The following is a 461,373-nucleotide window of genomic DNA, read 5'->3' as shown; positions in this document are numbered from 1 at the left end:
CTGTTCTGCTGTGTCTCAAGAAGTGTGATTCCTCCTTTGATCGCGTGTACTGTACCGGGATCTATCTGAATGAAATCCCCCTTCTTAACAGGGATCTCTCTGATAAACTCCTTCCATTTCTTACCTTCGATCATATCACATAATTCTTCCTTTGTCCTTGCATTATGACCGATTACAAGTGTTGAATCTTCCTTGCAGTCAAGAATATACCAGCACTCCATCTTGCCAAATGAACCATTCTCATGTTCTGCTGCGTATGCATCGTCCGGATGCACCTGTATACTCAGATCATCTTTTGCATCGATTATCTTTATAAGCAGTGGGAATCTGACACCATCTATGCCGCCAAACATCTCTCTGTGGCTGTCCCATAAGTCGGCAAGCGTATACCCTGCAAACTCGCCATTTTTCACTGTACAGTTGCCATTCTCATGTGCCGCAACTCCCCAGCACTCGCCTATATCATCGCCCTCAACATCATATCCGTATTCTTCTCTGAGCTTTGTACCGCCCCAGATATTGTGCGTAAACACGGGATTTAAAAAAAGTATTTCCTTGTTCATTGTCATTTTCCTCCTTTTGACGTACGGCAATTGTGTGCATATCCGTACGGTGTACACATCCGACTTGTCTGGCTCGGAACGCTCCCGCTCGTTTCGCCCTGCAGCGGATACTAAGATGCCGCTAACGCGCCATCTAAGTACCGGCGGGCTCAAATGTCCGAACCATGACAATGTCGAATATGTACACCTGTTACTGATTACACCATTCCCCAATTGCCTGTTCTATATAAGACGGTGAAGAAATCACATTTTTACATTGACCATGACTTCTTCACTCGTCATTTCCATGATAATGTATGTCACTGTTATTTTATTGCATCTGTTGCCTTTTTTTCTACATATTACAGTCTTTTTTCTGCCTTTTTAGTTTTTATGATTGCCAAAACCCTCAGAATCAAATTCAGCCCGGCTTACTGCCAGGCTGTCATAGTCTAAAAGTTTTGGCAATCACCTGCCATTACATTTCTTTTTAGAGGGGCCCCGAAGGCGGCGGGCACCGCCTTGGGAAATGAGAAAAAAATAATACAATTGCCGCGTATGAGTAGGGGCTCATAGCGATCTATAACTAACTATCTTCTACCGATCTCGGTATCAGAAGTTGTTACCACACTGTGCGACTTGATGTAATCTACGATCTCATCAAGCTTTGTGAATGCAAGGCCCACATAGCTGTCAGCTGCACCGTAGTAAATGGCGATCTTTCCAGACTCGCTGTCGTGAATAGTAGCACATGGGAAGCATACATTAGGAACAAATCCACGCTCCTCGTACCACTCTTCTGGTGTGAGAAGGAAGTTCTCACAACGATACTTAACGATCGATGGGTTGTCGATATCAAGGATTGCTCCACCGATTGAGTATACATAACCATTACACGTTCCTGATACTCCGTGGTAGAATAACAGCCATCCTTCAGAAGTCTCGATAGGGGCTGCACCGCCGCCAATCTTGAGTGACTCCCACCACTCGCTGCTCTTGCCCATGACATGTCTGTGCTTACCCCAGTAAACCATATCAGGACTCTCACTTACGAATATATCACCAAATGGTGTGTGTCCACTGTCACTTGGACGTGACAGCATCACGAAATTACCGTTGATCTTTCTTGGGAAGAGAACTGCATTTCTGTTAAATGGAAGGAATGGGTTCTCGATTCTCACAAATGTCTTGAGATCCTTTGACTTTGCTATACCTATCGCTGCGCCATAGAAATCCTGGCACCAGATCGCATAGTATGTATCCTCTACCTTTACAAGTCTTGGATCATATGCGTATATAGGCATGAACTCTTCACCGTTCTCATCAACAAACTTGATCTTCTCCTCGCTGATATTCCAGTGGATAGCATCCTCGCTCTCTCCGAGGTAGATGTATGGAATTCCATTTACCTGCTCGCCTCTAAATACTCCGACAAATTTTCCCTCAAATGGAACTACCGCACTGTTGAATATTCTTGCAACACCCTTTGCCGGGTTTCTTCCTATTATAGGATTCTCTGTATATCTCCAGATTGGAGCGTCATGATTGTCATTTGCCGGTCTGTCCTGCCATGGCACGTTTGGCACAGGCTCGCTGAACATTTTTACTTCTGACATAAGTACCTCTTTCTTCCAGCTCTCCCGCCGGATATATATTTTTCACGTTATATCTCTCACCCGAACGAAATGAGTTCTTACTTCAGCACAAACACCATTTCGTCAGGCGATCAGTTCATTTTATTGTCTTACTTGTCTGCATTCTTAAGGAACTCAAGGTTCTTCCTGATCAACTCACATCTCTGCGCTACACACTCAACGCTTCTTCCCGGATCAGCAGGTGTGTTGAATACATAATCAATGAGTCTGTCAACTGTTGTTGTTGCAACATGCATTCTTGTATCGCTTGATGCATAATAGATGAACACCTCGTTGTTCTCGTTTACGATGGCGCCATTTGTGAATACAACGTTTGATACATCGCCGACTCTCTCCTCGCCGCGAGGTCCGATAAGCATTCCTGATGGCTCAGCGATAACCTTTGAAGGATCATTGAGATCTGTCGCAAATGCATAAAGCACGTATCTGAGACCGGCTGCTGTATTTCTCACACCATGTGCGATGTGGATCCAGCCCTTGTCTGTCTTTATAGGAGGTGCACCTGCACCGTTCTTTGCCTCTGTTATAGTGTGGTACTTACGAAGACTTGTCATCTTCTCCTCGTCTATAACCGCATGCTCTATATCATCACAGAGACCGAATCCTATTCCGCTGCCGCTTCCTGTCTCGATGAAATCATCCATTGGACGTGTATAGAATGCGTACTTGCCATCCACAAATTCAGGGTGAAGTACAACATTTCTCTGCTGTGGTGAACGAAGAGTCTTGAGGTTGTCAAGGCGCTCCCAGTGCTTTAAATCCTTTGTTCTCACGATACCTGCTGCTGCAACTGCTGCTGAGAGGTCATTTACAGTTGTATCCTTGCTCTCTGAACAGAACACACCGTAGATCCATCCATCCTCGTGCTGTGTCAGTCTCATATCATATACATTTGTCTCCTCCGGACATACATCGTCCAGAAGGATTGGATAATCCCAGAAACGGAATCCATCGATACCGTTGTCACTCTCAGCTACGCCGAAAAATGACTTTCTGTCATTTCCCTCTATTCTTGCGACAAGATAATACTTGCCGTTCAGGTAGATAGCGCCTGAGTTCATGACAGCATTAACTCCGAGACGCTCAATGAAGTATGGATTTGTCTCAGGGTTTAAGTCATATCTCCATGTGAGAGGTATCATCTCTCTTGTGAGTACAGGGTACTCATATCTGTCATAGATTCCATTATAGAAATCTGTCTTCTTATTCTTTCTCTCAAGAAGCTTGTTCAGTTTGTCAAGCTCTACATAATATTTCTCATTCATCATTTAGGCATTCTCCTTATAATTTGAAAGCAATTGAACGCTATCTACTTGCCGTCAGCGAGTCTGCTCATAATCTCAAGACACATTCTGCCGTTGTGGTATGGGCACTTCCATGGCTCAACTATAGGACGTCCGACTCTCGGTGTTCCATCTGCATTCAGATCCCAGAACCACTCTGATCCCGGTCTCTTGTCAATAAAGTATTCCTTTATGTACTCCCAGACTTTCTCGGCAGCCTCGTAATACTTCTTATCACCTGACTTTTGATAAGCATTTATAAATCCTACTATTGATTCTGCCTGAACCCACCATACTCTTACCGTGTATGGCACGCCCTTTTCACATTCTGTCAGAACTGAATGTCCATCGAAAGCAAGCTCATATATCTGCTCTGCAAGGATATCTGTTATCTTTGTGATCTTCTCTGTGTACTCTGCCTCTCCAAGCACCTCGGTCGCCCTGTCCAGAAGCCATGATGTCTCAATGTCATGTCCGTATGAGTACAGATCAATCAGAGAGTTATAATCCTTATCAAAGAACACTTCCTGTCTCTTAAGCTCCGGATTGTATACCTTATCAGCAAATACATCGAGCAGCCATTCCAGGCGCGCCTTTACCTTGGAATCCTTGGATACCTTATAAAGTTCTGTGTAAGCCTCAAGTGCATGGAGCAGTGTGTTCATTGTTCTCTCTGCGAGAACACCATTCTCAGAAAGCTTATCATTTGACTCTGGCTTGAACTCTCTTGTAAATGCCTCGAGATAGCCACCTTCGTCAGTACATTTCTCTTCTATTGTATGGAAAAGCTGCAGGGCCAGGTCCAAAGCTTCCGAATCACCGGAAGCTTCGTAATAGGCGGATAAGGCATATATACTAAATGCCTGATTGTAGGTGTGTTTTGTCGTATCTTTGGGTGAACCATCATAATTCATGGACCAATATATTCCGCCATATTCCCTGTCTATACAATATTCTTTCAGAAATTCATATCCATGAGCAGCCTCATCTAGAAGCTTCGGGTCCTTGAGTGCCTTATACGCACTTGCGAAGAACCAGATAATTCTACTGTTAAGAATACAACCCTTCTCAGCCTTTTTATCAAGGTTGAGGTCATAATCCATATACCCATAAAATCCGCCGTACTCATCATCCCTCAGGGCCTCCCAGAATGGGATGATAGCATCTATTAATTCTTTTTGAATTTCATTTCTCATATTCATGAACTCTCTTCTTCTAATAAATTATTAACCCTTTACAGCACCCTGTGTAATACCACTGTAGATCTGTTTCTGACAGCAGATGAATACTATAAGTGCCGGTATGATCGATATGATAACACCTGCACATATCAGGTTGTACTGGCTGCCCATAGGTCCTACGAACTTGTAAAGTGAGATAGCCATTGTCTTGATCTCCGGGCTTATGAGGTAAAGGTTTGCAGCGTAGTACTCGTTATAGATTACAACGCCTTTCAGTATACAAGCAGTAACGATAGCCGGCTTGAGAAGTGGAAGTATGATCTTCCAGTAGATGGTCCAGTATGATGCACCATCCACGATAGCTGACTCGTCAAGAGATACTGATATGTTCTCCATAAACTGTATAAAGATGTAGATCGAGATAACATCTGTACCACAGCTCATGATGATGTAACCATATAAGTGATCTATGAATCTCAGATCACCCATGATGTTGTAGACTGTAACCTGCATAGCAACTGCAGGGAGCAATGATGCCACAAGGAAAAGTGTTCTGATAAAGCCGTTTCCCGGGAACTTGAATCTGTTAAGCACATATGCAAGCTGTGTTCCTATTACAACTGACACGATAAGTACGCATACCATGACTATTACTGAGTTGAGGAATGCACGTCCCATGTTGGCAGTCGTGAATGCCTTTACAAAGTTGCTGAAGTTCAGAAAGCTTTCAGGAAGTTCCATTACTGAAGTAGCCTTATACTCATCTGTTGTCTTGAAGGCTGTTGTAACACATGATATAAGAGGTACAACCGCACACAGTGAGAAGAATATGAGTACAAAGTACTTGAGGAAACCTCTTACATAATATCCAACGGTTCGTTTTTCTTTTATTGGTGCTATGCCTGGCACATCTGTCTTTCCTCTTGCCATGTTACTTGCCCCCCTTCGCAGAAGCAGCCATCTGCTTCACGTATTTCTTGGTATCTCTCTCCTGTTTCTTGCGAAGCTTCTTTGCCTTATAACTCTCATCATCTGAGCTTGAATCCTTGAAGATGTACTCAAAGAACAGCTTCTGAAGCGCAGCACATATAAGTATGATAAGGAGAAGTACAACTGCCATTGCTGAAGCAAGACCGACCTTCTGGCTTGTATGTGCTATCTTGTTCATGATGATGAAGTAAGTACCTGTTCCGTTTGCACCTGTTGTGATAACGAAAGGCTGCTCGAAAGCACTGAGTGATCCTGTTATTGCTAAAATTACATTTAATGTAACGATTGTCTTGATACTTGGCAGTATGATATATCTAAACTGCTGGAATTTATTTGCACCATCAAGCTCTGCCGCCTCATAAAGTTCTGCATCTACCGACATGATAGCTCCAATGAAGAGAACCATCATCTGTCCAAGGTATCTCCAGACCGAGGTTGAAACCAGTGTCCAGTTGTTGACACTCTGGTCTTTGAGCCAGTATGGAAGGTTGTCTAAGCTAAATCCACACAACTGAAGGATTGAATCAAACACGAATCCTCTTGTGAAGAAGAATTTGAAAATGAAACCTACAGCGATACCACTGATAAGATAAGGGAAGAAAATAAATCCCTTGAAAAGGTTACCACCTTTTACTTTGAAACTCAGAAGAGTTGCAAGGAAAAGTGCAAGCACTAACTGTACAAGTGCTCCTACGATGTAATACAAACTGAGCTTTAATGCACCGAAACAGTCTTTTCTTGTGAACACATCGATATAATTTGCTAATCCTACGAATTCTCTCTTTTCTACAGGCGTCGTATATTTCATCTTGTAGAAACTAAATTTAACCATCTCTCCGAATGGTATATATGTAAATACTAATAGCAAAAGCAATGGGATAATTGCGAAGGCTGCGCATATTATAACCTGCTGCCCCTTCCTGCTTGACGCCCATTTACCAAAGCCGGATTGTTTTTTGTTAGCCATACTCATTCCACCGCCTTTTTTTAATAAACCGGGGCGGGCAATCCCACCCCGGTCTGTAGCTTATTCTTACTTATTTATATTGAAATCTTTATTACTTCTCAGTAACTTCGATTCCTAATGACTCCTGAGCATCTGACCACTTCTGGTTCCACTCAGCCATGATATCGTCGAATGACATGTCGCCGTTTGCAGCATGCTCGATGATGGCCTGGATCTTGTCGTTACCACCATTGCTTACGTTAAGCTCTGACTCTGAATTGAGCTGATTGAGGTAATCCTCCTCGCCCTCAAGAGCTGGCTCGTCTGCAACGAAGTCAACACCGTCGAATGAGATCTTTGACTCTGAACCAGGAACAATTGCAAGTGAATCCTCGTTGTAAGCATATCCTGACTTCTCTGTCATCCACTTAACAAATACAAGAGCTGCCTGTTTCTCATCATCTGAAGCGTTTACGTTGATACCGAAGCAGTAATCTGCACCTGATGAAGCGTACTGCTTACCATTTACTGAGATAGGGAAAGGAATGTATCCTATATCGTCTGCGTTAGGTCCGCCTGCTTCCATCTGTGGGTATGCCCATGAACCAAGTACCATACATCCGATCTCGCCGTTGTTGATCATTCCCTTACATGACTCCCAATCTGTTGTTGAGTAATCATCCTCTGTAAGTCCCTGTGATACTGCATCGTAAAGGATCTTATATACTGCATAAGCATGTGTATCGTCGCCATAGTTCTTGAATGGATCCTTTGTATGGGCTAACTTCTGGTTCTTGTATGTAGCATCGCCTGTTGCTGTGATCGCGATATAATCATCCCATGCTCCCATTGTCCAGCCTGCTGCATAGTTTGTGTAAAGTGGAATACAATCCGGATTCTTATCCTTGATTGCCTTGAGTGCCGCAATGAACTCCTCTGGTGTCTTAGGTACGTCTGTCACACCTGCATCAGCAAATACCTTCTTGTTGTATACGATACCCTGTGTTGTAGCTGCAAGAGGTACACCATATACCTGACCCTGATACAGCCATCTGTTTGAGTAATTTACAAGACTGCTCATTGTATCATAATCGCCATATGACATGAAATATGTTGAAAGGTCTGCCATGTCAACTGCTGGGATACACATTACTGTCTCGTAGTTTCCTGACTGAAGATGTGTAAGAGCATCTTCTGCATAGTTTGTATCTGTGATGACATCAACCTTGATGTTTGGATACTCCTTGTTGAAGTCCTCAAGATACTGCTTCCAGTTCTTTCCGCCGTAGTCATCTGAGTCCATATCAGTTCTGTTGTTGTAGAACTTGATCTCCGCTGAAAGATCTGTGAAGTCTGTTCCTAACTGGATGTCTGCATATGACTTGATTCCCTCAGCATCAGCTGTTGTGTCATCTGCTGAATCACTTCCTGCTGCCTCTGTGGCAGCCTTTGTTGCCTCTGTTGTGTCCTTGTTATCGCTGTCTGAGCCTCCACAACCTGCAAGTGATGCTGCCATAAGACCAGCCATTGCGATACATGCAATACGCTTTGATTTCATAGTTTTGTCCTCCTTAAAACCTTCTTTGTTTTTAACTTTATATTAAGTATACATTAATTTACTTTTTAGTCATCACTCATTTTTGTTTTTAATCACAGTATTTTGTACTTTTCGTTAATTTTACCATTATCACTATTTTTTTTCAATATCATATAGACATTTTATCTATATATTTTTATCTTTAATTAGCATTTTATTGTTTTTTTAGCTAATTAGTCACTAATTTATATCGCTTTTAGCTTGTGATGATTGTTTAATAATTGTATTATTATGGATAGGAGGTGGTTTGCATGTTAGCTAAAGAATTAATTTCCTGCACTGTACTGTCAGGTTACAATATTCAGAAAGATATTGAGAACGCAAGATTCCACAGTGCGTTCTTTACATATGAAGAATCAATGATTAACGATGGCCTGATTCATCTTCTGGCCAACGGCGATATTTCTTTTGCTTATTCATGCAGTTATACCTTCTCTTTCATTCCGTGTTACCATTTCTTCTATATATATGAAGGAACTCTTACAGTAACATCGGGCAGCAGCAAATCATCATATTCCAAGAATACAGCCGCGCTTTTTGAGGCAGGATCAGAAATAACATACACCACGAACGGCAAGTGTCGTTTCTACGAGGCATTCATCCTCGGAGCTCCACTTCGCCTGTATCACGAGTTTCTCCCCGAATCCATATATTATAAAAAGGACTCTGCCGGAGCCTCTGTACTCTGGAGCCATCTTTCACTGATAAGCAGACTCCAGGGGGAGTTGTCTGCCACCGATATTTTTAGAATTTCCAAATGGTTTAATGATATCCTGACCGAATTATGTGTATTTATTGAAAACTCATCCAAGAAGATGGATTGTGTGCCTTCTTATCTTTTATCGATAAAGAATCAGATGGATACAAACTACGCCGAACCGATGTCGCTTGATGACCTCGAGGCAACTTACAGGATCAGCAGATACAGGATATGCAGAGAATTTTCATTTCACTTCGGTGAATCACCTATGCGCTATCTCAACAGTCGCAGGATCGATGCTGCCAAAAGGCTCCTTCTCACAACAGATCTGTCCGTCCACGAGGTCGGATCCCAGGTTGGAATCGAGAACACAAACCATTTTATAAATCTGTTCAAAAAAGACACCGGTACAACTCCGCTGTCTTTCAAGCAGGCTGCACCGGTGTCTATTTCCGATTTGCATTACAATTGATATGTAGTTTTATTATCGTTCTATTCTGGCAACGCTATCCTTTACCACGATTCGTCCATCCACGACAAATATGCCATCAGTATATTTTTCGTTGGATATCTTTTTTATAATCTTATGCATGGTTCTCTCTGCCATCTCCTGCATATTGATCTCGTATGTGGTCACGCCTATATCGCAGCTTCCAGGATACATGTAATTATCAAACCCCACAACGGACACATCCTCAGGAACTCTGTAGCCCGCAGCATTGAGTATCTTTATGAGCGTAGCTGCCGCAAGATCACAGTTGCACACAAACGCTGTAGGCATATTCTTTGGAAGTTTAAAACAGTTCTCCTCGTCAAACTGACCCGTCTTCACATCTCTGTCCGGAATAACCCAGTCTTCTCTGAGCGGAATATCATGCTCCAACAAAGACTTTATATAGCCCAAATATCTGTCAGTTATACTGTTCGTTGAACCTATCGTGCCAACATATGCAATATCTCTATGTCCCATATCATACAGATAATTAGTCAGCATATAGCTTCCATAGAAACTGTTTGCTATAACCGTGTCTATCGGTCTCGAATTGTCATAGTAATCCACATATTCTACAGGAACCTTGGCTGTCTTCTCCAGCTTTTCCAGGTATTCCTTACCCATGGAACCTACAACAACTATTCCATCAACCTTGTCGTCCTCCAAGAGCATAGGCATCTCAGCGTTCAATACACTATCTCTGGAAACAAACTCCAGCATAGTAAAGCAGCCTCTTGCCACCGCCTTTTTGTTAAGCACCTGATATAACTGCCAATAGAACGACGGATACTTTCCAAGATATATCTCTTGAATGAGAACACCAATATTATACTTTTTCTTTGCCGTCTTCTTTCTGATCTCAGATGGTGACTGGTATCCCATCTCATCTGCCAATTGTTTGATCTGTGCTCTGAGCTCCTCGCTGACACCCTTCTGATCTGAAAGTGCCTTTGAGACCGTCACGGTACTCACGCCAACAATGGCAGCTATGTCTCCCAATTTTACTGATTTTGCCATAACTAGTCCTTCTCACTTTATTTTTTCACGTGGTTAAATAACTTAATTTTTATTTTATTTTTAGGTTAAACTATTGTCAAGTACAAAGTGATACAGTCTGCTCATATAATCTCCACGCATAGTTTCAATGAGCATTCCGGCATTCATGAGTAGATCTCCCCCATACACTTTCTCCGTTCCGTCAAGTCTGTAATCTGTAGCCACGTCAAGCCCTAAAAGTTTTATCTTTCTACTGTGTACGTTAGGTCTTCCAAGCACCTGAACGTAAGTCACCAACGCCTCACTCTTATCCTTTGCAACAACCATCCAGCAATCATACAGTCCATTTTCCCTGTACGATGCAACCCTATAATAATCACCCTCCCTTACAAGATCATTATATTTATGATACATAGACACCTGCTCAGGGATCATCGCACGTTCTTCTTCACTTATTTTTGTGATATCGAGTTCATAGCCAAATGTTCCCGCTAGAGCCACATGTGCCCTGGTCATAAAAGGTGTACTCCTTCCAACTGTGTGATTAGGGCAATCCGACACATGGGCGCCCATGGTCGAAAGCGGATATATCAGTTCCGTTCCCTCCTGTATAGAAAGTCTCTCTATGGCATCCGTGTCATCGGAGCACCATATCTGCGGACTGTAGTAAAGCATGCCAGGGTCAAATCTTGCACCACCGCCCGAGCAGTTCTCAAGCAAAAGATCTGGGAAATCGTTAACAAGGCGCTCTTGCAGCTCATATACTCCAAGCACATACCTGTGAGCCAATTCTCCCTGCCTGTCTCCGGTGAATTCTACGCTGCCGATATCCGTGAGCTGTCTGTTCATATCCCACTTAACATACTCAATATTTGCTGATGAGATCACGTTATGCACACATTCATACACGTAGTCTCTAACTTCTTTTCTCGAGAGATCAAGCACGTACTGATTTCGCGATAATGTAGCCGTTCTCTCCGGAACCGCAAACGCCCAGTCGGGATGCTTTCTGTAAAGTTCAGAATCAGGGGAAATCATTTCAGGCTCCATCCATATTCCAAATTTCAGCCCCAGCTTATTCACCTCATCAACAAGATGTTTCAAACCGCCCTTGATCTTGTTTTCATTTACAAACCAGTCTCCAAGACTTGTGGCATCATCATTTCTATGTCCAAACCAGCCATCATCCATGACCAGCATCTCTATTCCATGTTCTGCCGCACTCTTTGCTATCGCAAGGAGCTTATCGGTATCAAAGTCAAAATATGTAGCCTCCCAGTTGTTGATGAGGACAGGTCTCTTCTGGTGAAGATATCTGCTCCTTATCATGTGGCATCTGTAAAAATCATGAAGATTTCTAGTCATCTGTCCAAGTCCATCATGGCTGTATGTAAGCACAACCTCAGGCGCTGTAAACGTCTCTCCAGGCGTGAGCCACCACTCAAATCCCTCTGAATGTATGCCCATGACTGCGCGTATGGAATCAAACTGTGATTTCTCTATCTGTGCGATGAAGTTACCCGAGTACACAAAATGCATTCCATATACATCACCCGTAGTCTGATCTGTCCCCTTTGTCATCCATGCCATAAACGGATGGTCCTGGTGGGATGACTCACCGCGGAGAGAGCTTACACTCTGCTTGCCATAAGCTATCGGGCGTCTATCGATCTGTCTCTCCCTGGCCCATGAGCCATGAAGAGTAAGCATCTCAAAATCCTCGTCATCCATGTCTATACATGCAGAATATACCTTTGTGAGCCTGATATCCTTATCACCTGCATTTTTCACGCTCACACTTCTGGTTATAACATCCTCATCCTCAAACACAGAATATATCAGGTCAACATCAATGCCACATCCCCCATCCATCATATGGACAACGAGAGTCTGAACCTCCTCTTCTCCCGCAAATGATGCCGGAAGGCCACTAATCCCCGGTTTTCCATTTACAATATCGTAATCCACAAATTTCAGATCAACGGTTCTGCTGCCATTTGCGGTCTTTACTGCAATACAACTCTCCCTGTAGTCTCCTATTCCATTTCCGGAATACTCTGTCGGAAATGTATCCATAAATGAACATCTCTCCCTGTTATTCTTGGACGGAACAAAAGGAGCCTCACACGTTCTCAAAAACTGATCACATTTCTGCGGACGAATCTTCTGTCCATAATATATATGTCCGACAAACCCCTCTTCATCGGCGATTCCGATACGATAACTCGTGTTTCTCGTATCAAGTTCAAATATTCTGTTTGCCTCATCATATCTTATGCTCATATGTATCTATAGTCTCCTCGTTTTATTTATGGGTATCACTCTCTGCTTATGTATTCAAGAAATTCAAGTGCAAGATCCATATTCTTGGCATTCTCGCCAAATCCCACTGCAGCATCCATTTCATACCAGCCGGTATCCTTCACCCAGGAATTATCACCGATCTTTATTCCGACAGGTATCTTCTCACCCGTTTCAATAACCGTTGCATACACAAACGAATCTTTATACTTTTCTTTCAGTTCATCAGTCAGTACCTTATCAAGATCCTGCATATATCCGAACTCTCCAAAACTCATGACAAGGTCTGTGTCGGCAAAGAACACGTCCACCGCATTCGCCATAAATTTGTTCTGTATAAGCTGTAGACTATCCTGACTCATGGCATCATTCGGATCAGTTGACACGCCGATCCCTGTACTTATACTGACATATTCCTTCTCCGCATCAAGACCATTTTCACTTAGGAATTCCTCATAATACGCCTTGTCGTTCGCCGCGGATTCCTGTTGTGTAGTGTTGACCGCAAGGATGTTGAGTGCCGCAGATTCCGCCGTAAAATGTTTTACGACAAGGAATACAACTATGCCCACAACAACAAGTGCAAATAGAGCCTTCGGAGCATAATACTCCAGTATGTATTCCTTTTTCTGCTGTTTGTTCATAAGGCTGAGTTTCTGTTTCTCAGACATATGCTCATCCACATCCAAGACGCTCTCCGGCTCTCGTTTCTCTTTTTCATCGGTTTTCTCATCGATGATATGTCCAGCGATACTTTTTATATTTTTCTTTTCTATTTCTCTCTCTTTTTTTATTTCTTTTTCTATTTCTTTTTCTGGCATATAATCTCCTATACTACTCCTATCCGCGTTTGCCACACACTGCAGTTACTTTATACATTGTAGCATTTTTTAGTTAATTTTTAAACAGATTTTTAGCATTTTTAACTATATTTTACTTTTACAAAAGGGACCTCAGCCTCAAAGCCGAGATCCCTCTTGTTCAGCGCATTGGCTGGAAAGTGCATTTACATGTTAAATTTTGTAGTATATGGAAGGAATGTTTTTTTAGCAGTAAATTCTGCCATATTTTGTGATTGTTTATTTAACAAGCTCCTGCACACATGCTTTCATCTCGTCTATCTTTGACATGGCATTTTTTAGGCTGTTTTCATTCACGCCAAAGTAGAATTTGATCTTTGGTTCATTTCCAGAAGGCCTAACCGCGAACCAGGCATTATTTTCCAGCTCATAGTACAGCACATTTGACTTTGGTAGACCCATGTGCTCCTCTTCGCCATCAAGCGGCTTGCGGATTCCGCTCACATAGTCCCTCATGCCGGTAACTTTGATACCTGCAAAGGTCGTAAGTGGATGGTTTCTGAAGTTCTCCATCATCTCCTTAATCTGTGCTGCACCATCTACACCCTTTAGAGTTATCCCAAACGCACCTTCAAAGTAATAGCCATATTTGCGGTAAACCTCTTCCATGGCATTACAGATGGTTTCTCCCTGCAGCTTATAAAATGCTGCTATTTCACATAAAATGACAACGGCTGCGCAGGCGTCCTTGTCACGAGTGTAGTCTCCTACCAAACATCCAAAGCTCTCCTCCATTCCGAAGATGAACTTGTATGTGTTGTTCTTCTCAAAGAGAAGTATCTGCTCACCTATGTACTTGAATCCGGTAAGTGTCTCTATATATTTCAGTTTGTAATTCTCTGCTATCGCCTTTGTAAGATTGGTGCTGACAACCGTGTTACAGATAGCTCCGTTTGCCGGCAGCTTGCCGACTGCCTTCTGCTCGCGGCATACATATTCTGCTATCAGGGCACCTGTCATATTGGCATTGAATCGGACATATGGATATGCCGGATCATCTGCAAATTCCGTGTCCTTCCAGATTCCCGTGCTGTCCTTGACGTATATTCCAAGTCTGTCTGCATCAGGATCTGTGGCCATGATAACGTCCGCATCAACCTTCTTTGCCAGTTCTATTCCCATGGCAAATGCTGATGGTTCCTCCGGATTTGGTGACTTGACTGTACTGAAGTCCCCGTCAGGAACAGTCTGCTCCTCTACAACATATACGTGCTTGAAGCCAAGTCTCTTGAGCACTTCCCTTACAGGTACATTTCCTGTTCCATGAAGTGGTGTGTATACTATCTTGATATCGTCTGCAACCTTCGGAATTATGTCGCCGTGGATGGTCTGCTTTATGAGCGCCTGATAATAGTTCTCATCAACACTTGCAGGAACCATACAGAACAGACCGTCTGCAACCGCCTTGTCCTTGTCCATGGTCTTGACATCCTCGTATCTCTCTACATCCGCCACATGCTTCAGGATATCCTGATCCTGAGGGGATACGATCTGGCTGCCGTCCTCCCAGTACACCTTATAGCCGTTGTACTCAGGTGGATTGTGGCTTGCTGTTACCACGATTCCGGCTATACATCCAAGCTCTCTCACTGCAAATGACAGTTCAGGTGTAGGGCGGAGTGCATCAAACACATAAGTCTTTATGCCATTTGCATTGAGACACAGAGCTGATGCCTCTGTGAACTCTGCTGACATATTTCGGCAGTCATGTGCAATTACTACACCTCTCTTAGCAGCCTCAGGGCCAACCTCAAGTATGTATTCTGCAAGGCCCTGTGTAGCCTTTGTAACTGTATATATATTCATTCTGTTGGTTCCAGCACCCATGATTCCGCGCATTCCGCCGGTTCCAAATTTCAGATTCTTGTAGAATCTGTCCTGGATCTCTTTGTCATCATCTGCGATACTTCTAAGCTCTTCCTTGGTCTTCTCATCAAAGCAGTCTGACTCAAGCCAGAACTTGTATTCGTCCATGTAACCCATCTTTTTTGCCTCCATCTTGTAATTATTTTTAGTCGCGACCGCGATCTTCGAACCTATTTTCTGCTGACATTTATTTGCCAGCCATTTCGTTTCTTACCAATCATCCCGTTTTATGAGAACATCGCCTTCACATTTGCTGCAAGCTCGTCAAGCTGCTCTGCCGCATCCTCCTGTGAGTTTCCCTTTACCCCGAGATAGAACTTGATCTTCGGCTCTGTACCTGAAGGTCTCACAAGGAACCATGCGCCATCCGCAAGCTGATAATATATCATGTTGGACTTTGGAAGCACCGCCGCCTCGGACTTGCCTGTCGCTGCGTCTGTCTCTGTTCCAAGCTTGTAGTCGTAGATTTTCTCCACGCTGTAAGTTCCGACCTTCTGCACCGGATTATCTCTCAGCGTCTGTATCATTGACTGTATCTTTGCAGCACCCTCACGTCCGTCAAACTTCATGGTCTGAACCTTCTCTTTGTAGTAACCATATTCCTGCCACAATTCAACCATTCTGTCCCACAGAGTCATGCCACGGTTCTTGTAGTATGCCGCAGCCTCACAGAGAAGCATCAGCGTTCCAACCGAGTCCTTGTCCCTTGCATATGTACCAGGCAGACATCCAAATGTATCTTCAAGCCCGAACACATAATTGTGTTCACCTGTCTGCTCATAAGCCCTCATTCTCGATGCTATATTCTTAAATCCGATCAGGTTGTTGCAGTCACAGAAAGTGTCGTACTTCTTACATATCTCCTTGACCATATTGGTGATAACAACCGTAGTTACAATCGCCGGATTCTCAGGCAGTCTTCCGCTCTGGGATCTCTGCATCAGCACGTAATCACAGAGGATCGCACCGAACATATTGCCCGTAAATTCTTTATATTCATTATTCTTGCTGTCATATCCATACATTCCGAGTCTGTCAGCATCAGGGTCTGTGACAAGAATCAGCTCGCCGCCGACCTTCTTCGCCAGCTCAAGACTCAGGGCATACGCCTCTGCGCCCTCAGGATTTGGAGATTTCACAGTTGGGAAATTACCATCTTGAACAGCCTGTTCCTCAACGACATGTACATCCTTGAAACCAAGTTCGCTGAGAACTCTTGTAACAGGCTTAAGGCCTGTTCCGTGAAGCGGAGAATATACGATCTTCAGATCTCCCGCCTTCTGAATCTCCTCCGGATTCATGACAAGCTTGTGAAGCTCTCCTATATATGCGTCATCGATCTCCTGACCGATCACATTCAACAGTCCTGCATCTATTGCAGCGTCCTTGTCCATAGTCTTAACCATGGAGAAATCTTCTATATTGTTGACCTCTGCAATGATCTCCTTATCCTGAGGAGATACGATCTGGGCTCCATCATCCCAGTAAACCTTATATCCGTTGTATTCCTTTGGATTGTGGCTTGCCGTTATATTCACGCCGATATTGCAGTGCAGATGTCTCACTGCAAATGAAAGCTCCGGTGTCGGGCGGAGCGCATCAAACAGATACACCTTCACGCCATTTGCACACAGGCAGAGAGCAGTTTCAAGCGCATACAGCGAAGCATTGTTTCTGTTGTCAAATGCTATAGCTGCCGACGGCTCTGATATTCCGATCTTCGCCAGGTAGTTAGCAATTCCCTGTGTTGCCATGCGAACCGTGTAAATGTTCATGCGGTTCGTTCCCGCTCCCATCACGCCTCGAAGTCCACCTGTTCCAAACTCAAGGTTTGTGTAAAATCTATCTTCAATCTCCGCTTCATTATCCTTTATGTTTACGAGCTCCTGCTTCGTAACATCATCTACCTGATCGCTGCCAAGCCACATCTCGTATCTCTGCTTTGCGTCCATCTTCTACCCCTTTCCTGACCTCACAGGCCACACAGATTTTTCCTTTTTATCTATCCACAATTTATCTTCCGTTCATTTTATTAGGCTATTTTTAGCTAATTTATTGTTATTTGTATAATATATTAAGCAGTTTTTAAATTCAATATTTAATCTTGCAATTTATATCACTTTGTTGCGCAGATGTATATTGCAGCCGTTTTATTATGGCGGTATTAACTAAAAGAATTATATTTTCTGCAATTGACTTGTAATATAACCGACCTTTTTTATTCCTTTACAGAGGCCATTTGTGATCTGCTCAAGATCAACCTGAGCGTTGTAGCCGGATTTGTGTACAGCAAGATCACGGAGGCACAGAAGGATCAGAAGGAGCTCGTAGTCCAGGTGGCATCCAGGGATCTGAAGAGCCGAATGCCGGAGTATGAACTGATCAGGATCATCGGTATACTGATCGATAATGCGCTTGAATCGACCGCCCCATTTGGCACTGCATATCTGTACCTGGACAGCAGGCAGAACCAGATAGAAATAAAAACAAGAAACAAGGGTTCCGTCAAAACCAACGAATTCCGCCAGAATATGTTCTCACCTGGATATACCACCAAAACCGGAGACAGACATGGCCATGGTTACGGTCTCTACAACCTGAAAAAACTGACCGACAAGTACAATGGTAAAATATATCTCGACACGGTAAATACCGACCAGGGAGACTACATACAGTTCGACGTAATCGTATAATGACAGCAAAGCGCCGTCCGGTCACCAGACCAGACGGCGCTTTTTTGTATTTGCTATATATTATACTTATGCTACTCTGCCAGCTTGTTGAGCTTCTCAACAAGTGCTGTCTGGAGAGCTTCAAGCTTTGCATCTGCATCATCAAGGCTTGTTCCCTTGATTCCGTAGTACAGCTTGATCTTTGGCTCTGTTCCTGATGGACGTACACATGCCCATGCGCCATCCTCAAGGTCGTAGTAGAGAACGTTGGACTGTGGAAGTCCTGACTCTGTGACCTCTCCGGTGGCAAGATCTGTGATCGTGTTCTTCTCGTAATCACGAACCTTGAGAACCTTGAGTGTATCGATCTGAGTAAGTGACTCAGCTCTGAGTGAGGACATGATCTTGCGGATCTTCTCTGCTCCTGTAACACCCTTGAGCGTTATTGTGTAGAGGCCTTCCTTGTAATATCCGTACTTCTCATAGAGATCAAGCATGTGATCCCACAGAGTGATTCCCTGGCTCTTGCAGTATGCTGCAGCCTCGCAGAGACACATAACTGCAACCGGAGCATCCTTGTCTCTTGCGTATGTTCCAACGAGACATCCGTAGCTCTCCTCCATACCCATTACGAAATTGTATGAATTATTCTGCTCGAAGAACTTGATCTGCTCACCGATGAACTTGAAGCCTGTTAGAACCTCGATGAGGTTGACATTGTAATCTGCAGCCAGTGGATCAGCCATATTTGTGGTTACAATAGTCTTGACCATGGCCGGATTCTTTGGCATGAGACCGCATTTTGTTCTCTCTCTGAACTGGTATTCAGCGATTATAAGTCCTGACATATTTCCTGTAAATGGCATATACTTGCCTGTCTTTGTATCGAGTGCGTATATTCCAAGACGGTCTGCATCAGGATCTGTAGCAAGAACTATGTCCGCATTCTTCTCCTTTGCCAGCTTGAGGGCAAGCTCAAATGCCTTTGGATCCTCTGGGTTTGGATACTCAAGCGTTGTGAACTCAGGGTCTGGAAGCTCCTGCTCAGGAACAATGTATACGTTTTTGAAACCAAGCTCGGACAGGACTCTCTTTACAGGTACAAGACCGGTTCCGTGGAACGGTGTGTATACGATCTTGATGTTCTCTGACTGCTCCTTGATGATCTCAGGATGAATGATCTGCTTCTTGAGTTCCTCCATATACGCGTCATCTATCTCGGCACCTATGATAGTGAGAAGGCCCTTGTCAAGTGCCTCCTGCTTATCCATGGTCTTTACTGTATGGAAATCTGTTACAGCCTTAACCTCTGCGATGATCTCTCTGTCCTTTGGAGCTGTGATCTGCGCGCCATCCTCCCAGTATACCTTGTAACCGTTGTACTCTGGTGGATTGTGGCTGGCTGTTATAACTATACCTGCTGTACATCCAAGCTTTCTGACTGCATATGAAAGCTCAGGTGTAGGTCTGAGTGACTCAAAGAGATATGACTTGATTCCATTTGCACACAGGCAGAGAGCTGCTTCTGCTGCAAACTCTGGAGAATACTTTCTTGAATCGTATGCTATTGCCACGCCCTTGTCCTGCGCATTCTGCTTCACAATGAAGTTTGCAAGACCCTGTGTAGCCTTGCGGACGGTGTAGAAGTTCATTCTGTTGGTTCCCGCGCCTATCACACCTCTGAGTCCACCAGTTCCAAATACAAGATCACGATAGAATCTGTCCTCGATCTCAGCCTCATCATCAGCTATGGCTGCAAGCTCCTTCTTGGTGTCCTCATCGAAATAATCATCTGTCATCCAAAAATCATATGTGTCTCTGTAACTCATCTTTCTACTTCTCCTTCTTTTTTCTCATTTAGTATGCCCTTTTATGAACGTTCTGCTGTTTGAGCAATCACTGCTCAGCGCTTCCTATTTTCTCAGGAATTCTAGTGGATCTCCCTCAGCCAGAAAATGTGTCATGAGGTATGCTCCTCTGAGCGACACCTGTTCCTCTGACAGGATTCTTCTGACCTCACCTCGGTCTGCGAGTATGACCTGTATGTCCTCTGTGCTCTCCTTGCTGTCGAGATTTGGTGTTCCTGTAACCGTTCCAAATACAGCACTGCTCATCTCATCCGTAAATCCCGGGCCCATATAGAATGGCCTTCTGTAGAGTTCTTCTCCGCCCTCATATACATCAAGGGTAAGCCCTGTCTCTTCCTTCATCTCCCTGACTGCTGCCTGCGCCGGAGTCTCATCTCCGTCCACCAGTCCTGCAGGAAGTTCATATATATATGCATCGAGTGGGTATCTGTACTGCCTTATGAGCACCAGCTTCGGCTCATCTTCCAGCTTAACTCCATATATAACTATTCCTTCCGGTTTTATATCGTGGGTCTTTATCTTGATGTCGTTCTCTTTATTCCTTGAAGCAAAGTAATAATTGAAGTCTTTTCCAGCCGTGTCAACCGCATCTATATGATAGAGGTTGAGGAACGGATTGTCTGTGAGTTTTTGTACGCCTTTGTATTTCTCTTTCACTTCATCACATCCCTTCTGTGTATTTTAATGTATTCAGCCGACCATACATTCGCAAAACCGCACGGTTCCCGTGTTCTTTCGCTGCTGCGCAGCTATTTTGCTCATTGTATGGGGCGGTGACTCTATTCGAGTCACCACAGGATAAGAACACCTGATTCTTACATGCAAGCATGTCGAATCCGCTGTTCTTATCCTGCACAGCTGAATATTTACCTTTATTCAAAATTAGCATAGTTTTTACAATATATCAAATTCTTTTTTAAGTAATTTTATCATTTTTTAGCTATTTTTAATGTTTTTTAGTATATTTGCGTCATTTTGCCATATTTTTCTATGTGATTCCTGGTTTTGATGCAGCTATGTTCCTCCTGATTCTGAATATTTTTTACTCAAAAAATCCGGACACTTTGATCTGCCCGGATTCCAAAAATGTTATGCAATTTATACTCTACTGATTCTCTGTCGATACCAGTTGATATTCTGCATCTCTCAACCTGCAGTAATAAAATGTCTGTCCAGCCTCCTCTGTGTAGGTTTCAAATACTCCCGTAACGATCACCTCACTCTGGTCCGCCGGGTAACCGCCTGGATATACTGCACCTCCACCAAGTTCAAATTCAAGCCCCTGACTGCAGCATGCCAGAGCGTCAGCTATGAGACAATAATTATAATATTTGTCGGTTATCGGATAATAGGATGCATAATACTTTCCTTCTATCCTTATCGTCTTGCCCTCATATTCCTCAGGTTTTGACATCATCTGATATACCGTCGCATATACAAGATCGCTTCCCATAAGTGTGAGATCCACATCCACACCCTCAGACTTGTATTGCGCTATAACTGAGCTGTCTCCATTCACGACCTGCCCATATGTTGGTTCTGATGTCGCCTCAGTTACAGATGCGGATTCTGTCTCTGTCGTGGTTTGCATCTCTGTTGTGATCGTCGTCTCTGTTGTGGCCGTCGTCTCTGTTGTGGCTCCCACCGACGACTTACTTTCCACATCACCATCGCCTGTTTTCTGATTAAGCACCTTATCCACTGCATTCTGTGTGTTCAAACGACTGCCCGCAGTCTGAGATGCTCCACCACAGCCTGTGATAGTCAGCAACATACTCAGCACCAATATTGACATAATTAATCGCTTAAATCTGTGTCTGCATCCATGCATTCTTCTATTTCTATTCATATACATATTCTTATCTCCTCATCACTTTCCCTGCTATACTGTTAAAAGCAAATATAACCATATCACACGCAACTATCGTAGAACCCACCGGTGTTGAAAATAATATAGATACCAGCATGCCGGTCAAAGTTCCCACAACTGACAATACAGCCGAATATAATACCACCGACCTGAAGCTATACATAACTCGCATTGCCGAAAGTGCAGGGAATACCAGAAGTGCCGTGATGAGCAGGGAGCCCACCAGGTTCATCGCAAGCACTATTATCACAGCGATTATCACAGCTAGAGCCAGATTATATGCCCCTGCATTTTTCCCGATTGCCCTGGTAAAACTCTCGTCAAATGTGACTGCAAATATCCTGTTGTAGAATAAACAGAAAAACGCTATTACACATATTGACATCACTATACACAGCCACACTTCTCCCATTGTCAATGTAAGTATTGAGGTTGAACCAAACAACGTTGAGCACACATCCCCCGATACATTTGCTGACGTGGAAAATACATTCATTATCAGATAACCTACGGCTAAAGCACCGACAGACATCATAGCTATCGCGGCATCTCCCTTAAGCTTCGCATTTTGTCCCGACATAAGTATGAGAATTGCAGCAGCCACAGTCACCGGCATCACTATGATCGTGTTGTTTGTCAGTTTCAGAACAGATCCTACCGCCATTGCTCCAAATGCAACATGCGAAAGTCCATCGCCGATAAATGAAAATCTTTTCAAAACCAATGTTGCACCGAAAAGTGACGAACACAATGCTATAAGAATACCAACCACAAGAGCATACTTAACAAATGGATACTGCATATAGTAAATTAACTTATCAACAAGCTGCACTCTGTCCACCACCTTTCTCATATTCTACCGAAATGATGTTCCAAAATCTGCTGTTCTTATATTCCTCTCTGCTGCCCCAGAACGAGCCCCCATGATTCATATGAAGCACATGTCCGGCGCAATCTATTGCCCTCAGATCATGTGATATCATGATCACTGCCACACCATTTTCATTTAACTGCTGTATCATCTGATAGAACTGTGCCGTTGCAACAGGATCAAGGCCAGTTACCGGTTCGTCAAGCAGAAGAAGATTCTCAGTTGCACACAGGGCTCTCGCCAGAAGGACGCGCTGCTGCTGTCCTCCCGACAAATGCCTGTAACATTTCCTGCGTATATCCCATATTCCAAGTCGTTCAAGTTGAGATTGTGCAAGCTGCTTTTCCTTTCTGCCATAAAAAGGACGTGCTCCGCACTTAGGCAGCGTTCCCGACAAAGCCACCTCCCATACAGTCGCAGGGAAATCCTTCTGCACAGGTGTCTGCTGCGGCAGATAGCCTATATCACGCGATGTCAGATCATCGCCAAACTTTATCTCTCCTGAAACCGGTTTCAACAGGCCAAGCAGAGTTTTTACCAAGGTACTCTTTCCCGCTCCGTTCTCTCCAACTATACAGAGATAGTCTCCCTTGTCTATACTGAAATTAAGGCCTGACGCAACTGCTCTTCCGTCGTACCCGACTGCCAGGTCTTTGCACGTTATATATGACATTTGTTTTCTCCTATAAATCTAAATTTGTATTATTGTTCAGCAATTAATTCAATGCTTGAGAAAGTACGTTCAAGTTATCTTCCATCACGTTCAGATACGTCTCACCATCAGCTACAGCCTTTGCAGTCACAGACTGCATGGAATTCATCGTCAGGATCTCCTGATTTTTCGAATCTGTTGTCTTCTTTATCGACTCTGCTATACTGTGATCTACACCCTCCATCGTCAGAATAACCGGAAGCTTTAACTCATCCACCTTCTGCGCAAGGAATGTTATTGTCTCAAAACCTGCCTCCGACTCAGCACTGCATCCCACAAATGCAGCATAGTAGGTAAGCCCATAATCATCCGCCATATATCGGAAAGGGAATCTGTCGCCAAACAGAATTGCCTGACGTTTTCCCTTAGAAACTGTTAGTTCGTACCTTCCATCAAGATCATTGAGTTCATCAACGTACTTGCCTGCATTCTCCATGTAATCAGATTTATTATCTGGATCAAGCGCCTGGATATTATCCGCCAACACATTCGTCAACGCCACTGCGTTCTTGAGTGAAAGCCATACATGTTCATCATACTCCGGGCCTTCCTCTCCTCCCTCTTCTTCCTCTGCCTGCATGCCTGGAACTACCTCTTCCTCTTTGACTGCAGTTCCCAAAGCGTCAAGCATATTTACAACCTTCATATCCTTATTAGTCGCTTCTTTCAGGGCACTATCCACCCAGCCATCAGACTCACCGCCAACATACACAAACATATCTGCGTCAGCTATCTTTGCTATATCCTCTGCAGTTGGCTGATAACTGTGAAGATCCATCCCCTGATCGAGCAGCATAGTAAGCTGAAACTTGTCGGAATCACCGCCTATAATATTGCGGATCCAGTCATACTGAGGAAAAGTCGTACATACAATGCTGTACGCCGCAGCATTTGCCGCATTTTCAGGCACACTGCCCCCTTTCTGATCAGCATCTGCTGCCGTCATTGATGCTCCGCAGCCACAAAATGCTGAAACAGTAAGTACCGATGCCATAACAAGGCCAAATATTCTATTTTTCATAATGATCAATAAACCTCCGAATTGATTGATAAAATTGACAGGCATATTTTGATGCCTATAATTGGGTAAATTTAATAAACTGCCTCTAGATCAAAAAACACCAATAATAAGTATTCGCCCTTATCTTTAGATGTATTTCCAGACGCAATTCTCAGTCAATATCCGTACTTTAAATCAATTCAGCAATTCCACCTTCAGGGAAACGAGCGTATCGGTACAATACTCGTGGGTATACACCAATACAACTCCAAGTGTGAACACACTTAAGAACGCCAGGAACACTGGCGTAGTTGACATTGTCTTTATATTTGAAAGGAACTGTGCAGCCTGCTGCAAATGCATACATATAGGACATTCCTGCCCCGTACAGTCATGCTCCACATTGCGCGCAATATAGCCGTAAGAGAAAAGTACTCCCGATACAAAGAACACTATAAGAATCCATGACATTATTCTCTTTTTACTCATTCTGCACACCTCCTTTTCATTGTAGGAATTTGGGGATATATAGTTTTCGTTGTGACCGTAACGATGCAATCCCATCTGTAACAATCACGTTTAGTTTAGACTACAGCGACTCCACAACGCCTCTGACAATCTTTGCAAATACCACATATCGACGATCTGTCACAGTCGATCATAAATCCATACCTCTCCTGAACTCCTTTAGCTATGTGATTCATGGTATCGCGGTCAATATGTATAACTCTTCCGCACTTAACACACTGCATATGAAGGTGTTCGTGACAACTATGATCAGCCTTTTCCATTCTATACATACTTGAACCACCATCAGCACTCTGATACTTTATCAATTTGTCCTGGGTAACCATGCGGTCAAGGTTGCGATATACAGTTGTTGTATTCGCATCTATGCCATTCTCATCCAAATACACACTTACATCAGCCGCGCAAAACCCTCTGTCCTGCCTCTCTGCAGCAAATGCCTCTATAGCCTGACTTATTCTCGTTTTATACTCCCTCGCCATAATATTCCTCTTTTTTGAATTTGCAAGTCATTTGCATTTTACTGTATCATAAATGGCTTTTAACTTTATGTCAACACTTTTTTATCACTTTTCCATCACTACTATCTTGTTTGATATATTGCTGACAAATGGTATTTTGCCAATGACTTTATATACCGGTATGAACTCAGCCATTCCTTCTACAAGACTGTGCTGTTCTATGTATCTGTATTTCGGTATGATCTCCGCCAGCTTCTTTCCATTTGACACGCCCCAGGAAAACCTGGCATGGCTTCCATGGATGGATTTCTCCTTGATATGCTTTGCCATGAACGGAGCCATAGTCTCTACGAGCACCGTAGCATGAGTAAATTTCCTGTCTATTATGTTGAATATTTTCTTCACATCTGCTTCTGTGAGATACATCGTAAGCCCCTCTATGATGACCAGCACAGGTTCGCCGGCATACTCTACCATGTCAGCCCATTTGTCGTCCATGGCAGATTCCGCTATCTGGTACACCGGTCCATCCTCCTGCAGGAACTTTGCCCTTACAGTCATGGTCTCCGGGAGATCAATGTTGTACCAGCCTTTATACCTACCCTCATTTCTATAGCAACGGGTGTCAAGACCACAGGCGATATTCACAACCACAGCACCCTTGTGCTTTTTCAGGTATTCTGATACAAGCTTATCAAGAACTATAGTTCGCGCTATAACTCCGCTTCCCATTGCCAGATCCTTGTCCGCCAGTGAAAAGTCATAATCCAGACTGTCCACTATCTCTATAGCCTTGCCGTCATATATGGCATGATCCGGCTTTCTTGATTCTTTCGCCCTGGCATAGAGTGTCTGGAGCATCGTCTCCGGGACTCCCGTTATATCTACCTTTGATCTGCTTACTGTATTGTTCTGTGTGCTAACCATTTTCTCATTTCCTCCTGCTTTTTAATTGTGCAAACGCATGAGAGGCGCTTCGCGCGGCGTTTACGTGCCTCACAACATGTCGTCAAGCGCAGCTTGATGACCTGCGCGCACATCAGTGCGCTTCCTCTGCCGGAATCCTCCCACTTACGTGGGTCCCTCCTTATAATGGAGCAAACGCATGAGAGGCGCTACGCGCGGCGTTTGCGTGCTTCACAACATGTCGTCAAGCGCAGCTTGATGACCTGCGCGCACATCAGTGCGCTTCCTCTGCCGGAATCCTCCCACTTACGTGGGCCCCTCCTTATGAAATATAACATTTGTCATGTTTTGTTATGTTCATAAAAATAAGAGGTTCATCATCGATGAACCTCTTTCTTTAAACTCTCTATCAACTTTTCTGTACCGCCTGTGGCATGAATGCCAATCTTTTCTGTCAGATACATTTTCTTCTCCACATCTACATCCTCGTTCAGTATCGCCATGGCTCCTTCAAGCCGCATCTTAGCCAGCACGCGAACCAAAGTCTCATCCGGCTCGCATCCAAGCTGTGACCTGTAATATGCCGCAAATGAATGTCTCATGAACTCCTCAACCCTCTGGTGATAATTCTCATAGCAGCTGCCGTCAGCGCCATGCATGATGATCATTACCTCTTCCCTGTGTGCCAGAAGGAATTGCATCATGATCTTATCTGCATCTACGCCCGTGGCGGGGTTCTCAATCTCCCCCTTCATAAGTTCTCCAAGTATGGCTTCATATTGGTTCACAAGCGGTTCAAGTATCGCCTTGAACAATGCCTCCTTACTCTCAAATGAAAAGTAGAAGGCTCCGGTGGTAACTCCCGCACTATTGCATATCATTCTAAGACTTGCCCTCTGGTAACCATTTTTAAGGAATTCCTCTTTACCTGCTTTTTTCAGTTTTTCTATCGTTTCACTGCGCTTGTCGTTTTCCATAACATATGTTATGTTAGCACAAACTAACTAGTCTGGCAACATATTTTTTATATGTAATGCCTTTCTTTACGCCCTGGCATTTTTCCTACTATCCACTACACACAACATTCTTTCAGTAACTTTAACGTATTCTTTCTTTCAGGTATTTCCTTACCGTCTCAAGCCCTCCAATCGGCACGCAAAACTTCTGGTCATGGTTCTTACATGCCTCATAAGTGTCCTCAAGATCAAACCAACTCACGCCGTCAAGCTCTTCCTTCTGGATCGTCAGGTCTGCTATGTCCACCGGTTTCTGGTACACGAACACAAATGCCACCTCATTGTCCCTGAACATTTTGCCGTGAAATTCCTTCTCATACTGTATTCTGAATGTTCCCGCAAAATCAAGGTCTTCATTTTTTGCATTTATGCCCAACTCCTCACCCAGTTCTCTGAGTGCCGACTCCATCGGTTCATCGCCTGCCTGTATATGTCCGGCAGAGGAAGTATCATACCTTCCGGGAAAAGAATCCTTATCCATCGACCTCTTCTGCAGAAGAACCTTATACCTTCCATTCTCTTGCTTCGCTATCCAGATATGCGCAGTCCTGTGGCATATGCCTTTTGCATGTGCCTCGCTTCTCTCCACTGTGTCTCCGGTAGGGTTGCCCTGTTCGTCGCATATATCAAAAAGTTCCATTATAGTGTACCGTCCTTATCCATTCATACATGAACCATTATTGTTTATCAACTCCGATTTGTAAAGCAAACAGCTAACATTTTTCTACTATTCTACACTTTGTATACTTTTATAAACGTTTTATAAAATATCAGTAATTACACTTGATATTGACCACTTTTTAGGATATCCTCAGATCACAATAAGTTACTAAATAAGTCAGCTCTAATTGACACTAACATTATTGAATGTTAGAATTCTTGTATGATATGATTATGGTAACCTTACCATGCGAAATGGGAACTTTAAGAGATGGGTGTTCTACCATATAAAACAAATGAACAATTTTAATATGGATGTTCTACCATACAAAATGGAACAATTTTATGGGAGCCCTACCATGCAAAAAGGTTTTTAAGAGCTGTGCATTTTAGCACAGCTCTTTTATATTCTCAGAAAGGCGATAATGGATATCCTAAATTTTTACTATATTGATTTAAAATACATAAGAAATCTGTCTCGTGCAGATGACAACGTAATGTCAGTCTCCCCTCAGGTAGGTAAGGAGAATCGACCATTTCTTGGAATAATCATTCTTATAGGTGGTCAGAAATATTGCATCCCCCTTACCTCACCAAAAAAGAAATTTGAAAATATGAAAAGCCAGATTGATTTCATCAAAATATTTGACCACAACAGCAGGCATCCTGAGTATTCTTCTAAAATCATAGGAATTCTCAATCTAAACAATATGATTCCAGTTAACAACTCAGTTATATCTAAGGTCAATCTGAAATTAAACCCTCACGATACCCCAGATAAAACAAAACGAAAGATTCTTATGCAGAAACAATTATCCTGGTGTCGGGATCATTCCGATACTATAATCAATAGAGCCAATAAAGTCTACTCTCTCATAACTGATTTTCCCGACAAAAATCGCAACCTTACAAAAAGATGTGTAGACTTTAATAAACTTGAGCAAATTTTATCTAAATACTCAGATGACTAAAATCCCTACACCACCAGCCTCGCCTTCGCCCTGCCGGTTCTGTCCTTTTCCACCACTATCTGCTTGTCAATCTTCTCCTTGAGTTCAGTCACGTGCGATATTATTCCCACCAGCTTGCGTCCCTCGGTCACGCTGACCAGCGCTTTGTATGCCTGTGGCAGAGTCTTTTCTGTGTCCAGTGAGCCAAAGCCCTCATCCACAAACATCGTATCTATCTGTATGCCGCCAGCCGAAGCCTGCACCTCATCGGAGAGTCCAAGTGCAAGGGAGAGTGATGCCATAAATGACTCGCCCCCAGAAAGAGACTTAACATCTCGTCTGCTGCCGTTGTAATGATCCACAACACAGAGGTCAAGGCCGATCTGGCTTCTCTTGTCACTGCTGTCCGTCACACGCCCCAGCTCATACTGACCATCTGACATCTTCAGGAATCTCAGATTTGCACGCTGAATTATCCTGTCAAAATACGACATCTGTATATACGCCTCAAGGTTTATCTTGTTCTTGCCGGATACATTTCCTGAGGCGGTGTCATAGAGCGACTTCACGCTTACATATTTCTTTTCTTTTGCCAAAAGCTCATCGGACTTTCTGCTTATATTCGCCATCGCTGTTTCATTTGCACGGATGCGGCTGTTTCCGTCCTGCATGAGAAGCCTGATCCTTCCCAGCTCATCTCTCACTGCGGTTTTATCTTCCTCAAGCTTAGCAAGTTCGAGCTTCTCTGCTGATTCCAGCGTGTCTGTCAGAGCCTTTATCTGCCCCTCCAGCGTCTTAATATCCTGAATCACAGCATTATATCTCTTCTCAGCGGCGTCAAATGAATCCTGCAGTTTCTTTGCTCTGCCAAGAATCTCGTTCATCTTCGTTTCCGCCTCACTCCGATTCCTGAATCTGAGCCCCGCGGCCAGTTCTGTCGCCTGTTCTCTGTCGGAGACAACCTTTGCCGTGAGCGCCGATATATTTCTCTCAAGCTCCACCAGCTTCACCTGCATCCTGGCAAATGTTTCTTCCTCCTGAGGAAGTTTTGCAGCAAGCTCATCCCTTCTGCTGACCCTTTTGCGTTCAGCCTCGATCTGTCTGTCAGTCTCCGCAATCTTCTCATTATAGTATCCAATATTCTTCTCAACCTTTTCCGGCAGAACATCTATATCCTCCGGATCGTCAAATTTTCTTCCAGCCTGCTCAATAATGCTGTTTCTGATCTCCATGACGCTGGCAAGCTTTACCTTTACATCCGTAGCACTGGCATTTGCCCTGTCGCGGGCTTTGTCAGCATCCTTCTTCGCATCATCTAACTGTGCATCTGTCGGAGCCTCCTTTGGCAGCGATGCAAGGAGTTTGTGCTCCGTCGCACCGCACACAGGGCACGCCTGTCCCTCCTTCAGATCCTTTGCTAGGATTCCCGCCTGGGCATTCCTGTAGAGCGTGCTCATATGCTCATACATATCCTGCTTTCTGGTATACATATCATTATCAAACAGATACTGCTTCTGTGCTTTGTCCACCGCCTGTTTTCTTCTGCTGTATTCCATGAGCAGTCTACTTATGTCATTCAGATAGTCAACAGCGTCAGCCATCTTCTCCCTCGATGCCGTGATTGCAACTATTTTCTCCCCCGCATCCGCAAGCTGTGTCTGCTCCTGCCTCAGCTTTTCTATGCTCTTCTGTTTGTCTGTCACAAGCATTCTGCCCTTCTCTGCCTGTTCATTTTGCCTTTGCAGGAGCTGTTCCTCGTCTGCAATATTTTTTCGCTTCTCGTCCAGTTTCTCATAGTTTGGAAGCTCGTTATTTATAACTGCTGCCTGCCTTTGGAGCTCTTCCGTCTCTGGGAAAGCTTCCTTTGTCCTGTTTAGCTCTGCCTCGGCAGTAGTTCTGTCATTCTGTACATTTGCAAGCTCCAAATGTGTCTTTTCAAGCTGCACTCTGGCTTTCTCTGTCTGCTGTGCCTTGCCTATCAGCGTGTCAAGTTCCCCGACCCGGGTCTCAAGTGTACTGATCTGCTTCTCATATGAATCCGTTCTTGCCTTCTCCGTTACAATAAGCTTTCCGATGAGTGTGATCACCTCATCAATTGGCATCTGGCCGTCCTTCGCCTTTTGAACACTGAGCCCAAAAGGGTCATCCTCTCCGCAGACTATCCCGGATATATACTGCTCTATACTCTTCTTCATATCGTCGCGTTCACTCTGAAGCCTTCTCGTCTCATCCTGAAGACGCTTCTGCAGAACAAAATACCTTGATGTGTGAAAAAGCTTGCTGAATATCTTCTGTCTGTCCCCGGACTCCGCCACCAACAGTTCCTTGAACTCACCCTGAGCAAGCATGGATATCTGCGAAAACTGCTCTCTGTCCACGCCCAACAATTCCTGAAGATATGAATTTACCTTCGTTCTGTTGGCGATGACCGAGTCATCCGGCAGATACAGTTCTGCAGCCGCATCCTGCATGGTAGTTCCCTCACCTTTTTTCTTACGTCTCTCATAGGAAGGATTTCTTTTAACTCTGTAAGTCTTCCCCATATGATCAAATGTCAGCTCAACGTAGGTATCTGTGTCCACATCGGCATACGTTGATCTCATCATCCTCGCATCACGGCTCGCCCCGCTCGGCTCATCATACAGCGCATAACAGATGGCATCGAATATCGTGGTCTTTCCCGCACCTGTATCCCCAGTCACAAGATACAAGCCTTCAGCCCCAAGCTGGGCCATGTCAAGCATCTGGACTCCCGCATATGGTCCAAATGCCGACATCGTAAGATTTATGGGTCTCATCACCAGGCCTCCTTTCACAATGTATCGCCCCTCTCGCCTCCGCGAGCGGGGCAGGTCGTCGGAGCGCATTTGAGTTATTCGCTTCGCTCATAAGCGCTCCTCCTTCCATATAGAGTCTATAATATCCTGAACAAAACTCCTCTGTTCATCGCTCATTTCCTTGTTGTTCTGCTTCTCATACAACTCTCCAAACAAATCTATAGGCTTTTTCCCTTCAAGCACAGCGCCATCGTCTATCGTCTGTGTCACACGGGTTCTGGTGTTGTCGTATCCAAGCTTCATCACATTTGGATAAACCGTTCTGAGTTTTCCCAAAGCATCCGGCACGTCATCCTCGTCCGTGAGAACCACATACAGATAATCATCCACAGCCGTCCCCTCATAGTTTCGCCTGTCCATCAGCTCGTCAAATGTTCCCTTTACCTCGCGCAGCTCATGCATCGGAACAAGCGGAACAGTCCTTATCTCTATTTTCTTGTTCTCAGGGATGTCAACAACTGTCACCGATTTGGTGTGGTTAGCCTCCGAAAGTGAATACTTAAGCGGTGTTCCACAGTATCTGACAGTCTCCCTGCCCACCTTCTGCGGCCCATGTATATGCCCCAGCGCCACATAGTCAAATGAGTCGAATACCGACACATCCACATTGTCCAGACCGCCCACATTCTCCTCCGACTCCGAGCGCACAGCCCCGGTCACGAACTGGTGGGCCACAAGGATATTTGTAACCTTCTCATCAACATCCATGTGCTCCACCGCCACACGGCAGGCATCCGTGTAATCCTTTATATCATCCGCCTCATCAGGGAATACCGCTCTGACCATTGCCGGCTTCACAAATGGCAGCATGTATATGTTCACCATCTGTCCTTTTCCATCCTCCAGCTTATATGGTCTGACCAACCCATTTCCCATCATGGCTATCTGTGCCGAATCATATACCGGCGATATATGGATTCCACTGAGATCAATCAGACTTGATGCAAATGCCAGCTTGGCCGCCGAATCATGGTTGCCGCTGATGATATATACTTGCAGCTTTCTCTTTGCAAGCGAAGTCAGGAAGCTGTCCAGCAGTTTCACCGCCTCCTCGCTCGGCACAGACTTATCATATACATCCCCGGCTATGATGACTCCATCCGGCTGCTCATCATCGATGATGCCCAGTATTTCTTTTAATATATACTCCTGATCCTCCAACATAGAAAATTCATTTACACGCTTTCCTATGTGAAGATCAGATAAATGGATCAAACGCATATACACTTCCCCTTTAAACAAAACATTCGTTGAAATAATTATAACATCACCGACAATATATCCCAATTATGTTTATCTTAATTTCGTTGATTTCGGTTTCTCCGCTACATGAAATACCATATTCGTCATATACTATGTAATATAGCACTAGTTTTCATCGGAGAACGCTCTATGGCAACTACTAACAAACTCAATTTTTTTCGTTTTTTCTTCATATCGATCCTCGGAGTGCTGCTACATTTCACCTACGAGTGGTCAAATGACAATCCCGCTGTCGGACTATTCTCGGCAGTGAACGAGTCAACCTGGGAACACCTGAAACTTATATTCTTTCCAATGCTCCTGCTGACAATGATGGAATTTCTCTGGGCTCATATAAAAGATAAGCCCCTGCCGGAACATTATCTTCCAGCAAGGACTGTCGGTATCCTGTCAGGTATGGCATTCATTGTGGTCGGTTTCTACACTCTAAACGGTGTACTGGGCAGGAATTATGAGTTTCTGAATATCGCACTTTATTTCGCCGGGGTTGTATATGCATTGCGCGCCGAAAACAGATTAGAATCCAGGCAAATGTGCATAAACGACTACGTTTCCACGACTATCCTGGCAATTCTCGCGGTTGCATTCTTTGCATTTACCAACTATCCGCCTGAACTGGGGGTATTTGCGGATCCTACAGCAGATTAACCACACACATCAGAAGCACCACCTGCATTACAAGTATAAGTGGCACTCCAACCGAGAAATAATTCTTCCTTATCTTATGCCTGAACACCACCATTCCAAGCAGAGCACCGATACTTCCACCGGCAAATGCCATACCGAGAAGGACCGCTATAGGTATCCTGTATCCGCCCTTGACCGCTCTGTATTTGTCAATTCCGAACATGACAAATGTTACAACACTCACTGCCGCAACGAACCAAAGTGTCCATCTGTATTCCACAAACACATCCCAGAATGCAAAGCTCCATTTGCCCACAGGTCTGAGCTTCCACGTCATGAACACCGCAAGTTCTATCACACACACGCACACAGTGAACACTCTCAGCATCATATTCGTCTTGGAGGCCGTCCTGTCACACAACGCAAATGCTATTATCATGCCAGGGGCACCACCGGCAATGGCTATGATCCCCAGCAGAACACTGAGCGCCTTATGGCTTGTTCTCCTGCGCTTCGCGGCCGTCACCCCATCAAGGACAGCTCCCAGTATATTTATACATATCAGATATATGATCAACTTATCCATTATATATACCCACCTTGTCTACTGACATTGTATACATAGTTCCACTCTCCTATATACTTCTACTGATCTGCGATGAGCACCTGCGGCTGAACCTTTCTGATGTTCCCCGCTCTGATAAATGCTACCACAGAGAATAACACGCTCATAAATACCAATGGTATAACCAGTGATATCACGCTTGTACTTAAATTAAAACTGTATATTCCAAATGATTCAAATCCTGCCTTGAAGAATGGCTTGCTGACGATAAGTGCCAGAACTATACCAAGCAGCGAACCCACAACTGCCGTCACGATAAAGCGGACCGCAAGCTGGCATCTGAGTCTGAAGGATGTAAATCCAAGTGCCTTGTATATTCCGATATCCTTCTGCTCACGCATGAGAACCTTGCCACACACGATTATGACCGTGACTATCACGAATACAGCCCCTAACATATATGTGAGCAATGTGAGTCCCTGTATTGCAATGTTGACTGTACCCGCCACTTCTTCAAAATCATCCTTTGCTGAATGTATTGAATACGTGATGCCCTGATTATCGCCATATCTCTTATCTATCTCCTGGATTATCGCATCACATTCATCAGTATTGTCAAGATCATAACATATTCCTTTGCCGCTCCATTCCTCTTCATCTGAACTGCTTTTGGCAGCTCCACTGACACCAGACTCACTTACGGTCTCTTCGCTAGCAAACTTACTATATGCAGCATTACTAATTGCAAAGTTCTTGCCCATATCATTTGCCGAATCGTATATGCCGGAGATCACCATCTTCCTTGCCACGCCGCCGCGCTTGACTGTGACTGTGTCACCTACGTTCATGTGAAATCCATCAGCCACATACTGGGTTATCAGCACTTCATTGTCATATGTGCAGGTTCTTCCCTTTCTTATCGTGTTGATCATATCAGGGTCCTCCACTATATAACAATACATCTGCACATCATCGAACAGAAGGTACTCGCTGGACATTTGATATTTTCTATACGCTGTGTGTTCTGATATAACATTCTCTATATCCTTCTGCGTATCCTCATCGACAAACGAAGCAGTCAGGTCATACTTCGTGACTGAAAACATATCCACCAGCATATTCTGTGAATTAAACCAGCGCATCATATCATTCATAAGTATCATGAACATGGCAAGTATAGCAGTCACTATGATGGCTGCGGCATACTGTTTCTTCTCAGATATAAACTGTCTGTATGCAAGACTCACACCAAGTTTCTTGCCTGAGACCGGAAGCTTCAGAACGCTTGAGAAATGCACACTGTCCCGTCCACCTCTTATCGCCTTTATAGGTGTGGCCTCGGATATTCTCCTTGTCTTCAACATGATAAATGCTGCTACCAGAAGCAGTATCGCCAGTATGACACACAGCACAAGTCCTACATTAATATCAGACGGAACTTCAAGTCCTGAAGAAGATCTTGTGGCACCATTTATAATTTTTAGTATCGGAATGGCCAGTGGTATTCCAGCAAACAGTCCAGTCGCCACAGTGCACATATACCCGGCAAGCAACGCCAGCTTCACCGATGCATTTGTCATTCCGACCGCTTTGAGTATTCCTATGTTAACAAAATCCATCTCTATGCTGCTGCCGATGTTGTGTCCTAGAACTATCATAGCCGCCACCAGAAGCAGCACAACAAATATAAGCAGCACCGCGGAGAATACCTTTGTCATAAGAAGCATGTAATTTCCCGCCTGCTCCTTTGATAAAGTTATCCAGCAATATGACGCGAAATCACTCACATTATTCAGTTCTCTCTCAAACTCCATCTCCGTGAGGTCCAGGCCCGGCTTTTTATCTATTATGATAAGCTTTGACAATTCAAAGGATCTCTTGTCATCTTCCAGTCCGCTTCTATGATCTTCCGCAGCCTTTGCCTTGAGATCCGCAAAATCCTCATCTGAGATCAATATCGTCTTTATTCCCATGACCGAAGATCCCATATATGGATCCTCGAAAAATGACGCAACTTTGAAGGTATAAGAACCGTTATCATTGCCCAGCTCGACTGTATCACCAATCTTGCAGTCATACATACCTATGAAACTGAATGGCACACTTACCTCACCTTTTTCAAGCCGACGATCTGTCATTTTGTTATCCACATCATACTGATCATATGTGAGCACGCTGTCTGTATCATTCAAAACGAAGCTGCTGTTTCCGCCTTTTCCATTGCAGTCCTTAAGCAGCAGATATACAACATCTGCTGCTTTCACTTCCTGCACCGCATCACATTTGCCAATATTCTTTATTATCTTGTCTGCACTTGTTCCATAGGCATCCAGCCTGTTCTCCCCATAAAGTGCGGCAAGCATACCTCCATAACCAACCTCTTCCATAGCTTCCGAATCATGCCTTATGGAATTCGTGTAGTAAGAAAGCACTGAACAGAATGCCAGAGAAATGATAAGCATGAGCACGAACACACTTATATGCACGCCCTTGTTTCTTCTCATATTTCCTCGAAGCACCATCATGATATATCTCATCCCGGCACCTCCTACCACTGCATGGAACCAAGCCATGCATCTATCTGGCTCTCACGGCTCTTGCGATCTTCTTCAATATACTGTGACAGCTTCAGCTCACCTATGATCCTTCCGTCCTCTATGTAGATGATCCTGTTCGCCCTGATAGCAGCCCTCACATCGTGGGTAACCATGAGTATGCTCTGTCCCTCCACGTTAAGCTCGGTGAGAAGGTCCAGCACATCCTGGGTATTTCTGCGGTTTAATGCGCCTGTCGGCTCATCCGCGAAAAGGATACCCGGACTGTTGATGACCGCTCTGGCAATAGCGCCCCTCTGTGCCTCTCCGCCGGACACCTGTGCAGGAAGTCGGTCAGCAGCACTTTCTATATTCATCTTTTTTATGAGTTCATCAGCCCTGTTTTCAGTCTCTTTTGTGCTCGTATCCTTATTCATATAACCCGGTACAAGTATGTTCTCTCTAATGCTGAGGTTACTAACAAGATGTATCTGCTGAAACACAAATCCAAACTCATACACCCTGAGTTCTGCCATGCGCTTCTCATTGTATTCTGTTATATCCTCGCCATCATATATGACCTTTCCCGAAGTCGGTCTGTCCATCCCGGACAGACTGTAAAGCAGTGTGGATTTTCCCGAGCCTGACGCTCCCATGATGACTGTAAAATCTCCCTTATAGATATCCAGATCCATGTTGTTAAGCACATGATTCTGCACGCCCTCACTGGAAAAGCTTTTGCAAAGGTCTCTTGCCTGAAGAATTATATCTGCCATTTTTCTCTCCTTTTTATAGTTGTAGCACGGGGGCATTCAGACATCCTCTACAGATCTTCACCTCGCCACCGTGCTACAACCATATCACCCTATTTATTAACAAGTCCTTAACAAACCTTTCTTGCTGCAAAATATAACACTGCCTCCAGGCCATCAGCATGATTTACAAGTTCCACATCTCCGCCCATTCTGTCCATGAGATAATGGACAATAAATAGTCCAAGGCCCGCTCCAGGTTCATCACCGGAGTTTTCCCCTCGATAAAACTTCTCATATATGAACGGCATATCCTTATCCGGAATTCCTGTTCCATGATCCTTTATGGACAGACTGTATATCATATCAGCGCCGCTCACATGGACATTCCTTGGAAGTTTTTCGGGCGATATACATTCCGTAACAATACTTATCTCTGTGTCTCTGGCATACTTAGCGGCATTTGACAGTATATTTTCTATCACCTGAACCACTCTTCCCGAATCTGAATGCTCAAGCACTGCCTCGGTTATATCTCCATTCACCACGATATCCATTCCGAGACCTATATCTGACAGGACCTGTTCCAGCAGAGGTTTTATCTCAACCTTATCACTCTTCACCACCAGTCTGTCCAGATCATGCAAGGAATGAATAAACATGTCATTCGTTATGGACGTAACCTCATCACATTTCTTCATGATGACCGACGCATACCTCTCCCTGCGCTCCTGGGTGGCATCCATATTCATGACCAATGCCTCCGCATATCCTCTTATAGATGCGATCGGAGTCTTTATATCATGTGACAGCGTGGCTATAACTGTCTTGTTGTTCTCTATCGCTTCCTGCTCTCTACGCCTTGCATGCACTATCTCCGTTCTCATATGGTCAAATGCCCACGTGAAGCTTCCGAACATATTTACCCGTCTGTACTTAAGTTCGGTGTCCATATCCCCTGCTGCCAGATGTGATGCATAATCCTCCAGCTCGTCAAATGGCCTGAGAACACACACGTATATGTACAGGAATAATACAATCACAACACACAAGACAACGATATACATGATCACTATATTCCTAAGTCCTGACTTGCCGGTATCTATCTTTTGTTCCCTGAGTTCATTCATTACAGCGTCAAGCTTTTCGTCAGCATCTGTGGATCCCGAATCATACAGTTGTTTCACTTCATTCAGTTCCACTATATACTGCCCATATTCATCATCTTTTATCCGCCGTGTCTCGTCCTGCTTCTCCCTGTAGAACAGCCAACCAAAAACTATGGTTATAGCGCACATGAACACGATCAGCATTTTTATTATATTGCTTCTTACTGAATGTCGCTTCATATAAACTCCCTATAGCTGCCAAGTGGACATCCACCTTACAAGCTCATATTATTCTCACTGTCTTTGTCTATTCACTATCTTCTAGCACATATCCCGTTCCCCATACCGTACGGATAAGCTGCGGATGTGAAGGATCTGTCTCAAGCTTTTCCCTGAGCCACCTTACATGCACCGCAACCGTGGATGGCTCCACATCGCTGTACAGCCCCCACACGGCACTCATGATCTGTTCCTTGGTCAATACCCTGCCTCTGTTCTCCGCCATGTATACAAGCAGGTCAAATTCCTTCGGCTTCATATCCACATTACTTTTGTTTCTGTTCACAGTCCGTGCGTGCCTGTTGATCTCTATCTCGTTCCCGTCTGTGTTCAGGGTCAACATCTCAGACTTATTGTCATCAACACCATAAGTTCTCCTGAGTATCGAACGGATACGAGACATAAGCTCTTTCAGTGAATACGGCTTTGCGATATAGTCATCTCCACCCATATCAAGGCCATTCACCTTGTCATCCTCACTCGTCCTTGCACTTGCAAATATGATTGGCACCTGCGAAGTATGCCTGAGTTCTTTACAGAATGAGAAACCTGTACCATCGGGAAGATTGATATCCAGAAGTATGAGATCACATTTGTTATCTGTCAGCACTTCATATGCATCGTCTATGCTGGCTGCGTACAGAAAAGCATAGCCGTTGTCCTCCAGCATATCCTGTATCAGCATAGACAGATCAGCGTCATCATCCACTATAAGTATTGTTCTCTTGTCTGTATGCTTTTCTGTCATCCTATACCCTCCAATGTCTTCACTGTAGACAATTCATATTATATGACTCTAAACTGCCCACATATCGTCTGTAATATCATCCACAAGCAGTGCATACAGCCAACTATTTTTCTTTATTCACCAGCATGTCATATGTAACACCATACTTCTCCGCTATGTCACTGGCATATGATTTACCAGCAGGTGGCGCTATCTCGATCTTGTAAGATCTTTGTGAGCCCTCGTTGTGTACGATCAGCGAATATACCTTGCCCTCTGTACGCCCTTCATTCATCTCATCCACATCAAAGCCCAGCTTATGCATATGGGTGTTGTATATCGTTCTCGTTCCCTTTGTCAGAATCGCTCTCACGGAATCCCTGGCTATATAATAGCCCTCCTCAAATGACGTAGTTGAAAACGTCTCATTGAGAAGTATGAGACTGCGATCATTCGCACCGTCAAATATCTCCCTGAATCTCTTGCACTCCTCACCAAGTCTTCCAAGATCCAGGGTCTTGTCTTCGTCAGCAGGGAAATGTGTAAATACGCAGTCCACTGGAGCAAATTCAAATTCATCACCTGGGATATATATACCACCCTGAGCCAGTACAAAAAGCTGACCTATCGTCTGGGTTATGGTCGTCTTTCCACCCCTATTTGCTCCTGTCAGAATATACACTCTGTGCTCGCTGTCAAAGTCCAGATCATTGGTCACTATGTGCTCCGACTCCTCCGTGTCAAATGCCGCAAGCTTGATATTGTATATGCCACGAGCCTTCATATAATATCTGCTCTTTGAATCGTCCTCCTCGGAAATATCTGCGTTCGGCTGATATGCAGAGTTCACAACCTTTGCCTTGGAAAATGCTGCGCCGCGTTTCTGCAGTTTTTCTATGTACTCAGCCCATCTTATATAGTAAGTGAGCTCAGGTATGAGATCCGTCATATCAGTTATAGTAATCGACACATACTTATTTAACGTCTCCCTCATCCTCTTGACAATTCTTGTTATGAGCTTGGTGACTACCCTGTCTGTATACCGCGTAATATCTTTGGATTTGTCAGAATCAGGAATACCAACCATTCCTGCCGCCAAGTTATTTGCACCTCCAGTTACCACTCTTCCCTGAAGTTCCTGCTGAAATTTGGATAATGCTTCATTTACCGCATCTAACGGCTGAAATCTGAAGTCACTCTTAGCGTCGAGGTTGTCACTTATCTTATCTCTGGACATCAAATGACCGTAGAAATTGCTCAGCACACCGCCCCTCGTAAATTGCTTACTATTTACAGATATCAAGCCAACGCCATCAGCCTCATATCTGCTGTTCAGATTAATTCCTATAGTTATACTTCGAACCTCACCACTCACCTTTTTCAGCTCTGATATGTCCTTCTTCAGCTCACTGAAACCGTTGTCCTCATATATATTCTGAACATACTCCTTAAGACCTGTAAATCCCTCTGAATGCAAGTTTTTATCCTTCAGGCAGGAATATAACGAATCTACGCATTCTATATAATCGTCTATCTCATCAAGTCTGTGCATAAGATCCCATATACCTGAATTCTCATCATAATCGCGTTTAAAGCTGCCGTAATCCTTGAGAAAGCTTATCTTCCCAAGAATCTCCATCATATCGTCTCTGAGTTTTTTATTTCCAATTATGTCGTCAAACACACCACCTCTGTACTTTGTAACAGATGGATCTGCATATATCCGTGACATAACTCCCATTATATAATTCTGTTCAGACTCATTTGCCGACAGTTGTCTGCATATCATATCAAGCCCAAGGTCATGCATGACCACAGGGCTCAGTGCCCTAAATGAATACTCACCATCCGGTACCAGAAGGCTGTATTTTCCTGTTGTATTTTTCCCCATATCTACACCTTTCAAGTAATGCCTAAAGCCTGTCAATCCAGCTCATACCATATATCTTCCGCCAAGCTCAATTCTAATTTCTGCCTATCACCTTCATATACGCTGAAACCATCTCCACGACGCCGTCCACGCCGAGCTTCGCCTCATCAAGGCACAGGTCATAATGTCCTGAATATCCCCAGTTCTCTCCTGAGTAATAGTCATGATAGCTTCTTCGCTTGGCATCAGTCTCCTCCACAAGACTCTTTGCCTTTGATTCTGATATGCCATGCTTGTCCATTATCCTCTTTATTCTGCTGTCTTTATCTCCGCACAGGAATATTCTCACTGCATCGTTCCTGTTCTTGAATGCAAAGTCCGAGGCTCTTCCCACTACAACGCCATCCTGTCCGTCAAGCAATCTCTCAAGTACATCCTCCGGGGTCTTTCTTCTCTTCACGACAAAGTCATCTGACACCGACTGCATCATAGAATCTATAGCCTTCTCTCCAAAGAAAAACGGATATTTGTCATACACACCCTTCTCCTTTGCCAGCCTTATTATCTCTTTCTTTGTGTAACAGGCTATACCATATTTTGAGGCAAGTCTTGCTGCCACCTCATCGCCGTCACATCCACACTCTCTGCCTATTGTAATTATCATTCTGTGCGCCTCCACTCGTCATTCTTATATAATAGAAATGTCTCATCTCTATAACTCATCAAACAATACACCCCCATTATATTACAATATAGCTGCAGCTGCATCCTATAACTTGCAATATCTACCTCTTTAGAATTCCCGTTCCATACATACAAAATGCTTATCAAAAAGATCACACTCTCCAACCGTTTCAAAGCCAATCTTGGCGTATGTCGAAAGCGCCACCACATGTCCCTCTCTGACAAGTATATGAACGCCCTTCATGCCTCTGCTTTTCAGGACATCACAGGCATAGTTCATCATAGTCTTCGCAATTCCCTGTCCCTGCATATCCTTCCTGACGCACAGCCTTGAAAGTTCTCCCGATGGAGCCAGATCTGCTCTCCAGCACGTAAGTGCCTCAACAGCATCGTCGTGATCTATGGATATTGTAGCTACAATCTCTTCTTTGTCATTCTTCATAACAAACAGATCCTCGTTCTTCAGGTCAAATGCTATGGTATTCTCGTCAGGATAATTCTCGCTCCACTCACATGGTCCGCCTATCATGGCGTGATAGAGTGAGAGCAGTTCTTCTTTGTCTTTTGGTGTTGCATTTATTATCTTCATATGTCTGATCCTCTTTCTAAAAATGATTACAACAAATCAAGCAGTTCTTTATTGTATATACTATCATCCAGTTCTGGTTCATTCCAATCTGACGCACACATCTCTGAGAATCTTAGAACTGCATTAGCTATCTTAAAATCATCCTCATCTGTACTAAGCAATAGTTTTAACATCGTATATATTTTATTACAAACATCAATATTAATTGCTTTCATACAACTATCCGGTATACCTCTAAAATAGTCTTCCCCTTCGCATTCCCCCGCATGTACATCCTCTATCTTTCCATTTCTGTATACAGCCACACTTAATGCTTTTGCCAACCTTTTCAACACAATATCTCGTATAATTCCTTTTCTTTCAATAAATTTTATTTCTTCATCCGTTTTTAATTTCTTAATCTCGTTTACTACTTCTTTTTCATACAAACTGTATATAGTTTCAAATACCATTATCTTCATACCTCATTATTGTCAATCTATTGTTAATCATAAAGTAATCTATCACTTTCTTTTTAAACGTATCGATTTCGGTCCCTTTAAGATGAATAATATTTTTCTCACTCCACTATTCCCTCACCGTATCCTGTGAAAAAATACTCCTTAAGCAGAGTTATTATCACCTTCTGGCTCTCCCTGCTATGTGTGATTGCATAGTATCTTCTGCCAAACTTCGCTTTCCGCTCTTCCTCACGAATTCCAATCTCCGCCCCTTTTGAGGTAACCCGCTTCGTCTTGCTGCCATCATCCATGTCCAGTTCTTCAATGTAGCCATTTTGCTGTAGCAGACCATTAATAAATGCCGCTGTCAGCTTTTTCATGCCTGTGATTCCCTGTTTCTGATTCAGTTCATTTATACGATTCGCCAGCTCAGAAACAATACATTCATCGACGATCTCCACATCATCAAGCATGTTCGGATCAATATAGAACTCTTTCTTCCTGACTGTTTTCTCTTTTCTGCGCTGCTTTTCCGATTCCACACCTTGTGTCCCTAAGTCACCAGGATTGTCAGAATCCAAAGCTTCCGCTTTCATGCTCTCCACATATTCCGTATGTGCAAGGCAGAATTCGTCTATAATCTCTGCAAATGTCTCTCCATAACTCTCCGTCTTCTGCACTCCCATACCATATACGTTCTTCATATCCTCACTGTTTCTCGGCAACTTAATGCACATATACTTGAGAGTCTTATCCGAACAAATGATAAATGGCGGCACATTCTGCTTCCTTGCGAGCTCCAGGCGTCCAGCCCGGAGAAGTTCAAACAGTTCCATTCCCTCATCTGTCAGATCAGCCATCACCGCCATCTTTTTCACAGCACGTTTGTCTGTTATGTATGACTGCTCAGTCTCTTCCTCCGTCACAACACAATTACTGCATTTGTCACATGTGCAAGGGCTTTCATCTCCAAAATACCTCAGTATATACTGTCTCAGGCACTGATCCGTTTCACAATAACGTATCATTTGATTCAGCTTCCGCTGGTCATTTGCCCGCAGTTCATCATCGTCTATGCCTGCATTTGCAGAACTGACCTTATGTTCCAGCAAACGCTTGTTTATCATGATATCCTGCTTTGAGAAGAACAGTACGCACTCCGCTTCCTCACCATCACGTCCGGCTCTTCCAGCCTCCTGATAGTAATACTCAAGGCTCTGCGGCATATTATAATGAAGCACATACCTCACATTTGACTTATCAATACCCATGCCAAATGCATTTGTCGCCACCATCACACTGAGCCTGTCATATGTAAAATCCTCCTGACTCCTCTTGCGCTCCTCCATCGATAATCCGGCATGATACCGACCGGCAGATATTCCATGTGCCACCAACAATTCGTGTACCTTCTCCACATTCTTCTTGGTAGCACAATATATGATCCCGCTCTCTCCCTCATGTCTCTTGACATAGTTCAATACACTGTTGTCCGTCTCACGTCCGCCTTTCCTGTTCACAACCTTGAAGAACAGATTCGGTCTGTCAAATCCTGTGACAATCGTGACAGGAGATTCAAGTCTAAGATTCTGGACGATATCCCGCCTTACTATATCTGTTGCTGTAGCGGTAAACGCACTCACAACAGGGCGCACTGGCAGCTTATCTATAAAATCCGCTATTTCCAGATAGCTTGGTCTGAAATCCTGTCCCCACTGGGATATGCAATGAGCCTCATCAACTGTCACCATTGCAAGACTTGCCTTGCCGGCAAAATCCAGAAACTGCGCAGTGCCAAGTCTCTCCGGGGTAACATACATGAGTGTATATCTACCCTGTCCGGCATATTCCAAAGCTTTTCTGATCTGTCCTTCTGTCAATGTACTATTGATATACGCAGCGTGAACTCCCGCCTGGTTCAGTGCCTTAACCTGATCCACCATAAGTGATATTAGCGGTGAGATAACTATCGTTATGCCCTTACCGGAAGCACCCATCATGAGTGCAGGGAGCTGATAACACAGCGACTTACCTGCTCCGGTTGGCATAATTCCAAGCACATCCCTTCCTGCAAGTATTCCATCTATAAGCTCCTGCTGTCCTGATCTCAGACTGTCATATCCAAAATAGTGTTTTAATGTCTCCTGTAAATTCAATCTATATCCTTTCCAGCCTCTTCAAGCTAAAATAAATAATATTTACAAATCCGAAACCTCCGCCTCAAATGTCTGTTGACTTTTTCTTTAGCATGATTTATTCTTTCCTTATTAAGAAATGGGTTTTCTACTGGGTAGGGTTTTACACCTGACAAGGCTTGCTCGTTTCTTTTTTTATTTCTAAAACATCGTACAGATACATTTTCCCAGAAGCGGCATGTCTGATCAATAATCTTGCACTAAACACATTGTATCGCTCAACCTCACCACTTTCATCGTAAACCGGTAACGCAAATCTGGTATCATATCTATACCATCCATTTTTAGCATTACGGCTATGTTTCTCTTTTTTATTTTCTTCCACTGTTTTGGATGTTGCTATTTCAATGATCTCCGGAATTGCCTGAGCCGCATTTGCCTTTGCTTTTGCCACTGTCCCTTTAATATGTTTTGTGTAATTAGATCCTGTATACTCATCTGGCAGATCCGTACCAATATAAACTATATCTCCAGTCTCTGCTATAGAATAAAACTCTCCCACATACCGGCGCAGATATTTCTCAACATCAGACCATGTTATGGATCGTTTTCCTTTAAAAATAATATCATTGATAACTACAATATTATTCCCATCCACATCCTGTATAACGGCAACATTCCTCTGTGGTGTCTTCATCTCATTTGGCTCAACATTGTCAATGAGCTCCATATATCTAAGCATATGTTTTCTCACCTGGTCATCCGACCTGCGATAACACTCGATCAGATATCTCTCCTCGGCACTATAATCAACACTGCTGTTCTCCGTCTCATCATCGCCAAGCAGCTCTGCCAGCGACATATCAAATGCCCTACAGATAGCAACCAGCTTATCCGCCTGTGGATTGATCTTCTTCTTTTTCCAGTCATTTATCGTGCTGGTGGAAATCCCCGTTCTTCTCGAAAGCTCTGATTGGCTCATATTCAGTTCGTCAAGCCTTGCAAATATCTTCTCATATACCTTCACAATGTACCCCCGTTTCACTTCCGACTTTTCGGATATTGTAGCACATATCCACCTTTACTGCAATATCTTAGATTCGATTTTCACTCCCGCCGTGCTATATTGTTCTCAGCAAATGAATGTACAAAGGCGCACAAGCTCCCAACGGAACTGTGCGCCTTTGTATTTTAAGGGAAAGGACTAAGTAGTAAATGGTTGTACAAGCCATTCACCAGACTCTGTGACTTTGTAATATTTGTCCTCATCAGTATCAACTAGAAGGACCGGAATAATGCCGCTGTCCAGCACCGTTCCATCAATGTAATAGTGCGATTCACCGTCGTAATAAACATCGTGAAATCTTGGATCCCCGGAGATCTCTGCTGTGCCAACGTGACCGGCTACAACCTTCATATCAAGTCCTTCTATCTTCCCGGTCTCCGCCGGATACTTGTTGACATAAGTGTCCTCGCTGGTCATCCATTCCCACATGTCACCGGCTTCCTCATCAATGCCAGCATGGACAAATATCGTGTTGCCCTCTGTAAAATACCTCGGAAGATTCTCGATCCATCTTATATATCTGTCATCATCACATTCCCGGACGTCATCTGCATCGTCATCAAAGACTCCGATCAGCCGGTTTATACTCGAGTCTCCCAGAAGAACAAATTCCTCATGGTTACCCATAAGAGCAACTACCTTATCAGGACCATATTTCTTCTGCAGATTCATTATCTTATCCAGGACTGCATAACCATCTGCACCTCCATGAATATAGTCCCCAAGCAGGCAAAGCATAGTATCAGGCTCATCCAGGTGATCCCACACCAAAGCTAAAGCATCCACGAATTCAGCTATGCAGCCATGAATATCACTCATACAATATATCCTCATAAGCACTCCTCCCTGTTCTCTTGAACATCAGTCTCCTGTGTAAAATTCTTTGCCGTCATCAAGCCTTATCGCCGCAAGCCGCCCGCTTCTTCTCACCGCACCGCAGTCGATGGCGATATGATTATTCTGTCTGTATATGTATCCAGGTCTGGGATTACCCGGTATGCCTTGTGTCGGGGTATGGCCTGTCACTACATAAGTGTCGTCAAAATACTGAATATCATACTCCGCGCTTGCCCAGATAAGTTCCTCAATCGTGTAACTCTCGATCGGTTTACCAGGATAAAAATCCCCTAGCCCGCCGTGCACAAGTAGATATTTCTGTCCAGCTACCGATATCTCCTCTATCTCTGGCATATCCTCTATGAAGTCAATGACCTCTTGCTGCTTCGCTCTGTCCAGTGCCCGAAACCCGTCTATGGTCGTCTTGCTGCCATTGTACTGCCATGTTACCAGGTTCTCCAGCATCTCTTCAGACACCTCAGACAACGACTGTTCCGTTATCTCAGTAGTCAAAAACTTCAGGCAATCAAGTGCCATGTCCTCATGATTGCCAAGCATGCAGATCACATTTGACATGCTCATTATCTTGAGCAATGTTTTGATCGGATCTGGTCCCCTGTCCAGAACATCGCCCAGAATGTAAAGGGTATCCGTCTCTTTCAATTTAATCTTGTTCAAAAGCTCAATGAATTTGTTATACATTCCGTGAATATCTGAAATAACATATGTAGCCACTTAAATCGTCCCCCCAATATTTATAATATTAATCCCACCATATATGAAGCTCGCCTTTTTCTCTTATTATTTTTCGCATTTCTTCATATCCGCCGCTACAAGCCACATCTGCATGAAGATCCTCACATTCTTTGATCAAATCCTCTATTTCTATATCAGATAGCTTTCGGTTCAATACAAAATCAACGCTGTTATATGATAATCCAACTATCTCCGTGCCAAATCGCTCTTCCCATTCCTTAGCTCTATTATACATCTCTGCTGCTGTCGGCGTAGAGTTCCATCCTCCCCAATAATTTCCAAGTACTGCAAATACTTCATAAGTGTGATCAATATTTTTAAAATCAACAACTACTCCCGGATTAGGGTTACTGATATCAACAACCCTGTTATCACAATAAAATTCGTTCTTGTCTGTCTGGTGTATATACTTTTTAAAGAACTGGAACATACAAGGTTCATCACTCGCTTCAATATTTATCTTTTTTCCCATATGTATTTCCTCATTTATTATTAACCTCTTGACTGCCCAATTCATGCATAGAATCTCTCACCTGTTTCCAAACATATGCAGGCCAGCCTCCCATTTGGCAAGCCACATCCGCAATCCAGCATGTACACATTTTCCAAATCATTCGTCCAAATTGAATGTTGTCCATCAAGATATCTACCATGTGAATTGTTATACTGATAGCTTGAATCTGTATGGCCTACAAGTGATACATACCCTTTCACGCCCTGGCGCCAATACTCTTCCATGTCATAAAGACCTTCCAGATACAACGTATCATCCTGTTCTACAAGTGCTGGATCAAATGTCATGGCATGCGCAAGAAGATATTTCTTTGATCCAATATTGATCTCTATCTGCAGGGGCAGCCCCATTATCAAATCAGCCAAATTCAATAGGTCAACCTGAGTAAGTCTATCCTTCATCATATCAAATGAATTATATATATATGGTTGTATACTACGCCTCTCTTTCTCACACGCCCCATGATATGAGTAGATATACTCTGCTAAAAACTGGTCGTGGTTTCCTCGAATCCACCTCAAGCTAGCCTGCATACCCAGCCTGCAAATTCTAAAGTAAACACCAACTGGATCAGGAGCGTCGCCTCCTCTATCAAAAGCATCCCCAAGCAGGACGATTTCATCCTGTCTTGAGGGGGCTATCTGGTCTATTATACTATTAAACTCTTTTATCGAATTATGTATATCGCCAATAATATAATGTCGACAATGCATATATATGTCCCCTTACCACTATAATAATCTTCCAGCAATTTTTCCTTCATATCATCATACCAGGCTCTCTATGTAGATTGGGAGCAGTATAGTTCGTCTCTGCCATTTTTACGTAGTTCTTCGTTGGTCATAGGTCTGTGATGTGATTGTACAAATGCCACTGCCCTCTTTATTTCTTTCACCATTTTGATTTCCTGTTCTGAATATTCATCATATTCCGTCACGATATCTACATGTTCCGGATCTTGCAAAACCATAGCTAACACGCTATCGAATCCATGGACGTGATCCATCTCGCCATTATACATCAAATGATATATTAACCCCATTCCAGAGAACTCCGTTGCAATATAATTTACATCTCCACTTTCAAAACCATATCCCATCTGCACACACCATTTACCAGTAGCCTCATCTTGAACCGGGATATAATTGCCAAGATATCTTTGCTCTAATAAATCATCAGAACCACCCGCATATTCAGGCTTACTATTATCGTTTTCACCCATAGCATCCTTTTTGCTATATAAATTCGTAAGATAATTGAGATATGCCCTTCTTTCATCTTTTTCATTTAAAGTTATACGCTCAATGTATATTGGATTAATGTGCTCGTGTTCAAACTCTCCCTGATAAGCTGCTCCGTCAAACTTAATATCTACACAAACCTGAACATCTGAATAATCCCCTTTAACATTTTTATAGAACTCATATTCTTTATCAGAATAATTGAGAATTATTCCTACTTTTTCACAAAACTCAGTTGTATTCCAGTCACCATAGAGGCATCTTACAATATCCCCATGTCGAAAGTCATGTGGAATAAATACAAAGTCAAAAAAAGATTCATTATAAGATAAATTCTCTAATGCCTTTGATATTCTATCTTTTAACGCGTCATCAGATATTTGGTGCATAAAATTATTTAGCCATTTTACTTTTTCTTCATATGAAATCATAATATGGTTTGCAACAATCGTTGCCTTCTCCAAATCCGTGAATTCATAATGAATGCTATGCAGGTAAGCTCTTGTATCTTTTGACGGTATAAATTCATCGATAAAATCTTTCCCCATTCTCTTATTCTCCTTTCGCACGTACAATATAAAAGTTCCTCCCTCTATTACTTGTGTGTCCAATTACAGCCAGCAGTATCCCATTATTTCTAGAAAAAGTCTCCCAGCCTTAATGTAATCTTCCTCGACTTCATGCTCCTTTTCTTCAGACCAATCATAATCCTCTAAATATTCTCTGATAGATGGATTTAACCTGCAAAGCATTTTCCCTTTAAACGGATGTCTGGTTACATAGTCAAAATGTGTATCCAAATAGTACTTATACCGCAAATATTCACCGGTCTTTTGTATGATCCAATCTATAGCTTCCCCGATAGAAAATTCATTTCCCTCAAATATAACAGTATGCAATTCTTCATCATGAATACTATTCTCTCTGTACATGCGCATATGTGAATAGAGCCACTCAGCAAAAGATGCATCTATGTTAAAAATATCTCGGTAATCAAATCCATATTTATATCGTTGATACATTCTATATCTTTTTTTCTCAGTAACAAAATTCCCAGCATATATCGCTCTTGAAATGCCTAATTCAGAAAGATATAAATTTTTTCTCATCTAACGCTTCCTTTCATCTTTTTCTCTCTTTAGTCTACAGAAAAAACCCTTTACTCGTATATCAACTATTAAATCTGTCAATCACTCCATACCGAATTTCTCCCGGACAAGCTGCATTGCGGTCTCAACGTCTATCTTGCCCAGCACCAAAAGAAATATAGGAGCACTAAGCTCATTCAATATCTGTGGCATTGACACCGTAACCGCATCCATAACCTCCAGCGGCGCCATATCGCATATATTATAATCGATCATCGTTGTCGCAGTTATATCATAGCTGTCATCCTCAGTAACATAAATACGTGGACATATCAGGCAATTTGCACTATATAATGTTCCATCTGCTCCATCGTGGCTCTGAGGCCAGACTCTGGCATTGATAAAGTTCATAAGTCTGTAGAGGGCATCCTTATTAGTTGATTCCTCCACCCAGGAAGCTGCGTTCTGAGTATAGAACACCCTTGCCTCAATGCATGAATCATAAAAAGACAGCTCCGCCTCTAGCCTTTTGTCCGGACAATCATAGCAATGTGGCAGTGCCACTACTATACCCGTACTGCCATTATCTGTATCTAAGCACTCATGAAATTCCAGTGTGTGCTGTTTAAGATAATCCACACACATCTTCTTCGCCTTTAATTTATTCATCATCAAATTATCAAATTCCTCCTTTTCAAATGTATCACTCAATGCTTATTCTAGCTTACAGCAATTTTATGTATTTGTATGTACGCATTTTTTAACACATTTTCATCATTTTTCTCATTATTAATGTATCATATTTGTGTCACTAGTGATATAATCTATAAAAAGCTAATTTAAATGCATCGATATTACGCCAATAATATGCAAAATCAACGGAGAAAATTATATGGGAAAGCACAGTCTGAGTGACACACATACCAACAATTTTATTGAGTTTAAGAATCGTTTAAGTAAAGCAAGAAAGGGTATAGGTATGACGCAAGCGAAGGTATGTGAATCCATAAACCTCAGCAATCGTTCCACCCTGTCCAATTTTGAAAGTAAAAAGATGGAAAGGCTCCCTTCACTTGATGAATTTGTGGATCTATGTGATCTATACAATGTGGATCCCAACTACCTGCTCGGATTTGATGAGGTAAGAAATTTTACAGTAAAGACCTGTTGCGACGAACTAAAGCTTGATGAGAATGCTGTTATAACTATCATGAAGAACAAGATGGCTCCCATCCTGGTAAACGAGCTTTTTTCTGGTGATTCCTATGCAGAGATAGAACAATATGTAACATGGCTGAATTATTACAACAAACTGAGGGATGTGATCACGACAGCTTTCACCAGCTCTTTTATATCCAGACTGGAGCTGCTTTTCAGCAGATATTACACCTCCACTTTTCCACTGGACTACTCAGAAAATACATTTATCCGTTTTTTGAAATCAGAGGAAATATTTAAGAAATACAAGGATATATACGAATTTATGGACAAATGTTTTCTCACAGAAGCAAGAAATAATCTCACCTTTTCCTATCCAGACTTTGATAATCTGAATGAATCCGAACAACACGATGCAGTACTTTCTATCATTGCATTGCACTCATATGCCTATCTCATGAGCAGGGTTCATTTCGAAGATGTAGAAAAAAGGCTTATGGAGCAACTGACAGGCGTGATCCGCAGAGTCTCGCACGAATACCCTTTCAGGACGGTCTAAGTTTTTTCTTATGTTGCTTTTCAATCCTTAACTGCTTCCAGAAAAAGCATCGCCTCAATCGCCGGTGTCTTTGAAGCATATTCGGCATTCTCTATGCCATTGGTAAGCAACAGCCGTTCCCAAAGCTTAGGATAATTGGAGAAATCAAATGTGTTGTCATCCAGTATCACGTATTCATCTATCCCAGGATGTTCCGCCAGATAGCTCTGGATGCCCTCACCTCTGCCAACCCAGACATCGGTTGTCTTTCCAGACAGGCTTAGTCCAAATTTGCCCAGCATAGATACAAGATATGAGAAGTCGTCCCCGTCTTCTCTCATAAGCTTCCAATCCGAAGTCAGAACGATCTCCGCCTTGCCAAACTGTTTTAACGCCTTTTTCAGCAGCCTCACTCTGGACTCGTCTATCCCTGTTCTCCCACTGGGCGCCCCCACAACTGTCGTCCGGGTATTCAATACACCATCTATGTCCAGAAACAATGCAAAGCTCATATGGCTTCTCCTTTCTTGTGAATGCCAGCACATATATAATGCGCTGGCATTTACCATTTATAAATCTCTCTTATCAAGATCAACTTATATCATATACACTTCTAAGTCTCAGTTTATCCGCACTTCCACTTATAACCTTTACAGTCTTTGAATCTGCATTCAGGTCAAAATAATTGATGAACAGTCATAAACTGATCCGTCCGCGTACACCTCGCCACAATAGCAAGGTAGAACGCAGACATAGAAAAGATCAGGAACGCTTTTATAATCAGGTAAAGCTTATAAGTTAAAAATCGTAGCTATTATCATACACCTCACCTTTATCCTCTTCGTCGTACCCTCCCAGCACCTCATTATAATAATACTCTAACTCCAGAGCCTCCTCTTCCAATTCTAATTCGTCAAGGGCCTCATTTTCGTCAATATACTCTTTATTCTCTTCGCTATACTTCGTTATGAACCCCCTCAACAACACCGCAGGGATTTTCCTCTCTGCTCTACATACCCGCTTGAAGTTCCAGTATTCCTTTTCGTTTACTTTAAAAGTAATTGTGATATTATTATTCTGCATCTTATCTCCTTTATATCATATCTCCGCTCTTGATATAGTTTGTTTTTACATTTTCTTTCGACAAACTTCTCGGTGTCTCTGATGACTGTTGCCTTATTCAACTAAGAATCCGATAGATAGCAGCTCGATTTCCACTAGTTCTTTTGGGCTTACCATTCTGCAGTAATACCTGCTCTACCTTTTGGAATCTTCCAGGTAGCCCAATCTCTCTGGCAAATTTTTTACCAATCCTTGCCTTTACTACTTTAGGCTTTCCTGCATATGTCATATCGATTTGAGTATAGGTTGCAGATGCTGCGTTGATATCAAATTCAGTTCCAGCATTTGCCGAATCAGAAACATATGCGGCAATCTCATTTAGTACATCTTTTTCGATCTGAGCTTCTGTTTTGGAATTAGGGCCAACCAAACCATAAAACTTGTTAAGAACATCAATGACAATAATACTCACATTGACTCCTTGACTTGCAGCCTCGACCTTTAACTTCTCTTCAAGCTCTGGTCCTGGAAAAAACTGGATCCTCATAGACTTCACTCCTTTCTTCTATTATTTGTATATGAGTGGTAGCTACTGCACTCATATCGTATTTTCACTATACCATAAGCTGTTTATGAGTTCAATACCCTACACTCATATTTTTATTCTTTTTTTACTAGTAGTATCTTTTTCTTTATTATTACGTATTTTGACTCACAATATCCGAAGAACTCATCAGTTCCCTCGTCTAAAAATCCCTCCATGACAAGAGCTGTACCATCTTAAAGTCTTTCCGGCTTTGTTGATACCACTCCTGTCTATTCTCATTGCAAGTGTGTGGTATATGTGCATTCACAACTCGGAAATATCCGTAATCAGTATCTATATCTACGTACTCATATAAGATAGAATCCTCTAAGCCATCAAGGATCCTAGTATTATGTTCGTGATAGCCCTCCGCATTGATAAGTAGCACATTTATAGCTGATCTAAAATCATTTCTATAAGCCTTCGGCAATACCATTACATAACCTTGGAACTCGCCTCTTAGTATGTCCAGATATTTATTGTCTTTTCCAGATATCACTTCCGAAAGCCCGAAAAGCCAGGCCTCTGGCGCCTCTTTTTTATGCACTTGCAAGCCCTCTTAAGGCGATCTCCCTAAGCTTTCTTTGGTTGCATTCTAGGTATAGCCTGCTAGATTCCAAGATATAATATACTTCTCTTTGTCCATATGTTTCCTTAATTCTCTTTTTTACTCTTGATTTAACACTCTTATTGTAATATGCTCAGTTTGTTGTGTACTCGCAACAAACTTTTAATCTGTTGTCATTTTGCGACAAATTCTTGGCCAGTTCAAGTATTTTTTCACAATTTTTCGAAAGGAGTTTTACACACATGAGATTTTCAACAAAATACACCTTAGCTTTACAGATCCTCATCATATGCTATTTACACAAAGATGAAAAAATAACAAGCAACTTTATCGCTGCTCACACAGGAGCTGATGCATCTATTATCAGATATACCATGCTGGACCTAAAGAAAAAGGACTTGATCGTTTCTAAGCCCGGTCCAGGTGGGACGAACTTAAACTGTGATCTGTCCAAGCTCACCCTTTATGATGTTTATGAACTGGTAGCAGAGCCTTCTGACAATTTACTGAAATTTTACGATTTTCCTGATACTGCAACTACCATCGATAAACAAATTAAAGAATCCGCAGATGTAATATTTGAAAACATCAAGCACCAAATATTTAATACAATGAAAGAAACCTATGTATCCGATATCTACAAAGATATAAATCTCGATTGATAACCATACCACAGAGATAATAATTAGGAATTCGAACATTATCTCATTTCTATTAAACTACCAGTTGATTGACCAATCCGGGCAAAAGGATAGATAATTAGTATACTATAAAATATAGAGAAGTGAGGTGGCCTCTGGTATGGATAGTTCAATGCTCGAGCAGGAGATAAATGTATATTCAGATAAATATGATATAAAGGGCGTCATAAAGGACTACGGCATGGTGATCAAGCTGGTATTTTCATATAACGGACGCAGGATAGTGATGGGAATGTCCAGACCATTTCCGGGAAGCAGCTATGAGCTTCTAGGACAGCAGATCATCGATTCCTATGTTGACAATTTGGTAAATGATAACGAAAAGCTCATGCTTCACTACTGGTATGTTGAGTCATTTGTATCAGATGGCGAACGATACCAGATGGGACACGGCGTCGTAACCGGACATCAAAGACTCACAGATGGCACATGGATCCATACTTCGGTTGTAAATGATATACATGTAGATACCGAGGCCGAGGAGCTCGTTGTCACAACTATGAACAGCGTGTATCACTGTCCTCTTGCGTACTGCGACTGGGAACATCAGAATGAGTACTCAGATGTTATTCCAGACTATGAAGTCCTGAAGATGAAATATAAAGGAATGGACACGCTGCTCAGACCTGTTATAGAACCGGGAAAAGTTCTTCTTGTACTTGCCAATTTCTGTGAGTATTACTTTCATTCACTGTATTATGTGCCAGAAGATTCTGAAGACAACACTCCCTGCGAATATTCGGCATACCCGCACGTCGGAACATTTCAGGACAGCTTTCTGATAAGTGCATACAATAAAGGGCTGGAATGCAATGAGCTTGTTGACGTGAGATATTTCCCGCATTATCAGAATATCGAGTTCTACTCCGAATATACAGACGAAAAGCCATTATATGTAGAAAATATCGGCTACAGCGTGATCTATGTACAGTCAAGTGCCGGAACGATCAAGCTTGCCCCTGGTGAACGCAAGGAAGTTATACCTGAGAATGCCGAAAAAGAGCCACCTGTTCTTCCGGATGGCGATCTGTATCCTGCGGGGGTATACTAATTTATCTCTCATCTTCGAAACTATGAAAATTGAGAATGCCAGCGCATTTTAAGCGCTGGCATTTACTATCTGTAACTCTATCCTATCAAGGTCAATTTATATCATATACACTTCTAAGCCTCAGCTTATCCACACTTCCACTTATAACCTTTACAGTCTTTGAATCTGCATTCAGGTCAAAATAATTATCCGACAGAATCAGATCCTCATTCTGGTTCAGGATCTCCACACTCTTCGCATACGCATCCGCACTGACTGTGATATAGTCGCCATCCACTGTCGCCTGCAAATGAGGCTCCTCGTAGCAGAAATACTTCGGATATGAGAATATGACAGTCCCCTCTGATATTACCTGTCCTTTCATGCTTGCCTGATAGCTCACATACTGATGGTAAATGTCGATACCAGGAAGTTCAACCTTGTCAAGCCATACGCTCGTCAGCGCTGGCGCAGTGATCTCCTCCTCGTGGGATTCAAGAACACGAGCTGACGCATCCCTCAACTGCCAGGACACAAGTATTTTCTCTGTGTTCATGGTTTCATTTGCCACACAGAGGCGTATGGACTTCGGGAATTCAAATGGGAGTCTCACCAGCTCCTGTCCGCTTCCAAGCATGCCCTCCTCTTCACAGGAGATCATGATCGGAGCAAAGAAACGTCTTGCATAGTAGTGCAGCGCCTTTAAGCGCTGGCAGTAATCCACACTGGACCAGGATGCAACCGGCCAGCAGTCGTTGAACTGCCAGTACACTGCTCCCATGCACCTGTCATCATTTCTGTTTCTTCGAAAATGCTCGACGCCATACCTGATAGCATCCGCCTGCAGAAGTTGCGATGCGTAGATAACCGTCTCGAAATCAGATGGATATCTATATGTCTGTTGCATATAATTCATTATCTTTCCATTTGCCGAGCCATTTCTCTGATGCCGCTCCATAATGTATGAAAAGATATTCATATCACGCTCATCATCCGTAAATGTCTCAACAGTCTTCTTTGAAGGAAATGACTGGAAACCGAATTCGGAAATATATCTGAAGTAAAACTTTCTGTACTCAGAAAATGGCTTATCACCATGCCACACAGCCCAATAATGCACATCACCACGGTTCTCGTCTCTCGGATCATCAAATGAACCACCTGAGGACGGGCTCGCTGGCCAGTAGAATACCTGTGGAGCATACTGCTTCATGATCTTAGGGAGAATTCGCTCGTACATAATAATATAGTCCCGCACCTCGCTGTCCTTGCTCACCCATTTTCTCTCCTTAACAAACTGCTCCATCTCATTATTGCCACACATAAGCCCAAGTGACGCATGATGGCGGATCCTCTTTAAGTTGTCAATAAATTCCGCGGTGATATTTGCCTCAAATTCTGGTGTGAGATCGTAGACAGCACACGCAAACATGAAATCCTGCCACACCACAAGTCCCATCTCATCGCACATATCATAGAACCAGTCGTCAGGATAATATCCACCGCCCCACACACGTATAGAATTGAAATTCGCAAATACCGCCTTCTCAAGCAGAGCTCTTGTGGTCTCAGGTGTCACACGTCCAAGAAGATGGTCCTCCGGAATGTAATCCGCACCCATGGCAAATATATTTACACCGTTTACGCAGGTGGCAAACCTCTCTCCCCATTTGTCCTTTGTACGGTCCATGGTTATTGTCCGCAGGCCGATCTTTCTCGTCCAGTTGTCAACCACCGTACCATCATCTTTCACAAGGTCAACGGAAACATTGTAAAGGTTCTGCTCACCATACCCACGCGGCCACCAGAGCTGTGGGTTGTCTATATGTATATTCTTCGTGTTATCTTCATTCAGTATCTTGTTTATAATTTCGTTTCCAGCCGGATCAATTACTCGCACCCTCACACCCAGCTGTCCCGTCTCTGATCCAGAACCGATATGCTTCCGGGCAAATTCTATCTCCGGCTTTATATCAAGTTCCACTGTGTCCTGACCATGATGCTGCAGGATTTCAACAGAATCTATCCGTGCAGTATCAATTCCAAGCAGGCTGACCGGTCTCCATATTCCTGCATCAGGAAGGTGAGCGCCCCAGTCCCAGCCAAACATGCAGTGAGCCTTTCTGATATGTACAAATCCATTCATGGCATCCTCGATTCCCCGTGTTGGAGCCTTCGCAAATGCATCTGCGATGAACTTTGTCGGCGAATAAAAATATACACTTAATATATTATCCGACTGCTTCAGGATATCCTTTACCGAATACTCCCATGTCCTGTGCATATTGTCGGCGTGTCCAAGCTTCACACCATTGAGCGTGATATCCGCAATGGTGTCCAGCCCTTCAAATCGAAGGATAACTTCATCCGATTCCAGCAGCTCATCATCACACGAAAAGCTGGTGCGGTACTCATAATCGTAATCCATCAGCTTCAGTGATTCTATCTCATTGTCCTTCCAGAATGGATCTTCCATCTTGCCCGCCTGCAGCAGATCCCCATACACCGATCCCGGCACTGTCGCCGTGATCCAATCGTCATCACCTACGCGATGCATTTCCCAACTGTTGTTTACATCAATTTTTTTCATTTTTTCTCCACGGGGACGTTCCTACTACAGCATCATCTCTGTCCACTCTTTCTCTTTAAATCCAGTCAGCACGAAACCTTCAGCAACGACAAGCGGTCTCTTCACCAACATGCCATTTGTCGCAAGAAGCTGCAACTGCTCATCCTCGCTCATGTCCGGAAGCTTGTCCTTCAGTTTCATCTCCTTATACAGCATGCCGCTCGTATTGAAGAATCTCTTGAGCGGAAGTCCACTCTTCTCATACCATTTCTTAAGCTCCTCATATGTAGGATTATCATCCACAATGTGACGCTCCGTGTATTCTATCCTATTCTCGTCAAGCCATTTCTTTGCCTTCTGGCAGGTTGAACACTTTGGGTAACATATAAATTCCATCGTCTTTTCTCCTTTTCTATTTGGCTTATTGCTACAAGCCTCAATTTCATCATATCAAGTTGCTTAATGATTTTCTCTCCAATATTTCTGACAAATGGCGCACATTCCCATGTCATTTACTCTCAGTGGAGAAAAATACTTCTTTATGTTTATTGAAAATACAGTGTTATATTCTCCATTGCCATCTCTCGAAGTAATCTTGTCCGGCATATCCGGGTTATAACCCATTGAGCCACAGCAAATGCAGGTATTCATCCATTTTGCCATCTTGGGGTATTGTTTCAGGTAGTTTAGGGCTTCGGTTTTTCTGTCCAGGGAGTCTCCTTATCTTCTTTATCCTTTTTAGGCAATGCTAAATACTGCATTGGCTATATTACAGCCTCATTTTCTTTGTGCTCATTTACAGAAATATTTCCTGTCAAGTCCTCACCAATCTTGTAAGTGGATAACTTATCGATTGCCATTTGAACCTGAAACTCATTTAATTCGATCTCAACATCGTAAATATTTCCGCTTCTTGGCAGTCTGACATGAATAACTGCAAAATGCTGATACTCCTCCGTATTATAAATTCCCTCCTCGTACTTCTTAAGGCGTACTATTTTTCTTGATATTCCCTCGACCAACCGATAATCTATTGCATATATTTTTTTCTCTGTGAACCCGTGTAAATGTGTAGTTTCAAATGCTAATGCATTTGTTTTATAGAAAAGCATCTGACTTTTTAAATATGACGCTTCAAGCTCTTCATAATCAATATCACCCTTCAACCACTTCCGTACCGGCATTCCTATATACAGTGAAAACTCCAGCCAAAACAGGAATCCGAACAGGCAAAGTCCTATAATAGCCATATAATAACGCCCTAAAGGAATAAGGCACAAGGTACAAAACATTAGAAACAATGGCAATATCATTTTGACAAGATATTCCCGTCTTTGAAATCTTTTTAATAAATCCATTTTCATGCTTTGATATTTAGGTTTCTCAAAATGGTGCTCATTGAGATAGATCACATATTTCTCATGCCACTCAGAGCTTTCAAAATAGCTGCCATCCATATATTGCACTTTCGTCTCCTGGGCTTTCATATCTGCTTTGCTTTCCTTGCAATAGGCATAGATTAAATATACAATGATCATCGGACAAGCAATACATGCCGCATATTTTCCAGCCATATCTCCTCTGACAAAAAACAGGAGCGGTCCTATAAGCACTATAGAAGCAATATACACAACCAATGATTTCTTGGTCATGGCAAACGGAAATTTGTCATTTCTCCCCATATAATTCTATTTCCTCCAACTACAAACTCATTTCCAACAAAGAGTCCATCTGTTCGCAGACAACCAAATATCACCGATACTATTCCAACAGACAATCGCTGCATCTACAAATTTTTGCCCCTTCTTTAATTTCTTTATTCTATAAACATTTTTTCCTGCCAAAAACACAGTTACATAATCTTCAAAAAAGCCCTCTAGTCCACTTAAACTAGGACTTTACGCGACAGTAAGCAGACCATTTCTGTGTGTTCCGTCCACGGAAATAAATCCACAAGCGCGATTTTCTCCAATTGATACATCCGCTTGCGTCTCGGTGTGCCACAGGTACAGGTTGTAACGTATCTCTCATTTTCAGAGGGACTCTTCTTCATGACAAAAGCTACGTCACCACAATATTCTTTATTTAACAAAATAATATCTTTATTTACGAAAATCATAATTAAGATATTTGTTTAGTATTGATAACCCACTTTGAAAAATCTCCAAACATTTATTTTTTTCATCAACATTAAAACTAGGATGATATTCTTCATTTTTTAGAAGTTTCAAATTACTTCCATAGAATAACTTATTATAAATATCAACAATTTCTTCATCATTATAATCTCCTACAAATTCTTCATTTAGTGATTTTGATAAATCACTAAATAAATGCCATGTATCTATTAAACTTTGACAATTTTGCGATATTTCTACATTATCTATTAACTCGGTAATTTTAGATAGATAAAAGACTGTTATTCCTTTTTCAAAAATAATATGTTCCTTATCCGCAAATATATTTGCTTCTTCGACACTAGAAAAAACTAACAGCCGTTGATTAAAAAGCAAGAAACCATCTTCATCGTTGCTATACCATATAAAAAAATAAGTTAATCCATTATAAATAATTTTTGTCAAATAATATTTCGTCATAACTTTGTTCCTAATTATTCCAAATCTTCTTTTGTTGGTAGTCTGCGGATTTCTCTTCCATCTGTGCATTTGCGCGGAACATCCGATATTCCGGCGGACAAGTTTTCAAATACTCGGATTGACAAATCATCTAATTCTGTTATAAAATGTATCTAGAAAATGAGTTTTACAACCGTACAGTTTTTACTCAAGCGGCTCACTCGTTTCTTTTTTTATTCATTTTCTTTATGCTCGTTTACAGAAAGATTTCCTATCAAATCTTCACCAATTTTGCAAGTGGATAACTTATCAATTGCCATTTGAACCTGAAACTCATTTAGTTCGATCTCAACATCGTAAATGTTTCCGCTTCTTGGCAGTCTGACATGAATAACTGCAAAATGCTGATACTCCTCCGTATTATAAATTCCATCCTCATACTTCTTAAGACGTACTATTTTTCTTGATATTCCTTCCACCAACCGATAATCTATTGCATATATTTTTTTCTCTGTAAATCCATGTAAATGTGTAGTTCCAAATGCTAATGCATTTGTTTTATAGAAAAGCATCTTACTTTTTAAATATGACGCTTCAAGCTCCTCATAATCAATATCGCCCTTCAACCACTTCCGTACCGGCATTCCTATATACAGTGAAAACTCTAGCCAAAAAAAGAATCCGAATAGGCAAAATCCTATGATGGCCATATAATAACGCCCTAAAGGAATAAGACACAAGGTACAAAACATCAGGAACAATGGCAATATCATATTAACAAGATATTCCCGTCTTTGAAATCTTTTTAATAAATCCAGTTTCATGCTTTGATATTTAGGTTTCTCAAAAGGGTGCTCATTGAGATAGGCTACATATTTCTCATGCCACTCAGGGCTTTCAAAATAACTGCCATTCATATATTGTGCTTTCATCTCACGAGCTTTCGTATCTGCTTTACTTTCCTTGCAATACGCATAGAGCAAATATGCAATGAGCATCGGACAAACAATGCATGCCGCACATTTTCCAACCATATCTCCTATGACCAAAAACAGAAATAGTCCCAGAAGAACTGTAAAAACAATATACACAACCAATGATTTCTTTGTCATAGCGAATGGAAATTTGTCATTTTTTCTCATATAATTCTATTTTCTCCAACCTCGAACTCATTTCACAACAATGGGTACAACTATTTGCGTACACATTATCCGTCAGAACCACCTAAATACCGCATAAACTCAAGGTTTCTTGCTTAGCAAGCAGACGGTCTTCACATGAAAAGACAGCACTCTATGAATTACCGATTTGTGTCTGGAAGTTACTCATCCGAACCCATCCACATCATCACTGGTTTCATGCTACTTCTTCGCATTCTCTTCCAATTCCAACATGTACTTATCAAAATCAGACATGAACAGCCTATCCTGAATAACACGATATTTTTCAAATTCAGTTTCAGCTTTTGCCTTGGCAATCTCAGCAGTGATTTTGCCTGCATCCTGAAGAACATCTCTGTCGTCGGCCATCAAGAATAAATCCAAACGCTTTGCCCAATCCTCCATCGTCATTGGAATATGACGTTCCGCCCGATCCTCTGCCAAATCCAGATAAGCAGATACAATACGCTCTAATGAACGCATTTCCTTCTCTGAAAGATAATTCTTCGCAACACTCACATCACTTTTTACAATCTTGCCTTCCGGCGCTGCTGCCCAAGTAGTTAATCCCATGTGTGGCTTATCTGCATCAGCCCGCTCATAAATCAACTCTGCTGCTGTATGTCCGTGAACTGCATAATGCATCTTGTTTTGAACCTTTGCAAAGAACTGCTTTGTTGTTTTTGCTGTTCGGTCATAATCAAGAGCTGTAGCATAGATGTCCGTTATTTTCTGATAAAATCTCCGCTCAGAGAGACGGATCTCACGAATCTGCTCAAGCAGGCGGTCAAAGTATTCTACTGTAAGCACAGAGCCACCATTTTTCAGACGTTCGTCATCCATGACCCAGCCTTTAATAGTGTAGTCTTTCACGATACCATTGGCCCACTTGCGGAACTGCACCGCTCGCTCATTATTAACCTTGAATCCGACCGCAATAATCATTTGAAGATTATAATGCTTTGTATCACGAGTCACCTGACGGGGACCTTCCGTTTGAACTATCCGGAAATTCCGGATAGTTGAATCTTCCTCAAGCTCTGAGTCGGAATAAATCTTCTTAATATGCTCATTGATTGTACGAACATCCACATCATACAATGTGGCCATCATCTTCTGTGTCAGCCATATATTCTCATCCTCATAGCGCATCTCAATACTGTCCTGCTGACCACCGATAGAGGCAACATAGGTTAAATATTCTGCTGCACTGGAACGGATGGTTATTTCATCCTTTTTCTTTTTCAAATAAGAGGTCTCCTTTTGCAAATACTTATTTATTTCTCCAATATTTCTGACAAATGGCGCACATCCCCATGTCATTTACTCTCAGTGGAGAAAAATACTTCTTTATGTTTCTTGAAAATACAGTGTTATATTCCCCATCGCCATCTCTCGAATTAATCTTGTCTGGCATATCCGGGTTATAACCCATTGAGCCACAGCAAATGCATATATTCATCCATTTCGCCATCTTGGGGTATTGTTTCAGGTAGTTTAGGACTTCTGTTTTTCTGTCCACTTGGTCTCATTAGTAATCTTTCTTCTTATTCTCATCAACTATAATCCAACGTCCGCTTTCCTTCTATTGCTCCATGCCTCGTGGTTGTTGCAATCTTTGCAACAACCACTTTTTCATCTAATTTACCTGTTTCAAATATTTTTTCAAATGTCTGCTTATTCCGGACTTATCCACCCCAAATATCTCAGACATCTCAATCATCATCTCAGGAGGAAGGTTTGGATTATCGAGAAGTTTACTGCAATCAGCTTGCACTTGTTTTACAAAAGCATAAAACTGTTTTCTACTATCTGCAGCCTGATCCATTTCTTTGTTTGCTACACCGTAATACTCCTTAATACTTGCATCATCACTACTTACAATTGTATCAAGCATCTCCTTGTATTCAGTTAATGAAGATTTCATTAATCCAACAAATTCAGGAAACTATGCAAGCACTTCTTTAGCCACTTCAGGACGAAGTTCGCCTATCTTTGATGCAAAACTAATCACATCACCTTTTGATATATTCTTAAAATCAGTTCTCTGCATCATATCAAGAACATCCTTTTCCATTGGTGTATATTCCATGTTTCTACCTCCTAGTGTGCTGTCTGTATTCCCTTATTTGTATCCAATTCAAAACCAACCTGCCAAAATCCCATATCAATCATCTTCATCTGTGGATACGGCATACCTTCAATTTTCATTTTCTCTCTAACTGGTTCAAATCGAGCAGAATTTTTTTCGTAAAAATCGACAAGCTGCATAATGGATTTCAAGTTGTAATTACCGATTGCAACCTTCTGATTTTTAATGCCTGCTATAAAATATCTATCGTATGCAGGAACGCAACCAAGAGTTCCCATAAGTATTTTAGTGATTAGTGTAAAGGACAATTGATTTTTTAATTTTTGCTCTTTTACTTCTCGTCTGATTTTATCGTAATACTGCCCTAAAAACGAATTTATATCTAGAAGTAATTGTTGATTGCTTTTTTCTCTAAAGCTAACGCACTCAATTCCAGCCAGCACATCATACTTCTCACTTAACAGTTCTTTCACTACCGGAATATGTACTTTATAATCCTTTTGCAATAAAAAGGATGAACCACGATACATTCCCCAACTAGCCAAATAAAAGGCCAATTGCAAACTCAAATAATCATAATCAATCTCTTGGCTCCCTCGTGCTTTTATGAAATGTGAATAGCAGTGTTCCCAAGAACGATATCGACCATTCTCATCACCCTTCAAATCATTATAAAATTCTGTTGATGATTTAATAATCAAATCCACAGTATCCATGCTACTCACCGCCTATTCGTTACTTGTTTTTATCTGTTCTCCATCCGGGAAGATAAATGATTGCTCAAAGGTAACCTCCATCACATCAGCTATCTGTTTCAACTCCTCAAGAGTAACTGTATCTCGTTTCAGTTTCTTACCAAAGTTCTGTGGAGTCTGACCTATCCGTCTGGCAAGTTCTGAAACGCTTATATTCTTTTTATTACATAATTCTTTAATCATATCGGATGTCTTCATCGTTATCCTCCATGTCTAAAACGCACCTCAACTTGTTACATTATAAACCATTTGGTTGACAAATTCAATTCTGCCACAGTCCCACTCTGTAAATTTTCTATGAATGACAAAAACACCCTGCATTGCTGCAAGGTGCTGATGATTATAAACTATTCTTCAATTTAATAATTTTTTCTTCAATTTCACGGATCACTTTAATAAAATCCACATCATCTTTTCCTGTAGGGTCATCTAGTCCCCAGTTATCATCAAAAGGTCTGCCGATAAAAGGACATCCAACATTACATCCCATTGAAATTGCGATGTCTACATCTGGGATATCTGTAATTAACTTGCTGTATTGACCATTTGTTTCCATATCAATTCCATAGAGTTTTTTCATTATACGAACAGCATCCTGATTGATTTGTGGCTTTGTTTCTGTCCCGACAGAATAGCTTTCAAACACATCAGATGCTAGACGTTTTCCAAGTGCCTCGGCAATCTGACTTCTACAGGAATTGTGAACACAGATAAGCAGCCTTGGAATCCAACCATCTCACCACGTTCCATTTTCATCTTCAATCCTTTTCTAACATAAGCAGAAGTATTTTCAACTTCCTGCTGTGCTACAGAACTTAGAATCGTCAATAAAAATTCTCCATCCTTCAGACTATGTATTTTTTCCACCTCAAAGTATACATCTATATTTCTCTCTTTTAGCATTCTGACATACTTTAATGTAAGGAGGCATACTACCAAAAGCACGATCAGGAACTCAACGCTTTCCAAGATGCGAAATTCGCACTAGAAAGCCGAAATGTTGACCTATCCTCTGTCACAGCAAGTAATATTAAATTACTACAAAAGCGGCTGGAGCAAGCCGAACAGGAGCAGCTGAGTCTCCGTGAACAGATTCTAAATATCTCCGTCATTTTCTTTTGAAATGATGGAGATATTTTTATTATGACGGAGATTGTAGAACAGAAAATTGTATCAGGTTGCAAAAATCTTTCCTGAGATCAAGTAAAGAAAAAGAGCATATGGAATTGATTGAATCCATACACTCTATGATTAATAATCTACATATTTAATTTACAGCATCAAAATATCCAATGATTCCTATATATCCGTCTTTCTTCATAGGAGACCACAATGTATGCAGTTTCAGACTATACATCTGGCTACCATTTTCCACCTTCGCTTTTATCTGCACAGAGTATTGATAGCCAAAAGTGTTAAATTTTGAATCATCTACAATGAGTATTTTTTGTTTCTTGTCCTTCTTATTTCTCTTTAGTGATTATTGATCAATAAATTGGGCTTCCTCCCTCCCAAGTTTTATATTTCTTATGGTTTTCTTCAGCAACTTCATATCAACTGGTTTTGAAATATGAGCATTCATTCCAGCAGCGAGAGAGTGCTGCATATCCTCTGAAAATGCATTGGCAGTCATGGCAATAATCGGGATCGTCTTTGCCTGTTCATGTGAACTTCTACGGATTGCCTCCGTTGCCTCATAACCATTCATAACAGGCATTTGTACATCCATCAAGATCATATCATACTCACCGGGCACGGACTGTTCAAATGCTTCCAAAATCCTTTTGCCATTTTCACAAATAGTACACTCTGCACCTTCAAGCTTTAATAATTCCATTAGGATTTCTGCATTCAACTCATTATCCTCTGCACAAAGGATGCGCATTCCATCCAGAATATCACTATCTGTCTCATGCATTTCTATCTGTTCTGTCGAAGAAACTACTCTGTTCTCCACAATTTTTAGATTTAAGATTACTTCAAAACTACTTCCGCGATTTGGTTCGCTTTCAACCTCAATCGTTCCCCCCATCGATTCAACCAGATTTTTAGTGATTGCCATTCCCAGACCAGTTCCCTGTATTTTGTTTGTTACGGAACTTTCTGCACGAGTAAACGCGTCAAAGATAGTTTCTTTAAAATCAGCAGACATTCCCATACCATTGTCACTGACTATAAAATGATATTTTCCATATGTAGAAGAGTTTGTCTCACTTTCTTCTGCTATAAACTGGATTATTCCACCTTCCTGTGTGTACTTTATTGCATTAGACAACAGATTACTGAAAATCTGCATCAGATGAACCTTGTCGCCATTTACCCACTCATGTTTAAGGTTTTCTTTTGTGATTATAAAACTCTGATTTTTTTCGTTTGCCTGTGAATGAAATATTGTATTGAGTTCTTCTATAGCATCCAGAATAGAAAAATCAGAATATTTGAAAACTGTTTTTCCAGCTTCAATCTTGCTCATATCCAAAACATCATTAATAATTCCTAATAGATGCTGAGAAGAAATAGCTATTTTATCTGCATACTCTATAACTTTTTCTTTGTCGCCGGCATTATGTCTGATTAATGATATAATACCAATGATTGCGTTCATAGGTGTGCGAATATCATGCGACATATTGGATAAAAAATCTGTTTTTGCCTTATTTGCATTTTCAGCGGTTTGTAGAGCCTCAATAGCAATGTTCTTAGCCTTTTTCAGATTTTTATTAGCTTCTTCCATTTCGCTTATAGCCATTGCCTGAAGCTCATTGTTTCTTTTTTCAAATTTAACTTTTTGATTTGCAATACTGAATCTGGAAATACTGTAGAATAATCCAGCAAAAAGCAAGAGTATAAATCCTGTCATGAGCATTGTAGTAAGCCCAATCGTTTTCTGGTATTCTTTCAACACATTATCTACTGTCGCTTTTTTTACAATACAAATCAACATCGTATTGTTGCTTTCTATCGGACAATATCCCAAATAATAAGGCTCATCTTTCCCCATAAGTTCTACTCCCTTTTTTCCCCCCGCAATCTTTTTATTCAGAGAATCAAACTCTTTTTCTGTTATAGCATGATCACTTTTCAAATGTTTCAGTAATGAATAATTTCGAAAAAAAATGTCATCCTTCTGGTTCGTATAAGTAATATTTCCATCATCATCCAACATGAAGAGATATGCACTTCCATCATATCCTCCAAGATTTAACATGGAGTCTAATTTCGAATGATCATACACTGTTCCAATCGCTGTATAAGTTTCCCCATTAATCATATATTCCTGACATGGAATTGCTACCAAATAACCGTCTTTTTTCACTTGTTCAAATTCCAAAGCGACCAATTTTCCAATATTAGATCCGTTTCTCAAATCCAGCAAAAGCTTACTAGGCATATCAACTTTCAGTTTTGTTCCATCTGAGGTTATAGCTTTTCCATTTTCCTGTAGAAATAAAAGTGTACTCTCAGATTCTTTTTCCCATGCATTAAAAAAGATTCGGTTATTTTCTGTTTCAAGGGATATTTTCTTCTCTTTACACAGATAGCCCTCAACAAAATGTAACTGTCTATAGTATCCACTCACTTGCATATCATAGGTCTGTTGAATCTGTTCGACAACAGCTTCCATACTGATTTCTCCATTTACCTCAATATATGTATTCATCCTATTCAACAGAAACTTTACAAAAACAAAACTTGAAAGAATGAAAATTATGACAAACAATGGCATTATTATTTTTTTTCTCTTAATTATCTCTTGTTCTATTTGCACTTTATTTTTCAACCTCTATATAGTCTTCTGGTGCTGACGGTTGCTGCCCATTTGACATGGCCGCAATCCATGCACTAGATAATGTTGTATCCCCTATTTGCTCAACAGCACATTTTGGATTAATTTTTTTCAAAATAGATTTTGTCGTATCCGTAAGAAGAATGGAATATTCCTTTTCTGTGTCTATTTTTTTATCATTTATTGTTATATCCTTTAATGAGAATCCGTTTTCTTCGTTTTTGACAATTATTTTCATACCAGATGCAATCGGCAACTCACCATGCTCTTTAAAATAGCTATATAAATCAGTGTCATTATTTCCAATAATAAATTCAATATCCTGATCTGGAAACTGCTCATGGATATAAGGAGCAATATTTTTCATTAAACGATTTTCCCACAGATACACGGTAAGGTGATCGTTTTTTTTAGATTGTCCATATCCAGCCAAAATACCAGTTACTAAAAGTACACCAGACACCAATGCGGCCAGATAACATTTTGTTTTTTGCATACGTCAAATTCCTTATTCTTTCGATTAAAACACATTTCAATATTTTCGTTTTACAAGCCCTTTAGCTTTGTGTCACAGATTTTCATCTGCTTTGTCTCAATTCTTTTTATTATAGCATTTTATTTTTTCACGTCCATATTTTTCACGTTAATGTAAAAAATGAAACACTTACATATATACAGAAACAAAGAAATTAATCAAGAAATATGGAACCCGAGATCCATTTGAGATCATGGATCAGATGAACATTGTTGTCGGGGAAACTTCCAGATATAAGACACTGAAAGGATATTGTTTTATGAGCTGCAAGACGATACACTCTACAATATGACGGATAATACAGAATACCAGGCCAATCTGTTTGCTGCCGATCTGCTGATTGAAGATGAGGAAATCGAAGATATAGTTCAGAACGAGGCCAAGCTTATCATATGCCGATGGAGATTCAGAGCAATTTCCTGGCGAAATAAAGTAAATAAAGATCCTGTTCTATATATCATAGTATGAACAGGATCTTTTTATAATGATTTATTTTCTATCTAAAATTTTATTAAACCGACTAAAGACTCCATAGTTTGTGTGTTTGACTTACTGTTTATATCTATCTTTTTTAGACATAAACCAATAAAATATAACACAAAATGCTAAAGCAAACACAACACCAAAAACATTTTGAATCACTCTAAGACTAACCGCTCCTTGTAGTCCATAAGTCTCTGCAGCAATGGCTAAAGCACCAAATGTGTTAAATACTGCCTGCCAGCCATATTTTGCTGAAAATCCTACACCGATTCCACCAAGAATTCCTATATATGCATAGATTGACGAAGGGAGCAGAAAATATAATACTGTAAAACATATAACACCTGCAATATTTCCGACAATCCTTTTACGGACTCTGTAGTGCATATCTTCCATAAACGGCAAAATCACGGACATGGCCGCAATACCAGCCCACATTGCACGTGGCATATTACAAAGTTCTGCAATGCAAAGGACAATCGGTACGCATAAAATCTGACATATCTGCCATTTTGTTCTGGAAGAAGTGATATCAAATTCTTGTATCAGATCTTTCAGATTTCTTTTATAAGTTCTGTTTTTATGATTTCGATAAAATACGAAGCAGGTAAGTGCTGCACCTAAAGCCATTCCGACTAATCGCATCTGATAGCTTTTTCCCGTAACATCATAACCATATAGCAGCAGATACCCAAGACCCAATGTAGATTGATTAAACATGAATGGATTATGGCATCCGAACAGAATCAACACAGCCAGTGCCGCAATATTTAACAGCATTCCCGATACCGGCGAAAACTGATTTGCTAAATGCGGACATACAGTCATAATTACAAAGAACAAAGCCAAAAGCATCGTAGATTGTCCGGTGCGGATCCCCAGATCCGCATTTCTAAACACCATGAGACATAATAAGACTACTACACCTACAATGCTGTTCTCATTTCCAAATAGGATGCTGAAAATACTAACAAAGAAAAAACAAAATGCCATTGTAACAGCTATCTTCACCAGATATACCCACATATGATATAATTTTTCTTTTAGTGTTTCACTCTTTTTCAACAGGTTTTTAGAACCTGCCTGATTTAACTGCAACTCCTGATAAAATGTCATATAAATTCTCCCATCTTCTAATTTATCTTAAAACTATATAATCTCATCTTTCTGCTTTGGCAGCTCTATAACAAATCTGCATCCACCATATTCACGGTTTTCTGCTTTGATTGTTCCTCCGGCACTATCTACAATCCGTTTTACAAGTGCAAGACCTAGGCCATTTCCTTCTGCTTTATGAGATCCATCTACCTGATAGAACTTGTCAAATATTCTGGATTTTACATCATCCTCTATTCCTGGTCCTTCATCTTCCAGAATGAACTTAACAGAATCCTGTTCTTGTTTCAGAAACATCGTAATTGTCCCCTTTGAAGGGCTGAACTTAATCGCATTATCCAAAAGATTTATCCAGATATGCATAAAAAGTTCTTCATTCCCAGTATATTTAACTTCCTCCAATTCTACCTGAAAACCAATTTCTTTTTCTGTCCATTTTGTTTCCAATGAAAGAAATGCCTGGCGAATCTGTTCATCCAGACGATATTCTGTTTTTTTCATTGGTATATTCTGATTCTCTAACTTGGATAACAGCAAAATATTACCAACCAATCCGGAAAGTCTTTGGGTGTTAAATAAGATTTTTTCTACATATTCCTCTTGATCCGGAGACAGTTCTTCTCCCTGAAGCAGCATTGTATATCCTTCAATGGCATTAATCGGGGTCTTAAACTCATGAGAAACATTAGATACAAAATCCATCTGCAGCACCTCTGTTGCACGAAGTTCTTTTGTCATAACGTTAAAACTTTGATAAGATTCTCCAACTTCTGCTATACGGCTGTTAGTTTCCAAATGCTGTTCAAAATCTCCCTGAGAAACTTCCTTCATTGCTTTACTAAGTCTGGTAATTGGTTCCAGCAACTTTGCATTAATAAAGGAAGTAATCAGCCCTGCAATCAATGTATTGAAAATCAAAAGCCAACCAAGCACAGGTATGCTGCCTGGCAGATTAAAAAAATGATTCAAAAAAGCAAATAATAAAGCAGATATGACTGTTGAAAATACAAGTGCCAGCCAGATTGCACCAGTCAGACAGGATCGGATCCGCAATCCTTTTTCTTTCTTTTGTTCCATTATTTTTTCACCACCTTGTATCCAATTCCACGCATTGTTACGATTTCAAAATCAGGGTTATCTTTAAAACGCTCTCTGATTCTTCCTATATGTACCTCTATCGTATGTGGGTCTGCCTCCGTCTCGTATCCCCATACTTCATCCATCAACTGTTGTTTTGTAAATGTTCTGCCTGGCGAAGCTGCAAGCTTATATAAAAGCAGGAATTCTTTTTTAGGCAAAACAAGACTTTCCTTATCAGTTGTAACCGTCATTGCATCATAATCAAACTCTGTTGAACCGATCACAATTTTGTGTTCATTCAGTATCTGTGCACGGCGAAGCAGTGCTCCGACTCTTAAAACCATTTCATTCACATTTACCGGTTTTACCATATAATCGTCACTTCCTGAAAGAAATCCCTGGCGCATATCATCAAAGGAACCTTTCGCAGTGATCATAAGTACCGGTATCTGATATCCTGCTGAACGGAGTTCCGACACCAGTTCATAACCATCCATAACCGGCATCATAATATCGGAAATGATCAGATCAATATACTCTTTATCCAATACTTCTAATGCCTGTGCTCCATCCGATGCACTTTTGACCTGATATCCATTCTTCTCAAGCACTTTTTGGAATAGCTGGCTTAATTCTTTATCATCTTCTACAATTAATATTTGAAACACGATCTTCTTCCTCCTTTATCAGAACAGATATCTTGCCCATCCAAGCAGATGCTGTACCAAAAATATTTTTCTCTGACGTTTCTTTGTCAATTCGATTGGCTCTACATGATACGGATCACGATAGGTTCCATCTTCCAATACCTGTCGGGACACTCTTTCATATTCCATCATGCCCTCTTCCAACTGTTTATTAATATCTTTACTGCGTATTACAAGCATCAGTTCCGTATCCAGATATGCACTTCTCATGTCCATATTAAAGGAACCGATTACAGACAGATCATCGTCAATCAGAATACTTTTTCCGTGGTATGAATAACCGCCTTCATATTCCCAGATATTAATTCCTGTACTTAAGATTCTATTTCTGTTTTTCGCATAATCGGCAGACCCAAATGGATTCCTATTATTCGCAACTGAATTTGTCATAATAGAAAAATCTGAAACGTTCTCTGCAATCTCCTCCAATGTATTATACATCATATCATTACAGATAATATATGGCGTGTGGATCTTCACACGATTTTTTGCATTTTTCATCAATTCTCCCAACTGATACCACACTACTGGTTCTTTGGAACCTGTGTGAATAGGATTTGACACTAATGTAATCTTTTCTGTCTCAAAAGTTTCGTCCGTATAATCGGTCTCGCAGATTCTTTCCTTATTCTCCTCAAAATATTTCTGATAGCTGTTCTGCAGCTCTAAAACTGCGTTCTTTACAGATTTTCTATTTGCCAGTTTTTTATTGTTATGAAAATAACCACTGTCTTCCTGATTCCATATGGTTTCAAAATACTCTGACAACTGGTTAACTGAATTTTCTTTCTCAGGTTCATCGCAAACCACTAACACGTCTCTGTCATAGTTCTTATGTCCCGGAAAATCACCCAGGAAATAATTGTGTGTATTTCTTCCCCCAAGAATATATCTCTTTCCATCTGCAATCAAATATTTATCATGCATTCTACCCATCATTTTCCACGGTTTCAATGGATTGGCCTTATTATACAGTTTAATTTCAACATTCTCATGGGAAGATAGTCCATAGAAATACGGATTTCCTTCCATATCAATCCAGCTCTCCATTCCATCTACTAACAGACGAATATGTACACCTCTGTCTGCCGCATCATGCAGTGCTCCTAAAATCAATTTTCCACTTTCATCGGATTGAAATGCAAAAGTAGAAAAAATAATTTCCTTTTTTGCATTCTTGATCAAACGCACTCTTTGTAAAAGCGCTTCTGGATTCTTTTCTATGATTACTGCCCGTTCTGTATTTTCACTGCATTCGTTCCATGACCCATTTTTTGTTTCTTTTTTGGTTGTATTGGACACTTCCGGCTGCTTTTTATATGCAACGCAGATTCCGAGCAATTCATAAAAAGCCACACATAAAAAAATTGCCAGTATAACAAGAAGGATTTTACATATTTTATGCTTTATCATTGTACATCACCTGATTCCTTTTTATTTCATACTTATACAATACAAAGTCAATCTCAATTTAACCTCAACAAAATTTATTTTTCATGCAGTAATCAGATCTATGCTGACAGTCACAATCGCCTTTCCTGTCTAGAACGACTCCTGCGTCAATTCATCGACCATTGTTCTGTCCTCCCGATATTATTTTCTCTATGCTTCCTGTCCTGTGTGGGTGGTCTTACCCACGGAATACCATTTTTGCTATACATCAGGTATCCTCCTTCTTTTTTATTTGAACTTCTGGACAATTTGTCCAAAAGCTGCTTTCTTGTTCTTTGTCCATGAAAGGACAAAAAAGAGCATTCATGCTTTTACACATAAATGCTCTGACGCTGTTTTATTATAAAATTGTCTTAGCTGTTGTTCCCTACAAACTGGAATTTGACTTAATATCCATGGTCAACATGCTGCCACTTTCCGCCATCTGTTCTAACTAAAATCCACTTCCAATCACTGTATGTACTATTTGGATTCAAAGACCCGTCTCCACCAGATGAATCAACATCGAATGAAGATAATAAAACAATGACTTCATCTGCATTGTTTCTGTCTGCCCAATCTTTATGATCTTTCGTGCAGTCATCTCCGGCATAGTAAATTTCTGTGAGAGTGCATCCTTTCCAGTCACTCTTAAACTCCTTTTTTATTGTGTCAATAGCGGCTTTAATATCCTCTTCTGAATAGCTCTCAGATTCAACATTATGAGTTTTTACTTCACTGACATCTCCACCACAAGCACTCAAAACAAATAAAAGCATAATACATAGCATTGTACATACGATTTTCTTCATACAAGACCTCCTTAAATACCGATTTTCTTGATTCTACAAACTGGAATTGAGATTTCATATATTCAAAGGGATTTAATAACTGTTATATTTTATTATCAAATATCTCTCAAGCCCTTGAAAACACTAAGTTTGTCGCAGGTGAGCTTTCCCTTATTGTTTCCCTTGTATTATATTGTCCCATGAGTTTTTACGAACTCTGATAAGGGAAAAAACAAGGGAAAGAAAATCTTATAAAATAGTATAACACAAAATAAAAGTGACATGGGGAACTGATTGAAATGCTTCTGATTTTTGCAACAAATGATTGATTGAACGATAAGGAGATTTGATACGATGAGAACGATATTTGCAGAATACAATCCACAACGCAACAGCATTGATGTTTATACTTCTGCTGGCTATATGCTCCGCATTGACTGCTGGGAAGCGGAGAAGAATTTAACAACTACTCCCGGATCTGACTGTGCATTAAACGCACTTGCCATTGATGAACCACTTGAGTATGCAAGATTGTATCTTGATGGAACGATGCAAATGTGGATAGATGCGGAAGATTCCTTTTAGGTATACGCAAGAAACGGCGGCTCTGATTTCTCAAAACCGCCGTTAGGATAATAACTTAAAATAGGCGCGCAAAATCACCTGCCCCAGCCAGCGTTTTTTTCTTTCCCCGTAGTCGGGGCAGGTTCATGCGCTATGCAATTATTCTTCTTTAGCTTCTATCAAGCCGATATTTTTTGCTCTGCGTTCCACATAGCAGCATATTTTCCGCCTTTCGCAAGCAATTCCTCGTGGGTTCCAGATTCAGCAATCCTGCCATCACCCATTACAAGAATTTGATCAGCGTTTTTGACAATGGAAAGGGTATGAGCAATCATTACCACTGTCTTTTTCTCTTTTAATAGATTAGCGATGGCCTGCTTTACGGCAAGCTCATTTTCAATGTCAAGAGATGCTGTTGCTTCATCCAAGAGCAGGATGGGGCTATTTTTCAGTATAGCGCGAGCTATTGAAATTCGCTGACGCTCACCGCCAGAGAGAAGATTTCCGTTCTCACCAGTCGGCGTATCGTATCCCTTTTCCATCTTACGGATGAAGCTGTCACAGTTAGCCTCCCGGCAAGCATCCTCGATTTCCGTGTCCGTAGCATTAGGGCGGGCGTGTCGGATATTATCCCGGATGGTATCGTCAAAAAGAAATACGTCCTGGTCTACCATAGAAACTTGTTCCAGTACACGCTCTGCGGCAACATGGTTAATGGGTTTACCTCCAATAGAAATCGTCCCGCCCGTTGCTTCATAATATTTTGCAATCAGATTCAAAATAGTAGATTTGCCAGAGCCAGAGTCTCCGACAATGGCCGTGAGCTTTTGATCTGGCACCGTAAAGGTGGCGTGTTTTAGTACAGGTTCACCGGGAACATACTCAAAATCTACACTGTCAAATGTGATTTCATGGGTAGCTGTGTGAAGCGGCTCCATGCTACCAGTTTCCTCTGGCTCATTCATTACACCCGAGATTTTGTTTTTTGAGATCATCAGGTTCTTATAACTGGTGAGGTCTACAAAAATCGAGTTAGCCAGCTTTGCACAGAACAGGGGCAGCATACAAATCAAAAGGTATTCCACCGTGTTCAGTGTCCCTGCGACCCAGGGGGCATAGGACAGCAAGATAACCAGCGGGCAGGACAGCCAACTCAAGATACCAAAGCCCGCACCAATAGGAAGCACTTTTGCCTCGTATACAAAGCTAATCCGGCAAAACTCCCGCATGGCGTTGATAACAGTTTTGTTCTTCATACCGCCCACACCATAGGCTCGAAAAGTCTGAATACCAGAAACATACTCAACAATGCTACTGACATTCTCCGCACAAATATCGTTCTTTTCTTTTCCGTATTTCCGTACCATGCGGAAAGAAAGCCATAGGCTGGGGATTAAAAGAAGGTCGGCTATCAGCAGGATAATTCCAGCCGGAACATAGAGCGTCATAACAAAGACAATCAACATCAATGACAGGGCAAAATTCTTTGCCAAATCTCCGACTTTATGGGTCAGGATTTTTTCGTAGTTGTTTACGTCGCTTGTAATGGTGTTGATATAATCGCCAGTGTGCCCCTGCGAAAATCGGGACAGTGGGATGCGCTTCAAATGGTCGCCCATAAAAAGCCGAATCTTTTTGCTGACCTCTGCACCGCCAATCTGCGCTTTGGTATAACCGTAGCTGTAAATCAGGATACGAAGAAGAAAAACCACTGCAATTATACCGGTCAGAGCCAGAACACGGTTCATGTCAAATTGGCCCGACCACAAAAACTGCATAACAGAGTAAAGCAGCATAAACAGGCTGCCGGAGAGAAATCCTTCCAGAACGGTTCCGCTGACACCAATATAGAAATTGTGGTTCTTTTTCAATACATCATGCTCATTCATGCTGCTCGCCTCCCTCCAACTGATAAGTGATATTCCGGGCTGTTTCGTAGTCTTTCCACGCATTTCGATAGTAGGCATTGTTCTTACGAACTTCCTCATGGGTGCCAGCGCTGGTAATTGTATGATTTTCCACCACAGCCACCCGGTTGCACATTTTCAAAGCACTCAAACGGTGTGCTACTACAATGACTGTTTTGCCTTTGCATAGATTTTGAATAGCTTTATCAATCTCCATCTGATTTTCCGGGTCAGAGGCACTTGTGGCCTCGTCCAAAATTAAGATAGGTGCATTTTTCAGAATTGCACGGGCAATCGCAATCCGCTGTTTTTCTCCGCCAGAAAAGCGTGAGCCGAAACTGCCCACTTTTGTGTCATATCCATCCGGCAGGGACATGATAAAGTCATCAATCTGTGCCTCTTTTGCAGCAGCCCGCACTTCTTCCAGAGTAGCGTTACTACCCATGCGGATATTTTCCAGCACACTGTCACGGGTGAGGAAAGTCTTTTGAAATACGATGGCTATATTTTTCAGAATGGTATCGTAGTCAAGCTCCTTGACATTTTTGCCGCCAATCAGCACTTCGCCTTCCTGCACATCATAGAACCGGGAAATCAGTTCAATCACAGTGCTTTTACCGGCACCAGATCTGCCCACAAGAGCCATGCGCTCGCCATCACTGATTTTGAGATTGACACCATGCAGCACATCGGTTTTTCCGTCATAAGAAAATCGAACATTCCGAAGCACAATATCATGGTTTTGGGGGAAATCTGTTCCACCCTCATAAATCGGAATATCCAGTATCTCTTTGGTTTTGGTGATAGCGTTTAGTACATTTGCAAAGTTTGTTCCCAATTCCTGCAAAGGCCTGATTTCAGTTAAATACATAGAACCGACATACAAAAATAGCAAGAGCGTACTGGCAGCCAGTGAGCCTTTCAGGAAAAACATTCCGCCGATTGGAACCATCATCAACATCCCACATTCGATGATAACAACAAAGGCCGCATAAGGTGGCCCCATGCGCCGGGAAGTTTCATTCCACATGGCGTTTTCTTCCTGGATAGCGTCTGAAAACTTTTGAAACGATTTGCTCCCCATGTTATAGGCTTTAATCAATTTCATGCCGCTGATGTACTCAATCATAACCGAGTTCAGTGTGGTAATGGAGTGATTGGCCCGTTCCATCAGGTCATCCGTATTGCGGAACATCATCCCCATTACAACAACAGCAAGGATCAGCGGAACCAGGGAAATCAATGCCAGAGGAATATTGACGGTCATCAGATAAATAAAGATGACTACCGGCCCCACCAGATAGCACACAAGGTCAGGAAGGTTATGGGCCAGAAACAGCTCCAACTTTTCAATATCTTCATTCAGAACCGTTTTTATGTCCCCGGTGCGCCGTTCATTCAAGGCCCCTAAAGGCGCTCTGGCCATGTGTTCTGCAACCATGCAGCGCACTTTGAAAAGAGCGCCATAGGCCCCTTTGTGGGCTGCTACGCCGGAACAGCCAAACAGGGCAAACCGCAAAGTTACCGCCACTGCAATCATTACCACGGTATGTACAACAAGTTCCTGCGTGCAGGTATGATTGAAGGTGGCGTCCATCAGCCGGTAAATTCCAATGTAAGGGACGATAATGCAAAGACCGCTGACCGCCGATAGAAAAATTGCCAGGAACAGCCAGATTTTTTGCTCACCGGCCCAGTGGAGCAGCAAAGCTACTCTGTTTTCTTTTTTCTGTTTCATAGATCACCTCTCCTTTCCATCTGAAACAGAGAACAGCTCTCTCAATTTCGGGAGGGCATCCATTGTAACTGGTACATCATCGGGCATTTCGCCCTCGTCAAAATGCAGGACACGGGAGCAGGTACGGCAGACAAATTCAAAATCGTGGGTGACAATGAAAATAACCTTTCCCATATTGGACAACCGGCGGATCAGTCCCGCCACCTGCGTCATACTGTCAAAATCAAGGCCGCTGGTCGGTTCATCGAATACCAGCAGATCTTTCCCACAAATCATGCTAACAGCTACAGCTACTCGTTGCTTTTGACCGCCAGAAAGCGTGTTTGGATGGCGCTCCCGATATTGGGTAAGGCCTAATTCCTCCAAAGTTGCATTTACCAGTGTTTGATCTGGATTGCGTATACCAAAGGAGCACTCTGCCGCCACGCTGTCAGCGAAAAGTTCATAATTCACATCCTGCATAACCATGTAAGAGCGTTTCAGCCTTTCCTTACGCTCAATCGGCTCGCTTTCCCACAAAAATTGTCCATCGCAGTCTTTGTGAAGCCCACAGAGAGCGCGGGAAAATGTAGTCTTTCCAGCTCCGTTGTGGCCGACAACACCAATCACTTCGCCCTTTCCGGCGGATAGCTCAATGTCATGCAAAATTGTTTGCTTCTTGTAACGGAGCGTCACATTCCGCAGCTCCAATACAGGGGTAGGCGCAGGCAAGTGGGCTTTTTGCGGGAATACCGCCTGTAGATCAACAGCTCGCAGCCCCATGTGTTCACGATCAGGTTCAGATAGCTGCCAAAATTCTTCCGGGGTGTATATTCCTTTGATTTCTCCTTTTTCCAGATAAACAATTCGGTCAGCCAACTCCATCAGGTAGTACAGACGATGTTCCGCTATCAAAACTGTTTTGCCCTGTTTTTTTATCAGCCGCAAATGTTCCTTTAGTTCTTGGATCGAAGTCATATCCAGATTAGAGGATGGTTCATCCAATAGATAAATCTGTGGGTTCATGGCATAAACAGAAGCAAAGGCGATTTTCTGCTTTTCTCCGCCGGACAACTCAAAAATATTTCTGTTTCGCAGCTTTTGAATATGCAAATCTTCAGTTGTCTGCTCTACTCGCTCAGCCAATTTCTCAGGAGGGCGAGCTTCATTTTCAATTCCAAAGGCAATCTCACTGTCTGTATCAACATTGAAAAACTGCGTCCGTGGATTTTGGAAAACGGAGCCAACCTTAGCGGCAATCTGATACATGGGGATATTGCTGATTTCCTGACCATCTACCAGCACACGGCCATGAAGCTCCCCCTGATAAAACTGAGGGATCAGTCCATTCACCAGCCTTGTAATCGTTGTTTTTCCGCACCCGCTGCGGCCACAGAACAGGACGAATTCTCCGTCCGAAATTTTCAAATTGATGTCGCGCAGCCCACCATGTTCCTGCCCCGTATAGGAAAACGATACATTTTCAAACTCAATCAACCGATCACACCTCCTCGCACACATAATTCAAAAATCAGATAAGCTACGGCAACGGCCATGACGCCCCAATCGGAAATTCCGCATTTTATCTGGACAAGACAGGTGCGTGGATTGGGATTTTCAATTCCACGAGTGACAGAAGCAACAGAAAGATCATCCGCCGCTTTTGAAGCTGCCATCAATAAAGGCACATAAATACACTCAACCGTCATGCCCGGATGTGTTAAAAAGCCCGCCAGAGATGGTGAAACATCTCTCATTCGCATAGCGTCTGTGATATAGCGCCAGTCCTCTTGAATAGTTGGAATGTACCGCAGCATAACTGCCATAGGAATTACTAACTTTTTGGGTGCGCGGACACGGTTCATAGCAGACAGGAACTCATTGACTTTTGTAGTAGTCAGAACAATCCCAGCCAAGGTTCCGCACGCATAGACCTTATGAAACAAGCCTAAAAAGGCAATAAACATTGTCCGCAGCGTGCCTGTCATTTCTGCCATGATCCAAACTGTCAGGGCACAGATGACCGCATAAAAGCATACAGCCTTAATGACATATTTCCACTTTCCAAAGAAAGCCCCCAATATCGCAATCAGCATAACAAGGATAAATTGATATGCAAGTGAGGGCGCAAACATGGACGATAAAACACACATAAGAATAAGAAAGAGCTTGGCCCGTGGGTCGAGCCAAAGCTCTTTCTTGTGGCGTTTACCGCTCATGCTGTAATACCTGCTTTTTCAAACTGCTTTTTCAGCATTTTGCAGCCTACAAAAGCGCTGATTGCAGATGTAATGATAACCGCAGCAAACATGGCAATCAGGATGCCGGTATTTGCAGTTGCCTGCATGGTGTCGATGTAACTCTGTTCAGTTCCGTTCCCCAACATGGTCTGCGCCCAGCCGTTGGGGTCAGCAAAGAACACGATATATGAACCAGTGCCACCGAGAGAGAACAGGATATAAGACAGGCTGTTGAGTTTTTTGCTTTTGTACTGCCCTACACCAGCAACAAAGTCCGCGACAATCGCCATGATCATGTAGCCCAATGCAAAAGCCCAGTGCATACCAGTCACGAACCAAATAATACCCATGATAACGCCCATTATAGAAAGGCTCCAACGCTTATGTACTTTTGCAATCAGCAAAAGATAAATGGGGCCAGCAAGCAGCCCACCTCCTGCTGGCATGAAAAAAGTAAGTACAGGATTCGTTGCAAAAAAGACACCGCCCACCAATACAAAAACAAATAACAGTGCAGTAAAAATACCTGTTGTTACAAGGTCTTTCACTGTCAGACCTTTGTTCATAGAATTTACTTGATTACTCATTTTGACCTCCTACCTTTCATTGTCTTGACTCGACAAGTGGTTTGTGATATTCTTCGGTTAGATACCTCTAATCTTCGTCTAATACAATACGCATTTATCGAACAACATTCAATAGGTTCCGGCAATGTTCGTCTGTTCCTTTCAAAAGTTCGTCTAATCGTTGCAAAAAGGAGGCGGTCTGTTTTCATGTCTGAAATTATTGACCAGTTTTATACACCGCTACTGATTGGACACGGTTTTATCCGTGACCCAGACAACCAGCAATATGGGGCATTAGGTGACTGCTGGAAACTTTCTCCCGAAGTTGGAGAAGGCACCTACTGGACTTATGGACAGAAAGACTTATATGATATTAAAATCCATAACTTTTCCTTCCACGAAGATTTCATGTTGGAATGCTCCATGCCGGAATGTCTGAGTATCACTCGGTATGACTCTATTTCCGGGGAGGAATTATCTCCATACCGTAGACTGTCTGCCGGTTGTATCAAAACATTTATTGGAGGCTACGCTCCATACAAGGCTTTGATACATAAAAATATTCCAATCCGTTCGGTTGGGATTGAGATTGCACCGGCATATTATGAGGACTACCTGAAAAAACTGTACCCGGAGGCACAGATCAATCCTGTGGATGCATTTCGGAAGATCGACCAAACATCCGACTTTCCAGAAATGTCACGGTTACTCACAGAAATCAAAGACTATCGCGGGGAAGGGATTGCAGCAAAACTTTTTTATGAGGGTAAAGTCGCAGAAGCTGTTTCAATAGTGGTGGAATATCAGAAGAAACATCCTGATAAACCGGCCCATAAGCTCTCTCAACAGGATATTGAAAATCTCCAAATAGTTGCCGCTTATCTTAGCGATCACTATGCTTTTGATATTCCTCTGGAACGGCTAACACAGATTGCCTGCATGGGAACAACAAAGCTCAAAAGCTGTTTTAAGAAATACTACGACTGCACCATCACGGAATATGTTCAACAGCGGCGCATGAGTCAAGCAGAATATCTGCTGGCATATACAGAGCTGACAGTCGGGCAAGTTGCCCAAACAGTAGGCTATTCCACTTCAAGCCGATTTGCAGAATTATTCCGTAAAAGCACTGGATTGTTGCCACTGGAGTACAGAAAAAACGCACAGCGAAAATAAAATGAGTGCCAGAGGAAACTCTGGCACTCGTGAAATTTTTCACCCACATTCTAGTCGGGCTTAGCCATGTGTGGAATATATACGGAATGCATCGTCAATATTCCACTGCTGCTTGCGGTTGTTACCAAGATAGTGAGAGCTCATCTGAACACAAAGTTTCCATTGCCCTTTTTCGTACCTAAACGAAGTAAGATTTCATGTGCATGCTCATCACTGAATTTTTAGAATAATCTGTCCTAGCACGAAAGTAAATATGAATAGTTTCTAATAGTTTTTTAATAATATCCTCTGGCTTCTTGCCATCCTTTTACATACCACCTAATTCCAACATATACCAGTTGCACCAATAATAAGAGAAATAGCATATTGATCGGCAAGACTGTCTTTATCCAATCTCCAAAGTAGATTGTTATTTCCAGGCTTATAAGTGTTACCAGTATGGTAATCATATCCCAACAGTATTTCTTATATAGCCCTGCAATCTTTATCCCTATAAACGCTACAAGTATTCCCGCACCCACCAGACATCCACCGCAGATCAGTATTCTTATCAGCCAATATACAATTCCGGCAACGACAGGATTGGATATTCCATTACTAATCTGTGCCATGTTCTTTCCTGTCAGTATAATCCACCCTGCAATGGTCTGTATAAAAGTGGCGATTGTATCAAAGAATACCACGCAATCAGAAATAAATATTTTTGACCGTATCATCTGAAAAAGAGTAGTTGATACGGAATACCATATCAGCAGAAACATCAATGCTTCATACATGGCTGTTTTTGTTTTATATCTGCCTGCCAGTTTTTCTCTCTGCGTATCATACTTTTCCTTGGCTTTCAGATAAGCTGTCAGGTTACAGTTCCCACACTTTTGATAGAGTACCGGCTTTTCAACCGGTATCTCTACTTTTTTCTGATGAGAGAGTGCATAGTCCCGTTCCTGTTCTGCCTGCCTTAGCTTATCTTGACATTCCTCTGTCATGATTTCGGCAGCGTGCGTTTTCTCTTTCTCGCTCTGCAACAATTCTTTTGTTTTCCTCAAGTCGTTCTTTAAGGCTTGAATGTTCCCTGCTCTGTTCTCGCTGTTTAACCTCTCGTTCAAGGTCAGCGATTCGTCGAGCTGCATTTTCAGTTCCCGGATAGTCCTGTCTTTCTGGTCGAGTTCTTCCTGCATCTGCTCTGTCAGCAGAAGCAACTCTTCCAGTTGATCGTCGCTCTTTGAGTTTCTTAATTCGTTCATCAATCGACCTTCCTTTCTCTAATTGCTGTTCAAGTTCAGTAATTCGCTGTTCTGTTTCTGCAATAGCCGGTTCTCGCTGTTTAATTTCTGTGCCAATTCCTGCCATTGCTGATTTTCGTCTGTAAGCTTCTGTATCTGGTCTGTCTTTTCTTCCAGAAGTATCAACAGTTCTTCTGTATCCGGCAAGATTTGAAGCAGTTCTGATAATTCGCTCTCTAATTGCTGCAATCGTTCTTCCTTCTCCTGAAAGCACATCAGCTTCTCGTCCTTTTCCTGTATTTCCTGAAGCATCTCTGCCATGATATTCTGCTGTTCCTCTATCTGTGTAATCATTGCTTCCATCATGGGAATTACTTCTTTGCTTTCTTCTAATGTCATTCAACCACTCCTTCCATATTGACAATGCACCGGATACCTTACCAAAGGTTGTGATTACCTTTTGCAGTAGTGCATTTTGTTTTTTAATCATCTGGTTTTCCTCTACCTTCCATGAACCATTCCATATCTGTCCGGTGAGATATTTTTCCTCAATCTTTCTTGCATCCGCACCCTCATGAATCGTAGGGATTTTTAATTTGCCCTGTCTTTCATAAGAGCGGTGGTCAATCTGATTGTCTATGGATAAATGCCGGTTACACATCCCAGCCCATTCGCTTCGCCATAACTCACAATTCTTTGGATTATTCCAGCCGGTAGCATCGGTCAGAACCCGTTTCCATTGTTTTCTGTTTCTTGCCCCGACTTTCTGTACTCCGTTTTCATCAAGTACCGGAATACGGATTCCATGACGGTCTGGATTTTTCTTATCCTGCCACCAATCCGGGTGGGATTCATCAACCACGATATTTTCCTCAGTATCTCTGACAAAATCCCAGTCCTTGACTTCTTTGTTGCCCCATGAATGATCCGGATTGAATGGTCGCATGGTTACAAGTAAATGCACATGTGGGTTTCCATCGTTCTTATCGTGTATGCTCCAATCGGCACACATTCCCTTGTCCACGAAAGTTTTTTGAATATATTCGGTTGTATAATCAATCTGTTCCTGTCTGCTCCATTCTTTCGGTAAGGAAAATTCAAACGAGCGTCCAAGCTGTGCATCTGCATTTTTTTCTATCTTCAATACCTCATTCCATAGCCGCTGTTTCTGAAATGTGATTTTAAACTTTTCCAGTGCGGCTTCCTTATCGCCTGCCCTTTTATAACGGATAGACTGTTGAAACCTTTTTATATTTTCTTCCGGTACATGCAGCCATTCAGGAGGTGCATTTTCACACATCATCAGACTGGTGTAGACGACTTCCTTTTTGGAAGTGTAGTAGCTGATCCTGCCTGTTTCCTCATTTTTCATCACATCTCCATTAAGATATGCCGATGCGGATATGACAGATTTTCCTTTACTGCGTCCGACAATCTTTACTGTAAAGTGAAATATCGCCATGATACGATTCCCCCTTTCTGCCGTATCCGGCATTGATTTCCGACAGCATCTTCTTCTAGTTTGGCAGGAGTGAAGCTGTCGGAACGCCCTCTGCGCAAGAGTGCCCCCCTGCGGCATGAGCAGGTCTGGCTGAAAGCCCCGCCGACGGAACGAGCCCGGCAAGCGTAAGCGCAGACCGGTTGCCACTTGTGGCAAACTTATAAGGACGACCTCTGGTTGTCCATAAGTGCGCCCTTCATTCAAAGGCAATGAAGGGAATGGAAAACCCACTCCCTCCGCCATTACACTTCCTCCATGTCTGTAACTAATTCTTTCTGCATCGCTTTTGAGAAAAACTTCCCGTTTGTTTCCTGCCTTTTTAAGAAGCCTATCAACTTTGGTAAATCTTCCTCCTCAATCGGACAGCCAAGAACTGATTCCACCGCTCCTCCAATCTGACAGAGCCTGTGGGTTCGTTTTTTACTTTCTTCCGCTTTCTTTCTCTTTTCCAGTTCCTTCCGCTGTGCTATGAGCTTTTTTGTAGCTTCAATGCTTTCCTGTTCCTTTTTCTCTAATGCACGTATTCTTTCTTCATAAGTCTTTGTTGATTTCGCCATATCGTCTTCATCCTTTCTTTTTCCGATAAACAACAGTTCCCGGTTGCATATCAGGAGAAGCACATGGTATAATCCTCTTGCGTGTAGGTATATCATGGCTTCGGTCTGATAGAACCTTTGGCGGTTTCGTAGGAAGCCGCCTTTTTAAGTTGCCACATTTCTTGTGACAGCTTTTACATTTCCTTTATCCCTCAGATCTCGCCCCTCGTTGGCTTCCATGAACTTTTCCAGAATGTCAGTTTTAATAAGGACTTTTCTTCCGACTTTTAATACCGGAAGCTTCTTCCATTCAACCAGCTTTCTCAAAGTGTTTCTGCCAATTCCTGTATAGTCGGCTGCTTCCTCGATGGATAATGCAATCTTTCTTTCCGTCATCTTGTCACCTCCCGTTAAATTGCATTATGCAATTTTTGTTGTGCTGTTAGTATAGCGGTTTTATATTGCGTTGTCAAGCGTTATGAAATTTTAAAAATAATCATTAAATTGCATATTGCAATCATGTGAGGTACATGCTATAATTCATACATACCGAAAAAGGAGGCAATCAGCATGAAAGATAAAGAACTACGCAAGCTGATAGGTAGCAGGGCAAAACAGCGTCGTCTGGAATTAAATCTGACACAGCCTTATGTTGCAGAGAAGATGGGAGTTACCGCTTCCACAATCCTGCGTTATGAGAATGGTTCGATTGACAATACCAAAAAGATGGTGCTGGAAGGTCTTTCGGAAGCACTTCATGTATCTATTGAATGGCTCAAGGGGGAAACCGATGAATACGAAACCGATATTACGGATAAGAAAGAATTACAGATTCGTGATGCAATGGGCGATATTCTCAAACAGTTACCTCTCGACCTTAGTAAAAAGGAAGATGCTTTTTCCAAAGATTTACTGCTGTTGATGTTAAAGCAATATAACCTGTTTCTGGAATCATTCCAGTTTGCCTGCAAGAATTACAAGGGCAACACGAATGAAGCTGATATTGCAAAAGTAATGGGGTTTGAATCGAATGATGAATATAACGAGATTATGTTTCTCCGGGAGATCACCCACACTGTTAATGCCTTTAATGACATGGCAGATATAGTAAGGCTTTATTCCAAGAAACCGGAAACAGCAGAACAAAGGCTTGCAAATCTTTTATCCGAAGTTTTGTATGAGGATTCTGATTCGGTATAGAACGACAACCGGAGTTATGATATACTTACACGCAAGAAGCCTTTCATCAGTTCCGATTGTCTGATATCGAAAGGAGACACACGATTATGGCAAAAGGATCTGTAAGAAAAAAAGGAAAGAAATGGTACTACCGCTTCTATGTAGAAGATGCAAGCGGCAATCTGGTTCAGAAAGAATACGCTGGAACAGAAAGCAAAAGTGAAACGGAAAAACTGCTCCGTCAGGCAATGGACGATTACGAAAGCAAGAAATTCATTGCAAAGTCGGAAAATATTACAGTTGGAGAATTACTTGATATATGGGCAGAGGAAGAATTAAAGACCGGTACTCTCAGTAATGGAACGGTCCAGAATTACCTCGGTGCTATTACCAACATCAAGAAGCATCCAATTTCAGAGAGAAAGTTGAAAAATGTAACATCTGAGCATTTACAAGCCTTCTTCGATCTGCTTTCCTTTGGTGGCACTTATCCCGATGGTTCAGAAAGAAAAGGTTACAGCAAAGATTACATTCGTTCTTTCTCGGCAGTATTACAGCAGTCATTCCGGTTTGCAGTATCACCAAAGCAATATATCACTTTCAATCCGATGCAGTATATTAAGCTGAAATACCAGACGGATGAGGTTGACCTGTTTTCTGATGATGACATGGATGGCGATATACAGCCAATTCCACGAGAGGATTATGAAAGACTGATTGAATTTCTACAGGATTACAATCCACCGGCAATTCTTCCAATCCAGATAGCTTATTATGCAGGACTTCGTATCGGTGAAGCCTGTGGTCTGGCATGGCAGGATGTAAATCTTGAAGAACAGTGCCTTACAATCAGACGCAGTATCCGATATGATGGTTCAAGGCACAAGAATATCATCGGACCAACCAAACGAAAAAAGGTAAGGATTGTTGATTTTGGAGATACACTAGCAGAGATTCTTCGCAATGCCCGAAAGGAACAGCTTAAAAACCGAATGCAGTACGGAGAACTTTATCACAAAAACTACTACAGAGAAGTAAAAGACAAAAACAGAGTTTACTATGAGTTCTATCATCTGGACGGAACAGAGAATGTTCCAGAGGATTATAAGGAAATATCCTTTGTCTGCTTAAGACCGGATGGAAGTTTGGAACTGCCAAGCACGTTAGGAACTATTTGTAGGAAGATTGCTCAGAAACTGGATGGATTTGAAGGATTTCATTTTCACCAGCTGCGACACACCTATACAAGCAACCTTCTGGCAAACGGAGCAGCACCAAAGGATGTGCAGGAACTGTTAGGACACTCAGATGTCAGTACCACAATGAATGTCTACGCCCACTCCACGAGAAAAGCCAAACGGGAATCCGCAAAGTTACTTGATAAAGTGGTAGGCAACGACTAAATAAAACTTTCCCTTATTTCCCTTACGATTATCTCATAAGGGCAAAAATAAGGGAAAATACATATCATTTCACTAATGAATAGGCTAAAAAGCCTGTAAAATAGGGAAAGTTATAAAAATATTTCGGCAAACTGAAATTTGCTTATTTTAACCAAATCGGACCGACAATAAATATTCCCCAAAAGAGAACTGTAATAATGACTAAGGCTTCAGATACAGACCAGTAAATGATTTTATATTTTTTTACCGTAAGAGGATATATAAAATATATCAGTACAACTAATAGCTGTAAAATGATAAATAGTATTGTTTCCTCAACCGTTGCAGATATGAAAAAGTCAGCAGCGCCCTTTGCTACACCCTTACCTATAAGCCAGATATTGACTGCCAAAAAAGAAACGATTGAAAGAATTAGCTTTACACCTAATCTATTCATGTTATTCCCCTCCAAATTCAAATTTGTATTATTGGTTATTATATTTGGCGGCTTGTTCTTTCCAGTATGCCATAATATTTTCAACCATTGTAATACACTCATTTTTAGCAGTAGTTTCATTATATTCTTGCATATTGCTGAAAATATGTCCGCATGGTTCTAAATCATCATCTTCAAAACCACCACAAACGCCAACAAGCCATTTACCAAGCAACGACGCTTTGAATTTGAAAATGTAATAATGCATTTCATTAAAATCAAATTCACCTGCACATTCAATTTTGAAAGGCTTTTTTCCTAATTCATGAGGGTCAGATAACCATTCAATCATTGCTGTTTGTGCTGCGTATAGCTGTTCCTTATTCATTTCCATATACCTCCAAAAATTCCGATTTCTCAGTTTTAAAAACTGGAAGTTATACAAATCTACATTCCGTTCGTAATATACATGACTATCTATAATCCTTTGGTATCTGAGCAAATTTTTTCAAAAAGCTTTCTCTGGTATTATCATTTACAAACAATTCTCGCAACTCTTTCTCATTTTCTTCTCCTAAGGACACATATTGTTGCAAAAATATTTTGGTTAAATATAGATAATTTCCCTGTATCAATCGATAGTAAGAGCTTTCTAATAGGGTGTTTATCATTTTTATGCTTTGCTCATAGGTTTTGGTCTCTTCATAAAAGGATCTAATAAGAGGCAGAGTATAATAAAAAGCAGCTTCATACGCTTTTACCCTTTGCCTCATAGAATTTTCAAAATCTGCACTGTCTATATAACAGCGATTAAACGTCATATCTGCTTTTTGACATTTTCCTTCAACTATCTTATTATGGTTTTCCCAAATGTTTTCAAAAAAATGCGTAAATATACTCTTATCCGTTCTAACATAAACTGCTTTTTTCGCTGACATTTTGGGAATAAAATCATAGTTCCATCCCCACTTAAAGCTTCCACCTAAATCAGTTTGCTGGAATAGACTTAATACCCTGCGACGATGATTGCAATAATCATCAGCCCAGATACGATTACCAAGATATCGCATGCCTAGTTCTTTAGCAATCAATGGTGAAAAAACTTCATCTAATAACATATTCCACCCTTCCACCATCAAATCTCTCTCCGTATGTTCTGCTTCATACTCCGGCAACCAAGTACTGATTAAATATTTTTTGTATTTTTCAAACTCCATACTATGTGAATTCTCCATAAATCCTTGTTACTTACCCGTAATTTGTGACTAATTCATTAAATTCCGATTTTCTTGATTCTACAAACTGGGATTTATCTATTAATTCTCTTAACTTTCCCCTATTTTCAAGGCTTCCCGCCATTGAAAATTCTATATATGTATCCTTTTCCCTTGTTTTTGCCCTTATGGGATAATTACAAGGGAAAATTCATTATTCAGTTGTTTAATCGTTGCCTGCCACTTTATCAAGAAGTCTTGCGGAAGTCCGCTTTGCTTCCCTTGTAGCATGGGCATAGACATTCATGGTGGTACTCACGTCTGAGTGTCCTAACAGTTCCTGCACATCCTTAGGCTGAGCCCCGTTGGATAAGAGGTTTGTCGTGTAGGTATGCCTCAGTGTGTGGAAATGGAAACCTTCAAGCTCCGGTACTTTTCTTCCTGCTGTCCGGCAGGCTGTTTCTATGGTTGCCGGAAGTTCCAGACAACCATCCTCCCTTAAGCATACAAAGAAGATTTCGGTGTAATCTTCCGGCACATTCTCTGTCATTCCCAAATGATAATACTCGTAATGCACCCGATTCTTTTCCATTACTTCTCTGTAAAAATTCCGCTGGTAGAGTTCCCCATACTGAAAACGGTTTTTGTGCTGTTCCTTTTTTGCATTCCTCAAAATATCTGCGAGGGTATCGCCAAAGTCAACAACCCTGATCTTTTTCCACTTTGTCGGACCGATTTCGTGCTTATGGGTAGCACCATTGTAGCGGATGCTCCTGCGTACAGTGAGATACTGTTCTTCAAGGTTGATATCCTGCCATGTCAGACCTGCTACCTCTCCAAGTCTGAGACCTGTAAAGTATGCTATCTGAACCGGAAGAATCGCATCCCCACTTCGTTTTCCAAGCTGTTCAATCAGTTTCCGGTACATTTCAAAGGAAAGCGGTTTAACCTTGTCTCTGTCTGTGGCTGTTTCATCCGCAAACAAATCCGTTTCTTCCTTTTTATGCCTCATCACCACATACTGCATTGGATTGAAGGTAATAAACTGTTTCGGAAATACCGCAAACCGGAATGACTGTTGCAATACTGCTGAAAATGACCTTACATAATCAATGGAATATCCTTTTGATATAAAATCTCCCACAGTGCCTCCAAATGAGAGCAAATCCATAAACTCCTGCAGGTGTACCGAAGTCACCGTTTTCAGTTTCCTTTTGCTGATAGGGTGTTGTTTGATTCTCCCAATTGTCTGAAGATAATTGCCAACCGTTCCATTACTCAATGTGCCTGTCTTTAATTCTTCCTCAGCCCACAGGTCAAGCAACTCTCCGAGTGTGATGTTTTCAGCCTTTGCAACAAACCGCTTGGCTTCATAATCCTCCATTGCCTGCCTCAACAGCTTTTCCGTCTCGCTTTTGTTTTCCGTACCTGCAAATTCCTTCTGCACCAGATTACCGCTTGCATCTTCCACATAGAAGCGGTAGTACCATTTCTTGCCTTTCTTTCTTACAGAACCTTTTGCCATAATCGTTACTCCTTTCGATATCGACAATCGGAACTGATGAAATGCTTTCTGCGTGTAAGTATATCATAACTCCGGTTGTCTAATCTATACCGGTTCGGAGTCTTTCTCTGAAAGAAGATTTGCAAGCCTTACGGCTGCCGTTTCGGGATTCTTGGAATAGAGCCTTACAATGTCGCCCATGTCGTTCAGTGCGTTTACCATATGGGTGATTTCCCTAAGGAACATAATCTCATTATATTCCTGATTGGATTCAAACCCCATTACTTTTGCGATTGTGGCATCTTCCGTATTCCCTTTAAAATTCTTACAGGCATATTGAAAGGAATCAACGAATAATTCGTATTCCTTCAACATCAGCAGCAGTAAATCTTTGGAAAAATCCGCTTCGTCTGCCTTCATATCATAAGGCAGTTTGGAGAGAATGGAAGTCATGGTATCACGAATCTGTAATTCCCTTTTATCCGTAACATCACTTGTCATTTCTTCCGTCTCGCCCTTCAGCCACTCCACTGATACATGAAGTGCTTCCGACAGACCATCCAGAACAAGCTTCTTGGTGTTGTCAATCGTTCCTGCCTCATACCGCTGTATGGTGGAAGCGGTAACTCCCATCTTTTCTGCTATATAAGGCTGGTTGACACCTAATTCCAGTCTGCGTTGTTTTGCCCTGCTACCGATTAACTTGCGTAATTCTTTATCTTTCATTCTGATACGCCTCCTTTTTCGGTATGGCTAAAGTATAACACAGTAAAAGTAGCATTGCAATATGCAAGTTAATAATTACTTTTAAAATTTCGTAACGCTTGACAAGAGGATATAAAAGTTATATAGTAGGCATAGTCACAAAATTGCATTATGCAATTCAAGAGGAGGTGTTTTAATGACAGAAGTGAAGATTGCACTGTCCATTGAGGAAGCTGCCGACTATACGGGTATCGGCAGAAATACCCTGCGGAAACTGGTAGAATGGAAAAAGCTTCCGGTATTGAAGGTAGGACGGAAAGTCCTTATCAAAACGGATATGCTTGAAAAGTTCATGACCGCCAATGAAGGCAGGGACTTAAGGGACAAAGGAAATGTCAGAGCTGTCACAAGAAATGTGACAAATTAAATAGGGACAGTCCTAAGACCATCCCTAAGGTATGTATCTGACCGAAGCCATGATATACCTACACGCAAATAGATTATACCATGTGCTTCCTCTAAGATACAACCGGAAATTTAAGAAGTGGGGAAGAAACTTTTTTATACAAGCCCTCGGCGTTTGAGAGCGAAATACACCCCTCGCACAAATCTTACGATTTGTACTCTGTGTATTTCGCCCTGCTGGGAGCTTCCGCCGACAGGCGGATATGTTCGTAGACAGGCTACCTATGTAGCCTACTCACTTTCACATTAGAAAGTTTCCCATCCTCATTTCTTGCAGCTTCGTACTTGGCAGATACGGAAAGGAGGAAGCACATGCCAAGAAATTCATTTATTCAGATGACGAAGCTCCACAATGTCCGGGGAAGAATTTATTATATTTCAAGCCCAAAGAAGCAGGAAAATCTGTATGCGGTATATGAAACCACAGACCGTAATTTTTGGACTGACCTTGCGAAATATAATCAGGCAGAATTTAAAAAAAGCGGTACGGAGGGGAAATGTATTGAAGCAAGGGAATTGATCATAGCCCTGCCGGAATCTTTTACGGAGTATCCTCCAGACAGACTGTTGCAGATATTTACAGACCATTTCAGACAGACTTACGGAACGGACTGTATCGCAGCCCTGCATCACAATAAGCGGAAAACCAACTATCACATCCATCTCATTTTTTCGGAGCGTACACTCTTGGAACAGCCCATAGAAAAGGTTGCCACCCGCAATATGTTCTATGACGAAAAGGGAAATCATGTACGCACCAAGAAAGAGATACTTGATGAAGAAGGAAATATCCGTAAAAGGTGTAAGGTGATTCACAAAGGTGAGGTATACGAAAGACAGATTTTCTCCATTAAGGATAAACACTTCAAGGCTGAAAATTTCCTTGATACCGTCAAGCAGGATTATACCAATCTTATCAATCAGTATGTGCGGGATAAAAGCCAGCGGTTAGAAGTTTTTGAGCGTGGCGGTATGTATCTTGCCACCAAAAAGATTGGTAAGAACAATCCGAAAGCCGCCGAGATTGAGGCAAACAACAGTAAACGCACCTTGTGGAATCAGACGGTTGACAGAGCGATTGTAACGGGTGTTTCCAAGTCAGAAATCATGCAGATAAAAAAGGAACGGATAACGGACAAGATTGTGGAATCCGTATGGCTTTACGGAAACAGACCGAATCTGTTATCTTCCATTATCGGTACTGCCATTGCAGTATTAGAACTGTTAATCTCCAAAGTATTTCTCAAAACTCTGGAGCTTGCAGATAAAGTAATTTCCAAAGAGCTTGAAGCAAGACCGGAGAACACAGATTTCAAAGAGCAGAAAGCTGTACCAGAAGAAAGCAGAAAGCAGGCAGATACACCAAAGCCTGCCATACCGCCAAGACCGCAGCCATCAACGGAAGCAGTTTCTTACAAGCACTTATGCGAGATTTATCAAAAGCTGCAGGAACAGAATAAAGCAATTTTTGCACTCGAGAAACAGCGAAGTGACCTTGAAATTGAACTGTCCGACAGCAAAGGTATCTTCAAAGCAAAAAGGCGTTCCGAGCTTTCAACGGAGATAGCCGGATTGGAGGAACGGATTGCAAGAATGAAAGTCCGCTTATCTCATATCGTAAAGGAATACGGGTATCCGAATGTGGAAGCCTTCTACAAGGCATTTCATAAGGCAGAGACAGCTTATGGGGATTATCAGGACAGCCTTAAGAATTGGAAACAACGGTATGGAGAAAAGCCGCAGTCTCTACACGATAGGCTTAAATCTAAGAAACAGGACATTAGGGAGCGAGAGTTAACAAGACCATATTCTCCACCAAACCGTGGAAGGAGTAGATAACAAACGAAAGGAGGCAATTGCCTCCCCTTCGTTTGTTATCTCTCCGTAAAGACTGGAATTTCACCCTCTCGCATAAAGATACAAATTATTTTTCTATTTCCTTATCATATATCTTTTTTGAGTATACCACAGTTACAATTGTTGCTAATAATAAATAAATCAACATAAAGATTGTGCCAGTCATCCCACTTGTAAATACGGTTGTAATGATAGTCAATAACCCCGTAATAATAATACATATTGCACCAAAGCGGTTACTCTTTCTCCATGTATTATCATTGTGCATACTCCAAACGGTTCGAACTCCCACTACTGCATTTCGTTTTGCCTTTGTCATAAAATTTCCTAATACAATAAATATAATACCACACAAAATACATGAAACTTTTGCAATGTCAATAACCGCATGTTCACCACCTGCATTTGCCTGTATCCAAGAAGAATAAAGAATAAAATAATGCATAATCCCGAACATGATTGCTTGCGAAATTCCTACAACACATAATACCTTTGCAGAAGATTTTGCCTCCATCTGTTCCTTTTCTGTATTTGCATTTTTTGATTTTTTCTCAAACACATAGATTAGCAAGTGCCAAAACAGTGTAATAAACAAAATAATTACCGGAAAAATAAAGCTTTCTGTTTTACTTCCCCATCTGTCAGTGTTTCCCTCCAAGTCATGATGCATAGGTATAATATCAGGCATAAACTGTAGTACAACACTTGTAACTACAACTGGTATCATTGCTACTATCCACATTACTTTTTTCATTCTTTTTTCCCTCCAAACTGGTTAACCCATATAATTAATTCATCGAAAACCGTAGTGTTGATTTCATAATAAACAAAGTTTTTCTCTTTATATTCAGATATCAAATCTGCGTTTTTTAATAATTTTAAATGATAAGAAAGAGCAGCCGGTGTGATCTGTAATTTTTCAGCAATCTCTCCAGCATTTAATCGCTCATTTCTCAACATCATAAGAATGGCTCTTCTCTGGCTATCTGCCAACACTTTAAAAATGTTAGTTTCTCTCATATCTTTTACCTATTTAAAAATCTCTTTAAATAGATTTTAGCATACGTTTTGTCTTTTTACAAGGACTATTTAAAAATATTTTTAAATAGAGAGGACACACTGAAAAATCAATGTGTCCTCTCTATTTACCTTAAGGCAAAATTCAAACATCTAGAAACTTAAGATTCCTGCCTCTTATTATGGAATAACCGTACGTTCTATATATTTTTCTGGAATTTTTAGTACTAGACCTCTATCATGATATTATATTAGCAAAATCACCACGTATCTAAACGATCCTCTGCATCAACCCATACTTGCATTTCTCCATCCAAGTATAATCTTGCATATTCTAATGGATTATCAATAGCCAAAGTATTCAACGAACACTGGGAGCCGGGAGTAGTTCTCAATCCTTCCTCTGCCTTATTGCAATCAATTCTAAGCACTACATTTTCAAACGTGGTTACATCTATGCTATTACATTGCGGATTATATCTTGCATAAATCAATCTCATATCTTATCTGTCCTTTCCTTAATTTTCTAAAAGTTTTGAAAGCATTTCAATCCGTTCTTCCTGCCATTTTCATTTCATGTTATAATTTGTTACTGGATTTTCTTTCCCTTAATTTTGCCCTTGTGAGCATTCGTAACATGAGGGAAAAGGATATAACACAAGGGAAAGCGTAAGGGCAAACTCACTCGCTACAAATTTAGCATTTTCAAGGGGTTGCGGACTTCACGAGGATAAGATATAACAGTTAATAAATGTTATGAATTAAGTCAAATCAAAACTGGAATTTGTTATTTATATCCTCTTAATAAATCTCTTTTGTTCTTTGTCATCTCTATATCCATTAGTCCTATAGAACTTATGCGCTTCAACTCGAGTGGTTCCAGAATTCAAACGAACAAAGTGAATATTTTTTTCTTCGCTCCATTGTTCAACAGCTTTCAATAACAGACTACCAATCCCTTTATGACGATATTCCTCAGCCACTGCCAAGCCCAGAATATTTACCATTGTATCATAATACAATACATCATACTTTTCTGCATGAACAAAGCCAACTACCATATTATTTATTTCCGCAATGAATACAATTTCTCTTGAATCATCCAATTTCTTCATTTTTGACTGCACTAATTCTATTCCGCAGGTATAGCCTAAATCCTCGCCACAAATCTTGCATATTGCAGCACTATCACTTGCCTTAGCTTTTCTAACCACAAACACTTATATCCTCCTATAAATTCCGATTTGTAAAACTGTTGCATTGATTATATCAAAGAATCATGCTTGCAACAATCTCCTTAAAACGAGAGGCAGGTGTGCCTCCTGCCCCTCAAAAGGAAAGGAAGGCGAAAAATATATAGTCAACTGCTGTTTCCAGCAGCTATGAATCGTTACTTACCATAGAAGTCATGGTTTACTTCTGCTTTATAGTAATTACTACATGTTACCGGAGCATTATACAGTGTCGTGAGCATATAGCTTCGTATGTTGCGTACCTTTGTAGTATTGTTGCGAAGGCATTCCAGCACATACTCCATCGTATGAAAATCTATCTTCCCCAATATGCTCCGAACAACATCATATGGGAAATCATATTTATTGATACGGATTAATGTCTGTTTAACCGCTATGGTCTCAACCATCAGCTCCACCAATTCGTTTATGTCCATCTTCTCTGTAGGATGGTCTGCTTTTTCATTTCTGCAATCTGGTTTGTGATTTTCTCGCTCATTCTATGTACCTCCTGAAAAGTATTCGCTTTCGTTGTGTACATATATCACTCTAAAGCACATAAATTGGAATACCACTACTGGAAAGATACACACCTTTTATTGTGTATCTTTCCAGTGGTTTTCTACTCTTCTCCATCCGTGCAGACAGCCTTTCCCATCGCAAGTTCCGCCACAATCTTGGCATATCGTTCCTGCTCACTTCCTTCGGAACCCGCCATTGCTTTCATATAAAATTCCAAAGCCTCCTCCCGGCTGTCCCATACTTCCTCATCGTTATAGCAGATGACTTTCACGGTATTCAGTTTTCTGCAGGAGTCCTCTCCATAGACAACCCCAAGGCAGCATCCGTTGTCCCAATGCACATGGATTGTACCTGTGTCATCCACCTCTGTAACAGTTCCCTTCGTGCCACTTGGAATATCTCAGTATGGGTCGTTCATGGAAATAAGTTCCACTCTTGAACCCGCCGGGTACTGTTCCTTTACCTTATTTACAACATCTCTTGGTGGGAAAAACATTACTGCTCGCCCCCTTTCTTCGCTCCTGCCTTGAATGCAGCCGAGCCATCCAGTTTTGAAAGAAGGATTTTTCTGTCTGCCTTGAATTCATCACCGATGAACCCAAGCCTTAAAAGGAAACATCTGAATGCGTATTTCTCATTCTTATTTTCCTTTGGCTTTGCGGTCACTCTCTTCTGCTTTTTACTCATCTCGCAAATGGCTGATATGAATTTAGTGTAGGCAAGTGCCTCTTCCGGCTTTACCGCTTCAAACCAAGGGAAGTTTACAACCTCGTCTTTTTCTTCAATGTGAACATTCTCGATTCCCAAGGCTTTCTTTATCAGTTCGCCTTTTGCTTCAAGCAGGCTTATTAAGTTTCCCATGTCCACTTTTTCAAGTGGTATGGAAACCGTAAGTCCAAGGCTCTCGCCCGTTTCTGCCCCTTTATTCGGCTCACTGTCGGGTTCTTCTGCCCCCTTTTCATTGTTGTTCCATTCTGCCGGGCTGACCCCTGTTGCCAAAACACAGGCATCAACAATCGGTGCAATCTCATCAAGGTCATCAAAATCTCCGAATTCCAATTCGCCATTCTTTCCTACCGTAAAGTTCCCAATTTCGTAGGCGCAAGAAGGAACTCCGAGGTATTTTGCCTTACCCCCGATTTCCTTCTCGATTGCCTGAACCATAGCTTTTCGTTTGTCCTTTGTTACATAAAAATGTAGTACCATGTTTTGTACCTCCTTATGATTTTTTTGGTATGTACATATATCACTCTGAAGGCACATAATAGCAAGCTATTTATTTCACATACCTCTTTAAAACATTGTCAAAACACACTTTATTGTAAATATGTAATAATTGTAATATAATAACTGTAAAAAATAAGATCAGGAGGTAATGCATATGCCATCACTTAATAAATTTGAAAAATCAATCGAAAAGATTAGTGAAATATTTAATGAAAAAATTGCCAACAACCCTTACTCAAAAGAATTAAGAATAATATTTAATGTAGGTTTACAGAGTGAGGATTTAGCTTTGTTTCCCAATATTCGTTCTGCATCATCTTGTTCTGATTACATAGAAAAATGGATTAAATGCTATGTAGATGCTACCCAAAACCCACCTAGCAAAAGAAAGGCATCTCCTAAAGGAAGTTGCAATGATCCTGCTTTAGAAAATATCGTATACTATGCTACTGGAGAAGAAAAAAAACAAATAAAACGTATGCTAGTATATCACAATCTTTTTATGAGTGCAGAAAATATTCAGGGTAACTTATTAGAAGAATACATTAACAATAATATACAGAAGTATGGTTGGGTATGGTGTAACGGAACCGTTCTTCAAGCAATTGATTTTTGCTCAATTGATGGAAGCGTACTTTTACAGATTAAAAATAAAAACAACACCGAAAACAGTTCATCTAGCAAAGTACGTAAGGGAACTACTATAGAAAAGTGGTATCGTCTTGGTTCTCGGAAAAGCAATGGCAAAATATTACCAGCATACAAATGGGATATACTTAATGATATAATTAATTCACATGTTATTACAGATATTAAACCAAATTGTAAAATGACTGAAGACGATTATCAAAATTTTCTAAAACAAATTATCAAGGCTAATTCTGATATCATTTCTGAAGAATAAAACATTTTGTGGCAACCAATCACTATGACGGTTGCCACAACATTGTATTAAATACTATTTTTTTCTACTTTTTTCCATTTCTTTTTTCATGAATTGCATCCATGAAATCTCATCGGTGTTCTTATATCTTGAATACGAGAAACCTGTATTTTCGTACTTTATTCCGTTCATATCATCAATAATAGTTTTTGCAATTGCCTCACCTAATTTTACTGGAACAGCATTACCAATTTGCTTATACTGATCCAAAATACCACCACAAACTTTCCAACTTTCTGGGAACTCTTGAATACTCTTGTATTCTTCAACACTTAATGGTCTGTCCTCTGTTGGATGAGCCAAGTCAGTAGCTGGCATTGTTGGATTAGTAACCAATGTTGGTGATGGTCTGCTATATGATAATCTTCTTAAAAATCCTGTCTTTCCACCACCCAAATAAAATGATTTTCCCAAAGCTTCCTTCTGTAAGTCTAACGGAAGATCTTTCCAATATTGTCCTTCTTTTAATATTCGATAGTATTTTAATCTTTTCTCTGGAAACTCAATAAAATGATGTTCTACATTCATTGGAAGATTATCATCAAACGCATCTCTCAATGTACGCCATGCTTTCAATCCATCAGTTCCTTCTTCATTATGTGTAGGTTGAAGGTAACTGACTTTACCTCCACCTAGTTTTCCAATAATAACTACACGCTCTCTAATTTGTGGAGCCCCAAAATACGCAGCATTATATAAATTAAATGAAACCGTGTAGCCAATTTCTTTCAATTTATCAAGAATAATCATCATTGCGCCCCCTTTAATAGGTTCTTCAATGTCTTTATACTTAAAAGGAGTTGACAATAGGCCTCTAACATTTTCAATAACAACATATGTTGGTTTTATTTCCGAAATAATACTTAAATACTTTAGAAAAACATTTCCTCGTTCATCATCAAATGCCTTTCGATTCCCAGCTGTACTAAATGCCTGACATGGTGGTCCACCAAAAATCACATCAACCTTTCTTCCTTCTGGTATCTTAGCCATTTTCAGAATCTCTTCTGCTGTAAAATCTGTAATATCTCCTATCAGTCCAATTTCAGGTTTATTTTTGGCAATAGTCATTCTGCAAGCCTTATTAAACTCACAAGCTAACAAAGCATCTATCCCACCATTTTTCATTCCAATATCTAATCCCATCGCTCCTGAGAAAAAACTCAATGCGACTATTTCCGGAATATCGTCACTCAACCGCTCATGATCATCCGGTTCAATTACCACGTCATTTTTTTCTATGTATTCATTTAAGTCTTCGATGGATGTCAACCATTGGTTTCCAACTCTTTCAGCATTAAGCATACCATTTTTTATAAGTAGTCTCACAGATTGAACAGTCACTTTTAATTTTTTTGCAACCTCACCTGCAGTAAGCAAATTATTAGTATCAATCATTGGTTTGTGCTATTTTCCTTTTCGAAAATTTTTATAGACCCATTATACTATTTTTCATATCTGTTTTCAAGTTACATATTTGTTTACTTTAGTGAGTGCATATCATATCACTTGTAATATTTTCAAAAGAATGTTTAATCAACTCACCTTCTGGTTTCAAATTATTTTCAAGATATTCAAGTAACAGGGAATCTTCAATATAATAATACATCTGTGGAACAACAAACCCTGGAAGATCATTTCTAAGTTGTTCCAGCGGAATCATATTTGTATTTTGAAAATTTGTAATTTCCATCGCCACCGTATGCATTTTCAAATAATTATCTATCCGTTCAACAGCCGCTTTATCATACGAAAATTTTTCCTTCCAAGACTCTATCATGACCTTGTTACTTAATGTCATAATACCGACAATTGCCTTAACAGGTGCACTCACATATAAATAAGCTTTAACCGTTTCATTAGGAAAAACACGTCTATGTTCATATATTTTTTCTCCTGACAATACCCTCTTATAGACATCTGCCTTGAAACTTAATAACATTGTTCTCATCGCATCTTTTCTCTTTCTTCGATTTCACTTCAAAACCATTATGATATCTATTCCGTAGCTACAACCCTACGATTTATCCATAATGTATCTTCAAGCCTACACTCCAATGGAAACATTTACTGTACAGATATGTTCCCGAGTTAAGCATTCTATATAAGACATAAACGAATAACCCAAGTATCAAAAGTACTTGAAAGCCTTATTTTAAGCCATTCTTCCATAGTTTCTATTTCACCCTTGACATCAATACTACACTCTCAACGGTATTACCTTTTTCCCACAAGACACCCTATTGTAACCTAATCTTTCTGTGAGATTGTTCCCAATCTCGGGAGATTATTTAAACTCACTGTCTCCAAAGTCTGCAACTGCTGTACTGTTAATTGACGCAGTAATTCCATTCGTTCTTTCTGGCTTTTCCCCCTGATTAATCAAAATAGCATTATAACTTTCCAAATTCGCAAGTACTAGTAGTTGATTCAGTGTTGCTACATCCCTCATGTTTCCTTTCACAGACGGATGTTCATCTTTCCATTGTTTTGTTGTCTTTCCCATAATCCCAGAAATTCTATAACATCTCGATTTCTCATCCAATTTTGTATTACTGCGGCCGGATCTTCGCTTTTATATCTGGCTATATCAGTCAATGAAATGAATTCATTTTCAAAGTCTTGCGTATAAATGCAAATATCTATTCCATTTGCATGAGGCGTATCTTTAATAACTTTTCCCATTGCACCGCACATCCTTCTCAAACAATCTATCCAAAATTTATTATAGTTACATTAACGACTATTTCTTCAAAGTATCTATAACAATCTCGCCTTTACTGAGTATCCTATCAACAGATGAAGACATAGTGTCTGTCATTTGTAAATATTCTTCAAGTTCAGATATAAGTGAAGAAATTGCTTTGTTTAATCTTCGCTCCATTCCCAAACATCCACGTAATACACCGATAAAACCTTCAATATTCTCATTGGAGCCATAAATTGCATTTTGCATATTCCCCAATGCAGTCATAGACTCACATAGATCTTCAATATTGTTCACATTCTGAGCATATTGATTGTCTAATAATGAAAGATAGCTATTTTCAACTATATCCCAATATTTGGACACTTCATTTACATGACTTTTTAATTTTCCTGCAAATATATCTATGGGACTAGAAAGTTTTCGACAAATATTTCTTACAAAACTTGCATCCACATTACCGCTTTGAGATTTTACACGATTAATCTCATTTGTAGCAGCATTAATAGATATATCCATTTCATCCATTTCATTCCCCATGGATGTAATTTCATTTGTCATTTTTGTTGAGTTTTCTACAATATCTGCAATATAATCAATGAAACCTTTTTCACCTTCATCATCAATTGTACCTTGAATACCACCGTTGCCTTCATCAGCCATATCTTTCGGGTTATTAATAGGAGAAATACTATTCTCACATTTGTAGAAATCAGGTATATAATCTGAAACAGGATTTCCATATTTCACACTATTGTCAATTGCACCAAATAACAATTTTTTCAGTTCTTCTATTAGTTTGGGCAATTTATTAAATTGCAAACTGTATTCGTTTGCACGATATGATTTTATATCAAATGGTAATTCTCCAAGATCTTGTGTAATAATAATTACCTTTTTATTCATAGCATGAGCTAGTCCTAATTCATAAAACACATTGGCATTGAGTCCTGTCAAATCAGCAATAATGACATCAGCTTGATGAATCCCTTCCACTATATCCTGTAATATATTCTGTTGGTTATCCAAATCTCCTGCATTTGTAAAATCAAAATCTTCTTTAAAAATTCTTTTCAATTCATCATACAATGCCAGAAAGTCTTCATTAAATGGTGTAATAACAAACACTTTTGGTTTACTTCCCATTCGTTTTTCTCCTTTCTCTCTTTTAAAAATTAGATCAAATTATAATAATTTAATGCGTCTTTAATTGCATTTACCTTTTCCTGTGTCGGATGCTTCCTTGTTTGCTTTAATCCCTCTGCCGCATTAGGTGCATCATACATCGGCAATCCCAATTCTCTTTTTACCTCTGCGATATATGCGGTCTGTACTTTAAACCCATATTTCATTTCCACATACTCTTGTATCAATTTATATGTAGCTTTTGGAGCAGGCTGATGTTGTTTTGCTCGCTCCACAATCTTATCCAGTGGTACTTTTCCCTCGCCTTCTCCAAATTCAACCGTTACATTAATATGGCTATCTGGTGATTTGTGGGACAAAAGAACACACCGTCTCCACATGCCCGCTATGGCAAAACTGATCCACGACCGCCACCTTCTTCGCCACATACCCCTTCTCCTGAAGTATTTTCACATCCCTAGCCAGGGTTGCCGGGTCGCAGCTCACGTAGACGATACGTTCCGGCGCCATATGGACCAGAGTATCCAGAAGAACCTGATCACAGCCCTTTCGTGGTGGGTCTACGACCACGACGTCCGCGTGGGAGCCGTCGCCACCTTTCTTATATATATCTGTAACGACTTCCTCTGCCTTGCCGACAAAGAACTCGGCATTTGTGATCCCGTTGATCTCGGCGTTGTGTCTTGCATCATCTATAGCCTGTGGAACGATCTCCACTCCGTATACCTTCTTTGCCTTCTGTGCGAGGAACAAGGATATGGTTCCTATTCCGCAGTACATATCCCACACAGTCTCGTCGCCTGACAGATCCGCATACTCCAAAGCCTTGTTGTACAGGACATTTGTCTGGACAGGATTTACCTGATAGAAGGACAATGGGGATATCTGATATTTGATGTCACCGATATAGTCCGTGATGTATGACTGTCCCCAGAGGGTTATGCACTTATCACCGAGTATACGGTTCGTATTCTCCATGTTGACATTCAGGCAAATGGATGTCATGCCGTCTATCTTAACCAGTTCATCTATCAAAATCTCACTGTGCGGAAGCTTGTTGCCATTTGTCACCAGACACACCATGATCTCCTTGGTGGTAAATCCAACTCTGATAAGGATATGTCTGACCAGACCTCTTCCAGTCTCCTCGTCGTAGGTCGATATGTGATTGTCCTCAATGAAGCTTCTGACAATAGCAACTATTTTGTCATTCACTGGCGCACCGATGGCACAGCTCTCTGTGTCTATGATGTCGTGGCTTCTTCCAGCGTAGAATCCGATGACAACATTGCCATTCTTGTCTCTGCCGACAGGGAATTGGGCCTTATTCCTGTAGTGGAATGGATTGTTCATGCCGTAGGCTGGCTTTTCCATGATGGCTTCCACGTTCTCCATCTTGCCGATTCTCTGCAGACAGTTCTTCACCTTGTTCCACTTGTATTCGAGCTGCTGCTCATAGGAAACCTGCTGCATGGTGCATCCGCCGCATCGTTTCGCCTTGTCGCACACCGGCTCCACGCGGTATGGCGATGGTGTGATGAGCTTCATCAATCTTCCGTAGGCTATGTTCTTCTTCACCTTGACGATCTTTACCTCCGCCAGATCGCCCACCACGGCATCCTTGACAAATACAGTCATGCCCTGAACGTGTCCAATGCCCTCTCCGTCATTGCCCATGTCCTCGATGAGCACTTGGTAATCCTCATTCTTGACGAGCGTGACTTCACCAGTATTTGCCGCATCCGTTCCGGATGTTCTAACAACTGAACTGGCATTATTCACTGCCTCCATGGTATTTTTTCTCTGCATACCATTTACTCGTCTATTGTTCTTAGGTCTCCTATTGTTCCTAATATCTGACATATACTATCTCTCTTCCTATTGCCGTTATTAATTATCCGACGTCTTCCTTATATTAGACTGCAATGCTCTGTTGAAGCCCAGCCAGCCATTGTTGTCCTTTGCCGCATCCAGCTCCTGGATAAATGTCTGGATCTTGGCGTCTGTGTTGTCCGCCATGGACAGTGCCAGAGCCTCGATGAGTGCCGGCTTCTTTGGTGAGCCGTACTCAAGCTCCCCGTGGTGAGCCAGTATGCAGTGCTCCAGCTCATTTGCCGCCTTTGCAGGGAAATTGTCTATGGTATTGATCTTATCGCGTATCATCATCGTTCCCATGACTATGTGTCCCAGAAGCTGACCTGCGTCTGTGTAGTCGTTCTCAGGGAACTTGGAGATCTCGTAGACCTTGCCAATGTCGTGGAGAAGTGCCGCTGTGATCAGCAGATCCCTGTTGAGCACCGGATAATATGTGGTGTAGTAGTCACACATCTTGGCAACTGCCAGTGAGTGCTCCAAGAGGCCTCCTATGTATCCATGGTGTATAGATTTTGCCGCTGAATGATTCTTGAATTCCTTGACAAATGCAGGATCCTCGGCGAAGAATTTCTTCAGAAGCACCTTGTAATAATCCTTGTCGAGTGATTCCACGAGAGCCATAAGATCCTTGTACATCTGCTCTATATCTTTCTTGGTACACGGCATATAATCAGCCTCTGAGTATTCTCCCTCATCTGCAATACGAATCTTCTTGATATTGAGCTGAAGCTCATTGTTAAATGATGTGACCTGACCATCCACCTTGATAAAGTTCTTTGACTCAAAGTGTCCTATCGCATTGCTCAGCTCCCAGACCTTTCCGGCTATACTTCCTGTCTTATCCACAAGTTCCAGGTTGTAGTATGTCTTTCCGGATTTTGTAGTTCCTGTCTGCTTGTTCTTGCAGAGATAGACATTTGATATCATGTCGCCTTCATTGAAATCTGTTATAAATACCATTTTTCTTTCCTCTTTCTATGCTTAATTATTATTGTATGCTTTAATTTTAATCATATATAAGAATACAATAGGCGGTTGTGAAAATCCAGTATTTACTGAACATTTCCACAACCGCCTATATTACTATATTCCCCCACATCACATCTTATCATACTCATGAAGCTTATCTGAAGCAGCCTTCCCATTCTTCCGTGATTCTTCCCTGTCAAGCTTTCTCACTCCAAACAGCCCCTTGATGACAAATGCGATTCCAACGCACAGTGTTCCAAGAATAAGTGTAAGCTCAAGTCCTGACATATATCTCAGTGAAACATTCAGTGAGATTATGATGCATACAAAGAATGCTATACAAAGTCCTGTGAACACAAGTCCTGTTCCCATGTTCGGCTTAACCAGAAGTGCGATAAATGCGATGACCAACAGTACAATAAAGATTCCTCCAATATTCACACCACCACCTATACGAAACAGTGAACTTAAAAGTCCCCAGTCGGACACGACGACATTCTTAAGAAACATCACACCGCCTGCTATCATCAATACTATCCCCAACAAAAACTGCAATAACTCTTTCATAACCTGTCTTCTCCTCTTCTTTTTGTAATACGTAACTCTCTCTTTGTCTTAAGTCATATATCGCTTTATTTTTCCCAGATCAAACTGTATTTTATAATATCAGCTTTGTGTTTCTCCCGCAACCACAGCCGCTGAATTAATCAGGGAAAATGTGCCTATTTCTACACCTGCAATATGTTGACGCTCTATAATTATAAGGGGTATAATCAATTATGTATGTGTAGAATTAGAGACTTTATGTATATTTAATTATGCTTTTCATGCACTTATCATGTTTAGTACCTATCCGATTCAAAATCTACATATTATATACATAAAATATAGAACACGACATTAAAAACAAATAAGGAACACTGAAAATGAATCTAAGAACATTAAGAGTTATAGAATACAACAAAATAGTTGAGATGCTGACAACATTTGCCTCATCACCCATGGCGAAGAGGAAGTGTCAGCGCATAAAGCCCCGCAAGGATCTCGCCATGATCGAGACGCTCCAGCAGGAGACAAGGGATGCCTTAAGGCGTCTGAACACCCAGGGCAATCTGTCATTTGCAGGACTTAAAGATATCGGGGCATCTCTAAAGAGACTTGAGGTCGAGGGTATCCTCACCACCGCTGAGCTGCTTGATGTGGCCAGCATGCTTGACCTGGCAGCCACCGCCAAGAGATACGGCGAGAACGAGGGCACCAGCATGACCGATACGAGAAGGCGCAGTCAAGAGCAGATCGAGGAAGAGAAAGCTTCCAACAAGATGCTCGGGCTCAGCATGAACCCGGATGGCACCACGTGCCCGGACAGCCTGCGCACGAGATTTCTGGAGCTCATGCCACTGGAGCATCTCTCCAGGGAGATCCACAGATGCATAATTTCTGAAAACGAATTCGCCGATGACGCTTCATCAGGTCTCAAGGCAGTGAGAAGGAACAAGCGCCTGACAAATGAAAAGCTGCACAACCAGCTTGCAAAGCTTGTCAGCGATACCAGCAAGCAGACCATGTTCCAGGATAACCTGGTAACCATGAGAAATGGCAGATACTGTATACCGGTCAAAGCCGAGTACAAGAACCATTTTCCCGGTATGATACACGACCAGTCGTCAACCGGTGCCACAGTGTTCATCGAACCTATGGCCATCGTGAACCTGAACAACGAGCTGAAGGAGCTGGACAATCAGGAGCTTGCCGAGATCGAGAAGATACTTGAATCACTCTCCGCCCAGACAGCGGCTGAGATAGAATATATCAAATACGACTTCGACACTCTGGCAGAACTGGACTTTATATTCGCAAGGGCATCATTTGCAAGAAGCTACAAGGGAACCGAACCGATATTCAACACCGATGGGATTGTCGATATAAAGCAGGGAAGACATCCGCTGCTGGAGAAGCACACCGTCGTACCTGTGGACATCAAACTGGGTGAGGACTACAACCTCCTCATCGTGACCGGTCCTAACACCGGTGGTAAGACGGTATCACTTAAGACTCTGGGACTCTTCTCACTCATGGGACAGTCCGGACTTCATATTCCGGCACTTGACGGTTCAAGACTGAATGTATTTGACGACGTATTTGCCGATATCGGAGATGAGCAGAGTATAGAACAGAATCTGTCCACCTTCTCATCCCACATGAGCAACATCGTGTACATACTGGATCACGTAACTCCAGGCAGTCTGGTCCTCTTCGACGAGCTGGGCGGCGGTACGGACCCTATAGAGGGTGCAGCACTTGCCATCGCCATCCTGTCACATCTGAACAACATGGGTGTCAGATGTATGGCGACCACACACTACAGTGAGCTCAAGACATTTGCCATGAGCACACCGGGTGTCGAGAATGCAAGCTGCGAATTTGACGTGGCAACACTCCAGCCGACATATAAACTGATGATCGGTATTCCTGGAAAGTCAAATGCTTTCGCCATAGCGAAGAAGCTTGGAATCGACGATAGCATCATCGAGAGCGCCAAGGCCAATATCGACAGCGATACAGTTGACTTTGAAACCCTGATTGCGGATCTTGAGAGAAGCAAGAGGGAGATTGAACAGGACAAAGCCGACATTGCAAGACTCAAGGAGGATGCAAAGCAGCTTCAGGAGCGTGCACAGATGAAAGACTCTGAGCTCTCCGACAAGAAAGCCGAGATTCTGGCAAAGGCACGTCAGGAGGCATCCGAGATCATAGAGGAGGCGAAGGCTGAGGCCGATGCCGCCATCAGGAAATACAACAAATGGACCACTAACCCGGCAAAGGCCGATGCAAAAGCGATGGAGGCCGAGAGACAGAAGCTCCGCGCGAAGATCAACGACCTCGGCAAGATGAACGAGGAGAAGCGCAAGACAGTGAAGTCAGACCACAAGGCATCTGACTTCAAGGTTGGCGATACAGTACATGTCATCAGCATGGATTCTGAGGGAACCATCACCGCACTGGCTGACTCCAAGGGCAAGCTCAAGGTCCAGATGGGCATAATAAGCGCATCTCTTCCACCTACAGATCTCCTGTTGGTTGAGCACGAGAAGAAGAAGCCGCAGAAGGCCACAGTCACAGGTGGCAAGAGCATGAACAGGATGATGAATATCAAGCCTGAGATAAATGTACTCGGTATGACGGTCGACGAAGCCACATCACTTGTGGATAGATTCCTTGATGATGCCCTTATGGCACATCTGCACAGAGTCACCATCATCCACGGAAAAGGCACCGGTGCTCTTCGAAAGGGAATACATCAGTTCCTGAAATCACAGCCACATGTCAAGTCCTTCCGTCTCGGAGAATTCGGAGAGGGTGATGCGGGAGTCACCATAGTGGAACTTTAAAATAATGCTTCAACAATGAAATCGGTGTACGCCTTCGGATTTTTTACAAACTATATTATTATAAATTTACTGGGAGGTTTATATATATGAGCAAAAATAATATTCTCATCGTTGACGACGACGAGAACATCGCAGAGCTTATATCACTCTACCTCAACAAAGAGTGTTATGAGACCGAGATAGCCGCAAGCGGAACGGAAGCTCTACAGTTATTTGAAGAATATTCGCCTGATCTGGTTCTCCTGGATGTCATGCTTCCGGGAATGGACGGCTACCAGGTGTGTACAGAGATAAGAAAGACCTCGAACACGCCTATCATCATGCTCTCTGCCAAGGGTGAGGTATTTGACAAGGTGCTGGGGCTTAAGATCGGTGCAGATGATTATATCGTCAAGCCATTTGACTCAAATGAGCTGGTGGCAAGGGTCGGCGCCCTTCTCAGAAGGTCAGCCATGACTGAGAGTGCACAGAAGCAGCCACAGAGCGCAGCTTACGATGTCACAAGTGCGGACCATGTAGGTACATTTGTGGAGTATGACGGGCTGGTCGTAAATATCTCCAACTACACTGTAACCTTTGAGGGACACAATCTCGAGATGCCGCCAAAGGAGCTGGAGATCCTCTACTTCCTCGCCAGCAGACCAAATCAGGTATTTACCAGAGAGCAGCTTCTGGACAAGCTGTGGGGATACGAGTATGTGGGCGACACGAGGACCGTGGATGTACATATCAAGAGACTTCGTGAGAAGCTGAACAACAATCATAACTGGAGCATTGCCACTGTATGGGGCATAGGCTACAAGTTTGAATGGAGATCATAATGAAGAAAACAGCATTTGACAAGATCGTGGTCGGATTCGTAGTGCTGGTTGTGATCATATTTGCACTGCTCATGGTGTACAGTATATCAACAGCACAGAATTCTGTTCTCTCAGAGCGCAAATCCACCATGAAGAACGAGATCACAATGCTTGCCGATGGCGCCATGACTGATTACAGCAACGGAACCATTGACAGCAAGGAATTATACAAGGAGCTTCAACATGCGGCGGATACCCTGGACATGGGAATCTGGCTCACCGATGAACGCAGCAACATTATTTTCAGGTCGGGAAGCTCTTCAGGAAGCAGTGAATCCGGTGGGTCTTCCAAGGATTCAGATTCACACAGCAGCACAAATGACAACCTCAAGAATTATGTGGAACCGGATGAATTGTTTGCATCATTCTGCTTCGAGGATACATTTGGCGGCTATTTCTCGGAGGACACTCTGGTGATCGGCCAGCCTCTCTACTCGTGGAACAATTACATGGGAACTATCATCCTGACATCACCTATGACATTCAAGCAGGATATAAAGAGCAGGATGCTTTCAACGACATTTGTGCCATTCCTGATCCTCCTGCTGATCGCCATGATCGCGCTTATGCTCATGTCAAACAGCCTGCTCAAGCCTATACGTGAGATCATCAAGACGTCCAAGTCATACGCCCAGGGTAACTTCAATGCCAGGGTAAATGTGACCGCGAAGAACGAATTCGGCGAACTTGCGAGATACATGGAGGAGATGGCAGATGAGCTGAGCCGTTCAAATGAGTACAGGAAGTCATTTATATCAAATATATCCCATGACTTCAGATCGCCACTCACATCCATCAAGGGTTACATAGAGGCCATGCTGGACGGCACTATTCCACTGGAAAAGCATGAGAAGTACCTCGGCATAGTGTTAAATGAGGCACAGAGACTGACCAAGCTGACACAGGGACTTCTGGAGCTGAACAACTTTGACTCATTTGACCTGCAGCTTGACAAGTCCAACTTCGATATCAGGGATATCATCACACCGACCATCAACACATTTGAGAAAAGGTGCAAGGACAGGGGAATTTTCCTGGACAGCGTCTTTCTCACGGACAACACCGTGGTATATGCCGACAGGACCAAGATACAGCAGGTTATATACAATCTGGTTGACAACGCCATAAAGTTCACTCCTGAGGGCAGGCAGATCAGGGTTCAGGTGACTGAGAAAGACAACAAGATATATACAAGCGTCAAGGATGAAGGCGTGGGAATTCCAAAGGATGCCCAGAAGAAGGTATTTGAGAGATTCTACAAGACAGATCCAAGCCGTGGCAAGGACAAGACCGGAACCGGACTGGGACTGGCCATAACCAAGGAGATCATCAAGGCTCACGGCGAGCAGATCACCCTCACATCCGAGGAGGGCGAGGGAAGCGAATTTATCTTCTCCCTTCCTAAGGAGAAGGATATGCAGGTGCCTATCAAGCCTGTGCATGTCGAGCACACTGAACACCACTCCGATACAGACATATCATCGTCCGGCGTGAAGAGCAATGGCAAATTCAGGATCAAGGATTCATAACATATCGCAGAATATTAAAGCCCGGGTATTACCCCAGAGAATGTCTCTGTTGTAATACCCGGGCTCTATTTATTTCACTTTACATTTTCTACCATCTATCCACACATTTTTCACCTGTGAAACATCTATCGGCTTAGTGAAGTTCAACTCCATTCTCTGTATGCCGTCGCCATCACCGGTCTTGCCGATTCCATATACTACATCTTTTAATTTTTTATTGTCTGTCATCTCAATTATTATATTCTCCAGCGATTCATCATCGACCGCCGCATTTTCAGCAATGTCAATGGTTATGCCCTTTGTATTTATTGTACATTTTTCAATGCCATCTATGCCGGATACATCCACACTATGTCCCTGCATATCATCCTGAACCTTAAACTGTAAGGTCCAAGGGCCATCCACCTCGTCTGCTACATAGGCGACCGCGCCATCACTTGATTTATTTTTGTTGAACAGGGTAATGCTGTTACATCTCATGGTGATTACATCCCCCACCTTGTATGCATTTTTCTTTTTTAACTTGTATACAATATCAGACATTGTCTGCTTGTTCGTGAGCGAGATTCCATCGCCAGGAGCCGTGCTGCCCGCATATTCACTGACGATGTTCGCACCGCCTTCTATTATCTGCATCTGAGTATCAAAGCTCTCATATTTTTCTGTGTCAAAGTCATCGTATGTAATCACCATCGCAATGTTGACCTGATCGCCATCCACTGCTACCTTCTTCAGATCAAAGCTTACTTTTGCATCGGACTCGGTTATCACCTTTACACTGCCCTTATACTCGTTATTTATGTAGCTCTCGTCCACATATTTTGATGGAATAACACTTCCTGTCTCCCTGCTCAGGCTGTCAAAAAACCATGCCAGCGAGCCGTTCTCTGCCGCATATGTCAGTCCGCCTCCCGACAGGATCAGAACAGCCGCCACTGCCGCTGCCGCCGTCTTCCATCCATGATTTCTTCCGGTTTTCCTCGCCTTCACCTTGTGCCTGAGCCTCTTCACACAGGCATCCTTCTCTTCATCCGACATATCCATGGTCTCAATGTCCACATTTACATCGTTCATAACATCATATACATTTCTGTCTTTTCCGTTTTTCATGATCATTCACCGCCTTTATACTTGTTTCAATCGACTTCTTGCTCTGGACATTCTGCTGTAGATAGATGATGAAGATACCCCATAATCTTCCGCTATCTCATCTACACACTGGTCATCCCAGTAGTACCTCAGAATGATGTCCCTGTCTTCATCCGACAGACCACTCAGCAGCTTTTCCATGCTGTCCGATATATCCTCATCGAGTATCTCCAGCAGGTTGTCATTTGCAAGCTTGCTCTCATAGTCTGCTATGTCTTCCTCCGAACATCTTCTGCTGTATCTTCTCAGATAATCTATGGATCTGAATCTTGCAATTGCCGTTATCCAGCTTCTGAACGAGCCTTTGCTCTCGTCAAATCTGTCTATATTGTTCCATACATCCAGAAACACATCGTCCATGCACTCTTCAATTTCCTCCGGCATGCCCGAAAGATTCTTGTACACAGCGGCTTTCACCTGCCCGCCATATTCCTGAACCACAAACTCCAGAGCTTTCTCATTATGCCGTTTCAGCTTCGATATATAATTGTTCCTAGTTACTATATCATTCACCTCCCCGTGTGTTTCTAATATATATTCCGATCAAAATCTGTGTTTTCTTGCAGTAAAAGCGATTTTTTTATAAAAAAGCTGCCAGTTTTTTGAATTATACTGACAGCCATCTCTTTAATTATTATATTTGTTATTCATTTCCTTTACAGCCTCACCGATCTGGGCTCTGAGCTCTGTGGGATAAATGACCTCCACCGAGGTTCCATACTGCATCGCCCAGTGCGCCATCGCCTGACGGCTGCACACAAGCCGAACGTAAGTTACATCATCCTCAGTCTCCCTGAAGCCTTCGTACTGTCTGGCTATATTTTCATCGACCACATCAAAGTTTCTTCCAAACCAATCCACCACATCCGATATGGCAGCCTTTCTGACACGCATCACTATGGTCACCGGCTCATCGGCAAACATATAGATATGCTCAGCCATATGCTTTGGAAGGTTGAGTCCATGCTCCATTCCCTTTACCTCTGTGCGGTTCTTCACAGGCCTGTCAACTATCTGGACCTGTGTCATCTTATCCACTCTGTAATTCGACAGATTGTCATACTTGTCGTAATTGCAGATGAGGTAATACTTTCCGTCATTCGCCACCATCTGATACGGATTGACTACGTACGGCTCCTCCCGCCTCGGATGAAGCTTCTTGTCCTCACCATAATTATTGTAAACAAATGATATCTGCTTCTTCTCAGATATGGCATCGTCTATCATTCCCACGTTGAACAGTGTCTGCTTGTTGCTGGTGTGCTCGAGACCCGGAAGACTGCTCACATGCGTCATCTTGTTTGTAAAATATATATTTGACAGACCTGCTATCTTGTCTATGAGCTGACTTGCCTGACCAGCCGGTATGGTCTTGGAGAACAGGATACTGTCTATCATCATTCGAAGCTCTGCATCGTCAAACTCGTGGTTGTAATACCAGTTCGACGTGAGTATCTCCTTTGTGCCATCCTTCTTTTCTCGCTCAGTCTCGGTGTACTCAATGTCATAGCCATAATCCACCAGACAGTTGAGATTTGCCTTTACGGATTTTCTGTCCACAGTTATATCATAATCCTCTTTGAGCTTCGCAATGATATCCTTCTGATCCATGGTGTGGTCACAGTCCGTATATTTCTTCAGTATATCCAGAATGCATATGTTCAGCATCTTTTTTCCACTTGTAGGATACGCCATGTATATTCCCCCTCTATCACTACATGTCCCAACTAAGACGATGTAGATTTCCCGCTTCCTCTAGACCTGGGAAATCATTCTGTCTGAGTGCTTCATACAGCACTATTGCCACAGAGTTGCCCAGATTCAGTGAACGAATGTCTGGGAACATCGGAATCCTGATAGATGTATCCTTATAATCAACCAGGATCTCCTCAGGTATACCCGCGCTCTCCTTGCCGAACATGATGTATGCGTCATCCTCAAACTTCACATCTGTATACTTCTTCCTGGCTTTGGTTGTCGCCATGTATATCTTTGCTCCGGGATTCTTTGCAAGGAAATCCTCGAAATTCACATACGTTGTCACATCCAGCTTGTCCCAGTAATCAAGCCCGGCACGCTTCAGCTGTTTCTCATTTATCTGGAAGCCCAGCGGCTCTATGAGATGCAGTCTTGCGCCTGCTGCCACACATGTTCTTCCTATGTTGCCTGTATTGGCCGGGATCTCCGGCTCATGTAATACTATATTTAGCATACTACTCCTCCTATAAAAACCTTGGCGGTGTAAGAAATCTCCTCTCATCGTCGTGCACCACAACCCTATCGCTTTTTTCCGTAAGATGGCCTATGACTGAAGCCTCATATCCTGCCTCATAGAGCTTATCAGCCAGCAATTTTCCATCCGGAACTACGAAGAGTGCAGAACCACAACCATCTATCATATACGGATTATCCCCAGTGTGCTCACATATCTCTATTGTCTCCTGAAGTATCGGTATATTGTCATGACATACCTCAAGCCCGCACTTCAGCGCATCTCCCATCTCCCAGAGAGCTGCAAATACGCCGCCCCTCGATATGTCGTGTGAATATATACAGCCATGATCTAATGCTATGTCAACCTGGCCGCCAAGCAGTATAAGCTGCTCGAGCTGCTCCACAGGTCTCAGATAGCTCTCCGAATACCTCTCAAAAAGCTCCTTCTGATTATCATAATAGATCTTCAGGGTTCCACCAACACCGGTCTGTCCACACATAACTATATCCATGCCAGCCGGCCATTTCAGTCCTCGCGTACCAGCTACACCATGTCCTGTAGGCATCTGGTATCCGTGAACATCCTGATTCTGCAATTCCTGCATATCCTCGCCCTGACCTGCATGCCTTCCCATCATAGTCACACTTATAACCGGCTCAGATACAGCATTATTCACCTCGGTATGCCCCGTAATAATATCTACTCTATATTCCACACATATGCCCGCAAGCTTTCTGAGCAGTTTCTTCATGCGTCGTTCATCGTCATCAGGCATAACTATGGTATCTACTGCCGCCCATGGCATATATCCGCCAATCCTTATACTGTTGTAAAGTCTCGCTATATCAAGTCTGAGTCCCATATACCCGCTGTCACAGCACACACCAGCCGCAACATTCACGCTTTTAGCTGCGCCGGTGTCTCCGCTACCCCCATCACGCAACAAGAGCCGGGCATAGTCATCTCCTATTCCGGCTCTCGTCACATCGTCGTGGACAGTACGTGGCAGACTCTTAAGTATCGATCGCACCGTCTGGTGCTCTCCAAACTTTCCTCTCATATCTACTCTCCAATTCGACCTGTTTTCCTATTAGAATGCTGAAACTAAAAGTGTAACAACCATTGCGATACACAGAACCACAACAATTATTCTGGATACCAGTGTCTTACCTTTCTTGCTGCTAAGATCTATCATCTTTCCACACTCCTTATCAAAGTATCTTGCTCTACAAAATTAACTTAATAATAACAAAATATAAACCGTAGTTCAACAGCAATTATTTTTACAATCCCTGCCCCTTAAGGTAGTTGATAAACTGCTGTGCAGTACGTCCGCTTATGCCGCCATGTGCAAGCTCCCACTTGTTTGCCTCTGCGCAGAGCTCCTTCTCGTCCATGGTGATGTGCTCCTTCTCAGCAAGTCCCTTGACGATCTCAAAGTATTCCTTCTGTGAAGGTGCGCTGTAGCTGATCGTGACTCCGAATCTGTTGACCAGTGACAGCTTTTCCTGAATGGTATCACTCCTGTGAATACCATTGTTATTCTCCATATCATTCCTGTCGTTCCATGTCTCCTTGATGAGATGACGGCGGTTGGATGTGGCATATATAAGCACATTGTCAGGTCTGATCTCAAGTCCACCCTCGATGACAGCCTTGAGGTACTTGTACTCTATCTCAAATTCCTCAAATGAAAGATCATCCATGTATATGATAAATCTGTAATTTCTGTTCTTGATAAGCGATATGACCTGCGACAGATCCTGGAACTGATGCTTGTATATCTCTATCATACGAAGTCCTCTGTCATAGTACTCGTTGATGATCGCCTTGATCGTGGTTGACTTTCCTGTTCCACTGTCACCAAAGAGAAGTGCATTGTTCGCCTTGCGGCCCTCCACAAATGCCTCAGTGTTGTCCACGATCTTCTTCTTCTGGATCTCATATCCGATGAGGTCATCCAGCATGACATCCTCTGTGTTATTTATAGGTACAAACTCCAGATCTCCGTGCTCACGGGTGATCCTGAACGCTTTGTTGAGACCGAACATACCAACACCATATGCCTTGTAGAATGATGTAACTATATCAAATATCTGGTTCTCGTTCTCAGCCTCCTCTATGGCATTGCTGACAGCCTGAACCTTCTCACTGACATTCTTATTGTACATTCTCTCCTTCTTGCCAATAGACTTGTAATTGTTGATAGTTGAGAAACAATCTATTCCAAGTGCGCTCTCTATCTCTGAGAAATCAAAGTCGAACAGCTTCTTGAATATCCTGAAATCATTCTTGGCGAAATAATTAACGGTTCCGTCATTTGCTCCTACCTTCTCACTTGTTATACTGAATGAGTTCTCATTGGTGATGAGTATAAATGCCAGATAGTTGTGCCACAGATTCTTGTCGAATCCATAGCTGGTCGCAAGATCGAGCAGTCTCTTGATCTGATCGTATATGCGGGCACACAGCTCCGCATTCTCACACCTCTTGAGATCAAAATCCTCAAATATTCCAGACAGCTTCATAAGTATGCTGTCCTCTCCTAGATCTCTGTATAAAACCAATTTCGCTATGTCTCTGTACATGTGTATATCCTTCTTTCTGAACGGCTATATGTATCACCACACAGATGATGCCATATATGAACCGTTACTTCTTTCTCTTCTTGTAGTTTTTATTTCTGTTACTGTTTCTGCCTGTATTGTTTCTTTCTATGTTATTTCTTCCCGTATTGTTTCTGCTTGTGTTGTTTTTCCCAGAATTGCCGCTTCCGGCTGTACTGCCCGGTGCACTTGACTCATTCGTCCCGGTCTGCCCGGCGTCCACATTGCTGACATCAGACGCACATTCCTCATCCAGCCTTCCATTCCATCGCCCCTCGGGGATGTTGCATGCCAGATTATATTTCCTCCACGATATGCCCTTGTCTCTGAGTCTCTTAACCACATATTCTTCAGACATCGCATACAGGACGGAGAAAAGCGGTACAAATATGAGCATACCCAGAATGCCCAACATATCACCTCCAAGCATGACCGCCACAAGTACCCATATAGATGGAAGTCCCACCGAACCACCAACAACATGAGGATATATGAAGTTACCCTCTATCTGCTGCAGCACGACAAATATGATCAGAAACACTATGGCACGCTTCGGATCCTCTACCAGGATCATAATCGTTCCGGCAAAACATCCGACAAATGCTCCAACAACCGGGATCAGTGCAAATACTGCTATGATGATGCTGACCGTAAGCGCATACGGAATACGGAATATGGTCATCGTAATGAAAAACATAAGTCCAAGTATGCACGCCTCAAGGCACTGACCTGAGATGAACTTGGAGAAGGTCTTATCCGCAAGAACACAAGTCTGAATGAATCGGTCCGCCTTTTCTTCCCTGAACACCGCATACAATACACCCTTTACCTGCTTCTCCAGAGTCTCCTTCTGAGCCAGTATGTAGCACGCAAAGAACAGTCCCACCAGAACATCGACCACGGCGCCTACCACACTGCTGGCAATGGAGAACGTGGAAGACAATACACTGCTGCCGCCGTTCTTCACAATACCAACCACATTTGATATAAGTGCATCCCAATTAATATTGATACTCTTTATCTTATCCACTATCTCCGGCTGGTCCTTCATCAGCTTGATCGCCTTCCTCTGTATATCATCCATGGCCGATGGCAGCTTCTCTGCAAACATAGTTATAGTCTTGGACATCTCAGGTATGATCATAGTTATTGCAAACGTGAGAACAGCTATTATGCACAGGAACGACAGTATGAGGCACACTGGTCTCCTGAACCTGTACAGTCTGCTGTCTTTATTCTTAAACAATACCTTTTCAAGTCCCTTCATAGGTACATTCACCACAAATGCTATGGCAAATCCTATGACAAATGGCATGAGTATATTGATGAGCCAGCTGAACATACTGGACACCTTATCAAAATTAAACAGTACATATGCAAACAGCACCACACCGCACAATATAATCACGGTCCTCACTGTATCCCTCTTATTCCAGTTCATGAAGTCCTCCTAATAATCCACATTATTATTCTATGTAGTCATCAATTACATATCTATTCACCCAGATGTATATCTCCAAATGCCTCGGACAGGGAATATGTCAGATTCTTCTTGGGCTTGTACACATCAATGACCGGGGCCATGATCCTGAAAAAATTCTCCTCATCCTTTGAGAGCTTGAACACCTCAGCGGTATTCCTGGCATCCCACAGGGCATCATGCTCTGCCCCCTGAAAGTTTTCTCCCAGATAAAACACAGCGTCCGACAGTGATATCCTTCTTGACGTTCCTATGAGCTTGGCATATTCCTTCTGGAAATCCTTCCACCTTGATATGATACTTTCCAGCCCGGGGTGCGTGTATTCCTTCAGCCTGGCCTCCTTGCGGAGCTGTCTCAGGTCATTCTCACTCCATGCGTATATCACATCGGCATCAGCACACCACTCTATAAAGCTCCCCATGGCAAAAGCATATGAAGGAGCATTCTCCACCATATCATCTGTTATTCCTGTGAGCTTTATTATACGCGAAGCCATGGTTCCATATGCCGGCTTCACATAACTCTTAAACGAATCTATCTCATTATAATCTTCATCCAGTTTAACCGCACCGATCTCTATGATCTCACTCTTACATATTTTCTTTTCCTTCTTATACTCTGAATCTATCATATTCATTTCAAAGTCCACAAATACGTATATCATACACTGTATTTCCCCTTACATTGCCGATTTAATCATTGTAACACTGTGACCGGAAAACTGTAAACAAGCATATTAGGTATTTGTCAGCATTTCCGCAAATATTTGAGTATATTTTTGTCCTATTATGAGTTAAAATTTCTGTGACGACATAATCTGCACTTATACGGCAGCATATGACACGAAAGGAATATACATATGAAAAATATAATCTTTGATATTGGCATGGTCCTCGTAGACTTCCACTGGAAAAGCACCATGGAGAAACTTGGCATACCAGCGGACGTGATAGATGCTCTTGATCACAACATGATAAACCACCCTATGTGGAATCATTTTGACCTGGACGATATGCCTGAGCCAGAGCTCATCAAACGTTTCAAGGAACTCAGCCCGGAATGCAGCAGCTACATAGACCTGTTCATGAACAATCTCGATGAAGTGGTGGACATGTTCCCGGGAGCCGACATGTGGCTCAAGGATCTCAAGTCCAGAGGTTACAACATCTACCTCCTGTCCAACTACCCAAGAAGACTGTTTGCACTCCACACGCCTAGATTCCACTTCCTGCCTTACACGGACGGAAGAGTGGTCTCCTATGAATACCACGTGACCAAGCCAGACGCCGCCATCTATGAGCATCTCTGCAGCAAATATAACCTTGTTCCTGAGGAATCCATTTTTCTTGATGACAGGCAGGCGAATCTCGATGCCGCCGCAAAGCTTGGTTTCCACACTCTTCTGGTCACAGATCCTATAGGAGTGAGGGGCGCACTTGACGACATACTCACACGCGAATAAGGAGATGCCAGATGAAAACAGATACAACTCAAAGCAGACACAGTGGTCTGCTGTGGCGTTCCATATTCTTTCCGCTGGCCTTTATTTATATGGAGCTCCTGTTTCACATTGCAATTTATGGATCTGCAGGCAGCAGCATACTACATCCCCTGACATTTGCGCTGGCATGCGGACTTACCCTGTCAGCACTGACCTCCTTCTGGCACAGATATGCAAATGCAGCCATAGCCTACCTGCTGTGGAGTATATTTACGATCTACTATATTGCACAATTTGTATACTATAAGATATTCAGAACATTTTTGAGTCTGGTGTCCATCGGCGGTGCCCAGGATGCTATGAACTTCAGGACTGTGCTTTTTTCAGCATTACGATCCAACTGGTATATCATAGTGCTGTTCCTGCTGCCACTTATATGTCTTATCATCATGAACAGGTTCTGGTTTTCATTTGGCAGATGCCGCATCGGGCAGAAGCCTGGTGTGCTCAGGGCAGTGCTGGTGCAGCTGGGTATCTCCGCAGCTGCATGGGTACTTGCCATCTGTATTCTGACAGTGCACGGGACTGCGGCCTACACTCCATATGCGCTGTTCCACGGACGCTATGTACTTGAACTGTCCATGAACAAGCTTGGAGTCATGGTCACCACGGGAAGAGACTGTGTGACCATGGTGACTCAGAGCAGCCAGAGCAAGACATTTGAGCTTGCAGATATTGGAGATAATCAGTCAGATGCACAGACTGCCGCATCAGATATCAATGCCGCATCTGCGGACGAGACAGATTTTTCATCAGCTTCTCAGACCGGCGGCTCAGATCAGGCGGCAGGATCAACCCAGGCCGACGAGCCTGTATATGTTCCGCAGGTCGATGAAAGCATAGACTTCCAAAGTCTGTACAATCAGACAGATGACGAGGAGCTTAAAAGCCTGACGGCATATTTCTCGGGGGTACAGCCAACTTACACGGACGAATACACCGGCATGTTCGAGGGGTACAATGTGGTATTTGTCACCGCTGAAAGTCTCAGTACATATGGAATATCCAGGGAGGCCACACCGACACTGTACAAGATTTATCACGAAGGCTTTGAATTTACTAACTTCTACAACCCACTGTGGTATCACAGCACCATAGACGGCGAATATACCAACTGCCTCAGCCAGTATCCGGCATCCTCCAAATGGAGCTTTGAGGCATCCGCGGACACCTACCAGCCATACGCCCTCGGCAATATGCTGAACGCACAGGGCTACAAGAGCTACGGCTACCACGACTTTGATGCCACATACTACGACAGAACAAGAACCCATCCGAATATGGGCTACACCACCTTCAAGGCCATCGGCGCAGGATTGGATATTCCTGACCACGTTATGTATTCCGATCTCGAATGTATGGAGGCTGTGTATGGGGATTTCATTCAGGATGACAAATTCAACATGTATTTTATGAGTTTCTCCGGCCATCTGCCTTACAATTACGACAATCAGTATATATGTATGATTAACAGGGAGGGAGCCGAGAATGTCCTCTCCGAAAAAGGGTACTCAGATGAGGCCATAGCCTATGTTGCAGCCCAGATGGAGCTTGACAAGGCTCTGGAATTCCTGATGGATAAGCTGGAAGAGACTGGCAAGCTGGACAACACTCTGTTCATCGTGGCACCTGACCACTATCCTTACGGACTCAGCGACGGCACCTACAACGAGCTTGCGGGCAAGGACATAGAGAATGATGACTTTGAGCTTCACCACAACCAGTTTGGTATATGGAGCTCATCCATGGAGAAGCCAGTAGTTGTCGACAAGCTCTGCTCCAGTGTGGACATACTTCCAACTGTGTTAAACCTTCTCGGAGCCGACTTTGACTCAAGACTTCTGGCTGGCCGCAACATTTTGTCCGACTCCGATGAGCTTGTGATCTTCGCGGATCAAAGCTTTATGACCGACAAGGTCAGATATGATGCCAGCACGGGGGAGACCTCTTACTTCGTCCCTGAGTCACAGATCCCTGATGGATACGTGGATCAGATGATCGAGGAGGTTGAAAACCGACTGTATATATCGGACGAGATGATAAACACGGACTATTTTTCATTTGTATATAGCAGATAAAAGGCCGAGACAATCCCCGCCAGCACATCGGCGGCGGCCTGGACAAAAGCCACTCCATCTATGCCATACATGCGCGGCAGTATGAATACTAATGGTATAAAACATACTCCCTGCCGCAGGGCGGATATGAGGGTGGCTTTTCCATATGCTCCAAGAGCCTGATAGTACATTCCGGTCACCAGACACACAGCTGCAAACGGCATGGATATGGCATGCGCCCGGAGAGACAGCGCCGCAAGCTGCATAGCTTGAGTGCCACCTTCATGCAAGAATACACCGGCCACCTCGGATACCCACACCCAGGTCGCAGCACCCATAGCGCACATGAATATCACCGCAGTTATCATGGTAAATCTCAGCGACCTTTTCACTCTGGATTCAAGTCCTGCACCATAGGCAAACCCGCACACCGGGGCAAATCCCTGCCCATAGCCCACCAGCACCGCAAATATGACTGCAAATATCTTATTTGCAACTGTGACGCCCGCCATGGCTCCATCTCCGTACTGCCTACAGCTTCTGCTTATCATGACCGCCGCAAGGCACATGAGCCCCTGTCTCAGGAAGGATGGCAGCCCTGTTCTCACTATACGCACCCCATATCTGAAGCTCCACACATCAGACACATGAAGCCTTACCACGCTGCACCTTGACCTGACACATATATACATTATGGCAAGACTTATCCCCTGTCCGGCAAGGGTCGCTATGCCTGCACCGGCTATTCCAAGTCCAAGCACTCTCACCAATATATAGTCAAATAACGCATTTGACAGTCCTCCTGCCAGAATACCCAGCAGGGCAAGATACGGCTGCCCCTCAGCCCGCAGGGCATTGTTCAGAACATAGGCACCGCACATGACCGGAGCCGCGAGCATGATATATATTCCATACTGCCCAGCAGGAGCAAGACTTGTGTCCGTGGCCCCCAGAAGTCTTACCACATCCTCCCTGAACACGGCAAATATAACCGCCATGACCGCGCCCGACAGTATTCCTCCCGCCAGTGCCGTGGCAAGCGTCTGCTCCGCCTCACGCTTCTTCTGCTTACCGAGGAGTCTCGCTATCTCACTTCCAGCTCCCATGCCCCAGGTGTAACCCACAGCCTGTATCAATGCCATAACAGAGAACATGATCCCAACTGCGGCCACGTTGCTTTCTCCAAGATCTGAGACAAAATAAGTGTCCACAATATTGTAGGAGGTTGCAATCAGCATGGTGAATATTGTAGATACCGAAAGTGACAGTATGAGCGAAGGCACAGGAGTCTCAGCCATTTTGCTGTGATTCTCCTGTGCCTTCTTCTGTGTATCCACACTCTCAGGAATGTCCATTCCCGAAAGTATCAATATGTCATATATTCCATTATCGGGTCTGCTGTGTAACCGCCGTCTGTTGCTGCGCCTGTCCATGTGTGTAGTCCCTGCTTTCTTCCTTACTCTCACGCAGGAATTTCTTAACCTGCTGCAATTTCTCCTTTGCATCGTACACACCCAGCTCATACATGGCCTCGATCATCTCCGGCTTCTTCTCAAGCCTTGATATCTCTATAGTCTCACTCGGTCTGATTATCAACGTATCACCCTCCTTTTCAAGCTCCTCCAGCTTGTCCAGGGTCTTGTTGTAATACATGTGTCTCATGTGACATCTTTTAACGAACTCAGGGTACTCCCTGTACCTTCCGGCCTCCAGCCTGAGCATCTTGTCCGGGCCCTTGCGGTATCCCTCCGGTCTTGTCAGAACTACTATATTTCTCCTGTAGCCCATCCTTCTGAATGCAAATATCGGTATGCTGTCGGATACACCTCCATCCAGCAGCTTCATTCCATCAACCTCTACAATATTGGACACCAGTGGGAGGGATGCCGAAGCCCTCACCTTATTCACATCCTCAGGCTTTCTCATATCTGTACACTCCAGATACTCCGCCTCTCCTGTATCCAGATTAGAACATCCCACATAGAGCTTCGTAGGATTTGCAAGGAATGCATCGTAGTCAAGTGGATCCAGTTTCTCCGGGATATCGTGGTAGCAGAACTGCTCACCACATATATCTCCTGTAGTTAAAAGGGAGTACAGGCTCATGTAGTGCTTGTTGTTCCTGTACTTCATATTGTAACGCATGTTGCGCCCTCTCTGTCTCGCCACATAGGAGAGTCCATGTATGGCTCCCGCCGACACCCCTATGACACCGTCGACCTCTATATCATTGTCCATGAACACATCCAGGACTCCGGCGGTATATATGCCTCTCTGGCCGCCGCCCTCAAGTACCAAACCTGTCTTTGCCATATCGATCACCTTTCATCCAAATATTTATATATCCGTCTTTGTCTGAAAAATCCTCAGACTCCTGTCAAGAATCCCATTCATATGAGCTATAGCAGTTCCATAATTCGTCATCGGGATACTCTGCTGCTCCGCCCTTCCCTGACGACTCTTCATCTCGCGTTCATTCAGCATACAGCCTCCGCAGTGTATCACCAGATCATATCCTGTCAGATCCTCTGGGAATTCCGTTCCGCTGACAAATGTAAATTCAGGCTCAAGTCCTGTGTATCTGCGTATCCATCCCGGCAGCTTCACAGTTCCTATATCATCACACTGTCTGTGATGGGTGCAGCCCTCGGCAATGAGTATCCTTGGAGGTCTGCTGTCCGCATCTGTCCGCTGTCCTTCACCCCTCAGCCTGTCCAGAACATATGCACCATTCACCGCCGCATCAAGCTGCCCCTTGAATCTTGCCATCAGTATGGAGAACGATGTCAGATATATGTCATCCGGCACTATCTTCATAACCTTTGCAAATGCCTGGGAGTCAGTGACCACCAGAGATACATTCCCCTCCAGCCGTCTCAGAGTATCCTCAAGCTCCGTGTCCCTGCACACCACAGCCGTAGCTCCGGTCTCAAGAACATCCCTTATGACCTGCTGCTGCGGAAGTATCAGCCTGCCCTTCGGAGCTGCAGAATCTATCGGTATGACCAGCACCACCATATCACCCGGCTGTATCAGATCTCCGACCAGTCTCCTGGTCATGGTGTCTGTCACCGTGAGCTTTCCTATCAATTCCTTCAGCTCCTCTATTCCCTGTCTGCGCTCTGCGCTGACCCATATGGAATTCTCCGCTGAATTCTGAACCTGTATATCATCCTTAACTAGATCACTCTTATTGTACGCAATTATATAATTTATATTCTTCTCTTTGAAAAGCTCTGTGAGCTCCCTGTCCGCCGCCGAAAGGCCAACCGAACCATCAACCACCAGCACAGCGACATCTATCTTCGCAAGCACCTGTCTGGTCTTCGACACCCTGAGTTCACCCAGCTCGCCGGTATCGTCTATTCCCGGTGTATCTATGATGACCACCGGTCCAAGCGGAAGCAGTTCCATGGACTTGTACACCGGATCCGTGGTGGTTCCCGCCACATCCGACACAACAGCAAGGCTCTGCCCCGTCACTGCATTTACCAGACTGGACTTGCCTGCGTTCCTGCATCCAAAGAAACCTATATGCACTCTGTTTGCCGACGGCGTATCGTTTAAACTCATTTTGCTCCTCCACAATGTGTTAGAATCTAAAATCTCTGTCTCCGTGCTTTATCCTGTCAAGTCTCTCGACCACTATCTGTCTGACTTTCTCATTCGGAATATTCTTCAGCTCATTCTGTATGAGTCTCCTGCCTATCTCCGCGGTCTCCGGCGAAGCATAATCCACCAGATATTCCTCCAGCGTCATGAGTGCGTTCGGATGACAGCAGTTCTGTATCTGTCCGCTCTTGCACAGGCTCATGAACCTGTCGCCGGTTCTGCCCTCTCTGTAACATGCCGTACAGAACGATGGTATATAGCCCTTGGTCATCAGCCAGTTCACAACCTGATCCAGAGTTCTCGTGTCGCTGACATCGAACTGCTCCGACTTCTCATCCTCTGGCTCCGGCTCATAGTAGCCACCCACACTGGTCTTTGAACCACCGCTTATCTGCGACACTCCAAGCCTTATGATCTCATCCCTGACCGTTGGATTCTCCCTTGTGGAGATTATCATTCCTGTATAAGGAACGGCGATTCTGATACATGCTGCGATCCTGCAGAATACATCGTCGCTTATTCCGTTGTCAAATGCCTCAGGATCTATGTCGTCAGCCTTCTTGACTCTTGGCACACTGATGGTGTGCGGACCAACTCCATGAACAGCCTCAAGGTGCTCCGCATGCATCAGCAGCCCCGCAAATTCGTACCTATACTTGTCCAGACCAAAGAGCACTCCCAGACCCACATCGTCTATACCACCTTCCATAGCACGGTCCATAGCCTCTGTGTGATATGCATAGTCATGCTTTGGTCCGTAAGGATGAAGCACCTCATATGCCTTTTTGTCGTAGGTCTCCTGGAACAATATATATGTTCCTATCCCAGCTTCATGAAGTTTCCTGTAATTCTCAACGGTCGTTGCCGCTATGTTTACATTTACGCGGCGGATTGCTCCATTCTTATGCTTTATACTGTAAATAGTATTGATACATTCAAGTATATACTCTATAGGATTCATCTGAGGGTCCTCACCGGCCTCGATGGCCAGTCTCTTGTGACCCATATCCTGCAGTGCTATGACCTCCCGTCTCACCTCTTCCTGGGTGAGCTTCTTTCTGGCTATATGCTTATTCTTGATGTGATACGGACAATACACACACCCATTTACACAGTAGTTGGACAGATACAACGGCGCGAACATAACTATTCTGTTGCCGTAGAAATCCTTCTTGATCTGCTCCGCCAGATCATATATCTCGTTTATCTTGTCCGGCATCTCACACGCAAGAAGCACGGATGCCTCCCTGTGGGTAAGCCCCTTCCTGAGCTTTGCCTTCTCTATGATACTGTCGATAAGCTCCACATTGTCCTTGTTCTGATCCGCATAGTCCAGCGTCTCACGGATCTCGCCATCATCTATGAAGTCCTCTGCCTTCATGGATCTCACATCGTACATTTTTTGTCAGCCTTCTTTCTTGTATACTGTATGCCCTTCCAATCTTATACACACAATATTATTCAGTGATCTCCGCCTCTGTTGTCTCCTCACTGTCAGCATCCCCGGAATCGACCGGCGTACTCATGCTGTCTATTTCATCCGGCATACGGACATAGTCCACATACCAGCCATCGTCGCACTTCAACATACATTCCTGAACGTGTACCGTGACCTCGCCGCCATCCTTGCCTGTCACTATCCAGTCAGCTTCCACACTTCTGTACTGGGACACGCCCTTAACTCCGTTGTCCGCAAATTGCTGCTGCACATCCTCTATATTGCTCACCGCCTGTATATCGGTGACCTTGCACTCGATCGTATCTATATCCCCGACCTGCTCATCTGTATACGCTCTGAACTTGTTTATATATATGTCCTGTATGTCACTCACCGACAAAACCTTTGACGAATCCTCAAACTTCTTCACGTATCCCGGGGCTATCATGTCAGCCATCTCTCCGCCATCGCCAAATGCGTATATGCGGGCGGTCTCCTTTGCCAGCTTGTCCGCCTGATATGAAAATCTGTAATAGATCACATAAAATACCGCAAATACTACCACGATCGCCACTGCCAGAACTATTATAAGCTTCTTGAGGAATCCGCTTTTTTCATTACTGTTTCTCTCTTTACTCTGTCCCATATCTCTACTTCCCAATCCTTGTTTTTGTGGTTAAATACCCTTTTATATTGTATTCACCTGATTTGATATAGTCAACACCTAGCTTCCGTAACCCCCGAACGGGCAGATCATCAACATGACCTGCCCGTTCAGAATAATTATCCATATATCGTTACCAACAATTCATTGTCTCCATCGTATCAAGCTTCCTCTGGATCTTGTCAACGACCATATCCCTGATCTCTGTGGTCATCTTATCCGCTATAACCTCATATGGGATCGGCTCCAGAAATGCAAGCTGTGTCGTCACACGCCTCAGTGACCATCCCTCAAATGGCTTGAAGGAATCATACAGCACGACTGGAACGATAGGACACTTCGCCTTCTTGGCGATCTTGAAGCTTCCCGGCATGAACTCCTTGAGCTCATTGTGACTGTGATCGTATCCTCCCTCCGGGAATAAAATATATCTCCTTCCCGCCTTAATCTCCGTGGATACATCGTTTATAACCTGTACCTGCTGCTTTATGTCTTCCTTGTCAAGTCTCTGTGCCTTCACAAGATCCGTAAGCTGATCTGCTATGAACAGCTTCGACCTCTTGGCATCCATGACATACGTAATCGGTTTGTCATGGGAAACTATAACTCCCAGTACATCATACTTACCCTGATGATTGGCATACATGATATATCCGCCCTCCTTAGGAAGGTTCTCCATACCCGTGGCAACCGTCTTGATAAAAGCACGACGTCTCACATGATTGCACATAACCTGTGCCATCTGATAACATATATCCTCACCATATTTTTCCGGGTGCCTAGCATAATACGACATCTTTGGCACATAGTACATGATCAGAAACAAGCACGAAACTATTACCCAAATAAATCTTAACATAAATACCTCTAACCAAATACCTTTAACTCAAAAATGTGTGCATATACATGCACACGTCCTCTTTTTCATAAACTCTTATATACATAGTTCACTGTATATACAATTCACCATATACTATCTAGTAATTTTCTCAGTAAAGGCAAAAGTTGTCAAGTAACATTTTATCTATTGTGTCTGCACATAAAAAGGCAACGCCACATCGGTTTCATCGTCCCGCTGCTGGCACTGCCTTTTATAATAGACTCGAAGTCCCGCGCTGACGCGCTCTATGTTCGGCGTAAGCCGAACGACTTCTCGTTAAAACCGCTTGAAACCCCCAAATGCCTGCAAGCAGGCGCTTGGGGTTTCTGCGCTGGGGTTTTATATCTTTTCTGTTACTTTGAGTCTTGTGAGTGCACGGGCAAGTGATGCCTCGCTCTGCTTGTATTCCTTCAGACTCTCTTTCTGTCTGAGTCTCTCTTCCGCTCTGATCTTTGCCTCCTTGGCTCTGACCCTGTCGATATCCTCCGGCTTCTCTGCGGAATCCACGATAAGGACAACTCGGTTATTTACTATCTGAACAAAGCCCTCACCGACAACACCGACTACCTGCTCACCCTTGCTGGTGGTAATCCTGATCTCGCCTATGCTGGTGGCTATGACCATGTTCTCGTGATGTGCAAGAACCGCTTTCTCTCCATCTTCAAGTGGAAGAATGATCTTCTCTACTCGGCCTTCGAAGAATATCTTATTGCTGGAAATAACTCTCAGATAAAATGTATTCATCTACGCACTTCCTTTACTGACCTTTCTCGGCCTTTTCCTTTACTTCCTCTATAGTACCTACATTGAAGAATGCCCACTCAGGATACTCGTCCATCTCACCGTCAACGATCATCTTGAAGCCCTTGATCGTATCCTTGAGACTTACATACTTTCCAGGAATACCTGTGAAGTTCTCAGCAACATGGAATGGCTGTGACAGGAATCTCTGAACCTTTCTGGCTCTGGTAACTGTAAGCTTATCCTCATCTGACAGCTCCTCCATACCGAGGATTGCGATGATATCCTGCAGCTCCTTGTACTTCTGAAGTATCTCCTGTACACGTCTTGCAACATTATAATGCTCCTCGCCGACTATATCAGCCTCAAGAATTCGTGAGCTTGACTCCAGCGGATCTACTGCCGGATAGATACCCTGCTCAACGATCTTTCTTGAAAGAACTGTATTTGCATCCAGATGCGCAAATGTTGTGGCTGGGGCAGGATCTGTAAGGTCATCGGCTGGCACATATACGGCCTGGACTGACGTGACTGATCCTTCCTTGGTAGAAGCGATTCGCTCCTGAAGCTCACCCATCTCATTTGCAAGTGTTGGCTGATAACCAACGGCTGATGGCATACGTCCGAGAAGTGATGAAACCTCTGAACCTGCCTGTGTAAATCTGAATATATTGTCGATGAACAGAAGCACATCCTGATGATTTACATCACGGAAATACTCTGCCATTGTAAGTCCTGTCTCTGCAACTCTCATTCTGGCTCCAGGTGGCTCATTCATCTGTCCGAACACCAGGGCGGTCTTGTCGATAACGCCTGACTCGCTCATCTCTGTCCACAGATCATTTCCCTCTCTTGAACGCTCTCCAACACCGGTGAATATTGAGTATCCACCATGTACGGATGCGATATTCTGGATAAGCTCCTGGATAAGGACTGTCTTACCAACTCCGGCACCGCCGAACAGACCGATCTTACCACCCTTTGAGTAAGGTGCAAGAAGATCTATGACCTTGATACCTGTCTCAAGTATCTCGATGACAGGACTCTGATTCTCAAATGTTGGCGGCTCTCTGTGGATTACCCAGTGCTCTGTGTCTGAGAGATCCTCCTTGCCATCTATTGTCTCACCAAGCACGTTGAACAGACGTCCAAGTGTCTGATTTCCTACTGGAACTTTGATTCCTGATCCGGTCGCAACGACTTCCATATCTCTTGAAAGTCCCTCGCTGGCGGACAGCATGATACATCTTACTGTATTATTTCCTACGTGCTGTGCTACTTCCATAACACATTTTTTTCCATGATTATCTACTTCAAGAGCATCCTTGATGTATGGCAGATCGTTGTCTGGAAATTCTACGTCTACGACAGGTCCCATGACCTGTACTATCTTACCATTTTTCAAAACATCAGACCTCCTTTACAATTATTTATTGAGCTTATTAGCTCCTGTCTCTCTGAGCTCTGGCGCCGCCCGCGATCTCTGTGATCTCCTGCGTTATGGCTGCCTGCCTTGCTCTGTTGTATTTGATATTGAGATCATCCAGCATCTCCTTGGCACTCTTTGTGGCTGAGTCCATCGCCATCATTCGGCTGTTCTGCTCACTGCAGAAGGACTCTACCAGAGCGCCGTATATATATCCCATGACACAGTTTGGCACGATTCGGTCAAGCACTGCCTTCGGTGAAGGCTCCATGGTAATCTCCTCGTGGAACACATCCGCAGGAACGCCTGCGAAGTCAGTCCTCTTCATAGGGAGGAGCTGTATCATCTGCGGTTCAACGACCACACTGCTCTTCATGTTGGTATATATGATGTATACCTCATCTATATCGCCATTCTCATAGTTCTCAAGCATCTTGTCCGCTATGACTCTGGCTCTGTGAAGACTAGGATTCTGCGCTGTATACTGGAAATGTATATCTATAGGCACTCCCTTCTTTGCGAAGTAGTGTCTTCCCACCTGGCCGACTACATACAGCTCACTGTTTGGGTGGGCTGCAAGCTCCTGCTCAGCGATCTTGATTACATTGTGGTTGTAGGCACCAGCCATACCTTTGTCGGCGGTAATGACCAGATAACCTCGCCTTCTGTCCTCTTCCTTGATTCCCTCTCTGCTGTCGAAGTACAGATGCTCCATCTCAGGAACATGTCTGAGCATTCTGGCAAGAGCAACCTGGAGTGTGTAGAAGTAAGGCTCCGTGTTCTCAAGATCTGTCCTCGCCTTTTTAAGCTTGGAAGATGAGATCATATACATTGCATTGGTGATCTTCTGAGTATCCTTGATACTCTTTATTCTATTCTGGATTTCTTTGGTATTTGCCAATCAAATCACCTCTCAACGAATCTTCTTATTTCTCCTGAGATCTATCTCTCGATAAACTCCTTAGCGGCTGCGACTATCTTGTCCTTCAGCTCATCGGTAAGCACCTGCTTCTCCTCGATCTCATCCACGATATCCTTATGGGCACTGTGGAAGTATTCAAGCATCTCAAGTTTCTTCTTCTTGACCTCTGAAACCTCAACTGGAAGGAATACCTTATTGGTAGCTGCTACCAGAATGATAACCTCCTCGGCCATTGACAGCGGATTACACAGAGGCTGCTTTAAAAGCTCCATAAGTCCCTTGCCATACTGAAGCTGTTCCTTGGTGTTCTCATCAAGATCTGAACTGAATTGTGTGAACACCTCCATCTCTCTGTACTGTGCCAGATCGATACGGATACTTCCTGCGGCCTTCTTCATCGCCTTTGTCTGCGCTGCACCACCAACTCGTGATACCGACAGACCGACGTTGACAGCAGGTCTCATACCTGAGAAGAACAGATCGCTCTCGAGGAATATCTGTCCATCTGTGATAGATATAACATTTGTAGGTATATAAGCAGATACATCGCCTGCCTGTGTCTCGATAATAGGAAGGGCTGTGATGGAGCCTCCGCCCAGCTCATCCTTAAGCTTACTTGATCTCTCAAGAAGTCTTGAATGGAGATAGAATACATCTCCAGGATATGCCTCACGTCCTGGTGAACGTCCGAGAAGCAGTGACAATGTTCTGTAAGCAACAGCGTGCTTTGACAGATCATCGTACACGATCAGCACATCCTTGCCCTTATGCATGAAATACTCAGCGATCGCTGTACCTGAATAAGGCGCAATATACTGAAGTGGTGCTGAATCACTTGCTGTAGATGCAACGACTATCGTGTAGTCCATGGCATCATATTTGTTCAGGTTATTTACAACCTTGGCTATTGTTGAAGCCTTCTGGCCTATAGCCACATATACACAGATGACATCCTTGCCCTTCTGATTCAGAATGGTATCTATCGCTATGGATGTCTTACCTGTCTGTCTGTCTCCTATGATCAGCTCTCTCTGTCCTCTTCCGATTGGGAACATGGCATCTATCGAGAGGATTCCTGTCTGAAGCGGCTGGTTGACCGACTTACGATCAACTATGCTTGGAGCCGGATTCTCTATTGGACGATAATCCGTTGACTCTATGCTGCCCTTTCCATCTATAGGTGCTCCAAGGGCATCAACTATACGTCCGATAAATGCATCGCCTACAGGGATGCCTGCACGCTTTCCCGTTCTGCTGACCTTTGTTCCTTCTTTGATTCCTGTATCACGACCGAACAGAATACATCCTATCTCTGTTCTTCTGATATCCTGAACCATACCTTTGACACCATTCTCAAAAACAACGATCTCGCCGTACATGGCATTGTCTATACCGTATACGGTTACGATTCCATCACCTACATAGATGACCTTACCGACTTCTTTGTCCCTGGAGTCAAAATCATAATTCTCTATCTCTTCTTTGAGTATAGAAATAATATCCTCTGAACTAATTGAACTCAATTTATCACCTCATAACCAGTTTCTGTCTAAGGGATTTGTACCTGCCCAGAATGCTTCTGTCGTACTCGCGGTCTCCCGTTCTTATGACAAATCCACCTATCAATTCTTTTTTCTCCACCATAGAAAGCTGTACCGCCTTGCTTCCATACTCTTTCATAAGGAAGTTCTCGATACCTGCCTTCTGCTTATCAGTTGGCGGTGTGACATAATAGAGAGTTGCCGAAAGGATATCCTGCTGCTCTCTGGCATACTTCTCATACTCGTCAAATATGTCATGTATCATGTCAAATCCATCGTTGTCACACAGGGTCTTCATGAAATTTACCAGATCCTTATTGCCAAATCTGTCAAATACCCTGTCAACGACCTTGCGCTTGTCCGCGTGGCTGACCACCGGATCTGCCAGTGCATATACCAGCTCCGGACTACCATCCACAAGCGCCTTTATCTCCTCCACCATGTCCTGACTGATTCCAAGCTGATAGAGGACAATTCCGTAATTAATTGCCTTCTGTGTCACCTGAATCACCTACTTCATTCAAAAACTCGTCATACATGGCAGCTCCTGCTGATTCCGCATCACCTTCACCGCCCACGATCTTGCCGGCTGCTGCCATTGCAAGCTCTGCGATCTGTGACTGCATATCAGAAAGTGCCTTGTTCTGCTTGATCTCTATGGTCTTCTCCGCATCCTTTATCATCTTGACTGACTTTGCATCAGCCTGATCTATGATACGGCTGTACTCATTCTGGGCCTCCACACGGGATTTCTCACGGAGATCCCTGCACTCAGCATCAACCCCTGCAAGGGTATCCTCATACTGAGACTTGAGTTTCATTGCTTCAGCCTTCTGATTGTTGGCATCCGATATGGTGCCAGCGATCATATCTTCTCTCTTCTTGATGACATCGTTGAGCGGTCCTATCAAGAACTTCTTCAAAAGAAGAAACAGAACTATTAAGTTGATAATGGTGAATGCTATTGTAGAAAATTCTATATCAATCATATAGCCACTCCTATCTTTCTGTTTCTATTATCCGCATCTCTTCTGCAATTCCAGATTTCTATTAGATATTTCTATTAAAATATCCATCTGACCAAAAATCTGATTACTTAAGAAGAATGATTGCAAGAAGTCCGATTACGAAACCGTAGATAGCTGTTGCCTCTGCAAGGGCACAACCGATGATAAGAAGCTTTGTGATCTTTCCGTCTGCCTCCGGCTGTCTAGCTACAGCCTCAACTGCCTTTGATGTTGCAAGACCGATTCCAAGTCCTGCGCCAAGTCCTACTAATGCTGCTATACCTGCTCCAATTGCTAATAATCCGTTCATATCATTTTCTCCTTCTTATTTTCATTTTTAAAATCAGATAATCTTTACTCCATCGCTTCCTGCATGTAAAGCGTAGTCAGGAAAGTAAATACAAATGCCTGTAAAAATCCATCAAAAAAATCAAAGTACAGGCTGAGTGGGATAGGGACAATGAGTGGAACTACTGCCTCTATCAGCTTCATGATGACGAATGCTCCGAGAACATTACCAAAAAGTCGCATACACAGCGACAGCGGCTTGATGACAAGCTCAAGTACATTAAGCGGTGCAACTATTGCTACCGGCTCTGCAAAACTCTTGACCCAGCCTTTTGTCCCCTTTCCTCGTATTCCTGCCACCTGTACGAGTATGATACTCATGATGGCCAGTGAGGCTGTCACATTCAGATCCTTTGTCGGTGGTTTAAAGCCAAATACACCCATGATGTTGGCCATGCCGATGTACAGAATAACCGTTATCAGATACGGAACATACTTCATGCCCGCCTCTCCGATAACACCTTTGAACAGGTTGTTAAAAGTAGTTATTATGGTCTCCAACACAAGCTGTTTCTTACCCGGATTCTCAACTTTGAGATTCCTTACAAGGATAATCGACAACAGCACAAGCACTGCCATAATGATCCATGTTACCACCACAGATTCTGTTACCGGTATTCCACCAAATATTGGTATTGTAAATACTGTTTTGCATTGGAGTTCATTGGATAACTCTTCTGCCAGATCCGTAAGACATCACTTCCTTTCACACTGTTTTATTGTATGTCAAAATGCTATTTCAGTTTATTATTGGTTTATTATAGAAATAGCATTCATGGCATCTGCCTCAGACAGCCCCACAAGTACGTTCTCTGTGTTGATCCAGTGAGAATCGAGTTCATGAGCCTCCCAGTCCATATCCATGTCATCAAATATGACATATCCCTCTACGGAATTCGCAACCACATAATCCTTGACTGCACATGCTCTGGTATAATCCCCATACTTGTTTCTGAGCTCATCCCCTGAAGAAGTTGCCCCATATACTTCCATTCCAGCATCCGCAAGTCTGTCTATCAGTTCCCTTACGTGTGCCTTACTGATATCCTTATCAATCACCTGTTTTCTCCAGTCACTTGTCATGACCAGCTTCGCTCCTGTGGCATCCACAACCATCTTGAGGTTAGCCACATTCTTAGGATTGATAAACTCCCCATGCTTCTCACACAGGAATTTCTCCGAATTCAGTACGCCGTCTACATCAAAAAATACTACATTCATACGGTCATACTCCCCTATCTTTTTTTCTAAAAAGCTGCTCTCGCTCCTTGCTTGCGTATTTTATCACCATTCAAAACAAATTTAAAGTCATATATTTGCCCTTATAGTCAAATTTTAATCATTTTTTATTTTTGTATTATTTTTCGTAACAAAAACAGTTTTTTGTCACAGTTTTCTCAAGAAACCCGCATAAAATCTAACGTATCGCCAGTTTATACTTTTTTTATAATTTTAACATTTCGTTTATAATTAGCTTTTCTTCCAAATCATCAAAGTAAAATTCGCCACTCCCATCATCCTTCCGCCAGAAACAGGCTGGGTATTCTTCCGCGGCTGTATATCATCTGCTATATATGTGGTATCGGTAGCGAATACGACTGAGCTTCGGTGCTTCTTGCCGAGTTGGAAGCCGCATCGCCCTTATCGCGGCCGGAAACGAGTGCATATAGAAGCTAAGCCGAAGCGAAGGAAGTAGAGCGTGATACCACATATATAGCAGATGATATACCCGCCCCGCGGAAGAATACCCAGCCGTCCGTCCTTCGCCCCCCACGAAAAAAGGCTATCTCGTGTTCGACGCCCTAACGCTCGACACGTGATAGCCTTGTTCCCTCTGCCGTAATCCGTCACCCCCATTGTGACAGACTATTGTAGAAAATGACCCCCTTGTCATCTCTCGATGTAACAGATAAATTCATTATATCATATTTAATTTCATATTAAAGAGCAGTTCATACACTTTCCTGCGCATACACAAATCGCAAAAGTGTATATTCTTACACTTTTCAACTGGACAAGCCTGTTTCTTCTATTATATAATGTTACTGAGGTGAATTACATGCAGCAACAATACGATATAGGGAAAAGACTCAGGGAAGTCATGGCTGAACGCGGGGTTACGATCAGTCAGTTAGCTGAGTTGACAGATGTCTCTGAGGATACGATAAAAGCCATCAGGAGCGGCAAGACCAAGAGCCCGGGAATACAGCTTATGATATCCATCGCAGACGCACTTGGATGTACCATGGATGGATTTCTCCATAGGCGCAGCCTTACGGACGAGGAATTGTATCTCCTGCAAAAATACAGAACACTCAACATCCACGGCAAGCGGATGGTCATGCTAATGGCGGACTCTGAAGATCACATGCAGAAGAAGCTTCCTTCAGCGGATGCGTACCGCGCCAAAACGCGCAGGATTCCGTGTATTTCCTCAACTCACACGCTTGCTTCCAATTCAGACTACTCAACACACGCGACAGAATTTATAGAGATACCCGCCGATTATTTTCCAAATGCAGATTATTGTCTGAGGCTCACGACCAATATGCTCCATCCTATCTATATTAAGGATGATATTATAGCCGTGGAACAAAACTTTCCTCATTTCGGAGATATTGCGTTATTCCTGAACGAGAATGGAGTCGAGATGATCAGAAAATATACAGAAAAGGATGGCTCACCATACCTTGAAGCTGTCAGCAGATGTGATAGATCCCTGTATCTCACAAGTGATATCATTTGTCTGGGAACGATCCTCGGAATCGTCCGTCTGGAGGACACAAGAAAACCGCCTATTACATAAAGGCGGTTTTTCTTATATATAAATATTATGATGTCGATTACTCTGCTCCACCGGTGATAAGCCATGGTGACGGCTGGGTAACGAACATGTTGTCCTTGTTGGTTTTGGATACAGATATCTGAATAGCCTCCATATTCTTTATTCCGAGCTTGTCAAATATGAGCTTTGCCTGTGCAAGTATTCCAAGATCAAGTGTGTATATGACAAACTGCATATTCGGATTGATCTTGAGCAGTCTCTCCATATCTGACTCCAGATAATGATTTGCAACTATGAATGCCAGTCTCGGAACAGGTATGGCTGCCAGAGTGTCCTCGCTCATATCTGGGATTATCTGTACATTATGTACTCCGAACTTGTCAACATTCTCCTCCATGGATCTTCTCGAACCTTCGTCCGGCTCAACGGCTATAATGTTGCCCTCGCTTGCCACGATCGCAGCCTCAATGACTATACTCTCGGCCTGGAGTGCCAAGATGGTGTCATGCGTATCCACATCCAGCAGACTCATGATGACTGCTCTTATCTCCTTGCCGACATAGTGTACTGTTCCAGCCGAGAAGAAATCATTTGCAATTCCGTATCTGACGGATTCCCTTGTCTTCTCATTCATGATGAATATAACTGTTGGCCCTGTTATCTTCCTGTTCAGCACCTTCTCCAGCTTGTCATGATGAACCTCGCCGCCGGGCTCCACACCCTCTGCATACCACATGTCATACTCGCCAAAGCCCTTCTCCCAAAGCGTATACAACAGATCCTCATGACTCTGATCTGCAAATATAAGAACTCTCTTGTGTGTGTCTATAGTCGGAACAACGTTCTTCTGCTTTCCGCATATATTCAGCATCTTTATCTTCTCAGGACTGACCTTCATCATGTCTGCAAAATAGCCAAGCCAACTGAGCATATCCTTGTTCTCGTACATAACCATAACCCTCCTTTAGTTGTCCGTCCAATCTTTTATATAGCACATTTATTATACTATTTTATCGATCTTCTGTACACCCAAAGAGAGGCAAACAGACACTTTTTTGACTGTCATCAACTTACCACGTTCAGCTTGTGATCTCTATACATATTGTATACGGACTCCGGAAGCTTATCGTCGGTTATGATGGTGAATTCCGGCTGGAGATCACTGAGCTTGAAATCTCCCTTTGTCTCGAATTTCGTGCTGTCCGCCAGCAGAAATACCTCGCTAGCATGGCCTATCAGCATGCACTGATTCTCATAGGTCTCCCTTATAAAATCATGTGCGCCATCCTCGACCGAAAGTGCCGAAGGTACTACAAATGCCTTTGAAAAATAAAGTTTCTGCATCGCCTCATGTGTCAGGAAGCCATAAAACAACTTCTCCTTCGGGAGATATTCACCGCCCAGCAGGGTTATCCTGTAATTTCCACATTCCGATAATATGGAGAACACCTCCGAGGAATAGGTTATGACGGATAGTGAGTCAAAATTGCGCGCCTTCAATGCCATGGCGAACAACGACGCCGTGCTGCCTGAATCTATCGCTATGGTGTCTCCATCCTTCACATACTCAAGCGCTTTCCTGGCTATCTGCTCCTTGAGTTCCATATTGGATGTGCCCCTGACATCCATATCCTCAAACCGGTATCTCTTCTTCACAGAAACCGCACCGCCGTGTACCCTCGTGAGCATGTTGTTATTTTCAAGATCCTCAAGATCACGTCTCACCGTCTCGGTCGACACGCCCAGCAGCTCAACCAGTCTGGCAACAGTAACCGAATGATTAAGATTTACCTGATCCAATATTATCTGTTTACGCTGATCTGCTAACATCTGTCCCCTCCCTTACTTCCTTATAAACTGAGCCCTATGTTTTCTAACCTGCAACATGATTGTATCAAAATAAGCGGTGCCGTGTAAACCTTTATTCCGGCATATCCAGTCCATACAGCCTGCAGAGAACCGCAGTATATCCCTCTATACAGTCGAGGATCCTGTCGATCTCCACATGCTCCTGTGCCTGATGCGCCTGACTCATCATCGCACCCGAATATCCTATAGTCGGTATGTTGTATTTGCCGCATATAACGCTTCCGTCGGTTCCAAACTGCCAGTATATCTTCTCAACATCCTGACCAAGCTTCTTAAGCGTCCTGTATGTCAGCTCGACATACTCATTATCCTTGCCGGTCACCCACGCCGGATGCTGCTTTGCCGCCTCCGCCTCATAACCGGTGTAACACGTCCTCTTATTCATTCTCGGATGAACGACAGCTCTGAGCTCAGGATCCTTTTTCTTCTGCTCATCCAGGAATTTCTGAACCCTGCTCACCGTATCCTCTATGGTCATAGGTGGCACATATCTCTGATCCACTGTGATCTCACAATAGTCCGGCACACAGGAATACTTCTGTCCCGGTGTTACCACCACATCAGTGATGACCATGGACGTCTTACCCATCTCATGTACGAGCGGTTCACTGCCAAAGTTATGCATGATCGCATCCATTATAGGAAGCGCTTTCTCAACAGCATTTATGCCCTCCTGCGGAGCGGACGAGTGCGCCACCTTACCGTACACCTCTATGACAAGCTCGATCTTGCCTCGCTGTCCGATGGCAAGATTGCCGTCTGACGGCTCCCCCAGATAGCACAGGTCAACATCAAGGCCGTGTTCCGGAAGAGTGTGCTCCATAAGATAAATCGTTCCGATACTCTCCGCCGGCTCCTCATAGACGACTGCAGCAAATATAAGATTGCCCGATATCTTCGCCCCGGCATCCACCAGCTTTTTGATCTCCATAAATGCAAAAAATTCCGAAGTCAGGCCAGCAAGCATATCGCTTATGCCTCTGCCGTATAACTTTCCATCCTCCACCTTCGGCTCAAATGGCGAATACGGACTCCATGCATCTATGCTTCCCTCAGGCACAACATCCATATGTCCAGTCAGAAGCACATTTGGACCGTCACCCTCTCCGCGGATGACCCCGACCACGTTGCCGCGCTCATCGCGGAAATGCTCAATACCAAGCTCATCCATGGTCTGCATAAACACCTCCGAGGTGGCTTTCTCCTCCCCGGAATATGCCTGTGCGCGTATATTCTTACTGACAAATTCTACCCATGAATCTTCCATATTCTTATAATAATCCTTCATGCTATACATCTCCCTTTCCTGAACCGGTTTCATAATACGATCTGCTGATCATCAACTGATACGGGTACTCTTCTCCCTCGCAACGTCGAGCCAGTAATCCAGCCTTGAATCGAGCCAGAAATGCTGCAGTCTCGCCATCTTCTGTCCATACCAGTTCATGTAATCAAACTCCACGTTGGAGCTGGCCGCCTGATACAGTGCCCAATACGCCCACTTGATATCGCAGGCTATCTTGTTCAGCTTCATTCTAGCAAATGCTCTCTCATCAACCCTGCCTCCGCCGTATATCTTCATCATCTCCACGTCCATATCCTCGGTGAAATAGTTCACAGCAGATATCAGACCCAGATCCACATAAGGATCATTCATGGACGCATACTCATAATCTATGATCTTCAGATCATTTGTCTCCTCGTTGTACATCAGGTTGTTTGTCCAGAAATCATTGTGGCACGGACACAGCTCCTCACTGCCCGCCAGCGCCTTCTCAATAGCAGAGAGCAGATACTCCATCTTGTCATTAAACGGTGATATATAGCCGCCCTTCTTCGCCCTTGCGTTCATATCCCACGCCTGTTCAAATATGCTCTGCTTCAGGTTCAGCGGCTTTGTCTCGAGATGGTGGAAGTCCCTGATCCTCTCGAATATCGACTGGAATATATCTTTGTCATACACATCGCCAAATGTCACCTGGCGGTAGCCGTCAAGCCACTGGAATATCTCAACACCTGTATCCTCGAAATAATAATAGACTCTTGGGCCTGCCTTGCTCTCGTCCGCGATCACATTTGCCTCATGGCATACTTCACGGTTTATGTAATCCGTGCCGGCTCCCGGTATCTTGAGGAAGAAATGCTCTCCCTCCACATCCACTTTGAAATTCGGATTCGTTATTCCTCCTGAAACAGGCTTGTAACTGATCTCCTTGCCCTTCCAGTCATCGACCCTTGCGATTGCCTCATCAATTGTTGTCTTGCGCATAAAAAAGCCTCCTCTCCTACTTGCTCTCATCAATCAATGCTTCTCTTCCAACCTCTCCGGTTCTAACCTTCACAACATTTTTCACATTGTATACGAATATCTTGCCATCGCCATAGTTGCCGGAGTACAGCACCTTCTCCGCAGTTTCCACAACCCTGGACACAGGTACAGTGCTGACTATGACCTCGACCTTCACCTTAGGAAGCAGGTTCAGATCCGCATCCGAGCTGCGGTAATATTTGTCATTATTTCCCTTCTGTATACCATATCCGGTCACATCCGTGATCGTAACTCCAGTTACATTTATGTCATTCATGGCGTGAAGCAGTGCGTCAAGCTTGTTCTTTCTCGCTATGATGACCACCTTGGATATGTTAAGATTCTCCGCATTTTCTGGGCTGTCAAATGCCTTGCCATCGATCTTAGGCACATTCATCATAGGCGCGCTTATTCCGTCTGAGGACAGCACCTCTGTGTAAGTATTTGAAAATCCGTGCTCACTGATATCCAGTCCATCCATCTCATCCTCAGCCGATACACGAAGGCCGATGGTCTTCTGAACGATCTTGAACAGTAGTGCCGAAGCTGCAAATACATACAGGAACACAACTATTCCGCCAAGGATCTGGATTCCGCACTGGTAACCACCACCGCCGAGCAGCAGGCCCTTTGTCTTTGTGGCGGTTCCGTCTGAGAACAATCCAACCGCTACAGTTCCCCACAGGCCACCGAATCCGTGTGCCGCGATGGCTCCCACAGGATCATCTATCTTTACCACGTTCTCTATGAAATGCATTCCCCCAACTACTATCGCTCCGGCCACGATTCCGACCAACACCGCAAGTGGTGTACTTATAACGTCGGCTCCCGCAGTGATAGAAACCAGGCCTGCCAGAGCGCCGTTGAGTGTCATGGCGATATCCGGCTTCTTCTTCCACGCCCAGCTTATACACATCGCTGTGACTGCTCCAGCCGCAGCGGATAGATTGGTGTTACAGAACACCTTTCCAACTAGCGACACCGTATCTCCTGTCAGTGGCAGAACCGAGCTTCCGTTGAAGCCGAACCAGCCAAACCACAGAATAAATATTCCAAGCACTGACAGCGGCATGCTGTGTCCCGGTATCTTCTTCGACTTTCCGCTTCTTGAATACTTTCCGATACGCGGGCCGAGCATCCACGCTCCTGCAAATGCAGCGGCACCGCCCACCATATGTACAACTGTGGATCCGGCAAGATCATGGAATCCGAGCTGTGCCAGCCAGCCGTCTCCCCATATCCAGTGTCCCGATATAGGATAGATCACCAGACTTATCATCAGACTGTAGATACAATATGCTGCAAATTTAGTTCTCGCCGCCATGGCACCCGACACGATGGTCGCCGCCGTCGCAGCGAATACTGTCTGAAATATCAGGAATGCCCAGAATGGGATCCCGTCAGGAAGCATGCCGCCTCCATATACCGATTCCATTGCCACACCTTTGATCTTACCCAGTACAGCTCCATCGCCGCCATACATAATTCCGAATCCTATCAACCAGAACGTCACCGAACCGATACAATAGTCAACCAGATTCTTCATGGCGATATTTCCTGCATTTTTTACCCTCGTCATGCCGGTCTCAAGCATCGCAAAGCCCGCCTGCATGAAGAAAATGAGTACCGTTCCTACCATAATCCATATCGTACTGACTGCACTATATTCCATCACGATTCCTCCTTAATCTCTGTTATATCTGTCCTGCCTTGTGACAGCGAACCGTATGTCCCGGTGATACCTCTGTCTCCTCCGGGCGCTCTTTCATGCAACGTTCATCCGCATATATACAGCGTGTACAGAACGGACATCCCGGCATCGGCTTTGCCGGATCAGGTATATCACCTGGCTTAAGGTCTATGTCAAAGCCCGCATCCTCAAGTCCCTTGCTTATACTCGGAGCCGCCTTGAGCAGAACCTTTGTATATGGGTGCTGCGCATTCTTGTATATCTCGCTGCTCGGTGCACTCTCGACTATCTCTCCGAAATACATGATCTTTATCTGATCCGCGATCTGTCTCACCACAGCCAGATCGTGGGCGATCAGCAGCATGGACAACTTATATTTGTCCTGCAGATCCATCAGCATATTTATGACCTGTGCCTGCAATGACACGTCCAGTGCCGATATAGGCTCATCGGCAAATATGATCTTCGGTGTGACGACCAGACACCGCGCTATGATTATCCTCTGTCTCTGTCCACCGGATAACTGATGCGGGTATCTGTCAAGGAACATCGGTGCCATTCCGACCTGTGAAAGTGTGTCCAGAATGATCTTCTCCCTCTCCTCCTTGTCCTTCACTCCATTCAGGATCAATGGCTCCTCAAGTGATTCACGGATACTCATTCTCGGATGCAGCGATCCCAGAGTGTCCTGAAAGATCATCTGTATCTTTGCCTTCATATCGCTCTTTTCCTGGGGCGTCATATCGTCCACGGATTTTCCTTCAAATACGATACTTCCGTCCGTCTTGTCCTCAATTCCCAGCAGGACTCTCGTCAGCACCGTCTTGCCACAGCCCGACTCTCCGACGATTGCAAGTGTCTTGCCCTTTTCCAGCTCCAGCGAGACATGGTCGACTATGTTCTTCTGTCCGACAACCTTGTTGAACATTCCCTTTTTCACCGGATACTGCTTCAGCAGATTATCGCAAGATAATACTATATCCTTCATATGATCACCCCAATTCTGTATCTTCGTTAATGTCATAATCCAGTGGGAAATGGCAGGAACACATATGGCCCTCTCCAACCGGTTTCAGTGCCGGCACCTCTTTATGACATATATCTTTCGCATATTCACAACGGGAAGCAAATGGACATCCCTCCGGGACATTTGACATATCCGGCGGGAATCCCGGAATGGATTTCAGTCTCTTCGTCTTACGAGCCTCGAGAAGCGGAACAGAACGGATAAGTCCAACCGTATAAGGATGCTTTGGATTTCTGAGCAGATCCTTCTTGGATGCCGACTCCACGCATCTTCCCGCATACATGACAAATATGTCGTCTGAGAACTGGGACACCACGCCAAAGTCGTGGGTGATTATCATGATGGAGATGCCGGTCTGCTTCTGCACCTCACTGAGGGCTTCGATGATCTCCGCCTGAATGGTGATTCCAAGACTTGTTGTAGGCTCGTCCGCTATGAGCAGATCCGGGTACAATATCATTGACATCGCTATGAATATCCTCTGTCTGAAACCCGCTGAGAACTCACACGGGTATTTCTTTATGACCTCCTCGCCGTTGGTTATTCCGACAAGCTTGAGAACTCTCATTATCTCCTGTTTTGCCTTTTCTGAACCCGATGGGGTATGTGCGTTATAGGCCTCGGCAAGCTGTGCTCCAATTGTCATGTAGGGATTGAACGATGTAGTAGGATCCTGGAATATCATGGAGATCTCATTTCCACGGATGCTCTTCATCTCCTTCTCCGGGAGCTTCAGTATATCCTGACCTTTGAACCTGATCTCGCCGCCTGCTATGTAACCCGGAGATTCCACGATCCTCAGTATCGATCTCGCCGTCACGCTCTTGCCGGAACCACTCTCTCCTATTATTCCAAGCACCTTGCCCTTCCGCAGTGAGAAGTTGACTCCCTCAACTGCTTTCACGACTTTGTGCGGACCGGTCTTGAAATAGGTCTTTAAATCCTTTACCTCAAGGATCACATCTGTATCTTTTTCTGTATTATTATCCATACTGTTATCCTCCTATTTGCGAAGCTTTGGATCGAAATGAACCTGAAGATTGTCACCGATAAAATTCAGTCCGAGAACCATGATGATAAGAACGATGCCGGGGATCATGATATACCATGCATCAGATGCAATATAGCCACGGGCATCGGACATTATGTTTCCAAGGGATATCTTTGGCGGATTTATACCGAGTGACATGTAGCTGAGCAAGCTCTCGTTGATGATCATTCCGGCGATATCAAGCGGTATGAGAGGAAGCATGGCAGGGATCAGATTCTTGCCGATATACTTCGTGGATATCCTCCATGAGCTCGCCCCCATGAGTTTTGCCGCTGCGATATAATCTGTGCTCTTCTGGGGTATTACATTTGACCGCACCGTTCTCGCATAGGCCGGCCACAGTGCCAGACTCAGCACTATGGTTACCGACACCTCATTCGGTGCGAACAGTGTGAGTGCGATCATGGCAAGTACGATAAATGGGAATCCCATCTGTACATCGGTGATTCTCATCAGCACTGAATCCAGAGGTCCCGGACTTGTGAGACCGGATATGATTCCGACTATCAGTCCTATGAGGGCGGCCAGCAGAACGCTGCAGAAACCAATTATGACTGAGGTACGGATTCCATACAAAAGTCTCGAGAACAGATCACGTCCTATGGCATCAGTTCCCAGCCAGTGTGCCGGATCCTGAAACGGTTTCAATAATCTGATGGATGGATTTGCCTTGCCCGGGTCCGACGGCGCGATGAGCGGCGCAAAGATTCCGGCAAGGAGATAGATTCCTACAATAATGATTCCAAGTGTAAATAATTTGTTTTTACCAATCCACTGAAGGACTGATCTAAATTTACTTTTTTTCTTCATAATTACAGTCCTCCCTGTGCTTTTCTCATTCGTGGATCAAGACGGATACTTCCAAGATCAATGGCAATATTCAAAACAATAAAGAATACGGAAAACAGAATGATAATTCCCTGAACCAGGTTGTAATCTCTTCGAAGGATCGCATTTAACACCGTGTATCCGATTCCCGGGAAGTTAAATACATACTCGACAACAACGATACTTCCTACCAGAAAGCCAAGCTGTGTTCCTAGGGATATCAGTACAGGGATAAGTGAATTCCTGAGTGCGTATTTGAAATATATCGCCACTGTCGATATTCCTCTCGCATATGCAACCTTGACAAATTCCTGATTGTAACTGTCGATCAGTGAGGAACGCACCACCTTGGTGAGCACCGCCGTGAGCGGAAGTGCCAGTGCAACTGTCGGGAGCACGCAGGATGCAGGTCCCGAATAATCCATTGACGGCAGCAGTCCAAGTCTGACTGAGAAAATAATGATCAACACGGAGGATACCCAGTAGTTAGGCATTGACTGGAACAGTACCGCAATACTCGAGATGAGACGATCCTCCCATTTATTTCCATTTAGTCCTGCGATGGTTCCCAGGATCAGGGATAATATGATCGATATGACCACTGAAGATATCAGCAGTATCAATGATAAAGGTGTGGCCTGCTCCATAACATTCAGGACTGTATCGCTCTTGAAATATGACTCTCCAAGATCTCCGTGGAACAGATTCACCATGTACATTTTAAACTGCTCCGGGATGGACTTTTCCAGTCCCATACTGTCTCTGATCGCCTGCTGCTGTTCTACTGTTGCTGTCGGAGCCATGACCTTCGCCGGATCTCCCGGTATCATCCGAAGTATTACAAAGCTGATAAATATAACGCAAAAGGTAACAAAAATGCCCTGTGCAAGTCTTTTTAAAACGGTTCCCAGCACTTTGATTTCCTCCCTTCTTAAAAAGGGCCACATGCTGTATCCTTACACATGCAGCCCCTTTTTGTGAATCTAATATATTGCTATGCGCTTACTCTTTTGTGACATTTGTGAAGATATAATCTGCACCACTTGTGTACTCAAGACCCTTGACATTTGATCTTACTCCGAAGATAGTCATGGACTTGATGATAGGGATATCAGGCATCTCCTCTGCCAGGGCCGGAAGGTACTCGTCCTGAAGGATCTGCTTTCTCTTATCTGGGTCTGTCTCAGTTGCGAATCTGTCCATGATGTCCTGAAGCTCTGCCGTAGGCTCATAGTGGCTGATTCGACCTGCTGCATACCATGAATTCAGCTTCAGCTCAGGCTCGATACCTGATGGCTGCCATCCACAGTCGATCATGTAGCAAGGAGTTTCTTCATATAACACATCGCCCCATGATGAAGTATCAAGTGGAACGACCTTACAGTTGATACCGACAGCCTGTAAACAAGCTGCAATGTACTCGTAATATTCCTTTGTCTTAGGGTAAAAACCAACGGATGTGTAGATGTTGAGCTCTGGAAGGCCCTCGCCATTCTCATAGCCGGCTTCCTTCAGGCACTCTGCAGCCTTCTCAGGATCGTACTCGCCGACACCACCTACAGCCTTGTAGCCCCATATAGTTGAGGAGATAAAGCTGTCTGCCTTCTCTGCATATCCGCCAAATATATCATTTACGATTCCGTCATAATCGATCGCGTAGGCTATCGCCTTTCTGACGAGCTTCTCATTCATAGGCGGCATCTTGAACTTTGGAATAAGGTGCTTACACTCTGTGGTGAGGAACTTGTCAACCACGATATTGCTGTCTGACTCAAGCACAGACACCGCATCGGAATCAACACGCTCGATGACATCGGCCTCACCTGACTGCAATGCTGACAGACGTGTTGTGGCATCCGCAACGTACTTGTACTCGATCTTCTTTATCTTAGGAAGAGTTCCCCAGTAATCGTCGAACAGCTCATATGTCGCTGTATCGTTCTCAAAGCTTACCATCTTGTATGGGCCGGTTCCGTTGTATCTCTTATCCAGAGTGTTCTCAGGATCTGCAAGATCGTCAGCGGACATTATCGGAGTTGAACAAAGCATGTTGACCAGAGAGCCAAGAGGCTTTCCCGATGCCGGAGTTATGGTAAATGTATAATCGTCTATGACCTTACACTTTAACTCATCTGCCCACCATGAACCGGATACGTTCTGTGAGCTTGAATATGCCTCACATGATGCTGCGGCATCCTCTGCGGTAAAGTCTGAACCGTCGTGGAACTTTACGCCCTCACGAAGCTTGACCGTCAAGACTGTCTGACTGTCGTCATATGACCACTCAGTAGCAAGATTAGGCTGTGGCTCCTGTGTCTTCTCATCCATGACCAGTAGATGTTCCAGAGCTATGGCCTCTGCGTGAAGCATCATCGTGGAAGTGTGCTTCAGTGGGCTGAGTGATGCCTGCCAGTTCTCTGCTCCCAGGATCACCAGTGTGTCCTTGTCCGTCTTGGACTCAGAGCTTGTTGTCACTGCCTGTGTGCTCCCATCTGTACTTCCTCCAGAGCTTCCACATGCAGTCACCGTAAGTGCCAGTGCGGCTGCCAAAAGTATTGAGCAAATCTTCTTTTTCATAATTCTTCCTCCTTTTCGTGTGTTATCTATGACTCAAGCTGATGCAGACATTTATCGAGGGTTGATGCTATCCAGTCGATATCGCACTCCTGGAATGCCATAGGCGGACGAAGCTTTAAGACATTTCCATAAGGGCCTGCAACAGAAGTCAGTACATTGTTGTCTCGCAGAAGTTCGATGGCATCCAGTGCCTTCTGCTGATCCGGAGTCTTCTTGCCGTCATTCTTCGCAAGCTCAAATCCAATGAACAGGCCTGCGCCTCTGACGTCTCCCACAGAATCAGGATGTCTGTCCTTTACCTCCTGCAATGCTTTCAGAAGCTTTGCACCGACCACCTTGCAATGCTCCTGCAGATTTTCTTCTTTTATGACATTAAGCACAGCCTGTGCGGCTGCGATAGCCACTGGATTTCCTCCAAATGTATTGAAATATGGAAGTTTGTCGCTGAATGCGGCGAGTACCTCATGCTTGGCGGCAAGTCCTGATATCGGGATTCCGTTACCCATAGGCTTTCCTGTTGTCACCATGTCAGGTATGATCCCATGTCTGGCGAATCCCCAGAACGCATCTCCCGTTCTTGCAAATCCCGGCTGCACCTCATCAGCTATGAATACACCGCCATTCTTATGTACCACATCGATGGCCGTCTCCAGGAAACCGACCGGATTCGGATGTACTCCATCTGATGAGAATATAGAATCTGCAAGGAAGCATGAGAACTTATATCCTGCTGCCTCCAGCTCATCGATCTTCTTCTGCATCTCTCCTGAGTACCATGCGGTGAACTCCTCAGGTGTACCGCCATGTCTGTAATAGTCAGGTGTCTCAATGAGTCTTACATTCGGAAGCAGTGGCTGCTCACTTCCAAGGGCTGGTGAACATCCAGATGTCAGAGCACTTGTTCCGTGGTACGCCTCCCTTGAAACTATGATTCCGGTGCCGCCCGTGTATTCCTGTGCCACTCGGAGTGCCAGGTCATTTGCCTCAGAACCGGTACACATGAACATTATCTTGTCTATCTCGTCCGGCATCATCTTCAGCAGATCCTCACTGTAATCAATGATCCTCTCATGCAGATAACGTGTGTGGGTATTTAAAAGCTTCATCTGCTCTGTAACTGCCTCGACCACAGCAGGATGGCAATGACCGATTCCTGCCACATTGTTGTACATGTCCAGATATTTATTCCCCTCTGCATCCCAGAGGTACTGTCCCTGTCCTCTCACAAGGTTGACCGGCTTTCTATAGAAAAGTCTGTATGCACCACCCATCCATTTCTCACGGCGGTTTATCATATCCCTTGTCGTGTTACTGAGCAGTGAACTGTAGTCATCACTGTAGCTGTTAGTGTCCATAATGCTTGATTTAGTAGCCATATTCCACCTCCAAAAGATTTCCCTGTTAAAACAAAAGGGGCACAGAGATGAAACTTTACAGTTCTATCTCCGTGCCCCTTTGCACTCTAAAATCAGATACGCGCTTCTGTTTTGCTTTGTATCATAGCCACGCCATGTGGGATTGTCAACACATTTTGTGGGTTTTTCTGGTTTTCATTTGTTTTTCATGTTTTTTTGTGTTGTTTTGTGGTTTTATTAGTTTATGTCCCCCAAATATTTATTTTATTAACCTGGGACAGCGCACAAAAAAACATCACCCCTGTGTCTGAAGTGATGTTTTCCTGTTATATGTAATTATCAGTAATCCTGCCTGTATTATGCCTCGAACTTCTTCACAAGTATACTTGCGTTGTGTCCGCCAAATCCCAGTGAGTTGCTGAGCGCATATGTAATATCCTTGTGTACACCCTCGCCCATGGTGTAGTTGAGATCCATCTCACCCTCTGTCTCGCGGAGACCAACTGTTGGATGGATGTATGAATCCTCTATGGACTTCACACATGTTATGAACTCAACTGCTCCGGCAGCTCCAAACAGATGTCCTATCATGGACTTTGTGGAATTGATGTTCACGTTGTATGCGTCATCGCCCATAGCATACTTGATGGCTCTTGTCTCAAAGAGGTCATTGTGATGGGTACTTGTTCCATGTGCGTTGATGTAGTCAACGTCAGCAGGTGTGATTCCGGCCTCCTCCATGGCAAGCTTCATGGCACGTCCTGCACCACTTCCATCCTCCTTAGGGGATGTGATGTGATATGCATCACAGGTTGAACCATATCCGACTACCTCAGCCAGGATCTGGGCACCTCTCGCCTGAGCATGCTCAAGTGACTCAAGTACAACAACTCCTGCGCCCTCTGCTATTACAAATCCACATCTGTCCTTGTCAAATGGTATGGACGCTCTCATAGGATCCTCTGCACTTGAAAGCGCTGTCATTGAGATAAATCCTGATACATTTGTCTCGCAGATAGGTGACTCTGCACCACCTGCAACCATGACATCGGCCTCTCCTGCCTGTATATATCTGTAAGCCTCTCCTATAGAGTTTGTTCCTGTGGCACAGGCTGTAACTATGTCAGTACATTTGCCCTCAAGGCCAAACTGTATTGCAACATTGCCCGCAGCCATGTTGGATATCATCATAGGAACCATCATTACACTGACTCTGTTTGCTTTGCCCTCTACAACCTTCTTGTGCTCCTTCTCTATGGTTGCCACACCGCCAAGTCCGTTTCCTATACATGTTCCGATCCTTGTTCTGTCTTCCTTCTCAAGGTCAAGACCTGCATCCTTGATCGCCTCGCCTGTAGCTGCTATGGCATACTGACAAAATGGCTCCATACGTCTTGCCGCCTTTGGATCCATATACTGCTTTGGATCAAAGTTCTTCACCTCAGCAGCAAGCTTGCACTTGTAATCGCTGACATCAAACTTTGTGATCTCTCCGATACCAACTGTATTCTTCTTTATATTATCCCAGAATTCTTCTACACTGTTTCCTATAGGTGTCACAGCACCCATGCCTGTTACAACTACTCTTTTCATCTCATACCTCGTATTTTTCATTCTATCTGCTGACAGTGCATTTTTGCACCCCAGATAAAAATAATTTTACCACAATGTAATATATATAACAAGGTTAAATAGTTTTGATTACTACATAGTTTGCTATTTGAGCAGTCCGCGGCTCTCCTTCAGGGTGAGTATCCTTCGGACGCTCTCGTCTATCCTGTCCTCTGACAGCTCGCCGTCCGCCACTGCCTGTTCTATGGAATTCACCGCCGACGCCATATCCTTCGGCTGCAGTATCATATCCATTCCGGCTTTTACCGACATCACTACCGCATCATCCACACTGTAATTGTCCGCTATGGATTCCATCTCAAATGAATCGGTTATGGCAACTCCTTCAAACTTCAGTTCATCCCTAAGAATACCGGTCGCTATCTTGTATGAGAGAGTGGCTGGAACCTCGTCTATATCCGGGACGATCAGATGTCCGACCATGACAAATTCTGCCCCCGCCTCTATACCCGACCTGAACGGCTGCATCTCATCCGCCATAATCTCTTCCTTTGTTCTATGCACATAGGCACTGCTATAATGTGAGTCCTCCGCCGTGTCTCCATGCCCCGGGAAATGCTTCAGGGTGCACATGACTCCTCCGTCGTTGAAGCCCTTCACCGCATTTCCAACGAGTTCTGCCGCCTGGGCGTAGTCATCACTGTATGCGCGCTCGCCGATAACCGTATTGTCTGGGTTCGACCATACGTCCGCCACCGGCGCAAAGTCGAGATTGAAGCCAAGCGCCGACATATCATTTGCTATGGTGTATGCGTTCTCATATGCCGTTTCGTCTCCGTCGTCCTTGTAATAGTACATGGAGCCTATATATGTGGTTCCGACAGTATCCATCAGGCGGTTTACCACGCCGCCCTCCTCGTCGGTCGCCACAAATAATCCTATACTGCTGTCCTTCTGGGAGTTGTCGATCATCTCCTTCACCTGATCCTGACTCTCAAGGTTCTTCGCAAAGTACACGATACCGCCAACAGGATAATTCTCCAGAGCCTGTCTGGTCGCATCCCCTGCCACAGTCACGCCGTCCTCTCCCGTGAGCTCCTCCGGAGTCACAAACATCATCTGACAGACCTTTTCATGAAGCGTCATCCCAGCAAGTGTCTCATCCACCAGACTCGGCTTCTCCTCCTCGGTCACCTCCGTCGTTTCCTGGCTATCCGCGGTCTGCTCTTCTGTCGTAGTTCCGCTCTCCGTGACATCAGCAGCTACGCCTGTATTTCCATTGTCATTTTCTACGTGGCCTCCGGCTTTCCCCGCGCTGCCTCTCAGCATGAAGATTCCCCATATTCCGGCTGCCAGACACACCATTACGATCAATACCACAAGTGCTTTTTTCATTGGTTTTCTCCGTGATTCAATTACAACTGGAACACAACCACCAGAAGCATCTTGAACTGCTCCTTGCCGTATACGGCATGTGGATGCTTTGCAGGCATTACTATTGACTCGCCCTCGTGGAGTTCATACTTGACACCGTCTATTGTCACCTCGCCCACACCGTCAAGGCACGTCACAAATGCATCTCCGTCAGACTCGTGTGTGCTGATCTCCTCATCCTTGTCAAATGCAAATAAGGTTATACTCATGCATACATTCTGGGCAAGTGTCTTACTTACGACCTGTCCCTCCTGATATGCCACCTGATCCTTGAGCTTAAGTACCTCTGACTGTGTGATATTCTTCATGATTCCCATGTTCGTTACCTCCTGATATATTCTGATATATTGTTCGCTTATAGTATTATTCCACTTTTTAGTATTCTAGTATGTTGAAAAATCAACGTACTAGAATTGTTGTAATGATTTATTATGACATTTGTACGAATCAAAACAACCTGGCATGCACACATTACTATCAGAGTACATCTGATCAATAACAAATGCCCAAAATATGGCAAAAAAAGCCATTTTTCTATTATAAGTATAGTTTTATCTTTTGTAAACCCAATACCATTCAGCTATTATTAATTAGTGAGGGTCACTACGTTTTTTTGGATTTAAAGGAGCTCTGATTATTATGATAGGTGAACAATTAAGAACACTGCGCACCGCGAACAAGATGACACAGAAAGAGCTTGCAGGGGAGTTATCAGTGGCATTCCAGACTATAAGCAATTGGGAGAACAATTCCATCGACCCGTCTGTGAGCATGATTCTCCGCATCGCTGAATATTTCAACTGCTCCACTGATTATCTTCTCAAAGGGGATGATTCAAGTGCCAAGTATATTGATACAACCCAGTTGACAGAACATCAGCACGCACAGCTTCTTGGGCTTGCAAAGGAATTCTCCAAACTGAACAAGAAATAAAATATAACTTTATAATGTTCATATTACAGATACAGGGTATCACAACATTGTTGCGATACCCTGTTTTCTATTTGTATTATTCCAGATCGTGATCTGTATATCCTACAGGCTCATGCCACCGTCAACCTTGATGACCTGACCTGTTATGTATGATGCCTTATCTGAAGCAAGGAATGCTGCTGTCTCAGCGATGTCTGATACTTCACCAAGTCTCTTGACTGTGATATGGTCAAGCATAGCCTCCTTTGCCTTGTCTGAGAGTGCATCTGTCATGTCTGTCTTGATGAATCCAGGAGCGATGGCGTTCGCTGTGATTCCACGGCTTCCGAGCTCCTTGGCTATAGACTTGGTGATACCTATAACACCAGCCTTGGATGCTGCGTAGTTCACCTGTCCTGCATTTCCCTCTATACCTACTACGGATGACATGTTGATGATACGTCCGTACTTCTGCTTCATCATGGTTCTGTACACATGCTTGATACAGTTGAATGTACCCTTGAGGTTGATATTGATAACATCGTCGAAATCAGCCTCCTTCATTCCAAGTACAAGATTGTCTCTTGTGATTCCCGCATTGTTCACGAGAATATCTATTCTTCCATATGTAGCAACTGCGAACTTCATGAGTGCCTCAGCCTCAGCGAAATCTGCAACATTTGCCTTGAATGCAACTGCCTCTCCGCCTGCTGCCTTGATCTCCTCAACCAGGCTGTTTGCACGCTCCTCTGAGCCATTGAAGTTTACTACTACCTTTGCGCCATATCCGGCAAATGTCTTTGCTATCTCATGTCCGATACCTCTTCCGGCACCTGTTACTACTGCTACCTTATCCTTAAGCATTCAGTTCCTCCAATTTCGCTAAATCGTCTACAGTTGCAATATTTATACTCTTTACCTCTCTGTTGATCTTCTTCATGAAGCCTGTGAGAGTCTTGCCCGGGCCGACCTCGATAAATGTGTCAACACCGTCAGCTATCATGTTCTCTATTGTCTGCTGCCATCTTACTGATGAATACACCTGTCTCTTCAGAAGCTCTTTTACCTTGGCTGCGTCTGTGATCTCCTCTGCGTCTGCATTGCAGTAGTAAGGTGCAAAATCATCTGCTATTTTGATATCCTGAAGGAAGTCGTAAAGTTTCTCACCTGCAGGCACAAGCATCTGTGAGTGGAAAGGACCACTTACGTTAAGTGGGATAACTCTCTTGGCTCCAGCCTCTGCAAGTGCTGCTGATGCTGCCTTAACAGCCTCTGCCTCACCTGATATAACGATCTGTCCAGGACAGTTGTAGTTTGCTATCTGTACCTTGCCAGGTGTGTTCTCACATATCTCGGCAATCTTGTCAGCGTCCATAGCTATGACTGCTGCCATTCCGCCCATTCCGAGAGGTACTTCGTTCTGCATGAGGATACCTCTTCTTCTAACTGTCTTGATGCCGTCAGCGAGAGTCATGGCTCCTGCTGCAACAAGTGCGCTGTACTCACCGAGTGAGAGTCCTGCAAATACATCAGCCTTGAGACCTGCGTTCTTCAGGTGCTCATATATGGCAACCTCTGCAGCAACCATGGCCGGCTGTGTGTACTCTGTCTTGTTGATGTCATCGTTCTCCTCGAAACAGATCTTCTTAAGCTCTATATCCAGAACGTCATCTGCCTCGTCAAATACCTTCTTGCTGTCCTCAAAGTTGTCATAAAAATCCTTTGCCATGCCCACATACTGTGCGCCCTGGCCTGGGAATATAACTGCTGTCTTACCCATTTCTTTTTTACCGCCTTTATTATATTTTGTAATTGATTTACATTCGCATATCATTGATGTCTGTCTGTACTGGATTTTATCAACCATCTCCTATGCTACATCCAGAAGCCAAGTCAGCCATCCCTTATTATAGAACAGGGCTCCGCAAATCGCAAGGTCAAGAATTAATACTGCGTTAATACTTCAGCTTGCTCCGCACTTCGTGCTCCCGCAATCTGCCGCGCTTCATTCACACTCCGGCCTGTCAGCCTCCATGTTTCATATACCGCTTAACCGCCAAATGATGCCGGATTTTTTCGAGCGAGCTCGAAAATCCGGCATCGCTTGGCGGTGTATTAACGCACAAAAAAAGCACATGCCATCAAGCCCCACGGCTCAAAGCATCTGCTGTAAATCAACTCTCATATAATATATATAACCTTGGATGGTCAGTCAGGACTCATGTCCTGGCTGGCTACCAAAGTTATGTCATGTCCGATACATGACAACTTTGAATAACAAATGTATTCAAAACAGTCCAATCTGTTCAGTTAGCAATATTACTCCTCAACACCCTTGCTCTTAAGGTAGTTAAGTACGTCCTCAAATGTAGCTACGTCATCGAGCTCCTCAGCAGGGATCTCAACATCGAACTCATCCTCAAGCTTCATAACGATCTCGTAAAGATCAAGTGAATCAACACCAAGATCATCCTTGAAGTTTGTGTCAAGCTTCATCTCGTCCTGTGAAACTCCTAACTGCTCCTCGAATATTGCCTTAACCTTATCAAACATGTTCTAATCCTCCTAAACTATAGTAAATGTTACCATTATCCTCACGGACGCTTATACTATAACCTAAGGCTACAGTAAAGTCAACACGAAGATTTTCATTGTTTTTTCGCTTATTTTTCAGCGTCAGACTTGATCGCACCTGTCTCATATATGAACTTAACTGTGCTCTTTGTACCATCGATCGTACCTGTGAAACTTGTGTAAGTTGTATCGTCTGAGAAGAGTGCCTCTATATAATCAATGTCTGCCTGATAGTTGCCTGCAAACAGCTTTGTGATCTTCTTGATACCCTCTTCGTTGAACTGCTTCATTCCATCGCTGAGAGTCTTTGAACCTGTTACAAGCTCCTTTGCTCCGTCATCCAGAGTCTTGCTTCCGCTGTCAAGCTGTGATGCTCCATCACTGAGGGTCTTTGCTCCTGCTGCGATCTGGCCTGCACTTGAATCAAGAGTTCCTGCCGCTGTCTTTAACTGGCTGCTTCCATTTGCCAGTGTTAAGCTTCCCTGATACAGTGTGTTCATATTTGTTGATATTGTAGCTGCTCCATCGCTGAGAGTCTTTGTACCCTTCTTGAGCGCTGCCGCACCTCTTGAGAGATCTCCGGTTCCCTTTGCGATTGCCTTGACACCTGCATATGCGGAATCGATTCCTGTTGAAATGCTTGAAGCACCGTCACTGATGGTCTTGAGTCCTGTTGACAGCTCGCCCATCTTGGTATCCAGTGTCTCAGCACCCTGCTGTAATGCTGTTATCTGTGCTGTTGTCTCCTCTGAAGTCAAAGTAGCTGTGAGGGTCGTTCCTATCTGATCGATCGCATTGAGAGCACCCTTTGCCTTTGCAAGGCCTGTGTACTGTGCAAAATATGCATCGTATGTTCCATCGCCCTTTGCCGCATCCAGAGTAGTCTTACCTAGTGCAAGTGCTCCTTCAAGCTGTGACATAGCCGCATCTATTCCGGCCTCGCTTGTTATGGAACCGCCGAGCTGGCTGTATACATTTGACTGAGCCTGGCTTACGATCTGTGATGGCATTCCTGTCAGCATGGTGATCAATGTGTTCACACCATTATTGAGCTCTGTAGCGCCCTTTGCAAGTGCCTGTGAACCTGCATATGCATTGCTTGCTCCTGATGCCAGTGAGCTTGCGCCCTTGGAAAGTCCAGGATTGCTGTCTGTTCCCTCAAAGCCTGCCTGAAGTTCCTTTGCACCACTGTTCAGCTTGTCAGCTCCGCTCTTGAGTGTGCCAACGCTTGTATCGACTGTCTTTGCTCCTGTTGCCAGTGTCTTTGCACCATCGTTGAGAGCTGATGAACCATCCTTTATAGACTTGATTCCATCGTCCAGAGTTCCCATGGCTGTTGATATCTGTGAAGTACCTGCTGCAAGCTGGCTTGTGTAAGTCTCAAGTGAAGCTGCACCGTCTGCCAGTGTGTCAGCGCCCTTCTTCAATGAGTAAGTACCATTCTTCAGAGTCTCCAAACCATTTGTGATCTTTCCTGAACCCTCCTCGAGCTGATCTGCAGAATCACCGAGCTGATCTACGCTGTCTGTGAGTGAGCTCACATCTGCCTTGTCCTCAACCTCGTCTATGGCATCCTCTGCGCTTGATCCAAGAAGGTCACTTGCTGCAACCGTCATGGTCATTGAGAGCTCGAAGTCTGTGACATCCGCTGTAACCTCAACATAATCAGGTACATCTATGTTATCAAGTGCTGTCTCTATCTTGCTGTCATTTATACCATCCTGTAAGCACTGCTTGAATCCAGGAACTGCATATCCGACTACGATCTGGTTGCTTCCCTCTGAGATGACCTTACCATTCTCAACCTGAACGTTTGAGAACTTATCTACAGGAAGGATCATTCCTGAGAGCATTACAAATGGTGAGATGACCTCTGTATTCTTGCTGTCCACTGTGACTGTCTTCTTGGTGTTGTTGGTATAATCAAATCTGATGGTGACCTTACCGCTCTTGCCTGCAAGCTCTGAAGGCTCTATCTCCTCGCCGTCCAGCTTGTATGTTACCTTTACGTCAACAGGGAGCTCCTCATTTGACTTGCCCTGATAGTAGATATCTGATCCATTTGCAGCCCATGTTATAGTGCCATCGCCGTTGTCCTTGTATTCCTCATAGCCCTTCACGTTCTGGATGTCTGTGAGGTTTGTCTTGTCGTTGAGTCCCTCTGCACCGTCTGAGTTCTTCAGCCATGTGCTGACTGTAACGTCATTTGCATTTCCATTTGCATCGGCAAGGACATATACTGTCTCTTCCTTGTCTGCGTCAGATGCGCCATCCTTGGATATCTCAGATGTAAGTGCATCCTGAAGTGTGTCTGACTCGCTCTCGGTTGTAGCCTCGGCCTTGTCTGAGGATGAGCTGTCATTTGTATCTCCGCATCCTGTTGCCAGTGATGCCATCATAACTGCTGATAATGCAACACATATATATTTCTTCCATTTGATCATATTATTACCTCTTTTCATAGATTACAAAAGTTCCGTAGTTACATCTGTTTATAACTGCTATGCCTGAGTGGCTGCAGTGTCCTCATCGCTAACCTTCGCTGATGGTCCATCCATCAGGTTCTTCCTGTATCTGAACATGATGACCTTATCGAAGAGCATCAGTGCTGATGGAAGCATCAGGATAACTGCACACATACTTATGAGTGCTCCACGAGCCATAAGTGTACACAGCGCGCTGATCATATCTATATCTGAGTAAAGACCTACGCCAAATGTTGCAGCGAAGAATGAAAGTGCGCTGACAACTATGGACTGTACTGACTCCTGGCATGCTGTTGCCACGGCGTCAAACTTTCTGTATCCGTTCAGTCTGTTTCTCTTGTACTTCGTTGTCATCAGTATGGCGTAATCAACCGTCGCGCCGAGCTGGATAGTACCGATAACTATTGAAGCTATGAACGGTATCTCTGTTCCGGTGAAGCAAGGGATACCCATGTTGATGAATATCGCAAACTCTATGACTGCCACAAGTACGATTGGCAGTGATATTGAACCGAATACACAGAGGATGATGATGAATATCGCTCCGATGGATACTGTACTTACAGATGCGAAATCCTTATCTGTTATAGTGATAAGATCCTTTGTACAAGGAGCCTCACCAACCAGCATGTTCTTCTCGTTGTATGAATCGATGGTATTATTGATCTCTGTACACTGATTGTTAACCTCATCTGAAGCAACCTCATACTCTGATCCGACGAGTATCAACTGCCAGTCATCGCTCTTGAGCGCCTCTGTGACATCTGAAGGTATGAAGTCGGTTGGAATACCTGCTCCAATGATGCTGTCAAGTCCGAGACAGAACTTAACTCCATCGATGTTCTCGATATCTGACATCATGTTTCTTGTGTCCTTGTCACTCTGATCATTTGTGACAAGTATCATATGTGTTGAATTCATGTTGAATACCTCAGCCAGCTCTGTGTTGGCCTGAACACTCTCCAGGCTGTCTGGAAGTGATGAATCCAGCTTGTAATAAACCTTTGTATGATTGTATCCGTATATTGCAGGGATCAGGATGATCACGAACAATACAAGGAATACTTTGTAGTGCTTAGCTATGAATTTTCCTACTCCCTTGAACTCTGGAAGTATTGCTCTGTGTGTTGTCTTCTCTATCGCCTTGTCAAATACAAGGATGAGTGATGGAAGTATCGTTACACATGCGATAACTCCGAGTACGACACCCTTTGCCATGACGATACCAAGGTCAAGTCCGAGGGTAAAGCTCATGAAGCACAGTGCAACGAATCCGGCAACTGTTGTTATGGAACTTCCCACAACTGATGATATTGTCTCTGCGATGGCGTGTGCCATAGCCTCTTTCTTATCCGTGTATTCCTTCTGCTGTGCCTTGTAGCTGTGCCACAGGAATATGGAGTAATCCATTGTAACTCCGAGCTGAAGTACCGCAGCCAGCGCCTTTGTTATGTATGATACCTGACCCATGAGGATATTTGATCCAAGGTTGTACACGATCGCCATTCCTATACTTGCAAGGAAGAGTACCGGGATCATGATAGAGTCCATTGTGATCGCCAGGATGATACTACTCAGGATAACCGCTATAAGTACGTATATCGGGGTTTCCTTCTCTGACAGCTTCTTGGTATCGACGACAACCGCTGACATACCGGACAGGAAGCACTGCTTGTTTGATATGCTTCTTATCTCCTCGATGGCATCCATTGTGCCGTCCGCCGATGTGGTATCATCAAATATGATGGCCATCATGGTGGCATTCTTTTCGTCATTATTAAATGCATCATAAAGGCTTTCAGGAAGCATATCCTTTGGTACTGACAGGTCTGCAAAGCTGTCATACCATATAACCTTTGATACATGGTCTACTTTTTCAATCTTTGATTTCAGTGCGGATACATCTTTGTCTTCCATCCCCTCTACCACATACAGCGAGAAGGCTCCTGTACCGAACTGGTCAACCAGTATATCCTGACCTTCCATGGTCTCGATATCCTTCGGAAGATATGACAGAATATCGTAGTTTACCCTGGTCTTGATATAACCGTATGCCGCTGGTATGAGAAGAACTAAGCTGAGAATCAGTATTACGACCCTCGCACTTACTATCTTTTCTCCTAGTTTTAACATAGCCATAACATCTCCTTTTTCTATTCTGTGGTGGATTATACAACCTGATATTTCTTAAATAAACTACCCAAAATACGAAAACGTTTACATTTTGTTACAAATATGCTAATCTGTAACAAACGTTTGAACACATATTCAAAATTGATTATAAACAAATTATAAACTGAGGGAGGTTTGGGAAAGTGCCTAATCCAAGCGAGGAAAAGACTGAAGATAAAATTATCAAAAGCTTCAAAAAGCTTGTAAACGAATATTCCTTTGATAAGATCACTGTCACGATGATCGCTGAAGACGTTGGAATATCAAGACCGATATTCTACAGACATTTTAAAGACAAATATGAGCTGATGGATTACATGCTCTACAATGAGGTGACCAAGGAACTGGAGATACTGCTTGAGCACAACATGATCCTTGAGGCCATAAAATATCTCTTCACACACATTATTAATGAAGCGAAGCTTTACAGAAAGCTTTTTGAGACAACCGGGCAGAACAGCTTTGAGCAGGTCATGATCGAACAGTTCACCAGTTTCTTCAAGGAACACCTGAAGATATTTGACACGGATCAGATTCCTGACAATCCTATGCTGTCTCCTCTTATTATATGTAAGTATCTGGTAATGGGTCTCACCGTTGCCATCAAGGGATACCTGAACAGCCCTGAGATCACTAGTATCAACGTGGATCAGGCTGTGGAGGCTTATTACTTCCTGGTGTCACACTCCATATTCGAACTTACCAAGGAGAATTTCCGGCCGAAGCTGTTCCAGGCGGTGGATCGAAATTACATTACGCTGCCTTCCAAGAATTAACTGCCGGACGCCCATGGGTGCTGAGACGGACGCCCATAGGTGCTGACGAGGGATTGTGCCCATCCGGGAAAGCGCAAAAAGCCTACACGGTGGTAATCTACTTTTTCGTTAACACCTATGGGCTGGTTTTTTATAGCATTAAATTACACTATATGTCATTTAATATTTTCATAATTATACAATTCCTCCTTATTCCTTCTTTTCCGTTTACTTCTATGTTTTCGCTGCATGATGCATTCTGATTTTACTTCCGGCAGTTATTGGAAGCATGTGGAATTACAAAACTTGAAAATACAGGTTGCCAGTTACATATACATACGTCCTTATACCTCTTATCATTTAGCCTCTGACTGTAATCTGGCTTGATATATCTCGTTATTTCGGATGATCTCGTCAGCGGTGCACGGCATGTAGTTGTTGATCATGCAGCCTACATTGTAAGCACGTCCCTGGCCGGTCATGAAGCTGTACACTTCAGGACTGCTCTTGTGGATATGTCCATAGAAATGGTATGCCCCGCTTTTCTTCTTATTCCACTCAGCTATCGGAAAGTGACACATAACTATCAGCTTACCTCTGTCGCTCACATAGTCCATCTTCTGTATATCGTCGAAGTAGGACTGCAGCTTCTCACTTCCCATTATTACCTGATCGTGATTGCCAAGGATGAGGCGCTTGTGTCCTTTAAGTCTTGCAAGGATCGGCTCCGGATCTTTCAATTTAAAGCAGAAATCCCCGAGAATATACACTGTATCATTCTTTCCTACCCTGCTGTTCCAGTTATGTATCATTCCATCAGCCATATCATCCACATCTTTAAATGGTCTCTCATCAAATTTTATAGCATTTGCATGTCCAAAATGAAGATCTGACGTATAAAATATCATACAATATCACCTCTCATTCCTACTCAGCGTACCATGTAAATATATGCAGCAGCCTGGATAATTTTCTATGTCTGGCTGCTGCCATGATATAACATAACCCGTCAAACATTCACCGTGTTATCTCTTATGATCACCTATATCAGGCTATCGCCTTCCGCCTGCTTCATGTCATTATAAAACCATCTTCTAAGCGTGCATATATCCCTCGGAACATTTGCGGGATCCTCTGTATCGTGAAGCTTTCTCACCCACGCATAGTACTCATTTGCAAGAGGGGTGGTGAGTGCCGATGTCTTCTTGATATATCCGTTTCTGATAGCCTCATAGGATATTGTCCTCATAAACTTCCAGAAATTGTAATATGCAAGCTTGAGCTTTGTCATATATCCGGCGCTGTCCTCGATGACAAACCCCTCTATGACTCTGCCGTTATACTCGTAATCATCCTCAAGGATATCATAATACCAGTCATAGAACTCCTGCCAGGTTGCAAGCTCGCAAGCCTTCTTCTTTGGTGTCAGGCCGAACCGGTGGGCTGTATCACACATCGCATCGTAATCATACTTTGCATAGTTTATCTGGTTGTAAACTATATCAAGCAGATACAGATTGCTCTCCGGGTACTCTATGATGTGAGGATCATGCTTCATATCAACACACTCAAATACAAATGTCACATTATTGTCCTTCGCAAACCGCTTCATATTCTCTATATTCTCCGGTGTCACCTTCTCATATATCATATCCTTCAGCCAGCCGGCGGATGGTCCCTCTATGGTGGATTTGCTCGCTATCAACAGATCGTCGTTGTACTCATCGTAGCTCACGAGTCCCAGGAAACCGTTCTCCTTGACATAGGCAGTCACCGGAAACTGCAGCTTATTCTGCAGCATATCAAACTTTGTCTCAGGGCGCTCATTGATATTAAAGAACTTGTCATACGCCCTCGCTGCGACTCTTCCCTTGAATGTGTCAATGTACAAGCCCCTTGCTCTTGTGGTCTGCTCATCCCACACCCTGTCATTGAATGCCTTGCTCGTGAAGTTGAATGACGAAATATTGCCAAATGTCTTCTCCTGTATGTACCTGTTCCCCCGCAAGGAGATGATCACATCTGCAACAGAGCTTGTGGTAACGGTCTGTTCCTCCTGTATCTCAGGTGCCTTGAACACATCATTGTGGATCTCCACCTCATGGATTCCATCAGCATCCACCCGAACGCATCTGAGTTCCCCGCCATACTCGACTCTGCCCTCAAGGTTGAACACTCTGTCATTCACCCGCACCGGGAGCAGCTTGGTGTTCCTGTGTCCATGGATCTGATAGTAATTCGCCGGCATCTTCCCGTAGAATGTCTCTGCGATCTTCTCGAAATCATTGTAAGCTCCGACTCCATGTATCATCTGATCAGTTGCCACAAATGTGAGATTGTCGGGAATCACACTGAGTCCCGCATGGGTCACCAGATATACATTATCACCGTAGCTATAGTAAGCACACTGTCCAAACCTTCTGTAAAGCTTCCGCACCTCCTTCTTGTCGATTCCGGAAGCATCGAGGATTGGTCTTGTCACAAGCTCAAACTCCTTCGACCTGCCGGTGCAGTCATTTGCCCACAGCCACAGCCATCTCTCGTGATTGCCCTCAAGCATGAGAACATTCTTCCTGTCCATGATAGATATCAGGAAATTTACAACCTCCGCATTCTCCACGCCTCTGTCGATATAATCACCTGTAAATATATAGAACTCATCATCCTTTATACCGCCATTGTCATCCAGATACTTCATCAGCGCTGTATAGCATCCGTGAACGTCCCCGATGTGATGGATCCTCTTATACTGGGAGAAATCCCTCTTCTTCATCCAGATGCTGTCAAGCTCGTCCGGCTTTATGACCGTGATTCCCGAAGGGATCTTTTGTGTGGCAAAGCGGGAGTACATCTTGTCAATAACGTCATCTGATACCCTCTTGAACTCCTCCCTCCCGGCATTTCTTCTCTTCACCTCTTCTATAGGTATATCTGTAAAATCTACACAATACATTCTGTATCTGTACGTCTCACACATATTCTTATATCTGTTTATCTCCGAAGTCTTGGAATTCGTGGCATCTATCACCGTAAATTCGCCCTTCTGCATGCGGATCTCAAGAAGGCTGAACAATGTCTTCCACACCGTACCATCATTGTTCTGACTGATTCCTCTCGTACCATCCACCTGCAGCACCGGACTCTGACAAAGCAGTCTGATGTCGTCCGCTGAAAGTGTGTATGGTTTTAATCCATTCTGCTCGATCCATGTAGATTTGCCACAACCGGCAGATCCCCTAAGCAAAAGCAATACTCTCATATTCTATCTGCCTCCTTCTTTACAATACTATTTTGTCCAATATACCCTATCTCCCTATATTTTTCACCCAACCTGTAGTTTAATCTATCTGTTTTCTAAATTGTGTTTCTTGGATGGTGTTTCTTGGATCGTTACAAAGTCATGGACAAACATAGAATTCGGCTCGCCGCAGATTTAGACGATAACACGGGCAAGCAATTCCATTTTCAATCCATTTTCTGTGCAAGCATTTCTCTTGCAAATAAAAAAGCTCCCCGGCAAATGATTCTTTCAATAACATCATTCGTCCAAAGGAACTTTTTTATATTTTTATGTCATATATCTTTGTCTTGTATATCTTTGTCTTGTATATCTTTGTCTTGTATATCTTTGTCTTCCGGCCATCAGGCACGAACAAGCACCATCGCACTCATCTTCGGAGCTTTGATCGTGAGTACGTTGTGCTCCACCATGAAATCCTGTGGCTCCAGTGTATAGCCCTCTTCATTTGTCAGCATGACTCTTCTGAGTATCGAGTGGTTGTACACACCTATCTGACGGATATGAAGCTTCAGATCCACATCCTCATAGTTGGTGTTCATGATGACTACCACCTGCTTGTTGTCAGTAAATCTTCCATAGCAGAGTATCTTGTGTCCGCCGTGGAGATATAATACAGAACCTGACTTAAGCGCCTCGTACGACTTGTGTATTCTTATCATGTCCTTGTGGAACTGTATCAGCTCCTTGTCCTCATGTCCCCATGGGTAAGTTCTTCTGTTGTCTGGATCTGTCCATCCGCACACACCGGCCTCATCGCCATAGTATATGGTAGGAGCGCCCGGCCATGTCATCTGGAATACGACAGCCTGTCTGAATATACCCTTGTCCACGCCCTGATCGGCGGCATCCGCTCCCATGGTGTGAAGTCGTCCAACCTTTCTGTTGGTTCTCGTGAGGAATCTGGAATGGTCATGGTTTGACAACTCATTCATGGACACGTCTATCGATGGTCTCAGGAATCTGGACATGTGATAGTTCATCGCGCCCTTGAACGCATCATAATTACCCAGAAGGTCACCGCGGAACTCGTCGCTGTGCTTCTCAACACCGCAGAGGAACCATGTGATAGGCTCCATGAACGCATCGTAGTTCATGACAGTATCCCACTGATCTCCCTTCAGCCAGCTCTTTGGATCACCATAGTGCTCAGCCAGAATTATCGCATTCGGATTTGCCTCTTTAACATTTCTCCTGAACTCCCGCCAGAACTGGTGGTTGTACTCTGGGGAATGTCCCAGATCCGCAGCCACGTCAAGTCGCCATCCATCTGCATTATACGGAGGTGACACCCATTTCCTTGCTATCTTCATGATGTACTCAACCAGCTTCGGCGAATCCTCGTAGTTGAGCTTTGGCAGGGTGTCATGACCCCACCAGCCATCATATGTTGTATTGTATGGCCATGCATTGTCATTGTAGAACTTGAAGAAAGTGTTGTAAGGGCTGTCCTTCGATACAAACGCACCCTTCTCGTAGCCCTCCTGATTCTCGTATATACACTCCCTGTCCATCCATTTGTTGAATGAACCACAGTGGTTGAACACGCCATCCAAGATGACCTTCATGCCACGCTTGTGTATCTCCTCAACCAGCTCGGCAAAGAGCTGATTGCTGGCCTCAAGATTCTTTTTATTTGTAACTCTGTTGATATATCTCGACGACTGCTTGTTCTCAAGGCATCCGCCCGGAAGGCAGTCACCCTCATCGTCAACTATTCTTCCATAGTGGGGATCAACGTAGTCGTAATCCTGTATATCATACTTATGGTTGGATGGTGATACGAATATAGGGTTCAGATATATTACATCCACTCCCAGATCCTGCAGATAATCAAGCTTATCCTTGACACCCTGGAGATCTCCGCCATAGAAACGTCCCACATCCATGATGCTCGGCCTTTGATTCCAGTCCTTTACCTGAACTGAACCGGTACCTATATATGCGTACTCATTATCCAGCACATCATTGGAAGTATCCCCGTTGCAGAACCTGTCCACAAATATCTGATAAAATACCGCACCCTTTGCCCACTCCGGTACCTTGAATCCCGGACATATCTCAAAGTCGTACTCTCTGTCGTTCTGCTTCGTAGGTCCCAGCTTGTCATAAAAGCATGTGACCCTTCCCGAATGTATCTCAAAATGATATCTTATGAATGGCAGACCTCCAGGTATCGTTGCGGTATAAAAGTCAAATATTCTGTTGGAACTCCCCTTTGTCATCTGTATCTTTTCTTCATTATATATAAGGAACACTTCATCCACATTATCGGCTGTAGTCCTGAATCTGACATTCACATCCTGATCCACATCCGGCTCCTGTGGGCTGACATAATATTTGCTTCCGTCCGCAAACAGTCCGCCTTTATTTAGTATGGGCTTTACATTATATACATAATCATGTATCTTCTGCCCATTGGTCTTCTTTTCCACCATACAATAAAATCTCCCTTGCACATACTCTTTTTTATATTAATACTTTTCGGGAGATTAGGCAACAAGATAAAACATATATTAGCTGCAAATATACAGCAGGAATCGCCTCATATCAGACCATCCTGCCCAATTTCTGTTTTCACCAAAAGTAAAAGAGACAGTCACCGAACGACTGTCTCTTTTGGAGAAGGTATTTTGTTACTTTTATGGGGTGTAGCCAAAACTATATAATGTATTGGGGGTTACAAGTATTATTATATACAAATCCCGTCAAAAGTCTGCCCAAACATTTTTTTATTTGGCAAATGTCATTGTGCAATATCACAATACATTTCCTGAATATTACCTGATTTTTACTTTTTATTGTTCACATTAGACAAAACACCGGGCATTTTCTAAAAACCGCGTCTCTTCAGATCACTCACAAGGTCCACATAGAATTCCCTCACATCAAATGTATCTATATTTTCTCTGTTCAGATCTATCACGTCTCCGTGGGAGATTCCGCGCCTGCCCTGAGGCTTCAGATATATGAAGTTGGAGCCCCATTTGAACGAATCATATCCGACAAGTCCATCGTTCTCACCATCAAACTGCTTTACGAATGCGTTGGTGGTGTTGAGCGGGAAGCGTCCACCTGAAGGCTTCTTCATACATGAACCCGTGCTCTGTATGTATACGCCCTGTGGATCAGGGAGCTCTCTGTTCAGGTTTTCACACGCTGATGCCGTGAGATCCGTCACCGCAGCTATGAAGTCCGGGTTTGTGTCACCCAGCTTCTTGAGTGCAGAATTGTAGGCATTTGCCACGGTCTGCTGCTGTTTCTCCGGTATCTTGCCCAGAAGATAATCCGCAAATTCGCATCCCCTGTGCGGAGTGTTAATCGTTGTGAGTGATGCTACATAAGGGGCCATACCGAGCTTCGATATGGCATATCTGCTGTCAAGGCCTCCCTTGGAATGGGCTATGATATTCACCTTCCCGCATCCTGTTTCCTTCAATATCTGCTGTATCCTGTCAGCTATCTCCCGTCCGGAGTCAGCCACAGATGCGGCGGACTGATGGTTTCCGTAGAATATGGTCGCACCATTCGCCTCAAGTGCCGCAGGGATCCTTCCCCAGTAATTCAGATACCTGAAATCCCTGAAGAACACTCCGTGTACCATGAGTATTGGATATCTGGTGGCGCAGACCCGGTCAGCCTGTCTTGCCTTATCCTTTATAATCTTCTCGTTCTCCAGAACCGTCTCACCTGATGCCAGACTTATCAGCTTGCCAAGGACTATCAGATGTACCACCGGAATCCAACCGCACAGTATACCGATCACTCTCCATTTGATACCGAGCTGCCTGGATGACACATATATTCTTATTATTCCAACCCAGAATGTGACCGCCAGTACAGCCACCGCCGTGAGTATGTACAGAACCCAGTTCTTCCACGTCCATGCCCTGGCATCTATCACATGAACCAGCATGAGTATCAGCACAGCCACCGACATGACCGTTGCCGCCAGGAAAGAGTACAGATTCTCGCATCCTCTCTGACACCTTCTGATCCCACTCGACTGGATATTTTTCAGTCCGAGAAATGGCATAACGGTAAGCAGTACATATCCGGCTATGAGCACCACAACTATAAGCGGCATGAGTGGTATATTCCACTCCGGACACCTTGCCAGCAGATATACATTTGCCAGCAGGAACGGTATCACCGCATTTATCCCTCTCTTTATTATCTTCATCCCTTGTTCTCCCTTCCGTCATATATCCAACATAAGCCAAATGCCCGCAAGAAAACTGCGGGCATCTGTATTGTCTTTATATATTACTGTTTGTCTGTCTGAGTCTCAGCTTTCTGCTCTGCAACAGCATTATCTGCTGCATTTACATTCTCTGCTGTACTCTGCTCTGCACCGTTGCTCTGAACATCTGCATCTGCATCCTTAGCATCGTCTCTATCGAACAGTGCTTCAAACTCAGCTCCTGTTATTCTCTCCTTCTCAAGAAGAAGCTTTGCAGACTTGTGAAGAACATCCACATTCTGCTCCAGAATCTCATAAGCCTCCCTGTAACACTCGTCAACGATATGCTTAACCTCCTCATCTATGGCGGCGGCTATCTTTTCGCTGTATGGCTTGGTATGTCCAAGATTTTTCCCGAGGAATACCTCCTCCTGATCATCGCTCTCATAGTTGATAAATCCAAGATTTTCGGACATTCCATACTTCGTAACCATGGATCTTGCATAACCGCTGGCCATCTTGATATCCTGTGAAGCACCCGTGGTAAAATTGCCAAATATGATCTTCTCTGCAATTCTTCCGCCCATGCTAACTTTTATCTCGTTGAGCAAATGCGCTTTAGTAATATATTCCTGATCACCCTGTGGAAGCGGCATGGTATATCCTCCGGCTCCGGTACCTGTAGGTATGATAGACACAATATGCACCGGGCCAACATATGGAAGGAGATGGAACAGTATCGCATGTCCCGACTCGTGATATGCCGTGATTTTACGATCCTCCTCGGAGACCACATGGCTCCTCTTCTCACCACCGACTCCAACCTTGATATATGATTTGTCGACATCTTCCTTATTGATATATTCCCTGCCGGCCTTCGCAGCAGAGATCGCAGCCTCATTCATCAGGTTCTCAAGATCAGCTCCCGAAAATCCGGCTGTTGTTCTGGAGATCTCGTTGAGATCAACATCTTCTGCCAGAGGCTTGTTCGCAACATGAAGCTTGAGGATTTCCTCTCTGCCCTTGATATCAGGAGGATTGACAGATATCTTTCTGTCAAAACGTCCCGGACGGAGGATCGCTTTATCCAGTATGTCCACACGGTTGGTAGCTGCAAGAACTATGATTCCCTCATTCGCTCCGAATCCATCCATCTCTACAAGGAGCTGGTTCAGAGTCTGCTCACGCTCGTCATGTCCACCGCCAAGTCCTGTACCTCTCTGTCTGGCAACGGCATCGATCTCATCTATAAATACGATACATGGTGCGTTCTTCTTTGCCTGTGCAAAAAGATCTCTCACTCTCGCTGCACCGACACCGACGAACATCTCCACGAAGTCTGATCCTGAAATACTGAAGAACGGAACCCCCGCCTCTCCTGCTATGGCCTTTGCCATGAGTGTCTTACCTGTTCCAGGAGGGCCGACAAGAAGAACTCCCTTCGGTATACGTGCACCGACCTTGATGAATCTGCCCGGGTTCTTGAGGAAGCACACTATCTCTTCGAGATCCTCTTTCTCCTCACTGAGACCGGCAACATCGTCAAATGTTATTTTCTTCTTATTATTTTTCTTATCTTCCTTCTCTTTCTCATCAGGCTCTGTCATTTTCGCCCTGCTCTTGCCAAAGTTCATCATCTGGCCTCCACCGCCCTGTGATGATCTCACGAACAGCAGCATGACAAAGAACATGACGATCATGACAAGGGCATACGGAATTATCACACTCCATATGCTCGTCTTCTCCACATCGTTCAGGCTGCATCTGGCAACGACCTTCTTATCGTCATCCGAGCTTACGGTCGCATTATACTTGTCCACACTTGCCTGATAGTCGTTATAAATCTTCACGACATCATTGACATCTGTGGAATAAAATGCAAGAGTCTTTCCGTTGGTGAACTGCACCTGAACTACCGCCGTAGGAATCTCTGCATTTGGCTGTATCGACAATGCCAATATCTTGCCATCATCCAAATCCTCTGTCAGATCTGTGTAACTGTAAGTGGTGGTCACTTCAATCTTGTCGCTCTGCATCCATCTGTTTATGAGGATGAAAGCAACTATCAGGATCAACAGATAGATTATCATTCCATTCCTGAATTTTCTCTTATCCATATTTTCCATGTATATGCTCCTTAATCAATATATTACTGCTCTATGACACCTATATATGGAAGGTTTCTGTACTTCTGGGCACAGTCAAGGCCGTATCCCACAACAAATCTGTCAGGGATCTCAAAACCTGTCATATACAGATCAACCGGGATAACTCTTCTGTCCGGCTTGTCAAGCAGGGTCACAACCTCAAGGCTTGCAGGCTTTCTCTCGCCGAGAAGCTTCACAAGGTATGAAAGGGTTCTTCCCGAATCAAGAATGTCCTCCACGATGATTACATCCTTTCCCTCTATAGACTCATCAAGGTCCTTGTTCAGCTTGACAATACCTGATGACTTTGTTCCATCGCCATAGCTGCTCACAGACATGAAGTCCATGGTGACCGGACTCTTCATTCTCTTCGCAAGCTCACACATGAAGAACACGCTTCCCTTAAGGATTCCGATCAAATGTATCGTCTTTCCCTCATATGCCTTATCTATGGCTGCTGCCATCTCGCTTATTCTGTTTTCCACCTCACTGCTGCTGAGCATAACACCAATCTGTTCTTTCAACTCTGTTTCCTCCTGTTAAAATTCAACTCAATTATCTTTTGTGTATCTTCTGTCACTTTATAATTCTCGCCAATCCTAAGTCCCACGGCCCACACGACCTCCTGCCCGGATGTCACAAGTGGAATATGACGCCGCTTGTCCACTGATATCTTACAGTCAGTATACAGACGGTTGAGCTTCTTTCTCGAGCCCGCAGAATTAACGACTATATAATCCCCGTTTTCAAATGTCCGCAACTGCAGACACTGTTTTATTTTACCATAATCAAGAAACTTCGTACACTCTTTTTTTGCAAGATCAAGGGCTTCAGGTCTGTCGTAGATCCTGACCGTAAGCCTTCCCTCACACAGCTCATACTCACCATCACAGGTGATGTCTATGTCCACGCAGCCCGGCAGCCCGCCGTCCTGACAGCTCTGGTCACCGGCGCGGTTCTCACCGCCGGCAAATACCAGTCTGCCGTACTCCAGCCACACCCTCGCACCGGCAGGAAGATTGATCCCCGCCCCGGTGTCAGCCGAGTACAGCTTCGTAACCTCCGACACATGGCTCATGCCGATATCCTTCAGGCCTCCGCACACCATTCCGATGAGCTTTCTTATGACAAGCTCCTGCACGAGCCTGTCCTGCTCCTTGAGAGCCGCCATGTCCAGCTCATATCTCCGGTCAGTGCTGTCTCCGGTCCAGCCACAGCCTTCACTTCTGACATCAATTCCCTGTCCCGTCAGGAAATCATCAACCAGTCCGGCAGCAAGCCGCTCGTAATCAGCCGCCATCATGGCCATCTGGCAAATATGCTCCGTGGCCTGTCCATTTATCTCATTCATAAGAGGAAGTATCCTGTGTCTTATCTTGTTCCTGGTGTAATCATCCTCATTGTTGGTGGCATCCGTACAGTATCTGATCCCCTGCCGGTCAAGATATTCCTCTATGTGGCTCCTGTCGCTCCCAAGAAGCGGTCTCACTATGTGATCCCTCACCGGGGCTATACCCTTTATGCCGCCCATTCCGGTTCCCCTCGCCATGTTAAACAGAACCGTCTCAGCCACATCGTTGCGGTTGTGGGCGACTGCGATCACACAGCCCTCATCCGCATATCTGGCACGCATTCTGTCAAATGCATCATATCTTGCATGGCGTCCGGCCTCCTCCACGGTCTGTCCGGCCTGCTCCGCAAGCTTCCTGACATCGATCCTGTAAGAGTCGCATGTGACACCATATTCACCACTCAAAGTCTCAACGTAGCTCTGGTCACCATCCGCAGCCTCACCGCGTATCATGTGATTTATGTGTACAACGTGTATATCTATTCCCAGCTCCGCCCTGTGCCTTGCCAGCACCGTGAGCAGGCTCACCGAATCCGCGCCGCCGGACACACCGCACACGCAGTGACTTATACCATCAAACATGTGGTATTTTTTTATATACTCAAGAACATCTTTTTCAAATACATCCATACATTTATCCTTCTGTAAATATCATAATTTCATATTATAGCATAGAGTTACTCAGGCTGCGCTACTTTTCTCAGATCCTGATATCACCGCCGCCATGACCGTCACGTCATCCCGAAGCGACACATCCCCCTGTCCTATCATGGCGCCCAGTATATCATCGACCATTCGTCTGCTGTCACCCACTCTTATTCCCTTGAGCACATCATGCATGTGATCGGACACATCCATATCCGAGAGTCCATCGCTCACCATGACCACGGCATCCCCCGCCGCAAGTTTCACATCCGCCATGTCGCACTCGGCATCGTCCAGCACGCCCACGGGAAGAGTAGTGCTCGTTATCTGGCGGACCTCATTTCCATCATCGCCCGGGCGTATCACATAGGTCACCGACGCCCCCTGCTTGAAGCTCCTCATGGTGCCGTCGTACATGTCTATGACCACCATATCAAATGTCGTGAATATTCTGCCCTTATTTCTCCTGGACATACATCGATTGGCAAATGCAATGCTGTACTCCGGGGCAAATCCCGCCTCCAGCAGCTCCTCCATGGTGTCCAGCATCATGCAGCTCTCGCAGGAGGCCAGGCTTCCGCTTCCCATGCCGTCAGACAGCATCATCACCAGCCTGCCATCCTCATACTCCTTCACCGAGAAATTATCCCCCGACACCGGAGAGCCATATTTCTTTATCCTTCTGACATGGTAACGCCCCTTGTAACGCGCCGCCTCCTCGTACACGGCAGATCTGTACTCATCGAAGAAAAGGCTCGGCGAATCCATGCCCGCCCTTATATTCTTCCTGAAGTACCCACTCAATACATCAGCCACCTGTCTTGACAGCACCATGCCCTGACCTGACGTTCTTCCCGCCACATAGTATCGGCTCCTGTTGCCACTGTCCATGGAGGCCGTGACCCTGACCTCGTCCATCCCCAGCGATCTTATCTGCCCCAGCAGCTTTTCATCGGATATCTCCCTCGCCTCACCTATCAGATCTATCTGTCTCCTGAAGCCATCCACGAGCTCGCCGATCTGTCCCAGGCTTATCGCCGGCTCATCGCTCCCGGCAAATGTATAATCGAGCCGTCTGAACACATTTGCCATATCTTCTATCTTGCAGGCCGTGAGTCTGTTAATCTCCGCAGCAGCCGCCTGAAGACACGCCTGATCTGTCTCCTCGTCCATGGCGCCCAGCAGAGCACCAGGTATACACGCAAACAATACGACCGGAACGGCGATATTTATATAGTAAAATGCGATCTCCCGCCCAGAGCCGTTCCACAGCACTGTTCCATCCGCCACGGAGGCAAGAACGCACCCCAGAACATAGAACAGACTTGCAGACACCTTTCTTCTCCCGGTGAGTGCCCGGCCTATGAGCATGACCAGCGCCACAAGGAGCATCCACATGAGCCACCTGCTGTCATTCAGCTTGACCGACACGATGCTTCCCGCCACCGCCGCCATTCCGCATCCGTACACCGCTCCAGTTCTATACACCGCGTACAATATCAGAACCAGAGCTAGCATAAATGCCGGATTCACACCGTAGATATCCTCACCCGGAACAACCCACAGAACGACCGCCGCCAGCGCCATGAGGCTCACTATGCCCTGACTTATATTCCAGCTCTCATCCCTCTCCACATCCGAGGCATCCCCGCAGATATATGTATATAGAAGTCCAATCCCCGGTTTCAGTATCACACTGGCACACATGAATATCGCAGCCTCCACCACTCCATAAGCTGCAGCCATAAGCATGTTATCCGCATATACCACTATGTTTCCCATAAGCACGGCAGCCGACATGACGACGATCACCCTTACATACGATCTGGAATTTCTGGAGTACACGATCTTCATAAGACACATCGCAAGTCCCAGCAGCACCAGATATTTCTCCGTCACCATCACACCGGAATACGCAGGCCCCGGTATCATATACTCATATGCGTGCAACAGCCCTGCTATGCCCATAGATCCGGCTGCGACTCCCGCCGCACACCCGATGCAGGTTATCATGTATCTCCCACACACCGCACAGGCCGCCACATACACAGCCAGAACCACCGGGGCTATCCCCCAGACCATGCATAAGCCGCTGACCATACACAGAATAGCCACCGCCATCACTCCGACGAACCCATTTACCTTTTCTCTCATCAACATTTTCCCGCCTTCCTGTTCATAGTGACAAGAAGTATATCCGTCAAATGCGCAAAAAAATAGCGAATGCTGAAATCAGCATCCGCTATGTTCTGACTTTATTCCTCAGGCTTTACCACGATCTCGTCAGGATATATGAGACCGAGCTGTGATCTGGCCACATCCTCAACATACTCATCTGTCTGCATATATTTCTCACGCTCTTCAAGCTTCTTATAATCTTCCTTCGCACTGTCAAGCTGTTCCTGAAGCTCCGCCGCCTGAACCTGCAGGCTCTCTTTCTGTGCTTTCAGGCTCTGTGCTTTGTACAGTACAACCACTGCCAGCAATATCAGACAGCTCACAACCAGAACCATTCCAAGCTTCGTTGTGATCTTGTTATTCTTTTTTGACTTTGATCTGCCGACCGTCTTATTCATTAGAAACTCCCCATTCATTACTTTATTACTTGTCTTTTCTTGTAATAATATACAAAAAGTTCGTAGCCAAACGAACATATTGACATAATTTTACTATTTAAGACTAATTATGTCAACGCACTTTTTGCCGTCACATTTTCACATTTTTTGAGTCTTGTTTTTTCTTACACAATATATGGTTTGCAATTTTCGAAGCAACCCAATTTATAGTAAAAAATACAAGTAAAAAGCTTGAAAAAAATCCTAAAAAAATATATAATCTCAGATCTCCGTCACAGCATATGTAACTGACCGCCATAACTACTACACTTAATATCAACCAAAGTGTAATATCGCATATCCACGCCACCGTGCGGCTGTTCCTAAAGAGCTTTGAGATGAACCAGAACAGCGATCCCAGTACACCTGAGCACGCTCCGGCTGCAACACATATCCCATATCCCCAGAGCTGCCCTGCCGCCATATCGCTCATCACTTGAACAACCCCTTTATAGAAAAAGCACCTTCCTTGTCACCCGAATATATCATGGAGTTGATATTTCCTGTGAGATCCAGTATTCCCTTGTCAAGGTCCAGATTTGTCGCCTGCATATTCTTGCCTATTATCTTGAGTTTCCCCTGCTCGGTCACCAGCAGAACCAGATCAGGATCTATGGATGTGACCTTGCTGATCCCTGTCATGGACAGACTGTTCCTGTTGTCCATGACCACCTTGTGGGTTTTTGCCTTATTAACTTCCCCCATGTTCAGAAACCTTCTCAAGCTATTTAATAAACTATATGAGCCCACAAAAAAAATATGCCGGAATACACTATGTATATTCCGGCATATTTTTACACATACTCAAACATATCCTTGGCATCTTCCTTTTTAGTGGAATCTGCAATCATTGTAACTCTGACCTTCACCGTCTTGTTGCCAAATTCTATCTCGATAACATCTCCAACCTTGACATCGGTTCCGGCCTTAGCCACTTTGTCGTTGACCATGACTCTTCCGGCATCGCATGCCTCGTTCGCCACGGTTCTTCTCTTGATGATTCTGGATACCTTAAGGTATTTATCAAGTCTCATATCAAACCCTTAAAGATTAGTTGATTGAATCCTTTAATGCCTTTCCAGCCTTGAACTTAGGTGCCTTTGAAGCAGCGATTGTCATTGTCTCGCCAGTTCTTGGGTTTCTACCCTCTCTAGCTGGTCTCTCTGATACCTCGAATGTACCAAATCCAACTAACTGAATCTTCTCACCTTTCTTTAACTCATCTGCTACAACGTCTGTGAAAGCCTTTAATGCTGCCTCAGCGTCCTTCTTTGATAATTCTGTCTTCTCAGCGATTGCTGCAACTAATTCTGTCTTATTCATTAGATAATTCCTCCTTTAAAAAATAAATGCTCTCTGTCATCCGCCTGCTACCCGCAAAAGCAGAAAACTCTGAGCTCAACATGTATAGTTATACCTAAAATGGTTATATTTGTCAAGGAAAATAAGGGATTTCGAGGCCGAAACCCCTTGATTTTACTCACTTTTTGCCAAATTCTTGCATTACCGGCTACCCTTCCATCTGTTTGCCCAGAAATGCCGCCGCGATCACCGCTGCTTTTTGCTCTATCTCACCTATTCTGTGTCCGCTGTCACGCACTATCACGATGACAGAGCCCACTGCATCGCCCTCTGATATAATGGTCTGCACCACCTGTCCATCGTAATCCAGGTCGTCTGTGGTTATGTGTATGAACTTCGCATCGCCTTTGCGGGCAACTATCGCTTTCCTGTCGTTTATCACGCTCTCAAGCTCACTGTGAAGCTCCTTGCCCATCAGCTCCTTCTTCGGCATTCCCGCCACCGCTATGACTGAATCCCGGTCCGTGATGGCAACCGGCAGTCCAAGGCTCTGGGATATTGCCTCCACATACTGCTGTGCAAATGCAGTCAGATCAGCCATGGGCGAATACTTCTTGAGAACTATCTCGCCCTCCTTGCCGGTAAATATCTCCAACGGGTCCCCCTCTCTTATCCTGAGAACCTTTCTTATCTCCTTCGGAACGACTATCCTTCCGAGATCGTCTATCCTTCTCACTATTCCTGTCGCCTTCATAAACAGTATTAACCCTCCATTGCATGTTAAATAATTGCTTTGGAGTTATTATGTGGAAAATCATCAAAATTATTCTTCCACGATCCCAGCCAGCGTCATCTTTAGATCCTCTGCGCTTATCGGCTTGGCTATGTATCCGTTCATGCCCACCTCAAAGGCTTTCTTACGGTCTTCGTTGAACGCATTTGCAGTCATAGCGATTATAGGTATATCCGCCAGGCGTCTGTCGTCCAGCTTTCGTATGATCATGGTTGCCTTGTAACCATCCATGTTCGGCATCTGTATATCCATGAGGATGAGATCGTAGTATCCCGGCTCCGCTTTCTCCAGCATGTCTATACACTGGATTCCGTCTGCGGCTCTGTCGACCTCCATGCCCGCACCGGCAAGTATCGTCATTGTTATCTCAGCGTTCAGATCGTTATCCTCCGCCAGGATTATCCTTCTGCCCTCAAATGAATAATCCTCGTTGCGCTTCTCTACCGAACCAGCATCCTCAACATTCTGGGATATACGATGCTCAAGTGTAACAGTAAATGTCGTACCCTTTCCCGGTTCACTCTGCACATCTATATCTCCCCCCATAAGGTCGACTATCTTCTTAACTATAGCCATGCCAAGTCCTGTTCCAAACTGTCCGCTCTCCGTGGATGTCTGTTCCCTGCTGAAATCCTCAAATATATGCTCCAGGAAATCCTCCGACATTCCAATTCCCGTGTCACTGACCACTGTGCGTATCCTCACATAACCATCCCTGTCGCATGGAAGCTCATCGATCTTCACCGCAACGCTGTCTCCTGGAAGAGAATACTTATATGCGTTGTTGATGATGTTCATGAGTATCTCTTTTATCTTCACTACATCACATAGAACATTGTTATGCTTCACATTCACATTCCATGTAAAGTCTATGTTCTTCTCCTTCATCTGACTTTCAAACAGCCAGTACACCGAATCAAGACTTTTAAGTGATATACTACTCTCGTCCAGTTCTGTCTTGCCGCTCTCTATCCTTGCCATCTCCAATACATTGTTGATAAGGGACAGCAGATAATCACTTGATGATCTGATCTTGGCTATATAATCGCGCGCCTTGTCCTGGTCGGACAGGTTGTCATTCAGAAGGTCTGTGAAGCCTATTATCGCGTTCATAGGGGTTCTTATATCATGAGACATGGAGTTGAGGAACACCGTCTTAGCGTTGTTAGCCTTATTCGCCATATCCAGGGCATTCTCCAGCTCGTGGTTGGCCTTCTCGATAACCTCAAGCTTCTCAACCTTTCTGATATCCTCCATGCAGAGCTCTATATACACGAACATCGCCGAAAGCGTCAGTCCAGCCAGAACATAAGAACCACCCGCAACAATCTGCAACACTGAACATATAAGCGCAGGTATGAGTGCTATAGTTATGATGACGGCAGATCTTTTCTCTCTTCTGGTAATGGAATATACTATCGCACTGACGAGTGTCACAAATACATAGGTATATGGAAGTACCACCTGAAGTGCGAACAATGCTCCTCTGCGATACATGCCCGTATCATCCACGTAGAAAAGCCAGCCTGTCCACCACGAGACCACACACAGCACAATCATCAGAACAAGCGGAATACTGCGCAATGCCCGTATTATCTTTTTTTCCACAAATAATGAATTCTGTATGCTCTCGAAAAAATAAAACCATTCATATGTCACAAATGTCTCTGCGATCATGAATCCGCAATTCAACACAAAAACCACCGTGGCCGGCATACGCACCAGTCCTGCGTCAACCATTCTTACAGGTATATTTATTATCTGGAAAGCAATTACTCCGAATACAAAATGAGAAAACGATCTTATGATCTTATTATTTCTTTGATTAAGACATCTCACACCTATATAGAGCATGATTATCAGTATGGTGTATTCACACATCATCGTCTGCAAGTGCTGTGTCATATTTATCCCCCCCTTAGCGCAATACGCTGAATTCTCTGTTATGACTGCTCCATACCTCGTAGAGCATTTCCTCAAACTTTCCTATGTTCACCGGCTTGGACAGATGTCCATTCATCCTTGCCCTTGGTAGCATTGAACTCATCAACCAGATCGTCAAATATCGCCTGCTGGGTTCCATTGTAGTAATGCCATATCTTCAGTGATACCGGATGATCTGGATCAAGGTTCACCTTCTTCGCTGTATCGCCGTCTGAATCACCACAACCAGCAAGCATACTCACGGCCATAACAGCTGCCATCATTCTGGCAATAGTCCTCTTCTTCATCTCATAAATCTCTTCTATTTTCTCACACTACAATGATCTATTCAACACTCTTAAGAGCATTTACAGTTATCTTATACTGCTCACTGACCTTCTCATACAAAGCCTCATATCCATCAAGCTCTCTCCCCCTGAGCTTCTCTGTCAGATCCGAGCTCACTGTATACAGATTCTTAAGTCCAAGGTTCAGGCATATCCCCTTCAGTGTATGTGCTGCCCTGAATGCCTTCTCAGCATTCTTCTCCGCAAGAGCCTCTGTCAGTTCATTGTAGCTTCCATCATCTATAAACTTAAGTGCGAATCTCTGTATAAGGCTCTCACTGCCAAGTCTGCCAAGTACATCCTCAAAATCTGCTCCTATTGTATCATAACACTCTCTGATGTTCATATCTGGTTCTCCTTCTTCATCTCATATCTGCACACAAGCTCTTCAAATTCCTGTCTGGACTCCTTGAAGCACTCTATAAGTCTCGGTGAAAATGTTCCACACTCTCCATCAAGTATCATCTGATATGCCTTGCCCTTCTCTATCGCTTTCTTGTACACGCGATCACTCACAAGAGCGTCATACACATCCGCTATGGACACAAGCTGTGCCGATATCGGTATATCCTCACCGGCCAGTCCGTCAGGATAGCCCTTTCCATCATATCTCTCATGATGATGACGGCATATCTCATAGCTGATCTTCTCGTATTCCTCACTCCACGTGCCTGCAATCTGTGTAAGTATCTCACAGCCCTTTGTCGTGTGGGTCTTCATATATTCAAACTCTTCATCTGTAAGCCTGCCCGGCTTCAGGAGCACACTGTCCTTAATGGCTATCTTGCCTATGTCATGAAGTGGACTGGCTGCAACTATTACAGCTATCTTCTCCGGTGGAAGGCCGTACTCCGGATATTTCTCCGCAGCCTTCTCTGCAAGTATATTGGTAAATTCCTTTACCCTCTTGATATGCTCACCGCTCTCAAGATTTCTGTATTCAACAACCGTGCCTAAAACATCCACTATCTTCTCATTGGTCTCACGTATCTGCTCTGCCTGAGCCTGAAACAGTTTGTTCTTCTCCTCCAGCTCTCTTGTCTGCAGTCTGACTTTATCCTCCAGATGATTCTTGTACATGAACAGCTCGGCTGTGTTCTTGACTCTTCTCCTGACCGTAACACTGTCAAATGGCTTTCTTATGAAATCCGTAACACCCATCTCAAGACATTTCACCTCAACATCCCTTGCGGATTCAGCACTTATGACGATAACCGGTATCCTCTCCAGCAGACCATGCTCTCTCATATAATCCAGTACAGCGTATCCATCCACATTCGGCATGATGAGATCCAGCAGCATAGCAGTTATCCCCTCGCTATCCGTTTTCAGGATCTCTATCGTCTGTACACCATCTGATGCCTGCAGTACCTCGTACTCATCGCCAAGCGCAACCGCCAGAATCTCTCTGTTCAGTTCGATGTCATCAACAATCAAAACTTTTTCTCTCATTTGATCCACTCCTCAATGTAGTATTTTCACTTGCAACTGCTTTTGTATTTTTCATATATTGGATCTTTTGTATAATTACGCAAAATCTTTGTAAATACCCGCATTAATTCTATTGTCTTTAACAAATATTGTCTATGGAATTAATTGACATTAATATGGATTTTTTCTCTCAAAATAGGTAAAATTGTCTTAAAAACAGAGCTTTATGTATTAATATATCAAAAATCTACACACCTAAAGGGGGGGTATTTTATGGATAATTTTGTTATACTACAGCAGATGGTTGCCATTGACAGAGCCCAGAACCGTTTTGAACTCCGAGCATCCATACAGACTCTGCTCCGTATCATCGGAAGTTGCACTTCGTCAGAACGAGTTTATATTTTTGACTGGGATGAGACTGACAACGTATTCCGCAACTCATATGAGTGGTGCGGTGACAATGTGCAGCCATGGATTGACAATCTTCAGTCCGTAGATTCCGCCGACATGCCTTACTGGCTGGAAGCATTTGAGCGCGGCGACAGTATGATCATAGATAACGTGGAGGATGTGAAGGATCTCATGCCTTCCGAGTATCAGCTTCTGGTCATGCAGGATATCCACTCTGAAATAGCATTTCCTATCTTCTATAAGGACCAGCTCAAAGGCTTTATCGGTGTGGACAATCCCCACATAGATAGTTCGGAATCCTTTATAAGTCTGCTTGGGGTTGTGGGCGGTCATCTCGGAAATGTAAGGGAGACTCTCAGAATGACCGAGCTTCTTGAGCAGCGCAATAATTCTCTCGAAAAGAGCCTGTCGGATCTGAACCGCGAAAGGACGTTCATGTCTGTTCTGTGCACGGACTACATATCCGTCTACTGCGTGGATCTTCAGAATGATTCTCTCGAGCCTTTAAAGCTTGACCCAGCGGCAAATGCTGCCCACATACACGACATCAAAGCTGGGAAAACATTCTGCTACTCAGAGCTGATCGGACAGTATTACGAAAAATATGTCATCAAAGAATCTGCCCCGGACTTCACAGAAATCCTCAGCGCAGAGCATATACAGAATTATCTTGCCGATCACCCTAAGCTTTCTTACAGATACCGGGTGACTCCGAACGCAGCGGGCCAGGAAAACTTTGAGGCTGAGATATTCCCTTTTTCAGCGGCTTCATCTTCAAGGGTGCTGATTGGCTTCAAGCAGATAGACGAGCTTGTGAGCTTTGAACAAAATTCGAAGAGGCAGCTCCAGGAGGCACTTGACGAGGCTAACCTGAACAATGAGATCATATCCGCCATAAGCAAGATCTACTTCTCAATATACAGGATAGATCTTACACAGGACATGTACGAGGAGGTGTCCAGCGATAACAAGGTACACAGACTTACAGGCCGCATGGGAAGAGCTTCCTCCAAGATGAAGGAGCTGTGTCACCGCTTCGTCGTTCCCGAATATCAGGACAAGATACTTGATTTCTTTGATCTGTCGACCATCGCAGAACGTCTCCACACAGACGAGACCATAGCCATGGATTATCTCGCCAACGACGGCAACTGGCACTCGGCAAGATTTATTGTGAAGAAGCGAGATGCTCTTGGCAACGTGACCAACATACTGTATGCAACAAGGCTTATCAGCGAACAAAAGAGACGTGAACAGAGCTGGATGCTCCTGGCAGAGGAGGCCAACAAGGCAAACGAGGCAAAGTCCGAGTTTCTGTCCAAGATGGCTCACGACATAAGAACACCTCTGAATGCCGTAATGGGATTTGCCGACATAGCAAAGCGATCACTAGGCGATCCAAGCAAGATAGACGACTGTCTGGGCAAGCTCAGGACGTCCGGGGCTTATATAGAACAGCTCGTCAGCAACATCCTTGACATAACGAATCTGGAAAACGGCAGACAGCAGCTTAAGCCTTGTGAAACATCTGTATCCGAGCTGTGTCATACTCTGAACATGGTTTTCGATCAGGCTCTCATGAACGACGGACTCAATATAACCTTCAACTGTCACGATATATATCACGACTACATCCTGGCCGATGGACTCAAGCTGAAACAGATCTACTCTAACCTGCTGTCTAACTCCATCAAGTTCACACCTGGTCATGGCGACGTTGGGTTTGAATTATATGAGGAGAATATACCGGGCTCCGATAAGATACGTCTCGTCGCCAGAATAAGCGACACGGGAATTGGAATAAAGCCTGAATATCAGGCGAGCATGTTCAACAAATTCTCCCGCGAGACAGACACCAGGATCAGCAAAGTGCGCGGAAGCGGTCTGGGGCTCGCCATAGTGAAGGAGCTTGTGGATCTAATGCAGGGTACCATCACAGTACAGAGCAATCCGGGTGGTGGAACTATCATCGAGGTAAGCATCGACGTCCCTTATATCATAAAGGATGATCTGTGGTCTGGACAATCCGGTGATAGCAGCGACGCAGAATCCCTGTGTGTAGGAATGCACCTTCTGGTGGCAGAGGATAACGAACTCAACTATGAGGTCGTGTCTGAACTTCTGGGTATGAATGGTATTTCCTGTGAGCGCGCTGAGGACGGCTCCGTGTGCGTTGCCATGTTCTCCACATCTGCTGCCGGAACCTACGACGGCATCCTTATGGATCTTCAGATGCCTGTGATGGATGGAATCTCGGCGTCCTACGCCATAAGAAAGCTCGAGCATCCGGATGCACAGAACATTCCTATCATCGCCATCACCGCCAACACATTTGCTAAAGATCTCGAAAGATGCCGTCTGGCGGGCATGAACGAACACCTGTCAAAGCCGCTGAACATAAGGCAGCTTATAAGCATCCTCTCAAAATTCAAGAAATAAAAAAGTCAAGAAATAAAAAAGTCCCTGTATGATATTTCAATCATACAGGGGCTTTGCCGTTATTACTTATTCATGATCGCATCTATAGACTTAATGCATGCACTCCTGAGGCCTGACTCCTCGAGGGATGCAACACCGCAGATGGTTGTTCCCGCAGGGGAACATACATTGTCCTTCAACACGCCGGGATGCTCCCCTGTCTCTAGCTGAAGTTTTGCTGAACCAAGTATCATCTGTGATATGAGTCTGTACGCAGTCTGTCTAGGCACACCATACTTAACCGCTGCATCCGCATATCCCTCTATGAACAGATCCACAAATGCAGGACCACAGCCGGTTACTGCGCCTCCTATTCCCATGAGATTCGATAGAAGCTCCTCCACAATTCCCACAGCCGCGAACAGCTCTTTGATCTGTGTCCTTTCTTCCTCCTCAAGGGAATTCTGTGCCTCAAAGAGCATAACTCCCTCATATACCATTGCCGGAGTATTCGGCATCACAAACTGCACCCTCACCGAACTGTCAAAATACTCACTGTACTTCTTAAAATCCCAGCCAGCTGCCACCGACACAAGAGCCTTTCCGTGAAGTCTCTCTCCTATCTCAACGAGAACGTCATTGATCTGATAAGGCTTGCATGCCATGATGACCGTATCCACGGCATCCACCAGCTCTGCAAGTGTCTTACACGGGGTAAATCCATACTTCTCTGAGTTCTTCACCAGCTTGTCATAGTGTGGTGCATATGCATATACACTCTCAGCCGCTATCTTCCCTGAATTCACAAATCCTGCACAGAGTGCCTGTGCCATATTACCCATGCCTATGAAACCTAACCTCTCCATGATACATTCTCCTTCTTTCAAGCCTTTATATATTTTGTCTTTTATATCTGTCTTACTCAGCCATCCGGCGAAGCTTCTTTGCACGCTTCTCCTGATAGAGAAGTCTGTCGACAGTTGCAAGCGCCTGGAACACATCCACATCCTTGTCATTATCTATGGTGCAGAACATGAACAATCCTCTGGTACCTTCAGAAGCAATCTCCATATATCTGTTGACCATCTCCGGGCATCTGTCTGCAAATCCTCCGATTATGCCCTAGTGCAGCAGACTGCTTATAGTAGCCGCCACATCTTTATCTCCTATGAGAGATATGTTATTTATACAGATAAAATCATTGACCTTTTTGCTCTTCACAAAGTCAAGGATGTTTACCTGTGAATATCTGTAATCTATGATATATATTTTGGAGTAGTGATCCACAAGAAATGGAATAAATGCATTTCCGTAGGACTCCTTCATTACTACACACGATGAACCGTCTGTCACCTTCGGGTTTTCTATCACTGCCATCGGCGTGTCACCGCCCACAAATGTAGAATACATGGTTCCCTTATCCCATCCATTCACATCCATTATGACATTCCACTTCTGCTCCGAGCCATCCTCGTTCCAGTAGGTCATGTCATTTGTTCCTATCGGTTCGTAGGCGTATATCGTATCAGGATTATTCTTCATGTCAGAGTTCTGCAGGGTGCTGTAGAAGCTTCCGAGGAATCCCTTGAAGGTATCCGTCTTCCTCTTGTCACGTGGAATGGCCGTTATGCCCTTCGTCTTGCAGAAATCCTCATACGCATAGTACGCGCCATCCGCGGTCCAGTGGTGATCTGTCCTGAAGAATATATATTCATCCTTATGCGCCTTTAACGTGTCAAATATATCGACCGTCTTCACGCCATTCATCATGCCATAGTAATACTCTATCGCCTGTTTCTGATCGGAACCGCCAAGCTTATCCAGCTCGTCATCCGATAGCAGGACACCTGAATTGTTCGGCACAAGAATATCGTACACATTTGTCTGGCCCGAGAGCTGTGCCGCTGCATTGTTGATAGCATCTATATATTCTGTTGCGGAGTCCTGAACGAAATAGTACAGGCTGTACGCAGAACCATCCTTCACATACAGGTTGTCCTGAAGCTGCTTCTGGAACGCATTGTCCATAGCCTTTGAATCTGGTGGATCGACCGTCTGGACCGAACCGCTCTCAGTTGTCGCATCCTGCTTGTTCTTCGATGTCAGACTCGCAGGAAGTCCTATCTCAGGATCCTCTGTCGTAACCTCCGTGGTACTCTCAGTTGTCGCCTTGCCTGCATCATCAGGAGTGGCGGTCACCGCACTCTTGTCCACCTCAGGTATCTCATCGCCCTTGGCATTTCCTCCAACCACCTGCGTTCCGAGCTGTATTCCGTACAGCTTCTTAAGGCTCTGGTCAGCCGACACAAGCTTATCCCTCATAGGGTATGTGTCAGAATACCACAGTGACACGTCCTCGAAGTATGATCCGTCGAGGAATGACGTTATAGTGAATGACGGAAACTTTGCAAGTGTCCTCTTCTCCATCGTGGATTTCTTAGGTCTGACAAAAAACAGCAGACCGATAAATGCTCCTATCGCCATGACTGCGGCAAATATAAGAACACCCAGAGTTCTGAATTTCTTTAATTGTTGTCTCTGACTTCTGGTATATCTTCTCTTCATAAAAATCACCCACTAAAACTGGAAATACAGGAAAGGATTATAGCTTGCACCCACAAGCGCCAGCACTGAGATCACGAGCATAAGTACCGGTGTTATCATCTCAGTTACATTGAACACGTTGAATACAAGTGGGTTGACCTTTCCAACTTCTATAGCCCATTTTCTGAGTCTCTTGCCCAGATCCGTACACGCAATACATGCAAATATCAGGAAGAATATGTTCTTCACAAATATTGTTCCAAGTGCCATATTTGCAAATCCCGATGTTCCTATTCCAAACATTCCCGCAAGCACTGTTCCAAGCTCACGAAGGCTCTCAAATCTGAATATGGTCCATCCGAACAGGATAACGAGCAGCGTATATATTCGGGATGCCACAGGGCCGAATCTTCCGCCCAGATAAAACTTCTCCAGAAGGAGGAAGCCCAGATAATAAATTCCCCAGAATATATAATTCCAGCTTGCTCCGTGCCACATTCCCGTGAGAAACCACACGATAGCCATGTTGCGGATGTACTTCGCTGTGCTGCATCTGTTGCCGCCAAGCGGTATATATACGTAATCCCTGAAGAATGAGCTGAGTGATATGTGCCATCTCCTCCAGAAATTATTTACCGATGTAGCCATATATGGGTAGTTAAAGTTCTCATCATAGTGGAAACCTACCATCCTTCCCATTCCGATGGCCATGTCTGAGTATGCTGAGAAATCAAGGTATATCTGAAGCATATACGCTATCATTCCAAGCCACATTTCAAGTGTCGTCTGAGCCTTGAGGCTCGCCACTCCCGCCGGGAGCAGGGTGTCGGCTATGCTGGCACAGGAATTGGCCAGTATCGCCTTCTTTGCCAGTCCGACTGAAAATCTTCTCAGTCCCATGTATATGTCGTTCGCTGTTATCTTCCTGTTGTCTATCTGATCAGCAACGGTCTCATATCTGACGATAGGTCCCGCTATACACTGATGGAACAGACTTGAATACAGAAGGAGCTTCCAGTATTCTCTCTGTGGTCTGACTTCGTTCCTGTACACATCCACCACATATGATATGAGCTGGAATGTATAGAAAGAGATTCCTATTGGGAGAGCTATTCCAGGCACGGTCTTCGGCACGCCGAACACTGCCTTTATGTTGCCGAGGAAAAATCCCAGATACTTGAATATCGCAAGACAGCCAAGCATTATCACAAGGTCACACACAAGATAAAACTTCTCAGATCTCTTGGTATATCCGGCACGTGCCTCATCTATGCGAATGGCAAACAGCCAGCTCACCAGAGTCTCTCCCGCCAGGAGCAGAAGATATCTCGGGCCTCCCCAGGCATAGAACACCAGTGAAAATATCAGCAATACATTATTGCGTTTCTCAGGGCTCACCGCAAAATATGCTATCAGGTTTGCAGTGAGAAAAACAAACAAAAATATTAAACTCGAAAAAACCATAAATATTCTCCCATCATGTCAATCGGCTGTATTATACTTCACAACAGTCAACAACACAATATTAATAATGATTAACTGTACGCTTCGGAATAGGCGCCTACAGATCGGCCATCTGCACTTCCCTGTTCTTTGATATTCCGTTCACCATGAAGCTCACTCTGCCGTTACCGATCACGATATTTTTCTCCTCTGCACCTATATCAGTTCCCACACTGTTGATCACCTGTGTGTTGATATCCGAGTTGGAAAATTCCAGTCTGGCGGTGTGGGTGCTGTTACCCATGGCATAGGCATCCTTGCCCTGTGCCACCACCTTGACGTAAGCGTACTGTATGCTGACGTCCGTATCGCCCTCACGGCAGCCTATACCATAACATTCATTTGCCCTGATGTTCATGGTAATATTGATATTCTTCATGGCAACCCTGCAGGACTTTCCATTCATGGTTCCTATGACTGCTGTCGAGATGGATGCCCCGGATATCTTGCCGGATATATTGTCAATAGCTATATCCGCGCTTCCGTTATATGAGCCTATGGATACACTTCTGGCGATTCCATTGTATATCTCCATGTCACAGTTCTCTATGTGAAGAGTGCAGTCGCTGTCCATACAGCCTATCATCACACCCTCCTGACCTCTCTGATCTATCTCGTATCGTCCGTGTCCAATATATATATTACCGCCAAGGCCGGATCCTATTCCAATGCCCCTCATTCCGGTGGCCGTTATGGACAGCGTTCCATCCTGATTGAAATACAGATCTCCGTGTCTCGACGCAAAATCGTTTCCTATTCCAAAGTATCTGCCACCCGCAAGTGTGATCCTCAGATCTCCATCTCCGGCAAGCTCGAGCTTTGACGACTCGGCTACCTGTATACCGCCTGTGCGCAGCTCATTGTCCCCGGTGAGGACTATCCTGACATCGCAGTTGTCTTCTATCTTTATACAAGGTATGCCCTTCTCTCCTCCAAGGCTTATGCTGTCCACCCTGAGCTCGCCTCTGAAGCCGTCTCCTATGGTTATCAGCATGTTGGACTTGAAGCCCGGTGTACCTGTCATGTTGACGTACCTGTACTGGTCATCTATCTTCTTGAAATCAAGCGCCGTATATTTGTTAAATGCAAGCTGAACCATCGATATCTCGTCTTCATCGGTTATGACATAGGTCTTCTTGCCATACTTTGTGATCTCGTTCTGATTGTACTGGACTATCTCGTTTATGATCCTCTTATCTATCTCGGCAATCGCCTCCGGTGAAGGCTTCGCCGTGTAGTAACCCTGAACGAGATCTGCGCCAAGTCTGATGACCTCCTTGAGTTCAACATCCAGCTCAACGCCCTCCGCCAGAGTGACGATATCATTGTCATGCGCAAATTCTATAATATCCTTAACAAAATGCTGCTTCTGCGGATCCTCATGTATATTTGTCATGAGCATCCTGTCTATCTTCACGTAACGCGGCATATATCTGAGAAGATTGTTGACATTTGAATAACCTGAGCCATAGTCATCTATGGCAGTCTCTATGTTCATCCTGCCGTACTTGTCCTTTATCTGATCCAGTAGCTGGTCGCTCATCTCAGCCTCCTCGGTGAATTCCACGACCACCTGTCCACCAAATTCCCTGAGTTTGCTCTCTATAACAGCGGTGTCCTCCTCCGACAGCCTGCAGCCCGGTATACTGTTAAAGAATATCTTTCTGCCCTCAAGTTCCTCTCGCTTGTCCTCAACGAGTCTCAACACATTGATAAATGTGGCTCTCTCCACATCGCTCAAACGTCCAAGTCTCTCAGCACTCTGTATTATGTCGAGAGGAGACATGTACTGCTCTCCTGCCGATCTCATGAGCACCTCATAGGCATAAATCTGACCTGTGCGGGCATTAACTATAGGCTGGAAATGATATGTGAGCAGATTCCTGTCAAGAATCTCCGTGGCAAGCTTGTCCTTCTCTATATCCTCCTGTGACAGCTCTGCATTTCTCGTGCTCTCAATGTACGCCTTCATCTTGGCATTGTTCTTGTTGCTTATGAGTGCGTTCACATAGTTGTCCAGAGCCTCCGCATTCGCAACCATCTGTCTGTCCACCGCATAGCATATCTCCATGACAAAATTGTCGCCATTTTTCCTGTTAAACTCCCTGGTACGGCTCTCCACACTCTTAACTATGGCGTCTGCGTGATCCTCCGCATCTCCCATCACCTGATATGCCACGATGAACTCATCGTTACACATTCTCATACATACGTCGGATTTCTCAAGGGATGCCGAGATCATTCTGGCAAGTGCCTGTATGGCCTCGTCCCCGACCTTTCTGCCGAGACTTGCATTTATCTGTCCCAGTCCCTTTATATCTATAGCCAGCAGCTCAATGCTCCTGCCATGTGCAACGGCATCGTTACACATATCCCTGCACCTCGCCATAAATCCGTTATAATTGTACACTCCGGTCAGATCATCACGGATCTGCGATGCATTGACCTTGTCCAGAAGCTTCTGAAGACTCGCCTGTCTGTAGAACGCCTCCATGCCCTGCATGATCTGCTTGATCCATGTGCTATATGAAATATCGTACGCCCTGCACTCGCTTCCATAGCTCACAACCGCATATCCAAAACATCTGTCGTCGAAATTGAGTGGAGTGAATATGTAAGCCTCAGGTCTGTCCCTGTCTGCATCCAGCTCAGGTATCAGTCTGGACACGTCAAAACAGTCATCGAAATCTATCGCACCGTCTCCATCACCGCAGCTTCTGATGACCCTGTATATATTCTTCGTGTATCCGACTCTCAGTGCATTTGACCCCATCATGACCTCAGGAAACTTCCAATATTCATTCAGGCAGAGACTGAAACTGCTCATGTTGCCATCCGTGTGGGCATACTGGAATATGGTATTGTAGAATTCCCTGTAATCTCTCTGGGATAACAGATCCTCCATCATATGGTTATAGTATGAACCATAGCTTCCCGGCTGAGCGTTCATATCCCATGCCGTCACGTCTCTCTTTCCCGGCTTCTCCGTACACTGCTCACATCCACAGCTTTTTCCCCAGTGTATAGACGCACTGCTCCTATAGTTCTCCAGAGATCTTCCGTTTATCTCTGCGTCTATCCATTTTGCGGCGTACTCGCCGTCAACCTTTGCAGGTATATCAACCGATGTCAGCGGTATGACTCTGTCATCGTTCGTCTCCGCAGCGTCATATCCCGTTATCGCTATATCCTCAGGGACCCTCACGCCTCTCTGTTCCAGCTCAGCCGCCAGCCCCAGTGCCATGTGATCACTGGCACACACCACAGCCTGTGGAAGTCTGTCTCTGTTCTCTGTTATCTCCATTGCGGTCCGGCGTCCTGAGTCAAACCAGTTATTGCCATAGTAAACCGACGATTCATCCACATCGATACCATGACTCTTCATGCTGTCAAAGAATCCCTGCTTCTTCAGCTCGGAATTGGTAGTATTCTCCCAGCCATCAAGCAGCACTATATCACGGTATCCGTGCTCTTCTATGAGATGATCCGTAAGCCCGCATATATTCTTTCTGTGATCAATATTTATGGATTTATATCCTTCTATCTCGTCGCCGACTATCAGTACCGGGCCATCAAACTCATGCTCCACACGCCACCGGAGTCCCTCCTCTGTTCCCGGCGTCCTGATCCTGTCAGTACATATGACCACCGCATCATATTTGTCAAATTCTATCAGGTTGAATATGTTGGCGTCTCCCACTTCTCTGCTAGCTGTATCCTGATACTTCAGATACATTGAGAACACGCACACATCATAATCAAGCTGAAATGCCTTCTCAAAAAACCCCGAGAGGAATCTACCCTGGGTGTACTCATCAGCCTGGGCTGTCAGTACCGCAATCCTCTTCCTTGTCATAACATATACACCCTTTACCCTTTTAATTTTTACCCCCTGGGCATCGTATCCACCAAATAACATGCCCATAATTAGTATAATTCTATCACGTTCTGTCGAAAGTGTATATCTTTTTTATTTTGCCGTATCACCCATGCTTCCGGCACGCCAAAAGGACGCATATACGGAAAATCTGTATTCCGGTATGCGTCCCTTTGTATGGCTTTATAATATGCTCTATCTCACGATTAGAACTCTGCCTCAACACACTCAAGTGCTGCTGCGATTACCTTGTCCATATCATAATACTTGTACTGTCCAAGTCTTCCGCCGAATATTACATCCTTGCGTGTCTCTGCAAGCTCCTTGTACTTCTCGTAAAGCGCATTGTTCTTGTCGTTGTTTACAGGGTAGTATGGCTCTACGCCCGGCTTCCACTCTGCTGAATACTCACGGCTGATAACTGTCTTTGGCTGCTTTCCAAACTCAAAGTGCTTGTGCTCGATTATTCTTGTGTATGGAACGTCTCTGTGTGTGTAGTTCACAACAGCATTTCCCTGGTAGTTCTCCTCATCGAGTACCTCTGTCTCGAATCTTACTGAACGGTACTCAAGTGGTCCGTACTGGAATCCGAAGAACTCATCGATCATACCTGTGTATACAGTCTTGTCTGCGATGTCAGGATTCTCCTTGATAAAATCGAAGTAATCTGTGTCAGTCTTGACCTCAGCGCCCTCAAGCATCTTCTCAATGATCTGTGTGTATCCGCCCATTGGGATTCCCTGGAAACGGTCATTGAAGTAGTTGTTGTCGTATATGAATCTCAGAGGCAGTCTCTTGATAATGAATGCAGGAAGCTCTGTACATGGTCTTCCCCACTGCTTCTCTGTGTATCCCTTGACAAGCTTCTCATACACATCTGTACCGGCAAGCTTGAGTGCCTGCTCCTCAAGGTTCTTTGGCTCTCCAATGTTCAGATCTGCGATCTGCTTCTCGATGATTGCCTTTGCCTCTGAAGGCTTCTTGATTCCCCACATCTTGCTGAATGTGTTCATGTTGAATGGAAGGTTGTACAGCTCATCCTTGTACGAAGCTACAGGTGAGTTAATGTAGTTGTTGAACTCTGCAAACTGGTTTACATACTCCCAGATCTTCTTGTCAGATGTGTGGAATATATGTGCGCCATACTTGTGAACGTTTATACCCTCCACCTGCTCTGTGTAAATGTTGCCGGCAATATGTGGACGCTTGTCTATAACCAGACAGCTCTTGCCTCTCTTGCCTGCCTCGTATGCAAATACTGCGCCGAATAATCCGGCTCCTACTATGAGGTAATCATACTTTGCCATGTTACTTAATCCTCCTTATCTTCCGCCAATCTCTTATCTATAATTGGATATGCTCTATAACCCTCAAACTCCTTAGGTCTGAACAATACTTCCTTAAGCCATGCAAGGGATCTCTCCCTCTCTGACATAAGTATCTTATTAACATTGTCGTAATCCACAGGCTTCAACAGCTCATCATTTCCAAGAATGTCTGCCGCATCCTGAACGTAATGATCTCTCACCTGGAATACATCCACGAGGGATTCAAATCTTGTCATTCCTCTTGCACTGTTTGCAAGTCCGATAAAGTTTGTCTCAAATACAAGTGAGAAGCTTATTCCGTGGCATGAATCAGTGAGAACGAAATCTGCATTTCTGAAATAGTTCAGCCAGTCCTCGACTGTTATGTCGTCGACGATCTTGTCGTCCATATCCATGATCTGACGGTTCTTCACCGGGTCCTTTGGACGTCCGTCCAGAAGAACAACTACCTCAAGGCCGAGCTTCTCTGAAACCTCAACCACTGCGGCTCTCTTCTCCGGAGTTGGATCAAGTATATATGCAAGCATATATTTGCCATCGTGCTTCTTCTTTGCCTTGTCTGCCAGTGAATCGAATACCTTTCTGTCTGCAACAAATACAGGATCGAGAACTCTCACCGCATCTATTCCATACACATCCTTACAGATCTCAACTCCACTGGTCTCTCTGATGGATATTCCATCAAACTGTCTCATGTATTCAGATATCGTCTCCCTGTCCTGTACATTACAGAAATCCCTGTCATGTCCAAATGATGCAGAGAATGCGATCTTCTTCTTATCCGGCTCAACAAAATCGAAATAGAATGAGAAGCCGAAGCCTCTGCTTATACCTCTGTTCCACACCTGATCTGATCCCATGATGAATGTATCGACCTTGGAATTGAGCTCCCTCATATCCTTCAGTGTGTATCTCTTGCTCTCATGGTAATGTGCCTTTGCAAATCTTCTCGCATGGGTGTCAGGCTTGCCGGCTCCGGTCTTGGCTGCAGGCATGTCTATCATGAGCACTGACAGACCAAATGATCTTATGATCTCGTGAAGTGCGTAATAGGTAGCAACACTTCCGTAGTTCGCACCGAACCACACGCCATATATACCTACATCGTACTTGTCCTTGATGGCATAATCGTATGCCTTCTCCATGGATGAGCCATTCTTTATCTGCTCAAAATATCTCTGTCTGGCAGGATGATTCTTGAAGCAGTGGTCAAATGGCTGTCCTGTCTTGAGTACATCATCACAAGGTATCTCCTTGTTCAGGAGCAGCTTGTCTGCTATGGCAGCATATATCTTCTCACCCTGTGGGCTGTTGACTGACACAATGGATGTTCCCTTGCCGTCAGTGTAATCTCTGTTGTACTTCTGAATTCCCCAGAAATCTGCAAGTGTTATATCACCTGTTCTCGGAAGCTTCGCATATGCGCAGTGTCCACAGAACTTTCTCGTCGATATACAAGGAAGGAATGCTCTGTAATATGGATCCTGTGTCCTTGTTCTGTGATAAACTGTTCCGTCAGTGTACTTTACAGTCATCTCTGTAGACCAGCCGAAGTAGTCCTTGTCTCTGAATCCAACATCAGCAACCTTGCCCTGATCCTTGCCGTGGTATTTGTTCAGATAATCATCGAACAGCTTTGGCGATGGGCCGCCGTGGCACATCAGATCTATTGTGTAGAGATTTGATATATCCACATTCTTGAGTGTTGCGTAAAGTCCTGCGACCTGACATCCGCATCCGCAGAATACTACCACTCTGCCTTCCTTGAGTATCTTCTTAACGTCCGCATACACCTTCGATGCATCAGCCTGAACATACTTGGATTTTCTGAGCTTGTCCAGATCATCCGGGCTCTCTATGATAAAGTGTTCAACCTTGAAATCGTCTGTGTATCCTGCTCCGCATACAGCTCCACCCTGCTCAAATGCATACTCAGCCAGCAGTGTGAATATTCCACCTGACGAACTCTTTGCCCTTATCTCATCGTCTGCATATGCCGCATAGCATGCAGGCTCGACAGTGTTCTTATACTCAAGATTTATAGATGGACAGATCTTTCTGCACAGACCGCAGTTTGTACATTTGCTGCGATCCACTACAGGAGCAAGAAATCCCTCTGAATCATACTTCATGCTTATAGCATTTACCGGACATACACTGTAGCACGCGCCGCAGCCACAGCAGTAATCAGGATGTATGCATCCGACTGTCTTGTCGCTGTCGCGTCTCACCGCTTTCTTTCTCCACTCTACTCGCTCTTCTTCTCTCTGTCTGGCACTCTCCTGCTTCTCAAACACTTTGATCTCAGGCTCTGCTTTTTCCTTCGTGGTGAATACCTTATTCATCCTGATCTCAGCAGGCTCGACCTTTACAACAGGCTTTTTGCCGTCTCTGAGAGCGTAATCACCGCTCATCGCCCTCTGCGCCGCATTTACTCGCTGGGACGCCTTGAGCTTATCCTTTGGCTTCGAACCGTTCTTCTCTGAGGTGTAATCTCCCCCCAGTGCTCTTCCCGCAGCCGCCAAACGGTTTTTTATACCTTTAATAGTAGCCATACCCTAAAGATACTCCTTCCATATCACTTTATATATGCAGATATTCCTTCCAGAACTTAGTTGTCTTCATCTCGTCAAATGCATTTCTGTAAGCCTGCTCAACTTCCACATGTGTCTTCTTGTATTTAGCCAATACTTTTCTATATCTCTTTATAAGCGCAAAACAACGCTTTCTGTTGATCGTTCTTCTGACTCCTGTTCCACCGTTCTTGTTCACGGCAACGAGAGTCTTCTTCATGTAATTCTTTCCCGGAACAAAGAACCAGTCGTACGCGATGATATACGGTGTTCTTCTGAGCATGAAGTTTGGAAGAAGATGTCCGTTTATCGTGAGCACATACATTGCCTTGCGGAACAGATTAAGACTCTCATACTTGTATGGATCTGTAGGAAGATCCCCTGCATAGCCAAGCTCTGCCAGCGGCACAAGCTTCTCGTTCTTAGCATTGTGCTCCTTGAGGCTCTGCTCTCCGTCAAGATGCATGATATACTCTGGTCCCTTGAGGTAATCCTCAATGGAATCTATGAGCAGCTCAGCATTGTTGTATGCAAATCTGGTTATATCCTTCCAGAACATTCCCTTTACTCTCGCAAGGAAATCCACATCCTGGCATATTCCGCTTGCCGCCTGGATAACAAAACTGTTTCTGTGAACCTGATAAAGCTCCATGGCGGCGTTGAATTTGCCTGCAAATCCCACATGCCATATACAGATACCATTAAGTGCTATAAATCCCGGCTTATTTCTCAGTGAGAACTCTACATCGTCACCTCTGACAAATACCGGAAGTGGTAAGCCTCTGTCCTCAATGTGCTCCACAGGTATACAGCAGTACCACCAGCCTGCATATGCATCATCGACATTGAAACTGTAGTTCTCATTTGCAACTATGTTCTTGAGAAGCCTCATATCCATAGCTGACTTGACCGGACCGTATGATCCGTCTGCCTTGTGGACAAATCCCACGTCCTCATACTGCTTCTGGCGTATGTCGTAATCGAACATGGCTCCACTCAGGAAGCACTTCTTGTACTCGTCTTTGAGGAGTCTGAGCAGATAATATGTTCTGAACAAACTCTCTGGCATGACCATAACGTCATCATCCATGAGGAGTACATGTGTAGGCTTCTTTGGAAGCTCCAGTGCCTCTATCATTCCACGGGTGAAACCGCCGGCTCCACCTACGTTGTTATTCATATAAACCTTGAGATCCTCACTGTCGAGCTCTGATGGATCGAGTTCTCTGTCATTGTCAATGACGTGTACGAACATGTGTCCCTTGAGGTCGCTTCCATCATAGAGTACATTTGACTTGATGAGGTCTATATTACGCTTGATATATTCCTGCTTCTTGAATGTTGTTGTGACAAGAGAGATATTTACATCTCTTATTCTGTCCTCCTCGATGTCAGCAGAATAGTATCCGCTATATATCTCTGTATCTTCCAGGGTATCCATATAGAAACCTACAAGAGCCTTATCTGTCTCTGGTATGTTCACAACCACCTCTGAAACCTCATCACTCTCAACTACCTGTGATACAAGTGGATTGTAGGTAACCGCAACGGATGCTGAATATATTGCATATACGGATATTGTAGCTTTTCCCTTCATTGTGAGGTGGAGCTTGAAGTTCTTTACCCCTGTATACTCTGACCAGCGTTTTACCTGAATGCAGTTGTAATAGCTCATGAAATTAACCTTTGTGAGCTTCTCAACAACATGACATTTCTTCTCTGAGTCGTATATAAATGGTGATTCCTCTCCCTTTCCAATGGCGCTGAATTCAGGATACTCTATCAAGTTCACATCCAGATTCATCTGCAGCATCACATTCTGCAACTTCACATTCTGTAACATTATCCAATCCTCCTGTGTTGTATATCAAACATCTTGCCTGATTTCTTGTTATTTCTTGTCCTTGCTCTGGGCCTTTGCCGGTGCAGGTGCATCCATCTCGGCCTTGAATGCATCGCATACCGTATCGGCATCTCCCACCATAACTACATTTCCATGATCCAGCCACATAGCCTTGTTACACTGCTTCTTGACAGCAGCTATGTTGTGGGATACATACAGCAGGGTCGTTCCATCCTCCAGCATGGCAGTCATCTTGGCCGCACACTTCTTCTTGAATCGCATATCACCTACAGCAAGTATCTCATCCGCAATGAGAATATCCGGCTCAACCGCCGTCGCTATGGAAAATGCAAGTCTGGTCTTCATACCTGAAGAAAAGTTCTTGACCGGAGAGTCAAGGAAATCCTGCAACTCTGAAAACTCAACTATATCGTCAAACTTTGACTCTATAAATGCCTTTGAATATCCCAGCAGAGTTCCGTTGAGAAATATATTCTCACGGGCCGTGAGCTGTGGATCGATTCCGGCTCCAAGCTCTATGAGGGCTGCCACAGTTCCCGATACCTTAACAGTACCGCTGGCAGGCTTCAATATTCTGCTGACTACCTTGAGCAGGGTGGATTTTCCGGCACCATTGGTTCCAAGGAAGCCCCACGCCTCGCCCTTCTTTATATCAAGATTGATGTCCTTTAACGCTATGAACTCCTGGAACATCAACTGTTTTGTCACAAGTCTTATAAAATACTCTTTCAGATTGTCCACCTTCAGATTGTTCTTGTTGAATCTTATGGTCACATCCTTGAGCTCTATAATGGTCTCACCCTTTGCCACAGTTGTTGTACGCTGTGCATTTGAGGTGAAAATCTTCTTATCATCAAGTTCGTTCTTTTTCTCTTCTACGTTAGCCAACTGCCACACCTCCTAAATATACAGAATGAACTTGTCCTGATTCTTCTTGAAACACAGCACTCCCAGTCCAAAGAAAAAGAATGCATAGAGGAATCCGAGACCGATAGTAGTGAGATCAGGCATCACTCCCTGATGCGCTATGCATCTAAACTGCTTGATATATACATACAGTGGGTTGAAGTAATTCACAAGTAACTTCAACCAGTCTGGCAGCATATCTATAGGATAGAATATCGCTGAACAGTACATCCACGCTGTGGTGACCGCATTCCATATATATCTTGTATCTCTGAAGAATACATGGAGCTGTGCAAGAAAAAAGCCCAATCCGCAGGCAAATATATAGGCCTGAAGGAATATGAATGGGAACAACAGCATCGTCCAGTAAAATGGTGAACGTGTGAATATGATAACGATAAGAAACGCTCCCAGTGAAAACAGGCAGTCAACAAGTGAGCTTGTGATCTTTGCCAGCGGGAACATAAACTTTGACACATACGTTTTCTTAAGCAGTGACGAATTATCTGTTATACTTCCAAGTGCCTTACCACATGCACCTATTACAAATTCGTACAGTATACGTCCTGCAAAAAGGTACACAGGGAAGTGTGGTATCGATCTGTTGAACATCTTGGAGAATACGATAACCATTACGATCATGATGAGCAATGGGTTCAGGATACTCCACACATATCCAAGAAAACTTCTTCTATACTTTAACTTTATATCTCTTGAAACAAGCTGATTTAAAAGATCTTTATAATTAAAAACTTCTAAAAAGCTTCCGCTTTTTACTTTCATTTTTCGTTAATCCTCCATAGTAAATCTATTCAAAACTCTTATTGTGCCTTACCTTGTTGTAAAGCTTTGAATTAAGCATTTTGTTGTAGCCTTCCAGACCCACATGCGCAGCATTCAGAAGCTTAAGTATCTTATAATGCTTCAATGTCATATCAACGACGTGTCTGTCTCTCTTGACTATATAACTCATAAGCTGATCTACCCGTGCAACACCTCTCTTTCTGTCGGAATCGCATAGCATGGAAGTTACCATGAAGCTCAGCAGAAGAAGATGTATCTTCTTGTCGCAGTATTCAAGAGCCCACTGCTCCGAGATGTCCTCTCTGTTCTTGAGCATCTTTACTATGACCATCTTGGTATGGTCGATTCTCTTGAACTGATTCTGCGCGGATACGCTCTGGGACACATCCCCGATCCTGTACTCGTACACGAACATATCGAGTGGCAGTATGGTTTTTGCCAAGCAGCATGGATATGTCGCATATTCGTGATCCTCGTAGAATACTTTTTCTGCAAGTCTGACTCCATTCTCACGGTAAAACTGTGTTCTATATGTTATTCCATGGAATGTGAGGCTTCTGTCAAATTTTTTCCAGTCTGACATGACCTCTTCCATAGTATATTCTCTGTCGAATTCATCAGGGAAACATCTCCAGTTCTTTATCTCCCCTGTTGTTATATTGATGGTGTGGTGACATGTCAGAACAACATCCGCACTGGCATTCTCGAGCTTTCCTATAAACTCAGGAATACTCTCTGTGAGAAACCAGTCGTCGGCGTCAAGCACCTTCATGTATCTGCCCCTGGCCTTCTCAGCTCCGGCATTTATCGCTGAGCCATGTCCTCCGTTCTCCTTATTAATAAGTGAATAGCTGTCAGGATACTTCTCAATGTACTCCTCACATATACTCTCACTGCCGTCTGTCGAGCCATCGTTTACCACTATCACGTCTATTTTGTCCATAAGCTCCGGAACAACAAGTGATCCAAGACATTTGTCAAGATATGGCTTGCTGTTGTAAGACGGAATTATCACACTTAATATTTTTTCACTCATTTCTTCTTCCCTAACCTGTTCTCATCTATTCCCTTCATAATAAGTCTGAAGGCCTTAAACCATGATATATCACTGTCAAACTGATGTCTCTTCCTTATACTGTAATACGCTGCGTACAATACCGCCGGTACATAACCCATGATGTATCTTGTCGTATTACCTCTGTTTATGAAAAATTCTTCGTTATACCCCTTAAACCATGTTGACTTTGTCTGCGCAACATCCGCTATAACAAATGGTACATAATATATTGCAAGTCCGTTCTTCCTGCAATCCGTGAGGAATCTGAATTCCTCTTCAGCTCCATTGCCCGAGCCCGCACCCATGCGCTCATCAAAATATACATTATTATTGACTATGCTCTCTCTCTTGAATGATATCTGCCAGGATGCCACATGCATGAGATCCAGATATCCAAGCTTCTTAGGCATGTCGCCCCAATGGGCAGGTCTGTTGCCTATGTTGAATATGATGACATCCGCCTCTGGCAGATCTCTGTACGCAGTCAGTATCCCTTCTTCGTAATTCCTGCTGAACACCTCATCGTCATCACACAGCAGACACACATCCGCCTCGGAATGCTTTATAGCATAGTTCCTGCTCTTGGTAAGACCCTTGTCATTCACCGAAAAAATTCTTGTCTTATGTCCGTTCCTGTCATATTCATTGTACCCATCATATCCACACTGGTTGACTATGATCGTGTCGGACTCTATATGGGATTTCGTTATGATATCCTCATCCTGAAGGTTCATACACGAAAGCAGTATTTCTAGTCTCATATGTCAAACACCCATTTCTATCTGATAAAGCCCTAAAAAAGGGCATAATTAACAAAGACCGCAGAAAGCGTAGTTTACTTACTTATACAACGTCTCTTTTAAAAAGTCAATACACAGAAAAGAGCACCGGCAAATCTACATCTGATTATATATAGTATTTGTCGGTGCTCTGCTACTTTATGTTATTTATATTTTGGAATTAGTCATTATATCCATTTGGATTCATCGACTGCCACTTCCATGAATCAGCACACATCTCGTCGATTCCGTACTGAGCCTCCCAGCCAAGCTCCTTCTTGGCAAGTGAAGCGTCTGAGTAGCATGTTGCAATATCTCCAGGACGTCTCTCCTTGATCACATATGGAACGTCATGTCCACAGGCCTTGCTGAACGCCTTGATAACATCAAGGACACTGTAACCATTTCCTGTTCCAAGGTTGTATACCTTAACTCCAGGATTCTCCTTGATCTTGTTGATAGCCTTTACATGTCCAACTGCAAGGTCTACTACATGGATGTAATCTCTCACACCTGTTCCATCCGGTGTGTCGTAATCATTGCCAAATACGCCAACGCTCTGAAGCTTTCCGATTGCAACCTGTGCAACATATGGAAGAAGGTTGTTAGGAATACCCTTTGGATCCTCTCCGATAAGTCCGCTCTTATGAGCTCCGATTGGGTTGAAGTAACGGAGAAGAATTACATTCCACTCTGGATCTGCTGTGTGGAGGTCTGTGAGAATCTGCTCGATCATCCACTTTGTCCAGCCATATGGGTTCGTAGGTGTTCCCTTTGGGCACTCCTCCGTGATAGGGATAAATGCAGGATTGCCGTATACTGTAGCTGATGATGAGAAGATGATGTTCTTGCATCCGTTCTTTCTCATAACCTCGCACAGATTAAGAGTTCCTGTGATGTTGTTCTGATAGTACTCAAGTGGCTTTACAACTGATTCACCAACTGCCTTGAGTCCTGCAAAATGTATTACACAGTCAGGCTTCTCATCTGCAAATATCTTGTCCATAGCTTCCTTGTCAAGGATATCTGCCTTGTAGAATGTGAGATCCTTTCCTGTTATCTTCTTGATTCTGTCAACTGCCTTCTCGCTGGCATTGTAAAGGTTGTCGAGAATTACTACCTCGTAGCCTGCATTAAGCAGCTCAACACATGTATGACTTCCTATATAACCTGCTCCGCCTGTTACTAAAATCTTCATAATGTTTTCCTCCTTTATGATACTGTGACTCATAACCATCTGCCGGACACCTGTGCTTTTGGGGGCACTGTTAATGTCTTGCGCAAATGTCGATCACCAGTTTATAAACATTTTTATTTTGCAATGACGTTTTCTCCAACACTATACCACTACATCCTGTTATGCACAATAAAATGTGGCATTAATAAATATTAGTTATGGAATACGTCTGTCACAGATACACATATATTATTGCATTTTTAGTGCACACTATATTACTGTGCATTCACATAATCTACGAACTTGAGGAATGCAGCCTTTCCAGCCTCATCTCTCTTGTAAACGCCTGCACACTCAAGGATCTTTGCGAATACATCGCCGATCTCATCCTGAAGTATCTTGTGTACGTTGTCTGCATTTATGTCGTACTTTCCAATGAAAGTCTGTACCCAGTCGTAATGCTTTGCTATATTCTCATGAGCCTTGATGTCTCCACCTGCCACAAGAACCTCTGCCAGCTCTTCCATCTCGCCCTTGAGTCTTGCAGGAAGGACCGCAAGTCCCATCACCTCGATGAGTCCGATGTTCTCCTTCTTGATGTTGTGATACTGCTCCCATGGATGATAGAGACCAAGTGGATGCTCCTCTGTGGTGATGTTGTTACGAAGGACTAAGTCCATCTCGTACTTGCCATCTCTCATTCTTGCGATCGGAGTGATCGTGTTGTGAGGCTCTCCGTCTGTCTCCGCGAATATGTACGCATCCTCATCTGTGTAGCCTCTCCATGCGCCGAGAATCTTGTCGGCAAGCTCTATGATCTTGTCTGGATCCTCTCCGTCAAGTCTGATGACTGACATAGGCCACTTCACGATTCCTGCCTCAACATCCTCATATCCTGCAAATGTAATCTTTGTCTCAACAGGTGCCTTTGTCATGGCAAATGTATAACGTCCGCCCTGGAAGTGATCGTGTGTGAGGATAGATCCACCTACTATAGGAAGGTCTGCATTTGATCCCAGGAAGTAATGTGGGAACTGTCCAACAAATGAAAAGAGTTTCTGGAATGTAGCCTTTTCTATCTTCATAGGGATGTGCTGTCCGTTGAACACGATACAGTGCTCATTGTAGTATACATATGGAGAATACTGGAATCCCCACTTGCTACCATTTACCTCTATAGGAATGATCCTGTGATTCTCTCTTGCTGGATGGTTGATCCTTCCCGCATATCCCTCGTTCTCCATACACAGCTGGCACTTTGGATATGATGACTGTGACATGGTCTTAGCAAGGGCAATCATCTTCGGATCCTTCTCAGGCTTTGAAAGGTTGATGGTGATGTCGATATCACCATACTCTGTAGGCTTTACCCACTTGATATCCCTTGCAACTCTGTATGTTCTTATATAATCTGTTGCTCTGCTGAGCTTATAATAGAAGTCTGTCGCCTCCTCTGGGGACTTTGCATACTTCTCTCTGAACGTCTTTATGATCTGGCTTGGCTTTGGAACCAGCGCATTCATGATCTTCGTGTCGAACAGATCTCTGAGGACAACTGAATTCTCTGCGATAAGTCCATTCTCAACTGCGTAATCCAGAATCCCCTTGAGACACTCCTCAAGTTTTTCCGGTGTATCTATAGCTGGCACCTCACCCGGCTCCTCGTAGCTGTCCTTCTTCAGCATCTCGAGGATGGTGTTGGTCGTATATATTCTATCCTCTTCCTCTATCAGCTCATTTGCAATTCCGTACTCAACGAGCTGCTTGATATTTGTATCTATCATGGTTGTAACCCTTCTTTCCTTATATCTATTTCTACACTCTCTTCTCCGCAACGAGACGGGAACACCAGCCATTAAAGTTCGCTTCCAGCGAAGGCTGGTGCTACATAATAATTTTTCTACGAAAAATTATCACATTTACTCAACTACCTTGATTCCGCCGTAAGGTCTTACCTTGAGGACGTGGCATGCGCCCTCTCCGAAGATCGACTCGATGTTCTTCTTGTACTCAGCAACAGCCGCATTCTTGACAAATGCCTGGATTGTTCCGGCAAATCCGCCGCCGTGTACTCTGCACACACCGTTCTTGCCGATGAACTTCTCCGAGAAGCCAAGTGCTATTGATACATTCTGTGTGAGTGGATCCTTTGCGCTGTATATATTCTGAAGAAGCTTGAATGATGAATCTCCGCTTCTCTTTATAACATCGAGGAAATGGTCAAATTCCTGATTCTCAAGTGCTGCAACACCCTCTGCAACTCTGTCCTGCTCTGTGTAGAAGTGGAGTGCGCGAAGGACTGCTCTGTCATTCACCTTGCCGCTTGCTCTCATCTCGCTAACCTTACTGATGAAGTCCTCCTCTGAAACTCTGCTGAGGAGCTCCTCTCCGAAGTAATTTGCTACCTGCTTCATCTCTACAGGGATCGCTGCATAGTCGTCTGTGAGATCTGCATGTGAACCCTTTGTGTCAACGATACACAGGCTGTACTGATGAGCCTCAAAGTCAACCGGAACCTGCTTGATGACAGGATTTGCCTTGTCAAAGAAATCGATATATATAAGTCCTCCGACTGCACATGCCATCTGATCCATAAGTCCGCATGGCTTGCCGAAGTATACGTTCTCTGCGTACTGTCCTATCTTTGCAACATCAACTGATGAAACCTTCATGTCATTGTAGAGGCCTGAAAGGATAGTTCCTATAAGACTCTCAAATGCTGCTGATGATGACATTCCAGCTCCCATGAGCACATCGCTTGTCACAAATGCTGTGAAACCGCCTACCTTGAATCCGTAGTCTCTGATCCCTGCAACAACGCCCTTGATAAGCGCTGTTGTTGTTCCCTCAAGTGCAGGATCCTGCTCGATATCATTTACATTGATAACTTCCTTTGGCATATCGTCTGACACAAGCTCGATCACGCCGTCCTCTCTAGGTGCCACAACTGCTATGGCATCAAGGTTGATCGATGTAGCAAGTACATGTCCGTTCTGATGGTCTGTATGGTTTCCACACACCTCGCTTCTTCCGGGAGCGCTGTAGATAGCAACCTCCTGATCTCCGAATAACTCTGTAAATTTATCAAGAGCTTTTACATATCTTTCCCTGTTGTATGGGATCATATCCTTGTCGAGATAGATCTGTGCAAGCTTCTCGTCAAACTCTCCACCTGCGATAATTTCCTTTAATTCTGCGATTTTCTTCATTGTCTGTAACTCCACCTTTCTCCATCTTTTTATATTTTTTTCTTAATGTCCGTTATTTTGTTGTCCATATTGCGCACATTTTCTGCGCTACGCCGTTGCGCTTCTTGCTTTGTGAATATAATTCTATAACAATATACAGATTTTGAACATGGCATAGCGTTGCAAATATATGTCCATTTGTTAGATTGTTTTATTTTATCTGTTGCACCCGGTACACTGTTCTGTTATTCTTATCATGGTTGATAACATTGCCAGGCAGCCAAATCTACTATTATATTTATCAAGGAAAAATTATGGAAAATAAGATCGTAATGGAATTCCCTCAGGAAAATGACACAGACCTCTACCTGAACGTGTTCGGTCACTCAATAACCGAGCCTCTCCACAAGGCAGGGCCTGCGGTCAAGACCTTCTACCTCATACATTTCGTGCTGGAGGGAGAGGGCGACTTCTATGTGGGGAACGCACACTATCATCTGAAAAAGGGTCAGGGATTTCTGATTGAGCCGGACACCCCTGCCACATATATATCAGACGAACACCATCCATGGAGGTATGTCTGGTTCGGTTTCTCGGGCAGATGCGCCCACGACACGCTGAGCAGTATCGGGCTCACCCAGAACCAGCCAATCTTCACCTGTGAGGATGGAGACAAATTGAAAAAATACGTGTTCGACATGCTCGCCCACAACACATCAGACCACGCCGACCACTACAGACTCATGGGTATGCTGTACCTCGCCCTGTCCGTAATTGCAAATGCACAGAAGGACAAGCTGGAGGCTCCATCGGGAAATGCCTACGTAAACCACGCCATCTCCTACATTCAGAACCACTACAGTATGCCTATGAAGGTGGAGGAGCTGTCTGACTACGTTGGAATCAACAGGAGCTATTTCTCGGATCTGTTCAAACAGTACACCGGGATGAGTCCTGTGAAATACCTGCAGAATTTCCGCATAACAAAAGCCCAGCATATGCTTACCATATCTGAGCTTTCTATAGAAAGTATTGCATTTTCATGCGGCTACCAGTCCGCCGAGGCTTTCCACAAGATCTTCCGCAAAACCACCGGCATGTCGCCTAATGCCTACCGGCAGGAGAAACGCCAGAGAACTCTCTCCAGTCAGGAGACCATGAACAATAACCGGCCGGATTATATTGATACAGATGATGATTTTTAAAATTATCTCCAGTGGCAAAGGCACCAGACATTATTACTGTATGCTAACCAAAAGTAAATCAATGCCATCAGCATATTCTTCTAAAAATCAGCAGGCGTCTGTGCGCAAAATTCTCCAATATGGTGAGCCTGTGATCGTCATCTGTGATATTCCAGAATATAAGTGCTGACACATATTACAAATTCCTACTTTCTTTTCCACCTAATTATCATCATAATAATAGATGCACATACGCACAATCCCCCTACAGCAAATGCCCCAACAGCTATTTCCTGCCACATTTGTGCATTATACAATTCTACCCCCGTAACTATTATGCAAATACCTAATAATGCCATTGCCGTAATCACCAAAGGCATCTTTTTAGTCGCTATACCAACTATTGATACAAGGACTGCCACAACTCCGATGGCAGCCACAACAATTGCCATATTCATATTTTCTTCTCCTCTACTTCTTTTTTGACGGAACCTTTATCGATGTTTGACACGCGACATAGCTCGCACCAGTATTTTTCATTGCTATGTATCTTGTTGTGGTACTCCAGCCATCGTGGACCACCAAAAACGTATACACCTTTCCCGTTCTCATATTCTTATATTCCTTATAACCTACCACTGCAACAGTATGATTATAATAGTATCCATTTGCAATAGAAAACATACACGGATTTCCACTGTCAATTTGTTTCTTCAAAGTTGAATATGTCCACATATAGTTACTGTTTCCAGTGCCTGAAGAATAACCAAATCCCTTTTGCCACGTCCTTTTCACCAAGTTATTATTTTTATTAACTGGCAATCCCCTTTTCTTTGTATAGCCAACATTACCAGAATTAGTCTTATTTTTTCATTGTGTTTTATCCCCCTCTTTAATTATATATAAGTTCAGATCAACTTAGTTTGTAATTCAATAATGTAGTATATCTATATTGATGTCAACAAATTATTTTGCTAATATGTTCAGTTACAACGACATCTCTATATGCCAATGAAGGTGGAGGAGCTGTCTGACTACGTTGGAATCAACAGAAGCTATTTCTCCGACCTGTTCAAGCAGTACACCGGGATGAGTCCTGTGAAATACCTGCAGAATTTCCGCATAACAAAAGCCCAGCATATGCTTACCATATCTGAGCTTTCTATAGAAAGTATTGCATTTTCATGCGGCTACCAGTCCGCCGAGGCTTTCCACAAAATATTCCGAAAAACAACCGGCGTGTCGCCTAATGCCTACCGGCAGGAAAAGCGCCAGAGAACCATCTCCAGCCAGGAAACCATGAACAATAACCGGCCGGATTATATCGAGACGGACGACGAGCTGTGATCTTTACAAGGCCACAGCTCGCTTATCATTTTGACATATTCTATTTATCATAAGCACAATATAAACGCAATTACATGAATCACCAGATCATTGTCGGATGCCACATTATCAGCAATAACAAACACAAACCAAATCTCCTTTGAATCAAACGCATTTATATTTTAAAAAGTGTTAGCAGTAGAATACTTACCATTTCCATACCTTGACTATAGTTCAAGAGATTACATATGTAATCTCTCTTTCTACCATTAACACTATGTTCTGATTTAGGTTAAACTCAATCTTTGTCATTTGCTTCACGATATTATAATCTTTACTAATTTATCTTATAAAGTTCGTCTGGTTGCCTCTCTCCGTGTCAGGGAGTGCAACACCTGCTGCCTTGCCGGCTTCAAAGCATTTGAGCATCCATGCAAGGTTCTTAGCAAGATTCCTCATGGTCTGCATACCCTCCGCATCCAGCTCAGCCTCTCCAGGCACGCGTCCGTGTACAAGATTCCAGTATGTAGAGCCAGCCACCGGCATCTGTGATATTCCAAAGTATTTATTCATCACATCGAATGATGCTGATGTTCCGCCACGTCTTGCAACTGCCACAGATGCACCCGGCTTGAATGCAAATGCACGGCCGCTGCTGTAGAATACTCTGTCAAGGAATGACTGCACACGTCCGCTTGGATGAGCATAGTATACAGGTGTTCCAAATACCAGTCCGTCTGCTTCCTTTGCCTTGGCAACGAACTCATTTACCTTATCGTCATCAAACACACAGCCTTTTTCCGTACACTGTCCACAGCCTATGCAGTCTCTCAGTGGAGCTGCTCCGATCTGGAATATCTCATAGTCTATTCCCTCTTTCTTGAGCTGCTCGCCTACCTCGTAAAGTGCACGGTATGTATTGCCCTGCGGCTTCGCGCTTCCATTCAACATTAAAACCTTCATATTCAGTTCCTCCAATCATTTACACCACTATTTATATGTAACTGTCGATTACTTATCAGCAGTTCTCTTTTCTTTTATATATTTGACTAAAAATATTATCGCCAGTACAAGCAAAACGCTGACACAGAATACCATCATGCCCAGGGAATACACTGACTTTTTTATCAGCTTAGCCACCACAAATACTATAGCCAAAATTACAAATAATATTGATTTGTATAAATTGCTGCTCACGTTTTATCCCTACATGTTAATTTCCACCGCCACACACACATGGCAGTTTCTTCTATATTATATATACACTTATTGATAAATTTTTTCCAGTTATTTGTCAATGTCTGAGCGACTTCCTATACTCCATAGGTGACATACCCTTTTCCTTCTTGAATACTCTGCTGAAGTAGAGCGGATTATCGTATCCAACTATCTTTGCTATCTCCGTCATGTTGTAGTCCGAGCTCTCGAGAAGCATCTGGGCGTTGGCTATACGCTTTGACATAATGTACTGTGTGGGCGTGGTGCCGATGCGCTGTCTAAAGTTCCGTATGAACCAGCTCACGCTCATGTTATGCTCATTTGCATAACTTTCCACCACTATCTCTTCGTTATAATGCTCTCCCAAATATGCCGCCGCACGGTCCATCTCCTCTGCCATGGCCGAAAAGGTTTTTGAATCATCCTGCTCCTGCTGCCTGTGAGCTGAGATAAGCATCTGTCTGAATATGTATTCCAACATCTCCTCATAGTCATCCCGGCAGAGCTGTAGCTCCTGTATCATTTGCCTGAACAAAATTCTGTACTCAGCATGGTCTCCACCATAGAACATATTCACATCGTCATTTATTCCGTACCGCCTGAGTGTCTGCTTCACCTCTCCCCCGGTGAAATGCACCCAGAATACTTCCGTGTGTTCTTCCCCGTAATACACATACCTCTGCATCTGTCTTGGTCTGTAGATAACCATATTTCCGGGGCAGGCAATCATATCCTTTCCGTCTATCTCAAAATGTGCTTTACCCGCCGCCACGTATATTAGCTGATAATCTTTTCGCCCTTTTGGTCTGTAGGTTGTAAACTCCTTCTGCGTATACAGCTTGTAAGTTCCGCAGCTTGTGACTATGAGCGGTCTGCTCTTGTCCACTATGTCGAGCAGTGAGTTGTGAAGATATGCTGAGTTTGTATACATGTGTGGATCCTTTCTATATGGCAAATTACACTATTATTTCACTATTTTTACACTATTTTGAAGCGTGTGCAGGCACATCCTGTATGCTTTATACTTTTTCTTTTGTCTGTTCAGAGACTTCACCCTGCAAGCGGACTTGCAGGGTGCGGCATATCCGCCTTATAAAACTAGAATGTGCATATTTTGTCTCATTATATGTATGGACTTTTCATGTGCCGTTATCTTATAATATATCTAACAAACTACGAATATACAACGTTTTATATATTAAATTAACCACAGGAGGTATTGTTATGATCATTCCGCGTCACTACGAAAATCTGCATATTCTGCATGAGAACACCATGCCGGATAGGAATTACTATATTCCTGCTGGGAAGGCATACAGCACATCCCTTGATGCAAGGGATCACTCGGACAGAGTACAGTTTCTGAATGGAACCTGGAAGTTCCGCTACTACGACAGCATTTACAAGCTTCAAGACGAATTCTACAGTGAGGGATATGATATATCCGGTTTCGATGATATTCCGGTTCCATCAGTATGGCAGATGCACGGATACGACTATCATCAGTATACCAATGTCAGGTATCCATTTGCATTTGACCCACCTTATGTTCCAAAGGACAACCCATGCGGAGCATATGTGACCGACTTCGACTACGATCAGAACGAGGACGCGCCACTCGCGCACTTGAACTTTGAGGGTGTAGATTCCTGTTTCTATGTATGGCTCAACGGCAGGTATGTTGGCTACAGCCAGGTATCCCATTCGACCAGTGAATTTGACATAACCGAATTCATAAGAAACGGCTCCAACAGGCTCTGCGTGCTGGTCCTCAAATGGTGCGACGGAAGCTATCTTGAGGATCAGGATAAGTTCCGCATGAGCGGTATTTTCAGGGATGTATATATCCTGAAACGCTCTGAGGGTGCTGTATACGACTATTTCATAAAGACCAGCTGTGACGATATAACGGAGCCAACTAAGGCAGATGTAACCATAGACTTCACAGCATTTACAGAATATTCCTGCGTTAAAGACCGTTTTTCATCAAAACCAGAAACAGTAGTTGATAAAGGCGCTGATTCAAATGTTGATATTGAAGTTACTATTCTGGACGCCGATGGCAGCATATGTTCATCAGGCTGTGTAAAACGTGAAATTTCCGCTCAGAGCGATGCCAATACCAATGCAGCCGAGATTAAAACCACAGCCAGCTCCAGCAGCATTACTTTGTCGATTGACTCCCCTGTGCTGTGGAATGCAGAAAAGCCATATCTCTACACTGTCATCATAAGATGCGCCGGTGAGGTCATCACTGACAGGATAGGAATCAGGGAGATAACGATAGAGAATAAGATCGTGTACATCAACGGCATGCCGATCAAGTTCCATGGAGTGAACAGACATGATTCCGACCCTGTGACCGGTTTTACGATCAGCAGAGAACAGATCATCAGGGATATGTCTCTCATGAAGCGGCACAATGTCAACGCCATAAGGACAAGCCATTATCCAAATGTTCCTTATTTCTATGAGCTCTGCGACGAATATGGATTCTATGTGATAGACGAGGCTGACATAGAGGCACATGGTCCAAGTGAATTGTTCTATTCTGATAATAATTGGGATAACAAGGCAGCAAGGTGGAATGAGCCGATCGCCAACAATCCTGAATTCTGTGAATCCATTCTTGACCGCATCAGGCGCTGCGTCATCAGGGACAAGAACCGTGCCAGCGTAGTCATCTGGTCCATGGGAAATGAAAGTGCTTACGGCGTGACATTTGAGGAGGCTCTGGCATGGGTCAAGTCCTATGACAGCTCCCGTCTCACCCACTACGAGAGTGCCCAGTATACAGACGGCAAGAGAAAATACGATTACAGTAATCTGGATCTCTACAGCAGAATGTATCCATCCATATCCGAGATGGCTGAATATATAGATGGTGATGGCGACAAGCCTTACATCCTGTGTGAATATTGTCATGCCATGGGCAACGGCCCTGGAGATCTGGAGGACTACTTCCAGTTCTTCGACAGCCATGAGACCACCTGTGGCGGTTTTGTATGGGAGTGGTGCGACCACGCCATATACAGGGGCAAAGCGGCAAACGGCAAGGATATGTACGCCTACGGTGGAGACAGCGGTGAGACTATCCACGACGGCAACTTCTGTATGGACGGTCTGGTGTATCCGGACCGCAGACCACACACAGGACTTCTTGAATTCAAGAACATCAACCGCCCGGTAAGGATCACTGGATATGATGAGACAAATGGAGTTTTGACTCTGCACAACTACATGGATTTCACTGACATCAAGGACTACCTCACAATGAGCTACGAGGTTATGCGAGATGGTCAGGTTGCCGCATCCGGGGATATCGACACGCCTTCCATAGCTCCTCACAGTGTCGGAACTATCCGCCTGAGCCCTGTTACAAATATACAGAAATCATTGTCAGACTTATATGCAGCAAGTCATGCTGACATTTCTGGCAGCTCAGATGTTACTGATCGTTCAAGTGTTGTTGAATGTTCAGATGTCGCCGATTGCACAAAAGATATTATTACACACAGAATGTTTCTCCGTGTGATATATAAGGCAGCTTGTGACAGTGCATTCGTAAAGAAAGGTGATGTGTTGGGATTTGACGAGATAGAACTTGCCACACAAAAACAGAACGCAGACAAGGTCCTGGATAAAGCATCGTCTTTGGACAAGGCGCAGAATTTGGCGGAACAATATCTGACTACTCAGGATACAGCTTCTGCCCATCTTCATGTATCGGAAAGCGACACAGAATTTGTTGTCAGCGGAAGTAATTTTGAATATATATTTGACAGAAATACAGGAAACTTTACGGACATTGTGGTTGATGGTCAGGAACTTCTATCTGCACCGTGCGACAAGACTATCTGGCGCGCACCTACGGACAATGACAGAAATATAAAGAACGAGTGGTTAAGAGCCCACTATGACATGATATCCGAGAGGACATATGAGACTGGCTGCATTATAAAAGATGGATGTGCCGTGATATCGTGCACGTCAAGCCTCTCAGCACCAACGGTACAGCCTGTTCTGAGGATAAACGCTGAATGGATAATAACACCTGAAGGAACTATAAAATCAAAAATGCATGTAAAGAAAAATGCTGAATTCCCTACGCTCCCAAGATTTGGCGTGAGGATGATTTTGAGAGAAGATATGCGAAATGTAAATTATATCGGTATGGGTCCATATGAAAGCTACGCAGACAAGCACCATGCAAGCTGGCATGGCTCATTTTCTGCATCCATTGACGAGATGCACGAGGACTATATCATGCCACAGGAAAATGGAAGCCACTTTGACTGTAGCCTTGTTCAGGTCAGTGCCCCTGGAGCAAGCGACGAGTCTGGCAGGAATAGCTCCGACAAAAATAACTTTGTCAACGGTTCATCATATCAGAGCATTTGCAATGCGCAGACAGCCGAAACGATCGCAGCTACAACAGCCCACAGCATAACCGTGACATCCGCTGTGCCATTTTCAATGAACGCCTCGCCTTACACCGCAGAGGAACTCACAGTGGCAACCCACAACTACGAGCTGCCAGAGAGTGACAAGTCCGTCCTGTGCATAGACTATCGCCAGAACGGAATCGGCTCCAACAGCTGCGGCCCCGAGCTTGATGAGAAATACAGATTTGACGAGGATGAGTGGGAATTTGGATTTACCATGCATGTGAAATAGATACAAAATTATCGCTAAATTAAGTTTATCTCATGAAAAAGGACAAAGCCTCCAAACTTTGTCCTTTTTTCCGCTTATATGAGTATTTAGATACAATTTTGTATCTTTTTCACCATTTTGGCTGTGATTAGCGAGAATCAATTATCAGATTTACCCGAAATCTGCCAAGCAGCGGTATTCCTCTTCATCCGGCGCATCTTCTCCGGATCCTTGCCCGATTTTTGGACGCCACCTACCACATCGTACTCTATGCCAGATGACACATCGACTACGTCGGGATGCACCTGCTCTATCGCCCGCCGCACATTGTCCGTCGTGAGACCTCCGGCAAGCACAAACAGCCTTCCATCTCTGTCGATATCCGTCAAACTATTCCAGTCAAATGTCTTGCCGCTTCCAGGTTCACCGGCATCGAACACGTACCCTGTAACATTTGAGATGCTCTGATAATGTGGGTACATATCCATATCCTTCACATTGAAAGCCTTCCATACCGGCAACTGTGAACCTTCAATAAGCTCGTCATTGACCTGACCATGAATCTGTATGACATCAAATCCCAGCTCAGCAATCTCTGCAATCTGCTCCGCATCCGGGGATACCACCACTGCAACCTTCTTCACATCTTTCCTCAGTTCTTCAAGCAACCTGCGCGCAGTCTCCGCACTGACATTTCTCTTTGATTTCGGGAAATACATCACCATTCCTATATAATCAGGTCTCACCTCATTCACCGCGGCCACATCGGCCGGGGTCGTGATTCCGCACATCTTTATCTTCATGCTGTCTCTCCTATTTTTTAACATCGGCTCGTCAACAGGCGAAAACTGATGCTACATATCCTTATCGAACGTCAACCCTGATAGGTCAAGTTTATATATCGTGTCAGCCATCTTTTCGTTTTCCAGAAACATCATCATATATATTGGCAAATATACTTTTTTGCCGCTGACCTCTACGTTTCTCTCCGAAAAAACATATGCATATTCTATTCCGTAATTTTCATCAGCCAAGACATTGCACAGCGCAGAGTGTCGTTTGTAATCCTTACCCGATTTTATCTCCAGTGGAACTACTTTACCATTCAGTTCTATTACAAAATCAAGCTCACCCTGCTTTTTGCTGTTAAAATAATATTCTTTATGACCTTTGCTGAGTAGTTCCTGGGAAACCACATTTTCAAATAGCGCACCATTGTTTATAGACTTTTCTTTATTCAGTATCGCCATTTTCACCTGATCCGAATACCTACTTGTCAGCAGCCCTACATCGGAGAAAAATAGTTTAAAGAGATTCCTATTCTCACTGATCACAAGCGGAAGTTTCGGCTCACTTATATTGTAGACCGGTATCGCAACCCCAGCATCCTTAAGCCACAGAAAATCATTTGCAACCCTATCATAACTGAGGCCTTTACCTATACTATTGATCTGGAATCGTTTATTTTTCTGATCAAGCTGTCCCGGCATAACATCATATATCTCCTGCAGTTTCAGCTTGTATCTTGTCTCATACTTTGTAAAATCACTCTTGTACAATCTAACTATCTTTTCATGTACCTCCGCTACCTTCGCAAGATCATTTGTCTCCACATAGGTATTGACCGCCTCCGGCATTCCGCCCACGATAAGATACAGATTAAATACATCAAGCATTTTTTCATGTACAAACGAATCAACAGGCAGCCTCTGCGTAAAGCATTCCTTCAGTGTGTCGATCACATTCTGATTCACACCAACAGAAACCATAAATTCGTGCAGATCCATCGGATACATATCACATACACGCAGATATCCAACCGGCGCAGATCTGAGATCATTCAGCTCTACGCCCAAAAGCGAACCGCTCATGATATACCTGTAGCTTTCATCTTCCACCAGAAACTTCACTCTTGTCACTATATCTTTAAACTCCTGCACCTCATCCAGAAATATGATCGTACGGCCTTTCTCAAGAGGCTGTTTTGTCACCAGACTAAGTCTCATAAGCAGATCCTTTGCATCTCTGGCACCGCCAAACAATGTGGCAAGCTCCGGCTGGTCAATAAAATTCAATTCCACATATGGCACTCCACTTTCCCTGAGGCATTCTTTTATAAGATATGTCTTACCAATCTGTCTCGCTCCCGTTATGAGCAAAGCGTCTCTGCCGCTCTGAATCCATGAATCTATATATTTTTTTGCCGATCTTTCCAGCATAAAATCACCCCACGTACTGCATTTGCAACTTTTCTATCCCTATGATATCAATTTTTTGCAACTTTTCCAACCTTTTCGCGGTGATTTTCGCAACTTTTCCAACCTTTTTTCGGCAGATTATGCAACTTTGCGAGCTTTAGTAACAATTTTCTTTTATTTTACGGCGGGTCCTCCTTATGAAAATATCTGTCCGGGCAGTGTCTTTTTCTCTTTATATAGAAACTGCCTGTCGAATTCTTCCACAGCCTTTTCGTCCACGAAATATCCTTCTGGCGGAGCGTACTCACCCGTGACTCCATCAAGATATCCGGAAATCAGCTCCTTGCAGAGGAAAAACGATGCATCCTCCCCCTCATCAAGTCCATGATAGCGAATGCCAAACTCGCTTGCCGGTCTGAATCCGCTTTTGCCATAGAAATCAATATTCCCCTCAAAGCATAGTGCTCCGCAGCCGAGCTCTGCAGCTTTCTGCAACGAATAATCCAGTTCCGGGACAAATGCACCGTCTTTTCTCAGCTGATTGAGTACATAGTGTTCCTGGCAGCCGGGACGATACACATTCCAGAAACTGTCCCGCACCAGATTCTTGACTTCCCGGTATTCATCCTCTTTCTCCAGCCGTATAACCAGATCATCATTATGACTGACTTGCGTAATATTTATGTGAATTTGTCAAGCATTTTATATATTATTTTCTCACCTGTCTGGCAGCCTCAACCATATTTCTGAGGCTGGCGTCAGTCTCAGGCACACCTCTCGTCTTAAGACCGCAGTCCGGGTTGATCCAGAGCTTATCCCTGCCTATCTTCGTGAGCATGACATTTACCGCCTTCACGATCTCTGCCACAGATGGAACTCTCGGGGAATGAATGTCATACACTCCAGGTCCCACCTCTGTCTCGAAGTTGTTCTCCCTGAGAGAATCCAGGATCTGCAGATCGGATCTTGACGCCTCAAATGTGATCACATCCGCGTCCATATCATCTATAGCAGGTATGATATCCGTAAATTCACTGTAGCACATATGTGTGTGTATCTGTGTCTCAGCCTTCACACCGCTGTGTGTCAGACGGAATGCAGGTATCGCAAAATCAAGGTACTCCGTATACCAATCAGATTTTCTGAGTGGAAGCTTTTCTCTGAGTGCAGCCTCATCTATCTGTATCATCTTTATTCCATGCGCCTCCAGATCCAGCACCTCATCTCTGATTGCAAGCGCTATCTGTGATATAGATTCCTTGATTGATATATCCTCCCTTGGGAATGACCAGTTGAGTATCGTCACCGGACCGGTCAACATTCCCTTCATGATCTTGTCTGTGAGCGACTGCGCATATACAGACCAATCAACCGTGATCGGCTTTTTGCGGTATACATCACCCCATATCACAGGCGGCTTTACGCATCTCGTTCCATATGACTGTACCCATGCTTTCTCAGTGAACAGGAATCCGCCAAGTGCCTCACCGAAATATTCAACCATGTCATTTCGTTCATACTCGCCATGCACAAGCACATCCAGTCCGATGTCCTCCTGCCACTTTACACATTCCTTTATCTTTCCCTTTACAAAGTCCACATATTCCTGCTCAGATATCTCTCCCTTTCTGAGCTGTGCTCTCTGTGACTTCACATCCTTAGTCTGTGGGAATGAACCTATAGTGGTTGTCGGAAGCTCAGGAAGTCCAAATTCCTTCTTCTGAAGTGCCTGCCTCTCGCTTCTCTTCGGAAGTCTTGCATAATCTGCCTCAGTCACTGCCGCAAGCCTCTGTCTCACCTCGTAGCTGTTGCAGTCTCTTGTTCCCGCAAATAACTCCTGATTCTTGTGGTATGCCTCAAGCTCTGTATAGTTATAACTCTCGGCAAGTGCCGCAAGCTCCGAGAGTTCAATAAGTTTCTCCTCCGCAAATGCAAAGAACCTCAGATAGTCCTGTGACAGCTTCGTCTCTTGCTTAAGTGTGTATGGCACATGAAGCAGTGAGCATGATGTAGACAGAACCACATCTATCTTCTTATCGCGGAGCTGCCCTACTACCTTGAGAGTCTTGTCGTAATGATTTCTCCATATATTTTTGCCATTTACCAGGCCGGCAAAAAGTACCTTATCCCCAGGGAAGCCGTATCCGTCTATAAGCTGACCGGTCTGTTTGCCCTCTATAAAATCAAGGCCTATTCCGGCAAATGGCATATTTATGATATCTTCATACACATCCCTCACATCACCGAAGTATGTCTGGAGAAGTATCTTACAGTCTGCACGATCTGCAAATACCCTGTCATACACCCTGTGGAAAAGTGCCTTATCATCGTCATCCATATCTCTCACCAATGATGGTTCATCAAATTGCAGCCACTCCACATTCTCTTCATCGCACTCGGCGATGAGCTGTCTGTAAGCCTCTGCCACATCATCAGCAAAGTCTTCTGCATTCTTTGATCCCACATATCTGCAGAGCTTAAGCATTGTGTACGGTCCTATAACCACAGGCTTTGTCTTGATCCCCAGTTCCTTGGCCTCCTCGTATTCACCTGTAAGTTTCTCGCAGTCAAGGCTTATCACTGTGTCATCCTCTATCTCCGGAACTATGTAATGATAGTTTGTGTTAAACCACTTCTTCATCGCAAGAGCCTTCACATCCCCGGATTCTCCCTGATACCCCCTTGCCATGGCAAAGTACGTGTCAAGCTTTGAGACATTTAGCTCTCTGTATCTCTTTGGCACAATTCCGAGAAGAACTGCTGTATCAAGCACTATATCGTAAAATGAAAAGTCGTTGCATGGAATAAAGCCTATCCCTGCTGCCACCTGTGTCATCCAGTGTCTGTGTCTGAGATCCGCTGCAATTCCTGTAAGCTCCTGCGCCGTTATCTCATGTCTGAAATATTTTTCAGATGCAAATTTTAACTCTCTTAATGTTCCCACCCTTGGAAATCCTATAACCGATGTCTTCATCATATCCTCCTGTAATTTCATGCGTCTGCTCCACAAATTTTCGTAAGGAGGACCCGCTTGCGGGAGATTCCTTGCGTAGTACGCAGACGCCGTGCGAAGCGCCTTTCATGCGTCTGCTCCACATTATATAAAGACATCCCTCACTTGTATAATACATAAAAATATAGCGTGAATATAGTTTTACGCTATATCCGCGCTATATTTATATCTTGTATTCTATGTCAGCTATGTGGCTTTAACCCTTCTCATATGTTCCGCAGCCTTCTCCGTCACATCTCCACAGGCAGGCTCTCCGTCATCCCTCATCTCATTGAAGCGCCCTCTGCGCTGGAGCTTTCTCTGAGGAATTTTTACTGAATCCTCCGGCTCGTCACTGCCAGCCGTGAGATAATTTGCCAACGCACCGAGATAGGTATTTCCAAGTCTGCTGAGGATCGCCTTTCTGTGGACGATATAGCCAATCCTCATATCGCTCTCATCTGCCAGCGGCACCGATATAATGTCCTTGCCGTTCAGCTTTTCATCTATGACACCGCTGCACACAGTATATCCATTCAGGCCTATCAGCAGATTGAACAGTGTCGCTCTATCCCTGACTCTTATATTTTTCTTTCTCTCCGTTGTGGAGAATATTTCCTCCGAGAAGTAAAAAGAGTTGTGCTCCCCCTGCTCAAATGACAGATATGGATACGCCTCCAGTTCTTCATTTGTTATGATATCATTCTTCGCCAATGGATGCTTTCTGCTTATGAACACGTGAGGCTTTGCCACGAACAGCTCATGAAATTCCAGGTCATTTGCCCGGAGGATCTTGTTCAGCACCTTCTCATTGAAGTCATTCATGAACAATATTCCGATCTCGCTTCTCATCCTGGCGACATCATCTATGATCTCATAGGTCTGTGTCTCCCTTATGCTGAAATCATATTCGTCCTGTCCATACCTCTTTATCAGGTCAACAAATGCATTTACCGCAAATGAATAATGCTGGGTGGACACGCAGAAGCTCTTCTTGCCGCCATCGTCCCCCTTGTATTTGTCCTCAAGGACCTTCGCCTGCTCAAGCACCTGTCTCGCATAGCCGAGGAAGACCTCGCCCTCTATGGACGGACTTATTCCCTTATTTGACCTGTTGAATATATTTATCCCCATCTCTTTTTCCAGCTCATGGATGGCATTTGTCAGGCTTGGCTGGGATATATACAGCCGGTTCGCTGCCTCGGTGATCGTGCCCGTATCCGCAACCATCACCACATATCTAAGCTGCTGAAGTGTCATATTCTCACCTGCTTTCTACTATTATTTTCTTGAACTGCTTTGCTGCCTCATTCAGCGGGTGCAGGCAGTCATACACAAGACATACATTCCTGTCCGGAAGCTTTTCCTCAAGTGAAAGCTTTACAACCTCTTTGTTCTTTACTGCCTCCCTCGCCATCAGTTCCGGTATAAATGCAAGTCCAAGCTCACACTTCACAAGTGGCAGTATCTGATCCGTGGTGGCCGCCTCTGTGTCCGGCGCAAGCTCCACGCCATGCTCCCTGAATATTCTGTCGTAGAATCTGAATGTCATAGTCTCCCTGCCTAGACAGATCATAGGATAGTTCCTCATCTCCGCAATGGACAGTTTTTGCTTTTTAAGTGAAGAAAATGTCGTTCCGCCGATAAGTATCTCACGATATGACTGCAGCACGATCTTCTTGAGAGGAGCCTCCACATCAGCCGGAGTTGTAACTACTGCAAAGTCTATACTTCCATTCTTCACTTCATCCACAGCCTGAGGTGTAGAATGGTTGTATATCTTGAGATTTATACCCGGATACGCCATGTGAAATGCCCGCAGTCTGTCCAACAGATATATATTTAACGCCGTCTCACTGACACCTATCGTTATACTTCCGTGAGTGAGATTCTCACCATCTGCCAGCTCATCCTCCGCCGTCAGAAGCTGTGACATTGCAGCCTCCACATATGAATAGAGCTGTTCCCCGTCTCTTGTGAGCTGTACACCCCTGTTTGTCCTGACAAATAGTATCCTTCCAAGCTGCTGCTCCAGGCAGTTCATCGCCCTGGTCACATTTGGCTGACTGTTTCCAAGAACCTTTGCGGCTTTGGTAAAGTTATGATATCTCGCAACATAATAAAATATCTTATAATACTCGAAATTAACGTTCATAATCTATTGTTAGCCACAGACTATATTACATGTCTGCTATACTCCCTTTCTTAAAATTATTTTCCATGCAGCATCCCCGACATATCATTTTGTTATCACTGCCATATCAATTATGATTTTCACTTATTGCTACTCCAATAGTATAATCTAACCAGATTTAAATGACAAGACAGCATTTATCATATGAAAGGATGCGCATATCTATGGAAGAAAAGACCATTTTCCCAAGGGAAGAAAAATCAGAAATATTATTTGAAAAAATCCTCAGGGATCCCTGGGCATGTGAAAAGCTCATGGACACATTCTGTAATTACCTGTTCTGCAATGATGACTTCGACTGCAATCTTTCACCGGAAGAATTTACAAAATCACTGCTCTCAGCTTATCTGGACAGAGATATGTCGGCATTCCTCATGTCCATCTGCAACAATACCATGTTCGATCTGCTAAGGAATTCCTACCTCATCCCATATCGCTTCAACGCCGATGGCAAGACCAATCCTGTCATCATGACCGGTGAGCACGGCGAACTTCTGCCTGAATTCAGAAACTCTGTAAGAGAAAAGGATTATCAGCACTTTCACGATATATACACACATATGACACACAACGAGAATATGTATCTTGCAAAGGCGTACAGATACAGCCATGAATACACTTCTGACAATATGGAAGTCGGACAGAAGATCCTTGAGGAGTGCACTGGAGTCCTGCTCATCAGAGAGCTGCCGGACACGGTAAAGCTCAAGGAAACCGAAGCTGAGGCATACTGTGCTGTGTGGGACATCATGGTTGAACTGGAGAAGAATCTTCCCATGGCATTTGTATTCTACGGTCAGGATACTTTGGACAAACAAGGCATGCGATATGACGAGCTTGGAATATTCCTGCCGGATTCACTGCTCATGAAGAATCTGGAAAGACACGTTGCGAAAGCCGAGGCGATCATATATGCGGAAAAGTAAGAATGCAAAAAACGCAAATGCAGAATCGTACATAGACATTATGGAGAAAAATCACATGGAGATCCCATGGCATGACTACGCCAGTGCCGACAGCAATGTACTCATATGCAAGGCAGGTCTGATTGAAAAGGCTTCTGTCATAGGCAGAGTCGGTCTTATCATGCTCTCATGCGGAACAGGTGCATGGCGTGTCCGTACTTCCATGAACAGGCTTTCCAAAGAACTGGGTGTCACATGTACCGTCGATGTCGGACTCATGTCCATAGAATTCAACTGTTTTGACGGTCACGACTGTGTATCACAGTCCCTGTGCATCGCCAATACAGGCGTGAACACCTCAAAACTCTGCAGAATGGAGCAGTTTGTTGACAATTTTCCAAATGAAGAGGCGCATCTGACCGGTGAGGAAATCCATCAGAGACTTGATGAGATAGAAAAAATACATACCTTGTACTCTCCTCTCCGTCTCGGACTTGCCTCTGCCCTCGCTTGCTGTGCCTTCACATTTCTTCTAGGCGGCGGGCCTGTAGAAATGATGCTGGCATTTGTCGCAGCTGGAATTGGAAACCTCATAAGGACAAAGCTTATCAAACACCATTTTACTTTATATATGAACATAGCGGTATCCGTGTCAGCCGCTTGTCTTGTGTACGCACTGCTGCTAAAGGCCGCTGAACTGGCATTCCATATACCCGCCTTCCACGAAGCCGGATATATCTGCTCAATGCTGTTCATCATACCGGGTTTTCCATTCATCACCAGCGGCATAGACCTTTCAAAGCTGGATCTGAGATCAGGACTTGAGAGGCTTACATACTCGATCATCATTGTGCTTGTGGCAACGATGTTCGCATGGATCATGGCGCTTCTGCTGAAGCTTCACCCACAGGATTTTGTAGCACTCGACATAACACCAGGACTTCATCTGGTATTCAGATTGATTGCCAGCTTCTGTGGTGTGTTCGGATTCTCCATCATGTTCAACAGTTCCATACACATGGCCGCCACAGCCGCTGCCATCGGTGCCATAGCCAACACTCTCCGTCTTGAACTGGTAGATCTTGCCGGCATCCCTGCAGCTGCCGCCGCATTTGCCGGAGCCCTCACGGCCGGACTGCTCGCTTCATTCATCAAAAGCACCAACGGTTATCCGCGAATCTCTCTGACAGTCCCATCCATAGTCATCATGGTTCCAGGGCTTTATCTTTATCGTGCAATATACAACTTTGGAATCATGTCACTTTCCGATGCCGTGTCCTGGTTTGCAGCTGCCATCATGATCATCATAGCCCTGCCACTTGGACTGATATTTGCAAGGATCCTGACGGACAAAACCTTCAGGTACTGCACCTGATCCCCAAATGGGGACAGGCACCTCCGTCCCCCAGATGGGATCAGCGCCTGAATGTCAAATCTACAACCAAGGAGTATATGAACCATGAAGTTTTATCCACATAGACAAATGTCAGAATCTTTCATCACTGCGGCCTTCCTGTCAGTATCAGGAGGTCTGCAGGATGCATATACCTATATATTCAGAGGAAAGGTATTTGCAAATGCACAGACAGGCAACATAGTTCTTCTCGGTCAGAATCTTGTAGACCGAAACTGGAGAATGTGTGTACACTATGCCGTTCCTCTATTATTTTTTGCGCTTGGAATTGCTGCTGCCGAGTGTATAAAACAGAAATTTCAGAATATGCAGCAGTTTCACTGGAGACAGATCGTTGTATTGTGTGAGATTTTTCTGCTTCTTATCGTGGGATTTCTTCCCATAAAACTCAATCTTCTCGCAAATGCCATGGTTTCATTTTCATGTGCCATGCAGGTTCAGGCATTCAGGAAGGTCAACGGCTACGCATTTGCCAGCACCATGTGCATTGGAAATATCCGAAGCGGCACAGATGCCCTGTGTGCATACTTCAGAACAAAGGACAGGAACACACTGTTCAAATCCCTATGCTACTGGGCGATCATCCTGCTATTCGGAATCGGTGCCGCTGTGGGCGGTCACTTCATCCGTATATTTGATATGAGGACCATCTGGTTCTCCTGCTGTCTGCTGTTCGTGAGCTTTCTGTTCATGTTCATCAAGGAAGAGAGAGAGTAAAAATGAGCTTACGCGAGTCCTCAAGGAGCAGACGCATGAAAAGGCGCTTCGCGCGGCGTCTGCGTGATATATCATCAAGCTTTGCTTGATGACCTACGCGCACATCAGTGCGCTTCCAGACATCATAAGGGATCTCCTCTATCGACAACTACCTGGAATCCGAACGCCTCTGCGCGCCTGTCAAGGCAGCCGCGGCACTGAGCTGATTCCTCCCCCGTGCATATCTTGTTGTCGTAGAGCTCGTATTTCTTTCGGACAGACACAGGAGACAGATTCGGCATGACCACATTCGCACCGTGCATAAACCCACGCTCCCTGCCATCCGCCGCTATCGTTCCGAGAGATGTGGTGGATGGTATGAGTGCCTTCGGGAACATCAGTCTCAGCAGGCTTATCATCACCAACGTCTGCCTGACCGTTCCCTGCTTCATCTTCGCAAATGGCGTCTCCTTGTGAGGAACATACGGCCCGATTCCTATCATCTGTGGCTGCAACTTCGCAAGGAAATGCAGATCCTCAGCCAGATTCACCGGCGTCTGATACGGCGATCCCACCATGAATCCGCTTCCCACCTGATATCCAAGACTTTTAAGATCGTACAGACATCCGACTCTGTTGTCATAGCTCATCGAATCCGGGTGTAATCTTTCATAATGCACCCTGTCCGCGGTCTCATGTCTCAGAAGATATCTGTCCGCCCCGGCCATCCGCCACAGCCTGTAAGTCTCATATGGATGCTCGCCAAATGACAGCGTGACAGCACAGTCCGGATATCTCTCCTTGATGCATCTCACAATGTCAGCTATAGCCTCATCCGAAAAGCCTCCGTCCTCGCCTCCCTGAAGCACAAATGTGCGAAATCCCAACACATATCCCTCATCGGCGCAAGCCAGAATCTGATCCTTTGTCAGACGGTATCTGTCAACGTGGCTGTTGCTCTTTCTGATACCGCAGTAGTAGCAATCATTCTTGCAAATGTTCGTAAACTCGATAAGTCCTCTTATATATATCCTGTTGCCAAAACTCTGATGAGCCAGATCGTAAGCCTTCCTTCTGAGATACTCAAAGTCACTAATGCCGTTCTGAAGGTCACTGGAATCACCTGACATCTTCACATTCTGGGGGGATTCTTCCAGACTTTGCCCATCCATCATCTTCATTTTTACATTTGACGCAGCCGTAACATCCTCTATCCGTGACAGCACTTCTATAGCTTCAGCCAGTTCATTGACTCCCGGCAGTTCACCTCTGCCCTGTCCATATTCAAATGTCTTATCTATGATATCTCTAACTTTTCCCATATAAACTCTATACCCTGTTTTTACATTTATAACTCTGTATGATCAAGTGACTTCCGATACAAGGTAAACAAAATTACATCCAGATACTCCATTCCATCCCTTTCTACTCCGTCATACACAGCAGACTCCTAATGTGCGCAAGTCTGGCATCAAACTGATCATAGAAATCCTTCTCCGCATCATACATTCCCACATACATAACCTGCAGCACCAGCATGGTCTGATTTCTCGCTGTCTCATCCTCGCCAGCGCGCATATACTCGATCAAGTTTCTCTGCATGTCCTTCTGGAACTTGTGCCAGTCATTTATATATTTCGTGTACCGCGGCAAGTCCTCTGTATCTATCCATTTCGACACCTTGACCTTAGTCCTGCCCGCGCGCTCACACTCATGTATCTGCAGGATGTATCTGAATCCGTCATCGGTGTAATATCTGCCAAGTGGAAAGAGTCTACAAAAGCCAGGTCTCGCGCTATGGATGCTGCATCTGCCCTCATCGTTTAAGAATGGGCACTTATCCGCCGTCATCCTTATATTTGGAAGCACCAGACCATCCACCACATTGACCTCAAGCTCCTTTTCAAGCAGCTGCGTAAAGTTCTTGCCGGTCTCCTTACAAAGTCTCATCACGTCCAGTGGATCAAGGATGATGGAACTCCCCATCCCTGTGCAGCAGGCATGGCACCCCTTGCACTCATCGCAGTACGCCTTCACCATATCATTCGCATCGTATAATCTTCCATCTGAGATATCTTCCAGTTTCTCATTTCTTATCATAGCAGTAATCCTCAATCATTTTATTATTTGTCTACAGAACACCATACTTGATCCGCACCCTGTCAAGCTTCTCAAGAAATGGTCTTGCCAGCAGCCACAGGAATATCACCGTTGCAGTTCCATGCACCACGTCAAATGGGAATCCCGTCACATATGACGCTATGATCATGCTCCTGTTCACAGCCGGCTGCCAGATTATCACCGACGCCGGATTCATTATTCCGCCGTATATCAGGATACAGATAAGTGCACCGAATATGCACAGTCCAAGCTTTGTCGTGTTCTTTGTCCGCACTCCGCTTTTGGAGAAGAAGAGTCCCGCCATGAACCCCACCAGTCCCATGGCAAACATCTGCCACGGAGTCCACGGGCCCTGCCCCATCAGAAAATTAGACACTAACATGGACATTGCGCCGACCACAAATCCTCCTTCGCAGCCAAATGCCACTCCGGATATGATCACTATGGCCATGGTCGGGCTGAAGTTCGGGAGCATGAAGAATGCCGCCCTGCCCGTGACGGCCAGAGCACACATAACCGCCAATATGACTATATCCCTTACCTTGGGCTTTCTTCCCTCAAATGATACGAAGAACGGGATCATTGCCTCTATTATAATCAGCAGAGATATAAAATAATATTTTTTGTCTCCAAGTCTCTCGCATCCAAACCATATCGTAAGTGGAATCACAACGAGCATAGCCACTATACTTAATATCGTTCTCCTGACGGATCTGTGACCGGCAGCTTCCATGACGATATCCTCGTTCTTCTTTCTGGTGACAGGTCTTATAGCAAGGAGCAACCCCGCTATGGCACATATCATCACTCCATACATAGCCAGATATTTCCATCCCTTTGACGTGATGGTCATCCCTCTCTGCACAAGATCTGCCAGATTGGACTGGGCCATGGTCTGCCAGAAGCAGAATATGATGATCACCGACGTGACAGATATCGTGAGTATCTGCCACCATTTCAGGGGGGCCGTCTCCCGCTCCTTCGTCAGCACAATATCTCTGGTTATTTCAGCGTCAGGAATCCTGTTATCATCATCCACATCTGCATCTTCACATCTGGGCTCACGTGAGTCACCACCAGAGCTGCCTTCCCCTCCGGCTTCGCTGTCAGAAACGCCATATGCCCTCAATATGTCGGTCACAGTAACAGCACCATGAAGTATTCCCTGGGAGATCCTTGCCGCCGCAGTGGTGAAGAAATTGTTGCCCGCCAGATATTCCTGTACACCGTTCACTGTAGCAAGCTCGCCATCGAACAGCAGCGCTATGCGGTCTCCCGCCACAGCGCAGAATTCCACATCATGACTCACCACCACTATGGTCTTGCCATGTCGCTGCAGATCTCTGAGCATACACTTGAGTTCTGCCTTGAACCCATTATCAAGCCCCTTTGTCGGCTCATCCATGAGCAGAATATCAGGATCATACAGAAGTACCTTTGCAAGTGCCAGCCTCTGCTTCTCTCCTCCTGACAAATCGTAAGGATGTCTGTCCATCAAATGCTCCAACTTACAGAACCTCACTATGTCCACCAGCTTTTTTCTGTCACTTGCGTCCACCAGTTCTTCCCGTACAGAACGTCTTGTGAAAAGAAGCTCCGGGTTCTGTGGGAGCATGCCCACACTTTTACCCTGTTTTATCTTTATTCTTCCACGGTACGGCTTATTTACCCCCGCTATCAGGGAGAGCAACGTCGACTTGCCGCATCCGTTGCTTCCATTTATCATAAGTATCTCATTATCGTATATGTCAAGATCCAGACCGCGAAGTACTTCTTGCGAACCCTTGTCGTATCTGAAGTGAACCTCATCTATCCTGACTGCCCAGGACTTGTCCTGACGATTCGCAATTTTTCTTGTAGTTTCTACAGCACCATGGTCAGTTTTCTGACCATCTGCCTCCCTAGCATCCCCTTCATCCACCAGCACATACCCAGGCGCAACCTCATGCCCCGATTCCCTGTACTTACTGTCAAACTGTGACAACCAGTTTCGCCCCTCCGCTACGGTCACCGGAGATTCATCCGAGCCATCAAGCCCCAGATACACCTGGACAGCCGCCGGCATGGAGAGATACAATCCATTTCTGTTTATACCTTTTTCCCTTAACCTCTGTCCTTCATTTTTCAGGGTGGCAGCTACCTCCTTGACAGTTCCTTGACACAGCACTGTGCCTTCATCCATGACCACCGCTCTGCTGCACACCGGAAGCACCTCCTCCAGCCTATGCTCAGTCATGATGATGGTCGTGCCAAGCTCCCTGTTGATTCTCACAAGACATGCCATGAATTCATTCGCAGCTATCGGATCGAGCTGGCTGGTTGGTTCATCCAGTATCAGCACCTCCGGAGACAGAGCCATGACCGACGCAAGATTCACCATCTGCTTCTGTCCGCCAGACAGCTCTGCGACACGCCTGTGGAATATCCCGGATAACCCGAAGAATGAACACATCTCCGCAACGCGTCGTCTGATATATCCATTATCGTATCCCAGACTCTCCAATCCAAATGCCAGCTCATGCCACACTTTATCAGTGACAAGCTGTGCATCGACATCCTGCTGTACAAATCCGATCTGCCTTGCTGATGTCCGGTCATCCATCTCCTCCAGGCTTCTTCCTTTGAACTCTATCTTCCCGGACGATCTTCCGTGAGAAGCGATACTTGTCTTCAACTGCCTAAGAAGTGTGGTCTTTCCACATCCGGAACTTCCCAATATGACCACGAATTCCCCCTGTCCCACTGATAGTGTCACATTTTTCAATGCATCAGGCAAATATCTCTCGCCCGAATCATCATTGCTATCGGGATATGCAAATGTCAGTTCTTTTATATCTAATATATTCACCGCTTCTCCTTTGTCACATTTTGCGAATCTTAACATTTTCTTTTGCCTGCATATATATTGGAACACATATAAGACATACATACACTACATACATACTTACAGTAAGTGTACCACTTATACTTCCTCTTATAGACGGATAATACCAGAACGCAAATCCTCCGCACACACTGCCGGCCAGCACATACAATCCACACACAAGTATAAATGCAAGCGCTTTAGTATCACTTTTTCTAAATCTATACAGTGAATATGCAGATCTTCCGGAAAGTCCATATCCCCGTGATCTCATACTGTCTGCAGTGACAAGCGCCCGTTCAAGAGCCCAGGTTACAACGGCAGAAAACACATGGCAGCCCGTTCTAATTCTCACAAAATACGAACCTTTTGGTTTGTATCCAGATGCCCTCTGAGCTCTGTACACCTTTCCAAACTGTCCTGCTATGTCCGGAATAAACCTCAGTGTCATGGAAAGTATCAGTGACAACACTGGCGCCGCCTTGCCGAACAGATACACCATCTTGTCCGATGATATAACGCAGTTAAAGCACGAAAACCAGCATATCACTGTCACCAGCATAAACGCAGCCATGATTCCATACATTATAGACTCCAATGTCAACGGATTTCCAGACGGAAAATATGTGAGTATCGTCACTCCCTGATGGCTGAACGCCGGGTTGATGAGCGCCGTCAGCAATATAAGTGGGATCATATATTTTATATTAGTCCTGAAGCCATCATATCCCCTAAGCAATACCGAATACACAAATGCCCCTATAAAAGACATGCCCAGGCAAACCGGATGGGTAAATGCCAGGGCATATCCTATAGTGAATATAAAGTATACCAGATTGACTATAGGGTGATATGTGGAAAATGAATCCTGTCTTTTCACAATTATATTTTTATCTCCTATCAATCACTATGTCCAGTACCCATGTCTCAGCGAATCTGTCAATGCATCTCGGATCCAACATCTGCTCCCAGGTCACATGTATAGAGCCATTTTATCACATCTCCCTGCTTGAGTTCATAGCTTGAACAGCCATAATTCGGGAACCAGCCATTTACCGAGTACATCCAGCCTGAGCCATCACCACAGTCAAATTCATACAGATTGTGAATTCCTTCTATATAATAGCTTCCGTACATAGGTGTCCATGAATATTCAAGCTGTATACCATAATCCCTGCACACCGACTTAAGCACTTCGAATACTGTGTCCCCCTCTTCAAATGTGGCTGTCACAGTTCCCAGAATGACGCCATCATCAGGCACATAGTCCTTTTTCTCCGGTCTTAGCAGTTCCAGATTGTCAAATATTGTGGAACATCCTATTGATATAGTGCAGCTGTAGGTTTTCTTCGGCGCCTCAGTTGTATTCTCTGTGGTTGCCTTTGTCGTGGCAGAAGAATCAGCAGTTGTCTTATCCGGTTTCCGCTTTTCCGTAGTCGCCGTGGTCCCCGGCTTATTCTCCGTTGTTTTTTGAGACTCCGTGGTGGTATTCTTCTTTGTAGTAGCCTCCGTCTTCTTCTCCGTGGTAGTCTCAGAATTTCGCTCCGTCACATTCTCCGATGTGCTCTCAGCGGAAGTCTGATATTCTGTTTCCGATGTATCAGAATCCGAATGAGTCTCTGAGGAGATATCGGTTACAGAACTGTCTGATTTCTTTTTCCTGTCATTCCCTGCATCAGTATTTTCCTCTGTCGCACTCTTCGTTGTCTCCGTCAGTTCCGCACCGCCTACAGCTTCAGTTGTGAGTCCCTCTTCGGTCTTTTCCAGCTTGAAGCCTCTGGCTCCCGGCGCATTCCCCCCATACCAGAAAGCCCACACCAGGATCAGCAGAACAATCACAGCTCCGCTTATGTGTTTCTTATATTTTTTTACAAATTCTTTGATCTTATCCATATGCCTACTTCTTTCGGATCACAACGTTTACAGTCTTGCTCCATGCTCCGTAATAATAAGTCTTTCCAACCTTCTTGAATCCCTGAACTCTGACATAATACCGCTTTCCCGCCTTGAGTCCGCTCAACGTCACATTTGTCTTCTTGTTTACCGATGCCCTGTACACCTTGACATTCTTTTTAAATGTCTTATCCGTGGAATACATCACCCTGTAACCCGAAGCACTCGCATTTTTTTTATAAGTCACAGTGCACTTTTTCTTCACCGTTGACTTTATCTTTGTTATCTTTTCCTGATTGACCCTGTATATTGTCTGGGTCGTATACGCAGCCTCCCCGCCACTTCCAACAGGCTTAACTGCATAGATATATTTCTTGCCATTTGCGACCTTCCGGTCAGTGTAGCTCAGAGATTTTGTGGTGGCCACAGTCGTCCAATTCTTTGCATTTCCAACCTTTCTGAGCACCACATATCTGTCAGCCCGTGCCGCTTTCTTCCACTTTACTGTTATGCCTGCTGCTCCATTACCCGCCGACACACTCGTCTTAGCCGGCGCAGCCATCTTTATGACAAATGTCTTGCTGGCTGAGCCCTTGAATATTCCCTTGCCGGTCACCACTACCTTTGCTGAATTGCCAATATTGACATTGTTCTGATATGAAATGGTGTAATCCACGTCATCCTTAAGCACTCTGTCACCAATCTTCACCGTCACGCCCGGCTTCTTGGCCTTGCCGTCGTACACATACGTGCTGGTGCTGAGTTTCACATCCGCTGTCGCCACGGATCGGATATATAATGGCTTCGCATCAGACATATCATACAGTGTGTTCTTTCCTTTTTTGAATCTGTCATATGCAGCCAGAGCATATCCAGCCTGCTGCGAAGCCATTCCATTTACAGCCAGTTCACCATTCTGTTTTACATAATGGGCAAACCCGCCGGCACTCGCAACATAAAATCCCATCAAAGCATCCAGCACAGAATGTCCATTTTTGACAAATGCCTCATCTGTTCCGGCATCCCTGCCTATATCAAGCAATCCACATATCACCTGCGCACAGCTCTCAGAATTCACAGTTCCCCATGAAGCAAATCCACCATCAGCCTTCTGCAGCCCCGACATTACATCAAGCGCCCTGTCAACCGCCGTCTTAACCTCTGTGTTAGACTTGTAATACGGCGCAAGTGCCTGAATTGTCATACCTGTCATATCCGGGTCAGCATTACTACCAGAAAATGCCCAACCACCGCTAGAAAGCTCCCGTCCAAGGATATATTCAACAAGTCCTTCTCTTGTCGTCTGAACACCGTCACTTCCATCCGGAAGCTTCGGAATATCGTAACCTGCCGTGTCAAATGCGATCAATGCAAACACCGGGCCATTGATTCCCTGTGTTGTCACATAATTCATATCGGCCAATGGCTCAAGCAGATTGTATCCACCTACATCTGTGGCATCAGCGCCAATCGCAGTTAAGGCCAGTATTACCCTGGAATTATCCGTACCCTTATACTGCTTTTTATCGAGCTTCAGAGAACCTGTCTCCTCAACACATGACTGAACATATTTCACAATATTGTCATAGTATTCTCCATACCATGCCTCATCCTCATAACCGCATCTGGCAAGAGTCATCACATTCCACTCAGCCTCATACTGTGGATCATCCGCAGTCTTCCTCAGATATACAAGAGTATTGCCAAGGGCATGTGTGTAATCAACCATAGCCACATCTGCAGTTTCCTCTGTCGCAGTTCCTGTCACCGGATCCGTCTCGTCATTCGTCGCTGTAGATACTGCTGGATTCGTCATATCGTCTGGCACTGTGTATATCGTAGAATCTGTTACACCATCCGACTCTGCATATATCGTAGAATCCGTTACATCAGCCGCCGCATACACGTTCACAGCATTTCCTGTTGTTCCCGTGAACATAACCATTGCCATCGTGCACATCGCCATACACACAGCAAAAATTCTTCTCTTCATAATCGTGTCTCCTTTCACATTATTCCGAGTGGATATATAGCAAGCGATCTGACTTGCCAGAGTCTATGCTCTGCATACAGTAATGGCTGTTGCGACGGATTCTCACCGCACTTCTCTTCTTACTGAGCACACCTCGTTTACAACATCCTCCCAGGCACCATAAGCTTCCTTATACGCCCAGTCCGCAATGTGTGTGGTATGTCTCATTCGCCGGAATTCTCCGGGACTATACACCCAACATATTATATTGTCACAATTACCCCAATCTTATCAACGCCCATGTTCTATGTCAACCTGAAGCAATCAAGTCAAATAGCACAAAATTTTATCTTTTTTGCAAAAAAATCCCTGAAATAACACAAATTTCCAGGAATTGTATCTTTTAGCCATTTTAAAACTCATTTAGATACAATTTTCTCCCAAACAAGCCAAAATCCACCAAAAAGAACACAATTTTAAATTTTTTCAAAATGCAATCCTCAAAGCCGGCCACAACGTAAGACCCGCTTGGTAATATATATATCCGACAATCGGTAGCGCAGACGTCTGTGCTTCGATGGTGCTTGCTGGTGCGCAGATCCGCCGACGCCCTTTTGGCGGTCGGAGCACCATGCAGATAGCACCCAATCGAAGTGCAGTAAGTCAAGCGTGATTGCGGATGTATATATTACCAAGCGGGTCGTCTGTCACAAAAGCTTCTTAAAATCCTCCAGACAAACCGGTCTGGAGAAATGATATCCCTGATAGTAAGTGGAACCATACCTATGAAGGTAATCGAACAGTGCCTTGTCCTCGACACCTTCAATGCAGCTCTTGTATCCGAGTTCATGTGCACAGGACACAACCGCCTGTACAAGGACCTGATTAGGCTTGCTCTCCTGTATTCCCCTGACAAATGACATATCGACCTTAAGCTCATCTATCGGTAATTCCGTGAGCAGATTTAAGGTAGCATTTCCCGTTCCAAAATCATCGATAGCGATCTTTATTCCAAGTTTCCTGAAATATTCCAGCTCATTTTTCAGAAATGCTATATCCATATTCTTACATCTCTCTGTGAGCTCTATGCACAAATACTCAGGAGGGAACTTCGTCTTTTTTAATATATCCACAACAGCCTGCCTAAATCCATGATTCTCAAGCTGAGTCGCTGATATATTGACATTCACCACAAAATCAGGTCTGATCTTGCGGATCTCCATACCATCCGTGAGTGCCTGCTCTATTATCCAGTTGCCAAGTTCAAAGAAACACGGCTCCATCTCAAGCCACGGTATAAATATTCCCGGTGGAACCACTCCAAATTCCTTGTGTTTCCATCTGAGAAGAGCCTCCATACCTACTATGTGTCCCGTCTCGGAATTTGCTATAGGCTGATAGCACATGAAAAAGCCTTCCATGTTGTTTGCCACACATTTGTGTATTGTGCTGTACAGCTGCAGTCTCATTCTATCATTGTCCTTGATCTCCTCATTGAAGAATACAAGTTCACCATGATGATCCTCCTTGGATCTCTCCAGGGCATATTCCACACTGCTCTTTATCACGTCCTCATCGGCTCCTACATGGTCATATATCAGACCACCTCCGTACAATTTAAGCGGGATCGATGTGCCGCTCAGACCCACATTGTCAAGTGCAAGATTCTGTACATGTCTGTATACCTCTTTGAGTTCCTGTTTGGTATACACGTTTGAACAAATCGCAAATTTTGCACCGTCAAGTCTGAACACGAGTCCCTTTCCACCGACGACATTTTTGAGCTTTGTGGCAAAATCCTTAAGAACAGCATTGCCATATGCATATCCATACATCATATTGATACTGTTGAACATGGATATTCCTATTGCCAGAATGCTCATCGTCTGCTTGTTTCTCAAATGTATTGATATATACTTGGTATACTCATGCTGATTGTGCAGGTTAGTCACCGGATCAACCCCATCTATGACACCGTGGTTTATGACAGTGCCCACAAAGAACTCCGGATCACCATTTTCTTTCTTGGTGATGAAACCTCTGCAGGTGCAGACCACATATTCACCATTTTTGTTTCTCATTCTATATTCTACATCATGATACTTTTTGCGCCCCGCAAATACCTCTTTAATATCCTGTTCAAATATTGCTCTGTCATCTGGATGTATAAGCTTCTCCCACACTTTCTGTGTATCATATATGTATTGCCCCGGAAGTCCAAAGTAATCCACCGCACTGGCAGACCATTTTGTCACATTCGTATCGAGATCATTCATAAATATATAATTTCTGAGTGTTGTAGCTGCAAGGGCATCAAATATCCTGTCTGTCCTTCCAAGATTCCTGTAATGCGGAACTCCATCCTCTGTAGTTCCTACAGCTATATTCGCCTCATTCTCCACGCTCTCGCGCCTCTTGACCTCAGGATGTTTCGAATAGAATCTCTTCTTATCCTCATACATCAGTCTTTCGGCTTCGTTCATTATCTTGTCTATGGAATCTGCCTCAGCCTTCCAGACTGCGCCGAACGCAACCGGAGCCTCCTCCTGCTCATCAATTACCTCTTTATATCTGGCGATCATTGAGTTAAACGACTGCTCAGCAATATCCATAATGATGACAACAAATTCATCGCCACTTATCCTATAACATGCATTTTCGCCAAAATGCTGTGCCAACATCTGCGATACCCTCTGAAGATATAGATCTCCTTCTTTATGTCCATAATGATCATTCACATACTTCAATTTGTTCACATCGTTGAATACGAATCCGACCGACCGCTTATCATTTCGGTCTGCATACGCGTCGCACAGAATGTTAAATGCATTTCTATTGCCGAGACGAGTGAGTGTATCCTTGTAACTGTAAAATTCCAACAGCTCCTGTTTCTCTATGCTCTCAGAATACTCCTCATGTATATCCCTCGTATAAAGATAGAATACCTTATTGTCATCTCTATAGTCAGCAGTAGGTATGACCTCTGTCATCACCCATCTGTACACCATATCCATTTTACGCTTATATCTAATGGTAAATCTGTCATGTCCATTTGCAAAATATTTTATGAGGAACTCAGGAGACAGGCACTTTCTTACCCTGTCCACATCGTCAGGGAATATCTCACCACCCATAGTCATGTCTTTCATGTAATCTCCAAGGCAGTCATGCTTAACCTCATCTCTGCTTCTTATATATCCGCCTCTCAATGTCTCGCAAATATTGTGCGTCACATCAATCCTGAATATACGCCTGTATACCCTTGTCAATGTCCTGAGACTATCCTCCAGCACCAGGGTGTCAAGGCTGACTGCCCTCATGCCGAACACAACCCATTGTCCGTCCTCTCTCGGCTCTTTCTCAGCTTCTATATCCATGGAAACCCACTCATAGTCCTCGCCAAGTCTCAATCTGAACCTGAAATTACGCACGATGGATCTGGCTCCGGCTTCTATGAGTGCTTTGACATGCTTCATATCACACATATATGCAAATTCTCTGACTTCATCAGGATGACAGCAGTCCAGTCCCTTGTTATCCTTAAAATAGGAAGATACGTCAGAGGTACTTTTATAATTATCTGCATTCTTGTCCACGCTGATAACACTCACATACTCCCCAGTATCAATGTTGACCAGCGCCAGTTTCACATAATTATCATATAATATGTTCTGTATATGTTCTTTGTAGTATTGTTTATCAAGTGATACTTCTTTCAAAAGATCCCTCCTTGCAGCAGCATCCAGCCTGCCATATATTCCCACGCAACCGTTTCCATTATAGCATTTACGCCATAATATAAAAAGGATGTTTTAACTAATTACATGTCTAAATAGATAAAAATAGCTGATAAAAAAGTTACACAAACAATTTTACCAGCTATTAATAACCATCAATTAATACAATATTAAATTATTTATACACCAGACAACAGCTCTGTTTATTTGCTCTGACGTTTCTTGTAATCCTCAAGCAGCTCCTTAAACAGCTTATCATGCTCAGGATATGCCTTTCTGATGAACACAAGCTTGTTGTTGCCATCCAGCAGACAATGTGAGCTTGTGCAAAGTGTTCTAAGCTCGCCTGTCTTCTTGTCCACGATCTCATATGAAAACCCTACACGGACACCTGTATACTCCGAAAGACTGACATGTATCAGCACATCATCGCCGAAGTGGCACATACTCTTATACTCAGCCGTCACACCAAGCACAGGAATTATATATCCGTCATCCTCTATAGACTTGTAATCCCAGCCTATCTGCTTCATCCAGTCCAGCCTTGCCTCCTCGATCCATCTGATGTAATTGGAGTGGTGTACTATCTGCATCCTGTCCGTCTCATAATAATAAACCGATCTATCATATGGCTTGATCTTACTCATATCTATCATTTTTCTTCACCTGATTTCTGACTTACTTCCAGTCCTTTTCCTTGATCTCAACACGTCTTACCTTGCCGCTGATGGTCTTTGGCATCTCATCAACGAACTCGATAACTCTAGGTCTCTTGTAGCTTGCGATGTTCTCTTTAAAGTATCTCTTGAGCTCCTTCTTGAGGTTCTCATCGCCAACTGTACCCTCTGTGAGAACGATAGTGGCCTTGATCGCCTGACCTCTTGTGCTGTCAGGTACTGATGTAACTGCACACTCAAGGACATAAGGTATTCTCATGATCTCATTCTCTATCTCGAAAGGTCCTACTCTGTAGCCTGCAACCTTGATGATATCATCCACACGTCCAACGAACCAGAAATATCCATCCTCATCCTGGTAAGCCGTATCACCTGTGTGATAGAAGCCGTCATGCATAACCTCGGCTGTTCTCTGTGGATCCCTGTAGTACTCCATGAACAGTCCGTCCGGCGCACCGTCTGCGATGTTGATGACGATCTCACCTGTCTCACCAGGTGCAGCAAATGTTCCGTCTGCCTTCATGATCCTCACGTCATACATTGGGCTTGCCTTACCCATTGATCCCGGTCTTGGAGTAGTATTCTCAAGGTTACCAATGGTAAGAGTCGTCTCTGTCTGACCAAATCCTTCATATATAGTGAATCCTGTCTTCTCCTTGAATACGTCAAATACCTCAGGGTTAAGTGCCTCACCCGCTGTTGTACAGTATCTGAGGGATGATAGGTTGTACTTACTCATATCCATACGGATAAGGATTCTGTACAGTGTTGGAGGTGCACAGAATGTTGAGATATTGTACTTCTCTATAAGCTTGAATATAGTGTCCGCACTGAATGTATCAAAGTCAAATACGAATACGCATGCCTCGCACAGCCACTGTCCGTAGAGCTTGCCCCAGAGAGCCTTACCCCAGCCTGTATCTGAAACTGTGAGATGAACCTCACCAGGTTTGTTGCAGTGCCAGTATTTTGCTGTGATGTAATGTCCAAGTGGATACAGATGATTGTGTGCAACCATCTTTGGATGCTCTGTTGTTCCCGATGTGAACATGACGAACAGTATATCATCCTTTCCTCCTACGGCATCCTCGCCTGTAGGTCTTGGAAACTCGGTGCTGCACTCCATGATTCCCTCATCGAAGAAGTTCCAGCCTTCTACTGGATGATTTACAACGATCTTTGTCAGCTTGTCATCAGCAAATGTATCTATGGACGCCGTGATTCCGTCATCTGATGTACACACAACCGCTGATACGCCTGCTGCCTCAATTCTATACTGATAATCTGTTGCCTTTAATATATTTGTCGCCGGTATAGCTATGGCACCGATCTTGTGGAGAGCCATCATGGTGAACCAATACTGATAATGTCTCTTTAACACGAGCATTACCTTGTCACCCTTCCTGATGCCCAGGCTCTTGAAGTAATTGGCTGCCCTGTTGGAATAATCCTTGATATCCTGGAATGTGAATTTCTTCTCGATCGTTCTATCCTTTGATACATAGATGAGCGCTGTCTGATCAGGCTTCCTCTCTGCCAGAGCATCCATTACGTCGTATGCGAAGTTGAAATTCTCGCTGTTGGTGAACTCAATCTTGCTGAGAACTCCATTCTCATCAAGAGCTGACCTCACAAACTTTCCTGCTATTCCCTGCTCTGGTCTCATTTCTGTTGACATGTTAATTTCCTCCATAAACTATAAGTTCTGATAATATATATGGTAAAACGGCTTTTCCGCCTTTTAACGCCGGCGATACATGCCGTTTTTTATCACATTATGTATTAACTTAGTATAAAAAGTCTTCTAAGTTCGTATTTCTATCTAGCAATCAAAATAAACATTACTTTAATTTGCGTTTTCAATTAACTTTACATGTAGTTTCGATTACTACATCCATATATTATCATATCTCTTTGTCATGTCAACAGAAAAATAAAAGTTTTAATTTATTTTCACATATTGGTATTACATTTTGACTGCACAGTTTTTTCCCTCAATCCATAAAAATAAGGCGTGCAGCAATGAATCCCCCCGGATAAGTCCAGTTTCATCTCCATCGCTGCACGCCTTAATTTTCTTATTATTTCATTATATATCACAGTCTCTACTGATCCTGTACCTGCTTGGAATCCTGTGTCTGCTGCCGGCTGTCCCACTGAAGCTTCTTCTTACGCATCTGTGACTTGTATACAAGTATCGCCGTAACCACCGATACGCACACAAATATAAGCACACATATCACAAATATCAAAACTGTTGTCATGTCTTTGTCCTCCATGCACTAATCTCTCACCATATCAATCTTGTCTGCTCCCTGCTTCTCAAGATTCTCTGTGATGTTGATATCTGTAGAATTATCAAGGGCTGCCTTTCTGTCACGCATCGCCATGTTCGGATCCCTGTGTCTTGAAGGGCCGCCCACGCAGCCACCTTCACACGCCATACCTTCCATGAAGTCATCCTGGAATCTGTTGAACTTCATGAGAGTCAGTGCCTTCTTACATGCATCTATTCCATCGCATTTGCACACCTTAACCTCATCCTCGCAGCCGAGCTCCTTCATGCTCTCTATGACTGCCGCTGTGACTCCGCCTGCATTTGCAAATTTCTTGCCGAACAGTGTGGACTGGTCGTTATCTTCAGCCTCAGGCTCAAGCTTAACATCCTTCGCTCTCAGCATGGCTCTGATCTCTCCGTATGTCAGCGCATAGTCCGCAGATTCCTTCTCTCCGGCTGCGCTCTCCGCCTTCTTGCCGATACAAGGGCCTATGAATACTGTCACGGCATCCTCATAATTCTCCTTGATGTATCTCGATACTGCACACATAGGTGATACGGTCTCAGATACCATGTCTGCCAGCTCAGGGAAATGCTTCTCCACCAGAAGCTTGAATGCAGGACAGCATGAGGTTGTCTTCTTCCTGCCCTCTGCCTTGGCCTCCATCCATTCCTTTGCCTCTGCCATGGCTGTCATGTCGGCACCAAGTCCCACATCCACCGCATCGTAGAAGCCTATCTTCTTCATGGCTGTTCTCCAGCTCGCCATGGTGATATCCGCACCGAACTGTCCGTATGTGGCAGGTGCGAACATGGCAAATACCTTCTTGCCGGCTCTCATGTCATTTATTATATCTACTATATAAGACTTTGATCCGATCGCACCAAATGGGCACTTGTGGATACATGAACCACAGTCTATACATTTGTCCTTGTCTATGACCGCAATACCTGTTCCATTCTCAGCCACAGATATGGCACCAACTGGGCAGCTCTTGATACATGGACGCATCAGATCTGCAATGGCATTGTACGGACATGCTTTGGCACACTGTCCACACTCCTTACACTTTGATGGGTCGATGTAGGACTTGTCACGTCCCATGCTGATGGCACCGAAACGGCACGCCTGCTGGCACGCTCTTCCCATGCACTTCTGGCAGTTATCAGTTACTACGTAACGTGAGATCGGACAACCCTCACAGGCAGAATTGATGATCTGGACTACATTCCCATCATCCTCTGTTCCAGGGGCTTTGCCCTCGGCAAGTCTGATCCTCTGTCTGATAACCTCCCTCTCTCTGTATATACAGCATCTGAAAAATGGCTGTGGACCGGGAACCATCTTATATGGAAGATTGTCCCTCTCATCATCCAGCCTGCCTTCATACGCAAGCTTTGCCACCTCATAAAGCACCTCGTGCTTTACCTTTAATAATGTAGCGTCATTTGTAATCATATGTTAACCTCTACTCATATTATATTGATCTTTGCCCCTGTATACCTAATATGTATACCTCTTAGATCCAGTTATAATCTCCGCCCGTTATAGCCAGGCTGAGCAATGCATCCATCTTCTCTACCTCTTCTGCGCCCTCTACGATCCGCATGAGCTTTGCAGTTTTCTCCTCAGCTTCCATCACACTACCTCCATTTATAACATAATTTTCGTTCAATAACAATCTATGCAATTGACCAAAACCATTTATTTTCATTTGAGGGCAGTTATGCTATAATAAAAAACACTTTTAAATATAGTAATCAATCTTTTATATAAGGAAGGCGAAATACAAATGTACAAGATCAATTTTTCAAAGCCAATCAACGTCCATTTCATGGGAATAGGCGGAATAAGCATGAGCGGTCTCGCAGAGATACTTCTGAAGGCCGGATTCAAGGTTACCGGATCAGATATGAAAGCATCCGAAATCACCGATCAGCTTGCCGACATGGGAGCGCTTATCAACATCGGTCAGTGTGCATCTAACATAACAGACAACATAGATCTGGTCGTATACACAGCAGCCATACATCCTGACAATGAAGAGTTCAAGGCCGCAGTGGAGAAGAACATTCCTATGCTCACCAGAGCCCAGCTTCTCGGCCAGATCATGGAGAATTACAAATATTCCATAGCCGTCAGTGGAACCCACGGCAAGACAACAACGACTTCCATGCTGTCCTACATCCTCATAGATGCGGACACTGATCCTACCATATCAGTCGGAGGAATCCTCGACAGCATCGGCGGCAATATCCGTGTAGGCAAATCTGAATACTTTGTAACAGAGGCATGTGAGTACACCAACAGCTATCACGCATTTAAGCCTTTTATCAGTATCATACTGAACGTGGATGCCGACCACCTTGATTTCTTCAAGGATATAGATGAGATCGCTGAGTCATTCCATGTATTTGCCACCAAGACTCCAAAGGAGGGCCTGGTCATCGTGAACGGCGATATGAAGTATTATGATACCGTTGTCAGAGACCTCGAGTGCCGCGTGGTAACATTTGGAAAGGGCGCACAGAACAAATATTCAGCACACAATATACGGTTCGATGACTTCGGCCATCCAACCTATACACTGGTTGTGGACGGCAAAGAGATCACCGACATAACTCTCAAGGTATTCGGTGAGCACAACGTATACAACTCACTGTCAGCCATAGCGGCATCCCTTGAACTTGGAATCTCCATAGATGTCATCAAACAGGGACTGTCAGAGTGTGTCGGTGCCGAGAGACGTTTTGAGTACAAAGGAACCATCCTCGACAACGTGAGAGTCATGGATGACTACGCTCACCATCCAACTGAGATAGCAGCCACACTGAAGGCAGCAAAGAACACAAGCTACAACGAACTGTGGTGCGTATTCCAGCCACACACTTACTCAAGAACCTACGCTCTGTTCGATGAGTTTGTAGACGCACTCAAGGTATGTGACCACGTCATCGTGGCAGATATTTATGCAGCCCGAGAGAAGGATACCGGACTTGTCTCAGCAAAGCAACTCGCCGAGAAGATCGCCGAGACGGGTACTGATGCGTTCTATCTTCCATCTTTCGACGATATAGAAAATTATCTCTTAAAAAATTGCAAAAAAAATGATTTGTTGATAACTATGGGCGCCGGAAACGTCTATTCTATCGGAAATGACCTGATAAAAAATTAGTTATCCACATTATCCACACAGCTCTGTGGGAAAGTTTTCCCCACAGAGCTTATATTTTTTTGTTGACATAATTTTTACAGAAATATTACAAAGCCCTGTTAAACTATGACTTTTGTATTTTTATGTCTCTTTTTCGTCCACATTATCCACATTATCCACATCCCCACCATTTTTCCCAACCGACTGTATGTTCTGTTTGCATTCCAAAAAGTTCATGTTATAATGCATTTGCGCTAAGGGAAATGCGCTATTTCAGGAGTATGATCAAGGAGTTTTTTGACATGAGCTACATTACTATTACAACAGAAAAAAACGAAACATATTCCTCTATATCAAACTTTTTTATAGACTATTACATGACCTCCGCCAGCGGAGAGTTTGTTAAGGTATATCTGTATCTGGTCAGACTTATGTCTTCCAGTAAACCCGTGTCTGTCGCCAACATAGCAGATCATTTTAATCTCACAGAGAAGGATATTTGCAGAGCCATAAAATACTGGATAAGCCAGGATGTTATGAAACTCAACTACAACAAGAAGAAGGAGCTTACAGGAATAACTCTTCTCCCTCTTCACGACAAGGGCATCTCCTCCGACAGCGGAGTTGACGACCTCTCTATTCTCGGCATGGATTATTCCACCGGGGATGACGATAACAACAGCGAGATCACGGCGACGATCACAGACGAAGACAAGGCCGAGGTGCCGGAGCGCACTCTGCCTGACAAGATAACAGTTACACCAGAATTTCTTAGGAAGAAACAGGAGGACGAGGTTCTCTCTGATATTATGTTTGAGACAGAGGCATATTTTGGCAGACCGCTTTCCATGCCTGAATCAGAAAGTCTCATATACATATACGACCAGCTTGGCTTCTCCCAGGAGCTCATCGAATATCTGATCGAATACTGTCTGACCATGGGCAAGGCAAGCTTCAGATATGCGGAGACCGTAGCCATAGCATGGTATGAAAAAGGAATCGACACGGTTGACAAGGCCAAGGCAGACAGCTCCGCCTACAACCCATTTTACAGAAAGGTCTTCTCTGCACTCGGAATACGCAGAAGCAATCCTACCAGCATAGAGACCGCATACATTGACGCGTGGACAGGTGAGATGAATTTCTCAGAGGATCTTATCCTTCTGGCATGTGAGAAGGCCATAATCTCCAAGCCACAGTCCGCCAACTTCGCATATGTCAATGGAATTCTTGAAAACTGGCATAAGAATGGTGTACAATCCATTAGGGATGTCGAACTGCTCGATCAGGAGTTCCTCAAGAAGAAATCAGCGGCCACAGCGCAGCCTGCAGCCACCAGGAATCCGAATGGATTTGCGAACTTCAAGCAGACAGACATGTCCAACCAGTTGGACAAGCTGGAACAGATGCTTGCAGATGAACTCAATCTTGACAAGAGGTAATATATACATATTATGGGCAATATAAATTATGATGATATTTTGTCCCGACTGAGCAGGATCAGACAGGACAATCTTCGCAGACAGGACAACAGAAAAGCTGAGGTATATGCCAGGATCCCTCGTATAAAGGAGATCGACGATGCCATCGCCCACAGTGCCGTCCAGGCATCAAGGGCAAGGATACTGCATCAGGAAGTGGATGAAGAAGCACTCTCCATGAAGAACCACGCTCTCCGCGATGAGAAGCATCAGCTCATGGCACAGACCGGATACCCTGACGATTATCTGGCACCGATATACAACTGCCCCGCATGCAGAGACAGCGGATATGTAGATGGTAAGCCATGTTCATGTCTGAAACACATGGTCATCAGCCAGTTGTACCAGCAGTCCACCATAGAGAAGGTGCTGGAGACGGAGAATTTTGCCAGCTTCAATCCTGATTTCTACAGAGATGAACACATTGCTGGCTACAATTACACTCCTTACCAGAATGCACAGAGCATATTGTCTGCATCAAGACAGTTCACAGAGAATTTTCAGGACAGCAGACCGGGCATTCTTATATATGGAGAGACCGGAACAGGCAAAACCTTCCTGACAAATTGTATCGCTAAGGAACTTTTAGACAAAGGTTATACAGTTTTATACTTGTCGGCGATAAATTTATTTGATAATATCTTACAGGACATTATAATAAAGGGTGGTCATGAACCGCATCAGAAGATGCTGTATGACTACATATATAACTGCGATTTTCTTATAATTGACGATCTGGGCACAGAGTACACCAACTCATTTGTCCTGTCTCAGTTATTTGAGATTATAAATACGAGAACTATCAAGAGACAGTCTACTCTCATTTCTACCAATCTTGATCTGCAGGAATTCAAGAACAGGTATACAGAGCGTATCATGTCACGAATAGTTGATAGCTATCTCATCTTCAATCTCTATGGAGATAACATCCGCTATGTAAAAAGAATGAAAAGCATAGCCAGGAACAAAAGGTAGACAACTAAAGCAGATTAGGAGGATTTTTATTATGCCAGACGATAGCAAGTTGGAAACAATACCTGTAGGAAGCTTAGGAATCATTGCTCATAAGAGCATTGTACCTCTCGGAGAGAAGGTCGATTCTTATATCGTAAAATGGAGAAAGAACCGTCAGAACGAGAACAAGTCAAGCATCGTATTCCACGGTTACGAGAAGGACTCTTACCTTATCAAGGCAGACTGCCCTAGATTTGGTTCAGGTGAGGCAAAGGGTATTGTCAACGAGTCAGTCCGCGGTAAAGACATATATATCATGCTTGATGTAGGAAACTATAGCTGCACATACACCATGGGTGGCCAGACTCAGAGAATGTCTCCTGACGATCACTATGCTGATCTGAAGAGAATCATCTCTGCCATGACAGACAAGCCTAGAAAGATCACTGTCATCATGCCTTTCCTGTATGAGAGCCGTCAGCACAAGAGATCAGGACGCGAGTCCCTCGACTGTGCAGTTATGCTCCAGGAGCTTCAGCAGTATGGTGTAGACAACATCGTTACATTTGACGCTCACGACCCACGTGTTGTCAATGCTATTCCAAAGAGCGGTTTCGAGAACGTAAAGCCTACTTACCAGTTTGTAAAGGCTCTTCTTAGATCAACTCCTGATCTTGAGATAGATAACGACCACATGATGGTTATATCACCTGACGAGGGTGCTATGCACAGAGCTATCTACTTCGCTAACCTTCTCGGTGTAGATGTAGGTATGTTCTACAAGAGAAGAGATTACTCAAGAGTTGTGGACGGACGTAATCCTATCGTTGCCCATGAGTTCCTCGGTGATTCAGTTGAAGGCAAGGATGTTATCATCATCGACGACATGATCGCATCAGGCGAGAGTATGATAGATGTTGCCAAGCAGCTCAAGGCAAGAAAGGCTAAGAGAGTATTTGCACTTGCTACATTTGGTCTCTTCACCAAGGGTCTTGAGGTATTTGACAAGTGTCACGAGGAAGGTCTCATTGAGAAGGTCATTACAACCAACCTCACTTATCAGCTTCCTGAGCTTGCAGACCGCGACTGGTATGTATCAGCCGACATGAGCAAGTACATTGCACTCATTATCGATCACCTCAACCACGATGCATCTCTCAGCGATCTTCTTGATCCATCAGAGAGAATCAGTGCGAGAATTGCTGAGTACAAGGAGAAGCACACTATCTCAGATAACTACGAGAATTACTAATATACAATTATAGACTTACAAAAAAGACCTACGGAAACTCACCTGATACATACCATGGTATCGCAAGCTTCCGCAGGTCTTTTAATTATTTATTATTAGAAACTTTCTACAATGTCACCACATTGCATGCTATATGCATATCCTCAAGTCTGTTAACCAGATCCTTATCGGATGTAAGCAATATCGTCTGCTCCGTGTTCACCATACTCATCGCCTTGAGCACTCCCGTGAGCTGACTCTCATCGGTCACATCTATCACATCGTCCAGCACAAGTGGCATTTTCTCGTTGTTAAGTATCTCTGCAACAGCCAGCCGCACAGCCAGATACACCTGCCGAACGACCTCATGTCCCAGGAACTCCGCCCGGAAGAAATGGTCATCCTTTTTCACTGCAACATGCATCTCATCATCGAGCTTTGCCTCCTGATACTGTCCACCGGAGAGTGCGCTAAGAATATCCGATACTCTGCCGTCCATACCGGCAAACAGTCCTGAGAACTCCTCCGATATGTCCATTATGGTATTGATAGCCTTATCTATGGCCTTCTTCTCAGTCTCAAGCACATCATAATCGGCAAATATGGCGTCTCTCTTCTCCTTGAGTTCATAGTAGGCATCCCTCTTCTCTATGGCATCATGCTCCTGGAACTTGAACATATCAAGCTTCCTGTCATGCTCCTCCTGAAAAGCTCTGTCTATCTCAACGCGAACCGTCCTCGACTCAGTTGCTCTTCCCATCTCATATATGGTTCTCCTGAACTCCTCCTCAGACGGAAGCTTATCACTGTCAAATGCGCCTTTCCTGAACAATCCATCTATGATGGTTATAGCAACAAACGCAATCGTACATATCGTGAATAGCTGCTGTATGGACTTCTGAAAACCAACAAGGTGAACCACTAGCATGACCACCGCAACAACCAGTATTCCTGTTGCCATTATGACAAATATATTGTCCGTCAGCTTCTTGTCCTTCTTCTCCTGCTTCTTTTTCTCCTTCAGCTCATCCTCATCATCTATAGCTTCAACCTCGAGGAATATTCTGCTTCGCTCCCTGTCCTCATCCTCGTCAGGGATCTCAGCATCCTTTTCATTCACAAGCTGCCTTGCCTCTCTCTTCAAACGTGCAATCTCCATATTATAAGCATCAAGCTCCTCACGTCTGGCAGTTCGGATGTCTTCAAGCTCCTTATCAACTTCACCCAGCTCATCCATCTGGGCTTCCAGCTCTTCTATCTGAACCAGATACTTCTGATTGTCATATTTCTTCTTTTCGTTCTCAAGATACGCCACTGCGTCTGCTCTGTTTATTCCGCTGCAGCCCGTCTCCTTCATATTCTGAAGATACTTCTCGAGTCTGTCACACAAAGCTTTGTCATCTCCGCCCATCTCCTCCGGCGGATCAACACACATCGCATCCACAAATGTGCTCTTGTCCATATCAAACAGGACACCTCTGTAGGAATTCTTAGACACAAGTCTCTCATCCTTCCCGCTCTCTATATCAGTGAGCGTTGCACCGTCCGTGGACATGTTGAAATTTCTCTCCATAAGATGACTCTTTCCAGCATTTGTCACCTGTGCCTTTCCGGCATATCCATTTCCACCGGATGGCTTTCTTAATGCAAAATTGTCTCCCCGGGCTCCAAGACCCTTGGTTTTATTCATACCATACAGTATACCGGACACAAAATCCCTGATCGTACTCTTGCCGGCTCCGGGCTCTCCATAGAGCACATTCAAGCCTTTGTCCAGCTTTATTCCTTTGTTATTGAATTTTCCAAATTCTTTCAAAAAAAGTTTATTTATATACATTACTTTTCTCCAGTTGCTATGATCGCCTCAAGACCATATTCAAGTGCCTTTTTGCTGACCTCGTCATCCTCACCGGACAACTCAGCGATAAATCTTCCAAGTACATTGTGCTCATTGTCCCTCTTGAGACCATCAGCATTGTACTCGAACATCGTATTATCCACAACCTCATATATCTTGTAATCCTGAGACACATCATCAAACTGAGGTCTCACTCCGCGCCCCTTCTGGCCCTTCAGGATAACCCGATATATGTTCTGCGTTCCCATCTTATCGATCTGTTTCAGAACAGCATGCTCGATCTGTCTGTCAGTATATTCCGGCTTTATCTCAAGTCCAAGGTTGATGTAATTCCTGCAGGCAACAGGCTCCCACTTTATCCTTGTCTCTCCGTTTATTATCTGTCCATAAATAAAGCCATGCTTTCCTGTGTCAGAAGGTGACAAAGGCTCCGGCGATCCCGGATATGCCATACGGTTCTTCACCATGTGCTTCGGCTTTCTCAGGTGTCCGAGTGCCACATAGTCAAATCCTGTGTCAGCCAGCTTTCGGAAATTAAATGGACTGTGGCTGGCATCTCCTCCATGCATGAGAAGTATATTGACAGCGCCTTCCGTCTGGGCATCTATCCCCTCTGAAAAATCCTCCGTGTATTCCACCTGTCCATAGCTGAAACCGGTCACACAGGTATTTATATCTTCAAAATACGCATTGCTGAACTCCCCAGCCGGAAGAAGCACTGTGTTCGATGTGAACTCATAATTCTCCGATGGAGATCCACTTTCAATGTAATCACTACTGCCCGCAATGATCACCGTTCTTGTATTTGTAAGTTTTGCAAGTCTGGCATCAAGCTTTGCAAGATCCGCTGCCTTCGGCGCACTGTGATACAGATTGCCGGCAATGAGGAGCAGATCTACCTTTCTCTCCTCCGCAATATCCAGGATCCTGTCAAATGTCTCTTCTATCTCTTTCGCACGGACATCGCTCCAAGGCTTTCCCTTGTCAGGAATCATCCCCAAATGCACATCCGAAACATGAATAAATCTCATATCCTAACCTCTAATCTATAGTTAAACTGCCATTTTCTAATAGCCCACACTTAGTCCACTATTATACAATCATCAAAAGTTTAACCCAAATCAGAGAAAAATACAACATAAGCTATGTTAAAACTTTGTGACATGCAGATACTTCTCCCTCGTGGCAAGCCCTCCTCTTATATGTCTCTCCGCCTTGTTGGCATCCAACACCACCCTGGCCTGGGCCGCCAGCATGGGTCTTATACGGACCAGCCGTTCCGTTATATCCTTGTGCACCGTTGATTTGCTTATACCCATCTTGTCCGCTGTCTGTCTCACAGTCGCCCTTGTGTCTATGATATAATTTGCCGCTTCGATTGCCCGCTCTTCTATGTAATCCTTCAAAGAAAAAGCCCCCGCATATTCTGTTTTTACAGTCTATGCGGGGGCATGCGGTTTATGTACATTTAATCCTGATTTATGGGAATCAGCACAAGTGTTTCATATTCCCCATATGTATTCTTTATCTCCATTATTCCATTGTACTTGTCCATGGTATTTTTCACATTTTGTATACCATATCCATGAGTCATATCCTTACTGCCGCCCACGTCAGACTGTGTACTGCTATTTTTCACATCTATTACCAAATGCCGATCTGTCTGCACTATTGCCAGCTTTATATATACCCCCTCTTTTTCCTTCTGTTTCTTACATGCATTGATACTGTTATCCAGCAGATTTCCTATTATTATACACATATCATAGTCAGAGACCATTATTGAATTTTTATCGAACTTAAAATCCGTATGAAATTTCACGCCATTGTTTTGGGCAAATGTATACGCACTGTTCACAAATGTATCAATAACAAGATTTCCTGTTTTTGAAACAACATATTTATTTTTTAATTCTTCCTCATATCTATCACATACTGTTCTTATCCTGTCATATTCTTTCTCTTCTATGCATGACCTTATATAGCTTATATGCTTTTGGGTATCATGAACCATACTGCCAATTTTCTTATAAGAAAGAACCAATTGGTCATATTTATCCGACTGATGCTCCAACTGATAACCAAGCATTGTTACCTGATTTTTCAATTTATAATTATCCACCATGTTATCAAACAGATAATAATTCAAAACATTTAAGACCAGCACAATTATCAGCACAAATATAAATCCATACCCTGACAAAAGCACGATCTGTTCTGGTATTATCAAGTATAGATAACAACTTATCATTGGAGTTATAAGCACTATGACCAACTGTTTAAATGAATATCTACCTGATACATAATTTCTCACTACCAGTATTATGATCAGGACAGGCAGCATAATAAACTGTGCATACATATCCATCACCGAGATCAGATGAGTTATTCCACCGTCATACAGCATCTGATCCGTTGTAATTACCACTACATCAGATAAACCGATGCTCACCAGATAACCCAATACCCATATAATAAACGCAGATATACATTCAGCTATACGGGAATCATATAGGCAAATAAATACGAGCATGATAACTATATGCGCGGACACCTGGCTGACCATTGCTTTCTCCTGTGACACATCTATCATGAAAAGCTGTCCGCCTCTTGAAGCCAGCTCTGTTAAAATAAATATACCCCAATATGCCATTGTCGATATTCTAAGCGGAGGCTTTCCAAGCCATTTCTCTACATAAACTTTTACAGTCACAGCATCCATAATTGCTGATATAAAAATTAATACTAAATAACTCACCCTTTAACCTCTGATGCTCACCACATCTGATATAACCGTATTAATAAGACTCTTCCTTACCTCTTCCTCATATTTCCTTGACAACGGAATAATCTCGTTATTATCCAAAACAAGCTCCCCGCCTCTCAAGGTAACTATGTGATCTATATTTACAATATACCCCTTAAAGCTGTATACAAACCTTTTGTCCTTTAACAAGTTAAACCATTTTTTTAAATTTCCTGTAACCTGTATAATCTCTTTTGCAGAATGAATATCTACACTCTTTTGAAATTTTCTCGAAGTTTCTATATACATAATATCAGATATATTAACAACTCTTTCTCCATCTGCCGCTGGCACAATCAACTTGTTAAACTCCATGTCCCTTATCTCACGCAAAACCTGAGATAATACTTGTTCCAACTCTATATATTTAAGAGGTTTCTGAATATAATTATATGCATGCACAGAAAAGCTCCGTCCCATATGTCCCGGGTAATTGCTTACAAAAATGATAATTGCATTTTTGTCGTATCTTTTTCGGATAATTGAGGCGATATATATTCCATCCTCCTTCTCCATTTCCACATCAAAGACAAAAAAATCATAATGTTCACCAGATTCCAGCTTGTCCAGCAATTCCTGCCCCGTCCTGTAGTTGGCGCATTCAATATCCAGATTGTGTTTAAACGAATACTCCAATATGCATTTTTCTGCAATGTCTATATCCTTCTGCTCATCATCACATATAGCAACTTTTAACATCTTCCGCCTTTCATTTACCAATTAATACATCTTGAGTAAATCTTAGTACAACTAAGTTTTTCTAATTATAATTTATTATTGATAGGAGGTAAAGCAATGCTTAAACAGAATTACATACTATTCAGGAAAACTCCACAATGCTTTTGGCCTTCCATCGTTGCTATCATATTTTGTATTTTATACTCAGTATACAAATTCATTGAAGACAGTCTGCTTAGAGAATTTAACTACATTGATATAGTTGAACATACAGATATGATGCTTGGAAATTCCATATATTATTATATTCTGTTTTTGTACTTGTCCTTTGAATACACATCTATCGTAAAAAAAACCAATGTGGTAGAGAGCATAAGCACATACACTATGTCATCAATTAAAAGAGAATCACAGCAACTGCTTATTCTCTCTATCATAAATGTCTTATTATGTATGTGCATGTTAGTTCTATGTATATGCCTTTGTATACTGTCAGGTTCTTCCTCTGCAGACTTTTATATATATACAATTAAGGCTATTTTCACACATGTATTTATGGTTAACACTTGTGCGGTTATGACTGGGCTCATCATATCGTATATCAACAATACTATCCTTGCCTATCTTGCATTATTTGGGTTCACTATAGTTGCCATATTGCAATCGGGTAAGTTCACCTTTCCTGCGGAAGATAAAATCGGCAGTATACAGGAAATATCCAATATATTCTGTGCTTCTCTTACTTATATTCCAGATGAAGCAGCTTTAATTCCTGTAAATATACATTTTCTGTCCAAACCTTTGTATATAGTATTTGGCGTGATCTCCGTATATTTGATCACAAATTTCTTCAGATACAAGAAGTTATCTTTGATTTTTGCCACCATATTTTCAGTGTTATGCTCGTTTTCCTTTATTTATATCTGCAACATCCCATATAATGGTAGTAACCCTGGATACGCAGACGATTCCTCGGATTTATTTGCAAATGAACAGGAATTACTTACTCCAACAAAGGAAATAGATTTTTATGTTACAGAGTATAACATACATTTTGACATAAGGAAGAATTTGATCGCAGATATGTATATGCAGCTATCAGACACCAGTCTCCCTGAATACCATTTTATACTCTGTAAAGATTACAATATCGACTATATAGCAGATGATAAGGATAATGCTATCCGCTATAGCAGAAATGGGAATAAGCTATGCATATACAACGAAGCCGGCAATCTCTCATCCATATACATAAAGTATACAGGAAAATCCTACAATATTTGCTACACAGGGGAAAATGGTGCATATCTTCCTGGGAACTTCCCGTATTACCCAATTGCTGGAAATGGAGACTTATTTCAAAACGGATATTGCCAGCTTCCTAAGGATCTGAGCAGGTTCACAGTATCCATATACTCTGATTTTACTACGTATAGCAATCTCAGCTTGTCCGGTGACACGTTCAGTGGTTTCAGTGATCAGCTAAGCATTGTTTCCGGCATATTTTGGAGAGAACAGATTATTGATAATGTGCGATACATTTTCCCATATATTGGCGCGGACACCGATCCGAGTCGAAACCACTACATAACAAGCCAGATAAAAAAATATATAAACTATACACCTGAAGAAAAGGCAACTGATTATTCCCTTATCGGGAAAACAATCCTGATACAACCAATACACAGAAATGCATATATGTACGGTTCTGACATGGTGATGTTTGATGCTGCAGGTAATTTGGATATTTACTACACCAATTATATACAGACAGGTAATTGGTACAATATTGATTCAATTCTCACCGATGAGGAACTTCAAAAGATTCAGGAAGATGTATACGACGAACTTGGCATCACTGAAACAACAGAATAAAGTAACTTGTATCCGTTCAGATAAAGGGGGATTATTATGCTGGAAATAAAAAATATGACAACTACTTTGGGAGGGAACACAATTCTTCACAATTTAAACTGTAATTTTGAATCAGGAGTACACGGACTACTCGGTCCTAATGGTGCCGGCAAAACCACATTCATGAGATCCCTTATTGGGTTATATCCATCAGCTACCGGAAGCATTCTCCTGAACGGAGCAAATATACATTCTGTTGATATCGGGTATCTGCCTCAGAAATTTGGTCTTTTTCCCGGAATGACCGTAAGAGAATGTATGCGTTATATTGCATTTTCCAAGGGTATTTCATCATGTAGTCTTGATGAAGACATCGAATCAGTTATAGAAAGTGTCAATTTATCAAGTTATATTGACAAAAAGGCTCATACTCTGTCTGGCGGAATGGTGAGACGTGTTGGAATCGCCCAGGCTTTTCTTGGCAATCCCCCTATAATAATATGCGATGAACCGACAGCAGGTCTTGATCCTGAGGAAAGACTCAGATTCAGGGATCTTATAAAACAAACCAATTGTGATGACAAGATAATTATTATATCCACACACATCGTAGACGATGCGGAGTTTTTGTGTGATTATATAGAAATTATCGATCAAGGCTATATAATTGCAAAAGACACTACAGACGGAATCAAAACAGCCATGACCAGGCTTTTGGCTTCCCCTTCTATTGATACCTCAGAGCCTGCATCAGCTGATCCCACTTTGGAAGATGGATACATGTATATTCTTAAGTCTTACAGGAACGGAGTGTAACTATGGTGCAAAGAATACATAACTCACTATTTATATTGCGTAAGGGAATGATACTCTGTGTAATTATAGCTGTTTTAGCTGCTATTACGGGCTTTATGATGATGAAACCCCTTGATCTGCAGGATAAAGAAAACGCACTGCAGCAGTGTTACTGCATAGCATATCCTGTGTGCGTTATGCTGCTATATACAATAACCTTTATGCCGTTTGTATATAGCCCAAGCCGGGAACTTTTTTACATAGCCCACAGAATAAAATGGGTAGAAACAATTATTCCATTTTTATACCTGTCTTTATTAATGTGTGCCATAACATCGTTGTTGTTCTTCAGGACAATTCTCTACCCAGAAAGATTTATAGCCAAAAATCTTATTATAATATATTGCTTCTGCGGTTTATATTACGGCACAGTATATACAGCGAAGAACATCACCATAGCCATCATTTTATCATTTACACTGATCATCCTGTCTCTTAGCGGAGGAAATCTCTTTAATGCTATCATACCATGGTATATTGATGTTCACTCAGTTAAGACTCTCGCCTCTTTTATGAAAGAATACATAATTTTAGGAAGTGCAGGCTGTATTCTGGGATTGTTCAGCAACCACAGATACTCAGATTACCAATAAATATATGCAACCTCTCTTTTTAAGCAATTTTAGGAAACCTCACAACAAATCTTGATCCTATATCCGCTCTGGATATTACCTGTATGGTACCTCCGTGGGCATCAACTATCCATTTAGCGATGGACAAGCCAAGACCTGAGCCTCCGGTCTCATTATTCCGGGCCTCATCCGAGCGGTAAAATCTGTCAAATATATGAGCCAGATCGCCCGGATTCATTCCGGTTCCCTCGTCCTCTATCATATAACTGACATAACCGGGCTCCTCTTTTACACCGAGTATTATGGCCGTGCCGGGTTCAGAATACTTCGCCGCGTTCTGGACAAATATCCTGACGGACTGCATGATCATCGCCACATCGCCGAGCACACACGCCTCATTCTCAGTACCACGGAACTCATATCTGTGGCTCTCGTCTATCATCATGGACTCCTCCCACACTTCACTTACCATGCGGTTGAGATCGGTTTTCTCCATGTTCAGGTGCTGCCTTCCACTGTCGCCCCTTGCAAGGAATAACAACTGTTCCACAAGCTCCTTCATGTGCTGGGATTCATTTTTCAGCGCCTCTATGGACTCTTCCAGAACCTGTTCGTCCTCCTTACCCCATCGGTCGAGCATATTCACATATCCCTGGATCACCGCAATAGGCGTCCTGAGCTCGTGGGAAGCATCCGACACGAATCTCATCTGACGTTTCTCATTTTCCTTCATATTTCTGAGCAGATTGTTGAGCGCGATCTCTATGCTCTGGAGATCCTTGTCTCCGGTGTGTATAACCTGCTCGTCATCATCCGCAGACAGGTGTGATATGGCTTTCTCCAGATCGTCTATCTTATTGTGATCCATCGGCTCTTTGCTGAGCTTTTCCGCCGTAACTGCCAGATCGTTCAACGGCTTTAATCTCCTTCTGACATCCGCTGTCCTGAACAACGCAGCAAACAACACTATAGTCTCCATCCCCAGCAATATAATGCCCGGAAGCTCTATGATATCCCAAAGGATCTTAACGTCATATCTGTACTTCTTCTCATCTGACCCTTCTATTATATATTCATACGCTCCGCCATCTTCATTTTTCTCAACGTAATATCTCATTCCGCCCACGCCCTGTGGAAGCTGCTTTCTTCCCCACACGGCAAATGCGCTTACAATAAGAAAGGCAATGACGATATCTATAAGTATCACATTGCCCAGTTCTTTTAGCCAGAAGCTCATATTTATCCTTCTGGCTATCGATGACATTCTTTTGTTTTCGTTAGTTTTCTTTCCCATGTATTTTCTCTCTATCTGTGCGTATCCGTGCCATGCGTTGCTGGCTTGTCACATATCTATCTGCTCTATCCTGGCATCCAAAATGGTCATTCTCTGATAACATATCCGACACCTCTGACGGTGGTGATCAGCTTAACTCCAAATCTGTCATCTATCTTTGTTCTCAGATACCTCACATACACATCTATGATGTTTGTCTCTCCAAGGTAATCGTATCCGCACACTGCACTGAGCAATTTCTCCCTGTCCATCACGATGTCCTTGTTTTCCATGAGCGTCCTGAGCAGCTCAAATTCCCTGTTTGTCAGCTCAACTATCTCGCCGCACACTGTGACCTCATGTCTGTCGGTGTCCATGCACACTCCACGGATCTCTATCCTGTGTGTGTGAACCTCCGCAACTCCGCGTCTCTTCAACGCAACCCTTATCCTGGCAAGCAGCTCCTCTATGGCAAATGGCTTGGTGAGATAATCGTCTGCACCGGCATCAAGACCAGATACCTTGTCCATGACCGCATCTCTCGCGGTCAGCATGATGACCGGCACATCACTCTCCTTGCGGATTCTTCGAAGCACCTCCAGACCGTTGAGTCCCGGAAGCATCACATCCAGCACCACGAGGTCGAAGCCACCGGACAGAGCTTTGTCCAACCCTGTTCTTCCATCAAATACCTTCTCCGCCTCGTATCCCTCATGCAGCAGCTCCAGCTCCACAAATCTTGCAATTTTCTCTTCATCCTCCACAATGAGAATCTTCTGTGCCATATCTTTTTCCTTTCTTTTATGACGGACGCTGATATAGTTTGGTTTTGAAGTAAGCCTGTGAAATATGCCTCGGCAAGAAGCACCAAAGCTCAGTCGCCACGGCTACCCATTGCAGAGGTATATTTCACAGACATTACATTCTCAAAGCCAAACTATATCAGCTGGTAATTAACAGAATATCGGCAAAAGATATTCCTGTTTTCATCTTTTTTATGTCTGTTTTTACTTTTAATATTTTTCTTTTTCAGTTTATACCAACTTGATATATATGTTGTTTTTATTACATATAGCTTTTTATTCTGTGTTGATATTGTTTTTATATATCTTTCTGATTACTTGTTGTTGACGTCGGACTTAAGGTTGTCAACTGAGTCTGCCATTTTGTCACATGCGCTATTAAGGTTTACGTTGATGTCGCCGATTCCTTCAAAATGGTACCTGCACTCACAGAAGAGACCTACCACAAGAAGTGGAAGCACTACCCAGAATGCAAGTATAAGTGCGATCACAAGCACCAGCACCGGAACGTTTATCATGGTCTGGCCTCTGCGTTCTACTATGAATGTGCTATCCACACTCTTCTTTAACACCTTGCCGCACCATTTGAAAAATTTGTCCATCATCTGTCCAAACGTCACTTTATTGCAGTCATTTGTATATGTCTGCTGTGCCTGCTCGAACTCTGTTGATGTCTTCTGTTCCTCGCCTGTGGTAAAGCTCTCCACCTCAGGGGCTTTCACCTTATCAAGCTTCTCAAGATAAATGATCGCATCCAGCAGATCGTAATCGCATGCCTCAAGCGCATTCTTTGCATCCTCGTAACTTACGCCTGTTTTTTCTCTTAACTTTTCTACCTTTTCCAGTTTATCCATGATCTTTGCACCCTTTCTCATTATCTTAGTTTCATCGTCTTCCGATGATCTGTCATCTTTCTTATCGTTTGCTGCTGATATCATCAACTGATGTTATTACTATACCAACCGATGATTAATCTAAAATATGAGAAAGATTAAAATCAGGTTAATTTTATAATGAATAGAAGGATATGTCAAAGTTTGTTCCCCTTTTTATCTCGCTGCTGTTTTTTACTATAAGTTAACTTATATTTATTTTATATTGTATTAAATTAGCTTTAAGTGTATAATTTGTTCAAAAGGAGGTTGATTACTATGTCCGATATAGAATTTGAAAGAAGAATGAATGACCAATTTGCAAAGAATCTTTTCTTTTTTCTTAATAAATATCAATATACTCAAGCTGCCTTTGCTAAGCAGATGAATGTCAGCACTGCAACTGTGTCAAATTGGTGTAACGGACTAAAGTCTCCCCGAATGGACAAAATTGACCACATGTGCGCTATTTTCAATTGCTCTAGGTCTGATCTTCTGGAAGAAAAAGATATCATAAGAAGCCAAAAGAAATCAGAGGCATATGCAATTCCTGTATTTGATTATATATCATGTGACAAAACATTTTGTTCAACCGAAAAGATTATTGATACAGAAGAAATACCCGAAAGTCTTGCTAAAACTGGCAAATTCTACGCTCTTAGAATAAAGGGGGATAGCATGGAACCCAAGATCAGCAGCGGCGACGTTGTAATTGTCCGACAACAGGATGATGCAGACACAGGGGACACTGTTATTGCTACAATAGCTGGTGAAGACGCCGTGTGCAAACGCCTGAGAAAATATAAAGAAGGACTGGAACTGATTTCCACCAACCCCAGCTATGCACCGCTCTATTTTGACGATGAAACCATAAAAAATAAACCTGTCAAGATCATTGGTAAGGTAGTGGAGTTAAGGGCAAAATTTTAATGGATTGGAGTGATTATTATGCTTTTTTATGTATATGATGAGAATACTTCCTCGACTGTTCCTGTTGAGGTATCAGATATACCAGAGTTAAGCGAACAGGAACTTGAATTTATATATGATGATAAAGTCAGAAAAGTATGGCACTCACAGGAGGAGGAATGGTATTTTTCCATAATTGATGTAATTGACGTTTTGACCGATAGTTCCGACCCAAAACAATATGTAAAAAAGTTACGATCCCGCGACCCAGAATTATCAGCTAACTGGGGTACAATTTGTACCCCTATTCAAATGATAGCCGCTGATGGTAAAATGCGTAAAATCCAAGCAACCAACACACATGGGCTATTGAGAATTATCCAGTCCATTCCGTCAAAAAAGGCTGAGCCATTCAAGCAATGGCTGGCAATGGTAGGCAAACAACGTCTGGACGAGGAAGTTGATCCTCAGATTGCTATAGATCGTGCTATAGAATCATACCGCAACAAAGGATATTCTGAAGAATGGATAGCCCAGCGTATGCGTGGGATAGAGATTCGCAAAGATATGACCAATGAGTGGAGACGTGCCGGCATTACCGATTCCAGACAGTATGCTTCTCTTACAAACATACTTACTGCCGCATGGTCAGGAAAGACAGTGAAAGAATATAAAAAGTTTAAGGGACTGAAAAAAGAAAATCTCAGAGACAATATGACTAACACAGAGCTTGTCCTGAATGCTCTTGCAGAGATATCAACAACAGAGATATCAAAGGCAACTAATCCTCAAGGTATAACCGAGGCCACAGATGCTACCATCCAAGGTGGCAATATTGCCAGAAATGCACGTGAATCCCTTGAAAAGCAGATAGGGCGCAGCATACTATCCCCATTAAACTCCAACACTCCCAAGCTGCTTGATGACAGCAAGGAAAAGTAATATAACCCGAATATGTCACAACTATAAAATGCGTATGAATCCTCAGACAACAGTCTCGGTTATTCATACGCATTTTTATCTTTTCCATATCACACCGTTCCCGCAGCAATCTTCGCCGTGGACTTCTTCACGCAGTAGAGACATGTCGGCAATATGTAGATGGTCGCGGTGACCCATGCCGTCTGATCAGCAAAGCAGATGGCTGTGAATCCAAATGTTCCGACAAATCCCAGGCTCACTATGATCCTGGCCGCCATCTCTGTAACACCTGAGAATATAGCCCGACCGGAATATCCAAGTCCCTGTGTCACCATACGCGCCACGTTCAGTATACCGAGACTCCAGTAGAAGAATCCCATACATCTGAGGTATTTCGCAGAGGCATCAAGTACGTCGACTGCGCTCTTCTTTACAAATATCATTGAGAGCGGTCTGCCAAAGAATATCATGATAAGTCCTGCTATCAATCCATATCCCACTGCGACTGCTATCGCCTGCCTCAAGCCCTGTTTTATACGTTTCGCCTGTCCGGCCCCAAGATTCTGGCTGCAGAATACAGAAGCCGCAGTTGCAAATGCGTCAAATGGACACATAGTAAACTGCTTTATCCTCATACCGGCTGTAAAGCCTGATACGTACACGCTGCCCAGCTTGTTATTTGCGGACTGCATGACCATACTTCCTATGGCTGTTATAGAGAACTGCAGGCCTGTCGGAATTCCCATGACGAGAAGTTCCTTCACTGCAGAGCCCTCTATCTCCCTGTCCTCCGCCTCAAGATGCATGATCTGAACCTTCTTGAAGATATATACAAGACACAATATTCCACTCACCGCCTGTGCCGTGATGGTTGCTATAGCCGCACCGGCGCAGTCCCATTTGAGGACAACTATACAGAACAGGTCAAGGAATATGTTGAGTATTGCCGAGAACGCCAGAAACACGAACGGCGTTCTGCTGTCTCCCAGAGACCTGAGCACACTTGACAGATAGTTGTACATGAGTGTGAACGGAATTCCTAGGAATATAACTATAAGATAAGCATATGCCTTGTCATATATATCCTGCGGAACCGAAAGCAGATGAAGTATCTGATTACAGCACACCGAACATACAATCGTGACTATCAACGCTATGATGCCCGTCAGCACCGCGCCGTTAAATATATACTTTCTCATCTTGTGCAGATTATTTGCACCAAAAAACTTTGCAACAGGAACACCAAATCCTGTGCAACAGCCCATACAGAATCCCAGAACCAGAAACTGTATACTGCTGCTTGCTCCAACTCCAGCCAGAGCCTTATCTCCCAGTATCTGCCCCACAATAGCCGCATCTATTATATTGTACGTCTGCTGGAGCAGATTGCCGAGCAAGAGCGGGGTGGCAAACTGCAGCATCAGACTGAGGGGCTTACCGGAAACCATGGACTTAGCCATGTCTTACACCTTCCTTATATTATTGATATGACGGTGAGTTGCCAATTTTTCTTTGAACACAGAGTTGGTATACATATCATTCGCTGGGTTGCTTCCGCTTATTTCGCCCTGCAGCGGTACTAAGGTGCCGCCTCACAGCGTCACCTAAGGACCGGCGGGCTCAAATTCCCTGCTCACGATATGTATAGCAACTCTGTGTAACAACTTTATTGTGACAACTCACCTGTTAGATGAATAATAACTACGTATGTAAGTCGGTTTCAGACTTACTTTATGTTTATTATCCTTATCTCTTATAACAGTTTTCCAGCCAAAGCTTCGAGTGCTGCCACATCCGACTGCTTGAACGCGGACTTTATGGTCACGTGCTCGTCCACGATCTCTATATCCTTCATCGCTGACATCTGTTCCTTCATGAGCTTGGCTGCCATTGGAGCCCACGAACCATTCTCAATGAATGCCACTTTTCTCTTCTGGTACGCCTTCATCTTCAGGTGGTTGATGAAATCCGCCATGACAGGCATCACACCGCCATCATATGTTGGGGCTGCCAGAACCAGTCTGTCGTATCTGAATGCATCCTCTATACACTCTGCCATATCATCCCTTGAGAGGTCTGATATCGCAACCTTTGGCGCACCCTTTGCCTCAAGTATCTCCGCCAGTTTCTTTGCAGCCTTCTCTGTGTTGCCATGTAGACTGCAGTATGCGATGAAGATTCCCTCATCCTCAGGTGTGTAGGTTGACCACAGCTGATATTTGCCTATGTAATATTCAAGATTCTCTGTGAGGATTGGTCCGTGGAGTGCACATATCTTCTGGATATCCAGTCCTGCTGCCTTCTTCAGAAGTGCCTGTGCAGGCATTCCATACTTTCCTACTATATTGAAGTAATATCTTCTCGCCTCGCATGCCCAGTCCTCGTCGGTATCCAGAGTGCCGAACTTGCCAAATGCATCCGCTGAGAAAAGTATCTTCTCACTCTGTTCATATGTGACCATAACCTCAGGCCAGTGGACCATAGGAGCCATGAAGAACTGGAGCGTATGGCTTCCAAGTGAGAGTGTCTGTCCCTCCGCAACTGTCACGCTTCTGTCAGCCACAGGAACCTCGAAGAAATTTGGAAGCATTCCGAAAAGCTTGGCATTCGACACGATCTTGATATCCGGATACTTTGCAAGCACATCACCAAGATTGGCGGAATGATCCGGCTCAAGATGGGATATGATGAGATAATCCGGCTTTCTGTCGCCAAGCACCTCTGCCACATTTGCAAACCACTGGTCTGCACACTTTGCATCCACCATGTCCATGATAGCTATCTTCTCGTCCATGATGACATATGAGTTGTACGCTATTCCGTTTGGCACGATGTACTGATTCTCGAACAGGTCTATGTCCTTGTCATCCACACCCACATAAAATACTGTGTCTGTTACATTCTTAAACATTGTATATCCTCCTTTTGATCCTAAGTATCTAATATAAATAATCCACGTTGTGTCCACATGATATAATGAGCATTGCGACGGATGCGCTTGCGCAAGACGTCATAATGCGAATGTCCTCATTGAGCCGACAGTCGATATGATATAATGAGCGCAAGTGAGCCAACACGCTTGCATGATTGGCGAACGGCGAATTGGATCATGACAGTTAATTATAACATACCAAATGAAAATAGAGAATCAGCACATAAAACCTGATTCTCCATTTTTTGATAATTTTTTATTATTATCTGCTTACCCTTCTCTGTATCTTCTCCTGATACATGCTGTGATCCGCCTCCCTCACATACTCCTCAAGGGTTTTATCACCATCCGGGTCTGTTATAACATAACCTATACTAAACTCCAAGGCAAATGGAAGCTTCTCCTGTGTAGCTATCTCCCTGGCTTTCTCAAGGATCGCCGTCTTTCTTTCCTCAGGAGATTCCGTCTCATCATATATAGATATGGATACAAATTCATCTCCGCCGTATCGAACCGGAATACTGCTTATTCCGCCTCCACCTGCTATGGCTCTTGCGGCACTCCTTATAGCTTTGTCTCCGTACTCGTGACCATAAGTGTCATTTATATATTTGAGCTTGTCCATATCGGCAAACATTATGAGAAGTGCCCTGCCCTGACCCGCAGCCTTGTCAAATGCCTTTGCGGCGATCTGTCTCATACCTTCCCTGTTATATATCTGGGTAAGTGGATCCTTTATGGATATCGCCGTAAGCTCCTGATTGATCTGCTCTAGCCTCCATTTGTTGAACAGGTTTATCATGGCTACATTCACTTCGCTCATTACAGTTGACCAAAGCTGCTTATCCATGAGGTAATATCCATTTTCGACACAGCAGAACCCAACTGCCTTTTCTCCGAAATGAAATGGCGCAAATAAAAATATATTGCCGCCTGTCTCATCATCCAAAAGAGGAAACATACTATGGTATGTATCGTCACCGTCATCAGCTATGCCCTGCCTGTACACGATCTGCATTCTCTGAGGATAGCCTTTCACAGCAAATACATCCTCATCGTATGCTGCTGAGAGAGTCGGGCCAGCTTCCCCCATCTCCACAAGGGATCTGTCGACAACCATAACGCATTTCTTACACTCTGCCTGTGAATATGCCGTCTGTACACATGGATAAAGGCCACTGTAATCACCACATTTGCTGAGCAAATGCGTGAAGTCAAGTGTGCTCTCATCTATCTCCTCGCGTTCCACAACTCCCATTATATAATTCTTCAGGTACTGTCTGCCGTTCAGCATAGCATCCGTGCCACAGCCACAACTCTCCGTAAATATACAATTATAATCTATATAGGAGCTGGTATCCGGATTGTTTCCCGCCCATATATTCAACATGATCTCTGCAGCCGCAGCTCCGATCTTCTCACGGATCCTGCTCACCGTTGTTATGCGCGGCGTATAGTACGCTGCTTTATCAAAGTTGTCGAATCCTGTAACCTTAAAATCCTTTGGCACTGAAAGTCCAAGTGCTTCAGCTCTGTTGCACACACCCACAGCCAGGTTGTCATTTGCACAGATTATTGCATCTGGAAGGATCTTCTTCACTATCTCCCGTTCTTCCAGCCTTCTATCATCCATCTCATCATTATTCGAAGCCTCGGCATTCGGAGCAGAATCCGCAAAACTGCCACTGGTTATCTCACCGTACACCTCCGCAGGGCCGCCGTAATCAGGTCCATCCTTCTCGTGTTTTATACACGTATGTCCATGTGCTCTGAGCAGCTCCTCAAAGCCCGTCACACCGTCATTGAAACCAAAATCTCCAAACAGGACATCCTCATCATCCACAGTCAGGCCATATTCATCCATACAGTCCCTGAATGCCCGGCATCTCTCCTGAGCCTCATAGTTGTCCTTCGGTCCGGCAAGATACCACACCTTCTTCGCACCGTGTTTCTCTATCATATGCCGAGTCATGTCATACATGGCATCATAATTGTCTATACCCACAAAATGCAGACCGTCAAAAGCAGTCTCGAGGCTTATAGCCGGAACTCCGCTCTTCCTTATCCTGTCCAGCAGTTCCGCCGTGACTTCCGGATATTTGATATTGTTGACAGATATTATGATCCCATCAAAGTCTGTCAGCTCCGGCAGATTATATATATTGTATTCTCCATAGCTGTAACCGTCGTCCCTGTTCCAATTGCCATTGCTGTTGAATATGTACAAATTCACATCAGCCCTGGCCTCCTTTATCTTCTGCATAAATCCCAGCGGCCAGGCGTAGGTGAAATACCTCTTCCAGCCATCCATGAACAATGCTACTTTTTTCATACCTTACCTCCTGATCAATCAGAACAACCCGTCCTGTCCCCCATCTGTAAATTTGCCAAATATATTAAAAGGGCGCATCTGTATATATTATACACAGACCCGCCCAACCAAAACATATCCAAATGTATCAAAAATATGTACTTTACTATCAGAAACCACGGGGACGGAGGGGACAGACACCTCCGTCCCCATAATTCACTTAAGTGGATAGTCGCTGTGCAGCGGCTTGTAATCACGTATAGTCTTAAGTGCCGGCAGAGCATGTCCGTCATAATCAAAAAGTGCCTGATTTGCCCATTCATTTCCGCATGGTCCAGACTCCTCTATATATGACAGAGCACCTTCCGTAGCCCAGCCGCTTCCCGGTACTGGTATCCAGCCTGCCTCCCAATAATAAAAGCCATCACCACCAGGAACATCATCTATCAGTTTCATTATGTCGTTCATAAATTCCGCCTGTCCCTCAGGTGTCATAGAGTAGTCAAGATTCTCCACCAGTGAAGGTTTTGTGGCATAGCCCTTTCTATCGTCAGGCCCCAGTTTCTCATAGTCAGCATAGTCCTCCATGGTAAATCCCATGGAAACCTCAGCAATAACTATCTTTTTGCCATATCTATCCGCCATATCCCGCATATTTGCCTCCAGCTCCTTCATGGTTCCATGCCAGAACGGATAATACGACATTCCAATTATATCAAAATTTTCTCCTCTTTCCATGTAGTTATCAAACCAGTCCACATACATAGGATTGTTGCCGCCATTGTCGAGATGTATCATGACCGGAATATCAGAGTCAACCGATCTGACCGCCCTTATTCCTGCGCTCACAAACTTCGCGATATTGTCATACTCCGGCTTCTGTCCCAGCGGCCACATCAGTCCGTTTGTAAGCTCGTTTCCAACCTGAACAAGCTGAGGTAAAACGCCCGCATCTTTCATCTCTAAAAGAGTCTCCCTTGTGTAGTCGTACACAGCCTGCTCAAGCTGATCCGCATCCATGCCTCTCCACGCCTTCGGCACCCTCTGCTTGCCCGGGTCAGCCCAGAAATCACTGTAGTGATAATCAAGTAGAATGCTCATTCCATGATCCATAGCGCGCTTCGAGAGTTTCTTGTATACCTCAAGGTCATTTGTGCCCGCACCATAAGGTACGCCGTCCTCCGTGTACGGATCATTCCACAGACGAAGTCTCACAGAATTCACACCATAGTTCTTAAGTATGTCAAATATATCTCCCTGCACACCATTGTCATAATATTTCGCACCCAACTCTTCAACCTCGGCAACAGCGGAGAGATCCACGCCCTTTATATAATCTGCCATATTTTTGTCTCCTTCACCTGCATTTATTTTACTGCCTGTTATAACCAAGAACAGCCGCCGAAGAAAAATGTTCTGCATACTCCTGATGTACCAGTTCATCTTCATCTGTCGGCGGCCTTCTATCAAGATGACATCTGTCACCTAGTCGTCAAATGTAATCCTGTCATACATTCTTCCATATTTTATTCTGATGAGCTCGTTCTTTGCCAGAACGTCCTCCTCTGGTCCAACATACTGGCAACGGATACAGTAGTATTCCTTCTTGTCCTTATCATAGAACATATCTATATCCAGATCTCTCATAAAACACATTGGACATCTGTAATTTAATTTGCCTTTTCCAGACTGAGCCATGTTGAAAATACCTCCTTATCCTTAAGTGTCTTTGTATAACCAAGAGTGAACATTGGCGAGAACGCATATCCCTCTTTGAAATATCCTGTTGCATCGCTGCCAGATGCTCCCATGGCAGCCTTTGTCTCGATCGCAGGTATAACTGCTGACACCTCATCGGCGCTTGCGAGATCCTCTTCTCTGCACTTGTACTCATATGTGAGTGACTTGCTCTCTGAAGCATTCTTTGCTGTGAGAGTGATTCCTGTCATGTCCTCTGGGTACTCTGTTGTACCGTAGCATGCCACCATGTACTCATTGATCTCAACCTCTGCATCAGGGTTGCTCATCTCGAGGATAGTTCTCTCATGTCTTATCTTGGATGAACCCTCCTCAAAATATATCTTTGTCTGAAGTTTAACTGTCAGATCGTAGAACTCGATGTCAACCGGGTCAAGTGTAAGGATTCTTGTGCTTCCCTCCTGCGAGAATGTTGCCTTTGTTCTGCACAGACAGAGGTCGACCTCCTCACCCTTGTAGCTGATCTTGGCACTTCTTACAGTACCCTCTCCAGCATAGTGTGTGAAATATCCTGCTCTGTACTTCTCCTGGATCAGGAATGGATATGAAGCATCCTGAACATGTGGAGTTCCGATACCTACAGGCCAGTTGAGCTTTGCAGCGTATGGTCTGAGGTCAACGATCGCACCGCCCTGATCCATGTTGATCTGGGCTCTCATGTATGGATCGCAGTACCAGAATATCTGCTTGTCTGATCCGTACAGTATATCCTTCCAAAGAGCACACTCAGGCTCCTCGTATGTCTTGTTCTCTCTGTAGAAGTCAGCAAATTCAGCCATTGTCATGTCAATACATTTGCCTTCCTTCTTCAGGTCGCCATAATACTTCATTCCATCCTCGTAGCTCTTCTTGAGCAGCTCGTATGGAGCCTCCCAGCGTCCCATCTTATTCAGCCAGCCCGGTCCAACGAACATCATGTTGTATGAATATCCATTGTTGAACTTAGCCAGATGACGATACTGGTCGATAAGGTTGTACAGATATGGGTACTCCCATGTCTTGCTGTCATAGATCATTCCACGGAGAACGTTCTGTGGATGTGTACCAAAGTTAGAACCATTTCCATCGTAACATGCCAGCAGATCTCTTGAAAGATGAGGGATAGCGACGATTCCGCTGTCCTCAGCCTCATTTGCTGCAGGTGCATGTGTGTTCTGCTTTGAAGGTATCCATGGATTCCATGGGCCGCCATCAAACAGTGTGTACCATGAGTTGTTACATGTGTGGTAAGCCTTAGGGCCCTCCTCCCAGCATGTTGCAACTGCACACTTGACTGATGGGTACTTCTCCTTGATGTAGTTTGTGAGCTCGGCGTCCATGTAGTATGAACCAGTTGATTCAGGGTAGAAGCCAAATATATCATGGAACTTTCCAAATACGTCATCAACGATATTCTTCTTGTCATCCATTGAGAACATCCAGATACAGAAGTCCTTGGTCTTGTACTTCTCTCTGAACTCTGTGCAAGGAAGTCCGAGAAGTGAGAGCGCTATCTCATCTCCGTACTTCTCGTGGTGCTCCTTTGCCAGTGACACAGCCTCCTCATTGAAAAGACTGGCATATGTCATCTGAATAGTAGTCTTGAGTCCGTTCTTGTGAGCTGTCTCCTGCTGGAACTTGAATATGTCCAGTGACTCTGTGAGGAGAGCTTTTCTTCCGATATCCTCTGCCTGACCATGGCCTGTAACCTTCTCGGCATACTCAGGAACCATCTCAGGACGATGGATAATGTTTACAATAAATGTATTCTCCATATCTTAAATCTCCTATTTCGTATATGTTGTAACCTTTTGATCTAAAGATAATTGTCCCCAAATAAGCGACAATATCCTCATTTTTCATCCTGTCTGCCCTATTTTAGGGCTAATTATAGCAGGCATCCACACCACCATCCATATGTGGTCCATCCGGTACGCAGACACCTGCCCAAAATAAATTTTCTCATTTCTCTCAGACCGCCGCCTGTAAATTCTGCCGGTCTCAGCCACAGCGGCGTCCGTCCGCCTTAACCCTTTACAGAACCGCCAGTTACACCCTCTACATAGTACTTCTGCATGATGACGAACAGTATTGAGATAGGGATAGCTACCACGATACCGCCGGCACAGAATACTGAGAAGTATTTGTTGACAAGTGATTTTTCAAGCATATTGTAAAGACCTATAGCTACTGTCCAGTCCTTCGAAACTCCTGAGTTGAGCATAAGCTTTGCGAATACAAAATCGCCCCAAGGTATAAGGAAAGAACTGATTACCTGATACACTACTATTGGCTTACACAGAGGAAGAATTACCTTCGTAAATATCTTTGCCTCCGAAGCGCCCTCAAGTCTGGCAGCCTCCTTAAGTGACATTGGTATTGTGTCCATGAATCCCTTCATGATGAGGAATCCAAGTCCCGATCCCGCTGAGTAAACTATGATCATACCGAAATGGCTGTTTGTAAGTCCCAGCATCTTCAGGATAAAGTAAATTGCTATCATGAGAAGTGGGCCAGGGAACATATTGAGTATCAGCGACGCACTCATGATCTGTTTTCTGCCGTTGAATCTCATACAACTCATCGCATAGCTGACCATAATTACAAATATAGTAGAGATGATACATGTAAATACTGCAATGATAAGTGTATTCTTGAACCATGACACATACTGCACAACCGAATCAGGTCTTGTGAGCAGCTGAACAAAGTTGTCCATAGACCAGCTAGTTGGGAAGAAATGCGCTGTGTTGATTCCCTTATATCCGCTGAATGAGGTGACAACCAGCCAGATGATCGGAACCAGCCAGATAACCGCGAGGACAAGTAATACGATATGTTTAACGATTGAACCTATTGTTTTCTTCATTACTGGTACTCCTCCTCTTTATCTCCTGAGATCATTCTTGAGAATGATATAAGTGTAAATGCTGCACATATGATAAATACTATGATACCGATAACAGATGCCATCTTGTAGTCGTAGTATTCATTTGTAAGTCTGAACAACCATGTAACAAGAAGGTCAACTTCCTTTGCATGCGAATTGGCAAGCGCCTGATTCTGTGTGACGAATACATCCTGTGTGAGCAGGTAGATTACGTTGAAGTTGTTGATATTCTTTACAAAGTCTGTTATAAGTGCCGGGCCCTGAATGAACAGGATATATGGCATTGTGATCTTCCAGAACACCTGGAAATTTGTTGCTCCATCAATCTTTGCACTCTCGATCTGATCTGTAGGTATATTCATCAGAACACCTGTTGCGATCAGCATCTGGTATGGAACACCGACCCAGATATTGATGAGAATGATCATTACCTTTGCCCAGTGAGGATCGGTCAGGAACGGTATATATGTAAGATGTTCACCGACAAGTCCTACATGCTTAAGCATGTCTGTGATACCAATATTTGAGCAGATAGTGTTCACAATACCGGAATCAGCGAAGAAGTTTCTAACCAAAAGCAGTGTTACGAACTGCGGAACTGCTATTGATATGATGAAAAGTGTTCTCCACATCTTTGGCAGCTTGGTTGTCTTGGAATTGATCGCCTTGGCAAGAAGGATACCGCCTATGAATGTGGTAAATGTTGCCATGACCGCCCATACAAGTGTCCAGCCAAGAACCTTTCTGAATGAATATCCAAATGTGACTGTCATGCTGTTTGAAAACAGGCTTGCGAAGTTCTTGAAGCCCACCCATGTAAACAGTGAGTTTGGTGGAAGGTGCTGCTGGTCATAATTGGTAAATGCCACCGCTATAAGAATAAGTATCGGCAGAATATTCATTATGACTACACCAATTGTCGGAAGTGTGAGAAGTGTTATGTGGAACTTCTCGTTGAAGAGTGACTTCATATCTTCCTTGAATGTATTTATATGTTCTCCATTTTCCTTCATCTGCTGAAGCTTGTACACTGTCTTGATATTGTGAATGTAGAAAAGCACGAATATAAGAATGATGAACAACGCAACCACCGAATTGAGAAGGATCTGGAAAGAATTGTCGTAATTATTAGTGGTTGTCTGCATGGTGAGTGGATCAAATACCTGCTCAAACTTTACAGTTCCAAGAGTTCCAAATTTGGCAAGGTTTGGTGCCGCATAGCCTACGCACATCAACACAAACGCAGCCTCAACGATGAGCATGATCAAACCATTGACGATCTGCTTTCTTGCGAAGTAACCTGCACCCATGATAACCGCTGAGAGCTTAACCCATATATCACCTTTTGCAAAAGCAACACCAAAATTCTTGAAGTATCTTCCTATGGCTTTAAAGAATCCTGATATTTTCTTCATGAAAAAGCTCCTCTCTTTTTAAAATGCCCCATATGCCACGAATGACATATGAGGCATTCTCATTATAACTTATAAATATTATTCAAAGTACTTCTTATTTAAAATTACTCCTGTGATACAGGTGCCTCAATTCCTTCTACAGCGTTGTCGAGAAGCTTCTGAAGATCTGTTCCGTCTGGATTGCCCTGGGCAAGGATTGAACCAAGTGTCTCAGCTGGTGTCCAGTAGTTGCCGCCTACACGCTGTGGTGTTGCATATGCTGCCTGAGCTGCAAGAGCTGATATAGCTGGATCAGCCTTAACTTCTTCTGACTCTGAAGCGTTGATGTTTGAAGGACCAAGGCCTCTCTGCTTAAATCTTGTAACCTGTGTATCCTCTGATGTAAGATACTCAGCAAGAAGCATTGACCAGCCTACGTTCTTTGAATGTGGGTTTACACCTACAAGCTTGCATCCTGAGAATGAAGCCATCTGAACCTGCTTGCCTGCAACTGTGTATGTAGGAAGCTTAGCTGCAGCATAGTTCTCGCCCCATGCTGCCTGAGCGTCTGCCGCTCTCCATGTTCCGTTAACTGCTGCACAGATCGTACCCTCAGCGATTGCTGTTGCCTGTGTAGGATCATCCATATCTACAAATGCGCCAGTCTTAAAGAGATCAAGAATTGCCTGAGCTACGTCTGTACCGCCTGCCTGATTCCAAGTACATGTATTTGTAAGTCCGTCATCGTTAAGTGTAAGGTCAAGACCTGCACCCTGGAAGAATGAGTATACATACCAGGCATCTGATACGTTCATAGCAATCTTCTTATTTGCCTTCTTTGCTGCCTCGATCATAGCATCCAGTGACTGAACATCATCCTCTGTGAATACTGATGAATCATAGAACATGAAGTATCCGTTATCTGCTGTCATTGGATATGCATATAATGTTCCATCAACAGAAGCTGCCTCAACAGAAGCTGCTACATTCTCGTTTGCAACATCAAAAGTATATGTAGCCTGTACCGGCTGAAGTGCACCAGCCTTAACCAGCTCATTGATCTGGTCATCAGCAAATGCGAATACATCAGGAGCAGCCTCAACGTCTACCAGGATATCATCCTTTGCCTTTGACTCTGACTCGGCTCCGAGTGTGATGTTGAAGTCAACATCTGAATACTTTTTCTTGAATTCTTCAATAACCTGTGTTGTGAGATCCTGATCTTCCTCAGAAGCCCATACCGAAAGATCTACAGTTCCTGTTGTTGCATCAATTAAGTTCTGAATTGCATCATCTGATGCTTCAGCCTGTGCTGTGCTATCGCCGGCAGCTGCTGTTGTTCCTTCGTCCTTTGAATCTGCGTTGCCACATCCCGCAAGGCATCCTGCCATCATCGCAGCAACAAGTGTTAATGATAAAACTTTCTTTCTCATTCTTATGTCCTCCTCTTTAAATAAATAATAAGAAAATTAGTTGCCCTTATTGTTTCCCGTGCGCAATCGGTTGTTCTTTATGGTTATATATTATCAGTTCTGTTTATTGTTGTCAACTACTAATTCATATAACTTTTAAAATAAAAAAATATACATTTTGCACAAGCCGCTTCATTCGGAAACGTTTCCATGTTCGTTATATTTTGCGCACCCGTTTGCGTTGCACACTATATATGGTAATATTTGTTAATCATCCGCAATCCCATATGTGAGATTTTCATGTTTCATTTCCTTTTCTAGCCATTATTACACTCATTTAGGCCGTTTTTTCATTACTTTCCTCTTTGTTACACCATAGAATATTGCTATAACAGCAATATTCTATGGTGTATTTTCATGCCCGTCGCGCATCATTTTTTGCGCATATTGCGCATATTCTGGCCCTTTTCACATAAAAACAGGGCGTCAGCCAAACACTGACGCCCCTCTAGGAAGGATATATAACTATGAATTACTTCGTTGACTCTTTTAATCTGAGTTCATAACCCAGATGTGTCTTCTTCTTAACTTCGTTGCCCTCTATAAAATCCACCAGCAGTTTACATGCCACCATTCCAAGCTCACGCGGATCAAACTGGAGCGATGTGATCGCAGGCTGGTAATTGTTCAGAAGTGAGCTGTTGTAGAATGACGCAACTCTCACATCAGTTGGCACCTTTATGCCCTTCTTATCCAGTATATTAAGTACATTCTGGCATATTCCATCATCCATACACAGTATGCATTCTGCTTTCTGCTTCATTATCTCTTCAATGGCATGTTCACATAATACGGAATTATCTATATCAAAGTATACCAGGCTGTTATCTACCGGTACCTCCATATCCTCCATCGCATCAAGATATCCTCTATACCTGTTGAGGGTTACCACATGATTCTTATTGCCACCCATGAGGGCTACCTTAGTCATTCCTTTGGCAAGCAGTATAGATGTAAGCTCACGGCATGCACTTCTGTGATCATGATCAACCTGGACAACATTGTCATCATCCATACTTCCAACCACAACAAATGGTATCTTTTTTTCCTTGAGATATTCTGCCGGGGCATCATTCACAAGAGTTCTTCCAAGTACAACCCCATCCACCTTATGATTCTCAACAATTCTCTCCAACTGGCTCATATCATCCGGTGACACTGTACACACAAGCACATCATAATCCACTGGCGCAGCCATCTCCAGCAATCCCATCAGGCACTTCTGAAAGAACGGCAGATCCACCACGCTGTAGTCGCTCGGCATGACCCATCCTATATTATAGGATTTTGACTGTGCCAGCCCCTTCGCTATAACGCTTGGCTTATAATTATGCTCCTCTATATACTCGAGAACTCTCCGCCTTGTCTCGGCACCGATCCTTCCCTTTCCGGAAATCGCTCTCGATACTGTAGTCTTAGATATATTTAACGCCTCAGCCACATCAGAAATGGTCATCTTCTGGCCTGACTCTTTTGTCTCCATGTTCAAGTCTCCTTTTGTTCAGCACATATCACCGCATTTGCGCAACACTCCATGCGCAATCGGTTGCCCTTGATATTATCATAGCTTTTTTTGTGCACAAGTCAAGATTTTTTTGATTTTTACCATGTCAAGTTGGATATTTTGTCAAAAAGGACAAAGATATTTTTTTTATTTGTGCAATTATATCTTACTTTGATGCCCACAGATCCCTGAGAGCCTGCTGCAAATAAGAGAAATCCACAGATGGCACATCCGGATTCAGTCTGCCCTCTTTCCTGCACACATCATATAATCTTATTCCAAGAGATGCCACATCCCGTCTGTCCTCCGCAGGCAGACTTGCATACAGCATGTCAAATTCAACCAGAGCTTTAAGGTCACCTGACCAACCCGATGCAAGCCAGGCTATATCAGCCGTCTTGTCATCTCCAAGTGCTTTAACGCTCTCAACCAGTTGACTATATTTGCTGTTGACAGTTCCATTCTTCATACCCTGCCAGTGAAAAAGTGCAGTCTCAGACACACCGAGAACACTAGCTATAGCCGGAATGTGCCGCGCTGTCGGAAGCCTCTCCTCATTCTCCCACTTGTAATATATCCCTTCTGTTATCTTATGATTCTCCGGCAGGAGCTCATTTATCTCCGCAACCATATACTTTACCGTATACTTCGAAGATCTGCTGTTTTTGCGGATATCCCGCATATTGAAGCCTATCGTATCTACCATTTCTGTAGAATCCGACGCCCCCTTTTTTGTTCTCCTTCTATTCATCTCTCTCCTCCATTGTATACATTTATACATATTGTACAATTTTGTATCCATAAATATCCTACCACTTATCGCGTTAAAGTGCTACATTTTTATCCATACAAAAACAAAGGAGATCATTATGACAGACTTAAACAATGCCGAAACACAAACCGATGCCCCCTGTTCCGCCATCAATTATTGTAACCTCAACGGATACGAACTCACCGCAGAAGAGAAGATAATCTTTCTTAGTTCCTATGTATCCCGCATTGACAACGAGACAGTGTATCAGCCCGCAACCAGGGAATTTGTCCAGAATTTCAATGTAGATGCCGCCATCAGCATAATAAACAATTATGCCACAGCAGACTCATTTTTCAGAAGAATGACAGGTTCATTTCCGTATATCAAAAACTCGCAGCGTTTTTCATCCCCGGATATATATTTTCTTCTATTGGAGTTAAAACTGTACATCAACGAGAGACGGCGCGTAATAGCAAAAAATAATTCAGCGGACACGCTCTCTATCATTGAACAATACAAAAACCGTTACTCGTTCAACCAGTCAGCCACCCAGAAAATGGAAGCCCTGCACAGCATAAAAGGTTTCGCACATCCATCTTTCTTTGTGCCGGAAACCGTACTGTACATAAACGAAAACTCTATCCTGTACGTACACTCAGCTTTGCGCTATATCGATATGCTTCTCGAATACATGCAGCGGAATGACAATTCTATAGATTATGAAATTTATTCTTTTTTTCAGAACTTCAAATCCATGTTATTCAACAACGAGCACGACACAACGCCAACATATATAATCGAACAGTCAAGAGATTATATCTATAGCATTCTCGGAAATAGCAAAAGAAAATCTAAGATGACTGACATATGCAAATACGCAGCCTTCGTGGAAAGTCTCACAGAACTCGGTAACGCCATAAGCGCATCCAATATGAAACTCTAAATCCCCCCTGTTTTTCAGAACATAAAAACAGCCCGTCGCTTATGCGACAGGCTGTTAAGAAGGGGGGAGTGGAGGATTCCTATGTTTTGGGGTTTGGGGTTATGGGGTTACATTACATCGTATAAAGGGATTTCTACGAATTTCGTGCTAAGGGAACCCTCCGTCTATCAAAATATAAGTGATTGTCTTTTTTATAACCAGAAGGCTTGTTGATCACAACTCATCTCCTTGTTATGCCCATATACTATCAAAACACTTTGAAATTGTAAATACGCAAAAATTTATAAAACGAAGGTTTTTTTTTGTGGTAATTTATCAACAGTTGCGCATTTCAATAGTTTTTAGAAGATTTTTGAATGCAAAATGATTGTTTTTTTCACGTTTGAACGGTTTATTGTTCATTATGATCACTTTTCGCAACAATAAATTTCAGATTATCGTGCAAAGCTGTCAAATTCGTTTGACTGTTGGCGAAGATCAGAGTGTTGTAATATAATAGTAAGAAGTCAATGATATCGGAGGACATACTATGAATGAAAACGATATTCTAAAGGGGCGGTTAAAGGATCTGGCAAATGCCGCCTTCCGCCAGAACAGATATACATATACTAATTTTCTGAGTGCTGCAGACATGGAAGTATTTTACAGCAATCTTGAACAGTTGTCATTTGCAGGATATACCATCTTTGGAGGCAGGGAATCCTGCGACCGCGTTATGATCGCCTTTGGAAATGAAGCCGACTGCGGCTACGCACCGGCTTTTCCCATCTGCACCATGAAGGTTTCCGCTGTTTCGGACAAATTCTCAGACGATCTGAACCACAGGGATTTCCTTGGGGCACTTATGAATCTTGGCATTGAGAGGGAGATGGTGGGCGATATACTGGTCACCGAATCCACTCATTCTGGCAAGCACAACAATGCCTATATATTCTGTGTGGACACTGTTGCCGATTATATCGCAGAAAATCTGACAAAGATAAGGCACACAAATGTAAAATGTACTTTTTGCAGCACCCAGGATACTGATGAGATACAGATAAAAAAGGAACCTCTGCACATAATCGCGGCATCTGCAAGAGCGGACGCAGTGACCGCCACAATAACAGGCCTTTCAAGAAGCAGCACATCCCTGTTGTTCAGGGAAAAGAAATTTTCACTAAACAACAGGTTGTACGAAAACAGCAGCTACCAGTTAAAACCGGGCGACGTATTTTCAATACGTGGATATGGCAAATATGAATTTGTCGAGACAGGCAGCGCAACCCGGAAGGGCAGACTGAACATAGAATTACTCAGATATATTTGATCTTCTAACAACTAGCAATTGATCAGTTCACTGTAGTATCTTTTCACATCAGCGCGTCTTGTTGCGCTGATGTGTATACTTTTACCATTTGTCAGTATCATTTCATGAGCCGTGCATCTGCTCACATGATCCGGATTTACAAGATAGGATTCATGTGGTCTGATAAATCCCCCGTAGCCCACCTTCATGCGCTTTTCCATCTCGCCAATACTTCCATAAAAAACATATTTTTGTTCCGTTGTGACCAGATTTATGCGACGCAGTTCGCTTTCAAAATACATTATGCTCCGGGTATCTACACTGTATCTCACCCTTCCGGATACAAATGTGAATCTTCTCTCATCCCGGCTCCCCTCAACCGCCATCGTCATCACCTTTTTGAAATTTGCCGCATTAACAGGTTCATACAGAATATAACACGGTTGGATATCATACAATCTCCGGTTTATTCCTGCTGCTATCATCACGAGACTACCTACCCTGCGGTCTTTTTTCAAGACATCGGCCACATCCCAGGAACGATACACCACCACTACATCGTAAATTCCTTCAAGATCCATGTCGACCATGATCGCATGCACATTGTCATAATATCTCACAGCGCACACACATCCCGCATCTCTCTGCCATATACCCATGTACTCCTGCAACAACGGGCTCATTACTTTCTCCTCACTGTACACAGCAATCTTCAGCATATCTCCCTCCAAAGCTGCAGAAGCTTCCGCTCCTGTTCATCCCGGATAACGATTTCCTCCCTCGGAGTCACATCCTCCTCCATCACATCGATATCCCATATGAAATAATCACATGTGCGGTTAAGCACCCTCGACAACAGCACCAGCCGCTTCAGGCTCGGCAGACTTCCGCCATTTTCAAGACGGCTTATATATTTGCCATCTGCATAGATAAGATACCCCAGCTCCTTCTGTGTGAGGTTCATAGACTTGCGGGCATCCTTTATTCTCTGCCCAATAATAACACTGTTCAACTTTTTCTCCTCCCTATCCGTCCCCGCGGACAACAATATTACTTTACAATAAAATCGCAAAATAAAAAACCGCATCCCATGCGGACTTTCCACATAAGATGCGATTTTTAGTACACTTATTTACTAAATATTTCGAAAAACTTTATTTTTATTCTTATTTTGTGATTCCAAGCTTTATTGCCTCGTCAGCTACAGCCTTGGCAACCACCTTAGCAACTCTCTCGTCAAATGCTCCAGGAATGATGTAATCCTCCTTGAGCTCATCATCTGTTACAATGGATGCGATAGCCTTGGCTGCTGCCATCTTCATCTCTTCAGTTATGCCTGTTGCCTTGGCGTCCAGGGCACCTCTGAATATTCCCGGGAATACTAGAACGTTATTGATCTGGTTTGGATAATCCGAACGGCCCGTCGCCATTACTCTTACTCCGCCCTTTGCCGCTTCCTCAGGCATGATCTCAGGTGTAGGGTTTGCCATGGCAAATACTATAGGATCTGCTGCCATAGATGCAACCATCTCTGCTGTCACGATATTTGGAGCTGAAACTCCGACAAATACATCCTTACCCTTCATTATCTCGGCAAGAGAACCTGTCTGTCTGTCCTTGTTTGTAATCTCTGCCATCTCTGCCTGTGCCGGATTCATCCAGTCCTGTCCAGGACACAGAGCACCCTGCCTGTCCACGAGAACCACATTGCCTATACCGAGCTGAAGCAGAAGCTTACATATTGATATACCTGCAGAACCCGCTCCGTTGATAACCACATTTGCCTCGTCAAACGGCTTGCCGACAAGCTTTAACGCATTGATGAGTCCTGCTGACACAACGATAGCTGTACCATGCTGATCGTCATGGAATACAGGAATGTCAAGTTCTTCCTTAAGTCTTTTCTCTATCTCGAAGCATCTTGGAGCTGATATATCCTCCAGATTGATTCCGCCAAATACAGGTGCAATGCGCTTTACTGTCTCAACGATCTCATCCACATCCTTTGTGTCAAGGCAGATAGGGAATGCGTCAACTCCGCCGAACTCCTTGAAGAGTATGGACTTTCCTTCCATTACAGGTATAGCTGCCTCAGGTCCTATATCTCCCAGGCCGAGAACCGCTGTTCCGTCTGATACCACGGCAACCATGTTGCCCTTGCATGTATATTTGTATACGTCAGCCTTATTGTCACGGATCTTTCTGCAAGGCTCTGCAACGCCCGGTGTGTAAGCCGTGCTCAGATCGTCTCTGTTCTTCACTGCCACCTTGGACACTACCTCTACCTTACCCTTGTGCTCCTCATGCATCTTAAGACTTAAACTATTGTAATCCATGTCTGTTCCTTTCTGCGCACCCGCGCATCCTGTATTTTATCTACTGTATATATAACAGCGCCTCTCCTATATAGCGCTGCTCCGGAATCCCTGTTTTCCCCGGCAACACCGCTTATTCCATAATAACCTTGACTCACATTTTAGTCAACGATATGTGCCAGCATATGTACTCTGTTGAATGGGAACGAGAAGTAATATCCATCTGCAAAATCCGAAGTGTACTCAAGTATATCTCTGGCGATCTGTATGCCGCACTCCTCGCCTTCCTGCCTTGTGGCATTTCCACTGTATCTCTCTATAATCTCGTCCGGGATCTCTATGCCCGCCATCTCATTTTTCATGAACAAGGCATTTCTCCTGCTGACAAGCGGCATGATTCCCACAAGTATTGTCGCGCCGGTCTCAGCCTTCATGTCTCTGAGGATCTGCGCCTGCTCTCTGGAGAACACCGGCTGTGTCAGAAAGAATTCAGCCCCGGCTTCCATCTTTCTCTTTATTCTGTCTATCTCAAACTTTGTGTTAAGTCTGTTCTGGTTGATCGCTCCGCCGTAGGTGATCTTATCCCCGCTGAACACCTCTTCGTTCATAGACTGCAGCAGCTTCATCATTCCGACTGAATCAAAGTTGAACACGCTCCTGGTCGTCTGTCTGAACATGACCGGAACCGGATCACCTGTTATGACAAGGAAATCCTTTATGCCATTAAGCTGTGCACCGAGCACGCTTCCCCTTATGGCTATGGCATTCTTATCACGGCAGCACAGATGCGGCATGACCCTGAGTCCTGTCTCCTTATGCACTTTCTCCGCCATGAGTATGGAATCCGCTCTGGTTCTTCCCGATGGCGAATCAGGGAATGTCACCACATCCACATGTGACTGCTTAAGTATATGGGCTGCATCAAGCAGCTTCTGATCGTTGACATCCACCGGAGGTGCCAGCTCCACAGCAATCAGCTTGTGCTTGTGTCCGTCGGCATTTTTTGTGGCTGCCCCGCCACGCTCCAGACGTCCTTTGAGGAAATTGTCCTTTACAGCACTGTCAGCCTGTACCTTTTCCACATGAATCTTGGCAGCCTTTGCAATATCTCCGGTTTTCACCCGTTCCATGATCTGATGTATGTATTCAGGATTTGTTCCGCAGCATCCTCCTATGATATCTGCACCAAGCGCCGCTATGTCCTGGATCTTATCTATGAATCCCTCTTTGTTGTCATTGAACACCAGTCTGCTCTGTGTAAACTTCGGGTATCCCGCATTCGGCATGACTGATACAGGCTTTCCGCAGTCTATATCCAGCTTTTTCAGAAGCTGAAGCATATGGTACGGACCAACTCCGCAGTTGAATCCAACACAGTCCACGTCCTGATTTCCTGCCACCTGGGAGAGCAATGCCCTTGCCGAAAATCCACAGTTGCTGTACCCAAACTGGTTCACGCAGAACGACACCATGACCGGCGTGTCCTTTCTTGCCTTCAGGTGCTTCACCACAGGCTCGAGCACATTGAACTCAGGAAATGTCTCAAACCAGATGATATCCACTCCCATGTCCTGCATCGCCCCACCCAGCAGCTTGTACTGTGACACCCTTTCATTCAGTGTAAGACCGGCATCCGCAGGTATTGGGCCTATATCTCCGGCAATGTATACCTTTTTGTGATCCGTTCCAGCTTCGCCGTCCGCAGCCTGCTTCGCAAGCTTTACCGCCGCACGCACATTTGAAATGACATAATCCATGTCAGCATCAAGGCTCGCTGTATTTGCCGCAAATGTATTTGTCCTTATAAGCCCGGCTCCCGCCTTCACATACTCTTTATGGATTTCAAGTACCCGCTCCGGGTGGCGCATGTTTGCAAGCTCAGGAGCGACAGTTCCCTGCTCTCCGTACATTCCCACATAACAGGTTCCAAATGCCCCGTCTGCAACAAGTAATTTATCCTTTAAACTCTCAAGTATATTCATCTAACATCTCCATCCTAATATTATTTTTCACCTGCGTCTATATCCGTACGATTATACAGTACTTTTTGAGCAGATGTATCTATTTCTACGCTGAGTGCGCATTTATCTTTAGCACTTTACCATATTAAACTGTCCTATATAGAATAATATAGGAATTGCGATTAGTCAAATTTACGCTAAAAAATTGCCAGGTTCAAAAAATCTATTTGAACCTGACAATTTTATAATATCTGATCACTGGAGCAGCGTGTACTGCTCCAGATTCCACACGTCTGTCACAAGGCCATCATAAAATTCAGGCTCATGACATACCAGAAGTATAGACCCCTTATACTCGGAAAGAGCACGCTTCAATTCATCCTTGGCATCAACGTCAAGATGGTTTGTCGGCTCGTCAAGCAGAAGCACATTTGTATCAGTGTTGATTAACTTGCAAAGTCTCACCTTCGCCTGCTCGCCGCCCGAGAGGACCTTCACCTTGCTCTCGATATGCTTGGTGGTAAGTCCGCATTTGGCAAGAGCCGCACGTACCTCATACTGGGTATATCCCGGGAATTCCTCCCAGATTTCCTGCAGGCATGTATTCTCGCTCGGCTTAACCTCCTGCTCAAAGTATCCAATGTGCAGATAGTCGCCAAGCTGCGCCTTGCCGGATATAGCCGGGATAAGTCCAAGCACACTCTTCAGGAATGTCGTCTTTCCTATACCATTCGTTCCTGTGATGGCTATCTTGTCACCGCGCTCCATGCGGAGATTCATCGGTTTGGAAAGCGGCTTGTCCTTGCTGTAACCTATCACCAGATCATCAGTCTCGAATATGACCTTACCAGAGGTTCTCGCTTCCTTGAAGTTGAACTCAGGCTTCGGTTTCTCACGCTCAAGCTGAATGACATCCATCTTGTCAAGTTTCTTCTGTCTGGACATAGCCATATTTCTTGTGGCAACCCGGGCTTTATTTCTCGCCACAAAATCCTTCAGCTCAGATATCTCCTGCTGCTGCTTTCTGTACGCAGCCTCAAGCTGGGATTTCTTCACCGCATACACCTCCTGGAACTTGTCATAATCGCCGACATATCTGCCCAGCTGACAATTCTCCATATGGTATATGATATTTACAACTGAATTCAGGAACGGAATGTCATGGGATATAAGAATAAACGCATTCTCGTATTCCTGAAGGTATCTCTTGAGCCACTCTATATGGTGTGCATCAAGATAATTTGTAGGCTCGTCGAGCAGAAGTATCTCCGGCTTTTCAAGCAGAAGCTTCGCCAGCAGAACCTTGGTTCTCTGTCCGCCCGACAGCTCAGTTACATCCTTGTCCAGTCCAAGCTGCAACAGGTCAAATGCTCTGGCAACCTCCTCAACCTTCGAATCTATTATATAGAAGTCATGGCTGTCCAGAAGATCCTGAAGAAGTCCCATCTCCTCAAGAAGAGTGTTCATCTCATCCTCGTCAGTGACCTCCGCCAGCTTGTCACATATCTCATTTATCCTCTTCTCCATATCGAAAAGTCTGGAGAACGCATCCCTCAGCACTCCGCCTATGGTCATGCCCGGCTCAAGGACCGTGTGCTGATCCAGATATCCGACCTTCACATTCTTCGCCCAGGTCACTGTACCCTCATCCGGCATGAGACTGCCCGTCACTATATTCATGAAGGTTGATTTACCTTCACCATTTGCGCCGACAAGCCCTATATGCTCACCTGCCAGAAGTCTGAATGACACATTTTCAAATATTGCCCTGTCACCAAATCCATGGCTAAGGTTGCTTACATCTAATATCATAATCTCTCCTTTTTACTAATCCACCGGCTTTAAATACATTACAGACAGAGCCGGAAGATCAAAGCCGAAGTCACCGCATACGCCCTTGATACTCTTCACGGTGTCTTTAGTGTTTCCACCGTATTTATTCCAGTCCGTGTTCATGAGAACTTTCATGGAATTGCCCTCGCCGTATCTGAAATGATAATCCCTGTATGTATTTCCTGATAGGTTCATGACTACTACTATCTTATTTTCCTCAATAACTCTCTGGAATATATATACAACATCCTGCTCTTTGCCACAGAGTATCCAGTCAAAGCCGTGTGGGTCGTCGTCCCACCCTGACAGCGCAGGCTCTTTCAGATAGAGCTTATTCAAATCTTTTATAAATCTGTTAAATGAATCGTGGTTCGGGTATTTCAGTATATCCCAGTCCTGCTCACGCTTCTCGTCCCACTCTCTTAGCTGGGCTATCTCGTTACCCATGAAGTTAAGCTTCTTGCCCGGATGCGCATACATGTAGGCGTAGAGCGCCTTTGCATTTGGGAATTTCTCTTCATATGATCCCGCCATCTTCTGGGCTATGGTTGCCTTGCCATGTACAACCTCGTCATGCGAGAGTGGCAGCATGTATCTCTCATTATAAAAATACATCATGGAGAATGTCAGCTTGTGATACTGGTCGCCTCTGCAAAACGGCAGAGTTCTGAAGAAATTCAATGTGTCATTCATCCAACCCATATCCCATTTGTAGTCAAATCCCAGTCCGCCGTATCCGACTTCCTTGGTGGTTCCCTTGTAGTCCGTGGAATCCTCGGCGCAGAGAATACATGACGGGTGTCTGTCCTTAAGTCCCTGGTTAAGCCCCTTTATAAACTCGACCGCCCTGTCATTTACACCTCTAGACTCGTCGCCCATCCAGTAGATTATCCTGCTGATGGCATCCATTCTTAGGCCATCAAAATGATACTCTGTGAGCCAGTAATTCGCCGCACTCTTGAGAAATGTCTGAACTTCTCCCTTGGAATGGATGAAATTCTTACTACCCCACTCGCTGTAGCCCACATCATCGGTCGGATGCTCATACAGATTGGTTCCGTCATACTTTGCAAGTCCATATCCATCCAGTGCAAAATGCACAGGCACATAGTCCATGATGGCACCTATGCCGTTCTTGTGAAGCGTGTCGATGAGGAACTTCAGGTCATCCGCCGTTCCGTATCTAGCCGTCGGACTGAAGAATCCGGTATTCTGGTAGCCCCATGACTCATCACATGGATGCTCCGAAAGCGGCATAAACTCCACATAATTGTAGCCCTGCTCTTTCAGATATTCCACAAGCATCGGTGCTATCTCTCTGTATGTATACCAGCCCTCAGCAACTCGGTCAGTCTCAATGACTTCTTCCGGTGTCAGCTGTTTTCCATTCTCATCATACACCGGCTTGCAGTGCCATGAGCCCATGTGCATCTCATACACATTGAGCGGACCACCCTTGCACTCATTCCGTGTCCTCATCCATCTTGCATCGCCAAATGTATACTCATCCATATCTCTTATTATAGATGCAAATGCCGGTCTCAGCTCCATGCCGAATCCATACGGATCACAGTGATCCACACAATATCCATCTCTCTGGTATATCTTATATTTATACATCTGTCCGGCCTTTGCCCCCGGCACAAAACACTTGAAAAAGCTGCCATCGTAACACCTCTCCATGGCAGTCTCTCCCCATGAATTGAACTCACCTGTAACCGTCACCGACTCCGCATTCGGTGCATACGTCACAAAGTCCACTCCTGTCACTGCTTTCCTCCTGCTCTTGCCCACGTTCTCCTTCACAACGTGTGCGCCGAGCTCATTGTAGGCATCAAAGCACCTTCCCGAATAAAACTCATACAAATCCATAACTTTTCCTCCATACAAAGTTAGTATTCAAGTTCCATCATCCAAGCCCTCTCAGTCATTTCTTGACTGTAGTAAATTACCTTCAGTATACCGTTGCATATCCGCTATATGAATATTCGTTTTTTGATAAAAGTAAAATAATTTACTCCAGACAATTATTGACAATTAGATTTAATATGTATATACGTTTTTTTGACTATATCTTTCTTTTGTTGTATTCTATATTATAATGCATAGAGCGTCATCAGGGCGCTTACAGCCATTTATAATCATTACCCGCGTACAGCTTTTGTATGATCAGAAAGGAGCTTTTATGGACAGAAGGATTCAGCGTACACGCAACAGCTTATTCAGCGCATTTATCGAACTGCGTGCCACCAAACCTGTGGAGAAGATCACAGTGAAGGAACTCACAGAAAAGGCCAATATCAGCAAGCAGACTTTCTATCTGCATTTTCAGGATATATATGATCTGTCGGAATACCTCGAAAATGATGCTCTTCTGTCCCTCATCGGTGACATTCCAAATCCAGAATATATGCTTACCAATCCTGCAGAAGCAAGCAGGCAGTTATGCAACGCATTTATCAACCAGGGACATTTGTTCTCCATACTCTTTCCTGATGACAATAGAAGCTACGGAGTCCTGACCAACAAGCTCGACGCCCTCATCAAGGAGAAGATATATGACGTCCGTCCAGAATTCAGGGATGACCTTGCCAAGAATGTTGAGGTGTCAATGTTCGTACAAGGCTGTGCTTATACTTTCCTGAAATACAAAGATCAGGATGCCGCTATGGTCATAGATACCCTTGCTGGGATCATAGACAGGGCAACCAGAGCGTAAATAAATGGCATGTGAGCTTTTCAGACGACAAGCTCGCATGCCACATATTCATAATTCACTTTCTCTCTCCGGTTTATCTTAAGCTGATATCCTTTATCTATGCCACCAGAATGACCTGTATCAGCATTTTCATCGGAATGTACCTCCAGCACAGCATATACAGTTTCGCCTCTGCCAGCAAGCGTCTCATATGGATACTCTGCAAGCAGCCTTCCTTTTCGCACCTTCTCACCATCACCACATGTAAGTCTTATATCTACATAGCTCTGTGTCCTCTGCCATCCGGTGTCGATCTCTGATATCAGATATATCCTGACCACGTATCCTTCCTCAGATGTACACTCTATCTGACCTTCTCCGGCTTTACTATATCCAGCCTTGCAGTCAAACGGCGCTCTGATCTCTCCCCGTGTGGCTCGAATCGCACACAAGCCGACACTCCCGTCTCCCAAGTTCTGTAGGCAATGTATATCAGATACGCGCACAACATCACCTTCAACAGGCACATACACCTTCTTAAGCACTCTTTCATAATCGATCTCAGCCTCCTGTTCAATATTATCTTTCCTGTGTCCATCTATATATCTTCCAAGCTCTCGGCATATCCTTTCCACCTGATCCTCATAGAATACCTGCACCTGCCTGCCCTTTGCCAGTATTCCCAGAGCTCCTGTGGCTTTCAGTTTTCTCCTGTCCACCAGCGCCCCGTTGTTCACCGTAACTCTAAGTCTTGTATCACTGCTCCTCAGACTGTAAATATTTGCTGTTCCTCCCAAAGCTCCAGCAATGGCAATGGCTACAGCATCACCATCGATGTAGTTATCCTCCGATGAATACTCCCTGTCCTCCCGCTCATCCTGACTATCTTCCAGACTGCCTGAGGCATTTCCCCTGACGTATTTTCTTATCCATACGGTCAGACATACCGCAGCCGCCAAACAGACAATCACCAGCACCATTGCCACCATAAACTCATTTTCAATATTATTGATCCCAGTCAAAGCAAAAAGGACATCCATATCCGCATTCAAATTTCTCATAAGAATTCCTCCTGCAAATATAATGTCCTTCTCTTAATTTTAATATTCATTTATAACTTCCGCAAACCTGTTCACATCCGCTTCCGGCAGCCTGTATATCTTCTCTATCTTGTTCTTAGTCATCTCCAGAATCTGCCTGTCAAACTGTGCACCTTTTATGTACTCAATCGTCTTGTCCGGGAACACGAAATAGCTCTCCGCCAGGCCAAAGGCTACACCGTCCTTTGCATAGTAGCCGCCATCCTGCATATGTTCAAATGCATAAAGGCATTTGTCGATATACTTGTCATTCACAAAGTAGCACTTCAGCATGATAGCCACGAACCTGAGTCTGAAGTCATCGGACATATCCTGCCAGGTTCCTACTGCGATGCCTCCCTGTCCCTCTGGAATCTCTGCCTCCTCCTTCTTTCTCCACGCAGGATTCAGCTCGGAATCTCCCATATACTTCATGATGAATTCCCACACTATCTCCGGGTACATGGATGCCGCCACAAATGTACTGCAGAACGAGTCACACACCCACCAGTTGTCTATCTTGGGAACAAATTCATCGGCATATGCAAGTATCTCCTCCAGCTTGCCCTGTGCGAATCCAAGGACAAGCCCCTGAATGACCACATCCTCCAGCGTATCATCCGGCGCATGCTTCAGATACTCCTTCCAGTTTATGTCGGCTATCTGTCTGGCTATCTCCTTCAGGTCATCCAGCCTCACACCTATTATATTGCCACAGCCCGGAAGGTTCATGGCCAGATATTTGCCAAATTCCGGATCCATGTGCTCATACAGTTCAGACCTAACCAGTCTGTTCACATCCTCAAAAGAACTGCTCTCCATCTTCCTGATCTATCCTTTCTTCTTACAGCTAAATTTCTGCTCAATGGCTAATCTTATTCTTTTTATACTGTATTTACAGGCTTTCCATTGAGAAACGCCTCTATATTGCCACCCGCTATATTGAGAAGTCTCTCCCTGACCTCCTTCGGTGCCCAGGCGATATGTGGTGTTATGATCACATTCTTTGCCGTGAGAAGCGGATTGTCCGCCGCCATAGGCTCCTGTGCTATGACATCCACCGCGGCTCCAGCTATACGTTCCTCGTTCAGGGCATCTGCCAGATCCTTCTCCACTATGCAGCCGCCTCTGGCAGTGTTTATGATGAATGTAGTCTTCTTCATCCGGCCTATCGCACTCCTGTCTATCATTCCCTCCGTCTCAGGGAACAGAGGACAGTGTATGCTTATCACATCCGACTGTGCGAACAGTTCATCCCTCTCAGCCCAGCTTATCCAATCGCCATCCGGCAGGGCTTTCCTCGTCCGGCTGTTCACCAGCACCCTCATGCCAAATACATGTGCGATCTCAGCCACCTTCATACCTATACTGCCATAGCCTATGATACCCATAGTCTTGCCCGCAAGCTCCATGGTCGGCATCACACTGTAGGAGAAATCCTTACTTCTCACCCAGCCACCGTCCTTCACTGACGCATCATGCGCCCCGACCCTGTTTGCCAGTTCCAGAAGCAGTGCAAATGTAAACTGCGCCACAGCATCCGTACTGTATGCCGGAACATTTGTAACCACTATGCCGTGCTCATGTGCCGCCTCCACATCGACCACATTGTAGCCGGTGGCAAGCACACCTATATATCTGAGGTTCGGACAGGCCTCGATCACAGCCCTGTCTATCACCGTCTTGTTCGTTGTTATGATCTCCGCATCGCCTATCCTTGAGACCACCTCTGACCTGTCGGTTCTGTCATACACCGTCAGCTCGCCATACTTGCCAATACTGTCCCAGCTAATATCGCCGGAATTCGCCGCACATCCATCCAGAACAACTATCTTCATGTCCATCACCCTGCCTTATCGTATATTGTTGTTCTATATTTTACATCAACTGTCTGATTTTTTTAAAAAAATTATAATATTTTATTCAACTATACCATATTTTACACCATATACTTCACGGTAATTTTAACATTTAACACAAAAATGCACAAATATTTCTGTACGGATTGAATAATTTTATTGAAAAATACTGTCAAACACATTAAAATATAAGTAACGTGCATTGGTAACATATCAAAACGAATGGGAGGTTTGAAATGGACAAAGACACATTAACAAAAAAAGTATTGGAGGTTTTTTCTGATATTCTTCCAGACATAGATGCGGGCAAGCTGGACATGACTGCAGAACTCACCACCGAATATGGCGTGAATTCCGTTTCCATCATTCAGTTCATCGTCGGACTTGAGCAGGCTTTTAACATTGAATTTGATGATTCTGAGCTTGCACTTGGTCTCTACTATGACATGAACGATGTAGTCAAGGCTGTAGCAGCCAAGGTCAGCTAACATCACGTAATCTTAATATGAAATGGAGGTAATAAGCACATGAGCAAAAAGATTTTGCCAATAAGCTATCCAATGATAACATCCTGGCAGTGGCATGCCACACTTTTCTCGATCATAGGGGACGACGAGAAAGCCAAGAATTGGATATTCAGCAATTATATACAGTTAAGATGTTACAACATCGAAGAGATCTTCACAGGAGATGAGATGCTTCTTGCAGATATGATGCCGGGAAGCAGTTCACTTAAGGAATGCCCTTATCTTCTCTTCTCTCTCATGACAAAGGAGCAGGTAGAGAGCTACTGCGGAGATATTCTCACTTTCATCAAGAAGACCATCAATCTGGGCGGATATGTATACGGAGTATTTGACGAGGCTAAGATCCTCTGCGATTCCGGTGCCGACTACAAATTCCCACACGAGCTCTTCATCTACGGATATGACGACGAGGAGCAGCAGTTCTATGTTGGAGATTTCACATTTGGCGAGCATTATTCCTACTCAAAAGTATCATACTCAGATGTGAGAAACGGCTACGACACCATCACAGCCCAGGAGGATCATATTTTCAAGGACGACTACAAGGGACGCCGTGGAATATACGTGATCCAGAAGAATCTGGCTGATACATACTACGAACTCGACACACAGTATATCAAGGATACCATCATCGAGTACCTTGAGTCAAAGGATACCAAGAATCACTTCCGTATGATGAGAAATCGTTTTAAGGACACAGTATTTGGGGTTGATGTCTACGATGCGGTTCTGAAGCAGATCGGCAAGCAGCTTTCAGCAGAGGATCCAGACTTTGATATACGTGCTCTTCACATCCTGTATGACCACAAGGTTCTCATGATGGAGAGACTCAAGTACATGATGGATCACGGATATATTGAATTCAACGGTGATATCCTGAATGATTATATGGAGGTTGAGAACACCATGCTCACCGCCAGAAACCTTCTCATCAAGACTTCCATCACAGGCAAGGTTGACTGTATGGACAGATTTGAGAAGTACCTTATGGGTGCAAAAGAAAAAGAGATCGCAGTTCTCAACAAAGTTGTTGAGCTTCTGTAATCTCATATCATTCTTTTCATGTTTTCCCTTTGCGGGGCAGTCCTATGGCTGCTCCGCATTTTTTTGCGATTTTACATTATTTTATAAATAATTTCTTCCAAATTATCATTTACTTCTATATACTGTTTAATAAATGATTTTTCGGCAGTTCAGGAATACCTGGCATTGTCACATCGGAGGTTTTTATGAATATATGTGTATATGGCGCGTCAAGCAACGACATTGACAGATCTTATATAGAAGAAACAGAATATTTAGGAAGGGAAATCGCCAAAAGAGGCCACACTCTTGTGTACGGCGCTGGAGCAAATGGGCTCATGGGCGCAGTGGCAAGGGGTGTATACGAGGAAAATGGCACCATAATAGGCGTCACTCCCTCATTCTTTAATGTTGACGGAATACTGTTTGAGAATGTCTCCGAGCTGATAACCACTGAGACCATGAGAGAGCGCAAACAGATCATGGAAGATAAGGCAGACGCTTTCATCGTAACGCCCGGTGGAATTGGCACTCTCGAGGAATTCTTTGAGATCCTCACGCTCAAGCAGCTCGGACGTCACGGCAAAGCAATCGTAATTTTCAATCAGAACGGATTCTACGATCATCTTCTGTCCATGCTCAAAGAGACGTCGGACAAAGGCTTTATGACGCCTGCGACCAACGAGATATATACCGTCATGGATAATTCAGATGAGATCCTTGACTATCTTGAAAGCTACAAGACAGACATAGGTCGTGTATTCAAGTTCTGATAAGCTTCTTCACAGCTTCAATAGCCACACGTATGGCTTTATCGGTGTCGTGTACCTCAGGATTCGGAAGACCGGCTGCAGCCCTCTCCTGATTCGCCACCACAAGGAAGCACGCACCGACCCTGACCCGCAGGAACGCTCCAACTATGAACAATGCAGCAGATTCCATCTCAGAGGCCTTGCAGCCCATCTTCTTCCACGCTTCCCATTTGTTCATAAGCTCATATCCAACCGGCATGATTCCCGGCGAATGCTGTCCATAAAATGAGTCCTTGCTCTGAACCACACCTGTGTGTGCCGTCACTCCAAGTGCTCCTGCTGACTCTCTGAGCGCATTCACCACATCTATATCCGCAACCGCGGGGTACTCTATAGGCGCATACTCTCTTGACGTGCCCTCCATCCTGACAGCTCCCGTGGCGATCACCACGTCTCCGCCTACGATCTCAGTCTGCATACCGCCACAGGTTCCAACCCTGATAAAAGTGTGGGCACCGGCGTGCACCAGCTCCTGCATGGCTATGGCCGCCGACGGGCCGCCTATACCTGTGGACGTGACACTGACCTTCTCTCCATCCAGATAGCCTGTATACGTGACAAATTCCCTGCTGTCCGCCACCAGCTCCGCATCTTCGAGATACGCTGCTATCGCCTTACATCTCTTAGGATCCCCCGGCATGATAACATACTGGCCTATCATATCCTCATTTACCTTTATATGGTATTCCAACCCCTGATCCGCTTCGTATATCATAATCATCCCTCCTGACACTTGTCTCACAGCATAGGAAAAGCAGGCTTGCAGAAAATCTGCAGCCTGCTTTTCTAAGCTTTCTTATGTATCCTATAGAATTAGCACTTAAACTCATCAAGCTTTGCCTGAAGCTCTGGTGCAACTTCTCCATGAAATTTCACTGTAAGTGGCTTCTCAAGATTTAAACTGAACACACCTAAGATTGACTTTCCATCTACGACGTACTGAGCTGATGAAACGTCAACATCATTTGGAAACTGATTCAGGTATGCAACAAACTTCTTGATGTCATCCATAGTGTTAACTTTAGCTTTCATCTCTGTAATCTGCATTGGCTGCGCCCCCTAATATCTCTTAATATTTATAAGGACATTCTAACACTCCATCAACGAATGTGTCAATGCATACAGACCACGAATTAGCTATGAAAATTATTGTAATAAATACTCCTTATGCAGCCAGCATAAATGGCTGTAATGTATTTATAAACGACTCTGTCGCTCCGTTATAGAACTTTACTGTGAGTTCCTGATCAAGTCCAAGGCTGAAAACTCCCAGTATTGATTTGCCATCTACAAGATAATTCCTGTTGGATGAATATACATCAACGTCTCCATCATATTTTCTCATTGTCTCTACAAACTGTCTTACCTGCTCTACCGAATTGAGCTTAACCCTGATATTTGTTGATTCCATGATAATTACCTCCATTCCTGTCCGTAATCAATGTTCAATTTATACTACTTTTTGGAATAATTTGCAAATTACAAAATTGTAATTTTGTAAACCAATTTGTGCAAATGGCTTGTTTTTATTAACCTAAAGCGCCTTTTCAGGTTATTTTTTAGTCATGTTGTATAAATTCAGGAATGTTTTTTTACAAATATACTGTCGGGTGGAGATCATGGTCTTATATATTTTCGTCTATTTTTAATTATTCTCAAATGGTATTTCTATTATGATATGCTTCTTGACTCGTCAATTCTCCCCAATTACAATAATACTTACATGCAAAGCCGTTTTCACGGCTCATTTTGACGAAAGGGCGGGCACAAAGCCCCATAAGAACATATATGAACCTACTTACAATAAAAGGATTTTCAAAAGCATACACTGACAAGATTCTGTTCGATGACGCAGACTTTTCAGTAAATTCAGGAGAAAAGATCGGTGTCATAGGCGTAAACGGCACGGGTAAATCAACTCTCCTCAAGATCATAGCCGGCATAGACGAATGTGATTCAGGACAGTTGTCAAAGGGAAACAACGTGGTCATAAAATATCTTCCACAGACCCCCGACTTCGCAGAGAAGGTCAGCATATACGACTATGTCATCACTGCAAATGTCGACGAGGAGAACAAATGGAGCATAGAGGGTGATGCCAAGGCATTTCTTCACCGTCTCGGATTTGACGACACCAGCCTCATGGTGAGCACACTTTCAGGAGGTCAGCGAAAAAAGGTCGCTCTGGCTGCGGCACTGCTGTCAAGATGTGACATTCTTGTTCTGGACGAGCCCACCAACCACCTCGACAACGATATGACAGAATATCTGGAGGATTACCTTAACAACTACAAGGGCGCTCTGGTCATGGTCACCCACGACAGATACTTTCTTGACAAGGTGTGCAACCGCATAGTAGAGATCGACAAAGGCAAAACCTACAGCTACAATACCAACTACGAAGGCTATCTCATGCTGAAGGCAGAGCGTGAGAGCATCGCACTTGCCACTCAGAACAAACATCAGAATATCCTGCGCAAGGAGATCGCATGGATGCAGAGAGGTGCTAGAGCCAGAAGCACAAAGCAGAAAGCCCATATCCAGAGATATGAGAAGCTTGCAAGTGAGGAGCTTATAAAGGAAACTCAGTCTGTTACCATGAGCTCAATCGCGAGCCGGCTGGGAAACAAAACAATAGAGCTCTCCCATATAGCCAAGACCTGGCCGGGCAGACCAAGTCCGGTCATAACGGACTTCTCATACAACTTCCTGAGGACTGACAGGATAGGTGTTGTTGGCCCAAACGGCTGTGGCAAGACAACGCTCATGAAGCTCATAACCGGTGTCACCAAGCCGGACAGCGGAACCATAGAGATCGGAGACACCGTAAGGATAGGATATTTCTCTCAGGAAAATGAAGCCTTGGATCCCAACATGAAGGTACTCGACTACGTCAAAGAAACCGCAGAGTATATCCAGACCACCGAAGGTCTCATGTCAGCATCCACAATGTGTGAGAGATTTTTATTTGACGGCACTCTGCAGCACCAGCGCATAGAGAAGCTCTCAGGAGGCGAGAAGCGAAGACTGTATTTGTTGAAGGTTCTCGTATCATCTCCAAATGTACTGATCCTTGACGAGCCGACCAACGATCTGGACATTTCCACACTGTGTATACTTGAGGACTATCTCGATTCCTTCCAGGGCATATTGATAGTCGTATCACACGACAGATATTTTCTGGACAGAGTCATAAGAAAGCTTCTGGTGTTTGACGGCTGCGGCGGGATCTCACAGTTTGAGGGCGGTTATACCGATTATTATCTGACCCACGGTTCATTTGCCAACAGCACATCGGCAGGGGCAAATACCCAGACAAAGCCGGAGCGTGTCAGCACAGCGGACAAGGAACCTGCCCAGAAAAAGAAAACGCAGAATCCATCCGTGAAGAAAAAGTTCTCCTTCAATGAGCAGAGGGAATATGACACCATAGAGGACACCATCGCCCAGAAAGAAGCTGAGATAGAGCAGACGGAGACCGATATCAACAACTCTGTGTCAGATTTCGTGAAGCTTAACGAACTCACGCAGAAAAAGGAACAGCTTGAATCAGAGCTGGATCAGCTTCTGGAGAGGTATGTGTATCTCACGGAGCTGGCGGAGTCATTTGAAAAGAACTGATCACATTGATCATTTGCCAGAAAAACGGGAGACGCGCTGCTGCACATCTCCCGTTTTTCTTCAATCGTCACATCTGATGTCTCACTATCCTGTATTCATCATCCAACTGAAAATACGGACAATTGTCGTAGCCTCTTGCCACAAATCTGGCAAAGTCATCCTCATCCATATTCACCAGGCACTCATAAAAATCATCTTCGTCATCGTACACATAGTGTGCACACATATCGCAACTGGAAGCCATGTGTTTCCTCCTTCCATCCGTTAACCATCAGGTTTTTACTATTATACACATATGCGAAGCAAAATCCAACCGCTTTAACCCATTTTCTCTGGCAATAATAACCATAATGTGTTATTATTGAAGGAAGTATATAAAGGGGCTTTGCATAAGCAAAAGAAGGAGTGTGTTCCAGTTATGAAGAAAAAATTTCTTGTACTGCTGCTTACGCTTACCATGATATTATCATCTTCTCCATATGTCGCAAAGGCGGCGGATACAGATGATAAGGACAGCAGTAACAAAACCGATACCATAGATGGCAGAACTTATTTCTATGACCAGTTTGACAACAGTGCGTACAGAACCGTCTACAAGCAGATCAACGATGCAGCTCAGAAATTCAACGAGTCGACATCCAATGCTTCTTATCAGGACGGCGGATATTACACAGCATTTACATTGTCGGTCAGCAACAAAGACTGGGAAGTTATCGGCAACGATGGAATGGATCAGATCGTCAACGCTGTGCTCGCCGATCATCCTGAGTATTTCTGGATGTCCGACAGCTATCAGTGCAAGCAGGAATCCTCGGGAGAACTCAGATATACAGCTCTCACCATCGAGTGCTATTCACTGTATGCCAACGGAGATACACGTTCCATATACAAGAACAACTTTGACCTGACCGTCAAGAATTATGCAGCTTCTCTGGATGAGAGCGCAAAGGATTACGAGAAGGTATATCTTATACATAATTCGATCATCAACAAAGTTTATTATGCCTCAGATGCAACATCTAAGAGCAAGGACAACATATACGCATACACCGCAGACGGCGTGTTCAACTCCAAGTATCAGTCGGCAGTCACCTACGGATATGCAAAGGCTTTCAAGGCCATTATGGATTACGTTGGTGTGCCATGTCTGTACATTGAGGGACAGAATTCAGATCTTCTGGACGACTCGATGGACACACAGAAGCAGCTCAAAGAAGAGAGTTACATCAACAACTGTGCATGGAATGCCGTTTATCTCGGCGGAGAGTGGTATCTCATCAATCTCGGTCTGGACGATCCTATAACCACAACAGGTAAGGAGGCATTGTCATATACATACTTCAATGTAACCGACGAACAGGCAAGCAACCTTACAGCCATCACATCAAGACTTCCGGGTATACCAAAGTGTACCGGAACAAAGTACTGCCTCTCAAAGGTTCAGGCAGATCTTGAAGCGGATGGACTGTGGGAGAAGTCAAGCTACAACATAATCGACAAGATACTGGACAAATACGGTTTATCCGTAGTCCTCATAAGCATAGGTCTTATCCTGCTTCTGGTGGTAATGCTCATCAAGAACATACACAAGAGCAGATCGAAGAAGAAAAAGGAAAAGGTTAAAAAGACCAAGACAACAGTGGTTGACAACTCAGAGCTGGATGCAGAGCTGAGAAAGCCGCCTATCTCATAAAATACTAAAATCAAAAAGCTCAATGCTTTCGGATTTCATCCCCGTCAGCATTGAGCTTTTTTCTGTCATTTTTCAAGATATTTTATTTCGTTCACACCCTACTCATCAAAGTTACTCTTGAGTACATTTACGGTGATCTGTCTGGACGCCTTGTTGCCTGCCCAGTCCTCCGCTGTGAGAGTCACTGTTACGGTTCTCTCCTTGCTTGTGTCCACATCCTGAGAAGCTTTAAGCGAATCCTGCACATCCGGATCCTCATCTGTGACATTGTAATAATCACTCCAGTTTATATCCGTTCCCATAGAAACGTCTATCTCGTCCGGGCCGTCTATGTATGGATTTACCTCGTCAACAACATTTATCACAGCCTTTTTTGTCTTGCTTAACTTTCCACGTCTGATCTTATATTTGATGGTGTACTTACCAAGCTTATCCGGTGCAAATTCTGAGTTGTCATATTCCAGCCTGGCATCATTGCTGTCCGGCTCAATATAGTTTGTTATATCAAATATATCACCCATATTATAATCCGTCTGGATCTGCTTGACCCTGAGCATGCTGGATCTCATGATCATCGTGATCACAAGTGCAAGCACTATTCCAACCACCAGAGCCGCCACGACCATCATTTTCGTATTCAGCTCATATCGCTTCTTTTTATTTCTGCTCTGCGCGGATTTTTTACCGGAACCTGTTGACGATCTGCTATTCGCCGGTCTCCTGGTCTTGCTTCCTGAAGACACGGACTTCACCGACTTTTCAAGTGGACGTCCCGTACTTGTGCGCCTTTTGTCCTGCGCAGTTGCACTTTTCGGACGACTCGCCGATGATAAGTGGCTGCCCGATGCCGGACGATTTCCCGACACAGGACGGCTGCCTGATGCTGACCGACTGCCTGACGCTACTCCCTTGCCCGGCTGTGTCTTTTTCACACTGCTCGTTGTTGCACGGCTCACAGTTCCCTTATGAGCTCCTGCGCTCCCTTTATTCTGCCCCATATCCTGTCTGTCTGCCAATTTATATTACCTCCTAAAACATTTGTCTTAACTTTATTCTCAGTACATTATACATAATATTTTACACCCATACAATCATTTCGGATTGCAATAGTTGTAAATAAGTGAGATAATTCAATGAAGACTTACCTGAAAGGAGTATTATATATGTCAATCAATAATCTTAGTTCATTTACGAAGGAGCGTCTTGGTCTCTGTATTGAGAACGATACCATAGATAACAACCTCTACGAGGAATACGGCGTAAAGCGTGGACTTCGCGATCTGAATGGAATAGGAATAAATGCCGGCATCACCAACATTTCACTAAGCCGGGCGTATACAATGGAGGACGGAAAGCATACTCCTGCTGACGGTGAATTATATTATAGAGGTTACGAGATCCGCCAGTTGATAGACGGATTTACAAAGGAAGGACGATTCGGTTTCGAGGAGTGTACATATCTGTTACTGTTTGGAAAGCTTCCGGACGAGAATGAGCTTGCCAAGTTCAAACAGGTCCTCAACCTTGCATACGACCTTCCACACAACTTTATACAAGATGTCATAATGAAGAACCCTACCAAGGATATCATTTCAAATATGACCAAGAGTATCCTTGCCCTCGGATCATACGATAAGTCTGAGACGGATATATCTCTGGACAACGTTCTTCAGCAGTGTCTTATGATAATAAGTGTATTCCCAAGACTCGCTGTATATTCTTTCCAGGGATACAGACATTATGAGCTTGGCAAGAGCTGTTATATACACAAGCCGGATCCTGAGCTTTCATTTGCAGAGAATATCCTGAGCATGCTCCGTTCAGACAGAAAGTACACACAGCTTGAGGCAAAGGTTCTCGATCTTGCCCTTGTTCTCCACATGGAACACGGAGGCGGAAGCAACTCTACGTTTACAACACGTGTTGTCACATCATCCGGCTCAGATACATACGCCACAGTCGCAGCAGCACTCTGCTCACTCAAGGGACCGCTCAACGGCGGTGGAGACCTCAAGGTCATGGAGATGATGAAGAACATACACTGCAATGTCGAGGATGTTACGGACGAGGAGCAGATCCGTGAGTACATCAGGAAGATCGTGCGCGGCGAAGCATTTGACAAATCGGGCGTGGTATACGGAATGGGCCAGCCTGTATACTCTCTGTCAGATCCAAGAGCTGTCATTATCAAGGAGTATGTAGAAAAGCTCGCCGAGGAGAAGCACGAGAAGGACGAATTCAAATTATACGAGCTCATAGAGCGCATCGCACCTGAGGTCATTGCCGAGGAGCGCAAGATCTACAAGGGTGTGTGCATCAACATAGATTACTATTGCGGATTGTTATACAAGATGCTCAAGATCCCTTACGCCCTCTACACACCACTATTTGCCATTGGCCGAGTGGTTGGATGGAGTGCGCATCGTATGGAGGAGCTGATCAACAGCTACAAGATAATGCGTCCGGCTTATCCAAGTCTTGTAGAGCCTAAGGACTACGTACCTATCAAAGACAGGTAATATGCCATGAACAATTCTGATAAATTCGAATATTCTGTCGTCAGGAGCAGGCGCAAATCTATCTGTATCGAGATAGACAGAGACCTCAACATAAAGGTTCGTGCGCCCCTCAGAATGACCGACAGTCAGATCCAAAGCTTTGTGGATTCCAGACAAAACTGGATCCGCAGCCATCTGGAAATCATGCAGAAAAGAATTTCCAATATGTCAGACGAAAAAAATCCAAGCACTGCCCTGACAGATGCCGATATAAAGGCACTGTCAGAACAGGCTCGGATATATATTCCTTCACGTGTAGAACATTTTGCTCAGATAATAGACGTGACTTACGGAAGGATCACCATCAGGCATCAGAAGACCCGCTGGGGAAGCTGCAGCTCCTCCGGTAACCTGAATTTCAACTGTGCACTGATGAACACCACTCCCGAAATCATAGACTACGTGGTAGTCCACGAGCTGTGTCACAGAAAGCAGATGAACCACTCCGCACTTTTCTGGGCCGAGGTAGAAAAAGTACTCCCAAACTACAAGGAGCTCCGTTCCGCCCTCAAAAATTACAGGTGTTAAAGCCTCTACCACTCCATAACCACAGCGCCGTATGTGAGCCCTGCGCCGAATGCCGACATGGCGATCTTGTCGCCGCGCTTCAGGCCGTGCTCTCTCACGAGCTGGTCGAGAAGTACAGGTACACTCGCCGCAGACATATTTCCTGTGTAGTCGAGAGTCGTAGGGAACTTCTCAAGCGGTGCCTTAAGTCTCTTGGCAACAGATTCAATAATTCTTACATTTGCCTGGTGGAGTACGAAGTAATCCACATCGTCAACGGTCATTCCAGCCTTGTCAAGAGCCTCCTGGAGGCACTTAGGACACTGTCTCACCGCAAACTTGTACACCTCCTGTCCATCCATATACAGATAGTCATGATTGATCTCATCTTTTACAAATATATTGTTGGTCTTTCTGCTCTCGCAGTTGAGCACCATACCCTTCTTGCCGATTGAACCCTGGACAATGCTTATGATTCCCTTGTCAGACTCCTCTATATAAGCGGCACCTGCGCCATCTCCAAACAATACGCATGTACCTCTGTCATTCCAGTCAAGTATCTTTGACAGCGTCTCCGAACCTATTACAAGAGCATTCTTCACAAACCCTGTCTCTATATACATCTTTGCAACATTGAGGGCAAATACAAAGCCCGAGCATGCCGCATTCACATCAAACGCAATCGCCTTATCCGCACCTATAGCCGCCTGAACCTGACACGCCCCGCTTGGTGTGTAATAATCCGGAGTGACTGTGGCAAGCACTATAAGCTCCACATTCTCTGCGGACTTCCCTGCCATCTCAAGTGCCCTCTCAGCAGCCTCAACAGCCATGCTCGTCGTCGTCTCCTTAACAGCTATTCTTCTGTTCTTTATACCTGTTCTTGAAGATATCCACTCATCAGATGTATCAACATACTTTGCAAGCTCATCATTTGATACCTCTTTCTCCGCAAGGCAGCTTCCTGTTCCTAATATTCTGATTGCCATTATATATTTTCTCCCTTTTATCCGTTATTCTCTTTATTCTTCCTTGTCTCCAAGCAGCTCAGTCACATACTCACCCCATTTTGTGAGTTTCTTATATCCCTTAGTAAACATGGATGGCTCCACCGTATCGTCATATCCAACTGCGATCCATCCTATATTATGCTTTTCCAGATATCTGGTAAATTTTATTCCAAATACATTTCTGGTGCCCTTCAGCTTCTCATTCTTGACCTCGACATCATCGTCTGCATATCCCCACTCTGTCACTATAAGAGGATAACTTGTCACATAGCCCGACAGGAACTTCTGCCAGAACACCTTGTCTGGGTAAACATGAACAGAGAACGCAGTATTGTCATTCTTCACGCCAAGCTCGTCAAGCCATCCGAGATCATAACAGTAATCCGGACTTCCAACGATTATAAGCTGCTTTGCGCCGGCATCCCTTATAACTCCTATAAGGCTCTCCGCGCATCTCTTCCACTCTGAATCACTCATGCCAACCGGCTCATTGTATATCTCAAATATAACATTTGGAGTGTTCTTGAAATAATCCGCAATGTTCTTCCAGAATTCAGCAGAATAATCCAGCGGATTCTCGTCGAGATCCGGCATCTCATCCCCGGAACCATCTATCGGGTTACCTGTATAATCCCAGTCGAGAATAACATAGTTATCGTTCTCTCCGGCCCAGGTAACTATGCGGTCAAGATATCTCCACATATAGTAATCGTCATTCTTGTACTCCACAGGGCTTATTGGCACCCTTATGGCATTACCACCCTTGGCAAATACATCCTTGTAGAAATCCTCATTAAACTTCTTCTCCTCATACAGACTGCGCGACTCTGGAACCATCACACCCTTGAGAACAACCTGTTCTCCGTCTGCATTCAGGATCTGAGTCCCCTTCGCTGTAAGCATGGTAGGATATTTGTCTGTATCACCGATAAATTCTGCACGTGTTCCCACAGGTGTCAGCAGATCCTGCTCCTTGCCCCGCAGGTACATCACGTACCATATGATTGCTGCCGCAATGATGGCGGCCACGATAACTATCAAAGTAACCTTTATCTGTTTCTTCATAAACGCTCCTCCAATTCAAGCTGTATCTTCAGCCATATACATAAAGTTTACCAAAAAAACACCATCACTTCAACATATGCATGAATAAAAGGCATTCCCCGTGAGATAAATTTCTCACTTGAGAAATGCCTTTCATCTATAGTATATCTGTGATCTACAGATTTCTGAATCTGTCGTATCTGTCCTGTGCAATCTCCTCAGGAGTCTTGTCTGAATACTTCTTGAGGAATTCCTTAATGTTCATCTTAAGGTACTTGCCTATATATGGAACTGACTGCTCATCTGCTCCGCCGTACTCAGGTACGACCTGCTCGATAACGTTCAGTCTCTTGAGATCCTGCGCTGTAATCTGCATAACTTCTGCAGCCTCCTCAGCTCTGTTGCTGTCCTTCCAGAGGATAGACGCATATCCCTCAGGTGAAAGGATTGAGTATGTCGCATTCTCAAGCATCCATACCTCATTGCCGACTGCAAGGGCAAGTGCTCCACCGCTTCCGCCTTCTCCGATAAGGATACAGAGTACAGGAACCTTGAGTGATGACATCTCATAGAGATTTCTCGCTATGGCTTCACCCATTCCTCGCTCCTCAGCCTCAAGTCCACAGAACGCACCCGGTGTATTTACAAATGTAATGATAGGTCTGCCGAACTTCTCAGCCTGCTTCATCAGACGAAGAGCCTTTCTGTAGCCATCAGGAAGAGGCATACCAAAGTTTCTCTCCATGCACTCTGCCATGGAAGCTCCCTTGACCTGTGATATAACTGTTACAGGCTGTCCATCTATATGACCGATACCACCCACAATGGCTCTGTCATCATTCATGGTTCTGTCTCCGTGGATCTCACGGAAATCATCGCATATATACTTCACATAGTCGAAACCTGAAGGTCTGCTCATCTGACGAGCACCTCTGAGCTTCTCCCACGGAGTCTTAGGCTCATCATCCTTGAGTCTCTCCTTGAGGATCTCGCTTATGTCAAATTTCTCATCTTCAACAGCACTGTCAAAGTTAGCATAGCCCTGTCTCTGCTTATGTGTGACGATGAGATCATACATTGTGTCCTTCATCTTGTCTCTTGTGATTATGCCATCTATGATACCATGCTCAACAAGGAACTCTGATCTCTGGAAGCCCTCTGGAAGCTCCTGACCAATAGTCTGCTTGATAACTCGTGGTCCTGCAAATCCTACGAGCGCACCTGGCTCTCCAAGGATAATATCTCCAAGCATTGCAAAGCTGGCTGTAACACCACCTGTTGTAGGATCTGTAAGAATAGATACATACAGAAGTCCTGCATCAGAATGTTTCTTGAATGCAGCGGATGTCTTGGCCATCTGCATCAGAGAAATGATTCCCTCCTGCATACGTGCACCGCCTGAACAGCAGAACATGAATACCGGAAGCTTCTCCTCTGTAGCCTTCTCGACAGCTCTGGCAATCTTCTCACCCACAACATATCCCATGCTGCTCATGAGGAATCTTGCATCACATACACCAACTACAGCAGGCTCACCATTGATGGTTGCCTTTCCTATAGTAACAGCCTCCTTGAGGTTTGTCTTGGCCTGTGCAGCCGCAACCTTGTCCTCATAGCCCTCTGTTCCAAGAGGATTTGAGCTTGGCATATCCTCAAACCATGGCTCAAATGACTTTGGATCTGTGACCATTCTTATTCTGTTCTTGGTCTTAACTCTGAAGTAAGAACCGCACTCATAACAAATGTACTTTGCGTTCTTCACTCTTTCCTTCTCAACTTCTCTTCCGCACTTAGGGCACTTTACAAGCTCCACCTTTGGTGCTTCCTGAATTCCCTCAGCAGCCTTTGCCTCCTCTGCAGCCTTTGCTGCAATTATCTCGGCATCTTTTGCCTTTTTTTTGATAAATAACATGATATTTACTGCTCCTTATACTTCTGTAAGACGATACATGCATTGTGTCCGCCAAATCCAAGTGAGTTGCTGATCGCAACATCAACGTCCATCTCGCATGGCTCCTTACAATAATCCAGATCAAGCTCCTCCTCACTCTCCACAAGTCCTCTTGTTCTGTGGATATAACCTTCCTCTATACTCTTGACACAGGCAATACACTCGATGGCTCCTGCTGCACCGAGAAGATGTCCTGTCATAGACTTTGTTGAATTGATCTTGATGTCCTTTGCGTGATCGCCAAATGCCTTCTTGATAGCACGTGTCTCAACAAGATCGTTCAGATGTGTGCTTGTACCATGAGCATTGATGTACTGAACCGCATCAAGTGGAAGTCCTGCATCCTTAACCGCATTGGTCATGGCAACTGCTGGTCCCTCACCTGACTCCTCAGGTGCTGTGATGTGGTGTGCATCACTTGAACATCCGTAACCTGAAAGCTCTGCGTAGATCTTTGCACCTCTTGCCTTTGCGTGCTCAAGCTCCTCAAGAATAACAATACCTGCACCCTCACCGAGAACGAATCCGCTTCTGTCCTTATCAAATGGAATAGAACATCTGTCTGGATCTGTTGATGATGTAAGTGCTGTAAGTGAATCAAATGTTGATATACCGATAGGTGTAACTGCTGCCTCACATCCGCCGGCTACCATGACATCAGCGTCTCCGTACTGGATCGTTCTGAATGCCTCACCGATACTGTTTGTTCCTGAAGCACATGCTGTTACAACATCTATACTCTTGCCCTTGAGACCAAACTGGATCGCAACGTTACCTGCTGCGATGTTGCTGATCATCATAGGAACTACGAATGGACTTACACGAAGTGGTCCCTTTGTAAGTATGGTTCCATATGCGTTCTCAAGCTCCTGAAGTGAACCAACACCTGAACCAATACATGTACCAACTCTGTAAGCATCTTCCTTTGTCATATCAAGTCCTGAATCTGCCATAGCCTCCTGGGTTGCCTTCACAGCAAACTGTGTGAATCTAGCCATACGTCTTGCAGACTTTGGATCAATGTAGTCCTTTGCTACAAAGTTCTTAACCTCGCCGACAAGCTTGCACTTGTATGCTGAAGCGTCAAACTGTGTAATAGGTCCGAAGCCATGCTTTCCTTCCTTAAGTGAATCCCAATACTCGTCAACTGTATTGCCGACTGGAGTTATGGCTCCTATGCCTGTTATTACTACTCTCTTCTTCATACTTATCTCCTTGCATTACTTATTCTGCTTTTTATACATATTTAACCATTCAATTATACTCCAACTGTCAAATGTTTGGAAGTAATTGTGTCCATGTTTTTCTATAAAATTTCGATAAACATTCGCATTTATACATATCTCTTACAGTTTTTCCTTTATCTTTCTGAATATAAACTTCTTGCTTATATAATAATTGAGGAATATCACCAGCACTGATGTGAACGTCTTTATGCCCATCGCCCACAGGTGAAGCCTGTCAACCAGTATATAAATCAGGCCCTCCTCCACCACCAGTGTGAACACCCTGCTCACGTAGAATGACACCAGTTCTTTTATGAACTCCCACGCAGTCTCTGCGACAGTGTGGAACACCGATTTTCTATTTGTTATGAATGACACAAAATTGTACAGTATCCATGCCAGGAAGTTGGCCCTGACAGGTTCTATCCCGCATTTGTACATAAATATCCAGGCGGAGCCAAGATTTACCGCTCCCACGACAATTCCCCACAGTATATATATGTATATCTCCCTGGGTATCTTCTTCAGCACTTTATCTACAAACATGTAACTCCCTTATAACATCCGCCTCTTCCGGAAACTCCCGCTCTATCCGCTCGCAGAGACGTCCGTTAAACTCAACCCTTTTCCCATAGTTAAACTTCAGAATATTCTTATATCCCCACAAATGTGTGAACACATCCTGTCTCTCTATATCCGCCGCCTCAGGAAAAAATGAAGCAATGATCTTTCCCTTTCTCGCAGCACACATCGCAAGCAGTCTCTGCTCCGCAAATACCATGTGGCACAGATTTTCCTCAGTCTCCCTACAATTCTCCATAAATTGTATGGAGCTGTCCACATAATAGTTCTTAAATTGCTCCTTAGCCATATATAGCATACAGGTATTTACCGGCGGAACATCCCAGCTCCACAGGGGATCAAAGCTGTACGAACTGTCCATATTGAAGAAGTCCTTGCCGGGATATACATCCGGATATATTCCTTCTCTGTGTATTGCACAAATATCCGTCCCCGCTATGTATTCCCCTATATTCTTCCACACTATAAGGTCCAGATCCACCATGACCGCCGGCATATGCGCCGCCTTAAGCGCATACAGCTTGCCCGCAGCCCAGAACACTCCCGGGGATATGCTGTCAGGAACCTGTATCTCTTTTATGCCGCCATTCCATATATGCGACAATCCCTGTCCCTCAACATAATCAATGGCCCTTGCATCACCGTAAAGTGTGATAGGGCCATTCATTTTTCTCCACATAAGAGCAGACAGGATCATGGTCAAAAGCTCATAATCCTGCATGCTGTAAGTGTTATCTTTACTTTTCTCAAAATAAGGAGCAGTCCACAATATGTGGAATCCCTCTATATCCTTCATATATCCTCCAAGATCCGGTCATGTACTAGATTAGGTCCAGTCCATATCCAAACTTAGCATTGCCACCAATCCGGCTGGTCGGTCTTCTGCTTCTGTTGATAAGCTGCCACTCCTGAGGGAACTCAACCATCAGCTCCTGGCTTGTTCTGATTGAATCCATACTGTCCTGTGGCTGCTGTGTGTCACTTTCAAGCACCATCGGCATATTTTTTATCCGCTGACTTCCAAATATTCTATATTGGCTCCCCAACAACATACGCTGACTTCCAAACAGCAGTCTCATCTGACTGCCATTCCACTGGAACCGCTGACTTCCTATCATTCTATACTGGCTTCCCGCCAGGTATCTGAAGCCTCCCTGACTACCGAATAACTGTCTCATCCGGCTGCCATTCCACTGAAAACGCTGGCTTCCTGTCATTCCACTCTGACTTCCCATCAAAAGCTTCCGGCTTCCAGTATCCACAGTCTGTTTCGCAGCTTCGCATCCAAGCTCTTCGTATCTGTCCTCAAAAGGGATCAGAACTCCACCGCCGAATTCCACACTGAAAGGTCTGCCGTCCATCATGACATATGTCCTGTAAGGATACAGTCTGCCATTCTGCGCTATCAACTTCATATATACCGGCAATCCACTGTCGAGCCTGTGGAATCTGTACGCCTGCAGTGTGGTTGCTTTGACGAAATATCCTCCCGCCGGCAGTGAATATCCAAGCACTGCCTCAAGCTCACCATCCCATTCAATATATACTCCGAATTCTCCAGTCTGGGCATCATAATTCCTGAGGTCAAAATATGCCTTTCCCGTGACAAAAGGAAGCATCCTGGCTATTCTATTGTCAAATAGTGCCACACTCTCGCCGGCACCTCTATTTAAAGACGAATATATGAAACCCACACACAATCTCCATTCCCAAACTAGCCAAATTCTATATCCGACTATTTGCCTTATACTATGTATGGTACTCTATTTCTCCATATAATTCAATTTAATTTGAGGGATTTAACAGTCTTATTTTCCACTAATTTCCTAATTAAAATTACTTACCAAATGTAAGGACATAATATCTCTTATATCCCTGTTTATCATTTTTGAGAGCCACAAATACTGCAACGCCCATGGTCTTGTATGTAGTATTCAGCATATTGCTGTCATGTGCGGTCGACTTGGACCATGCTCTGAATACGAGATCTCCACCACTGAAACCACATGCAAGATTCTCTCCGTACAACTCGTACATGGAGTTGAGACACAGTGTTCCATTTGGTCTGTAATGGCTGTACTTGTTGCTTATCTCCTTTGCTCTTGTGGTAGCGGTCTCTGTCAGAGATGTTGACACCTTAAGGCTTGAAAGTCCATTTTCTGCACGATGCTGGTTGACCATCTTACTCAGTCTGTTTGCCGCGCCTATATCATAATATCCATATACTCTTGTCTTTCTGCCCTTACCAAGATCGATAGTGTAATATCTCTTGACCGAGAGATCGTACTCTCTCTTATATACAACGCCTCTTCTGTTGACATATGCTATGTAGCCATCGGCTGTCTTATACTTTCCAGCCTTTACAACTCGCTTTGCAGCGCTGTTGAAATAGTAATTGGCATTTCCGATCTTCATTATGAGCTTCTTTGCAGGCTTCCACTTTCTGCCTGTAAACTTGTATGCCTTCTTGGTGCTGTTGTTATAGCTCATTGTGGCTACGCCTTTAGAGCCGAAATAATATCTGCTGCGGTAGACAGTCTTCCACATATTTTTCTTCTGCACCCATGTGTTCTTCGAGTAATCAAAGTCGTATACCTTCTTTGTCCCCTTCTGATCTGTATATCTTGAGGTAACATATCCGCCGTCACATACGTAGTAAGCGGTACTTCCATTTACCTTCTTCCATCCTGATGATGTACGTCTGTTTCCATTTGCATCATAGAAGTAGTATCTGCTTCCGTTGAGCTTGTCGATCACATTTGAGACTCTCTTGTATGACTTGCTGCTTGATATGTATCTGTACAATATATTCGATGCCTGATCATACAGAATGGTACATGTGCCTGATCCATCAAAATACATCAGCTTTCTGCCTGTATTCTTCCACAGGTTCTTGTTCATATCCCAGCTCTTCTTTGAATCGTTAAATGAATACTTTCTGAAAATGCCTGATGCCTTGTAGATCCTCTCCTTTACATAGTGGGATCCACCGCCTGTTACAAATACCATATTGTCATAATTTATATGATACCAACCGCCCTTTGTGACCTTGTCACCATTTGAATTGAAATAATATGTTCTGCCATCGTTGAGAATAAGCATCTGGTTCTTCACCTGGACAAGCTTGCCGCTGCTCAGTGACTTTGCCTTCTTGCTGCTATTATCGTATATCTTTTCACACAGTCCGGAATTGTTCAGATAATAGAGAACGTTATCCACTGTCTGCCACTCGTTCTTGCAGATCGTCCAGTCCTTTGAATCAGCGCTGAATCTGTATATCTTGATGGTATCGCCAGAACGTGTAAACTTCATAGCTGCCACGCCATTTTCATCTATAAGATATCTGGTGCCATCATCGGCATCTATCCAGCCTGCAGTTTTCTGCACTTCACCATTAACATAATATCTGAAGTAACCATCCTCATCCTGTATCACTCCACTCTGAACTACATCTGATGCTGTGGCCAGAACTGCCGTGCCGTCAGCTCCCATCTCATCTGCCTGTGTCACCACATTTGTAGAAAAAATCACAATAGCCAATACAGCAATCGCCATAAGACTGCCTATAACTTTTGCCGCCATCAGGCTCTTTTCTCTCTTTGCAATATTAGTCTTCATTGTAGACATCTTTACTGTCCTCCTTTTTATTAAGCATCAGTTTCCGCAGGGAATCTGATGTTTGTGTGCATTCTGCTACGCTCGTAGTATACACGTGTTACATATTTTTTACAAGTATAACTTTTTTACAAGTTTTTTGTTACAAATGTGTTAAGCTGCCCCATCTTGGATTATTTGTCTACATATGGTAAAATAAATCCGCAAAATTCAAAAACAGACAACGAAAAATGTCTGCCAACGGCAGTACAGAGAAAGGATACATATATTATGGGAGCTATTGTTACATTAAAAAAGGGAGAGGGACGACTTCTGAAGTCCGGCGGAGCATGGATATTTGACAATGAGGTCGACACCATAGTCGGCAGCTTTGAGAACGGCGACATCGTCATAGTAAAGGACTTCGACGGTTATCCACTCGGCAAAGGATTCATAAATACCAACTCCAAGATCTTCATCCGCATGCTCACAAGACATGTGGACACCGAGATCGACGAGGCATTCTTCACAAAGAGACTTCAGGATGCATGGGATTACCGCAAGAAAACCGTCGACACCAGTAGCTGCCGTGTCGTATTTGGCGAGGCTGATTTTCTGCCGGGAATCGTCATTGACAAGTTTGAAAACGTGCTTGTTGTCGAATCACTGGCACTCGGCATCGACAAAGTTAAAAATTTGTTAATAAATATTTTAAAAAATATACTTAAAAATGATGGTATAATAATCGAGGGTGTTTATGAACGAAGCGATGCAAAAGTCAGAAAACACGAGGGGATGGATACCTACAAAGGGTTTATTGGTGACGAATTTAACACAAAGGTTCATATAAATGAAAATGGCGTTCGATATATTGTTGATGTGAAAGACGGTCAGAAGACCGGATTCTTTCTGGATCAGAAGTATAATCGTCTTGCTATTCAGAGAATATGTAAAGATGCAAAGGTTCTTGATTGCTTTACACACACAGGCTCCTTTGCTCTAAACGCAGGCATAGCCGGTGCTTCCAGCGTTTTGGGAGTAGACGCTTCAGAACTTGCTATTGCCCAGGCCAGAGAAAATGCAGCGCTCAACGGATTGGAGAGCACTGTCTCTTTTGAGTGCAGAGATGTATTTGATCTTCTTCCTGAACTGGAATCAAAAGGCGAACAGTTTGACGTTGTCATACTTGACCCGCCGGCATTCACAAAATCAAGAAATTCAATAAAGAACGCAGTCAAAGGCTATCGCGAGATTAATCTGCGTGCTATGAAACTCGTAAGGGATGGTGGATTCCTTGCAACTTGTTCATGTTCACATTTTATGGATTTCGAGTTATTTACCAAGACCATAAAACAGGCCGCCATGAATTCACATGTAAGACTTCGCCAGGTAGAGTTCCGCACACAGGCTCCTGATCACCCAATATTATGGGCTGCAGATGAATCTTATTATCTGAAGTTCTACATATTCCAAGTAATAAAGGAGAGATGACACAATGCAACTAATTCAGAGAAATAAGGATTCAGCATATTTGCAATACGACAAGTATGTAAATTATGACAATCCTATCGTCGCTGCAAAGGCAAAGGAACTTGCTGCAGATTGCAAGAGCAGTGATGAGATCATACAGGCATGTTACTATTTTGTCCGGGATAGGATTTCTCACACATATGACAGCAACTTTTCAGTAATAACTATCAGCGCTTCCGATGTACTGGAAGCCAGCACGGGCATCAGCTATTCAAAGGCCAATTTGCTGGCAGCACTGCTTCGTGCCAACAACTTATATACAGGATTCTGCTATATCCGTATCAAGCACAAGGGCGGACTTATGGCTATGCATGCACTTAATGCGGTATATCACCCGGATCTCAAGAAGTGGATACGTCTTGATGCCCGTGGCAATAAATACGGCGGTTTCAACGCCGATTACACACATAATGAGACTCAGATGGGACATGTGATTGATTCAGCAGCCGGAGAGTATGAGTTCAACGACCTCATCGCCGTACCGCTTCCATCAACCATGAGGGTTCTCGAACAGAGTACCAACTTCTACAAGATGTACTTTAACGATATGCCAGATTATGACGCTTAAAAAAATATTACCAGCGGATGACCGCTGGTAATATTTTTCTATACTATATGAATAAGAGGGGAACCGATCCATGTCAAAGACAAAATCCAAAACCATATTAAGAATATCCTTTAACTCACCTGTGGTACTTACATTTGCACTCATTTGTCTGGGAGCTTATCTCCTGAATATCCTCACAGGCGGCAAAAGTAACTTTCTTCTATTTGAAGTATACAGAGCCCCTCTCACCGATCCTTTAACCTACATCCGCATGTTTGCCCATGTGTTTGGTCACGCAAGCTGGAGTCACCTTATCAACAACATGACGCTGCTGCTTGTGATCGGCCCACTACTTGAGGAAAAATACGGCTCAAAGGATCTGCTCATCGTAACCATCACCACCGCACTGGTGACAGGAATCGTGCATTTTATATTCTTCCCTGGTACAGCATTGCTCGGCGCCAGCGGAGTGGTATTCGCATACATTCTTCTGTCTTCTTTTGCATGTATAAAGGACGGCTCCATACCGCTCACCTTCATACTTGTTGCAGTGCTTTATATCGGCGGACAGGTGGCTGACGGAGTGTTTGTGAAGGACAATGTGTCGAATCTCACCCACATTATCGGGGGGATCATCGGAGCGTTCTTCGGGTATATCTCAAATGTCAGGAGATGATATGACGAACGGACGGATGACATACTCTCCAGGGACAGAAATTGGGTCTCTATATATGTAATCACGCTCGACTTACATATATAGAGACCCAATTTTATATTCCCAGGGAGTATGGCATCCTGGTCTTGTTGGATATATACTTTTCAGATCATGTTCCTGACATATTTCGCTGAAAAATATATTTTATACACCACACTATATTATAGATATCGACTCTTACCTGTTTTTCTTTTATTCAGTTCCCCAGAGTGTCATCCCACAAAAATAATCATAGATATTTAATAAAAAATATATATCAACACAAACATCTATAAACTATAAGCTACCTTTCTATCTACAGATTCAGGATTTCCTCCGGTGTCTCTACTATGTTGTCTGCGCCGACTGCTTCGAATTCTTCTCTGCTGCCGTAGCCGTAGAGGACTCCTATGGTCTGGAGGCCGCAGGCTTTGCCACCTTCTATATCGTAGCGTCTGTCGCCTATCATCACAACCTGGTTTGATTTTATTATATCTTCTGTCAGTCCGTGATCTTTCTTGAGGCTTTCAAGGACCTGGGATATGATGTGCTTCTTGTCTGATCCTGTTCCGTCGGGATTACTTCCAACTACAACGTCAAAATATTTTCCCACACCGAACTTCTCAAGGATACGGAGTGTCGGCTCTGTCGGCTTGCTGGTTGCAACTGAGAGTATGCAGCCCTTCTCCTTAAGGGCACGCAGGGTGTCTGCCACTCCGTCGTACACCTCAGCCTCGAAGAGACCTACCACGTTGTATCTCTCTCTGTACTTGGCCACCATCTCCTTTGCCCTTGCATCATCCATGTCGAATTCTCTCACAAAAGAATCATACAGGGACGGCCCTATAAAGCTTCTGAATACTCTGTATTCAGGATATGGAATCCCAGCCCAGTCCAGAGCGTATTTTATACAGTTGAATATTCCTTCCTCAGACTTGGTGATGGTTCCATCAAGATCAAATAATAAATATTTGTACATATACCGTCTTCCTCCTTGCGAAAATAATGGGTCAGGCACACCAAAAAAGCGCTTACCGAAATGCCCCGCAAATTCTATGAATCTGTGGGGCATTTGTAGTATTTATATATTGAAACTACCCATGAATATTACATGATATCAACATCTGCTGAGTAATCCACACCGTCGATCTTGAAACCGAACATGTTGTAGAAATCCTCCCAATATCCATCGATGTCTGCTATATCCTTGACATTGTCATTGTTGACTGTATCCCAGTGCTCAGCAACAACTTCCTGAACATCATCTCTCATCTCCCAGTCGTCCATACGGATGAATCCGTTGTCGTCCACCTGGGTGTCATCCAGGATCTTATCCATGAACAGTCTCTGCATCTGCTCTATGCATCCCTCGTGGAGTCCCTTCTCTTTCATAACTTTGTAGAGAAGTGTGATATACAGAGGTACGATAGGGATAGCTGCACTTGACTGTGTGACAAGAGCCTTGTTGATGGCTATCTTCGCCTTTATGTTAGGGAACTTTTCATTTATAATGTCTGCTGACTTGTACAGATCCTTCTTTGCCTGTCCGATCGATCCCTCAGCGTAGATAGGGAATGTGATCTTTGGTCCTATGTATGAGTATGCAACTGTGATCACGTTATCTGCCAGAACTCCGGCATCTGAGAGTGCCTGCATCCAGTCGATCCAGTCCTCACCGCCCATTACCTTGATGGTGGCATTGATCTCGTCATCATTTGCCGCTGTTATATGTGCATCTGTGATGGTGTTGTCCTTGAGTACAAGTGTCTTGTTGGTGTACTCCTCACCAACCGTCTTGAGTACTGATGTGTACTTTGTTCCATCTGGAGTTGTTCTTCTAGGCGCTGCTAGGCTGTATACGATCATGTCTATCTTGCCCATGTCTGCCTTGATGGTCTCGATGACCTGCTCCTTGATCTCGACTGAGAACGCGTCGCCATTGATGGACTTTGCATAGAGTCCGGCCTTGTGAGCCTCCTCCTCAAATGCTCTGTTGTTGTAGAAGCCAGCGGTTGCTGTACGGCGTCCATTTGACTCCTTCTCAAACATAACGCCGAGGGTATCTGCGCCATAGCCAAATGCAACTGCGATACGTGATGCAAGTCCGTATCCTGTTGACGCTCCGATCACCAGAACCTTCTTAGGTGCGTTATCGCTCTTAACTGTTCCCTTTGACTTGACATACTCGATCTGATTCTTTACATTCTGTGCGCATCCCACCGGGTGAGCTGTTGTACAAATAAAATCTTTAACTCTTGGTTCAACTACCATTTTCAATTCTCCTTATAAAACATAATATATTTAGTGCTCTTTGTTGGCAAACTTCGTGTATTCCTGCAGCCATACCAGATCCACAGATCCGGTGGCACCTTTTCTCTGTTTAGCTATGATTATCTCCGAGATACCCTTCTTGTCGGTATCAGGATTGTAATAATCATCTCTGTATATGAACATAACCACATCGGCATCCTGCTCGATAGATCCCGACTCTCGGAGATCCGCAAGCACAGGCTTGTGATCCGGTCTCTTATCAACCTCTCGGTTAAGCTGTGACAGCGCTATGATAGGCACATCCAGCTCCCTGGCAAGCATCTTCAACGATCTTGACATATCAGATACGAACTGCTGTCGCGACTCAACTCGTCCCGTCGTGCTCATAAGCTGCAGGTAGTCGATGATGATGAGTCCAAGATTGTTCTTGCTCTTGAGCTGTCTGCATTTTGATCTCAGCTCGGATATGGTGAGTGCTGAACTATCCTCTATGTACAGCGGTGCGGCAGCTATACTCTCCGCACTGGCAAGCACCTGATCCCAGTCGTCCTCAGCCAACTGTCCCGTCTGTACCTTCTGGGAATCAACCAGGGAATCCATGGCTATCATACGCGTTACAAGCTGCTCCTTGCTCATCTCCAGGTTGAATATCGCAGTGGCAATTCCCTTGCGCACGGCAACATGGTGGGCAATATTAAGAACAAATGCCGTCTTACCCATGGCAGGTCTAGCAGCCACCAGTATAAACTCCGATCCATGGAGACCGGTGAGCATATTGTCCAGATCTATGAATCCCGTAGGGATACCTGTTACTCTTGTGTTCTTTCTGGAAGCCTCCTCTATCTGCTCGATAACGTTCATGACGATCCTGTCGATCCCCACAAATTTGCTGGAGCCGTTCCTCTCCTTTATCAGATTGAACACACCACTCTCGGCCTGTTCAAGGAGCTGTTCAACTCCCTCCGAATCAAGATAACAGTCCTTCTCCACTTCCTCGCACAGCTTTATCATCTTCCTGAGTATGGATTTGTCCGCCACGATCTCGGCATAATGCTTGGCATTCACCGATGTCGGAACCGTCTCCAATATCTCCGCTATGGATTTGGTGCTTATGACCTCATCAGGTACATTGTTCTCCTCAAGCTTGTTCTTCAGGGTTACCAGATCGACCGCCTTACCCTCCTTGAACAGTTCTACCATATTCTCGAACAATATTCCGTACTGACCGTAGTAGAAATCCTCCTTAGTCAGCATATCGGACGCCTCCACTATGGCGTCTCTGTCCATGAGCATGGAACCTATAACAGACTTCTCGGCATCCAGATTGTAGGGAAGCTTTTTTCTTGCAAATGCATCTTCCATATTTTATCTATACTCCTTATGCTTCCTCGACCTTTACAGCAAGCTCTGCCTGAACCTCAGGGTGAAGCTTGACCTTCACTGAAAAGCTTCCTAACGCCTTGATGGAGTCCTTCATAACGATCTTCTTCTTGTCTATATCCTTGCCGAGCTGGCTCTTGATGGCATCTGAGATCTCCTTTGTGGATACTGAGCCAAATGTTCTTCCGCCCTCTCCAACCTTAATCTTAACAGTTACTGAAGCCTTCTCAAGCTCTGCCGCAAGTGCCTTGGCATCAGCAAGATTCTCTGCTGCCACCTTTTCCTCATGAGCCTTGCGGAGCTTGAAATCATTCATATTCTTTGGAGTTGCCTCCATGCCGAGCTTCTTAGGAATTATGAAATTTCTTGCGTAGCCCTCATTTACCTCTACCATTGCGCCTTTCTTTCCAAGGCTTTTAACATCCTGTAATAATATGACCTTCATATCCTAAATATCTCCTTCCTTATACATCTCATTCAGGAGCCCAACAAGCTCCTTCTTTATATCCTCTGCTTTCGCATTTTCAAACTGAGCTGCCGCGATATTTGCATGACCGCCGCCACCCATTCTCTCCATGATTATCTGGACATTGACATCGTCAATGGCTCTTGCACTTATCTTGACATCCGCACCCATCTGCGCTATTACAAATGAAGCTCTGACACCTGCGATGTTCAGCATCTCATTTGCAATCTTGGCGGTGAGTACCACCGGCGACTCAGGGCCATCCCCAGGTGTAATGATTGATATGGCAAATGCATCAAGCACCATCTCTGCGTGGCTGACACCCTCCGCCTTCTGTCTGTAGGTCTCTATGTCAGTTCTGAACATCTTCCTTACTCGCATGACATCCGCACCGCTTCTCTTCAGGAACGCGGCTGCCTCAAAGGTTCTGACACCGGTCTTGCTCAGGAAGTTGTCGGTGTCAATGAGTATTCCGGCATACATGGCGTCCGCCTCTGTAGGCCTGAGCTTTATCTTCTCATCCATGTACTGGAGCATCTCTGCGATCATCTCACATGCAGATGACGCAAATGGCTCTATATACGACAGTGTCGCATTTGCAATGACATCCTTTGTCTGCCTGTGGTGATCGAATACCACTATGCTCTTCGCATATGCCAGCAGTTCCTCACACTCCGTGAGCGTAGGATTATTCACATCCGTCACAACTACGACCGTGTCGTCATCGACCAGACTGAGCGCCTGATCGTTGTTGATTATCATATCTGCCGGGTAGGAATTGCTCGAAGTGAAATTGCCGTATATCGGACTTATGGCCGATGACACCTCATTTACAACTATATGCGCCGTCTTGCCCAGCGCAGTCACCATCTTGTATATTCCTATACCTGAACCAAAAGCATCCATGTCCGGATTCTTGTGGGCCATGATTATAACCTTCTCCTTGGTCTCAAGAAGCTCCTTGAACGCAAGAGTCTTAACCCTCGCCTTAACTCTCGTGGACTTCTCCGTTCCCTGACTCTTACCACCAAAGTAGGTGATCCTGTCGGCGGACTTGATAACCGCCTGATCGCCGCCTCGGCCCAGAGCAAGCTCCATGGCGGAACGCGCTGCCTCAAAGTTTTCTATAAAGCTCTTGTAATCAGTACCAAGACTTATACTGAGTGTAAGCGGAAGATCATTTCCGATATTTATAGCCTTGACCTCATCGAGCAGGGCAAATTTGTTCTCCTTGAGCTGATCCAGATACTTCTGTGGCATCACGAACATGTACTTGTCCTTCTCAAGGCTCTTGACTATGGCGTCGACATTTGCCATGTATTTGTTAATCTTTCTGTCGACCAGGGCAACAAGAAGAGAGTGTCGTACTTCCTCAAGCGACTCAAATATCTCATCGTAGTTATCAATATATATGAGACCCGCAACCAGCTTCTGGTCATGGTTCTCCTGAGCGAGCTGATTCACCACTGTCACATCAAACATGTAGAACGCAAGGAAGGTGTCCGTCTTGCCGTGGTGTCTTGAACCACCGTGCGAAGACTTCGTCTCTTTCTTCTGCTCATCAGCCCCATCTCCGTCTGTGCCGGCCTCACCCGGCTGGGCATCCGTCTCTTCCATAGCAGGCTCAACCTTATTCACCTGTACACGTCTGATCTCATAACGGTATTCTCTTCCGTTAAATGCTATCTCTCCCTCGGTGACATCCTCCTGATAAGGAAGACTCTCCTCGGTAACCTCCTCAAATACCTGAACTATATTCAGCTTCATGAGCTTTCTCTTACTGGTCTCCGTTATACCTGAGAACTCGTCGTTCACCCACACAACTTTTCCATCCTCGTCAAGCAATGCGTACGGAACCGGAAACTCCTTTATGAGCTCCTTCTGCATCTTGCCGTGCTCCATGGCAAATTCCACATATCTGTCGCGGGACAAAGCATTCATCCTCAGGAAAACAACAATGCTCACCGCTCCGTATACTGCCGTAAAAATTGTGGCTATAACGCCGGCTCCTATTCCGACAAAATACATGAACACTGTCATCAGACAGAACATTCCTATCAGATACAATGGAACCTGTCTATATCGGTTGTACAGCCCCTCTACATCTCTCTTTTCATTCATATGTCACTGCCCTTCTTATCCTTCCATTCACAATGCAAATGATCAGGCTCAATTCTGAGCCTATACACTTCATAAGTATAACATTGTGCGATTCTGATTACAAGAAATATAGAATTGCAAAAAAATGCAGGTGTGGCAAAACACACCTGCATCTCTTATATATTAATCTGTAAAGATCTATTAACCGTTGATTCTTGCAAGAAGCTTCTTGCCAAGCTCCTCGTTGCCCGGCTTGCCGAGAAGAGCGAACATGTTCTTCTTGTAGCTCTCAACACCTGGCTGATTGAATGGATTTACACCAAGTGTGTATCCACTCACACCACATGCGAACTCAAATGTGTAGAATAGCTCACCGAGAGTGAACTCATCAATCTTGTCGATGTTGATCTGGATGATAGGTATTCCACCATCTGCGTGTGCAAGGATAGTTCCGTTCATAGCACTCTTATTTGCAAAATCAACTGTCTTGCCTGCAAGATAGTTAAGTCCATCAAGATCTGAGTCCTCTTCCTCCATAACAATCTCACATGTTGGATTAACAACATTGATAACTGTCTCGAAATGGTTCTGTGAACCCTGCTGGATGAACTGTCCAAGTGAATGAAGGTCTGTTGTAAAGTCCGTAGCTGTTGGGAAAAGTCCCTTGCCATCCTTTCCCTCGCTCTCGCCGTAGAGCTGCTTCCACCACTCTGATACATAGTGAAGTGCCGGCTCAAAGTTAGCAAGGATCTCGATTGACTTACCCTTGTTGTACAGTACATTTCTTACTGCTGCGTACTTCATAGCATCTGAATCGTCGAAGTCCTGTGCAAGACAATCCTTTCTTGCTGAAGCTGCGCCTTCCATAAGCTTATCTATATCAGCACCGCTTACTGCTATTGGCAGAAGACCAACTGCTGTGAGAACTGAGAAACGTCCTCCTACATCATCAGGAACTACAAATGTCTCATAGCCTTCCTCTGTTGCAAGTGTCTTGAGAGCTCCCTTTGCCTTGTCCGTTGTGGCGTAGATTCTCTTTGCTGCGCCCTCCTTGCCATACTTCTCAACAAGCTTCTTCTTGAAGATTCTTGAAGCGATACCAGGCTCTGTTGTTGTACCCGACTTGGAGATGATGTTGATAGAGAAATCTCTGTCACCGATCACCTGAAGCAGATGAACCATGTATGTGCTGCTGATGTTTGATCCTGCATAGTAGATCTCAGGAGTCTTACGGATTGACTTGTCAACTGAATTATAAAAGCTGTGTCTTAAAGCTTCGATGGCTGCTCTTGCACCCAGGTAAGAACCACCGATACCGATTACTACAAGCACGTCTGAATCTGCCTGGATCTTAGCTGCTGCCTTCTTGATTCTCGCAAACTCTTCCTTGTCATAGTCTACTGGAAGGTCGATCCATCCAAGGAAATCATTTCCCTCACCGGTCTTGTTTACAAGTGTTGCCTTTGCAGCTACTACCTGATCCTTGATTGCTGCGATATCAGCGTCTGTAGCCATGGCTTTTGCATTCTTAAAATCGAAACTTACTGTCTGTGCCATTTGTTTTCTCTCCTTACTTGTATTAAATTTTTCACATTGAATCAATTTTAGCAAATAGGTATACCATAATCAACTATTAATCTCAAAAAACTCCCCCAAAGCCACAACCGGTTTGGAGGAGTTTTCAATTATAACCATGTCTAAAGCACTACTTAACCGTCACTTTGATCTTTGCACAAACACCATTTTCAGACATTACATAAACCGTACATGTGCCCTTACGCACTGCCTTTATAACTCCTGCAGATGAAACAGTTGCCACCTTTGCATTGGATGTTATGAACCTTTCCTTCTTCGTAAGATGGTTTAACGCCTTCTTCTTTGGATTCTCAAGCTTAACCTTCTTGGTGATCTTAAATGTTTTACCTTTTGCAAGGTTAGCCTTGGTCTTGTTCACAGTAACTTTCAGGACATTTGTCTTTGCTGCATAAGGCATTGCAACATGGACTGTATTTGTCCTGCCGAGATATACCTTCTTGCCACCCGACATCTTGTATGCGACTGTAAAATACTTGTATTCTCTCTTATTATTGAGGTTCTTATCGGCATATTTCTGGGACTTCGGTACATTAGCAAGCTTATTGAAGTTGTTCTTTCCATTACAGTATGACCAGTATACATCATATCCTGTTGCACCTTTGACCTTATCCCATGTCAGATCTATTCTTGTTCCTGTTCCCTTTCCTTTCATAAGGAAGAACGGAAGTGTCTTCTTATAGAGTTCTGTTCCACTAGGTTCAACATTTGGAGATTTCTTTATAACAAGACGGCCAATGGCAAATGTTATATTGTAGTTTGGATTTGCACCCTTCTTCTGGCTTGCTGTGATCGTGTATGTTCCGGACTTCTCACCAGCAGCTCTCTTGAGAACAATTCCTGTAAGCTTATCCTTGCCAACAAGTCCCTCCGCTGTAAATGTAAACTTCGGATCCGCCTTGCCTTCATACTTAGATGCGTCATTTGCAGTTACTCTGATGGCTTTTTTGTTTACCGTGATCGCAACCTTTGCAGCAGCTGCCTTATAGTTCTGATTTGCCGCAACGGATACTGTCACAACCGCCTTGCCTGCACCAACTATAGTTACCTTGCCTGTGCCATCCACCTTGACAACCTTTGTATTGCTGCTTGTAAATGTTTTCTTGTCATTTCTACTGCACTTCACATTGAGGGCAAACTTTGCACCTCCATATGTCTTAGCTCCAACCTTTCCTACAGTAAGAGTTGTTCCCGCAGGAGTGATATCTGCCTTTGCTGTCTGCTGCTGGGCATCTTCTGTAAGTATATAGTTTGAAGCGGTCTTTCCGCTGATCTTTATATCTGTGATGCTTACAGTTTTGCCTGTTCCCACATCTGCACTGTCAAATGTTCCTGTAGCTGTAACTGCAATCACATCTGCGCTGACCTTACCATTCAGAACAACGCCTGAATAGTCAAGCTTTGCCTCTGTCTGTCCATCGTAAGCCTTTGATGTAGCTTTGATTCCCGATACAGCAAGTGGTCTTCTGTTGATGGTGATAGTTGCATGTCCGGATATCGTGTCATATCCCCTTGCTGCAACCTTATAATATACAGTGTATGGTTCATCTGAAGCCTGACTGTACTTCGGACTTACAGTCTTATCGCATGCATCCTCAGAAGTTCCATACGTCACAACCGCATCCTCTGGAATATCACCTGTAACTGTTATTCCATATGACTTGCCGTCATATGTCTTTACAATATCTGCCGCTGTTATGTCTGTCGGAGCTTCTCTCTTTGCAACTGTGAACTGAACCGGTTGTGTTACATACTCATTGTAATTGGTTGTAGCACAAACCTTGGCATACATATAATATGTGCCCGGATCTGCCGATCTGGAGTTCTCCCACAATGTTCCATCCGTGTTGCTGTTCTCTGTTGTGTAGTAATACTCTATAACAGGATCCTCTTGTGCTCCTGTAACCGCTGGAGCCTCTACACTGTCGCCAAATGTGTAATCGATTACATCAAATTCAACATTCTGATCAAGTCTCTGTATTTCAAATTCTGCATAAGCCGTAACATCAGCTATCTTCACAACAAACTTATAAGTACCTGCATTTACCGGCGCATTCTCATTTTCCGGATAATCGGTGTCGCCTGTTCCCTCATAATATGTAACAGCTGCATCTCCGGTCTTCTCTGTTATCCAGTTATTAACAACTGCACCTGCATATTCTGTGCCATCATACGCTCTGCTTTCTGCTGTCACAGTACAACTGACCGCCTCGTTTCTGCCCTGATATGCGCAGTGTGCCGGATCCTCAGTTTCATTGCAATATGCAATTATCTTGTTACTGTGGCCTTCTTTTATCTCATACGTCCAGTCATGATAATGAACCATATCCCATGACTTGTTCTGAAGCATGTAATTGGCTGCATTTTCCGTAGTTGCAAGCCCAAATCTGTATGTAGTTACAACCTTCTCTATTCCTAGTGTAACGTCCCACAGTACTACAGTATAATCCTCGTCATATACAAGTTCATCTCCATCCAGCAATCCTGAGAACTGGATTCCCTGTATATATGCATTTTCATCAACAATTACCTTATCCGCTGTGATCGTTTTCTTTTCGATAGTCACAGTCACATCGCCAAATACCGGTGAACACTCATCTGCTGTAACAAGGTAATACACCTTATATGTTCCTGCATTTTTAAGCTCAGGAACCGCCTGTGTGTACGGCTCATCTGCAGCCAGCGAATAACGGATAGAAGCTCCATCCAGGCCATCTGCAATTGTAACAGATGGGCTATGTATCAATCCATCGTAAGTGCAGGTTGTATCTTCTGCAGTTACTCCGGCGATCAGGTCACGTGAGACTGCCTTGGCATCTGACCACAATGAAGCTGGTTTTGTCGTATTAGCCACGTATCTTGTGCGAACATATACCCTCTGATTCTCTTCAAGTCCTGAGATAACATAATTATCTGACACATTCAGATCATCGAGAACTGTCCAGGTCGCTCCATCCGTCGAATACTGATACTGCTGTCCGCCAAGCGGGCTTACAGTCACAGAATCGCCAGTCACGCTTACTATCTCAACGCCTTCGCCGTCTGCAGCACTTTCCATATCGGCTGGTGTTGGATTCTGTATGTCTGCAAGAGTCTTCGGTGCAGATGGTGCCTCCGGTCTTGCTGCAACAGTTATATCAGCAGGTGTATCCTGACTGTCTTTCTTGCGGATACTTATATTTTTACCAAACAAACTATATGATACGTCGTTATCATCTGTTCCCTCAAGAGCTATATCACCATACATATCACTCACAATGTCATATGACTCGCCATCAACAGTGATGATATATGATGTATCGCCATCAAGCTCTGTCAGATTTTCTGTTATATAATCAACCTGTCCTGTAACTGCTCCTACATCAGCCACCGCTCCAACGCTGAATTTGAAACCTATATGTCCGCCATCTTCAACATTTGTCCATGACATTGTCAATCCCGAATCTATTCCTTCAACCAGGGATGCAGCATTCTGACCATTTATTTCAGCAGTTTCCTTTATGTAGCTTGATGAACCTGTATTGTACTCAAATATTCTTCTGGAATCATAGCCCCCGATCCAGTAATTACTTGCCTGTGTTATAGGGGCAAGAACAAATGATGGAGTATCATCTGCCGCATCCGCCGCTTTAGCAACTCCCATCATCGCTATCTGCTGTAATTCACCATTCTTGACAGTGGCAGCAAGCACCGCTTCATCTGCACTGTCAGAGCTTGTAATACTATTTCCAATGTTCGCATCCGCTCCTATTGCAAATGAATGCTGTCCCTCACCAAGTTCAGCATCAAAAATCAGATCGTGAGTATTCATAGGATCAAACGACAATCTTAGAGCTGCAAGCGAAGCCACAGATACTTGTGATGTAGCCGTTTCAGCTGAAGGCTCTGAATCGCTTCTGCTGTACAATCTCCATACTTTGTCGTAGCTTGTTCCAAGCATATAGTTCTTTCCGTCCTTGGTATACAAGCCAACAATATCAACCCCTTTGTCATTGGCCATATAGGCCATAACTCCATTGCTTATATACCAGCAAGTATTTGGCTTTGTCCACGTATTTCCATTGTCACTGGTAGGGATAACTGCCTTTACCGCTCTGCTGGCTGTGCCATCCACCACGCACCTGTACCAGTATCCATGAGTCGGGGTGAACGTATATGTACTTCCATTTGCACCTTCAATATCTGTAAATGGTCCACGCTTACTGGTTGCGCTCTGCCACTGATATGTTGCAGCTTCCCCTGTCACGTCCATAACGAGAGTGATTGAACTATTCGTCATATTCTTGCCATATGGATATCCATTGTTCATGAATACAACTTCTTCCTCCGAAGGATCTGTATTGCCTCCGCCTGAAAAGCCACCGATCTGAAATGTTATTTCATTGCCGCTGGCGTCCACGATCTTGCCAGCATTCAGATCAATACTTCCTATGTAAATATCAGGGAATACATAACCATTGTAATATGTCCACGTATACAGATAATACACACCCGTGGTACCCATATCTATTCCCTCTCCGGAAATGGTATCCGTTCTGTCATATGTACCTGAACTCCTTGAGAACGAGTTCTCCGTTATCCAGCCTTTAAATCCGCAGCCTTCAGGTGACTCGGCACTCGCCCATCCACTGTACCTATGGCTGCTCAGATAATCACCAAAGTTTGTGAGATCTCCAGTCGTGAACTTCTCAGACTGAATGCCAAGCTTGCAGCTCGCGCTGGCATAACCGCTGGTTGTCCACCCCCACTTGAGACCTCTCATATGTCCATCTGTGCTTATATCCACGTCTGTTACCTTGATATTCTCCATAGCCGCTGCGTAGGCAGTATTCTTACCACCTATCGAAATCAAACACGTTATGACCATGAAAGCTGTCATGAGCCATGCCATAACTTTTCTGCATAGAATTCTTTCTTTCATACACTTCCCTCTCTTTCTCAATAAAACCTCTTTTTCGTGTGTCCGTTAATGTTTTCTCTCTGCAACCATTACCTCCTGTTAATTCTTGACTCTTTCCCTTTAACAATTTATGATAATTATAATTCGTACATCAATGTTCAAGTCAACAATATTTTTGCGGTATTTATGCAATATTCACAATTTTTTTTGTCTATTTTTAAGGGGAGGGAAATCATATGAATCACGCAAATAAAAATCTGTATCAAATTGGGGAAGTCACTAAAATGCTTGGAGTGACAAGAAGAATGCTGTTAAACTACGAAGACCTGGGGCTTCTGACACCCGCACACAAAAATGAGAGCAGCGGTTTCCGCTACTACTCTGCCGATAACATCGTACATATACGAATTATAAAAGTTCTTCAGGGACTAGGATTATCGTTATCCGAGATTAACAAGTACTTCAATAATACCGAAAAGCTTGAGGATGTCATTGAACGTATGACTGCGCTCCGTTCCCAGCTGGATCTGTGCATAGCCCAGCTTCAGCTGCGTCAGTCCCAGACATCAGAACCGGAGATCCATTTTACCACTCTTCCCTCATTCACTGCATTTTGTCAGGAGTTCAAAGACTCTGATCTGGCCAGAAAAACTGAAGATCTGCGCAAGACCTTTATCGAGGCAACAAAAAAATATCAACTGGACACCACAGGCAAAATGTGTACAGAGGTTTTTGTCGAATCAACATCCGAAGGAAGATATGTCATACCTGTCGCAGCAGATCCTGACACCAATGACGAACACATAAAAAAACTTCCACAGACTGCAGCTATCTGTATATACTATCGTGGTCCATATGAAAATTTCGACACTGTCCAGAAAAAACTATTGGACTATGCAAAAGAAAACAATCTTGCGACCTGTGGTTATTTTCGCAATTCATTTATGGAGGGTCCTCCAACCCACGGAGCAAATAAAGATGCTTATATCACACAGATCGCACTGCCAATACACAAAAGCTCTCCGTTCGGATCGGCATGATCCGCACAGAGAGCTTCTGTTTCTGATACCACTATTCAATTTTCATCTCATTCAAAGACCTGAACTCATATCCCTCCTTCTCCAGGTTTGTGAGAACCGTATCAAGTGCCTGCGCATTGGACGACGACACATTGTGTATGAGAGGAATGGCTCCCGGATGATGATATTTCGCAAAATGATCAATGACATAGTCCGTCCCCGGCTGATTGTTCACATCATAATCAAGGTAAGCCATACTCCAGAATATGGTCTTATACCCCATATCCTTAGCCAGCTGCAGAACCTGTTCACTGTACTCACCGCTCGGCGGTCTGAAATACATATCCATTTCATACCCAGTTTCATTCCTCATAAAGTCTGAGCACTCCTTTAACTCACTTTTCTGCTCCTCCACACTCTTCTCCGGCATGCACGGATGATGCACCGTGTGGTTTCCCACCTGATGTCCCTCCTCCTTCATCCTCTTTACTATATCCGGATTGTCCCTTATGTAAGTCATCGTCACGAAGAAGCAGCCCTTTGCATTGTGCTTTTTAAGCACATCCAGCATCTGCTCTGTATATCCGTTCTCGTACCCACAGTCAAATGTCAGATACATCACCTTTTCATTCTTCTCAGCACACACTCTGTCCACGTAGAACGCATCGTACTGCTCCAGCGGAAAGCTGTTGTCACAGCCACTCATTCCATGATTTTTGTCCCGCACTATGTACCATGAATATTTCTTTGTCGATATCTGGCTGTAATCCCTGAGTCTGGTCATATCCTCACCCCGACTCTCCCCGTCTGTGTCCGTGTTACTCTCCGCATCTTCCGTCTTGTCTCCCGATTTTTCTTTTCCTTCCGCATCACCTTCCCCATTCTTCGCACCGTCCGCCTGACACTCTGCGTCCCCCGGAGTCGCCACCATCTTGGACAGATCCTCCTTGTCATATATGGAGCATCCGCTGAGCACGGCTCCGATCACGCAGGCAGCATACAGTCCTGCTATCAAGTACAGCTTTCTCACTATCTACCATCCTGAATTTATTGGCTTCTGCAGGCGGCTTTCACCTGCATTTCATCTGCCACGCACCTGCTCATCAACACCCCTGCTATCCGTCCGCAAGCATTTTCTTCATTATTCCGTCAAGCAAAGCATCATAATCTGACTTATCACTCCGCTGTGCTTTCCGCGCAGGCTTCGCCTTTCTTTTTATCCTGTCATTTTCATCTGTCTCACTGCATGCTGCCATGGCCTCAACAGTATCCTGCTTCGTCGTCTGTTTCTCTTCTTCCTTTTTCAATCTGTTTGCCAGGCTGTTGCCCAGATAATTTCTGGCGCTGTCACGCAGAGTCCTCATATGCCATTCACAATTCCACTGGTTATGAGCAGCCACCAGCACTATGCAGGCTGCCAGTCCACACCCCAGCATCTTCAATGTCTCCACGCCATCGCCTACTACATAATATTGATACGCCGCTGCAAATATGCCTGTCCCAGCTGCGGCCACTCCCATATTTTTCACAAATCCATTCCACACATTTATCGGTATAAAACCTATCTTCAGCCTGTCTATGTACTTGTCCACAAATGCGGCAGTGTCATGTATGTTCACATCCAGCGATGTTATATCCTCATACCGCCTGCGCATCTCCATCAATTGTTTTTTCCGCGTCGTTCCCATGCGCTCAGCCGCCTTTGCCAGTCTTGCAAGATAACTGCTCATCACAGCCCGTCCTGTCAGCCCTATACACCCACACACTATCATCACATACATACACACATTCTGATTCAACAAAATTTCAAACATAGTTTTCCCTCTCTTTTCAATTATTCGATCATATCCTGTCAGGGCTTAACCCCATATCCGTTTGGCCGGTCCGGATGGTAGTATTATATGAGCGACATTCCGGGGTATACAATTATTTTCGCTCGACAAATGTTTGTCTTTTGCATGCTCTTTTGATATACTTCAAGATGAAAAAAGCAGGATACATACATCTTAGAATGTATCAGCGAATATTAAAATGATTGGTTAAGTACAATAGAAAAGAGGTATTGTTATGGTTTATAAGACTAAAGGAACCTGCTCTGTCGAGATCAACTTTGACGTCATCGATGGCAGGCTGCATGATGTAAAGTTCACCGGAGGATGCAATGGTAACCTCAAGGGTATCGGAGCTCTCGTAGAAGGCATGAAGCCAGAGGACGTCATCGCCAGACTTGAGGGCACAACCTGCGGTTTCAAGCCGACTTCATGCCCGGATCAACTGGCTCAGGCACTCAAGCAGTATCTGGCTTCAGCACAGTAACAGGAGGATTAACAATCATTATGAAGAGAATTATATTGACAGGCGGCGGTACAGCAGGTCATGTCACACCAAACATGGCACTTATGCCGGAGCTGAAGAAGCACGGATATGACATCCAGTACATCGGTTCATATGACGGCATGGAAAAAAAGCTTATAGAAGATATGGGCATCCCTTATCACGGCATAGCTTCAGGAAAGCTCAGAAGATACTTCTCAATGAAGAACTTCTCAGATCCGTTCAAGGTACTTAAAGGAATATCTGAAGCAAAGAAGCTCATGAAAGAGCTCAAGCCTGATGTAGTATTCTCAAAGGGAGGATTTGTCACAGTCCCTGTGGTATTTGCCGCACACTCAGCAGGTATCCCTGTGGTGATACACGAATCAGATATGACTCCCGGCCTTGCAAATAAGCTCGCCCTTCCAAAGGCGACAAAGGTATGCTGTAACTTCCCTGAGACAAAGGATCTCTTCCCTGAGGGCAAGGCAGTCGTAACCGGAACCCCTATCAGAGAGGAACTTTTCCGCGGCGATTCCGCATTTGCATATAACTACTGCGGTTTCACTGACAACAAGCCTGTTCTCCTTATCGTGGGCGGAAGTTCAGGAAGCGTCATAATCAACAACGCAATAAGAGACAATATCGACCGTCTTCTGGAGACCTTCAACGTCATCCACCTGTGCGGCAAGGACAATCTGGATGAATCCCTCAAGGATAAGAAGGGCTATGTCCAGTACGAATATGTAAAGAAGGAACTTGCAAGCATGCTTGCACTGTGCGATATCATCATCTCACGTGCAGGAGCCAATGCCATCTGTGAGCTTCTCGCACTCAGAAAACCGAACATCCTCATTCCTCTGTCAAAGGCTGCATCAAGAGGTGATCAGATCCTCAACGCCCAGTCATTTGAGAAGAGCGGATACAGCTATGTGATCCAGGAGGAAGAGCTGAACACAGATTCCCTGTTCGCCGGAATAAATGAAGTGTACAACAACAAAGAGAAATATATCCAGGCTATGGAGTCCAGCAACCTGACCGACTCAACGGGAATCATCATCAACATGATAGAGGATCTCGTAAACGGCCACGACTGATCTGCATAAGATCTGCAAAAGCAATTATAAAAAGGCAAAATAAAACTCCACACCGTCTAAATCATAGTGATATGTACCCAGAATCCTGGACACATATTTATGAACTAGGCTGAACACATGGATGCTATCCTGTATTGTACAGGTGGCATCCATTTTGTTTTTGCCTGAATTCTTTTGTTATTATAATAATCTATATATTCTTCAACCGCTTGTGAGAATTCTTCGAAGGAAGAATAGTCTTTCTCATAACCATAATACATCTCATTTTTCAATCTTCCAAAGAATGTCTCCATAATACAATTGTCATAGCAATTACCTTTCCGTGACATGGATTGTACAATGCCATGTTCTTGTAAGGCATTTCTAAAATTGACATGCTGATACTGCCACCCCTGATCAGAATGAAATATTAATCCTTCGACAGAAGGAAATTTTTCAAAAGCTTTATTTAGCATTCTTTCTATCTGGCCAAGATTAGGAGTCCTAGATAAATCATATGAAATGATTTCGTTTGTATTCATATCTAACACTGGCGATATATAACACTTTCCCCATGAAAAATTGAATTGAGACACATCTGTGGTCCATTTTTGTAAAGGCGAAGTTGTGCTGAAATCTCTGCCTATTATATTATCAGCAATCTTACCAACTTGTCCCTTATAGGAATGATATTTCTCCTTTGGTCGTTTGCCGGCTAATCCTGATTCATGCATAAGACGCTGAACTCTCTTATGGTTCACCTGATACCCGCGATTAATAAGTTCCTGGTGAACCCTTCTTACGCCATATCTGCGTTTGTTCTCCTCAAAAATATTTTTTATTTCTTCTAGTACTTCTTGATTGCGTTCGGCAACAATATCGTTTCTGTTAATCTCAAAATAGTAAGTAGATTTAGCCATATGCATTGCTTTTAGGAGATACTTTAGTTGATATCCTTTTTCTCTGAGTTCTTTGATGATTGCTGCTTTTTCGCCTTGAGTTGCGCAACCCATTTTTCTTGCCTCAAGGCGATCCGTTTTTTTATTACTTCATTCTCGGCTTTGATATATTCATTTTCAGTTCTCAAGCGTATCAGTTCTTCTCGTTCCGATTCTGTTAAAGGTAATGGATTTGTTGATTTTTTCATTCTCGGTTCCTTTGTTGGTCGTCCTTTTTTACTTTCTACCAATCCATTATATCCTTGTAATTTATATTTGTGTACCCATTGATAAAGCAGTCCTGCATTAATGCCTGCTTCTATGGCAACTTTCGTTCTTGGTGTGCCTGCAATAACCTTTGAAATCAGTTCAAGTTTTTCTTCGGGTGTCCATACCTTATTAAACACCTTATGTTTTAAAACTTCTGGACCATGTAAATCAACCAATCTGGACCATTCTCGTATATGCCTTTTGAGAGTATTGGGATTCAGCCCCTCTGGGATGTCAGGATACGAACCCGAATGATACAATTCAACACACATCATTTTAAACTCATAACTATAACGCATAAAAATACCCTCCTTACTGGTTGTCCAGTAAAGAGGGTACATATCAGTCAGCAGAGTTTTTTTACTGTAGTACAAAATGTTACAGATTTCGCCGGCTGTTCTACATTTTTCTGGTTTGTCAAGTATATATATGAGTAAAAACAATAGGCAAAAGTAATAAAATATACCGAAAACGTGACGAAAAACTCTATTGACATAAATGGGTATGGTGAAGGTTTCACAAAAAAGGAAGTTTAAACCAAGGGAAAACGGTTCGAAAACCGTCAAAATGTTGCAAAATTTGTGCACGTATACAATTTAGACAAAAGTTCAAAAATTTTTTTGAGCAATAATCACATAGAATGAAAAATGCCAATGATGTAGAATAACAATAGTTTTTAGGGTGAACAAAAACAAGATTATATACACTACGGAGGTAATTTCAAATGGCAAGTTTATCACTTAAGAACATTTACAAGGTATATCCTAACGGATTCAACGCAGTTAAGGACTTCAACCTTGAGATCGAAGACAAGGAGTTCATCATCTTTGTTGGACCATCAGGATGTGGAAAGTCAACAACTCTTAGAATGATAGCAGGACTTGAGGATATCAGCTCAGGTGAGTTATGGATCGGCGACAAGCTCGTAAACGATGTAGAGCCAAAGGACAGAGATATTGCGATGGTATTCCAGAACTACGCTCTGTACCCACATATGTCAGTATATGATAACATGGCATTTGGACTTAAGTTAAGAAAGGTTCCAAAGGAGAAGATCGACAAGGCTGTACATGAGGCAGCTAAGATTCTTGATATCGAGCATCTTCTTGACAGAAAGCCAAAGGCTTTATCAGGTGGACAGAGACAGCGAGTTGCTATGGGACGTGCAATTGTCCGTGAGCCAAAGGTATTCCTTATGGACGAGCCTCTTTCAAACCTTGATGCTAAGCTTCGTGTACAGATGCGTGTTGAGATCTCAAAGCTTCATCAGAGACTCCAGACAACTATCATCTACGTAACACATGACCAGACAGAGGCTATGACACTTGGTACAAGAATCGTAGTTATGAAGGATGGTATCATCCAGCAGGTAGATACACCTCAGAACCTCTACGACAAGCCATGTAACCTGTTCGTTGCCGGATTCATGGGTATGCCACCTATGAACTTCATCGATTGTAAGGTTGTTAAGTCAGGTGCTGACGTTCTCCTTATGTTCGGTTCACATTCAATCAAGGTTCCAGACAGCAAGGCTGAGAGACTTATCGCACTTGATGCTATCGATAAGGAAGTTGTTCTTGGTATCCGTCCAGAGGATATTCATGATGAGCAGCTCTTCATCGAGTCATCACCAGAGAGCGTAATCGATGCAAGAATCAACATCTACGAGATGCTTGGTGCCGAGGTTTACTTATACTTCACAATCGACCAGTTCGATATCACCGCAAGAGTAAATGCTCGTACAACAGCTAGACCTGGCGACACAGTTCAGTTCGCATTTGACTTAAGCAAGATTCATATCTTCGATAAGGAGACAGAGGAGATCCTTGTTAACTAGTCTTAGATAACACATAGAACTTACAATTACACTCCAGATAACTGGAAACAGTAGTTTAATTCTTGAAAAATTGAGAAAATGCAGAAAATACATATAAAAAATCTGCATTTTCTCTTTTTTTTTCTACAATTTTGCTTTAAAATAAGAGTAATGGATTACGGGATAAAACGTATAATGAGTATAAGGAGTGAAAAGAATGATATCAAACCAGATTCTTCAGGATACAATAGACGGATTAAAAGGTATAACAAGAACTGACCTGTGCGTGTTGGACACAGAGGGAAAAGTGCTTGCGTCAACACTTAAGGATATAGATGACTGCGAGGATTCAGTTCGTGCATTTGTTGATTCACCGGCAGAGAGCCAGGTTGTAAGAGGTTATCAGTTCTTCAAGGTGTTTGACGATAACCAGTTAGAGCATATTCTCATGGCAAAGGGCGAGACCGATGATACATATATGGTCGGCAAGATTGCAGCATTTCAGATCCAGAACCTTCTGGTCGCATACAAGGAGAGATTTGACAAGGACAACTTTATCAAGAACCTTCTCTTAGACAATCTCCTTCTGGTTGATATCTACAACAGAGCAAAGAAGCTCCACATAGATACTGATGTGAGAAGAATCGTATTTATCATAGAGACAAAGAATGAGAAGGATACCAATGCACTTGAGACAGTACGTAATATCTTCTCAGCCAAGACAAAGGATTTCATCACTGCTGTGGACGAGAAGAACATCATTCTTGTCAAGGAAGTCAAGTCCAACGAGACATATGACGACATGAACAAGATTGCCAAGGTCATCGTTGACATGCTCAATACCGAGGCGATGTCATCTGTACATGTATCATTCGGAACAATTGTCAATGAGATAAAGGAAGTTTCACGTTCATACAAAGAGGCTAAGATGGCTCTGGATGTTGGAAAGATATTCTATGAGAACACAGATATCATAGCATACAGCAATCTTGGAATAGGGCGACTTATTTACCAGCTTCCACTTCCTCTGTGCAAGATGTTCATCAGAGAGATATTTGACGGCAAGAGCCCTGATGAGTTTGACGAGGAGACTTTGTCAACTATCAACAAGTTCTTTGAGAACAGCTTGAACGTATCAGAGACATCAAGACAGTTGTACATCCACAGAAATACTCTGGTATACAGACTTGATAAGTTGCAGAAGAGCACAGGCCTTGATTTGAGAGTATTCGAGGATGCCATCACATTCAAGATCGCTCTTATGGTTGTAAAGTACATGAAGTACATGGAGTCACTGGATTATTAAAATGTCCGGTGGACAGTTATCTGGAATATAGATTGCATAGAAGCGGCAGCCTTACATATGGATATATGAAGACTGCCGCATCGTGTATTAATTTTAATTCACAAACTATACACAACAAAACAATCAATATGTAGTATAATGAAGCGTGGATGAAATGAATCAGAATCATCCGACTATGGACAAATGTAAGATAATGTACAGTTTATGCCGTAAAGAGGCAATATAGGAGACATGAGATGATAGAGTTAGAGAACGTGAGTATGACATATCCTGGGGGCAATCAGGCGCTCAAGAATGTGAACATCAATATAGAAAAAGGCGAGTTCGTATTTATAGTTGGAAGCAGTGGATCAGGCAAGACCACTCTGTTTAGGCTTCTGCTCAAGGAGCTCGATCCTACGGAGGGCAATATCACTGTTGCCGGATACGACTATGGCAAGATAAAGAGAAAAGATATACCGAAGGTCAGAAGAAGGATTGGAGTCGTATTCCAGAACTTCAGGCTTCTGAAGGACAGGACTATATACGAGAATGTTGCATTTGCACAGAGAGTTATCCAGACTCCGGCGAGATACATCAGAAGACGTGTTCCGGCCATGCTGACGCTGGTTGGACTTGCAGACAAGTACAAATCATATCCAAAAGAGCTCTCAGGTGGTGAGCAGCAGAGAGTTGCCATGGCGAGAGCACTGGTCAACAATCCTGACATCATACTGGCGGATGAGCCTACAGGAAATCTCGATCCTAAGAACTCACTGGATATCATGAACCTCCTTGAGGATATCAACAAGAGAGGAACCACAGTTGTCGTGGTAACCCACAACAAGGATATCGTCAATGAGATGAAGAAGAGAGTTATCACCCTGAAGAAGGGTGTAATTATCAGCGACGAGAAGGAAGGAGGATATATAGATGAAGATTAGTACATTTTTCTATATCCTCAGACAGGGCTTTGCAAATATAAGAAGAAATATTCTGTTCTCACTTGCATCACTTGGAACCATCATATCATGTCTGTTCCTCTTTGGAATCATATATGCGGTAGTTGTAAACTTTCAGTCCGGTATGCAGGAGCTTGAGAATACAGTTACAATATCAGTGTTCTTTGACGAGGATGTGTCGGACGACACGATACAGCTTATCGGATCACAGATAAGAACTCTGGATTATGTAAACACGATGGATTACGTGTCGGCGGATGACGCATGGAATAAATTTGTTGAGCAGAACTACGATGATCCACAGGCGGCAAAGAATGCATTTGGCGAGGACAATCCACTTAAGAATTCGGCCTCATATGAGGTTACGCTCAAGGATGTGGCCAGACAGCCGGAGTTCGTGGCATTTGCCCAGGGGCTTTCAGGAGTCAGAAAGGTCAAGAGCTCTGACGTGACTGCGGACAGCATCACGACACTGTCATCCCTTGTCGGATATGCATCCATAGGAATAGTTGTGATACTGATGCTGGTATCTATCTTCCTTATAAGCAATACTATCACCATAGGTATCACGGTGCGAAAGGAAGAGATAGGGATCATGAAGCTGATCGGTGCGACAAATGTATTTGTACGGGCGCCGTTCATCATAGAGGGTGTGATCATAGGTGCGGTCGGTTCGGCTATACCTCTGGTTCTTCTGTACTACATGTATGATAAGATACTGACATATGTTGCCGGAAGATTTAAGGTTGTCACAACGCTGTTTGCATTTGTGAGCCAGCATGACCTGTTCAAGACCATGATACCGGTTGGACTTGTGCTTGGTATCGGTGTTGGACTGGTAGGAAGTATCCTTACCACGAGGAAGCATTTGAGAGTATGATATAATGAGCATTGCGACGGATGCGCTTGCGCAAGACGTCATAATGCGAATGCCCTCATTGAGCCGGCAGGCGATATAATATAATGAAGCACGCTGATGCGTGCGCAGGTCATCGCGCTCACGCACGACGACATAAGATATACTAGTTAATTGTTAGATGGGGATAACAAGGAGTAGTAGATTATGAAAAAGAAAGTCGATGTAAAAGGGAATATCAGAAGGATGGCATTGCTTGTTGCGGGATGTGTAGTCATGGGGGGCATGGCTGCGTCTCAGACCGGGGGAAATATGGCATATGCCATGACGAAGGAAGAGGCTGAGCGTCAGAAGGATGATGCCAGTGAAAACGAGAAGAATGCCAAGGACGTTCTGGATTCTCTGGAGGAACAGCAGAACAAGATCGTTCAGGACGTTGCGGATCTGGATGCCAAGATGACATCCGTCCAGACTCAGATAACGAGCCTGCAGGAGCAGACAGACGAGCTCCAGACGGAGATAGACACAACTCAGAAAAGTCTGGATGAAGCTCAGAAGGCAGAGGATGAGCAGTATGAGGCGATGAAGCAGAGAATACAGTATCTGTATGAGGAGGGGGAGACGGAATATGTCGATGCCCTGCTCACATCCATATCATTCAGCGATCTCCTGAACAAATCAGAGTATATAGACCAGATATCGGAATACGATCAGAGGCAGCTTGCAAAGCTGATCAAGACCAAGACAGATATAGCCAATTATGAGGCGCAGCTTGAATCTGACCTCAGACAGGTGGAGTCGGTCAAGACGGATCTGGAGAGTAACGAGGCTGAACTGCAGACCATTATAGATCAGAAGCAGGAAGAGATCACCAGATATGATGGTGATATAGAAGCCCAGAAGTCGTTGATGAACAAGTTCACTGTGGCCCGTGAGGAAGCCGAGAGACGTATCGCGGAGATATCCAGACAGGAGATGGGCAAGGCAAATGCAAATGGTACGGGTGCGTATACGAAAGATGGAAAGGTATACGACACCTCCAAATATAAGGGCAAATTCATGTGGCCGGTATCGACCGGAGGTGTTATCACGGATGAATTTGGTTACCGAGATGCTCCTACAGCGGGAGCAAGTACATATCATCAGGGACTTGATATAGGCTGTGATTATGGAACAGATATTGTTGCGGCGGAGGCCGGCACAGTCGTGATGTCCTGCTACAATGGCGGTGGTGGCAACATGGTCATGATCAGCCACGGCGGCGGAATATGTACGGTATATATGCACAACTCACAGCTATGTGTAAATGTTGGCGACAAGGTTGTGAAAGGTCAGGTCATAGCAAAGGCAGGAAGTACGGGTGTGTCGACAGGTCCGCATTGCCATTTTGGCGTGTCGATAGACGGAACGTATGTCAATCCGCATGACTTCCTTGGACAGTAGACCGGGCAGGGGATATGGAGAGATTCAGGTATTTGATGGCAATACAAGGTTAGGAGATAATGATATGAGGAAAATGTTGAAGAAGACAGTAGTGACAGCGGTGCTGGCAAGTACGGTGATCGGTCTGACGGGCTGCGGTACATCAGGTGTGTTCAGTGGCACACTCAGCGGCAAAACCGGCAGTTCCACCAAGATAACCTATGATGGCAATCTGTTGGATGCGGACGTATTTGACAAGACAGAGAAGATCGAGAGTATCATAGACAATTATTATTACAATGATATTGACGATGATACGATCAGGGAGGGCATATACAAGGGTATAATGGAATCCCTTGACGATCCGTATGCACAGTATTACACCAAGGAAGAGTATGCCAAGCTGCAGGAGGATGATTCAGGTGAGTATGCCGGAATCGGAGTTACGGTCAGCAAGGATGAGGATACGGGATATGTCCGTGCGGTAAATATCCTTGAGGGTGCACCGGCTGAGAAGGTGGATATACAGCCTGATGACATTATTGTACAGATAGACGATCACGAGATCACTACAGACGATGATCTTGACTACCTCGTATCACTCATAAGAGGCGATGCTGGAACTGATGTTACGCTGAAGATATACAGGGAGCGTGATAAGGCTTACCACGATGTCACCATCACCAGGGAGATCGTTGAGTACAGCACGGTATCATCATTTATGATAGACGACAAGATCGGATATGTGAGGATCACGCAGTTCATAGACAACACAGACGAGCTTTTCCAGAAGGCAGTTGAGGAGCTCAAGAATGAGGGCATGCAGGCACTGATGATCGATGTCAGAAGTGATCCGGGTGGAATGCTTACCACGGTCGTAAACATTTGCGACTATCTGCTCCCAGAGGGAACCATAGTGTCCATCAAGGACAAGACCGGCAAGGTTGTGGACGAGTATAAATCGACAGATGATGAATACCTCGATATGCCTATGGTAGTCCTGACAAATGAGTACAGTGCCAGTGCGTCAGAGATACTTACATCGGCACTCAAGGAATTCGGGGCTGCAACTGTTGTAGGAAAGAATACCTACGGTAAGGGAATCGTGCAGAGTGTTATACCACTTGGTGATGGCACAGCGATCAAGCTCACGACACAGAAGTATTTCACACACGATGACAACGATATCCACAAGAAGGGTGTTGCGCCTGATATTGAAGTGGATCTTCCAGATGATTATACCTATGAGGATTTCCAGGGCAAGAATGACAGCCAGTACCAGAAGGGTATTGAGGTTCTGAAGGAGAAGCTGAAGTAGGGACCAAGATAGAGATTGGTATAAATATAGTTATATAATAGATTTCAATATTGAGTGGGCAGGGCAGATGACGTTACTGCGTTATATAAATTTGTCAGTGAAGTATCTGTTCGAATGCTATCGTATATGTAAAATGCATAAATAATTAAAACAACATAATTTTTAGATAATATGCAGCACAAAAGTGCTGCATATTGTGTTATACTAGGAAATGTTCAGAAATATGTTATAGGTAAATAAAAGGCAACAAAGGAGATATACATGGATAAGGAACTGATTATCGTATTGGACTTTGGCGGACAGTACAACCAACTGATCGCCAGACGTGTAAGAGAGTGTAATGTATATGCCGAAGTACATCCGTACACATTGCCGCTGGAGAAGATCAAGGAGATGAATCCAAAGGGAATCATCTTTACCGGCGGACCAAACAGCGTATACAAAGACGATTCACCTAGCTGCAGCAAGGAGATATTCGAACTGGGTATTCCTATTCTCGGAATATGTTACGGTTCACAGCTCATGGCTCATCTGCTGGGCGGCAAGGTCAGCACGGCCCCTGTCAGCGAGTATGGAAGAACAGAGGTTGAGGTTGACAAGACATCCAAGCTGTTTGCAGATGTGAATGACAAGACCATCTGCTGGATGAGTCACACAGACTATATTGCAGAGGTGCCAGAGGGTTTCAAGAAGACAGCTTACACTCCTGTATGCCCAGTGGCAGCCATGGAGAATGCTGAGAAGAAGCTGTATGCGACTCAGTTCCACCCAGAGGTTATGCACACCGAGGAAGGTATGAAGATGCTCAGAGCATTTGTCATGGATGTATGCCAGTGTGCAGGCGACTGGAAGATGGATTCATTTGTAAAAGATACAATAGAGAGTCTCCGTGCCAAGATAGGCGATGGCAAGGTGCTGTGCGCCCTGTCAGGCGGTGTTGACTCATCAGTAGCTGCGGTTCTCCTGTCCAAGGCGATAGGCAAGCAGCTTACATGTGTGTTCGTAGACCACGGCCTTCTTCGTAAGAACGAGGGCGACGAGGTTGAGGCGGTATTTGGACCGGACGGCCCATATGACCTGAACTTCATCAGAGTAAATGCTCAGGACAGATTCTACAGCAAGCTTGCCGGAGTAACCGAGCCTGAGGCAAAAAGAAAGATAATAGGTGAGGAGTTTATCCGTGTATTCGAGGAAGAGGCCAAGAAGATCGGTGCCGTGGACTTCCTCGTACAGGGAACCATATATCCTGACGTCATTGAGTCAGGCCTTGACAAGTCAGCAGTCATCAAGTCCCACCACAACGTAGGCGGACTTCCTGACTATGTAGATTTCAAGGAGATCGTGGAGCCACTCCGTCTTCTCTTCAAGGACGAGGTCCGCAAGGCCGGCCTTGAGCTTGGAATCCCAGAGTACCTGGTATTCCGTCAGCCATTCCCGGGCCCAGGCCTTGGAATAAGAATCATCGGAGAGGTCACAGCCGAGAAGGTCAAGATCGTTCAGGATGCCGATGCCATCTACCGCGAGGAGATCGCAAAGGCAGGCCTCGACAGAAGCCTCGGTCAGTACTTCGCAGCCCTGACCAACATGCGCTCAGTTGGCTGTATGGGAGATTTCAGAACGTACGATTACGCCGTAGCACTCCGTGCTGTAAATACAACAGACTTCATGACAGCTGATTGTTCAGAGATACCATTTGAGGTGCTTCAGAAGGTAATGAACAGGATTATTAATGAGGTCAAGGGTGTTAATAGAGTAATGTATGATCTGACTAGTAAGCCGCCTGGAACGATTGAGTTTGAATAAGAGCCACAAGTCTTGGAATCCGCTAAACAAGCGGGTTCCGAGACTTTTTCTTTTGCTCTGCTACTAATTTGCTACTAATAGCAACTACTCTTTTTCTATCGTTTTCAGTTGGTTGTCATTAACTTTAATAGCAAGAAACCCTGATGACTGCTGGATTTCTTTTATATGATCTTTCTTTGTGGCATCTGGATGATTTTCCCTGATGCGGTATTTGGTGGTACTAACGCAGGTCCGAACTGAGGTCGGATTGTTACATCTGAGCCGTTGTCCTGAGTCTGCGGCACTTCACATGTGATACCTACTGCTTCAAGCAGTGGGTTATCAGATGGTGGTTCAGGTGTTGGCGAATCTGTTGCCTGCAATGATTCCAGACTATGCACAAGCTCCTGCTGTTTATGTGGAAACAGATGAGAGTATGTGTTAAGTGTTGTGGATACTTTCTCGTGTCCGAGCCTGTCTGCTAACATCAGCGCATCACAGCCCTGATTAATAAGTAAGCTGGCGTGCGAATGCCTGATATCGTGGATTCGTATCTTCTTTACACCTGTGTTTTTGCAACCTCTTATCATCTCATGTGAGAGATATGATTTTGTTACCGGGAACAGCCTTTCATCTGCATCAAGCATATACCTTGACTGGATATAGTCTGATAGCTCCTGGCAGAGAAAATCCGGAATCGGAATCTTTCGCTTACTTTTTCTTGTCTTAGGTGATGTAAATACATCTTTTCCTTCTATTCGCTGATATGTTCTGTTGATGGATATTGTCTTGTTATCAAGGTCAATATCAGCAGGTGATAGAGCAAGCAGTTCACCTTCTCGTATACCAGTCCAGTACAGGACTTCAAAGCATATATACGATAGCGACTTGTCTTTTACACCCTCACGGAAAGCAATATATTCATCGTAAGTCCAGTAATCCATTTCCTCAGCCTTTGCTTTTCCAATGGTGCCTGCCTTGCCGCAGGGGTTGGTGTTAAGGTCATAGAAACGCTTGGCGTAATTGATGATGCTGTTAAGCTCCGTGTTAATCTTTTTCAGATAGGTCTGGGAGTAATTATTAGGCGAACTCATAAGCTTCGCCTGCCATCTTCGTACATCAGAGGCTTTGATTTCATTTATCGGCTTGCTACCGAAGAATGGAAGAATATGCGTCTGTAGTACCGCCTTTTTTGTCAGAAGAGTTGACTGCTTAAGTCTTGCAGCCATATCCTCCATATAAATTTCATAAAGGTTTTGAAATGTCATGTCAGGATTGGCAGACTGCTTTTCCAGAAAATCCCTTTCAAATCCTAAGGCTTCCTTTTTGGTGGCAAAGCCTCTTTTCCACTTCTGTTTTTTGATTCCCTGCCAGTTCGTATAATAGAACTTGGCGAACCATTTACCAGTTTTTTCATCTTTGTAAGCTGGCATGAATATCATCTCCTTTTTGTAAAATTGTTGTGCAATCATCAAAAGGCTATGATATAATCTACTTGTTCAGGGTGATTATAAAGCCTTCGGGTCAATCACTTACATAGCTTCGGTTATTCCTTTTGCGAGAAGGAGTGTGCCGGAGCTTTTTCTTTATTAAAGGTGTAAGCCTGCAATTATTCAGTTTTTGAATCGGCTTCATTATCCAGTCTGGAATCCTTATAATATGCCAACATATCTGATTTCCATGAATCAAACTTTTCTTTTGAAATTTTTCCTGTCTGAAGCATATTCTTCTTTGTTATCCAGTTTTCCATAAAGAGACAGAAGTCTGCATCATATTTTCCATTGCCTTTGCCATTAACCTTAATCCCGGCAGTCCATTCAGGACTTTCAGGAGGTTTGGTGTTGGTCAGCTCAAATGAAAAATCAGTAAGTTCAGTTATGGCAAAAAGAGCATTGATTACATCTGACATAGTGTGGAATTCATATGATGTTGACTGTTTTATTGGTTCTTTTGCAGCATTATCAATTCCTGCCGGATATAAAAGCTCCTGAAATGGAATGTTCAGCTCATTAGCAACTTCCTTTACTACATCCAGCTTCATGATAATCTCACCGGATTCATACTTCTGAATGGTGCGTTCTGATTTACCAAGTCTTTTTGCAAATTCCTTCTGTGTTATCTTTTGAGCCCTGCGGTGCTTCTGGATGTTCTTTCCAATCTCCTGTGGAGACGGAATGTCCATAATGTAAGCCATGTGGTTCACCTTCCTTTATATAAAATAGTCCGTTGTAAAGATACGTATCAGATTGATATTAAATGAAATACGTATCAGTAAGTGACTTATTTATGATTGTATGATTACTTTATCATAAATAAAAACGAATTGCAAGTGCGTAATTATAAAAAGTTCTATTGACAAATTTTGAAAAGGATATTAAAATAAACACGAATTAAAAATACGGATTAAATAAAGAACAGGATAGCTGTTTTGCGAAAACACGTATTTAAAATAACAATTTATGAAAGGAGGAGCTGCATGAAGGGTATAAAGGAAGCATTCATAGATGCAGGTGAGATAAGCCAGATGCTTGGTATCGGGATGACAAAGGCATATGCAATTATAAAGGAATATAATGCAGAGCTTGAGGCAAAAGGTTATTTCACCATGCGGGGCAAATGTCCAAGGAAGTACTTTGAACAGAAAATCTATGGTTACGAAGATTATTACAATCCGGATTATGAGCCACAGCGTAACCGAAGCAAGGTTGTAGAAGAAATGGATTATGAAGCGGCAGTTGGGGATTCTGTGATAAGTGAACATGATGAAGTGGATATACCGCCTGAAACAAATGAATTGCCGGAAGATGGTGCTGAGATAGCAGAAAATGTGATGTCGGATGCAGATGTAATGGTGGAAGAGACAACTGAATAGGTGAATCCAGCGAGTGGGGGCAAAAAGCGCCCCCAAAATGTGCAAATGGGGGCAGAAAGCGCCCCCAAAACCACAAAGTGGGGGCAGAAAGCGCCCCCGCACAAATCAGAGCCGAAAAAGTGTGGAGGCAAAAAGTGCCGTCAAAATGGAAAAGTGGGGGCAAAAAGCGCCGTCAAAACAGCAAAGTGACGGCAAAAAGCGCCACCACTCAGATAAGCGAGAAAAAAGTTATGGTGGCGGAAAGTGCCGTCAAAATGGAAAAGTGGTGGCGGAAAACGCCACTAAAACAGCAAAGTGATGGCAAAAAGAGCCACCACTTTTAAATCAGGTGGAACTTTAGTCACCATATCAGTAATTGTGGTGGTACATTAACCACCACAAATCATATACAGGGTGCAGGTGCTCCTGCCAAGATGAAAAATTATGTAAACGCTGATGCGTTTATATTTTTTCGGGAAAAGGTCCGACCTTTTCCGCATCTTGCAAAACCTATAAGCAGAACTTTTAGAAAGGATGAAAAAAGTAATGGTACAGATAAAAAGAGATTGGTTTGATACAGAATTTGGAAATTACGAAAGGGGAAAAACGTATGGCAGATGGAAAGAGAAGATACAAGTCTGACAGGAAAGATTATAAGATATCGGTGAAGCTGTCAGAGAAAGATATGGATATTCTAAAAGTAGCACTTAAACGAACAGGAATGACAGCAAGTGCATATATAAGAGAATTGATCCGGACAGGCGGCAACATTGATACAAGTTATCCAGAGGACAGGGCAAGAGTAATCCGTGTTATTGCCGGTATTGCAAATAATATTAATCAGGCAGTAAAGCTTGGCAATTCACAGGGAAAGTTATATTACAGCGATATTGATAAACTGCAGAGCAGTCTGGATGATATAAAGAAAACATTTGGGGAGGTGCTGGAAATATGGCGATTACAAAGATCCTGAATATCATGGAATCGGAAGGAAGAAATCCGGCATCGCACCTGAAGAATGCTTTGGAATATATCCAGAATCCGGATAAGACAGAAGAATGTGTACTGGTGGGCGGTATTAACTGCCTGCCGGATACGGCATTTGAGCAGATGGAGGAGACAAAGAATATATTTCATAAGACAGGTAAAAGACAAGGCTATCATGTGATTATATCGTTTTCGCCGGAAGAAAAAGTAACTGCAGAACAGGCAATGTACGTTCTGGAGCACTTTGCGAAGGATGTGCTTGGTGATGATTATGAGGCTGTGTATGCAGTCCACACAGACAGAGAGCATATGCATGGACATCTTATCTGGAACAGTGTCAGCATGACAACCGGCAAGAAATACAATTCACCGAAAAGCAACTGGAAGAATCATCTCCAGCCTATCACAAATAAATATTGTGATGAACTTGGACTTTCCATAATGCCGGCAGAGTACAGCAAGAATCCAAAGAATATCAGCAGGGACAAGTGGGAAAAGGAAATGTCCATGAAAGAGATAATTCTCAGGGATGCCAAGATGTGTGCATATGCAGCCGGGAATGTGGAGCATTTTAAATATCTGATGAAACGGCTTGGATATGTATTTAAGAAAGACGCGTGGATGGAAGTGCAGGCACCGGGATTTCGATATTATCATAAACTGGCAAAGCTGGACGAGATGTTTTCAGAAGATATGTTACGGCATTATGTGGATATGCCTTGGATGGCAAAGCCTTACTTTTATTCGTCGGATATCAGAGGATTGCACAGGGCGAAGCTGTCACCATTCCAGAAGAAGTTTTATGCAAAGCTGTACAGGTTAAGGATTGTAGAGCAGAAGCGTTTTGCAGTCGGTGGAGCAAAGTATACAGAGGATTTGAAGCGGTTTCATCAGTTACAGGACGAATATCTGCTGATTGTAAATAATGACATCAAAAGTGTTGTGGATCTTGTGGATTTCATAAATGAGCAGGAAGAAAAGATTCTGCAGATTGAGGACAGACAGCATGAGATATACAGAGAAAGCTCTAGTCGGAAACGCAGTATAAAGAATGAAGAGCAGTACCGGGAATATCAGATATGGCATATGGAAGTGCAGGAAGAACTGGATGAGCTTAAGCAGGAGAAAAGGGGAATTAAGAGGAAGATACAGCTTGCTGATGACATTATAAAAGAAGATTTGTATACGGCTTATTATGCGGTGTCGGGGAATGAGGAGATTGTTGCTGACAGGGATGTTGAGATACCGGGGATGGAAGAAAAGACTGCGGTTGAGGAAGTGGCGGCAGTAGTTGTTGAGCCTGATGCAAATGTTCAGGTAATGAATCCAGGCAATAATCAGAATGAAATAGGCAGACAGAGGGAGCAAGTTGATAGTGCGAGAAAACAAGAGACTGATGTAAAAGGTAAAAGTGAGTTTGTGGAACCTAAAGAAAAAGAGCCTATGGACAAAGTTGGCTGGATTGTAAGGAGAATATCAGAGCTAGGAGGTTGTGAGAATGTCAGTGATTCTGTTAAGGCAGATATATTCGGATTTGATATTGCTGATGTAAGTGGAAGCATAAGGTTGTTCTCGGATGTAATGAAACGACTGGGGATAAAGCTGGATGGAGATGGGCTTTATGAGGAGTTTCAGAGGATTTATGATGAGAGTGTTATTAGAAATGCTGATAAGCATAGAGAAGAACCTATAGAAAAGAACAGGGTATTAAAAGGCAGATGATTTCCATATGGAAGATATAAAAGGAACAGATGTTTGGCAAAAAAAACTTGTAATTATTCAGATAAGTGAATATAATAGAATATATGATTGGAGACCAGCTATGAAAAGTCAACCATAAATTAGAAAGAAATTTCTTTTTCATATCGGTGGTAAAAAAGGGTAACTTTAATAGAGCTCCCTTAGGGTGCTTTTTCAAAATCTATCGATATTGGTATACAGACCTCTTATTCGAGGTTAAATTCTACTTCGTCAGTGAGCATCTTCCAAATGACTCTGACAAGCTTGCCGGCACAGTGCCCAAGTGCATTGTAGTGAGACCGGCCTTCAGCCCTCTTGACGTCATAATAAGCCTTGAAGGTTGTGTTGTTTCTAACAACGTTCCAAGCTGCATTTACAAGAGCGTAGCGTAAAACACGCGAGCCACGTTTGGACATCCTTGTTGTCTTAGCCTGAAAGTTACCAGACTGATAAACCGAAGGATCCAGACCTGCAAAAGCAAGCAGCTTGCTGGGATTGGAGAAACGGTGAATATCACCTATTTCACCTAGGATCATTCCACCATTGATATAACCGATACTAGGAATGGTCATGATGACAGAATCGTTGAATTTTATGATATCCGTCATCTCAGCTTCAATCTTATCTAATTGGCTATCCAGTAACTCGATTTGTTGAATGGTTTGAGTTATCTGAATAGATATAGCGCTGTCGTTAGCACCGACAGACTTCTGTGCGAGAACTCTTAATTCTTTGGCCTGCTCTTTGGTAAAGTGTCCGTGTGAGTTCACTTTGAGTAGATTAGCCAGATGAGTCATATGCATGGAAGCAATCTTTTTTGGAGAAGGTGCTTCTTTTAAAAGAGCATAGACAGCGTTCTGATGCAGACCGGATTTGAAAAAGTATTGAATCTCCGGAAATACCTGATCAACATAGGTTGTCAGCTGGATTTTCAAACGGGTGCGTTGTTTTATTGTCTTCTGACGAAAACGCCCCAAGGCCTTAAGATCCATCATATCAAGGTCATAGAAACTGACGAATCTGAGGTCATCCTGCATCATAAGAGTTTTAGCAATCACATATGTGTCGACCTTATCTGTCTTCGTTTTGCGAATGTTGTTTTTACGCATCTGACAGGTTTTGATGGGGTTCAACACACACACTTGGTAAAGCTCAGCAACAAGGTATCGAACAAGGTTGTCACCGTAGTGTGCCGTCGACTCAAGACCGATGATGATGCTGTTCTTGTCGAATGATTCGAACTTAGAGACCAGCAGTTGGAAGCCATCAGCGTCGTTTGTGAATTTGAACGGCTCAAGAATTATTTCACCGTCGGAAGAAATCGCAGCGGCAAAATGGTTAAGTTTGGCAATATCAATGCCTACGTAAATTCTCATGAGGTTGAACCTCCCTTTCCTAAAGTCTGATACCATGATGTCCACCATCGATTATCATCGTAGACTTGATAGAAATAAGTACTCAGAGTAAAAAACACTCCGGCAACATCCAGCTAATAAACAATACAGATAAAGGTAGCGGCAATACACTCCAGTTGAGTAGTCAAGCTACAGAAAACAAATCAAAAGTCCATAGTATCTGAATTGTATTGAACCACGATATTAAAAGAAAGGAAAGTGTGATAATTAACTTCCTAATTATCATACAAGGAATACAATGAACTATTTAACTACCATAGAAATGTCAAAAAAATGGGGAATTACCTCGAGACGGATAGCAATTTTATGCGAGCAAGGTCGAATAGATGGCGTTGTGAAAAAGGGAAAAACATGGCTTATACCATGTGATGCAGAAAAGCCTGAAGATGCAAGAAAAAACAATCATAGTAAACGAGGTGTATTGGTATGCTAAAGGATAAAACATTAACATATATAAGTCTTTTTAGTTGTGCTGGAGTTGGGTGTTTTGGATTTAAAAAAGCTGGATTTGAGTGTATAGCTACGAATGAGCTGATAGAAAGAAGATTAAACGTTCAAAAATATAATAATAAGTGTAGATTTGAATCAGGATATATTTGCGATGATATAACTACAGATGAGACAAAAAATAAAATATTTAAAGAAATAGACAGATGGAAAGAGCTTGGAAATGACAGGGTGGATGTTTTAATTGCAACACCCCCTTGTCAGGGAATGTCTGTTGCAAATCATAAAAAAGCAGAAAATGAAATAGTTCGTAATAGCTTGGTTGTTGAGTCAGTACATTTAATACAGAAAGTAGCGCCTAGATTTTTTATCTTTGAAAACGTAGCTGCATTTATGAAAACAGGTTGTACAGCGCCTGATGGAACAGTTAAAGCGATAGGTGATGTGGTTTATGAGGAATTGAGTGATAAATATATTATTGTCAGTAGAATTCTTAATTTTAAAAACTATGGTTCAAATTCATCAAGAACGCGAACTGTTGTTATCGGTGTAAGTAAGGATATAGCAGAATATGTTGCACCTATTGAGTTGTATCCAACATATGTAGAAGAGAGAACTCTTAGAGATGTAATAGGCGATATGCCTAAATTGGAGTGGGGTGAAATTTGCCCAACAGATTTTTATCACTCATTTAGAACATATCCAGAAGAAATGCGTTGTTGGATTCATGATTTGAAGCAAGGACAAAGTGCATTTGATAATGAAGATGAATTGAAACGTCCACATAAGATTGTTGACGGGGTAGTAGTACCTAATAAACAAAAAAATGGAGATAAATATACTCGTCAATATTGGGATAAGGTTGCACCTTGTATTCATACAAGAAATGACCAATTGGCAAGTCAAAATACTGTACATCCAGAAGAAGACAGAGTATTTTCAATTCGTGAACTTATGAAAATTATGACAATTCCACCGGAATTTAAGTGGATTGATAAGACTTTAGAGGAATTGAATGCTTTACCAGAAAAGAATAAAAGAGCTCTTTTAAAAAAAGAAGAGATAAAGATAAGACAAAGCATAGGAGAGGCTGTACCTACAGAAATCTTTTTCCAAATTGCATGTAATATCAGAGGTTTTATGGAGCAGGAGCATTTTGATAACTCTATGATTAACAAAACAATTGAAGATTACCAGTTGGATAGTCCTGATAATTTAATTGATTTTATTGTAAACAATCCGCTTAATTTAGGAAGTGCTTCTTTGGCTAGAATAGCTGAATTGACAAATTCTAAAAGAGAGAACAATGCTGCATATTACACAAACAAGTTCATAGTGAATGAAATATATAAGCAACTTCCTGAATTTGAAAAGGAGGAAATTAACATACTTGAACCATCTGTTGGAGTGGGAAATTTTTTACCATTTCTATTTAAAAAATATGAGAATGTAAAAAGAGTTAATATTGATGTGGCTGATATTGATAAAAAAAATTTACAGATTCTTCAGCTATTGTTGCAGAAGAAAGAAATGCCATCTAATGTAAATATAAATTATATTAACACAGATACATTATTGTATGATTTCAAGAAGAGATATGATTTGGTTGTAGGAAATCCACCATTTTCAAAACTGAAAGCAAAGGATGCAAAAAAGTATTTGGAGAATAATATAAATAAGAATACAACCAATACATTTGAGTTTTTCTTAGAGAAAGCATTAGCTATTTCCGATTATGTATCGATGATAATGCCAAAGGCGATTTTAAACACACCAGAATTTAATGATACAAGGGAAATTCTTTCACATAAGAAGATAGATTGTATTCAGGATTACGGAGAAAATGGGTTTAAAGGGGTATTGGTTGAGACAATATGTATGTTTATTGATACTGTTGGAATACCAAATGAAACCAAAGTAGAATCATTGACATTGAAGCAGTCTGTAATACAAAAACAAAAGTATATTACAGATATGAAATATCCGTATTGGATTATTTATAGAGATAAATTCTTTGATAATATCTCTCAAAGGCTTGAATTTGATAAGTTTACTGTGTTTAGAGATCGTCAAATAACAAATTCTAATACAACACAGGAGAAAAAAGCTGATTGCCTAAGAGTTATTAAGTCAAGAAATATAAGTGATGATGGAAAAGAAATAGTTGATATACCAGGATATGATTCTTATATTAAAAAGGAAACAGTGGAGGCTTTGAGCGCTTATAAGTATGTTGGTAATCAAAATGTATATTTAACACCCAATATGACATATAAACCAAGAGTAATGCGTAATACAAAGAATGTTGTTGTAAATGGTTCTGTAGCTGTGTTAATTCCAAAAGAGGATATTCATTTAACAGAGAAACAGATGGAATATTTTTCGTCTGATGAATATAGAAAATTTTATCAAATAGCGAGAAATTACCAGACACGTTCTTTAAATGTAGATGCGACAAGTGTTTTTTTCTATGGTGTACTAAAGGAGTGCTGTAATGGATAATGCAACTATACAAGAGTTTTTAGATGAACATGATTATGATATTAGAAAGACACATAATGGTCGTTGGATAGATCAAAAATGCACAATGGACGTTGTGTGTCTGGTATCAGACTGTATTGTTGAATATACAAGTGGTAGAAACAGAAAAAGCTTTACTGTAAATGATATTTGGTACAATGATTATACAGTAGATAATGTACAACAGATATTTAGCAAGCCAAATCCAACAGAAAAGGCATCCAATGAATATGATAAGTATTTTGGTCAGCCGATAAAATTATTAGATGCTGCTGGAATAATTCATGGAGAGAAAAGTGGACATGGGTATGTTTATTCTATAGTCAATCAGGATTTATTAGAATATATAAGCTTTAGAGAACGAAACTGCTATAATTTTCTTTGTCTTTATATTGAAAAAGTGCTCAGAGATAGTGGGATTTATAGAATGTTTGAGTATTTTTTTCGTTTACAAGATAAGAATAGTTTCAAAGAATTAAAAGATTCATATACATCGTTTACTATACAAAATACACCTATTAATGGTGCAACGGAATGTGGGCGTATTTTTACAAAAGTGTTAAATCCCTTAGCATGTAAATACAAAAAGTGTGGAACTGAAAGAGGTCATATTTCAAAAGATATTATTACTCAAGATAAAATTATGTATAACCAGAGAAATTGGCGGGATATATTATCGGAGAAGCCTAAAGATATGACTAGAGTAGATTATGAAGTTACATTGCCAAAACCAGATGAAGACTATATGACCACATATCGTATAAACAGAGCCAAGAGAAATCTTCGTAGATTTAATGATGTATATCGTAATAGTAAAACGGAAGTGTATGATGAGCGACACATAGATGATCCGGCAACTCAGATGCATCATATTTTTCCTGCCAATGAATATCCACAGATTGCAGATTATTTAGAAAATCTGATTGCATTAACTCCTACACAACATTTTACTTATGCGCATCCAAATAATAATACTCAGTATATTGATCGGGCATACCAATATTTATGTTTAATTGCAAAGACTGGTTCAATAAGAGACAATTTAATTGGGCATAAGAATGAACCTGTAATATACGATTTTTATCTGTATCAAAATGTATTGAATACAGGCTTAGAAACAGATGAATTCTTTGAAGTGCAGGAGATGGATTTTGACGGATTGCTAAATAAGATTGAAAAATATTATTAGTGAGGATACGAAATGAAACGAAAAGAATTTAAGGAAACATTGTTTGAGACATTGAATAATGTTGTGGATGGAATGTCATATGACGATAAAATGATACTTGTGCATAATTTATTAGTGGATTACGAAAAGGATAATGAAGAAAAGCGTGATACTTCCAATAAAGGTAGTAAATGGACAGATGAAGAACTGAAAATTATTTTGTCTGACGCACCTACAAAAGAAAATTGTGTGAAATATGCTAGGTTATTTAAAAGGGGATATGGCAGTATAGAACAGATTTATAGATGGTCGGTGACTACAACAAAAGAAATGACAGACGAACGAAAAAGCGATAGTTTCATATTGCAGGTAAAGAGAATTGCAAAAGAATTAGGAATCAGAGGATAGGTATGTTTATGAAATTAGATTGGGGTAATGTTTTAAAATTTGCTGATGAGAGAGAGTATTATGAAGTACTAGGATTTCTGGCAAAAGATGAAGAGTATATAAGGGTTTATACGGAAAGTAATGATAAATCTGGAGCATGGGCACCACAAGGGAGATTATTATTAAGAAATGTGGATATTAGTTCTATACCAGAACCCTTAATGAAAGCATTTGAGACAAGTTTAGATGGAAGAATTAGCGAAACAAAATATGTAAAAAACCTAAAAGAAAATCATTATTTCACCAAGGAAGTTGATCCCACAGGAAGTGATTTTACTAAATGGTTATACAAAGAGTCTCTTGAAAAAGTTTTGGGAACAGTGCCAAAAGAATATGAAAAAGATTTTTATCGAGGATATCATTGGAATTGTGAAGTAGTTAAGAGAGTGAGAAATATATCTGCAAATGATATTAATTTGACAGAAGAAACGAAGCAGGAAGAATCGCAGCCACGCACAGAGGGGAAGAAAACTGTTTACTACACAACAAAGTATGAACGAAGTGTTCAAAATCGAGAAGAAGCAATACGTATACATGGAACAAAATGCATGATATGTGGTTTCGATTTTGAAAAGAAATATGGAGAATTAGGCAAAGGGTATATAGAAGTTCATCATATTAAACCGCTTTCCGATTTAAATGAAGAAGTTGTGGTAAATCCTGCAACAGATTTAATATGTGTATGTTCAAATTGCCATAGGATGCTACATAGGTTTAGAAATTATATGGTTTCAGTAGAGGAACTTAGACAAATTGTAGAAGATAAAAAATGATGATAGGAGAAATATTATGATTACATTAGATTATACAACATATAATCCACGTTGGAAACATTCAGGAATAAGATACAGCTCATGGGAAGCATTTGCGTTTGCTCTTGGGTATTTGGCAAATAGGTTGCATTATAGGAATATAAATGATTCAGGATTGATAGAACTTCACTTTGAAAGTAATGATAATCAAGGGGCATGGGGAAAAGAAGGAAGAATACATTATTATGGGGAACGTGCGTATTTATCATCAGAATTTTTAGATTGGTATAACGCAAAAAGTGCAGGTGTAAACAACATAACATATCGAATAAATTCTAATGATTATATGTATTCATTAGTGTATGATTTTGGTTTTGAAGTAAAAAGATATGTTGGTTATACAACGGCAGATATTTTTCCGCCTACACATAATGCATTTGTTGTAGTTTGGAATGTGTTGGAAAATTATTTGGTGCAGGATGGCAGTTTTAATGGTCAAATTGATTGCATTCATCAGTACTACATAGAGGGATGGAGTAAATAGAAAAATATTTTTATAAATGATATAAAAGGTATTTCGGGATAAAGATAGTACACAGATTACTTCTGCGTGTATCAGTGGAAAGGATGCAAATATGTATATATCGAAAATAAAAATAAAAAACTACAGATTGCTTATAGATGCTGAATTAGAAGTTGATGCTAAGACTACGTTAATTGTTGGTCGAAATAATACAGCTAAGACATCATGTTTGGCATGTATAGAAAATGTGTTGAATGGACATCCGTTTTCCTTTGATGACTATCCGTTGGTTAAAAGAAAAACATTGTATGAAATAATAGCTTCATTTATGGCAAAAGAAATTTCTTTTGAATCGTTATGTGAGCAATTAGAACCAATATCTATAGAGTTCTTTGTAGATTATTCTTTAGAAGATTTAGAGGATAATTTAGGGGCACTATCGCCTTTTATTATAGATGTGGATGTAGATACTACCACTGCATTAATTCGTGTGGAATTTCGGTTAAAGCCAGATGAAAAAGTGATATGGAGAACATTGGAAGAAAGCTATTACCCAAATGGTGTTTTTGTACCATCAGATGAGGCTCGGGATGTTATCAGTACTAATTTTTCAAAACTTTTTGAATTAGTAATTTATGCAGTGAATCCTAAAAATCCAAAGGAAACACAAATAAAGAAACATAAAGAATTGGAAGAACTTTTCCCATTTCATATTATTCCGGCAGAACGTCTCCTTGGAGAGGATGGAACACAGAATAGTTCTCTTTCTTCGCTTATTTCAGAATTTTTCGAAATGAATGAAGAAGAACTGGATCCAAGTGTTGCAGAAAAAGTCAAGGAGTTGCGTGCTATTGTTGAGAAAGCAAATAAAAATGTTCAGAAACAAAGTGATAGCATTTTAAGTTCACTTGTAAATGATTCGGTTGGGTTTGGGTATCCAAACGGAGAAGAACTTCAACTAGGAGTTACTACTCAATTAAGTATTGATGATCAGATAAAAAATCAAACTCAGCTTTCATACACAGCAGGTACAAGTAATGAATGTCTTCCAGGTACATATAATGGATTGGGCTATAAAAATCTAATTAAAATGGAGTTTCTTCTTGCGGCATTTGCGAAGAAGATAGAAAAGTGCGGAAATGCTTGTATACCATTACTTTTTATTGAGGAACCGGAATCTCATATGCATCCACAGATGCAGCATGCTTTTGCTGAATATTTAGAAGCGTTTCTTGGGAAAATTACTTCTGTAGGAATTCAGACTCTTTTAACTTCACATTCTGCTCAAGTTGCTAATACTATGGCTTTCTCAAAAGTTCGATATGCACAAAAAACAAAAGAAGGAGTTATTTATAGAAATTTAAATTCATTTGCACAGGAAAATCCAGATAATAGTGATTTTATTAGAAAATATCTTACATTAACCAAATGTGATTTGTTTTTTGCGGATAAAGCAATTTTGGTTGAAGGAGCATCAGAACGGTTATTAATACCTGATATGATAGATAAGTGCAATAAGTCAGGAGATTTTAGTTCACAGAAATATAAATTACCAGCTCAATATTATACTATAATTGAAATAGGTGGTGCGTATGCTTATAAGTTTATTCCATTTATTGAGTTTTTAGGTATTCCGTGTCTTATACTTACGGATGTAGATTCTGTATTGGGGCAAGAAGGTAAAAATGGACAAATATATTATAAATCTGTTCCGGTTTCGTGTGGTGAAACAACATCTAATGAAACTTTAAAATGGTGGGTTCGAAAGAATAAAGGGTTGTCGAACGATGATAAAACCCAAATTGATTTGGCAGATATAATATCAATGTCTTCTGACGATAAAACCAGAGGAAAATGTCATATTGAATTCCAAACAAAAGAGAATGAATTATGTGGATATTCTTTAGAAGAAGCTATTCGGAATGTCAATCGTTCACATTATGGATTAAGTGATAGCCCGACCGAAGATGATCTGGAGTTTTCTGGAAAATGTAAAACAGATTTTGCACTTAAACTTATTTATGAGTGTACTGATTATAACATTCCGACATACATTAGATCTGGATTAATATGGCTTAATAACCAAAAGGTACTTGAATAAAAAGGATGATGGATTATGTGTGAAAATTATCATGGTGCAAATTATGAATTAGCAAAAGCTGAAGCTGATAAAGTAGACGAGAAAATTATTGAAGCATTACGGGATGGACATAGTTTTCGTGTTGAAGCAGGTGCGGGGTCAGGAAAGACTTATTCGCTTAATAGAGTCATTGAATGGATACAAGAAAATATGTGGTCTAAATATAGTCGAAAAAAGCAAAATGTAGTTTGTATTACATATACGAACGCTGCTGTAGAGGTAATCACAGAAAGATTATCAAAAGATTCATTTATTATTCCATCTACAATTCATTCGTTTGCTTGGAATGCAATCAAACAATATCAAAGCTATCTTGTGGATGTTGTAACAACAGACCCTGATTTTTTACCAGATGAAAGTGACTTTTTTAAGGTTAATGAAGTTACATATACTTTAGGACATCGATATAAGGAAAATGGAGTTCAGTACCTTTATCATGATGATGTTCTTAAGCTGTTTTGTAAACTATTGGATAATGCGAAATTTAGACGTGTATTTTCTGATAAATATCCTTTGATTCTGATTGATGAATATCAAGACTCATATAAACCGATTATCGAACGCTTTATTAAATATTTTATTGCTGAAAAGAAATCTCCACAATTTGCTTTTTTCGGAGATGCGTGGCAAACTATTTATCAGTCAAATAAAGCTTGTGGGATTATAGAACATAAAAATTTAGAAGTGATAAAAAAAGGTGCAAATTTTAGATCTTCTCCAAGAATTGTTCAACTTTTGAATGATATACGACCAGATTTGCCACAAACATCTGCGATAGATAACTTTCAGGGTGAAGTAGTTGTAATCACATGTGAGGATTATGACGGAGAACGTCGTACTGATCGTAATTTTCAAGGCGAATTGCCAACAGAAGAGTTAAAAATACGTTTAAATAAAATCTTCGAAGAAATAAAACAAAATACAGCGGATTCTGATACATTAAAAATTTTAATGATTACACATAAAGTATTGGCTGCACAACAGGGATATGAACGACTTTTAAGTATCATTAACGATGGTTTACGTGACAAGGAAGATCCCTTTCTTTTGTTTTTTATGGACACCGTTGAACCAATTTACCATGCATTAGAAACATTAAATATGCAGTTGCTTTTTGATACTTTAGGAATTAAGAGATATCCAATTACTAAAAAATCGGAGAAAGAGAAGTGGAAAATTTTTCAAGAGAAATTACGAGAAGCAAGAGAGAAAAGAGCAATTGATGTTATTGAGGTTATAAATGAAACAAAATTAATTCCTTTTCCACCTAAATTGGATGGATGGTATCATTTGTATCGTAATGCACCGGGAACAATATATTCATCTAATGCGTCAATTCAAGCATTTTTGGAGTTGGATTATACGCAATTCATTTCGGCAATAGAATTTTTATATCCTGAAGCGTTATTTTCCACAGAACATGGAGTCAAAGGAGAAGAATATGACAATGTTATTTTTGTCATTAGTAGGGGCTGGAATATGTACCAGTTTGAAACATATGCACCTATGATAACTGGAAAGGCTTCCATTCCGAGTGGAAAGCAGATTTCTTTTGAACGAAATCGTAATTTGTTTTATGTTTGTTGTTCAAGACCAAGAAAGCGGTTATTTTTCTTTGTGACGATTCCTATAGATCAGACTTTTAAAGAATTTTTAATGGAACTTGTTGGAAAAGAAAATTATTATACTTATAGCCAATGGATAATGAATAAGAAAATATCACAGAAATCGAATGAAAAGTAAAAGAACATTGTGTTAGAAAGCAAAGATTTGTGAATTTACAGTATTAGAATATTGAAATGAATATCCTTGTCTCAAGTTAAATTATTTATTATGATATAGAATTGAAACGGGGATGATGTTTCAAGAAATTGGTTAAATTTGTTTATAACATTCATATATTCTTGGGTATTATTATGGATGATGAAGCAAGTGTAAGGAAGAGCAGATATGCAGGATAAAAAAAACAGGGACATAGTTGACAGTCAAGGAAATGTTATTAAAAGTATAAAAGATAATAAGACTAAACAATTTTTGAAAGATAATATATGGAATATTTTGAGTACAGGTTTGGCTACAAGTATAACTTTAGTAGAAATGATAAATTTGGTAATTTCAAAAAACTTTTCTGTTTCGTGTTCGAATTTTTATGGAATAGATGGAAAATACTTTGATGGAACAGAAATGTTCGAGAATAAATTGATTTTTATTTTTTGTGCATTGGCATTGTTTGCTTACCCATTTATATTTTCATACATAAATAAAAAAATGAATAGCAAATTATATGTGATATTTACATTTATTATAACGGTATATATTATGTTCTTTCAAAATCTTTCTTATACGATTAACCTAATAGAAATTATTCCTTGGGCATGGTTGAGACGATTTATAGATAATTATGCAACAATTGGCGTGTTTTTAATTGTCGACATAGTAATAGCTTATTTTATAATCATAAGGAATTTCTTCTGGAAAAATAAGAAATACAGTGTGTGCGGAAAGATAATATTAGCAATAGCGTTGATACTATATGTTTTAAATGTAGCTATAGGGATTACAATAAAAATTAACTATGAAATTGCTGATAAGAAAGAGTATGAGGTTATTGAACAGAATAGAGCTATAGTATCAAATTATGATGGTAAATTTGTGGTTATGAGTTGTGAAATACAAGACGAAACAATTATTTTAAAAAAGGGTACATATAGTTTAGAAGATATGACAGGGGTTTCAATTACATATCATAAATATGAGAAAGTAATTTGCGAGTAAAAAACAGTCCTAACAAAGTTGTGTGAAAGGACTGTTTTAGGTGTTAATTGAATTCATTCATAGCGTTCACATATTCCTGTAATCCATTAGATGTACAAGCTAATTCAGCATATAGCAGAGGATTCTCATGTGCCAGTCGGTACAGATACACAATATCATCAGGCGTATCAAGCAAGACAGATGAATTATATTTTTTACAACTGATAGAAAGAGGTGTGCCAGTATATGTATCATTGATGGCATTAACAATAACGGAATCTGTATCAGGTTCATACATGCTAAACAGGTAACAAGGGTTATTTTGTTTCATGATGTTCTCCTTCCCACAGATACTTAGCTCCATCAAGTAGATCAATGATGGCTGTAAGCATATTGTTATAGTCGGTTTGAAGTTCCTTAATTTCTTCACTTGTAGGAAGATTATTTAAAGCTGGGTGTTCACAGCATTTGGTAAATGTTTTCTGCATTTCAAGTAATTGCAGATATAATGCATTAACAGTCTGTACAAGAGGATATATGGTTTCTTTCTTGCCGACAACGCAGATGCGGTTATAGATGCAGGAACGGACAAAGTAATCTTTTTTCATCATGCCACTGGCAAGAATGCGGGCCTCGATTTGCTTGCGTTCAGCATCGCTTATTCTAAAACTTATAGTTGGATGTTTGTGTTGATTGCTCATAGAAAAGCTCCTTTCATAGTGGGTGTGGCAGCAGGCACAATTAAGCACCCGCAAGCCACATTTGATTATTCGTTTTTAGTAGTAAAAGTAGATTATATCTGCCATGGATTTCATAGGAGCAATAGGGAAGTATTGCAACTAATTTGCTACTAAAGTTTTTGAAAACGATATGAAAAGAGTAACATTAGATGAAACAGATGCGGTGGAATGCCGCATAAAATCAGCATTTTTGATTTGATGATACTTCCTTTGGGAAGAGTTTGAATAATGAGAATGATAGTTGCGTGAGTAAAATGAAGAAAGACGTTATATCCGTATTATTTGAATAGAAGGGTATGATGTCTTTTTTCTTATCTTGTGAAAAAATAAATATACTGTGCAGGATAGTAATATATAGAGGAATGAAGCGAAGAGGAATGGAATTAAGAAAGGTCAAATGAATTATTTTACAAGGTATATGACACAAGGTATAATAAAATAACGGGATTATATTTCTAAAATCAAGAAAAATAAGATGAATAAAATTGAAAAAAGAAGAGATGGATGGTTGTTATGATCATATTAGAAAAGATATGTGCAGAACCAAGGTTAGATATATCTGATATAATAAAGTTGATTAGGTTATATAAAGTAAGCGAAAAGCACCACAACGATATGACCGTGTAATTGGGGAGTAAATGTTAAATAATGAGGTAGAAAACCATGAATGAAAATGGATTGAATTATATTGACCTATTTGCTGGTGCCGGTGGACTTTCCGAGGGATTTATACAAAGTGGTTATAGACCAGTTGCACATGTTGAGATGAATGGATATGCGGCAAAGACATTAGAGACGAGAATAGCATATTATTATTTGAAAGATAATGGCGAACTTAATAGCTATTATGATTATGAAAAAGGAAAAATAACTAGAACGCAACTTTTAGAGAAGATACCTGAGGAAGAGCTTAAGACAGTGATTAATAAAGAAATGTCAGAGTCCACAATCAAAGGAATTTTCAATACAATTGATGAGATTAAAAAGGAAAAAGGAATTGAAAAGATTGATGTAATTATAGGTGGACCTCCTTGCCAAGCATATTCTTTGGTGGGAAGGGCGCAGAGCAGTCACATGGTAGTTCCGATGGAGGACGATCCAAGAAATGAATTATACAAGATGTATGTACAGTTTCTTAATAAGTATAAGCCTAGAATGTTTGTGTTTGAAAATGTAGCTGGTATAAAGAGCGCAAGAGGCGGCCAAGCATTTAAAAACCTTCAAATGTATATGAAACGTGTTGGTTATGAAATATGTTATGATGAGTTGAATGCGCATGATTTCGGAGTATTACAGAGTAGAAAACGTGTAATCATAGTAGGCTGGCTTAAGGGGACAGGCTATGATTATCCATCTTTTGAAGTGATTCATAGTAATGCAGAAGTGTGGGATTTGCTTAAGGATTTACCAGCTTTAAATCCTGGTGATGAGGCAAGAGAGCATACGATGAAAGACATGAGCAGGCTAAAAGATTATGTTAAGGAAAATAATATTCGTATTAAATCGGATGTATTAACAGGACATATAGCAAGGCCTCATACTGCGCAGGATATTGAAATCTATAAGAGAGCAATAGATATGTGGTTTGAAAACAAACGGCATGAACGTTTGAAATATGATGATTTACCAGAAGATTTGAAAACACATAAAAATAGAACTTCATTTGTAGATCGATTTAAAGTTGTTGAGGGCGATATGGATCATTGTCACACAATACTTGCTCATTTATCGAAAGATGGACATTATTTCATTCATCCAGATATAGAGCAACATAGATCAATTACAGTGCGGGAAGCAGCAAGAATACAGTCGTTTCCAGATAATTATTATTTTGAAGGACCAAGGACAGCACAATTTGTTCAGGTGGGGAATGCGGTTCCGCCAATGATGGCAAAGGTAATAGCAGATAAAATAAAAGAACAATTAGGAAAATAAAATTGGAGGTTTCGCAAATGGGTATTGTTGAAAATACATATGCTGAATTAAAGCAACAAGAACTGAAAAATAATCCATATAGTTGTTTGCATATGGCTGATATTGACATCAATCCTCATCAGGTTGAAGCATTCACATTTGCACTATCTTCATTAGAGCTTGGTGGAGCCATTCTTGCAGATGAGGTAGGTCTTGGAAAAACTATTGAGGCTGGCTTGGTCATCAAGTATTTGCTATGCAGTGGAAAAAATAAAATACTACTTATTATGCCATCAAATCTGCGAAAACAATGGCAAGTTGAATTAGAAGAGAAATTTGATATTGATTCATTAATTGTGGATAGTTCTAATTGGGAGGATTATCTCGCAAGGGTAAAGAGTAAACAAGCAGTAATTATTGTTTCCTACCACTTTGCCTCAAAAAGAAAAACAGAGTTCGGAAAGATAGCTTGGGATTTTTGTGTATTTGATGAAGCACATCGGCTTAGGAATGTTTATAAGAATGGTTCAAAGATGGCTAACTCATTATATGAATTAACAAAGGGAGTTCCGAAGATTCTATTAACTGCGACTCCTATGCAGAATACTTTACTTGATATATATGGACTTGTTCAGTTTATCGATGATAGAGTTTTTTATAGTAAGCAGATATTTTCCGAAAGATATTTGCGAGGAGAAGATTACAATGATTTGAAGGCTTGTTTAGAACCTGTTGTGCAAAGAACTTTACGAAAAGAAGTAGCAGAGTATATCCAATTTTCAGAGCGTAAAGAAATGACAATTGATTTTGAACTATCGCCAATGGAGATAGAACTTTATGTGATGGTAAATAATTATCTGAAAAAGGAAATCTTGTATGCTTTGCCAAATTCACACAGAACACTTATTACATCTGTTATTAGAAAATTGCTTGCATCATCAAGTATGGCAGTTGCAGAAACCTTCAAGGTATTAAAAGGCAGACTTGAAACTTTGAAGGAAACAACTAGAACTGAATCAGCGGATGAAAGTATTGATTTTTTCCTTAGTTTTTTTGATGATGATGAAATAGAGACGGATGATGATAGTAAGCAGGATGAATTATACACAAGAGAAAAGGTAAATGAATTTATTCAGCATGAAATAGATGAGGTAACAGCCATTATTAATAAAGCTGAAAGTATAAAAAGAAATGCGAAGATGACAGCCTTGAAACAGGCGGTGGAGACAGCTTTTGCATTTCAAGATGAAGCTGGCATAAAACAAAGAATAGTTGTGTTTACGGAATCTATTAGAACGCAACAATACATGTTTGAAGAATTATCTCATGCCGGATATGAAGGCCAGATACTTAAGTTTAATGGTAGTACAAATGATCCTGTTACTAAACAGATTTATAAGGCGTGGAAAGCTAGAAACTATGGAAAGTATGTGGGTAGTAGAAATGTTGAATTGAAGAATGCCATCGTAGAAGCATTTAGGGATGAATACAAGATTTTGCTTGTAACAGATTCCGGTTCGGAAGGATTGAATCTTCAGTTTTGTAATACGATTATAAACTATGATCTTCCTTGGAATCCGCAGAAGATAGAGCAGCGAATTGGTCGCTGTCATCGTTATGGACAAAAGAACGACGTTGTGGTTATTAATTTGCTTAATACTCAGAATGTAGCAGATAAGAGAGTATATGAAATTCTTTCAGAAAAATTCGAGTTATTCCAAGGCGTATTTGGTGCATCAGATAAAGCTATTGGATTATTAGAAAGTGGAGCAGATTTTGAAAAAAGAGTTACACTTATATATCAGGAATGTAAAACAACATCAGATTTTACAAAGCAATTTAAGAATTTGGAAAAGGAATTAGAAAAGAAACAAGAAAAAGGATGAACTGAAATCCATATTTACATATAAAACAGAGGAACAACATAAGTCTCATTTTAATATTATCATGAAAGAAATTGCGGAATATGATTCACAGTTTAAGTATTGGAATAGTAGAAGTAAAGAGGAAAATGAGATATATCCAAAGTACTATGAAACTAATATAGACTTGGAAATTCCGGGAATTCAACACGGATATTTACTTATTGGTAGTTCTTATGTTGGTGAGATTCTTGAAGATGCAGTATTTGAAATTATTGATATAACAGGGAAGATATATGGTGTTTCAGATGAGTTGGCTAGAGAGCTTTGCGAAAAATTGCAGGAGCAGTGCCTAGGAGAAAAGACACCAAATAATCAAGAAATCCTTTCATATATTGACAAAGTGGATGAATTTATGCAGCAGAAATATGCAGAATCTAAAAGAACAGTTTTGATTGCTAATCAGAAAAAATTGGATAATTGGCTGCAATTAAGAAAAGAGGAATATTTGCTCAGAGTCAAGGATACATCAGAATTAGATGAACTTAAAGATAAATATGTAAACGAAAGCGATTTTAGACAGAAGATTGCATTAAAAAAACAAATAGAAATTTTAGAAGAGCAGAAACAAAAAATGGTACGGGCATTTCATAATGAAATGTCAACATTGGAAGAAAAGGCTGTAAATATGCAGAAGCAGTTTGCAGAAGGTATTTTGGTAAAAACACAACTGGTAACAAAGATAGTGATTAAGTTTTAGGAGGCGACCATGGAGAAAAAAGGTAAGTTAGAATTAACATGGGTTGGTAAATATGAGGAAGAGAAACTTGAACCAAGAATATTAATTGAGGATAAATCAAAATCATATGGTGATCCGGATACAGAAAATATGCTGATTCATGGGGATAATTTGTTGGCGTTAAAAGCTCTTGAGAGAGATTATGCAGGGAAGATAAAATGCGTATATATAGATCCGCCATATAATACAGGAAATGCATTCGAACATTATGATGACGATGTAGAACACTCGTTATGGTTGAATATGATTTATAAAAGAGTTCAAATACTTCATAAATTACTATCAAAAGATGGGACTCTATGGATGAGCATAGATAGTACCGAAGGGCATTATCTGAAGGTTATGTGCGATGAAATATTTGGTAGAAGTAATTTTGTATCAGATATTACATATGAAAAGTCAAATGTAACGGGTCTTGGACAAGGTGGCGCAATATTTAATACAGGTGAAAAATTGTTGGTTTATAAAAAAGAAACAGTTGAATTGAATGAAGTATTGGCAACTGAAAAACTAACAAAAAAGACAATGCAAAGATATAGAAAATATATTAAATCAGAAGGTAGAAGAGAACTTGTAGATGAGTTTGAATCAGCTTCTAATGGATTACCTGTAAAAATATACAAACATACGGGTTATGAGATTGGAGATATTTCACTAAAGAATTTTGAAGCTAGAGAGAGTGAAATAAGAGCACAATATTACCAATTTTTTGACACAATATATCGTACCTACGTTGTTCAACAGGAAAATGAATTCCAAAATGCGCTTATGTCACGCATGGAAAAGAATAGTTTATATTCTGTTGAATATGTGCCAAGTAGAGGTAGAAATGAGGGAAAACAAACCACATTGTTTTACCATAATGGTGAACTATGTGCATGGTTAAAAGATACAGCGTTTCTTGAGAAAAAGGATGTTGTTAAAACTACAAAATTATCAAATGTTTGGAAGAATGATGACATTCCTAAGGCTGATTTGGGAAATGAGGGTGGCGTGGCTTTTCCTAGATCAAAGAAACCTGAAAAATTGATAGAAAGAATTCTTTTAATGGCAACGAATGAAGGTGATTTAGTGCTTGATAGTTTCTTGGGTTCAGGAACTACCGCAGCGGTGGCACATAAAATGAGAAGGCGATACATTGGAATTGAACTTGGAGATCATTGTTATACACATTGCAAAAAGAGATTAGATAGAGTTATAGATGGTAAAGATAGAGGTGGTGTCACAAACACATATGATTGGCAAGGTGGCGGGGGATATAAATTCTACGAACTTGCAGAACCATTACTTGTAAAGAACAAAGTTCTTCCTGTTTATCAAATAAATCCATCTTATACATGGGATATGGTATGTGAAGCTATTTGCAAGATAGAAGGATTTACCTATGAACCATCTGGGGAGTTTCAAGGACATTCATCAGAGAATCGATTCATACATATCACAGAAGAATTTGTTAATACAAAGTATGTGATGTCGATAATGAAGAACTTAGGGGATAAGCAGAGTTTACTTATCTATTGTAAGAAAAATCAAGCTGACATGATTCTTCCAGAGAATGTGGAAGTGAAAAAAATACCAAAGGATTTATTGGATAAATGTAATTTTGAAAGTGAGGTGCAGGAATAATGAGTTCAGTAGATAAAATTAAATGGGCTATGAGCCTGCGTGATCCTCAGTATGAAGCGCTACAATACTTTGATGCAATCAGTTCCAAGATTGAGTATAGAACTAGTTCAAAAGCTGAAGCAGAGAAAATAGCATCAGAGAATTGCCAAGCTCCACATAAAATATCTGTAGATAAGGAATTTGATTTTCCATCATTCTGCTTTGATATGACAACCGGTATTGGTAAGTCCCGTTTAATGGGTGCATGCATTTATTATTTGTACAAGACAAAAGGGTACAAACATTTCTTTATTCTGGCACCAGGAAATACGATTTATGACAAGATGCGTCGAGAGGCGGTCCCGGGACATCCCAAATACATGTTTAAGGGACTTGAAGCAGAGATGGGAAGACCCAAAGTTTATGATGGGGAAAATTATTTATCATACCCGGTAAGATATATCCAAGAGGAAATGGTGGTAGAAAAAACATCTGATATTCAGATATTTATCTTTAATATTTCAAAGATTTTTACTAGGGGAGATATTGAATTTAAATTTCACAAGTTTAATGAAAATTTGGGTGGCTCTTTTGCGGATGTTTTACGTTCGTTTGATGACTTGGTTATTTGTATGGATGAAGCGCATCGTTACTATGCCCCAGCATCAAAGAAAGCGATTAATTATCTGAATCCAGTGTTGGGGTTGGAATATACTGCTACACCTAAGAGTACAAATAAGAATATTATTTATCACTACGGATTAGAGGATGGAGCTGGGAAGTTTTTGAAGATTCCGGTTGTTATGGGAAGAACAAATACAGCAGGATATTCAGATGATGATATAGAGGAAATGAAGTTGAAAGATGGAATCAAGCTTCATGAGAGAAGAAAGTCCATCGTATATAAATATTGTATAGATAATCATTTAGAACAGGTAAAGCCAATTGTTTTGATAGCTTGTAAAGATACAACACATGCTAGAAAAATAAAAGAAAAAATAGATTCCGATGCTTTTTTTGGAGGTCGTTATGTTGGTAAGGTTATTGAAATTGACTCTAGCACAAGTGGTGCAGAGACAGAAGAAAACATTCAGAAATTACTAACCATTGAGAAAAATACCAATCCAATTGAGATTGTGCTGCATGTATATAAGCTGAAAGAAGGTTGGGATGTAAATAATCTGTTTACGATTATCCCACTTAATGCTGCAAAGAGTGATATATTGGCACTTCAAACTATTGGTAGAGGATTGAGGCTTCCTTTTGGTGAGATAACGGGTATTGAGGAATTAGATACCTTGGATATTGTTGCTCACGATCATTATCGAGAGATTGTGGATGATATCAAGAATAACCCTGTATTTAAGAAGAGAAATCTTGATGAGGAAGATATACCGAACACAAAAACAGTTATGGTAGAGCCAGCAGTTGAGAACCAGCAGATTTCATTATTTGATGAAGCGTTATGCGAAAGTAAAGTGAAATCATACCAAGATTTGAATAATGAAAATGTGGTGGAGAATCTGTTTGCTGAGTATCAGAAAGCATTTGTAAAGAAAGTAGCACCCAAGAAGTCCGAAAGTGATAGTGGACAGATGTCTATTTTTGATTATTTTGCTAACGATGATGAAAAAGAAACAAATGATGGCACAGCATCAGATCACAAAATGACACAGACGGGCATGGGCACTGATGCAGTTGATACATCATTTACTGTACATCAGGGGGATGCTTCGTTACAGATTGATTTACAGAAGTCATCTGGCAGTAAGAATGTATTGCCATATGCAAAACAAGAGTTTATCAAGAAAGTTGAAGAGTTAAAGAAAGTTGCTATCTCTGTTCCAAAGATTGGAATTAGCTATAGTTCAACAATTACATTTAAGTCTTTTACTGTTAAACGAAACATTATGGATTTTGATGTTGCGGCATCGAGAATCGAGAGATATGACGCTGTAAATGGTAAGTTGCTGCAAGTGCTGGATGCAGATGCACTTATTGTAGAAAATCCTGAGAATATGCTTGCAGTTTCTTTATTGGAGAGTATTCCGGAGTTTAGTTCTGATGATGCAGAATTTATTCTTGAGGTGGTTGATCAGTATCTCGCATTAATCGAAGGTACGGATGAAGAAAAAAAGAAGATTGTCCGTAGATATGCAACTGTTATAGTAGAGGACTTAAGAAAACAGATATATGCGTCAAAGGAAGAAAGCACTGAGTTTGTATTTAACGTTCAGAAAGACCTTATTGTATTCAAATCATTTGTGAAGAATATGAAGGAAAATGGACGATTGAATTTTAAGAAGGAAGTGCCAGATAAGAAAAATATTAAGCAATATTTGTTTGAAGGATATAAGAAATCATACTATGCAGAGAATGCATTTGATAGTGATGATGAGAGAAGGTTGTCTGTGGTATTAGAAGAGGATTCAGAAGTTATTAGATTTATAAAGCCACCTTTGAATCAGTTAGGACTATTTTATAAGGCGGCAAAACAGTATAATCCTGATTTCTTAGTAGAGATGGCTGACAAGAAATATATGATTGAAGTGAAGGCTGCAAATCAAACAGATAATGAAGATGTACAGGAAAAAGCAAAGGCTGCAATTAAGTGGTGCGAATGTGCATCGCAGGTGGATGCGGACGGAAAGACTTGGGAGTATCGCCTAGTGCCAGGGGATAAGATTATAGTAGGTAATACATTCAAATATGTAATTGGTATGGCAATTCCTGTTGTAGTAGACGGAGAATAAACGGAGGTTGTAGATGGCTGATATAAAGGATTTTAAGCATGCTATTGTTCGACAGAAGATTCTAGATGCAGTACGAAAAGACTTAATAGGACCAACATCAGATTGTGAACAATTGAATGAAGTACCAACGAGTAGTTATATTACGGGATTATTATACCCTGCGGATACAGATGTAACGGAAGATGAAAATTACAATGATGTAGAGTTTACAGAAAAGAATTTCGATGCTGATGGAGAAACTTTGGAGGCAGGAATTTTTGAAGAAGAGGAACCAGAGGATAGAGTAAAAGGTGGTTTTCAGAAGCCGTCTTCTATAGGCGTGTCTTTCTATGTCTCTGATGATGTTCAAAAGGTTAATGCTTATATTAATTGGGGAAAGTATTATGCAGAACAGGTGCAGGGTGAAGTAATAGATGAAAACTTGGAAGAAGATGCAGAGAATAAGAAAAAGAAGAAACATACCATATATATTCGTGAGCAGATGAATGATGTTGTGGAAATCGATTTTAATGAGATGGGGCGTTCGAAGCAGATTTCACTTGAGTCTAATGGAAACGTCTATATTTATGTTATGAAGATGCAGTTAGACAATGGATACAAGATGGTATCGGTTTATTTGCATAATAATGATATGTCAGATGGCGATGAAAAAGAATATGAAAAGGTAATGTTCCAAGTGGAGATGCTCATAGCAGATGATTTGATGAGTCCTATTTTTGTACCAGAATATCTCTGTAGAAAAGTTGAATTAGAGGATGAATATTATTATAAAGGCAGACCAGTTTATGCAAGAGGAAGAGGTTGTGCTGCTACTTGGGAAAAGAAAGCAGAAGAGATAAATGCAACTGCTATAAAATCATCATTTATTCCAGATTATGAAATTCCAAGTGTAAGTGCACAGATAGATGATATGCCGGAGCATGCCTTTTCGATGCTTCAGATGGGTTCACCAAAGAAAAAGTCAGAAGTTATTCAGAATCTTCGTACATTGACAGAAATGTATGGAAGTTGGATTACAGATGTATTGACAAACGACGAAGCTATGCATGATGATAAATTTAAGGCAACAGGTCAGACTATTATTGATAAATGCAATGATGCAAATCGTAGGATGAATGATGGAATTGATTTGATTGAAAACAATGATAAGGTATATCAAGCGTTTGTATTTATGAATCAAGCAATGTATTTACAGAGAAGTATTACAGCTTTTTCAAAAGATTATGGTAATGGTATTCCTTGCAGCTTAAGAGATTATATGACTGATATGCCAGAAAAAGGAAGAAAGAAAGATCACAGTGAGTGGAGACCATTCCAGATTGCATTTGTTCTTTTGAATTTGTATGGGATTATGGATGGTGAGTCTCCGGAACGAAATATTGTTGATTTATTATACTTCCCTACTGGTGGTGGTAAGACAGAGGCATATTTAGGGCTGATTGCTTTTACTATAGCATATAGGAGACTGACAGCTTCAGATGAAACTGATTATGAGAAAGATGGTGGAGTAACAGTATTTTTAAGGTACACGCTTCGTTTACTTACAACTCAGCAGAGAGACAGACTGATGCGTCTTATTGTTGCAATGGAACAATTGCGTGAGAAGAATGAAAAATTATATGGTAAGGAAAGAATTTCAATTGGATTCTGGGTTGGAGGTAATGTTACCCCAAATAAATTTAGCGAATACAGTGATTCTGATCAATTTAAGAAGAAAGAATTTATAAGGAAGCTTACAAAGCAGATTATTAAATGCCCTTATTGTGGTAAGAAAATCACACGGGATGAATATGACATCAATGAAAAGGGAAAGTATGTTAAAATTCATTGTGCAGATAAGAATTGTATGTTTTCGTTAAAAACAGGAAGAACCATACCGGTTTATCTTGTTGATGAGGAAATTTATGCAAAGTGTCCTACTGTGATTATTTCTACTGTAGATAAATTTGCGAGACTTCCATGGTCTGAACGAGTTGGTTTGCTATTTGGCAGAACAGATAGATATTGTAGTAGATGTGGACATATTGCTATTGGAGAAAAGCATGCAGGAAGACATAATGCAGATGTCGCAGCGGGATTGGAAAGGGCTGAAATGGTTGCATGTAAACCATTCTATCCTCCTGAGCTAATTATACAGGATGAGCTTCATTTAATTACTGGTCCTCTTGGAACGATTTATGGTGGATATGAAACTGTTGTAGAAGAGATGTGCTGTATTGAGAAGAATGGAAAGAAGATTCGACCTAAGTATATTGTTTCAACAGCAACTATTAGAAATGCTGGGGAACAGATTAAGTTTCTTTATGGGAGAAATGAATTTGCACAATTTCCGCCAAGTGGCTTTGATACAAGAGATTCATTTTTTATTAAGGAAGTACCGCTTCCAACTGAAAATTTAGTTGATGCTTCAGAAGAAAAAATCAGTAGAATGATTAGTGATGGAAAAAAGCCATTTCGTCAATATGCTGGTATATGTGCGAGCGGACAATCTGTAAAAACAACGCTTATTCGTTTGTATTCGATTATTTTGCAAACAGCACTAGATATAGCAAAGGATCCGGAATATGAGGATTATATTGATCCATATTACACATTGATTGGGTACTTTAATAGTATTCGAGAATTGGGTGGTGCAGTGCGCCTTCTTGACGACGATATAGCAAGCCGTATTCGTGTTGTAAAGAATAAATATAATAGCTCAGAACAGAGGTATCTCAGTTTTGAGGGAAAGAAGGAAATTACATCTCGCATACCTTCATGGGAGATTGCGCAGGTTCTTGAAAAGTTAGCAATTTCTTATGATAAAAACAAGGAGAAGCAAGGTTGTTATGATGTTGTTATTGCAACTAATATGATAGCGGTAGGTATGGATGTTGACCGTTTAGGACTTATGTCAGTTGTAGGTCAGCCCAAGCAGAACTCTGAATATATTCAGGCAACAAGCCGTGTGGGTCGACAGCATCCTGGAATTATTTTTACTGTTTATAATCCTTACAGACCAAGGGATTTGTCTAATTATGAGAATTTTGTTGGTTTCCACTCACAGATGTATAGATATGTAGAAGGAACTACAGCAACGCCATTTGCGGCTAGAGCTAGAGACAGAGTATTACACGCATTGGTAGTTTCTTTATTAAGATTACAGGTAGAGACGATGGCCGATAATGGTGGAGCATCAAACATTAATGATATTTCTGATGAACAAATCAAAGATATAAAAGACAAAATTCTTGAGCGAGTTAAGATAACTGCACCATCGTCTTATGTAGATACAGAGAAAGAAATGGATGAGTTTATTAATACTTGGAAGAACATTGCAAAAGACGAAAAGCTATATTATTTTGTTCCAGCAGTAGCTGATGATAAGAAGAGGCTGCTTACATACTATGGCGAATATTATGGAGACAAAGAAAAACCAACACTAAGTTCTATGCGTGATGTTGAGCAATCATCAACAGTTTTTTATTGGGAGGGTGTCTGATGAATTTTTATAAAAAATTGGGCGAGATTCGTCCGAATCAGTTAATAACTACATATGGACCAGGCTCGATAATGGATGCTGTAAATGATTCATTGACAGTTTTAGATATAGAGTACTGGGGTACTAATAATATTGGTAAAGAAATTAGAGATGCAAGATTGGCTAGTTATATGAATGTTCGACGATTCTTTATGCCAAAGACAGGTGGAAAAGAGGATATTCCAGTTGTGTCATTTCCATATTACCATGTGTGTTCAAAGGGAACATGTAAATTTTTATTTGATATGAGAGATTACTTTGATATGGACCAGTACAAAAAGAATCAAGGTGAAGTGAAATGCCCTAAGTGTGGATTTCCAGCATACCCTTCGAGATTTATAACAGTATGCGAAGATGGGCATATGGACGATTTCCCTTGGAGATGGTGGGTACATCATGGAGAAACAAGTTGTAAAGAGGATATGTACCTAAAATCAATGGGCAATACTTCATCACTTGCAGAACTCCGTGTTGAGTGTAATTGCGGTGCAAGGAGAGTTATGTCTGGAGCAATGCAGAAGGAAAAATTTGCTGGTCTATGCTGTTCAGGAAACCATCCGCATAGACCAGGAGCAAAGGCGAAAATTTGTAAGAAGAGTGTAATACCTAGCCAGCGTGGTGCATCTAATGTGTATTTTACAGTCACAAGAAATGCAATATCAATTCCACCTTGGACAAATCCTATTAATGATATCATGGGTACACAAAGAGCAACTATTGAAACATTGGTAGAGGCTATGGGAGAAGAGGCAGGTCTTTCATTTGCTTATCAGAAGTATTTTGGAGATAAATATTCTTATGAAGACTTTAAAGCTGCCTATGATAGATTAAGCCAAAATATTAAAGAGTTTACTGAACTTAAAGAAATGGAGTATGCAGCTATTACGCATCATGAGGATGTCGAGTATCAACATGATGTTAAATATTTCAAAGCAGAAGAAGTAGCCTTGAGTGAAAGCTTAAAAGAGTATATTTCTAGGATTATTAAAATACATAGATTACGTGAAGTACGAGTTTTGACAGGTTTTACAAGATTGGAAGCACCAGAACCAGAAGTGGATGAGCAGTCACATATTGTAAAATTGAAGTGCTCTTCGGGAGAAAAATGGCTTCCGGCAGTCGAAATCAATGGTGAAGGTGTATTCATTGAATTAAATAAGGAAAAAATAAACCAGTGGATGCAGATAGAGACTGTGAAATCTCGTTCTGATAAATATGAGGAATGTTATGCAGCATATTGTCAGAAAAAAGGATGGGAGAATTTTAAACCAAGAAATGCAGAGTATGTGTTGTTACATACACTTTCACATATGCTGATTAAGGAAATGTCTATGCAGTCAGGATATTCGTCATCTGCATTACATGAGCGCATTTATAGTAGTGAAAAAATGTGTGGAATTTTAATTTATACAGGTGCGGCAGATAAGGAAGGCTCACTAGGTGGACTTGTTGAACTAGGTGGAATGAATAAGTTTTTACCGCTTTTAAAAGGGGCATTAGAGAATGGTTTGACATGTACAACAGATCCAGAATGCTTTATGAAGAATCCGACAAGTGAGAGATTAAATGGGGCTGCCTGTCATTCTTGTACTATGATATCAGAAACTGCATGTGAAAATGGTAACCGCCTACTTGATAGAGCGTTAGTTGTACCAGTACCGGAGCATGAGGAAATGGGATATTTCAGAGAATTGGTGAGAGATTTATGTGGAATACAAGTGTAAAAATCGAATATATCGCAGGTCTGATTGTAGATGCACTTGAAAATTATTCTGTTAATGGAGAGAGTGCGCAGTTTTATCGTGTGATTGAAGAACTTAGAAAACATTTTACTAATTGTTCGGAAGAGGAGATAACAGATATAATCAGCCTTTGCATGAAAATGTATTCGTCAAATAGAATTGAACACGCAGAGCTTGTCCTTACTGCACCAGATTCATTCCGTGTGAAAACATTAAGAACCAAAGATATAATGCGTAATCTGATAGAGAATACAGAAAAGAGTCTTACTATAACTGGTTATTCAATCTCAGATTATTTTACCGAAATGCTTGATGTTATTATTAAAAAAAGCCAGCAAGGAGTATATGTTCGTTTATATGTAAATGATACAGAAAAGCAGAAGGAAGTGCTTGACAGACTGATGTCATATCGTTCGCGATTCTTACAGATATATGAATATCAAAAGCAAGAAGATGACAAGATGGCGGCTTTACATGCCAAACTCATTGTATCAGATGTAAAGAGGTCACTAGTGTCATCGGCGAATCTTTCATATCACGGAATGCAAGGAAATATTGAAATGGGATTCTTGATTGAATCCCATGATAAGGCAAAACAGATAGAGGAAGTTATGAAAAAAATGGTAAGGATGAAAGTATTCTCAAAATTAAGAGAGTAGGTGTTGTTTTGCGAAAATTAGAAATGAAATATTTTAACACATACTATTTTTGTTCAATAATTCAATATATTATTGAGGACTCTAGCTTGGATTATGCTAGAACATTGGCAGAATTTACAGATCCGTTAAGTGAATGTGAAAGAGAAGATTTTTCTAAAGAATCGTATCTTCATAGCTTTGTAGATTTTGCTGTGGAAAGAATTCTTTTCGAACAAAATAAGTATATGGCGTTAGATGTTGAAAGTGCTATTGATGCAGATAGATTTGAAAATGTAATTGGTAAAAAACATGAAGTATTCTATAGATATGGATACAAATACACTACATTCGAATTGGCGATTATGCATTATCAAGGATGCATTGAAAAAATGGAAGATTGGATTGCAAAAAATATAACTCCAGATGAGTTTGAAGCTTTGGATGTTGCCACACAATATACTAATTATCTTGAGGACAATTATTATGATGTGATTGATTGTATTAAGAACGAAGTAGTCTATTTGCTGTTTCAGAACAGAGAGTTTTTGATGCATTTTAATATATTTATGTCAGATGTGCTCCTAGGGAAGTCAGATAGAAAAAATGTTCCACTATGGGTAAAACGTGCAGTCAAATATAGAGACCGTTGCAAATGTGTTATGTGTCAAAAGGATCTATCCGGAATCATGGATATTGAGGAACAATATGAGAATCAATACGATCATATTGTTCCTTTAGAAGATGGTGGACTCAATGATGTATCAAATATGCAATTGATGTGTAGTAAATGTAATAAAGAAAAGGGAATAAACATTTATACAAATAATATATATCATTTTTATTATGATAATTAATGAGAAAGAAGGTGTCATAGGATGGAGCAGAAAGAATTACAGGTAACATTTGATATAAATACAATAGATCACTTGGGGGTAAAACTATATTCAACGATTCCACCAATGATTGCAGAGTTGGTATCAAATGCTTGGGATGCTGATGCAAATAATGTTTATATAAACTTTAAAAATGAAGGTGAGAAGACTATTACTGTTTCTGATGACGGCATTGGAATGACATTTTCTGAATTAAATGATTATTTTTTGAAAATTGGAAGAAATCGTAGAGTTGAAATGCATAAAGATGAAACTGATGGTGGAAGAAAAGTGTTAGGTAAAAAGGGGCTTGGAAAGCTGTCAATGTTTGGAATAGGTAAAAAAATTACGATTTCAACTGTTAAGTCTGGCATCAAGAATACTTTTGTAATGGACTATGAGCAGTTAAAAGATTGTGAGGGAAATGTATATAAGCCTACAGTTATTGATTATTGTATTAAAACTGACGAAAAAAATGGAACCTCTTTTTTTATTGAGCATTTATCAAGAAAGTCGGATTTTGATATTGAAAGACTACATAGAAATTTGCAAACTAGATTCCATATTTATTCAGATAAATTTGTTGTACATATAAATGATGATGAAAAATATGAAATTAATTCAAATGATATCCCGGAGGATAAATGTCAGTTTATATGGAAATTTCCAGAAGATTTTGAAAAAGATTTTGATACGGAAACTTATAAATTCAAAGATTTATTCGAATTTGGCAAAGTTAAAGGAGTACAAGGAAAGATATATACATCACAAACACCATTGAATAAGGATGTTCAAGGAATAGTATTATTTTCAAGAGGAAAACTTGTTCAGGAACATAGTTCATTTGATGATAGAGCAAACGATAATTTTTTTCAATATATGTCAGGAAGTTTTGATGTGGATTTTATAGACAATAGTTTTGACGTTGATAATTGTTCTACAGATAGAAAATCTCTTGCGTGGGATATAGATGAGAATGAGGAGTTATTTAAATTACAAGAACTTATAAAGAAACTTGTGTCTATAGCTCAAAAGAAGTGGAGGGAGCAAAGAAAAGCGGAAAAGAAAAGGAAAGTATCTTCTCATGGTTATGATGTAGACGAATGGATAAAAGCTCTCAATCCAGCAGAAAGACCTTTAGCACAGAAGTTAACAAATGCAATTATTGAAAATGATGATATTGCTGAGGATATAGCAGCAGATTATATTGGATGTATTAAAGATATGTATAGCTTTGAGGGATTTAAACAATTTACTGCAGAGTTAGATGAATTACAAGAATTAGATAATGAGCATGCTATAAAATTACTTACAGACTGGAACACTATTGAAGCGAAAGAATATGCCAAGATTGCTATAGGTAGAGTAAAGACTATTGAACAATTTGAAAAATTTATACAGACTAATGCATCTGAGAGAGATGTTATCCAAAAATTTCTAGAAGAATTTCCATGGCTGTTAGATGCAAAGATGTCAAAGTTTGAAAGAGAAATTACCTATACAAAGTTATTGAAACAAAAATTTAATGATGAATCTATATTACCAGAAAGTAATAGAAGATTGGATTTTTTGTGTACAAATAGTGCAGGTGTTATTCATGTTATAGAATTAAAAAGACCAAGGATAAAATTGACAATGAAAGAGATACAGCAAATTTGCGAGTATGTAGAGTTTATAGAAACACAGTCTCCGCAAACACAGGGAAATGTGAAGGGATTTTTGATATCTGATAATATGACATATGAACCAGGAGCAAATAAGTATAGAAAAGGATTAGAAAAAGAGGGTATTTTTATTAAATCATATTCGGATTTGCTTGCAGAAGCAAGAAGATATAATGATGATTTATATAAAATGTATGAAGACATAAGCATGAAAAAGAATAATAAATCTGATAAATAAGGATATATAATGTAGTTAAAGAATAAGTTTATCACTTTGAATGAGCTTGTGAATTTAATTGATAGTAAACATAAAACAATAAATGATAGAATCTGTTTTTGAATACGAAAAAGCTTAATTATATATTGAGATAGTTTTATCAATCATAAAATAAAGAAGGAGTGAATTCATGGACATAAAGCTGCTAATTGGTGAAACCACAGATTATGACAAAAAGCTTGCTCTTGAAGAGAAGAAACCTAAAAGTTGGTGCAAGAGCATCAGTGCGTTTGCTAATTGTTTTGGTGGCAAGTTGATATTTGGTGTATCTAACAATAGTGAATTAGTGGGACTTGCTGATGCAGAAAGTGATGCGGAGAAAATTAGTGAAGCAATAAAAATACATTTGAATCCAATACCAGAGTTTAAGCTTTCGTTTGAAAAAGATGGGGACAAGACTTTTGTTATTGTAGAAGTTATGAAAGGGCAGCAGACACCATACTATTATGAGGGAGACGGGCAACTTGTCGCATTTATGCGTATAGGAAATGAAAGTGTTCCAGCGACTCCTTCACAACTAAGAGAACTGGTTCTTCGTGGTAGCGGTGAAAGCTATGATAGCCTGAAATCAAGCTATGATTTTGACAATATGTCATTTACAAAATTGAAATCAGTATATAAGCAGAGAACAGGAAATACATTTGAAGATACAGATTATGAATCATTTGGATTGATTGATGAAAAAGGGAATCTGACGAATGCTGGAGCACTTCTGGCAGATGAATCACCTGTGCGTCATTCCAGATTGTTTTGCACTAGATGGAATGGACTTACTAAGGCATCTGGAATTGTAGATGCACTTGATGATAAGGAATATACTGGCAGTCTTGTCACATTGTTGCAGGCGGGAACTGATTTTGTGAGAAATAACTCTAAGAAGGCATGGCGTAAGGTTGGGGACGGCAGAATTGAAATGCCGGATTATCCGGATCGGGCAGTGCTTGAAGGTGTAGTAAATGCATTAATTCATAGAAACTATATGGAGATAGGCAGTGAAGTCCATATAGATATGTTCGATGATAGAATTGAAATATATTCGCCTGGTGGAATGGTAAGTGGGATTTCTCTAGAAGGAAAAGATCTATTGAAAATTCCATCAAAGCGAAGAAATCCGATATTAGCTGATATATTCAGCCGCTTGAAATACATGGAGCGTAGAGGTAGTGGTTTCAAGAAAATATTGGCAGATTATGAGGGACAAGTCGAATTTGATGAGTCTAGGATGCCAGTCTTTGATGCGGATAATGATGATTTTACATTGACTTTGTATAATCTGAATTATGGACATGATTATGTGATGAATGTTAATGATACTCAGGGAGGCATTCAAGATGGCATTCAAGATGGCACTCAAGATGGCACTCAAGGTGGCACTCAAGGTGGCACTCAAGACAAATTGCAGAAACAAATCTTTGACATGATAGAAGAAAATCCTCAAATTTCCACATCAGAAATTGCAACAAGGTTAGGTGTTGGTGTAAGGACTGTGAAGAGAAGAATAAAACAAATGACGAATATTGTATATGTCGGAAGTGGATATAGCGGTCACTGGGAGATTAAAGGGGAGTAAGTAGGCATATTTTATGGACAGGAATCCAATGTGATAATAGTTCAGAGAAGTTATAGCAAAATTAAAAAGGAGAATGAAAAATGAAGAGACAATTGTCACAATTGCAGAGACTACTTGTGGCGGGAATATATATTTTTATAATTGTTATGATATATGGATTGCTAAATGGGGGAATAGCGGATATATTGAATCAGTCGGAGGCTGCATCAGTTTGGTTTTTCTCTGGGATCTTATTGATTATAATGGGAATGTACGTAACTGAACCATATTTTTCATCGCCAACAGACACTTTGTCTAATAGTATTTCGTTGATATTGGTTTTACTAGCTATTACAAATCGGCAGGAATTGAATGGTTACATTGAATTACTTGTTTATGCAGTTTGTATGTTTATATTAAGTATTTTTCATATGGTTGTAAAAAATTATAATGAAAAGGCAAAACGGATTAGTTTTTGGTGTTTAAAGCATTTAGGAAGTTCTAAAACTATGTTTTCTGTGGTGTATCTTGTCTCGGCATTTTCGTTTTTTAGAGATAATACACCTATGTTATTCGCAGCGATTGCTTTATGGATATGTATGGTACCAATTGGACTTGTAGAAAGCATTATTGCCAAATTTAGTCAGTTGATGGGGATAATAAAAGAAAAAGATATTGATTCGTGTATTGGAGTAGCTATAAAAAATTCAGAGTCAAACTTATATACAATTTCAGTTCCTAAAACAGACGAAAAAGAAAAACTTGTATCTTCAAGTAGAAACTCTGTGTATGCGGTAAAGGTAGACTCTGATTCTTATTGTTTGGGAATAGAAATACAAAGAAAGAACCTTATTGATTCAACTTGGATAAGCATAATGTTATTGGATAATGCAGAACTGGAAATTACACTAAATGATTTGGAAGATATAGGAATTAACATTAATTATACGGAAAATTTAGGAACTGCACATGTTTTGAATAATGGAAAAATAAAACAATCAATTCTTGAACAGTTGAAATTATCAACTATTTTTATGGAACGTGATGATTTTATTGGATTTGTTCTTCCTGAATCGAATGTTAGTACTATCAGGTTTAATACATGCAAAATAGATGAAACGCGATTAACAGAAGGAACAATAGTTAAAACACATATTGCAGGAAGTGAAGTTCTTTACCAAGTAATTAATGGCATTACAAAGATAGCTAGTAACAGTGCGGATAGCGAGTATGGATATATATGTGCAGTAGCAAGAAAATTAGGGCATTATGATGCCGGACATCATGAGATAAAACATGTTAATTGGACACCGAAAGTTTATGAGCCTGTATACCTGTGCAAAGTAAATCGAGATATTGATTTGCAAGAAATAGCAATAACTTCTATTGGTCGGTTACCGGGATCTGATATGAGTATACCTATAAAGAATATTAATGCTCTTGTAACTCATAATACGGCAGTATTAGGAATATTAGGAGTTGGAAAATCATGTTTAACGTTCGAGTTGATTAAAAAAATTGTTGCCGCTGGAATAAAAGTTATATGTTTAGATATTACAAATCAATATGCAAGTGATAATGGTTTGTACAAATATATTCCTGAAGCACAAATAGTAAGTGATTTGCTGCAGGAGAAAATAGATGAACTTGAGTCACAATCAATGCGTACAGGTACAAGTGATTCAAAATCTTCGTGGGGAAATGTTGAGAATTTTAAAAAGCTGATGGAATCGGCAGTGTCTGGATTTATGGATGCTAATAACAAATCTGTGATGGTACTTAATCCTGAAAAATATATTGTTAGACAAGCTGCAACTGATTTTAGAATTACAGAGCTGAAGGATGTCTCTTTGGTTGAAAAGGTTCAAATTATTTCTGAAATAGTTCTTAAAAAGTGTATGGATTTAGGGCAAATAGATAAGGCGAGATGTTGTGTTGTTTATGAAGAAGCGCATTCATTGACTCCGGAGTTTAATTCAGTTGTAGTAAAAGATGATAATTCTCATGCGAATGGCACTGCAAAAGTTATTTTACAAGGTAGAAAGTACGGACTTGGTTGCATTATAGTTACGCAGCGTACGGCAAATGTAACAAAGAGTATATTGAACCAATGCAATACAATTTTTGCATTAAGAGTATTTGATGATACAGGAAAATCTTTCTTGGAAAATTATATTGGTAAGGATTATTCGGATACCTTGCCGACATTGGAAGAAAGACACGCAATTGCTATTGGAAAAGGTATCGGGCTAAAACAACCAGTGATTTTACAGCTTAATGATATGAAGTATTTACAAACGAATGACGGAGAGAAAATAGTTGAGAAAAACGAATGTGTGGATGTAGAAACAGAAGAAATTACCCCCAATCTATAGGATTTTTAATATTACAAAAAATTAAAGCCTCGTTAAAAGAGTGATATTGCTTTCAATGAGATTTAAGATTTGGAGAGAATACATAATATGGCAAAAATGCGATAAAATCGGAATTTATGGCTGATTCGTATGAGTACAATTTCAAATCGGTCTTATTTTTGACACTGTTTGTTGAGGCTAACATGAGACTGAGGAGGTTCAAAATCATGGACATAAGCAGAAAGGATTGGAAATTATTTTGAGAAAGATTATCAGGCTGGCAGGAAAATTATATGGAAGGTCTTGTTAAAGAGTATGCAAATTTTCTGAATGATGATAAAAAGCCTGCATCAGAGAAATTCTGGGAACTTGAAAAACGGATAAAAGAAGATAAGCGTCATCCGGGTGTTATCATGGAGATGAGTAAATCAGAGGCAATATGGGATATTGTTCGTTTCATTAGACTGAATGTAATTACATATGATGATTTATCAGACTTTAGTGATGAAATACAGCTGGAAGTGAAAAGAATACTATACGTGAGATGAGCAGGTGATGGATCGGTTAGGATTATTCCTAAGAAAAAGCCTGTAAAGGTAATTGATTTTGCTCAGTACATAGAAAACAATCGTGGTACTAACGATTAGTACCACAAAACTTTTTCTTGCAGAAATATTGCTTGGAGATTATTATTTCCATAGGTGGACAAGCAAACCGACAGAAATATATGAAACGAAAAATAACGTGTGGAAAAGATGCAAAATATCAATACAAAACAGTATAGATAACCGTATTGAAATAACCAAAATCAAACTAGATTCTGCGAGTTTGAATAACGGACAGAAATGCCGAAAGCCTGTATTTATGCGGACTTCCGGCATTTGTTTTATCAAATGGCTCTGGTTTGGCTCTATTTGCGGGCGGGACAAGGGGCGCGAAAGCACTGATGGAGAAATAAAGGCATAATGGTAAGGAAAAAGTGATATATGCATCTTGGAAGCACAGCAATACTGAAAATTATAAGTTCAGTTGGAACAAAAAGTATGTTATGTACTGGAGAATTCTGGGGATCTGTGGGGAGTAATTGCGGGAAAAAAGGGAAAAGCGTATAATGCAAGAAAATAATGTTTTCACAGTGTAAAATAGAGGAGAGAACTATCATGCAGAAAATACTGATTGTAGAAGATGATACAAATATCAATAATCTGCTTCAGGAAGCATTATCCAAAGCAGGCTATTCCTGTGAGCAGGCGTTTTCCGGAACTGAGGCAAAGCTGCTTTTGAATATGCAGGAGCATAGCTATGCACTGGTGTTGCTGGATTTGATGTTGCCGGGAATTACAGGAGAAGCAGTTCTGGAGGAAATACGGAAAAAGGGAAATCTTCCGGTTATTGTTTTGACTGCGAAAGATAGCTTGGATGAAAAGGTAAAGGTTTTAACTAGTGGGGCTGATGATTATATAACGAAACCTTTTGAAATCAGAGAGGTACTGGCAAGAATTCAGGTACAGCTTCGTCATACAGAAGAAAAGGAAATAAAAGAATCTAACCTTTCGTTCAGAGAGATGGTATTGAACAAAGCTACTTTTCAGGTCAGCATTGGTGGAAAAATACTTCCTAAGATAACAAGACAGGAGTTTGCGATTTTAGAATTACTGCTCAGAAATCCGAAGCAGGTTTTCAGTAAAGAGGACATTTTTGAATATGCGTGGGACGAACCATATATGGGTGAAACAAAAACTCTGGATGTACATATAAGCAATATTCGTAAAAAGATAAAAACAGTTACATCTGAGGAATATATTGAAACAGTCTGGGGAATCGGTTATCGTCTTCATCTATAATCTTTACTCTTTTTTTACTATTTATTTGCGTTTGATTAGGATTATTCCTTTATGATAAATGCAGATAAGAAAAAGGAGATGAAAAACTTGAGCGAAATGTTATTGGAAACAAGAAATTTGACTAAGCAATATGGACACCATAAAGCTGTGGACAGTGTCAATATGCATATTAAAAAAGGTGCTATTTATGGTTTTATCGGTCGGAATGGAGCTGGGAAGACAACTTGTCTGAAGATGATCAGTGGACTTTCCAAGCCAACTTGTGGAGAAATCGAGATGTTCGGATACAAGGGAAAAGATTTGCAAAAAGTTCGATCACGGATAGGATGTCTGATTGAGGCACCGGGACTTTATGGAAATATGACTGCATATGAAAATCTGAATATCAAATGCAAGCTGTTTGGAATAAAGAAAAAAAGTTATATTGAAGAAATATTGAGAATTATCGGTCTGGAGAATGTGGGAAAGAAAAAAACAAAACATTTTTCACTTGGAATGAAACAGCGTTTGGGAATTGGTCTTGCTTTGGTTGGAGAACCAGATTTATTAGTTCTTGATGTAAAATGAGGTATAGATGGTAGGCGTGTATAGAGTGTATCCAGTTTACTCTTAGAGGAAAATAGGTACATGATACACAGATAATGGAAAAGAATGTGTATCTAGTTGAATATAGAAGCAGGTAGTAGGTATGAAAGAATAGGATTCTTCCATGCCGTTTTTTATTATAGAGAAAGAACAGATTGCACAGTATTGACCAGGTCATTTCAGTAGATCTGCTGAATAGCTTTCTTCCAGAAGTGTGGTATAGTCTTGTGCTTGGAACAGGGAAACGATACAGAAAGGAGAAAACGATATGTCAGTACAGCCAGATATCATCTGGAACGAGCAATGTCTGGGGATACGGATAGGAGAACAGGTATGTATCTATCTGAAAAAGCATAATGCGGAATACCAGAGACTGCAAAAGAAAATACTGGAATTTACAGAAAAGTATCCAGTGATAGAAACATTTATGGAGACGAATCAGTCAATCAGCCTAACGGAAGAAGAGCATAAGGCAGTACATCGATATTTCCAACTGGAGAGCGAAAAGGAAATGATAGAAGAAGAGTACCATTTTTATATGGGACAGGCTCAAATGATTTCTTATGGAGCTATGCTGGGGAAAATAAAAAAAGCAATACTGGGAAAGGATGACGGTGACACACAGAAACTGCTGGAATTGCTGCTGGATACCTGGATTGATGAGATCGAAGAACAGCTGAAAGAAAATATAGCGTACCAGGGAATGCTGGAAAAAATATCAAAATATGAAGAACAGGTTCAGACAATGGGATTAGCAAAAGAAAAGCGAAAAACGATAGACGCATATGTTACTGAAGTCAGTGAAAGATGGATATTATATGCGGAATCTTTATATCAGGCCGGTATGCAGAAAATCTTAGAACTACTGAATCTGTAATAAGGACGGATAAAATGGGGAAGCACGATTGAACTTCCCCATTTGTCACTTCTATTCGTCTTTGCCATCAATGAGAAATATGTATGAAACCTGAAAGATTTCAGCAATGGCTTTTAATTCAAGATCAGTGACATAACGCTTGTTTGTTTCGATTCTGGTGATTACATTTTTATCCATATCGTAACCAGCTAACTGGAGTTTATAGGCAAGATCACGCTGAGACATATTGTGAGTCCTGCGAAGCTCAATCAACCGTTGGCTGATCAGATTCTTCTCACCAGACTGTGTCCTTGGCTTTGGCATTTTAAATCTCTTCCTCTCTGGTAAAAGGATGGCTTGTCTCACTTTTTGCACCATCTGTATTGATTTTAACGATTGGACAAGGTAGAATCGGTTGTAAAAGTGAGACAAAGTAGAAGAGAAGGGAGAAATATATGGAGCAGGCAAAGATAGAACAGCTTGCATTTTTATATCTATGCAGCGAGCATGATAAAAGGTTATTGCTGAAAAAAGAAAAAATGCCGTTAGCTGATTTTGACAGGTTGACCTACTTGATTTACCATTTTGGTTTTAAGGAATACCATATAAAAGTGTGGATGGAATTTGCAGGAGAGTTCAAAAAGGAATGGGATTGTCTGGAAGCACTTCAGGAAATGGGGGGCTGTGTTGGAAACATAGGAAATACAGAATCAGAAATTAGCTTGCATAAAATGTGGATGCAGAATTTTTGTAAAAATGCACCCAAAGAAAGCAGAGAGTGGATTCAAAAATTGAATTAAAATATGCAGTAGAACATTTTTGTGATATCATTATCAATAGAGCAGATTTGTATTTTATGAATTTGTAAAAGAATAATGAAGCGAAAAGGTGTGAAGCTAATTATGAGTGAATATGCAGATATAGTAATTGGAAATTTATCATTACATTGGTTTAGAAACTATTTGGATAGCAAAATCGTTAGTCTGTTTTTTTCAAAAAATGACCTTATTGTAGTAAATAATTGTAATATAGACGATGATGATAAAGATGCCGGAACATACACTAAATATATGTATAGGACGACTGTTCGGCGTGCAAAAGAACGCTTAGATGCACAGGGATTTGGACTTAATAATTTTGAAAAAATATTTAATGATGAAATGGTTCAAGCAGTAGACTACTCATCTTTTTTGTATCATTTACAGGGAGATTATGATGAAGAGGACAAGAATAATGAAATTCGGATTAAGAAAAATGTTTCATTAAAAAAATGGAAAAATGCAATGAAAAAAATTGTTTCTTATGAACTTGCAAATGGAAACATACAATTTGGAGGAACACTTTCAGAGGTTAATATTACAACAGAGTGTGACAAAGTTATATTTTATTCTTTGAAAGATGAGGATAGCGAATCATTTTATGCTTTAAATCCTGAAATAATCAATTATAAATATGTATACAGACTTATACTAGAATATTGTGCAAATGATATGGAGATAATATTGGATTTCTCAAATTTGGATAATTGGGCAGATGATTGTATTCCCAAAGCACTAGCAGCGACAGAGAACGTTTCAAAAACAATTGTTCTTGTTGAAGGGTCAAGCGATAAAGATATTTTAGAATTTGCGATGTCACAGTTATATCCTCATCTTTCAGATTTATTTTATTTTATGGATTTCAGTGATGAATCTGGTGGAAAAAGAGATGGAGGAACATCATATGTAATAAAAAATCTTAAAACTTTTTATTTTTCAAAAATTAGAGCAAATTTTATTGCAATTTTTGATAATGATGCAGAGGGATATTCTAGTAAATGCTCATTATTAAATGAAATAAAAAACTGGCCGGCAAATTTTAGAATATTATTATATCCAGAAATTACAATGTTTCATAAATACCCAACTATTGCACCTAATGGGAAAATTGTGCCTGATGACATTAACAAGAAAGCTGCTTCTATTGAATTGTATTTGCCAGATTCCATTATAAAAACTGGTGGGAACTATTATCCAATTGAATGGGAATCGAGAAAACGAATACGAAATAAAAATAATGTTGAAGAAGCATTATATCAAGGAGTGATTTCTTATAAAGATGATATAAAGCATAAGTTTCATGAAATGCGTAATAAAATTGAGAGAGGTGATGAAGTTTTTAAAACAGAAGAATGGAAAAATATGAAAAAATTACTAGAAACAATAGTATTCGCTTTTAATAACGAACAATAAATAGCAACGTAAACTAATGCAAATATCATGGGCAGGGCTCTTCGGGGTTCTGCCCTTTTTCTTTTTCCAGACCAAAAGACCACCTGCTGGAAAAGAACAAGAAAAACCTGAAAGGATGTGGTGACTTATCATTATAGGAATCGATCATGGATATTATGCCATCAAAACTCCCCATGTGTGTTTCCCGACTGGACTGACCGGGTACGATTATGAGCCGTATACCATGCAGAATGTCCTGCAGTACAATGGGAAATTTTATGTGTGTGGAACTGGGCGGCAGACGCTGGTGAGAAGCAAGACTTCCAATGACAATTATTATCTTTTGACAATGGCAGCCATTGCACAGGAGATCCGCTACCGCCGGGGAGAGAGGAAAACAGATGTGGTTCTGGCAGCCGGCCTCCCACTGGCAAGTTTTGGCAGGGAGAAAAAAGGGTTCCGGGAATATCTGTTTCGGAAAGAGCAGCCTCTGCGTTTCCGGTACGAGGATGAGAGCTATGAGATCCGGATTCAGGATGTAAAACTGTTCCCACAGGGATACTCTGCCCTGGCTCTTCACCCGGAATGTGTTCGGGACGAGCCTTCTGTTCTTCTCGCAGATATCGGTGGCTGGACCGTAGACCTGATGCGGCTGGACAACAGTGTTCCAAATGCCGCTACCTGCCGCAGCCTGGAACTTGGTGTGATCCGGTGTGTGGATGAGATCACCGAGCAGGTACGCAGAAATACCGGACTGTCTGTAACGGATATTCAGATCGAACGTGTTCTGAACGGCCAGAGCTGCAGCATGGACCCGGCCGCAAAAGAAATCATTGTCCGGCAGGGAAGGCTCTACACGGAGAAAATACTGTCTGCAATTATGGAAGCCGGGTTCGATCTGAAGGCAATTCCGTCCGTGATCATGGGCGGCGGAGCCAGCATTCTGAAACGGCACGTGACACCGCAGGACAGGCTGTGTCGGCAGATTTACCTGACAGACATACACGCCAATGCTTCCGGCTATGAGCGGATTGTGGGGCAGATGTGCGCGAAGTAAAGAGACCCGTTTTCTCGTTCCGCCTGAACCTTGATAACCCAGATCACAAAAAGGCATGGGAGATCCTGCAAAGTGTTCCAGATGGACAGAAGAGCAGCTATCTTGTTCAGGTGATTTTAAAAGATCAGGAAAACAACCAGCTGGAGAAAAGCATCCGGCAGGCAATCCGGGAAGAACTGGCAGGTGTTTCCATTTCTGGCTCCGGGGAGAGGGTTTCAAAAAAGGAAGAAATCCCGTCCCAGATGCTGGATTTTCTCTCCGGGCTTGAGGATGCATTCTGAAAAAGTCAAGTCTTTCCTGGTGATAAAATAGCCAAATTTCAAGCAGTCAAATTAGTATAAATCACGGATTTTTGAAAGGGGTGATGCCTATTGAATGTTATTGGATCTGCATCCTTTGGGAGCTTTTGAGAGCCTCATATTCGTTGGGTATTGTGAATAGCTTTCTGTCACGTTTTAGGGTATGTTGTATGTAGAAAAAAGAAAGGAGAACGAACACAATGGAGATGAAAAACATATGCGGAAAAATTCCGGTAGAGCTGCATGAAAAGCTAAAACTGGAAGTCGAAGAGTTAGGAATCAGCATACCAAAATACCTTGAAATGGTAATCGAAGAACACATGACAAGAAAAGGAGAAAAGACGAACATGGCAGATTTAAGAACAGTAGCAGTACAGGTAACCGAGGATTTATTTTCCAGACTGAAAGCAGTCCTCGCCAGGAATGGCATGAAACAGAAAGACTTCTTAATCGGGCTTATCGAAGATGCAATCGAAAAAGAAGAAGCCAAATGGAAAGCAGAGTCAGAGGAAGCCGAAGAAACAGAAATGGAAGATCCTGAGACTGCGAAATCAGAACCGGATGAAGAGTCAGCAGAACCTGAAGCAGAAGAGCCTGAGACAGAAGCACTGGAAGCTGAAACAGACGGAGAAATGACAGAACCGGACGAAGCTGAAGCAGATGAAGAGCCGACAGAGCCAGAAAACGAAGAGCCAGCGGAAGCAGAGCCAACAGAACTGGAAACCGAAGAAGCAGAAGAATCTGAGCCAGAGGAAGCGGAATCAGAAGAATAGACATCACAAAACAGAAACCAAGAGACGGAAACGGTGCAGAGAAATCTGCACTGTTTTTTTCACAGCGAAGGGAGGCTGATAGCCGGAACAATTCGATTTTTTGACCTGTTCAGTGGAATCGGAGGATTCCGAGAGGGGCTGCACAGGGCAGGGGGCTTCACCTGTGTCGGACACTGTGAAGCAGATGCATATGCAGACCACAACTACCGGGTGCTGTTTGATACGGAAGGAGAGTGGTTCTGCAATGACGCAAGAAATATTGAAACAGAACGAATGCCGGACTTTGATCTTTTATGTGCGGGATTTCCTTGCCAGGCATTCTCAATCGCTGGACGAAGGGAAGGATTTGCCGATGCAAGAGGAACCCTTTTCTTTGAAGTTGCCAGACTGGTTGCAGACAAACGACCTGCGTATTTTCTCCTTGAAAACGTACCCGGTCTGCTTTCGCATGACAAAGGGCGGACGTTTCACACCATCCTCAGTACGCTATCTGAACTGGGGTATCATGTCGAATGGAAAGTGCTTAACAGCAAGGATTTCGGAGTCCCCCAGTCAAGGAAGCGGGTGTATATTGTCGGATATCTTGATGGAAGATGTGCCGGAAAAATATTACCTTTCCCAAAAGCAAATGGAACAGCTCTTATACAAGTCCATGCTGGCAAACAGGGAGAAAGAGTCTACGCAGAAGAAGGACTGAGCTGCACGCTGACCAGCGGGGCTGGTGGTATGGGCGGCAAGACCGGATTATACGAAGTCGGTATCCCAATCAAGGAAAACACCCGAAAAGGATACAAGATGGCCTACGAGGGGGACAGCATCGATCTCGGATATCCGGGAATCAACAGCCGCAGGGGAAGAGTCGGGCATGAGATCGCCCATACCCTGACGACCGGAAACCAGCAGGGAACACTGCATTTTGTAGATATCTCCCCTCCGCCGCTGGTGACAGACGTTGCAAGATGTCTGAATACCAGACAGGATTCCAGCATCCATAACCACAGGGGCGAAAGTTCCGGGGTGCTGGTGGAAGAACCGCCAAGGGCAGTGCTGACACCGGCCAGGGAAAAAGTCCGCCAGAATGGAAGAAGGATGAAAGAACCGGAAGAGCCAATGTTCACCATTACGGCAACTGACCGTCATGGAGTGATTTACCACGGCAGAATCCGCAGGCTGACGCCAAGGGAGTGTCTGCGGCTGCAGGGATACCGGGATGGTCAGATTTCTAAGATGGAAAAAGAAACATCGGATAACCAGCTTTACAAGCAGGCCGGTAATGGTGTCACTGTCAATGTCATTGAAGCAATAGGCAGAAATTTGAAAGCAGTAGATGAAGAGATCCAAAGCGGCTCACCTGTTCCAGAAGCGAAGGGTGGGTGAAGCAGATCGACCTAAAAGACCAGTATTTTGGTACAGAGATTGAGATGACAGGTATCAGCCGCTATGATGCGGCTGTTGCGATTGGAAGAATGTTCGGAACAGAGCCATATCATATCCGTTCTTACGATTCCTGGTGTGTAAAAGATTCAGATGGAAAAACGTGGAAATTTTCAAGGGACAGCAGTATCGACTGTGAAAGGCTGGCAAATGGTACTGTAATAGATGCCGATGGAGATTATTCGACAGAAATGGTATCCCCGAAATTGGAATATTCGGAAATGGGGAAACTCCAGGAAGTGGTGCGGTGTGTCAAAAACGCAGGTGCTTTTGTCAATTCATCCTGTGGCATGCATGTCCATGTGGACGCATCCAATCATACACCACGGAGTCTGAAAAATGCATTGACGATTATGTACTGCAAAGAGGATATCCTGTTCAAAGCCTTGAATGTACAGACCAGAAGGGAAGATGAGTACTGCCAGAAAGTCCGTCCTATGGTACTGGAGAAGATCCGCAGGATGCCCAACAGCACTATCACAATGGAAAAATTCAAAAGGGCATGGTATGAGGGAAATGACGGAAGCTCCGAGCATTACAACTGGACAAGGTATTATGCATTAAACCTACACGCTGTTTTTTCCAAGGGAACACTGGAATGGCGCTGTTTTGAAAGCACCCTCCATGCAGGAAAAGTCCGGTCGAATATCACACTGGCACTTGCCATATCCGCACAGGCGATCAACCAATCCTGTACCCATGCAAAAAAGACGGAAATAGGGGATAACCCGGCATTTACGTTCCGCACCTTTCTGCTTCGCCTCGGATTGATCGGGGACGAATACAAAAATGTGCGGAAGCATCTGCTTGCCAATCTGGACGGGGATAAGGCATGGCGGTATGACAAAAGTACCTATGCCTGTCTGCAGAATCCAAGACGGACAGACGATGTAAGGTAACAGAATAATGAGAACAGACAGGCCGGGTGGGAACATCCGGCTGTTCTTATGCTAAATGAAGAAAAAGAAGAAAGAGGTAGAAAACATGAAGAATAAATATCGATTCAGGAGGATCCTTTCCGGGATGATGGCCGCAGTTACCATCTTATCCGCAGTCATTTCACCACTGACCGTTTATGCTTCAGAAGAACCAAAAGCGGTAGAACCGCCAGCATATGAATGTGTAAAGGATCTGCTGGATGAAGAGGAAGTGGTAAAAGCCACCGATCTGGAGCTGGAAGTCGGACAGGACTTTGATGTTTCCACGGATTTTACAAATTTGGAAATTAAGGACGAAAGCAAAGTCAAAGTGATATTCCAGAAAGCAGAGAATGACGCCGGGGAGAACTTCAGCACCAGCCATGCAGACACTTACCATGCCGTTTATTATGTGGAGCCAGTCAACCAGAACCACCCGGTTTATCAGATTGGGAGAAATCTGATCGTAAAAGAGCCTGTGACAGCAGCTCAGAGTGAACCGCAGACAGAACAGGCAGTTACCGAAGAGGATACAGGTTCTGATGATGAGGAAGCTGCCTCGCAGGAAGAAACTGAGACAGTGCCTGTAGAGACAGAAATTGTTGAGCCGGAGACAGCTGAATCTGAAACAGAGGAAGCGGAGACAGAAGAACCGGAAGAAAAAGAATCCGAATTTCAGGATGGACTTTCTGAATCCGAGTTTGATGCCGCATTAGAGGAATCCGAAACGGAAAATACAACCGATGCAGAATCCGGGCTGACACTCAGCGATGTTCTGGAGCAGGCAGGGGAACAGGATATTGACCTGATAGCAATGGAAGATGGGGAAACCGTTTCATTCACCGCAGTCAATACCAGTACAAGAGCAACCCAGGACGTGGATGTGACAAGAGGGACTGCATACTATTATGCAGACTACGGTCTGGGCTCCTATGTAACCTATAAATATACCGTTAAATTTGGAAATGTGTCTGCAACTGCCTACTGTGTGCAGCCATCCAAAGCGGGACCTGGGGATGGTGTTTACAAGATCACCAAACTGGGTGACAGCAAAGCACTGGCAAAAGTGTGCTACTACGGAACCAAAGCATCCGGTGAAAATGGATTTTTTTCTGAGAAACATCCTGATTTTTCAGCCGGAAAACAGTTTATCATTGTCCATCTGGCAGCATCCTATGCAAATAACAGCGGTGACGCTTTTTCTGGTACGAATGCAACCGGACAGGCTCTGGCAATGGAACTCTACAATTACTGCATGAGCCAGCCGGAGATCCCGGAAGTGGACATGAGTTTCTCCAATGCAGATGTTACCGCATATATCAGTGGCAACAGCCAGAGAACCGAAGAGATCACCTTCAAGGCATCCGAACTGCAGACCATCACCATGAAACTGCCGTCCGGTGTCAGACTGCATAATGTGACAACGGGAAAAACAAGCAGTGCAGGTGCATCCGTGGAGATCTGCGGCGGTACCAAATTCTACTTATCTGCACCGCTGACACAGGCAGTGGATGTCAAAGGGGAATGGTCTGTCACCATGAAGGGAAGCATCATCAAAGATTATTCCGCTTATAAGATCACAACCGGAAGCGAGACACAGGACCTTGCCCTGGTATTTGGCGAGGGTGTGACCGATGAGAAATATGTAGATTTTAAAGTATCATGGGTAAAACAGGCAACTCTGGAGATCGTAAAGAAAGACCGTAAGAGCAACAAAGCCATCGCAGGTGCAGTTTATGGCGTTTACAGTGACAAGGATGGAAAGAACCTGATCACAAAGATGCCGGCCACAGATGACAACGGAGCTTCCAGCGTTACGATCACCAAAACACAGGATACCGTATACCTGAAAGAGATCTCCGTACCAAACGGATACCTGCTGGACACTAAGGCTTACGATGTGAACCTGGTCATCGGCGGCACTGTAAAACAGACCGTTACTGATGCTGAACAGATGGCAAGCCTGACTGTTTATAAATTAGGAGAAGTTCTGACTGGGGCAAAGGTAACTGATGATGGTGTTTCCTTTGTTTATACCGAGCAGAAACAGAAAGGTGCGGTTTATAACGTTTATGCCGCGTCGGACATTGTATCCGCAGACGGAACAGTAGTCTACAAAAAAGACGCATTAGTCAAAGCCGGACTTACCACCGGAGATGACGGAAGTGCCACACTGGATAATCTATATCTGGGGAAATATGTAGTAAAAGAAATGCAGGCACCACAAAATCTGGTATGCACAGGCGAAAGCCAGGAGATCACCATTTCCTATGCTGGAAGCAACGTAGAAAAGGTCATGGGAAGCGTGACATTCAAAAATGACCGCCAGAAAGCAAGCGTAAGTGTATACAAGCAGGATAAGGAAACCAGGAAATACCTTCCGGGCGGCACTTATGGTCTGTATGCCGGAAATGACATCAAAGCAGCGGACGGAACCATTGTGGTCAAGAAAGATACTCTCATTGAGAAAGCAGTGACCGGAACAGACGGAAAAGCCGTATATCAGGCAGACCTGCCGATAGCCAACAGCTACTACATGAAAGAGCTGGGTGCACCAGCTGGATATGTGAGAAACGGCGAGGATGTGTACTCCTTTACCTTCCAGTACACAACAGACAAAGAGGCAACGGTTTCTTTCAACCATACGTTCCAGAATGAGCGGATCAATGCGAAGATCAAACTGGTAAAAGAGGATTCCGAAACCGGAAAGACCGCACAGGGAGATGCAACCCTTGAGGGTGCTGTTTACGGATTGTATGCCCGTGAAGATATCGTACATCCAGATGGACAGACAGGTGTTCTTTACCCGGCAGGAACACAGATTGCAACCCTGACTACGGATACAGAGGGAAATGCAGAAGTCGCAGACCTCTATCTCGGAAAGTATTACGTTAAAGAACTGACTCCGCCTGTCGGATATCTGGCAGACCCGGGAGAACATGATCTGGAGTGTAATGACGAGGGAGATCTGGTTCAGACGGTAGAACGTACCGTAACTTCTCTGGAAGATGTGATCAAACAGCCGTTTCAGGTCATCAAAGCCGCCAACAACGGAAAGACCGATGCCGATCTGTTAAAAGGTGTGGGATTCAGTGCATATCTGGAGAGCAGCCTGAAGAAAAATAAGGACGGTTCCTATGATTTTACATCCGCTACTCCGGTCGTGCTGACTGCAGACGGACAGACAGAAATGTTCACGGATGAGCGTGGATATGCATGCTCCATTCCGCTTGCATACGGGACTTACATTGTAAGAGAAACCACCACACCGCACAACTTCAAACCAGTTGATGATTTCAAAGTTGTGATTTCAGAGAACAATCCAGAGAAACCGCAGGTATGGCGTGTGCTTCTGGACGAAGAGTTTGAAGCAAAATTAAAAATCGTCAAAAAAGATGACGAGACAAAGAAATCTGTTCTGGTTCCGAATACTGAATTTAAAGTATACGATCTGGATAACAAGAAATATGTAGAACAAGTGACTACTTATCCATCCACTACGGTACATAAATCCTATTTTACGGATGAAAACGGATACCTGATCCTGCCACAGAATCTGGCTTGTGGAAATTACCGCATCGAAGAAGTGACTGCACCAGATGGATATACCCACAGCACCAATACCGTGGAAATCAAGGTAGACAGTGATACCGCATACCAGGAAGATCCGGTCAGCGGTGACCTGATCATCGAGGTGGATTTTGAGAACCACCCAGCTAAGGGCAGACTGACCATCCGCAAAGAAGGCGAAGTAGTCAAAGGTTTTGATAAAGACTTTACTTATGAGGAAGCCAGCCTTGCAGGAGCCGTGTTTGAAGTTTACGCCTCCGAGGATATCTATACCGCAGACCATCAGACAGATGAGAACGGCAACCGTTATCTGGAATATGCCAAGGACACACTGGTGGCAACGGTAACGACCGATGAAACCGGAAGTGCCGTAATCGAGAATCTTCCGCTCGGAAAATACCGTGTAGAAGAGAAAAAAGCACCGGAAGGATACACCTGGAATGCCAAAGGAGAAAAGGTAACCTTTACCTATGTCGGACAGGATACCCCGGTTGTAGACGAAGAAGTGACATTTACCAATGAACGCCAGAAGGTAAGCATCACCGTGGAAAAACAGGATGCAGAAACCGGAAGCGTGGTAGCTAGAGCCGTCTTTGGTCTTTATAATAAGAATGAGATCAAATCCGGTGACAATGTAATCGTGAAAGCGGACACCTTATTACAGGAGATTACAAGCGATGAAAAGGGACAGGCACACTTCACCCTGGACCTGCCGCTTGGAACTTATTATGTAAAAGAAATTTCTGCACCGGACGGTTTTGTATCCTCTGATGAGGTACTGGAATTTGATGCCACCTATCGGGGACAGGACATCCAAACCATTAAACTGAAATCGATTAAGAAGAACCAGCCGACGACCATCGAGGTGACAAAATCCGATCTGACAACAGGCGTGGAGTTGAACGGAGCATCCCTTTCTGTTCTGGATGAGGATGGAAACGTGATCGACAGCTGGACTTCCGTAAAGGATGAGCCTCATGTGATCAAATATCTGACTGTTGGAAAAACCTATATCCTCCGTGAATCCCTTGCACCGCTTGGTTATTTAAAGACTACGGATGTGAAATTCACCATCGAGGATACCGCAGAAATACAGAAAGTGGAAATGCAGGACCATGTACCGAAAGCACTGCTGATCGTAAACAAGAAGGGCGAATTCCTCGATAAGATCACCCTGCTGGATAACGTCAAAGGTGTTGTGGAACATTTCTTTGAGTACATTACAGGAAGCCTGACAGACGTTACCTTCGAAATCCGTGCTGCCGAAGATATCAAAGCAGCTGATGGCGTAAGCCCGGACTATTATTCCAAGGACGAACTGGTAGCAACTGTAACTACCGATGCAAACGGTGTTGCAGAAGTATCTGACCTTCCGGTTGGAAAATATTATGTCAAAGAGGTAGGCACAGCATATGGTTATATCCTGGATGAAGAACCACGATATGTAGATCTTTCCTACCGCGATCAGGATACCCCGGTTGTCGTATACGATGAGGACTGGCAGAACAACCGCCAGAAGGTGAAAGTGAACGTCCTGAAGAAAGAAAAGGATACCGACCGTGTATTAAAAGGCGGCATCTTTGGATTGTACACTAGGAACGACATCCTGTCCGCATCTGGAAAGGTGCTGATGGAAGCAGATACCCTGATCGAGTTAAAAACAACAGATGTAGATGGAAAGATTTCCTTTATTGCAGACCTGCCGATTGACGGAACCTATTATGTGAAGGAGCTGTATGCACCGGATGGATTTGTCACCACCGGAGAAGAAAAGGAATTTGTTTTTGAGTACCAGGGAGACAAAGAAGCAGAAGTGTCCTATGAGTTCGTATTTGAAGATGAGCCGACAACCGTGGAACTTTCCAAAACCGATCTGACCACAGGCGAGGAACTGCCGGGAGCCAGATTACAGCTGACGGATGAAAACGGGGCTGTTGTTGAGGAATGGACATCCACCAAGGAGCCGCACATCATCAAAGAATTGGTTGTAGGAAAATCGTACACCCTGACAGAAACCAAGCCAGCCGATGGATATGCCACTGCGGAAAGCATCACATTCACCGTGGAGAATACTGTAGAGATCCAGAAACAGGTAATGGAAGATGATGTGACCAAAGTGGAGATCAGCAAAACGGATATTACCGGAGATAATGAGATCGAAGGAGCCAAACTGACCATCACAGATGAAAATGGCAATATCGTAGAAACCTGGACTTCCGGTAAAGAGCCGCATTATATCGAAAAACTTCCAATCGGTAAATACACCCTGAAAGAAGAGCAGGCTCCAAACGGTTATGTCGTTTCGGAAGAGATCACCTTCGAGGTGGCAGACACCGCAGAGATCCAGAAGGTAGCCATGAAAGATGATACCGCAAAGGGACGTCTGATCATTGAGAAAACGGACAAGGATACCGGAGCTGCACTGAAAGGTGCGGAATTTGAATTGAGGGATGCCGATGGCAAAGTGGTAGAAACCCTGACCACTGATGAAAACGGTCATGCAACCAGCGGACTGCTTGCAATCGGAACTTATAAGGATGGCAAATTTGATAAGGCAGCCATTTATTATCTGGTTGAGACCAAAGCACCGGAAGGATATCAGATGGATGAGACCAAGCATGAAGTGACATTTACTTATGTAGATGACAAAACCCCAGTGATTGAAGTCATCCAGAAAGTGACGAACGAGAAGCTGCCGGAGGACACCCCGTCTGTAAGTAACCCGAAAACAGGCGATGACACCAACCTCTGGTTTCCGGCCCTGTGCCTGATCCTTTCCACAGGCGGTCTGATCGGCATGGGTGTGGCATCCAGAAGAAAGAAGAAAAAAGGAGGCAGATAGGCTGAAACAATTATATTTTGCGTATGGAAGCAACATGGATCTGGACCAGATGGCATATCGGTGCCCAAAGGCGGAGATGGTAGAAACCGTCCGCCTGGAGGGGTATCGGCTGACCTTTGCAGCCGCAGGAAGCGGTCTTGCCACCATCTTCCCGGAAGAGGGAAGCCATGTGGACGGCGTCCTCTGGTCACTGACCGGGGACTGCGAAAAGAGCCTGGATCTTTATGAAGGCTATCCTGATTTTTACGACAAACAGGAAATCACCGTCAAGAATAAAGGCGGAAGAGAGATCAAAGCCATTGTCTATATCATGACAAAAGATTACATGCAGAACTTTAATCCGCCCGGACGGTCGTACCTGACCGGAATCTTAAAGGGCTGCAGACAGAACCAGATTCCGACAGAGCCGATCCTGAAAGCAGCCAGAAAACCGCCTGTGCCGGGACAGACGCAGAAAAGCCGGCCAAAGAAGCAGAGGAAAGCCGGACAGGAACGATGAAAATCGCGAAAAAACTTTTTCAAACGGTATGCCTTGCAGCACTTTTCTTAAGTGCCGGGTTCCTGCTTTACCATATGGTATATCTCCCAATGGAGAACAAAAAGCTGGTGGCAGAGCTGAAAGGGAATTTCCCGGAGCCGGAAGCTCCGGGAGCCTCAGGCTCTGAAAAGAAAGACCAACCAGCTGGGAGAAAATGCCCGGTGGCTGCGGTAGACCTTGTTTCTCTCCAGGAACAATACCCGGATGTGCAGGGATGGCTGACCATACCGGATACCGGGATTGATTACCCGGTGCTTCAGTCCGAACAGGAGAATGGGGAGTTTTACCTGAAACGGAATTACAAAAAGGAATATGACATCAACGGAAGCCTGTTTTTACAGGCAGACTGTAAAGTGTCCGAAAGCAGGAATCTCATCATTTACGGTCACAACATGAACAGCGGGGCGATGTTCGGAAACCTGGACTTATATGCAGGGGAAGATTATTATAACGCCCATCGTTTTGCTTATCTTCAGACAGAGGACGGCATTCAGGAGTATAAGATTGTCACGGTACTGAAAGCAGACCGGAATCTGTTCCCGTTCCAGCAGAAACTTCCAGATGTGGTGGCCGTGCAAGAGTACCTAAAAGTAGCCAAGCGGAGGGAAGTGTTCGAAACCGGAGATGATTACCTGAAGTGTATATACGATAAGGTTTTGACGCTCGTCACGTGTTCATATGAATGGAGCGGTGCCAGGAATATCGTCCTGGCGGTGCCGGTTTCCGGGGCAGTGTGGAGTCAGAAGTGTTCGTAAGTACCCGAAAAGTGCAGAAAATGAGACAAATAATGACCGCATGGGCAGGGATGTGTTCAAAACAGGGGAGTATATAAAGGGTGTATGCCAGGTGTATTCAGATGGAAAATGTGTTCAAAAGTGGAAACTTTGGTAAATACTCTACGGAATATCAGCGAATGCTCTAACGAAAAGTGTCTGAAAGCCCCCAAAAAGTGTAGAAAATGAGACAAATGATGACCGCACAGACTGGGAAGTGTTCAAAACAGGGGGATTATGTAAGGGTGTGTGTTGGTAGTATTCAGGTGGAAAAAAGTGTCTGAACGTACTAGAAAAGTGCAGAATGTGAGACAGTTCATAATCCAGATCCGACAGGAAGTGTTCCAAAAAGGAGTGCTTTCTGCTGGATCTATTTAGTTTATAACGAGCAGCGAGTTTTGACTCGTTGGAAAGGATGGTAATAATTATGAAACGATTTTATACAGCAGAATCCGTAACGGAAGGACATCCGGATAAGCTCTGCGACTTAATTGCAGACAGTATTCTGGATGCGTGTCTGAAAGAGGACGAAAATTCCAAGGTGGCCTGCGAAGTGCTGGCTACTAAAGGGAACATCATTGTGGCAGGAGAGATCACCAGCCGATATGAGCCACAGGTGTTTGAAATCGTCAGAAAGGTGTTGGAGAGTGCAGGCTATGAAGCAGATGGAATCCATATGGATGCCCTCATCCACAAACAGAGTCCGGATATCGCCGGGGCAGTGGAACGTTCCAGAGAACGCAGGACAGGGACTGTTTCTGTTCAGAGCGGACTTGCCAATGGAGCCGGGGATCAGGGAATCATGGTGGGATACGCCTGCGATGATACGCCGCAGCTTATGCCGATGCCAGTGGTTCTGGCGAACCGCATCGTAAGAGAACTGTCTGCAAGCCGTAGAAGCGGATATATCATGGGAATCCTGCCGGACGGAAAAGCACAGGTGACCGTGGAATATGAAGATGACAGACCTGTCCGTCTGGATACGGTCGTTGTGTCCTGTCAGCATGAAAAGGAAAAATCCCTTCGGAAGCTGGAGCATGAGATCCGGGAGAAAGTGCTGCGCCCGGCACTCCGCATGCTGCCGCCGGATGAGGATACCAAGATCCTGATTAATCCATCGGGCAGATTTGTGTGCGGAGGTCTGGATGCAGACACCGGACTGACCGGAAGGAAGCTGATGGTGGATACCTACGGTGGCCTGGTACCGCATGGCGGCGGTGCATTTTCCGGGAAGGACTGTTCCAAAGTTGACCGATCCGGGGCGTATATGGCTCGTTACATCGCCAAAAACATGGTGGCTGCCGGACTTGCCAGCCGATGTCAGGTGTCCCTTGCCTATGCCATCGGGGTTGCCCAGCCAGTCATGGTGCAGGTGGATACCTTTGGAACCGGAAAGATTTGTGCGGATGACTGCCTCGCTGCAGCGATCCCTCTGGTGTTCGGGCTTACCCCAAGCCAGATCTGTGACACCCTGCACCTGAAGCGGCCAATCTACCGACAGAGTGCCGTGTTCGGGCATTTTGGAAGAAAGGAATTCCCGTGGGAGAAAACGGATAAGGCAGAGCAGCTCCGGGATACCGTGATGTAATGCCGTGGATTCCGGAAGAAGAGATCAAACGGGCAAGGGAAATCACCGCCATTGAGTACCTGAAGAAATACCAGCCGAACCGCCTGAAAAAATCTTCAGCCAGAAATGAATGGGAGCTGACAGACCACGATAGCTTTAAAATCAACGAGCTCACCAGCCAGTGGCACTGGAAATCCAGAGATATCGGGGGAACCAGTGCCTTAAATTTCCTGATCCATGTAGATGGGTGTTCCTTTCTGGAGGCAGTGCAAATGCTGAAAGATGAGTATCCCACCTACATCCCTCCGCCTGTGGAGACAAAGCCCAAAAAGCTGTTTGTCCTGCCGCCAGCCAGCCCGGACTGCCGCAGGGTGTTCCGATATCTGAAAGAGCGCGGAATCAGTGGAGAGGTCTTACAGCAGTGTGTTCATCTGGAAATCCTCTATGAGAGCCTGCCCTATCACAATGCTGTGTTCGTAGGCCGGGACGAAAATCAGGTGGCAAGATATGCTTTCCTGCGTGGGATTTACGATGCCAGCGGAAAGGCTTTTAAGATGGAACAGGCTGGAAGCGAAAAGGCATACGCTTTTTGTGTTCCGGCACAAACAGGATGCAGACGGGTTGCCGTTTATGAAGCCTGTGTGGATGTGCTGGCGCACATGACACTGGAACAGGGAAGCCGGGATAAGTACCGTCTGGAGCTTGGCGGGATCAGTGCACCAAAAGAAGGGCAGAGCCAGCGGAGTATGAAAAAGCCGCAGGCACTGGAACATTTTCTGTCCCAGCACCCGGAGATTACCGAGATTGAAGTATGTACCGACAATGACTTTGCCGGACGGTGGGCGTGTGAACATATCCGAAAAGCCTACGAGGGAAGCTATCGGATCATCGAGAACCTGCCGGAGATCGAAGGGGCAGACTGGGCAGATATGGCAAAGATGGCTGCCCGAACACCGGAGAAACGGCAGAGAAAGGAAGTGAGGTGATGCCTATCAAAGAAAAAATAGAAGTGGAAATGCTGTCCCCTCTGATGGCAGAGTTTATCCCGGACTATTCAGATATTGTGGATCTGGATGATGCGGAACCATTGGAAGGACCTGACCTGGTGCAGTATCAGCCATCTATAGCAGAAAAGGTTGACGAGATCAACCGGCTCGGTATGCCTGACAACCAGCCATGCAACCTGATTGATTATTTTGACCGAAATAAGGACATTAAGGAAAAAGTGGAACGCATTACAATGGCGGTAAAAGAACAGGATGGTGTTTTATATGGCTGTGCAAACCTGACACTCCGGGAGAATCTGACACCAGAGGAATACCGTGTGGTGGGGCAGTATCTGAGAGGCCAGTACAGCGATGGCTGGGGAGAAAGTCTGGAACAACGGGAGATCAAGGTAGACGGCGGTGAATTATACTTACATTTCTATGTCGGTGCCGGCTCGGATTTCCAGATACAGGTGAAAGCACCAGAAAACGAGATGCAGGAACAGCAGCCGAAACCAAATCCGTCCCGTCCGAAGCTGAAGCTCTTAGGGCATGACGGAAATATTTTCTCAATCCTTGGGGATGCCTCAAGATTGCTCAGATGTGCCGGGATGTCCGAACAGGCCAACGAGATGGCAGACCGTGTCCACAAGAGTGGCAATTATTATGAAGCACTGGGAATCATCAGCGAATATGTGGAAACCGAACTGTCGGATCACCGTGAACAGCGCAGAACACCGAGAAAAGAAGTACCAAAAAAAGAGGATACCTGCCGATGAGCAGTTCCATAGATAGAAGCACTTCCAGAGAAATCTGGGAAATAAGCAAGAGGAAGGATGATGCCTATGGGAAATACCCTGAAACTTGAAGATCTTTTAAAACCGGACTGTCTGCCGGATGAGTCTGCCGGAGGGGAGAACTGGCGTATCTTGCATGGGGATACCTTAAAGCTGGTAAAAGGATTCCAGCCGGGGATTTTTGATGCAGTCGTGACCGATCCGCCCTATGCGTCCGGGGGAACCAAGCAGAATGAACGCAACCGCACCACCAACCAGAAGTATAGCAGCATGAAAGCAGAGAATGCCCTTCCGGACTTTGATGGGGATAACAAGGATCAGCGTTCCTGGACCCACTGGATGGCAGAATGGCTGTACGATGTGCGGAAAGCCTGCAAGAGAGGGGCTCCGATCTGCCTTTTTATTGACTGGAGACAGTACCCGTCTATCACCGATGCCCTTCAGTGGGCAGGCTGGATCTGGAGAGGAACTGCAGTCTGGGACAAAGGAAATTCCCGTCCGCAAAAAGGCAGGTTTCGCCAGCAGGCAGAATACATCGTGTGGGGAAGCAACGGTCCGATGCCAATCAACCGCCCGGTGTCCTGTCTTCCGGGTGTGTTCCGTTATGGGAATCCCCAGAACCGCATCCATGTGACAGAAAAGCCGCTCCAACTGATGAAGGATGTCATCCAGATCTGCGAGCCGGGCGGCCTGATCTTAGACCCGTTTGCCGGAGCTGGCACGACCATCCTTGCGGCGACAGAGTCGGGCTATCAGGCAGTCGGCATCGAAGTGACGGATGCATATTATAAGCTGGGAAGCGACCGTGTCCGTATCGCACTGGAAGCCGGGGTAGGAGCAGAGAATAAAGAACCACAGTAACCGGATGTCTGCCAGACATCTGAAAAAAGGAAGAAAAGAATCCAGATGTCCACAAGACATCCACAGAGCCGGAATGCTTTGTGGGTGTTTCTTTTTGGAAAAACGCCGGGCAGAGGAAACTTGTCTGGTCAGGAAAGGAGATGGTCGTATTGGAACAGGCACTTGCTTATGTCTGCTGCTCTGCAGAAGAGGGAAAGACCAAAGTACAGCGGTACTGCCGGAAGATCTACGAACTGGGATATGTGCCGATCTGTCCGCAGTACAGCTTTTCCCCATTCCTTGATGATGGGGATGCGGAGGATATGCAGGCTATGCGGAGAATGTCCCATCAGATCTTAAGACGGTGCAGGATGGTGGTCGTCTGCGGAAAAGAGACCACCGGGACGATGAACACGGAGATCAGCATGGCTGACAGACTCCATATCATCTGTACCACGCTGGATGGGTTAAGCAAAATCAAAGAAAACGAATAATTCCGAAAAACGATAGGTTCAGAGGGGACGAAGCAAAATGCGACTGGTTTTGCAAGCATAGCGTTTGGATATCCAAACGCACTTTGGGGAGAACCCCAATCCCCCATATCGAGCCGTAAACAGACGAAAGGAGAACGAAGAAATGTTAGGATTTATACTTGGCACAATGACCGGAGGGGCAATGGGCGTGTTTGCAATGTGTTTACTGATCTCAGGAAAACGGGAGGATGAGGCACTGGAGCGGTGCCGGATGAAACCAAAGGAGATCATTGACCACGGCGTGTGCATCTGTTTTGTAAACAGTCAGGGACAGGAACTGTTCCGGCTTTCAGACGGGGAGAGCCTTGTGCAGAATGCCCCAAATGGAGAGCGGAACGTATCCACCTGCCATTATCTGGATGCAGAATCTGCCATGATCGATGGGAAGAAATGGAACCTTCTGGAATTTGCGAAAGAGATGGAGAAAAGAGGAATCATGCTTGCCCCGATGGAACTGTGCCGGGTACCGGAAAGGGGGTGAGGCCTATATGAAGAAAAAGATTATTGCTGCAGCCGTAGCCATTGGCGTGCTGACAGGATTCCTGATCTGGAAAAACCGTGAAATGTAAGGAAACGATCAATAACCCGTTGGAAAGCAGGTGAAGAGATGAGAAAAAGAAACCATGTGATACCAGTCCGCCTCAATACAAAGGAGCTGCGTTTTCTGGAAGAGCAGGTAGAAAAAAGCGGCCTGTCCCGTGAGGAATACATCCGTTCCCTTGTCATGGGCGGCGAAGTCCGGGCAAGACCCTGTGAACATCATACCGAACTTTTAAGGAAAGTATCCGGTCTGTGCAACAATGCCAATCAGCTTGCCCATGTAGCCAATGGATGTGGGATGGCAGGGGAAGAGAATATTCGGGAAATGCTCCGCATGACGAAAGAGACATGGAGGCTGGTCAAAGAGGAATGGTAGCCGATGGCATACACCAGTATCATCCCGGTCAGCCGTCTGGACAATTCCATTACTTACATTCGAAACAAGGATAAGACCACAAAGAAAGGACAAAGTGCCGGCTCTCTGGAAGAAGCTATTCAATATGCAATGAACCGGGACAAGACGGAGCGTTCCATTTTTGAGAATGCCATTGGCTGTGTCTGTGAGACTGCTTATCAAGATATGGTAGATACAAAGAAACGATACAACAAGATGGACGGGGTGCAGGGCTTCCATCTGGTGCAGAGCTTTGCCAAAGGGGAAGTCACCCCGGAACTTGCCCACCAGATTGGCATGGAGCTGGCAGAAAGACTCCTTCAGGGAAAATATGAAGCTGTCATCACCACTCATTTGAACACGGAGCATTACCACAACCATATCGTGTTTAATTCCGTGAGCATGAAAGATGGGAAAAAGTACCATAGTAACAGCAGGAGCTACTACGAGGATGTGCGGAAAACTTCGGATGCCTTATGCCTGAAATACGGCTTATCAGTTATCGAACCGAAAAATGGCAAAGGGAAATCTTATGCCCAGTGGATGGCAGAACAGGACGGAAAGCCAACCTGGAGAACCTCGATCCGTCTGGATATCCGTGATGCGGTGGCAGAAAGCTTCACATGGAAACAATTTCTGGACCAGATGAAGCAGAGAGGATATCAGTGGAAGCTGAATCGGAAGTACATCGCATTGAAAGCACCGGGGATGGAACGGTATATCCGTCTGCGGAGCCTTGGGAAGAATTACTCAGAAGAGAGCATTCGGCAGTGGATCTTACAGCCCAAGAGCAGGACAACTGCTGGAAAAGAAGGAGCTTCCCAGCCCCCGAAAAAGAAGTTAAAAGGGATACAGGCCCTGTACTATTCCTATTTGTATCAGATGGGTGTTCTAAAGCAGAAGCCGAAAAGAATCTCCCCAGTGCTCCGGGCAGATATCCGAAAACTGGATGCCAGGATCGAGCAGATGGAATTTCTTCAGAAGTATCAGATTACCACCCGTGAAGAACTGATGGCATACCGAACCCCGTTGGAAGAACAGGTGCAGGCACTCACAAAAGAACGGAAGCGGCTCTACCGGAGCGAACCGGACAGTGTTAGGATCGGTCAGATCACCGAAAAACTGAGGCCGCTTCGGAAGGATATCCGTCTTTGCATCCGGATCGAACAGCAGTCTAAAGAGATGGAAGAAAAGATGCGTCTGGCAGAGCAGATCCAGAGACAGGCAGAACAGACGGAGAAAAACAGACAACCGAGAACAGAAAGCAGGTGAACAGTATGAATTATGGAGGCGATGCGGCGGATCAGATCGTCCGGTATTCCTTGGACGGCGTGGACCACGGGCTCAGACTTTCGGGTACGCTGGCAAAGCATCTGGCGGTATTTGTTGCCGCCGTATTAAAAGACCAGAAGAAAACGAGGGGCAGAACCCGGATGGTGCGGATGTTAAAGGAGAACAAGCCATTGAAGTTCTTTACTGTGCCGTCTGACCGCTTGCGTGAATTCTGCAGTGAGGGCAGGAAGCGAGGGTTGCTCTATGTGATTATCCGTGATAAAAAGAACCCGGAGATGAGCGAGGTCATGGTCTTTGCGGATGACGCAGCCAAGGTCAACCGGGTTATGGATAAGATGAATCTTGATTTTGTAAGAAGTGAAGTCGGGGAAGCTGTCCATGAGGTAACCGCTGGAATGGAAGCACCGGAAACCGAAACAGTACAGAAAATCGTACAGATGCCAGAGGGCGAGGTGCAGTTTGAGATCAGCGATCTGGACGAAGCATTCCAGGTCGGTGACATGGATTTTTCTCAAGGAGAGAAGAATCAGAATCATCCTGAAAAGGAGTCTTCCGAATCGGAAAATTTTATCCCGGTGCAGGAAGAGGGGGAAGAGAATCTGTCCGGCTTTTCCTTGCACAGCAGAAATATTTCTACCGGGCAGGAAAACGGGACTGATGGAGCAAAGCCAAGGGAACAGGAGCGTCCCAGTGTCCGCCGGGAGCTGGAGAACATCAAACGGGAGAAAGCAGAGGAATCCCAGAAGCGGAGCCGGGAAAAGAACCGTGGACCAAAGAAAACGCAGAAGAAAGCGAGAAATAAACGAAAGGTGAAAGCGAGGTAGAAGATGGACCTGACAAAATTTTTAGGGCAGGACACGCAGGAACCGTCCGCCCAGCGGCTATCGAAAGAGGAATATGCCGCACAGAAAAAGCAGGAGAGGGAAGAAATCTGGGGCATGATCGATGGAAAGGCACAGGAGATCTTCCAGAATGGGGACTCCTTAAAAGGATTCCTTGATTTTATGGGACAGTGTAAGCCACAGAGGACAGACAACCTGTTCCTGCTCTATGCACAGAACCCGGAGATCCGGCAGATTAAGACCTTTGAAAAATGGAAAGAAGAAGGCAAAGTAGTCAAGACCGGAAGCAAGGGATACAACTTCATTGTCGGACAGGAATACGAAAAGGATGGTGTCATCCAGCAGGGATACTCCATCCAGAAAGCCTATGACATCAGCCAGATTCGCACCAAACAGCCGGAAGAGGCGGAGCCAAAACCGATGGACCAGTTGATGGAAGCACTGCTGACCGACAGCGAGGTACGGATTCAGATCGCAGACAACCTGCCGGATAAGGTACAGGCACAGTATATCCCGAATCAGCGGACGATCTATGTCCGAAACGGCATGAGTGAAAATACAACATTCCATTCCATCAGCCGGGAACTGGCGTATGCATCTCTTGACCATCACGATGGAAGCTACAGCCGGGCAGGGGTAGCGGCACAGGCTTATTGTGCGGCGTATGTGACAGCACAGAAATATGGCGTGGATGTCTCCGGCTTTTCCTTTGACAAGGTATGCGAGATGCAGGCATTCGGACAGAAAGATCCGAAAGAACTCCGCTCCTTTATTCAGAATGTAAAGAGCGCAGCCTATTCCATTGGCAAGCAGGTAGACCGCAACCTCGGCAAAAGTGAGCAGGAATTTATGCCCGATGAATTTGCCGTCCCAGAGGAGAAATCAGAGAAACCAGCCAAGAACAAAAAGTCCCCGGAACGCTGATAAAAGGGGTTTTTCCGGCTCTTTTGCAGTAGCTTTCCGGGAGGAAGTGTGGTATGTTGTGGTTGAGAAAAAAGAGGAAAAAAGGAGGCTCGCCTATGACAAGAATGCGATATGTAAAGATGGACCGGATCATGAACCATATGCTGATCCATGCCCTCCGGGAAGTGTTCCGGCAGGAAAAAGAACAGGGGCTTCCGGTGGATACCACACGGGATCTGGTTCTGAAGCTGGCAGAGCAGGAAGAAGGAAAGCTCTACCTGACAGAAGCTGAACACACCAAATCTGTAGAAGCTTTAAACAAGCTCCGGGACACATACCTGAAAAACGGACGCTATTCCGATGGGATCGACAGTGTCCTGTTAAAGATCATGAAATCCAGATACCGCCGCCCATACCGTGGACGGGGAAGATAAAGAAAGGATGTGGTACGAATATACAGAAATATGACACAAGAAAGAATAGAAGCCATGAGGAGAAGATATCCGCCGGGAACAGAGGTCACGCTTAACAGCATGGAGGGGGAGAGCCACATGCCACCCGGCTTAAAAGGTAAGGTGGATATGGTAGACGATGCAGGGCAGATCCACGTAAACTGGGAGAATGGAAGCAGCCTTGCCCTCGTTCCTGGAGTGGACAGCTTCCACATTACGGACCTGCCAAGAGCAGAGAGGCCAAAACAGCAGCCATCCCGGTAACAAACAGCCGGAAGTCAGACTGGGTGATCTGGCTTGCCGGACTGCCTGTCATCTGGTGGGCAGCGATCCTGATTGCGGATGCTATTCAGCCGGGCAGGAATCTTTTTGAGCTGATGGAGGTTCTAACGGAAAAACTGAACCACCCCTTCCAGCTTCATTATACGGAATATACCATCAAGTCGGTGCTGGTCTGCACGTTACTTTACGCAGCCGGGATCGGCATTTTTTATTCCAGCCAGAAGAACTACCGCAGAGGGGAAGAACATGGTTCCGCCAGATGGGGTGATGCCCGGCAGATCTGTAAGAAATACAGCCAGAAGCCGTACTCCCAGAACATCCTGCTGACGCAGAACTTCCGCATCAGCCTGGACACCCACGAGCACCGCAGATGTCTCAACATCCTCGTGGTGGGAGGCTCCGGTGCAGGAAAATCCAGAGGCTTTGCCCTGCCGAACATCATGCAGTGCTGCTGCTCGATGGTCATTACAGACCCCAAAGCCGAGCTGCTCCGAAAGACAGGCGGTCTGCTGGAAAAGAAAGGATATGAGGTGCGTGTCTTTGACCTCATCAATCCCGACACATCTTTTTGCTACAATCCATTCGAGTACGTCCACGATGACAAAGACGTACTCCGTCTCATTTCCAATCTGATACAAAACACCACACCCAAAGGTTCCCAGTCCTCCGATCCGTTCTGGGAGAAGAGCGAGACAGCACTGCTTCAGGCACTGATGCTGTATCTGCTCCATGAAGCTCCGCCGGAAGAACAGAACTTCGCCATGATCATGGAGATGTTAGGCTCGGCACAGGTAAAAGAAGAGGATGAGGACTACGAGTCCCCTCTGGACATTTTGTTTGACCGTCTGGAGATGCGGGACCCGGACAGCATTGCCGTCAAGCAGTACCACATTTACAAGCAGGCGGCAGGAAAGACCGCCAAGTCCATCCTGATCAGTGTTGGTGTCCGTCTGGCAGCCTTCAACCTGCCGCAGATCGCCAAGCTGACCAATACCGATGAACTGGATCTTTCCAGCATGGGCGAAAGAAAAGTTGCCCTTTTCTGCTGTATTCCGGATGCGGACACCTCTTTGAATTATCTGGTAGGTATGATCTACAGCCAGCTTTTCCAGACTCTTTATTATATGGCAGACCGTGTGCATGGCGGTGCCCTCCCGGTTCCGGTCAACTGTATCATGGATGAGTTTCCAAACGTATCCCTGCCAAATGAGTTTGAGAAGATCCTGGCAACCTGCCGTTCCCGTTCCATTTACTGCAGCATCATCATCCAGAACATGAGCCAGCTAAAGGCTCTGTTCAAGGACTCCTGGGAAAGTCTGGTGGGCAACTGCGATGAGTTTTTGTACCTGGGCGGCAATGAAAAAGAGACACACAAATATGTATCAGAATTACTGGGGAAAGAAACCATAGACACCAACACCTACGGGCAGACCAAAGGAAAATCCGGCAGCTACTCCACCAACTTCCAGCAGAGCGGAAGGGAGCTGTTACAGCCGGATGAAGTCCGTATGCTGGATAACCAGAATGCACTTCTGTTTATCCGCGGGGAACGGCCCATACTGGATGCCAAGTATGACCTGATGAAGCATCCCAACATCCGGTATACCGAAGACGGCGGTGCCGGCCCGTTCAACTATGCGAAAGCACCGCTGGCACATGACGATTTTACCTTTGACGAAACAAGATATAACGACTACGAACTGCTTCTGGATGAGGACATCATCGGGGAGCTTTTTTGATTGGAGGAATGCCGATGAATTTACTGAAAAATAAGAAACACACAGAAACAAAAAAAGAGACCACACCGCTGAAGATGAAGAGAGGGCAGAAGAAACTGTTTGCCCTGTATGCGGTGATGGTGCTGACTTTCTGCATTGGGGCAACTTGCGTTTACGCTGCAGGCGATCCGCTGGCAGTCGTCAATAACCTGTCCACGTTTATCTTTTCCCTGATCCGTGCCATTGGCCTGATCCTGCTTGGATTTGGTATCGTGCAGGTCGGCCTGTCCCTAAAGAGCCACGATCCGAGCCAGAGGGCAAACGGATTCCTGACACTGGCAGGCGGTATCATCATTACCTTTGCAAAAGAGATCCTGGATCTGATCATGGGTTAGGATCAGAGACCAGAAGGGGAGCCATGCGAAATGCGGGTTCCCCGCTCACTTTTGCAGGATGGGAGGTGAAACTGTTTGAGTGATAACTGGATCGTACAGAATCTGAATTCTGCCTTGCAGACCTGGAGTGACAAGCTGGCCGAGATCTGGACACTGCTGACGCAAAGCCCGGAGAATTTCAAGGGCGGTGCGATCTGGAGCGTGATGACGAACATCAACGGAGGGCTCCGAGCCATCGGGTACGGCCTGCTGGTCTTATTTTTTGCGGCAGGGCTGGTGAAAACCTGTGGGAGCTTCACGGATATGAAGAAGCCGGAACACGTAGTGAAAGCCTTTATCCGTTTCGCACTGGCACAGGGAGCCGTCATGTCCGGCATGGAGCTTCTGACGGCAATTTTTTCCATTGTGCAGGGAATCGTGGCAAATATTATGTCCCATTCCGGGATGGCAGGTGGAACGGTGACGGAACTGCCCTCAGAGATTGTGGACAAGATCGAAGCAGTCGGGATGCTGGAATCCATCCCTTTGTGGATCGTAACCCTGTTAGGCAGCTTGTTAATTACCGTGCTTTCCTTTGTGATGATCCTGACTGTATATGGAAGAATGTTCAAGCTGTATATGTACACAGCCATCGCACCGATCCCGCTGGCAACCTTTGCCGGGGAACCAACCCAGTCTGTAGGGAAGAACTTTATCCGTTCCTACGCCGGGGTATGTCTGGAAGGTGCCATCATCGCACTGGCCTGCATCATCTTTTCGGTGTTTGCGGCGAGTCCGCCGGCCGTCGGGGATACCAGTCTGTCTGCTGTGACGATTGTCTGGAACTACATCGGGGAGCTGGTCTTTAACTTACTGGTACTGGTCGGGGCAGTGAAGGCATCTGACCGGATCGTAAAAGAAATCATGGGATTATAGGAGGCAGAAAGGAATGGAAGAACCAAAGAAATTAATTTATGACAGTGGAGAGCAACCAGAGGAAGTATTCTTACGGGTCAGCGGCTACTTGGACAGAGACCGCCTGTATGTCGGGATTTACCAGATAGAATATGGCTACCCGGAACTTTTTTCCGACCTTACGGTGAACCTGCACCATGCTCCGCTGAACGGTGTGAACGAAGCCTATATCGACCACAATTTCAGCAAAGAGCATCTGCGTTTTATTCGGAAATACAAGCTGGGCAGGGTACTTCCGGAGACCGCAGTTTCCGGTTACTGCACCTTTCAGAAGGTCGCCTTTGACCTGAAGAAACTGGCAGAATATGATCCGCAGGGAACCAGAGAATTTATGGAAAGCCACGGCATCCAGATTGCGGATGCACCAAAGCAGAAACCAAAGAACAAATCACAGAGAGAAAGGTAGAAAACAACATGGAAGTGAAAATGAATAAAGAAATCCGAGACTATCAGGAGTCAATGTTCTGGGGCTTAAGTTTCCGGCAGTGCTTATTTTCGGTACTGGCGATCCTGGCAGCCCTTGGGATCTATTTCCTCACCCGGAAATATGCCTGGGAACAGGTAACCGGATGGCTGTGTGTGCTTGGGGCGGCTCCCTTTGCAGCCTGCGGTTTTTTCCGTTACCACGGCATGACGGCAGAACAGTTCGCATGGACAGTCATCAAATCCGAACTGCTGTACCCGAAACGGCTGGTATTCAAATCGGAGAACCTGTACTTTTCCTGCATGGAAGAGAGCCTGCGGCTGGGTGAAAAAATGATGGGAAACGGAGCGGAGCTTCTGGAGAAGAAGCGGACGAAACAGAAGAAACCAAAGAAGCCAAGAGGAAGGGGTGATGCCTTTGATTAAAACCCTGAGTCAGACACTGAAACAGGACAAAGAAAAATTTAAAGTACCGAGGTCTGTCCAGCAGGCAATCCCCATCCGCAAGATCTGGCCGGATGGGATTTTTCAGGTAGAGAGTAAATTTTCCCGGACATTCCGGTTTACGGATATCAATTATTCCATTGCCAGTAAAGCGGACAAGACAGAAATGTTCCTGGATTATTCCGAACTTTTAAATGCACTGGATTCCGGCTGTACTGCGAAGATTACCCTGAACAACCGTAAGATCAACAAAGAAGAGTTTGAACAGTCCCTGCTGATCCCAATGAAAGGGGACGGGCTCGATGAATACCGGAAGGAGTACAACGACATGCTCTTGTCCAAGATCTCCGGTACTAACAACAGCATCTACCAGGAACGCTACCTGACCGTCAGTGTCCACAAGAAGAACATCGATGAAGCCAGGACCTATTTCGCCCGTGTGGGAACGGATATCATCACCCATCTGGCCAAGCTGTCCTCCATCGGGGAAGAGCTGGATGCAGAGCAGAGGCTCCAGATCTTCCGGGACTTTTTCAAGGCAGATGTTCTGCAGAGTTTTCCATTTGACATGAAAGCCTTTGCGAAAAAAGGGCACAGCTTCAAAGACTGGATCTGCCCGGACACGATGGAATTCCACAACGATCATTTTAAACTGGGTGAGCAGTACGGAAGAGTCCTTTTCATGGAAGATTACGCCAGCTATGTGAAAGATGAGATGATCTCCGAACTGTGCAGCCTTGGCAGGAACCTGATGCTGTCCATTGACATCATCCCGGTGCCGACAGATGAAGCGGTGCGTGAGATCCAGAATCGACTGCTGGGTGTGGAGACAAACGTGACGAACTGGCAGAGACGCCAGAATGCAAATAATAACTTTTCTGCCGTAGTTCCCTATGACATGGAGCTGCAGAGAAAAGAGACCAAGGAGATGCTGGACGATCTGACCACCAGGGATCAGAGAATGATGTTCGGTATCCTGACAATGGTACATATGGCAGACAGCAAGAAACAGCTGGATTCCGATACGGAAACCCTGTATTCCATTGCAAGAAAACATCTCTGCCAGATGGCAACCCTGAAATGGCAACAAGTCGATGGGCTGAACACCGTCCTGCCGTATGGCCTGCGGAAGATCGATGCGGTGCGTACCCTTACCACAGAGTCCACCGCTGTATTGATTCCATTTCATACGCAGGAGATCATGCAGCCGGGCGGCATCTACTATGGGCAGAATGCAGTCAGCAAAAATATGCTGGTGGCAGACCGCCGGAAGCTGTTAAATGGAAATTCGTTCCGATTGGGAGTCAGCGGTTCCGGAAAGAGCTTCTCGGCAAAAGAAGAGATCGTAGACCTTGCCCTTTCCACGGAAGATGACATCCTCATCCTCGATCCGGAGTCGGAGTTTGCTTCTCTAGTGGAAGCCTTAAACGGAGAGGTCATCCGGATCTCGGCAACCTCGGATACCCATCTGAATGCACTGGATATGGATTCTGCCTATGGCAATGACCGAAATCCTCTGATTGAGAAGTCAGAATTTATCCTTTCCCTGTTTGAGCAGCTCGTAGGAGCCGGAAACCTTTCGGCAAAGGAGAAATCCATCCTTGACCGCTGCACCGCAGATGTGTACCGGGATTATATGAGGGGCGGTTACAAAGGGCAGGTGCCGACCTTAAAGGACCTGTACCGACAACTCATGCTCCAGCCGGAGGAAGAAGCCAGAGGGCTGGCTCTGTCTTCGGAACTGTTTATCAATGGCAGTCTGAACACCTTTGCCCAGGAAACCAATGTCAACACGAAGAGCCGTATCATCGACTATGACATCCGGGAGCTGGGCGAACAGCTGATGCCCCTTGGCATGCTGGTCACACTGGATTCGATTTTTAACCGTGTGATCCAGAACTGGAAGAAGGGAAAAACGACATGGATCTTTGCGGATGAGTTTTATCTGCTGTTCCGCTATGAATACAGTGCGGACTTTTTCTACCGCCTGTACAAGCGTATCCGTAAGTATTCCGGATTTGTAACCGGACTTACCCAGAACGTTGAGGAACTTCTGAAATCCGATACCGCCCGCCTGATGCTGGCGAACAGTGAGTTCCTGATCCTTTTGAATCAGGCTACCACCGACCGGGATGAGCTGGCGGCACTTCTGAATATTTCAGACAACCAGTTATCCTACATCACCAATGTGGGTGCCGGCCATGGTCTGATCCGCTGTTCCGGAAATCTGGTGCCGTTTGAAAATTCGTTTCCAAGAAATACAAAACTGTATCGCCTGATGACGACCAAGCCGGGCGAAGCGTAAGAGCGGGACAAGCCGGGACTGGAGGTGTGAGATGAAGGATATCAAAACCAAAGAAGTTACAACAAAACCAAAGACCAAAAATCCTGCCTCCAGAATCCCCAAGGAGCTGATGCGGACGGCCATACTGGAGAGCAAGGAAAAATCCCAGACCATCGCAAATGCCAGGGACAATGACATGGGAGAACAGTCCCTATCCGAATATGCCAGTGGGAAAGTCACATCCGCAGAGGAATGGGCTGCAAGAAAGACAGGCAGAACTGTAACCAGAGCCGGAAAGACAGCTGCACAGACTTCCTACGAGAAGATCAAACTGAGAGTTACTGGTAAAAAAGAAGCGCAGAAAGAAGCCGCCAGAGGAACAGGGGACACACAGGCTCCCGATCCGGTCAGTCGGGAAGCACCGAAGCAAAAAAAACGGGAACAGGGGGCATCCCGTGTGAAGGTCAAGGAACGGGAAAACCAGGAAGTCCAGATTCAGAAAGCCAAGCGGCAAAAGGCGATTTCAGATGCCGTCAAAACGAAAGAACAGAAGATCCGGGCAGCTAGGGAGACACCAAGAATCCAGAATGGACAGGAAATGTCGGAAGGTGGATCGCTTTCCATCAAAAGACAAAACCAGAAAAGCAAGGCCGAAGATACCGCAAGGCAGAATGCCATCCGCCAGAAACAGCCGGAAAGCATCCGGATCAAGGAAAAGCCACGGAAACGGTTGGAGCCGAAGACCATACAGCGGCGTACTATTAAGACCGCCCCTCCATCTGTGAAGATCAGCATCCAGCCAGAGCAGAAGCTCCGGGTGGCCAGTTCCAACGCCTTGACAGCCCGGATGCAGAAGCAGATGGAACGAAGGGCAGCGAAGCAGGCGGCGAAGAAAGCCGCCTTGCAGACTTCCGATGGAGTCCGCCGGATACAGAAAACGGCAAGGGCAGGAGAGAATACCTTCAAGGCAGCTAAGGCCGCTGTAGAAGCGGCAGCGAAAACGGTGCAGTCCATGATGGCTGCACTGGGAGCCGCCGGAGCGGTCATGGTTCTGCTTCTGGTTATCATGGTCGGGATCATTGGCGGTGCGGCATTCTCTGGAAGCTCAGAGAGCAACGAAGCACTCAGCCAGGAAGTACTTTCCTATACGGCAACCATCCAGAAATACGCCAACCAGTATGGAATCCCCGAATACGTTTCCGTGATACAGGCAATCATGATGCAGGAATCTGGCGGCCGGGGGACCGATCCCATGCAGAGCAGTGAGTGCCCATACAACACCCGGTATTCCAACAGCCCGAATGCCATCCAGGATGCGGACTACTCCATACAGGTAGGAATCCAGTATTATGCGGACTGCCTAAGAGAAGCCGGATGCACCAGCCCACAGGACATGGACAAGCTGAAGCTGTCCCTGCAAGGGTATAACTACGGAAACGGGTACATAACGTGGGCTCTCCGAAACTATGGGGGCTACAGTGCAGAAAACGCTTTGCAGTTTTCCAATGAACAGGCGGCTTCACATGGCTGGAGTGCCTATGGGGATCCAGAATATGTCCCTCACGTCCTGCGGTATTATTCTAGCGGCGGATTGTTTGCCGGCCTGTTTGGAGGCAACGGCCAGATTGTATCCGTGGCACTTACCCAGCTTGGAAATGAAGGTGGCCAGAAGTTCTGGTCGTGGTATGGATTTGACAGCCATGTAGCATGGTGTGCCTGCTTTGCCAGCTGGTGTGGAGATCAGGCAGGATTAATCGAAAACGGTAAGATGCCGAAGTTCTCTCTGTGTGATGACGGAATCGCATGGTTTCAGAACAAGGGAAAATGGAAGAGCCGAGGATACTCGCCAGCGCCCGGAACCCTAATCTTTTTTGACTGGAACGGAGATGGAACCTCAGACCATGTAGGAATCGTGGAGAAAACCGAGGGCAGTACCGTATACACCGTAGAGGGAAACTCCAGTGATGCCGTGAACCAGAGAAGCTACGATATCAATAACGGAACGATCATGGGATATGGTATACTTTGAAAATTAAAATAGAATATAAGTTATAACCTATGAAAAGAAATTTGATATGTGTAAGTTGACTTTTTTATTTGATTGAAATTTTAATTTTATATGAAATGAAAAGAACCAGTGAGAGAATCGTTAAATTTCACTCACTGGCTCAATTCGTTTCAAATTTCTCGGACAATTCTGTCAGTTCTTTCACCGTTTCCTGGGTGTGATGCAGAAAGGTGTCACGCATTTCTGACGGACAGCTGGAATAAAGCATTTTCATCTGATTGATACCTTTATCCTCCAGAGAAATATCTGGATTTATAAGCGTATCTAAAGAGATGTGCAAGATTTTTGCCAATGCTCTCAAAATCAAATAGGAAGGATTCATTTTTCCTTTTTCGATATTGGCGATTTGCTTTACAGAAACATGGCTCAGATCAGAAAGTTCTTGTTGTGTCAGTTCTTTATTCTTTCGGGCTTCCCGCATTTTCTGCCCTAAAGCAGTTAAATCATCAATCGGCATAATTGTTCACCTCAATAATATTGTATCGTTCCGGTTTATGCAAAGGAATAACCTTATTGTACCGATGAAAAGGTGCGATTATACCTATTTTGCCGTTGGAGTAATACTACAATTTGAAGCGGAGGTTTTGGATAGTCGATAAACAGTTTATATATCTATTTCAAGGTGTGTCAAGAAAGAGAAAAGTAGCCTCTTGACAAATAAATCTTCTCTGCTATAATTAAAACAGCGTTTTGAATACGATGTTTTGAAAACACCGTTTTAATAAGAAAGGTGGATGAGCGATGGCAAGTAGGATTGAAGGATTTGACGAGAAAATTCTTGCCTGTGCGAAAGAAGAATTTTTAGAAAAAGGCTATACGGATGCTTCGATACGGACGATTGCTCAAAATGCCGGTGTCAGCACCAGCACAATATATACGCGGTATTCAGATAAAGAGGGATTGTTCCGCTTTCTTGTGGAACCGGTGGCTAAAGGTCTGAAAGAGTTATTGCGGCAATCATTCAGTGATTTTTCTTCTTTGACGGGGCATGAGCAGAACGAAAAATTTATGGAATACTCAGATCGTGGTTTTGAAGCCGTGATTGCATATATCTATGAGTATTTTTCTGAATTTAAGCTGCTGATTACCGGAGCGCCGGGAAACTACTATCAGGAATTTTTAGAAGGGCTGGTACAACTGGATACGGACTGTACAAAGAAATTCTTGATTCAAGTGGGAAGTAAAGCCCTGGCGGAAGGACGAGTTACAGATGGATTCTTACACGTTGTTTCCAGTGCTTTTTATTCTGGTATATTTGAAGTAGTCATTCACGATATGCCGATGGAGGAAGCAAAAAATTATATCAATGAGCTGCGCACTTTTTATGGGAATGGCTGGAAAGAATATTACCGAAAATAGGAAAGAAGGTGCAAAGGAAATGCAAAAAACAGAAGAATTTTGTGTGGACGAAAGCGGATGGATACACTGTCCTTTTTGTAAATGCAGAACGCGGACAAAGATACGCGCAGACACTTCGTTGAAGAACTTTCCAATATTTTGTCCGAAATGCAAACAGGAATGTTTGATAGATGTTGACAATATGAAAATACGATTATCAGTAGTGCCAGACGCAAAGACGCAGAGCCGATAATTTGTTTGTGTAAATCACATGACAGATTATCGGCTTATTCTTTTGAATAAGAGTTAGTAAAATCTAACTAAAGGAGGGATTTATATGGATCAGTCGCAAGGCGGAAATCCATTTGGCAGACTTATTGAGTTTGCCAGGCCGCATAAGACTGGCTACATCGTTTCTGTTGTTCTTGCTGTGTTGGGAGTTGCCTTTGGTATCGTCCCCTATTTTGCAACAGCCAGAATGACGATTGAGTTACTCTCCGGGAATCGGGATTTATCATTTTACATGGTGTGGTGTCTGATTTCCGGCGGCTGCTTTGTCCTAAAAGCAATATTGATGGGGATTTCCACGAGGGCATCCCATGAAGCGACCTTTGAAGTGCTGTCCGAGGCAAGGCGAAAAATTGCTTCAAAACTTACCAGAGTGCCTATGGGCTATATTCTCAATACTCCGTCCGGGCAACTAAAAAATGGCATGGTGGAACGAATTGAACAGTTAGAGGTTCCCCTTGCTCATGTAATCCCGGAAATGACTTCAAATCTTCTCGTACCAATCGCAATCATCGTTTATTTGTTCGTTCTGGACTGGCGAATGGCGTTAGTATCGCTGATTACCATTCCTGTTGGAATGATGTGCTACATGGGAATGATGAAGGAATATCCCAAGAAGTATGGGGAAGTTGTAAAAGCTGGAAATCACATGAGCGCAACAACGGTAGAATACATCGGCGGCATTGAAGTCATTAAGGCGTTTAATCAGGCAGATAATTCCTATCAGAAATTTACAGATGCCGTCCATGCAAACGCAGACCTGATTTTAGACTGGATGAAAGATACACAAAAATATTCGGCGATTATGATGAGTGTATGGCCCGCGGCGTTGATTAGCGTACTTCCCGTCGGGTGCCTGTTTTACATGAGTGGTTCCCTGTCAGCCGCAACCTTTATTACGGTAACTGTCCTGTCGTTGGGAATTGCAGGCCCGCTTGTAGCCGCAATGTTCTTTACCGATGATATTGCAAAAATAGGCACCGTAATGGGTGAGATTGACGGTATATTAAACCAGCCGGAGCTTGTCCGGCCGGAGAGGAAATGTGATTTACAGAACCTTGATATTGCTCTGGAAAATGTCCATTTTGCATACGAGGAAAAAGAGGTCTTGAAAGGAATTGATCTGACAATTCCGCAGGGAAAAATTACAGCTTTTGTAGGGCCATCCGGCAGCGGAAAATCAACGATTGCAAAATTGATTGCGTCCTTTTGGGATGTGACCGGTGGGCTGATTACGATTGGCGATAAGAGCGTAAAAGAAATTTCTAACGACCAACTGAATGATTTGATTTCCTATGTATCGCAGGACAATTATCTATTTAACGATACGGTGCGCAACAATATCCGTATGGGCAAGCCAGAGGCAAGCGATTCCGAAGTGGAACAGATTGCAAAGGATTCTGGCTGCCATGAGTTTATTATGAACCTTGAGCATGGATATGAAACCGTGGTTGGCGGTGCCGGAGGGCATTTGTCTGGTGGAGAACGCCAGAGAATCGCGATTGCCAGAGCTATGCTGAAAAACGCCCCGATTGTAATCCTTGACGAAGCCACTTCCTATACTGATCCGGAAAATGAAGCGGTAATACAGGAGGCCATCAGCCGACTGACAAAGGGCAAAACATTGATTGTAATTGCTCACCGCCTGTCAACAATAACGGATTCCGACCAGATCGTTGTTGTGAAGGATGGAACAATCCAGGCAAAAGGAACGCACGAGGAACTATTAAAAGAGTGCAGCCTTTATCATACGATGTGGACAGCTCACATGGACGCGAAGGAGGTGAAAACAGCATGATACGTTCTTTTCGGAAATTCTTTGAATTTGCAGGCCGCCAAAGCCGGAATTGGTATTTGGGGCTCTTTTATGAAATCATACGCTGCATTTTAGAAGCTCTGCAATTTGCCGCACTTCTGGTAGTTTTGGATGGATTGGTTCGTGATAATATCACCGCACAAACCGCGCTCCTTGCCTTTGGCATTATGTTAGTCAGTGTGATCGGCACCATTATTTTCTGGTATCTGGCGCATGGTAAAGAAGGCGAAGGTAGCTATCGAATGTGTGAGGACAAGAGGATTCAAATTGGCAACCGCATGAAGTATATGCCGATGGGCTACTTCAACAGCCATAGTCTGGGAAATCTCACATCCGTTTCAACAGCGACCATGAGCGACCTCGAAAGTATGTCCTTTGCTATCATCGTGCGGACTTTGGTGGGTGTAATCCACGCCAGTATTTTTTCTGTTGCCATGTGCTACTTTAGCTGGAAAATCAGTTTGATCTTTTTGGCTGGCGTGATTTTGTTCATGGTAATCAACACAATGCTCCTGCGCTGCTCCAAAAGATTATCTCCCGTACGGTTAGAGACGCAGACGGAGTTCATGGATGCCGTACTGGAATACATACAGGGAATGGGCGTTGTGCGGGCGTTCCACATGGCAAAGCAGTCAAATACTACGCTGGAAAAATCCATTGATGAAACACAGAAGAAAAACCAGCTTATTGAAAGACAGCGGATTCCCTATATAGCTGCCGAACAGGTTGTCCTTCGGATTGCCAGTGCCGCCGCTGCTTTCTGCTCTATCGCACTTTTTATAAACGGTACGCTGGAATTAACATATTGTCTGATAATTTTAGTATCGGCGTTCATGATATATAGCCAGTTGGAGAGTGCGGGAGAAATGTTCTTTATGCTTTCAATGATCGATGCTTCTATTGATCGTGTGGAGGAAATCAACCAAAGTCCTCAGATTGACATTGATGGTAAAGAGCAAGCTCCAGACCGGCTGGATATTGAAATGCAGGATGTGAGTTTTTCCTACGGGGATAAAAAAGTGATCGACCATGTATCGCTCACGATTCCACAAGGAACCACAACGGCGATTGTCGGTCCGTCTGGTTCTGGAAAAACCACGCTGGTGAATCTGATTGCACGTTTTTGGGATGTTGACAGCGGAAGCGTCCGCATCGGCGGCATTGATGTAAAAGATTACAAGCTGGACAGCTTGATGAAGAATATCAGCATGGTATTCCAGAATGTGTATCTGTTCCCGGACACGATTGAAAACAATATTAAATTCGGTTCCCCAAACGCCACCCATGAAGATGTAGTGAAGGCAGCAAAGGCGGCAAGATGCCATGACTTCATTTCAGCATTGCCAGAGGGCTACCAGACGGTAATCGGAGAAAGCGGTGCGACCATTTCCGGCGGCGAAAAGCAGAGGATTTCTATTGCAAGAGCGATTATGAAAGATGCGCCCATCATTATTCTTGACGAGGCCACAGCAAATGTCGATCCCGAAAATGAAGCAGAGCTTCAGAAAGCGATTGAAGCGCTGACACAGGGGAAAACAATTATTATGATCGCCCATCGGTTGAAAACCGTAAAAAATGCGGATCAAATCATCGTTATCGACCGTGGTAAAATCTCTCAGCAAGGTACGCATGATGAGCTTATCAAGCAAGCAGGTATTTATGCGGATTTTGTTGGCATGAGAGAAAAAGCTATCGGTTGGAAAATCAAGGCAGACAGCCTTGCATAAAAGAAAGGAGTTCCTACAATGGACAAGAAAAAATTGAACGCAAAAGACTTTATCAACATTGGTATCTTTACTGTCATCTACTTTGTGATGTTCTTTATCACGGGTATGCTGGGTTACATTCCTATCTTTGCAGTTATCATTCCATTGGTGTTGGGAATACTGGGCGGCATCCCGTTCATGCTGTTTCTGACAAAGACAGGGAAATTCGGCGCGGCTACTATTATGGGTACGCTGGTCAGTGTCCTCTGCTTTCTGATGGGACAAAGCTGGATTTCAATTCCGTTTGGAATTGTATTCGGTTTCCTGGCTGATTTGATCTTCAAGGCAGGCGAATATAAAAGCTGGAAACATACTGTGCTGGGATATTGTGTGTTTACCGAATGGGTAATCGGCTCCATGCTGCCTATGTGGATTATGAGAGATACCTTTTTTGAGGCTTATAGAAGCAAGGGAGGTACGGATGAATACATCAATGCCGTTATGGGCCTTACCGCTAACTGGATGCTACCGGTAGTTATTGTTTTAGGCATCGTCGGCGGAGTGATCGGCGCTTATTTAGGCAAGGCAATTTTGAAGAAGCATTTTGTAAAGGCGGGCATTGTTTAATGAAACCAGAATTATTACTGTCGGTTGATTCTAAGCAGAGCTTTTGGATTGATCCGAGAACAAAGCTGTATATGTTAGTAATATTCAGCATTGTAATGATTGATGGAAAAACGGACGGTATTAGTTTCTGGTTAAAGCCGATTTTGGCATTGATACCTTTTTTCCTCCTGCTTTCGGGCAGGAGGAAAAAGATTGCTATCATTTATTTAATTGTTTTTATTGTTTCGTGGACGGTAAATGTGTTTCTTGTTCCGTATATGGGATTAATAGGAACAATTATAATATCGCTGTTGGCTCAATTTGGGACAAGATGGTTTCCAAGCGCCATGATGGGCTATTATCTTCTCTCGACTACAAAGGTTAGTGAATTTGTCCTTGCCATGCAGCGTATGCATATACCAGAAGCATTCATTATCCCGTTTTCTGTTATGTTCCGGTTCTTCCCTACAATTTCCGAAGAAGCGGGATCTATTGGAAACGCTATGCGTATGAGAGGAATCACGGGGAAAAATTTTTTCAAGAATCCACAAGCAGTATTAGAATATCGAATTGTCCCTCTTATGATGTCTGTAGTAACAATAGGGAATGACCTGTCTGCGGCAGCTTTGACAAGAGGGTTAGGAAACGGAAAAAAGCGTACAAGCATTTGTAAGATCGGTTTCCATTGGAAAGATTTTGCGCTTATGATTATTGTTACTGCTGCCCTGTTGGTGTTCCTGCTTTTTTAGGAGGGCTGAAATGATAGAGTTTAAGGATGTAGCCTTTCAATATGAGCAAGGCAGTTCAAAAGGAAAAATCGAAAATATAAATTTGACTATCCATGACGGAGAGGTTGTTTTGATCTGCGGAGAATCCGGCTGCGGAAAGACTACACTCACACGTTTAATAAATGGGCTTATCCCGCATTATTACGAAGGAACGCTTACCGGGCAGACGATTGTGGAAGGGATAGATGTAAAAAATGTATCCCTTTATGCTTTGTCTGGTGTGGTTGGTTCTGTTTTTCAAAATCCAAGGACACAATTTTTTACAGTGGATACTACCAGTGAAATTGCATTTGGATGTGAGAATTTGGCAATCGACGCAGACGAAATCAATTTGCGGATAGAAAAAACGGTAGGCGCGTTAAAAATCGAAGATTTACTGAATAGGAGTTTATTTGCACTGTCCGGTGGCGAAAAACAGAAAATTGCCTGTGCGTCCGTTTCCGCAATGGAACCGGATATATTTGTACTGGACGAGCCATCTTCCAATTTGGATATTAAATCAATCAGAGAATTAAAAGATGTATTGCGGAAATGGAAAGCACAGGGGAAAACGATTGTGATTGCGGAACATCGCCTGTATTACCTGATGGATATTGCAGATCGCGTTCTATATATGCAGGGCGGGCAAATAAAAGAAAACCTTTCCATCTCCGACTTCAAAAAGAAATCTACAGGCGAATTGCACGCGCTGGGTCTTAGAACTTTACAGTCTGAAGATTTTAGTAAAATGCAGAGCACAGTGTGTGCGACAAAGCAGCTATATATCAGGGACTTTGAAGTTTCTTATAAAAATGCTTCCGGAGGTAAGACGAAAAAGCGGAAGGTGCTGGATATATCAGATTTGATGATTCCGCAAGGTTCGGTGGTTGGAGTAGTCGGCAACAATGGAGCCGGGAAAACGACTTTTGCTAACAATTTATGCGGATTGCTCAAAACCGCAAAAGGCTGTATGAGCATGAATGGAAAAACTTATATGGCAAATCAGAGAATTAAGACCTGCTATATGGTTATGCAGGACGTAAACCACCAACTTTTTACGGAAAGTGTAATGGATGAAATCTTGCTTAGTCTGGATAATTCAGATGAAGAAAAAGCGGTGCATGAGGCAGAAAGTATTATGGAAAGTCTGCACATTTCAGAATTTAGAGACGCCCATCCTATGTCGTTGTCCGGCGGACAGAAACAGAGGGTAGCGATTGCCAGCGCGATTGCGTCTGATAAACAGGTTATTGTTTTTGACGAGCCTACAAGCGGATTGGATTATCGGCACATGAAAAAAGTGGCAGAGAATTTGCGGGAATTGAGTTCGTTGGGGAAAACCTTGTTTATTGTTACTCATGACCCGGAGCTGATTGCGGAGTGCTGCAATTACTTTGTCTTTATAGAAAACGGAAAAGTGCTATGGAGTGATGGATGGAACAGAATAAGCCGGGAACGGTTGCAAAAGTTCTTTGCCTTTGAGGATGACTAAAGATGAAGATTCATGCATCTGGGGAGGACTATCTGGAAGCTGTATTGGTACTTCAAAAGAAGCTCGGTATGGTGCGTTCGGTGGATGTTGCCCGGTACATGGAGGTTTCAAAACCCAGCGTATGTTACGCAGTAGGAACTTTGCGAGAGGGCGGTTTTTTGACAATGGATGAAAAGCATTATCTGCACCTGACAGAACTTGGCCGGGATATGGCTGAAAAAATTTACGAACGCCATTGTTTTTTTACTCATCAACTTATATCCGTTGGAGTTAATCCACAAATTGCAGAAGTTGATGCTTGTCGTATGGAACATGCAGTCAGTGATGAAAGTTTTCAAAAACTGAAAGAGCATGCGATGAGAGAGATTGCTTCACAAAAAATTGACAATATATTTGATGATTTTCCTGTGAAGAAGTAGAAAAGGTTGCTTTGCTAAAATAGATTAAATATGAAAGACACAAAATACAAGATATTAGCATATTTTGACAATCAATCATATCGAAAACTATTCAATGAGGTAAACTCAGATTATGCAGAAAATCTACAAATTTTACTGCATAATTTGAGTTTATTTTCTTATGATGTGCTTATAATAGGAGTGATCCTTTATAAAGAGAACATAAGTAATATTATATCTGCTATTAGAAAAATAACGCAGATACCAATTATTATTTTGGCGGATGCTTCTTCTTTATTGTGTATGTCATGGAAAAAAGAATCAATATACGCTGGTGCAGATTGTGTAATGGATATAAATAGCACTATAGAAGAAGTAGATCTGCAGATTTTTTCATTGGCACGACGAAACAATAAACAAAAAATAACTCAAAAGCAATCCGAAACGATGATTAATAAGGGAAAACTTGTAATGGATCATAAGAAACATAAAGTATTTTGGAATAGAGTAGCGTTACATTTAACACGACAAGAATATAATTTTTTATACTTATTAGCGGTGACACCGATGAGAGTATACACATTTGAACAGATTTACCAGCTTGTATGGAAAGATTATTCCGTTGGTGATATTAAAAATATCATTTGGTGTCTGGTAAAGCGATTAAGAAAAAAGCTGAATGCCGTTGAAGATGGTGCCGGGAATTGCATTGTCAGTGTGCGAGATATAGGCTACAAATTTGAATTGAATAAAGAAAACGAACAGCAGTAGTATCCGAAATACAGGTTAAAAATTTGAATTGAATAATGAAAATGAGCAACAGTAAGGCGAATGATCCGTAAAAAGATTGTCCGTCTTATTTTTATTTATTCTGGAAAGAAGGTGATAAAAACTGACCGTCAATTGACAGGTTTCTGACCGTTAGCTGACAGGTGCATCCGATACACTGTGCCTTTGTAAAGATATGATTACAAAGGAGATCCGTGTTTGCAGGGAGACAGCAGAGATGCCGGACATTCCTGTAGACAGGAAGAACGAGCCAGGTCACCGCCACACTCCGATTTGATTTCGCAAAAATTCAGATCGGAGGAAAACATAAGTGGCTTACAATAAAGCAAAAGAAGAATATAGATGGAACCAGTGGAAAGCAGAGGAAGAGAAGATCCTGCGTGAACAGGGCGTGGATGAAGAGACGATCCAGAAGCTTCGGGAGTATGACTGGGACGATTTCAATGCAGAGCGGAGATTCCGGGAACACCAGACCTCGCTTCTGGACTGTATGGAACTGCTCCTGGAAGAAAAAGAAACCAAAGAGTCCCAGCCGGAGAGCGTAGAAGCCCTGCTGGATACCGTGGAGAACGAAGAACTGCTTCAGATTCTGTTATCAACTGATAAGAAAACTCTTCAGATGATTGTCCTGAAGATGATGGGATATGCACCAAAAGAGATCAGTCATCACATGGAACTGCCGGAGCAGACGGTTTATACAAGACTGCGGAGATTAAGGGAAAAGATCAAAAAGTCCATGAAATTTGAATAAAACAAAAGGTTCTCATCGGCTGACTATTAGAACGAACAGACAGGAGGATTGATACGATGGATGAGAAAGAAGTGTCCGAAATGCAGGAAGAAATGATGACGGTACTGGTAGTCGAGCCGATGAAGGCCCCCTATGTCAAGCACATCCCAAATGAGCTGGAGGATCTGCAGCAGGCGGTAGGCGGTGACATTGAAATGACCTATCCGTTTGATGATGAAGTTGGAATCCTTTTAAACGGCAATGGAAAATTTGAGGGATTGCCACTGAACCGGGCGTTATATGATGATCATGGACAGGTCTATGATGCGATAGCCGGGACTTTCCTTGTAGTAGGGCTGACAGAAGATGATTTTACTTCGCTGACACCGGAACAGATTGAAAAGTTTAAAGAAAAATACCAGTCACCGGAAATTTTTACTCTGTTTAACGGAGAACTCCATGTGATGAAGATGCCGCCGGAAGAAGAAAAAGAACAGAAAGAAAGCCGGAAGAACGATGCAAAACAAAAGAATCCGGCAAAGAAGAAAAACAGATCCGGGGATGCAAGATAAAATATTTTTTTGTGAAGTGAATAAAAAAATACACTGCCATCGGCTAGTAAGCAGAGGGACATCCCTCGGCTGTTCTTTGGCAAGTGAATATCGGCACTACAGGTACGTTCCCAACCGTAGAAGCGTGACAGTATGAGCGCCATGATTAAGTATAGGGTAAAGATTCTTAGACTTGGAGCGAGAAAGCATAGCTGTGAATAAGGCGGTGGCAGCCTTTCGCCAGGATCACGGATGGGGGATAATGATACACGTTACCAGCCAGAGAGCGGAAGATGGACTCCGGGTTGTAATCAGAAAGACCCCTAGGACATCTGTGAGCGGCGGCAGGCCAGCCGCCCGCCTGTAGTGTCCCCTTTCCCAGAAGAAATACAGGAATAGTTCCGGGGGTGCGAGGTCAAATGCGGAACAGCAAGATAAAAAAGAAATCAATGAAGAAGTGTGTCGTTGATATCAGATACCATGCGGCTGTAGGAGACTACAGCCGTATTCTTGTGGTATTAACGTCACATCAAGGGGAGAGAACAGATGGAAGAAACAAAAAGAAGTGGAATGAGCAAGGATCAATTCTGGAATCTGATTGAAAAAGCAAAGGAAGTGTGCGGCACCGATCTGGATGCTTCGGTAGTGTGGATCAAGCAGCAGCTCTTCTATATGACACCGGAGGATGTCCTCCAATTCCACAATCTTGTTTACAGTTACCGGGATGCGGCTTATAAGTACGGCTTATGGACAGCGGCAGGTATTATGATGGAAGCAGGGTGCAGTGATGACAGTTTTTCCGATTTTCGGATGTGGCTGATCGCCCAGGGAAAAGAAGTTTATCTGAATGCCTTAAAAGATCCGGATTCCCTTTCCGGCGTGACTCCGTATGGGTACTGTAGTTTTGAAGCGTTGGGATACATCTCATCGCAGGTCTACAGTGCCATGAAAGGGAAAAATATCTATCAGGACAGTACGGCAAGAATGCAGATGGAATGTTATGAGCAGGTGATCCGGGATATTGTGTACCATCCCATGATCGAGTATCCGCTGGAATTACCGGAAGCAATGGTGGTATATCCGAAACTCTGTGAATGCCATTTGTCCGAGCAGGTAAGGAAAGCTCCTCAGAAAGTAAGGACATGGAATGTTTCCCGGACGGATATCCGAAGGATGATGGCAAGAGGGAATGCTGCCATAAAGAAAATGCAGGAACAGGAACAGAATACACCGGAAGCGACCAGACCCGTCCGTAAGGGTACGGTAAGATAAGCTTTCTGGCAAGGAGAAGTAATGTGTTATAAAAATGAATATCAGAAAAGGGCACATGGCGAAGTGGAACAGATCTTTCGGGAGCTTCTCCCGGAAGCCGGGCTTCATGTAAGGGAAGAACAGATCCGTCTCTGCCATGAAATGCTGGATGCCCTTATGAAAAATGAAATCACGCTCTGTGATGCAGGCGTCGGCATCGGAAAGACCTATGCCTATCTGACAGCCTGCATCCTGATGCGGAAATATAGTGTACTGCATTCCGGTTATTCGGGATGTGACAGGCGGTCTGTAGTGGTATCCACTTCCAGTATCGCCTTACAGAAAGCCATCATAGAGGAATATGTTCCTTTCTTATCGGATGTACTGTTAAAAGCAGATCTGCTTCAGGGAGAATTAAAAGCAGTCGTCCGCAAGGGAAAGGAACATTTTGTATGCGATTACAGGCTGGCCCAGAGATTAGAGGCAGTCCGGGACAAGAATAAAAATCAGGCACAGATGGAGGCATTGAAGTCCCTCCGGCATAACTTTGATTTAGATTCCGTACATAACCTGAGCGGTTTTGACCGCAGGCTGGTGTGCGTACCAAAATTCTGCCCTAGGGAGTGTCCGGGAAAAGTAGAATGCCGTTATCAGAAGCATCTGGATAGTTCCAGGAAAGAGGACATTTTTTTACAGATTTGCAATCACAATTATCTTCTGGCAGATGCCATGCACCGGGCAAATGGGTACCGGCCGCTTCTGGCAGATTACAGGGCGCTGGTTGTGGATGAGGCCCATAAACTCCCGGAAGCCGCCAGCCAGATGTATGGAAGAAGCATTGGAAGGGAAGATGTGCAGGAGATTGCTTACTTTTTAGGCAGAGAGCATAAAGGCACGGATGGAAAACGGCTGATGGAAGGGTTTTCTGCACTTCAGGCGGAGATCCGAAAGCATCGGAAAGATGGCACAGAGGACATGGCTGGAAAAGAAAGTTTTTATTTTCCGCCGGGAGCTGGCACAGCCTTAGCCCAGATGCAGGAAAGGCTTCAGCTTATGATCAAAAGGCTTGCCGGGAATATTCCTTACTGGATCTTTCGGCGGATGGAAGAGATGGAAGAGCTGTTCGGATGGTTTTTAAAGAACGACAAGCGATATATTTTGTTTTTACAGCAGGACAGCCGGGGACATTTAACCTTTATGGCAGTCAACCGGGAGATCCCGAAGTATCTGGATGCGACTTTATGGAGCCGGGGATTTCCGGCGATCTTAACCAGCGGCACCTTAAAAGCCGGGAACGGGTTTGCAAGAACCAGACAGATGACCGGGCTGGAAAAAGAAACGGGCGTCCGGGAGTGTGTGGCAGAATCCCCATTCTGTTACAAAGAGAACTGTCTGCTTTACATCCCGGAGCATTTAAGACCTATGAAAAAGGGAAGCAGGGAAGAGGCCGAGCAGCTTGCCGGGCAGATCCGTGATCTGGTGTGTTCCACTTACGGGCATACGCTGGTACTGTTCACATCTTATACCCTGATGGGAAATGTGCATCAGCTTTTGCGGGATCAGATCCCGTTCCCGATGGTGCAGGTATGGAGAAACTCCCAGGAAGAGATTGCACGGTTTAAGAAGATGGAGAATGCAGTGCTGTTCGCAGCCGGCTCCTGCTGGGAAGGTGTGGACTTTCCGGGGGACATGGTATCGTCTCTCATCATCGTAAAACTGCCATTTTCTGTTCCGGACCCCATCCATGAAGCACAAAAGGAGCAGTACCGATCCCTGGAATCCTATATCCAGACCATCGTAGTCCCGGATATGCAGAAGAAGCTGCGGCAGGGATTCGGCCGGGCAATCCGCACGGAGCAGGACACCTGCGTTGTGTCCATTTTGGATCACCGGACAGCAAAGAAAGGCAGGTATCGGAGTGATGTTCTGGAAGCACTGCCAAAGTGCCAGATGGCAGAACGGATCGAAGAAGTAGAAAATTTTATCCGAAGCCGGAAAGTGGAGCGGTACTATAGCTGAGAACATCCGTGGCGTTATTGGTTCTGCCCAGATCCGGGTAGCAGACAGGACAAAAAGTTTAGTGGTATTTCAGGGGCGGTTTGGAGCGAATTGGTGGTATTGGTGATAGCTTTATTGGCATGAGTTGGGTATACTGTGTATAGCGTTAGAGGAAAGGAGGCAGACAACATGAAGCGATATAAAGTGGAAATGCAGCGAGAAGGTTCCGTAAAATATTTCTTTATACGGGATATGGAAACACTGGAAATTGTGTTGCTGCCAAGCAAGTATCTAATGCATCAGGTGCGGGCAAACCGTTCCCCGAATACTATACGGAGAAATGCATTTGCCCTTGCCTACTACTGGGAATATCTGCTGGAAGAAGAACATGAAGCAGAAGATGTCTATGGAATGGATTACGAAACGCAATATGATTTTTTCGCAGAATATCTGAAATGGCTGAAAGCCGGGAAACATACCGACAATTTGGATAAAGAACCGCAGAATAAAACCTGTAACGCTTACTTAAAAGAAGTGTTCAGGTTTTATTCTTTTTTAGAAGTAGTCAGAAATAACGGTTCCTGCCTGTCGGTATTATCCTATAATCAGCCGATCACAAAGGCAAATGCCATCGGGGTCAGAAGAACCATCCGCTCCCGGTCATTTAAAGGATACTTAAAAGAAGAGGAACGAAACGTCCGGGCAGCCGAACGGAACGAAATCGTAACGATTTTAGAAGCCTGTACAAACTGCAGGGATCAGGTGTTGATCTTACTGACATCGGAACTGGGATTCCGCATCGGTGAAATTTTGGGAATTGATTATACCAAAGACATCGATTACGAAAACCATGAGATCCGGGTAGACTTCCGGGATGATAATGAAAACGATGCAAGAGCAAAAAATGCCGAAGAGCGAAGAGGACGGGTGAGCGATGATACCTTTGAATTCCTGCTTTATTATATCGGGGAATACTGGGACATCCTGCAAAAACAGGAATACCTGTTTATTAACATCAAAGGGGATACCATAGGGAAGCCGTTAAGAGTAGACAGCGTCTACGATATGTTTGAACGCATGGAGAAAAAGACTGGGATCAAGATCACACCGCACATGCTTCGAAGATATTATGCAAATACGAGGTGGGAAGCAGACTGGCCGCTGGAAATGATCAGCCAGGCACTGGGACACAAGCATCTCGATACAACCATACGATATCTGAATGTTTTAGATGACAAGCTGAAAACAGCAAGTCAGGAATTTTACCGCCGATATTCCAAACTTTACGGAGTAGAACAGTTTTTGGAAAGCAGGAGGTGAAGATAGATGCCGGCAAGAAGGGTGTTTGCTTGGGAGCCGGAAGAACAATGGACATCAAGTGAAGAACGGGAAAAGAAGATAGAAGAACTGAGCCGGGAATTAGATGAAAGCATGGACAGCAACTCTGGAAAAGGCTGTCTGAAAGCATACTTGGTAAAAAATGAAGTGTGGCATATAGCAGACATCGATTATGAGCTTAGAGTGGATTATAAGAAATATCTGAAAAGCACTTATTCTGATTCAGTAGTACGCAGCTATTTACGTGGAATGGATAAGGCAAAATTATATGCAATCAGAAAGCATGCCAATACGTTAAAAGGAAAACAGGAGATAGCAAAGAATACAGATTTAATCCAAGAACTGCTCTTTTTACCATATCACCCAAATCCGGCAATCGCAGAAAGATATGACTGCAAAGTTGCTATTGATAAATTAGTTTGGGATTTTCGTGTAAACGGCTCAGAACTATGCAAGCGTCAGCTTTTAGAAATTATCGAAGATGTCGTACTGCGTGACATAATGCTGAGAGAATGCACAATGCGGTTAAACGGTTTGAAGGTGGTATATCAATTTTGTATGCAGGAACATATTGAGGATTTAAGATATATTACACAGGTACAGGCCGATAAACTTGAAAAATATGCAGATACGGCATATGCAAAAGAGCTTGCAGAAAGAGAACTCCGAGAATGTCAGAAATATCTTTTCTGCCATGCCAAGAATATTTTATGGGATTCAACAGTCTGGTATTTGGAAAGACTGCATCTGGAACAATATAGAGTCAACCCATCCAATCCTGTGAAAAAATTTTCCTTTATGGGCATAGAAAAAAGAGAGAACCGGGAAATTTTGCAGGAATACATGAAATACTGTCTGGGTGTTACACATTTGGCAATGAGTGGCATACAAGCCGAATTCTACAGGATTCTGGCATTTGCCATGTGGATGGAAAAAGAAACCGCGATGGAGCTGAAACTTGCATCAGAAACCGAAATAAAAAAATATTTCCAGACAATTGAGTTAAAAGAAGCTTCTTATTTTAATGATATTGTTATAGCAATCTATCAGCTATATGAATATCTGCAGACGAAAGAAATCATAGACAGGATACCATTTCGTTATGAGTATTATTTGAAAAAAGAAATACATTGTCATAATAACCGAAGCGTAGAGATGGAAATATATGAGAGGATTCTGAGAGAATTAAAAAATTTCCCTGAAATTCCAAGATTGATCCTTTTACATTCTATGCTGATTGGACTAAGGATCAGTGAAGTATGCACCCTGAAAGGGGATGCTTATTCCTGGCAGGGAAGAGATGCGTGGATACAGGTTTATCAGATGAAAATGCGAACATACAAAAGAGTACCGATTCCAGATGTTCTTTATAAGATTATGAAAAGATATTTGGAAAAATATCATATTGGAAGTGAGGATTATGTTTTTCAAAACAAACGGGGAGGGGCATATCAGTATGGTTCGTTTAAGTGGCAAATGAAAGAACTGTTTAATAAGAGGCAGGATATTTTCAAAGGGTATGATTTTAAATCACATGATTTCCGCCATACGATAGCGACTCTGTTATATGATGACGAAGTCCCTCTTCAGAGTATCCGGGACTATCTGGGACATGATTATGAAGAGATGACACAGCAGTATGTGGATTTTATGCCAAAGAAAATTTCAGCAGCGAATCAGGAGTTTTTCAAGAAAGGAGAAAACAGCCTGGCATCAGGAATCAAGAAGTGCAAACGTGGAAAATAAATTTTACATAAAAAAATTGGACTCTTATGAGAAAGCAAGTGAAATTTCAAAAATACGAATGGGAACAGAACCTTCGTATGACCTTGATTTACTGCCGTCTGTACAGATGCAGAAAGAAATGAGGGAGTTCCTGAAATACAGAGGACAACAGCTTGGGGCGGAAAAATTTTATACTGAGAGAAGATTTTACCATCATTTATGTAAAATGCTGCAAACCAGAAGAGACAGACCGGAAAGTTTTTTGGACTGGGACAAAGAAAAATGGAAGCAGCAGATGAAAATATGGCTTTTACAGCAGAGATTGCCCCTGACAGAAATTGCAAAATCCCATTGTGGGAATGAAACGGTATCACAGGCAAAGACATTGCACTATATTGACCGATTAATAGATTATTTCCTTGATTTAAGAGATGCTGATGTAGATGAGATGACAAAGGATGTCTGGCAACTTGAAAAACTTGATATACAAGTGAAACAGGATTTGACGCGCACGACCAGAATTATAAATTTTAAGGAAATCTCCCAGCAGGATCTCAGAGAGGAAGTAAAAAAGGCAATTTATTTTCAACTGAAAACAGAAAGCATCGGTACTGTAAAAAAAGAAATGACTGCCATTCGAAGGTTTTCAAGATATCTGAAGGAAAACAATAAAGAAGTAGATTCCTGCTCAAAGCTGGACAGGAAAATCATGGAAGAGTATTTGATATACATGAAAACAGAAGATACCGGGACAAAAAGATATCGGGCGGAGCTGACGAGACTGCGGGCATTGCTGAATATGGTAGCTGACGTCTATCAATATCCGCAGGTAAAGGATTTAATTTTGAATCGGGATATTCCACCAGATATAAGGGGAGAAATCAAAATTTATTCCGATCAGGAATTAAAGCGATTTAATGCTTTCCTTACGAAAGTGGATGTGCAGACGGCGAGACTTATGCTTATTCATCAAATGCTTGGAACAAGAATGTCAGATACACTGACACTCAGGACAGACTGCCTGATTGAAAAAGACGGTGAAACCATAATACAGATTCACCAAATGAAAACACATTTTTATGAAAAACCGATTAGTCAGGAACTGGCTGTCTTAATAAAGGAAGCGATTCGATACAGAGAAAAGGAGCACGGAAAAGGTAAATACATTTTTACAAGTTTAAGTGATCCTTCAAAACCAATGAAATATGCTACAGTCCAGCAAAAAATTACAGATAAAATATATCAGGAAAATCTCCGAGATGATAAGGGAGAATATTTTGGATTCGGTTCTCACATGTATCGGCATATTTATGGCATGAAGCTTGCCGAGATGCATGTGGATGACTGGACAATCGCAAGACTACTGGGGCATAGAAGCCTGAGAAATGTAAAGTATTACAGAAAGATGAGCAACAAAATACTGGCAGATGATACACGAAAAACAAGAAACCGATTATCTAAGATGGTACTGGAATGTCTGGAAGGATGGGAGGAAGAATATGAACAAATACGATTCGATGATAGCCTGCAATAAAAAAGCCAGTGAAGAAAAAGTAAACAGGGCAGTGACAGAAATCAGGCAGATGCTGACAGAACGGGAAAAAGTGACGGTCCCAAAACTGACAAAGAGGACAGGATTGTCCAGAGGATTCTTTTATAAGAATGAAACGGTCAGAAAAGAAATGGATCGTGCTCTGGAGCAGCAGGCAGGAATGATAGACCCCAAAAGATACATAGGTGACATTGTACTGAAGAATCGGATCAATGTATTAGAAGAACAGATCCGGGAGCTGAAACGTGAAAAAGAGCAAATGGAAAAAGAAAATGTAAGATTGAGAAAAGCCTTAAACAAGAAAGACCTGAACGTATTAAAAACTTTATAATCTGAATTAGAAAATAATCTGCAACGACCGGGAAGAATTTCCCGGTTGTTGTGGTTGGAATATAAAAGTGTAGATAACAAAAGGTGTGCATAAATTGTATTTATGATATACTTATCGATAAGTTAAATTCGAAGAAAGAGGATGATAGAAGATGGAAAATCCGTTTGAATTTCATGAAGAAGATACAATTATTGCATGCGTAGGTGACAATGGGGGAACTACCGATGAGGATATAAGAAATGGGTTCAAGCGTACCGTTGAACTTCTGACGGAATCATTGAAAACAGGTTCCGAAGTTGAAGATCTGTTAGTATATCCTATCGTTTATAACGCCAGACACAGCATTGAGCTATCTTTGAAGATTGTCATAAAAATGTTATGGCGAATAGAGGAAAAGAAAGGGATATGTTATTCTGAGGAAGTCTTAAAGGAAAGAAAAAAAGAATTACACACGCATAGTATTGAATGCCTATATAAATTAGCATGTGATAAGAAGAATATTGACAGAAGAATTCCTGCATATTTTGAGAATATAGAAGATATGATTTACTTTTATTATTTCGATGAAGAGGGGGATGCCTTCAAATATGAACTAAATACTATAAATGAGCAAATACCGAAAAGTGCACAAAACTCATAATTTATTGTGCGCATTATGCGGACAATAAATTGTTTAATCCTCTTAATGTCCGTGTATAGCAGATTTGTTTGTGCAGTTTTTCAAATTTGCTCATTTATAGCTAAATAAAGAAGATGAACCACATATGATAAAAAACAAAATTTCTCATGTAAGTATTGAATTGTTAGAAACAGAATTTAAGGAAGTAATGAAAAAATTTGATGATTTGATATATTTTCTGGATAATTGTATCTTTGAATATTCGCTAGGAACATTTACCAAGAGCTTGTCGAGAGCAGATATATGGGATATTTCGAAGCGGCTTCCTGTATATGAAGAATGGAGAACAGAGAAATTCAAAGAAGTCAAAGATGAGATTAAGCAAGAATATCATCTCGGAAGTAAAGAATTTTCAGATGCTGTAAATCTAATTAAGGAAAATAGAGAGTTTTCGGTAAATATTGGATGCGAGAAAGTATTCGGGTCAATTACAGAAAATGAATTAAAAGAATACGCTTCATTGGTTAGATACTATTCTGAGAAAAGTAAATCTGACAACAAGGGTAAAGAGATAGGGTTCGATTTACGCAAAATACAAAAGAATGGGGAGATTTTGAAAAAATATTTATCCAGCATTTCTATGAATACATTAAATACACTATTATGTTTTAGTGAGATGAGTAATAGTTTCTTAGCGGTTGAACATTTGGAAGAGGTTCATGATGACATAGTCTCTAAGGCGTTTGACGGAACATATCTCATAAGAAAACTAAAACAAAGAAATATATGTTTAAGAATCTTATATGGAATGAAAAAGTGTGGACAGGTGACTTATGCAAAACAGTTGAGTGCTGCACTGGAACAAGAAGGAGTAGAGCTAACGCTTTGAGAATAATAGTGAACACGATACACTCGTGTCTCTGACGTTAAAGCCAGTGTTTTAGAGGGCTGGGAGAGGGATGCCCAATTTTATTGACGAGCCAATCAATGGATTGGATCCACAGGGTATAGCAGAGATCCGGGATACGATTCAGAGACTTCAGAAAGAGAAGAATATGACAATATGCATTTCCAGTCATATTCTTGAGGAATTATCGAAGATTGCTACTGATTATGGAATTATTCATAATGGAAGTTTATTACAGGAAATTACAAGAGAAGAATTAATAAGAAGATGCAGTGAACGGATAGAGTTGACATTGGATCATCCGAAACAGGCGATTCCGGTGCTGGATTCTATGGGATTTACCAACTATCAGGTAACAGATAAAGAGCATATTCATATTTTTGAACGATTGAATGAAAGTGCAGCGTTGAATATGGAACTTGCAAAGGCAGGAATTCCGGTAAAAGGGATTTCCATAACCAGTGAAGAACTGGAAACTTATTTTCTGAATCTGACGGGAGGTGCGGATCATGCTTAATATAATAAAAATGGATTTATACCGGATGCTTAAAACCAAAAGTATGTATGTAATCTGGATCGTACTGGCAGCAATATTATTGATTACAACATCTTTAAGCAAGACAGATTATGAGCTTTTGACTGAAAAGGATGCCATGAAACAGGAGCAGGTTACTGAACCTACTGTGGATAATATTAATGTGGGAATGATGGTAACGCTGCCTACGGAGCCGGGAGAAAAGGTGACGGTATATGATATCTTTTTTGCCAATTCTCAAGGAAAATTGTATGCACTGCTTTTGGTGATTTTTACTGTTCTGTTTTCAACAGCGGATATCAGTAGCGGATATATTAAGAATATAGGAGGTCAGGTTAGAAATAGAGGAACTCTGATTTTTTCCAGAGCAATTGCCTTGGCTGTCTTTACGGTACTGACAATGGCAGGTGCATTCTTATTTCAGGCAGCGGCGAATGGTATTGTTTTCGGGGAATTGGAATGGGGAAATACAAAGGCAATTTTATCTTATTTTGTGACTGAACTGGCTCTTCATTATGCACTTGTGCTGATTTGTATGGCGATTGCAATTATTTTGAAAAATAATGTAATCAGCATGGTCATTGCTGTCTGTCTTAGCATGAATGTAATGACCATTGTGTATGGGGTGATCAATAGTGCTATTCAAAAAATAGGAATTCAGAATTTCCAGATTTATAAGTATACGATAACAGGAAAATTATCACTGCTTCCTATGAATCCAAGTGGAAATGAGTGTTTGGCGGCATTTGGTGTGGCAATAGTGTTCATCGTTATGATGATATCAGTAAGCAGCGTTGTTTTTCAAAAGAGGGATATTTAACGGATGTATATCGTAATTGGGATATTAGCAGGAATTATTATCTTACAATTTATTATTATGTGGAAATACCAGCGGCAGGTGAAAGACATCTGCCGCCAATTGGCGTTTATGATGAAACATGACAGTAACATGTTGATTAACCATGAATTTGATGTGGGTGGAATAGGAAAGCTTTCTGACAAGTTGAATGAGCTTCTGGAACTGCGAAGAAAAGAGAAGCAGCATTATCAGGAGAAAGAAGCTCTGATTGCGGACACTTATACAAATCTTTCTCATGATATCCGCACACCACTGACATCTTTGGACGGATATTTCCAGCTAATGGAAGAATGTGAAAATATAGAGGATCAGAAACGTTATTTAAGCATTATCCACGAAAGAATTCATAGTCTGAATGAAATGTTGGAAGAACTTTTTATGTTTACAAAGTTAAAAAACGAATCTTACAGTTTGGAATTGACATTGTGCTGTATGAACCGGATTTTGAAAGAAACAGTTTTTTCATACTATGATGAATGGGTAAGAATGGAAATTCAGCCGGATATTCAGATTACGGAAGAACAGTTGTATATACATGGAAACAGGCAGGGACTCTGCCGTGTTATCCAGAATGTGATAAAAAATGGGCTGGATCATGGAGAAAAGAAGATTAGCATTGTGTTGGAACGTGATCAAAATCAGGCGGTGCTTAGAATCAGCAATCAGGTTACACATCCAGAACAGATTAATATAGATCAGGTATTTGAGCGATTTTATAAAGCAGATGTTGCCAGAAGTAAAACATCTACTGGATTGGGACTATCTATTGCAAAGGAGTTGGTTAGTCGGATGGATGGAGAGATTGAAGCAAAAATAGAAAAAAAAGAGTTTATTGTTGAAATGAACTTTCCGATTGTAACCGATGCTAAATAGTATTTTGCGACGTAGAGGGATAATCAATAATTTTTATTTATCCTTACAGAAGCATTAGCTCTTATGTTAGGATACTATCTAAGGAAAGTACCCATGACAGGGCGTTAAGTGTCTGGGGGTACTTGCTTAGCGCCGATGACGGCTTATGAGATTATTTCGATTTTCATTGGGATATTAGCATTGTTGGAGGAATACAGAAAAATGTCAAAGCCACAGCAGGATTCCATTAAGGATGTTGGTGGTTTTGTTGCAGGACATCCGGCATTTTTGGAAACAGATGATGAAATTTCGCTGCCAGATAGTTATGAGAAAGCGACGAAAAAATATTTTATTATTTCGAGTTATCCGAAACAATTGTTAATGTAACTGCAATTTAATTCAGTCTATAGTGTAGGCTTTAAGTGCCTCCTATGATTAAGTATGGATCATAGAAGATCTTATTTTATTGCAAAAGAAACTGATATGTAGAGAACTTTAGTAGTAAATGGTAAACTACTCGTGGGTATCTAAATAAAACCCCCCTCAAGGGGATGGATTTAAATTTATTTTATGCTCTTGCATAAATCGGGAAGCGTATCTGACCACGGAAGCAGATCGTTTATATATGATTCAACAGGTTCATCCTGGTGAATCAGTATTTCATTGTATGGCAATGATACGGAATACTATGAGGAATATTGATGTATATCAGAATTATTGAACCATGAAAAGGGTTTGAGTGACAATGTGAATGATGTATAGTAGAAATATAAAGAAATTACGGAGGATGTTATGAGTGATTTTTTAAAAAGCTGTACTAAGAGTGTGATAGAGAAAATTAGTTTGTTTGTGGTTTTGCAAATTGTATGGATAATAGAATTTCACATATTAGCTTTTTTTTCAGCAAAAGATTTAATTTATAGTGTGACAAAGGAGAAAATCAAAGTACCGCCAATAATTGATATATATAGTCAAATGATTATGAATTGGATAGATACATATAAAGAATTTATTTTCTTTATGGGTATTATCATGATCATTGTGGGTATATCGGGAACTATGTTTAAGCATATACCAGTTTTGAATAAATATAAAATAATATATACATATTCTGATTTTGGCTTGTACGCAGGTTGTTGGATTCTTTTGATATTTTACACATATAGCATATATATGAGTATGGGAAAATTTTTTTTGACAGCACCGATTATAGCATATTTATTGTATTTGCTCATAAAGAAAATAAAAGAATGGTTAGAAAAACAAGGTATAGAGTTTGTGGAATAAAACACAGTTATTGGAATGATATTAAAGATTAGGATTAATTTTTTCCCTGATTGCTTGCGGTAATTTGATAATGATAGAGTATTGATGAAAGTAAAATCTCTATGTGTGGAAGTTAGGAGAGGATCCCCCCTGAATTGATTAAAGGCATGAATTTTGCTTAAGTAACTCTTATAATGAAGATGGGAAATGTCACAGAAAATGTCATAGAAATTTCGGAGAAATCAAGTAGTTAATGTTAGAATATTCTAAGAGGAAGCTTTCTAAAGCGTGCGAGACTCTTAAAGTGATTTCTGCAAACCCGAATGTTTTAATTTAGTCTAAACTAAGTCTCATGAGATTTGAGGCTGAGTAAGACTGTATGTGATAGAGCAAAATGCGTTAAAATCAGCATTGTAGGTGAATCATAAAGTTGTAGTCTCAAGTCAGTCTCATTTTTGAAATTGTTTGTTGAGACTAACTTGAGACCGAGGAGATTAAAGTCATGGAGAAAAGAGAGATTGAATCAAAAGATACAATCTCTCTTTTCTTGTGTGGCATATATATAGTTTAGATATTTTATGGTAAAATAAAAATTGATTAAGATAGGGGCAAAAATATAAAACTGTAAAAATATATATTGGGAGGAAAACAATGCAGGGTGAAAAATTTACATTGATGCAATATAACATCAGCGCAATTTTAGGTTTTATAGAAGCAGGAGACTTTGTAATACCAGAAATACAGAGACCATTTGTGTGGAAGAGGGCACAGGTAAGAGATTTGATAGACTCCCTTTATAATGGATATCCAACAGGATATATAATCACTTGGAAGAATCCTGATGTACATACTAAGGATGGAACCGTTGCAAATGGCAAACGTGTGTTGATAGATGGACAGCAGAGAATCACAGCACTTATGGCAGCTGTTTCGGGACTTGAGGTGTTGGATGAGGATTTCAATAGAGATAGGATAAAGATTGCCTTTAATCCGCTTGCAAAAGATTCGGATAAAAGATTTGCAGTTCAAGATGCATCACATCTCAAAGATAAGAAATGGATTCCAGATATAGCAGAAGTGTTCAAGACAGAATTTGATCCATTTGACTTTGCTATTATGTATTGTAATGATAATCCAGACGTGAAACCTAAAGAGATCAATAATGCGATAATGAATCTCAAAGGAATTACGAACCGGCAGATAGGCGTAATTGAACTGGATCATATGTTAGATATCGATGAAGTAACAGAGATATTTATACGAATCAATTCTAAAGGAACTGCGTTAAGCCAATCGGATTTTGTTATGTCAAAAATGGCAGCAGATACAATTCACGGAGGCAATACTCTGAGAAAGGTTGTAGATTATTTTTGTCATCTAGCAGTGAAGCCAGACTTTTATTCTCAGATGGTAAAAGACGATGAGTTTGACAACACAGAATACGCATCGAAGATAAAATGGCTGGCGAGAGATAATGAGGATATTTATGATCCTGATTATAATGATATGCTTCGTGTTGCTTTTATGTATAGTTTTGACAGGGCAAAGCTTGCTGACCTTGTAAGTCTGCTTTCGGGAAGAGATTTTGAAACACGTGAGTTTAAAGAAGATATAGTGGAAGATTCTTATAACAGACTCAGAGAGGGAATAAAACAATTTATTAATGAACATAATTTTAATCAGTTTGTATTGGCTATTAAAGGGGCGGGATATAAATCACGTAAGCAGTTGGGATCGCAGATGACACTTGATTTCGCATATCTGCTTTATTTAAAGCTGTTAAATGATTCAGAGATTCCACATGATCAGATAAAACATCATGTACAAAAGTGGTTTGTATTGTCCACTTTGACTGGAAGATATGTGGGTTCGCCAGAATCTGTAATGAGCAGGGATATAAGACTTATGAATGAAAAGGGATTTATAAATTTCTTTAATGAAGTGGAGTCATCAGTTCTGTCTGATACATTTTGGACAATCACATTGCCACAAAGTTTGGAGACTACTTCTACAAATAGCCCGGCCTTTAATACGTTTCTTGCTGCGCAAGTTAACATGAATTGTAATTCGTTATTTATGCGTGGGACAATGATATCTGACCTAATAAATATTTCGGGAGATGTACACCATATTTTCCCTAAGGCTTATCTAAAAAGAAATGGAGTTGAGGCAAAAGGAAGGTATAATCAGGTAGCAAATTATACATATCTTGATACGCAGGTTAATAAGGCGGTAAGAGACGATGCTCCCAATATTTATTTCGGTAAAGTTCTCGAACAGTGTGAGAACGGCAACATTGCATTTGGAAATATATCTGATAGGGGAACAATGATGAAAAACCTTGAAGAAAATGCAATTCCTTATGATGTTATTGAAATGACAATAGAAGACTATGATAGATTTTTAGAAGAGAGACGCTTTCTTATGGCGAAACTTGTTGAACGGTATTATAAGAGTTTATAAGATATGGATAGAATAAAACATATAAATAGTGTGGTAGCAAAGGTGAATAGTTCAACTTCAACGGCTAAGAATGTTAAGGAAAAATAAAAGATATAATTATAAATAGTTATTGCACTAGTTACACCACAAGGAGCACACCGAATGGAAGACAAACGAAAGAACACAGTCCTGGAAATCTTAAACTACTGGAAAATCACAGAATTTCTAGGTCAGATCGACATTCCACAGGAAAGTACAGAGAACAAAAAGCTAATTAAGAATATTAAGAATGGCAAAGAGGTTAAGGCAGAGAAGATCGAGGTCTTCTTTGATTTGCCAGTTTTGTCGGCTTCTGATATTGATCTGGAAATGATCCTGGAAAATGACAGGGACGACTATGCGAAGTTTCCTTCGGTTGGTGATGAGATCTATTTTTGTCTGGGGAAGGTAGAGCGGAATACAGTAGTTGATTATCTTGAGAAGTTTATAGAGGATAAATCCGATAATCCTGAGATAGCTTATCCGAAAAAGAGTGCGATCGCATGGTGCTCATTCAAGACAGATACGAAAGGCGTGTATCTTAAGAATAGTTTCCAGCTGTCATCGATACTGTGGGCAGTTGCCAGGTGGGATGAGTCAAGAGCACATAAGAGTCATGACTTTGCTCTCGATACTAACGAATATAAAGAACTTGTTGGAGAGATCGATGGGGAACTGCAGAACCAGAATGTTGATGAGTTCATTTCAACCATATATGAAAAGATTTTTAACGAGTATGTGAAACACAGATTCTCAGAGGATTCGCAGAAATCGATGGGAATTGCCGAATACAACAGGTATGCGAGCGAACAGGCCAGAGATGCGGACGAGGACGCATTTGACTATGCGGATCTGGGTAAAAGCTTCTTTCTGAATGACATTATCCAGGTGTCAGAGCTGGTTCAGAACGGGAGCTTTGGCGATGGGAATGAATATGAGAAGAAAGTGATCGAGTACATTCTGGCAGGGTACGAAAAGTCGAAAGGCCCAGACGATTTACCGAGAACGATCATCTCGCCAGATGCGGGAAAAAGTGAGATGAAGTTGTTCTTTGACAGAATTCTTAACGTTACAAATTCGCCAAGGGGAAAATGGCCGGCCAAATATATGCCGGCGTTGATGCAGCAGGTTGCAGTCAATATTGCGATTAGACAGGACGGGGATGCTCCAGTTTTTTCTGTAAACGGACCTCCCGGAACGGGAAAGACTACATTGCTCAAGGAGATCGTGGCAAGCAATATTGTTGAGCGTGCCAGACTCCTCGCTGAGAATGCAGAAGATCCAGACTCTTTATTTGAGATGCATTCATTTTCTCATGGCCCGCTAGAGGCAAATGAGAATGCCTATTACCAGTATGCGCCTCATTATTATTCGATAAATGTTGATGAGATCAACAATTATAGTATGCTGGTCGCGTCATGTAACAATGCGGCGGTGGAAAATATCACGATAGATCTTCCGAAGGCGAGGGATATACTTGACAGTCTGGAGTCGTCTAGAGATGATGAAGAGGAGATCCGCTGCGGTCTGGATGAGGTTCATGATTTGTTTGATATCAACAAGTCAGGTGATGTGGAGACTATAACCAGATATGGTAAGAGCCATGAAGAGAAGGATATTTATTTTACGCGTTATGCGGATAAACTTTTAGGCGGAGCCGACTGCTGGGGCCTTATATCCGCTCCGTTTGGCAGAAAGGCAAATATCCGTAAGTATTGCAATTCGGTCCTGAAGCCATTTGTGGAGGACTATAAATCGAATGGTGTCAGAGAGCAGCATAAGGCAAAATATCTGGAGGTAAGAAAAAAGTTTTTATCTCAATATAAACTGGTGGAAAGCCTGCGAAATGAGTTGGAACAGATCTGTGCTCTGGCAAGTTCGGTTCCTGTGGAGTTGCAGGAAAATGCACCAGAGGATTTGTCATGTGAAATAAGTGATGTGGAAAGAAAGCGGCAGATGTTTGAGCGTCAGTTATTTGCTGAACAAAAAGAGCTGATCGAGCTTGAGGAAAGCAGACCGAAGGGATTGTTCGCAAGGCGTAAGGATACATCCGCAAGAGATATATTCATTCAGGAGAAGAAAGCGACAATATCAAAACTTAATGGAGAGATAACTTCTTTGAACAATAGGATATCAGGCCTGCAGAATCTTCAGGAATACCAGCGGTGTATTTCAAAATACTCGCATGGGCAGATGAAGATGACCCCGGTGGACGCTGCATTTATGGAACGTTATGTATCCGAGGACGACAGGCTGTCAACAAAAGCACAGATAACCAATCCATGGTTTACCGCCCAGTACAATAGAGAGCGTGAAAAGTTATTCCTGTATGCATGTAAGCTGCACAAAGAATTTGTCATTTCTTCAAAATGCATGCGGCATAATATCATCAACCTGATGATTGCGTGGAATGTGTTTGATGATTGTGGTGAGAGGATGAAGCTTGCTGACAGAGAAGAAGCCATGCCATATATGCTCCAGAGCATTTTCCTGCTCACCCCTGTGATATCCACGACATTTGCTTCTGCGCAGACATTTCTGGGCGATGTGAAGAAAAGCGGAGTGCTTGGAACTCTTATCGTCGATGAGGCGGGACAGGCACAGCCACAGATGGCAGTTGGTGCGATGTTCAGATGCAGAAAGGCGATCATAGTCGGAGATCCAAAGCAGATCGAGCCTGTGGTTACCGCAGAGACTGACATGATAAAACAGCTGCTTACCGCAGAGATATTGGCAGGTTACAAGGATAAGAAAATCTCTGTGCAGGCATTTGCTGACTATATAAATCCGTATGGAACTTATCTTGGAAAAGATGAGGAGAAAGAGTGGGTAGGCTGCCCGTTGGTAGTCCATAGGCGCTGCATTGACCCGATGTACACAATCTCAAATGTGCTTTCATATGATGGAACTATGAAGCAGCAGACGGCAGCACCTAAGGCTGATAGGGCAAAGACATTTATTTTGGACAAGAGCTGTTGGATAGATGTAGCCGGTGCTGAGAATTCGGGCAAGAAGGATCATTTTGTCAAGGCACAGGGGGAGCTTGTGCTGAAACTTCTGGCGAGAAAATTTGAACGGGATCCTATCGATATCCCGAGGCTGTTTATCATCACACCATTTACATCGGTGAAAGAGGGAATGCTGGAGATGATAAAGAAATCGGAGTTATACGGAAAAGAGCCAAGAGTCAGAAAATGGCTTAATGCAAATAACATTGGAACTGTGCACACTTTCCAGGGGCAGGGAACGGATGAGGTTATATTCCTGCTCGGATGCGACAGCAAATCTATGGGAGCAGTCAACTGGGTGAACAATAATATTGTAAATGTTGCAGCGACAAGGGCAAAATTCAGATTCTACATGATAGGCGATAAGTCGGTATGGACTTGCAGGCCGGTGAGGGTTGCGAGAGAATGCACAGCAGAGATACTAACAGATAAAGAGGTTGCTGAGCTGCTTGGCGATAAGACCGAAGAGGCTAAGTCTGCATCTTTAAAGATGTCTATGATATGCCCAGAATGCGGGAAAAAGTTGGTTGAAAGATCGGGGAAATTTGGAAAATTCATAGGTTGCTCGGGCTTCCCGAAATGCCGGTTTACGCAGTCGGTATAGGAACAGAGCAACACCCCGTTGCTTTCCCCAATCCCCGCAATCTGTTATGATATCCATAACGGAGGTGAGTACAATGGAGACAAAGGACGTTATATTAGAACTTCGAACCAAACGAGGATTATCCCAGGATGACCTGGCAGAGAAGGTCATGGTCACAAGGCAGGCGGTATCGCGCTGGGAGAATGGCGAGACGGTGCCGAATACAGATACGTTGAAACTGCTTTCAAAAGAGTTTGATGTATCGATAAACACTCTGCTTGGTGAACCGAGGAAACTGATATGTCAGTGCTGTGGAATGCCGCTTGAGGACGATGCCATTATGGGGCGGGACAGCGATGGTTCACTGAACGAGGACTACTGCAAATGGTGTTACGCCGACGGCACCTATACCTATAGCAACATGGATGATCTGATCGATGTATGTGTGAAGAATATGGTGGGGGAGAATTTCACTGAGGAGCAGGCGAGAGCATATTTGAAGGAAATTCTGCCGAAGCTTGATTATTGGAAGCGTTATGAGCAGCTAAGTGATGGCGGCCAGTTTGAGGCATTTAAAGAGCAGCTTATAGACGAGATCAATGCGCTTCATATAGAGGGGATGCCTCACCTTGAAAGACTCAATGCGCTTGTTGGCAAATATGTGAATCTCGAGTATCGTTTGCCAAATGGCATGAATGTCAAATTCCTTGATGACGAGAAAACATATCTGGGAAATCAGCTGGAATGTGAGTTTGGTGGAGACAGATGTTTTGGGGTCCTGGCGGATATGGATTTTATATTGATATCGACATATGAGGCGGAAGGGACAAATCCGGAGCTGGTTCTTTATAAAAAGAGGTAGTATAATGAGTTAGGTTATTTCGTCAATAATCTTTCACAATTTATATTACAGGGGGAAATACATATGATACAATGTGCCGGATGTGGCAGCAATCTGGTATATGATATAGCAAGAAAGAAAATGTACTGCAAAGCATGTGGAAATGAATACGAGCCGGAGAGTGTCGACAAGGATGAGGACAGCGAGGAACGCAAGCTTATGGAACTTACTGTATTCATTTGTCCGCAGTGTGGTGGGGAGATATACAGTACAGATGAATCAGCGACGGGATTCTGCAGTTACTGCGGGGCAGCGACTATGCTTTCCAGCCGGCTGAAAAGCGAGAGAAGACCGGATTATGTGATACCGTTTGCGGTGACGAAGGACATGTGCAAGGCATCATATGCCACAGTCATGAAGAGGGCGATATACGCTCCGAACAGGCTGAAACACAGACGAAATGTGCAGGAGTTCCGTGGAATCTACATGCCGTATTGGCTGTGTGATGTTGACCAGAAAGGTAAAACAGCTGTCAGGGCGACGGACAGCTATAGCTCAGGGGTTGATACAGTCAGTCATACATATAATGTAAGATGCTTTGCGGATAATCATTATGAGAATATAACCATGGATGCATCATCGCTGTTTCCGGATGATCTCAGCAGTAAGGTGGCACCATTTGACTCGGCGGATATGAAACCATTTTCCATGGGATATCTGAGCGGGTTCTACGCGGATCTGCCGGATGTGGATTATGGTGTGTACAGGGATAAGATAGCGCAGGTGACAGGTGATATGGCGTATGATGTGATGATGAGTAAGATAAAGCATCATCTATGTACATACGATGCTATCGGTGAACCGGAGGAGCCATTGTCAGAAACGATGGATATAAAGATCACTGGAGCAAAGACCGGGTTGTTTCCTGTGTGGCTTTTGTCATACAAGAACGGTAAGCGTATTGCATATGCAGCGGTAAATGGCAGCACAGGAAAAGTGGCTGCGGATATACCGCTTGATATCGGCAAGTTCCTGCTGGGATGCCTGATAGGAGTGGCTCCATTATACTTTTTGCTGAACTTATTTCTTACGGTGAGACCTGGCGTTCTGCTCGCATTTGTATCTGCGATAGGTGCGCTTGTGACCATGATATATTGCGATGAGATGGAGAAGATAGCGGATGTAGAGACACATGAAAATGATGTGGGATTCTTCGCAAGGCATACACTCAATGTAAAGAAAAGTGGAGGCAGGAAGAAAAAACTACAAATAAAAAAGCTACAAACAAAAAAGCCACAAAAAAATACAAAAAGAAAATTAAAAAATAAGATAACTTCATTTATAAAGTTTTCTTGTTTTCTTGAAGTCATACAGCTGATAGCATGCATGATATTATTTTTCTGCCTGAAGTTTGGAATAAATCCTTTACTTTTTAACTGGGATATTATGGGAAAGGCCAGTTATGTTGTGGCGGTCATCTCGTGTCTGGTTGCCATTTACGGAGCAGTAAAAGGCATAGCAAACGTGAGAAGAGTAAAAAGAAAAAGTGGCGTCATGGGATTATTTATTGCCTTTGCCACCATTCTGTCTGTAGTGGTTGTGTTGATAAAACCGGTTATGGATAAGTATTATTATGGATGCGTGCTCCTGGTGGGTGCTGCAACCATTCTGACGCTTATAGACCTGGTTATCAGCCACAACCGGATGTCCACAAGACCACTTCCGCAGTTTGAGTACAAGGGAGGTGATCATCGTGCGTAGAGCGATAATTGGCAGAGTGGTGATCACTGTAATGATCATGCTGCTGTTTCTGGTTGTGGGATGCAACGGTGCAGTGACTGTCCACGCATCTGAAAATGATCAGGATGATTCGTACAGTTACCACTATAAAGTGATAATCAAGGATTATGCCAATGTGTTGACTAAAAGTCAGGAAGAACAACTGATGGAGACTATGCAGGAGACAGCCCGTTATTGTAATGTATTATGCGAGATATCGGAATTTGCATTCCATTCTTCAGCGTACCATGCTGAGTCATCCTACAAAAGGGAATTGGGCACCCTGGATGGTGTTATGTTCCTCATTGATTTGTATAATAGACAGATATACATCTATTCTTATGGCGAACCGTATAAGATCATCACCAAGACAAATGCGTATACGATAACAGACAATGTCTATGAATATGCAAGTGAAGAGAAATATTTTGAGTGCGCAAATGAGGCATTCAAGCAGATAAATATGCTGCTGGTAGGAGAGCAGATAAGCCGTCCAATGAAGCATATCAGCAACATACTCCTTGCAATAATATTTTCTATATTGCTTAATTATCTTCTGCTGAAGAAGACGTCAAAGGTATATGACATTGGTTCAAAAAATCTGCTTACCGGTACAAAGGTTTCATATAACATGAATCAGAAATATGATATGCTCACTGAAACGAGAAGTACAAGATCCGGTTCCGGCGGCCATGGCGGAATTGGTGGAGGCGGCTTTGGAGGCGGAGGCATCGGTGGAGGTGGCGGTGGCCACAGCTTCTAGTCAAAGAGAAGAAAATCTGACAAAATATAAACGATGAAAAATGCTGTGAAGAATTTTCGAAATTCACAGCATTTTATTTTCATAAGGAGGGACCCACGTAAGTGGGAGGAATCCTTGTGAAGTACGCAGACGCCGCGCGAAGCGCCTAACATGCGTCTGCTCCTTTTGTAACGTTTTTCAATTATACTGGTCTTATATGTGAAGGGAGGTAAAAAACTTGGCGTCAGGAAAAGAAAAAAATGGAATAGAAGAAATATACGAAAAGTACTACAAAGACGTATATCGTTTTGTGCTGGCACTGTCTAAGAATCCCCACATAGCCGAAGACATAACACAGGAGACATTTGTTAAAGCGATAAAAGCTGTGGATCGGTTCAAAGGAGACTGTGATATAAAGGTCTGGCTCTGTCAGATAGCCAAGAATACATACTTTACATATGCGGGCAAACAGAACCGGGAGCAGGTGGACGTTGACGCGGTAAATAACCGGTCAGAGTCACAGGCTGCACTTATGGGGGCTGCGGAGTATGATCTCATATCTGAGTCGGTTGAGGATAGCGGCGTATTCAAATTCTATCTCGGGGAGCAGGGGCTGACATCACTTGATATATTTGGAAATGCAAGGTCGTGGATGTCAAGTGAGGCGTATCAGAGCTTTGGGGGATATAGAGAGGGCGCGGCTGTCCCTCAGACAGAACATAAGGATACAGGCAGTTCAGATATATACTATGGCGATGAGGAGCCAAGAGTTATAAATAAGATTGTGTATTGCCACAAGGATGGAACCGAGGTTGCGACTCTCTGGGAGGAGAACCAGAACCTGCCGATCCTGAACAGTGAAAAATAGAATGTGTATGCCACATAAAACTCACATTACAAATAATTAAAGTAAAAACCGCCCTTTTTTGCCATTTAATTGAATGATCCATGATATACTAGCATTGTGCATGACGTTCACGCTGTATTTAAAGGGGTATTGCCCCAGTTATGAAAAGGATAGTAAGCTAAATGGGAAATAAGAAAAAGATGGTGTTCAACGTATTGTTCCTGGTTCTCATATTTGCCGGAACGATATACGGAGTGTTTCACGGCGAGGATATAGGACAGATATCTGATATACTTCAGACGGTGAATCCTTGGTGGCTCATACCGGGAGTGGTATGTGTTGTGGTATTTATATGGGGAGAATCAATTATCATTCATTATATGATGCGAAATCTTGGAGTGAATGTAGGCAGGGGAACCTGTTTCCTGTTCTCGTCGGTTGGATTCTTTTTCAGCTGTATCACGCCATCTGCATCAGGTGGACAGCCGGCTCAGATATATTATATGAAGAAAAAGAAGATCCCTATTCCGGTGTCAACTCAGGTACTGCTCATAGTGACGATCATGTACAAGCTGGTGTTGGTACTTCTGGGACTTGGAATAGCTATATTTGGACAGAGTTTTATACATACATATATAGATGATGTGCAGTGGGTATTTTATCTTGGACTTGTGCTGAACGTTGTGTGTGTGGCAGGAATGGTGCTGTTCGCATTTCACCCGTCGCTTGCAAAGGCATTTGTGGTGAATGGCAGTAGACTTCTTGAGCGGATGAAGTTTTTAAGACACAAGAAGTCCCGTGAGGAAAAGCTCGCGGCATCAATGGAAAAGTACAACCAGACTGCGGATTACATGGTAGGACATTTCGGGATGCTGGTGGTAGTGTTCATTATAACAGTTGTGCAAAGATTCTCACTATTTGCAGCTACATGGTTTGTGTACAAGGCGTTTGGACTTTCAGGATCATCATCATGGCTTATCATTCTCATGCAGGGAGCCATAGCAGTTGCGGTGGATATGCTTCCCCTTCCGGGTGGTATGGGAATCAGTGAAAAACTCTTTATGGAGATGTTCTTGCCGATATTTGGCAGCACATTGCTTCTGCCGGGCATGATACTCAGCAGAGGGCTGGGATACTATACTGAGCTGATAATCAGTGCAATATTTACAGTGGTGGCAAGCTTTGTGATAGGAAGGAGATCTGAATGAAACCGAGATCAGAGATGAGCATGGAACTATATGATATGATGCTTGACCGGGGGTATCCAGAGGAATTTTGTGACCTCATAACAAAGAATCTGAACACCGACTTCACTGCTGGAAGGATGATAGGATACCTGTCTCATTATCAGGAGCTGCCCCTTGAGGAGATTGTGGATGAGATGTTGTCCATTCTCGCAGACCGGAACCGTATCATGCAGAAGAAGCAGCTTGAGAGCAACAATGCCGAGTGGAACCGTTTTCTGGAGGAAGGCTTCGGACTGGATGAAGATGATGAATAATCTTTATAATAGTTGAGTTTCTTAACTGGTAAAATCTGTCGTTATATGGTACAAATATTTATAGAAAAGTATATGGAAAAAGGATTGATATAATGACGGAAAATGAAGCTAATCAGAGCGCTGAGGAACAGGAGAAAAAGGTACAGAGTGAGATAGAAGAGACCCTGGCCGGGGCCGGTATTGGTATGTGGACCATGGTGCTCATGAACGACGGCAGATCCATGCTGTATGCGAACAAGAAGATGAACGCTCTTCTTGGAACGACTGATGATCTGTCGCCTGAAGATAGATATGTAAAGTGGAGAGCAGGCATTACTGAGGAGTCACAGCAGGCCACCGCTGAATACATGGAGACCATAAGACGCGACGGCAAGGCTGAGGTTATATATACCTGGATGCATCCAACCAGAGGACTGTTGCACATAAGATGTGGCGGTGTTCGGGACAGGAGTTTTACCGATGGCATAAAAGTCAGAGGCTACCATCAGGATATAACCGCTGTGCGCAATGCGGAACAGGCTCACAAGGAGAAACTCCGGGAGCAGGATTCGGTTATCAAGGCTGTTAGCAGCATATATTTTATTGTGTGTATATTCGATCTTCAGACCGGTAAGGTGCGGGTTATCAAGGAAGGTGATACCTTCAGAAAGCCGGCACAGAATGCGGATTACGAAGCAGGAAAGACAATAGAAAATGTGATAAATGACTGTGTGGTTGAAGAGGATCGTGAGCAGATGCGCAGATTCTACAATCTGGACAGGCTGGCGGAGAAACTCAGGACGGAGAAGAGCGTCAGTAAGGATTTCCGGGACACTTTATATGGCTGGTGCCGTATAACGGCGATTCCAGTCAGGACGGATGAGGAGAGTGAACTCACCCGTATACTCATAGGTGTTCAGGAGATCGACGAGGAGAAGAAGGAGGAGATCCGTGCCCAGAAGCTGCTTGCCGAAGCTTACGAAGAGGCCAAGCGTGCAAATACAGCGAAGACGGAATTTCTTTCACGCATGTCACACGACATAAGAACACCTATCAACGGAATCCTTGGAATGTCACGAATTGCCGAACAGTGCATAGATGACAGGGACAGAGTGATGGATGCGCTGTCCAAGATAGATGATGCTGGAAAACAGCTTGAACTGCTCATCAACGATGTGCTTGATATGAGCAGACTTGAGAGCGGAAGAACGGAGCTCACCAGTGAACCGTTTGACATAATAAAGGTTTTGAGAAGTGGATATGATCCGATCCTGGTCATGGCACAGGAGAACGATGTGAAGCTTACGGGTGCTCATTTCAATATAAAGCACAACATGGTTATAGGCAGTCCGCTTCATCTTCAGCGGATCTCTCTCAATATATTGACAAATGCCATCAAGTACAACAAGCCGGGCGGAACGGTAGAGGCGTGGATGGACGAGATACCTGTAGACGGCAGGCATTCCAATTATGTGTTCAGGATAGCTGACACAGGAGTTGGAATGAGCCAGGAGTTCATCAGCCACCTGTTTGAGCCATTTTCAAGGGAGCACACTGATGCGGGAACAAAGTATCAGGGAACAGGTCTTGGCATGGCTATTACCAAGGAGCTTCTCGACCTCATGGGTGGAAGCATAGAGGTTGATAGTAAGCCGGGTGTGGGTTCTACATTTACCATGAAGATACCATTTGAGATCTGTACAGATGTCGTTGAGCCAGAGAAGCCAGAGGATCACGAGGCAGTCAGACTTGATGGAATGAAGATACTGCTGGTTGAGGACAATTCGCTCAACATGGAGATAGCAACATTTATGGTGGAGACGGCTGGTGCTGTTGCCACAACTGCGGCAAATGGCCGTGAGGCTGTTGAGATATACAGATCACATCCGGCTGGAAGCTTCGATGTGATACTTATGGATGTGATGATGCCGGAGATGGATGGCCTTGAGGCCACCAGGCAGATAAGAAGCTCAGACCTTGAGGATGCCGGAACCATTCCGATCATTGCCATGACTGCAAATGTATTCGCAGAGGATGTGAAGAAGTGCAAGGCGGCGGGCATGAATGAGCACATAGCAAAGCCACTTGATGAGGATAAGGCATTACATATAATTGCGGGATACAGACATTAAACACAATAAGATACACGATTAAAGAGATAATGATACAGTAAGTAAAAAGCAGTCTGCGGACATCGCCAGTGTTATACATGGTGATGATCCGTCAGACTGCTTTTTATTAATTATATTGAAATGTCTGTCTAGCCGATGCCTCCGAGAAGGATACCAAGTATCAATACAAGGAGACATACAGGACAGTAGATGTATTTGCATATAGGCACGAACTTCTCTGTGAACTTCTTTTCCCTTCCGGTGTTGACCTGTGTCTCAACATATTTCTTGCCACATACCCAGAAGAACATGATTCCGGCAAGTCCTGCGCCAAGTGGGCAGATGTAGATGGACAGTACATCCATCCAGTCAGATACGATACCCTGTATACAGATGGATACCACAACTGCTATGACACCGATGATGGCACATGCAGGTTTTCTGCCAACTTCAAGCTTCTCCTGCACCGTTGCGATTGGTGCTTCGTACAGGTTGATTAGTGATGACAGTCCCGCCATGAACACAGCCACAAAGAAGAGTACGGCAACAATATAACCGCCAGGCATGGACTTGAACAGGCATGGCAGATAGATGAACAGCAATCCCGGGCCGCCCTGGTTGAGCTGTGCTCCGGCAGTTGCCATGGCAGGTATGATTACCAGTGCGGCAAGCATGGCAGCAATCGTATCGAAAAGTGCAACACGTCCGGCAGCCCCCGGTATATCCTCATCGTCTGGCAGATATGAGCCGTATATCAGAGTTCCGTTTCCCGCAACTGAGAGTGAGAAGAATGCCTGTCCCAGCGCAAATATCCATGTCTTTGGATCTGCAAGTACCTTTGGCTCTATGCGGAAGATGTATTTGTATCCCTCTATGGCTCCCGGCTGGCATGCCGCATATATGGCCAGGATGATGAACAATACGAAGAACGCCGGCATCAGGACCTTGTTGGCCTTCTCAATACCGTTGCCCACGCCGAACATAAGGATGGTGATTCCGATGGCAAGTGCAATGATCTGCCATGCATTGTTGCCAAATGAAGATGCCATTCCGCCGAAGTTTGAAGCAAAGCCGTCTATATCCTCCGGTGACAGTGTGCTTCCGGTGAAAGCTCCGATCATGTATTTCAGTATCCAGCCCATGACGACCGTGTATCCGATGGCCATTGCCAGTGCGCCGAGCACAGGTATGCCGCCCAGCAGTTCACCGAGCTTTCGCTTGCCCTTTTTCTCCATGGCGATTCCAAATGCATCGATTGGACCGGATCTTGTAGCTCGTCCGAAGCTCATCTCTCCGATAACTCCGGTGAATCCGATGAGTACCACAAATATAAAATATGGTATGAGATAGGATCCGCCTCCGTACATGGAGACTCTTGTAGGAAACATCCAGATGTTGCCCATGCCCACGGCAGAGCCGATGCAGGCCAGGATGAAGCCCCATTTGTTGTTAAAAGATTCTCTCTTTTTCATGTATAATTCCTCCCAAATGTGTTCGTTACCGCATTGGCGGACCTCCCTCATAGTCCGTAAATTACGTTAACTTAATTAATATACATGAATATCATTTGGAAGTAAATTAAATAATGTGGACATGACTTAAAACATAGCTGCAAAAGCAAGAATTTAATTGAAAAATAACCGGCAGGTGGCGTACAATGTACCAGAAAAATGGAAAAAGTTATTTGAATATTATCTGAGAGGTGAGAAGATTGACAAAGGACAGATATGAACATATAGTACATCCATTTCCCCCACTATACGATGAGAAATCAAGGATACTCATACTGGGAAGCCTGCCATCGGTGAAGTCCAGGGAGCAGATGTTCTTCTACGGACATCCGCAGAACAGATTCTGGAAGGTCATCAGCAGAGTGCTTGGCGAGAAACTTCCGGTGACCATAGATGAGAAGAAAGCCATGCTGCATGCACACCACATAGCCCTGTGGGATGCGATCTACAGTTGTGACATCATAGGTTCAAGCGACAGCAGTATAAAGAATGTTACGCCCACGGATCTGTCGAAGATAGTGGAAGCTTCCAAGGTCACAAAAGTGATATGCAACGGCAAGACCTCAGGAAAGTTTTATGCAAAATATCAGCAGAAGATACTTGGCATAGAACCTGTTGTACTTCCGTCCACAAGCCCGGCAAATGCTGCGTTTTCGGTGGATAAGCTGGTTGACATCTGGGGTGCTGAGATACCGGATATATGCAAATTATAGACAGAAGATAAACTCATACATAACATTTTCAAAAGCTTTCTGTAGAATGATGTACAACGAGTGAGAATATGTTATCATAGAGACCGCAGCCGGATGGAGTCAGATATCCGCTGTGAATATAGAATACTCATAATGAAGTTAAAAGGAGAGAGAAGAGATGGCATTAAGTTTTATCGAGATACTTAAGGTAGTATTCCTTGGTATCGTGGAAGGAGTCACAGAGTGGCTCCCGATCAGTAGCACAGGACATATGCTTCTTGTGGATGAATTTATCTCACTGAATGCGAGCACTGATTTCAAGGAAATGTTTTTCGTGGTGATACAGCTTGGAGCGATACTTGCTGTCGTGACCATATTCTGGAATAAGATGTGGCCTTTCCAGCTCAAAGACAAGACACAGCCTGTCATGAAGAAAGATACCTGGAGTATGTGGTTCAAGACAGTTGTTGCATGTATACCTGGAGCGATAGTTACGATACTGTTTGATAATTACATAGAGGCGCATTTGCACACAGCGGTTGTCATAGCGATTGCCCTTATTTTCTATGGAATAGCATTTATTGTGATTGAGAACTGGAACAAGACCAGAACACCGAAGGTTGAGACGCTGAACGACATAACATACAAGACAGCATTTCTTATAGGTATGTTTCAGGTGCTCTCCATCATACCGGGTACATCCCGTTCAGGTGCCACCATCATAGGTGCTCTGCTCATCGGTGTATCAAGAGTGGCAGCAGCGGAGTTCACATTCTTCCTTGCGGTTCCGGTTATGTTCGGACTCAGTGCTCTGAAGATGATCAAATTCGGACTGTCATTTACAAGTGCTGAGTTCGCTATACTTATTATAGGTTGTGTCGTTGCATACCTTGTATCCATTGTTGTCATCAAGTTCTTGATGAGCTACATAAAGAAGCATGACTTCAAGATATTTGGCTGGTACAGGATCGTGCTCGGAGTTATAGTTCTTGCATATTTTGCCTTATTTGCATAGCTTATAAATAAATAAAATCAAAAATTGCATAATATATATAGTATGTGCTATAATGCCCATGAATTGTGCATTATAGCACATACTAACATTGTGATAAAATTTTATGGGAGAAGAAAGATGGCAAAGGTTTCAATCATCATTCCAACATATAACGTAGAGATGTATCTGGTGGAGTGTATGGATAGTGTTGTAAATCAGACATTGAAGGATATCGAGATCATATGTATCAATGACGGATCTACAGACAGTTCACTTGAAATATTAAAGGGATATGCGGAGAAAGACGACCGTATCATTATTGTTGACAAGGAAAATGGCGGTTATGGAATAGGCATGAATATCGGTCTTGATAAGGCTACAGGTGAGTATATTGGTATAGTTGAGCCTGATGATTTTGTGCCACTTAATATGTATGAGGAACTGTACAACAAGGCGGTTGAGAACGACCTTGACCTTGTAAAGGCAGATTTCTATAGATTTAAGCGCAACGATGACAATGGCAACATGACTTTGGTGTACAACCACTTGTCACCGAATGCAGAGGATTATAATGTTGTGTTCAATCCAAGCGAGACACCAAGTGCGATCCGTTTCATTATGAACACATGGAGTGGAATTTACAAGAGAAGCTTCATAGAGGAGTATCATATCAGACACAACGAGACTCCGGGAGCATCATTCCAGGACAATGGTTTCTGGTTCCAGACATTTATATATGCCAAGAGAGCTATGATAGTGAACAAGCCATATTATATGAACCGCAGAGATAACCCGAATTCATCTGTTCACAGCAGAGAGAAGGTATACTGTGTCAATGTTGAGTATGATCACATCAGAGATATACTTGTAAAGGATCCTGAGATCTGGGAGCGTTTCAGAGGCGTATACTGGCTCAAGAAATACCACAATTACAACGAGACGATCAGGAGAATCGGACCTGAATTCAAGAAGGATTATATAAGAAGATACAGCTCCGAGTTCAAGAGAGCAATGGAGATGCAGGAGATTGATCAGACTATATTTACAAAGCTTGAGTGGGCGAACATCCAGTTTATCATCAAGTCCCCTGACGATTACTATTATACAAGAATCGCATGTACAGATCGTGAGCGCAAGCTTGAGAGAGAAGTCAGGAGACTCCGTGGTCTGGTTCATCAGACCCGTGCAGATCTGGACAGAGTGAAGAAGACACCTACATTCAGGATCGGTGCGGTCATTATGTTCATACCTAGAAAGATCAAGAGTTTATTTAGTCGAAACAAATAGAGGTAAAGCTATGGGTACAAAGGTATCAGTTATTCTTCCTGTTTACAATGTGTCTGATTATCTGCGCCAGTGCATGGACAGTATAGTGGGTCAGACACTTAAGGATATAGAGATCATTTGCGTGGATGATGGCTCCACAGATGATTCTCTGGCGATATTGAAGGAATATGAGGCGAAGGATCAGCGTGTAAAGGTTATACAGCAGGCAAATGCCGGAGCCGGGGCAGCGAGAAACAAAGGTCTTGAGATCGCGACCGGAGAGTATCTTTCATTTCTGGATTCCGATGATTTCTTTGAGCCGGACATGCTGGAAAAGGCATGGAGCAAGGCTCACGAGACCAGAGCTCAGGTAGTTGTGTTCAGATCAGATCAGTACAGAGAGGATCTTCAGGAATTTGTTCAGGTCAGATGGACACTTCACGAGAAGGAGCTTCCACCGTACAGACCAATGTATTTTCGTAATTTCACGGGCAATATATTCAAGGTATTTGTGGGATGGGCTTGGGATAAGCTCTTCAGCAGGGAATATGTTGAGGAGAACCATTTCCGATTCCAGCAGCTCAGAACTTCGAATGATATGCTGTTCGTATTTTCAGCGATAGCATTTGCAACAAATATAGAGATAGTGGACGAGGTGCTTGCACACCAGAGAAGAAACAATCCAAAGTCATTGTCCAACACCAGAGAGAAGTCATGGCAGTGCTTCCACGAGGCTCTTGTGGCACTCAAGGCGGCGCTTGAAGCCCACGGCAATTTCTGGGAGTATGAGCAGGATTACATCAACTATGCACTGCATTTCAGTCTGTGGCATCTGGAGACCATCACAGGACCAAAGAAGAAGGTTCTGTTCAACAAACTTAAGGAAGAGTGGTTCGAGGAGTTTGGTATCAAGAGTCTTTCAGAGGAGTGCTTCTACAACAAGACCGAGTATGGCAAGTACAAGGTTATCATGGATAAGACCTTTGAGGAGTATGAGAAGGCAACAGCATAGAAAAGAAAAACAGTTTCACCAGTCGATCGGTGAAACTGTTTTTTTGTGGACAAATGTGTGT

Annotated in this window: 406 protein-coding genes and 9 pseudogenes (1 of these 415 cut by a window edge); 159 read left to right on the top strand and 256 right to left on the bottom strand. The window is 43.3% G+C overall.

All coding sequences use genetic code 11. From position 1 onward, the window contains the following. From ARA78_RS06680 to ARA78_RS06650, 7 genes are all read right to left on the bottom strand, one after another. Positions 1-563, bottom strand: partial view of a type I phosphomannose isomerase catalytic subunit gene (locus ARA78_RS06680; RefSeq protein WP_242849678.1) — the 5' portion only. It extends 385 nt beyond the left edge of the window; only the first 563 of its 948 coding nucleotides appear in the window; the start codon lies at positions 561-563; its stop codon lies beyond the left edge, outside the window. Positions 564-1,132: 569 nt separating this feature from the next. After that, positions 1,133-2,158, bottom strand: coding sequence for a glycoside hydrolase family 130 protein (locus tag ARA78_RS06675; protein WP_004851781.1), 1,026 nt, complete (start codon positions 2,156-2,158; stop codon positions 1,133-1,135). Between the two features lie 128 nt (positions 2,159-2,286). Then, positions 2,287-3,465, bottom strand: a complete 1,179-nt coding sequence (locus ARA78_RS06670) for a glycoside hydrolase family 130 protein (protein WP_004851784.1) — start codon at positions 3,463-3,465, stop codon at positions 2,287-2,289. A 41-nt stretch (positions 3,466-3,506) separates the two neighbouring features. Then, entirely contained in the window at positions 3,507-4,682 is a 1,176-nt protein-coding gene (locus ARA78_RS06665) for an AGE family epimerase/isomerase (RefSeq protein WP_055280270.1), read from the bottom strand. Positions 4,683-4,706: 24 nt separating this feature from the next. Continuing rightward, positions 4,707-5,591 (bottom strand): carbohydrate ABC transporter permease, encoded by an 885-nt coding sequence (locus tag ARA78_RS06660; protein ID WP_022216162.1) that lies wholly within the window; start codon positions 5,589-5,591, stop codon positions 4,707-4,709. Between the two features lies 1 nt (position 5,592). Then, positions 5,593-6,624 (bottom strand): carbohydrate ABC transporter permease, encoded by a 1,032-nt coding sequence (locus tag ARA78_RS06655; RefSeq protein ID WP_055145382.1) that lies wholly within the window; start codon positions 6,622-6,624, stop codon positions 5,593-5,595. A gap of 85 nt (positions 6,625-6,709) precedes the next feature. Beyond that, positions 6,710-8,155, bottom strand: coding sequence for an ABC transporter substrate-binding protein (locus ARA78_RS06650; protein WP_022216160.1), 1,446 nt, complete (start codon positions 8,153-8,155; stop codon positions 6,710-6,712). Positions 8,156-8,445: 290 nt separating this feature from the next. Here ARA78_RS06650 and ARA78_RS06645 point away from each other — a divergent pair, with 290 nt between their 5' ends. Then, a complete protein-coding gene (locus ARA78_RS06645) occupies positions 8,446-9,366 on the top strand; it encodes a helix-turn-helix transcriptional regulator (protein WP_055272319.1) in 921 nt (306 codons plus the stop codon). 12 nt (positions 9,367-9,378) lie between these two features. Here ARA78_RS06645 and ARA78_RS06640 read toward each other — a convergent pair whose 3' ends face one another. The 5 genes from ARA78_RS06640 to ARA78_RS06620 all read right to left on the bottom strand — a co-directional run bounded on the left by ARA78_RS06640 (position 9,379) and on the right by ARA78_RS06620 (position 17,362). Then, positions 9,379-10,404, bottom strand: coding sequence for a LacI family DNA-binding transcriptional regulator (locus tag ARA78_RS06640; RefSeq protein ID WP_022216158.1), 1,026 nt, complete (start codon positions 10,402-10,404; stop codon positions 9,379-9,381). Between the two features lie 60 nt (positions 10,405-10,464). Next, on the bottom strand, positions 10,465-12,666 hold the full coding sequence (locus ARA78_RS06635) for an alpha-galactosidase (protein ID WP_055280269.1): 2,202 nt from the start codon (positions 12,664-12,666) through the stop codon (positions 10,465-10,467). Between the two features lie 35 nt (positions 12,667-12,701). After that, entirely contained in the window at positions 12,702-13,505 is an 804-nt protein-coding gene (locus tag ARA78_RS06630) for a hypothetical protein (protein WP_055224499.1), read from the bottom strand. Between the two features lie 258 nt (positions 13,506-13,763). Continuing rightward, positions 13,764-15,527: a phospho-sugar mutase gene (locus ARA78_RS06625; RefSeq protein ID WP_055280268.1), complete on the bottom strand. Its 1,764-nt coding sequence runs from the start codon at positions 15,525-15,527 to the stop codon at positions 13,764-13,766. A 110-nt stretch (positions 15,528-15,637) separates the two neighbouring features. Beyond that, a complete protein-coding gene (locus ARA78_RS06620; RefSeq protein WP_055280267.1) occupies positions 15,638-17,362 on the bottom strand; it encodes a phospho-sugar mutase in 1,725 nt (574 codons plus the stop codon). 240 nt (positions 17,363-17,602) lie between these two features. Here ARA78_RS06620 and ARA78_RS06615 point away from each other — a divergent pair, with 240 nt between their 5' ends. Further along, positions 17,603-18,103: a sensor histidine kinase gene (locus tag ARA78_RS06615; RefSeq protein ID WP_055280266.1), complete on the top strand. Its 501-nt coding sequence runs from the start codon at positions 17,603-17,605 to the stop codon at positions 18,101-18,103. A gap of 71 nt (positions 18,104-18,174) precedes the next feature. Here ARA78_RS06615 and ARA78_RS06610 read toward each other — a convergent pair whose 3' ends face one another. From ARA78_RS06610 to ARA78_RS06560, 11 genes are all read right to left on the bottom strand, one after another. Next, on the bottom strand, positions 18,175-19,911 hold the full coding sequence (locus ARA78_RS06610) for a phospho-sugar mutase (RefSeq protein WP_022216152.1): 1,737 nt from the start codon (positions 19,909-19,911) through the stop codon (positions 18,175-18,177). A gap of 84 nt (positions 19,912-19,995) precedes the next feature. Beyond that, positions 19,996-20,607: an NUDIX hydrolase gene (locus ARA78_RS06605; protein ID WP_055280265.1), complete on the bottom strand. Its 612-nt coding sequence runs from the start codon at positions 20,605-20,607 to the stop codon at positions 19,996-19,998. A gap of 448 nt (positions 20,608-21,055) precedes the next feature. Then, complete coding sequence (locus ARA78_RS06600; RefSeq protein WP_156329409.1) at positions 21,056-21,799, bottom strand: hypothetical protein; 744 nt, start codon at positions 21,797-21,799, stop codon at positions 21,056-21,058. Positions 21,800-21,809: 10 nt separating this feature from the next. Continuing rightward, a complete protein-coding gene (locus ARA78_RS06595) occupies positions 21,810-22,673 on the bottom strand; it encodes a metal ABC transporter permease (RefSeq protein ID WP_055280263.1) in 864 nt (287 codons plus the stop codon). After that, positions 22,639-23,364: a metal ABC transporter ATP-binding protein gene (locus ARA78_RS06590; protein WP_055145288.1), complete on the bottom strand. Its 726-nt coding sequence runs from the start codon at positions 23,362-23,364 to the stop codon at positions 22,639-22,641. Before ARA78_RS06590 ends, ARA78_RS06595 begins: the two co-directional genes overlap by 35 nt. Positions 23,365-23,407: 43 nt before the next feature. Continuing rightward, entirely contained in the window at positions 23,408-24,424 is a 1,017-nt protein-coding gene (locus ARA78_RS06585) for a metal ABC transporter substrate-binding protein (protein WP_055280262.1), read from the bottom strand. A gap of 174 nt (positions 24,425-24,598) precedes the next feature. Next, complete coding sequence (locus ARA78_RS06580) at positions 24,599-24,892, bottom strand: hypothetical protein (RefSeq protein ID WP_015534692.1); 294 nt, start codon at positions 24,890-24,892, stop codon at positions 24,599-24,601. A 95-nt stretch (positions 24,893-24,987) separates the two neighbouring features. Continuing rightward, the gene (locus ARA78_RS06575; protein WP_015534691.1) at positions 24,988-25,413 is read right to left on the bottom strand and encodes a Fur family transcriptional regulator; all 426 of its coding nucleotides are present in this window, start codon (positions 25,411-25,413) and stop codon (positions 24,988-24,990) included. An 84-nt stretch (positions 25,414-25,497) separates the two neighbouring features. Further along, on the bottom strand, positions 25,498-26,319 hold the full coding sequence (locus tag ARA78_RS06570; protein WP_055280261.1) for a class I SAM-dependent methyltransferase: 822 nt from the start codon (positions 26,317-26,319) through the stop codon (positions 25,498-25,500). A 356-nt stretch (positions 26,320-26,675) separates the two neighbouring features. After that, positions 26,676-27,275 (bottom strand): TetR/AcrR family transcriptional regulator, encoded by a 600-nt coding sequence (locus ARA78_RS06565; protein WP_055280260.1) that lies wholly within the window; start codon positions 27,273-27,275, stop codon positions 26,676-26,678. Between the two features lie 121 nt (positions 27,276-27,396). Further along, positions 27,397-27,954, bottom strand: coding sequence for an NUDIX hydrolase (locus tag ARA78_RS06560; RefSeq protein ID WP_055280259.1), 558 nt, complete (start codon positions 27,952-27,954; stop codon positions 27,397-27,399). A 445-nt stretch (positions 27,955-28,399) separates the two neighbouring features. Between ARA78_RS06560 and ARA78_RS06555 the strand changes: the two genes are divergently transcribed. Beyond that, on the top strand, positions 28,400-28,945 hold the full coding sequence (locus ARA78_RS06555) for a type III toxin-antitoxin system ToxN/AbiQ family toxin (RefSeq protein ID WP_055280258.1): 546 nt from the start codon (positions 28,400-28,402) through the stop codon (positions 28,943-28,945). 5 nt (positions 28,946-28,950) lie between these two features. On the opposite strand, the gene ARA78_RS06550 is transcribed toward ARA78_RS06555, so the two are convergent. Next, positions 28,951-31,722 (bottom strand): AAA family ATPase, encoded by a 2,772-nt coding sequence (locus ARA78_RS06550; RefSeq protein WP_055280257.1) that lies wholly within the window; start codon positions 31,720-31,722, stop codon positions 28,951-28,953. 87 nt (positions 31,723-31,809) lie between these two features. Next, entirely contained in the window at positions 31,810-32,982 is a 1,173-nt protein-coding gene (locus ARA78_RS06545; protein WP_055280256.1) for an exonuclease SbcCD subunit D, read from the bottom strand. A gap of 171 nt (positions 32,983-33,153) precedes the next feature. On the opposite strand from ARA78_RS06545, the gene ARA78_RS06540 reads away from it, so the two are divergent. Then, on the top strand, positions 33,154-33,672 hold the full coding sequence (locus ARA78_RS06540; protein ID WP_055280255.1) for a DUF6512 family protein: 519 nt from the start codon (positions 33,154-33,156) through the stop codon (positions 33,670-33,672). Here the strand turns inward: ARA78_RS06540 and ARA78_RS06535 are convergent. The 18 genes from ARA78_RS06535 to ARA78_RS06450 form a co-directional block, all read right to left on the bottom strand. Continuing rightward, positions 33,659-34,237, bottom strand: coding sequence for a DUF1294 domain-containing protein (locus ARA78_RS06535; RefSeq protein ID WP_055280254.1), 579 nt, complete (start codon positions 34,235-34,237; stop codon positions 33,659-33,661). The genes ARA78_RS06540 and ARA78_RS06535 overlap by 14 nt on opposite strands. A gap of 59 nt (positions 34,238-34,296) precedes the next feature. Next, positions 34,297-36,753: an ABC transporter permease gene (locus tag ARA78_RS06530; RefSeq protein ID WP_242849677.1), complete on the bottom strand. Its 2,457-nt coding sequence runs from the start codon at positions 36,751-36,753 to the stop codon at positions 34,297-34,299. Positions 36,754-36,764: 11 nt separating this feature from the next. After that, positions 36,765-37,526 (bottom strand): ABC transporter ATP-binding protein, encoded by a 762-nt coding sequence (locus ARA78_RS06525; protein ID WP_055280252.1) that lies wholly within the window; start codon positions 37,524-37,526, stop codon positions 36,765-36,767. Positions 37,527-37,633: 107 nt separating this feature from the next. After that, entirely contained in the window at positions 37,634-38,851 is a 1,218-nt protein-coding gene (locus ARA78_RS06520) for a sensor histidine kinase (RefSeq protein WP_055280251.1), read from the bottom strand. Between the two features lie 67 nt (positions 38,852-38,918). Next, the gene (locus ARA78_RS06515) at positions 38,919-39,638 is read right to left on the bottom strand and encodes a response regulator transcription factor (RefSeq protein ID WP_055280250.1); all 720 of its coding nucleotides are present in this window, start codon (positions 39,636-39,638) and stop codon (positions 38,919-38,921) included. A gap of 103 nt (positions 39,639-39,741) precedes the next feature. Further along, a complete protein-coding gene (locus tag ARA78_RS06510; protein WP_055280249.1) occupies positions 39,742-41,508 on the bottom strand; it encodes a MutS-related protein in 1,767 nt (588 codons plus the stop codon). Positions 41,509-41,581: 73 nt separating this feature from the next. Next, on the bottom strand, positions 41,582-42,151 hold the full coding sequence (locus ARA78_RS06505) for an AAA family ATPase (RefSeq protein WP_055145241.1): 570 nt from the start codon (positions 42,149-42,151) through the stop codon (positions 41,582-41,584). Positions 42,152-42,280: 129 nt separating this feature from the next. After that, positions 42,281-42,760 (bottom strand): GNAT family N-acetyltransferase, encoded by a 480-nt coding sequence (locus ARA78_RS06500; RefSeq protein WP_055280248.1) that lies wholly within the window; start codon positions 42,758-42,760, stop codon positions 42,281-42,283. A 26-nt stretch (positions 42,761-42,786) separates the two neighbouring features. After that, positions 42,787-43,221 carry a hypothetical protein gene (locus ARA78_RS06495; protein WP_133300880.1) on the bottom strand — a complete coding sequence of 145 codons (435 nt, stop codon included), beginning with the start codon at positions 43,219-43,221 and terminating at the stop codon, positions 42,787-42,789. A 98-nt stretch (positions 43,222-43,319) separates the two neighbouring features. After that, positions 43,320-45,356, bottom strand: coding sequence for a RecQ family ATP-dependent DNA helicase (locus ARA78_RS06490; RefSeq protein ID WP_055280247.1), 2,037 nt, complete (start codon positions 45,354-45,356; stop codon positions 43,320-43,322). 142 nt (positions 45,357-45,498) lie between these two features. Continuing rightward, positions 45,499-46,362 (bottom strand): helix-turn-helix domain-containing protein, encoded by an 864-nt coding sequence (locus tag ARA78_RS06485; protein ID WP_022216827.1) that lies wholly within the window; start codon positions 46,360-46,362, stop codon positions 45,499-45,501. Between the two features lie 177 nt (positions 46,363-46,539). Beyond that, positions 46,540-47,235 (bottom strand): metallophosphoesterase, encoded by a 696-nt coding sequence (locus ARA78_RS06480; RefSeq protein ID WP_022216828.1) that lies wholly within the window; start codon positions 47,233-47,235, stop codon positions 46,540-46,542. A gap of 27 nt (positions 47,236-47,262) precedes the next feature. Beyond that, a complete protein-coding gene (locus ARA78_RS06475) occupies positions 47,263-47,973 on the bottom strand; it encodes a metallophosphoesterase family protein (RefSeq protein WP_022216829.1) in 711 nt (236 codons plus the stop codon). A gap of 28 nt (positions 47,974-48,001) precedes the next feature. Further along, positions 48,002-48,466 carry a DUF4253 domain-containing protein gene (locus ARA78_RS06470; RefSeq protein WP_022216830.1) on the bottom strand — a complete coding sequence of 155 codons (465 nt, stop codon included), beginning with the start codon at positions 48,464-48,466 and terminating at the stop codon, positions 48,002-48,004. A gap of 41 nt (positions 48,467-48,507) precedes the next feature. Further along, positions 48,508-49,221, bottom strand: a complete 714-nt coding sequence (locus ARA78_RS06465) for a metallophosphoesterase (RefSeq protein ID WP_022216831.1) — start codon at positions 49,219-49,221, stop codon at positions 48,508-48,510. Between the two features lie 68 nt (positions 49,222-49,289). Beyond that, positions 49,290-50,297 carry a hypothetical protein gene (locus ARA78_RS06460; RefSeq protein WP_242849676.1) on the bottom strand — a complete coding sequence of 336 codons (1,008 nt, stop codon included), beginning with the start codon at positions 50,295-50,297 and terminating at the stop codon, positions 49,290-49,292. A 63-nt stretch (positions 50,298-50,360) separates the two neighbouring features. Beyond that, positions 50,361-50,858 carry a hypothetical protein gene (locus ARA78_RS06455; protein ID WP_022216833.1) on the bottom strand — a complete coding sequence of 166 codons (498 nt, stop codon included), beginning with the start codon at positions 50,856-50,858 and terminating at the stop codon, positions 50,361-50,363. An 81-nt stretch (positions 50,859-50,939) separates the two neighbouring features. Continuing rightward, positions 50,940-51,509 (bottom strand): hypothetical protein, encoded by a 570-nt coding sequence (locus tag ARA78_RS06450; protein ID WP_055224472.1) that lies wholly within the window; start codon positions 51,507-51,509, stop codon positions 50,940-50,942. A 220-nt stretch (positions 51,510-51,729) separates the two neighbouring features. On the opposite strand from ARA78_RS06450, the gene ARA78_RS06445 reads away from it, so the two are divergent. Next, complete coding sequence (locus ARA78_RS06445) at positions 51,730-52,554, top strand: helix-turn-helix domain-containing protein (protein WP_004851876.1); 825 nt, start codon at positions 51,730-51,732, stop codon at positions 52,552-52,554. A 20-nt stretch (positions 52,555-52,574) separates the two neighbouring features. Here ARA78_RS06445 and ARA78_RS06440 read toward each other — a convergent pair whose 3' ends face one another. Beyond that, positions 52,575-53,045 (bottom strand): HAD domain-containing protein, encoded by a 471-nt coding sequence (locus ARA78_RS06440; RefSeq protein WP_022216835.1) that lies wholly within the window; start codon positions 53,043-53,045, stop codon positions 52,575-52,577. A gap of 185 nt (positions 53,046-53,230) precedes the next feature. Between ARA78_RS06440 and ARA78_RS13865 the strand changes: the two are divergent. Continuing rightward, positions 53,231-53,332, top strand: a pseudogene (locus ARA78_RS13865) (IS481 family transposase); the annotation flags it as partial. On the opposite strand, the gene ARA78_RS06435 reads toward ARA78_RS13865, so the two are convergent. From ARA78_RS06435 to ARA78_RS06425, 3 genes are all read right to left on the bottom strand, one after another. Then, on the bottom strand, positions 53,332-53,616 hold the full coding sequence (locus ARA78_RS06435; RefSeq protein ID WP_022216836.1) for a hypothetical protein: 285 nt from the start codon (positions 53,614-53,616) through the stop codon (positions 53,332-53,334). The pseudogene ARA78_RS13865 and the gene ARA78_RS06435 overlap by 1 nt on opposite strands. A 97-nt stretch (positions 53,617-53,713) precedes the next feature. Next, complete coding sequence (locus tag ARA78_RS06430) at positions 53,714-54,142, bottom strand: hypothetical protein (protein WP_022216837.1); 429 nt, start codon at positions 54,140-54,142, stop codon at positions 53,714-53,716. Between the two features lie 199 nt (positions 54,143-54,341). Continuing rightward, positions 54,342-54,728 (bottom strand): hypothetical protein, encoded by a 387-nt coding sequence (locus ARA78_RS06425; RefSeq protein ID WP_022216838.1) that lies wholly within the window; start codon positions 54,726-54,728, stop codon positions 54,342-54,344. A 263-nt stretch (positions 54,729-54,991) separates the two neighbouring features. Here ARA78_RS06425 and ARA78_RS06420 point away from each other — a divergent pair, with 263 nt between their 5' ends. Both ARA78_RS06420 and ARA78_RS06415 read left to right on the top strand, forming a co-directional pair. Further along, positions 54,992-55,411, top strand: a complete 420-nt coding sequence (locus ARA78_RS06420; RefSeq protein ID WP_022216839.1) for an Rrf2 family transcriptional regulator — start codon at positions 54,992-54,994, stop codon at positions 55,409-55,411. Between the two features lie 139 nt (positions 55,412-55,550). Then, entirely contained in the window at positions 55,551-56,501 is a 951-nt protein-coding gene (locus ARA78_RS06415; RefSeq protein ID WP_022216840.1) for a hypothetical protein, read from the top strand. A 91-nt stretch (positions 56,502-56,592) separates the two neighbouring features. Here the strand turns inward: ARA78_RS06415 and ARA78_RS06410 are convergent, their stop codons facing one another. The 16 genes and pseudogenes from ARA78_RS06410 to ARA78_RS14250 all read right to left on the bottom strand — a co-directional run bounded on the left by ARA78_RS06410 (position 56,593) and on the right by ARA78_RS14250 (position 69,915). Beyond that, entirely contained in the window at positions 56,593-59,070 is a 2,478-nt protein-coding gene (locus ARA78_RS06410; protein ID WP_055224470.1) for a beta-mannosidase, read from the bottom strand. 24 nt (positions 59,071-59,094) lie between these two features. Continuing rightward, positions 59,095-59,445 carry an arsenate reductase family protein gene (locus ARA78_RS06405; protein WP_055145229.1) on the bottom strand — a complete coding sequence of 117 codons (351 nt, stop codon included), beginning with the start codon at positions 59,443-59,445 and terminating at the stop codon, positions 59,095-59,097. A 63-nt stretch (positions 59,446-59,508) separates the two neighbouring features. After that, positions 59,509-59,712, bottom strand: coding sequence for a hypothetical protein (locus tag ARA78_RS13635; protein ID WP_242849675.1), 204 nt, complete (start codon positions 59,710-59,712; stop codon positions 59,509-59,511). A gap of 101 nt (positions 59,713-59,813) precedes the next feature. Beyond that, positions 59,814-60,731 (bottom strand): hypothetical protein, encoded by a 918-nt coding sequence (locus ARA78_RS06400; protein WP_055280246.1) that lies wholly within the window; start codon positions 60,729-60,731, stop codon positions 59,814-59,816. A 420-nt stretch (positions 60,732-61,151) separates the two neighbouring features. Beyond that, on the bottom strand, positions 61,152-61,646 hold the full coding sequence (locus ARA78_RS06395; RefSeq protein WP_021984481.1) for a hypothetical protein: 495 nt from the start codon (positions 61,644-61,646) through the stop codon (positions 61,152-61,154). Positions 61,647-61,858: 212 nt separating this feature from the next. Beyond that, entirely contained in the window at positions 61,859-62,767 is a 909-nt protein-coding gene (locus ARA78_RS06390; RefSeq protein ID WP_055280245.1) for a hypothetical protein, read from the bottom strand. A gap of 219 nt (positions 62,768-62,986) precedes the next feature. Beyond that, positions 62,987-64,033, bottom strand: coding sequence for a virulence RhuM family protein (locus tag ARA78_RS06385; RefSeq protein ID WP_055272258.1), 1,047 nt, complete (start codon positions 64,031-64,033; stop codon positions 62,987-62,989). Between the two features lie 25 nt (positions 64,034-64,058). Beyond that, positions 64,059-64,259 carry a hypothetical protein gene (locus ARA78_RS13630; protein ID WP_242849674.1) on the bottom strand — a complete coding sequence of 67 codons (201 nt, stop codon included), beginning with the start codon at positions 64,257-64,259 and terminating at the stop codon, positions 64,059-64,061. Positions 64,260-64,424: 165 nt separating this feature from the next. Continuing rightward, positions 64,425-64,712 (bottom strand): hypothetical protein, encoded by a 288-nt coding sequence (locus tag ARA78_RS14255; RefSeq protein ID WP_015534667.1) that lies wholly within the window; start codon positions 64,710-64,712, stop codon positions 64,425-64,427. A gap of 21 nt (positions 64,713-64,733) precedes the next feature. After that, positions 64,734-64,877: a hypothetical protein gene (locus tag ARA78_RS14090; protein ID WP_015534666.1), complete on the bottom strand. Its 144-nt coding sequence runs from the start codon at positions 64,875-64,877 to the stop codon at positions 64,734-64,736. An 11-nt stretch (positions 64,878-64,888) separates the two neighbouring features. Further along, complete coding sequence (locus ARA78_RS06375; protein ID WP_015534665.1) at positions 64,889-65,593, bottom strand: hypothetical protein; 705 nt, start codon at positions 65,591-65,593, stop codon at positions 64,889-64,891. Between the two features lie 12 nt (positions 65,594-65,605). Then, entirely contained in the window at positions 65,606-65,830 is a 225-nt protein-coding gene (locus ARA78_RS06370) for a helix-turn-helix domain-containing protein (protein ID WP_055272256.1), read from the bottom strand. A 142-nt stretch (positions 65,831-65,972) separates the two neighbouring features. After that, positions 65,973-66,359, bottom strand: coding sequence for an arsenate reductase (locus ARA78_RS06365; protein WP_055280244.1), 387 nt, complete (start codon positions 66,357-66,359; stop codon positions 65,973-65,975). Further along, positions 66,344-66,553: pseudogene (locus ARA78_RS06360) on the bottom strand (recombinase family protein); the annotation flags it as partial. The pseudogene ARA78_RS06360 and the gene ARA78_RS06365, both read right to left, overlap by 16 nt. A gap of 559 nt (positions 66,554-67,112) precedes the next feature. Next, positions 67,113-69,257 carry an ATP-binding protein gene (locus tag ARA78_RS06355; RefSeq protein WP_055280310.1) on the bottom strand — a complete coding sequence of 715 codons (2,145 nt, stop codon included), beginning with the start codon at positions 69,255-69,257 and terminating at the stop codon, positions 67,113-67,115. Between the two features lie 145 nt (positions 69,258-69,402). Beyond that, complete coding sequence (locus ARA78_RS14250) at positions 69,403-69,915, bottom strand: hypothetical protein (RefSeq protein ID WP_055224460.1); 513 nt, start codon at positions 69,913-69,915, stop codon at positions 69,403-69,405. A 327-nt stretch (positions 69,916-70,242) separates the two neighbouring features. Between ARA78_RS14250 and ARA78_RS14245 the strand changes: the two genes are divergently transcribed. Further along, a complete protein-coding gene (locus tag ARA78_RS14245; RefSeq protein WP_242849673.1) occupies positions 70,243-70,422 on the top strand; it encodes a hypothetical protein in 180 nt (59 codons plus the stop codon). An 81-nt stretch (positions 70,423-70,503) separates the two neighbouring features. On the opposite strand, the gene ARA78_RS06340 is transcribed toward ARA78_RS14245, so the two are convergent. The 5 genes from ARA78_RS06340 to ARA78_RS06315 form a co-directional block, all read right to left on the bottom strand. Further along, a complete protein-coding gene (locus tag ARA78_RS06340) occupies positions 70,504-71,553 on the bottom strand; it encodes an FUSC family protein (protein ID WP_055280241.1) in 1,050 nt (349 codons plus the stop codon). Positions 71,554-71,586: 33 nt separating this feature from the next. Beyond that, a complete protein-coding gene (locus ARA78_RS06335) occupies positions 71,587-72,630 on the bottom strand; it encodes a HAMP domain-containing sensor histidine kinase (protein ID WP_055145211.1) in 1,044 nt (347 codons plus the stop codon). Next, the gene (locus ARA78_RS06330) at positions 72,630-73,301 is read right to left on the bottom strand and encodes a response regulator transcription factor (protein WP_003698938.1); all 672 of its coding nucleotides are present in this window, start codon (positions 73,299-73,301) and stop codon (positions 72,630-72,632) included. Before ARA78_RS06330 ends, ARA78_RS06335 begins: the two co-directional genes overlap by 1 nt. 18 nt (positions 73,302-73,319) lie before the next feature. Beyond that, positions 73,320-74,753 (bottom strand): phospholipase D family protein, encoded by a 1,434-nt coding sequence (locus ARA78_RS06325; protein ID WP_055280240.1) that lies wholly within the window; start codon positions 74,751-74,753, stop codon positions 73,320-73,322. A 425-nt stretch (positions 74,754-75,178) separates the two neighbouring features. Further along, complete coding sequence (locus ARA78_RS06315) at positions 75,179-75,583, bottom strand: lipoprotein (protein WP_004853444.1); 405 nt, start codon at positions 75,581-75,583, stop codon at positions 75,179-75,181. A 333-nt stretch (positions 75,584-75,916) separates the two neighbouring features. Here ARA78_RS06315 and ARA78_RS06310 point away from each other — a divergent pair, with 333 nt between their 5' ends. Continuing rightward, positions 75,917-76,147 carry a DUF6061 family protein gene (locus ARA78_RS06310; protein ID WP_009203541.1) on the top strand — a complete coding sequence of 77 codons (231 nt, stop codon included), beginning with the start codon at positions 75,917-75,919 and terminating at the stop codon, positions 76,145-76,147. 158 nt (positions 76,148-76,305) lie between these two features. On the opposite strand, the gene ARA78_RS06305 is transcribed toward ARA78_RS06310, so the two are convergent. The 5 genes from ARA78_RS06305 to ARA78_RS06285 are packed head-to-tail and all read right to left on the bottom strand — an operon-like array spanning position 76,306 to position 82,577. After that, complete coding sequence (locus ARA78_RS06305; protein ID WP_055280239.1) at positions 76,306-78,015, bottom strand: ABC transporter ATP-binding protein; 1,710 nt, start codon at positions 78,013-78,015, stop codon at positions 76,306-76,308. After that, the gene (locus ARA78_RS06300) at positions 78,008-79,771 is read right to left on the bottom strand and encodes an ABC transporter ATP-binding protein (RefSeq protein WP_055181072.1); all 1,764 of its coding nucleotides are present in this window, start codon (positions 79,769-79,771) and stop codon (positions 78,008-78,010) included. Before ARA78_RS06300 ends, ARA78_RS06305 begins: the two co-directional genes overlap by 8 nt. A gap of 3 nt (positions 79,772-79,774) precedes the next feature. Continuing rightward, positions 79,775-81,247 carry an ABC transporter ATP-binding protein gene (locus ARA78_RS06295; protein WP_055181073.1) on the bottom strand — a complete coding sequence of 491 codons (1,473 nt, stop codon included), beginning with the start codon at positions 81,245-81,247 and terminating at the stop codon, positions 79,775-79,777. Next, positions 81,244-81,969 (bottom strand): energy-coupling factor transporter transmembrane component T, encoded by a 726-nt coding sequence (locus ARA78_RS06290; protein WP_015524536.1) that lies wholly within the window; start codon positions 81,967-81,969, stop codon positions 81,244-81,246. The genes ARA78_RS06295 and ARA78_RS06290 overlap by 4 nt, the downstream gene beginning before the upstream one ends. Beyond that, positions 81,966-82,577 (bottom strand): MptD family putative ECF transporter S component, encoded by a 612-nt coding sequence (locus tag ARA78_RS06285; protein ID WP_055181075.1) that lies wholly within the window; start codon positions 82,575-82,577, stop codon positions 81,966-81,968. Before ARA78_RS06285 ends, ARA78_RS06290 begins: the two co-directional genes overlap by 4 nt. A gap of 186 nt (positions 82,578-82,763) precedes the next feature. On the opposite strand from ARA78_RS06285, the gene ARA78_RS06280 reads away from it, so the two are divergent. Further along, positions 82,764-83,732: an AraC family transcriptional regulator gene (locus ARA78_RS06280; protein WP_055280238.1), complete on the top strand. Its 969-nt coding sequence runs from the start codon at positions 82,764-82,766 to the stop codon at positions 83,730-83,732. A gap of 275 nt (positions 83,733-84,007) precedes the next feature. On the opposite strand, the gene ARA78_RS06275 is transcribed toward ARA78_RS06280, so the two are convergent. The 5 genes and pseudogenes from ARA78_RS06275 to ARA78_RS06260 all read right to left on the bottom strand — a co-directional run bounded on the left by ARA78_RS06275 (position 84,008) and on the right by ARA78_RS06260 (position 87,388). After that, a complete protein-coding gene (locus tag ARA78_RS06275; RefSeq protein WP_055280237.1) occupies positions 84,008-84,718 on the bottom strand; it encodes a DUF6040 family protein in 711 nt (236 codons plus the stop codon). Continuing rightward, positions 84,696-86,417 carry a MobA/MobL family protein gene (locus ARA78_RS06270; protein WP_055280309.1) on the bottom strand — a complete coding sequence of 574 codons (1,722 nt, stop codon included), beginning with the start codon at positions 86,415-86,417 and terminating at the stop codon, positions 84,696-84,698. The genes ARA78_RS06275 and ARA78_RS06270 overlap by 23 nt, the downstream gene beginning before the upstream one ends. After that, positions 86,393-86,699 (bottom strand): annotated as a pseudogene (locus tag ARA78_RS14240) (hypothetical protein). The gene ARA78_RS06270 and the pseudogene ARA78_RS14240 overlap by 25 nt, the downstream one beginning before the upstream one ends. Beyond that, the gene (locus ARA78_RS06265) at positions 86,699-87,013 is read right to left on the bottom strand and encodes a hypothetical protein (protein WP_041254741.1); all 315 of its coding nucleotides are present in this window, start codon (positions 87,011-87,013) and stop codon (positions 86,699-86,701) included. Before ARA78_RS06265 ends, ARA78_RS14240 begins: the two are co-directional and overlap by 1 nt. Before the next feature lie 144 nt (positions 87,014-87,157). Then, positions 87,158-87,388: a helix-turn-helix domain-containing protein gene (locus ARA78_RS06260; protein WP_003505382.1), complete on the bottom strand. Its 231-nt coding sequence runs from the start codon at positions 87,386-87,388 to the stop codon at positions 87,158-87,160. A 174-nt stretch (positions 87,389-87,562) separates the two neighbouring features. Here ARA78_RS06260 and ARA78_RS06255 point away from each other — a divergent pair, with 174 nt between their 5' ends. Together ARA78_RS06255 and ARA78_RS06250 are read left to right on the top strand one after the other, a co-directional pair. Next, complete coding sequence (locus tag ARA78_RS06255) at positions 87,563-88,192, top strand: helix-turn-helix domain-containing protein (protein WP_055280236.1); 630 nt, start codon at positions 87,563-87,565, stop codon at positions 88,190-88,192. An 86-nt stretch (positions 88,193-88,278) separates the two neighbouring features. After that, complete coding sequence (locus ARA78_RS06250; RefSeq protein WP_055280235.1) at positions 88,279-89,574, top strand: tyrosine-type recombinase/integrase; 1,296 nt, start codon at positions 88,279-88,281, stop codon at positions 89,572-89,574. A gap of 142 nt (positions 89,575-89,716) precedes the next feature. On the opposite strand, the gene ARA78_RS06245 is transcribed toward ARA78_RS06250, so the two are convergent. From ARA78_RS06245 to ARA78_RS06225, 5 genes are all read right to left on the bottom strand, one after another. Then, positions 89,717-90,010, bottom strand: a complete 294-nt coding sequence (locus tag ARA78_RS06245; RefSeq protein ID WP_055272230.1) for a hypothetical protein — start codon at positions 90,008-90,010, stop codon at positions 89,717-89,719. A gap of 28 nt (positions 90,011-90,038) precedes the next feature. Beyond that, on the bottom strand, positions 90,039-90,377 hold the full coding sequence (locus tag ARA78_RS06240; protein WP_055272228.1) for a hypothetical protein: 339 nt from the start codon (positions 90,375-90,377) through the stop codon (positions 90,039-90,041). An 85-nt stretch (positions 90,378-90,462) separates the two neighbouring features. Continuing rightward, positions 90,463-91,206, bottom strand: coding sequence for a hypothetical protein (locus ARA78_RS06235; RefSeq protein ID WP_044998366.1), 744 nt, complete (start codon positions 91,204-91,206; stop codon positions 90,463-90,465). A gap of 223 nt (positions 91,207-91,429) precedes the next feature. Then, entirely contained in the window at positions 91,430-92,728 is a 1,299-nt protein-coding gene (locus ARA78_RS06230) for a tyrosine-type recombinase/integrase (protein ID WP_012744117.1), read from the bottom strand. Positions 92,729-92,812: 84 nt separating this feature from the next. After that, a complete protein-coding gene (locus ARA78_RS06225) occupies positions 92,813-93,433 on the bottom strand; it encodes a helix-turn-helix domain-containing protein (protein ID WP_055280234.1) in 621 nt (206 codons plus the stop codon). A 175-nt stretch (positions 93,434-93,608) separates the two neighbouring features. On the opposite strand from ARA78_RS06225, the gene ARA78_RS06220 reads away from it, so the two are divergent. Both ARA78_RS06220 and ARA78_RS06215 read left to right on the top strand, forming a co-directional pair. Further along, the gene (locus ARA78_RS06220) at positions 93,609-93,839 is read left to right on the top strand and encodes a helix-turn-helix domain-containing protein (RefSeq protein ID WP_005604346.1); all 231 of its coding nucleotides are present in this window, start codon (positions 93,609-93,611) and stop codon (positions 93,837-93,839) included. Positions 93,840-94,189: 350 nt separating this feature from the next. Continuing rightward, the gene (locus tag ARA78_RS06215; protein ID WP_055280233.1) at positions 94,190-95,716 is read left to right on the top strand and encodes a MobA/MobL family protein; all 1,527 of its coding nucleotides are present in this window, start codon (positions 94,190-94,192) and stop codon (positions 95,714-95,716) included. An 85-nt stretch (positions 95,717-95,801) separates the two neighbouring features. Here ARA78_RS06215 and ARA78_RS06210 read toward each other — a convergent pair whose 3' ends face one another. From ARA78_RS06210 to ARA78_RS06180, 7 genes and pseudogenes are all read right to left on the bottom strand, one after another. Continuing rightward, positions 95,802-96,488 carry an SdpI family protein gene (locus tag ARA78_RS06210; protein WP_015534090.1) on the bottom strand — a complete coding sequence of 229 codons (687 nt, stop codon included), beginning with the start codon at positions 96,486-96,488 and terminating at the stop codon, positions 95,802-95,804. Then, positions 96,485-96,754 carry an autorepressor SdpR family transcription factor gene (locus ARA78_RS06205; protein ID WP_015534091.1) on the bottom strand — a complete coding sequence of 90 codons (270 nt, stop codon included), beginning with the start codon at positions 96,752-96,754 and terminating at the stop codon, positions 96,485-96,487. Before ARA78_RS06205 ends, ARA78_RS06210 begins: the two co-directional genes overlap by 4 nt. A 257-nt stretch (positions 96,755-97,011) precedes the next feature. Continuing rightward, positions 97,012-97,251 (bottom strand): DUF6061 family protein, encoded by a 240-nt coding sequence (locus ARA78_RS06200; protein WP_055280232.1) that lies wholly within the window; start codon positions 97,249-97,251, stop codon positions 97,012-97,014. Positions 97,252-97,542: 291 nt separating this feature from the next. Continuing rightward, positions 97,543-97,971, bottom strand: a complete 429-nt coding sequence (locus ARA78_RS06195) for a GNAT family N-acetyltransferase (protein WP_199669335.1) — start codon at positions 97,969-97,971, stop codon at positions 97,543-97,545. Between the two features lie 170 nt (positions 97,972-98,141). Beyond that, a pseudogene (locus ARA78_RS06190) lies at positions 98,142-98,432 on the bottom strand (DUF6017 domain-containing protein); the annotation flags it as partial. Positions 98,433-98,782: 350 nt separating this feature from the next. Next, positions 98,783-99,001 (bottom strand): annotated as a pseudogene (locus ARA78_RS14550) (DUF4314 domain-containing protein); the annotation flags it as partial. Continuing rightward, complete coding sequence (locus ARA78_RS06180; RefSeq protein WP_055272226.1) at positions 99,001-99,711, bottom strand: hypothetical protein; 711 nt, start codon at positions 99,709-99,711, stop codon at positions 99,001-99,003. The pseudogene ARA78_RS14550 and the gene ARA78_RS06180, both read right to left, overlap by 1 nt. A gap of 175 nt (positions 99,712-99,886) precedes the next feature. Here ARA78_RS06180 and ARA78_RS06175 point away from each other — a divergent pair, with 175 nt between their 5' ends. Next, entirely contained in the window at positions 99,887-100,636 is a 750-nt protein-coding gene (locus ARA78_RS06175; protein WP_055272225.1) for a SinI family restriction endonuclease, read from the top strand. A 54-nt stretch (positions 100,637-100,690) separates the two neighbouring features. Here ARA78_RS06175 and ARA78_RS06170 read toward each other — a convergent pair whose 3' ends face one another. From ARA78_RS06170 to ARA78_RS06135, 8 genes and pseudogenes are all read right to left on the bottom strand, one after another. After that, a complete protein-coding gene (locus tag ARA78_RS06170) occupies positions 100,691-102,073 on the bottom strand; it encodes a DNA cytosine methyltransferase (RefSeq protein ID WP_055272223.1) in 1,383 nt (460 codons plus the stop codon). Between the two features lie 88 nt (positions 102,074-102,161). Next, the gene (locus ARA78_RS06165) at positions 102,162-102,626 is read right to left on the bottom strand and encodes a hypothetical protein (RefSeq protein ID WP_055272221.1); all 465 of its coding nucleotides are present in this window, start codon (positions 102,624-102,626) and stop codon (positions 102,162-102,164) included. Between the two features lie 299 nt (positions 102,627-102,925). Beyond that, positions 102,926-103,360 (bottom strand): annotated as a pseudogene (locus ARA78_RS14545) (hypothetical protein). 58 nt (positions 103,361-103,418) lie between these two features. Continuing rightward, positions 103,419-104,528, bottom strand: coding sequence for a nucleoside 2-deoxyribosyltransferase (locus tag ARA78_RS06155; protein WP_055280230.1), 1,110 nt, complete (start codon positions 104,526-104,528; stop codon positions 103,419-103,421). 29 nt (positions 104,529-104,557) lie between these two features. Beyond that, positions 104,558-104,887, bottom strand: coding sequence for a hypothetical protein (locus tag ARA78_RS14085; RefSeq protein ID WP_070097463.1), 330 nt, complete (start codon positions 104,885-104,887; stop codon positions 104,558-104,560). Further along, complete coding sequence (gene rlmD, locus ARA78_RS06145; RefSeq protein WP_207641795.1) at positions 104,865-106,391, bottom strand: 23S rRNA (uracil(1939)-C(5))-methyltransferase RlmD; 1,527 nt, start codon at positions 106,389-106,391, stop codon at positions 104,865-104,867. Before rlmD ends, ARA78_RS14085 begins: the two co-directional genes overlap by 23 nt. 27 nt (positions 106,392-106,418) lie before the next feature. Further along, on the bottom strand, positions 106,419-107,363 hold the full coding sequence (locus ARA78_RS06140; RefSeq protein WP_022216953.1) for a 3'-5' exoribonuclease YhaM family protein: 945 nt from the start codon (positions 107,361-107,363) through the stop codon (positions 106,419-106,421). Positions 107,364-107,501: 138 nt separating this feature from the next. Then, complete coding sequence (locus ARA78_RS06135; protein WP_022216954.1) at positions 107,502-107,939, bottom strand: hypothetical protein; 438 nt, start codon at positions 107,937-107,939, stop codon at positions 107,502-107,504. 359 nt (positions 107,940-108,298) lie between these two features. Here ARA78_RS06135 and ARA78_RS06130 point away from each other — a divergent pair, with 359 nt between their 5' ends. The 3 genes from ARA78_RS06130 (at position 108,299) to ARA78_RS06120 (ending at position 113,153) form a co-directional block, all read left to right on the top strand. Further along, positions 108,299-110,764: an endonuclease MutS2 gene (locus ARA78_RS06130; protein WP_055280229.1), complete on the top strand. Its 2,466-nt coding sequence runs from the start codon at positions 108,299-108,301 to the stop codon at positions 110,762-110,764. An 86-nt stretch (positions 110,765-110,850) separates the two neighbouring features. After that, positions 110,851-111,585, top strand: coding sequence for a response regulator transcription factor (locus ARA78_RS06125; RefSeq protein ID WP_015534659.1), 735 nt, complete (start codon positions 110,851-110,853; stop codon positions 111,583-111,585). Continuing rightward, on the top strand, positions 111,585-113,153 hold the full coding sequence (locus tag ARA78_RS06120; protein ID WP_242849672.1) for a HAMP domain-containing sensor histidine kinase: 1,569 nt from the start codon (positions 111,585-111,587) through the stop codon (positions 113,151-113,153). The genes ARA78_RS06125 and ARA78_RS06120 overlap by 1 nt, the downstream gene beginning before the upstream one ends. A gap of 69 nt (positions 113,154-113,222) precedes the next feature. Here the strand turns inward: ARA78_RS06120 and ARA78_RS06115 are convergent, their stop codons facing one another. From ARA78_RS06115 to ARA78_RS06080, 8 genes are all read right to left on the bottom strand, one after another. Continuing rightward, positions 113,223-114,263, bottom strand: a complete 1,041-nt coding sequence (locus ARA78_RS06115) for a hypothetical protein (protein WP_055272210.1) — start codon at positions 114,261-114,263, stop codon at positions 113,223-113,225. A 15-nt stretch (positions 114,264-114,278) separates the two neighbouring features. Continuing rightward, entirely contained in the window at positions 114,279-114,815 is a 537-nt protein-coding gene (locus ARA78_RS06110; protein WP_055272207.1) for a sigma-70 family RNA polymerase sigma factor, read from the bottom strand. Between the two features lie 114 nt (positions 114,816-114,929). After that, a complete protein-coding gene (locus ARA78_RS06105; RefSeq protein ID WP_055224063.1) occupies positions 114,930-115,997 on the bottom strand; it encodes a WYL domain-containing protein in 1,068 nt (355 codons plus the stop codon). Positions 115,998-116,016: 19 nt separating this feature from the next. Continuing rightward, positions 116,017-116,514: a tRNA (uridine(34)/cytosine(34)/5-carboxymethylaminomethyluridine(34)-2'-O)-methyltransferase TrmL gene (trmL, locus tag ARA78_RS06100; protein ID WP_022216959.1), complete on the bottom strand. Its 498-nt coding sequence runs from the start codon at positions 116,512-116,514 to the stop codon at positions 116,017-116,019. 10 nt (positions 116,515-116,524) lie between these two features. Continuing rightward, positions 116,525-117,577, bottom strand: a complete 1,053-nt coding sequence (locus ARA78_RS06095) for an AIR synthase-related protein (protein WP_055272205.1) — start codon at positions 117,575-117,577, stop codon at positions 116,525-116,527. A gap of 223 nt (positions 117,578-117,800) precedes the next feature. Next, positions 117,801-119,105: an ATP-binding protein gene (locus tag ARA78_RS06090; RefSeq protein WP_055272202.1), complete on the bottom strand. Its 1,305-nt coding sequence runs from the start codon at positions 119,103-119,105 to the stop codon at positions 117,801-117,803. 64 nt (positions 119,106-119,169) lie between these two features. Beyond that, the gene (locus ARA78_RS06085) at positions 119,170-120,564 is read right to left on the bottom strand and encodes an AI-2E family transporter (RefSeq protein WP_055280227.1); all 1,395 of its coding nucleotides are present in this window, start codon (positions 120,562-120,564) and stop codon (positions 119,170-119,172) included. A 53-nt stretch (positions 120,565-120,617) separates the two neighbouring features. Continuing rightward, the gene (locus ARA78_RS06080; protein WP_055224054.1) at positions 120,618-121,268 is read right to left on the bottom strand and encodes a 3'-5' exonuclease; all 651 of its coding nucleotides are present in this window, start codon (positions 121,266-121,268) and stop codon (positions 120,618-120,620) included. Between the two features lie 195 nt (positions 121,269-121,463). Here ARA78_RS06080 and ARA78_RS06075 point away from each other — a divergent pair, with 195 nt between their 5' ends. Together ARA78_RS06075 and ARA78_RS06070 are read left to right on the top strand one after the other, a co-directional pair. After that, positions 121,464-122,066, top strand: coding sequence for an HAD family hydrolase (locus ARA78_RS06075; RefSeq protein WP_055272198.1), 603 nt, complete (start codon positions 121,464-121,466; stop codon positions 122,064-122,066). A gap of 11 nt (positions 122,067-122,077) precedes the next feature. Beyond that, positions 122,078-124,183: an LTA synthase family protein gene (locus tag ARA78_RS06070; RefSeq protein ID WP_055272197.1), complete on the top strand. Its 2,106-nt coding sequence runs from the start codon at positions 122,078-122,080 to the stop codon at positions 124,181-124,183. Here the strand turns inward: ARA78_RS06070 and ARA78_RS06065 are convergent. The 15 genes from ARA78_RS06065 to ARA78_RS05995 form a co-directional block, all read right to left on the bottom strand. Then, entirely contained in the window at positions 124,156-125,628 is a 1,473-nt protein-coding gene (locus ARA78_RS06065; protein WP_242849671.1) for an MATE family efflux transporter, read from the bottom strand. The genes ARA78_RS06070 and ARA78_RS06065 overlap by 28 nt on opposite strands. Then, positions 125,549-126,475: a patatin-like phospholipase family protein gene (locus ARA78_RS06060; RefSeq protein WP_022216965.1), complete on the bottom strand. Its 927-nt coding sequence runs from the start codon at positions 126,473-126,475 to the stop codon at positions 125,549-125,551. Before ARA78_RS06060 ends, ARA78_RS06065 begins: the two co-directional genes overlap by 80 nt. 24 nt (positions 126,476-126,499) lie before the next feature. Beyond that, entirely contained in the window at positions 126,500-127,735 is a 1,236-nt protein-coding gene (hydF, locus tag ARA78_RS06055) for a [FeFe] hydrogenase H-cluster maturation GTPase HydF (protein ID WP_055272193.1), read from the bottom strand. Positions 127,736-127,754: 19 nt separating this feature from the next. After that, on the bottom strand, positions 127,755-129,173 hold the full coding sequence (hydG, locus tag ARA78_RS06050) for a [FeFe] hydrogenase H-cluster radical SAM maturase HydG (protein WP_055272191.1): 1,419 nt from the start codon (positions 129,171-129,173) through the stop codon (positions 127,755-127,757). A 58-nt stretch (positions 129,174-129,231) separates the two neighbouring features. Beyond that, positions 129,232-129,858 (bottom strand): hypothetical protein, encoded by a 627-nt coding sequence (locus ARA78_RS06045; RefSeq protein ID WP_015534642.1) that lies wholly within the window; start codon positions 129,856-129,858, stop codon positions 129,232-129,234. Between the two features lie 151 nt (positions 129,859-130,009). Then, complete coding sequence (locus tag ARA78_RS06040) at positions 130,010-130,735, bottom strand: lysophospholipid acyltransferase family protein (RefSeq protein WP_055280225.1); 726 nt, start codon at positions 130,733-130,735, stop codon at positions 130,010-130,012. A gap of 360 nt (positions 130,736-131,095) precedes the next feature. Further along, positions 131,096-131,500 carry an ATP synthase F1 subunit epsilon gene (gene atpC, locus ARA78_RS06035; protein WP_015534641.1) on the bottom strand — a complete coding sequence of 135 codons (405 nt, stop codon included), beginning with the start codon at positions 131,498-131,500 and terminating at the stop codon, positions 131,096-131,098. 13 nt (positions 131,501-131,513) lie between these two features. Then, the gene (gene atpD / locus ARA78_RS06030) at positions 131,514-132,902 is read right to left on the bottom strand and encodes a F0F1 ATP synthase subunit beta (RefSeq protein ID WP_022216970.1); all 1,389 of its coding nucleotides are present in this window, start codon (positions 132,900-132,902) and stop codon (positions 131,514-131,516) included. 37 nt (positions 132,903-132,939) lie between these two features. Further along, a complete protein-coding gene (gene atpG, locus ARA78_RS06025; RefSeq protein ID WP_022216971.1) occupies positions 132,940-133,824 on the bottom strand; it encodes an ATP synthase F1 subunit gamma in 885 nt (294 codons plus the stop codon). Between the two features lie 41 nt (positions 133,825-133,865). Next, complete coding sequence (atpA, locus tag ARA78_RS06020) at positions 133,866-135,368, bottom strand: F0F1 ATP synthase subunit alpha (protein WP_022216972.1); 1,503 nt, start codon at positions 135,366-135,368, stop codon at positions 133,866-133,868. A 4-nt stretch (positions 135,369-135,372) separates the two neighbouring features. Beyond that, complete coding sequence (atpH, locus tag ARA78_RS06015) at positions 135,373-135,897, bottom strand: ATP synthase F1 subunit delta (RefSeq protein ID WP_156329406.1); 525 nt, start codon at positions 135,895-135,897, stop codon at positions 135,373-135,375. Next, entirely contained in the window at positions 135,869-136,375 is a 507-nt protein-coding gene (gene atpF, locus ARA78_RS06010) for a F0F1 ATP synthase subunit B (protein ID WP_022216974.1), read from the bottom strand. The genes atpH and atpF overlap by 29 nt, the downstream gene beginning before the upstream one ends. Positions 136,376-136,478: 103 nt before the next feature. Further along, positions 136,479-136,703 carry an ATP synthase F0 subunit C gene (gene atpE / locus ARA78_RS06005; RefSeq protein WP_004852001.1) on the bottom strand — a complete coding sequence of 75 codons (225 nt, stop codon included), beginning with the start codon at positions 136,701-136,703 and terminating at the stop codon, positions 136,479-136,481. Between the two features lie 44 nt (positions 136,704-136,747). Further along, positions 136,748-137,425, bottom strand: coding sequence for a F0F1 ATP synthase subunit A (locus ARA78_RS06000; RefSeq protein ID WP_071849465.1), 678 nt, complete (start codon positions 137,423-137,425; stop codon positions 136,748-136,750). A gap of 63 nt (positions 137,426-137,488) precedes the next feature. After that, positions 137,489-137,962, bottom strand: coding sequence for an HAD domain-containing protein (locus ARA78_RS05995; RefSeq protein WP_022216975.1), 474 nt, complete (start codon positions 137,960-137,962; stop codon positions 137,489-137,491). 838 nt (positions 137,963-138,800) lie between these two features. On the opposite strand from ARA78_RS05995, the gene ARA78_RS05990 reads away from it, so the two are divergent. Then, on the top strand, positions 138,801-139,547 hold the full coding sequence (locus ARA78_RS05990) for a helix-turn-helix domain-containing protein (RefSeq protein ID WP_015534638.1): 747 nt from the start codon (positions 138,801-138,803) through the stop codon (positions 139,545-139,547). Positions 139,548-139,584: 37 nt separating this feature from the next. Here the strand turns inward: ARA78_RS05990 and ARA78_RS05985 are convergent, their stop codons facing one another. From ARA78_RS05985 to ARA78_RS05920, 14 genes are all read right to left on the bottom strand, one after another. Continuing rightward, positions 139,585-140,475: a precorrin-6B methylase 2 gene (locus ARA78_RS05985; RefSeq protein ID WP_022216976.1), complete on the bottom strand. Its 891-nt coding sequence runs from the start codon at positions 140,473-140,475 to the stop codon at positions 139,585-139,587. Between the two features lie 116 nt (positions 140,476-140,591). Beyond that, positions 140,592-141,356, bottom strand: coding sequence for a DeoR/GlpR family DNA-binding transcription regulator (locus ARA78_RS05980; protein WP_022216977.1), 765 nt, complete (start codon positions 141,354-141,356; stop codon positions 140,592-140,594). 91 nt (positions 141,357-141,447) lie between these two features. After that, positions 141,448-142,683, bottom strand: coding sequence for a M20 family metallopeptidase (locus ARA78_RS05975; RefSeq protein ID WP_055280223.1), 1,236 nt, complete (start codon positions 142,681-142,683; stop codon positions 141,448-141,450). A 51-nt stretch (positions 142,684-142,734) separates the two neighbouring features. After that, positions 142,735-143,664, bottom strand: a complete 930-nt coding sequence (locus ARA78_RS05970; protein ID WP_055272185.1) for a choline kinase family protein — start codon at positions 143,662-143,664, stop codon at positions 142,735-142,737. A 16-nt stretch (positions 143,665-143,680) separates the two neighbouring features. After that, a complete protein-coding gene (locus ARA78_RS05965) occupies positions 143,681-145,375 on the bottom strand; it encodes an ammonium transporter (RefSeq protein WP_055280221.1) in 1,695 nt (564 codons plus the stop codon). Between the two features lie 22 nt (positions 145,376-145,397). Then, positions 145,398-146,381, bottom strand: a complete 984-nt coding sequence (locus tag ARA78_RS05960; RefSeq protein WP_015534632.1) for an ABC transporter ATP-binding protein — start codon at positions 146,379-146,381, stop codon at positions 145,398-145,400. A 4-nt stretch (positions 146,382-146,385) separates the two neighbouring features. Further along, positions 146,386-147,411: an ABC transporter ATP-binding protein gene (locus ARA78_RS05955; RefSeq protein WP_055272181.1), complete on the bottom strand. Its 1,026-nt coding sequence runs from the start codon at positions 147,409-147,411 to the stop codon at positions 146,386-146,388. A 12-nt stretch (positions 147,412-147,423) separates the two neighbouring features. Beyond that, a complete protein-coding gene (locus ARA78_RS05950) occupies positions 147,424-148,281 on the bottom strand; it encodes an ABC transporter permease (RefSeq protein WP_015534630.1) in 858 nt (285 codons plus the stop codon). A gap of 2 nt (positions 148,282-148,283) precedes the next feature. Next, positions 148,284-149,213 carry an ABC transporter permease gene (locus ARA78_RS05945; RefSeq protein WP_055145097.1) on the bottom strand — a complete coding sequence of 310 codons (930 nt, stop codon included), beginning with the start codon at positions 149,211-149,213 and terminating at the stop codon, positions 148,284-148,286. 88 nt (positions 149,214-149,301) lie between these two features. Further along, positions 149,302-150,876, bottom strand: coding sequence for an ABC transporter substrate-binding protein (locus ARA78_RS05940; protein WP_015534629.1), 1,575 nt, complete (start codon positions 150,874-150,876; stop codon positions 149,302-149,304). A 26-nt stretch (positions 150,877-150,902) separates the two neighbouring features. Beyond that, a complete protein-coding gene (locus ARA78_RS05935) occupies positions 150,903-152,252 on the bottom strand; it encodes an aspartate aminotransferase family protein (RefSeq protein WP_055145094.1) in 1,350 nt (449 codons plus the stop codon). A gap of 336 nt (positions 152,253-152,588) precedes the next feature. Beyond that, positions 152,589-153,824: a beta-ketoacyl-ACP synthase II gene (fabF, locus tag ARA78_RS05930; protein ID WP_022216985.1), complete on the bottom strand. Its 1,236-nt coding sequence runs from the start codon at positions 153,822-153,824 to the stop codon at positions 152,589-152,591. 123 nt (positions 153,825-153,947) lie between these two features. After that, positions 153,948-155,198 carry a glycoside hydrolase family 3 protein gene (locus ARA78_RS05925; RefSeq protein WP_055280218.1) on the bottom strand — a complete coding sequence of 417 codons (1,251 nt, stop codon included), beginning with the start codon at positions 155,196-155,198 and terminating at the stop codon, positions 153,948-153,950. A 20-nt stretch (positions 155,199-155,218) separates the two neighbouring features. Beyond that, complete coding sequence (locus ARA78_RS05920; RefSeq protein WP_055272176.1) at positions 155,219-155,554, bottom strand: cupin domain-containing protein; 336 nt, start codon at positions 155,552-155,554, stop codon at positions 155,219-155,221. 322 nt (positions 155,555-155,876) lie between these two features. Here ARA78_RS05920 and ARA78_RS05915 point away from each other — a divergent pair, with 322 nt between their 5' ends. Beyond that, on the top strand, positions 155,877-156,170 hold the full coding sequence (locus ARA78_RS05915; protein WP_015534624.1) for a helix-turn-helix domain-containing protein: 294 nt from the start codon (positions 155,877-155,879) through the stop codon (positions 156,168-156,170). 102 nt (positions 156,171-156,272) lie between these two features. On the opposite strand, the gene fabG is transcribed toward ARA78_RS05915, so the two are convergent. From fabG to ARA78_RS05890, 5 genes are all read right to left on the bottom strand, one after another. Beyond that, complete coding sequence (gene fabG, locus ARA78_RS05910; protein WP_055280216.1) at positions 156,273-157,013, bottom strand: 3-oxoacyl-[acyl-carrier-protein] reductase; 741 nt, start codon at positions 157,011-157,013, stop codon at positions 156,273-156,275. Further along, the gene (gene fabD / locus ARA78_RS05905; RefSeq protein WP_055280214.1) at positions 157,006-157,929 is read right to left on the bottom strand and encodes an ACP S-malonyltransferase; all 924 of its coding nucleotides are present in this window, start codon (positions 157,927-157,929) and stop codon (positions 157,006-157,008) included. Before fabD ends, fabG begins: the two co-directional genes overlap by 8 nt. Positions 157,930-158,468: 539 nt before the next feature. Then, the gene (gene acpP, locus ARA78_RS05900) at positions 158,469-158,702 is read right to left on the bottom strand and encodes an acyl carrier protein (RefSeq protein WP_022216990.1); all 234 of its coding nucleotides are present in this window, start codon (positions 158,700-158,702) and stop codon (positions 158,469-158,471) included. A 110-nt stretch (positions 158,703-158,812) separates the two neighbouring features. Then, on the bottom strand, positions 158,813-161,167 hold the full coding sequence (locus ARA78_RS05895) for a hypothetical protein (protein WP_055280212.1): 2,355 nt from the start codon (positions 161,165-161,167) through the stop codon (positions 158,813-158,815). A 57-nt stretch (positions 161,168-161,224) separates the two neighbouring features. Continuing rightward, positions 161,225-163,342 carry an efflux RND transporter permease subunit gene (locus ARA78_RS05890; protein WP_055224099.1) on the bottom strand — a complete coding sequence of 706 codons (2,118 nt, stop codon included), beginning with the start codon at positions 163,340-163,342 and terminating at the stop codon, positions 161,225-161,227. Positions 163,343-163,524: 182 nt separating this feature from the next. Between ARA78_RS05890 and ARA78_RS05885 the strand changes: the two genes are divergently transcribed. Beyond that, the gene (locus tag ARA78_RS05885) at positions 163,525-164,157 is read left to right on the top strand and encodes a TetR/AcrR family transcriptional regulator (protein WP_055280210.1); all 633 of its coding nucleotides are present in this window, start codon (positions 163,525-163,527) and stop codon (positions 164,155-164,157) included. A 335-nt stretch (positions 164,158-164,492) separates the two neighbouring features. On the opposite strand, the gene ARA78_RS05880 is transcribed toward ARA78_RS05885, so the two are convergent. From ARA78_RS05880 to ARA78_RS05795, 18 genes are all read right to left on the bottom strand, one after another. After that, complete coding sequence (locus ARA78_RS05880; RefSeq protein WP_055280207.1) at positions 164,493-165,044, bottom strand: hypothetical protein; 552 nt, start codon at positions 165,042-165,044, stop codon at positions 164,493-164,495. A 134-nt stretch (positions 165,045-165,178) separates the two neighbouring features. Continuing rightward, a complete protein-coding gene (locus tag ARA78_RS05875; RefSeq protein ID WP_055280205.1) occupies positions 165,179-167,395 on the bottom strand; it encodes an RNA ligase in 2,217 nt (738 codons plus the stop codon). A gap of 383 nt (positions 167,396-167,778) precedes the next feature. After that, positions 167,779-169,872, bottom strand: coding sequence for a glycoside hydrolase family 13 protein (locus tag ARA78_RS05870; RefSeq protein ID WP_055280202.1), 2,094 nt, complete (start codon positions 169,870-169,872; stop codon positions 167,779-167,781). A 395-nt stretch (positions 169,873-170,267) separates the two neighbouring features. After that, a complete protein-coding gene (locus ARA78_RS05865; RefSeq protein ID WP_055280200.1) occupies positions 170,268-171,617 on the bottom strand; it encodes an esterase/lipase family protein in 1,350 nt (449 codons plus the stop codon). Positions 171,618-171,700: 83 nt separating this feature from the next. Continuing rightward, entirely contained in the window at positions 171,701-173,743 is a 2,043-nt protein-coding gene (gene ftsH, locus ARA78_RS05860; RefSeq protein WP_055280199.1) for an ATP-dependent zinc metalloprotease FtsH, read from the bottom strand. A 23-nt stretch (positions 173,744-173,766) separates the two neighbouring features. Continuing rightward, a complete protein-coding gene (hpt, locus tag ARA78_RS05855) occupies positions 173,767-174,288 on the bottom strand; it encodes a hypoxanthine phosphoribosyltransferase (RefSeq protein ID WP_055145081.1) in 522 nt (173 codons plus the stop codon). Further along, the gene (gene tilS / locus ARA78_RS05850; protein WP_055280197.1) at positions 174,285-175,745 is read right to left on the bottom strand and encodes a tRNA lysidine(34) synthetase TilS; all 1,461 of its coding nucleotides are present in this window, start codon (positions 175,743-175,745) and stop codon (positions 174,285-174,287) included. The genes hpt and tilS overlap by 4 nt, the downstream gene beginning before the upstream one ends. Before the next feature lie 51 nt (positions 175,746-175,796). Further along, positions 175,797-177,920 carry a SpoIIE family protein phosphatase gene (locus tag ARA78_RS05845; protein ID WP_055280195.1) on the bottom strand — a complete coding sequence of 708 codons (2,124 nt, stop codon included), beginning with the start codon at positions 177,918-177,920 and terminating at the stop codon, positions 175,797-175,799. Between the two features lie 95 nt (positions 177,921-178,015). Then, the gene (locus ARA78_RS05840; RefSeq protein ID WP_015534613.1) at positions 178,016-178,336 is read right to left on the bottom strand and encodes an FtsB family cell division protein; all 321 of its coding nucleotides are present in this window, start codon (positions 178,334-178,336) and stop codon (positions 178,016-178,018) included. 130 nt (positions 178,337-178,466) lie between these two features. Further along, positions 178,467-178,799 carry a spore cortex biosynthesis protein YabQ gene (yabQ, locus tag ARA78_RS14540; RefSeq protein ID WP_242849680.1) on the bottom strand — a complete coding sequence of 111 codons (333 nt, stop codon included), beginning with the start codon at positions 178,797-178,799 and terminating at the stop codon, positions 178,467-178,469. A gap of 8 nt (positions 178,800-178,807) precedes the next feature. Further along, positions 178,808-179,080, bottom strand: a complete 273-nt coding sequence (locus ARA78_RS05830) for a YabP/YqfC family sporulation protein (RefSeq protein ID WP_055272159.1) — start codon at positions 179,078-179,080, stop codon at positions 178,808-178,810. An 89-nt stretch (positions 179,081-179,169) separates the two neighbouring features. Then, positions 179,170-179,409: an RNA-binding S4 domain-containing protein gene (locus ARA78_RS05825; protein WP_015534610.1), complete on the bottom strand. Its 240-nt coding sequence runs from the start codon at positions 179,407-179,409 to the stop codon at positions 179,170-179,172. 16 nt (positions 179,410-179,425) lie between these two features. Further along, positions 179,426-179,698 carry an HU family DNA-binding protein gene (locus tag ARA78_RS05820; protein WP_015534609.1) on the bottom strand — a complete coding sequence of 91 codons (273 nt, stop codon included), beginning with the start codon at positions 179,696-179,698 and terminating at the stop codon, positions 179,426-179,428. Positions 179,699-179,885: 187 nt separating this feature from the next. Continuing rightward, complete coding sequence (gene spoVT / locus ARA78_RS05815) at positions 179,886-180,431, bottom strand: stage V sporulation protein T (RefSeq protein WP_015534608.1); 546 nt, start codon at positions 180,429-180,431, stop codon at positions 179,886-179,888. A 69-nt stretch (positions 180,432-180,500) separates the two neighbouring features. After that, complete coding sequence (locus ARA78_RS05810; protein WP_055280190.1) at positions 180,501-182,375, bottom strand: hybrid sensor histidine kinase/response regulator; 1,875 nt, start codon at positions 182,373-182,375, stop codon at positions 180,501-180,503. A 71-nt stretch (positions 182,376-182,446) separates the two neighbouring features. Next, complete coding sequence (locus ARA78_RS05805; protein WP_055280188.1) at positions 182,447-182,701, bottom strand: hypothetical protein; 255 nt, start codon at positions 182,699-182,701, stop codon at positions 182,447-182,449. Positions 182,702-182,738: 37 nt separating this feature from the next. Next, positions 182,739-183,086 carry an Hpt domain-containing protein gene (locus ARA78_RS05800; RefSeq protein ID WP_022217002.1) on the bottom strand — a complete coding sequence of 116 codons (348 nt, stop codon included), beginning with the start codon at positions 183,084-183,086 and terminating at the stop codon, positions 182,739-182,741. Continuing rightward, a complete protein-coding gene (locus ARA78_RS05795; RefSeq protein ID WP_055280186.1) occupies positions 183,083-184,192 on the bottom strand; it encodes an HD domain-containing phosphohydrolase in 1,110 nt (369 codons plus the stop codon). Before ARA78_RS05795 ends, ARA78_RS05800 begins: the two co-directional genes overlap by 4 nt. Before the next feature lie 252 nt (positions 184,193-184,444). Between ARA78_RS05795 and ARA78_RS05790 the strand changes: the two genes are divergently transcribed. Further along, on the top strand, positions 184,445-187,024 hold the full coding sequence (locus tag ARA78_RS05790) for an ATP-binding protein (RefSeq protein WP_055280184.1): 2,580 nt from the start codon (positions 184,445-184,447) through the stop codon (positions 187,022-187,024). 62 nt (positions 187,025-187,086) lie between these two features. Here the strand turns inward: ARA78_RS05790 and proC are convergent, their stop codons facing one another. The 15 genes from proC to ARA78_RS05720 all read right to left on the bottom strand — a co-directional run bounded on the left by proC (position 187,087) and on the right by ARA78_RS05720 (position 208,624). Next, a complete protein-coding gene (gene proC, locus ARA78_RS05785; protein WP_055280182.1) occupies positions 187,087-187,869 on the bottom strand; it encodes a pyrroline-5-carboxylate reductase in 783 nt (260 codons plus the stop codon). Between the two features lie 52 nt (positions 187,870-187,921). Then, complete coding sequence (locus tag ARA78_RS13855) at positions 187,922-188,089, bottom strand: hypothetical protein (protein ID WP_156329404.1); 168 nt, start codon at positions 188,087-188,089, stop codon at positions 187,922-187,924. 36 nt (positions 188,090-188,125) lie between these two features. Further along, the gene (locus ARA78_RS05780) at positions 188,126-189,568 is read right to left on the bottom strand and encodes a DHHW family protein (protein ID WP_055272150.1); all 1,443 of its coding nucleotides are present in this window, start codon (positions 189,566-189,568) and stop codon (positions 188,126-188,128) included. A gap of 12 nt (positions 189,569-189,580) precedes the next feature. Then, positions 189,581-191,011 carry an MBOAT family O-acyltransferase gene (locus ARA78_RS05775; protein ID WP_055280179.1) on the bottom strand — a complete coding sequence of 477 codons (1,431 nt, stop codon included), beginning with the start codon at positions 191,009-191,011 and terminating at the stop codon, positions 189,581-189,583. Between the two features lie 97 nt (positions 191,012-191,108). Next, complete coding sequence (locus ARA78_RS05770; protein WP_242849670.1) at positions 191,109-194,969, bottom strand: EAL domain-containing protein; 3,861 nt, start codon at positions 194,967-194,969, stop codon at positions 191,109-191,111. 164 nt (positions 194,970-195,133) lie between these two features. Continuing rightward, on the bottom strand, positions 195,134-196,234 hold the full coding sequence (gene glf / locus ARA78_RS05765) for a UDP-galactopyranose mutase (RefSeq protein WP_015534596.1): 1,101 nt from the start codon (positions 196,232-196,234) through the stop codon (positions 195,134-195,136). Between the two features lie 5 nt (positions 196,235-196,239). Further along, a complete protein-coding gene (locus tag ARA78_RS05760) occupies positions 196,240-198,810 on the bottom strand; it encodes a polysaccharide pyruvyl transferase family protein (RefSeq protein ID WP_015534595.1) in 2,571 nt (856 codons plus the stop codon). A 28-nt stretch (positions 198,811-198,838) separates the two neighbouring features. Continuing rightward, on the bottom strand, positions 198,839-200,671 hold the full coding sequence (locus ARA78_RS05755) for a glycosyltransferase family 2 protein (RefSeq protein ID WP_015534594.1): 1,833 nt from the start codon (positions 200,669-200,671) through the stop codon (positions 198,839-198,841). Between the two features lie 48 nt (positions 200,672-200,719). Further along, positions 200,720-201,580: an ABC transporter ATP-binding protein gene (locus ARA78_RS05750; protein ID WP_022217009.1), complete on the bottom strand. Its 861-nt coding sequence runs from the start codon at positions 201,578-201,580 to the stop codon at positions 200,720-200,722. A gap of 12 nt (positions 201,581-201,592) precedes the next feature. Further along, positions 201,593-202,381 carry an ABC transporter permease gene (locus ARA78_RS05745; protein WP_015534593.1) on the bottom strand — a complete coding sequence of 263 codons (789 nt, stop codon included), beginning with the start codon at positions 202,379-202,381 and terminating at the stop codon, positions 201,593-201,595. Positions 202,382-202,406: 25 nt separating this feature from the next. After that, a complete protein-coding gene (locus ARA78_RS05740) occupies positions 202,407-203,438 on the bottom strand; it encodes a glycosyltransferase family 2 protein (RefSeq protein WP_015534592.1) in 1,032 nt (343 codons plus the stop codon). Beyond that, the gene (locus ARA78_RS05735) at positions 203,435-204,220 is read right to left on the bottom strand and encodes a glycosyltransferase family A protein (RefSeq protein WP_242849669.1); all 786 of its coding nucleotides are present in this window, start codon (positions 204,218-204,220) and stop codon (positions 203,435-203,437) included. Before ARA78_RS05735 ends, ARA78_RS05740 begins: the two co-directional genes overlap by 4 nt. A gap of 199 nt (positions 204,221-204,419) precedes the next feature. After that, the gene (gene galE, locus ARA78_RS05730; protein ID WP_055280175.1) at positions 204,420-205,436 is read right to left on the bottom strand and encodes a UDP-glucose 4-epimerase GalE; all 1,017 of its coding nucleotides are present in this window, start codon (positions 205,434-205,436) and stop codon (positions 204,420-204,422) included. Positions 205,437-205,690: 254 nt separating this feature from the next. Beyond that, a complete protein-coding gene (galT, locus tag ARA78_RS05725; RefSeq protein ID WP_055280173.1) occupies positions 205,691-207,199 on the bottom strand; it encodes a UDP-glucose--hexose-1-phosphate uridylyltransferase in 1,509 nt (502 codons plus the stop codon). 135 nt (positions 207,200-207,334) lie between these two features. Further along, positions 207,335-208,624: a galactokinase gene (locus ARA78_RS05720; RefSeq protein ID WP_055280171.1), complete on the bottom strand. Its 1,290-nt coding sequence runs from the start codon at positions 208,622-208,624 to the stop codon at positions 207,335-207,337. Positions 208,625-208,917: 293 nt separating this feature from the next. Here ARA78_RS05720 and ARA78_RS05715 point away from each other — a divergent pair, with 293 nt between their 5' ends. Next, entirely contained in the window at positions 208,918-209,808 is an 891-nt protein-coding gene (locus ARA78_RS05715) for an AraC family transcriptional regulator (protein ID WP_055280169.1), read from the top strand. A 185-nt stretch (positions 209,809-209,993) separates the two neighbouring features. Here ARA78_RS05715 and ARA78_RS05710 read toward each other — a convergent pair whose 3' ends face one another. Both ARA78_RS05710 and ARA78_RS05705 read right to left on the bottom strand, forming a co-directional pair. Then, the gene (locus ARA78_RS05710; RefSeq protein ID WP_055222234.1) at positions 209,994-210,245 is read right to left on the bottom strand and encodes a hypothetical protein; all 252 of its coding nucleotides are present in this window, start codon (positions 210,243-210,245) and stop codon (positions 209,994-209,996) included. A gap of 13 nt (positions 210,246-210,258) precedes the next feature. Continuing rightward, positions 210,259-210,504, bottom strand: coding sequence for a hypothetical protein (locus ARA78_RS05705; protein ID WP_158564584.1), 246 nt, complete (start codon positions 210,502-210,504; stop codon positions 210,259-210,261). A 288-nt stretch (positions 210,505-210,792) separates the two neighbouring features. Between ARA78_RS05705 and ARA78_RS05700 the strand changes: the two genes are divergently transcribed. Beyond that, positions 210,793-211,134: a helix-turn-helix domain-containing protein gene (locus tag ARA78_RS05700; protein ID WP_242849668.1), complete on the top strand. Its 342-nt coding sequence runs from the start codon at positions 210,793-210,795 to the stop codon at positions 211,132-211,134. A 321-nt stretch (positions 211,135-211,455) separates the two neighbouring features. On the opposite strand, the gene ARA78_RS05695 is transcribed toward ARA78_RS05700, so the two are convergent. The 3 genes from ARA78_RS05695 to ARA78_RS05685 all read right to left on the bottom strand — a co-directional run bounded on the left by ARA78_RS05695 (position 211,456) and on the right by ARA78_RS05685 (position 213,262). After that, complete coding sequence (locus ARA78_RS05695; RefSeq protein ID WP_015534585.1) at positions 211,456-212,076, bottom strand: flavodoxin family protein; 621 nt, start codon at positions 212,074-212,076, stop codon at positions 211,456-211,458. Between the two features lie 48 nt (positions 212,077-212,124). Continuing rightward, positions 212,125-212,271: a hypothetical protein gene (locus ARA78_RS05690; RefSeq protein WP_156329402.1), complete on the bottom strand. Its 147-nt coding sequence runs from the start codon at positions 212,269-212,271 to the stop codon at positions 212,125-212,127. Positions 212,272-212,407: 136 nt separating this feature from the next. Beyond that, entirely contained in the window at positions 212,408-213,262 is an 855-nt protein-coding gene (locus tag ARA78_RS05685) for a helix-turn-helix domain-containing protein (RefSeq protein WP_055280167.1), read from the bottom strand. 293 nt (positions 213,263-213,555) lie between these two features. On the opposite strand from ARA78_RS05685, the gene ARA78_RS05680 reads away from it, so the two are divergent. Then, complete coding sequence (locus ARA78_RS05680) at positions 213,556-217,008, top strand: glycoside hydrolase family 2 TIM barrel-domain containing protein (protein ID WP_055280165.1); 3,453 nt, start codon at positions 213,556-213,558, stop codon at positions 217,006-217,008. Positions 217,009-217,145: 137 nt separating this feature from the next. On the opposite strand, the gene ARA78_RS05675 is transcribed toward ARA78_RS05680, so the two are convergent. From ARA78_RS05675 to ARA78_RS05650, 6 genes are all read right to left on the bottom strand, one after another. Then, complete coding sequence (locus ARA78_RS05675) at positions 217,146-217,790, bottom strand: phosphoribosylanthranilate isomerase (RefSeq protein WP_055280163.1); 645 nt, start codon at positions 217,788-217,790, stop codon at positions 217,146-217,148. A gap of 51 nt (positions 217,791-217,841) precedes the next feature. Beyond that, a complete protein-coding gene (locus ARA78_RS05670) occupies positions 217,842-219,206 on the bottom strand; it encodes an ATP-binding protein (protein ID WP_055280161.1) in 1,365 nt (454 codons plus the stop codon). 174 nt (positions 219,207-219,380) lie between these two features. Then, entirely contained in the window at positions 219,381-219,785 is a 405-nt protein-coding gene (locus tag ARA78_RS05665; RefSeq protein WP_330375981.1) for a hypothetical protein, read from the bottom strand. A 109-nt stretch (positions 219,786-219,894) separates the two neighbouring features. After that, positions 219,895-222,159 carry a 5-methyltetrahydropteroyltriglutamate--homocysteine S-methyltransferase gene (gene metE / locus ARA78_RS05660; protein ID WP_055147442.1) on the bottom strand — a complete coding sequence of 755 codons (2,265 nt, stop codon included), beginning with the start codon at positions 222,157-222,159 and terminating at the stop codon, positions 219,895-219,897. Positions 222,160-222,384: 225 nt separating this feature from the next. Further along, entirely contained in the window at positions 222,385-223,437 is a 1,053-nt protein-coding gene (locus tag ARA78_RS05655; protein ID WP_055147439.1) for a LysR family transcriptional regulator, read from the bottom strand. 4 nt (positions 223,438-223,441) lie between these two features. Beyond that, the gene (locus ARA78_RS05650; protein WP_015534579.1) at positions 223,442-224,332 is read right to left on the bottom strand and encodes a LysR family transcriptional regulator; all 891 of its coding nucleotides are present in this window, start codon (positions 224,330-224,332) and stop codon (positions 223,442-223,444) included. Positions 224,333-224,535: 203 nt separating this feature from the next. Here ARA78_RS05650 and ARA78_RS05645 point away from each other — a divergent pair, with 203 nt between their 5' ends. The 3 genes from ARA78_RS05645 (at position 224,536) to ARA78_RS05635 (ending at position 227,407) form a co-directional block, all read left to right on the top strand. Beyond that, positions 224,536-225,297 (top strand): DUF4866 domain-containing protein, encoded by a 762-nt coding sequence (locus ARA78_RS05645; protein WP_055280157.1) that lies wholly within the window; start codon positions 224,536-224,538, stop codon positions 225,295-225,297. Beyond that, a complete protein-coding gene (locus ARA78_RS05640) occupies positions 225,284-226,651 on the top strand; it encodes a threonine/serine ThrE exporter family protein (protein WP_055280155.1) in 1,368 nt (455 codons plus the stop codon). The genes ARA78_RS05645 and ARA78_RS05640 overlap by 14 nt, the downstream gene beginning before the upstream one ends. 84 nt (positions 226,652-226,735) lie before the next feature. Continuing rightward, positions 226,736-227,407 (top strand): YoaK family protein, encoded by a 672-nt coding sequence (locus tag ARA78_RS05635; protein ID WP_015534577.1) that lies wholly within the window; start codon positions 226,736-226,738, stop codon positions 227,405-227,407. A gap of 122 nt (positions 227,408-227,529) precedes the next feature. On the opposite strand, the gene hydE is transcribed toward ARA78_RS05635, so the two are convergent. The 11 genes from hydE to ARA78_RS05585 form a co-directional block, all read right to left on the bottom strand. Beyond that, positions 227,530-228,708, bottom strand: a complete 1,179-nt coding sequence (gene hydE, locus ARA78_RS05630; RefSeq protein ID WP_156329399.1) for a [FeFe] hydrogenase H-cluster radical SAM maturase HydE — start codon at positions 228,706-228,708, stop codon at positions 227,530-227,532. A 103-nt stretch (positions 228,709-228,811) separates the two neighbouring features. After that, positions 228,812-229,486, bottom strand: coding sequence for a YkgJ family cysteine cluster protein (locus tag ARA78_RS05625; protein ID WP_015534575.1), 675 nt, complete (start codon positions 229,484-229,486; stop codon positions 228,812-228,814). A gap of 31 nt (positions 229,487-229,517) precedes the next feature. Further along, positions 229,518-232,355, bottom strand: a complete 2,838-nt coding sequence (locus tag ARA78_RS14225) for an ATP-binding cassette domain-containing protein (RefSeq protein WP_055280153.1) — start codon at positions 232,353-232,355, stop codon at positions 229,518-229,520. A 13-nt stretch (positions 232,356-232,368) separates the two neighbouring features. After that, positions 232,369-233,250, bottom strand: a complete 882-nt coding sequence (locus tag ARA78_RS05615) for an energy-coupling factor transporter transmembrane component T (RefSeq protein WP_242849667.1) — start codon at positions 233,248-233,250, stop codon at positions 232,369-232,371. A gap of 59 nt (positions 233,251-233,309) precedes the next feature. After that, a complete protein-coding gene (locus ARA78_RS05610; protein WP_055147424.1) occupies positions 233,310-234,263 on the bottom strand; it encodes a DUF4430 domain-containing protein in 954 nt (317 codons plus the stop codon). Positions 234,264-234,267: 4 nt separating this feature from the next. After that, entirely contained in the window at positions 234,268-236,256 is a 1,989-nt protein-coding gene (locus tag ARA78_RS05605; protein WP_055280151.1) for a fibronectin type III domain-containing protein, read from the bottom strand. 686 nt (positions 236,257-236,942) lie between these two features. Then, positions 236,943-239,954 (bottom strand): bifunctional diguanylate cyclase/phosphodiesterase, encoded by a 3,012-nt coding sequence (locus ARA78_RS13605; RefSeq protein WP_156329397.1) that lies wholly within the window; start codon positions 239,952-239,954, stop codon positions 236,943-236,945. Between the two features lie 221 nt (positions 239,955-240,175). Beyond that, positions 240,176-240,628 (bottom strand): acyl-CoA thioesterase, encoded by a 453-nt coding sequence (locus ARA78_RS05595; RefSeq protein ID WP_015534573.1) that lies wholly within the window; start codon positions 240,626-240,628, stop codon positions 240,176-240,178. 22 nt (positions 240,629-240,650) lie between these two features. Next, positions 240,651-242,327 carry an AMP-binding protein gene (locus ARA78_RS05590; RefSeq protein ID WP_015534572.1) on the bottom strand — a complete coding sequence of 559 codons (1,677 nt, stop codon included), beginning with the start codon at positions 242,325-242,327 and terminating at the stop codon, positions 240,651-240,653. A gap of 427 nt (positions 242,328-242,754) precedes the next feature. After that, the gene (locus ARA78_RS13850) at positions 242,755-242,928 is read right to left on the bottom strand and encodes a hypothetical protein (RefSeq protein ID WP_156329394.1); all 174 of its coding nucleotides are present in this window, start codon (positions 242,926-242,928) and stop codon (positions 242,755-242,757) included. Positions 242,929-242,931: 3 nt separating this feature from the next. Then, complete coding sequence (locus ARA78_RS05585) at positions 242,932-244,386, bottom strand: 4Fe-4S dicluster domain-containing protein (RefSeq protein WP_055280147.1); 1,455 nt, start codon at positions 244,384-244,386, stop codon at positions 242,932-242,934. Between the two features lie 334 nt (positions 244,387-244,720). On the opposite strand from ARA78_RS05585, the gene murC reads away from it, so the two are divergent. The 4 genes from murC (at position 244,721) to ARA78_RS05565 (ending at position 249,769) form a co-directional block, all read left to right on the top strand. Beyond that, entirely contained in the window at positions 244,721-246,103 is a 1,383-nt protein-coding gene (gene murC, locus ARA78_RS05580; RefSeq protein WP_015534568.1) for a UDP-N-acetylmuramate--L-alanine ligase, read from the top strand. Between the two features lie 281 nt (positions 246,104-246,384). Continuing rightward, entirely contained in the window at positions 246,385-247,524 is a 1,140-nt protein-coding gene (locus tag ARA78_RS05575; RefSeq protein ID WP_055280305.1) for a DnaD domain protein, read from the top strand. A 12-nt stretch (positions 247,525-247,536) separates the two neighbouring features. Next, positions 247,537-248,538, top strand: a complete 1,002-nt coding sequence (locus ARA78_RS05570; RefSeq protein WP_015534566.1) for an ATP-binding protein — start codon at positions 247,537-247,539, stop codon at positions 248,536-248,538. 31 nt (positions 248,539-248,569) lie between these two features. Further along, the gene (locus ARA78_RS05565; RefSeq protein ID WP_015534565.1) at positions 248,570-249,769 is read left to right on the top strand and encodes a ribose-phosphate pyrophosphokinase; all 1,200 of its coding nucleotides are present in this window, start codon (positions 248,570-248,572) and stop codon (positions 249,767-249,769) included. Between the two features lie 106 nt (positions 249,770-249,875). Here ARA78_RS05565 and ARA78_RS05560 read toward each other — a convergent pair whose 3' ends face one another. The 5 genes from ARA78_RS05560 to ARA78_RS05540 form a co-directional block, all read right to left on the bottom strand. Next, entirely contained in the window at positions 249,876-251,585 is a 1,710-nt protein-coding gene (locus ARA78_RS05560) for an ATP-binding protein (protein ID WP_055280145.1), read from the bottom strand. Beyond that, entirely contained in the window at positions 251,585-252,637 is a 1,053-nt protein-coding gene (locus ARA78_RS05555; protein WP_055280143.1) for a metallophosphoesterase family protein, read from the bottom strand. The genes ARA78_RS05560 and ARA78_RS05555 overlap by 1 nt, the downstream gene beginning before the upstream one ends. Before the next feature lie 117 nt (positions 252,638-252,754). Then, positions 252,755-253,012, bottom strand: a complete 258-nt coding sequence (spoIIID, locus tag ARA78_RS05550; protein WP_055222251.1) for a sporulation transcriptional regulator SpoIIID — start codon at positions 253,010-253,012, stop codon at positions 252,755-252,757. 62 nt (positions 253,013-253,074) lie between these two features. Beyond that, positions 253,075-254,328: a sensor histidine kinase gene (locus ARA78_RS05545; RefSeq protein WP_015534562.1), complete on the bottom strand. Its 1,254-nt coding sequence runs from the start codon at positions 254,326-254,328 to the stop codon at positions 253,075-253,077. Between the two features lie 39 nt (positions 254,329-254,367). Then, complete coding sequence (locus tag ARA78_RS05540; RefSeq protein WP_055222252.1) at positions 254,368-255,111, bottom strand: LytR/AlgR family response regulator transcription factor; 744 nt, start codon at positions 255,109-255,111, stop codon at positions 254,368-254,370. A 96-nt stretch (positions 255,112-255,207) separates the two neighbouring features. On the opposite strand from ARA78_RS05540, the gene ARA78_RS05535 reads away from it, so the two are divergent. From ARA78_RS05535 to ARA78_RS05525, 3 genes are read left to right on the top strand one after another with little or no spacing between them, the layout of a single operon-like run. Further along, positions 255,208-256,965: a hypothetical protein gene (locus ARA78_RS05535; protein WP_055280141.1), complete on the top strand. Its 1,758-nt coding sequence runs from the start codon at positions 255,208-255,210 to the stop codon at positions 256,963-256,965. 36 nt (positions 256,966-257,001) lie between these two features. Next, the gene (locus ARA78_RS05530; RefSeq protein ID WP_022217041.1) at positions 257,002-257,760 is read left to right on the top strand and encodes an ATP-binding cassette domain-containing protein; all 759 of its coding nucleotides are present in this window, start codon (positions 257,002-257,004) and stop codon (positions 257,758-257,760) included. Between the two features lie 47 nt (positions 257,761-257,807). After that, a complete protein-coding gene (locus ARA78_RS05525) occupies positions 257,808-258,392 on the top strand; it encodes a hypothetical protein (RefSeq protein WP_156329392.1) in 585 nt (194 codons plus the stop codon). A gap of 19 nt (positions 258,393-258,411) precedes the next feature. Here the strand turns inward: ARA78_RS05525 and ARA78_RS05520 are convergent, their stop codons facing one another. The 3 genes from ARA78_RS05520 to ARA78_RS05510 all read right to left on the bottom strand — a co-directional run bounded on the left by ARA78_RS05520 (position 258,412) and on the right by ARA78_RS05510 (position 261,385). Next, the gene (locus tag ARA78_RS05520) at positions 258,412-259,665 is read right to left on the bottom strand and encodes a sensor histidine kinase (protein WP_055280139.1); all 1,254 of its coding nucleotides are present in this window, start codon (positions 259,663-259,665) and stop codon (positions 258,412-258,414) included. An 86-nt stretch (positions 259,666-259,751) separates the two neighbouring features. Then, complete coding sequence (locus ARA78_RS05515; RefSeq protein ID WP_055272124.1) at positions 259,752-260,429, bottom strand: response regulator transcription factor; 678 nt, start codon at positions 260,427-260,429, stop codon at positions 259,752-259,754. A 332-nt stretch (positions 260,430-260,761) separates the two neighbouring features. Further along, the gene (locus tag ARA78_RS05510) at positions 260,762-261,385 is read right to left on the bottom strand and encodes a DUF4342 domain-containing protein (protein ID WP_015534557.1); all 624 of its coding nucleotides are present in this window, start codon (positions 261,383-261,385) and stop codon (positions 260,762-260,764) included. Positions 261,386-261,598: 213 nt separating this feature from the next. Here ARA78_RS05510 and ARA78_RS13510 point away from each other — a divergent pair, with 213 nt between their 5' ends. Continuing rightward, on the top strand, positions 261,599-262,249 hold the full coding sequence (locus tag ARA78_RS13510) for a LexA family protein (protein ID WP_082419706.1): 651 nt from the start codon (positions 261,599-261,601) through the stop codon (positions 262,247-262,249). An 18-nt stretch (positions 262,250-262,267) separates the two neighbouring features. Continuing rightward, the gene (locus ARA78_RS05500; protein ID WP_082419705.1) at positions 262,268-263,170 is read left to right on the top strand and encodes a Bro-N domain-containing protein; all 903 of its coding nucleotides are present in this window, start codon (positions 262,268-262,270) and stop codon (positions 263,168-263,170) included. Between the two features lie 89 nt (positions 263,171-263,259). Here the strand turns inward: ARA78_RS05500 and ARA78_RS05495 are convergent, their stop codons facing one another. From ARA78_RS05495 to ARA78_RS05445, 11 genes are all read right to left on the bottom strand, one after another. Continuing rightward, positions 263,260-264,609 carry an MATE family efflux transporter gene (locus ARA78_RS05495; protein WP_055272122.1) on the bottom strand — a complete coding sequence of 450 codons (1,350 nt, stop codon included), beginning with the start codon at positions 264,607-264,609 and terminating at the stop codon, positions 263,260-263,262. A gap of 293 nt (positions 264,610-264,902) precedes the next feature. Then, entirely contained in the window at positions 264,903-266,060 is a 1,158-nt protein-coding gene (locus tag ARA78_RS05490) for an FprA family A-type flavoprotein (RefSeq protein WP_055272120.1), read from the bottom strand. A 283-nt stretch (positions 266,061-266,343) separates the two neighbouring features. Beyond that, positions 266,344-268,413, bottom strand: coding sequence for a diguanylate cyclase (locus tag ARA78_RS05485; protein WP_055280137.1), 2,070 nt, complete (start codon positions 268,411-268,413; stop codon positions 266,344-266,346). Positions 268,414-268,608: 195 nt separating this feature from the next. Then, positions 268,609-269,736 carry a glycoside hydrolase family 53 protein gene (locus tag ARA78_RS05480; RefSeq protein ID WP_055272521.1) on the bottom strand — a complete coding sequence of 376 codons (1,128 nt, stop codon included), beginning with the start codon at positions 269,734-269,736 and terminating at the stop codon, positions 268,609-268,611. A gap of 141 nt (positions 269,737-269,877) precedes the next feature. Further along, the gene (locus tag ARA78_RS05475) at positions 269,878-270,090 is read right to left on the bottom strand and encodes a hypothetical protein (protein WP_015534553.1); all 213 of its coding nucleotides are present in this window, start codon (positions 270,088-270,090) and stop codon (positions 269,878-269,880) included. Continuing rightward, entirely contained in the window at positions 270,063-271,904 is a 1,842-nt protein-coding gene (locus ARA78_RS05470; RefSeq protein ID WP_055272116.1) for a hypothetical protein, read from the bottom strand. The genes ARA78_RS05475 and ARA78_RS05470 overlap by 28 nt, the downstream gene beginning before the upstream one ends. Before the next feature lie 251 nt (positions 271,905-272,155). Beyond that, entirely contained in the window at positions 272,156-272,998 is an 843-nt protein-coding gene (locus tag ARA78_RS05465; protein ID WP_022217052.1) for a sugar ABC transporter permease, read from the bottom strand. Next, the gene (locus ARA78_RS05460) at positions 272,998-274,434 is read right to left on the bottom strand and encodes a carbohydrate ABC transporter permease (protein ID WP_055272114.1); all 1,437 of its coding nucleotides are present in this window, start codon (positions 274,432-274,434) and stop codon (positions 272,998-273,000) included. The genes ARA78_RS05465 and ARA78_RS05460 overlap by 1 nt, the downstream gene beginning before the upstream one ends. A gap of 104 nt (positions 274,435-274,538) precedes the next feature. Further along, positions 274,539-275,846 (bottom strand): extracellular solute-binding protein, encoded by a 1,308-nt coding sequence (locus ARA78_RS05455; RefSeq protein WP_055272112.1) that lies wholly within the window; start codon positions 275,844-275,846, stop codon positions 274,539-274,541. 511 nt (positions 275,847-276,357) lie between these two features. Beyond that, positions 276,358-277,368: a LacI family DNA-binding transcriptional regulator gene (locus tag ARA78_RS05450; protein ID WP_022217055.1), complete on the bottom strand. Its 1,011-nt coding sequence runs from the start codon at positions 277,366-277,368 to the stop codon at positions 276,358-276,360. Positions 277,369-277,555: 187 nt separating this feature from the next. After that, complete coding sequence (locus tag ARA78_RS05445; RefSeq protein ID WP_022217056.1) at positions 277,556-278,140, bottom strand: transcriptional regulator; 585 nt, start codon at positions 278,138-278,140, stop codon at positions 277,556-277,558. A gap of 118 nt (positions 278,141-278,258) precedes the next feature. Between ARA78_RS05445 and ARA78_RS05440 the strand changes: the two genes are divergently transcribed. Both ARA78_RS05440 and ARA78_RS05435 read left to right on the top strand, forming a co-directional pair. Next, the gene (locus tag ARA78_RS05440) at positions 278,259-279,086 is read left to right on the top strand and encodes a hypothetical protein (RefSeq protein ID WP_022215969.1); all 828 of its coding nucleotides are present in this window, start codon (positions 278,259-278,261) and stop codon (positions 279,084-279,086) included. 529 nt (positions 279,087-279,615) lie between these two features. After that, positions 279,616-280,395: a YlmH/Sll1252 family protein gene (locus ARA78_RS05435; RefSeq protein WP_022215970.1), complete on the top strand. Its 780-nt coding sequence runs from the start codon at positions 279,616-279,618 to the stop codon at positions 280,393-280,395. A gap of 11 nt (positions 280,396-280,406) precedes the next feature. Here the strand turns inward: ARA78_RS05435 and ARA78_RS05430 are convergent, their stop codons facing one another. From ARA78_RS05430 to glgB, 6 genes are all read right to left on the bottom strand, one after another. Then, positions 280,407-281,093 (bottom strand): LytTR family transcriptional regulator DNA-binding domain-containing protein, encoded by a 687-nt coding sequence (locus ARA78_RS05430; protein ID WP_055272066.1) that lies wholly within the window; start codon positions 281,091-281,093, stop codon positions 280,407-280,409. Beyond that, complete coding sequence (locus ARA78_RS05425; RefSeq protein WP_022215971.1) at positions 281,087-281,386, bottom strand: helix-turn-helix domain-containing protein; 300 nt, start codon at positions 281,384-281,386, stop codon at positions 281,087-281,089. The genes ARA78_RS05430 and ARA78_RS05425 overlap by 7 nt, the downstream gene beginning before the upstream one ends. 154 nt (positions 281,387-281,540) lie before the next feature. After that, complete coding sequence (locus tag ARA78_RS05420; RefSeq protein WP_022215972.1) at positions 281,541-282,710, bottom strand: NAD(P)-dependent malic enzyme; 1,170 nt, start codon at positions 282,708-282,710, stop codon at positions 281,541-281,543. Between the two features lie 140 nt (positions 282,711-282,850). Continuing rightward, the gene (locus ARA78_RS05415; RefSeq protein ID WP_055280135.1) at positions 282,851-284,671 is read right to left on the bottom strand and encodes a bifunctional homocysteine S-methyltransferase/methylenetetrahydrofolate reductase; all 1,821 of its coding nucleotides are present in this window, start codon (positions 284,669-284,671) and stop codon (positions 282,851-282,853) included. 234 nt (positions 284,672-284,905) lie between these two features. Beyond that, positions 284,906-286,465, bottom strand: a complete 1,560-nt coding sequence (locus tag ARA78_RS05410) for an ABC-F family ATP-binding cassette domain-containing protein (RefSeq protein ID WP_055280133.1) — start codon at positions 286,463-286,465, stop codon at positions 284,906-284,908. A 12-nt stretch (positions 286,466-286,477) separates the two neighbouring features. Continuing rightward, positions 286,478-288,355: a 1,4-alpha-glucan branching protein GlgB gene (gene glgB, locus ARA78_RS05405; protein WP_015534541.1), complete on the bottom strand. Its 1,878-nt coding sequence runs from the start codon at positions 288,353-288,355 to the stop codon at positions 286,478-286,480. Positions 288,356-288,668: 313 nt separating this feature from the next. On the opposite strand from glgB, the gene ARA78_RS05400 reads away from it, so the two are divergent. Continuing rightward, positions 288,669-289,202 carry a TetR/AcrR family transcriptional regulator gene (locus tag ARA78_RS05400; protein WP_022215975.1) on the top strand — a complete coding sequence of 178 codons (534 nt, stop codon included), beginning with the start codon at positions 288,669-288,671 and terminating at the stop codon, positions 289,200-289,202. Positions 289,203-289,222: 20 nt separating this feature from the next. Here ARA78_RS05400 and ARA78_RS05395 read toward each other — a convergent pair whose 3' ends face one another. From ARA78_RS05395 to ARA78_RS05385, 3 genes are all read right to left on the bottom strand, one after another. Beyond that, positions 289,223-290,242 carry a PTS transporter subunit EIIB gene (locus tag ARA78_RS05395; protein ID WP_015534539.1) on the bottom strand — a complete coding sequence of 340 codons (1,020 nt, stop codon included), beginning with the start codon at positions 290,240-290,242 and terminating at the stop codon, positions 289,223-289,225. A 39-nt stretch (positions 290,243-290,281) separates the two neighbouring features. Next, positions 290,282-291,082 carry a DNA alkylation repair protein gene (locus ARA78_RS05390; RefSeq protein WP_015534538.1) on the bottom strand — a complete coding sequence of 267 codons (801 nt, stop codon included), beginning with the start codon at positions 291,080-291,082 and terminating at the stop codon, positions 290,282-290,284. Between the two features lie 62 nt (positions 291,083-291,144). Continuing rightward, on the bottom strand, positions 291,145-292,098 hold the full coding sequence (locus ARA78_RS05385; protein ID WP_055280304.1) for a D-2-hydroxyacid dehydrogenase: 954 nt from the start codon (positions 292,096-292,098) through the stop codon (positions 291,145-291,147). A 257-nt stretch (positions 292,099-292,355) separates the two neighbouring features. Between ARA78_RS05385 and ARA78_RS05380 the strand changes: the two genes are divergently transcribed. The 3 genes from ARA78_RS05380 (at position 292,356) to ARA78_RS05370 (ending at position 294,442) form a co-directional block, all read left to right on the top strand. Further along, positions 292,356-292,607, top strand: a complete 252-nt coding sequence (locus ARA78_RS05380) for an acyl carrier protein (RefSeq protein WP_015534536.1) — start codon at positions 292,356-292,358, stop codon at positions 292,605-292,607. Positions 292,608-292,646: 39 nt separating this feature from the next. Next, entirely contained in the window at positions 292,647-293,690 is a 1,044-nt protein-coding gene (locus ARA78_RS05375; RefSeq protein WP_055280131.1) for a hypothetical protein, read from the top strand. A 185-nt stretch (positions 293,691-293,875) separates the two neighbouring features. Beyond that, entirely contained in the window at positions 293,876-294,442 is a 567-nt protein-coding gene (locus ARA78_RS05370) for a TIGR00730 family Rossman fold protein (RefSeq protein ID WP_015534534.1), read from the top strand. Here the strand turns inward: ARA78_RS05370 and udp are convergent. From udp to ARA78_RS05355, 3 genes are all read right to left on the bottom strand, one after another. Beyond that, positions 294,432-295,199 carry a uridine phosphorylase gene (udp, locus tag ARA78_RS05365; protein ID WP_420314941.1) on the bottom strand — a complete coding sequence of 256 codons (768 nt, stop codon included), beginning with the start codon at positions 295,197-295,199 and terminating at the stop codon, positions 294,432-294,434. The genes ARA78_RS05370 and udp overlap by 11 nt on opposite strands. 95 nt (positions 295,200-295,294) lie before the next feature. Continuing rightward, entirely contained in the window at positions 295,295-295,513 is a 219-nt protein-coding gene (locus tag ARA78_RS05360) for an HPr family phosphocarrier protein (protein WP_242849666.1), read from the bottom strand. A gap of 133 nt (positions 295,514-295,646) precedes the next feature. Then, positions 295,647-295,892 (bottom strand): HPr family phosphocarrier protein, encoded by a 246-nt coding sequence (locus ARA78_RS05355; protein ID WP_015534531.1) that lies wholly within the window; start codon positions 295,890-295,892, stop codon positions 295,647-295,649. 377 nt (positions 295,893-296,269) lie between these two features. Here ARA78_RS05355 and ARA78_RS05350 point away from each other — a divergent pair, with 377 nt between their 5' ends. Further along, positions 296,270-298,102 carry an ABC-F family ATP-binding cassette domain-containing protein gene (locus ARA78_RS05350; RefSeq protein ID WP_055280128.1) on the top strand — a complete coding sequence of 611 codons (1,833 nt, stop codon included), beginning with the start codon at positions 296,270-296,272 and terminating at the stop codon, positions 298,100-298,102. Between the two features lie 67 nt (positions 298,103-298,169). On the opposite strand, the gene ARA78_RS14020 is transcribed toward ARA78_RS05350, so the two are convergent. Continuing rightward, entirely contained in the window at positions 298,170-298,346 is a 177-nt protein-coding gene (locus tag ARA78_RS14020) for a DUF6472 family protein (RefSeq protein WP_165852774.1), read from the bottom strand. A 174-nt stretch (positions 298,347-298,520) separates the two neighbouring features. Here ARA78_RS14020 and ARA78_RS05345 point away from each other — a divergent pair, with 174 nt between their 5' ends. After that, a complete protein-coding gene (locus ARA78_RS05345) occupies positions 298,521-299,795 on the top strand; it encodes a transglutaminase domain-containing protein (protein ID WP_022215982.1) in 1,275 nt (424 codons plus the stop codon). A 98-nt stretch (positions 299,796-299,893) separates the two neighbouring features. Here the strand turns inward: ARA78_RS05345 and ARA78_RS05340 are convergent, their stop codons facing one another. Continuing rightward, positions 299,894-300,811: a hypothetical protein gene (locus tag ARA78_RS05340; protein ID WP_022215983.1), complete on the bottom strand. Its 918-nt coding sequence runs from the start codon at positions 300,809-300,811 to the stop codon at positions 299,894-299,896. 147 nt (positions 300,812-300,958) lie between these two features. Here ARA78_RS05340 and ARA78_RS05335 point away from each other — a divergent pair, with 147 nt between their 5' ends. Further along, positions 300,959-302,314: a citrate synthase gene (locus tag ARA78_RS05335; protein ID WP_015534527.1), complete on the top strand. Its 1,356-nt coding sequence runs from the start codon at positions 300,959-300,961 to the stop codon at positions 302,312-302,314. Positions 302,315-302,320: 6 nt separating this feature from the next. Beyond that, a complete protein-coding gene (locus ARA78_RS05330) occupies positions 302,321-302,881 on the top strand; it encodes a M48 family metallopeptidase (protein ID WP_055147349.1) in 561 nt (186 codons plus the stop codon). 5 nt (positions 302,882-302,886) lie between these two features. On the opposite strand, the gene ARA78_RS05325 is transcribed toward ARA78_RS05330, so the two are convergent. The 8 genes from ARA78_RS05325 to ARA78_RS05290 form a co-directional block, all read right to left on the bottom strand. After that, complete coding sequence (locus ARA78_RS05325; RefSeq protein ID WP_022215985.1) at positions 302,887-303,849, bottom strand: beta-ketoacyl-ACP synthase III; 963 nt, start codon at positions 303,847-303,849, stop codon at positions 302,887-302,889. A gap of 33 nt (positions 303,850-303,882) precedes the next feature. Then, positions 303,883-304,935: a glycoside hydrolase family 5 protein gene (locus ARA78_RS05320; protein WP_015534524.1), complete on the bottom strand. Its 1,053-nt coding sequence runs from the start codon at positions 304,933-304,935 to the stop codon at positions 303,883-303,885. 154 nt (positions 304,936-305,089) lie between these two features. Next, complete coding sequence (locus tag ARA78_RS05315; RefSeq protein ID WP_015534523.1) at positions 305,090-306,826, bottom strand: acetyl-CoA carboxylase carboxyl transferase subunit; 1,737 nt, start codon at positions 306,824-306,826, stop codon at positions 305,090-305,092. A gap of 5 nt (positions 306,827-306,831) precedes the next feature. Further along, entirely contained in the window at positions 306,832-308,070 is a 1,239-nt protein-coding gene (gene fabF / locus ARA78_RS05310) for a beta-ketoacyl-ACP synthase II (RefSeq protein WP_015534522.1), read from the bottom strand. A 141-nt stretch (positions 308,071-308,211) separates the two neighbouring features. After that, positions 308,212-308,637, bottom strand: a complete 426-nt coding sequence (locus ARA78_RS05305) for a GtrA family protein (RefSeq protein ID WP_015534521.1) — start codon at positions 308,635-308,637, stop codon at positions 308,212-308,214. After that, entirely contained in the window at positions 308,624-309,469 is an 846-nt protein-coding gene (locus ARA78_RS05300) for a DUF6734 family protein (RefSeq protein WP_055147346.1), read from the bottom strand. The genes ARA78_RS05305 and ARA78_RS05300 overlap by 14 nt, the downstream gene beginning before the upstream one ends. A 25-nt stretch (positions 309,470-309,494) precedes the next feature. Continuing rightward, positions 309,495-310,367, bottom strand: a complete 873-nt coding sequence (locus ARA78_RS05295; protein WP_055147343.1) for a hypothetical protein — start codon at positions 310,365-310,367, stop codon at positions 309,495-309,497. A gap of 142 nt (positions 310,368-310,509) precedes the next feature. After that, complete coding sequence (locus ARA78_RS05290; RefSeq protein WP_055222326.1) at positions 310,510-312,300, bottom strand: CAP domain-containing protein; 1,791 nt, start codon at positions 312,298-312,300, stop codon at positions 310,510-310,512. Positions 312,301-312,558: 258 nt separating this feature from the next. On the opposite strand from ARA78_RS05290, the gene ARA78_RS05285 reads away from it, so the two are divergent. The 3 genes from ARA78_RS05285 (at position 312,559) to ARA78_RS05275 (ending at position 315,020) form a co-directional block, all read left to right on the top strand. Then, complete coding sequence (locus ARA78_RS05285; protein ID WP_022215990.1) at positions 312,559-313,758, top strand: class I SAM-dependent rRNA methyltransferase; 1,200 nt, start codon at positions 312,559-312,561, stop codon at positions 313,756-313,758. A gap of 4 nt (positions 313,759-313,762) precedes the next feature. Continuing rightward, positions 313,763-314,365, top strand: coding sequence for a transglutaminase-like domain-containing protein (locus ARA78_RS05280; protein ID WP_015534517.1), 603 nt, complete (start codon positions 313,763-313,765; stop codon positions 314,363-314,365). A 70-nt stretch (positions 314,366-314,435) separates the two neighbouring features. Continuing rightward, the gene (locus ARA78_RS05275; protein WP_015534516.1) at positions 314,436-315,020 is read left to right on the top strand and encodes a rhomboid family intramembrane serine protease; all 585 of its coding nucleotides are present in this window, start codon (positions 314,436-314,438) and stop codon (positions 315,018-315,020) included. A 334-nt stretch (positions 315,021-315,354) separates the two neighbouring features. Here the strand turns inward: ARA78_RS05275 and ARA78_RS05270 are convergent, their stop codons facing one another. The 7 genes from ARA78_RS05270 to ARA78_RS05240 form a co-directional block, all read right to left on the bottom strand. Beyond that, positions 315,355-316,017 carry an HAD hydrolase-like protein gene (locus ARA78_RS05270; protein WP_055272058.1) on the bottom strand — a complete coding sequence of 221 codons (663 nt, stop codon included), beginning with the start codon at positions 316,015-316,017 and terminating at the stop codon, positions 315,355-315,357. Between the two features lie 128 nt (positions 316,018-316,145). Then, entirely contained in the window at positions 316,146-317,309 is a 1,164-nt protein-coding gene (gene fabV / locus ARA78_RS05265; RefSeq protein ID WP_015534514.1) for an enoyl-ACP reductase FabV, read from the bottom strand. A gap of 30 nt (positions 317,310-317,339) precedes the next feature. Continuing rightward, positions 317,340-318,671, bottom strand: coding sequence for a replicative DNA helicase (gene dnaB, locus ARA78_RS05260; RefSeq protein WP_015534513.1), 1,332 nt, complete (start codon positions 318,669-318,671; stop codon positions 317,340-317,342). Positions 318,672-318,687: 16 nt separating this feature from the next. Next, positions 318,688-319,134 carry a 50S ribosomal protein L9 gene (rplI, locus tag ARA78_RS05255; protein WP_015534512.1) on the bottom strand — a complete coding sequence of 149 codons (447 nt, stop codon included), beginning with the start codon at positions 319,132-319,134 and terminating at the stop codon, positions 318,688-318,690. A 3-nt stretch (positions 319,135-319,137) separates the two neighbouring features. Further along, positions 319,138-321,276, bottom strand: a complete 2,139-nt coding sequence (locus ARA78_RS05250) for a DHH family phosphoesterase (protein WP_015534511.1) — start codon at positions 321,274-321,276, stop codon at positions 319,138-319,140. A gap of 180 nt (positions 321,277-321,456) precedes the next feature. Continuing rightward, positions 321,457-322,812 (bottom strand): glucose-6-phosphate isomerase, encoded by a 1,356-nt coding sequence (locus ARA78_RS05245; protein ID WP_055272057.1) that lies wholly within the window; start codon positions 322,810-322,812, stop codon positions 321,457-321,459. 148 nt (positions 322,813-322,960) lie between these two features. Beyond that, positions 322,961-327,769, bottom strand: coding sequence for a YDG domain-containing protein (locus ARA78_RS05240; protein ID WP_055272056.1), 4,809 nt, complete (start codon positions 327,767-327,769; stop codon positions 322,961-322,963). 215 nt (positions 327,770-327,984) lie between these two features. Here ARA78_RS05240 and ARA78_RS05235 point away from each other — a divergent pair, with 215 nt between their 5' ends. After that, the gene (locus tag ARA78_RS05235) at positions 327,985-328,788 is read left to right on the top strand and encodes a MerR family transcriptional regulator (protein ID WP_055272055.1); all 804 of its coding nucleotides are present in this window, start codon (positions 327,985-327,987) and stop codon (positions 328,786-328,788) included. A gap of 31 nt (positions 328,789-328,819) precedes the next feature. Here the strand turns inward: ARA78_RS05235 and ARA78_RS05230 are convergent, their stop codons facing one another. Then, positions 328,820-329,797 carry a polysaccharide deacetylase family protein gene (locus ARA78_RS05230; RefSeq protein WP_022215998.1) on the bottom strand — a complete coding sequence of 326 codons (978 nt, stop codon included), beginning with the start codon at positions 329,795-329,797 and terminating at the stop codon, positions 328,820-328,822. Positions 329,798-329,882: 85 nt separating this feature from the next. Next, positions 329,883-330,581, bottom strand: a complete 699-nt coding sequence (locus tag ARA78_RS05225; RefSeq protein WP_022215999.1) for a hypothetical protein — start codon at positions 330,579-330,581, stop codon at positions 329,883-329,885. 253 nt (positions 330,582-330,834) lie between these two features. On the opposite strand from ARA78_RS05225, the gene ARA78_RS05220 reads away from it, so the two are divergent. Both ARA78_RS05220 and ARA78_RS05215 read left to right on the top strand, forming a co-directional pair. Continuing rightward, positions 330,835-331,083, top strand: coding sequence for a TIGR03905 family TSCPD domain-containing protein (locus ARA78_RS05220; protein WP_015534506.1), 249 nt, complete (start codon positions 330,835-330,837; stop codon positions 331,081-331,083). A gap of 20 nt (positions 331,084-331,103) precedes the next feature. Next, the gene (locus ARA78_RS05215) at positions 331,104-332,177 is read left to right on the top strand and encodes an undecaprenyldiphospho-muramoylpentapeptide beta-N-acetylglucosaminyltransferase (RefSeq protein ID WP_022216000.1); all 1,074 of its coding nucleotides are present in this window, start codon (positions 331,104-331,106) and stop codon (positions 332,175-332,177) included. A gap of 104 nt (positions 332,178-332,281) precedes the next feature. On the opposite strand, the gene ARA78_RS05210 is transcribed toward ARA78_RS05215, so the two are convergent. Then, complete coding sequence (locus ARA78_RS05210; RefSeq protein ID WP_082418098.1) at positions 332,282-333,169, bottom strand: IS3 family transposase; 888 nt, start codon at positions 333,167-333,169, stop codon at positions 332,282-332,284. Further along, positions 333,100-333,663: a transposase gene (locus tag ARA78_RS05205; protein ID WP_055147328.1), complete on the bottom strand. Its 564-nt coding sequence runs from the start codon at positions 333,661-333,663 to the stop codon at positions 333,100-333,102. Before ARA78_RS05205 ends, ARA78_RS05210 begins: the two co-directional genes overlap by 70 nt. Positions 333,664-334,088: 425 nt before the next feature. Here ARA78_RS05205 and ARA78_RS05200 point away from each other — a divergent pair, with 425 nt between their 5' ends. The 7 genes from ARA78_RS05200 to guaA all read left to right on the top strand — a co-directional run bounded on the left by ARA78_RS05200 (position 334,089) and on the right by guaA (position 342,826). Beyond that, positions 334,089-335,201 carry an ABC transporter ATP-binding protein gene (locus ARA78_RS05200; RefSeq protein ID WP_004851294.1) on the top strand — a complete coding sequence of 371 codons (1,113 nt, stop codon included), beginning with the start codon at positions 334,089-334,091 and terminating at the stop codon, positions 335,199-335,201. 196 nt (positions 335,202-335,397) lie between these two features. Beyond that, a complete protein-coding gene (locus ARA78_RS05195) occupies positions 335,398-336,486 on the top strand; it encodes a PucR family transcriptional regulator (RefSeq protein WP_055224350.1) in 1,089 nt (362 codons plus the stop codon). A 236-nt stretch (positions 336,487-336,722) separates the two neighbouring features. After that, entirely contained in the window at positions 336,723-337,409 is a 687-nt protein-coding gene (gene ftsE / locus ARA78_RS05190) for a cell division ATP-binding protein FtsE (protein WP_022216898.1), read from the top strand. Beyond that, positions 337,399-338,307, top strand: a complete 909-nt coding sequence (ftsX, locus tag ARA78_RS05185) for a permease-like cell division protein FtsX (RefSeq protein WP_015533994.1) — start codon at positions 337,399-337,401, stop codon at positions 338,305-338,307. Before ftsE ends, ftsX begins: the two co-directional genes overlap by 11 nt. A 183-nt stretch (positions 338,308-338,490) precedes the next feature. Then, positions 338,491-339,726, top strand: a complete 1,236-nt coding sequence (locus ARA78_RS05180) for a murein hydrolase activator EnvC family protein (protein ID WP_055280126.1) — start codon at positions 338,491-338,493, stop codon at positions 339,724-339,726. Positions 339,727-339,790: 64 nt separating this feature from the next. Then, on the top strand, positions 339,791-341,023 hold the full coding sequence (locus tag ARA78_RS05175) for a S41 family peptidase (protein ID WP_015533992.1): 1,233 nt from the start codon (positions 339,791-339,793) through the stop codon (positions 341,021-341,023). A 261-nt stretch (positions 341,024-341,284) separates the two neighbouring features. Further along, complete coding sequence (guaA, locus tag ARA78_RS05170; RefSeq protein ID WP_055147204.1) at positions 341,285-342,826, top strand: glutamine-hydrolyzing GMP synthase; 1,542 nt, start codon at positions 341,285-341,287, stop codon at positions 342,824-342,826. Positions 342,827-342,987: 161 nt separating this feature from the next. Here guaA and ARA78_RS05165 read toward each other — a convergent pair whose 3' ends face one another. Together ARA78_RS05165 and ARA78_RS05160 are read right to left on the bottom strand one after the other, a co-directional pair. Next, positions 342,988-344,238 carry a site-specific integrase gene (locus ARA78_RS05165; protein WP_055280124.1) on the bottom strand — a complete coding sequence of 417 codons (1,251 nt, stop codon included), beginning with the start codon at positions 344,236-344,238 and terminating at the stop codon, positions 342,988-342,990. A gap of 176 nt (positions 344,239-344,414) precedes the next feature. After that, a complete protein-coding gene (locus ARA78_RS05160; protein WP_055280123.1) occupies positions 344,415-344,999 on the bottom strand; it encodes a helix-turn-helix domain-containing protein in 585 nt (194 codons plus the stop codon). A 282-nt stretch (positions 345,000-345,281) separates the two neighbouring features. On the opposite strand from ARA78_RS05160, the gene ARA78_RS05155 reads away from it, so the two are divergent. From ARA78_RS05155 to ARA78_RS05140, 5 genes are all read left to right on the top strand, one after another. Beyond that, positions 345,282-345,677 carry a hypothetical protein gene (locus ARA78_RS05155; protein ID WP_055280121.1) on the top strand — a complete coding sequence of 132 codons (396 nt, stop codon included), beginning with the start codon at positions 345,282-345,284 and terminating at the stop codon, positions 345,675-345,677. A 77-nt stretch (positions 345,678-345,754) separates the two neighbouring features. Next, the gene (locus ARA78_RS13845; RefSeq protein ID WP_172674892.1) at positions 345,755-346,000 is read left to right on the top strand and encodes a hypothetical protein; all 246 of its coding nucleotides are present in this window, start codon (positions 345,755-345,757) and stop codon (positions 345,998-346,000) included. A 90-nt stretch (positions 346,001-346,090) separates the two neighbouring features. Next, complete coding sequence (locus ARA78_RS14080; protein WP_207641794.1) at positions 346,091-346,231, top strand: hypothetical protein; 141 nt, start codon at positions 346,091-346,093, stop codon at positions 346,229-346,231. 35 nt (positions 346,232-346,266) lie between these two features. Next, positions 346,267-346,629, top strand: coding sequence for a plasmid mobilization protein (locus tag ARA78_RS05145; RefSeq protein WP_055280118.1), 363 nt, complete (start codon positions 346,267-346,269; stop codon positions 346,627-346,629). Further along, the gene (locus tag ARA78_RS05140; protein ID WP_055280117.1) at positions 346,608-348,365 is read left to right on the top strand and encodes a relaxase/mobilization nuclease domain-containing protein; all 1,758 of its coding nucleotides are present in this window, start codon (positions 346,608-346,610) and stop codon (positions 348,363-348,365) included. Before ARA78_RS05145 ends, ARA78_RS05140 begins: the two co-directional genes overlap by 22 nt. 224 nt (positions 348,366-348,589) lie before the next feature. Here ARA78_RS05140 and ARA78_RS05135 read toward each other — a convergent pair whose 3' ends face one another. Then, positions 348,590-349,759 carry an IS110 family transposase gene (locus tag ARA78_RS05135; RefSeq protein WP_055280116.1) on the bottom strand — a complete coding sequence of 390 codons (1,170 nt, stop codon included), beginning with the start codon at positions 349,757-349,759 and terminating at the stop codon, positions 348,590-348,592. A 465-nt stretch (positions 349,760-350,224) separates the two neighbouring features. Here ARA78_RS05135 and ARA78_RS05130 point away from each other — a divergent pair, with 465 nt between their 5' ends. The 8 genes from ARA78_RS05130 to ARA78_RS05095 all read left to right on the top strand — a co-directional run bounded on the left by ARA78_RS05130 (position 350,225) and on the right by ARA78_RS05095 (position 360,570). Then, complete coding sequence (locus ARA78_RS05130) at positions 350,225-352,747, top strand: DNA cytosine methyltransferase (protein WP_055280115.1); 2,523 nt, start codon at positions 350,225-350,227, stop codon at positions 352,745-352,747. Then, entirely contained in the window at positions 352,740-353,954 is a 1,215-nt protein-coding gene (locus ARA78_RS05125; RefSeq protein ID WP_055280114.1) for a hypothetical protein, read from the top strand. Before ARA78_RS05130 ends, ARA78_RS05125 begins: the two co-directional genes overlap by 8 nt. Before the next feature lie 12 nt (positions 353,955-353,966). Next, a complete protein-coding gene (locus ARA78_RS05120) occupies positions 353,967-354,341 on the top strand; it encodes a hypothetical protein (protein ID WP_055280113.1) in 375 nt (124 codons plus the stop codon). 8 nt (positions 354,342-354,349) lie between these two features. After that, complete coding sequence (locus tag ARA78_RS13840) at positions 354,350-355,153, top strand: HNH endonuclease (protein WP_227094043.1); 804 nt, start codon at positions 354,350-354,352, stop codon at positions 355,151-355,153. A 16-nt stretch (positions 355,154-355,169) separates the two neighbouring features. Continuing rightward, on the top strand, positions 355,170-355,676 hold the full coding sequence (locus ARA78_RS05110; protein ID WP_055280112.1) for a hypothetical protein: 507 nt from the start codon (positions 355,170-355,172) through the stop codon (positions 355,674-355,676). A 91-nt stretch (positions 355,677-355,767) separates the two neighbouring features. Further along, positions 355,768-357,756, top strand: coding sequence for an ATP-dependent nuclease (locus ARA78_RS05105; protein ID WP_055280111.1), 1,989 nt, complete (start codon positions 355,768-355,770; stop codon positions 357,754-357,756). A gap of 15 nt (positions 357,757-357,771) precedes the next feature. Next, entirely contained in the window at positions 357,772-359,538 is a 1,767-nt protein-coding gene (locus ARA78_RS05100; protein ID WP_055280110.1) for a UvrD-helicase domain-containing protein, read from the top strand. A gap of 207 nt (positions 359,539-359,745) precedes the next feature. Beyond that, the gene (locus ARA78_RS05095) at positions 359,746-360,570 is read left to right on the top strand and encodes a hypothetical protein (protein WP_055280109.1); all 825 of its coding nucleotides are present in this window, start codon (positions 359,746-359,748) and stop codon (positions 360,568-360,570) included. Positions 360,571-360,613: 43 nt separating this feature from the next. Here ARA78_RS05095 and ARA78_RS05090 read toward each other — a convergent pair whose 3' ends face one another. Together ARA78_RS05090 and ARA78_RS05085 are read right to left on the bottom strand one after the other, a co-directional pair. Further along, the gene (locus ARA78_RS05090) at positions 360,614-360,880 is read right to left on the bottom strand and encodes a hypothetical protein (RefSeq protein ID WP_055280108.1); all 267 of its coding nucleotides are present in this window, start codon (positions 360,878-360,880) and stop codon (positions 360,614-360,616) included. Continuing rightward, on the bottom strand, positions 360,867-361,250 hold the full coding sequence (locus ARA78_RS05085) for a plasmid mobilization protein (RefSeq protein ID WP_055280107.1): 384 nt from the start codon (positions 361,248-361,250) through the stop codon (positions 360,867-360,869). The genes ARA78_RS05090 and ARA78_RS05085 overlap by 14 nt, the downstream gene beginning before the upstream one ends. A 702-nt stretch (positions 361,251-361,952) precedes the next feature. Between ARA78_RS05085 and ARA78_RS05080 the strand changes: the two genes are divergently transcribed. The 17 genes and pseudogenes from ARA78_RS05080 to ARA78_RS05010 all read left to right on the top strand — a co-directional run bounded on the left by ARA78_RS05080 (position 361,953) and on the right by ARA78_RS05010 (position 386,144). Next, a complete protein-coding gene (locus ARA78_RS05080; protein ID WP_055280106.1) occupies positions 361,953-363,224 on the top strand; it encodes a DNA cytosine methyltransferase in 1,272 nt (423 codons plus the stop codon). Between the two features lie 17 nt (positions 363,225-363,241). Further along, positions 363,242-365,089, top strand: coding sequence for a DISARM system SNF2-like helicase DrmD (gene drmD / locus ARA78_RS05075; RefSeq protein ID WP_242849665.1), 1,848 nt, complete (start codon positions 363,242-363,244; stop codon positions 365,087-365,089). A gap of 61 nt (positions 365,090-365,150) precedes the next feature. Further along, on the top strand, positions 365,151-365,825 hold the full coding sequence (locus ARA78_RS14215; RefSeq protein WP_242849664.1) for a hypothetical protein: 675 nt from the start codon (positions 365,151-365,153) through the stop codon (positions 365,823-365,825). A 9-nt stretch (positions 365,826-365,834) separates the two neighbouring features. Continuing rightward, positions 365,835-367,490: a site-specific DNA-methyltransferase gene (locus ARA78_RS05070; protein ID WP_055280105.1), complete on the top strand. Its 1,656-nt coding sequence runs from the start codon at positions 365,835-365,837 to the stop codon at positions 367,488-367,490. Further along, a complete protein-coding gene (locus tag ARA78_RS05065; protein ID WP_055280104.1) occupies positions 367,490-370,222 on the top strand; it encodes a DEAD/DEAH box helicase family protein in 2,733 nt (910 codons plus the stop codon). Before ARA78_RS05070 ends, ARA78_RS05065 begins: the two co-directional genes overlap by 1 nt. A 13-nt stretch (positions 370,223-370,235) precedes the next feature. After that, on the top strand, positions 370,236-373,703 hold the full coding sequence (gene drmA / locus ARA78_RS05060; RefSeq protein ID WP_055147219.1) for a DISARM system helicase DrmA: 3,468 nt from the start codon (positions 370,236-370,238) through the stop codon (positions 373,701-373,703). Continuing rightward, a complete protein-coding gene (gene drmB / locus ARA78_RS05055) occupies positions 373,703-375,466 on the top strand; it encodes a DUF1998 domain-containing protein (RefSeq protein ID WP_055147222.1) in 1,764 nt (587 codons plus the stop codon). Before drmA ends, drmB begins: the two co-directional genes overlap by 1 nt. Further along, the gene (locus tag ARA78_RS05050; RefSeq protein ID WP_055147224.1) at positions 375,448-376,143 is read left to right on the top strand and encodes a phospholipase D-like domain-containing protein; all 696 of its coding nucleotides are present in this window, start codon (positions 375,448-375,450) and stop codon (positions 376,141-376,143) included. The genes drmB and ARA78_RS05050 overlap by 19 nt, the downstream gene beginning before the upstream one ends. An 86-nt stretch (positions 376,144-376,229) precedes the next feature. Then, positions 376,230-376,976 carry an HNH endonuclease gene (locus ARA78_RS05045; RefSeq protein ID WP_172674891.1) on the top strand — a complete coding sequence of 249 codons (747 nt, stop codon included), beginning with the start codon at positions 376,230-376,232 and terminating at the stop codon, positions 376,974-376,976. 21 nt (positions 376,977-376,997) lie between these two features. After that, a complete protein-coding gene (locus tag ARA78_RS05040; protein WP_055280103.1) occupies positions 376,998-378,896 on the top strand; it encodes an ATP-binding protein in 1,899 nt (632 codons plus the stop codon). A gap of 169 nt (positions 378,897-379,065) precedes the next feature. Further along, on the top strand, positions 379,066-380,505 hold the full coding sequence (locus tag ARA78_RS05035; RefSeq protein ID WP_055147233.1) for an ATP-binding protein: 1,440 nt from the start codon (positions 379,066-379,068) through the stop codon (positions 380,503-380,505). A gap of 80 nt (positions 380,506-380,585) precedes the next feature. Further along, a complete protein-coding gene (locus tag ARA78_RS05030) occupies positions 380,586-382,859 on the top strand; it encodes an ATP-binding protein (protein WP_055147236.1) in 2,274 nt (757 codons plus the stop codon). A 206-nt stretch (positions 382,860-383,065) separates the two neighbouring features. Next, positions 383,066-383,386, top strand: a pseudogene (locus ARA78_RS05025) (hypothetical protein). 612 nt (positions 383,387-383,998) lie between these two features. Next, positions 383,999-384,682, top strand: a complete 684-nt coding sequence (locus ARA78_RS05020; protein ID WP_172674890.1) for a response regulator transcription factor — start codon at positions 383,999-384,001, stop codon at positions 384,680-384,682. Positions 384,683-384,733: 51 nt separating this feature from the next. Continuing rightward, positions 384,734-385,240: pseudogene (locus tag ARA78_RS05015) on the top strand (ATP-binding cassette domain-containing protein); the annotation flags it as partial. A 182-nt stretch (positions 385,241-385,422) separates the two neighbouring features. Next, on the top strand, positions 385,423-385,590 hold the full coding sequence (locus ARA78_RS14015) for a hypothetical protein (protein WP_172674887.1): 168 nt from the start codon (positions 385,423-385,425) through the stop codon (positions 385,588-385,590). Further along, on the top strand, positions 385,536-386,144 hold the full coding sequence (locus ARA78_RS05010) for a DUF6664 family protein (protein ID WP_055056932.1): 609 nt from the start codon (positions 385,536-385,538) through the stop codon (positions 386,142-386,144). Before ARA78_RS14015 ends, ARA78_RS05010 begins: the two co-directional genes overlap by 55 nt. 51 nt (positions 386,145-386,195) lie before the next feature. Here ARA78_RS05010 and ARA78_RS05005 read toward each other — a convergent pair whose 3' ends face one another. After that, a complete protein-coding gene (locus ARA78_RS05005) occupies positions 386,196-386,447 on the bottom strand; it encodes a helix-turn-helix domain-containing protein (RefSeq protein WP_019162211.1) in 252 nt (83 codons plus the stop codon). Positions 386,448-386,578: 131 nt separating this feature from the next. On the opposite strand from ARA78_RS05005, the gene ARA78_RS05000 reads away from it, so the two are divergent. Both ARA78_RS05000 and ARA78_RS04995 read left to right on the top strand, forming a co-directional pair. Continuing rightward, positions 386,579-386,923: a hypothetical protein gene (locus tag ARA78_RS05000; protein ID WP_025577053.1), complete on the top strand. Its 345-nt coding sequence runs from the start codon at positions 386,579-386,581 to the stop codon at positions 386,921-386,923. Between the two features lie 102 nt (positions 386,924-387,025). Beyond that, positions 387,026-388,354, top strand: a complete 1,329-nt coding sequence (locus ARA78_RS04995; RefSeq protein WP_055182926.1) for a HEPN/Toprim-associated domain-containing protein — start codon at positions 387,026-387,028, stop codon at positions 388,352-388,354. A 25-nt stretch (positions 388,355-388,379) separates the two neighbouring features. Here the strand turns inward: ARA78_RS04995 and ARA78_RS13835 are convergent, their stop codons facing one another. Continuing rightward, complete coding sequence (locus ARA78_RS13835; protein WP_008400065.1) at positions 388,380-388,529, bottom strand: hypothetical protein; 150 nt, start codon at positions 388,527-388,529, stop codon at positions 388,380-388,382. On the opposite strand from ARA78_RS13835, the gene ARA78_RS04990 reads away from it, so the two are divergent. The 27 genes from ARA78_RS04990 to ARA78_RS04860 all read left to right on the top strand — a co-directional run bounded on the left by ARA78_RS04990 (position 388,482) and on the right by ARA78_RS04860 (position 418,212). Next, the gene (locus ARA78_RS04990; RefSeq protein ID WP_158293346.1) at positions 388,482-389,390 is read left to right on the top strand and encodes a ParM/StbA family protein; all 909 of its coding nucleotides are present in this window, start codon (positions 388,482-388,484) and stop codon (positions 389,388-389,390) included. The two genes, ARA78_RS13835 and ARA78_RS04990, sit on opposite strands and share 48 nt — an antisense overlap. Next, positions 389,378-389,671, top strand: coding sequence for a hypothetical protein (locus ARA78_RS04985; protein ID WP_055155764.1), 294 nt, complete (start codon positions 389,378-389,380; stop codon positions 389,669-389,671). The genes ARA78_RS04990 and ARA78_RS04985 overlap by 13 nt, the downstream gene beginning before the upstream one ends. A gap of 218 nt (positions 389,672-389,889) precedes the next feature. After that, positions 389,890-390,462, top strand: coding sequence for a hypothetical protein (locus ARA78_RS04980; RefSeq protein WP_055155765.1), 573 nt, complete (start codon positions 389,890-389,892; stop codon positions 390,460-390,462). 75 nt (positions 390,463-390,537) lie between these two features. Next, positions 390,538-391,839 (top strand): DNA (cytosine-5-)-methyltransferase, encoded by a 1,302-nt coding sequence (gene dcm, locus ARA78_RS04975; protein ID WP_179963262.1) that lies wholly within the window; start codon positions 390,538-390,540, stop codon positions 391,837-391,839. Between the two features lie 5 nt (positions 391,840-391,844). Further along, the gene (locus ARA78_RS04970) at positions 391,845-392,795 is read left to right on the top strand and encodes an amidoligase family protein (protein ID WP_081026292.1); all 951 of its coding nucleotides are present in this window, start codon (positions 391,845-391,847) and stop codon (positions 392,793-392,795) included. Between the two features lie 85 nt (positions 392,796-392,880). Further along, the gene (locus ARA78_RS04965) at positions 392,881-399,225 is read left to right on the top strand and encodes an LPXTG cell wall anchor domain-containing protein (RefSeq protein WP_055155806.1); all 6,345 of its coding nucleotides are present in this window, start codon (positions 392,881-392,883) and stop codon (positions 399,223-399,225) included. A 1-nt stretch (position 399,226) separates the two neighbouring features. Then, positions 399,227-399,724 (top strand): gamma-glutamylcyclotransferase family protein, encoded by a 498-nt coding sequence (locus ARA78_RS04960; RefSeq protein ID WP_081026291.1) that lies wholly within the window; start codon positions 399,227-399,229, stop codon positions 399,722-399,724. Next, complete coding sequence (locus ARA78_RS04955; protein ID WP_055155767.1) at positions 399,721-400,518, top strand: class B sortase; 798 nt, start codon at positions 399,721-399,723, stop codon at positions 400,516-400,518. The genes ARA78_RS04960 and ARA78_RS04955 overlap by 4 nt, the downstream gene beginning before the upstream one ends. Before the next feature lie 445 nt (positions 400,519-400,963). After that, a complete protein-coding gene (gene metK, locus ARA78_RS04950) occupies positions 400,964-402,124 on the top strand; it encodes a methionine adenosyltransferase (protein WP_055155768.1) in 1,161 nt (386 codons plus the stop codon). Then, positions 402,124-403,089: a DUF3991 domain-containing protein gene (locus ARA78_RS04945; protein ID WP_055155769.1), complete on the top strand. Its 966-nt coding sequence runs from the start codon at positions 402,124-402,126 to the stop codon at positions 403,087-403,089. The genes metK and ARA78_RS04945 overlap by 1 nt, the downstream gene beginning before the upstream one ends. Positions 403,090-403,133: 44 nt before the next feature. Beyond that, the gene (locus tag ARA78_RS04940) at positions 403,134-403,868 is read left to right on the top strand and encodes a hypothetical protein (protein ID WP_242849662.1); all 735 of its coding nucleotides are present in this window, start codon (positions 403,134-403,136) and stop codon (positions 403,866-403,868) included. Positions 403,869-403,934: 66 nt separating this feature from the next. Next, on the top strand, positions 403,935-404,747 hold the full coding sequence (locus tag ARA78_RS04935; RefSeq protein ID WP_242849661.1) for a DNA-methyltransferase: 813 nt from the start codon (positions 403,935-403,937) through the stop codon (positions 404,745-404,747). Between the two features lie 149 nt (positions 404,748-404,896). After that, positions 404,897-405,220: a hypothetical protein gene (locus ARA78_RS04930; protein WP_019162195.1), complete on the top strand. Its 324-nt coding sequence runs from the start codon at positions 404,897-404,899 to the stop codon at positions 405,218-405,220. A 142-nt stretch (positions 405,221-405,362) separates the two neighbouring features. Then, positions 405,363-405,740 (top strand): DUF3789 domain-containing protein, encoded by a 378-nt coding sequence (locus ARA78_RS04925; RefSeq protein WP_055155772.1) that lies wholly within the window; start codon positions 405,363-405,365, stop codon positions 405,738-405,740. A 126-nt stretch (positions 405,741-405,866) separates the two neighbouring features. Continuing rightward, positions 405,867-406,175 carry a plasmid mobilization protein gene (locus tag ARA78_RS04920; RefSeq protein ID WP_055155773.1) on the top strand — a complete coding sequence of 103 codons (309 nt, stop codon included), beginning with the start codon at positions 405,867-405,869 and terminating at the stop codon, positions 406,173-406,175. A gap of 3 nt (positions 406,176-406,178) precedes the next feature. Beyond that, entirely contained in the window at positions 406,179-407,465 is a 1,287-nt protein-coding gene (locus ARA78_RS04915) for a relaxase/mobilization nuclease domain-containing protein (RefSeq protein WP_055155774.1), read from the top strand. A 5-nt stretch (positions 407,466-407,470) separates the two neighbouring features. Continuing rightward, positions 407,471-408,310 (top strand): PcfB family protein, encoded by an 840-nt coding sequence (locus ARA78_RS04910; protein ID WP_055155775.1) that lies wholly within the window; start codon positions 407,471-407,473, stop codon positions 408,308-408,310. 3 nt (positions 408,311-408,313) lie between these two features. Beyond that, entirely contained in the window at positions 408,314-409,252 is a 939-nt protein-coding gene (locus tag ARA78_RS04905; RefSeq protein ID WP_055155776.1) for an ArdC-like ssDNA-binding domain-containing protein, read from the top strand. Positions 409,253-409,347: 95 nt separating this feature from the next. Then, positions 409,348-409,665, top strand: a complete 318-nt coding sequence (locus tag ARA78_RS04900; RefSeq protein ID WP_055149034.1) for a hypothetical protein — start codon at positions 409,348-409,350, stop codon at positions 409,663-409,665. A gap of 30 nt (positions 409,666-409,695) precedes the next feature. Continuing rightward, positions 409,696-409,947, top strand: coding sequence for a DUF4314 domain-containing protein (locus tag ARA78_RS04895; protein WP_015513377.1), 252 nt, complete (start codon positions 409,696-409,698; stop codon positions 409,945-409,947). Then, positions 409,938-411,704 carry a VirD4-like conjugal transfer protein, CD1115 family gene (locus tag ARA78_RS04890; RefSeq protein ID WP_349199660.1) on the top strand — a complete coding sequence of 589 codons (1,767 nt, stop codon included), beginning with the start codon at positions 409,938-409,940 and terminating at the stop codon, positions 411,702-411,704. The genes ARA78_RS04895 and ARA78_RS04890 overlap by 10 nt, the downstream gene beginning before the upstream one ends. Before the next feature lie 14 nt (positions 411,705-411,718). Further along, positions 411,719-412,078 (top strand): hypothetical protein, encoded by a 360-nt coding sequence (locus ARA78_RS04885; RefSeq protein ID WP_019162186.1) that lies wholly within the window; start codon positions 411,719-411,721, stop codon positions 412,076-412,078. A 75-nt stretch (positions 412,079-412,153) separates the two neighbouring features. Beyond that, on the top strand, positions 412,154-412,993 hold the full coding sequence (locus ARA78_RS04880) for a hypothetical protein (protein WP_019162185.1): 840 nt from the start codon (positions 412,154-412,156) through the stop codon (positions 412,991-412,993). Between the two features lie 13 nt (positions 412,994-413,006). After that, a complete protein-coding gene (locus ARA78_RS04875; protein WP_055153545.1) occupies positions 413,007-413,438 on the top strand; it encodes a DUF4313 domain-containing protein in 432 nt (143 codons plus the stop codon). Positions 413,439-413,446: 8 nt separating this feature from the next. Continuing rightward, positions 413,447-413,881, top strand: a complete 435-nt coding sequence (locus ARA78_RS04870) for a PrgI family protein (protein WP_055155778.1) — start codon at positions 413,447-413,449, stop codon at positions 413,879-413,881. After that, positions 413,868-416,204, top strand: coding sequence for a VirB4-like conjugal transfer ATPase, CD1110 family (locus tag ARA78_RS04865; protein WP_055155779.1), 2,337 nt, complete (start codon positions 413,868-413,870; stop codon positions 416,202-416,204). Before ARA78_RS04870 ends, ARA78_RS04865 begins: the two co-directional genes overlap by 14 nt. Positions 416,205-416,235: 31 nt before the next feature. Further along, on the top strand, positions 416,236-418,212 hold the full coding sequence (locus ARA78_RS04860; protein WP_055155780.1) for a lysozyme family protein: 1,977 nt from the start codon (positions 416,236-416,238) through the stop codon (positions 418,210-418,212). 139 nt (positions 418,213-418,351) lie between these two features. Here the strand turns inward: ARA78_RS04860 and ARA78_RS04855 are convergent, their stop codons facing one another. After that, the gene (locus tag ARA78_RS04855) at positions 418,352-418,708 is read right to left on the bottom strand and encodes a helix-turn-helix domain-containing protein (protein ID WP_055155781.1); all 357 of its coding nucleotides are present in this window, start codon (positions 418,706-418,708) and stop codon (positions 418,352-418,354) included. A 284-nt stretch (positions 418,709-418,992) separates the two neighbouring features. Between ARA78_RS04855 and ARA78_RS04850 the strand changes: the two genes are divergently transcribed. From ARA78_RS04850 to ARA78_RS04695, 33 genes and pseudogenes are all read left to right on the top strand, one after another. Then, positions 418,993-419,610 carry a TetR/AcrR family transcriptional regulator gene (locus ARA78_RS04850; RefSeq protein WP_055155782.1) on the top strand — a complete coding sequence of 206 codons (618 nt, stop codon included), beginning with the start codon at positions 418,993-418,995 and terminating at the stop codon, positions 419,608-419,610. Next, entirely contained in the window at positions 419,558-419,842 is a 285-nt protein-coding gene (locus ARA78_RS13590; protein ID WP_334291738.1) for a cysteine-rich KTR domain-containing protein, read from the top strand. Before ARA78_RS04850 ends, ARA78_RS13590 begins: the two co-directional genes overlap by 53 nt. Before the next feature lie 84 nt (positions 419,843-419,926). Then, positions 419,927-421,675 (top strand): ABC transporter ATP-binding protein, encoded by a 1,749-nt coding sequence (locus tag ARA78_RS04845; RefSeq protein WP_009589173.1) that lies wholly within the window; start codon positions 419,927-419,929, stop codon positions 421,673-421,675. Then, the gene (locus tag ARA78_RS04840) at positions 421,672-423,420 is read left to right on the top strand and encodes an ABC transporter ATP-binding protein (protein ID WP_035304106.1); all 1,749 of its coding nucleotides are present in this window, start codon (positions 421,672-421,674) and stop codon (positions 423,418-423,420) included. The genes ARA78_RS04845 and ARA78_RS04840 overlap by 4 nt, the downstream gene beginning before the upstream one ends. 18 nt (positions 423,421-423,438) lie before the next feature. Then, positions 423,439-424,026 (top strand): MptD family putative ECF transporter S component, encoded by a 588-nt coding sequence (locus ARA78_RS04835; protein WP_055155783.1) that lies wholly within the window; start codon positions 423,439-423,441, stop codon positions 424,024-424,026. Beyond that, positions 424,026-424,754 (top strand): energy-coupling factor transporter transmembrane component T, encoded by a 729-nt coding sequence (locus tag ARA78_RS04830; protein ID WP_055155784.1) that lies wholly within the window; start codon positions 424,026-424,028, stop codon positions 424,752-424,754. Before ARA78_RS04835 ends, ARA78_RS04830 begins: the two co-directional genes overlap by 1 nt. A 10-nt stretch (positions 424,755-424,764) precedes the next feature. Then, positions 424,765-426,264: an ABC transporter ATP-binding protein gene (locus ARA78_RS04825; protein ID WP_055155785.1), complete on the top strand. Its 1,500-nt coding sequence runs from the start codon at positions 424,765-424,767 to the stop codon at positions 426,262-426,264. Positions 426,265-426,266: 2 nt separating this feature from the next. Continuing rightward, a complete protein-coding gene (locus ARA78_RS04820) occupies positions 426,267-426,683 on the top strand; it encodes a metal-dependent transcriptional regulator (protein ID WP_055155786.1) in 417 nt (138 codons plus the stop codon). Positions 426,684-426,713: 30 nt separating this feature from the next. Then, positions 426,714-427,433: a winged helix-turn-helix transcriptional regulator gene (locus ARA78_RS04815; RefSeq protein WP_055155787.1), complete on the top strand. Its 720-nt coding sequence runs from the start codon at positions 426,714-426,716 to the stop codon at positions 427,431-427,433. Positions 427,434-427,761: 328 nt separating this feature from the next. Beyond that, entirely contained in the window at positions 427,762-428,202 is a 441-nt protein-coding gene (locus tag ARA78_RS04810) for an ECF-type sigma factor (RefSeq protein ID WP_008400020.1), read from the top strand. A 56-nt stretch (positions 428,203-428,258) separates the two neighbouring features. Beyond that, entirely contained in the window at positions 428,259-428,753 is a 495-nt protein-coding gene (locus ARA78_RS04805; protein ID WP_055155788.1) for a DUF3846 domain-containing protein, read from the top strand. 525 nt (positions 428,754-429,278) lie between these two features. After that, positions 429,279-430,004 carry a DUF4240 domain-containing protein gene (locus ARA78_RS04800; RefSeq protein WP_055155789.1) on the top strand — a complete coding sequence of 242 codons (726 nt, stop codon included), beginning with the start codon at positions 429,279-429,281 and terminating at the stop codon, positions 430,002-430,004. 21 nt (positions 430,005-430,025) lie between these two features. Beyond that, entirely contained in the window at positions 430,026-432,002 is a 1,977-nt protein-coding gene (locus ARA78_RS04795) for an ATP-dependent DNA helicase (RefSeq protein WP_055155790.1), read from the top strand. 168 nt (positions 432,003-432,170) lie between these two features. Next, positions 432,171-433,301 carry a tyrosine-type recombinase/integrase gene (locus tag ARA78_RS04790; protein WP_055155791.1) on the top strand — a complete coding sequence of 377 codons (1,131 nt, stop codon included), beginning with the start codon at positions 432,171-432,173 and terminating at the stop codon, positions 433,299-433,301. A gap of 6 nt (positions 433,302-433,307) precedes the next feature. Beyond that, entirely contained in the window at positions 433,308-435,065 is a 1,758-nt protein-coding gene (locus ARA78_RS04785) for a tyrosine-type recombinase/integrase (RefSeq protein ID WP_055155792.1), read from the top strand. Beyond that, positions 435,055-436,578: a tyrosine-type recombinase/integrase gene (locus ARA78_RS04780; protein WP_055155793.1), complete on the top strand. Its 1,524-nt coding sequence runs from the start codon at positions 435,055-435,057 to the stop codon at positions 436,576-436,578. Before ARA78_RS04785 ends, ARA78_RS04780 begins: the two co-directional genes overlap by 11 nt. Continuing rightward, positions 436,544-436,927 (top strand): DUF6262 family protein, encoded by a 384-nt coding sequence (locus ARA78_RS04775; RefSeq protein WP_055155794.1) that lies wholly within the window; start codon positions 436,544-436,546, stop codon positions 436,925-436,927. Before ARA78_RS04780 ends, ARA78_RS04775 begins: the two co-directional genes overlap by 35 nt. 151 nt (positions 436,928-437,078) lie before the next feature. Continuing rightward, entirely contained in the window at positions 437,079-437,567 is a 489-nt protein-coding gene (locus tag ARA78_RS04770; RefSeq protein ID WP_055280102.1) for a hypothetical protein, read from the top strand. A gap of 124 nt (positions 437,568-437,691) precedes the next feature. Beyond that, on the top strand, positions 437,692-438,435 hold the full coding sequence (locus ARA78_RS04765; RefSeq protein WP_055280101.1) for a hypothetical protein: 744 nt from the start codon (positions 437,692-437,694) through the stop codon (positions 438,433-438,435). Positions 438,436-438,517: 82 nt separating this feature from the next. Further along, positions 438,518-438,970: pseudogene (locus ARA78_RS04760) on the top strand (ABC transporter ATP-binding protein); the annotation flags it as partial. After that, entirely contained in the window at positions 438,963-439,808 is an 846-nt protein-coding gene (locus ARA78_RS04755) for an ABC transporter permease (protein ID WP_055224328.1), read from the top strand. The pseudogene ARA78_RS04760 and the gene ARA78_RS04755, both read left to right, overlap by 8 nt. A gap of 3 nt (positions 439,809-439,811) precedes the next feature. Next, entirely contained in the window at positions 439,812-440,720 is a 909-nt protein-coding gene (locus ARA78_RS04750; protein ID WP_055280100.1) for a sensor histidine kinase, read from the top strand. A 201-nt stretch (positions 440,721-440,921) separates the two neighbouring features. Next, positions 440,922-441,086: a hypothetical protein gene (locus tag ARA78_RS04745; RefSeq protein ID WP_156329385.1), complete on the top strand. Its 165-nt coding sequence runs from the start codon at positions 440,922-440,924 to the stop codon at positions 441,084-441,086. 405 nt (positions 441,087-441,491) lie between these two features. Further along, the gene (locus ARA78_RS04740) at positions 441,492-441,986 is read left to right on the top strand and encodes a hypothetical protein (protein ID WP_055280098.1); all 495 of its coding nucleotides are present in this window, start codon (positions 441,492-441,494) and stop codon (positions 441,984-441,986) included. A gap of 630 nt (positions 441,987-442,616) precedes the next feature. Further along, positions 442,617-444,428: a GmrSD restriction endonuclease domain-containing protein gene (locus tag ARA78_RS04735; RefSeq protein ID WP_055273810.1), complete on the top strand. Its 1,812-nt coding sequence runs from the start codon at positions 442,617-442,619 to the stop codon at positions 444,426-444,428. Positions 444,429-444,569: 141 nt separating this feature from the next. Further along, a complete protein-coding gene (locus ARA78_RS04730) occupies positions 444,570-448,058 on the top strand; it encodes an AAA domain-containing protein (RefSeq protein WP_055273808.1) in 3,489 nt (1,162 codons plus the stop codon). Between the two features lie 73 nt (positions 448,059-448,131). Further along, a complete protein-coding gene (locus ARA78_RS04725; protein WP_055273806.1) occupies positions 448,132-448,899 on the top strand; it encodes a zinc ribbon domain-containing protein in 768 nt (255 codons plus the stop codon). Positions 448,900-448,962: 63 nt separating this feature from the next. After that, a complete protein-coding gene (locus ARA78_RS04720; RefSeq protein ID WP_022216298.1) occupies positions 448,963-450,639 on the top strand; it encodes a ygiT-type zinc finger domain protein in 1,677 nt (558 codons plus the stop codon). After that, complete coding sequence (locus ARA78_RS04715) at positions 450,632-451,420, top strand: TPM domain-containing protein (RefSeq protein WP_055273804.1); 789 nt, start codon at positions 450,632-450,634, stop codon at positions 451,418-451,420. The genes ARA78_RS04720 and ARA78_RS04715 overlap by 8 nt, the downstream gene beginning before the upstream one ends. A 217-nt stretch (positions 451,421-451,637) precedes the next feature. Further along, positions 451,638-452,267 (top strand): RNA polymerase sigma factor, encoded by a 630-nt coding sequence (locus ARA78_RS14450; RefSeq protein ID WP_055273801.1) that lies wholly within the window; start codon positions 451,638-451,640, stop codon positions 452,265-452,267. A gap of 161 nt (positions 452,268-452,428) precedes the next feature. After that, positions 452,429-453,454 carry a lysylphosphatidylglycerol synthase transmembrane domain-containing protein gene (locus tag ARA78_RS04705; RefSeq protein ID WP_055224298.1) on the top strand — a complete coding sequence of 342 codons (1,026 nt, stop codon included), beginning with the start codon at positions 452,429-452,431 and terminating at the stop codon, positions 453,452-453,454. Beyond that, positions 453,451-453,747 (top strand): hypothetical protein, encoded by a 297-nt coding sequence (locus tag ARA78_RS04700; protein WP_172674888.1) that lies wholly within the window; start codon positions 453,451-453,453, stop codon positions 453,745-453,747. Before ARA78_RS04705 ends, ARA78_RS04700 begins: the two co-directional genes overlap by 4 nt. A 92-nt stretch (positions 453,748-453,839) precedes the next feature. Further along, positions 453,840-455,858, top strand: coding sequence for an ATP-binding protein (locus ARA78_RS04695; RefSeq protein ID WP_055280097.1), 2,019 nt, complete (start codon positions 453,840-453,842; stop codon positions 455,856-455,858). A gap of 128 nt (positions 455,859-455,986) precedes the next feature. On the opposite strand, the gene ARA78_RS04690 is transcribed toward ARA78_RS04695, so the two are convergent. After that, a complete protein-coding gene (locus ARA78_RS04690) occupies positions 455,987-457,309 on the bottom strand; it encodes a sodium-dependent transporter (protein ID WP_055280096.1) in 1,323 nt (440 codons plus the stop codon). Between the two features lie 239 nt (positions 457,310-457,548). Here ARA78_RS04690 and ARA78_RS04685 point away from each other — a divergent pair, with 239 nt between their 5' ends. The 4 genes from ARA78_RS04685 (at position 457,549) to ARA78_RS04670 (ending at position 461,312) form a co-directional block, all read left to right on the top strand. After that, on the top strand, positions 457,549-458,061 hold the full coding sequence (locus ARA78_RS04685; RefSeq protein WP_207641793.1) for a DNA-deoxyinosine glycosylase: 513 nt from the start codon (positions 457,549-457,551) through the stop codon (positions 458,059-458,061). A 157-nt stretch (positions 458,062-458,218) separates the two neighbouring features. Then, a complete protein-coding gene (locus ARA78_RS04680; RefSeq protein WP_015533460.1) occupies positions 458,219-459,055 on the top strand; it encodes an undecaprenyl-diphosphate phosphatase in 837 nt (278 codons plus the stop codon). A 117-nt stretch (positions 459,056-459,172) separates the two neighbouring features. Then, the gene (locus ARA78_RS04675) at positions 459,173-460,321 is read left to right on the top strand and encodes a glycosyltransferase family 2 protein (RefSeq protein ID WP_055280094.1); all 1,149 of its coding nucleotides are present in this window, start codon (positions 459,173-459,175) and stop codon (positions 460,319-460,321) included. A gap of 10 nt (positions 460,322-460,331) precedes the next feature. Then, on the top strand, positions 460,332-461,312 hold the full coding sequence (locus tag ARA78_RS04670; protein ID WP_055224290.1) for a glycosyltransferase family 2 protein: 981 nt from the start codon (positions 460,332-460,334) through the stop codon (positions 461,310-461,312). Positions 461,313-461,373 lie beyond the last annotated feature (61 nt).

This window comes from Coprococcus eutactus, assembly GCF_001404675.1.
Lineage (GTDB): Bacteria > Bacillota > Clostridia > Lachnospirales > Lachnospiraceae > Coprococcus > Coprococcus aceti.
Note: the sequence above shows the minus strand (reverse complement) of the source record. Positions and strands in the feature narration are given on the sequence as shown.

Bases quoted from the DNA above. Each gene is read 5' to 3' on its own strand.
- ARA78_RS06675 (WP_004851781.1), bottom strand. From the start codon at position 2,158: ATGTCAGAAGTAAAAATGTTCAGCGAGCCTGTGCCAAACGTGCCATGG.
- ARA78_RS06670 (WP_004851784.1), bottom strand. From the start codon at position 3,465: ATGATGAATGAGAAATATTATGTAGAGCTTGACAAACTGAACAAGCTT.
- ARA78_RS06665 (WP_055280270.1), bottom strand. From the start codon at position 4,682: ATGAATATGAGAAATGAAATTCAAAAAGAATTAATAGATGCTATCATC.
- ARA78_RS06660 (WP_022216162.1), bottom strand. From the start codon at position 5,591: ATGGCAAGAGGAAAGACAGATGTGCCAGGCATAGCACCAATAAAAGAA.
- ARA78_RS06655 (WP_055145382.1), bottom strand. From the start codon at position 6,624: ATGAGTATGGCTAACAAAAAACAATCCGGCTTTGGTAAATGGGCGTCA.
- ARA78_RS06650 (WP_022216160.1), bottom strand. From the start codon at position 8,155: ATGAAATCAAAGCGTATTGCATGTATCGCAATGGCTGGTCTTATGGCA.
- ARA78_RS06645 (WP_055272319.1), top strand. From the start codon at position 8,446: ATGTTAGCTAAAGAATTAATTTCCTGCACTGTACTGTCAGGTTACAAT.
- ARA78_RS06640 (WP_022216158.1), bottom strand. From the start codon at position 10,404: ATGGCAAAATCAGTAAAATTGGGAGACATAGCTGCCATTGTTGGCGTG.
- ARA78_RS06635 (WP_055280269.1), bottom strand. From the start codon at position 12,666: ATGAGCATAAGATATGATGAGGCAAACAGAATATTTGAACTTGATACG.
- ARA78_RS06630 (WP_055224499.1), bottom strand. From the start codon at position 13,505: ATGCCAGAAAAAGAAATAGAAAAAGAAATAAAAAAAGAGAGAGAAATA.
- ARA78_RS06625 (WP_055280268.1), bottom strand. From the start codon at position 15,527: ATGGGTTACATGGACGAATACAAGTTCTGGCTTGAGTCAGACTGCTTT.
- ARA78_RS06620 (WP_055280267.1), bottom strand. From the start codon at position 17,362: ATGGACGCAAAGCAGAGATACGAGATGTGGCTTGGCAGCGATCAGGTA.
- ARA78_RS06610 (WP_022216152.1), bottom strand. From the start codon at position 19,911: ATGAGTTACAGAGACACATATGATTTTTGGATGACAGATGATTATTTC.
- ARA78_RS06600 (WP_156329409.1), bottom strand. From the start codon at position 21,799: ATGAATAGAAATAGAAGAATGCATGGATGCAGACACAGATTTAAGCGA.
- ARA78_RS06595 (WP_055280263.1), bottom strand. From the start codon at position 22,673: ATGAGAAAGGTGGTGGACAGAGTGCAGCTTGTTGATAAGTTAATTTAC.
- ARA78_RS06590 (WP_055145288.1), bottom strand. From the start codon at position 23,364: ATGTCATATATAACGTGCAAAGACCTGGCAGTCGGGTACGACGGAAGA.
- ARA78_RS06585 (WP_055280262.1), bottom strand. From the start codon at position 24,424: ATGAAAAATAGAATATTTGGCCTTGTTATGGCATCGGTACTTACTGTT.
- ARA78_RS06580 (WP_015534692.1), bottom strand. From the start codon at position 24,892: ATGAGTAAAAAGAGAATAATGTCATGGATTCTTATAGTGTTCTTTGTA.
- ARA78_RS06575 (WP_015534691.1), bottom strand. From the start codon at position 25,413: ATGGCGAGGGAGTATAAAACGAGAATAAGTCAGGCTATAGAGGCATTT.
- ARA78_RS06570 (WP_055280261.1), bottom strand. From the start codon at position 26,319: ATGGTTAGCACACAGAACAATACAGTAAGCAGATCAAAGGTAGATATA.
- ARA78_RS06565 (WP_055280260.1), bottom strand. From the start codon at position 27,275: ATGGAAAACGACAAGCGCAGTGAAACGATAGAAAAACTGAAAAAAGCA.
- ARA78_RS06560 (WP_055280259.1), bottom strand. From the start codon at position 27,954: ATGGAACTTTTTGATATATGCGACGAACAGGGCAACCCTACCGGAGAC.
- ARA78_RS06555 (WP_055280258.1), top strand. From the start codon at position 28,400: ATGGATATCCTAAATTTTTACTATATTGATTTAAAATACATAAGAAAT.
- ARA78_RS06550 (WP_055280257.1), bottom strand. From the start codon at position 31,722: ATGAGACCCATAAATCTTACGATGTCGGCATTTGGACCATATGCGGGA.
- ARA78_RS06545 (WP_055280256.1), bottom strand. From the start codon at position 32,982: ATGCGTTTGATCCATTTATCTGATCTTCACATAGGAAAGCGTGTAAAT.
- ARA78_RS06540 (WP_055280255.1), top strand. From the start codon at position 33,154: ATGGCAACTACTAACAAACTCAATTTTTTTCGTTTTTTCTTCATATCG.
- ARA78_RS06535 (WP_055280254.1), bottom strand. From the start codon at position 34,237: ATGGATAAGTTGATCATATATCTGATATGTATAAATATACTGGGAGCT.
- ARA78_RS06530 (WP_242849677.1), bottom strand. From the start codon at position 36,753: ATGAGATATATCATGATGGTGCTTCGAGGAAATATGAGAAGAAACAAG.
- ARA78_RS06525 (WP_055280252.1), bottom strand. From the start codon at position 37,526: ATGGCAGATATAATTCTTCAGGCAAGAGACCTTTGCAAAAGCTTTTCC.
- ARA78_RS06520 (WP_055280251.1), bottom strand. From the start codon at position 38,851: ATGAAGCGACATTCAGTAAGAAGCAATATAATAAAAATGCTGATCGTG.
- ARA78_RS06515 (WP_055280250.1), bottom strand. From the start codon at position 39,638: ATGACAGAAAAGCATACAGACAAGAGAACAATACTTATAGTGGATGAT.
- ARA78_RS06510 (WP_055280249.1), bottom strand. From the start codon at position 41,508: ATGGGGAAAAATACAACAGGAAAATACAGCCTTCTGGTACCGGATGGT.
- ARA78_RS06505 (WP_055145241.1), bottom strand. From the start codon at position 42,151: ATGATAATTACAATAGGCAGAGAGTGTGGATGTGACGGCGATGAGGTG.
- ARA78_RS06500 (WP_055280248.1), bottom strand. From the start codon at position 42,760: ATGAAGATAATAAATGCAACACCAAAAGACAAAGAAGAACTGCTCTCA.
- ARA78_RS06495 (WP_133300880.1), bottom strand. From the start codon at position 43,221: ATGAAGATAATGGTATTTGAAACTATATACAGTTTGTATGAAAAAGAA.
- ARA78_RS06480 (WP_022216828.1), bottom strand. From the start codon at position 47,235: ATGAGGATATATTGTATGAGTGATATTCATGGCTGCATAGCTGAATTC.
- ARA78_RS06470 (WP_022216830.1), bottom strand. From the start codon at position 48,466: ATGGGAAAAAAGATAAATATTGAAGCGAGTGATGAACCTTGTATGTTC.
- ARA78_RS06465 (WP_022216831.1), bottom strand. From the start codon at position 49,221: ATGCATTGTCGACATTATATTATTGGCGATATACATAATTCGATAAAA.
- ARA78_RS06460 (WP_242849676.1), bottom strand. From the start codon at position 50,297: ATGGGGAAAGATTTTATCGATGAATTTATACCGTCAAAAGATACAAGA.
- ARA78_RS06455 (WP_022216833.1), bottom strand. From the start codon at position 50,858: ATGAGAAAAAATTTATATCTTTCTGAATTAGGCATTTCAAGAGCGATA.
- ARA78_RS06450 (WP_055224472.1), bottom strand. From the start codon at position 51,509: ATGATGAATAAATTAAAGGCGAAGAAGATGTGTGTGGATTATCTTAAA.
- ARA78_RS06445 (WP_004851876.1), top strand. From the start codon at position 51,730: ATGGGAAAGCACAGTCTGAGTGACACACATACCAACAATTTTATTGAG.
- ARA78_RS06440 (WP_022216835.1), bottom strand. From the start codon at position 53,045: ATGAGCTTTGCATTGTTTCTGGACATAGATGGTGTATTGAATACCCGG.
- ARA78_RS06435 (WP_022216836.1), bottom strand. From the start codon at position 53,616: ATGCAGAATAATAATATCACAATTACTTTTAAAGTAAACGAAAAGGAA.
- ARA78_RS06430 (WP_022216837.1), bottom strand. From the start codon at position 54,142: ATGAGGATCCAGTTTTTTCCAGGACCAGAGCTTGAAGAGAAGTTAAAG.
- ARA78_RS06420 (WP_022216839.1), top strand. From the start codon at position 54,992: ATGAGATTTTCAACAAAATACACCTTAGCTTTACAGATCCTCATCATA.
- ARA78_RS06415 (WP_022216840.1), top strand. From the start codon at position 55,551: ATGGATAGTTCAATGCTCGAGCAGGAGATAAATGTATATTCAGATAAA.
- ARA78_RS06410 (WP_055224470.1), bottom strand. From the start codon at position 59,070: ATGAAAAAAATTGATGTAAACAACAGTTGGGAAATGCATCGCGTAGGT.
- ARA78_RS06405 (WP_055145229.1), bottom strand. From the start codon at position 59,445: ATGGAATTTATATGTTACCCAAAGTGTTCAACCTGCCAGAAGGCAAAG.
- ARA78_RS13635 (WP_242849675.1), bottom strand. From the start codon at position 59,712: ATGGCAAAATGGATGAATACCTGCATTTGCTGTGGCTCAATGGGTTAT.
- ARA78_RS06400 (WP_055280246.1), bottom strand. From the start codon at position 60,731: ATGGGGAGAAATGACAAATTTCCGTTTGCCATGACCAAGAAATCATTG.
- ARA78_RS06395 (WP_021984481.1), bottom strand. From the start codon at position 61,646: ATGACGAAATATTATTTGACAAAAATTATTTATAATGGATTAACTTAT.
- ARA78_RS06390 (WP_055280245.1), bottom strand. From the start codon at position 62,767: ATGAGAAAAAATGACAAATTTCCATTCGCTATGACAAAGAAATCATTG.
- ARA78_RS13630 (WP_242849674.1), bottom strand. From the start codon at position 64,259: ATGGCGAAATGGATGAATATATGCATTTGCTGTGGCTCAATGGGTTAT.
- ARA78_RS14255 (WP_015534667.1), bottom strand. From the start codon at position 64,712: ATGAAATCTTCATTAACTGAATACAAGGAGATGCTTGATACAATTGTA.
- ARA78_RS14090 (WP_015534666.1), bottom strand. From the start codon at position 64,877: ATGGAATATACACCAATGGAAAAGGATGTTCTTGATATGATGCAGAGA.
- ARA78_RS06375 (WP_015534665.1), bottom strand. From the start codon at position 65,593: ATGGATACTGTGGATTTGATTATTAAATCATCAACAGAATTTTATAAT.
- ARA78_RS06370 (WP_055272256.1), bottom strand. From the start codon at position 65,830: ATGAAGACATCCGATATGATTAAAGAATTATGTAATAAAAAGAATATA.
- ARA78_RS06355 (WP_055280310.1), bottom strand. From the start codon at position 69,257: ATGGAAGCTGTTGTCGAACAGATTCAACAGACCTATGATATGCAAGTG.
- ARA78_RS14250 (WP_055224460.1), bottom strand. From the start codon at position 69,915: ATGCAAAAAACAAAATGTTATCTGGCCGCATTGGTGTCTGGTGTACTT.
- ARA78_RS14245 (WP_242849673.1), top strand. From the start codon at position 70,243: ATGACGGATAATACAGAATACCAGGCCAATCTGTTTGCTGCCGATCTG.
- ARA78_RS06340 (WP_055280241.1), bottom strand. From the start codon at position 71,553: ATGACATTTTATCAGGAGTTGCAGTTAAATCAGGCAGGTTCTAAAAAC.
- ARA78_RS06335 (WP_055145211.1), bottom strand. From the start codon at position 72,630: ATGGAACAAAAGAAAGAAAAAGGATTGCGGATCCGATCCTGTCTGACT.
- ARA78_RS06325 (WP_055280240.1), bottom strand. From the start codon at position 74,753: ATGATAAAGCATAAAATATGTAAAATCCTTCTTGTTATACTGGCAATT.
- ARA78_RS06315 (WP_004853444.1), bottom strand. From the start codon at position 75,583: ATGAAGAAAATCGTATGTACAATGCTATGTATTATGCTTTTATTTGTT.
- ARA78_RS06310 (WP_009203541.1), top strand. From the start codon at position 75,917: ATGAGAACGATATTTGCAGAATACAATCCACAACGCAACAGCATTGAT.
- ARA78_RS06305 (WP_055280239.1), bottom strand. From the start codon at position 78,015: ATGAATGAGCATGATGTATTGAAAAAGAACCACAATTTCTATATTGGT.
- ARA78_RS06300 (WP_055181072.1), bottom strand. From the start codon at position 79,771: ATGAAACAGAAAAAAGAAAACAGAGTAGCTTTGCTGCTCCACTGGGCC.
- ARA78_RS06290 (WP_015524536.1), bottom strand. From the start codon at position 81,969: ATGAGCGGTAAACGCCACAAGAAAGAGCTTTGGCTCGACCCACGGGCC.
- ARA78_RS06285 (WP_055181075.1), bottom strand. From the start codon at position 82,577: ATGAGTAATCAAGTAAATTCTATGAACAAAGGTCTGACAGTGAAAGAC.
- ARA78_RS06280 (WP_055280238.1), top strand. From the start codon at position 82,764: ATGTCTGAAATTATTGACCAGTTTTATACACCGCTACTGATTGGACAC.
- ARA78_RS06275 (WP_055280237.1), bottom strand. From the start codon at position 84,718: ATGACAGAGGAATGTCAAGATAAGCTAAGGCAGGCAGAACAGGAACGG.
- ARA78_RS06270 (WP_055280309.1), bottom strand. From the start codon at position 86,417: ATGGCGATATTTCACTTTACAGTAAAGATTGTCGGACGCAGTAAAGGA.
- ARA78_RS06265 (WP_041254741.1), bottom strand. From the start codon at position 87,013: ATGGCGAAATCAACAAAGACTTATGAAGAAAGAATACGTGCATTAGAG.
- ARA78_RS06260 (WP_003505382.1), bottom strand. From the start codon at position 87,388: ATGACGGAAAGAAAGATTGCATTATCCATCGAGGAAGCAGCCGACTAT.
- ARA78_RS06255 (WP_055280236.1), top strand. From the start codon at position 87,563: ATGAAAGATAAAGAACTACGCAAGCTGATAGGTAGCAGGGCAAAACAG.
- ARA78_RS06250 (WP_055280235.1), top strand. From the start codon at position 88,279: ATGGCAAAAGGATCTGTAAGAAAAAAAGGAAAGAAATGGTACTACCGC.
- ARA78_RS06245 (WP_055272230.1), bottom strand. From the start codon at position 90,010: ATGAATAGATTAGGTGTAAAGCTAATTCTTTCAATCGTTTCTTTTTTG.
- ARA78_RS06240 (WP_055272228.1), bottom strand. From the start codon at position 90,377: ATGAATAAGGAACAGCTATACGCAGCACAAACAGCAATGATTGAATGG.
- ARA78_RS06235 (WP_044998366.1), bottom strand. From the start codon at position 91,206: ATGGAGTTTGAAAAATACAAAAAATATTTAATCAGTACTTGGTTGCCG.
- ARA78_RS06230 (WP_012744117.1), bottom strand. From the start codon at position 92,728: ATGGCAAAAGGTTCTGTAAGAAAGAAAGGCAAGAAATGGTACTACCGC.
- ARA78_RS06225 (WP_055280234.1), bottom strand. From the start codon at position 93,433: ATGAAAGATAAAGAATTACGCAAGTTAATCGGTAGCAGGGCAAAACAA.
- ARA78_RS06220 (WP_005604346.1), top strand. From the start codon at position 93,609: ATGACAGAAGTGAAGATTGCACTGTCCATTGAGGAAGCTGCCGACTAT.
- ARA78_RS06215 (WP_055280233.1), top strand. From the start codon at position 94,190: ATGCCAAGAAATTCATTTATTCAGATGACGAAGCTCCACAATGTCCGG.
- ARA78_RS06210 (WP_015534090.1), bottom strand. From the start codon at position 96,488: ATGAAAAAAGTAATGTGGATAGTAGCAATGATACCAGTTGTAGTTACA.
- ARA78_RS06205 (WP_015534091.1), bottom strand. From the start codon at position 96,754: ATGAGAGAAACTAACATTTTTAAAGTGTTGGCAGATAGCCAGAGAAGA.
- ARA78_RS06200 (WP_055280232.1), bottom strand. From the start codon at position 97,251: ATGAGATTGATTTATGCAAGATATAATCCGCAATGTAATAGCATAGAT.
- ARA78_RS06180 (WP_055272226.1), bottom strand. From the start codon at position 99,711: ATGGTACTACATTTTTATGTAACAAAGGACAAACGAAAAGCTATGGTT.
- ARA78_RS06175 (WP_055272225.1), top strand. From the start codon at position 99,887: ATGCCATCACTTAATAAATTTGAAAAATCAATCGAAAAGATTAGTGAA.
- ARA78_RS06170 (WP_055272223.1), bottom strand. From the start codon at position 102,073: ATGATTGATACTAATAATTTGCTTACTGCAGGTGAGGTTGCAAAAAAA.
- ARA78_RS06165 (WP_055272221.1), bottom strand. From the start codon at position 102,626: ATGAGAACAATGTTATTAAGTTTCAAGGCAGATGTCTATAAGAGGGTA.
- ARA78_RS06155 (WP_055280230.1), bottom strand. From the start codon at position 104,528: ATGGGAAGTAAACCAAAAGTGTTTGTTATTACACCATTTAATGAAGAC.
- rlmD (WP_207641795.1), bottom strand. From the start codon at position 106,391: ATGTCAGATATTAGGAACAATAGGAGACCTAAGAACAATAGACGAGTA.
- ARA78_RS06140 (WP_022216953.1), bottom strand. From the start codon at position 107,363: ATGGTATTTATAACAGATTTCAATGAAGGCGACATGATATCAAATGTC.
- ARA78_RS06135 (WP_022216954.1), bottom strand. From the start codon at position 107,939: ATGAAAGAGTTATTGCAGTTTTTGTTGGGGATAGTATTGATGATAGCA.
- ARA78_RS06130 (WP_055280229.1), top strand. From the start codon at position 108,299: ATGAATCTAAGAACATTAAGAGTTATAGAATACAACAAAATAGTTGAG.
- ARA78_RS06125 (WP_015534659.1), top strand. From the start codon at position 110,851: ATGAGCAAAAATAATATTCTCATCGTTGACGACGACGAGAACATCGCA.
- ARA78_RS06120 (WP_242849672.1), top strand. From the start codon at position 111,585: ATGAAGAAAACAGCATTTGACAAGATCGTGGTCGGATTCGTAGTGCTG.
- ARA78_RS06115 (WP_055272210.1), bottom strand. From the start codon at position 114,263: ATGAAAAACGGAAAAGACAGAAATGTATATGATGTTATGAACGATGTA.
- ARA78_RS06105 (WP_055224063.1), bottom strand. From the start codon at position 115,997: ATGGCGTATCCTACAAGTGGAAAAAAGATGCTGAACATATGCATTCTG.
- trmL (WP_022216959.1), bottom strand. From the start codon at position 116,514: ATGCTAAATATAGTATTACATGAGCCGGAGATCCCGGCCAATACAGGC.
- ARA78_RS06095 (WP_055272205.1), bottom strand. From the start codon at position 117,577: ATGAGAGGAAAGTTTGGAGAGCACCAGACGGTGCGATCGATACTTAAG.
- ARA78_RS06090 (WP_055272202.1), bottom strand. From the start codon at position 119,105: ATGTACAGAGACATAGCGAAATTGGTTTTATACAGAGATCTAGGAGAG.
- ARA78_RS06085 (WP_055280227.1), bottom strand. From the start codon at position 120,564: ATGAACTGGAATAAGAGGGATACAGTGAGGACCGTGATTATATTGTGC.
- ARA78_RS06080 (WP_055224054.1), bottom strand. From the start codon at position 121,268: ATGATATACGTATTTGTGGACTTTGAAATGAATATGATAGATTCAGAG.
- ARA78_RS06075 (WP_055272198.1), top strand. From the start codon at position 121,464: ATGAAAAATATAATCTTTGATATTGGCATGGTCCTCGTAGACTTCCAC.
- ARA78_RS06070 (WP_055272197.1), top strand. From the start codon at position 122,078: ATGAAAACAGATACAACTCAAAGCAGACACAGTGGTCTGCTGTGGCGT.
- ARA78_RS06060 (WP_022216965.1), bottom strand. From the start codon at position 126,475: ATGGCAAAGACAGGTTTGGTACTTGAGGGCGGCGGCCAGAGAGGCATA.
- hydF (WP_055272193.1), bottom strand. From the start codon at position 127,735: ATGAGTTTAAACGATACGCCGTCGGCAAACAGAGTGCATATAGGTTTC.
- hydG (WP_055272191.1), bottom strand. From the start codon at position 129,173: ATGTACGATGTGAGATCCATGAAGGCAGAGGACTTCATAGATGATGGC.
- ARA78_RS06045 (WP_015534642.1), bottom strand. From the start codon at position 129,858: ATGGGACAGAGTAAAGAGAGAAACAGTAATGAAAAAAGCGGATTCCTC.
- ARA78_RS06040 (WP_055280225.1), bottom strand. From the start codon at position 130,735: ATGTTAAGATTTATTTGGGTAATAGTTTCGTGCTTGTTTCTGATCATG.
- atpC (WP_015534641.1), bottom strand. From the start codon at position 131,500: ATGAATACATTTTATCTGAGAGTTATTTCCAGCAATAAGATATTCTTC.
- atpF (WP_022216974.1), bottom strand. From the start codon at position 136,375: ATGATTGATATAGAATTTTCTACAATAGCATTCACCATTATCAACTTA.
- atpE (WP_004852001.1), bottom strand. From the start codon at position 136,703: ATGAACGGATTATTAGCAATTGGAGCAGGTATAGCAGCATTAGTAGGA.
- ARA78_RS05995 (WP_022216975.1), bottom strand. From the start codon at position 137,962: ATGAATGTAGTATTTTTTGATGTAGACGGCGTACTGAATTCGGAGAAA.
- ARA78_RS05990 (WP_015534638.1), top strand. From the start codon at position 138,801: ATGCAGCAACAATACGATATAGGGAAAAGACTCAGGGAAGTCATGGCT.
- ARA78_RS05985 (WP_022216976.1), bottom strand. From the start codon at position 140,475: ATGTACGAGAACAAGGATATGCTCAGTTGGCTTGGCTATTTTGCAGAC.
- ARA78_RS05980 (WP_022216977.1), bottom strand. From the start codon at position 141,356: ATGTTAGCAGATCAGCGTAAACAGATAATATTGGATCAGGTAAATCTT.
- ARA78_RS05975 (WP_055280223.1), bottom strand. From the start codon at position 142,683: ATGAAGGATTATTATAAGAATATGGAAGATTCATGGGTAGAATTTGTC.
- ARA78_RS05970 (WP_055272185.1), bottom strand. From the start codon at position 143,664: ATGCGCAAGACAACAATTGATGAGGCAATCGCAAGGGTCGATGACTGG.
- ARA78_RS05965 (WP_055280221.1), bottom strand. From the start codon at position 145,375: ATGGAATATAGTGCAGTCAGTACGATATGGATTATGGTAGGAACGGTA.
- ARA78_RS05960 (WP_015534632.1), bottom strand. From the start codon at position 146,381: ATGAAGGATATAGTATTATCTTGCGATAATCTGCTGAAGCAGTATCCG.
- ARA78_RS05955 (WP_055272181.1), bottom strand. From the start codon at position 147,411: ATGGATAATAATACAGAAAAAGATACAGATGTGATCCTTGAGGTAAAG.
- ARA78_RS05950 (WP_015534630.1), bottom strand. From the start codon at position 148,281: ATGAAGAAAAAAAGTAAATTTAGATCAGTCCTTCAGTGGATTGGTAAA.
- ARA78_RS05940 (WP_015534629.1), bottom strand. From the start codon at position 150,876: ATGAAAAAGAAGATTTGCTCAATACTTTTGGCAGCCGCACTGGCACTT.
- ARA78_RS05935 (WP_055145094.1), bottom strand. From the start codon at position 152,252: ATGGCTACTAAATCAAGCATTATGGACACTAACAGCTACAGTGATGAC.
- fabF (WP_022216985.1), bottom strand. From the start codon at position 153,824: ATGAAAAGAGTAGTTGTAACAGGCATGGGTGCTGTGACACCTATAGGA.
- ARA78_RS05925 (WP_055280218.1), bottom strand. From the start codon at position 155,198: ATGAAAAAAGCACTTGTGGTATTGATCGTAATGGTGTGTCTGGCAGCC.
- ARA78_RS05920 (WP_055272176.1), bottom strand. From the start codon at position 155,554: ATGGGAATCATGAAGAATATCACACAGTCAGAGGTACTTAAGCTCAAG.
- ARA78_RS05915 (WP_015534624.1), top strand. From the start codon at position 155,877: ATGATAGGTGAACAATTAAGAACACTGCGCACCGCGAACAAGATGACA.
- fabG (WP_055280216.1), bottom strand. From the start codon at position 157,013: ATGCTTAAGGATAAGGTAGCAGTAGTAACAGGTGCCGGAAGAGGTATC.
- fabD (WP_055280214.1), bottom strand. From the start codon at position 157,929: ATGGGTAAGACAGCAGTTATATTCCCAGGCCAGGGCGCACAGTATGTG.
- acpP (WP_022216990.1), bottom strand. From the start codon at position 158,702: ATGTTTGATAAGGTTAAGGCAATATTCGAGGAGCAGTTAGGAGTTTCA.
- ARA78_RS05895 (WP_055280212.1), bottom strand. From the start codon at position 161,167: ATGATCAAATGGAAGAAATATATATGTGTTGCATTATCAGCAGTTATG.
- ARA78_RS05890 (WP_055224099.1), bottom strand. From the start codon at position 163,342: ATGTTAAAACTAGGAGAAAAGATAGTAAGTGCGAGGGTCGTAATACTG.
- ARA78_RS05880 (WP_055280207.1), bottom strand. From the start codon at position 165,044: ATGATATTTTATACGTCAGATCTTCATTTTGGACATGCAAATGCTATA.
- ARA78_RS05875 (WP_055280205.1), bottom strand. From the start codon at position 167,395: ATGAGAGTATTGCTTTTGCTTAGGGGATCTGCCGGTTGTGGCAAATCT.
- ARA78_RS05870 (WP_055280202.1), bottom strand. From the start codon at position 169,872: ATGGTGGAAAAGAAGACCAATGGGCAGAAGATACATGATTATGTATAT.
- ARA78_RS05865 (WP_055280200.1), bottom strand. From the start codon at position 171,617: ATGAAGATAATAAAGAGAGGGATAAATGCGGTGATACCGTTCCTGCTG.
- ftsH (WP_055280199.1), bottom strand. From the start codon at position 173,743: ATGGAAAATATGGATAAGAGAAAATTCAGGAATGGAATGATAATCTAT.
- tilS (WP_055280197.1), bottom strand. From the start codon at position 175,745: ATGGATGTATTTGAAAAAGATGTTCTTGAGTATATAAAAAAATACCAC.
- ARA78_RS05845 (WP_055280195.1), bottom strand. From the start codon at position 177,920: ATGTTGATGAGAGAAAAGGTAAATGGGTTCGTCGGAGTGATGGCGGTG.
- ARA78_RS05840 (WP_015534613.1), bottom strand. From the start codon at position 178,336: ATGAATAAGACGGTCGGCAGATCAAAGTCAAAAAAGAATAACAAGATC.
- yabQ (WP_242849680.1), bottom strand. From the start codon at position 178,799: ATGGCGGCAGGGCAGCTCTGGGGATATGGGATATGTGTTGCAGCCGGA.
- ARA78_RS05830 (WP_055272159.1), bottom strand. From the start codon at position 179,080: ATGGGGGAAGTTAATAAGGCAAAAACCCACAAGGTGGTCATGGACAAC.
- ARA78_RS05825 (WP_015534610.1), bottom strand. From the start codon at position 179,409: ATGAGACTTGATAAATACCTTAAGGTATCCAGAATCATCAAGAGAAGA.
- ARA78_RS05820 (WP_015534609.1), bottom strand. From the start codon at position 179,698: ATGAATAAGACAGAATTAGTTGCAGCAATCGCTGAGAAGACAGAATTA.
- spoVT (WP_015534608.1), bottom strand. From the start codon at position 180,431: ATGAAGGCGACAGGAATAGTGAGAAGGATAGACGATCTCGGAAGGATA.
- ARA78_RS05810 (WP_055280190.1), bottom strand. From the start codon at position 182,375: ATGACACAGCACTTGCAGACGATGATGTGTGAATACACCATACTGATA.
- ARA78_RS05805 (WP_055280188.1), bottom strand. From the start codon at position 182,701: ATGAAGAAGAGGACTATTGCCAGAATGATGGCAGCTGTTATGGCCGTG.
- ARA78_RS05800 (WP_022217002.1), bottom strand. From the start codon at position 183,086: ATGAACATCAGAGAGTGTTATGATACAATAGGAGCAGATTTTGAGGAT.
- ARA78_RS05795 (WP_055280186.1), bottom strand. From the start codon at position 184,192: ATGAGAGAAAAAGTTTTGATTGTTGATGACATCGAACTGAACAGAGAG.
- ARA78_RS05790 (WP_055280184.1), top strand. From the start codon at position 184,445: ATGGATAATTTTGTTATACTACAGCAGATGGTTGCCATTGACAGAGCC.
- proC (WP_055280182.1), bottom strand. From the start codon at position 187,869: ATGGAGAGGTTAGGTTTCATAGGCATGGGTAATATGGCACAGGCACTC.
- ARA78_RS13855 (WP_156329404.1), bottom strand. From the start codon at position 188,089: ATGGTCAACAGATATATGGAGATTGCTTCTGAAGGTACCAGAGGATTG.
- ARA78_RS05780 (WP_055272150.1), bottom strand. From the start codon at position 189,568: ATGAAGAGAAGATATACCAGAAGTCAGAGACAACAATTAAAGAAATTC.
- ARA78_RS05775 (WP_055280179.1), bottom strand. From the start codon at position 191,011: ATGGTTTTTTCGAGTTTAATATTTTTGTTTGTTTTTCTCACTGCAAAC.
- ARA78_RS05770 (WP_242849670.1), bottom strand. From the start codon at position 194,969: ATGTTATTTGGTGGATACGATGCCCAGGGGGTAAAAATTAAAAGGGTA.
- glf (WP_015534596.1), bottom strand. From the start codon at position 196,234: ATGGCAAAGTATGATTACCTCATAGTAGGAGCCGGATTATTCGGCGCA.
- ARA78_RS05760 (WP_015534595.1), bottom strand. From the start codon at position 198,810: ATGGCTACTATTAAAGGTATAAAAAACCGTTTGGCGGCTGCGGGAAGA.
- ARA78_RS05755 (WP_015534594.1), bottom strand. From the start codon at position 200,671: ATGTTACAGAATGTGAAGTTGCAGAATGTGATGCTGCAGATGAATCTG.
- ARA78_RS05745 (WP_015534593.1), bottom strand. From the start codon at position 202,381: ATGAAAGTAAAAAGCGGAAGCTTTTTAGAAGTTTTTAATTATAAAGAT.
- ARA78_RS05740 (WP_015534592.1), bottom strand. From the start codon at position 203,438: ATGAGTGAAAAAATATTAAGTGTGATAATTCCGTCTTACAACAGCAAG.
- ARA78_RS05735 (WP_242849669.1), bottom strand. From the start codon at position 204,220: ATGAGACTAGAAATACTGCTTTCGTGTATGAACCTTCAGGATGAGGAT.
- galE (WP_055280175.1), bottom strand. From the start codon at position 205,436: ATGAAGATTTTAGTAACAGGCGGAGCAGGTTATATAGGAAGTCATACA.
- galT (WP_055280173.1), bottom strand. From the start codon at position 207,199: ATGATAGATACAAATATCAAGCAGCTCGTTGAGTACGGAATTGCAAAT.
- ARA78_RS05720 (WP_055280171.1), bottom strand. From the start codon at position 208,624: ATGAAGAAAATCGCAGAATTAAAGGAAATTATCGCAGGTGGAGAGTTT.
- ARA78_RS05715 (WP_055280169.1), top strand. From the start codon at position 208,918: ATGGAAAATAAGATCGTAATGGAATTCCCTCAGGAAAATGACACAGAC.
- ARA78_RS05710 (WP_055222234.1), bottom strand. From the start codon at position 210,245: ATGAATATGGCAATTGTTGTGGCTGCCATCGGAGTTGTGGCAGTCCTT.
- ARA78_RS05700 (WP_242849668.1), top strand. From the start codon at position 210,793: ATGCCAATGAAGGTGGAGGAGCTGTCTGACTACGTTGGAATCAACAGA.
- ARA78_RS05695 (WP_015534585.1), bottom strand. From the start codon at position 212,076: ATGAAGGTTTTAATGTTGAATGGAAGCGCGAAGCCGCAGGGCAATACA.
- ARA78_RS05685 (WP_055280167.1), bottom strand. From the start codon at position 213,262: ATGTATACAAACTCAGCATATCTTCACAACTCACTGCTCGACATAGTG.
- ARA78_RS05680 (WP_055280165.1), top strand. From the start codon at position 213,556: ATGATCATTCCGCGTCACTACGAAAATCTGCATATTCTGCATGAGAAC.
- ARA78_RS05675 (WP_055280163.1), bottom strand. From the start codon at position 217,790: ATGAAGATAAAGATGTGCGGAATCACGACCCCGGCCGATGTGGCCGCG.
- ARA78_RS05670 (WP_055280161.1), bottom strand. From the start codon at position 219,206: ATGCTGGAAAGATCGGCAAAAAAATATATAGATTCATGGATTCAGAGC.
- metE (WP_055147442.1), bottom strand. From the start codon at position 222,159: ATGAAGACATCGGTTATAGGATTTCCAAGGGTGGGAACATTAAGAGAG.
- ARA78_RS05655 (WP_055147439.1), bottom strand. From the start codon at position 223,437: ATGACACTTCAGCAGCTTAGATATGTGGTGATGGTTGCGGATACGGGC.
- ARA78_RS05650 (WP_015534579.1), bottom strand. From the start codon at position 224,332: ATGAACGTTAATTTCGAGTATTATAAGATATTTTATTATGTTGCGAGA.
- ARA78_RS05645 (WP_055280157.1), top strand. From the start codon at position 224,536: ATGGAAGAAAAGACCATTTTCCCAAGGGAAGAAAAATCAGAAATATTA.
- ARA78_RS05640 (WP_055280155.1), top strand. From the start codon at position 225,284: ATGCGGAAAAGTAAGAATGCAAAAAACGCAAATGCAGAATCGTACATA.
- ARA78_RS05635 (WP_015534577.1), top strand. From the start codon at position 226,736: ATGAAGTTTTATCCACATAGACAAATGTCAGAATCTTTCATCACTGCG.
- hydE (WP_156329399.1), bottom strand. From the start codon at position 228,708: ATGGGAAAAGTTAGAGATATCATAGATAAGACATTTGAATATGGACAG.
- ARA78_RS05625 (WP_015534575.1), bottom strand. From the start codon at position 229,486: ATGATAAGAAATGAGAAACTGGAAGATATCTCAGATGGAAGATTATAC.
- ARA78_RS05610 (WP_055147424.1), bottom strand. From the start codon at position 234,263: ATGGATAAGATCAAAGAATTTGTAAAAAAATATAAGAAACACATAAGC.
- ARA78_RS05605 (WP_055280151.1), bottom strand. From the start codon at position 236,256: ATGAAGAGAAGAATTTTTGCTGTGTGTATGGCGATGTGCACGATGGCA.
- ARA78_RS05595 (WP_015534573.1), bottom strand. From the start codon at position 240,628: ATGATAGATATGAGTAAGATCAAGCCATATGATAGATCGGTTTATTAT.
- ARA78_RS05590 (WP_015534572.1), bottom strand. From the start codon at position 242,327: ATGTCAACAGAAATGAGACCAGAGCAGGGAATAGCAGGAAAGTTTGTG.
- ARA78_RS13850 (WP_156329394.1), bottom strand. From the start codon at position 242,928: ATGGAGGACAAAGACATGACAACAGTTTTGATATTTGTGATATGTGTG.
- ARA78_RS05585 (WP_055280147.1), bottom strand. From the start codon at position 244,386: ATGATTACAAATGACGCTACATTATTAAAGGTAAAGCACGAGGTGCTT.
- murC (WP_015534568.1), top strand. From the start codon at position 244,721: ATGTACAAGATCAATTTTTCAAAGCCAATCAACGTCCATTTCATGGGA.
- ARA78_RS05575 (WP_055280305.1), top strand. From the start codon at position 246,385: ATGAGCTACATTACTATTACAACAGAAAAAAACGAAACATATTCCTCT.
- ARA78_RS05570 (WP_015534566.1), top strand. From the start codon at position 247,537: ATGGGCAATATAAATTATGATGATATTTTGTCCCGACTGAGCAGGATC.
- ARA78_RS05565 (WP_015534565.1), top strand. From the start codon at position 248,570: ATGCCAGACGATAGCAAGTTGGAAACAATACCTGTAGGAAGCTTAGGA.
- ARA78_RS05560 (WP_055280145.1), bottom strand. From the start codon at position 251,585: ATGTATATAAATAAACTTTTTTTGAAAGAATTTGGAAAATTCAATAAC.
- ARA78_RS05555 (WP_055280143.1), bottom strand. From the start codon at position 252,637: ATGAGATTTATTCATGTTTCGGATGTGCATTTGGGGATGATTCCTGAC.
- ARA78_RS05545 (WP_015534562.1), bottom strand. From the start codon at position 254,328: ATGGATGCTGTGACTGTAAAAGTTTATGTAGAGAAATGGCTTGGAAAG.
- ARA78_RS05540 (WP_055222252.1), bottom strand. From the start codon at position 255,111: ATGTTAAAAGTTGCTATATGTGATGATGAGCAGAAGGATATAGACATT.
- ARA78_RS05535 (WP_055280141.1), top strand. From the start codon at position 255,208: ATGCTTAAACAGAATTACATACTATTCAGGAAAACTCCACAATGCTTT.
- ARA78_RS05530 (WP_022217041.1), top strand. From the start codon at position 257,002: ATGCTGGAAATAAAAAATATGACAACTACTTTGGGAGGGAACACAATT.
- ARA78_RS05525 (WP_156329392.1), top strand. From the start codon at position 257,808: ATGATACTCTGTGTAATTATAGCTGTTTTAGCTGCTATTACGGGCTTT.
- ARA78_RS05520 (WP_055280139.1), bottom strand. From the start codon at position 259,665: ATGGGAAAGAAAACTAACGAAAACAAAAGAATGTCATCGATAGCCAGA.
- ARA78_RS05515 (WP_055272124.1), bottom strand. From the start codon at position 260,429: ATGGCACAGAAGATTCTCATTGTGGAGGATGAAGAGAAAATTGCAAGA.
- ARA78_RS05510 (WP_015534557.1), bottom strand. From the start codon at position 261,385: ATGATATCAGCAGCAAACGATAAGAAAGATGACAGATCATCGGAAGAC.
- ARA78_RS13510 (WP_082419706.1), top strand. From the start codon at position 261,599: ATGTCCGATATAGAATTTGAAAGAAGAATGAATGACCAATTTGCAAAG.
- ARA78_RS05500 (WP_082419705.1), top strand. From the start codon at position 262,268: ATGCTTTTTTATGTATATGATGAGAATACTTCCTCGACTGTTCCTGTT.
- ARA78_RS05495 (WP_055272122.1), bottom strand. From the start codon at position 264,609: ATGGCTAAGTCCATGGTTTCCGGTAAGCCCCTCAGTCTGATGCTGCAG.
- ARA78_RS05490 (WP_055272120.1), bottom strand. From the start codon at position 266,060: ATGTTTAAGAATGTAACAGACACAGTATTTTATGTGGGTGTGGATGAC.
- ARA78_RS05485 (WP_055280137.1), bottom strand. From the start codon at position 268,413: ATGAAAAAAGTAGCATTGTTCATGGATGGCTGGAAGAGGTATTTCACC.
- ARA78_RS05480 (WP_055272521.1), bottom strand. From the start codon at position 269,736: ATGGCAGATTATATAAAGGGCGTGGATCTCTCCGCTGTTGCCGAGGTT.
- ARA78_RS05475 (WP_015534553.1), bottom strand. From the start codon at position 270,090: ATGGCTCAGTCTGGAAAAGGCAAATTAAATTACAGATGTCCAATGTGT.
- ARA78_RS05470 (WP_055272116.1), bottom strand. From the start codon at position 271,904: ATGGAGAATACATTTATTGTAAACATTATCCATCGTCCTGAGATGGTT.
- ARA78_RS05465 (WP_022217052.1), bottom strand. From the start codon at position 272,998: ATGAAGAAAACAATAGGTTCAATCGTTAAACATATCGTATTACTTGTC.
- ARA78_RS05460 (WP_055272114.1), bottom strand. From the start codon at position 274,434: ATGAAGAAAATATCAGGATTCTTTAAAGCCATAGGAAGATACTTCAAG.
- ARA78_RS05455 (WP_055272112.1), bottom strand. From the start codon at position 275,846: ATGAGAAAGAAAGTTTTATCATTAACACTTGTTGCTGCGATGATGGCA.
- ARA78_RS05450 (WP_022217055.1), bottom strand. From the start codon at position 277,368: ATGGAGACAAAAGAGTCAGGCCAGAAGATGACCATTTCTGATGTGGCT.
- ARA78_RS05445 (WP_022217056.1), bottom strand. From the start codon at position 278,140: ATGAATAGAAGGAGAACAAAAAAGGGGGCGTCGGATTCTACAGAAATG.
- ARA78_RS05440 (WP_022215969.1), top strand. From the start codon at position 278,259: ATGACAGACTTAAACAATGCCGAAACACAAACCGATGCCCCCTGTTCC.
- ARA78_RS05435 (WP_022215970.1), top strand. From the start codon at position 279,616: ATGAATGAAAACGATATTCTAAAGGGGCGGTTAAAGGATCTGGCAAAT.
- ARA78_RS05430 (WP_055272066.1), bottom strand. From the start codon at position 281,093: ATGCTGAAGATTGCTGTGTACAGTGAGGAGAAAGTAATGAGCCCGTTG.
- ARA78_RS05420 (WP_022215972.1), bottom strand. From the start codon at position 282,710: ATGGATTACAATAGTTTAAGTCTTAAGATGCATGAGGAGCACAAGGGT.
- ARA78_RS05415 (WP_055280135.1), bottom strand. From the start codon at position 284,671: ATGAATATACTTGAGAGTTTAAAGGATAAATTACTTGTTGCAGACGGG.
- glgB (WP_015534541.1), bottom strand. From the start codon at position 288,355: ATGGATTTGTATGAGTTTTATTCGGGAAGGTGCTTTGATGCCTACAAT.
- ARA78_RS05400 (WP_022215975.1), top strand. From the start codon at position 288,669: ATGGACAGAAGGATTCAGCGTACACGCAACAGCTTATTCAGCGCATTT.
- ARA78_RS05395 (WP_015534539.1), bottom strand. From the start codon at position 290,242: ATGAGAAATTTGAATGCGGATATGGATGTCCTTTTTGCTTTGACTGGG.
- ARA78_RS05390 (WP_015534538.1), bottom strand. From the start codon at position 291,082: ATGGAGAGCAGTTCTTTTGAGGATGTGAACAGACTGGTTAGGTCTGAA.
- ARA78_RS05385 (WP_055280304.1), bottom strand. From the start codon at position 292,098: ATGAAGATAGTTGTTCTGGATGGATGTGCGGCGAATTCCGGCGATATT.
- ARA78_RS05380 (WP_015534536.1), top strand. From the start codon at position 292,356: ATGGACAAAGACACATTAACAAAAAAAGTATTGGAGGTTTTTTCTGAT.
- ARA78_RS05375 (WP_055280131.1), top strand. From the start codon at position 292,647: ATGAGCAAAAAGATTTTGCCAATAAGCTATCCAATGATAACATCCTGG.
- ARA78_RS05370 (WP_015534534.1), top strand. From the start codon at position 293,876: ATGAATATATGTGTATATGGCGCGTCAAGCAACGACATTGACAGATCT.
- ARA78_RS05360 (WP_242849666.1), bottom strand. From the start codon at position 295,513: ATGAAAGCTAAAGTTAACACTATGGATGACATCAAGAAGTTTGTTGCA.
- ARA78_RS05355 (WP_015534531.1), bottom strand. From the start codon at position 295,892: ATGGAATCAACAAATATCAGGGTTAAGCTCAATTCGGTAGAGCAGGTA.
- ARA78_RS05350 (WP_055280128.1), top strand. From the start codon at position 296,270: ATGAACCTACTTACAATAAAAGGATTTTCAAAAGCATACACTGACAAG.
- ARA78_RS14020 (WP_165852774.1), bottom strand. From the start codon at position 298,346: ATGGCTTCCAGTTGCGATATGTGTGCACACTATGTGTACGATGACGAA.
- ARA78_RS05345 (WP_022215982.1), top strand. From the start codon at position 298,521: ATGAAGAAAAAATTTCTTGTACTGCTGCTTACGCTTACCATGATATTA.
- ARA78_RS05335 (WP_015534527.1), top strand. From the start codon at position 300,959: ATGTCAATCAATAATCTTAGTTCATTTACGAAGGAGCGTCTTGGTCTC.
- ARA78_RS05330 (WP_055147349.1), top strand. From the start codon at position 302,321: ATGAACAATTCTGATAAATTCGAATATTCTGTCGTCAGGAGCAGGCGC.
- ARA78_RS05325 (WP_022215985.1), bottom strand. From the start codon at position 303,849: ATGGCAATCAGAATATTAGGAACAGGAAGCTGCCTTGCGGAGAAAGAG.
- ARA78_RS05320 (WP_015534524.1), bottom strand. From the start codon at position 304,935: ATGAAGAAACAGATAAAGGTTACTTTGATAGTTATCGTGGCCGCCATC.
- ARA78_RS05315 (WP_015534523.1), bottom strand. From the start codon at position 306,826: ATGTTATTTATCAAAAAAAAGGCAAAAGATGCCGAGATAATTGCAGCA.
- fabF (WP_015534522.1), bottom strand. From the start codon at position 308,070: ATGAAGAAGAGAGTAGTAATAACAGGCATAGGAGCCATAACTCCAGTC.
- ARA78_RS05305 (WP_015534521.1), bottom strand. From the start codon at position 308,637: ATGTTTGTAGATAAAGTGCTGAAGAAGATACCCAGGGAGATATACATA.
- ARA78_RS05300 (WP_055147346.1), bottom strand. From the start codon at position 309,469: ATGAAGGATATAGAGGGATTCCACATATTGTGGACTGCTCCTTATTTT.
- ARA78_RS05290 (WP_055222326.1), bottom strand. From the start codon at position 312,300: ATGTCTACAATGAAGACTAATATTGCAAAGAGAGAAAAGAGCCTGATG.
- ARA78_RS05285 (WP_022215990.1), top strand. From the start codon at position 312,559: ATGGGAGCTATTGTTACATTAAAAAAGGGAGAGGGACGACTTCTGAAG.
- ARA78_RS05280 (WP_015534517.1), top strand. From the start codon at position 313,763: ATGCAACTAATTCAGAGAAATAAGGATTCAGCATATTTGCAATACGAC.
- ARA78_RS05275 (WP_015534516.1), top strand. From the start codon at position 314,436: ATGTCAAAGACAAAATCCAAAACCATATTAAGAATATCCTTTAACTCA.
- ARA78_RS05270 (WP_055272058.1), bottom strand. From the start codon at position 316,017: ATGTACAAATATTTATTATTTGATCTTGATGGAACCATCACCAAGTCT.
- fabV (WP_015534514.1), bottom strand. From the start codon at position 317,309: ATGGTAGTTGAACCAAGAGTTAAAGATTTTATTTGTACAACAGCTCAC.
- dnaB (WP_015534513.1), bottom strand. From the start codon at position 318,671: ATGGAAGATGCATTTGCAAGAAAAAAGCTTCCCTACAATCTGGATGCC.
- rplI (WP_015534512.1), bottom strand. From the start codon at position 319,134: ATGAAGGTCATATTATTACAGGATGTTAAAAGCCTTGGAAAGAAAGGC.
- ARA78_RS05250 (WP_015534511.1), bottom strand. From the start codon at position 321,276: ATGAATGAAAAGAGAGATGTAGAGGGGCTGTACAACCGATATAGACAG.
- ARA78_RS05245 (WP_055272057.1), bottom strand. From the start codon at position 322,812: ATGGCACAGACAGTAAGTTTCGATTTTAAGAATGCAAAAGCCATGGCT.
- ARA78_RS05240 (WP_055272056.1), bottom strand. From the start codon at position 327,769: ATGAAAGAAAGAATTCTATGCAGAAAAGTTATGGCATGGCTCATGACA.
- ARA78_RS05235 (WP_055272055.1), top strand. From the start codon at position 327,985: ATGAATCACGCAAATAAAAATCTGTATCAAATTGGGGAAGTCACTAAA.
- ARA78_RS05225 (WP_022215999.1), bottom strand. From the start codon at position 330,581: ATGTTTGAAATTTTGTTGAATCAGAATGTGTGTATGTATGTGATGATA.
- ARA78_RS05220 (WP_015534506.1), top strand. From the start codon at position 330,835: ATGGTTTATAAGACTAAAGGAACCTGCTCTGTCGAGATCAACTTTGAC.
- ARA78_RS05215 (WP_022216000.1), top strand. From the start codon at position 331,104: ATGAAGAGAATTATATTGACAGGCGGCGGTACAGCAGGTCATGTCACA.
- ARA78_RS05210 (WP_082418098.1), bottom strand. From the start codon at position 333,169: ATGGGTTGCGCAACTCAAGGCGAAAAAGCAGCAATCATCAAAGAACTC.
- ARA78_RS05205 (WP_055147328.1), bottom strand. From the start codon at position 333,663: ATGCGTTATAGTTATGAGTTTAAAATGATGTGTGTTGAATTGTATCAT.
- ARA78_RS05200 (WP_004851294.1), top strand. From the start codon at position 334,089: ATGGCAAGTTTATCACTTAAGAACATTTACAAGGTATATCCTAACGGA.
- ARA78_RS05195 (WP_055224350.1), top strand. From the start codon at position 335,398: ATGATATCAAACCAGATTCTTCAGGATACAATAGACGGATTAAAAGGT.
- ftsE (WP_022216898.1), top strand. From the start codon at position 336,723: ATGATAGAGTTAGAGAACGTGAGTATGACATATCCTGGGGGCAATCAG.
- ftsX (WP_015533994.1), top strand. From the start codon at position 337,399: ATGAAGATTAGTACATTTTTCTATATCCTCAGACAGGGCTTTGCAAAT.
- ARA78_RS05180 (WP_055280126.1), top strand. From the start codon at position 338,491: ATGAAAAAGAAAGTCGATGTAAAAGGGAATATCAGAAGGATGGCATTG.
- ARA78_RS05175 (WP_015533992.1), top strand. From the start codon at position 339,791: ATGAGGAAAATGTTGAAGAAGACAGTAGTGACAGCGGTGCTGGCAAGT.
- guaA (WP_055147204.1), top strand. From the start codon at position 341,285: ATGGATAAGGAACTGATTATCGTATTGGACTTTGGCGGACAGTACAAC.
- ARA78_RS05165 (WP_055280124.1), bottom strand. From the start codon at position 344,238: ATGCCAGCTTACAAAGATGAAAAAACTGGTAAATGGTTCGCCAAGTTC.
- ARA78_RS05160 (WP_055280123.1), bottom strand. From the start codon at position 344,999: ATGGCTTACATTATGGACATTCCGTCTCCACAGGAGATTGGAAAGAAC.
- ARA78_RS05155 (WP_055280121.1), top strand. From the start codon at position 345,282: ATGAAGGGTATAAAGGAAGCATTCATAGATGCAGGTGAGATAAGCCAG.
- ARA78_RS14080 (WP_207641794.1), top strand. From the start codon at position 346,091: ATGAAAAATTATGTAAACGCTGATGCGTTTATATTTTTTCGGGAAAAG.
- ARA78_RS05145 (WP_055280118.1), top strand. From the start codon at position 346,267: ATGGCAGATGGAAAGAGAAGATACAAGTCTGACAGGAAAGATTATAAG.
- ARA78_RS05140 (WP_055280117.1), top strand. From the start codon at position 346,608: ATGGCGATTACAAAGATCCTGAATATCATGGAATCGGAAGGAAGAAAT.
- ARA78_RS05135 (WP_055280116.1), bottom strand. From the start codon at position 349,759: ATGAGAATTTACGTAGGCATTGATATTGCCAAACTTAACCATTTTGCC.
- ARA78_RS05130 (WP_055280115.1), top strand. From the start codon at position 350,225: ATGCTAAAGGATAAAACATTAACATATATAAGTCTTTTTAGTTGTGCT.
- ARA78_RS05125 (WP_055280114.1), top strand. From the start codon at position 352,740: ATGGATAATGCAACTATACAAGAGTTTTTAGATGAACATGATTATGAT.
- ARA78_RS05120 (WP_055280113.1), top strand. From the start codon at position 353,967: ATGAAACGAAAAGAATTTAAGGAAACATTGTTTGAGACATTGAATAAT.
- ARA78_RS13840 (WP_227094043.1), top strand. From the start codon at position 354,350: ATGAAATTAGATTGGGGTAATGTTTTAAAATTTGCTGATGAGAGAGAG.
- ARA78_RS05110 (WP_055280112.1), top strand. From the start codon at position 355,170: ATGATTACATTAGATTATACAACATATAATCCACGTTGGAAACATTCA.
- ARA78_RS05105 (WP_055280111.1), top strand. From the start codon at position 355,768: ATGTATATATCGAAAATAAAAATAAAAAACTACAGATTGCTTATAGAT.
- ARA78_RS05100 (WP_055280110.1), top strand. From the start codon at position 357,772: ATGTGTGAAAATTATCATGGTGCAAATTATGAATTAGCAAAAGCTGAA.
- ARA78_RS05095 (WP_055280109.1), top strand. From the start codon at position 359,746: ATGCAGGATAAAAAAAACAGGGACATAGTTGACAGTCAAGGAAATGTT.
- ARA78_RS05090 (WP_055280108.1), bottom strand. From the start codon at position 360,880: ATGAAACAAAATAACCCTTGTTACCTGTTTAGCATGTATGAACCTGAT.
- ARA78_RS05085 (WP_055280107.1), bottom strand. From the start codon at position 361,250: ATGAGCAATCAACACAAACATCCAACTATAAGTTTTAGAATAAGCGAT.
- ARA78_RS05080 (WP_055280106.1), top strand. From the start codon at position 361,953: ATGAATGAAAATGGATTGAATTATATTGACCTATTTGCTGGTGCCGGT.
- drmD (WP_242849665.1), top strand. From the start codon at position 363,242: ATGGGTATTGTTGAAAATACATATGCTGAATTAAAGCAACAAGAACTG.
- ARA78_RS14215 (WP_242849664.1), top strand. From the start codon at position 365,151: ATGAAAGAAATTGCGGAATATGATTCACAGTTTAAGTATTGGAATAGT.
- ARA78_RS05070 (WP_055280105.1), top strand. From the start codon at position 365,835: ATGGAGAAAAAAGGTAAGTTAGAATTAACATGGGTTGGTAAATATGAG.
- ARA78_RS05065 (WP_055280104.1), top strand. From the start codon at position 367,490: ATGAGTTCAGTAGATAAAATTAAATGGGCTATGAGCCTGCGTGATCCT.
- drmA (WP_055147219.1), top strand. From the start codon at position 370,236: ATGGCTGATATAAAGGATTTTAAGCATGCTATTGTTCGACAGAAGATT.
- drmB (WP_055147222.1), top strand. From the start codon at position 373,703: ATGAATTTTTATAAAAAATTGGGCGAGATTCGTCCGAATCAGTTAATA.
- ARA78_RS05050 (WP_055147224.1), top strand. From the start codon at position 375,448: ATGTGGAATACAAGTGTAAAAATCGAATATATCGCAGGTCTGATTGTA.
- ARA78_RS05040 (WP_055280103.1), top strand. From the start codon at position 376,998: ATGGAGCAGAAAGAATTACAGGTAACATTTGATATAAATACAATAGAT.
- ARA78_RS05035 (WP_055147233.1), top strand. From the start codon at position 379,066: ATGGACATAAAGCTGCTAATTGGTGAAACCACAGATTATGACAAAAAG.
- ARA78_RS05030 (WP_055147236.1), top strand. From the start codon at position 380,586: ATGAAGAGACAATTGTCACAATTGCAGAGACTACTTGTGGCGGGAATA.
- ARA78_RS05020 (WP_172674890.1), top strand. From the start codon at position 383,999: ATGCAGAAAATACTGATTGTAGAAGATGATACAAATATCAATAATCTG.
- ARA78_RS05010 (WP_055056932.1), top strand. From the start codon at position 385,536: ATGTCAGTACAGCCAGATATCATCTGGAACGAGCAATGTCTGGGGATA.
- ARA78_RS05005 (WP_019162211.1), bottom strand. From the start codon at position 386,447: ATGCCAAAGCCAAGGACACAGTCTGGTGAGAAGAATCTGATCAGCCAA.
- ARA78_RS05000 (WP_025577053.1), top strand. From the start codon at position 386,579: ATGGAGCAGGCAAAGATAGAACAGCTTGCATTTTTATATCTATGCAGC.
- ARA78_RS04995 (WP_055182926.1), top strand. From the start codon at position 387,026: ATGAGTGAATATGCAGATATAGTAATTGGAAATTTATCATTACATTGG.
- ARA78_RS13835 (WP_008400065.1), bottom strand. From the start codon at position 388,529: ATGGGGAGTTTTGATGGCATAATATCCATGATCGATTCCTATAATGAT.
- ARA78_RS04980 (WP_055155765.1), top strand. From the start codon at position 389,890: ATGGAGATGAAAAACATATGCGGAAAAATTCCGGTAGAGCTGCATGAA.
- ARA78_RS04965 (WP_055155806.1), top strand. From the start codon at position 392,881: ATGAAGAATAAATATCGATTCAGGAGGATCCTTTCCGGGATGATGGCC.
- ARA78_RS04955 (WP_055155767.1), top strand. From the start codon at position 399,721: ATGAAAATCGCGAAAAAACTTTTTCAAACGGTATGCCTTGCAGCACTT.
- metK (WP_055155768.1), top strand. From the start codon at position 400,964: ATGAAACGATTTTATACAGCAGAATCCGTAACGGAAGGACATCCGGAT.
- ARA78_RS04945 (WP_055155769.1), top strand. From the start codon at position 402,124: ATGCCGTGGATTCCGGAAGAAGAGATCAAACGGGCAAGGGAAATCACC.
- ARA78_RS04940 (WP_242849662.1), top strand. From the start codon at position 403,134: ATGGCAGAGTTTATCCCGGACTATTCAGATATTGTGGATCTGGATGAT.
- ARA78_RS04935 (WP_242849661.1), top strand. From the start codon at position 403,935: ATGGGAAATACCCTGAAACTTGAAGATCTTTTAAAACCGGACTGTCTG.
- ARA78_RS04925 (WP_055155772.1), top strand. From the start codon at position 405,363: ATGTTAGGATTTATACTTGGCACAATGACCGGAGGGGCAATGGGCGTG.
- ARA78_RS04920 (WP_055155773.1), top strand. From the start codon at position 405,867: ATGAGAAAAAGAAACCATGTGATACCAGTCCGCCTCAATACAAAGGAG.
- ARA78_RS04915 (WP_055155774.1), top strand. From the start codon at position 406,179: ATGGCATACACCAGTATCATCCCGGTCAGCCGTCTGGACAATTCCATT.
- ARA78_RS04910 (WP_055155775.1), top strand. From the start codon at position 407,471: ATGAATTATGGAGGCGATGCGGCGGATCAGATCGTCCGGTATTCCTTG.
- ARA78_RS04905 (WP_055155776.1), top strand. From the start codon at position 408,314: ATGGACCTGACAAAATTTTTAGGGCAGGACACGCAGGAACCGTCCGCC.
- ARA78_RS04900 (WP_055149034.1), top strand. From the start codon at position 409,348: ATGACAAGAATGCGATATGTAAAGATGGACCGGATCATGAACCATATG.
- ARA78_RS04895 (WP_015513377.1), top strand. From the start codon at position 409,696: ATGACACAAGAAAGAATAGAAGCCATGAGGAGAAGATATCCGCCGGGA.
- ARA78_RS04885 (WP_019162186.1), top strand. From the start codon at position 411,719: ATGAATTTACTGAAAAATAAGAAACACACAGAAACAAAAAAAGAGACC.
- ARA78_RS04875 (WP_055153545.1), top strand. From the start codon at position 413,007: ATGGAAGAACCAAAGAAATTAATTTATGACAGTGGAGAGCAACCAGAG.
- ARA78_RS04870 (WP_055155778.1), top strand. From the start codon at position 413,447: ATGGAAGTGAAAATGAATAAAGAAATCCGAGACTATCAGGAGTCAATG.
- ARA78_RS04865 (WP_055155779.1), top strand. From the start codon at position 413,868: ATGCCTTTGATTAAAACCCTGAGTCAGACACTGAAACAGGACAAAGAA.
- ARA78_RS04860 (WP_055155780.1), top strand. From the start codon at position 416,236: ATGAAGGATATCAAAACCAAAGAAGTTACAACAAAACCAAAGACCAAA.
- ARA78_RS04855 (WP_055155781.1), bottom strand. From the start codon at position 418,708: ATGCCGATTGATGATTTAACTGCTTTAGGGCAGAAAATGCGGGAAGCC.
- ARA78_RS04850 (WP_055155782.1), top strand. From the start codon at position 418,993: ATGGCAAGTAGGATTGAAGGATTTGACGAGAAAATTCTTGCCTGTGCG.
- ARA78_RS13590 (WP_334291738.1), top strand. From the start codon at position 419,558: ATGAGCTGCGCACTTTTTATGGGAATGGCTGGAAAGAATATTACCGAA.
- ARA78_RS04845 (WP_009589173.1), top strand. From the start codon at position 419,927: ATGGATCAGTCGCAAGGCGGAAATCCATTTGGCAGACTTATTGAGTTT.
- ARA78_RS04840 (WP_035304106.1), top strand. From the start codon at position 421,672: ATGATACGTTCTTTTCGGAAATTCTTTGAATTTGCAGGCCGCCAAAGC.
- ARA78_RS04835 (WP_055155783.1), top strand. From the start codon at position 423,439: ATGGACAAGAAAAAATTGAACGCAAAAGACTTTATCAACATTGGTATC.
- ARA78_RS04830 (WP_055155784.1), top strand. From the start codon at position 424,026: ATGAAACCAGAATTATTACTGTCGGTTGATTCTAAGCAGAGCTTTTGG.
- ARA78_RS04825 (WP_055155785.1), top strand. From the start codon at position 424,765: ATGATAGAGTTTAAGGATGTAGCCTTTCAATATGAGCAAGGCAGTTCA.
- ARA78_RS04820 (WP_055155786.1), top strand. From the start codon at position 426,267: ATGAAGATTCATGCATCTGGGGAGGACTATCTGGAAGCTGTATTGGTA.
- ARA78_RS04815 (WP_055155787.1), top strand. From the start codon at position 426,714: ATGAAAGACACAAAATACAAGATATTAGCATATTTTGACAATCAATCA.
- ARA78_RS04805 (WP_055155788.1), top strand. From the start codon at position 428,259: ATGGATGAGAAAGAAGTGTCCGAAATGCAGGAAGAAATGATGACGGTA.
- ARA78_RS04800 (WP_055155789.1), top strand. From the start codon at position 429,279: ATGGAAGAAACAAAAAGAAGTGGAATGAGCAAGGATCAATTCTGGAAT.
- ARA78_RS04795 (WP_055155790.1), top strand. From the start codon at position 430,026: ATGTGTTATAAAAATGAATATCAGAAAAGGGCACATGGCGAAGTGGAA.
- ARA78_RS04790 (WP_055155791.1), top strand. From the start codon at position 432,171: ATGAAGCGATATAAAGTGGAAATGCAGCGAGAAGGTTCCGTAAAATAT.
- ARA78_RS04785 (WP_055155792.1), top strand. From the start codon at position 433,308: ATGCCGGCAAGAAGGGTGTTTGCTTGGGAGCCGGAAGAACAATGGACA.
- ARA78_RS04775 (WP_055155794.1), top strand. From the start codon at position 436,544: ATGAACAAATACGATTCGATGATAGCCTGCAATAAAAAAGCCAGTGAA.
- ARA78_RS04770 (WP_055280102.1), top strand. From the start codon at position 437,079: ATGGAAAATCCGTTTGAATTTCATGAAGAAGATACAATTATTGCATGC.
- ARA78_RS04765 (WP_055280101.1), top strand. From the start codon at position 437,692: ATGATAAAAAACAAAATTTCTCATGTAAGTATTGAATTGTTAGAAACA.
- ARA78_RS04755 (WP_055224328.1), top strand. From the start codon at position 438,963: ATGCTTAATATAATAAAAATGGATTTATACCGGATGCTTAAAACCAAA.
- ARA78_RS04750 (WP_055280100.1), top strand. From the start codon at position 439,812: ATGTATATCGTAATTGGGATATTAGCAGGAATTATTATCTTACAATTT.
- ARA78_RS04745 (WP_156329385.1), top strand. From the start codon at position 440,922: ATGTCAAAGCCACAGCAGGATTCCATTAAGGATGTTGGTGGTTTTGTT.
- ARA78_RS04740 (WP_055280098.1), top strand. From the start codon at position 441,492: ATGAGTGATTTTTTAAAAAGCTGTACTAAGAGTGTGATAGAGAAAATT.
- ARA78_RS04735 (WP_055273810.1), top strand. From the start codon at position 442,617: ATGCAGGGTGAAAAATTTACATTGATGCAATATAACATCAGCGCAATT.
- ARA78_RS04730 (WP_055273808.1), top strand. From the start codon at position 444,570: ATGGAAGACAAACGAAAGAACACAGTCCTGGAAATCTTAAACTACTGG.
- ARA78_RS04725 (WP_055273806.1), top strand. From the start codon at position 448,132: ATGGAGACAAAGGACGTTATATTAGAACTTCGAACCAAACGAGGATTA.
- ARA78_RS04720 (WP_022216298.1), top strand. From the start codon at position 448,963: ATGATACAATGTGCCGGATGTGGCAGCAATCTGGTATATGATATAGCA.
- ARA78_RS04705 (WP_055224298.1), top strand. From the start codon at position 452,429: ATGGGAAATAAGAAAAAGATGGTGTTCAACGTATTGTTCCTGGTTCTC.
- ARA78_RS04700 (WP_172674888.1), top strand. From the start codon at position 453,451: ATGAAACCGAGATCAGAGATGAGCATGGAACTATATGATATGATGCTT.
- ARA78_RS04695 (WP_055280097.1), top strand. From the start codon at position 453,840: ATGACGGAAAATGAAGCTAATCAGAGCGCTGAGGAACAGGAGAAAAAG.
- ARA78_RS04690 (WP_055280096.1), bottom strand. From the start codon at position 457,309: ATGAAAAAGAGAGAATCTTTTAACAACAAATGGGGCTTCATCCTGGCC.
- ARA78_RS04680 (WP_015533460.1), top strand. From the start codon at position 458,219: ATGGCATTAAGTTTTATCGAGATACTTAAGGTAGTATTCCTTGGTATC.
- ARA78_RS04675 (WP_055280094.1), top strand. From the start codon at position 459,173: ATGGCAAAGGTTTCAATCATCATTCCAACATATAACGTAGAGATGTAT.
- ARA78_RS04670 (WP_055224290.1), top strand. From the start codon at position 460,332: ATGGGTACAAAGGTATCAGTTATTCTTCCTGTTTACAATGTGTCTGAT.